Source organism: Bradyrhizobium sp. USDA 3311 (assembly GCF_054062495.1).
Genome location: NZ_JBSSFI010000001.1, coordinates 5,149,592 through 5,590,463, shown reverse-complemented (window position 1 = coordinate 5,590,463; position 440,872 = coordinate 5,149,592). Strand labels below are relative to the sequence as shown.

The window sequence follows — 440,872 nt, the reverse complement described above, 5'->3', positions numbered from 1 at the left end:
CGAGACTCTCGATGATGCGCTTGTTGATCGCACGCGGATTGACCCGCGCGGCGAAGTCGGCGAGCGAGGTGAACAGCCCGTTCTTGGTGCGCTCCTCGATGATCTGGTCGATCGCCTGGATGCCGACGCCCTTGAGCGCGGCGAGCGCGTAGTAGATGGTCTTCTCTCCGACCTCGAAGGTCGCACCCGACCGGTTGATGTTCGGCGGCTCGACCTTGATGCCGAGGCGCTGCGCCTCGGAGCGGAATTCGGAGAGCTTGTCGGTGTTGTTGAGATCGAGCGTCATCGACGCTGCGATGAACTCCACCGGATAATGCGCCTTCATGTAGGCGGTGTGGTAGGACACCAGCGCGTAAGCCGCCGCGTGGCTCTTGTTGAAGCCGTAGTCGGCGAACTTCGCCAGCAGCTCGAAGATGGTCTCGGCCTGCCCCTTCGGCACGCCGTTCTTCACCGCGCCGGCGACGAAGATGTCGCGCTGCTTGTCCATCTCGGCGCGGATCTTCTTGCCCATGGCGCGGCGCAGCAGGTCGGCGTCGCCGAGCGAATAGCCCGACATCACCTGCGCGATCTGCATCACCTGTTCCTGGTAGATGATGACGCCGAAGGTCTCCTTCAGGATCGGCTCCAGCACGGGATGCAGATATTCCGGCTCCTCGTCGCCGTGCTTGCGCGAGCAATAGGTCGGGATGTTCGCCATCGGGCCGGGGCGGTAGAGCGCCACCAGCGCGATGATGTCCTCGAAACGGTCGGGCCGCATGTCGACCAACGCGCGCCGCATGCCCTGGCTTTCAACCTGGAACACGCCGACCACCTCGCCGCGCGCCAGCATCTGGTAGCTTTCGGCATCGTCGATCGGCAGCGTCGCGAGATCGACATGGATGTCGCGCGGCTTGAGCAGCTTGCACGCGACGTCGAGCACGGTCAGCGTCTTCAGGCCGAGGAAGTCGAACTTGACGAGGCCCGCCGGCTCGACCCATTTCATGTTGAACTGGGTCACCGGCATGTCGGATTTGGGATCGCGGTAGAGCGGCACGAGCTCGCTCAGGGGGCGATCGCCGATCACGATGCCGGCGGCATGCGTCGAGGCGTGGCGCGTCAGGCCTTCGAGACGCTGGGCGATGTCGAAGGCGCGCGCCACCACCGGATCCTCGTCGCGGAACGCCTGGAGCTTCGGCTCGCTCTCGATCGCGGCGGCCAGCGTCACCGGCGCGGCCGGATTCTGCGGCACCAGTTTCGTCAGCTTGTCGACCTGGCCGTAAGGCATTTGCAGCACGCGGCCGACGTCGCGCAGCACGCCGCGCGCCTGCAGCGTACCGAATGTGATGATCTGCGCGACCTGGTCGCGGCCGTAGCGCTGCTGCACGTACTGGATCACCTCGCCGCGGCGGTCCTGGCAGAAGTCGATGTCGAAGTCCGGCATCGAGACGCGTTCCGGATTGAGGAAGCGCTCGAACAGCAGGCCGAACTTGATCGGATCGAGATCGGTGATGGTCAGCGCCCACGCGACCAGCGAGCCTGCGCCGGAGCCGCGGCCCGGTCCGACCGGAATGCCTTGCGACTTCGCCCATTTGATGAAGTCGGACACGATCAGGAAGTAGCCCGCGTACTTCATGCGCATGATGACGTCGAGCTCGAACGCCAGGCGCTTGCTGTAGTCCTCTTCCGTGGTGCCCTGCGACAGGCCGTGCACGCGCAGGCGGTTGGCGAGCCCCTCCTCCGCCTGACGCTTCAACTCGGCGGCCTCGACCGCAGCGGCATCGGAGCTTGCGGCGGCGCCGACCGTGAAGAACGGCAGGATCGGCTTGCGCGTCATCGGGCGGAACGAGCAGCGCTCGGCGATCTCGACCGTCGAGGCCAGCGCCTCCGGAATGTCGGCGAACAGCACCGCCATCTCGGCGCGGGTCTTGAAACGGTGATCCGGCGTGAGCTGCACGCGATCGCTCTCGGCGATCAGCCGGCCGCCGGCGATACACAAAAGCGCATCGTGCGCCTCGTAATCGTCGGTCGCGGCGAAATACGGCTCGTTGGTCGCGACCAGCGGCAGGCCCTTGGCATAGGCGATGTCGATCAGGCCGCTTTCGACGCGCCGCTCCTTGTCGATGTTGTGGCGCTGCAACTCGATGTAGAGCCGGTCGCCGAACAGGCCGGCGAGACGCTCGCAGCGCGTCGCCGCGAGTTCGGCCATACCGCCGGCAAGCGCCAGCGAGATCGGCCCGTCAGGGCCGCCGGTGAGCGCAATCAGCCCCTCGGTCTCGCCGTCGAACCAGTCGAACTTGATGAACGGGGCATGGCTGTCGGGCGTCTCCAGGAACGCCCGCGAATTCAGCCGCATCAGGCTGCGATAGCCGCGCTCCTGCGCCGCCAGCAGCACCACGCGCGAGGGTCCAATGGCGTTGCGCGCGGTCGGATCCTGGTCGCCGAAATCGATCGCGAGCTCGCAGCCGACGATCGGCTGGATGCCGGAGCCCGCCATCTTGTCGGAGAACTCCAGCGCACCGAACAGATTGTCGGTGTCGGTCAGCGCCAGGGCCGGCTGATGGTCCTTCTTGGCGAGCTCGGCGAGCTTGCCGATCTTGATCGAGCCCTTGAGCAGCGAATAGGCCGAGTGAACGTGAAGGTGGACAAATCCGGCGCTCGGCATGGTCGCGTGACGGCCTCTTGCAGATGGGATGGAACGGTCGCCGGCCCCAAGGGGATGCTGAGGGGATCATGGCGTATCCTGCACCCACCTCCCAGCCGCCTTTGCCGACTCGCCGCCCAATGGTGGGGCGTCGCCGCCGCAGAGTCCACGCCAGAGCGGCCGATCGGCCGCGTCGTCCCGCTTTTCCCCAGGCGCGCCGAGGAGTTCCCGGCAACGGTTGTCCAAACCCTGGCCCTAGAGCTGCGGAATCACCTGCGCCCAGATTGCGATCATCCCGACGAACAGGGTGATCGATGCCAGTGCGGCGGCTTCTTCCACGAAAATCCTGAACATGGCCTGCTCCCTTGCTGGAACGTATGAAGAACATTGTTCTCATTTCGTTCTCAAGAGTCAAGCCGTCTGAACCGTCCCAAAAAGGAATGGTTAACTCGCTGACTTCAAACAACAAAAAAGCCCCGGCCGATGGCCGGGGCTTTCGACAACCGCTCGAAGATGAGCGATTGGTATCAGTAGCGGCCGATGATCGGGCCACCGAACTTGTAGTTCAGGCGGACGAGGCCCATGTCGACGTCCTGACGGATGCGGTCGGTACCCGCGAGACCCGCGAAGGTGACGTCCTTGTCCTGCAGGAAGATGTGGTTGTACTCGACGCCAACCGACCAGTTCGGGGCGAAACCGTACTCGAGGCCGGCACCCACCGTGCCACCCCAACGGGTCTGGTCGTTCGACGACAGCAGCGCGCCCGAGGCCGTGCTGAAGACTTCGTACTTGGTGCCGGCCACAGCCGCACCGCCCTTGACGTAGATGAGCACGTTGTTCCAGGCATAGCCGACCTGACCGGTGATCAGACCGAACGAGTCGATCTTCGAACGGTTGCGAGTCGCGAACAGCGCGCTGACGTTGTCGCCCGAGAAGTCGGCCCAGTTGCCCTGGCCTTCCACGCCGAACACCCACTGGCCGGACTGCCAGCGATAGCCGATCTGGCCACCGACCGTGCCGCCGGTCGCATCGTGCGAACCTTCACGGCCACCGCCGACCAGATCCCAGGTCGAGTGCGCCGAACCGCCGCCGCCGTTGATGCCGATGTAGAAGCCGCTCCAGTCGTAGATCGCGGCGACCATCGCAGGCGCCTTGGTGTACGGCCGAGCCGCGAGATCAGCAGCCACCGCCGGTGCAGCCGCGCTCAGTGCGACGAGGCTCACAGCGGCCAGCAACAAATTCTTCTTCATTTGAATCCCGTTCCAGTTTTCTTCAGTAGGCCCCCGGGCCGTGGGCATGGTCATAACAGTGATCGGCGGAATTGCTGTAACCGCGACGCAACAGTTCGCTCCAAAGGGCCGCGCTTCATTAATGAAGATTTATCGGCGCGCGCTGGAAACCCTTTGAAACAAGAGTTTTCAGCAATTTCAATGTCGACTACACGAGATACACTGCGTACGCGCGTAACATCGTCGCGCGCACATTCGCGTGATTGGAGATTCGAGATGCGTGCATTGTCTGCCCTCCCCATTGTCGCCACATTTTCGCTCGCAATCGCCACATTCACGCTTGCGTTCATCGCGAGCACACCGGCGCGCGCGTTCGGAACCAGTCATGCGTTCTGCCTGACCGGCGATGAATGGCCGGGGCTGAGCAATTGCAGGTTCGACACCTACGCGCAGTGTCAGGCGAGCGCATCGGGCCGCGCGCTGACCTGTATCGCGAACCCGTATTTCGGAGGGCAAAGCGATGATCCCTACGCGTATCAAAATCGTCCGCGCACGTTTGCGCCGGTTTCTTCCTGGCCGCGCTGAGATGCGCCGCGCTTGCCTCGCACTGGTTGCGTCCGGCACGCTGCTCGTCAGCGCGCCGGCGCGTGCGCAGACCTATGATCCCAGCCATCCCGTCTGCATGCAGATCTACGGCCAGGTGGGCTATTTCGACTGCCGCTACACCTCGCTCCAGCAGTGCAGATATCTCGCCGTCGGCCGCTCTGCGACATGCGTCGTGAACCCGTATTTCCCGCAGGAGCGGCCGAGGAGCCCTCGGAAGTCGAGCCGCGCCAATTAGGGCACGAACGAACGATCTATTGCCAGGGCGGCGCACCTAGTGACGGCGCGATCTCGATCGCGCCCGCCTCACCGCGCTGCGCGATGCCGTCACATTGCGACAGAGCTGCATCATCCAACGCGCGATGTGGTTCGCGCGCGGCGCGCCAATTATCCCATGCCGAGGTCTCGATCCCGGCGAGCGCGAGCAGATCGCGCGCGAGGTTGACGCGCGCAAAGAACAGACCGGTCGTCGTTCCGTGGCCAAGCTGCGCAGGATCGATGGCGCCGGTGCGGCATAGCTTCCATGCCTCGATGCCGGTGATGAACTCCGTACGAGGCACATCGATCGGCTCGAAATCGAATTTGAGGACATCGTGGTGCAATTCGTCGAGTTGAGCATCGACGAGGACCCAGCGTTGCTCATCCCGAGCCCAATATTCGCACACCCAATGATCGTCGTAGGGATTCCCGGCGAAGTACCTGCCGAAACCGCAGCGGACGCGGGCCGGCACGCCGTGATGGCGCAGAACACCACACAGCATCAATGAAAAGTCCCGGCACGTGCTCAAAACTCTCGCCTCGCCCGATCGGGCGACGGTCAGCGGCCTCTGGTCGATCGTCAGAAGTTGCTCCAGGCGCCGGGCCACAGGCAACGTGTCACGGCTTTGACCGGCGAAGGTCGCGGGGTTCAATCCTTGCCTCTCGATCCATGCTTCGTGGATCAGCAGGCCGTGCAGGGCGCGGCACACGATTGCAGCATCCGGCGGCAGGTCGCTGATCAACGCGGCGTAAGGACCGGGATCGGTGAGCGCGCTATGGCTGGCGTAGCTTGACGTCGCGGGTTCAGTCATCGGGGCATCCCGGCAAGGATACGCAAATCCTCTCAGCCTCCTGTTCCCGCACAACGACGTGACCTGCGTGCCTGATGACCGTATGCGCGCGAGCGGTGGCACACCCAAATCGGGACACTGATATGCGGCCAGCCTTGCATCGCGTCTCCGGTGTTGACGCAGACCGCTCTCGGTTTAAGTACGACAGACAAATCTTGCAGGGGTGGCGACGTTCGCTGGGCTGGTTCCCGTTGACGCCACCAATGCAGGACACATGTCGATATCGCCTCAAGCGACCTCGCCCCACGCGACCGCGGCCTCCGCGCCCCCTCACCTCGCCATCGTCCTGTTCTCGCTCGCGATGGGCGGCTTTGCGATCGGAACCACCGAATTCGCATCGATGAGCCTGCTGCCGTTCTTCGCCGCCGATCTTCGGGTCGACGAGCCGACCGCGGGACACGCGATCAGTGCCTACGCGCTCGGCGTGGTGCTGGGCGCACCGCTGATCGCCGTGCTTGGTGCGCGCTTCGCCCGGCGTACGCAGCTCCTGGTCCTGATGGCCGTGTTCGCGCTCGGCAATGCGCTCACCGCGCTTGCGCCGGGGTTTGGCTGGATGATCGCGGCCCGTTTTCTCGCAGGGCTGCCGCATGGCGCCTATTTCGGCATCGCCGCGCTGGTCGCAGCCTCGCTCGTTCCTCAACATCGCCGCTCGCGGGCGATCGGCCAGGTGATGCTCGGCCTGACTGGCGCCACGATCATCGGCGTGCCCTTGGCCAACCTGGTCGGCCAGACGGTCGGCTGGCGCGCCAGCTTCGGCCTCGTGTCGCTGCTGGCCCTGCTCACGGTCCTGCTTTGCGCCCTGTTCGCTCCGCGCGACCGGGCCGGCAGGTCGGACCCGCTGCGAGAGCTCGGCGCCCTCAGAAGCGGCCGCGTCTGGATCACGCTGGCGATCGGCGCCATCGGCTTCGGTGGCATGTTCGCCGTCTACACCTACCTCGCAACGACATTGATCGAGGTCACCAAGGTCAGCCCCGCGGTGATTCCGTTCTTTCTCGCCGTGTTCGGCGTCGGCGCCACGCTCGGCAATCTGTTCGTGCCGCGCTTCGCTGACCGCGCCTTGATGCCGACGGCGGGCGTCATTCTCTTGTTCTCGGCGGTCGCGCTGCTGGTCTTCCCGCTTGCAGCCGGCAATCCCTGGCTGCTGGCGATCGATATCTTCGCGATCGGCGCCGGCGTCTCGCTCGGCGCCATCCTCCAGACCCGGCTGATGGACGTCGCGGGCGACGCGCAGGCGCTCGCCGCCGCGCTGAACCATTCGGCGTTCAACACCGCCAACGCGCTCGGCCCGTTCCTCGGCGGCCTTGCCATTCGCGAGGGGCTGGGCTGGACCTCCACCGGCCCCGTCGGCGCTGCACTCGCGCTTCTCGGCTTCCTGATCTGGATCGTCGCCTCTCGCGACGCCGGATCGGCGCCGGTCCAGATCACCTCAGAACTCGACGCTGCTCCGCTGAAGAACGCTGCCGCAAGACCGTCGCCACCGCTGGCGCCGGATGACCAGAGCCGTTCGGCTTCTCACAGGGATCCGGTGGCATGACGTTATCTCTAGCCGGGTGACGCATGAGACGTCTTCGGCTCTGGCCAGAGCGGCCTCAACCGGCCATCGTAACGATCAAAGGTCCATGTCGGGTGGCGACGACGGTGTGCTCGTACTGCACGGTCGGCGCCTCGGGACTGCTGTAGAGCGTCCACGGATCATCGCCATTCTCTGCCCACTCGGCGGCCAAGGACAGGAACGGCTCGACGGTGAACACCAGGCCGTCGCTCATGATGCGGCGTTCGGAGGAATCGGGCCATGTTGCGATCTCTGTCGGCTCCTCATGGAGCGACAAGCCGACACCGTGACTGGCAAGGTTCCTGACAAGGCTGTAGCCGTTCTTCCGCGCAAAGGTCCCGATGGCTTGGCCGATGCCGGCGATCGGCTTGCCAGCCCCGAGCTGCCGCAGGCCCGTCCACATGGCCCGCCGGCCATCCCTGCAAAGACGTTCGATCGCGCGGGTTACGGGGCGGGACGGCGAACGAGGCTCCCGTATCCGCGAAGAGGCCGTTCTTCTCCGCTGAAACGTCGATGTTGACGAGGTCGCCACGCGCGATCCGTCGGTCACCGGGGATGCCATGAGCGATCTCCTCGTTCACGCTGATGCAGGTCGCCCCCGGGAAGGCATAGGCCAGCTCCGGAGCCGAACGTGCGCCGGCTGTCTCCATGAATCTTCGTCCGATCTGGTCCAGCTCGGAGGTGGTCATGCCCGGTTCGAGCGCCTTCCCCATCGCCTCAAGGGTATTGGCGACGATGCGCCCGATCTCTTTCAGGCGCGTGAGGTCGTTGTCATCGGAGATTGTCATCTTGGGCGCTCTCGAAAGCCCGGACATAGCGCTTGCGAACTCGACTTGCAAACGCGCGAGCCCCGCGCGAATTCGTAGACCTCGCATGCGGAGCCGGATGAGGTTGCGTTCGTGGACGCAGAATAATCGGCGCTCCGACACGCCACCAAAGGTTGTGATCGCACCGATCTTCGGATAGCTTTCGCGTCTGTTTTCGCCGCGCGTGGTCCCGTCAGTTCATGCTCGCCCGTATTCTGCTCCTCGTGACCTTGCTGTCGATCCCGGGCGCTTTGCGTGCAGAAGGAACGCCGGCCGAGAAGGCCGGATTTGCATCCAGGCTGACGATCTATCTCGCCAAGGGAGCGCCCGACGCGTGCGGGCCGGGTTGCGACCGCTGGATTGCCATCGAGGGCCAGATCGATCAGGACGCCGCGCCGCGCATTCGCCGCTTCCTCGCCGGCGTCAAGGAGACGCAGCTTCCGATCTACCTTCATTCGCCCGGCGGCAACGTGGAGCAGTCCTACGTGATCGGGCGGTTGCTGCGCAGCCGCAAGGCAGTCGCCCGGGTTGGTCACACCACCGCGACCGCGTGCTCAGCGGGCACGCAGGTGGACGCCGCCTGCCTGAAGGTGAAGAACGCGGGCGGCGAGGTCGAGGCCGAGCTCACCACGCGCAATGCGATGTGCAACTCGGCCTGCGGTTACCTGTTTCTCGGGGCGACATCCCGCGAGGTGGCGCCCGACGCGGCGCTGGCGGTCCATAATTCCAGGCTGGTCCTGCGCTTTCGTGGGGATCCGCCCCCGCAGGTGGTCGCCGAGGCGAGGCAGCGCCGCATAGCGAGCGCCGATCGCGACCGCACTGCGTTCATCGCGTCGATGGGGATCAGCCGTGAGCTCGACGCCCTCATCCGGACCGTGAAGTACGAGAACCTGCACGTGCTGACGCGCGCCGAGCTCTATCGTTTCGGAATCGACACCCGACCGCTTGCCGAGTCGATGTGGAAGCTGGAGAAGGAAGCGCGCCCGTTTGTCCGCAAGATCGCGGTCTTGAAGAAGGAGAACGGCGCTTCGTTCCGGATGATGGAGTGGCGCCTGTCTTGCGAAAGCAGGAAACGCGTGCCGCTGACGTTCGCGGGAGAAATCGACGAAGCAGCCACCGGCAAGAGCACGATCCTGGTGACGGCGGACGCCGGCACGGACAGGGAGGTCGGAGGGGCTCCGCTACGTTCCGGCAAGGTCGAGATCTGGCGCGGCAGCATCGACCCCGACATGGTCAAGGCGATCCTGGCGTCCCGCTCCCTGCATGTCCGCGAAACCATTTCGATGCCGGACGACAAGACGGACATGACGAAATTCGACATCGACTTGACGGGCCTGGCGTCGGTGTGGACACAGCTCAAATCATCCTGCGCTCTGTCGACGCTCAACCCGATAAGCCCTTGGCCAGCCACGCTGCCGAACGCCGGCACGACGCCTCCGGCCACGCCGTCGCCGTGAGCTCAGGCCTCGCGATGCATCAGCCTCTGCCCGTCACCGGCGTGTAGATCACGAGCTTCAGTGCGGGATCGTCATTGGCCTGGAAGCTGGTGTGCTCGAAATGCAGCACGCCGAGGGTCGGATGCGACATGGTCTTGAGGCCCGACGACGTGCTGCGGATCTCGTGGGCTTCCCACCATTTGACGAATTCCGGGCTGCCCTGCCGCAGCCGCGTCAGCAGTTCGGCGAACGCGGGATCGCCGGCCCAGACGTCGTGGGTGGCCCGGAACATCGCCACCATGCGCTTGGCCACGTCCGCCCAGCCCGCGCCGTAAGCCTTTCGCGTCTGCTTGTTGGTCATCACGAGGAGCAGCGTGTTGCGATCCTCCTCAGGCAATCGCCCAAACGCAAACACCTGCTCCGCGGCGGCGTTCCAGGCCAGCACGTCCCAGCGCCGTCCGACAATGTAGGCCGGCTGATTCAGGCTCTCGATCATCCGCAGGATCGGCGGCGGCACGATTTCGCGCGTGAAGGCGCGCTTGTCGCCGTCGCGCGCCAGCGCCTTCAGATGCGCATGCTCGGTCTTGCTGAGCCGTAGCGCGCGGGCCAGCGCGTCGACGGTGGTCACCGACGGGCTGACGGTGCGGCCCTGTTCGAGGCGAATGTACCAGTCGACGCCGATGCCGGCGAGCTGGGCGACCTCCTCGCGGCGCAGGCCCGCGGTGCGCCGCCGCCTGCCCGCCGGGAGCCCGACGGTCTTCGGCGACAGCTTTTCGCGGCGGGACCTCAGGAAATCGCCGAATTCGACGCGGCGTGGGTCGGCCATGATGTCGCTCCCGCGATGGAGGGTCTAAAGGATACTAGGATAATACCAGGCCTTCTTGTCCCCTCCAAGGCGGCGCATATGAGTTTCACCCCACTTTGAGGTGAACATCATGAAAGCCGCCATACTCAAATCCTTCGGAACGCCGCTGGTGATCGAGAATGCCCCCGAACCGGTGCTCGGCACCGGCGAGGTCATTGTCGACGTCGTCGCCACGCGCGTGCTGTCCTACATGAACGAAGTCTTCAGCGGCGAACGCAACTATGCACTCGATTTGCCGATCATCCCGGGCCCCGGCGGCATCGGCCGGGTGCGCGCGATCGGCCCGGACGCAACGAAGCTCAAGATCGGCGACTGGGTGTTCTGCGACCCGACGGTGCGTTCGCGCGACGACGCGATCGCGCCCGACATCGCCCTGCAGGGATTAACGGCCGCCGGCGCCGGCGGCATGCTTCTGCAAAAGCATTTTCGCCATGGCTCGTTTGCCGAGCGGATGCGGGTGCCGACCGAGAACGTCAAACGCCTTGGCGCGATCACGTCCGAGGAAGCCGCACAATGGTGCGCGCTGGGGACACTGCTGGTGCCCTATGGCGGCTTCCTCGCCGCCAACCTGCAAGCAGGCGAAACCGTGCTGGTGAGTGGCGCCACCGGCAATTTCGGCACCGCCGCCGTCTCTGTCGCGCTCGCAATGGGCGCAGCCTGCGTGGTCACGCCCGGGCGCAACGAGACGATTCTGGCCGACCTCGTCCGCCGTTTCGGCAGCCGTGTGAAGCCGGTCAAGCTCACCGGTAACGAGGACGACGACCGCGAGGCGATGAAGCGCGCCGCGCCGGGGCCGATCGACTGCGTGTTCGACATCATGCCGCCCTCGGTGAGTCCGACTGTGGTGCGCGCGGCAGTCATGACGGTGCGCGCCTATGGCCGCGTCGTGCTGATGGGCGGCGTCGGCATGGCCGGCGGCGCGGGCCTCGAGCTGCCTTACCCCTGGATCATGCGCAACTGCATCACCATCCACGGCGTCTGGATGTACCCGCCGGATGCGGCCAGCCGCCTGATCGCGCTGGTGCGATCAGGACTCCTGCGGCTTGACGAATACAAGACGACGGCCTTCGACCTCGATCACGTCAATGAGGCGGTCGCACACGCCGCGGCCAATGGCGGGCCGTTCAGATTGACGGTGATCCGGCCGTAAAACGCCGCACGCCGGGGGCGATGCGCCGTCGCCGCCGTTTTGCTTGAGCTGTCAAAAGGCTGCAAGGCGTCACCCCGATCGTAGCCGGCCAGGGCCGGCTACTGTGCATGGGGTTGTTTTCGCAGTTTTTTGTTATTCGAGCTCGACCACCTGGCCGTCCGACAGCGAGACCCGCCGGTCCATGCGGCCGGCGAGCTCCATGTTGTGGGTCGCGATCAGCATCGAGACCCGCGTCGCCTTGACGAGCTGCATCAGGGCCTGGAACACGTGGTCCGCCGTGTGCGGATCGAGGTTGCCGGTCGGCTCGTCCGCAAACAGCACGCGCGGCGCATTCGCCACCGCGCGCGCGATCGCGACGCGCTGCTGCTCGCCGCCCGACAGCTCCGCCGGGCGGTGGGTGATGCGGTCGCCGAGGCCGAGATAGCCCAGGATCTCCTTGGCGCGCTTGACGCTCTCGGACTTCTTCAGGCCGCGGATCATCTGCGGCAGCATCACGTTCTCCAGCGCCGAGAACTCCGGCAGCAGCCGGTGCGACTGGTAGACGAAGCCGATGTCGGTGCGGCGAAGCTGCGTGCGCTCGATGTCGGGCAGTTGCGAGGTCGGCGCGCCATTGACGTAGACCTCGCCGGAATCGGGCGCTTCCAGCAGCCCCGCGATGTGCAGCAGCGTCGATTTGCCCGAGCCCGACGGCGCCACCAGCGCGACCGACTGTCCGGCCCACAGCGCAAGCTTGGCGCCGTCCAGGATCGTCAGCGGTACCTCGCCCTGCAAGTACTGCCGCTTTATCTCGTGGAGATAAATGACCGGGACATCCTCAGCCCCCTGTTGCTGCTCCATCAGCCCCTCACTCGTACCGGAGCGCTTCGACGGGATCGAGGCGCGCGGCGCGCCACGACGGGTACAGCGTCGCCAGGAACGACAGCGTCAGCGCCATGATGACGACGGCCGTGGTCTCACCGACGTCGATCTCGGCGGGCAGTTTCGACAGGAAATAGAGCTCCGGCGAGAACAGCTCGGTGCTGGTGAGCCAGGACAGGAATTGCCTGATGGATTCGATGTTGAGGCAGATCACGAGGCCGACGAAGAAGCCGACCAGCGTGCCGACCACGCCGATCGAGGCGCCCGTGATCAGGAAGATGCGCATGATCGAGCCTTGCGAGGCGCCCATGGTGCGCAGGATGGCGATGTCGCTGCCCTTGTCCTTCACCAGCATGATCAGGCCGGACACGATGTTGAGCGCCGCGACCAGCACGATCATGGTCAGGATCAGGAACATCACGTTGCGCTCGACCTGGAGCGCGTTGAAGAAGGTCGAGTTGCGCTGCCGCCAGTCGACCAGGAACACCGGCCGCGCCGCGGCTTCCGTCACCGCCTTGTTAAAGGCGACGATGCGATCGGGATTGGTGGTGAACACCTCGATCGAGGTGACGTCGTTGCTGCGGTTGAAATAGGCTTGCGCCTCCGCCAGCGGCATGAACACGAAGCCGAGATCGTATTCGGACATGCCGATCTCGAACACGGCGACGATCTTGTACGGCTTGATGCGCGGCGTCGTGCCCATCGGCGTCACCGCGCCCTTCGGCGCCACCAGCGTGATGCTGTCGCCGGCGTGCAGCGACAATTGATCGGCGAGGCGCCGCCCGATCGCGACGCCCTGCCCGTCGTCGAAGCCTTCGAGCGAGCCCTGCTTGATGTTCTTGGCGATCGAGGTGAGGTTGTTGAGGTCGTCGGAGCGAATGCCGCGTACTAGCACGCCCGAGGCGTTCCACGGCGAGGACGCCAGCGCCTGGCCGTCCACCACCGGCGCGGCGAGCCGGATGCCCTGGACCTGGCTGATGCGGTCGGCGACGTCCTTCCAGTCGGTCAGCGGCGATTCCAGCGGCTGGACCAGGATGTGGCCGTTCAGCCCCAGGATCTTGTCGAGCAGTTCCTTGCGGAAGCCGTTCATCACCGCCATCACGATGATCAGCGTCGCCACGCCCAGCATGATGCCGAGGAAGGAGAACCCGGCGATGACCGAGATGAATCCCTCCTTGCGGCGCGCCCGCAAGTAGCGCGCCGACAGCATCCACTCGAATGGCGCAAAAGGCGCGGTTTGCACGGTTTCGGTCATGGTTTCATCCATCGCTCGATAATCCCATGATTCGGGGTCAATTGTGGCCGGATTGGCGGCCGCGATATCGCGCGATGAACAATATTCAGCCGACCAGGCTTATCAGCCCACAAGTCTTGCGACCGCATCCGCAGGCGACATGGTCTCGCGTGAGCCGTCGCTGCGCCGCTTGAGCTCGACCTTGCCGTCGGCGAGCCCCTTCGGCCCGATCATGATCTGCCAGGGAATGCCGATCAGGTCGGCGGCGGCGAATTTGGCGCCGGCGCGCTGGTCGGTGTCGTCATAGAGCACGTCGACGCCCTTGGCCTGGAGCTCCGCATAGAGCTTCTCGCAGGCCGCATCGACCGCGGCATCGCCCTGCTTGAGGTTCAGCACCACCGCGCGGAACGGGGCGACGGCTTCCGGCCATTTGATGCCGGCGTCGTCATGGCAGGCCTCGATGATGGCACCTAACAGACGCGAGACGCCGACACCGTAGGAGCCGCCATGGATCGGCACGTCGACACCGTCGGGGCCGGCCACCATAGCCTTCATCGGCTCGGAATACTTCGTGCCGAAATAGAAAATCTGGCCGACCTCGATGCCGCGGGTGTTGAGCCGCTTGGCTTCCGGCACTTCCTGCTCGAAACGTGCGGCGTCGTGCACGTCCTCGGTCGCAGCGTAGACCGACGTCCATTGCTTGATGATCGGCGTGAGGTCGCTCTCATAGTCGACGTCCTCGCCCGGCACCGGCAGGTCCAGCACGTCGCGATTGATGAACACGCCGGATTCGCCGGTTTCGGCGAGCACAATGAATTCGTGGCTGAGATCGCCGCCGATCGGCCCGGTCTCGGCGCGCATCGGGATCGCCTTCAGCCCCATCCGCGCGAAGGTGCGCAGATATGCGACGAACATCTTGTTGTAGGCGACGCGCGCCGCCGCCTCGTTGAGATCGAAGGAATAGGCGTCCTTCATCAGGAATTCGCGGCCGCGCATCACGCCGAAGCGCGGACGCTGCTCGTCGCGGAATTTCCATTGGATATGATAGAGATTCAGCGGCAGGTTCTTGTAGGACTTCACATAGGCGCGGAAGATCTCGGTGATCATTTCCTCGTTGGTCGGCCCGTACAGCAGCTCGCGCTTGTGGCGATCGGCGATGCGCAGCATCTCCGGACCGTAGGCGTCGTAGCGGCCGCTCTCGCGCCAGAGGTCGGCGAGCTGGAGCGTCGGCATCAGAAGTTCCAGTGCGCCCGAGCGGTCCTGCTCCTCGCGCACGATCTGCTCGATCTTCTTCAGCACGCGGAAGCCGAGCGGCAGCCAGGCATAGATACCGGCCGCCTCCTGCCGGATCATGCCGGCGCGCAGCATGAGCCGATGCGAGACGATCTCCGCCTCTTTCGGATTTTCCTTCAGGATGGGCAGAAAGAACCGCGACAACCGCATGGCAACACTCGGGGAATCAGTGAGGGGTTGCAGTGAAACCGGATTGGGAGCGAAAACACAAGACCGGGAATGAGGAAAAGCCGCTAACACGGCGGAATTCCTTGTCAATTTTCCGTCGACTTCAGGTTCTGCTTGAGCCGCAGCGGCGCCCCTTACGGCGTCACCTCAAGCTCGTCCTCGAGCGTGATCTTCTCGAAGTCGGTCACCAGCGCATCGATCCGCACATGCCAGCGGCCGGCAAAGGGCAGCTCGACCTTGCGCACATGCCAATAGCCATCCGGCCCGAGCGAGGCGTCCCGCTCCATCGGCTCGATACCGCGCTCGGGCAGGCTCAGGGTCAGCGTCACCTCCTTGGCCGCCAGCGGCGCCGCTTCACCGGTCATGAGCTGGAGCACGAAGTCATCGACACCGGCCTTGCCCGGCGAAACCAGGACCTGGAACATCGCCTTGTCGGTATGGATGTGGACCACCAAGGGCGTCTCCGGAACGATGGTCCGCGGCGGCGGCGTGAAGCGCCAGCCGGCGACAACGGCAAGGATCGCGAGTGCAATCGCGCCTTCCAGCAGGATCGAGCGCTTGAGCGCGGGCGTTCCTTTCTCGCCCCGGGCGAGGGCCGGCGTCAGCCGGAACCGATTCAGCGCGGCGAGCGCCAGCAATCCTGTGACCAACGCAAGCTTGGTCGAGAGAATCAGTCCGTAGCGGGTCTCGACCAGCGCTGCCGGCTTTTCGAGCTGAACGATCGCGAGTGCGAGGCCGGTCAAGGCCAGCACGCCGACCGCCAGCGCAGCGATGCGCGAAAAGCGGTTCACGACGGGAAGAGTCGCGATCGTCGGCTTCGACACCAGCGCGATGAGCGGCGCGAGAGCACCGATCCAGATGCTGACGCCGAGGCCGTGGAGAAAGATCGCCGGCCGGGTCAACGCCTCAGGCGGCGCCGTTGCAGCGTGCCCCGTCATCGCGAGCGACAGGCCGACGCCGACGAGCGCGATGCTCGCAAGAGCACGCGCATACCAAGCGCTGCGCAACGCCATCAAAGCGAGCAGCATCGCGCCAATGGCAACCAGCAGCGCGGGGCCGGCGCTGGTCGCGAATGCGACCTTCCAGGGAGCAGCCGTCGAGAGAGCCGCTGGCGGCAGCCCGAGGAGATCGAGGCCCAACGCGCCAAGCGACGCCGTGGCACTCGGAATACCGATGGCGAGCGCTACGCGCGGAACGGTCATCCCGATCATCGACCACGCGATCCAGCGCGCAAAGAACACGCCGCCGACGCCGACGAACAGCCCGAGATAGAGACCGACCCGCGCCAGCCAGATCAGCGCGTTCAGCCCGCTATCCGTAGAGGTCGGAGGCTTCGTCGCCGTCGGCGTGCCAATCGAAAAGACCACCGATCCCGAGACGGGATGGCCGTCCTGCGAGATCACGCGATAGCTGACCACCGCCGTTCCCTGCGGCAGGTCCGGCGGCAGCGCGACCGAGATTGTCTCGCCCGATGCGCTGACGCTGGCATCGTCCCGCGCCCTGCCCGCGCCGTCGATCAGCAGAATCGCGCCCGGCGTCACCGCCTCGTTGAAGCGCAGCTCCACCGCCTTCGGCGCGGTCTTCAGGATGCTGCCGCTCGCCGGCTCGACCGAGACGAGCGCAGCATGCGCCGACGCGCCGGTCGCGAAGCCGACAATCAGGAGCAGCGTCGCGAGCGCGGCGAGAACGCGCATCAGGGTTTTGGCAACAGCTTTACACCAGGCGCGGGCGACTTGCCCTCGTGCGAATGCCCTGCCCCCTCCGCCGGAATTTCGATCCAGCGGCTGACGCCGGCCTCGCACTCCTGGACGACGGGGAAGTACAGGGTCGTGTTCGGCTTGAGCTTGTCGGTCAGCACCGTGTGCATGACGAACTCGTCATAATTCTTGTCCGGCAGCTTGCCGCCGGACCACGACACCTCCTTGACGCCCGAGGCGAGCTTGTTGCCGTGATAGTCGTACTCGCTGGCATATTGGCCCTCGACGACATCGACGCTCCAGCCCGCCTTCGGCATCGGCTTCACCGCGATCACCCCTTCGGGGATCTGGACGCGGATCTTCACCGTGGGCGAGCCCGCGCAGCCGTGCGGCACGGCGAAGACGGCCTTGTACGACGCCCCCACACTCGCCTGCTTGCCCTCGAGGAAGACGTGCGCATTTGCCGGCGCTGCCGCAAGCACGCCGAGAAGGATCAGCCAGGTTCGCTTCGACATGTTCGGTCTCCCGAAGGTCCTGATCATGCTCGTCACATCTTCATTCCCGAATGGTCCGGCATTTTCTTCATCATGTGCCCGCCGTCGCCGGGCGCCTGCGCGCCGACGCCCTGGACGTCCAGGGAAACGGCGACCTTGCCGGCCTTCTCGAACTGAAGCGTCACCGGCACCTTGTCGCCCTGCTTGAACGGCCCCTTCAGCTCCTGGAGCATCAAATGATAGCCGCCGGGCGCGAACTTCACGGTCTTGCCCGGCTCGATCACGAGCCCCTTGTCCAGCTGGCGCATCTTCATCACGCCATTGTCCATCGCCATCTCGTGGACCTCTGCCTTGCCGGCGATATCGGCGGAAACGCTGACCAGCTTGTCTGCCACTGTGCCCTTGTTCTCGATGGTGAGATAGCCGCCCGCGACCTTGGCGCCGCCCGGCGTCGCCCGGCTCCACGCCTGCGAGATGACGAGATCGCCGGCCTTGACGTCGTCGGCCGACGCGGGTGCGGCGAACACGACGGCCGAGAGCGCCGCCAGTGCGAAGATGCGTGAGAGCTTGTTCATGTCGTTACCTTTCTTGTCGTCGTTAACATCGCCCCACCCTTCAGAACGTGTACTTGCCGGCGAGAACGAAGGTTCGCCCCGGGAACGGATGGAACAGGAAGTACTGCTCGTTGAAGAGATTATCGATGCCGAAGTCGAACGCGAAATTCTTCGTCGCGTTATAGTGCATCTTCAAGTCCACAACGAAAAAGTTATCGAACGCGCCGTAAACGTGGGAGATGCGATCGGTGTTGTCCAGCGTCGAGTACTGCTTGCCGCTGTAGCGGGCTGCGACCGTATAGGCCCAATTCTCATTCGGCCTGTAGGTGACACCGAACTTGGCGCGCCAGTCGGGCACGTAAGGCACGCGCTTGCCGACGACGGTGGTCGCGCCCTTCCAGCTCGGGTCGGAGATGATCCGCGAGTCGACGTAGGTCACGCTACCAAACACCTGCAAGCCCGCGATGAGAACGTTATCCTTGTCGGCAGACAATTCTACGCCCTGCATCCGGATCGCGGCGACGTTGCTGATCGCTGTCTGCACAGACTGCGCCCCACTTGCGTCGGTCACCGTGGTCGACTGTGAGATCAGTGCATTGTTGGTCCGCTCGCCGAATACCGTGAGCCGCACCCGACCATCCACCCAGCGCCGCTCAAGATTGAGCTCGCCGGTGAAATCCTGCTCCGGCGACAGCAGCGGATTGGCAAGATAGGTGACGCCGTTGACGGTGATGTTTTGATAGAGTTCGGTGACCGTCGGATAGCGGTACGCCTCACCGAAATTCGCCGTGATATTCCAGTCCTTGTTCGGATCGAACGACAGCGACGCCTTCGGCGAGAAGTTGGTCGAGGACAGCCCCGGTTGCCATGTCGGCACAACGGACGTGATGACGCCGGCGCTGGTGGCCATGGTGTTGAGATTGAAGCCTTCAACTGCCTGCCAGCTCTCCAGCCGTCCGCCGAGTGTCAACTTGACAGTCGGGATGATCTTCCAGGCGTCCTGCACCCACAAAGCCCCAGTGCGCGTCTCGCCGACGCCGGTCGAATAGAGCTGGCCGTTGCCCGTCGATGGCGTGTTATACCAGACGCTCGAAGCATAGACCGGGTTTTCGAGCCGGTACCGGTCGCCGTGGATGCCAAAGCTGACCTCGTGCGCGCCGTCATAGCCCAGCGGACGCCAGATGCCCTTGGCGTCGGCGTTCTGCCAGTTGGTGCCATCCATCCGCGTCACCTTGCCGTTCAGGGAATAGCCAAGGCCCGGCGACGGCGAGACCGTATACGGACTGACCTGGATGTCCTGGAGATAGTTGTAGCTCGAGGCCGCGAGGTCGAAGTCGAAGACACCCTTGGTATCGCTTTTGAGCGAGACGGCATTGCTCACATGGATCTGATCCCAAGGTGTATTTGCTGTTGGCAAAGCTGCTGACGCCCCCGAAAGTCGGCAGACCCGTCACAGTCGACCTCAGATAGGTCTGCGGATCGGAGGTCTGGTGATTGTTCCAGATGCCGAACGAGTACGTCGCCTGCACCAGCGGCGTGATGTCGTAGGCGAGCCGCAGATTGCCCGAGGTCTGCTGCGAATGCGCCAGCGCGCCGGTGCCGACGACATTGGCGACACCACCTGCCTTGTTCTGGGCGGCGATCGTTCCCGTCGTGCCGGCAGGTCCCACCCCAAGCGTGGTGCCGAAGGTTGTGTAGCTCAACGGTTGCTGAAAACTGTCGAGGTAATTGGCGCTGACAAGCCAGGACAGCGCGCCGTCGCGATTACCCGCAGCCGCACTGGTCTGACTGGTCACGTAGGTGTCCTTGGTGCCGTACTGATTCCACGGCATCACCGAGACTGTTTCCTTGGCGACCGCAAACGGCTTGTCCGGCATTTTTGACGTGATCAGCAGCACGCCGCCAATCGAATTGCCCGGATAGGCGGCCGCGAACGGACCGTTGAGGTAATCGACCCGCCCGATCGCTTCCGGCGAGATCAGGTTCCATCTTGGCGATGAGTTCGTGTTGTTGTTGCCGATCAGCGCCGAGATGAGGAGGTCATCGTAGTAGACCAGCGTGCGCGCACTGGAGTTCAGGCCCCAGCTTCGCGTCGCGAGCACCGCCTGGTTGTCGCCGTCGTTCCGCTTTCGCACGAACAGGCTCGGCATGTATTTGACGGCGTCCTCGGGGTCCTTGAGGTTGATCGTCTCATCGACCTCCTTCGCCGTGACGCTGAAGGAGCGCTGCGGCAATTGATAGCGCGCCACGGCGGCCGGCGGATCCAGCGACGCTCGGGCGCTGGCCGCTCCCTGCTCGCTGGCGACGGCAGGAGCCGCCCGCTCGCCGGCGGGCTTGGCCGACCGGCTCCTGGCGGCGGCCGTATTCACCGTCGGCTTGCGTGGCTTGGGCTTCACTGTAGCGGGCGCGTCGACAGTCACCGGCGGCAGCACTGCGCTGCTGCTTTGGGCGAAGGCTCCGCTCGACGACGCGAGCAGCGCGGCCTGAACGGCAACGACGCTCACGCCACGGCGGGCATGACAACGTAACATGAGGCATTCCTGACGCCGGCTTTCTTCCCGGCTGTTCGACAGCATCAATCGCCAGCGGACGGACTGCGGCGACAGTGGGGGTCGTCAGGAAAATCGAGGAGGCCCGCGCGCCTGGGCACTTCCGCCCTTATGGACGGAAACAGCGGATGCGTCCGCCACGTGCCACGCCACGCGCGCGGCATGGCGGAAGGGAATGGCGAGCGCAACCTCTGGCGGCGAATCGAGCGACGCATTGGCCTGGGCCAGACAGCAGAGCGCGCACGCAGCGCCATGCGCGGTTGGCGTGCCGGTCTGATCGTTCAGGCCGCCCTGTTCATTCGCACTGTGGCAGATGACGGCGGCCGACAGCGGATCGGCCACGGCCTGGCCGGCCGCCCAGCAGGCGGCGATCGGCGCCAGCACCTGCATCGCCAGGGCGAGCAGGACCAGGGGTAGGAATTTTTGCAGCCGTGCGCGCATCCGCCGAACCATTCGTTCGTGCGCTAACTAAACACCGCGCCGGGACCTGAGTCGAGGTCAGTTCCGCCGCCTTCTTGATCCAGCGCAAATTTGCCGAAAACCGTGGTCCGGGCGCCCCATCCGGGGGCGGGTCCGGCATTTGAGGCAGCCGATCCGCCCCGCCCATCCACAGATTTCTTATATTTGTCATATGCTTACATGGCTAAAAGCCCGATCGTTTCGTTAACTGCTCTTATTTTGAACAATCGTTGCCGAAAATGATGACAAGTGAGAAAAGTTGATCTAGCATCCCTCTTGCTCAGGCTGGCCGAGAGGTCGAAGTCTGGTGGTCCAAGTCTCGGGAGGAGCCCCTGGCGCGCAAAACGCAGCGTCGCCCCGTCAATCAAGAGCAAATCTTAGAATCGGGGATAATAGGGTCGACACAATTTTTGAGCGGGGCTAGGGCCCCGCTCTTTTTTTGTCTGCATGGCGCCTACGCCGATGACTATCTCCCCCAATCCGATCGAACAGAGCTTTGAACGCGCGGCCTCGCGCTGCGCGGATCTCACGCCGCTGGTCTACCGGCGTCTTTTCGACGAACACCCGGAAACGCGGACGATGTTCCGCTCGCAGGGCAGCGAGCTCGTGAAGGGATCGATGCTTGCGCTGACGATCGAGGCGATCCTCGATTTCGCCGGGACGCGCAGCGGACATTTCCGGCTGATCGCCTGCGAAGTCGTCTCGCACGATGCCTATGGCACGCCGCGCGAGCTGTTCATCGCGTTCTTCGCGGTCATCAGGGATACCCTGCGCGACCTGCTCGGCGATGCATGGTCGGCCGAGATCGCGCAGGCCTGGGATACGTTGCTGACGGACATCGAGGCATACGTCACCGTTCCGGCCTGACGCTTTGCGCTGCACCACCACGGCTCGCCGCGACGTTGCGCGCAATCGCAGATTGGGTGGCGTGAACTCTTCGATTGTGAGACACTTTCCGCCTCGGTCGCGCAATCAATGACGCGCCGACGCCAAAATCTATGGGAGCGAGCGATGTCCGGGACGAAAGATTTCTCGACGACGAGGCGCGATCTTCTTCAGGCGGCAGCGACCGCCGGCGCCGCAACTGCCATCCTCGGCAGCATGGGCATAAACCCCGCATTGGCAGCCGAAGTCGGACGATCGGAGAAGCCGCTGAAGGCGGCGTTCTCCAACGCCGGCCTCCAGGCCACCTGGTGTGCGCAGGGCAAGCAGGCCGCGGAATTCTGGGGCAAGCTGTTCAACGTCGAAGTCACCTGGTTCGACGGCCAGCTCGATGCGGTGAAGCAGCGCGCCGCGATCGACAACATGGCCTCGCAGAAATGGGATTTCGTCGCGATCCAGGCCTTCGGCATCGGCACCCTGACCCAGCCCGTGCAGAAGATGATCGACGCCGGCACGCCCGTGATCGACATGGACACGCTGATTGCTCCGCTCGACCAGATCAACGTCCACTCCTTCCTCGCTCCCGACAACGAGTTCATGGGCGCCTCGGTGACGCAGGCGCTGTGCAACGCCATGGGCGGCAAGGGCAAGATCATCATGACGCAGGGCGCACTCGGCCATACCGGCGCGCAGGGCCGCGCCAAGGGCTTCAACAGCGTCGTCAAGCAATTTCCCGGCATCGAGGTGCTCGACACCCAGCCGGCCGATTGGGACGTCTCGAAGACCGCGCGCCTCTGGGAAACCTATCTGACGAAATATCCGCAGATCGACGCGGCGTTCTTCCACAATGACGACATGGCGCTGGCCGCTGCCAACATCATGAAGGCGCGGGGCCGCACCAACATCCTGATCGGCGGCGTCGACGCGATGCCGCCCGCAATCCAGGCGGTGAGCGAGGGCCGCATGTTCGCGACCGTGCGCAATCCGTCCTGCCGCATCCATGGCGGTGCGATCATCGCGGGCGTTTCCGCCGTCGTCGGCGGCGAGAAGAGCGGACAGGGCATCCCGAAGAACGTCGTCACCGACGGCCCGGTCGTGACCAAGGCCAACGCCGCCGGGATGCAGTGGATGCAGGATCACTTCCTGATCTGAGCCTCCAAGATCTGATCTGCAATGCGAGAGGATCGTTCGCCCATCCTGGAACTGCAAGGCATCACGAAGAGCTTCGGCGGCGTCGAGGCGCTTCGTGGTGTCGACTTCGCGCTTCATCCCGGCGAGATCCACGGTCTCGTCGGCGAGAACGGCGCCGGGAAAAGCACGCTGATGAAGATCATCGCCGGCGTGCACACCGAATTCTCCGGCCGTTTCCTGCTCGACGGGAAGGAGACCCATTTCCGCTCGACGCGCGACGCGCATGCGGCCGGCATCGCCATGGTGCACCAGGAGCTCTCTGTCGCGCCCGACCTCACGGTCGCGGAGAACGTCTTCCTCGGCAACCAACCGACCAACGCCCTCGGTCTGGTGCAGTGGCGGCGCATGGCGCGCGAGGCCGGCGAGCAGCTTGCCCGCTTCGGCATCGACGTCGATCCGATGAGCCGGCTCGGCGACCTCCCGATCGGGCTCCAGCAGCTGATCGAGATCGCCCGCGTGCTGTTCTCCGGCGCCCGCATCGTCATCCTGGACGAGCCGACCTCCGCCCTCTCCCCGCCCGAGGTCGAACGGCTATTCGCGACGCTCCGGCGCCTGCGCGAGGAAGGCACCGCAATCGTCTTCATCTCGCATTTCATCGAGGACATCTTGCTCGTGTCGGACACGGTGACCGTGTTCCGCAACGGACGGAAGATCGCGGAGACAGCGAGCGCGGCGACCAGCAAGGGCGCCCTGATCGAGGCCATGATCGGCCGCGGCGGCGAAGCGCTCGAGCACAGCTACACCGACGATCTGATGCTGCCCCAGCCGAGCGGCAGCTCGGTGGTGCTGAAGGTCGACCAGCTCTCGCTGGCGCGCGCAGCCTCAAGGACATCTCCTTCGAGGCGCGCGCCGGCGAGGTGCTCGGCATCTACGGCTTCATGGGTTGCGGGCAGCAGGAGCTGTCGCGCATCCTGTTCGGCAAGCTGAAGCCGGACGGCGGCACGCTCGCCGTCGAGGGCAAACCCAAGACCTTCGCCAGCACGGCGGCTGCGCGCCGCGCGGGCGTCGCGCTGGTGCCGGAAAGCCGGCGCGACATGCTGTTTCACCAGGAGCCGGTCTACAAGAACATCTCGATCAGCATTCTGGATCGCATCTCGTCGCTGCTGCTCAAGCCGGCACAGGAGCGCGATATCGCCAGGCGCCAGGTCGAGCAATTGCAGATCAGGCCGCCGGTGGTCGGCCTCGATCTCGGCATGCTCTCCGGCGGCAACCAGCAGAAGGTCGCGCTGGCGAAATGGCTGACCTATCCGCCGAAGCTGCTGGTGCTGTGCGAGCCGACCCGCGGCATGGACGTCGGCGCCAAGAACGACGTCATCAACATCGTCCGCGACCTTCGCGCCAGGGGGCTCGCGATCATCGTGCTGTCGACCGAGCCGGAGACGGTGCTGTCGCTGGCCGACCGCATCCTCGTGCTCAAGCGCGGCGCACTGGTGCGGGAATTTTCGAACGAGCCGGTCAGCAAGGACCGCCTGCTGGAAGCGGCGTGACGGAGAAGCACCATGGCGAGCAGTGAGACGGCCTTTGCTGAAGCTCATCGGGCGCGCGGTCTGGCGCCCTTCCTGCGCTCGCAGATGCGCAACATCGCGCCGTTCCTGACGCTGATCTTCCTGTCCGCCTTCTTTGCCTTCGCCAGCCCCTCCTTCGCCACGCTCGACAATCTCGGCAACATCCTGACGCAGGTGTCGGTAACAGGCATCATCGCCGTCGGCCTCACCTTCGTGATCCTCTGCGCCGAGATCGACCTGTCGATCGCCAGCATCGCCAACGTCACCGGCATCGCCGTCGCCTACTTCACGCTGCAGGAGTCCTATGTCAACATCGCCAACATCCCCCTGCCCGGCGCGGTTGCGATCATCCTGTCGATCCTGCTCTGCGCCCTGCTCGGCCTCGTCAATGCGCTGGGCCTGACCGTGATCGGCATCCCCTCCTTCATCATGACCTTGGCGATGATGCAGATCGCGGCCGGCATCTCGGCGCTGCTGGTGCGCGGCCAGATCGCCTACAAGGTGCCCGGCCTGATCACGACGCTCGGCTCGGGATCGATCGGCGGCATCCCCTGGATCGTCATCGTCGCGGCCATCATGCTGCTCGGCGGCCATCTGGTGCTGACCTACACGCGCTTCGGCCGCTACGTCTACATGGTCGGCGGCAACCGCGAGGCCGCCGAATATTCCGGCCTCAACGTCAAGCTCATCCTCGGCGCGGTGATGGTGATCTCGGCGGTGTGCTCCGGCATCGGCGGCATGCTGGGCGTCGCCCATTTCGGCAGCGCGCAGCAGAACGAGTTCGACACCTATTTGCTCGACTCCATCGCCGCCGTCGTGGTCGGCGGCACCAGCTTGTTCGGCGGCCGCGGCGGCATCGGCAACACCATCGTCGGGCTCTTCGTCCTGGGGGTCCTGAATAACGGCCTCGACCACGTCAACATCGACAGCTTCCTGAAGATCCTGATCCGTGGCCTGATCCTGCTGGCGGCCTTGATCATCAATGTCTACGCCCAGCGGCTGAGGGAGAAAGCGGCGGAGTAGCCAGCCCTCGAAACAAAAAGCGCGAAAACAACCCCATGCACAGTAGACACTGTGAGGAAGTTCAGTCGCTTACCAAACCCGCGACTGCGCGAGTGTGACCGCGCCGACATTTGACTCGTCGGGCAAGACAGGAGCAGGATGTCATTATTGCAACTGGTACGTCCGTGCAGCTTTCCAAGACCGCAGGAACAATGATCCGTCATCCCCGCGCAACGGCGAAGCCGTTGTCGCTGGAGGTGCGAGGCAGGCGATGCGAAGGAATCGCATGCGGAGCCTCGAAGGATGAACGGCCGAGATGCAGCCGGGCCGTCGCCCTTCGAGGGCGGCTGAAGAAGCGGCCACCTCAGTGTGACGGTTCTACTCCGACGGCAGCCGCGAGAATCGGAAATTGCAGTGGCTCGCGCCGCCAGCCAAGGTTTGTGTCCTCTCCAGGCGGATGCCTCGCGTTGCATAGGCGTCGAAATCAAGTCCACAGATGTTCGGCAGGATGTCCTTGTCGCCATGGCGAGCCGCGAATTTGCAGAAGCCGCAAGCCTTGTAGTTGATGCCGAACTCGAAATTGTCATCCGGCCCCGGCTCGACGAAATCGTAAACGAAATCCTCCGGAAACTCTTCCTGATGGCTTTCAGTAACACTTCCTGCAGCCTGCGCGCGCAGCAAAGCCTGGTTCTCCGGCGACATGAACTGACGGCCCGAGGCGAGACGTTCCGTTTCGGGGACGGTGAGCAATTGCGCCTTGTAGGTTTCCCGCTCGATCTCGCCGATCACGGCCAGCGGCACGCCGTGTCGCCGCAGCACCCGGCTGATGGCCATGAAGCCCATGAGACGCATGAAGAAATCGCTCATGCGGCTTGCCGCGCCACCGACATAGGGCATTTGAGTGAGCACGATCTCGAATTCGTCCATCACCTCCCGTCTGATCCCGCCGATGTCGGTGAGATGCGCGCGCTCGCGCAACATCGGCTCGGCAAGGTCGAGTCGATTACGCATGGCGGCTTCCATTGCGCCCCGATGCGTCTCGTAGAAGGGATGGATGTTCTCGGCCATTGGGCACCTGACATAATTGGCTGTTTGCAAGGTCGGCGAAGCCGGCCTCATTCCGCGGCGATCGCCTCGATCTCCAGCAGCCATTTGCTGTCAACGGTCTCGACGATCACGACCGTGAGCGCAGGCCGGTGTTCGCCGAGCACCGCGCGACGAATGGTGCGGTTGGTCACGACTTGATCCCTTTCGGTCAGGAACGTGGTGACCTTGACCAGATGCTCGACGCCAAGGCCTGCGGCGGCGAGCACCTCGATCACGTTGCGCCACGCCTGCGCGCATTGCGCCTCGAAACCTTCGGGCACGGTGCCGTCGGTTTTCTCAGGCACCTGGCCACTGATGAACAACAGGCGGCGATGCTGCTTCAGTTCAAGTCCCATGCAGTAACCACCGGCGGGAGCATGGACGGTTGCGGGATTGTGGCTGACGATTTGAGCTGAGGGCATGGGGTTTCTCCGGATTGCGGGCTGACCGTATCCGGCGACATCGCCTCGGCGCAAAGCATCATTCCTGCGGTTCAGCGCAAGAAAATCTATTGCAAGGCCACGGCCCATCGGTGTCAAACTGCGGCGCAATGACCTACGCCCTTCCCCCGCTCAACGCGCTCCGCGCCTTCGAGGCCGCCGCACGGCATCTCAGCTTCAAGCTCGCCGCCCACGAGCTACACGTGACACCCGCCGCCGTGGGGCAGCAGGTGAAGGCGCTGGAGGCACGCCTCGGCGTGCAGCTGTTCGAGCGGCTGCACAAGCAGCTCATCCTCACGGCGGCCGGTCAGGCCTATCTGCCCGGGGTCTCCGAAGGCTTTCGCCATATTGCGGAGGCGACTTCGCAATTGAAACCGTCAGGTACTGTGCTGCTGCAACTGGGAGTCCATGGCAGCTTCGACCTGCGCCGCCTCGATCTGGCGGAGTTTCGCAGCGCGCATGCGGACATCGGTTTGCGGGTGCTGCAGCCCGCCGGCCTGCACGAATTGGTCGAGGGCAAGGTGGACCTGCTGATTGCCCGCGGCCTCAGCCGCCATCCGGGCTATCGCTGCGACCGGCTCAACGAGGGGTCGGGCCTCGGCGATTGGCTGATCGCGCCTGAAGGCACCGCGGATTGTCCCGAGATCGTCAGTTTTCGCGAATGGCTGCGCGCCCTGCCGGCCGAGAACCCGCTCGCAAACCGCCGCCCTCGCCTGGTCGGCATCAGCGGGAGCTGAGACGACCGTGAGGCATGGCTTGAGCCCTCGCCGCCAGGACGTTCGACACGTCGGGCAAAACACCGGCGCAATTCCATCACGGCGCCAATCCGTAGAGAGCGTCGAGTTCAGCGGAGCGGTTCGACCTTTGCCGCCATGTCGGGAACGCGCGAGATCCTGTACATGGCGTTGCTGCATTTCAGAACCCAAACGTCGCGATCAGGTCGAGACAACTTCGCATCCTTCCTTGCGCCGAGTGGCTTTTCGCAAGTGAAGCCTTGTGTGCGGATCTGGGCCGCCAGCATTCCCTGAATCGTTTCGGCCGGAAGTTGCTGCGCGCGCGCTTGCGGACCAAGAAGAATAAAAGCGATGGCAAACAGTAATGATCCAGATGCTCTGTGCATGATTTCAACCCTTGAAGCGGCCGCCCCGCGAGTTCGAATGTCGCACTATAGCAGAAACACCGGCGTTGTCCGCGCCCGACCCCCACCTTAGCGCGGCGTGCTCCGGTTCGCCTCCACGCCGGCCCATAGCGCGACGAAGTAGAGGCACAAAATAACGACCAAGGCTGGTCCTCACTGGGCGGTTGTGCTAGCGTTCCATTCGCAAGGAGCTTTCCAGAACTATCTATAATCGCCTCGTTGCAACGTTTCCACCACGCCTCGTTTCGATTTCCGAATACGCCGTCAGGCGTTTGATGCATTGCACATTGCCTCGCAATGGCGCGCCCAAGCACGAGTGTTTCAAGTCGTTCCGTAGTTTTTTGTACAAGGAATGATGTCATGCGTAACACAATACTGAATCAGATTTTCGGAATGCTCACCGTAACCGCGCCGTTGCGCGGGACCGAAACAGCGTTCGCCCAGAACGCGGCAGCCCCGCCTCCACCCTGTCATTGAGACGAACGAAGACGCGGGGAACGCGCGCGACGCGTGGGTCGAGGTCCCGGCGATATGATGTGGATCAACTGATCGAAAATTCGCCGGGCTCGACCGTCACGAGAGGCGAGACGATTCTGACGTTGGACAAGGAGAATTGAACGAAGCCGTAAATCCAGATCAATCATCAGCAGAGGAGGTTCGAGATGTTTCGAGGATTCCTGCCACTGACATTGTCTCTCTGCCTTGGTGCGGCGACGGCACCCGCAGCACTGGCTCAATCGGCGCCGCCGATCACCGAACAGGAGGCGCACGCCATCGCGGTCGACGCCTATGTTTACTTCTACTCCATCATGTCGATGGATGTATCCCGCAAGCAATTCACCAACGGCACGACCGATTTCAGGGGACCGATGAACACGTTCGTCAACGTGCCCGAATACCCGCCGGCGGATTTCAAAGGCGTGGTGCGGTCCAACTTCGATACGCTGTATTCGGCCTCCTGGCTCGACATGACCAAGGAGCCGGTTGTCATCTCAGCACCGGATACCGATGGGCGCTACTATCTGCTGCCGATGCTCGACATGTGGACGGACGTCTTCGCATCGCCGGGCTGGCGCACGACGGGCACCAAGGCCGGGACGTTCCTGGTGGCGCCGGCGAACTGGCGGCCGGATCTGCGGGACAGATTCGCCGAGGAGTTCAAGCTTCCAAAAGACACCCAGCGCATCGACGCGCCAACGCCCTACGTCTGGCTGATCGGCCGGACAAAGACGGACGGGCCGCCGGATTATGATGCGGTCCACAAGATCCAGGCCGGCTACAAGGTCACCCTGCTTTCCGAGTATGGCAAAACGCCCAGGCCGGTCGAATTCAAGCCGGACCCAAGCGTCGACATGAAGACGCCGCCAAAGACGCAGGTCGATACCATGACGGCGGGGGTGTATTTCGCCTATGCCGCGGAATTGCTGAAGCTGCATCCGCCTCACGTCACCGACGAACCGATCCTCGCGCAGATGAAGAAAATCGGCATCGAGCCCGGCAAGAGCTTTGACATCGGCAAGCTCGACCCGGCCGTGCAAAGGGCGCTGGAGACCGCACCGCAGGACGCGCAGAAGCTGATGGCCTGGAAGGTGCCGACGCTGGCGCGGGTTGCCAACGGCTGGGGGATGAACACCGACACGATGGGTGTTTACGGCAACTACTACCTGAAGCGGGCCATTGTCGCGCAGCAGGGGCTTGGCGCCAACGTGGTCGAGGATGCCATCTATCCGCTCAATCTCGCCGACGACACCGGTAAGCCGCTCGATGGCGCGAACAAATACACCGTCACCTTCGAGAAGGGCGCCACGCCGCCTGTCAACGCGTTCTGGTCGATCACGCTCTACGATCAGGACGGCTTCCAGGTCGGCAACACGCTGAACCGTTTTGCGGTCTCCAGCTGGATGCCGTTCAAGTACAATGCGGATGGATCGCTCGACCTCTATTTCCAGAACGCGAGCCCCGGCAAGGAGCTCGAAGCCAACTGGCTTCCTGCACCGAAGGCGCCGTTCAATCTGACCATGCGCCTGTACGCGCCGAAGTCGGAAGCGCTGACCGGCAAATGGAATCCGCCGCCGGTTGTGAAGTCGCAAACAACGGTGGGCATTTCTGCCCAATAAAAGTTGGCGGCACGCCGGCGCTTCGGCGCCGGCGTCCGACCGCGCGAACGCGAAGCAGGCGGTGAAGGGTCAGCACTCCTTCCATAGTTCTCCAAGTACGAACATAGTTCCGCCCTCCTCGGCTGCGTTAAAAATCAACACCGAGCGGCTGGCAAGAAACAATCCTCGCAGGCCCAAGAACCGATGCGTTGAGTGTTCGCTCGCCGTAGCGCGGATCGCTCTCACGCGATTGCCATTGCATTTTGATACGGAGCATCAAATGAACTCCATGCTAGACGACAGGCTCGTGGAAGGGCAGATCGCAAGCTTGGAGGAGCAACTGTCGAACCTGGCACGCGAAGCAGGAGTCAGTTCTTCGGCCGCGCCGATCAGCATCGAGCGGTCCCCCATCACCCTCGCAACGCTTCAGGCGGATTGGCGATATGTGGCTTCCGTCGGATTCCTGTTGGCGGCATCCCTTGGTGTGGTTGCCTGGTGGTGGTCATTCTCCGCTGATGCAGCAAAGATGCCTCCCTCCGACCCAGCACCTCTGGCTCGCGCCGCGCCGGAGGCGGTCGTGCCGAGCGCCGTTGTCCTGCGTTCCGAGTTGTCGCAGCAGTTTCAACCGATGGCGCGTGATCTCGCTGCCTTGAGCCAAACGGTCGAACAGCTTAAGGCGAGGCAGGAACAATTGATCCGCGACAATGAAAATCTGGCAAGCCAACTCAGGGCGAGTCGAGAGGAATCGGAGCGCAACAACGGCATCATCTTCCAGATCAAGGCCGATCAGATGCAAATGGCGCGCGAAAGCCAGACGCTCACCGAGCGGCTCAACGCAAGTCAGGACCAACTCGCCCGCGTCATCGCCAACGCTTCACAGCCAAAGGCAATCCCCGAAACGTCACCAACGACGAGCCCCGAAGAACCAAAGACGATGCCCGAAGCGCCACCAACGCTGAGCTCTGAAGAGCCCAAAGCGGTGCCTGACATACCGCTGCCACGTCCGCGGCAGTCGGCCAATGTCGTCCAAGCGCAAAGGCCGGCGCGAACCCCGGAGCGGCCCGAGGCCAAGAAGCCGCGACCGTCAATCTCATGGCCATGGTCAGCGCACTAAAGCGGGCATCGACGTTCCACAGAAATTGACGCTGCTAGCGCTGGCAGCCGGCGAACTTGGGATCCGGCAACGGACGCGCCCTCCATTCTAGGGATGTCCGCTTTCGGTCGAGGCCAATGCCGCCTGCCCCGCAATCTCGTCAGCCCGCCAGCACCGCACCGCGTGCCCGTCGGGACGCGTCTCCAGCGACGGACCGGGCTCCTGGCGGCACACGGCTTCGGCGTGACGACAGCGCGGGCTGAACGCGCATCCATTCGGCGGATTGAGCGGATTGGGAAGATCGCCCCCTGTCGTCGCGAGCGGTGCGTGGCGCAGCGGATCGGGGATGGCTGCGATCAGGGCTTGCGTATAGGGATGCGCCGGCCGTTCGAAGATCTCGCGCCAGTCGCCATTCTCCACGATGCGGCCGAGATACATCACGGCGACGCGGTCGCTCATGTGCTCGACCACGCCGAGGTCGTGGCTGATCATGATGTAGGACAGGCCGAGCGTCTCCTTTAGTTCCAGCAGCAGGTTGATGATCTGGGCGCGGATCGAGACATCGAGCGCCGACACGGGTTCGTCGCAGATGACGATCTTGGGGTTGAGGATCAGGGCACGCGCAATGCCGATGCGCTGGCGCTGGCCGCCCGAGAATTCATGCGGGTAGCGGCCCGCCTGTTCGGGGCGCAATCCCACATGCTTGAGCATGGTCGCAACGCGGTCCTCGATCTCGCTTGCGGCGGTGACGCCATGCACCCGCAGCGGATCTTCAAGCGTGCGACGAACGGTCTGGCGCGGGTTGAGCGAGGCGTACGGATCCTGGAAGACCATCTGCACGATGCGGGCCAGCGCCTTGCGATCGCCGGATTGCCTGTTCGTCACGACCTGTCCGTCCAGCACGATGCGGCCGCGCGTCGGCCCCAACAGACCAAGGATCGACAATGCGACCGTCGATTTGCCGGAGCCGGACTCGCCGACGAGGCCGAGACATTCGCCGCGCTTCAGCCTGAGATCGACACCGTCGACGGCACGGAGCAGCCGCCGGCCGCGGCCCAGCAAGCCGCCTCCCAGCGGAAAATGAACCGCGAGATCCTCGACGCTGAGAATGACATCGTCATCCGGCCTCCCCTCACCAGGCCTTTCTTGCGGTTCATGCATGGTGGTGACACCTCACCAGACCGCCCGCGTCCAGCCGTGTCGTCTCCGGCGCCGCGGTCCGGCAAATATCGGTCGCCCGCGCGCAACGCGGATTGAACCTGCAGCCATCAGGGAAAGCCGTGATCGCCGGCACGACGCCCGCGATCTCCTGGAGCCTGGTACGGCCAAGCGCCGCGCGGCTGCCCAGCCGCGGCAGCGAGTCGACCAGGCCTTGCGTATAGGGGTGCGAGGGCGCCCGGAAGATATCGGCCGAGCCGCGCTCCTCGACAATGCGGCCGGCATACATGACGGCAACGCGGCGACAGACATTGGCGACCAGGCCGAGATCGTGGCTGATCATCAGGATGGCCGTTCCTCGCTCGGCGCACAGATTCCGCATCAGCTCGATGATTTCGGCCTGCACGGTCACGTCGAGCGCGGTGGTCGGCTCGTCGGCGATCAGAAGGTCCGGGCCGCATGCGAGCGCGATCGCGATCATCACGCGCTGGCGCATGCCCCCCGACAGCTGGTGCGGGTAATCCCTGACGCGTCGCTCGGGCGCGGGGACGCGGACACTCGCGAGCGCCTCGACCGCCAGCCGGTCTGCTTCCCGCCAGCTCTTGCCCTGGTGCAGCACGAACATCTCGGCGATCTGCCGCCCCACAGGCGAGACCGGATTGAGCGCCGTCATCGGCTCCTGGAAGATCATGGCGATGCGATTGCCGCGCAGCTCCCGCTGCCTGGCCGCGGAAAGGTGCTGGATCTCCCGCCCCTCAAACCGGATGGCGCCGCCGCCGATCGACAGCGGCGGCCGCAACAGGCCGATCAAGGCGAGCGCCGTGATGCTCTTGCCGCATCCGGATTCGCCGACCAGGCCGAACGTCTCGCCACGATCAATGCGGAACGAAATGCCCTCGGCCGCCGCAACGCGCCGCGATCCGTCGTCGAGATCGATGCGCAAATCCTCGACTTCGATCAGCGGCGGGCCCGTCATGTGCGCCGGCTCCGCGATTGCGGATCGAGAATGTCGCGCAGGCCGTCGCCGAGCAGGTTGAGGCCGAGCACCGTCAGGAAGATGGCAAGGCCCGGAAAGACCGAGAGCCACGGCGCCGTCGTGATCTGGTCGCGGGCTTCCGACAGCATGCTGCCCCAGCTCGGAAAAGGCGGGCGGACGCCGAGGCCGAGGAACGAAAGGGCTGCTTCGGACAAGACCGCGCTGCCCATCCCAAGCGTGCCGATGACGATGATGGGTCCGAGCATGTTCGGCAGGAGCTGCGTGATCATGATCCGCAGATCGCCGTAGCCGAGCACGGTTGCCGCCTGCACGTAGCCCTGGCTCCTCAGCGACAGCGCCGAGGCCCGCGCGATCCGGCAGGTGAAGGACCAGTTGGTCAGCCCGAGTGCGATGAGCAGGCTGGTCAGGCCTGGTCCAAGCACCGCCATGATGGCCAGCGCGAAGATCAGCGAGGGGATCGCGAGCATCAGATTGGTCAGTCCGTTGACGACATCGTCCCACCAGCCGCCCCAATAGCCGGCGCTCAGGCCCAGTGCCACGCCGATGACGCTGTTGATGAGCTGCGAGACGATGCCAACCGTCAGCGAGATGCGCGCGCCGTAGACGACGCGGGAATAGATGTCACGGCCCTGCCCGTCGGTCCCGAACCACCAGGTCCAGCTCGGGGGCTCTTCCGCATTCATCAAATTGGCGTCCAGGACGGGATCGGTGTGCGCCAGCCAGGGTGCGAGCAAGCCGACCAGGATCGCAAGCGCGAACAAGGCACCACCGATGACGAGATTGGCGCGGAGCTTCATGCGTATCTGATCCTGGGATCGATCACGCCGTAAAGCAGGTCGATCAGCAGATTGATCGCGAGAAAGAACAGCACCACCACGAGGATGGAGCCCTGGACGGCGGGAATGTCGCGTTGCAGGACGCTGTCGACGAGCAGCGAGCCGATGCCCGGCCAGGAGAACAGTTTCTCGACGACGACCGCCTGCCCCATCAGCGCGCCGAATTGCAGGCCCATTGTCGTGAGAATCAGGACGAGCGCGTTGCGCATCACGTGCCACTTCACGACGCGCGTCTCGCTCATGCCCTTCGATCGCGCCGTGCGGACAAAGTCGGCGTGCATGATCTCGAGGACTGCGGCGCGCGTCGTCCGGGCCAGCAGCGCCATCGGCGAAACGCCGAGTGTCACGGCCGGCAGGATCAGATTTTTGAGGCCGCCATCGCCATAGCCAAAACTCGGCAGCCAGCCGAGCTTCAACGCGAACAGGTACATCAGCAGCAGTCCGAGCCAGAACTTGGCCATTGAAAGACCCGACACCGCCACGACCATCGCCGCGCTGTCGACGACACCACCAGGCCGCAACGCCGCGACGAAGCCGAGCGGCACGCCGATCGCGACCGCAAATGCCATGGACGCGAAGATCAATTGCAGGGTCGGCCCCATCCGCTTGGCAATCATGGTCGTGACCGGCTCGCGCGTCCGGAACGAGGTCCCGAAGTCACCGGTCGCGAGCTTCGCGATGTAGGAGCCGAAGCGCAGGTAGACGGGCTCGTCGAGGCCGAGCTGCTTCTTCATGCGCGCCTCGACCTGCGGATCGCTGTCGTCGCTCATGGTCGAGACGATGCTGCCGGGAACCACGCTGAACAGCACGAAGACCAGCATCACCACGGCAAGCACGGTCGGAATGGTTTGCAGGAGGCGACGGATCAGGAAGGAGAGCATCGGCACTTTTCCTCGCTCTCTCCATCTGACGTTGCGATGGAGGGAGCGCGTGTCACTTCGCGGGCGAGGTCTCGTCGACCCAGAGGTCTTCGACGTTCTGATGGGTCAGCTCGGTCGCGTTCAGCTGAACGCCCTTGAGCCACGGCTGCACGGCCATGACCGCCTTGTTGTAGTTGAAGAACCAGACCGGCGCCTCTTCGTAGAGCAGCGCATTGGCCTTTTGCAGCAGCTGGCCGCGCTTTGCGGCGTCGTCGGTCTGCCCGGCCTCGTCGATCAACTTGTCGAAATCGGCGTTCTTGAAGTTCATGTAGTTGCACGCCGATTGCGGCGTCGACGAGTGGAAGCATTTCAGCGCGGCCTGGGGATCCGGGCCGGTCTGCTGGGAATAGATGAAGGCCTGGTAGTCGCCGCTGCGAACCACCTCCGCCAGCACCGCCGTCTCGACCTGCTTGACCTTCGCCTTGATGCCCACCTTGTCCAGCATCGGGATGACGGCCGTGACGATCGGCAAACCCCAGCTCTCGTTCTGGCTGGTGGTCCATTCGAACTCGAAGCCAGAGGGATAGCCGGCCTCAGCCAGCAGCTGCTTGGCCTTGGCCGGATCGAAGGCGTAGGGCTTCATGGTCTTGTTGTAGAGCGGCGAGGTCAGCGGCAGCCAGCTGGTGGCGCGATAGGCCTTGTTCTTGACCAGCTTGTTGATGATCAGGTCGGTGTCGATCGCATAGTTGATCGCCTGCCTGACGCGCTTGTCGGCGAACGGCTTGAACGCGGTGTTCATCCCCATGTAGCGCGTGAAGACCTCGGCGACCTCGACGATGGTGCCCTTGAGGTCGGCGTCGGACTGGTAGGCGACATACTGCGCAGGTCCCAGCACCGAGGTGTCGATCTCCTTGTTGCGGAAGGCGACATCGCGCGCCGCGGCCTCGCCCATGACCGACACGATGACCTTGTCGGCGTAGGGCTTGCCGGGTTTGTAGAAGCGGTCCCACCGCTCCAGCACGATGCGCGATCCCGGCACGTGCTCGACGAACTTGAACGGTCCAAGACCGATCGGCTTCTGGATGAAGCTATCCTTCGCGGCCTCGTCGGCGGGATAGATCGAGGTCAGCGCGGTGAAGAAGTAGAAGCCCGGATCAACCTTCTCGGTCAGCTTCATCTCGAGGGTGAAGTCGTCGATCTTCTTCAGGCCGGAGATTTCCTTGGCCTGGCCCTTCTCGACCGCGGCGGCGCCCTCGATCACGCGGACAAAGCGCGCGCCGGGATAGGCCTTGGCGCCGTCCATGATGCGGTTGTAGGACCAGATGAGGTCGTCGGCCGTCATCTTGCGGCCATTGTGGAAATAGGCGTCGTCACGCAGCTTGAAGGTGTGAACGAGACCTCCGCCCGAGACCACGTCCTCCTTGGCAAGTTCCAGGACGGGCTTTCCTTCCGCGGAATTCCAGATGTAGAGCGACCGATGCAGCGCCTTGGCGTAGATCTCGTCCTGGGCGCGCTGCGTGGTGTGAATGTCCAGGCTGGTGAAGCTGGAACCGTAGGGCGCCGTCATCCGGATGGTTCCGCCCTTGCGCGGAGTCTGAGCCTCCACCGATCCGGCGAGCGCCAGTCCCAACCCAGCGACGATCGCCACAATCCTGAACATCATGTCCCCTCCGGCACTGCAGGCATATTCCAGTCGCGGAGTTGACCACTCGCGGCACGTCGAGTGCAAGCTCCTCTTTTCGCCTTGGATGCCGCAGTTCCTTGCAACGCTTCGTTCGAGACGCCCGCCCGGGGGGGCGAGCCCTCAGGTGAAGCCGTAGCTTGCGGCGACCCTCTCAACCCGTCGAGAATCGGAAGCGGAAACAACGATCTACGAGCGGTGAACGTCCGGCGTGATCGATGCGACCAAGCTCAGGACAAGGGCCTTCAGCCCAGTGATCTCGTCGAGATGGGAATCCGGACATGAAAAGCCGAACGCTGGGTGCTTTGCTTATCGGCGGCCTGGTCGCCGCCACGGCCGTGCTGGCAAGCCCGGTCGCGGCCAGCCTCGGCCGGTACAGCGAGGCGGACAGCATCCGGTTCGGCTGGAGTCGCACCACCGGCGTGAACGACTATCTTGACGAAACGGGGTGGGCGGTCCGGGGCCATGACACCCCGGATAATTTCGTCGAACGACTGCTCAGCATCCCCGTCGGAGCGGTCGCGCGGGGCGCAGGTGCGGGTTTCGAAGCCAGGGTTTCCCAGGGCACCGGTCTGCCACTGCCAGAGAGCTGGAGCATCGCTACGGCGAAGAATTCGCCGTTCATCACGTCGGTCTACGCCGAGACCCCGCGCGATCTCGCGGCGGTGCTCGGCTTCTATCGCGCCGAGCTCGGCAAGCGTGGCTGGATCGAGACGGTGGTCGAACCAAACCGGGCCGTGATCACCTTCACGACGGCCCGTGGACCGGTCCTGCTCCGGCTTTCCCGTCAGAACGACAGGACAATCGCCGAACTTTCGCTGCGCAAGCCGGGTATCGCGAATGCCGGCCTCCTGCCGAGGCCGAGGCAGGCAAAGCTGATGCTCGGCAACGAGTCGGACGAGGGGGCGGTCATCACCGTTGCCGACCAGACCATCAAGCTGGCGGCACACGCCGGCGAGAACTTGACGAACTCCGACGCTGCCGCAGCCGAAATACCGGACAGTCAGAAGATCGATCTGCCGCCCGGCAAATACAAGGTCACGCTCAAGGTCGACGGCGGTGCGGCAGCGAGCCGGGAGTTCGAGGTCGCGGCCAACGAGACCTGGGGTCTGCTGGCCGGCACAGACGGCGTCCTGCTGCCGATGCGGCTTTATTGAAGCGCATCGGCCTCTAGCCGTTCGCAAACTCCGGCATCCAGTCGCGCAGCTTTCGCGCGGCGCCTGTGACGTCAGCGATCGTCCGAAACGCCCCCGTCTCCACCATCATCGCCCTCGCCAGCCGCACCGCGCGGGCCTCGCTGATCGCGCGCTTCTTCGGGTCTTCGATCAGCTCGAAATCGATGTTGTGGGCGAGACCGAAGATGCGGCGGATGATCTTGGCTGCGGCAAAGCCGACCGTGTCCGCGAACAGCCGCTGCATGTAGGCCTGCCGCTCCGCCTCGAGGCGCGCGGCGCCATTCTCGCCGGCGAAGAGCGAGGCCGGAAAGGCATCGCCGGCGGCATGGCTCCGCCAGAGGTCGAGGAATTTGCCGGCGAACGCGGTCCAGACCTGCTCGACCGTCTCCAGCACCCAGCCCTCGAACGCGGCCCGCTCGCCCGGCGCGCGCTCGTGACCGGCGGAGGCGAAATAGGCCATCAGCAGATTGGCGAGCACGGCGCCGACGTCGAACCCCATCGGTCCATAGAATGCGAATTCCGGGTCGATCACCCGCGTCTGGCTGCCCGTGACCATGATCGAGCCGGTGTGGAGATCGCCGTGGAGCAGCGCCTCCGGGCTTGCCATGAACTTCAGCTTGAGGCGGGAGATCGCGACATGCAGGTCCATGTCGTCGCGCAACGAGGCGGCCAGGCCGTCGAGGTAAGGCGCGGTCCAGCGGTTCTGCTCGGCGATGCGGTAGGGATCGGTGAAGATCAGGTCCTCGGTGATCTTGCACAGCGCATGGTTGCCGGCGAACGCGGCGATGCCCTCTTTCTTCTCGGCCGCGGACAGCGCGAGGTCTGAGGTGAAGAACAGCGTGCGCGCCATGAAGGTGGTGATGTCGCCCGCGAAGCGCGGGTATTGCGTCGCCGCGACCAGCCCCTTGCGCATGATGATGTGGGGCTCGAGCAGCTCCATCACCGTCAGCGCAAGCTTCTCGTTGTGATGCAGCAGCGCCGGCACGAGGCCGGGCGCGAGCTCGGCCTGCCGCGACAAAGCGAGATATTCGTAATGGGCCCGCGACAGCGGCAGCGGCCAGCTCTCGCCGACGAGACGGACATAGGGCAGCGCCTGCTTCACGGCGACGCCGCCGCGGTCGCCCTTGACGATAAAGACGAGATTGAGATTGCCGTCACCGACCTCGGTGATCTCCCAGGATGCGGGATCGCCGCCGAGCAGCGCCTTGAGGTCCGGAAGGCCCGCGAGATAGTCCCGCAGCGCCGCCTCATGCAGAATCCGATAGTCCCCTGCCCGGTCCCCGGTCATGACGATCCTACCCCATAAATATGGGCCGGATCGTTACTCCCGCTCCAGGAAGCTCGAGCCGATCCCGGCCTTTCTCTTGATCGGATCGTAATCGCAATAGACGCCGTCCGCCACCAGCGTGTAGCTGGCGCTTACGTTGTATTTGTCCAGCTTGACCGAGTTCAGCCCGATTACCGAGGTGCTCTTGCCGCCGTTCCACTTGAACGGCGTCGAGCTCTTGGCCTGCTCGCAGGCCATCACGGCCTCGTTGAAGACATAGCCCTCGACGAACGCCTTCAGCGTTCGCACCTGGACGGCCATCTTCCACTCGAAATAGCCGATGGCACCAAGACCGGCGACGATCAGCACCAGAAGCGCAACGACGATCCTCTGAAAAGTCATTCGTTCCCCCAAAACAATATCGTCAGCAAAGAACGTCTAGAACGGCATGCCCATCAATTTCGACAGGCGTTCGATCGAGAGATAGCCGGCGTGATAGGCGGCAAGGCCCGCGCCGTAGATGATCGCCGAGATGATCGTGGTCCAGATCAGCTTGCGTCCCATCCGCGTCAGGATCGGCGCACCGGGATCGGTGCCGGGCGCGCCCACGCCGTCCTCGTGCTGGCTGCGCACGCCGAACGGCAGCGTCAGGAACAGCGCGACCCACCAGATGACGAAGTAGATCGCGATCGCGGTCGATATCTGGATGGCCATGGGACGGCCTTACGCCTGCTCGATTTCGACCAGCGCGCCGGAAAAGTCCTTCGGGTGCAGGAACAGCACCGGCTTGCCGTGGGCGCCGATCTTCGGCACGCCGTCGCCGAGCACCCGGGCGCCCTCCTTCACCAAGGTGTCGCGCGAGGCGATGATGTCCACGACCTCGTAGCAGACATGGTGGATGCCGCCGTCCGCGTTGCGCTCCAGGAACTTTGCGATCGGAGAAGCTTCGCCGAGCGGCTCGATGAACTCGATCTTGGTGTTGGGCAGTGTCGCGAACACCGTGGTGACGCCATGCTCGGGCAGCGCGACCGCCTCCGATATCTGCGCCCCGAACGCGGCGCCGTAGATTTTTGCAGCCTTGACGGCATCCTTGGTCGCGATCGCGACATGGTTGAGCCGACCCAGCATGTTTCTCTCCCTCAGAGCACGATCCGGAAAAGCAAGCGCCTTTCCGAAAAGACCATGCCTCAATCAGACTGTCAGCACATGTACCAGACAGGCGGGCTTTTTGCCCCAATGTTCGTTGATCACGGCCCGGACCGCGCGTCGCACCGACTCGGCCAGCGCGTCCGGATCGCGGCGGCGCGCTTTCGGCAGCCCCTCGATCGTGGACATCACGGCCTCGAAGACCAGGTCGTCAAAGGCCTCGCCCGCCCTGTTCTTCTCGGGAACGCCGACGAGATCGACCTCGGGTTCGTCGACAAGCTCGCCCTGCGCGGTCATGGCGATGGCGACGAAAGCGCAGCCGGAAAAGGCCATGCGGCGGCGCTCGACCACCGCGCGGGACTTGGAATCCTCCAGGATCGTGCCGTCCTTGTAGAGACGGCCCGAGGGCACCTCGCCGACGATGCCGGGATCGCCGGGACCGAGCTTGACGAGGTCGCCGTTGCGGCAGACCAGGACGCGCGGCACGCCGGCGGCGCGCGCGAGCTTGGCGTGCTCGTGCAGGTGCAGGGCCTCGCCATGGACGGGGATCAGGAGCTGCGGACGCACCCAGGCGATCATGTCGCGCAGCTCGTCGCGGCGGGGATGGCCGGAGACGTGGACCAGGGCGTCGCGATCGGTGATGACCTCGACGCCCTGGAGCACCAGGTTGTTGATGATCGAACCGACCGCCTTCTCGTTGCCGGGAATGGTGCGCGAGGAGAAGATCACGCAGTCGCCGCGGTTGAGCGTGATCTCCGGATGGTCGTCATTGGCGATGCGCGCCAGCGCCGCGCGGGCCTCGCCCTGGCTGCCGGTGCAGAGCGCCAGCACCTTGTCCTGCGGCAGATGGCCGTAGACGTCGATCGAGCGGAAGTTCTGCACCCCGTCGAGATAGCCGGTCTCGCGCGCGACCTGCGACACGCGGTCCATGGCGCGTCCGACCACGACGACCTCGCGATCGGCGGCCCGCGCCGCATCCGCCACCGCCTTGATGCGCGCGACGTTGGAGGCGAAGGTCGTCACGGCAACCCTGCCCTTGGCGGCCTTGACCAGCCCGGCGATGGTCCTGGCAACCTCGGCTTCGGAGGGCGAGCGGCCGTCGCGCACCGCGTTGGTGGAATCGCCGATCAGGGCGAGCACGCCCTCGTCGCCCAGTTCGCGCAGCCGCTTTTCGTCGGTCGGGCGTCCGATGATCGGGGTCGGGTCGATCTTCCAGTCGCCGGTGTGCAGCACGATGCCGGCTTCGGTATGGATGGCCAGCGCGTGCGACTCCGGTATCGAATGCGCGACCGGGATGAACTCGACGTTGAACGGGCCGATATCGACGCGCCCTCCCGACGGCACCACCGTCACCGGGATCTTCGGCGCGTTGCGCTCGGCGGCACATTTGGCCTCGAACAGCGCGGCGCTGAACTGGGTCGCATAGATCGGGCATTTCAGCTTCGGCCAGAGGTCGATGATGGCGCCGAAATGGTCCTCATGGGCGTGGGTCAGCACCAGGCCCATCAGGTTCTTGCGTTCCTTCTCCAGGAAGCTGATGTCGGGCATGATCAGGTCGATGCCCGGCAGATGCTCCTCGTCGCCGAAGGAGACACCGAGATCGACCGCGAGCCAGGCGCGCTGCTGGCGGTTGCCGAGGCCGTAGATCGACAGGTTCATGCCGATCTCGCCGACGCCGCCGAGCGGCGCAAAGACCAGTTCGTCAGGCTTCGCCATCACGCAGCTCCCACTGAGGCGGCCGAGCCGAAGAACACCTCGCCGGCCGCCACCGGCAGGCGTCGGCCGTCAGCAGTGCGGACGATCAGGCAACCGGCGTCGTCGATCGTGTCGAAAATGCCTTCGAGCGTCGTCGTTCCCGTGTTGATCGCAACCCTCTCGCCGAGACCGGCGGCCCGCACCAGCCAGAGCTTGCGGATCTCGGCAAAGCCGCGGCCATTGTCCCAGATGCCGCGGAACTCGACCCAGGCATCGGACAGGGCGGAAAACAGCTCCTCCGCGCTGATCTGGACGCCAAGCGCGGCCAGCGACACCGCGGGCGTCGGCGTGCCCTCCGGCGCGGCGACGACGTTGGTGCCGATGCCGACGACGACGGCGAGGCGGTCTCCGATGACTTCGGCCTCGAGCCCGATCCCGACGAGCTTCTTGCCGTCGGCAAGCACGTCGTTCGGCCATTTCAGGGCGTAGCGGGGACGGCCCTCGCCGAGGCGCAGCGCGGCCTCCAGGCTCACCTTCTCGAGGGCCGCCTCCTCCGCGAGCCCCGCCGCAAAGCCGAGCGTGGCCGCGACGGCTGGCGGAACAGTCATGACTTCGAGGATGCTGGCGGCGAGATTGCCGCGCGGCGCGATCCAGGCGCGCTGGCGCCGGCCGCGGCCGGCGGTCTGCTCCGATGTGACGAACCACATCGGGCCGGGTTCGCCGCCCCTGGCGTGCTCGATCGCCTCGGTATTGGTCGAGCCGGTCCGCTCGAAAGCCGCGAGCTTGTAGCCCGCAGAGAGTGCGCGAGGACCGAGCGCGAATCCCATCCTAGAACAGCGACTTTGCGGCGGCGGAGGCGACGCTCACCACCGGGCCCGCGAACAGCGCGAACAGGATGTTGAACAGGCCCGCGACCGCCAGCACCGTCTTCACCTCGACGCGCACCGGGTCGACCTGGCCGGCCGGCTCGTCGAAATACATCGTCTTGACGATGGCGAGATAGTAGTAGGCGCCCACCACGCTGGAGAGCACGCCGATCACGGCGAGCGTGAACAGGTTCGCCTTGATGGCCGCGACGAAGACGTACCATTTGGCGAAGAAGCCGGCGAGCGGCGGAATGCCGGCGAGCGAGAACAGCAGCATCGCGAACATGAAGGCGAGCAGCGGATTGGTACGCGAGAGACCGGCGAAATCGCTGATCTGCTCCACGGCCTGGCCGTTGCGCTTCATGGCGAGGATGATCGAGAACGAGCCGAGCGTCATCGCGACATAGATCACGATGTACATCAGGACGCCTTGCGCACCCTCGACGGTGCCGGAGGCAAGGCCGACCAGGGCAAAGCCCATGTGGCCGATCGAGGAATAGGCCATCAGGCGCTTGATGTTGCTCTGGCCGATCGCGGCGAAGGAGCCGAGCGCCATCGAGGCGATCGCCACGAACACCAGGATCTGCTGCCACTGCGAGACGATGCCCGGGAAAGCGGTGAGCGTGACACGGGTGAAGACGGCGAGCGCGGCCACCTTCGGCGCCGAGGCGAAGAAGGCGGTGACCGGCGTCGGGGCGCCCTCGTAGACGTCGGGCGTCCACATGTGGAACGGCACGGCCGAGACCTTGAAGCAGAGCCCGGCGAGCAGGAAGACGAGACCGAAGACGAGGCCGACATTCGCGGTCGTCGCGGTTGCCGCGATGCCGGTGAAGCTGACCGTGCCGGTGAAGCCATAGACCAGCGAGGAGCCGTAGAGCAGCATGCCCGAGGACAGCGCGCCGAGCACGAAGTACTTCAGGCCGGCTTCGGTCGACTTGGCGTTGTCGCGGTTCGAGCTCGCCACGACGTAGAGCGCCAGCGACATCAATTCGAGGCCGAGATAGAGCGAGATCAGATCGCCGGCCGAGATCAGCACCATCATGCCGAGGGTCGAGAGCAGCACCAGGATGGCGTATTCGAAGATGCGGCGCGACGGGTCGGACAGGAACTCGGTCGACAGCACCAGCGTCACCGCCGAGCCGATCAGGGCCAGGATCTTCATGAAGCGGGCGAAGTCGTCGACGATGAAGCTGCCGCCGAAGGTCACCTGCTTGCCCGCGGGCAGCATGTATTCGAGCACGCCGACCACGATCAGGAGCAGGATCGCCAGCGTCGTGACCGTCTTTGTGGTCTCCTGCCCGCGATACGCGCCGAGCATCAGAAGCGCCATGGCGCCGACCGCGAGCACGAGCTCGGGCAGCACCGGCGCCAGTTGATAACCTGCAGTCTCAAAGCTCATGGCGATATCCTGACCTGCCCGATCAATGGAGCAGTGCGGCGGCCTTCACGGCCGTCACAGCGGTGTTGTAATTGTTGACGAGTTGCTGGACCGAGGCCTCCGACATGTCGAGCACCGGCTTCGGATAGATGCCGAACAGGATCGTCAGCGCGATCAGCGGGAACAGCGTCAGGCACTCCCGGAAGGTGAGATCCTTGATCGTCATCAGCGACGGCTTGACCAGCGTCCCGAACACGACCTTGCGGTAGAGCCAGAGCGCGTAGCACGCCGACAGGATCACGCCGGTCGAAGCGAAGAACGCGGTCGGGATTGAGGTCTTGAAGGTGCCGAGCAGCGTCATGAACTCGCCGACGAAGCCGGACGTGCCGGGCAGACCGACATTGGCCATGGTGAAGACCATGAAGGTCAGCGCGTAGAGCGGCATCCGGTTGACGAGGCCGCCATAGGCCGCGATCTCGCGGGTGTGCATGCGGTCGTAGACGATGCCGACGCAGAGGAACAGCGCGCCGGAGACGATGCCGTGCGAGATCATCTGGAACACGCCACCGGCGACGCCCTGCAAGGTGCCGGCGAAGATGCCCATGGTGACGAAGCCCATATGCGCCACTGAAGAGTACGCGATCAGCTTCTTCATGTCCTCCTGCATCAGCGCCACCAGCGAGGTGTATATGATGGCGATGACCGAGAGCGTGAAGATCAGCGGCGCGAAGTCGTGCGACGCGAGGGGGAACATCGGCAGCGAGAATCGCAGGAAGCCGTAGCCGCCCAACTTCAAGAGGATCGCGGCCAGGACCACCGAGCCGGCGGTCGGCGCCTCGACATGCGCATCGGGCAACCACGTGTGCACCGGCCACATCGGCATCTTCACCGCGAAGGATGCGAAGAAGGCGAGCCACGCCCAGGTCTGCAGCGACCGCGGCACGGCTGTGTGCATCAGGGTCGGGATGTCGGTGGTGGCGCCGTTCCAGTACAGCGCCATGATGGCGAGCAGCATCAGGACCGAGCCGAGCAGCGTGTAGAGGAAGAACTTGAACGACGCGTAGACCCGGCGCGGGCCGCCCCAGATGCCGATGATCAGGAACATCGGGATCAGGCCGCCTTCGAAGAACAGGTAGAACAGCACGAGATCGAGCGCGGCGAAGGTGCCGACCAAAAACGTTTCCAGGATCAGGAACGCCATCATGTATTCACGCACGCGGCTCGTGACCGATTTCCAGCTCGCGATGATGCAGATCGGCATCAACGCGGTGGTCAGGATCACGAAGGGCAGCGAAATGCCGTCCACGCCCATGTGGTAGGTGATGCCGGTGGCGAGCCAGTTCGCCTTCTCGACGAACTGGAAGTCCGCATTCGAAGGATCGAAGCGCATGACCAGGATCACCGACACAGCGAAGGTGATCAGCGTGGTCCACAGGGCGATCCAGCGCGAGTTGCGCCGCGCCGCCTCGTCGTCGCCGCGGGTGAGATAGACGATCAGCGCGCCGACCAGCGGCAGGAACGTGGTGACCGATAGAATGGGCCAGGTCGTCATTTACTGGCCTCCAAAGCCGAACATGAACCAAGTGATCAGGCCGGCGACGCCGATCAGCATGGCGAATGCATAGTGATAGAGATAGCCGGTCTGGATCTTCACGACGTTGCGGGTGACGTCCAGCACGCGGGCCGAGACGCCGTCGGGACCGAGGCCGTCGATGATGAAGCCGTCGCCCTTCTTCCAGAGCTGGTAGCCGATCCACTTCGCCGGACGGACGAAGATGACCTCGTACAGCTCGTCGAAGTACCATTTGTTGAGCAGAAACTGGTACAGCATCGGCTGCGTGTTCGCGAGCTCGACCGGCAGATACGGCCGGCGGATGTAGAACAGGTACGAGACCAGGAAGCCCAGCACCATCATCACCGTCGGCAGCAAGGCGATGGTCTCGGGGATGTGGTGCATCTCCTCGATGATGTGCGGGTTCATCTTCACGGACTCGCGGAAGAACTCCTCGACGCCGTGACCGGCGAACAGCTCCTTGAACGGGAAGCCCGCGACGATCGAGCCGACCGCGAGCACGCCGATCGGGATCAGGATCCAGAGCGGGGCCTCATGCGCGGCTTCATAGTGATGCTCGTCATGCGGCTCGCCATGGAAGGTCTTGAAGATCAGGCGCCAGGAGTAGAACGAGGTCAGGCCGGCGGCGACGACCGTCATCAGGAAGCCGTAGATCGCGAACGGATTGTGCGAGGCGTAGGCCGATTCGATGATCGCATCCTTGGAGAAGTAGCCGGCAGTGAGCGGGAAGCCGGTCAGGGCCAGCGTGCCGACCACCATCACCGCGTAGGTGTAGGGGATCTTCTTCCAGAGGCCGCCCATATTGCGGATGTCCTGCTCGTGGTGCATCGCGTAGATCACCGAGCCGGAGCCCAAGAACAGCAGTGCCTTGAAGAAGGCGTGCGTGAACAGGTGGAACATGCCGACCGAATAGGCCCCTGCCCCCATCGCCACGAACATGTAGCCGAGCTGCGAACAGGTCGAGTAGGCAACGATGCGCTTGATGTCGTTCTGGACGAGGCCGATGGTCGCGGCGAAGAACGCCGTGGTGGCGCCGAAGAACATCACGACGGCCTGCGCGTTCGGGGCGAGCTCGAACAGCGGCGACAGGCGTGCCACCATGAACACGCCGGCGGTGACCATGGTCGCGGCGTGGATCAGCGCGGAGACCGGGGTCGGGCCTTCCATCGCGTCCGGCAACCAGGTGTGCAGCAGGAACTGCGCCGACTTGCCCATCGCGCCCATGAACAGCAGGAGGCAGGTCAGGGTCAGCGCATCGGCGTGCCAGCCGAGGAAGTTGATGGTCTTGCCGGTGAGGCCGGGCGCGGCGTGGAAGATCGTCTCGAAATCGGTCGAGCCGACCAGCATGAAGATCGCGAAGATGCCGAGCGCGAAGCCGAAGTCGCCGACGCGGTTGACCACGAAGGCCTTGATGGCGGCGGCGTTCGCCGACGGCTTCTGGTACCAGAACCCGATCAGCAGGTAGCTGGCGAGACCCACGCCCTCCCAGCCGAAGAACAGCTGCACGAGGTTGTCCGCCGTCACCAGCATCAGCATGGCGAAGGTGAACAGCGAGAGATAGCCGAAGAAGCGCGGCCGGTACGGATCCTCGTCCATATAGCCGATGGAATAGAGGTGCACGAGCGAGGACACGGTCGTCACCACCACCAGCATCACGGCGGTGAGCGTGTCGACCCGCAGCGTCCAGTAGACCTGGAGGTCGCCGGAGAGGATCCACGGCAACAGCGGGATCCGCATGTCGTGGTGCATGAAGCCGACATCGACCAGCGTCATCCAGGACAGCACCGCCGACACGAACAGCAGTCCCGTCGTGATCAGCTCCGCCGCGCGCGAGCCTGCCGCTGCAGGCTCGACCGGTCCGTGGTCATCGTGAGCGTGATCGTCGTGGCCATGGTCGTCATGGGCCGCGGACGCATGCGCATCGCCGTGACCGTGGTCGCCGTGATGCTCGACCTCGTCGCCTGAGGGGTTGCGGGCATGAGCGCCGAACAGCGCAATCAGGCCGGCCAAGATGGCGCCCAGGAGCGGCAGGAATACGATTGCCTGAACCATGACTGAGCTCAGCCCTTCATCAGATTGACGTCCTCAACCGCGATTGAGCCGCGGTTGCGGAAATAGACCACCAGGATGGCGAGACCGATCGCAGCTTCAGCAGCAGCGACCGTCAGCACCAGAAGCGCGAAGACCTGGCCGACGATATCGCCGAGGAAGGTCGAGAACGCCACGAGATTGATGTTGACCGAGAGCAGGATCAGCTCGATCGACATCAGGATGACGATGATGTTCTTGCGGTTCAGGAAGATGCCGAGGATCCCGAGCGTGAACAGGATCGCGCCGACCGCCAGGTAGTGTCCGAGCCCGATCGTCATTTCACCCACTCCGCCGCATCGGCATCCGAGAGCCCCTGCCCCGGCGCCACCTTGCGCATCGCCATCGCCATGTCGGGCGTGCGCGCGTTCTGAACGTTGATGTCCTGCCGCTTCACGCTCGCCTTGTGGCGCAGCGTCAGCACGATGGCACCGATCATGGCGACCAGCAGCACCATGCCCGCGAGCTGGAAGTAGTAGACGTACTTCGTATAGAGCACGAGGCCGAGCGCCTCGGTGTTGGACACGTTGGTCGGGATCGCCGCTGTGATCGTCTTGGAGACGCCGGGGTTGATGACCCAGAAGCCGACGGTGAGCAGCAGCTCGAACAGGAAGATGCCGCCGATGACGAGGCCGACCGGCAGGTACTCGATGAAGCCCTCGCGCAGCTCGAGGAAGTCGACGTCGAGCATCATGATCACGAACAGGAACAGCACCGCGACCGCGCCGACATAGACGACGATCAGCATCATGCCGAGGAACTCGGCGCCCATCAGCACGAACAGGCCGGAGGCGTTGACGAAGGCCAGGATCAGGTACAGCACGGAGTGCACGGGATTGCGCGAGACAATCACCATCACCGCCGAGGCGACGCAGACGCCGGCGAAGAGATAGAAGAACAGCGCGGGAAGGATCATTGGACATTCCCCGTCATTCCGGGGCGCGGGCAAAGCCCGCGAACCCGGAATCTAGAGGTTGTGGCGCGAGATTCCGGGTTCGCGCTTTGCGCGCCCCGGAATGACGAGGAGGTGGCGGGAAGGATCATGCTCTCATCTCACCGGTACGGCGCATCGAGCTCGATCGCTTTCGCGATCTCGCGTTCCCAGCGGTCGCCGTTGGCGAGCAGCTTGGCCTTGTCATAGAACAGTTCCTCGCGGGTCTCGGTCGCGAACTCGAAGTTCGGACCTTCGACGATGGCGTCGACCGGACAGGCCTCCTGGCAGAGGCCGCAATAGATGCACTTCACCATGTCGATGTCGTAGCGCACGGTGCGGCGGGTGCCGTCGTTGCGGCGCGGACCGGCCTCGATGGTGATGGCCTGGGCCGGGCACACGGCTTCGCACAGCTTGCAGGCGATGCAGCGCTCCTCGCCGTTGGGATAGCGGCGCAACGCATGCTCGCCACGGAAGCGCGGCGAGATCGGGCCCTTCTCGAAGGGATAGTTCAGCGTCGGCTTCGGCTGGAAGAAATAACGCATGGCGAGGAAGAACGCCGAGACGAATTCCGACAGCAGAAGCGAGCGTGCAGTGGCGTTGATGTTGATACCCATGACGGCCCTCACTTCGGCGCGATGCCGGCGAAGTGCAGCACACCGGCCACCACGATCACCATCGCCAGCGACAGCGGCAGGAAGACCTTCCAGCCGAGGCGCATCAGTTGATCGTAGCCGGTAGCGGGGCACGATCGCCTTCGCCATCGCGAACAGGAAGAACATGAAGAAGACTTTGAGCGAGAACCAGATGATCCCCGGCACCCAGTTGAAGGGCGGCAGGTCCACCGGCGGCAGCCAGCCTCCGAGGAACAGGATCGTCGCCATCGCGCACATCGTGACGATCGCGACGTACTCGCCGAGCATGAACAGCAAATACGGCGTCGAGCCGTACTCGACCATGAAGCCGGCGACGAGCTCGGATTCGGCTTCGACGAGGTCGAACGGCGGACGGTTGGTTTCCGCCAGCGCCGAGACGTAGAACACCACGAACATCGGGAACAGCGGCCAGACGTACCAGTTCAGGATGGTGAGCTGCGGCAGCCCGATCAGGCTGGCGAGGCCGCGGACATGCTGCGCTTCGACCACGGCCGACAGGTTCAGCGTGCCGGCGCAGAGCAGCACCGTGATGATGACGAAGCCGATCGAGACCTCGTAGGACACCATCTGCGCCGCCGAGCGCAGCGCGGCCAGGAACGGATACTTCGAGTTCGACGACCAGCCGGCCATGATGATGCCGTAGATCGACAGCGACGAGATCGCGAAGATGAAGAGGATGCCGACATTGATGTCGGAGATCACCCAGCCGAGATTGGTCGGGATCACCGCCCAGGCGGCAAGCGCGAGCACGCATGAGACCAAGGGAGCAAGGAGAAACACGCCCTTGTTGGCGCCGGCCGGGATGATCGGCTCCTTCAGCACGAACTTCAGAAGGTCGGCGAAGGACTGCAGCAGGCCCCAGGGGCCGACCACGTTCGGACCGCGGCGGATCTGCACCGCCGCCCAGATCTTGCGGTCGGCGAGCAGGATGTAGGCGATCGCGACCAAGAGGACGACGAGCACCAAGACGCTCTCCGCGACCATGATGATCAGCGGCCAGAGGAAACCGGTCCAGAATGCGCTTTCGAAGAATTCCATCAGATCACGCTCACTCCGCTGCGGTCAGCATCTGCCCGGAGGCAAGCCGCGAGCACTCCGCCATCACGGCGGACGCACGCGCGATTGGGTTGGTCAAATAGAAGTCGTCGACCAGGGGCTTGAACGGCGCCTTCTCGGGCGAACCGCCCTTGCCCGCCAGCTTCTTGATCTGGTCGGCGCTGCCTGCCTCGATCTGGTCGAGCCGGATCAGATGCGGCACCGCCTTGAAGATCGCCTGGCGCAGCGCGGCAAGCGAGTCGTAGCCCAGCTTCTTGCCGAGCGCTTCCGACAGCGCGCGGACGATCGCCCAGTCCTCGCGGGCTTCGCCCGGCGGGAATGCGGCACGTCCCGTCATCTGCACGCGGCCCTCGGTGTTGACGTAGATCGCGGACTTCTCGGTGTAGGCGGCGGCTGGCAGGATCACGTCGGCGCGGTGCGCGCCGCGGTCGCCATGGGTGCCGATATAGACGACGAAGGTGCCGTCCGGCGCCTTGATCTCGTCGGCGCCGAGCAGGAACAGCAGGTCGAGCGTGCCGAAGGTCGTCATCTGCGCGGCGTTCAGGCCACCGGCCGCGGCGGAGAAGCCGATGTCGAGCGCGCCGACGCGCGAGGCGGTCTCGTGCAGCACGCCGAAACCGTTCCAGCCGTCCTTGACCGCGCCGACATCCATCGCGAGCTTGGCGGCAGCGGCCAGAATGGCGGCACCGTCGTGACGCGAGGCTGCGCCCGCGCCGACCAGGATGATCGGGTTCTTGGCATTCTTCAGCACGTCCATGAAGGAGTGCTTGCCGGCCGCGAGCTCGCCGAGCGTCTCGGTGCCTGCGCCGAGATGGTCGTAGTCATAGGTCAGGTCGGCCTTGGCGCCGATCACGCCGACCTTGAAGCCGCCGGAGCGCCAGCGCTTGCGGATGCGGGCGTTGAACACGGCCGCCTCCTTGCGCGGATTGGCGCCGATGATGAGCAGCGCATCCGCCTGCTCGACACCGACAAGCGTCGGATTGAAGATGTAGGAGCCGCGACCGAGCGCCGGATCGAAGGCGTCGCCGCCCTGCACCGCGAGGTTGCTCGAGCCGTATTTGGCGAGCAGGTCCTTCAGCGCGAACATCTCCTCGACGCCGGCGAGGTCGCCGGCGATCGCGCCGATGCGCTTGCCGTCGCTGCGCGCCGCTTTCGCGGCGATCGCGGCAAAGGCCTCAGTCCAGCTCGCCGCGCGCAGCTTGCCGGCCTCGCGGATGTAGGGCCGGTCGAGGCGCTGGGTGCGCAGGCCATCGACGATGTGACGGGTCTTGTCGGAGATCCACTCCTCGTTCACGGCCTCGTTGATGCGCGGCAGCACGCGCATCACCTCGCGGCCGCGGGTGTCGACGCGGATCGCCGAGCCGACGCCGTCCATGACGTCGATCGACTGCGTCTTGCCGAGCTCCCACGGGCGGGCCGCAAAGGCATAGGGCTTCGACGTCAGCGCGCCGACCGGGCAGATGTCGACGAGGTTACCCTGCAATTCCGACGTCAGCGCGTGCTGGAGATAAGTCGTGATCTCCATGTCCTCGCCGCGGCCGGTGGCGCCCATCTCAGGCGCGCCGGCGACTTCCGCCGAGAAGCGGACGCAGCGCGTGCACTGGATGCAGCGGTTCATCGAGGTCTTGACCAGCGCGCCGAGATATTTGTCCTCGACCGCGCGCTTGTTCTCGGCGAAGCGGCTGGTGTCGACACCATAGCCCATCGCCTGGTCCTGCAGGTCGCACTCGCCGCCCTGGTCGCAGATCGGGCAGTCCAGCGGATGGTTGATGAGAAGGAATTCCATCACGCCTTCGCGTGCCTTCTTCACCATCGGCGAACGGGTGGAGATTTCCGGCGGCTCGCCCTTGGGGCCCGGACGGCAATCGCGCACGCCCCAGGCGCAGCTCGCGACCGGCTTCGGGCCGCCCTTCACTTCGACGAGGCACATCCGGCAATTGCCGGCGATCGACAGCCGCTCGTGATAGCAGAAGCGCGGAATCTCGGCGCCAGCCGCCTCGCACGCCTGAAGCAGCGTGTACTCGGCCGGAACATCGATCTCTTTGCCGTCGATGATGAGCTTGGTCATGTCTCTTACTCCGCCGCGACCATGTTCACGGGATCGCGGACGCCGATATCGTCGATGTCGGACTTATGCGAATACTGGTCGATGCGCGCTTCGATCTCATGACGGAAATGCGCGATCAGGCCCTGGATCGGCCAGGCGGCTGCGTCGCCGAGCGCGCAGATGGTGTGGCCTTCGACCTGCTTGGTGACTTCCAGCAGCATGTCGATCTCGCGCTTGTGGGCGCGGCCTTCGGCCATGCGGGTCAGGACGCGCCACATCCACCCCGTGCCCTCGCGGCACGGCGTGCACTGGCCACAGCTCTCATGCTTGTAGAAGTACGAGATGCGGGCGATGGCGCGGATCAAATCGGTGGACTTGTCCATCACGATCACGGCCGCGGTGCCGAGACCCGAGCGCAGCTTGCTCAGGCTGTCGAAATCCATCGGCGTATCGATGATCTGCTCGGCCGGCACCATGCGCACCGACGAGCCGCCGGGGATCACGGCCTTGAGGTTGTCCCAGCCGCCGCGGATGCCGCCGCAATGCTTCTCGATCAGCTCACGGAACGGAATGCCCATGGCTTCTTCGACGTTGCAGGGCCGCTCGACGTGGCCGGAGATGCAGAACAGCTTGGTGCCGACATTGTTCGGACGGCCGATGCCGGCGAACCACGCCGCGCCACGGCGCAGGATATCCGGCGCCACCGCGATCGACTCGACGTTGTTGACGGTGGTCGGGCAGCCGAACAGGCCGACATTCGCAGGGAACGGCGGCTTCAGCCGCGGCTGGCCCTTCTTGCCCTCGAGGCTTTCGAGCAGCGCGGTCTCCTCGCCGCAGATATAGGCGCCGGCGCCGTGCGCGACGTAGATGTCGAACGGCCAGCCGTTGACATTGTCCTTGCCGACCAGCTTGGCCTCATAGGCCTGGTCGATCGCGGCCTGGAGGTGCTCGCGTTCGCGGATGAACTCGCCGCGGACATAGATGTAGCAGGCATGCGCGTTCATCGCGCAGCTGGCGATCAGGCAGCCCTCGATCAGGAGATGCGGGTCGTGCCGCATGATCTCGCGATCCTTGCAGGTGCCGGGCTCGGATTCGTCGGCGTTGACGACGAGATAGCTCGGCCGGCCGTCGGTCGATTCCTTCGGCATGAAGGACCATTTCAGGCCGGTCGGGAAGCCGGCGCCGCCGCGGCCGCGCAGGCCCGAGGCCTTCATCTCGTTGATGATCCAGTCGCGGCCCTTGTCGATGATGTTCTTCGTACCATCCCAGGCGCCGCGGCGCCGCGCACCCTCGAGCCCCCAGTCATGGAGGCCGTAGAGGTTCTTGAAGATGCGGTCCTTGTCCTCGAGCATATCAGTGCTTTCCGATCAACGATTGGACTGCTTGTAGGCAAGTCCGGCGGCGCAGACGGCGAAGGTCAGCGCCCAGAGCAGGCTGGATTCCAGCGACGCGTTCAGGCTGAAACGCTGCAGCAGGAAGATGAAAATGGCCGCGACGGCGGCATGCATCGCGATGAAGCCCCACTTCTTCATGGCACCGCTCCCCTCCACTGCCGGCGACGAGAGATCACGCATCAGGTGATCTCCTTCAGCGTGGTCGGCCCGGTGATCGGCGCCGAGAACTGGCGGCCGTTCTGCGGACCGGGCTTCGGCGGATTGCCGGAGGCAAAGCCGTCGAGCACCTTGCCAAAGCTCTCCTTGGTCAGGTCCTCATAGGTGTCCTTGCCGATCAGCACCATCGGTGCATTGACGCAGGCGCCGAGACACTCGACCTCCTCCCAGCTGAAATTGCCGTCCTTGGAGAGATGGAAGGGCTCGTGATGGATGCGGTGCTCACAGACGTGGATCAGGTCCTCGGCGCCGCGCAGGCGGCATGGCGTGGTGCCGCAGACCTGGACGTGGGCCTTCTTGCCGACGGGGGCGAGCTGGAACATCGTGTAGAAGGTCGCGACCTCGAGCACGCGGATATAGGGCATGTCGAGCATGTCGGCGATGACGCGGATGGCGGCTTCCGACACCCAGCCGTCGTGCTGCTCCTGCGCGCGCCAGAGGATCGCGATGACCGCGGAGGCCTGGCGCCCGGCCGGATATTTCGCGATCTGCTGCTTGGCGAACGCAAGGTTCTCCTCCGTGAACGCAAAGCTCGCGGGCTGGACTTCCTTCGGTGCTAATCGGCGGACGGACATCTCTTATCTCTCACTGCATGCGGCGCGCGGTGTTGGCACTCAGGGTCTTGGCATTCAGGGACTTGGCATTCAGGGCATCGATCCTGTCCTGCCAGAATGCGCTTGCGGTGCCGAAAACGTTGTAGCCGACGTGGGTCGAGACCTTGATGCGGTCGAGGATCGACAGCTCCTTCACGGTCTCCATCCGGTTGCTGCGCGGATCGAACACGATCAGCGTCAGCGGGGTCTGTTCGAGGATAAAGCGCGACACCGCGTGGCTGCGGTCGCTGCCGTGCTCCTCGCACATGATGACGCTGTCGGTCTCAAGCAGCCGGGCGCCGCCCTTGATCGCCTCGATCTCGACACCCTCGACGTCGAGCTTGATCAGGTACTTGCCGCTGGCCTCGACCTTGCCGTCGTCGATCAGATTGTCGAGCGCGATCACGGGCACGTCCTCGCCACCCGCCGACGGATCGCCGGCGATGCTGAAGGCTTCGTGCTTCGTGCCGGACAGCCGCGCAGTACCGCGGGCCGCGCCGATCGCGCATTTCATGGTTTCGAAGCGGCCACCGTTGATGCGGGCGTTGTTGGCAAGCTTCGGATAGTTCTGGCCCGACGGCTCGATCGCGATCGCCTTGTGCGAGCCGAACGGCCTGCTCGACACCAGCACCGACCAGTAGCCGTAATTGGCGCCGCAATCGAGCAGCGTGTAGTCGACGTCGATGGAGTCGGCGAACAGGAGCTCCAGCTCGTCCTCATAGATATAGGAACGGTTGAGCAGCTTGCTCCAATAGCCGTCGCCATACGGGAATTCGAACACGGCGTCGGGATTGAGCTTGATCGCGATATTGCGCTCGGGCAGCGTTTTCCGCAGCAGGTTCGCGCAGGCGATATAGCCCATGTGCGAGAAGTGCGACGAGATCTTCGAGCCCGTCACCAGCGCCAAGGCAGCCGTCCGCTCCCACAGGTTGGCTCCTTCAAGGGCCCCCGAGGCGCGGTCAAACTGGATTGGCGCCTGCGCCATCACCGATCGACCTCTCCGAACACGATGTCGAGCGAGCCGAGGATCGCCGAGACGTCGGCGAGCAGATGGCCGCGGCAGATGTGGTCCATGGCCTGCAGATGCGCAAAGCCCGGCGCGCGGATCTTGCACTTGTAGGGCTTGTTGGTGCCGTCGGCGACGAGATAGACGCCGAACTCGCCCTTGGGCGCCTCGACCGCGGCATAGACCTCGCCGGCCGGCACGTGAACGCCTTCGGTGTAGAGCTTGAAGTGGTGGATCAGCGCTTCCATCGAGCGCTTCATCTCGCCACGGCGCGGCGGCGCGACCTTGTTGTCCTCGACGACGACGGGGCCCTTGCCCTCAGGCGCGTTCAGCTTCTGGATGCACTGCCTCATGATGCGCACGGACTGGCGCATCTCTTCCATGCGGATCAGGTAGCGGTCGTAGCAGTCGCCGTTCTTGCCGATCGGAATGTCGAAATCCATCTCGGCGTAGCACTCATAGGGCTGCGACTTGCGCAGGTCCCAGGCCGCGCCGGAGCCGCGCACCATCACGCCCGAGAAACCCCACTCCCAGGCTTCCTTCAGCGGCACCACGCCGATATCGACATTGCGCTGCTTGAAGATGCGGTTGGCGGTGAGCAGGCGGTCGAGGTCGTCCACCACCTTCAGGAACGGATCGCACCAGGCCTCGATGTCGTCGACCAGCTTCTGCGGCAGGTCCTGATGCACGCCGCCGACGCGGAAGAAGGCCGCATGCATGCGGCTGCCCGAGGCGCGCTCGTAGAACACCATCAGCTTCTCGCGCTCTTCGAAACCCCACAGCGGCGGGGTCAGCGCGCCGACGTCCATCGCCTGCGTGGTGACGTTGAGCAGATGCGACAGGATGCGGCCGATCTCGCAATAGAGCACGCGGATCAGCTGGCCGCGGCGCGGCACCTCGATGCCGAGCAGCTTTTCCGCGGCGAGGCAGAAGGCGTGCTCCTGGTTCATCGGCGCGACGTAATCGAGGCGATCGAAATAAGGGATCGCCTGGAGATAGGTCTTCTGCTCGATCAGCTTCTCGGTGCCGCGGTGAAGCAGGCCGATATGCGGGTCGACGCGGGCGACGATTTCGCCGTCCAATTCGAGCACGAGTCGCAACACACCGTGGGCCGCCGGATGCTGCGGCCCAAAGTTGATGGTGAAGTTGCGGAGATTTTCAGGTTGCTCGTTCATGATCAGGCCTTCGGTCCCGCCTTCTCGTCACCGGGAAGCGGATAGTCCGCCCCTTCCCACGGCGAGAGGAAATCGAACTTGCGGAATTCCTGGTTGAGCCTGACAGGCTCGTACACCACCCGCTTCTCCTGGTCGTCGTAGCGGACCTCGACGAAGCCGGTGGTCGGGAAATCCTTGCGCAGCGGATGGCCCTCGAAACCGTAGTCGGTGAGGATGCGGCGCATGTCGGGATGGCCGACGAAGAACACGCCATAGAGGTCGTAGGCCTCGCGCTCGAACCAGTCGGCGCCGGGGAACACGTCGATCAGCGACGGCACCTGCGTGGTCTCGTCGGCCTGGGCCTTGAGCCGGATCCGCGCGTTCAGGGTCGGCGACATCAGATGGTAGACGACGTCGAAGCGCTTCTCGCGCGACGGGTAGTCCACCGCCGTGATGTCGGTGAAGTTGACGAAGCGGCAGTTCGGGTCGTCGCGGAGGTACTTGACCACCTCGACGATCCTGGCGGCCTCGACATCCACCGTGAGCTGGTTGAAGGCCACCGAATGACCAGTAGCCGCGCCCGGAAGCGCGCTAACGATCGTTTGCCCAAGGGCGTCGAGCTTGCCATCGTCCATGACGTAAAACCTTAGCGTTCGATGGTGCCGGTGCGCCGGATCTTCTTCTGAAGCAGCAGCACGCCGTAGAGCAGCGCTTCCGCCGTGGGCGGGCAGCCCGGCACATAGATGTCGATCGGCACGATGCGGTCACAGCCGCGCACGACCGAATAGGAATAGTGATAGTAGCCGCCGCCATTGGCGCACGAACCCATCGAGATGACGTAGCGCGGCTCGGGCATCTGGTCGTAGACCTTGCGCAGCGCCGGCGCCATCTTGTTGGTGAGCGTGCCCGCGACGATCATCACGTCGGACTGCCGCGGCGAGGCACGCGGCGCGAAGCCGAAACGCTCGACGTCGTAGCGCGGCATCGACACCTGCATCATCTCGACCGCGCAGCAGGCGAGACCGAAGGTCATCCACATCAGCGAGCCGGTGCGCGCCCAGGTGATGAGGTCGTCGGTCGCGGCGACAAAGAAACCCTTGTCGGACAGCTCCGAATTGACCTCGAGGAAGAACGGATCGTTGGCCCCGACCGGCTTGCCGGTCGACGGATCCAGAATGCCCTGGGGGGCCGGCGCGAGAACCGGACCTGTGGACGGTGCTGGGTTCAATCCCATTCCAGTGCCCCTTTCTTCCATTCATAGGCGAACCCGACCGTCAGCACGGCGAGGAACACCACCATGGACCAGAAGCCGGTCGCGCCAAGCTTGCCGAACGCCACCGCCCAGGGAAACAGGAACGCCACCTCGAGGTCGAAGATGATGAAGAGGATGGCGACCAGGTAGAAGCGGACGTCGAATTTCATGCGGGCGTCGTCGAAGGCGTTGAAACCGCACTCATACGCCGACAGCTTTTCGGGGTCCGGCTGCTGGAACGCCACGATGAAAGGCGCGATCAGCAGCACGAGGCCGATGAGGCCCGCTACCCCTATGAAGACGACGAGTGGAAGATAGTTCTGTAGAATGCCGCTCATTGGCGAGCCCTCTTTCCCGCGACGTCGGGGGAGCCGCGGATTCGTCCCGATTTGGAATTATTCTGAGCCTTAGCGCAGTGCACCAATGGGCGCAAGACACGCTCTTTTTAGGCCCTTTGCCGCCCCCAGAACGGAGAAAATCCCGGAATCACCCCGCGGCTGGTATGGAGCAGATCGCCAAGCCCAGCAAGGGCGACCGCAGTTTTGTGCAGCGGCCGTACCGAGATTGCGGTGCACAGACCAAGGCAGCGCGGGCCGCATGGCATCCGGTCAAAATGCCCGGGTTTTCCGTGCGGCAGCGCACCCGGACCCAGGCAATGACCGTCGCGGAGGCCCTTACCGTCACCCAGGCGACATAGTGCTGGCGGCCGCGGCGGCAAGAGGACAGGTGCAGCAAGGACACGTATCAGGCGCGGATGGTCGGACGAGCCATGCATCGCGACGGGACCGGGGCTCGTCTGGCGAATGCGTCGGCGCAGACCCCGCCTCGGATCGACCGCGAGCGCGGCGTCGGCGACTTGCAGGACCGTCGCACGCGCCGCGCTCGCATGAGCTCCGGGCCGGGGGGCATAGCCCGGGAGCTCATCGATCTCCCGCTGGAAGATCAGCGGTCGTCCGGTCAGCAGAACAAGGGCATGGTCGAGCTCAGGCCGGTCGGAACCTCGATATGTGCAGCGTCAACATGCCGTGCGCTCGCCCGCCCTCACCACTTGTAGGAGACGCTGGCGGTCACGCGCCGGCGATCGCCGTAGAAGCACGACGTGGCCGAGGCACAGCTCGCGACATAGATCTTGTCGGTCAGGTTGATCACGTTGAGTGCCGTGCGCCAGTTCTGCCATTCGTAGTGGAGCGCGAGGTCGCCGAGCACGACCGCGGGAACTTCGAGCGTGTTGGCGGTGTCGGCCCAGGAGGAGCCGATGTAGCGCACGCCGCCGCCGAAGCCGAAGCCCTCGAGCGGTCCGTCCCTAAAGGTGTAGTCCGCCCAGCCCGACACCAGCAGCTCCGGCGTGTTGGTCGGCGTCTTGCCGACCAACGACGGATCGAGATCCTTGCTGTTGAACAGGTGATAAGCCGTGAAGGCGCCGATCAGCTTCAGTTCCTTGGTGGCGTTCGCTACCGCTTCGAGCTCGATGCCACGCGAGGTCACCTCGCCGGTCTGGTTCTGCAAGACCGGAACACTGCCCGGCAGTGTCGTCGCCACATTTTGACGGACCAGATCGAAGGCAGATACGGTGAAATAGCCGTCAAAGCCCTTCGGCGCGATCTTCACACCGATTTCGGCCTGCTTGCCGGTCTCCGGCAGGAACAGCTGGTTCTGTGCGTTGAGGCCGATGATCGGATTGTAGCTCGTCGAATAGGAGACGTAGGGCGCGATGCCGTTGTCGAAATTGTAGATCAGGCCGGCGCGCCCGCTGAACCTGCTGTCATCGCGGCTGCTGACCGTAGCCCCCGTGTCGCGGGCGTCTTGCGTCGTCGCGACCCAATCATTGCGGCCGCTCAAGACCAGCGTAAAATTGCCGAGCTTCATCTGGTCCTGGATGTAGGTGCCGGCCTGCTTCTGCGTGATCTGGAAGTTGCGGAACGGCGTGGTCGGCAACGGGGTTTCCGCCTGACCGTAGACCGGATTGAAGATGTTGATCGAGGACACGCCGAACCCGAAGGCCTGATAGTCATCGATCTGATAACCCTTCAGGTCGACCCCGAACAGCATCGTGTGCTTCACCGGACCGGTGTCGAAGCGATATTCGAGCTGGTTGTCGAGATCGCCCTGGTTGGCGGTGTTCTTCGCATACCAATTGTAGCGGTTGAGCGTGGCGGTTGCCTGATTGCCGTAGTCGTTGCCGACATAGCCACGATAGGTCACGTCGACATGGGCAAACCGCGCATTCTGCCGGAATGTCAGATCGTCGGTGAGATTGCGCTCGAACTGGTAGCCGAGCATCTCCTGCTCGCGCGTGAACTTGTCGACGCTGGGATCGCCGGCAAAGAAGCTGGTCGGGATCTTGCCGAACGAGGCATTGGTGACCGTCCCGACATAGGGCAGGAAGTTGATGCCGCGGGTTTCCTGCCGGGAAGCGGATGCCAGCACCGTAAACGTCGTGTCGGCATCCGGCTTCCAGGTCACGGACGGTGCGATGAAGTAGTTGTTGTCGGGCGTGAAATTGACCTGCGTCGGGCCGTTCTGGACCTGGCCGACGACGCGGTAGAACAGCTTGCCGTTCTGCGCTTGCGTCGCGACCGGCCCGCCGACATCGAAGCCGACATAGGCGTTGCCGAAATTGTTGACGCCGGTCTCGACATAGCGGATCGGCTCGGCCGGCGGCAGCTTGCTGATGACGTTGACGATGCCGCTCGGGCTCGATCCGCCGTAGAGCACCGCTGACGGGCCGCGCAGCACCTCGACGCGCTCCATGTTCGGCGTCTGGAGCTTCCAGCTCGCATAGGACGTGTAGAACAGCTGCATGCCGTCGAGGAACAGCCCGACGTCGTCGGACTTGAAGCCGCGGATCAGCCACCAATCGTTGCGCGTATCCGCGCCGAAGGTCCCTGCCCGCACGCCGGCGGTGTAGCGCAGCACCTCGTCGAGCTTGTTCGCCTTCTGGTCGCGGATCTGCTCCGCACTGATGACGGACACCGACTGCGGCGTCTCCATGATCGGCGTGTCGGTTTTGGTGCCTGACGAACTGCGGCCGGCGACGTAGCCGCGCACGGGGCCGCGCGGCGTCTCGACGAAGCCGGCGTTGCGCTGCGGCTGCGGTTTGCTTCTATTCGCTGCCTGCACTGACCGCCGCGGTGCGCTACGCACGGCCGACGCGGGTGCGCGGCGGCGCGCCTCCGGCGCCGTGACGGTCACCGACGGCAGGTTCTGAGCGCCACTCTGCATAGACGATTGTGCAAGCGATGCCTGCGGCACCAAGACCCAAGCGGATGCGGTCGCCAACACGGCCGACCGCAGCATTCCAAGACTGTTCAACGCGCCACCCCAAAGCTGCATGTTCGATGCGTCATGCCGTCGTGTCCCGACACGGCATGCGTTTGCAGTGACGCTTATGTGAGGGTGCGCGATTTCCCTAATTGAAAACTTCTTAGAGAGACTCTTAGAAGCGATCCAACATTTCCAGGGATTGCCGAGACATCAGCGCGAATTTTTTTCGGCCTCGAGCATCTCGGCGGCAATCGCCGTGAGCTGATCGACCTGGCGCAGCAGCGTGTCGAACTCGGCTTCGCTCAGCGATTCAAGCAGGCGCCGATTGCGGTCCTGCGCGCCTTCGACGATCACGTCATGCGCGGCGAGACCCGCCGCGGTGAGCGAGACCAGCACCTCGCGACTGTCCTTCGGGTTGGCCGATTTCGCGATCAGCTTGCGCGAGACGAGTTCCGCAAGCGCGCGGCTGATCTGTCCCTTGTCCTGGCCGACCGCTTCGGCGAGCCGCGCGACGCTCATCGGCGGCCGCCGGCCGAGCGAGGCGACCAGACCGAACTCGACCGAGGACAATCCAGCGAGGCGCTTGTAGCGCAGGATGGCGCCGCGCTTGAGCAGATTGGCCAGCACCATCAGCCGCGACGACAGCATCACGGTGATCGGCGCCGCCTCGCTCTCGCCCGCCTCGGGCGTCGTCCACCCATCCCTCGGTGTCTGGTTCATCGTTCACCTGTGCCAAGAAAGCGGTGACCTGCCAAGCCCAAGTCCGAAGCAAGTGCCGGGCTCAAGTCCCAAGCTTGAGGCAGGCCGCCTCCTACCTCATCCGAATGCGACCAAGAGGCACTTGGAAGATCGTTGACATTGTCATCGAATTATTTTTCACTGCGACAAAGGCACAAAAAAGCCCGGCCAGCACGGCCCACAGCGGAGGACCAGCATGACGATCACCCAGCGGGATCGCGATCTCGGCACGGCCTATGCGATGAAACCGGCGCAGACGCGCACCGAGCTAACCTCGGTCGTGCGCGGCACGCCAATGGGCGAACTGCTCCGCCGTTACTGGCACCCGGTCGGGCTCATCGGTGATGCCACCGACACCCCGAAGAAGGTGCGGGCGCTGGGCGAGGATCTGATGCTATTCCGCGACAAGCATGGCCGTGCCGGCCTCTTGCACGCGCGATGCTGCCATCGCGGCACCACGCTCTATTATGGCAAGGTCGAGGAGGACGGCATCCGCTGCTGCTATCACGGCTGGAAGTTCGACACCGAGGGCCACTGCCTGGAGCAGCCCTGCGAGCCCGACGGCGGCCAGTTCAAGGACAAGGTGCGCCAGCCCTGGTATCCGGTCGAAGAGCGCTACGGACTGATCTTCGCCTATATGGGCCCGGCCGAGAAACGCCCGGTGCTGCCGCGCTATGAGTGCCTCGAAAACATGGACGATGGCGAGTTCGTCGAGGCCGACGATTCCTCGATCGGCGGCGGCGGACCGGCAGTCATTCCCTGCAACTGGCTGCAGCATTTCGAGAACGTGGTCGATCCCTATCACGTGCCGGTGCTGCACGGCTCGTTCTCGGGCCCGCAATTCACTGACATGATGGCCTCGATGCCGGAGGTGAAGTTCGACAAGACGCAGCGCGGGATCGCCGTGCGTTCGATCCGCAGGCAGGATGACGGCAAGGTGTTCTATCGCGTCACCGAAGCCGCCCTCCCCACCTTGCGCGTCGTGCCCAATCCGCGCGTGGCGCAGTTCGCCCGCGTCGAGTCGATCGGCTGGACACTGCCGATCGACGACACCTCGTTCCGCATCTACGTTGCCGGTCGCGTCAGGACATCCGGCGACATCGGCCGGATGCGCTCGAAGTTCAACGGAAAATTTTGGTGGGACATGACCGAGGCCGAGCACCAGCAATTCCCTGGTGATTACGAAGCCCAGGTCGGCCAGGGCCCGGTGACCGTTCACTCCGAGGAGCATTTCGGCCAGAGTGACCGCGGCATCCTGATGATCCGGCGCATGCTGAGCGAGCAACTGGAGGCGATGGAGGCAGATCGCGACCCGATCGGCGTGTCGTTCGATGTGGGCGCGGCGCCGGTCGAATTCGAAGCGGGGAATTACATCCGCGACGCGTGAAGCTGCCAGCTCCAATAAGCGCTGGACCGACAGCGACAACAAAGACAAATTGGGGGGATGCGGTGGTCGATGTGACGTCACAAGTGTCGGTGCAAACGACTGCCGCGGCAAAGCCCTCGGCGCGGCGCTATTACGTGCTGGGGCTGCTCACCGTCATCTACGCGCTGAACTTCCTCGACCGCACGATCTTCAACGTCCTGATCGAGCCGATCAAGAAGGAGTTTGCCCTCAGCGACACCATGATGGGCCTGCTCGCAGGCTTCGGCTTCGCGCTGTTCTACTCCCTGCTCGGCATCCCCATCGCGCGCGCCGCCGACCGGCTCAACCGGCGCAACATCGTGGCCGTGGCCTTCGCGTTCTGGAGCGCGATGACGGCGCTGTGCGGCGCGGCCTCGAGCGTGACCTCGCTGGCGCTGGCGCGTATCGGCGTCGGCATCGGCGAATCCGCGGGCTCGCCCGCCTCGCAGTCGATCGTCGCCGATCTCTTTGCCAAGAACGAACGCCCGCGCGCGCTCGGCATTTACGCCATCGGCACCTATCTCGGCGTCTTCCTCGGCTATTTCGTCGGCGGCTACGTCAACCAGCACTATGGCTGGCGGATGGCCTTCTACGTCGCCGGCCTGCCGGGCATCCTGCTCGCGGCTATCCTGTGGCTGACGATCTCGGAGCCGAAGCGCGGCGCGATGCAGGAGAGCTTCGTGCCCGAGCCGCTCGGCCCGACGCTGCGCTTCCTCGCCTCGCAGCGGAGCTTCATCATCGTGCTGATCGGCTTCTGCCTCACCACCTACACCAACTACGCGACCGCGGCCTGGATCCCGCCGTTCCTCGCGCGCGTGCACCACCTGTCGAGCGCCGAGATCGGCACCTATGCCGGCACCTTCAAGGGGCTCGCCGGAATGGCCGGCACCCTGCTCGGCGGCTTCGTGGTGGCGCAAGTGAGCCGCCGCGACGACCGCTGGAAGCTCTGGGCGCCCCGCGATCACCTCAGGCCTCGCCGGTCCGGTGTTCGCGCTGTGCATGCTGACGCAGGATTTCGCGATGATGGTCGCGATGCTGGCGCTGACCTCGTTCCTGGTCGGCTTCCATCTCGGGCCGATCTTCGCTATCGCGCAGACCGTGGCAAAGCCGAGCATGCGGGCGCTGGCCTCCGCGCTGATCGCGCTCACCGCCACCTGCTTCGGCCAGGGCGTCGGCCCGCTGGCCGTCGGCATGGTCAACGATGCCCTCAAAGGCAGCTATGGTGCAAAGGCAGCTATGGTGCGGACGCCGTGCGCTACTCGCTGCTCTCGGCGGCGGTCACGACCACGCTGGGCGCCCTGCTGTTCGTCTGGGCGGCCCGCACGATCCGGGACGATATCGGTCGGGCCGCGGCCTGAGACCAGTTTCGGCCATAAGCCTGGCGAAACCAACCGGGCTTATTAATGAAACCATTTTGCGGAACCCGCGAAACCATCCGGAAACAGATGGTCCTTAAGACATGAGCCCATAGACGGCGGCAAAGCCCGTCGGGAGGCTCAGATGAACCACTCAATTCACTCTGCTGATCGTGCGACCCACCTGAAGATCGTGGTGGTGGCGCTGGTTGCCGGCATTGCGGTGGCCGGCTTCGGGATCGCGGCCCGCACCAATGCCGATTACAGCCAGACCGCCCAGTCGACCCACGTGGTCAAGGCCGGCAAGGCTGTGGTGGTGACGAGCGCGGGCACGTCGGAGATTCGCTGACGGCGAAAAGGTTCGATTTGACCCCCAACCGGCCGCCCTCGGGCGGCCTTTTGATTTTCAGCCGTCGACTGAAGGTCGCCTGCCAAGCCTTTGAAATGTCAAGGGTGTATTCTATAGCTCGACGAGCCGGCAGACTACGCCAAAGTCAGTCGGCCCGGTAGCTGCCGCAGCAATGCTTGAATTTCTGCCCCGAGCCGCAGGGACAGGGATCGTTCCGGCCGGCGTCAGCCTGCCCGTAGCGCAGCCGGTTCAATGTCTTGCTGTTCTGTTCGAGGATCATCTTGCGGCGCGCCTCCTGCACCTCGATGACCGCCGCATTGTCGCCGGCATCCCAGAACGCCTGCGGCTTCAGATGGGCGAGCTTGTCGCTGACATAGACGGGGTAAAACCAGCCGAGCGTTCCGTCGCGCAGGCGCTGCAGCGTCGTCAGGTCGTAGAGGAAGAAACCTGCCTCCAGCAGCGTCGCGTTGATGTCCTGGAAGTCGTCGATGTCGGCCTCGCACACGACGACGCTGCAATTTTCGAGCACGTAACGCGCGCCCTTCAGCGCGGCCTTTTCGGCGCCCTGCACGTCGAGCTTGAGCAGGAACGGCGGCTCGAGCGACAGTTCCTTGACCAGCGCATCGAGTGTCGTCGCCGGCACCTTGACCTTGCTCTTGATCAGGTCGTTGAGCCGCGCCCAGTAGAGATCGCCCGCCGGGCGCACGGACGACCAGTAGGGATGCACCGACTCGGTGATCTCGATCTCACCCTCATGGTCGGTGATGGCGCAGATCCGATAGTGCCCGCCAAGCACCTCCTTGATGGCCTTCAGGGAGTTCTCATAGATCCGGTTGGCATCAATGTTGAGCGGCACCGCACCACCGAGCCGTGACAGGTGGTTAAGAACGAAATGCCCATCGGCACAGCCAAGGTAGATCACGGCCCCGTACCGCACGCCCTTGGCGAACAAATTTTGCAGCGTTGCGCTGAAATCGGCTGCCTGCATTGGATTGATCCGAATGAGAGCGGTTTGACCGGTCGTCGGCGGTCTGGCGGGTTGCACAATGTGTTGCACACCGCTTGTTGCGGGCAAGATCGGAAACACGAAAAAATCGAAAATAACGACCACCCGCTCGCCGAGCGTCGCATACGCGCTTTGCTCCGCTGGCGGTTTGCCAGGGAGGGTTTCTATTCAGCGATTAAGTTATTGATTTCCGCCATAAAATGGCGCGAGAGACGGGGCTCGAACCCGCGACCTCCGGCGTGACAGGCCGGCGCTCTAACCAACTGAGCTACTCCCGCGTGGCGCACAGATGTCCGCGGAACGAGGGGGGACTTAAAGGCCGGGCTTGGTGAAGTCAAGGACGTTGCATCCACAGCCTGAAGGAGCGGATATCCGCCGGTGGCGCGCAGGAACGTGACCCGGCCGCGCCGGGCGGCGTAGTCAGTCCGGTCCCGAATCGTCTACGCCTCCGGGAACCTGCGGGGTCCGGGGGCGGTCTCCCCAGCCACCGGCAAGAATCGAGGAGGCCAGACATGGCGAAGAAGGCAGCCGCTCCCGCCACCATCACCCTCAAGCACCTCGCCGCCGACATCGCGGAAAGCCAGGACCTGTCGAAGAAGCACGCCGAGGCCGTCCTCACCGACATGGTCGAGCTGATCGCCAAGCACCTGAAGAAGGGCGACCGCGTCCGGATCGTGGGGCTGGGCATCCTCCAGGTCCGCAAGCGCGCGGCCCGCACCGGCCGCAATCCCGCCACCGGCGAGCCCATCCACATCAAGGCCAGCAAGAAGGTCGCCTTCCGCCCGGTCAAGGAACTGAAAGAGGCGATCTGAGGTGACTGTTCGTTAAGCCTGATCGAAGCTCGTTCCGGCCGCAACGTGGCCCGCTTTTCTGATATACCGCCTGCTCCCCCTGACCCCCGGCGGTTTGACCAGAAATGTCCTCACTCATCTTCACGCATACCGTGACCGAGCGCTTCCTGCGCTACGTCACCATCGACACCCAGTCCGATCCGGAATCCCCCAGCTCGCCCTCGACCGAGAAGCAGAAAGACCTCGGCCGCGTCCTCGTCACCGAGCTGAAGGCCATGGGCGTTGCCGACGCCCATCTCGACGACTACGGCTACGTTTACGCAACGATCCCGGCCAACACCGACAAGAAGGTGCCGGTGATCTGCTTCTGCTCGCACATGGACACCTCGCCCGACGTCATCGGCAAGGACGTGAAACCGCAGGTCGTAAAGAACTATCGCGGCGGCGACATCACCCTGCCGGGCGATACCAGCCAGGTGATCCGCTTCGCCGAGCATCCCGCGCTGAAGAACCAGATCGGCAACGACATCATCACCACCGACGGCACCACGCTGCTGGGCGCCGACAACAAGGCCGGCGTCGCCGAGATCATGGATGCCGCGCATTTCTTCATCAACAACCCCGATGCGAAGCACGGCACCCTCAAGATCCTGTTCACGCCGGACGAGGAAATCGGCCGCGGCGTCGACAATGTCGACATCAAGAAGCTCGGCGCCGATTTCGGCTACACCATGGACGGCGAGACCGCGGGCTCTGTCGAGGACGAGACCTTCTCGGCTGATGGTGCCACCATCACCATCAACGGCGTCAGTGCCCATCCGGGCTATGCCAAGGGCAAGATGGAGCACGCGATCAAGATCGCGGCAGCCATCGTCGAGCGACTCCCGAAGGAAGGCTGTTCGCCCGAGACGACGTCAGGCAAGCAGGGCTTCCTGCATCCAATCGGCATCGACGGTGCGCTCGAGCAGGCAACGCTCTCCTTCATCGTGCGCGACTTCACCGAGGAAGGGCTGAAGGAGAAGGAGGTCCTGCTCGAGAACATCGTCAAGGATGTGATGAAGGACTATCCGCGCTCGACCTACAAGTTCGAGGTCAAGGAGCAGTACCGCAACATGAAGCAGGTGATCGACCGTCACCCGCACATTCTCGAATACGCCATCGAGGCGATCCGCCGCGCCGGCCTGCGCCCGATGCGCACCGCGATCCGCGGCGGCACCGACGGCTCGCGCCTGTCCTTCATGGGCCTGCCCTGCCCCAACATCTTCGCGGGCGAGCACGCGTTCCATTCGCGCCTGGAATGGGTCAGCCGGCAGGACATGGAAAAGGCGGTGCAGACGATCGTGCACCTCGCCATGATCTGGGAGGAGAAAGCGTAGGCGCGCGGCTAATCTCGGCGCGCGAAATAATTCCAAGCCCTAGGGAACGAGCCGGCGCGGGGCGCGTTGGCGATCCAAGTCCCAAGGACGAAGATTGTGAGCACAAAGGCCTCAGCCGGTCAGCCCCGGGCTGGGGCCTTTTCGCGTCTCGATTGCGCCCGGGACCAGCCTGCCCCTCAGGCGGTCGCAGCAGCTTGGCCGCCGCGATACTCCGCCCACGCTTGCCGCAGGATCTGCAAAGATGAGGTGAGGAAAATTCCCGCCATCACGGCGGCAACAGCGAGATCAGGCCATGCCGTTCCGGTACCGAATACGCCAACGGCAGCAATCATCACAATGACGTTGCCGACCGCGTCATTGCGCGAGCAGAGCCATACCGACCGCACGTTGGCGTCGCCGTCCTTGTAGCGCGCGAGCAGGAGAACCGAGGTCAGATTCGCCGCCAGCGCGGCCAGGCTCATCGCTCCCATCAGCTCCGCGCGAGGAAGCCCCAGGATCAGGGTCTGATAGACCGTTGATCCGAACACCCAGGCTGCCATCGCGCTGAGCGACAACCCCTTGAACAGTGCGGCGGTGGCCCGTGTCTTGAGGCTCGCGCCGATGACCGAAAGGCTCAAGCCGTAGGTGACTGTATCGGCCAGGAAGTCGAGAGCATCGGCCTTGAGAGCCTGCGAGCCGGCCAAGTGGCCCGCCACCATTTCGGTTACGAACATCGCCGCGTTGATGGCGATGACGGTCCACAGCACGCGCTTGTATCGTGGATCAAGCCCGTCGAAAACCGGAACGCCTGCCGAGCAGCAGTCGGCGCAGCCCGACGTGGCGACCTCCTCCACGCGGGGTTTGGCGGCCTTCTCGCAGCACGCGTCGTGCGAGCAGCAAGTCTCTTCAGGCATTCCAGGCTCCCTCCGGCGTCCCATTTTACCATGCGCCTGTAACGATGGCGATCTTCCAGGCGCGGTTCCACAATTGCCTCGGCCTCTAGTCCCTACGAACGAAGTCATCCCAATCCGCGTTGCGGACCACTCGATCGACCCCTCGCACCGTTTGCCTTGGAGGAGGAAAATGAGAATCTTGCGAACTGACTGTAACCAAGTCGGCAATACGAGCGAACTATAGCCATGTGGGTATGACGACCACGGAAACCGAGCTCAAGGCACTCATGCTTGCCAGCCAGGATGGCGATGCTGCGGCGCATCGCATGCTGCTTGAGCGGCTGAGCCGCCATTTGCGCGCCTATTACAAGGGCAAGTTCGCGAAAATAGGCCGAGGCGTGGCGGAAGCCGAGGATCTGGTTCAGGAGGCCGTGCTGGCGATCCACCTCCAGCGACACACCTACGATCCGCAGGAGCTGTTAACGCCCTGGGTGCACGCGATCGCGCGCTACAAGCTGATCGATTTTCTCCGCCGAAACCGGGCCTCGGTTACCGACGTGCCGATCGACGAGGCGGGCGACGTCATTGCCAATGACGATTACCTCAGCACCGAGAGCAGCTTCGATCTCAGGCGGTTGCTCAAACACCTGCCGGAAAAGATGCAATGCGCGATCGAGGCCGTGAAACTCGACGGGCTGAGCGTCGCTGAAGCGGCACAGCGCTGCCACATCTCGGAATCGGGCGTGAAGGTCAATATTCACCGCGGGCTGAAGACCCTGGCGGCGTTGATCGCACAGAGGACGCAAACATGAAGACGGACGAGCTGATCAGCGCGCTCAGCGCGGGTGTCGAACCGGTCAACCGGCGACAGGTCAACCGCAGCGTCGGCACTGCGCTTGTGGTTGGAATGGCCGTTGCAATCGGAGTCACGTTCTTGGCACTTGGTGTCCGCACCGACCTGACCACGCCACGCACCCTGATTTTTCTGTTCCTGAAGATCGCATTCGCGTTCGGCACCACAGGCACGGCGGCGGTCTATCTGGCACGGCTGGCGCGGCCTGGCGGGGAACGAAGAGTATCCCCGGGCCTCGCCGCACTGCCCTTTGTGGCGATCCTCCTGCTTGCCGGCATCAGCCTCGGGCAGGCGCCGAGTTCACACTGGGACAGGATGGTGATGGGCGATCAATGGCTCGAATGCCTCATCTCGATTCCGATCATCGCGATTGTACCGTTTGCCGTCGTCATCTGGGCTGTGCGACAGGCAGCTCCGACCAATCTGGTCCGTACCGGCGCCTTCAGCGGGCTCGTCGCAGGTGGCATGAGCGCGATGGCCTATGCGCTTCACTGCACCGACGACTCGCTGCCCTTCGTCGCGCTCTGGTATGGCGGTACGATCGTGCTGTGCACCCTCGCAGGCGCATTGTTGGGACCCCGACTGCTGCGCTGGTGAGAGGCTGCACTCACGTCGGCGTGAGCCTGTAACCGTGTCGCGGATGGCTCCGAACTCCTCAGAAGAAGCGCAACAGAGGCGCTTCCGCGAAAATCATGGAGCCGGAACTATGTTGACGAAGAGCCTTCTCGCACTCACGCTTCTCTTGGCCGTCTCGGTCAGCGCCCATGCGGGCTCGACCATTTCCGACAGGAGCTATTGGCCGAATGAGGCCAGGCAAACCTCGCAATCCAGAACGTTTGTCCTACCTCAAGGCCCGTATTCCGCGTTGGCCTATGATCGACAAGCTCCTGAGCTGCCCGCCACCGCACCGGCGGGCGGCGCATCCGGATGGCGTTATCAGGGAGGCCCCAATTCCCACTAGGATTGCGCAATAACATGGTACTCCGCGATCGCTCGAAACGGTTAACCACCAGCGCTCCCTGCTCTCACACTTGTGAACCGGGGGACTTTCCAGTGTTGCCACCGTGTGAGAGTGTCGCGCAATGATGGCTTGTCGCATCCTCAGGCTAGTGCTCGCGGTCCTCGTGACCGCGGGGCTGATGGTTGCGCCGCTGGTGACACCAGCAGCGGCGGAGCCCCTGATGGCTAGCGACATGCAGATGACCGGCGCACAGGACATGTCGGCGGACATGCCGTGCTGCCCCGACGAGCAGAACAGCAAGCAATGCCAGGACTGCCCGCTCCTCGCGATCTGCATGCTGAAGGCGTTGCAGGCAGGACCTGTCGTCGCGACCGCCATCCGCTATGCGCGTCCTCTCGCGCTGCTTCGGCCGCTCGATGATGCCATCGGCGACGGCCTCACCCGCCCACCTCCGGATCATCCCCCTCGATCGATCGTCTGACAGGCGCTCCGCCGCCTGGTGAACATGCGTGCCGCAATCGGCGCGCATGGCTGCATACCGTCTTGCGACGCGTCACGTCGTTGCGTGCGACTCCATCAGACCCATCGAGGAAATTGAAATCATGACAACGTCCCACGTCGCGCGCGCCGCCATGGCCGCGCTGATCGCAACCGCGTTTGCGACCTCCGCACGCGCCGAAATCAAGAACTATGAATTCCAGCTCATGCAGCCGACCGTCAAGGCCGGCGCCGATCGCATCGTGACGGTACGGCTGGTCAACAAGACCTCCGGCAAGACCGTGCCGGATGCCGTGGTCTTCGCCAGCCGGCTCGACATGGCGCCCGACGGCATGCAGGAGATGGCCACCAAGGTCACGCCGATGCCGGGCACCGAGCCCGGCACCTACCGTTTCAAGGCCACCTTCGGCATGGCCGGGCGCTGGCAGCTCTCGCTTGGCGCCAAGGTGCAGGGCGAAAGCGGCACGGTCGAAAACAAGCTCGTCGTCACGGCCGAGCAATGAGCAAGAGCCGCCTCATCGGCACTGCCGCTGCGCTTGTCGCAGCGGTAGGCGCCGCGCTGTTTGCCGGCAGCTTTTTGCCGGCGAATGGCGATCCGATTTTGTTCGCAGCGAATGCGGCGGATACGGTCGCCCCGCTCTATTATCAGGATCCGGACGGCAAGCCGCTCTATTCGCCGACGCCGAAGAAGACCGAGGACGGCCGCGACTACGTCGCCGTACCGGCGCCGTCCGATGCCGACGAGCCTAAAGGCGAGCACAAGGCCGATCGCAAGATCAAATATTACCGCAACCCGATGGGCCTGCCCGACACCTCACCAGTGCCGAAGAAGGATTCGATGGGGATGGATTACATCGCCGTCTATGACGGCGACGACAGCGACGACGGTTCGGTCAGGCTGTCGCCCGGCAAAATCCAGCGCAGCGGCGTCAAATCGGAGCCTGCCGAACTACGGCGGCTGCGGACGCTGGTGCGCGCGCCCGGCACTATCCAGCTCGACGAACGCCGGATCTCGGTCATCGCCATGCGCGCCGAGAGTTTTGTGCAGAAGGTTGCCGACGTCACCACCGGAAGCCGCGTGACCAAGGGGCAGTCGCTGATGGAGATCTACAGTCCGGCCGTATCGTCCGCAGCGGCCGAATATCTCGCGACCATCACCTCGAAGACGACCGCGGGCATCGAACCCTACGGCCGGGGCTCGCGGCAGCGGCTGGTCAATCTCGATGTCCCCGAACCCGTCATCGCCGAGATGGAGAAGAGCCATGCGGTGCCGATCACCATCCAATGGTCGTCGCCGCGTGACGGCATCGTGCTCCAGCGCAACGCCATCGACGGCATGCGCGCCCAGCCCGGCGACATCCTGTTTCGCATCGCCGATATCTCGCTGGTGTGGGCCAATGTCGACGTCGCCGAGCGCGACCTCGGCGGCATTGCCGTCGGCCAGCCCGTGACGGTGCGGGCGCGCAGCTATCCCGGTCGGGATTTTGGCGGCCGGATCAGCGTCATCTATCCGCAGCTGAACAAGGAGACGCGCACGGCGCGGATACGGATCGAACTCGCCAACGACGATCTCGCGCTGCTTCCCGACATGTATGTCGATGCCGCGATCGATATCGGCAATCCGGCGCCGGTGCTCAGCGTGGCCGAAAGCGCGGTGCTCGACACCGGCAGCCGGCAGGCCGTCCTGGTCGACAAGGGACAGGGCCGCTTCGAGCCGCGCGAGGTCAAGCTCGGGCGGCGGGGCGACGGCTATGTCGAGATCCGCGACGGGCTTGCCGAGGGCGACGTCATCGTCACCTCCGCCAACTTCCTGATCGATGCCGAGAGCAACCTCAAGGCGGCCCTCAAAGGACTCGCCGAAGGCGGCAACGTCCAAGGTACTAACGCGCAAGGCACTGATGCGCACGGCGGCCACGCGATGGGAGGCAAGCCATGATCGCGCGCATCATCGCCTGGTCGGCACGCAACCTGCTCCTGGTCCTGTTCGGCACCGGCTTTGCCGCCGCGGCCGGCCTCTATGCCTTGCTCCATCTGCCGCTGGACGCCATTCCAGACCTCTCCGACACCCAGGTCATCGTCTACACCGAATATCAGGCCCAGGCGCCCCAGGTGATCGAGGATCAGGTCACCTATCCCCTCACCACCGCGATGCTGACGGTGCCGAGGTCGAAGGTGGTGCGCGGCTTCTCCTTCTTCGGCGTCTCCTTCGTCTACGTCATCTTCGAGGACGGTACCGACATCTACTGGGCCCGTTCGCGCGTGCTCGAATTCCTCAACGGCGCCGCGTCGCGGCTGCCCGCCGGCGTCACGCCCACGATCGGGCCCGACGCCACCGGCGTCGGCTGGGTCTACCAATATGCGGTGATGTCCAAGGAATTGAACCTTGCTGAGACGCGGACGATCCAGGACTGGAATCTGAAGTTTGCGCTCGCCAAGGCGGAAGGCGTGGCGGAGATCGCGAGCATCGGCGGCTTCGTGCGGCAATACAACGTCATCCTCGATCCGCAGCGCATGCGCGACCTCGGCATCACCATGCAGAAGATGCGCGATGCCATCCGCGCCAGCAATGCCGACGTCGGCGGCCGCACCGTCGAGCTGTCCGAGTTCGAATATGTCATTCGCGGCAAGGGCTATCTGAAAAGCGTCGACGACATCGGCAACATCGTGCTGAAGACCGACAACGGAACGCCGGTCAAGCTGCGCGACGTCGCCCGCGTCGAGCTCGGACCGGACGAGCGACGCGGCATCGCCGAGCTCAACGGCGAGGGCGAGGTGGCGAGCGGCATCGTGCTGCAGCGCTTCGGCATGAACGCACTCGACGTAATCGAGGGCGTCAAGAAGCGATTCAGGGAGATCGCAACCAGCCTGCCGAAATCGGTCGAGATCGTTCCGGTCTACGACCGCTCCAACCTGATCAAGGCCGCGATCGAGACGCTCCGGCATACGCTGCTCGAGGAGAGCATCGTGGTGGCGCTGGTCTGCATCGTGTTCCTGCTGCATGTCCGCAGCGCGCTGGTTGCCATCCTGATGCTCCCCGTCGGGGTGCTGATGGCGTTCGGGGCGATGAAGCTGCTCGGGATCGGCTCCAACATCATGAGCCTCGGCGGCATCGCGATCGCGATCGGCGCCATGATCGACGCGGCGATCGTCATGATCGAGAACGCGCACAAGCATCTCGAGCGCGCCGCGCCCGGCCATTCGCGGGTGGCGATCCTAATCGAGGCCGCCGCCGAGGTCGGCCCGGCGCTGTTCTTCAGCCTGCTGATCATCACCGTCTCGTTCATGCCGATCTTCACCCTGGAATCGCAGGAGGGCCGGCTGTTCAGCCCGCTCGCCTTCACCAAGACCTTCGCAATGGCGGCGGCGGCGCTGCTGTCGGTCACGCTGGTGCCGGCGCTGATGGTGATCTTCGTCCGCGGCAGGATCATCCCGGAGCACAAGAACCCGATCAACCGCTTCCTGATCTGGATCTACCGGCCGGTGATATCAGGCGTGCTGCGGGCGCGGATCCCAGTGATCCTGCTCGCGCTTGGCGTGCTCGCCGCCTCGATCTGGCCGGCAGGCCGGCTCGGCTCCGAGTTCATGCCGAATCTCAACGAAGGCACCCTGCTCTACATGCCGACGACGCTTCCCGGCATTTCCGTGACCAAGGCGGCCGAGCTGATGCAGACCCAGGACCGCATCATCCGCTCGTTTCCGGAAGTCGCCTCGGTCTACGGCAAGGCCGGTCGTGCGGCAACCGCGACCGATCCGGCGCCATCGGAGATGTTCGAGACCATCGTCGACCTCAAGCCGAAGGAGCAGTGGCGCGCCGGCGTGACGATCGACAGCCTGATCGCCGAGATGGACAAGGCGCTGCAGTTTCCGGGCGTCTCCAACGCCTGGACCATGCCAATCAAGGCGCGCATCGACATGCTCTCGACCGGCATCCGTACCCCCGTTGGCATCAAGGTCATGGGCACCGATCTCGCCGGGATCGACAAGGTGGCCCGGCAGATCGAGCAGGTGCTCAAGGCGGTGCCCGGCACCTCCTCGGCTTATGCCGAGCGGAGCCTCGGCGGCTACTATCTCGAGATCACGCCGGACCGCGAGGCGCTGTCGCGTTACGGCATCATGGTGCAGGACGTGCAGGACACGATCGCGACCGCACTCGGCGGCCAGACGGTGACGACGACCGTCGAGGGCCGGCAGCGCTTTACCGTCAACATGCGCTATCCGCGCGACCTGCGCGACAATCCGAAGGCGATCGCCAGCGACATCCTGGTGCCGATGCCGGGCGGCGGCGCCGTCCCGCTCGGCGAGGTCGCAAGCGTCACGCCGGCGCGCGGGCCGACCTCGATCCGGACCGAGAACGGCCAGCTCGCCACCTACATCTATGTCGACATCCGCGACCGTGACCTCGGCGGCTATGTCGCCGATGCGAGGGCCGCGGTGCAGGCGAGCGTCCAGTTCCCATCAGGCTATTACGTGGTCTGGAGCGGGCAATACGAATATCTGGAACGTGCCACCGCGCGGCTGAAGATCGTGGTGCCGGTGACGCTGCTGATCATCTTCCTGCTGCTCTACCTCAACTTCCGCTCGATCACCGAGACCATGATCGTGATGCTCTCCCTGCCCTTCGCCCTCGTCGGCGGCCTGTGGCTGATGTGGTGGCTCGGCTTCAACCTCTCGGTCGCGGTCGCCGTCGGCTTCATCGCGCTCGCGGGCGTGGCGGCCGAGACCGGCGTGGTGATGCTGATCTATCTCAACCACGCCCTTGCCGAAACCGAAGCGCGCTGCGCGCGCGCCGGACGCGTCCTGACCCGCGACGATCTCGACAAGGCGATCATGGAAGGCGCGGTCGAGCGCGTCCGCCCGAAAATGATGACCGTGGTTGCGATCATGGCCGGCCTGCTGCCGATCATGTGGAGCAGCGGAACGGGATCGGAGATCATGCAGCGGATCGCCGTGCCCATGATCGGCGGCATGATCTCGTCGACGCTGCTGACGCTGATCGTGATCCCCGCAATCTTCGGCCTGGTGAAGGGCTTCGGGCTGCGTACGGGCGATGGGGCTGTCACGTCGGAGCAAATTCCGGAGGCCGCCGAATGAGCTCGTAATCCCCCGGAATGTTGCGCCCCGGTCGCACTCGCGTCATGAGGTGCGGCTGCGACGTTGAGTTCCCCACACGTAACACTATTGCGGGTCGACACTGTTCCCGCTGCCATGCTAGGCCAGCCGAACCGACAGCGAGAGTGAATTCGTGGTCCTGAATCGCCGCCCCTTCAGACGGAGCACCACGCGCCATTGGCGCGGGCTCGTGGCTGTGTTCGTCGCGGTCATGTATCTGCTCTCGGGCGCGCTCCACGGCGCCCACGACATCGATGTGACCAGCCCGTCCGGCGGCTCCGAGATCGCGGCGATGCTCGACCACGGCGCGGCCGGCCATGGCGATCATAAGGCGCTTGCCGGCCATCACTGCCACGGCTGCTTCTCCATCGCTGTCGTGCAATCGGTGCAGCCGGAAGCCGCGGCCGATGTAATGGCCGCGCCGGTCCCGCAGCGGCAGCCGGCGCTCGCCGGCATCGCGCCCGATACGGCATCCCCGCCCCCCAAGCACCTGACCTGAACGGATCAGCCGGGCGCCCCATCGCGCCCATCGGTTCTCCTTCACAGGTTCTGTTCATGTTTTGCAGGCGACTGGCTGCGCGCATCGCGTGCGCGCTGGCTATTCTCATCAGCCCACCCCTGGTGCTGACGTCACACGCCCAGACGCTGACCATGCGCGCGGCGCTCTCGCGCGCGCTGGCCGCGAGCCCGCGCCTGACGGCGGCGGAGCGCGACGTCGGCATCGCCACCGGTCAGCGCATCCAGGCCAGCGCGCTCCTCAATCCGGAACTGTCCTATGAACAGGACAATTCGTTCGGGTCGGGCATCTATCGCGGCACGAAATCGGCCGAGACCACGCTCCAGATCAGCCAGGCCTTCGAGCTGTTCGGCAAGCGCGACGCCAGGATCGCGGCCGGACAGGCCGGCATCGAGGTCGCCGCGATCCAGCGCAAGGCCGTCAGGTTGGAGGTGCTGTCGGAAACCGCGATCGCCTTCCTCAGCGTGCTCGGCGCGCAGCGGCGGATCCAGATCCTCGACGAGCAGATCGCCGCGATCGACCGGCTGACGCCGCTGCTCCGCCGCCGCGTGGAAGCCGGCGCCTCCTCTCCGGCCGAGACCGGCCGCGCCGAGGTCGCCTCCGCCCTGGTGAAGGCCGACCGCGAGCGATTCAAGGCGACGCTGGCAAGCGCCCGGCGCGAGCTCGCGGTGCTGATGGGCGATCCCTCTGCGAAATTCGGCGAGGTCTCCGGCCGGCTCGACACCACGGGGCGCCCGCCGACGTTCCAGTCGGTGGTCGCCGCCATCGATGCCAATCCGCAATTGGTGCGCTGGACGGCGGTCTTTGCCCAGCGCAATGCCGAACTATTGATGGCGCGGCTCAAGCCCTATCCGGACGTGCGGATCGCGGCCGGCTGGCGCCATTTCAACGAAACCAATGACGATGCGGCGCGCCTCACCGTCTCGGTGCCGATACCCGTGTTCGACCAGAACCAGGGCAACATCCTCTCCGCGCAGGAAAGCCTCGCCAAGACCGGGGCCGAGCGCGAGGCCAACCGCAACACGCTGATCGTGATTGCGGGCCGCGCCTACGACTCGCTCCAGGGCTCGCTGCGCGAGCTCGCGGTGCTGCGCGAGATCGCCATCCCCAAGGCCACTGAGGCTGCGGAAGCGATCTCGCAAGGCTACGGCCAGGGCCGCTTCTCCCTGCTCGAAGTGCTCGACGCGCAAGCGAGCGTGACCCAGGCGCGGCTGCGCGAGCAGGAAGCGCTGCAGAATTTCCATGCCGGTGTGGCGACCATCGAAGGCCTCGTCGGCAATCCCTTTGCGCTGGCCCGGGAGAGCGCGCGATGAAGACATCCTCCACCATCCTCGTCGCAATCGCGACCGCAGCGCTCGGTGCCTATGGCTACGCCATGCTTGCAGCGCCCAAGGTCGCACCCGCGGAGCATGTCGAGCGTTCCGAACAGAAGAAACCGAACGACCACGTCGAGCAGGACGAGCATGGCGCCGACCGCATCCGCATCTCCGACGTCAAGCTCGCGGCCGCCGGCGTGACGCTGGCGGAAGCCGCGGGCGCCACGCTGACCGACACGCTGGCCTTCAACGGCATCCTGCGCGCCAATCAGGAAGCCGTGGTGCAGGTGACGCCGCGCTTTCCGGGCGTCGCCAAGTCGATCCAGAAGCGCATCGGCGACAAGGTCGCCAGGGACGATCTGCTCGCCGCGATCGAGAGCAACCAGAGCCTCACGGTCTATGAGCTGAAGGCGCCGATCGCCGGCACCATCATCGAGCGGCAGATCTCGCTCGGCGAATACGCCTCCGAGCAGAAACCGGCCTTCGTCGTCGCCGACCTCTCCAGCATCTGGGTCGACCTGTCGATCTACCGGCAGGACCTCCGGCGCGTCCGCCTCAACGACGAGGTGCTGATCGACCCCGACGATGGCCGCGGCGAGATCAAGGGCGCGATCTCCTACATGGCGCCGATCGGCTCGAGCGAGACCCAGACCGCGCTGGCGCGCGTGGTGCTGCCAAATCCCGACGGCCGGCTCCGCCCCGGCCTGTTCGTCACGGCGCGGCTGATCCTCGCCGCACGCAATGTCGCAGTTGCCGTGCGGCGAAGTGCGATCCAGACGCTGGAGAACAAAACCATCGTGTTCGTCCGCGAGGACGGCGACAAGATCGAGGCACGTCCGGTCGAGCTCGGCGATTCCGATCCGAAATTCGTGGAGATCCGCGCAGGCCTTTTGGCCGGCGAGCGCTACGTCGCCGAGAACAGTTTTGTGGTCAAGGCGGAGATGGGCAAGGGAGACGCCGACCATGATTGACGCCCTCCTCGCCTTCTCCATTCGTCAACGATGGCTCGTCGTTCTATTCGCGCTCGTCGCCGGCGGCTTCGGCGCCTGGAATTTCACCCGCCTGCCGATCGACGCGGTGCCCGACGTCACCAACGTCCAGGTCCAGATCAACACGCGCGCGCCGGGCCTGTCGCCGCTCGAAGCGGAGCAGCGCATCACCTTCCCGATCGAGACCGCGATGGGCGGCCTGCCCAGACTCGACTACACCCGCTCGATCTCGCGCTACGGCCTGAGCCAGGTCACCGTCGTGTTCCAGGACGGCACCGACATCTATTTCGCGCGCCAGCTCGTCAACGAGCGCATCCAGCAGGCAAAGGACCTGCTGCCTGCAGGCACCGAGGTCGCGATGGGGCCGATCTCGACCGGGCTCGGCGAGATCTATGTCTACTCGGTCGAGGCCAAGGCCGGCGCGAAGTCACCGACCGGCGCCGAGTTCACGCCGACGGAACTGCGCACCATCCAGGACTGGATCATCAAGCCGCAACTGCGCACCATCCCCGGCGTGATCGAGGTCAACTCGATCGGCGGCTATGAGCGGCAATTCCACGTGCTGCCGATCCCCGGCCGGCTGATGGCCTACAAGCTCGGCTTCCGCGACATCATGACGGCGCTGGCCGCCAACAACGCCAATGTCGGCGCCGGCTATATCGAGCGCAACGGCGAGCAATATCTCGTCCGCGCACCCGGCCAGGTCGCCAATATCGAGGACATCAGGGACATCGTGATCGGCTCGCGCGGCGGCGTGCCGGTTCGCATCCGCGACGTCGCCGACGTCCAGGAAGGCCAGGACCTGCGCTCGGGCGCCGCGACCACCAACGGCAACGAAACCGTCCTCGGCACCGCCATGCTGCTGATCGGCGAGAACAGCCGCACCGTGGCCCAGCGCGTCAAGGCGAGGCTCACGGAGATCGCGAAATCGCTTCCCGACGGCGTGATCGCGCGCGCCGTCTACGACCGCACGCATCTGGTGGAAGCGACCATCCAGACCGTCGAGAAGAACCTCGTCGAAGGCGCGGCGCTGGTGATCGCGGTGCTGCTCCTGATCCTCGGCAACATCCGCGCCGCACTGATCACGGCCTGCGTCATCCCGCTGTCGATGCTGTTCACGATATCAGGCATGGTCGAGAGCAAGGTCAGCGCCAATCTGATGAGCCTCGGCGCAATCGACTTCGGCATCATCGTCGACGGCGCGGTCATCATCGTCGAAAACTGCCTGCGGCTGCTCGCTGCCGAGCAGCACCGGCGCGGCCGGCTGCTGTCGCTCGAGGAACGGATGGAGACGATCCGCGCCGGCAGCAGCGAGGTCATCAAGCCGAGCCTGTTCGGCACGCTCATCATCGCGGTGGTCTACCTGCCGGTCCTGACCCTGACGGGGACCGAAGGCAAGATGTTCACGCCGATGGCCCTCACGGTGCTGATGGCGCTCGCGGGCGCGGCGCTGTTGTCGATCACCTTCGTCCCGGCCGCGGTGGCGATCTTCGTGACCGGCAGGGTCTCGGAGACGGAAAACCTCTTCATGCGGGCCGCCAAGCGGTTCTATGTGCCGCTGCTCGACCGCGCCATCCGCTACCGCGGCAGCGTCGCGTTTGGCGCCGTCCTGATCGTCGCCGGCAGCGTCTTCGCCGCGACACGCATGGGCGGCGAATTCATCCCGAGCCTCGACGAGGGCGACATCACCATCGAGACCATCCGGATTCCCGGCACCAGCCTGACCCAGAGCGTCGACATGCAGATTCGGCTGGAGAAGGCGGTCAAGCAAGTGCCGGAGGTCGCGACCATCTTCTCCAAGGTCGGTACCGCCGAGATCGCCAACGACCCGATGCCGCCGAACGCCGCCGACACCTATGTCACGCTCAAGCCGCGCGAGGAATGGCCCGATCCCGCCAAGCCGAAGAACGAGGTGATCGAGGAGATCGAACGCGCCGCCAACACCCTGCCCGGCACCGCCTATGGCATGACCCAGCCGATCCAGATGCGCTTCAACGAGCTCATCGCCGGCATCCGCAGCGACGTCGGCGTCAAGATTTTCGGCGACGATCTCGACGTGCTCGCCGGCATCGCCCAGCAGGTCAACGGCGTGGTCCGCGGCATCGAGGGCGCCGCCGACGTCAAGACCGAGCAGGTCGCGGGCCTGCCGATCCTCACCGTCAAGCTCGATCGCCAGGCGCTGTCGCGCTATGGCCTCAGCCTCAGCGAGGTGCAGAACCTCGTCGAGATCGCGATCGGCGGCAAGCCGGTCGGCAAGCTGTTCGAAGGCGATCGCCGCTTCGACATCGTGGTCCGGCTGCCGGAAAGCCTGCGTGCCGACCCCGACACGATCAAGTCGCTGCCGATCCCGCTGCCGCCGGGCGAAGACGTCGCGGCCGTCACGAAAACCGCCTGGCCGGGGACATCGGGAACGACGCCGCGCTACGTGCCCCTCTCTTCCGTTGCGGCAATCGAGATCGCGCCGGGTCCCAACCAGATCAGCCGCGAGAACGGCAAGCGCCGCGTCGTGGTGATGGCCAACGTTCGCGGGCGCGATTTGCGCTCCTTCGTCGCCGAGACGCAAGCCGCCGTCGCGGAGAAGGTCAAGCTGCCGCCGGGCTACTGGATCCGCTGGGGAGGCCAGTTCGAGCAGCTGGTCTCGGCCACCAAGCGGCTGACCATCGTGGTGCCGGTGGCGCTGCTGCTGGTGTTCCTGCTGCTGTTCATGGGCATGGGATCGGCGGCTGATGCGGCGCTGGTGTTCTCCGGCGTGCCGCTGGCTTTGACGGGCGGCGTCGCGGCGCTCTTGCTGCGCGGCATCCCGCTGTCCATCAGCGCCGGCGTCGGCTTCATCGCGCTGTCGGGCGTCGCCGTACTCAACGGCCTCGTCATCATCGCCTTCATCGAGCGGCTGCGCAGCGAGGGACGATCCGTTGCGGAGGCCGTGCGCGAGGGCGCGCTGACCCGGCTGCGCCCGGTGCTGATGACCGCGCTGGTCGCCTCGCTCGGCTTCGTGCCGATGGCGCTCGCCACCGGCGCCGGCGCCGAGGTGCAGCGGCCGCTCGCAACCGTGGTGATCGGCGGCATCATCTCCTCGACCGTGCTGACGCTCCTTGTGCTGCCGGCGCTCTACATGCTGTTCCGGCGTGACGTGGCAAGCGAAACGCCTAGAATGGCGACTGATTTGGCGGCGTCCAGGGAGGTCTAGGTTTGGGCAGCCACGACCACGGCCATCACCATCATGACCATGCAGGTCACGGGCATGATGATCACGACCACGGTCATGGCCATGGTCGTGGTCTTGGCCACGCGCATGTCCATGCGCCCGCCAGTTTCGGCAAGGCCTTCGCGATCGGCATTTCGCTCAACACTGCGCTGGTCGTGGCCGAGGCGGTCTATGGCTATATCGGCAACTCCACCGCCCTGCTCGCGGACGCCGGCCACAATCTCTCCGACGTGCTCGGCCTGGTCGTGGCGTGGGGCGCCGCAATCGCGGCGCGGCGCGCGCCGAGTGGACGCTTCACCTACGGCCTGCGTGCCTCGACCATCCTGGCGGCACTGGCCAATGCCGTGTTCCTGCTGGTCGCGACCGGCGCGATCGGCTGGGAGGCGATTTTACGCCTGCGCGAGCCGGAGCCGGTCGCGGGAGTGACCGTGATGGTGGTCGCCGGCATCGGCATCCTCGTCAACGGTTTCACCGCCATGCTGTTCGCGAGCGGTCGCAAGGACGACATCAACATCGAGGGCGCCTATCTGCACATGGCCGCCGACGCCGCCGTCTCGCTCGGCGTCGTCGTCTCGGCGGCGCTGATCATCTGGACCGGCTGGCTCTGGCTCGACCCCGTCACCAGCCTCGTCATCTGCGCCACCATTCTCTGGAGCACGACCAGCCTGCTCCGCGGCTCCATCGACATGTCGATGGCGGCCGCCCCCAAGGGCACCGACCTCGCCGCGATCAGGGCGCTCCTGCTGGCGCGCCCGGGTGTGTCCGCGATCCACGATCTGCACGTCTGGCCGATCTCGACCACCGAGACGGCGCTGACCTGCCATCTCGTCATGCCCGCAGGTAGCGGCGATGCGTTCCTGATGGAGACCGCGCAGATGCTGAAGGCGTCCTTCCGCATCGGCCACACCACGCTTCAGGTCGAGACGCATCCGGATAATGGCTGTGCGCTGGCGCCGGATGATGTGGTGTGAAGAGGCATTTGCTCAGCTTCAACTGCGCACAACGGCGTCGAGCAGCGAGCGCTACGACGCCTTCGCCGTCACGATCCAGATCGCGCCCTGAAGTGCCACCGACTGTCCCTTCAAAAATGGCGCGAGCATTTCGCGGATCGAGGCCTTAGCGGCCTCATGCGTCTCCGGCGGATGCCCTTGCAGCGCACGGCTGGCCGGGCCGATCTGGAGCGCGCCGTCGACGGCGGCCTCGAGCCCACCGCCGATGGCGATATCCATCGCGAGATTGTGCGGCTCCATCGCCACATCGACGAAGCCCGCCCCTTTCAGGATGCGCATCACGCGCTCTTCGGATGCGAAGGCGAACGGGCCCGGCTCCTCCGGCCCGACCGGCGGCATTTTGGGCACGTGCTTGTAGACCGCCATTAGCGGCGCCATCATCCACGGGTTCTCCTTCGGCTCGCGCCAGCAGGCGAACGCGAGCCGTCCCGACGGCTTCAGCGCGCGACGAAGGTTGGTGAAGGACGCAATGGGATCGGCGAAGAACATCACGCCGAAGCGCGAGGCCAGGAGGTCAAAGCTCGCCGGCTCGAACGGATGCACCGTCGCATCCGCCAGCACGAAATCGAGCGGCAGGCCCTTTGGCGCCAGCGCACGCGCCTGCGACAACATGGGGTCGGAGACATCGAGGCCGAGCGCGAAGCCGTTTGGCGCCACCGCCTTCGCAAATGCCACCGTCGTTGCGCCGGAGCCGCAGCCGACGTCGATCACGCGCTCGCCCGGCTTCGGCCCGGCGCGATCGATCAGGACATCCGCGATCGGCCCGAGCAGCCTCTCCTGCACCGCATGTCGATCGGCCCAGCGTTGCCCGCTGGGGCCGTTCCAATAGGCGATCTGGTCGACATTCTGCTCGTGTCCGCTGGGTTGCTGCATCGGGACCTCATCGCGCACTCACGCGCCGTTCAGCCCATATCACGAACCGAAGTTGCGGCCCATTCGAATTGAAGGTCGGACGGGCACCGCTTGGATGCTTGTGCCTGGAGCCTACGAATTCGGCCAGGGCAGTTGGGCCTTGAGCTTCTCGCCAAGCAACTCCTCGCCGCAGGCGCTCAGATGATCGGGATCGCTGAACGTCAGACAATCGCCGGTCAGCAGGAAATACTGATCGACCTTGAGCACGTCGTAGAATGACAGATACTTGAAGGTCTGTGGCCCTTCGGCGACTTCCTTGGCAATCTCGGCGTCCAGCGCCTTGAAATGATGGAGCGAGACGGGATTCATCCTGAACGCGTCCCTTGCGATTGACGGCGGATCGCGGAAGTTGACCCGTGCTTCGACAAAGGGACCGAGCCACACGATCTTCGCCAGCGGCGCGATCGTCCGCAGATAGTTGATCGTGAAGGCGACCTTCTCGTAATTGATGAGATATCCCGTCTTCCACTCGAACAGGTGGTGGTTTTCCGAATTGCCTTCCAGGTCGGTCAGAAGGTGAGCTCCCGACACGTTGAAGACGATCCCGCGCACGGAAGCTCCGTTGCGATCGAGGAAGCCCTTGAGCCTGGAATACGGACAGGCATCGCTGTCGTTCCACGCACGGCAGCCTTCGTCGACCAGACCGACGACGAACTCGCCGGGGCTCGCCTTGGCCACCGCATTGTAGACGTTCTCGCCGTGGGAATCGCCGACGACCATGGTGGCCGGGCCAAACTTCTCGGCACAGGATCGAAACCGCGCCTCGAACGCCTCGTCCGGACGGGGAGACCAGAACCGGCAGCCGCTGTCGATCAGCCGGGCCTTGATATCGCGCAAGCCATATTGCTTGATGAGCGCATAGGCCCGCTGGGTCGCCATGTCGTTGCGGGCGAGATAGCTGTTCTCGAGCCCGCCGGTGAAGATGCCGACCAGTCCGAGGCCGGCCAGTCCCGCGGAGGCAGCACCGCAATAGGCGAACACCTCGTTCCGGGTGAACCGCTTGCGGTCGCGCACCGGGCGCTCGACCAGCACGTAGGTCAGGTAGGCCAGGAGCAGCGCAATCGCCGAAAGGCCGATGAAGACCGGGATATTGGCCTCATAGATCGCTCCGAGCCGCGCAAACGCAAACACGGGCTGATGCCAGAGATAGGCGCTGTAGCTGATCAGGCCGATGCCAACGAGGCCGCGCGTCGCAACGATGCGGCCCGATAGCGTATCGGGTCGCAGGAACACGATCGCCAGCGCCGTGCCGAGTGTCGGCGGCAACGTGTAAACGCCGGGATAGGGAATGTTGTGATAGGTGAAGATCGGAATCGCGATCAATGCAAGACCGAGCAACGCAAGCGGCTCGGCGAGCCGGCGCGGCAGGCGCCGCGCTTCGGTCTCGATGCGGCACAGCGGCAGCAGCGCACCGATCAAAAGCTCCCAATACCTTGCCGGCAGGAGGTAGAAGGTCGCTGCCGTCGCGTGACGCGATCCCCAAACAGCGAGAGCGAAGCTCAGTACAGCGGTCGCGACAAACAACGCGATGGCGTGACGTCGACCGAGCTTGAGCAACAAGAACAGCGCGATCGGAAAGACCAGATAGAACTGCTCTTCGACCGCAAGGCTCCAAGTATGGACGAGTGGCTTGAGCTCGGTCGGCCCGTCGAAATATCCGCTTTGCGACCAGAAGAAGAAGTTCGAAACGAAACCGCAGACCGAGAGCAGGCTCCTGGCGAACTCCTCGAGATCGCGCGGGCTCAGCGAATAGATGGCGAACGGAATGCACGCAAGGCAGACCAGGAACAAGGGCGGCAAAATGCGCCGGGCGCGCCGCTCGTAGAAGCCGACGAAGCTGAAGCCGCCATTTTCATATTCGTCGAGGATGATCGACGTGATCAGATAGCCGCTGATCACGAAGAAGACGTCGACTCCGACAAAGCCGCCCGAGAATCCGGGAACCCCGGCATGATAGAGAATGACAGGCAGGACTGCGATCGCTCGCAGGCCGTCGATCTCCGGTCGGTAGGGCAGCTTGGTCGGCATATGGCCGGCGTCGGATCCAGGTGGTGCTTGGCAGGGCAGCCGCTCTACGCGTCCCAGTTCGGGCCGATATGCCCGACGCGAAGACCGGCCGCAAGCACAAGATGCAGCCGGAACCGATGGCCGTCGGCTCGGTGCTGCCCGCTCGGCCCGTTCCAATTGACGAGGCAGTACCGAAAAACGCGTTGGTGGGCGGTCACGGATTCGAACCGCGGACCCTCTCGGTGTAAACGAGATGCTCTAACCAGCTGAGCTAACCGCCCTCGCCGCCTCTTTATCCCTACCCGCCCTCGGTGAGCAAGTACGGAACATCAATCCTGCGGCCTCCCCGGCAGCCCCGGCACGGCGTCGATCCACACTGCCGCCGACTGGCACCAGATCTGTCGGCTGGGCCTCAAAGCGTCGCGCTGGCGGATGCTGCCCCAGCGGATGCCCCAGTCGTCGGCCTGGTCGCCCTCGCCGCTGGTGAACAGCGGGGAACCACAGTCGGCGCAAAAATGCTGGAAGCGCATCCGGCCGTTGTCGCCGCGCTTGCCGTAGATTTTTGGCGTGCCGCCGGTGAGCTTGACGTCGCCGGCGGAACAGATCGCGGTGACCCGGAACGGTGATCCCGTCAGCGTCTGGCAGTCCTGGCAATGGCAGACCGAGACCGCCTCGGGGTCGATCTCGGCTTCAAAGGTGATCTGCCCGCAATGGCATTGCCCGTCGATCTGCATCGCCCTCGTTCCCTTGCATCAAAGCAAAAACGGCGCCCGAAGGCGCCGTTTTATCATCTTTCGCTGGAGCTCAGTGAGCGGTCAGGCCGCCAGCGGCTTCGTCGCCGTCCGGCTTCACCGTCACCTTGGTGTCCTCTTCCCAGACGATCGGCACCGGCTTCTTCACCAGCGCCCTGGCGACGACGTCGTCGAGACGGGAGACCGGGATGATCTCCATGCCGCCCTTGATCGCATCGGAGATCTCCGTGAGATCCTTGGCGTTGTCCTCGGGGATCAGCACCGTCTTGATGCCGCCGCGGGCAGCAGCCAGCAGCTTCTCCTTCAGACCGCCGATCGGCAGCACGCGGCCGCGCAGCGTGATCTCGCCGGTCATCGCGACATCGTGGCGGACCGGGATTCCGGTCATGACCGAGATGATCGCGGTGGCCATCGCCACGCCCGCCGACGGACCGTCCTTCGGCGTCGCGCCTTCCGGCACGTGCACGTGGATGTCGCGCCGGTCGAACAGCGGCGGCTCGATCCCGTAGACGATCGCGCGCGAGCGGACGTAGGACGCCGCCGCCGAGATCGATTCCTTCATCACGTCGCGCAGGTTGCCCGTGACCGTCATCTTGCCCTTGCCCGGCATCATGACGCCTTCGATGGTCAGCAGCTCGCCGCCGACATCGGTCCAGGCAAGGCCGGTGACGATGCCGACCTGCGGCTCGCTCTCGATCTCGCCGAAGCGGTACTTCGGCACACCCAGAAGCTCTTCGAGAGACTTCTCCGTGACCTTGACCGACTTCTTCTTGGAGATCATCAGCTCCTTCACCGCCTTGCGGGCGAGTGTGGAGAGCTCACGCTCCAGGTTACGCACCCCCGCTTCGCGGGTGTAGCGGCGGATCAGCAGCAGCAGCGCGTCGTCGTCGATCGAGAACTCCTTGGAGTCCAGACCGTGCTTGGACACCGCGTTCGGGATCAGGTGCTTGCGCGCGATCTCGACCTTCTCGTTCTCGGTGTAGCCCGCGATCCGGATGATCTCCATGCGGTCCATCAGCGGTCCCGGAATATTGAGCGTATTCGCGGTCGTGATGAACATCACGTTGGACAGATCGTAGTCGACCTCGAGATAGTGGTCGTTGAAGGTCCCGTTCTGCTCGGGGTCGAGGACCTCGAGCAAAGCCGAGGACGGATCACCGCGGAAGTCGGCACCCATCTTGTCGATCTCGTCCAGCAGGAACAGCGGATTGGACGACTTGGCTTTCCGCATCGACTGGATGATCTTGCCGGGCATCGAGCCGATATAGGTGCGGCGGTGACCGCGGATCTCGGCCTCGTCGCGCACGCCGCCGAGCGAGACGCGCACGAACTCGCGTCCGGTCGCCTTCGCGATCGACTTGCCGAGCGAGGTCTTGCCGACGCCGGGAGGTCCGACGAGGCACAGGATCGGTCCCGTCAGCTTGTTGGCGCGCGACTGCACCGCGAGATACTCGACGATGCGTTCCTTGACCTTCTCCAGACCGTAGTGATCGGAGTCCAGGATGGCCTGCGCCGATTCCAGGTCCTTCTTGACCTTGGACTTCTTGTTCCACGGGATCGACAGCAGCCAATCCAGGTAGTTGCGCACGACGGTCGCTTCCGCGGACATCGGTGACATCTGGCGCAGCTTCTTCAATTCGTGCTGCGCCTTCTCGCGCGCTTCCTTGGAGAGCTTGGTCTTGGAGATCTTCTCTTCGAGATCGGCGAGCTCGTCGCGACCGTCGTCGTCGCCGAGTTCCTTCTGGATCGCCTTCATCTGCTCGTTGAGATAATACTCGCGCTGGGTCTTCTCCATCTGGCGCTTGACGCGCGAGCGGATGCGCTTCTCGACCTGGAGCACCGAGATCTCGCTCTCCATCAGGCCCAGCACCTTTTCGAGGCGCGTGGTGACCGACAGCGTCTCCAGGATGCCCTGGCGATCCGCGATCTTGACGGCGAGATGGGAGGCGACCGTGTCGGCGAGCTTGGCGAAATCGGTGATCGCCTGCACGACGCCGACGACCTCGGCCGAGATCTTCTTATTGAGCTTCACATAGCTCTCGAAGTCGGACACGACCGAGCGTGCCAGCGCTTCCGCCTCCACCGACTTCGCATCGGTATCGGCGAGCGCAATCGCGGTCGCTTCATAGTAGTCGGCGCGATCGGTGTATTTCTGCACGCGCGCACGCTCGAGCCCTTCGACCAGCACCTTCACGGTGCCGTCGGGAAGCTTCAAGAGCTGGAGCACGCTGGCAAGCGTACCGGTCTCGTAAATCGCATCGGGCGCCGGATCATCGTCGGACGCGTTCTTCTGCGTCGCGAGCATGATCAGCGCGTCGTTCTTCATCACCTCTTCGAGCGCGCGAATCGACTTCTCGCGGCCGACGAAGAGCGGCACGATCATGTGCGGGAAGACGACGATGTCGCGCAAGGGAAGCACGGGATAAGCGTGCGTTTCGCCATGGACGATGGTTGGCCTGGGTTTTGGATTAGTCATGGCCTTTTCCTTTTGCTTTGCCCCCTTGCACGCAGCCCGCCATGCTCATGCGCAACCGCCACAAGGTGCCGAGGTGATCCACAAAACCAGTCTACCATTCCAAGGGTGGACCGGGCTTGCCGGATCGGAACTGAGGCGAATCTTGAAGAGAATTCACGCTCGCCGCCGACATTAGGTGGCTATCGACCGGGGGGGTGTCAAGTCATTGAAAAACGCGCGCCATCAGGCGCTTACGCACACGGGTAAGCGACGCAAACTCGGCTGCGGAGATACCTTCCGCAGCCGTCACTTCTCAGGACGATTGGAGCGTTCCAGCGCCGCAAATCAGGCGCTGGCGTTCTCGACGGCGCGATCGGATCGATCGGCGTAGATGTAGAGCGGACGGGCCGTGCCTTCCACGACTTCGCGGGAAATCACGACTTCTTCCACACCTTCCAGACCCGGCAGGTCGAACATGGTCTCGAGCAGGATCGCCTCGAGGATCGAACGCAGGCCACGGGCGCCGGTCTTGCGCTCGATCGCCTTGCGGGCGACCGCGCCAAGCGCCTCGTCGGCGAAGGTCAGCTCGATGTTCTCCATCTCGAACAGGCGCTGGTACTGCTTCACAAGCGCGTTCTTCGGCTCGGTCAGGATCTTCTTCAGCGAGGTCTCGTCCAGATCCTCGAGCGTCGCCACGACAGGCAGACGGCCGACGAACTCGGGGATGAGACCATACTTCAGGAGATCCTCAGGCTCGACGTGACGGAAGATCTCGCCGGTACGGCGATCCTCCGGCGCGAGCACCTGGGCGCCGAAGCCGATCGAGGTCGACCGTCCGCGTGCCGAGATGATCTTCTCGAGACCGGCGAAGGCGCCGCCGCAGATGAACAGGATGTTGGTGGTATCCACCTGCAGGAACTCCTGCTGCGGATGCTTGCGGCCGCCCTGCGGCGGGACCGAAGCCACCGTGCCTTCCATGATCTTCAAGAGCGCCTGCTGCACGCCCTCACCCGACACGTCGCGCGTGATCGAGGGATTGTCGGACTTGCGGCTGATCTTGTCGATTTCGTCGATGTAGACGATGCCGCGCTGGGCGCGCTCGACATTGTAGTCGGCGGCCTGGAGCAGCTTCAGGATGATGTTCTCGACGTCCTCACCGACATAGCCGGCTTCGGTCAGCGTCGTTGCGTCCGCCATCGTGAAGGGCACGTCCAGAATGCGGGCGAGCGTCTGCGCGAGCAGCGTCTTGCCCGAACCGGTCGGACCGATCAGCAGGATGTTCGACTTCGCGAGCTCGACGTCGTTGTGCTTGGTCTGGTGGTTGAGGCGCTTGTAGTGGTTGTGCACCGCGACCGACAGGACCTTCTTCGCGTGGCTCTGGCCGATCACGTAATCGTCCAGCACCTTGCAGATTTCCTTCGGCGTCGGAATGCCGTCGCGCGACTTGACCAGCGAGGACTTGTTCTCCTCGCGGATGATGTCCATGCAAAGCTCGACGCACTCGTCGCAGATGAAGACCGTGGGACCCGCGATCAGTTTGCGGACTTCGTGCTGGCTCTTGCCGCAGAACGAGCAATATAGCGTGTTCTTGGAGTCGCTCGTGCCGACCTTACTCATTCATGTCTCCGTCCGCGGTTCGATCCCGTTCCGCTCGATCGCTCCATCCCGACACACCGGTCGGTATGAAGTTCAAATAGAGCAAATTCCGTACCAAAAAAGACCCTACGCGCTACATCCCGTGCGAATCACGGTCACTCGATTCTCCCGCGATCATAGCGGATCATTCGTAGCCAACCATGCTGTCACCCGACTATCAAGAATTCGCTAATCGGGGGTCGCCGGCTACCCGTGACAATACCGTGATTTCAGGTCTTGGCACGGGCGAAGTGATCGAAATCACCCCGGCGTTGCTGGATTGCCACGAAAAACAAGCACGAAAGCGGAACTTTCTGCCTGTCGCAGGGCGCAAAACGGCGTTTTGCAGCGCGCACACGAGTCCTAAACGTGAACACTCCCCTGAAGGTACCCGGGCGCCCCCGAGGGACGCCGCTACCCACCGGTAGTGCTACTGGGTCTTCGCCGCGGCCGGCTCTTCGGCGCGCTTGTCGATGACCCTGTCGACCAGGCCGAACTCCTTGGCGTCGTTGGCGGTCAGGAACTTGTCGCGTTCCAGCGCGTCCTCGATCGTCTTGTAGGTCTGGCCGGTATGCTTCACGTAGATCTCGTTGAGCCGCTTCTTCAGGTTCAGGATTTCCTGCGCGTGCAGCATGATGTCGGTGGCCTGGCCCTGGAAGCCGCCGGAGGGCTGATGCACCATGATGCGCGCGTTCGGCAGCGAGAAGCGCATGTCCTTCTCGCCGGCGGCGAGCAGCAGCGAGCCCATCGAGGCCGCCTGCCCCGTGCACAGCGTCGAGACCGGCGGGCGGATGAACTGCATGGTGTCGTAAATCGCAAGGCCCGACGTCACCACGCCGCCCGGCGAGTTGATGTACATCGAGATTTCCTTCTTCGGATTTTCCGCTTCGAGGAACAACAGCTGCGCGACGACCAGCGTCGACATGCCGTCCTCGACCGGACCGGTCAGGAAAATGATGCGCTCTTTCAACAGGCGCGAGAAAATGTCGTAGGCGCGCTCGCCACGGTTGGTCTGCTCGACCACCATGGGCACGAGGTTCATGTAGGTTTCAACCGGATCGCGCATGAGTCACCTAGGGTTTTCGGAGGCGGACATCGCCACTCTTGGCTGCCAGTTTGGCTGGATTTGCCGGAAGGCCGATGGACGCCCGTGATGCAGGAAGTTGGTAGCGGTAGAAGTTTGGGTACAGGGTGTACCGACAGATATAGCCCAATTCGCGCCAGACAAGTGCGGAGCGAATTAAGGCTTAATCCGCCGGGCACTTGAAGCTGATTCTCGCAAGAAGGCCCAGCCAGCCACATGGCTAGCCGGGCCCTTCCGCTGATCATCCTTAATAGAAGACTGTCTCAAAGCCTTCAGGCCGCGGTCTTTTCCGCCTCGTCGTCCTTGTAGAGGTCCTCGCGCGAAACCTTCTTCTCGGTCACGTTGGCGAGCTCGAGGATGAAGTCGACGACCTTGTCCTCATAGATTGGCGCACGAAGCTGGGCCAGCGCCTGGGCGTTGCTGCGGTAATAGTCCCAGACTTCCTTCTCGCGGCCGGGCATCTGGCGGGCCCGCTCGATCACGGCGCGGCCGACCTCGTCGTCGGTCACGGTGATCTTGTTCTTCTCGCCGATCTCGGAGAGCACGAGGCCGAGGCGCACGCGCCGGTCGGCGATCTTGCGGTACTCTTCCTTGGCGGCATCTTCGGTGGTGTCCTCGTCGGCAAAGGTCTTGCCGGCCGAGTCCATCTCGGCCTTGACCGAGTTCCACATCAGATTGAACTCCTCGTCGACGAGCGAGGGCGGCGCCTCGAAGCGATGCGCCTCGTCGAGACGGTCGAGCAGCGCGCGCTTGACGCGCTGGCGCGTCGCACCGGCGAACTCGGCAACCAGACGCTCGCGCGCGGCTTCCTTCAGCTTGTCCAGCGATTCGAGGCCGAGCGTCTTGGCGAACTCGTCATCGATCGCAATGTCCTGCGGCGCTTCGATCGAGGTCGCGGTGGTCTCGAACTCGGCCGGCTGGCCGGCGAGCTTGTCGTTCATGTAGTTCTTGGGGAACGACACTTTCAGCGTGCGCGTCTCGCCCGCGCCGATGCCGGTGAGCTGCTCCTCGAAGCCGGGGATGAAGGTGTTGGAGCCGATGACGACCTGGATGCCCTCGCCGGTGCCGCCCTCGAAGACTTCGCCGTTGATGGTGCCCTTGAAGTTGATGGTGACGCGGTCGCCCGACTCGGCCTTGGCGCCGTCGGCCTTCGCGGCATAGCCGCGGTTGGTGTCGGCGATGCGCTTGATCGCCTCGTCGACGTCGGCGTCGGTAACGTCGGCCACGGGCTTCTCGACCTGGAAGGTCTTGAAGTCGGCGAGCGCGATCGACGGCACCACCTCGATCGCAACCGTGTAGGTCAGATCGGTCTTGCCGCTCAGCAGCTCCTCGACCTCGGCCTGCTCGCTCGGCATCGTGATCTTCGGCTCGGTCGCGAGGCGGAAGCCGCGCTCGGAGAACAGCTGCGTGTTGGTGTCGCGGATGGTCTGGTCGATGGTCTCGGCCATCACCGAGCGGCCATAGACCTTCTTGAGATGAGCGACCGGCACCTTGCCGGGACGGAAGCCGTTGATGCGGACCTTGTCCTTGAGGTCGACGAGCTTGGCGCCGGCCTTGGCGTCGAGATCAGACGCGGGAACGCTGATCTTGAACTCGTGCTTCAAACCTTCCGAGAGGGTTTCTGTGACCTGCATGGCGTCCAATCTTCTTCTCGTTCGGCCCCGGCACGCATGCGTCGGGACGCTGTCATTAATCGATCCAACGCGAGGCAAACGCCTCAACGCCGGTGGTTCATCAGAGCCCTGCTCCAGACGGAAAACATCCGCACGAAGCGAGGCCCTTCGGTAATCCGTGCAAACGCTGAAAGCGCTTGGTGCGGGCGGAGGGACTCGAACCCCCACAACTTTCGTCACTGGAACCTAAATCCAGCGCGTCTACCAGTTCCGCCACGCCCGCGTGAATTTGCATCAAGACCGGCCGCGATGCCGCGGGCGGCCGGGCTTATAGCATGCGCCTGACTGTTCGCAGCAAAAAAATGGCCTGATGGAGGCAGGCTTCAAGTAGGCACGATGGCTGGACTTATCCAGCGCGGCGTGGTCCGGATCGGGCCATGAAACCGCGGATCTTTCACCCGAGCCGACGCGAGGTTCTGGTTGGCCTCGGAGCCTCGGCTGCGGGGCTGATGGCCGGCGGCGCAGGTCCGTCCGTGACCGCCCAGATCGCCCTTCAGGCGAGGCCGGCAACGCTGGCTCTGAAGCCGGGGCAGCCGCCCACACCAATCTGGGAGCTGGCCGCCGTAAGCCATACCAGGGGCGTCCATCTCAAGCGCGGCGACCGCTGCGAGGTGGTGTTCCGCAACGACCTGCCTGTGCCGCTTGCCCCAGTCTGGTACGGCCTCAACGGCCCGGCTGCGGCGGACCCGCTGCGAGGGCGCGCGCCGACGGCGCCGGACGCGACTGAAACTTCAATTATTTCAATACCAAACGCCGGAACCCTGCTGACCGACTTTCGCCTCTTCGAGGACGGCCTGAAGCAGCCGGCGCGGCCGCTTCCGATCATCGCGGAGGAGACGAGCCGCATCGCCGTCGATCGTGACGAGGTCCTGCTGATCGAGGAATGGCGCCTGCGGCCGGATGGGACCGCGCTGCCCCCGGGCCGCGACCCCAAGGACACGACCCCGCTCTATACAATCAACGGGCAGACTTCATGCGAGCTCTCAGCCGCCGCCAATGAGCGGCTGCGGCTGCGCTTTATCAATGGCTCCCAACGCACTGTCCTCGCAATCAAATTGGAGAATCACGAGGTCCGCGTGATGGCCCTGGACGGACAGCCGGCCGAGCCGTTCCCGGCCCGCAACGGCGCCCTGGTGCTGGCCCCGGGCGGACGGGCCGACGCCTTTGTGGACGCAGCCACATCGGCCCAATTTCTGCTGCATGACGGCAAGGAGGCCCGCCCGATCGGAAACCTCTCGATCTCCGGCAGGCTGGAGCGGCGCGCGCCGCTGTTGCCGCCACAACCGCTCCCTGCGAATGCCCTGCCCGACCAGCTCGATCTCAAAGGCGCCCTGCGGTTCGATGTCGCGCTCGGTGCACCCGATACCGGCTGGACGCGGCCTGCGGATTTCTCCACCTCGTCGGCGCCGGCCTTCCGCACCAGGACCGGCCGCACCGTCGTGCTGACCCTCAAGAACCCCGCGCCCCTCACCGCCGTGTTCCACCTGCACGGCCATCCCTTCCGCCTGCTCGACAAGCTCGACGACGGCTGGAAGCCCTATTGGCTCGACACGCTCGCGATCGAGTCCGGCCAGACCCAGCGCATCGCGTTCGCGGCGACCTCGCCCGGACGTTGGCTGATCGAATCCGTCGTGACCGACTGGGCCGCGCCGCGGCTGGTGCGCTGGTACGCGGTGGAGTGAGGTTTCGTAGGATGGGTAGAGCGCAGCGAAACCCACCGCCACCGTGCCGAGGTTTGAGATGATGGGTTTCGCTGCGCTCTACCCATCCTACCCGCCGTAGCGAGCAGCTCAGTACTCGATCCCCAGTGCGTTATAAATCCGCCGGTGCACGGCCGGGAGCGTCTCAGTCAGGTCCTCCGCGATCAGCCCCGGCCCCGCCTCGCTTGCCGCCTCGCCATGCATCCACACGCCGATGCTGGCGGCTTCGAAGGCCGGCACGCCCTGCGCCAGGAGCCCCGCGATGATACCGGAGAGCACGTCGCCCGCACCCGCCGTGGCGAGCCAGGGCGGCGCATTGGCGGCGATGGTGGCGCGGCCGTCTGGCGCGGCGATGGTGGTATCCGGCCCCTTCAGCAGCACCACCGCGCCGGAGCGTTCGGCGGCGGCGCGGACGCGCTCGAGCTTGGAACGGCCGGGGTGCTTGTTGCTGAGATCGGAGAACAGGCGCGGAAACTCGCCCTCGTGCGGCGTCAGCACCACCGCATTGTCGTGCGAGGCCTTGATCGATTCGAACAGGCGCTCGGGATTTGCGGCAAAGCTCGTCAGCGCATCCGCGTCGAGCACCAGATGCCGCTGCGCGCCAAGCGCGGTGTGGACGAAATCGCAGGTGCGATCGCCAACGCCCGTGCCGGGGCCGATGATGCAGGTGTTGTAGCGCTTGTCGCCGAGCAGCTCGCCGAACTCGATCGCGGTGTCGACGGGGCGAACCATCACCGCGGTCAGCGCGGCCGCATTGATCGCGAGCGCATCGCGCGGGCTCGCCAGCGTCACCAGGCCCGCGCCGGCCCGCAACGCGCCGCGCGCGGCAAGCCGCGCCGCGCCGGTCGCGGCTGCATCGCCCGAGACCGCCAGCACTTGCCCTCGCGCATATTTGTGGCCGTCGATCCGCGGCACCGGAAAGGCCGCGCCCCAGAAATCCGGGTCGTTCTCGAAGGTCTGCGGCCTGATCTCGTCAAGCACCTGTGCGTCGATACCGATATCGGCAACGCGCACGCGGCCGCAATGCATCCGCCCCGGCACCAGCAGGTGCGCCGGCTTCTTGCGGAAGAAGGTGACGGTCTCGGTGGCGTTGACCGCAGCTCCCAGCACGGCGGCGCTGGTGCCGTTGATGCCGCTCGGCAGATCGACCGCGAGCACCAAGGCACCATTGGCGTTGACGGCCTCGATCATCGCGCGCGCCTCGCCGTCAACGGGGCGGCTGAGGCCCGCACCGAACAGCGCGTCGATGATCAGCGCGGGCTTTCCGATCGCCTGCGGATTGAACGGGAGCACCGGGTGCTTCCAGCCGCGCGCGGCGGAGGCCGCGTCGCCCTGGAGCTGGTCGCGCTCGCACATCAGGATCACCGAGACCTCGCGGCCCTGGGCGGCGAGCTCGGCGGCTGCGACAAAACCGTCGCCGCCATTGTTGCCGGGGCCGGCCACGATCAGGATCGGCCCCTCCTCCACCAGCGCGTTGGCGGCCTCGGCGACCGCCTGGCCCGCGCTCAGCATCAGCTTGAAGCCGGGCGTGCCGGCCGCGATCGAGAGCTGGTCGGCGCGCTGCATTTCGGCGTTGGTCAGAACTTCCATGCCACTTCCCTGTACAAACGCCTCTTCAACAGGCATCTTCGGTGCCGATCCGACCGCCGGAACGCCGATTTGCCCACAGATTGAACCGTTTGCCTATTTCGTAGTCTTCGGTATTTTGGGCCGGTCGGCTCCACCTATCAGAGATGCTCGTTAAAAGGCTGATAACGCTCCAATAATCAGGGCATTTGCAACTTGGCATAGACCCTGCTTTCGAGGAAGCCGCTTCGGTTCGTCGTGCTCACTGACATCTATCAGGGTGTGGCCGGCCGTTGGTGCCGGGCTGGTCAGGGATCCCGGCATAGCGAAGACAAGATCGTGCGTGAGAAAAGCGCATCCTGACGAAGACGTTGCTATTTGATCGAAATGCCGGGAGGCGCGCAGTGAAGAAAATCGAAGCCATCATCAAGCCGTTCAAGCTCGACGAGGTGAAGGAAGCGCTTCAGGAAGTCGGCCTTCAGGGCATCACCGTCACCGAGGCCAAGGGCTTTGGCCGGCAGAAGGGACACGCCGAGCTTTACCGCGGCGCAGAATACATCGTCGACTTCCTGCCCAAGGTGAAGATCGAGATCGTGATCGGCGACGATCTGGTCGAGCGCGCCATCGACGCGATCCGCCGCGCTGCGCAGACCGGTCGCATCGGTGACGGCAAGATTTTCGTCTCCAACATCGAAGAGGCGATCCGCATCCGAACCGGCGAATCCGGGCTGGACGCTATCTGAGCCGGGTGCTATCCCGCATTTTGCGACACTCTGACAAGAAATTAAGGCTGCTTCGGCGGCCCGAATTCGTTTGTGCGGTCGCGCGCGAACTCGCCAAAAGCGAGAATAATCCTGCTCATCTGGAAACCGACCCGCAGAGCCAAAAGGGGTATGCATGAAGACCGCCAAAGACGTCCTGAAATCGATCAAGGACAACGACGTCAAGTACGTCGACCTGCGCTTCACCGATCCGCGCGGCAAGTGGCAGCATGTGACGTTCGACGTCAGCATGATCGATGAAGACATATTTGCCGAAGGGACGATGTTCGACGGCTCCTCGATCGCCGGCTGGAAGGCGATCAACGAGTCCGACATGTGCCTGATGCCGGATCCGGTGACCGCGACGATTGATCCGTTCTTCGCCGAGACCACCATGGTCATCACCTGCGACGTGCTCGAGCCGACCACCGGCGAGCCCTACAACCGCGACCCCCGCGGCATCGCCAAGAAGGCCGAGGCGATGGTGAAGTCGATGGGCGTCGGCGACACCGTCTTCGTCGGTCCCGAAGCCGAGTTCTTCGTGTTCGACGACGTGCGCTTTTCCTCCAGCCCCTACAACACCGGCTTCAGGCTCGACTCCTCGGAGCTGCCGACCAACACCGACACCGAATATGAAGGCGGCAATCTCGGCCACCGCGTCCGCACCAAGGGCGGCTACTTCCCGGTCCCGCCGCAGGACTCGGTGCAGGACATGCGCTCGGAAATGCTCGGCGCCATGGCCAAGATGGGCGTCAAGGTCGAGAAGCATCACCACGAGGTCGCCTCCGCCCAGCACGAGCTCGGCATGAAGTTCGACACGCTGACGCTGATGGCCGACCATCTGCAGATCTACAAATACTGCATCCACCAGGTCGCCCACATCTACGGCAAGACCGCCACCTTCATGCCGAAGCCGGTCTATGGCGACAACGGCTCGGGCATGCACGTGCACCAGTCGATCTGGAAGGACGGCAAGCCGGTGTTCGCCGGCAACAAATATGCCGACCTGTCGGAGACCTGCCTCCACTACATCGGCGGCATCATCAAGCACGCCAAGGCGATCAACGCCTTCACCAACCCCTCGACCAACTCCTACAAGCGTCTGGTCCCGGGCTATGAGGCTCCCGTGCTGCTCGCCTATTCCGCGCGCAACCGGTCGGCCTCCTGCCGCATCCCCTACACCGCTTCGCCGAAGGCCAAGCGTGTCGAGGTGCGCTTCCCGGATCCGCTCGCCAATCCCTATCTCGGCTTCGCCGCGATGCTGATGGCCGGCCTCGACGGCATCAAGAACAAGATCGATCCGGGTCCGGCGATGGACAAGGACCTCTACGACCTGCCGAAGGAAGAGCTGAAGCAGATCCCGACGGTGTGCGGCAGCTTGCGCGAGGCGCTCGAGAACCTCGACAAGGACCGCGCCTTCCTCAAGGCCGGCGGCGTGTTCGACGACGACTTCATCGACAGCTACATCGAGCTGAAGATGACCGAAGTCGAGCGCTTCGAAATGACCCCGCACCCGGTCGAGTTCGACATGTACTATTCGGGCTAAGCGGCCCGAACTGTCTGCGACAAGCAAAAGGCGCTCCGCGAGGGGCGCCTTTTCGTTTTGGGGCGCCTAGTCGCCGATCCAGTCACCATGTCGCTGTAAAAGCCCGCTGGAGCTCGGCCGGCCCCGTCACGCCGCTCGCGATCAGCAACTGGGTGAGAACCCGTGCCTTCTGGGGATTGAGGTCCTCGGACACGACGAAGCCGTTCTTGTCATCGTCGACCTCAACATTGCGGGTGACGAAGCCAGACCGAACCCGCGTGGAACGGACGACCATGATGCCCTTCTTCGCGGCGGCTTCGAGCGCATCGAGCGCCGGCTTCGACGTATTGCCGTCACCGACACCGGCCAGCACGATGCCTTTGGCGCCGTGGGAAATGGCGTCCTCGATCGGAACGGCGTCCATGTTGGCATGCGAGTAGACGATCTCGACCCGCGGCAATTGCTCGCCTGCCGGGAGCTGATAGGCCGCGCGCTTGAGACCGGCAGCCTGGGCCATGAAACGGATGCCGCCCGCGGTGTCGACATAGCCGATCGGCCCGCCGTTGGGAGAATTGAACGTCTCGATGCTCGTGGTGTTGGTCTTGGTGACCGAGCGTGCTCCCTCGATCTTGTCGTTCAGCACGGCCATGACGCCGCGACCGCGGGATCGGGGATCGGCGGCCACCTGGACCGCTTCGTACAGATTGCCGGGGCCATCCGCGCTGACGGCTGAAGCCGGACGCATCGAGCCGACGATGACCACCGGCTTGTCGCCACGCACCACATTGTCGAGAAAGAACGCCGTCTCCTCCAGCGTATCCGTGCCGTGGGTCACGATGACGCCGTCGGCCTCGTTCTTGTCGAAGGCCTCCTGAATGCGACGGGCCAGCGCAAACCAGACCTTGTCGTTCATGTCCTGGGATCCGATCGACGAAATCTGTTCGGCGTTCAGCTTTGCCAGCTTGTCCAGACCCGGCACCGACTGCATCAATTGCTCGCCCGTGATCTGGCCCGATTTGTACGCACCGGTCGCACGCGCGTCAGCCTGGCCTGCGATGGTGCCTCCCGTCGCAAGCACGAGAATGCGCGGCAGGCCTCCGGCCGAAGCGTCCTTGCCCGGCTCCGCAGCGTGCGCCGCTGCGCCGATGCCGCCGGACCAGAGCGCAAAAGACAGCAGTGGAATGGCAAGCATGGATGTTCGACGTTGGCGACAGCTGGCTGGGCTGGCGGTAGGCTTCGTCATCGAATTGTCCTCCCGTTCAAGTAGGGATCGACATTCGATACGCCCATTGAGGCCGAAGATGGGTCAGCCTGCTGCTTTCCCTATGGGTTGTCCCGCCGCGGCATAAAATGATCGAGCAAACCCGTCGGTAGCGGAAAGACGACGGTCGACGACCGTTCGCCCGCGATGTCGTGCAGGGCCGCGAAGTAACGTAGCTGCATCGCCTGTGGCTCCTGCGCGAGAATCCGGCCGGCCTCGACGAGCTTTTCGGCGGCCTGCTGCTCGCCCATCGCGTTGATCACCTTGGCGCGCCGCAACCGTTCCGCTTCGGCCTGCTTGGCGATCGCGCGCACCATGGTTTCGTTGAGATCGATGTCCTTGATCTCGATCCCGGTGACCTTGATGCCCCAGACGTCGGTCTGCTTGTCGAGGATCTCCTGGATGTCGGCGTTCAACCTGTCGCGTTCGGCAAGCATCTCGTCGAGCTCGTGCTTGCCGAGCACCGAGCGTAACGTGGTCTGCGCGAGCTGGCTGGTGGCGGCCATGTAATCGCCGACCTTGATGATGGCCCGCTCGGGATCGACGATGCGGAAATACAGAACGGCGTTGACCTTGACGGAGACGTTGTCCCGCGAAATCACGTCCTGGGGCGGGACGACCTGCACCATCACCCGTAGATCGACCTTTACCAATTGCTGCACGACCGGAATGAGGATGATGAGGCCCGGGCCCTTCACGCCGGTAAAGCGACCGAGCGTAAAGACGACGCCACGCTCGTATTCACGCAGGATTCGAATAGCCTGGGATAGGAACATGATGACAAGCAACGCGAGCGCCGCATAGGTCAGATATTCCAGCATCATGACGGATCTCCCTCGCCTGTTCGGGCTGGTGCGCGCCGTATCAGCAGCGTCAGGTCGACGACGTTTGCGACTTCGACCGTCTCTCCGGGCTTGAACGTTTCGGCGCCGCGCGCCTGCCAGCGCTCGCCATGGGCGAAGACATGACCTTCGCTCCCACGCCAGTCGAGAACCTCGGCGGGCAAGCCTCGCATGGCTTGCGCGCCGACCCGTTCAGGAGCGTTGGCGGCACGCCGCAGCGAACCAAGCACGACGAGCGCAAAGCCGGTGAACACAGCTGCAGCGATGCCGATTACCCACCACGACAGGTGGTAGCCGGGCGCCTCGACCCTGAAAAGCATCAGCGCTCCCAGCACGAAAGCGACGATCCCTCCGAGACCGATCACCACCGTCGGATTGAAGGCTTCGACAGTGAGAAGCACTATGCCGACCAGCATCAGGGCAAGCCCGGCATAGTTGATTGGCAGCAAATTGAGCGCATAGAGGCCGATCAACAGGCAGATCGCGCCGACGACTCCCGGAGCGACGGCTCCGGGAGACATGAACTCGAAGATCAGGCCGTAGATGCCGACCATCAGGAGAATGAACGCCACATTCGGATCGGTGATGACCGCCAGGAAGCGGGATATCCATCCGGGGTCGATGGCTTCAACGACCGCATCCTTCGTCGCGAGGCGTTGCGTTTTGCCGCCTGCAACCTCCACCACGCGGCCATCGAGTTGCCTCAGCAATTCGGCCTGATCGCGCGCGACGAGATCGATGGCATGGGCCTCTAGCGCGCCGTTGGCAGAGAGAGTGGCGGCCTCACGGACCGCTTTCTCCGCCCAGTCCACATTGCGGTTGCGCAGCTCCGCAAGGCTACGGATGAAAGCAACCGCATCATTGGTCACCTTTGCCGTCATCGCATCCTTGGGCTGATCCTTCTCGCCCTGCTGGTCACCGTCCTTCTTGTCCTTGCCGCCCTTGTCCGGTGTACCGCTCGGCAGACCCGGCAGCGGTCCGCCAATCTGCACCGGCGTTGCTGCACCAATATTGGTGCCCGGCGCCATCGCCGCGATGTGGGTCGCATAAAGGATATAGGTCCCCGCGCTCGCCGCGTGGGCGCCGGAGGGAGCGACGTACCCGACGACAGGGACGGGCGAGGCCAGCACATCCGCAATGATCTCGCGCATGCTGGAATTGAGTCCGCCGGGAGTGTTGATTCTCAGAAGCACGACCTCGGCGCGCCGTTCACTTGCGTGGGCCAAGGCCTCCTTCACGTAACTGGCCGACGCGGGGCCAATGGCCCCGTCGATCGAAACAATCAGTGCAAGACGGCCGTTCTCCTCTGCTGAACTGGGAAGGAGGCAGCAGATCAAAGCCACGACGCCAATCGCCGTAACGAGGGCCGCCTTCATGGTCTGCACGGCAGGGCTCCCTTGCAGAGCATATGGTGTTCGTCTCTTGAACCTCAATGCAGCCGTGTGCAGGCCCTTGTCTGATTGTGCGATGCAATGGAAATCGCCCCGCGGATCGGTTGAGCAGGGCGGTGGCGGACCATGCCTTGGGGACCATGCCTTGGGCTGATCCGCCCGCGCACTTGGCGGCTACGGCCTCGCGATCCGCACCCCGTCCGCTCCGATCGCGCCGAACGTACTCGCGATGATCTCGCTCGTCGGCTGCATGCCGCCGAGCGACCAGTGCGAAGGCTCCTGCTCCTCGATCCTGACCCAGACGTTGCGGCGGAAGTCCGGACTGCCCTGCCCTTCGACCTCGACCAGGAGGTCGGTGACGCGTTCGAGCAGCGTTTTCTTCTGTGCGGCATCCAGGATGCCGCGGACGGTGGATATGGTGACGTAAGGCATGTCTCTCTCCAATCATGTCGTGTGACGACAGAGCGAATTTGGACCCGGTGCCCCGGGCAGGGCAGTGGCGGATCAGCCAGAGATCGGGCAATTTCCGCCACGCATCGCTGGCGCCGATCGGTTAGGGTCGCCAGTGGCTGGCAGGAGATCCCATGAAGCTCGCAGTTCTGGCGCTGGAAGGTTGCATGCATTCGGCGATCTCAGGCGTCGCCGACGTCCTGTCGCTCGCCAATCACGTCATGCAGCAGAGCGGCGAAAAATCCCGCTTCACCTGGCAGACGCTGTCGCTCGACGGCAAGGCGGTGCGCGCCGGCGGCGGCCAGACGGTCGCAGTCGACGGCGCGATCGGCAAGCGCGCCGGCTTCGACGCGATCCTCGTCCCCGGCAACCTCGTCGATCACGTCACGGCCGAGCGCCTGCGGCCGCAATACGTCCGTGCCGGCGCCTGGCTGCGGCAACAGCACGCCAACGGCCGGCTGATCGGCGCCTTTTGCAGCGGCGTCTTCCTGCTTGCGGGAGCGGGCCTGCTCGACAACCGCCGCGCCACCATCACCTGGTGGCTGCAAAGCGAGCTTCGGCAGCGCCATCCCGCGATCGACCTCGCCCCGGACGCCGTCATCACCAGCGCGGACCGCGTCGTCTGCGCCGCCGGCCCGATGTCGTGGGTCGACCTCCTGCTCAGGCTGATCGAGATGGTCGACGGCAAGCAGATCGCAAAACTGTGCGCGGACTACGTCGTCATCGACACCGCACAGCGCACCCAATCGATCTTCATGCCCGTGGGCTACCTGCTCTCGCAGGACCCGCTGCTGACCAGGGCCGACCTGCTGGTTCGTCGCACCGGCAAGAGCCCGATGACGGTCAAGCGCCTTGCCGGCGCGCTCGGCCTCAGCGAGCGCACGCTGAACCGGAAGTTTCAGGAGCTCACGCACGAGCCGCCACAAGCCTTCATCATGCGCCGCCGCGTCGAGCACGCGCGCACGCTGCTGGAGACGACGACGCAGCCGATCAAGACCATCGCGCGCACGACAGGGTATGAAGACGAGAGCAGCTTTCGCAAGGCGTTCCGCAAGCTGACGTTGATGTCGCCGCAAGCCTATCGCGCGCGGCGGATGGAGCGGGCGGCGTAACCGCTGACCAAGAGTGTTCGACCCAGCTTAGCGCCTTGTTCGCCCGGCAAATCCACCACTGCGGCGATGGTGCTCTTAACTCTGCTCCAGCCGACGCCGCGAGCAGATCGCGGCCGAGCAATACCGTAATACGCAGTAATCGAACTCGTCTCAGAAAGATGCAGCCATCCTCGCGCGAGAAACAGGTCGCGCCATGAGGTGGATCAACGAGTTGGCGCGACTTTTCTGATGTAATGATGTTTGAAGAGTTGACCCGCGCCATCGGATCGAAGCCGAAGGGAGGCGACATTGACGAGTTCCCCTGACCGATACGGTACTGTTCCCCAGTTCCTCCACTGGGCGACGGTAGTTCTGGTGATCGTTGCGTGGACGCTCGGCATATTTGGCGATGACTTGCCCAAGGGTGGCGCGCGCGAGACAGGCCTGCTTGTTCATGTTTCCGCCGGCCTGTTGATCTTGGCCGCACTGATCATGCGGCTGGTGTGGAGGGCGGCCGTTCCGCCGCCGCCTCCCGAGCCAAACGAATTCCGCAGATGGCTTGGCGCCTTCGCCGACCCATCCGCCCGTCTTTTTCATTATACGCTCTACGCCTTGCTCGTTGTCGTTCCGGTCGCCGGGATCGTTACGCAGTTTGCGCGTGGCGAGGCGTTGCCGCTGCTCGGCATCTACGAAATATCATCGCCATGGATACGAGATAGAGCCTTCGCGCATTCGGTCAAGGAGATCCACGAAATTGCGGCCCACGCGCTTGTATTCGTCGCGTTCTTTCATGCTGGCGCAGCTCTGATCCATCATATCGTTTTTCGCGACAATACGCTGAACCGCATGCTACCTCGCGGCAAATGATGACGTACCACGGGTACCGCAACATCCTCGGCGAGTGATGCAACGATCGAGGCGGCGGCGGACCAACGTGCTATTTCTGGACCTTTGTGGCGCCGCATGAACCGTGGGGTGCAGGTTCGCGACCGGCTCATCCAGCGCAAACGACGCCCCCCGCAAGCCCGTCCGGAGAGCGACAAGGCATGATGGGTGGTGGAGACATGATGGGTCGCGCGATGAAGGGGCGCAGCACGATGGGTGTGGACGCGATGGGACCTCCCATAATGTTCCGCATGATGTTTGCGCTTATGGACTCCGACGGCGACGGAGCCATCTCGTCGGCGGAGTTTCAGGCAGCCCACGAGCGAATTTTCAAGGCAATGGACAGCAATAAGGATGGCAAACTCACGCCGGAAGAGATGCAAGCGTTCCTACAAACCAGAAGATAGGCTGACTATCCGCCAAACGAGCTATCCCCCAGCAGGACCTCCGAGCGGCGTGGGTCCCGGATCAGCGCTTCGCTTGTCCGGGACACGAACGTGGTCTACGCCGTCGCGCGCTGCCGCTCCACCAGCGCTGCGCCAAACGCCTCGAACAGCTTCCGGTTGATCGGATTGCGCTGGGGATCGTATTCGGCGTGCCATTGCACGCCGAGCGCAAAGGTCGGGGCTTCCGCGATGCGGATGGCCTCGATGGTGCCGTCCTCGGCGACACCTTCGATCAGCACGCGCTTGCCGGGATCGAGGATGCCCTGGCCGTGCAGAGAATTGACCCGGATCCTCTCACAGCCCAGCAGCCGTGCGAACGCCCCGCCCGGCGTGAGGTCGACATCGTGGCGGTCGGCGAACACCACGGTCGGATCGGGGTGGATCTCGCCGTTCTCGAGCCGGGGCATGCGATGGTTCATGCGACCCGGGATCTCGCGGATCTCGGGGTGCAGCGAGCCGCCGAAGGCGACGTTCATCTCCTGGAGGCCGCGGCAGATGCCGAACAGCGGGATGCCGCGCGCAACGCAGGCGACGGAAAGCGCCAGCGCCACCTCGTCGCGGTGGATGTCGTAGGGCTCGTGCTTCTCGCAAGGGTCTACGTTGAAGCGGGTCGGATGGACGTTGGCGCGGGCGCCCGTGAGGACGATGCCCTCGACGGTATCGAGCAGCGCACCGATGTCGGTGATGTCGGGCGAGCCCGCAAACATCACCGGCAGGCCGCCGGAGACCTCGGCCACCGCACGCAAATTGCGCTCGCCGACCATCTGGACCTGAAATCGATTTTCGACGCGATGGGCGTTCCCGATCACGCCGACGACCGGCTTTCTCATCTTCCGTTTCCGACCTCCCCCGTAAGAAGATTCTCCAAACATGCCCTTCCGATGGAACAAATTCAACCGAAGGGATTGCGGGACGGCAATGCTATTTTCGCGCCTTTGGCGCCGCGTCGGCCCACTTTCGCGCCCCGGCGTCGGCCAAAGCAGGCCCGCCGAGGCGTCAAACCGGTGCATAGCCTCGGCTTGATCCCAGGTAAGATTTGGCGAAAGAGTGCGCTCTGCGGCCTTCCCAAAAGGAGACGACGTGACAATTTCCCGAGATGAACGACCCCGGACCCGCAGCGACCTGGCCTGGGCCATCTCGGTCGGCGGCATCAGCGTCGTGCTGGTCACGGCGCTGCTCGCCTTCACCTGGTATTTTGCCGCCACCCTGCTCCTGATCTTCACCGGCATGCTGCTCGGCGTCGGCCTCAACGCGCTGACCAATGCACTCGGCCGCCGCGTGCACCTGCCGCACACAATGCGGCTTGCGATCGTCTGCATCGCGCTGGCCCTGATGCTCGCGGGCGTCGCCTATCTCGGCGGCGCCACCATCGCCGAACAGGCCTCGCTGCTCAGCAAGACCATCAGGTCGCAGATCACCAACGTGAAGTCCTTTCTCGACACCCACGGTATCGACACCAGCTTCTTCGATTTCGGCAACGCCGCACCCGCCGCCTCCACCGATGCAGGGTCGACGCCCACCCCAAACACGGCCCCGCGCGGCAATTTGCCGGGTGCAGGCGCCCTCGCGTCCAGCGGCGGGGCGATCGTGAGCCAGACCTTCAAGCTGCTGCTTGGCACCATCAGCGCCGTCGGCAACATCTTCATCGTGCTGTTTCTCGGGCTGGCCTTCGCTGCCCAGCCCAGCGTCTATCACGACGGCCTGCTGTTCCTCGTGCCGGCCAGGCACCGCACGCGGGCTACGCTCATCGTCGACCGCATCAGCGAGACGCTGGAGCGCTGGCTGATCGCGCAGATCATCGTCATGCTGGCAGTCGGCGTGGTGACCTGGATCGGGCTGGCCATCATCGGTATCCCCGGGTCGTTCATCCTGGGAATCCAGGCCGGCCTCCTCGCCTTCATCCCAACCGTCGGCGCCATCATCGCCGGCGTCGTCGTGGTGCTGGCGAGTCTCGCCTCGGGCTGGATCCCGGCGCTATCCGCACTGATCCTGTTTCTCGGCGTGCATGCGATGGAGAGCTACGTGCTGACGCCGCTGCTCCAGCGGCAGGCGCTGGACATTCCGCCGGCCACGCTGTTCGCGTTCCAGATCCTGCTCGGCGTCGTCTTTGGAATCTGGGGCCTGGCGCTGGCGCTGCCACTGGTCGCCATCGCCAAGGTCATGATCGACCATTTCAAGACCTATGAGGCGCCGCCTCTGGCGGAGGCGGCTTGAGGCGGCTCAGGTCGTCAGCACAGTCTCGGTGTGCTCGACCTCCGGGGGCGCAGCAAAATACTGGCCGACGAGGCTGCGCCATTCGGCGAAGTTCTCGGAGCCGCGGAAATCGACGGTGTGGTTCTCCAGCGTCGCCCACTTCACCATCAGGCGATAGCGCTGCGGCTTCTCGATCGATTTGTGCAGCTCGAAGCCGTGAAAGCCCTTGGAGCGGCCGAACGCGGCCTTGGCCTTGGCGACAGCGGCCTCGAAATCCTTCTCGCTGCCCGGCTTGACGTCGATTTGCGCGATCTCGGTGATCATCGGCTTCCACCCTTCTTGTTTGACGGGCGTGTCTACCGCACCCCGCCCAAAAGAAAAAGGCGCCGAAACGGCGCCCTGGCTGGCCGGAAACTGCAGGTCTCTCAGGCGAACAGCAGGACGGTGCCTGCCACGATGAGCGCGCAACCGACGAACAGCGCGAGCGGCCAATAGTTGCGGCCCTGCGCGTAGCGTCCCTGGGCGCGGCGCTCGGTGATCAGCGCCGTCTCGTATTCCTCCGCGGTCGAGAACAGACAGGCGAAGCCGCCTCGCGCCGAGGCGGCTTGAGCTTCGAGCGACATCAGGGCGGCCTGCGGGGTCTGTCGACGGATCGATTCCATGACCGGAATGGTAGGGATCGAATGGTAAACAAGGAATTACCGCAGGGCCCTTTGCCTCAAGCCGTGACCTGACGCGCCTGCGGCGCGCCGATCCGCGCGGCGCTCTGGCGGCGCCAGTTCTCCAGCGACAACGGCAGCTCCTCCGCCGCCTCGACGCGGTTTCGGCCGCCACGCTTGGCCTGGTAGAGTGCTGTGTCGGCCGAGGCCAGCAGCACCTCGAGCTCGGTACCGGCCGGACCGCCGGCGACGCCAATGCTGACGGTGGTGTCGACCGGGCCCTCATCGACCACGACGCCGGAGGTCTCGAAGGCTTCGCGCACGCGCTCGGCGACCAGCACGCCCTCCTCCAGCGAACACGGCAGCAACGCCGCGAATTCCTCGCCGCCGATGCGGCCCGACATGTCGGTGATGCGCAGATTGCTGACGACCACGGTCGAGAACAGTTTCAGCATCTCGTCGCCGGCGGGATGGCCGAAGCGGTCGTTGATCGACTTGAAGTGGTCGATGTCGAAGATCATCACGGTCACGGGACGCCCGGCCTTGGCCTCGCGCTCGATCACGCGGCCGCAGGCTTCGGAGAAGCCGCGGCGGTTGAGCATGCCGGTCAGGGGATCGGTGGATGCGGCGGTCCGGTGCGCGGTGACGGCGCGCTCCGACACCAGCATGAAGATCACGAACACGGTGCCGACGGCATAGAGCACCAGCTCGACCGCGAACACGGTGACCCAGATGCTGCCGGAGAAGCCGGCATCGTGCGGGCGCAGGAAGCTGCCGAGCAGGATCGGCAGCATCAGCACGCAGCCGTGCATCACCGGCACCACGAAGGCCGGCCAGCGCCGTTGCAGGCTCTTGCGCCGCTCGACCCAGAGCTCGCTTGCGGTCAGCGCGGCATAGACCGAGACGATGCCGGCGCCGATGATCATGCGCAGCATGGACGCCGCGGGATCGAGCAGCGTCACGGCGGCGGCCCATGCGAGCGCGCCGAGCACGAGGCCGGGCCAGTTCGGCTTGCGACCGTGGAAGACGCGCGCAGCATTCCACACCATGCCGCAGGCGACGAAGCCGACGGCATTTAACGCCAGATAGAGATGCGGCCCCAGCCTGTCGCCGGCCGCCGTCCACAACGCGACCGAGGCCGCGCCCAGGAGATAGGCGGTGCCCCACCATTTCAGCGCAGGACTGTTCTCCTGCCTGCCGAAGAACACCATCATGGCGCCGAGCAGTGCGGCGACCATGGTGGCAACCAAATAGAGCGTGATGCTATCGAGCGACATCATGTCGGCCCCCTTGAAAACATAGCAGTTACGCGACCGGCCCAGCCGATTTGCGCGCCCTTCCAAAGGCGACGCTAAGTTCCCGCGGGTTCCATTCAGGTTTTCACGCGGCCCCAACTTTTCGGGAAACACGTCGTCAATTTGCATACAAACGAACAACAAAAAGGGCGCTGAAATCAGCGCCCTTTTGCATCTCATTGAAGCCGCTTTCGCGGCGAATGTGACCGAAGCGATTAACGCTTCGAGAACTGGAAGGACCGGCGGGCCTTGGCCTTGCCGTACTTCTTGCGCTCGACCACGCGGCTGTCGCGGGTGAGGAAGCCGCCCTTCTTGAGCACCGTGCGCAGCTCCGGCTCGAAATAGGTGAGCGCCTTGGAGATGCCGTGACGGACGGCGCCGGCCTGGCCGGACAGACCGCCGCCGGCGACGGTGCAGATCACGTCGTACTGGCCGGAACGCTGGGCCACGGAGAACGGCTGCTCGATCATCATGCGCAGCACGGGACGCGCGAAATAGACCTCGACCTCACGCGAATTGACCGTGACCTTGCCGGCACCCGGCTTGATCCAGACGCGGGCGACCGCGTCCTTGCGCTTGCCGGTGGCATAGGCGCGGTTGAACTTGTCGACCTTCTTCTCGTGCTTGGGCGCGTCGGGCGCGGCCGCCGTCTTGAGCTGCGAGAGCTGGTCGAGCGACTGAATGGATTCGGCCATGTTATGCGGCCCTCGTGTTCTTGCGGTTCAACTTGGCGATGTCGATCTTCTCGGGCTGCTGCGCCTCGTGCGGATGATCGGCCCCGCCGTAGACGCGGAGGTTACCCATCTGCACGCGACCGAGCGGACCACGCGGAATCATGCGCTCGACGGCCTTCTCGAGCACGCGCTCGGGATGCTTGCCCTCGAGGATCTGGCGCGCGGTGCGCTCCTTGACGTGGCCGACATAGCCGGTGTGCTTGTAGTAGGTCTTCTGCTCGCGCTTGCGACCGGTGAGGACCGCATGCTGCGCGTTGATGATGATGACGTTGTCGCCGCAATCAACGTGCGGGGTGTAGGTCGGGAGGTGCTTGCCGCGCAGGCGCATGGCGACGATGGTGGCGAGACGGCCGACGACCAGACCCTTGGCGTCGATCAGCACCCACTTCTTCGTCACCTCAGCCGGCTTTGCCGAAAAGGTTTTCATATCGGAGTTTCCGTGGACGGGAGATATCGGCGCGAACACCGCACCGGACTGCGCGGTTTTCTAGAGAAGAGACGCGCAACGGTCAATGCCCGAAGACGGAAATTACGCTCGTAAAATCAATAGTTTAAAAATATGGTGCTATATTACCCGCAAAAAGCTCAAACATTTGGAATGGAATAGGTCGAGGTGACATGGGCGATCGGATCGGGCGAGGTGCCGGACAAGAGGTTCACTTCCCCGACCGCCAGGCGCTTGCCGAGCTTGAGCAGCCGCGCCTCGGCCAGAACGTCCTGGCCGGGCTGGCCCTTGCGCAGGAAGTTGATGTTGAGATTGGTGGTGACCGCGAGCCCGATCGGCCCGATCGCGGACAGAAGCACCACGTACATCGCAAAATCGGCGAGCGCCATCAGCGTCGGGCCGGACACGGTTCCGCCCGGCCGCAGCATCCTTTCGCTGTAGCGCTGGCGCAAAAGGCAGGTCTGGCCGTCCGCGCTCTCGATCGTGATGTCGCCGCCACTGAAGGCCTGGGGAAACTCGTCACGGAGAAACTGCTCGACCTCCGCCACGCTCATTTTCGCTAACGCCATGCCACCCCCACCCTCGCTTCAGGTCCGCTGTTACATTAGGTTATCTGCATCATCCAATTGCAATAATCCAACTGGAAACGCTTCGATGTCCGTCCAGCCCGCCCGCCCCCCCTTCCCGGAACCGCCGATCCTGCTGCGGGAGATCGTCGGCACCGTCGCCGTGCTCACGCTGAACCGCCCCGCCGCGCGCAACAGCCTGTCGGAGGCGATGATCGGCCAGCTGCATGCGAGCTTCAACGCAATTGCCGAGGACAAGCGCATCCGCGCCGCCGTCATCGCCGCCAACGGTCCGGCCTTCTCCGCCGGCCACGATATGAAGGAATTGACCGCGCGCCGCAGCGACCCCGATCGCGGCCGCGCATATTTCGCCGCGATGATGAATTCCTGCAGCGCGATGATGCAGGCGATCGTGCACCTGCCAAAGCCCGTGATCGCCGCCGTCCAGGGCATCGCGACCGCCGCCGGCTGCCAGCTCGTCGCAAGCTGCGATCTCGCGATCGCCTCGGAGGACGCGAAGTTCGCCACGCCCGGCGTCGACATCGGCCTGTTCTGCTCGACGCCGATGGTGGCGCTGTCGCGCAACGTTCCGCGCAAACAGGCGATGGAGATGCTGCTGACGGGCGAGCCTGTCACGGCCGACCGCGCCCGCGAGATCGGCCTCGTCAATCGCGTGGTGCCCGCCGGCACCGAACTCGGTGCCGCGATCGAGCTCGCGCAACAGGTCGCACTCAAATCGGCCTATACGGTCAAACTCGGCAAGGAGGCCTTCTACCGTCAGGCCGAGATGAGCCTTGCGGACGCCTATCGCTATGCGGCAGAGGTGATGACCGAGAACATGATGGCGCGCGACGCCGAGGAAGGCATCGGCGCCTTCATCGAGAAGCGCCCCCCGACATGGCGGGATGAATAGCGACGTTTCACACACCGTCATTCCGGGCGATGCGGAGCATCGAACTATGGTGCGCAATTGCGCACCTGAGAATCTCGAGATTCCGGGTTCGGCTCTGCGAGCCGCCCCGGAATGACGAACGAAAGAAAAAGATGAACCACGACGCCTATCCCGACAATTACATCCGCGCCATCCTCAACAGCGTGAAGTCGATCGCGATGGTCGGCGCCTCGCCGGTCAATGTGCGGCCGAGCTATTTCGCGTTCAAATATCTGGCGCAGCGCGGCTATGACATGATTCCGGTCAATCCCGGCCATGTCGGCAAGGAGCTGCTCGGAAAACCCTTCGTCGCCTCGATGTCCGACATCGGCTGTCCCGTCGACATGATCGACATCTTCCGCAACTCCAGTCACATCATGCCCGTGGTCGAGGAAGCGCTGACGCTCGATCCGCTGCCGAAGGTGATCTGGATGCAGCTCGGCGCGCGCGACGACGTCGCGGCGGCGAAGGCGGAAGCGGCCGGTATCAAGGTCGTGATGAACCGCTGCCCCAAGATCGAATATGGCCGCCTGTCGTCCGAGATCTCCTGGATGGGCGTCAATTCGCGCACGCTCAGCTCCAAGCGCGCGCCGGCGCCGACGCAAGGTATGCGGCTCTCCCTCAATCGGATGAGTGTCGGCGGTGGCGATACCGCGGCATCCGATCGTGCCGCCAAAAACAAGAGCGAGCAAAGCTGACGCAATTGCGAACGATTCGTTTCGCGAACGCGACAATACGCAGAACGATCGTTCCGATGTGAAGCCGCGCCTTGACGGCAGCAGCGGCGCCGATCAGCATGCCGCGCGATTTCAGACCACAAGAACAGGACGCCCTCAATGAGCGATCGCCTTCCGGGATTTTCAACCCTCGCCGTGCATGCCGGTGCACAGCCCGACCCCACGACCGGTGCGCGCGCGACGCCGATTTATCAAACGACCTCTTTCGTCTTCAACGACGCCGACCACGCCGCCTCGCTGTTCGGATTGCAGGCGTTCGGCAACATCTATACCCGCATCGGCAACCCAACCAACGCGGTGCTGGAAGAACGCGTCGCTGCGCTCGAAGGCGGCACGGCGGCGCTGGCCGTTGCCTCCGGCCACGCCGCGCAGGTCGTGGTGTTGCAGCAATTGCTCCAGCCCGGCGACGAGTTCATCGCCGCGCGAAAGCTCTATGGCGGCTCGATCAACCAGTTCACGCATGCGTTCAAGAGCTTCGGCTGGAACGTGGTGTGGGCCGATTCCGACGACATCGCCAGCTTCGAGCGCGCCGTCACCCCGCGCACCAAGGCGATCTTCATCGAGTCCATCGCCAACCCCGGCGGCAGCATCACCGACATCGAGGCGGTCTCGACGGTGGCGCGCAAGGCGGGCGTGCCGCTGATCGTCGACAACACGCTGGCCTCGCCCTACCTGATCCGCCCGATCGATCACGGTGCCGACATCGTCGTGCACTCGCTGACGAAGTTTCTGGGCGGCCACGGCAATTCGCTCGGCGGCATCATCGTCGATGCCGGCACGTTCGACTGGTCGACCGGCGGCAAATATCCGATGCTATCGGAGCCGCGGCCGGAATATCACGGCATCCGCCTCCAGGAGACCTTTGGCAATTTCGCCTTCGCGATCGCCTGCCGCGTGCTGGGCTTGCGCGACCTCGGGCCGGCGCTGTCGCCGTTCAACGCCTTCATGATCCTGACCGGCATCGAGACGCTGCCGCTGCGCATGCAGAAGCACTGCGACAACGCCAAGGCGGTCGCCGAATTCCTCGCCGGCCATCCGGCGGTGGCCTCGGTCAGCTACGCGGGCCTTGCCAGCGACAAGTACAACCGGCTTGCGCGCAAATACGCGCCAAAGGGCGCAGGCGCCGTGTTCACCTTCAGCCTGAAGGGCGGCTATGACGCCGGCGTCAGCCTGGTGTCGAAACTGCAGTTGTTCTCGCATCTGGCCAATGTCGGCGACACCCGCTCGCTGGTGATCCATCCGGCCTCGACCACGCACAGCCAGCTCGACGACGCCGCCAAGGTGAAGTCCGGCGCCGGCCCCGACGTGGTGCGGCTCTCGATCGGCATCGAGGACAAGGAAGACCTGATCGCCGATCTGGAACAGGCGCTGGGGGCTTAGTTGCCCGTCGTTCCGGGGCGGTGCGAAGCACCGAACCCGGAATCTCGACGTCATTTGCTCATCTCTGGATTCCGGGTTCGGTCCTACCGGACCGCCCCGGAATGACGGACGGCGCATGGTGGCGGCGCCGCCCCTCAGTTAACAGTCATTAACCATATCGGCCGCATACATCGTCTTTGGATCGCCCTTTGATTCGGAGCCGACGATGCTGCGCTGGATGGTGCCTGCCCTTGCGGCGATGCTGACGCTCTCAAGCGCGCTCGCCGCCGACCTTCCGGCCACGCCGAAGCGGCGGGCCGCCGTGCCGCCGCAGGAGGCGCCAACCGTCTATGTCGAGACCGATCCGGATGCGCTGATCTCGCCGGCCTATGGCATCGGCAGCTACGTCCGCAATCTGCCGGGCACGCCGCTGCTGCCCGGCTCTCACACGCTGCCGGGCTATTATGGCCGCCCCTGGGACTACGACTATCAGGGCCCGTATTACGGCGGGAAACAGGTCGACTATTTCTGGCGCCTGCCCTACGCGTGCGGCGTCTACGGCTATTGCTGATCAGCCGGGCTGATGGTGATCAGCCGGGCTGACTGACCGGAACCACGCGCGGCTGCGTCTCGGCAGATTGCCGCGAGGCCAGCCGTTCCGTCTGCATCACCGCGAGCGTCAAGACCGCGATCGCGACTGCCTGATGCGCGAGCGCAAGCCCGATCGGCACCTGGTTGAGCAGCGTGAAAATGCCGAGCACCGCTTGCAGGCTCACCGCCGCAAACAGCCAGAGCGCGCCGCTCGCAGCGAGACCCGCGCGCGAACGCACCGCGTCGAACGCATGCAGCGCCGCCAACACGAACAGCGCATAGGCCGTCATGCGGTGCTCGAACTGCACCGTCAGCACATTGTCGAACATGTTGCGCCACCACGGCGTCTCGAACCACAGCCGCTCGGCGGAGGGAATGAGCGCGCCGTCGATCTCAGGCCAGGTGTTGTAGGCGCGGCCCGCGCGCAGGCCCGCGACCAATGCACCGAAATAGATCTGCACGAAGGTCACGAGAAGCAGCAGCGCACTTGTGAACCGCAGCCGCGCGGGCGCGGCGATCTGCGCCCGCTCCTTGAGCCGCCGCACCGTCCAGACGATGCCGGCGAAGATCAGCAGCGCGAGCACAAGATGCGTCGCCAGCCGATATTGCGACACCTCGACCCGCTCCGAGAGACCCGAGGCCACCATCCACCAGCCGACCGCGCCTTGAAGCCCGCCGAGCGCGAACAGCAGCCACAGCCTGCGCTTCAACTCACGGGACAAGCCCCCGCGCCACAGGAAGAACAGGAACGGCAACAGATAAGCGACGCCGATGAAGCGGCCGAGCAACCGGTGGCTCCACTCCCACCAGAAAATCTCCTTGAACTCGGACAGGCTCATGCCCGCGTTGAGCTCGCGATATTGCGGGATCTTCTTGTAGGCCTCGAACGCCTCGGTCCACTGCGCCGCCGAGAGCGGCGGCAGGCTGCCCGTTACCGGCTTCCATTCGACGATCGAGAGGCCGGATTCCGTCAGCCGCGTCGCGCCGCCGACCAGCACCATCAGCGCGATCAGCGCGGCCACGGAAATCAGCCACCAGCGCACGGCGCGATACGGCTCGGACGGGGCGGAAATCGTCGTCATTTCAGGGCGAAACCAAACCTTGTAGCTAAGAGACTTGAACCAGGAGGCTTGAACCGGACTGCGTGCCCCTTATAGTCCCCCGCTCCCGCAGCGCAAGTTACGCAAGAGACCGCGACATTCCGTCATGACGATCCGCACCCGCAAGTTCCTCGGCGCCATCCTGCTCCTGGTGCTGGCTACCGTCTGGGCCCTGCTCGGCATGGCGGCGGCGCAGATGCCGTGGATCGCCGAATCCGGCTGGCGGCAGGCGATCTACTACGTGGTGGTCGGCATGGGCTGGGTGCTGCCGGCGATGCCGATCGTGAGCTGGATGCAGCGGCCCGATCGCACCAAGCCCACCTAACGCTTCTACGTAACGCTCCTACGTCGCGCGGCCGGTCGGTTTCACCGGCGCAAAGGCGACACCCGACGCCAGCACGCGCAGCATGCGCAACGAGCGCACCCGGCCATCCCAGGAAATGCGCGGCAGCGCGCGCAGATTGGTTCGCCCTTCCGCATCCACGATGCCTGGTATCGCCGACACCGCGCTGGTAAAGCCCGCCTCCTCCGCCATCACCACGTGGCTGCGCCGGAACGAGGCGCGATCGCCGAACGGAAAAGCGAGATGCCTGATCTCGCGGTGGAAGGCCGCTTCCGCAACCACCTTGCCCATCGTCATCTCACGCAGCGCCGCACTGTCCTTCATGTTGGCGAGAACGGGATAGTTCACGGTCGCGCTGCCGATCGTGACGAGCGGATCGGCCGCGAGCTTCGCCAGGTCCTCCCAATCCATCGACGCCTCGCGCGAGAGCGCAGCCAGGTCGATCCGGTAGCGCGTGCAGAGATCGGCGATCGCAGCCGACACATCCGCCGGCGGCAGCGAGCGCAGCCAGATCTCGAGATGCGAGAACAGCGCCTGCTTCTCGGCATTATCAGTGACTGTGAAACGCTGCTCCTTCTCGCCCATCATCAGGCTGATGCGGCTCTCGCGCGCGATCACCTGCTCGAGCCCGAGCCACCAGGCCTCTCCGACCCCGTCGGGAAACGCGGTGGGCACATAGATCGTGAACGGCACGGCGTGGCGGGCCAGCACCGGGTAGGCGAACGTGATCAGATCTTTGCTGGCGCCGTCGAAGGTGAGCGCCGCGAAGCGCCGCTTCTCCGGCAGCGTCACCGCACGCCGGCAAACCTCGTCCATGCCGAGGATGTCGTACTTCCAGCGCTTCAGCGCCCGAATGGCACGGTCGAGGAATTGCGGCGTGATCTCGTTCTCGCGCAGCGGCTGAAATCCGCCGCGCCGCCGCGGCCGCACGTGCTGAAAGCGCAGGATGGCGCCAGCTCCACGACTGCGCAGCGCGGCCTGGCCGGTGAACCAGGTCAGCTCATGGCGCAGCCGTTCCAGCCATCTGTCGTCGGATGCCAATATCCCACCTTCGCGCTCGCCGGCGGCCCGTTCCCTCGCCTATTGTCATTACCCTTTGTTGACATTTCTTTGCAAAGGTCGGCCACAGGCCGAATTACGCATATTTTTGATTTCTCGACAGGTTTCGCGAATGACCATGGCTGCGGCGATGCAAAGCCGGACGGCAGAAGCGCCAGCGCGGTCGAAAGCGAGCCGTATCGCGCAGGTCGATATCGTCACCGATCTCGATCAGGCCGAGCCGGTCTGGCGCGCCCTCGAGGAGAGCGGCCACCTCTTCACGCCCTACCAGCGCTTCGACCTGCTCAGCCCCTGGCAGCGGCTGGTCGGCGGCTGCGAGGGCGCGCGCCCCTTCATCGTGATCGCCCGCGACGCCGAACATGCACCGGTCCTGCTGCTGCCGCTCTCGCTGCGCCAAGGCCACGGGGTGCGCACGGCCTGCTTCATGGGCGGCAAGCATACGACCTTCAACATGGGACTGTGGAACGCCGAGTTCGCGGCACAGGCCGTCGCCGCCGATCTCGACGCACTGCTCGCGCCGCTGCGCGAGCATGTCGACGTGCTCTCGCTGACGCAGCAGCCGCTGCGCTGGAACGATCAGCAGAACCCGTTCGCGGCTCTCCCGCGGCAGAGTGCGATCAACGGCTGCCCGCTGCTGGTGATGGGGCCGGGCGGCCCGCCCGCGTCGCGGATCAGCAACTCCTTCCGCCGCCGCCTCAAGAGCAAGGAGAAGAAGCTCGAGGCGCTCGCCGGCTATCGTTATCACCTCGCCACCACCGACGCCGACGTCACCCGCCTGCTCGACTGGTTCTTCCGCGTCAAGCCGGTGCGGATGGCCGAACAGAAACTGCCCAACGTCTTCGCCGAGCCGGGCGTCGAACAGTTCGTCCGCAGCGCCTGCCTGTCGCCGCGCGGCGACGGCCGTGTCATCGACATCCACGCGCTCGAATGCGACGACGAGGTAATCGCGATCTTCGCCGGCGTCGCCGACGGCCAGCGCTTCTCGATGATGTTCAACACCTACACCATGTCCGAGCACGCCCGCTACAGCCCGGGCCTGATCCTGATGCGCTACATCATCGACCGCTACGCCGAGCGCGGCTACCGCTCGCTCGACCTCGGCATCGGCTCGGACGACTACAAGCGGATATTCTGCAAGGACGACGAGGACATCTTTGACAGCTTCGTGCCGCTGACCTCGCGCGGCAAGCTTGCGGCGATGGCGATGTCCTCGCTCAGCCACGGCAAGCGGCTGGTGAAGCAGAACCAGATGCTGTTCGACCTGGCGCAGCGGCTGCGGCGCGCGTTCGGGTAGACTTCGTAGTAACGTAGGGTGGGCAAAGCGAAGCGTGCCCACCACCTCTGCCGCAATCGCTGAAAGGTGGTGGGCACGGCGCAAGTGCGCCTTTGCCCACCCTACGATTCCGAACTCGCGGAGAGAGACCCTTCACCCGTCTCACCCGGTTTCGCTTTCGCGAAGCCACCCTCTGCCACATGGGGAGAGGGTAAAATCTACTAAGCCGCGACCACGCGCGGTCCCGTCTCGCGTGCATCCGACGGCTGTACCGGCCTGCTCAGCATCGTCACTTCGCTGAAGCCGACGGCCTTGAGCTGCTCGCTCATCAGCCTGCGCGCATCCGGCTCCATTGACGCATCGGGCACCACGACGGCACGGGCATTGGCGGTCAGCAATTCTGCCGGCAGGTCGGAGGCGCTGCCGGCGTCGAGCAGCACGTGGTCGTAGGCGCGAAGCAAGGCGTCGATCGCGAGCGTCACGCGCGGCGATTGCAGCAGGCTGCGGTCGAAGCCGGGACGGCCGGCCATGACCAGATGCAGCCGCGACAGCTTGTCCCTTGTGATCACCTGCGCGAACGAGGCTTCGCCCTGCATCAGCTCGGCAAGGCCGGGCGCCGAGGCATCGACGGACACCGCGGCAATCGTCGGCGAGGATGCGGCGAGATCGACCACGACCACCCGCGCATCGCGCGCCAGGTGCCGGGCCAGCGTCAGCGCCGACAGCGTGACGGCTTCGCCTGGCGCGGTGCCAAGCACCGTGATCTTCTTTGCCGCCGCGGCGCGCAGCCTGTCGGCCAGATGCTCGATCTCGGCAAACTCGGTGACATCGGCATCGGCCGTCATCTCCGGCTGAAGCGGCGCGGGCTCGTCCATGACCGGTTCGACCACCGGCTCGACCATCGGCCGGACGAATGGTTCTTGGCGAACCGCCGCCTGCGTTTGCGGCTGCGCCGGAGCAAAGACAGCCGCAGCGCGCGGCGCGGTCTGGCGCAATAGCTCGCCGGTGACGACGACACCGGACGAGAGCAGCAACGTCGCGATGGTTGCGATCAGCACGATCGGCAGCTTCTTCGGATAGGCCGGCGTGTTCGAGACGACGGCGCGCGAAATGATGCGGCCCTCCGCCGGCGCCGTATCGATGCTCTCGCGGGTGCTGGCCTCGCGGTACTTGCCAAGATACGTTTCCAGCAGGTCGCGCTGCGCCTTGGCCTCGCGCTCGAGCGCGCGGAGCTGGACGTCCTGGCCGTTGGTCGAGGTCGCCTGCTTCTTGAGCTGCTCGAGGCTCGTGGTCAGGCCGTCGACCCGGCCACCGGCGATGCGCGCATCGCTTTCGAGCGAGCGGGAGATCTTGGCCGCTTCGTCGCGAATCTGGTTGTCGAGGTCGCCGAGCTGCGCCTTCAGCTCCTTGATCCGCGGGTGATTGCCGAGCAGCGTGGACGACTGTTCGGCGAGCTGCGCCCGCAGCGTGACCCGCTGCTCGGACAGCCGCCGCATCAATTCGGAGTTCACCACCTCGGACGCCTCGATCGGCTTGCCGCTCTGAAGCATCTCCTTGATCAGCCGCGCCTTGGATTCCGCATCTGCCCTCATCGAGCGCGCGTTGTTGAGCTGGGTATTGACCTCGCCCATCTGCTGGTTCGACAGCGTCGTGTTGTTGGTCCCGACGAACAGCGACGACTTGGAGCGGAAGTCCTCGACCTTGGCTTCGGCGTCGGAAACCTTCTTGCGCAGATTCTCGATCTCCCCCGCGAGCCATTGGCTGGCATTGCGCGCCTGGTCCTGGCGCGCATTCTGCTGGAGCACGAGATAGCCGTCGGCGATCGAATTGGCGACGCGTACGGCGAGATCCGGGTCAGCCGACTGGAATTCGATCACGATCACGCGTGACTTGTCGACGGCATAGGCCTGGAGGCGATCGTAATAGGCGTCGAGCACCCGCTCTTCCGGCGTCATCGAGAACGGATCGCGGCCGATGCCGACCAGCGCCGCAAGCGACTTCAGCGGCGAAATGCCTTGCAGCACCGGATCGAATTCGGGCCGTTCCGCAAGCTTGTTCTTCTTGATGATCTCGCGCGCGAGATCGCGCGACAGCACGAGCTGTACCTGGCTGGTGACCGCCTCGGGGTCGAGCGCCTGCCGCTCCTCGGTGCTGCGGTCGCTGCTCGGACGCAGGAACACGTTCTCGCGGCCATCGATCAGGATGCGCGACTCGGACTTGTAGCGCGGCGTCACGAGATTGACGGCGGCGACGGATGCGACCAGCGCCAGCACCGTCGGCACGATGATCCAGCCGCGCTTGCGGGCAAGCGCGCCACCGAGCGCGTGCAGATCGATGTCGCCGGATTCACCGGACGCCTGCCTGGTGACAGCAGGCGCAGGTCTTGCTTCGACCTTGGGCGTGGCTTCGGGCTTGGCTTCGGCTTTGGACTTCGAAACAGCCCGCTCGACCACCGCCTTGTCCTTGCCGGCACGCCAGAACGCTAAACGCATCGAACACTCCCGCAGGGCAACGCCACCAAGCTACCTCAACCGGGGCGATTACACTCCATTAAGGTTGCCGCTGGGTTAATCGCGTTAATCCCGCGACGGGCACACGCGCGCCCGTCACCGTTTGTTAACCACGAGGCCTCTTAATCCGTCTCGATATTTCGGAAATTGTTCGGCATTCGCCGTCGAGCGCTGGTTCAGATCATGCCCCCCTCTCCCGACCGGCCGCTTCGCATCCTGCACGCCGTGCGCGCACCCGTGGGCGGCATCTTCCGCCACATCCTCGACGTCGCCAACGGCCAGGTTGATCGCGGCCACCATGTCGGGATTCTCGCCGACCGCCTCACCGGCGGCGAGCGCGCCGACAAGGCGCTGGCCGAGCTCGCGCCGCGACTGAAGCTCGGCGTGCACCGCATGGCGATCCGCCGCGAGCCGTCGCCCGACGATGTCCTGGTGTGGCTTCGGATGCGGCGCCTGATCGCGGAGCTCAAGCCCGATGTCATGCACGGCCACGGCGCCAAGGCCGGTGCGTTCATTCGCATGCGGCAGCGCTCCGATAACACCATCCGCATCTACACGCCCCATGGCGGCTCACTGCACTATCCGCTCAACACGTTGAAGGGCGAGTTCTATGCGCGGCTCGAACGCTCGCTGATGGACTCGACGGACCTGTTCCTGTTCGAGAGCGCGTTTGCCCGCGACACCTATCAGCGCATCGTCGGCACACCCAAGGGCGTGGTGCATTGCGTCTTCAATGGCGTGACGCCGGAGGAATTCGAGCCTGTTGTCACCACCGAGGATGCCACCGACCTCTGCTATGTCGGCGAGTTCAGGCACATCAAGGGCGCGGATCTGCTGGTCGATGCCGTGGCGCGCCTGCACGAAGGCGGCAAGAAGGTTACCCTCACGCTCGGCGGCGACGGCGAGGAGACGGCAGCGCTGAAGGCGCAGGTCGAGAGGCTCGGCCTCTCCGGCGCGATCCGCTTCATCGGCCACGTCAAGGCACGCTACGGCTTCTCCAAAGGGCGGCTGCTGGTCGTTCCCTCGCGCGGCGATTCCATGCCCTATGTGGTGATCGAGGCGGGCGCGGCCGGCATTCCCATGATCGCCGCGCGCGTCGGCGGCATTCCGGAAATCTTCGGCACGGAGAGCCCGGCCCTGTTCGCGGCAAGCAACGCCGAGGCGATGGCGGAAGCGATTGCGGCCGCACTCGACGATCCGCAGGCGACAGCGCAGCGCGCATCCTCCTTACGCGAGCGCATCTCCGCGCATTTTTCCCAGCAGGCGATGGTTGACGGCGTGATCGCGGGCTATCGCGACGCATTTGCCAATCATTAACCACCCTTAAGGTCGCTTTAGAGATTCTTCCGATTTGTCCGATAATCGAGGTGCCGGGGGATGCTCGCCCGGGGTGCAAGGCTGCGCCACGGGTTTTTGGAATGGACGTGGACGCCCGTGGAACCGCTCAACGCACGCTCGATGCTCGATGCCGCGACCAGTGCCGCGGCCAAGCCGGCTGACCAGCCCTTTGTGGAGCGCCGCCGCCGGCTCTCGCCCGCTGCACTCGACGTCGTCAACCAGAAGGTCGCCCGCGCCTATTCGCCGATCGTGATCACCGGCATCGTACGCCTTGCCGACTTCGCGCTGCTGAGCCTCGTCGGCATCGCGGTCTATGTCGGCTACGTCATGCCGCTTTCCGGCTTCAGCTGGGTATATCCGGCGGAGATCCTCGCCGTCGCGGTCGCCGCCGTGGTCTGCTTCCAGGCCGCCGACATCTACCAGGTGCAGCTGTTCCGCGGACAGCTCCGGCAGATGACGCGGATGATCTCGTCCTGGTCATTCGTTTTCCTGCTCTTCATCGGCATCTCCTTCTTCGCCAAGTTCGGCAGCGAAATATCGCGGCTGTGGCTTGCCGCCTTCTACTTCATCGGGCTCGCAGCGCTCATCGCCGAGCGCCTGGTGCTGCGCTCGCTGGTGCGCGCCTGGGGGCGCGAGGGCCGGCTCGACCGCCGGACCATCATCGTCGGCTCCGACAGTAACGGCGAGCAACTGGTGGAGGCACTGAAGGCGCAGGACGATTCCGACATCCACGTGCTCGGCGTGTTCGACGACCGCAACGACAGCCGGGCGCTGGACACCTGCGCCGGCGCGCGCAAGCTCGGCAAGGTCGACGATATCGTCGAGTTCGCCCGCCGCACCCGCGTCGATCTCGTGCTGTTCGCGCTGCCGATCTCGGCGGAAACGCGCATCCTGGAGATGCTGAAGAAGCTCTGGGTGCTGCCGGTCGACATCCGCCTGTCCGCCCACACCAACAAGCTGCGCTTCCGTCCGCGCTCCTATTCCTATCTCGGCGAAGTGCCGACGCTCGACGTGTTCGAGGCGCCGATCACCGACTGGGACCTCGTGATGAAATGGCTGTTCGACCGTGTCGTCGGCGGCCTCGCGCTGCTCGCAGCCCTGCCGGTGATGGGACTGGTGGCGCTGGCGGTGAAGCTCGACAGCCCCGGCCCGGTGCTGTTCCGCCAGAAGCGCTTCGGCTTCAACAACGAGCGCATCGACGTCTACAAGTTCCGCTCGATGTACCATCACCAGGCGGATCCGACGGCCTCGAAGGTCGTGACCAAGAACGATCCGCGCGTAACCCGCGTCGGCCGCTTCATCCGCAAGACCAGCCTCGACGAGCTGCCGCAGCTCTTCAACGTGGTCTTCTCCGGCAACCTCTCCCTGGTCGGCCCGCGCCCGCATGCGGTGCAGGGCAAGCTCCAGAGCCGCCTGTTCGACGAGGCCGTCGACGGCTATTTCGCCCGCCACCGCGTCAAGCCCGGCATTTCCGGCTGGGCCCAGATCAACGGCTGGCGCGGCGAGATCGACAATGAAGAGAAGATCCAGAAGCGCGTCGAGTTCGACCTCTACTACATCGAGAACTGGTCGGTGCTGTTCGACCTCGTCATTCTCCTGAAGACGCCGATCTCGCTGCTGACCAAGAACGAGAACGCGTATTGAGTTTCCGTCATGCCCCGCCTTGTGCGCAGTTGCGCACTGAGGCGGGGCATCCAGTACTCCGCAGCGCCATCCGTCTTCCGCAATGTGCGCCACGGAATACTGGATCGCCCAATCAAGCCGGACGATGACAGCGGTGTTTGTGGCGAACGAGTAGCGTAAGCGTATGAGCGTGTGATGGCGTATGCGGCGACAGCCGGGGAGATGAATGCAGCGGTTCGCGCTGCGCCCGGCGTGCTGGCCCTCCAGCGCGCGCTGGTGTGGCTGGTCGGCGCCTCCGGCGCCATCGTCTTCATCGAACCCAGCCCCTACGAGATCGTGACGCTGCTCGCCACCGTCACCTTCTTCGCCACCGGCCTGCGCCTGCGACTCGCGCTGATGCCGCTGCTGCTGATGCTGGTCCTGCTCAATGTCGGCTACACCATCAGCGCGATCCCGCTGTTCGATCAGCCCGAGGTGGTGAGCTGGATCGCAACCTCCTGGTACATGGCGGTGACCGTGGTGTTCTTCGCCACGATCACGTCCGAGGACACCGCGGCCCGGCTCGATATGCTCCGCCGCGGCCTCGTGGTCGGCGCGATGATTGCCTCGCTGTCGGCGGTCGCCGGCTACTTCCACCTGGTTCCCGGCGGAGACGACCTCCTCACGCTCTACGGGCGCGCGCGCGGCACGTTCAAGGACCCGAACGTGCTCGGCGCCTTCCTGATCCTGCCGGCGCTGTTCGCGCTCCAGAGCGTGGTCTCGGACAAGCCGGCTAAGGCCTTCCGCAACGTCATCGCCTTCGGAATCATGTCACTGGCCATCCTGCTCGCCTTCTCCCGCGCCGCCTGGGGCGGGCTGGTGCTGACCTCGGCCTTCATGCTGGCGCTGATGGTGCTGACCAGCCGCACCAACGCGCAGCGCTCGCGCATCGTCGTCATGGCGATCGTCGCCGCGGTGCTGGGCGTTGCGCTGATCGCGGTGCTGCTGTCGTTCGATTCCACCGCCGAGATGTTCAAGCAGCGCGCCAGCTTCGACCAGAGCTATGACGAGGGCCGCTTCGGCCGGTTCGGCCGGCACATCCTGGGTGCGGAGATGGCGCTCGACCTGCCATTCGGCATCGGCCCCCTGCAATTCCACCGTTTCTTCCCCGAGGACACCCACAACTCCTATCTCAACGCCTTCATGTCGGGCGGCTGGCTGTCCGGCGTGTGCTATCCCGCGCTGGTCTTCACCACGGTGATCACGGGCTTCCGGCACATCTTCGTCCGCGTGCCCTGGCAGCGCGCCTATCTCGCCGTGTTTTCAGCCTTCGTCGGCACAGTCGGCGAAAGCTTCGTGATCGACACCGACCATTGGCGGCACTTCTGGATGATGCTGGGCGCGATGTGGGGCATGATCGCGGCTGCCCAAGTCTATAAGACTAGGGCTGGCGACGAAGCTTCTTCAGCTTGAGATCGGGACGCTTCTCCGGCGGCGTGTCGAGGAGGCTCTTCAGCGCTTCAGTGGCGGCAAGCACGCCCTTGTAGCCCTCCGTCGCGAAGCGCAGCAGAAGACGCAGCTCCTCGTCGGAATAGGCGCCGAAGACCTTCTCCATCGCCTGCTGCATCGGCACGTAGAACTGGCCGATCTTCATGGCCGCCTCCGGCACGACCGCGATGAAGACCTTGCGGCGGTCTTTCTCGTCCCGTTCGCGGCGCACGAGGCCAGCCTTCTCGAGCCGGTCGATCACGCCGGTGATCGCGCCCGTCGTGAGGCCTGTCACCTCGGCGAGCCGGCCCGCGGTGACGCGTCCCTCGAGATAGAGGATGTCCATGCATTCGAGGTCGGAATTGGCAATTCCGGCAACGTTCGCAACGGTCTGGCCATAAAGCACGCCCTGCGCGGACGACCGGCGCATCGCCTCCTCGAGCTCCTGCAACAGCGCCGCGCGCGCCTTCGTCCTTGACAAGGCCGACCTCATATCTTAGTCGATATATATCTTAGTCACTAAGAGATTTAGCGACCGTAATTTCTCCTAGCACCACGGAAACGTCGGGAGCAAGCCATGTCCAACCGTCCCCGCAAGGCCCTGATCATCGGCGCCGGCATCGCCGGGCCCGTCGCCGCCATCCTGCTCCGCCGCGCCGGCATCGAGTCCGCGATCTACGAGGCCTGGCCCTATTCGAAGGGCATCGGCGGCGGCCTTCAGATCGCGCCGAACGGCATGCATGTGATGGACGAGATCGGGCTTTCGAACGAGCTGATCAGCCGCGGCTCGGTCGCAGAGGCCTTCGACTTCTATTCGCAGGAAGGCCGAAAGCTCGGCTCGATCAACCGCGACATGCAGCGCCGCTTCGGCCAGCCCGCGGTGAACGTCTGCCGCGCCACGCTGAACGAGATGCTGATCGACAAGGCCTGGTGCGCCTGCGTCTCGCTCTATTTCGAGAAGCGCCTGATCAAGATCGAGGACCGCGGCGACCAGCCGATCATCGCCTACTTTGCCGACGGCACCACCGCCGAAGGCGACTTCCTGATCGGCGCAGACGGCGTGCATTCAATCACGCGACGCCAGGTGGTGCCGGACGGACCCCGGCCGTTCGACACCGGCCTGATCGGCTTCGGCGGCTTCGTGCCGCACGCCGTGCTCGACGGCAGGCCGATCGGCCGGCACGTCGAGACCACGTTCGGCCAGAGCGGCTTCTTCGGCTACGGCTATTGCAGCCCGGATCCGAACGACGGCGTGATGTGGTGGAGCACGCAGCCCGCCCACGGCATGGACGCGGCGATGTTCCGCGCGCTCGATGCGGCGACACTGAAGCAGCATCTGCGCGGCTTCCATCGCGGCTGGCACGATCCGATCCCCGACATCATCGAGGCGGCCGAGAACATCGTGGTCACCGACACGCTCGATGTCGCGACCTTGCCGACCTGGTCGCGCAAGCGCTCGCTGCTGATCGGCGACGCCGCGCATGCGACCAGCCCCCATGCCGGCCAGGGCGCCTCGCTCGCGCCGGAGGACGCGATGCGGCTCGCGCGCCTGATGCAGGACGGACAGGAGCTCGGCACCACCTTCCAGGCTTTCGAAGCCGAGCGGCGGCCCCGCACCGAGAAGATCGTCGCGATGGCGCGCCGCAACGGCAACAGCAAGCGCGAGTTCAGCGCTACCGGCGCGTGGATGCGCAATCAGATGCTGAAATGGCTGTTGCCGCTGGGCTCGAAGAGCATGGAGTTCATGTACGCGTATGATGCGCGGGCGGTGTAGCGCCGAACACGGTGTCATCGCCCGCGAAGGCGGGCGATCCAGTATTCCAGAGACAGCGATAAGATACGGAGAAGCCGCGGCGTACTGGATGCCCCGCCTTCGCGGGGCATGACAGCGTCCGTGATGCGGCCCTACCCCTCCACCTCGAACGTCAGCCCAGCGTGGTCCTGCAGCCGCTTGATCAGCTTGTGCTGCATCGCTGCGCCCGGCGTCCAGAAGCCCGCAGCGACGTCCGGCGTGTCGCGCAACAGGCAGATCGCGCATTCCGAGATCATCTTCGAGGTCGAGCCGTAGCCGGGATCGCGGTCGCCGGTGACGCCGGCGCGGACCTGGCGGCCGTCAGGCGCGATCGCGACATAGAGCAGATTGAAGAGACCGTTCTCCCGCTCTTCCTTCGACGGCCCCTCACCCGGTTTCGGCGCCTTCGGACCGGTCTTTTCGGCGTTGACGGCCATCACGCGCTTCGCATTGGCCTCGCCCTTCTCGCCGGGACCGGTCAAGACCATCTCGTCGTAGACGAACTCCTGGCCGTAAGGGAATCCCATCAGCATGTTGGAGCGATGGACGTTGCGCGTGTTGATCAGCGCCATCATGAACGGCGCGGCCCAGGATTGCAGATCCTCCTCGAACGCCGCCTTGTTGCCTTTCGGCTGCTTTGGTCCGGCAAACCCGGGCGTCAGCGCGAAGTGGTCGTTGAGAATGGCGACAAGGCTGAGATCTTTCGAGACAGCATCGAAGGTCGCTTTCGCACTCGCCGCGGTGCCACCCGACAGCGTCCCGCGCATGTCGCGCACGCGGCCCTTCACGCGCGCAGCCGCTGCGCCGAACACGCGCTTGGCTTCCTCCTGGACGAAGAACGTACCGAGCTCGAACGGCACGGAATCATAGCCGCAGGAGAACACGATGCGCGCGCCGCTCGCCTTGGCCGCCGCCTCGTACTTGTCGATCATCTGCCGCATCCAGACGGGCTCGCCGCAGAGGTCGAAATAATCCGTGCCGCCAGCGACGCAGGCCGCGAGCAGCTCTTCGCCATAGAGTTGATACGGACCGACCGTCGTGATCACCGACTTGGTCTGCGCGACCATTGCCTTCAGCGAGGCGGCATCGGACGCATCGGCTACGATCAGCGGCGTATCTGCGGGCGCGCCGATCGCCTCGCGCACCGATTTCAGCTTGTCGAGGCTGCGGCCCGCCATCGCCCATTTCAGCGCCTTGTCGTCTTTGTAGTGCGCCGCCAGATATTCGGCGACGAGCTGGCCGGTGAAACCGGTCGCACCGTAGACGACGATGTCGAATTTCGCAGAGCTCATGACTGGCCTTTACTTTTTCGCGTAACTCACGCCCATGCCGGCACGGACGTCGCTTTGAATGCCATAGGGCGGAATCGGATAGCGAAGGCCGTTCTTCGCCAGCGCCTTCATGCCCAGGATCGCCTTGGCGAGATGCGAGGGCTTCAGGGCCATCAGCATCTCCTCGTCCGGCACGCCGCCATAGCGCCGTTCGGCATAGCATGGCAAGGACAGGCTGGGCTCCCCGGTCTTGAGCGCCCGCCCCCACGAATCCGCGCAAGCGGTCTCCCCGACCACGCCCCATTCGAACTTCTTGTAGCCGGTATATTGCAGCCCGTTGATCAGGATGATCATCTGCCCGGGCGTCGCATAGACGAGGCAGATGTCGGGCGGATCGAGCCGGCCGCTGGCGAGCGGGCTGACCGCGAGCGCCTGATAGTGCCCGAACGGCACCACGTCCAGCGCCTCCTGGCGCTTGCGCGCGTCCTCCGCCGTGCCGTGCCAGACCCCGACGTAATTTTCGCCGGCGAGCCATTTGTCGTCCTGCGGCGCAAGGCCAATCACCGCGCGGCACTGGCTACCTACGAGATCGTCGGCGGTGATGCCGACGGTCCACCCCAGACGCGCGGCCATGCTGACGACCTGGTCGGTGGTATGGATCGCGTTCGGCCGCCGGATTTTCGGGATCGCTTCCATGTCCGCGGCGCGTGCGAACAGCTTCATGCCGATCACCGTGGTCTTCAGCCGCAACAGGCTGTTGAGATCGGCGACGAGGCCGGCAAGATCGATGTTTTCAGCGCTCTGCTGCTGCATGGCGTCCTCCGGGCCGGCGATCGTGCGCCGGTGCTGTGTTCTTGTTTTGCGCCTCTCGTTCTAGTCCTTGCCCGGCCCCGGAAGCAACTCGCCGGTCCGGCCCATGACACGGTAAGTCAACAGGCCGATCCATTCGCGCATGGCGACGTCGGTCCTGCCGAGCCCCTCCTTGCCGATATGGGTGAACGCGAAGAGATCGTCACGCCCGCCCATTCGCCAGTCCACCGGATAGGCCTCGACGTCAAATCCGGCCTTGTGAAAGATCCCCATCGCGCGCGGCATGTGGAAAGCCGACGTCACCAGGAGCCAGCGCTCGCCCGGCTTCGGCGACACCAATTGCTTGGTGAAGACCGCATTCTCCCAGGTGTTGCGCGAGTCCCGCTCGACGATCAGGCGCTCCTTAGGGATCCCGAGGCTTTCCAGGATCGGCGCGGAGTAGTCGGCCTCCTTCGCATCGGTGGAGACGAGGTTCGCCGAGCCGCCGGTGAAGACGATGCGCGCATTCGGATAGCGGCGCGCGAGCTCGGCCGGTGCCAGCATGCGATCGGCTGCGGACGCGACCACCGGCGTGCGATGCGCGGCCGACAGATCGGTGTCGACGGAACCGCCGAGCACGATGATGCCGTCGGGCGCGCCGCGCGACGGGTCCCACTTCGGATAGCGCGACTCCAGCGGATAAAGCAGGAGGTTGCCCAGCGGCGAGAACGCGGCGAGCGCCAGCAGGACCAGCGTGGTCACCGCAAGCTTGCGGCCGAGCGCCGCAAAGCGCGTCAGCATCAGCACCAGCGACAGGATTCCGAGCTCGACCAGAAGATTGATCGGCAGCAGCGCCGTGCCGAGGGTCTTGGAAAGAACGAAATACAGGGGGAGCCTCGCTGGAATGATCGGGTCATGCGCGGGCTTGACCGGCCCGTCCATCTTAAATCTTCTTGAAAGAGGATCGATCGCCCGGTCAAGCCCGGGCACAGCAGTTCAAACCGAACGGACGGCCGCAAATGACCCATCATCACCTGCATTCAAGCCCCGAAACCTGCCATTGGGGCTTCTTCGAAGCCGCGCTCGAGCCCGTCCTCACGGTCAAGAGCGGCGACGAGGTGACGGTCGACACCATCAGCGGCAGCCCGGACGTGCTGCCCGACCGCGACAAATTTCACATTCCGCCGGAGATGCACGAGGTCCACGCGAAGAGTGAGCGCATGCTGCCCGGCCACATCCTCACCGGACCGATCGCGGTCGAGGGGGCCGAACCCGGCGACGTGCTCGCGGTCGAGATCCTCGACGTCCAGCTCCGGCAGGACTGGGGCTGGAATCTGATCAGGCCGCTGTCCGGCACCCTGCCCGACGATTTCCACGAGACGCGCATCCTCAACATCCCGCTGGATCGGACGCGAATGGTCGGCCGCATGCCCTGGGGCCTCGACCTGCCGCTGAAGCCGTTCTTCGGCGTGATGGGCGTTTCGCCGCCGCCGGCCTGGGGCCGTATCTCCTCGCTGGTCCCGCGCGCCATGGGCGGCAATCTCGACAACAAGGAGCTCGGCGCCGGTGCGACACTGTACCTGCCGGTGTTCGTCCCGGGGGCGCTGTTCTCCTGCGGCGACGGCCATGGCGTGCAGGGCGACGGCGAGGTATGCGTCACCGCGATCGAGACCGCGCTCCAGGGCCGCTTCCGCCTGACGCTGCGCAAGGACCTCAGGCTCGACTATCCCCGTGCCGAGACGCCGACGCACTACATGACCATGGCGATGGACCCCGATCTCGACCAGTGCGTGGTGCGCGCGCTGCGCGACATGATCGCGCTTCTCGGCGAGACGCGTAACCTGTCGCGCGAGGACGCCTACACGCTGTGCAGCCTGGCGGCCGATCTACGGGTGACCCAGACCGTCAACGGCTCCAAGGGCATCCATTGCATGATCGAAAAGGCGATCGTGCACGGCTGAGCCGCCGGCGCCTTCCCTGACCCGTTGACGCCACGCCGCCGCCCGGTCTGCCGCGCGGCGCGCCGCGCCGTGCCCGATTTCTCAAGCGATTCCAATGAGCTGAAACGCCGATTCAGTCCGGATTTGACTTCCGGCCCCGAACCTAAATAGAGTCTTAATCGTTACTTTTATGTACCCGAGTAAGAGGCTAGCGTTCGGGCCATGGCCACCGAAAAAGCCGAGACTGACCGCATTCCCGTAACCTTGGCGCTCTCGACCATCACCTATCTGGAAAAACTGGTGAGACAGGGCACCCACGGCACCAGCGTTCCCGGCGTCGCACGGACATTGATCGAGGAAGGCATCCGTCTCGCCATCAAGGACGGGCTTTTGTCGATTCGCGACAATGGCAGGACGTGAGCGCGCGCCGGACGTGAGGCGGACGGATCTCGAGAGGCGGATGGCCGACATCTGCAACCTGGGACCGTTACAAATGCCTGTTCTCTCACCAACCTGGACTGACGAACGAATTGAACTTCTGAAGCAACATTTCGAGGCCGGCCTCTCCTGCCGCGAGATCGCCGCCGACATCGGCGTCAGCCGCAACGCGGTGATCGGCAAGCTGTCCCGGCTCAATCTGACGCGCAGCCGCGCGGTCGAAGACCGCAGGCTCGAGCGGAGCCTTGCGCCGCCGCGTACGAGGAGAGCCGTGCCGCGGCTGCAATACGAGATGCTCGCCACCATCTACGGCGAGACCGACGCGCCCGTGGTCGCCGGTCCAATCGACGACGCCAATCGCTGCTCGCTGCTGGAGCTGTCCGAGAACCGCTGCCGCTGGCCGATCTCGACGCCGGGTGAAGACGATTTCTGCTTCTGCGGCAATACTGCGCCCGACGGCCAGTCGTATTGCGCCGGCCACAGCCGCCTCGCCTACCGGCCGAACTCGCGCGCCCGCATGATCCGCGGCTGAGGCCGCACGTCCCAAAAACGAAAAACCTCCGGCGGGGCATCACCGGAGGTTTCTGGAGGCTTAGCGTGAAGCTAAGAGCCGCAACTTTCGTATTTGGCTGAAAGCTATATAGCTTAGTAACTCAGGTAAGTAAATAAGTTTGAGGCGATCGAATCGCATGGCTCGTCTTCGTCGCCTGCACAGGCTGCCGGATTTTCCGAAGGCCCAGCAGAAAGCCCCGGCGGTGTCCCGCCGGGGCTGCGTCAGATCCGAAAGCCCTGAAGCTTACCAGTTGCGCTGGGCGCGCAGCAGCAGGCTGTAGGTGTCCTGATCCTTCAGCTCATAGGTTGCCGCAGGCTTGGCAACGCCCGTGAGCGCCGGGGTCGTGATCACGCCCGAGTACTTCTGGTCGAGATGGCTGTAGGTGAAGTCAGCCGAGAAGGTCAGGTTCTTCACCGGCGTCCAGCGGGTGATGACGCCGACCTGGCCGATGTTGAAGTCCGGATTGCAGGTGCCGGTCAGGGTGGCGAACGCGGCGCTGCCGCAGATCAGGCCCTTGGCCGTGCCGCTGTAGTTGACCGCAGCCCACGCGCCGTAGAGCGCCGTGTTCCAGTACGGGCTCCAGTTGTGGGTGTAGGCACCACGGAAGCCGTAGGTCTTGGTCAGCTCGAGGCCGCCGCCCGGACCGAACACCGCGTCAGACACGCCGGCAAAGCCGATGCTCTGATACGCCGCGTTGGAGCTGCCGAACATCGAGTAGCTGGTCGCGGCCAGCTCCTGGAAGTTGTAGCGGCTCGCACCGTCGGTATAGACGCCCGAGAGGTTGATCACGTCGCCGGCGCCGGTCGGGATGTTCTTGATCTGGAGAGCGAGCTGAACGGCCCAGCCCCACTTGTCTTCCGGATGGCCGGTGACTTCGCTCGCGCCGTAGTAGCCGACATGGTTGTCGTGCGCGGCGACCGACGCCTGGAACAGGCCCCAAGCCTGATCGACGCGGACCATGCCCACGAGGTCGGGAGCCCGGGTGCCGCCGAGATCGTTCGAGCCGTAGGCTCCGCCGAGGACGCCGGTCGTGGACATGCCGGCGGTGTTCCAGATGTTGGTCTGGAAGACCTGGGTCTGGTCCTGCGCCGAGAACGCGGCTGTCACACCCTGGCCGAAATCGGCCGTGTAGGTGAACTGGGTAACACCGTTGGTGGTGCCGCTACCGCCGACCAATTGGTCGAAGTTGTTGCCGGGATAGTTGATCCAGGGCGCGTCGAACTGCGACACCGCCTTACCCATCGTGAAGCCGGCGAACTGGATGAACGCGTAGTAGACGCCGAGGGCGCCGCCCGAGAGGTTGCCGTCGGTGCCGTTGACGTTGCCGCCGCCCGAGCCCGTGAGACCGGTCCCCGCGGCATTGAGGCCGATCGTGCCGCTGTACTGGGTCGCGCCCGTTCCCGAACCGGTGCCGCCATAGTTGCCGGTCGTCCAGGTGAAGACCGCATCGAAATAGGTGCGGACGACGCCGTATTCCGTTGCGGTGCGCGTGTCGATGTTGAGATCTTCACGAGCGCGCATCGAGTAGTAGTTGGTCAGCCGGTTGTTGGCCGCGAACACGCCGTTGTACTGGGCACTGTAGTTGCCGCCGGCATTGAGCGCCACTTCGGCACGCAGATAGCCGCCGAGCTTGATGCAGGTGTCGCTGCCCGGGATGTAGTAGAAGCCCGCGCCATAGAGCGTGCAGATCTTGACGTACTCGACCGCCTTGGCCTTGACCGGAAGATCGGCCGCCTGGGCTCCACCGACGGCGATCAGACCCGCCGCAGTGCCGAGCAAAAGGCTCTTCACCACTTTCATATAAAACCTCCAAGTTGCTCATTTTACGGAGACCGGACCGTGAGGCCCCCCAGATCCCCGTCTTTTCAAATCCGCTCGGCCGCTTTGCGCTTTCGGACACACCCGCATTCGACGCGAGGGACGTGAGCGAACCACCTGCAACGGGACGATCGAGTACCCCCCACCGTCGCGCACCACTATGCCTGCGCCATTACACTAATTAAAATAGTTTATTTGGTAAGCTTTGTAGTTTCACTAAACCTGTGCCCCGGGCGCCACACCCGGGCGGACCAAATATGCTGACCTGCTCATCTTTGTAATTTTAGTGACAAAATTACCCTGCTCTGCACTTGCGTCAGAGCAGGCTTGCGTGGACTATGGCCTTCCACGAACACTGGCCTGAAGAATCAGTTCACGGGAGTGACGCTGTGTCCGCGACGAGGAAAGAAGGAGCGCGCCTGCGCCCCATCGGCAACCTGGATCTCATCAGGCGCTTCACCTGGGAGATATCGTCGATCAACATGTATCTCGAGGAGCTGCGTCAGTTCTGGGCGAGGACGCTCGGCATCAGCGGCCCGCAATGGCTGATCCTGATGGCGATCTCCGACCTCGACAAGGACGACGGCGTACCGGTCAACGTGGTCTCCAAGCTGCTCCACGTCGATCCCTCGTTCGTCACCACCCAGTCCAAGCTGCTCGAGAAGAAGGGCCTGCTCCGCCGGCGGCCCTCGCCGACCGACGCCCGGGTCGTGCGGCTGTCACTGGTCGACAAGACCCAGAAGCACATTGCGAGCCTCAACGAGCAGTACAAGACGATTCGCGAGTTCGTCTTCCAGGAGTTCGACGAGAACGAGCTGACGGAATTCACCACCAAGCTCGCGACCCTGAAGAACCGGCTCGAAAAGGCCTGCGTCAGGATATCGCTCGACTTCTGAGACGCGAGGCCGCGCTCAGCTCCGCCGACCGGCGGCGCCGAGCCGCGATTCCAGCCAGTCGAAGATGTATTCGTTGGCGAGACTCGGATTGTCCGCATGGGCCTGCGCCGCGCCGGTCTCCGCCGCGGTGAACACCTTCAGCACGATATCGGAGCTGCCGAGCCGGGATTTCTGGACGATCTGACGCGCCCGGTCGGCCTTGAGCCAGCCATCCTCGCCGAGCGTGATCAGCACCGGACAGTCGGCGCTGGAGGCCATCAGCGGCGCATGCGGCACCGGGACGATGCTGAGGTCGCTCATCGCGAAGCGGCTGGCGAAGAACGATCGTTCGTGCAGATCCCACAGGCCGCCATCGCAGACGGCGGCGGCGAGCCGCGGCTCCTGCAACACCGCGCGCGCCACGAATGAGGATCCCCACCCGTCCGCCACGATGGCGACGCGATCGAAATCGACGTCGCCGCGCGTTTCCAGATAATCCATGACGCTCGCGATCGAGCTCTCGAGATCGCGGCGCTGCAGGAGCGTATCGGTATAATCGTCGCGCTGGTCGCCGAGAAGGTCCAGCGCGAGCATCGACAGTCCGCGCTCGCGCGCATGCGGTGCGAGCTTGAACAGGAATTCCTCCTTGCGGTGTCCCGGCTCGCCGATGCAGATCACGGTCGGCGCCCGTCCGCTCGCCGACGCCGCGGGCAGGAAGTAGCCCTGCAACGCATGATCGTCGACCCAGGGAATCGTCACGACCTCGCCGGCCGGTGCGCGCGCCGTGAGGTAGCGGCGGGCGCATTCCTGCATCGCCAGCACCGCAACCCAGCGCCGCTCATCGGCCTGATCGAGCGGCATTGCCGCTGCACCGTAGTAGTTCAACGCCCGCAGCCAGTTGCGCTGCGCGGTCGCCATGTGGCCCTCCGCGAACGCAGCCTCGGCGCGGTGCCGGTTGGCCTGCGCAAGCCGCTTCCACTCGCGGTGCCAGGATTGCTCGTCGCCCCGCTTGAGCTGCCGCGCGATCATCAGGCATTCCGCGATCGTGGCGCCGCCCTCCTGGGCTGCGGTCAGGAGCCGCGTGAATTCAGCGGAGATGTCCTCTCTCTCCGGGCAAAGGGACCAGTCGTCGGAGAGGCATGCGGGTATCATCGGAGCTACGCTCTATCATCGCGTTACCCCTGATTCACTAAACTATTTTGGTTCGCCAACCAAGCCGCCGTGCGCGCCATTACAGGTGTTTGAGATCACCATCGCTTGAACGATTATTGAACGATGCGCCGCGCCGCATGCGTGACATTCCAATTCGTCATGAGGCCGCGAATATTGGCAAGAGCTGGCACGTCAAATGACCTGCGCACCTCTTGCCATGATGATCATCATACCTATATCCGCGCCTCGCTGCTCACAACAGCGAGGTAGACTCAGCCGAGCCGCCAGCCGACCTCCTGCGTAAAGCTCTCGTAGAAGGCGCGGTCATAGGCCTGCTCGGGCGTCGCGCGCACGCGCTCGTCGAGGCGTTTGGCGTCCTCGCCCACGAGGATGCGCCAGCGCTCCGCCTTGACCCCGTCGAGGATGATCTTCGCGGCCTGCGCAGCCGTCGTCGGAGCATCCTCCAGGAAGCTGCGGGCGCGCTCGGCGAACGCCGCCTGGATGTCCTCGTCCGACATCTTGTCGGCATCCGGCACGCCGGCCGCGACCATGCGCTTGCGGGTCAGCGCGACCTCGTCGGCGTTGAGCCGCTCCGACCCGTCCGTGCTCTGCACCTTGCGCGAATTGGAGACGATCGAGGTGCCGATATGGCCGGGCATCACCACCGAGCATTTGACGTGCGGGGCATGCAGGCGGAGGTCGTTGATCAGCGCTTCGGTAAATCCCTTCACCGCAAACTTGGCGGAGCTGTAGGCGGTGTGCGCCTGTCCCATGCCGATCGAGGCCCAGAAGCCGTTGACGCTCGCGGTGTTGACGATGTGGGCCTCGTCCGCCGCCACCAGCATCGGCAGGAAGGTGCGCACGCCGAGATAGACCCCGCCCCAGCAGATGTTGAAGGTGCGCTCCCACTGCTCGCGCGTGTTGGTGAACAGGCTGCCTCCGCCGCCGATGCCGGCATTGTTGAACAGCAGATGAATCTTGTCGGTCTTCTGCTGCTCGGCGAGATCGTCGCGAAAGCGCTTCAGGTGATCCTCGATCGCGACATCGGCGACATGCGTCGTGATGCGCAGGCCCTGCGGCAGCTTCTCGACCTCGCAGAGCCGCTTGGTCTCGGCCATTGCGGCCTCCGAGACGTCGCACATTGCGACATTGCAGCCTTCGGCCACGAGCTGTCGCGCGAGCTCGCGTCCCATTCCCGTGCCGCCGCCGGTGATGACCGCGATCTTTCCTGCAAAATCCTTCATGGGACTTTCGGCCCCTCCCTTGTCGGTATGTTTCTTCAGAGCATGATCCGGCCCCGGAGGGCCGCGTTAGCGCAAAGTGTGAAGCGGTTCTCCGAAGAGATCATGCTCAAACAATAACCTAAAGCGCGATGACGATTCATCCCAATCTCATCGCGCTTTAGCGCCGCTCATCGCAGCGCGCGCAAAATGTAGCAGCGCCGCATCCGCAGGTAAGAGCGGATCGCCGCTGCCATCTTCGCCATCGTTATTTCGGCGGACGGACTATTCGGCCGCTTCGACGCGCGGCCCGCTCAACGCATCGAGCGCCTCCTCGTCCGGCTCGAACAAATAGTGCACCGGCGTGACCTGGAGCGCGGCGACATTCATGTCGCGAACCAGCTTGCCGCGGCGGATCACATCGCGCGTGGAGTCCACGATGATGCCGGCGATCACGGGAATGCGCCCCTTCCCGCCTCGACCGTCGCGGCCGTCAGGTCGCGATATTCCTCGTGATCGAGCGTGCGCCCCTCGCCGGTCGAACCGCCGGCGGCGACGCCGTGTGCGCCGGCGCCGATCATCCAGTCGACCTGGGGCGCCACGAGCCCAAAGTCGATCTCGCCGTCTTTCCGGAACGGCGTCGTCATCGGCGGGATCACGCCGGTCGGACGTACCTTCATGTTCTGCCCTCGCGTTTCCATAACCCTTGTGGCGGTCCCGCCCTTTTGACGAGTATCCGCCCGCTTCGAAGCCTATTGGCTGTGCAAGCCCTGTGAAGGGCCGCCCGCGCGGCGCAGTCCCGCAGAATCCAACATTCCTGTGATCACCCCCTCCGGTTCCCGTATTTGTCCGGCTTCGGGTTAGGGGCAATTTTTTTACAATCCGAATCATCAAATGGGGGTGGACGCTGGGTCGAGTCGGCCAGGTCAGCGTGTTGTTTGTGTCACAGGCTCTGGCACTCCGCTTGCATCCTCTTCGTGGTCAGAAACTACCGATGAGGTGACAGGAATGTTCGTGACCGTCGTTGCCGTGCTCTGCCGGCTTGGTGCATCTGCCTCGGGCGCTTGCGTCGAGGAAATCGTGACCGACAGCAACATGACGCCCGAAATGTCGATGATGCAGTGTGCAATCGGCGCACAGGCACCCTTGGCGAAGTGGATGGGCGAGCATCCGATCTATCACGCCAACTGGCGCCTCGAGCGCTACAAATGCGTGCCGGGTCACTACGAGATCAAGGGCCACGCCTAAGGCCCCGCAAAACTACTGATATCAAGACGACTGAGGAAACGCCCCGGGGGCCGCCTTTCTCCTCTGCGCGGGCACCGCTGGCGCCAGACCCATCGCGGCGGCGCGCTTTGTGACTATCGTCACGCTCTTCCCTCAAGCAATCGCACGCAAGATGATCGCGCGCGCCTTTCGCCCCTCCGGCGTCGGCATCAGCGCATAATTGTGCGGCTGGTTGCGGAGCAGATGCAGCTCGACCGGCACACCAACCGCCCTCGCCCGCTCCGCAAGATCGACGCTGTCGGGGTAGAGCAGATCGCGAGTCCCTGCGAAGATCGTCATTGGCGGCAGCGAACGGAACGCGCCGTTGAGCGGGCTGACGAAGGGATGGCCGACATCGAGCTCGCCGGCATAGAGGCGCCCCGCCTCGAGTATCCCCGGAATGTCCTGCATCGGATCGCGCGCCGCGATCTCGACCTGCTCCGGACGGCTGACCGACGCATCCGCGGCGGGCGAGATCAGCACCATCAGGTTCGGCTGCCGATGTCCGCGATCACGCAGCCACTGGCAGGCGGCGAGCGCCAGGCCCGCGCCGGCCGAATTGCCGACCACCGTGACCTTTGCAGGCCCGGCATCTTCCAGCAGCATCCGCAACAGCTCGGCCGTCGCCGGCACGACGTCCTTCGCGGTGACGCGCGGCGCGAGCGGATAGATCGGCACGACGCAAACGACGCGCGCCTCGCGCGTCATCTGACCAATGAGCCGCCAATGCGCCGGCACGATCTCGTTGATGAAGCCACCGCCATGCAGGAACATGACGTAGTTGCAGCCCTCATGGCCGGAAGACGGCGCGGTGTAATAGACCGGCCATCCGCCCATCCTGGTCAGCGTCACCTCGACACCGCGGCCGAGCCCCGTCGGCTCATGCGAGGCCGGCTGCAAGGCGCGCTTGTGCACATGCGCCTGCACCGCCTCGGCGGATGCGAGCTGCTTCTTGAACGGAAGCAGCCTGAGCAGCACGTTGAAGCAACGGCTCTGCAAGCTCGGCGCGGGATCACGCTGCGGCGGCGCATCTAGCGCGCGGCCGCCAGGGCAAAACTGCAACGCCGACACGATCTTCGCAACGCTCATTGGCCACCTCCCCTCCGGGCTCTCCCGACGCGGCGGCAAAGACGCTTGCCGACCCGTCGCCACTTGCGGATATAATGCGAGCATTCACTCGCTTTTCCTACTCGCATTCGGACCGCTGGCCCATGGCGCGCAAACCACCGACAAAACCCCGGAAAAACGCCTCCCAGAAGAGGTCCCGCGCCACCGTCGACGCACTGGTCGAGGCAACCGCTCGCATTCTGGTCCGCGAAGGTTTTGAGAAGGCGAGCACCAACCGGATCGCCGAAGTCGCCGGCGTCAGCGTCGGCTCGCTCTACCAGTATTTTCCGGGCAAGGAGGCCCTCGTCGCCGCCGTGATCGACCGCCACAACGAGGAGATCATGGGCATCGTCCGCTCAGCGCTGACCGAGGTCGCCGACATGCCGATCGAGAAGGCGGTGCGAAAACTCGTGAGCGTCGCGATCGAGGCCCACCGCATCGATCCGAAACTCCATCGGGTGCTCGCCGAGCAGATCCCGCGCACCGGCCAGCTCAAGGACGTCGAGGCCTTCAACCGCGAGGTCCACACCCTCGTCCGCGCCTATCTCGAAAGCCGCCGCAACGAGATGCGCAAGATCGACCCGGGCCTCGCCACCTTCATCTGCGTCAGCGCCATCGAGGCGGTCGCGCACAACACGGTGCTGAACCACGCCGAGATGCTGTCGGAGAAGACGGTGCGGACGCTGGTGGACGAGACGACGAGGATGGTGGTGGGGTATTTGAGGTAGGTGGAACGACGTCTGGAGAGTGGACGCCTACAAGAACGTTGGAAAGCTAGGACTGAGCATAGGAGAGAACTCCGCTCCAAACTTTCGCTCCGCGAAGCTTGGGGAACTAAAAAGGACGCGAAGACCGCCCTGTACCACTCTACCGCATCAACCGGCGGCAATGCGTCATCAGCCACTACCGGTCGCGCGCCTCAGTCGTCCCAGACGCGCTTGCCGCAGCCGCATTCGAACATGCGAGTGATGGCTCCGCTCTCAGAGTCCACCACCGCTCGGACAAGCTTCATTTTCTTGCCGCAGATGCGGCACGTTCTGGTTGAGTTGTCCTCGACAACGCAAATCTTCTCAGCACGGAATATTTCCATGAGTCGCGCCCCCCGTCTGAGGTGACCTGGTGGAGATTGCAAACTGACTGAAGCAGGGAAAGTAGAAGAACTGCGTAACGAGCCCCTGCGGGCAGTTTGCGACTGTCCAGGAAGCGAATCAAGACGCGCCGGCTATCCTGACGACCCCTTTTGGGTACCTCATCAGGATGGCCCGAGTGCCGGAACGGAGCGATCCGTTAATCCTCATCAGAGCTGGGTCTGATGTAATCCCTATGCAAAACGGTTGGTCGTTGGGCACCATCGAACAGAACGGTGATGCCGGTTGTACGTTGGCCTAGGGCGACAACGACGCCAACCTTGTCAGCCAGGTCTGGGCATCGAATTTTTCCGATTTCGCTGAGCTTAAAACGCGCGCCGACTTCAATCCTATTTGTTCTCAAATCCATGGTTGCGCCTCGCAAAGAGACCGATCGAAATGAAACAGAGTGGTGGCAAAGTTCCTCAAAAATACCGGTGACTATGGCGACTCATTGTTTCAAGAGTATTTCGTAATTCGAGAATTAGACAGCGTCGCAGACAGGTGCTTGGAGCAACAATTGGTACCCCCGTAAGGCCGCCTCGGTTGGCGGGAAGATTGAAAGCAACCTCGGCAAGCTCCCCGCCCCTGTCTGGTGGTCTAGGCCGTCGAGCGGGGAGCTGCCGCGCCAGCCCCGCACCAAAACAAGCTAAAAACGTGCCAGACGCAGAGCCCGCGTTTGCCGCGAGGAAGGTGGGCGTTGGCGCATTGGGCGCATTGCGATTGGTGTTCCGGGTCAGATCTGACGCGATGGGCCAAGAAGAGAGGTGCGGTCTAACCGCTCGTCGCCGCGCGATAGAAGGCTTCTACCTTCCTCAGGTCTTTTGAGTGAGTGCCCTCTCGATCCGTTCTTGTTTTCGAATCAACGCCGGCAGGTCGCACCGATCGAATAGCTTCCTTGACATTGTCTGGTCCGAGGCCACCAGCAAGTATGACCGGGGTGCGAACACTCTCCACTATCGTTCGACTGATGCTCCAGTCGTGCGTCACCCCTTGCGCGCCGATTTGCACATCACCTGTCCGATGACTGTCGAGCAGGATCCAATCGACAACCCCATCATATGCTTGCGCCACGCCTACTGCCTCAGGTCCCGTGACAGGTACGCTGCGCATGAATTTGGTCTTCGGCAGGGACTTTCGCAGCGCCACGACAAGATCAGGCGTAAGCAACTCGCTGGATGCGCCAAGATGAACAATGGGCGGATCAAGCTCTCTCGCCATCCGTTCGATAAGAGCGACATCCGCCGAAAGGAACAGCGCGGAAACTACGGACGGCGCCCGCACCATCTTCATAACCGCTAACGCCTTCTGAACCGGAAGCTCCCGGGGGAAGGCTCCATCGCCGACGAGCACGCCGACATGATCCACGCCGATTGCCGATATCGCCTCGGCTTCCGCAGGTGTCGCGACTTCGTAAATTTGCGTCAGCATTGTCTTACACACTGCCACCACTCGGTTGAGTAGACAGGATGGGCTGGTCCTGGGTCAACGGCCGTTTTGGGGCAATCGCGTCGGTCGGGCGCTCGGCTAACCGCTTCCGATCGAGGTCGTCGTTGCTGGCGACGCGCTCCCTGGCGCGAAAAGAATAGGCCGGGCGGCGGGCGCGGTGTCAGCGAGTGCCGACGGGATCCCTGCAAGCAACGATGTCGCGGGGAGATTTTCGATCCGCTACCTCCGGCGGAGAGAATACTGCCAGGTATCCTCCGTCCCCTGCGAGCTTGTATGTGGCGACCTCGCGATAGCCGACGGCGGTCAATTCGCAGCGCAGGAGCTCAATTGGCGTGCCATGCTTCGACGTCGGAAGCTCAAGGTCGACAATTCCGACCCGTGCGCCCTGCTTCAAGGCGGGCGCGAGATTGTAGAGGAAGGCATAGGGTTGGGCTATCTCGTGATACATGTGCACGAGGATTGCGGCATCCAGCGAGGAAGCGGGCAGACGCGGGTCGTGTGTTTCGCCGAGCGCGAATTGCACGTTCGTCAACTTCAGGAGTTTTGTTCGCCTGGCGAGTTCTATGAGGTAATCCCGCGTGACGTCCTGGGCAACGACTGAGCCGGCGGGTGCGACGAGGTACGAGAGTCTGACCGTGTGGTAGCCACTGCCCGCACCAATGTCGCCGACTGTCATGCCAGGTTTCAGTTCAAGAGCACGTGCGATCTGGCCGGCCTCATTGAGAGCGTCGCGGTGCTCTTCGGCGGCGCGGCGTGGGCTGACAATCCGTGCGACAGGGCGCTGCGGTGAGGGAAACTCGTTTGCAGCGACTCCGGGGGGAGCCAGATAACCTATGTCAGCCGCATATGCGTGAGTTGCAGCAAACGCCACAAGTAGCGTCGCTGCCGCTGTTGCGATGTTCCACACCCTACAGCACCTGGCTCACCAACCAGAGCGCGATCGAGCAGCAGAGCGCAATTCCAAGGTACGGCAATGCAATTGTCATCGGTTCCTCACTGACGAATTCCGATGCTGAAACGCTAGCGAGATTCGCATATTCGCAGCCGCGTGACTATCCCGTTCGCATGCACCGTGCGTTCGCGTTCTGCCTGGCCACCGCCGCCAAGGCGGTGCCTGATGGCCCCGACTGAATTCAAATATGACGCCTACCGCTCGCGCGTCGAGCGCAACGGCAAGACCGCCCGGCTATTCACCCGCAACGGCCACGACCGGACCACGCGCTTCTTCTGGATCGTCCAAGCCGCGTTGAAGAACCGCGAGCAGCAATTCGTCATCGACGGCGGGGCTGTGGTGCACGGCGTCGACGGCGTGTCCGACTCTAACGCCCTGCACTCGCGACGGCACGACAACGAGGTGCAGCTCTACGCATTCGGCGTTCTCGCGCTCGGCGGCGAATATCTGCGCCAGCTGCCGCCGAGTCTGCGCAAGGCAATGTGGTCTCACATATTCCACGGGCCCGGATACTCTTGGCACTCTCGACATCATACGCACGCTAACGTGCGTTTAGTTCCACTCAACCATCTGTAAACGTTGAGAATTTCGGCCAACCTTTGGCAACGAGTGTGGCACGCGGGCTACAGCAATTATCAACCATCGACTTACTCTTTGTCAGGCAGGTGGGCGAACGCGCCAATTCATTGAACTCGTTACTCTGGGGAGATACTCGCATGAAGAAGGTTCTTGCGGCTGCGGCCGGAACATTGGCACTCGCTCTGGCGGCTCCCGCCGGTGCGGCGGATCTGGCCGCCCGGCCGTACACCAAGGCCCCGGCGCCGATGGTCGCCGCCATCTACGACTGGAGCGGCTTCTACATTGGTATCAACGGTGGCGGCGGCTCCGCGCACAACTGCTGGGACTTTGTCACGCCAGTTACCGGCACCCTCGTCGGTGAAGGCTGTCACAACGCGACTGGCGGCACGGTCGGTGGTCAGGTCGGCTATCGCTGGCAGTCAGCAAGTTGGGTGTTCGGTCTTGAAGGCCAAGGCAACTGGGCCGACTTCTCCGGCGACAACATCAGCCTCCTGTTCCCGGGTAGCGCTCTGGTCACGGGCGACCGCAATCGGTCACGGATCGATTCCTTCGGTCTCATCACGGGTCAGGTGGGCTACGCCTGGAACAGCGTTCTGCTCTACGTGAAGGGTGGCGCGGCTGTGGTCGGCGATAAGTTTGACATCTACGCTGCTCCCGGCACTCCCGGTGCTGGCACATTGCTAGCCTCAGGTCGCGACACGCGCTGGGGGGCCACAGTTGGCGCCGGCCTTGAGTTTGGCTTTGCGCCGAACTGGTCGGTCGGTGTTGAGTACGATCACATCTTCCTCGGCCATCAGACGAGAGACCTCACGGTCCCTGGGACCGGGTTGTTATTTCAGACTAATCGCATCAGCCAAGATGTCGATATGGGTCTCGTGCGCCTGAACTATCGGTTCGGCGGCCCTCTCGTCGCGAGGTACTGATTAGCATTATGCAAACGAACAAGGCCGGCTCTTTGAGCCGGCCTTGTGCGTTGGGAGGCTCGAGTGACGAAGACCTACCGACCAGTCACACCTTCGCAGCTCGCCGATGAGCTGAACCAAGCATTCGCCTCGGCCGAACCTCACACAATCTCCAGGGCGATCGGACAGGCCCTCAAAGATTTCAACATTTCAGAAATCTCGAAAAAGGCCGAGCTGCAGCGTACGAGCATTTATCGTGCTTTCGGCAACGAACAGCTTCCGAATTTTTCTACCGTCCTGGGGGTAGTCACGGCTGGCTTGCAGCTGAAGGTAGCCCCCAAACGCGGCGGGCATGCGAGCTTCTGATCCGCCAGATACGCCTCCGAGCTTTTTTTGTGCCTATACGTGGCGATGCAGTCCCCAAAACGCGATCAGCAGGAGAGCTGCGGCCCCAATTCCCAGCAATAGGAGAATGGCTTCCAGCATGACGAATCAAACTCCGCCCGCCCCTTTGGAACGATACACCTTGCCGGGTTTAGTCACCAAGGCCCGCCAGCGTGAACCGGCGGGCCTCCTGTTGAATTCGGCGACCTCCGAGATCATCGGGAACATGATGCGCAGCGCGCGGTCATTGCGCGACGATGGAGAGGCCGGCGTTCCTGGGGCAGCGCCTTGTCGCCGCCGAGGATCAGAACGACAAGCTTTGCCGCAGCGGGTACGGCTTGTAGTTATCGTCCCGGCAGAGCCGTGAGCTCTCGGGGCGGCTTGATGCGCCAGAACGGATATGCCGCCAGTTCTTTCGAATGCTGCGCGAACATATCGACCCGTCTGCTTGTAAATTCCGTGATGACGCCGAAAAATTCAGTTGGTGACCTGATCGTCGCAAGTCTCAGGCCGAATTCAAAAGCAAATTGCGCGTTGGCCCCGGCTATCTCAAGAAGCTTCGCTTGATACGCCTGTATGTTTGCCGTCGCTAAAGCAAAGCCTTTCGTTGGATCGCTATCCGTCATTCTCTGACTGAGGTCACCTGGTAAGGTATCCATCCGAGGCTCAATGATAGAAACCCCGTGTTTAGGATCATCATGAAGCTCGGGAGGCGGTTCGACCGAGACTGCCGCAGCAGAGTGAAGTAAATTCTCTTTCGGGCTTCTAACAATGGCCTGCTTGTTCCGTTGGGCCCGCGCGGCCATTTTCGGATTGCGGGCGCGCTTTGGCGCTGTCGCCGGTTTGCGTTTGCTCATCTGACGCTCCACGAAAATGGGGGTGCGACCAAAACGGTCATTTCTGAAAGGACAACAGGCTTTGTGACGTAGCGTTCCAAACCCGTGCATCGTTGGAGTCCCGCATCAATCGCACGTTCTACGAGGTCGACGATGATTTTGGGTAGCAACTCCAACCAACAAACGTCTAACTGGCGATCTTCCTGACCCATGCTCAACGGCGTCAGTCTGAGAACAAGCCAGACTATCCACCGAGCGAATGCTCGAGGAAGAAGCGCAGCATTTCCCTCGTCGCATCCGGTCCTTGCGGATCAGTGTAGGACCCGGCGGGGCTGCCGCCTGACCACGCGTGTCCGGCGCCGTCGATGTTCCAGTGTTCGGATATCGCCCGACCGGCCCCGTCAATCAGGACGGTGCGAGTATAGGCATGGCCGTGGGGTACGCGTCCGCGAAGTACCTTCGTCGTCGGTCTCGTTGCCCCGGCGGACTGCTCGATAATCTGATCGCCATTCTTTGGATGCACCGTAGTGTCACGATCGCCATGGAAAACGATGGTCGGCACAGAAGTTATGCCGTCCGCAATTGCCCTGGAGCCGCCTCCCTGCCGCATGGCCACGAACGCGGAGGGGAGATCGCTCGCGGCTCCACACGCGAGGCCTGAATGAATACCGACGGCCGCGTACAGGTCGCTATACGTTGCGCCCATGATGGCGGCGGCGGCCCCGCCGGCCGACAGACCCGCGACGTATACGCGCTTCGGATCGATCACATGGTCGCGCATGATCTGGCGGGTAATGCCGGCGATCATCGAGGGCTCGCCCCCGCCGCGGCGCTGGTCGCCCGTGCGAAACCAGTTCCAGCACTTCGCCTGGTTGGCTCCGCTCGGCTGCTCAGGATAGACCACGAAGCAATTCTGCTCTTCCGCCAGGAAATTCATCCGGGTGCCGGCCGCGAAATCGTCCGGCGACTGGGTGCAGCCGTGAAGCATGACGATCAGGGGAAGCCGTTGTCCCTGACAGCGGCTTGGGATGAACAGCTTGTAGGTCCGGCTTCCCGCGGCGTTACTGAAGGTACCGGCGATAAACCGCCTGCCCTCGGGCACGATGTCCGATGGGGACAGAGGGGCGCGCTTGATCGGACTGCGCAGGCCGAGCCCGGAAAAATCCCGCATGCCGTCGAGCGGTAAGGAGTGTCTGCGTCCCTGAGCAGAGCGGGCCGGCGCAATCTGCGGAGCTTTCCGCTCCTCGACGACGTCGGCCGTGGCGTCGATGGTAAGCGGATCGAGCCGCGGGAGCCGAGCCTGAGAGGCGCTGCGAGACTCCGGTCTTGGAGCGCGACCGCCCTGGAGCATGCGCTGCAGCAGCGCGGTGGCCTTGACCAGTTGGCCGGCACGCGTGAGGCGGGTTGCTTCGCGGACTATGTCTTGATTCAGCATCGTTCACCTCGTTCTGTCGGCGAGTGCGGCCTTGACCGCGGGAGTGGCGTGAAGGGCCCCCAGCACCGAGACCGACGCGATTGTGGCGCGAGCCAACTCGGGAGTGACGTCCTGGGCGATGGTGGCTAAGCCCAAAACATTGATCTGCAGCATCTCGCCGGCGCGCCGCGCCGCTTCGAGATCCTCGCGAGTGTAGTTGCGCAGCCCGAGGTCCAACTTCTTCCGGGCCGTGGACTGTCTGACGACCTCTACGTGTCGCTCGAGCTGGTTCCGGATTGCTGTCCGGATGAAATCGGTCCGGTTCGAATAAAATCCTTCCTGCACCATAAGATCGACGTGACCGAGGTCGACATAGCCAAGGTTGATCGTGATCTTCTCGGTGTCGGGGGCCTTGGGTCGCAGCTCGTGCACATTAGCGGGCATAGCGAAACATCCATCTACCATCCCTTTGGATGGCTTATGGATGTTATCTAGATGCTCCCGGGCGCCTTTCAAGGGGTGGAGCCATCCAATGACCTGCATGAGCCGCTCGCGCAGGCGGGCCGTCTCACGTCGAGGGCGGTCGTCGCATCGTGGAGGCCAGACAAATTCCTGGCGAAACGCGCCTCTCCGATCATCGCAAGCCCAATGGCCAGCTCGTTCAAAGGCTTCAAACGGAAACAGGCTCGTCGTGCTCCCACGCCGGGGGCAAACCAAAATCGAGAGCACCGTCCGGTACCTGGGAATTGAAGTCGACGATGCACTCGCAATAGCAGGGCAGGTCGACGTCTGAACTAACTGGGCAGAGCGGACATGCTCTGCCCCTCATTTGCAGCCGGCTTCGGGCCAACTGCGGCCATTCCTAACGAGGCTGCAATGTCTGCGTGGACGCGGCAGGTGACGTAAACAAGGAGACAAAAGAACAAGCGTACAACGACGCGAACGTGGTCGCGATTATGCGGATCGCGGACCTGAAGGCTTAAGGCTTCGTTTCATCAGCAGGAAAGATCCATTGTAGGAGCAGATGGCACACGGGACGACGCGCCATCCGCGGGCAGCCGATCACCTGGTTCCGTGGATGAACGTTTGCATCTCCTCTAACGTAAGCTTGCCATCTTTATTGCTGTCCATTGCCTTGAAAATTCGTTCGTGAGCTGCCTGAAACTCCTGCAGTGAGATGGTCCCATCGCCGTCGGCGTCCATCAGAGCGAACATCATACGCATCATAAAAGGTGGTCCCATCGCGCCTCCACCCATCATGCTGCGCCCCATCATATGTCCCATCATGCCGCCGCCCGGCATGCTTCCGTGTCCCGTCGTACCCACGCCTTCCTGGCCCATGGGATGCGATTGCGATTGCATTTGTTGCTGATCTGGTTGCGGTGTCATTTGGCTCTGTGCAAAGGCACCGAACGTGCCATACGTTAGAATGAGAGCGGATATCGTGAGTTGTAGAACGCGCGTATACATTTCGAACCTCCTCCGAAAAGCTGCGGTCACCCCAAAGAGCCAAATCGAAGGCGCTTCGCGCCGTCAATTGCTACTCGGCCGGACTGTGTCGCTTACACTCTCACGCCCATGTGACTAGATAACGTGACGGGGATCCCACGCGGTGCAACCAGAAGAAAGCTGCTCTCGACCACTGCCGAGTATTTTATCTTTATCTCAATAGGAATGCGGCACGACCGTTTGTGGCCCGCCGCTATAAAAATGCTGACGCTTGGGCTTTGGTGCGACTGCGGAAGGTGCCATTGCGAATGCGCTGCTCGCGGTTGTCATACGTGTGGCATGAGGAATGTTTGTTTTTGGGCCGCCCTGATAGGTGTGCCGATCCACGGTTTGCGCAATGCTGGACACCATCAGGAGTGGCATGACGAGCGCTACTGCGAGAACGTATTTGATTGTCATGATCTTCTCCCAGCTTAGCTGACAGCAGAGGAAGCGGACCACTAAAGCCGTAAAGCGCCATGATGCAGATCAATAGGTCAGCGGCGCTGTTTGAGATGCGCCAATCGGTCCTATGTCGTTCCAAGTGCGCAAGAGAAGACCGCATCGACAGATCATCCTGCTTGATCGCGTGCCAATCTCATTTGTGTTACAGTCGCCGCGCGATAGCTTCCGCAGAATTTGGTTGAAAGTCCGCTCGTCATTCGACGTTCTCGCGCTCGGCGGCGAAGATCTGCGCCGGGGAGAAGACAACTCCGCTCCCGAAGTCGCGCCCAGACCCCTGCGACGCAATGCATGAAGCAGCTGTCGTAGATACTCCTCCATCCGACGGGCTGCCAGGATGACATCATGCCCTTGTTTTGCCCGACGGGTCAAACCGATTCGGAAAAACATGATTCGCCAACAGCTTCGCTACTGTGCATGGGGTTGTTTTTGGCATTTTAATCTGCCGACCATCGAAGCAGCGCCCCTCTGCCGATCGACGCGCATGCGTCCCGCGGCGGGAGTAGGCTCCACGCCGACGGTCAGTCCACCCGACAGATGAGTTGGAAAAAATGGTCGGAGCGAGAGGATTTGAACCTCCGACCCCTAGTCTCCCAGACTAGTGCGCTAACCGGGCTGCGCCACGCTCCGAACGTCGTTCCATTAGCTAGGATCGCCGCTTTGCGCAAGGCGAGGTCGCAGCATTTTGGTATCGCGATCTGATTGGCTCCGAGCCCAGAGCCCCCCGGAACTGCCCGCAAAGCCGACCGATACCGCCCTAGCCGTCCTTCAGCGCCTGATCCAGCATCTCCCGGCAGGCGACAAGGTCGGCGAGCACCCGTCCTAGCCGCTCCCGGTCCAGCGCGCTGGGACCGGCGGGCGCGGCGGGGGTGCCGCCCTTGCGGAAGGTGGTGAGGATTTCCTCGTCGTCGACCTCCGTGAAGCGGAAGTCGATGCCGTCCTCTTCGTCGCCCTGGTAGTCGTCATCGTCGGCGTCGGCGACGCCCTTGATCGGCGCCTCGTCGTCCGGCTCCATCAGGCTCGCGCCGATGGCGTCCTCGATGGCTCCGAACGAGACCGCGGCGGCGCCGTCGGCGAGGCCCTGTACCGATTTGACGCCGTGCTCCTTCAGGATCCGCTGCACCCCGCGGATGGTGTAGCCCTCCCCGTAGAGCAGCCGGCGGATGCCCTTGAGCAGGTCGACGTCGTCGGGGCGGTAATAGCGGCGGCCGCCGCTGCGCTTCATCGGCTTGATCTGGGAGAACCGGGTCTCCCAGAACCGCAGCACGTGCTGCGGAATGTCGAGTTCCTGCGCTACTTCGCTGATGGTTCGGAACGCATCCGGCGCCTTGTCCAAATGCCAAATCCTTATCCGAAAGGCGATTACGCCTCGGGTTGAACCTTGCTGCCGTCGCCGTTGGTACGGTGCTGGGCGTTGATCCGCTGCTTCAGGATCGCCGACGGCTTGAACACCATGACCCGGCGCGGCGAGATCGGCACCTCGGTGCCGGTCTTCGGGTTGCGGCCGATGCGCTGACCCTTCTTGCGGACCATGAAGGAACCGAACGACGACAGCTTCACCGTCTCGCCCTTCTCAAGGCAGTCGGTGATCTCCTTCAGCACGAGTTCCACGAAGGCGGACGATTCCGTGCGCGACAGGCCGACCTTCTGGTAGACGGCTTCGCACAGATCAACACGCGTTACGGTTTTACTTGTATCGGTCATCGCCCTGCCCCACATCACGGCGAACAATTGTTGTCTGAAATTATGAGGTTACGATACGCCGGTCAACAGCGCTCATCAATGCAGACGCATCGATAATCGCCGCTGATTCCGGCAAAATTTTATCGACTGTGGCTCTACCAGCGCACCAGCGCCGAGCCCCAGGTGAAGCCGCCGCCCATGGCCTCGAGCAGAATCAGGTCGCCGCGCTTGATGCGGCCGTCCTTGCGCGCCACCGCCAGCGCCAGCGGGATCGAGGCCGCCGACGTGTTGCCGTGACGGTCCACCGTCAGCACCACCTTCTCCGGCGCGATATGCAGCTTGTGCGCGGAAGCGTCGATGATTCGCTTGTTGGCCTGGTGCGGCACGAACCAGTCGATGCTGTCGGCATTGAGCCCGGTCGCCTCGAAGGCATCGACGATCACGTCGGTGATCATGCCGACCGCATGCTTGAAGACCTCGCGGCCCTCCATGCGCAGATGGCCGACGGTCTGGGTCGAGGACGGGCCGCCGTCGACGAACAGCTTTGCCTTGTGGCGGCCGTCGGAGCGCAGATGCGTGGTGACGACACCGCGGTCGGTCGCCGCACTGCCCGCCTGCTCCTGCGCCTCCAGCACGACCGCGCCGGCGCCGTCGCCGAACAGCACGCAGGTGCCGCGGTCGTTCCAGTCGAGGATGCGCGAGAAGGTCTCGGCGCCGATCACCAGCGCGCGCTTGAAGGCGCCGGTGCGCAGGAAATTGTCGGCAGTGGCGAGCGCGAACACGAAGCCCGAGCACACCGCCTGCAGGTCGAAGGCCGCGCCGTGGTTGATGCCGAGCCCGTGCTGCACGGCGACGGCCGTCGCGGGGAAGGTGTTGTCAGGCGTCGAGGTCGCCAGAACGATCAGATCGATCGACTGCGCGTCCACGCCGGCATCGGTGAGCGCGGCCTGCGCGGCCTTGATCGCCAAGTGCGAGGTGAACTCGCCCTCGGCCGCAATGTGCCGCTCGCGAATGCCGGTACGCTGGACGATCCACTCGTCGGACGTGTCGATACGCGCCGCCAATTGGGCGTTGGTCACCACCTGCTCCGGCAGGTAAGAGCCGCAGCCCAGCACGACCGAACGAATTTTGGTCACGAAACAGCCTCCTGCGCGGCCTGCACGGAATTGAGTGCACCACCCTCGCGGTTGAGCATCTGATTGATCTTGTTCAGGAGATCGTAGTGAGCCATCTCATAGCCAACATCGATCGCATAGGCAAAGCCTTCGGCGCTGGTTCCGCCGTGGCTTTTAACCACCAGTCCGTTGAGCCCCAGGAACACGCCGCCATTGGACTTGTTGGGGTCCATCTTGTCCCGCAGGGCCTGGAAGGCGCTGCGCGCAAAGAGATAGCCGAGCTTGGACAGCCAGCTCCGCTGCATCTCGTTGCGGAGTAATTCCGCCATCTGCCGCGCGGTTCCCTCGGCAGCCTTGAGCGCGATGTTGCCGCTGAAACCCTCGGCGACGATCACGTCGGCCAGCCCCTTGCCGATGCCGTCGCCCTCGACGAAGCCGATATAGTCGAGTTCCGGCAGGTTCCTCGCCCGCAGGATTTCACTGGCTTCGCGGATCTCCTCGTGCCCCTTGATCTCCTCGGCCCCGATGTTGAGCAGGCCGACCGTGGGGCGCGGCTTGTTGAACAGGACGCTTGCCATCGCCGCCCCCATGACGGCCAGCGACACCAGGTGGTGCGCATCGCCGCCGATGGTGGCGCCGAGGTCGAGCACGACGGACTCGCCGCGCTTGGTCGGCCATATCCCCGTGATCGCCGGGCGGTCGATGCCCGGCAGCGTGCGCAGGTGGAAGCGCGACATTGCCATCAGCGCGCCGGTATTACCCGCGGAGACCGCAACATCCGCCTCGCCCTTCTTCACCGCATCGATGGCAAGCCACATCGAGGAGGTCCTGCGGCCACGGCGCAGCGCCTGGCTCGGCTTGTCCGAGCCACTGACGGCGACGTCGGTATGGACGATCCTGGAAGCAGCCTTGAGCGCGGGGTGCTTCTCGAGCTCGGGCTCGATCCTGGCGCGGTCGCCGACCAGCAGGAATTCGGTCGCGCTATGCCTCTGAAGCGAGATGGCGGCGCCTGGAATGACCACGGCGGGGCCGACATCGCCTCCCATGGCGTCAAGCGCGATGCGAACCTTGCTTAGCATAAAAGTCCTGGAAACCTGGTCTGGTGCGGTCTTCAACGAGCGGGGGCCGCGAAATGGGTTCGCCACGGACGTGGCGGCGGCCAAGCGCCACGCCGCGCCCGGACCGGGGCGCGACAATAGCGTTTTGTTATCCCGAAACAACCTCTTGCCCCCAGCCTTTTGCATTCGGGGCGATCCGGCGGCAAACCAGAAGATTCGCAAGAAATATATGGAAATCAGATAGATAAATCAGGTTTTCAAACCACTCCCGCAAAGGCCTCACGCTGCCTGGCAAGCGGTCTTACGGGGAATCGGCAGCTATTGGCCTTTCTTCTTGTCCTGAAGCGCCTTCAGCGCTGCGAAAGGATGGTCCGACGGGTCGAGGGCGACGACCTCCGCCTCGAACACGACCCCCGGCTTGCGCGGATAGGGGTCGATCGCCAGGAACAGGGCATCGGTGGCGAGCCGGCCGAGGTCGATGATGCCATTGATGATGGCCTCCGGCGGGTCGATGACCTCGGGCGGCTCCTCGTCGTCCTGGCCCTCCTCGATCAGGTCGGACAGGCGGCGTGCCTCGGCCTCGGGGGCGAACGTCAGGTCCACCTCCTCCTCGATCTCGTTCTCGATCGGATCGAGCGAGACCACGCAGGTCTGGCCGACCCGGGCGCGGACGTGGCCCGTGACCTGGACCCGGCCGCCGCTTTTCGGCACGACGTCGAAGCTGGCGTTAGCGGACAGGATCTCCCGCACGCCCGCGACCTCGGCCATGACCTGCCGTTCGGCGGCCGACGCCTCGATCTCGCGGTGCAGGCCGGTGTCGGGAATCTGCGCAACGATGACGGGGGACCGCCAGGGATCGGGTCCAGTATTCGGTCGGCTCATGGCGTGACATCCTCGGGAAGTGCCGGGGGAAAGTTGAAGGCCGCGCGCAGCAGCGCGACCTCGCCGGTCCGGCCGAGATCGGCGTCCGTGGCCCGCGCGTAGGCCGCGAGCCGCTCCGCCTGGTCCATGCCGGACCCATTCAAGATATTCTTGCAGATCGCCGCCGCCAGCGCCTCACCGCCGCCTTCGACCGCCTGATCGTAGGCCTGCACCCGGCCGTAAAAGGCCTCGCCGAAGGCCCGCATCCGCTTCGGCACGGTCTGGTCGCCCACCCCCATCTCGCGCAGATTGTCGTCCATGTCCTCGCAGAAGCGGTCGAACAGCGCCTGCGACAGCTCCGTGGCGCCCTGGACCGTGCGCAGGCGCCGCAGCAGCAGCCAGAGATGGAGCAGCAACAGGTCGAAACGCCCGTTAACCGTATCGGGCACGCCCAAGTCGCGGTAAAATATGGGTTCTCGCGCCTGCGTCACGATCATGCCATAGATGGCTTCAATGGTGCCCGGCGGGGCTAGCCGGGGTTTCCTGAAGTGATTGAACGGCCAAAGCATTGTGGTTTCCGCAAGCGGGCGCGCGCGTGTTGCATTCAGAGCCTCAGCCCGGTACTTCAGCGCCTCGCGCGACGCAAGGGGACGGAATCAGTTCCGCTATGACGATAACGAACCAGACGAGCCCGCGCGCAGACAAGCGGCGCGGCCTTCATGCACGCTGGCGCGGCCTGCGCATGGCTGCCGCTGCGGCCTTGGTCGGCGTGGCGCTCGCGGGCTGCACCGGCGAGCAGTTCCAGAAGGGCTACATCCTGCCGCCCGGCGCGCTGGAGCAGATTCCGATCGGCGCGAGCCAGGACCAGGTGCTGATCGTGATGGGCACGCCCTCCACGGTCGCGACCCTCGACGGCGAGGTCTTCTACTACATCTCGCAGCGCTCGGAGCGGATGGTCGCCTTCATGAACCAGAGGGTGGTCGATCAACGCGTGATCGCGATCTATTTCGACAAGAACCGGCGCGTGCGCCGGCTGGCGAATTACGGCCTCCAGGACGGCAAGATCTTCGACTTCATCAGCCGCACCACGCCGACATCGGGTCAGGAGATGAGCTACCTCACGCCGCTGTTCAAGCTGCTCAGCTTTAACTGAGCCTTCAGCCTGCGGCGTCGTGCCGCCCTCCGCGCGGCACTTGCCGGCGCGTGCGACTTGCCGTCGCGCGCCGGGTTCCATACGCTCCCTGCAAAACAAGAAGCTGGGAGTGGATTCGTGCCGAAAACCTTGTTGTCCCGCCGCCGCGTGCTCACCGGCGCTGCCGGCCTGTCGGCTGCAGCGATCCTGCCGCGGTCGAGCCTGGCGGACTGGAAACCCACCGAAAACGTCCGCCTCGTCGTGCCGGCTGCGGCCGGCGGTTCGACTGATGTCATGGGCCGGCTCCTGGCCGCCCATCTGCAAACCGCCTGGGGCCAGTCGGCCGTCGTGGAAAACCGCTCCGGCGGCGGCGGCACGATCGGCACCGCCGAGGTGGTTCGCGCCAAGCCGGACGGCCACACCATCCTGATTGGCAACCCCGGGCCGAACGCGATCGCCTACAGCATCTTCAAGAACCTCACCTACAAGCCGGACCAGCTCCAGCCGGTCTCCAACATGATCCGGATCCCGAACATCGTGTCGGCGCATCCGAAGACCGGCATCAAGTCGGTCGCCGAGCTGATCGCCTATCTCAAGGCCAATCCGGACAAGCTCAGCTATGCCTCCTCCGGCGTCGGCCAGAGCCCTCACCTCACCGGCGCCTGGTTCTTGCAGCTCACCGGGCTGAAGATGACGCACATCCCGTTCCGCGGCGCCGGGCCCGCGCTCCAGGCCGCGCTCGCCGGCGACATCCAGATCCTGTTCGACAACCTCTATCCGAGCCTGCCGCAGGTCCAGAACGGCACGCTCACCGGCCTCTGCGTGACGACCGCCGAGCGCAGCGACCTCGCGCCGAACCTGCCGACCATGCGCGAGAGCGCACCGGAGCTGGCCAATTTCGACGTCTCGTCGTGGTTCTCGGTGTTCCTGCCGAAAGGCGTCCCCGCCGGGGTGCTCGAAGCGCTCAATCTCCAGGTGAAGGCGATGCTGGAGCGCGACGACATCAAGAAGAACATCGCCGCCATGGGCGCCCGCGCCGACTACGGCACGCCGCAGCAGTTCGCCGACTTCGTGGACGCCGAGACGAAGAAGTTCGCCGGCATCATCCAGAAGGAAGGTTTGCAGATGGATGTGCAGTAGGCGGGCTCGCTTGCGGCGCAGGAGATTTGAACCAGTTGAAGGCGATGAGGACGGCGGCCGCCAGCGCGACCGCCAGCATTGTACGCGCACCGGATTGCCGGCCACCGGCTTGCACCCTGCCGCAAGTCGGACAGACCGTGTCGGCCATCAGCATGTCGCAGCCGCACCGGATACACTTGGTCGTCTCGACCTTCATGGCGACGGTCCCCCGTAAAGCGGACAACAAAAAACCCGCGGTTTGCACCGCGGGTTTGTCGTTTGTAGCGCGCGACAGGTTCAGTGCGCCAGGATCGCCAGCAGCAGCAAAGCCACGATGTTCGTGATCTTGATCATCGGGTTCACCGCCGGTCCCGCCGTGTCCTTGTAGGGATCGCCGACGGTGTCGCCGGTCACCGCTGACTTGTGGGCATCACTGCCCTTGCCGCCGTAGTGACCGTCCTCGATGTACTTCTTGGCGTTGTCCCAGGCGCCGCCGCCGGAGGTCATGGAGATCGCGACGAACAGGCCCGTCACGATCACGCCGAGCAGCATCGCGCCGACCGCCGAGAACGCCGCCGACTTGCCGGTCGCACCGCCTCCGGCGATCGCGTAGATCAGGAAGTAGACGACGATCGGCGACAACACCGGCAGCAGCGAGGGGATGATCATCTCCTTGATCGCCGCCTTGGTCAGCAGGTCGACCGCCTTGCCGTAGTCCGGCTTGTCGGTGCCCTGCATGATACCCGGCTTCTCGCGGAACTGACGCCGCACCTCCTCGACGATCGCGCTCGCCGCACGGCCCACGGCCGTCATGCCCATCGCGCCGAACAGATACGGCAGCAGACCACCGAACAGGAGGCCCACCACCACATAGGGATTGTTCAGCGAGAAGTCGGGATTGACGCCGGCGAAGTAGGTGTGATGCGCGGAGTCCGCAACGAAGAACTTGAGGTCCTGGTTGTAGGCCGCGAACAGCACGAGCGCGCCGAGACCGGCCGAACCGATCGCGTAGCCCTTGGTGACCGCCTTGGTGGTGTTGCCGACGGCGTCGAGCGCGTCGGTCGACTTGCGCACCTCCTTCGGCAGGCCCGCCATCTCGGCGATGCCGCCGGCGTTGTCCGTCACCGGACCGAAGGCGTCGAGCGCGACGATCATGCCGGCCAGCGCCAGCATGGTGGCCGTCGCGATCGCGATGCCGAACAGGCCGGCAAGGCTGTAGGTGACGAGGATGCCGGCGATGATGACGATCGCTGGCAGCGCGGTCGCCTCCATCGAGATCGCAAGGCCCTGGATCACGTTGGTGCCGTGGCCGGTCACCGACGCAGCCGCAATCGACTTCACCGGACGATAGTCGGTGCCGGTGTAGTATTCGGTGATCCAGATGATCAGCGCGGTGACGATCAGGCCGACGACGCCGCATTCGAACAGCGACATGCCGGTATAGTCGACGCCGTCGAGCTTGCCGAAGCCGATCAGCGTGTAGATCACCACGGCAATGCCGATCAGCGACAGCACGCCGGTTGCGATCAGACCCTTGTAGAGCGCGCCCATGATCGACTGGCTCGGCCCGAGCTTGACGAAGAAGGTGCCGATGATCGAGGTGATGATGCAGATGCCGCCAATGGCGAGCGGCAGCGTCATCATGCTCATGAGGATCGGCGTCTTGGCGAAGAAGATCGCCGCGAGCACCATGGTGGCGACCGCGGTCACCGCATAGGTCTCGAACAGGTCGGCGGCCATGCCGGCGCAGTCGCCCACGTTGTCGCCGACGTTGTCGGCAATGGTCGCCGGGTTGCGCGGATCGTCCTCGGGAATGCCGGCCTCGACCTTGCCGACGAGGTCGCCGCCGACGTCCGCACCCTTGGTGAAGATGCCGCCGCCGAGACGGGCGAAGATCGAGATCAGCGAGGCGCCGAAGCCAAGCGCCACCATGGCGTCGACGACGACGCGGCTGTCAGGCGCGAGCTTCAGCGAATAGACCAGGAAGCCGAAATAGAGGGTCACGCCGAGCAGCGCGAGACCCGCCACCAGCATGCCGGTGATCGCGCCCGCCTTGAAGGCGAGCTCGAGGCCGCCGGCGAGCGATGTGGTCGCCGCCTGGGCGGTGCGCACATTGGCGCGAACCGAGACGTTCATGCCGATGAAGCCGGCCGCCCCCGACAGGATGGCGCCGATGGCAAAACCGATCGCGACATAGAGCCCGAGGAAATAGACAAGCAGCACGAAGATGACGATGCCGACGATACCGATCGTGGTGTACTGGCGCCGCAGATAGGCCTGTGCGCCTTCGCGCACCGCAGCTGCGATCTCCTGCATGCGCGGCGACCCCGCATCCGCGCTCAACACCGAAGACGTCGCCCAAATCGCGTAGACGACGGAAAGCACTCCGCAGAGCACTATCAACCATAATGCTGTCATGTGATTTTTTGCCTCAGATCCTTGATGTGTCCCCGGCGCCTTTTATTGTCCGTCGTGCGGTGCGGCGCCTTGATTTCGAACAAGGCCGCCCCCTTTCCCGAAGGGGCGGCCTCAGTCGGTCGCGAGCTTGCCAAAATCAACTTGATGGTGCAACGCCGGAAGCGGCCGAAAAAGCCGATCTCGGCAAGTATTTAGGCCAAGTCCTGAGCAAGTCCTGAGCTCCAAGTCCTGAGCTCCAAGTCCTGAGCTCCAAGTCCTGAGCCCATCGCCCGGACGCCGCGATTTGGAGCAATTCCTAGAAGTGGCTGTAGGACAGCCGCTTCAAAGCCAATTCCTGGCCCTGGCCGTCCAGGAAGCGCGGCCGCGCGCTCCCTGCGACGATCATGCCGATCGCCGTGACCGCAACGCCAGCGGCCCGCCCCGCGGCAATCAGCGCATCGCTTTGCGCCGGCGGCACCGTGCACAGCACCTCGTAATCGTCGCCCCCGGCAAGCAGCGTCTCGACGCAAACGGCGTTGCGCACGATCAGGCCCGCCGCGGCGGCCGAGAGCGGCACGTTCGCCACGTCCACAGAGGCCGAGACGCCCGACGCCGCGCAGAGTTTTGTCAGGTCGCCGGCGAGCCCGTCGGAGACGTCCATCGCAGCCGACGCATGGTCCCTCACCGCACGCGCCAGCATGTTGCGTGGCTGCGGAATGCGATAGCGCGAGACCAGAGCTTCCCTTGCGGCAGGATCGGACGCGAGCGCCGCAGCCGCAGCGCCGCCCGTGAGCACGTCAAGTCCGAGCGCGGCATCGCCGATCGTGCCCGTCACCAGGATACGGTCGCCTGGCCGCGCCCCGGTGCGGCCGACCATCCGACCCCGTGGCACGCGGCCGAAGGCGGTGATCGAGATCATTTGCGGCCCCGGCGTCGACACCGTGTCGCCGCCGAGCAGCGGGCACGCGAAGGTTTTCGCATCCTCGCCCAGCGCATCCGCGAACGGCCCGAGCCAGGCGTCCTCCTTGCTCCGCAGCGCCAGCGTCAGCACGAAGCCGGCCGGCACGGCGCCCTTGGCGGCGAGATCGGACAGGTTCACCCGCAGCGCCTTGCGCGCGATGGTGTCGGGTGGGTCGGTGGCAAGATAGTGCACACCCTCGATAACGGCATCGGTGGTGACGACGATGTCGTCGCCGGACGAGGACAGGACCGCGGCATCGTCGACCAGCCCGAACGCACCGGGATCGGTCGCCAGCGGCTTGAAATAGCGCGCGATGAGGGAGTCTTCGGCGGAGTTTTCCGGTGCGTTGGTCATCGGCGCTAGCCCCAAACTCCACTGTCATCGCCCGGCTTGACCGGGCGATCCAGTACGCCGAGACGCCCGATTTCAATAACCGCTGCCGCGGCGTACTGGATCACCCGCCCCAGTGCGCAACTGCGCACAAGGCGGGGGATGACAGCGGAATATGTGTTTACCCTCGCCCGAACTCGTCACCGCGAAACTGGCGGCCGATCTGGTCGAGCACCGCATTCACCATGCCGGTCTCCTCGCGATCGACGAAGGCATTGGCAACGTCGACATATTCGGAGACCACGACGCGGCCCGGCACGTCCTTGCGATGCTGGAGCTCATAGGCCCCAGCCCGCAGCACCGCGCGCAGGATCGCCTCGATCCGCTTCAACGGCCAGCCCTTCGACAGCGCCTCGTCGATCAAGGGGTCGAGCTTCTTCTGGTCGCGCACGACGCCGGAGACGACGTCACGGAAGAACGCGGCTTCGGCCGGCAGGTAGGTGTCGCCCTCGACCTCGTTGCCGAGCCAGTGGCTCTCGAACTCGGCGAAGATGTCGTTGATGCCGGCGCCGGCGATATCCATCTGGTACAGCGCCTGGACGGCCGCGAGCCGCGCCGCACCGCGCCGGTTCGCCTTCTTCTCCGTAAGCCCCGCCGGCTTCTTGTTGTTGTCGGCCATGGCTCAGGCCCGCGCCAGGCGGCGCTTGATGCGCAGCATCGCAAGCGCAGCGCGCGCGGCATCGCCGCCCTTGTTGAGCTCGCTGGCGCGCGCCCGCGCCCAGGCCTGCGCCTCGGTGTTGACGGTGAGAATGCCGTTGCCGAGCGGGAGCTTTCGCGAAACCGCAAGGTCCATCAGCGCTCGGGAGGATTCCTGCGAGACGATCTCGAAATGGATCGTGTCGCCGCGGATTACGCAGCCGAGCGCGATCACCGCATCATAGGGCTTGCCGTTGGCCGCCGCGGCATCGACCGCAATGGCCACCGCCGCCGGGATCTCCAGCGCGCCGGGAACCGTGATGACGTCATGCGTCAGGCCGGCGGCCTTCAGCTCGGCCACTGCGCCGTCCAGTAGCGCATCCTGGAGATCGTCATAGAACCGCGCCTCGACAATCAGCGCACGCGCGCCGGAAATGTCGGTCTGGTCCTTCAAGGGTGCGCGCCGCGCGTCTGCCATCGTTCAATCCGTTTCACAGGGGTCGGCGCTATGTAGTCGCCGAACGCATGTAAGCCAAGTTTTAAACTGTCATTCCGGGGCGCGAAGCGAACCCGGAATCTCGAGATTCCGGGTTCGGTCCTACGGACCGCCCCGGAATGACCGGCTTTGCCGTCACTTCATTTCCGTCAGCCGCGCCGCGTAGCGGGCCATCAGGTCGACCTCGATATTGACCTCGGCCCCCGCCTTCCAGCCGCCGATCGTCGTGACGGTCAGCGTGTGCGGGATAATCAGCACCGAAAAGGTCACGTCCGCAACCGTATTGACCGTCAGCGAGACGCCGTCGAGCGTAATCGAGCCCTTGGTGGCGATGAACCGCGCCAGCTCGCGCGTCGTGGAGAGCACGAACCGCGCCATGTCGGGCAGGTCCTCGCGGCTGACGACGGTCGCGATCCCGTCGGCGTGACCGGCGACGATATGGCCGCCGAGCTCGTCGCCGATCTTGAGCGCGCGTTCGAGATTGAGCCTGGTGCCCACCCTCCAGTGCTTTGCCGTCGTGAGCGCCAGCGTCTCGGCGGCCGCATCGACGTCGAACCAGGTCTTGCCGCCCGCGACACCTGAAGCGACGACCGTCAGGCAGACGCCGTTGCAGGCGATCGAGGCGCCATCGGCAATGGTGGTCTGATCGTAGCTGCAGGCGATGCGCAGCCGGTGCAACTGGCCCTGCGCCGTTGGCGTGAAGCTGACGATCTCGCCGAGATCGGTGACAATGCCGGTGAACATGTTAGGCGCGCTCGTAGATGGTGAGAGTATCCTTGTCGAATGTCTCGCTAGCATGAACCTTGTAGGCCTGCGACTGCGTGATTTTCGACAGGGGCAATGCATCGAGCGCATCGACGCCGCTGCTGCCGACCTCTTCCGCGCCGCGGAACAGCCAGATCTCGTCGACGAGATCGGCCGCCACGAACGAAGCCGCAACGCGGCTGCCGCCCTCGACCATCAGCCGCGAAATGCCCTTCTCGGCCAGCGCATGCAGCACTGCCGGCAGATCGAGCCCGGAGGCGTTTCCCGGCGGTACGCGGATGATCTGCGCGCCGGCTGCTCCAAGCCGCGTGGCGGCCGCAGCCTCGGCAAGTTCAGAGCCCACCACCCACAGCGGCGTCTCGCGCGCGGAGCGCACGAGCTGGCTCGCCGCGGACATGCGCAGGCTCTGGTCGAGCACCACGCGCACCGGCGAACGCGCCGCCATGCCCGGCAGGCGGCAGGTGAGAAGCGGATCATCCGCCAGCACCGTGCCGATGCCGACCAGGATGGCATCGCTCTGCGCGCGGAGCAGATGGACGCGATTGCGCACAGCTTCGCCCGTGATCGCGACCGGCTTGCCGCCGGCGGCGCCGATCTTGCCGTCGGGCGAGACCGCGAGCTTCAGGATCACATGTGGGCGCCTGTCGCGGATGCGGCGGAAATGCCCGGCGTGGTCGAACGCAGCCTCCGCCGCGCAGTGACCCACGTCCACGGTGATGCCGGCAGCACGCAGACGGGCATGGCCCTGGCCTGCGACTTCAGGATTGGGATCCTCGATCGCCGCCACCACGCGCTTGATGCCGGCCGCAATCACCGCATCGGCACAAGGCGGCGATTTGCCGAAATGCGAGCACGGCTCCAGCGTGACGTAGAGCGTGGCCCCGCGCGCCGCCTCACCGGCACGCCGCAAGGCCTCGGGCTCCCCATGCGGACGTCCGCCGGGCTGCGTCCAGCCGCGGCCGACGATGACGCCGTCTTTCACGATGACGGCGCCGACGGCCGGATTGGGCCAGGTCCGTCCCTGCCCGCGCCGGCCGAGCGCCAGCGCAAGCTGCATGAAGCGGCGATCGGCGTCCTTGGATTCGCGGATCTTCCGCGCGAACTGATCCTCCAGGATGCGGAAGATCATTTGCGGATCGCGGCGAGCCGCGCTTCCTCCTCACCGGAGAGCTCGCCGAGCACGTCGGCGAAATCCTTGGCCTCACGGAAATTGCGGTAGACCGAGGCGAAGCGCACATAGGCGACGTCGTCGAGCGTGCGCAGATGCTCCATCACGGTCTCGCCGATCACCTCGGAGGAGATCTCGGCCTCGCCCCCGGTCTCGAGCTCGCGCACGATGGTGGAGACCATCTTCTCCACCCGCTCCGGCTCGACCTGCCGCTTGCGAAGCGAGATCTGCACCGAGCGCATCAGCTTGTCGCGGTCGAACGGCACACGGCGGCCGTTGCGCTTGATCACCGTGAGCTCGCGCAGCTGCACGCGCTCGAAGGTGGTGAAGCGGAAATTGCAGGCGACACACACGCGCCGCCTGCGGATCACGGACGAGTCCTCGGTCGGACGCGAGTCCTTTACCTGCGTATCGAGACTGTTGCAGTTCGGGCAGCGCATCCGCTTGGCCTAGCCTTACTGATAGATCGGGAACCGGTCGGTGAGCGCCTTGACCCGTTCCTTGATCGCGGCTTCCACCAGCGGCGCCTTGCCGTCGTCGGACTGCGCGATCGCGTTGAGAACCTCGGCGATCATGCCGCCGACCTGCTGGAATTCAGCGACGCCGAAACCGCGGGTCGTAGCCGCCGGGGTGCCGAGACGCAGACCCGAGGTCACGAAGGGCTTTTCGGGGTCGAAGGGAATGCCGTTCTTGTTGCAGGTGATGGCTGCGCGGACCAGCGCCTTCTCCGAGACGTTGCCCTTCAGGCCCTTCGGCCTGAGGTCGACCAGCATCAGATGGTTGTCGGTACCGCCGGATACAATATCGAACCCGTGGCTCTTCATCGCCTCGGCCAGCGCTTTGGCGTTCTCGACGACGTTCTTCGCATAGACCTTGAAGTCCGGACGCAGCGCCTCGCCGAAGGCGACCGCCTTCGCCGCGATCACATGCATCAGGGGGCCGCCCTGCAGGCCCGGGAAGATCGCCGAGTTGAGCTTCTTGGCGAGCGTCTCGTCGTTAGAGAGGATCAGGCCGCCGCGCGGACCGCGCAGCGACTTGTGCGTCGTCGTTGTGGTGACGTGGGCATACGGCACCGGCGAGGCATGCACGCCGCCGGCGACGAGGCCGGCGAAGTGCGCCATGTCGACCAGCAGATACGCGCCGACGCTGTCCGCGATCTCGCGGAAGCGCTTGAAGTCCCAGGCGCGCGAATAGGCCGAGCCGCCGGCCACGATCAGCTTGGGCTTGACCTCCTCGGCCTGCTTCTGGACCGCGTCCATGTCGATGATCTGGTCCTCGCGGCGCACGGTATAGTGCGCGGCCTTGAACCACTTGCCGCTCATGTTGACGGGCGAGCCATGGGTGAGATGGCCGCCGGCCGCGAGATCGAGGCCCATAAAGGTGTCGCCGGGCTGGAGCAGCGCCAGGAACACCGCCTGGTTCATCTGGCTGCCGGAGTTCGGCTGGACGTTGGCGAAGCCAGCGCCAAACAGCTTCTTGGCGCGGTCGATCGCGAGGTTCTCGGCGACGTCGACCCACTCGCAACCGCCATAGTAACGCGCGCCCGGATAACCTTCCGCATATTTGTTGGTCATCACCGAACCCTGCGCTTCCAGCACGGCACGGCTGACGATGTTCTCGGAGGCGATCAGCTCGACCTCATGGCGCTGCCGGCCGAGCTCGCCCTTGATGGCGGCTGCGATTTCCGGGTCGGCCTGGTCGAGCGAGGCGGTGAAAAACGAATCGGGCGCGGAGGCGGTTCTGGCTGAGGTCATCTTGCGAATATCTCCACCGCCGCAGCCTTTTGGCGGGCTACGGGCGGGTCTGGTGTGGCGATCGGAAGCGGCGAGCGCGATCTACCACATCGCCCGCCCCCGGCCAAGTAGTTGCGGGTCGGGCCTGATATTTATGCAAGATATGGTGGGGATTGAAGGATCCGGACGCTGGAGCGGTTCGCTGGAACCGCCCCGTTCCGATGATGCCTGAAGGGGCCGTTTTGGACCTTAAAGTCCTGCCGGCCGATGAGAGCCGCCCCTCCCCCTTAGAGCCCCGTATACCCGGCCTTCACGGGGTCCACGCTGCCGTCGAGCTGGCGCAAATAGGTCAGGCCGCAGACCGTCAACCTGTGCGGGTCCTTCTCACCCGCTTCAATCAGCGTGTTGAGGTAGTTCGTCACCTTGGCGCGTGCCTCCTCGCTGGCCGCCGCCGTGCGATTGGCGAGCAGGTCATAAGTCTGCATGATGCGGTCGATGGCAGCGTCCATGGCACCCTCTGGTTCTCTGGAATGTCGGGAGTTTTGATCAGGCAACCGCGCGGGCCTCGGACTGCGTCTCGAACCTGGCGATCGCCTTGTTGGCGAGCCTGATCTTGTTGAATTCGCCGTGCTGGAGCAGCTTGATGATGATCTCGAGCAGGTGTTCGTTGGTGACGAGCGTGTCGGGAATCGCACCGGAGCGGCGGAGGTAATTCGCGGCGATGGCATAGGCATCACTCACGAGTTGGACGTTCATGACCTGCAGCCCGCGCCCGACCAGCATCGCATCCTCCGAATCCAGAGAACTAACGGCGATACCGGGCTCCGGTTCCACCCGATCGGCGAATTTTCTCGCAGCTGCAAAATGACAAAACGCACCGGTCCGGGAGAAACCGGGCCGGTGCGCTTGGGGAAGTCAGGCACGTTCGGGAGGCTTACCGGTCTTGTTGCGGGCCGGCTTGGCCATCCCTTGGAAACTCAGAGCCGATACAGGATCTGGTCGGTCCAGAACCGCTCGAGACGGTGCAGCGACTTGTTGAGGGTCGAGAATTCCTCGCCCGAGATGCCGCCGACCTGCTCGACCGTCTTGACGTGCTTCTGGTAGAGCGAGTCGACGATACGGCGGACTTCCTGGCCCTGCGGCGTCAGGCGGATGCGCACCGAGCGGCGATCGACGCGCGAGCGCTGGTGATCGAGGAAGCCGAGCTCGACGAGCTTCTTCAGATTGTAGGAGACGTTGGAGCCGAGATAGTAGCCGCGCGTGCGCAGCTCGCCCGCGGTCAGCTCCTTGTCGCCGATGTTGTAGAGCAGGAGCGCCTGCACCGAGTTGATGTCGGCGCGACCGCGGCGATCGAACTCGTCCTTGATGACGTCGAGGAGCCGGCGATGCAGCCGCTCCACCAGAGTCAAAGCTTCCAGATAGAGCGACTGCACCGAACCCTGCTGGCCGGAGACGCGCTCTGCGGTATCTGCCGCAGTTGCGACGGCTTTCATCATGACACTTCCCCTGTTGTCGTTTTTATCGACACTTATTCGACGAAACTTGTGTCCCGTCTGATAGGTGCAACTTAAGGGGCTCGTTTGAAGATCGGCTTAAATAAGAGAATAAAGAGATCATGAATTTAAGACAGTGAATTGCGGATTAAGCCTGTGCCACAAGGGCTTTTCGCAACCCTCTGTTGACCCTCGCAAGGTCCTGTTCACCCTCCGTCCGCCCCGGTTGTCGCATTCCAGAACAGCCCCGCCCCGTTTCGAAACGCGCGCGTAAGAGCTGTGGCGGACCAGGCTAGGTTAGCGAAAACTTACCTCGAATTTTAGGCAACCAGCGGTCAACCACGCGCCGAACTCTGCCCTCGTGTCCTGGAGCTGAACAGATCGTAGGATGGGTAGAGCGAAGCGAAACCCATCGATGCGGGCGCACGTCGGTGATGGGTTTCGCTGCGCTCTACCCATCCTACAAGAGTCCTGCATCCGCCCTACGGCGGCCGTTCGCGCGCGGCCATCCAGGCGAGCGCCAGATAAGCGGCGAGCATGAAGACCTCGACGCCGACGACGACCAGGCTGCCGCCGTAGATTCCCGGGAACATCAGCTCGATCACCGCCATCGACACCACGGTCGTCAGCCACACCACCGCGCCCCAGGGCGTTGCGAGCCACAGCCCGACGGCGGCGACGAGCTCGATCACGGCGAAGTAGACGGTCGCGGCCTGCCAGGCCATCGACTGGTTCTCGAACGCCTCGTCCTCGCCGCCGACGAAGCCGGTCACCTGCGCCCAGTGATAGAGGCCCTTGAGGATCGAAAGCACCGCCATCACCCGCAGGAACAGCACGAGCCGGCGCGTCCAGACATTGTCGTCGGACTCCGGGCGCTCCGACGAGATCGCCGCCACCGACATTGCATTGTCTCTGGCATTGTCTCTGGCGGCGTCCCTGGCGTTGGCGCTGTCGCGGGCCGCATCGCGGGTGGAGATCTCGGACATGGCTCCCTTCTGGCTGTTTCGCCCCGCAAAATCAATCGGCTGCCATCCCTTGCGGCAGGTCAAGCCGCGGTGACGGGAACCATGCGAGCTGGTATAAGAATAATTCCAGCCGGAGGAAGAGTGATGGCGATCAAATACGGGCGTCCGATCGAATTGCGCGAGGTTTCGCGCCGGGATGGCGCAGCCGCCTCCCCTGCCCTCGATCTGGCCATCCGTCCGCGCCGCAACCGCAAGGCCGAGTGGGCCCGGCGGATGGTGCGCGAGAACGTGCTCACCACCGACGATCTGATCTGGCCGCTGTTCCTGATCGACGGCAACAACAAGCGCGAGCAGATCGCCTCGATGCCGGGCGTCGAGCGCCTCAGCGTCGACCAGGCCGTGCGCGAGGCCGAGCGCGCGATGAAGCTTACGATCCCCTGCATCGCGCTGTTTCCCTACACCGACCCGTCCCTGCGCGACGAGGAAGGCTCGGAGGCCTGCAACCCGAATAATCTGGTCTGCCAGGCGGTACGCGCGATCAAGAAGGAATTTCCGGAGATCGGCGTCCTCTGCGACGTCGCGCTCGATCCCTTCACCAGCCACGGCCATGACGGCCTGATCGCGGACGGCGCGATCCTGAACGACGAGACGGTCGCCGTGCTGGTGCGCCAGGCCCTGGTGCAGGCCGAAGCCGGCTGCGACATCATCGCGCCGTCCGACATGATGGACGGCCGCGTCGCCGCGATCCGCGAGGGACTGGACCAGGCAGGGCTCATCGACGTGCAGATCATGGCCTATGCGGCCAAATACGCCTCCGCCTTCTACGGCCCGTTCCGGGACGCCATCGGCTCGGCCAAGACGCTGACCGGCGACAAGCGCACCTACCAGATGGACAGCGCCAACACCGACGAGGCGCTGCGCGAGGTCGAGCTCGACATCTCCGAGGGCGCCGACATGGTGATGGTGAAGCCCGGCATGCCCTATCTCGACGTGGTCCGCCGCGTGAAGGACACCTTTGCGATGCCGACCTTCGCCTACCAGGTGTCCGGTGAGTACGCGATGATCGCGGCGGCCGCGGGCAACGGCTGGCTCGACGGCGACCGCGCGATGATGGAGAGCCTGCTCGCCTTCAAGCGCGCCGGCGCGGATGGCGTGCTGAGCTACTTTGCCCCGAAGGCGGCGGAGAAGCTGCGGGCGCAGGGGTAAGGTCATTGTCGTCCTGGCAAAAGCCAGGACCCATACCGCGTGATCCATCGATGGCGGGCGGTATTCGTACCAGCGAAGGAATCAAACTTCTGGTCTTCGCCAAACTCTTCCTGGGGTAATGGGTCCTGGCTTTCGCCAGGACGACGCTTGGGTTCGCGGTTGCAGCCCGTCCCTCCTCCCGCCCCCTCGCCCCCGAATCGCCGGAATATTTCGGCTTGTTAATCCCGACGCCCTTGGCACGCGGACGGCCTGTTCCCATGTCCTGCCACGGAAGTTTCCCATCTGGAGGATGGACCATGTCGTATTCGGACTCGGGCAATTCGGGACCCCAGGCAGGCGCCTGGCGCAATGACGGCGGGGTGCAACCGCACGCTTACGATCCATATCTGCACCCGGAACTGTTCCGCGGCGTCGCGACGCGGCGGGTGTTCGCCTTCCTGATCGACATGGTCGTGATCTCGGTGCCGGTCATCCTCGGCTACCTCTTCATCGCCTTGTTCGGCGTGGTCACGCTCGGCATCGGCTGGGCGCTGTTCTGGCTGGCCTGGCCGGCCTCCGTGATCTGGGCCATCGTCTATTACGGCGCCTGCATCGGCGGTCCGTCGTCGGCGACGATCGGCATGCGGGTGATGGACCTGGAGTTGCGCACCTGGTACGGCGCTCCTGGCTATTTCGTGCTCGGCGCCACCCATGCCGTCCTGTTCTGGGTGACGGTTTCGTTCCTGTCGCCGTTCGTGGTCCTGGTCGGCCTGTTCAACGGCCGCCGGCGCCTTTTGCATGACTTCGTGCTCGGAACGGTCGTGATCAACAACTCGGTCCGCGCACCCCTGCCGCAGGGCGCCAGAACCTACTGATCAAGAACCTATCAACCAGGACCGGCTAAGCTGACTGATCTGACCTGCCGAGCAGACCAATTGACCGGGGGCTTCCGTAGCGCGATGCTGACACCCGTTTTGGAGGCCCACGACGTCCCTTGACCCAGCACTCGCGCGACACCCCCCAATTTTACCTTACGGCGCCTTCTCCCTGCCCGTATCTGCCGGGCCGGCATGAGCGCAAGGTGTTCACGCACCTCGTGGGTGACCGCGCGGGCGACCTCAACGACCTCCTGACCCATGGCGGCTTCCGCCGCAGCCAGTCGATCGCCTATCGGCCCGCCTGCGACCAGTGCCGCGCCTGCGTGTCGGTCCGGGTCATCGCCAACGAGTTCCGCCCGTCCCGCAACTTCCGCAAGGTGATAGCGCGTAACGCCGACATCATCGGCGAGCAGCGCAGTGCGGTCCCGACCTCCGAGCAATATTCGGTATTCCGTGCCTATCTCGACGCCCGCCACCGCCACGGCGGCATGGCCGACATGACCGTGCTCGACTACGCCATGATGGTTGAGGACAGCCATGTCGAGACCCGCATCATCGAGTACCGCAAGCGCGGCCCCGACAGCGGAATCACCGGCCGCGGCGAGGAGCTGATCGCGGTTGCGCTCACCGACGTGCTCAGCGACGGCCTGTCGATGGTCTATTCCTTCTTCGAGCCGAGCCAGGTCAGCCGCTCGATGGGAACCTTCATGATCCTCGACCACATCGCCCGCGCCCGTCGGCAAGGGTTGCCCTATGTCTATCTCGGCTACTGGATCGAGGGCTCGAAGAAGATGGACTACAAGGCCCGCTTCCTGCCGCAGCAGCGCCTCGCTCCGTCGGGCTGGCTGCGCATCGACGCGCAAGGGGATGCGGCGTCAGAGCCGCAAGACTAAGCCCTCCGCCGTCTTCCCTCTCAGGAGGCCGCTTCAACCTGACGCGACGGGGCAGGCTTTGCACCGGCGCGACCTCCGGCGATGAACTGAAGCGCCGCGATCCCCGGCAAGAAGAAGTAACCGCCTCCGAGCGCCTGCGTGAACGAGGCCAGCGTCACTTCGCTGCCGCTCGGCAATCCCGGAATGGTGAACGTCTTCGGGACAGGCGACGAACCCACGACAGGATCGTCCTGGCCTTCAAGAGTCCCGAACCGGGGGTTTTGCACCCAGCGCTGGTGGATGAACTCGAACTGGCGCTCGAGATCGGCATTGCACGCGATAAAGAACAAGCCATCGCACGACGTGCCGCTTTCGGTCGTCTCACGATAGGGCCGTCCACGGCGGAGCAACCTGTGCAGCTTGGATGATTTGATGCTCGATGGCACATCGATGCCAAGGGAATCGCGCGGATTGGACCGGCGGACATGAGCTCCCTGGGGGCAAACGAAGCCGTTTGCGTCCTGGACTCGATAGCGGAAGGCGTCCGCCGCCGAATCCGACCCCAGAGGTCCCTGCCATCCGAGCGGCATGCCGTCCATCCGACGCCCCATCATTTTTTCGCAGATGTGCTGGCCATTAGCCGTCTTGAACTGCTCGAACGCATCGACATCCTGCGCGATCTGCCGCACGGCCAGGTAGCTTCCGTTCAGCGTGAAGCGGGCACTGGACTGCGGCCACTCCTTCACGTTGGGACAGTAGGTGAGTTCGTCATATTCGTTGCGATAGCCAAGAATGAATTCTCCGGGCTCGACGACGCGATCCTCATAGAGGTCGCCGGCATCGCGCTTGGCCTGCTTCAGCGCGGCACCCCCCTCTTCCCTGAGGCCGCGGATCACGGGTTGAGCGAGGCCGTCGCGGAACCCGAACGGCTCGCGCAGTTTGCCATCTTCCTCTCTCTTGAACGAGCAAGGATTGTTTTCAACGGTCCTGACGATGAACGCATCCGGATCGGGATCCTCCATTCGCGATTTCTTGTCGAGCACCCACCATTGCGCAACGAGGATGTGAACGGTTTGGCGGCCGTCGGGGTCTTCAACATCCGACCAGCGCCATTGATCACGCCCAGCGTCCCTCAACAGCTCTTTACGCAATGCGCTTCCCATGCCACTGCTGAAAGCAGTCGGAAACGGATGCGTTTCCGCCTCGGTACAGCCGAGCTTCTTGAGCCCTGAAAAACTGAAGGCGACCGCCACGGCCTCGCTGATCGACTCTTCCGGTTTCTTCCTGCCCGTCCCGACACGCTTGGCGCTGACGACCAAACCGCTGTCGACGAGTTTCGCGAGCCAGGCCCGGGCCTGATCCACGCGGCCTTCGCGGATCGTGAGCAACCAGAAACGGCTGCTCTTGAGCCAGCCGAAGCCGCTCTTCAGCATGCCCTGGATGTCGTCGCTTTGCTCGGAGAGAAGCGGTGCGTGCTTCATGTCTCGATGGCCCTCATGATCAGATCGTCGTTCTTCTCGTTGCGCTCGCCGAACAAGGCGTCGCGCAGTCCGGTCGCAAGATTGATCTGCTCGATCGTCCTGTTGCACGCGTCGAAATGGTAGATGTGCGGGAGCATGCTGTCGCGCGCGTAGGACTTGAATTTCAGCTCGCACTTCACACCACGGAAGATGACAAAGCGCGTCGGCGGGAAGCTGCGCGGCGCGGCAATGCCAGGCTGACCGTCCACCGCCGGCGCGCGTGGACTGAGCTCCGTCCAGCGCCAGGCCAGCGTGGTTCCGGTAGAAGCACCGTTGATGAAATCGTCGAGATAGCCGCCGAAATTGCCGTCATAGTTCGAGCAGAACAGAAAGCGGCGACCGTTGTCTATGATGTGCCAGTGACCGAAATGGATGCCCGGCGCATTTCCGAGCCACCCTTGCGTGAAAAACACCCGTCCGGCGAATGTCACGATACGCAGGGCCGTCCGGATGCACCACGCGCTCCACCCGTTCGGACGACGCACATCCGTAAGGCTGAACATGTGCTGGGTCTTGCGGACCAGCTCCGCCTCGCATCTCTCGACCGACGGGTGGATCTGCTGGGCACGCGGAACGTCGTCTTCGAGCGGATGGAAGAACTGCTCGCTCAGCTTCGTGAACCGGCGATTGAGCCAGTAAAACAACGTACCGATGCAAAGCACCACGGCGATCACAGCGACGGCGATCCCGATGATCTCCAATCCGGTCAGCTTTGGTATCTTCGGTTCGACGATACGCGCCATATAGTCCGGAGCGAGCGCATAGGCCAGCGGCGCGAGAGTGTAGGCTATGGCGCACGCGGCGATGGCCAGCAGCAGCGGCACGCCGATGACCCAGCCACCGACATAGGTCGACAGCGATGAGAACGTATCGGTCGGTCGGTCGAGCTCTTGCTGAACGCTGTTCAACCACCGCCTCCATGACACGAATTGCGCAGGCAGCGGGACCAGGAACAGCCACACTAGAAATGCAATCACCGCGAACGCCAGCAAACCGTGTCCACTTATCGCCAGCAGACATTTGCTCGTCTTGCTGACGGCGTCCTCCACGGCCTGCACGATGGGACCCGGTTCGCCGAAGAACCAATTGTAGGCGCGCGGAAGTGCCGAGATGAGCCAGAGCGCGACAAACCACAGGACGATCGCCGCTACCGGATAGGCGAGCTTCGCGCCGATGCCGGCCCCCTTCCCGCGCCAGTAGGAACGCGGTGCAGGCGTGGCCGCCCACTCGAAGCGTGGGTCTGCGTATGCCCATCGCGCCAGCGCCAGCGCGAACGCGGTGCGATCATTGCCGTATTTGGATTTCAGCGTCCGCGCCTCGGCTCGCGTGCGCTCGAGCAGGTCCTGCTCCATCTTGATCTGCCGGACCGACCGGTCGCGGGCGCCGACGAAGGCGCCATCGGCGATGCTGTGCCACTGCATCAGCTTGTCCAGCAATTGCTGCTCGTGCTGCGCCGTGGGGACCGCAACGCCGGGAGCGACCATGGCGCCGAACAGCGACCACATCGCGCCGCCGGGATGGTGGATGAGGCGATACAGCAGGTCGTACGGGCGCAGGCCCTCCTCGACCGCAAGCTCGACCATCAGCGAGGGCCTTTGCTCCGCGGCATCGGCCACCGCCGGCAGGAGCCCGATCGAAGCGAAGTGAACCACCGCGACATCGCGCAAGAGGCTGTCCAGCGCATCCTGGAGTGATTGCGGGAGACCGCCTCCGCCGGGCCAGCCGGGCGCAACGATGCAGATCATCTGCTGCCGGACAATCTCGAGCATGGCTGTCTTCTCCGCGTGCTCAGGTGATACGCATGCGCATGCACAACATCAGCGGTCCGTCATAAGCAATGGCCTTGCCTTCACCGCGCGCCAGTTGCAGCCGGGGCAAGGTGAGCAAGCCGATCAGCGCGCTTGTCAGGATATCCACCGCGTAGTCCCGGGCGGGACATTGGCGGTAGCCATAGCCGAACATGAGATACCGCAAGGCATCTTCGCTGCCCCAATCGCGGTTCGGGCAGAAGCGACCGCTTTGGGGCACCGCGGTGGGATCGAACAGGGCAGCGATCGACAACAGCGAGACCTTGCCGCCGCCCGGACATCCAGCGTTGCTTCGCGCGCCCGTCTCCATTTCCGTATCCCGCGGCACGTCGCGCGCCAGCAGCGGAAAAATCGGCCGAAAGCGCATGAGCTCGAGCACATGGTTGCGCACGGCCTTGCGAAAATCGGGGTCGGTCCAGACGCGGGACTCGCCGAGAGCCCTGGCCCGCGATCGCAGCTGTTCATAGACCTTCTGGCGTCCCAGCAGCTCTTGCATGACAAGGGCTCCCGACTGGACGGTGACCGGATGCGAGATCCAGGCAAGGCCTACCGCGTTTCGTTCAATGTCCTCGGAGGAGCTTTTGACGCCCCACGCAGCGCCGATGGGGCCGGTGACGCGATCGATGCGCGCCTGTAGCGCATCCCCACACGATTCCGCCCGCCGCCGGAGGTCGAGTGTCGCCAGGTTGCCGGCCAGCAGCTGCCCCGCGACGTATCGGATCTCAAGCATGTACTGTCGTTGCAAGCCTTCATCGACATCGCCTTGCGCAGCGTTGGTCGCCGACCCCGCAACCACGGCGCCTATCGCATCTCCAAACAGGGGTCTCATGGCGTGGAATACGACCCACATCAGGTAATCATCGATCAGATCGAATTCGGCCGCTCCGGGCTTGCTCAGGTCCTTGATCCGGCGCTGTGCCTCGGCATCGGAATCGGCTGGAACGTCCAGAGCCGCCAACCGCGCATGGACGAGATCCCGATCGGCCGAATAGGTCGGGCCGGGATCCATCCCGATGAGATAGTCTCCGGAGACCATGTTGGCCGCATGCGCCGTGTTGGAAAAGCTGCGCGTGCGCGTCAGCACGTCCTTGACGGCACTGGCGCGTGCCACCATGCCGAACAAGCCCCCCACCGAGGGCCAGCGCCGCAGCAGTGCGCCGAGCGCACGCAAGACGGTGATGTGGCGGTTGAGCCAGCAAAAGACACCATAGGAGAGACTGCGTGCTCCCGGCTGCAAGGCGTCGGGTTCATAAGTGGAGAGTTTCATGCTGCATGCCCATCCTTCCGCCAATCCGCGAGGGCCGCTGCGGCCCGCCTTTGATAGTGGGGCATGCCCAGGCGTTCCGCCGCCAGGGCGACTCGCTTGAAATGCGCTTCGGCCCCGGCCTGATCGCCGGCGTGCCGCAACGTTTCAGCGAGCTCGTACAGAGCTTCGGTCTGGTGCCCGTATTCTTCAGCGGCCTGCTCGACCGCCTTGCGTCCGACCGCGATCGCATCGTCCAGCCGTCGGAGCTTGCGATAGGCGACACCGAGGCTCACACGCATGAACGTCCGGCCGTAGGGGCCGGCCGCCTCGTAGATGCGATCGGCGAACCCTCTCTCCAGCATGGGCACCGCTTCGGCAGCCTTGCCGTTGCGTGCAAGCGCGCTGCCGAGAACGCCCATGCAAACGGAAAGCATGGTCGGCACGTTGTGCGTCAGGCACTGCTGCAGGTCCATGCGCATCATGCGTTCCGCCCGGTCGAGCTCGTCGTTCTCGATCCACATCTGCGATTGGACGGTATCGATCAGCAGACGGGAGTATGGGTGGTCGATGTTCGACAAGATCTCGTAGGCCTTGGCGCAGAAGGCGCTACCGGCTTCGCTGTCCCCGAGGCGCCAGAGCGTGCTGGCGTGAAACGCATACAGGTTGATGATGGGAATGGCGGCCCATCCGGGCTGAACGTAGTGCGCCGACAGTTCCGGGCCGTATTCGGACAGCAGGACGTTGCCTTCGACGGCCGCTTCCGCGTATCGCCCGAGGGCATGCAGATGCATCAGGCGCGTCTGATGCGCCGCCATCGTCATGTGGCGACGCTGTGCAAGGCGGGCCGCTTCCAGGCCCTGCGAGGCGTAGCGCAAGCCTTGCTCGAAACGACCGCGCATCCACAGAAACACCGCTGTCTCGGTCGAAACCGCCGCCCGTGCGCGCTGATCGTTCAGTTGCACGGCAATGGCTTCAGCCCTTTCCATGTTGCTGAAGATGTCGTCGATCTGCCCAAGGGCCATCATTGCCCCGATGGCTTCCAGACGAAGCGCAAGCTCCAGGGCTTGCGCAGTCGGGGCGCCGTCGACACGCCGTGCAGCCTGGATCCCCTTCTCGAACAATTGGAGGGCCTCCTGATTGGCCGAATGCGAGATGGCTCGTGCCATCGACTTGATGGCGAACTTTGCCGCCTGCTCCCATTCCTCGCCTTTGAAGGAATGATGCGCCAACACCGGCGCGGCATCGGCATCCGCGGCTCCCGGCTGCGCGTGGAGCGCCAGGAAGGCCTGCCGATGCAGCGCCTTGAGCCTGCTGCGCGTAAGCACCCCGAGCACGACGTCGCGCACCAGCGCGTGGCGGAACGCGAACGCCTGCGGCTCGAGCGATAGGCTCGTCTGCTCCGGACACGACAGGAGGCCGGACGCGACGCAAAGGGCGAGCAATTCTTCGGCGCGCGCGATGTCCACCGCCTGCATCGTGGCGATCAGGTCGCGCGTGATGGGATCGCCAAGAACGGCCGCAGCCTCGAGCGCAGACTTGGCGGCCTCGGGCAGCCTGTCGGTCCGCGCGCCGATGACCGCGGCGATCGAGCCCGGCACGCGCAGCTCTCCGAGAGGCCTCTGGAGGCGGTACGCTCCCGGCGTTCCCTCGAGCGATCCGTCATCGATGAGGGTGATGACCAGTTGCTCAAGGAAGAAGGGATTACCGTCGGCGCGGGCGACCAGCTCGTTCATGACGCCGAGCACGGATGGATCGTCCCCCAGCAGGGCACGCGCGAGCCTGAGCATCTGGCCGTCGTGTAGAGGCTCGATCATGCGCTCTACGAACCACGGCGCCTGCCGCCACTGGTGCTCGAAATCGGGCCGATAGCTAACGCAGACCAGAACCGGCAGCTCCTGAAGCTTCGGAAGCAAGGCCTCGAACAACCTCCGGCTCTCGCGATCGGCCAGGAAAACGTCCTCGAGCACCAGCACGAACGGGCCAGACCGCGCGCGCCTGCGCACCAGCCACAGCAGTGCTTCGCCAATGCGGCGCCGTCGTTGTACCGGGTTCAGCGCCAGCCAGGCCTGATCGGGCGCCGCCAGCCCCAACAGGTCGCTGGCCGCCGCGAGATGTTCGGCGCCCTCGGCTGGCCATCCCTCGATCAAGGCCTGCCTGGCGGACTGCCGTACGTCCGTCACGTTCATTTGCACCAGCCCAACCAGGCTCGCGATCAGGTCCGCGGCGGCGCTGTAGGCGCGCGTGCTTGCATAGCCTCTCGCCTGCGAAACGCAGACGTCCATGCCCTCGCTTGCGAGGGCGGCCGTCCAGTCGGCAACCAAGCGGGACTTTCCGATCCCGGCATCGCCGCACAGCCCGATCGTTCGCATTCCACCCTTTCGGACGACCTCAAGGTCCCCTGCCAGAATCCGTAAGGAATCTTCGCGTCCGACCAGAGGCGCCCAGCGTTGCTTGCGCGTCAGCGGCGCCGCTGCCGAACTTTCGGTCTCGACCACGACCTCGTGGAGTTCGATCGGCTCGTCCAATCCCCGTATTTGCCGGGTCCCTACCGACCGCGTCTCGATCTGCTGGGCGACAAGCCGCTGCGTCGCGGCACTGACCAGAATGCCGCCGGGCGGTGCCATCTTTTCGAGCCGGGACGCAAGGTGAATCGTCTTGCCATCTGCTCCGTAGTGCGACCAATCGTATTGTCCGACAACCCCGACCAGCACCTCTCCCGAATTGATGCCGATGCGCAGCGTCGGACTTGCAACGCCTTGCACATCATGGCCGGGAACGGTTGCTCTCTGCATCTTGAGGGCGGCAAGGCACGCACGTAAGGCGTGATCCTCCTGCGCCAGGGGCGCACCGAACAAGGCGACGAGCCCATCGCCGAGCAACTGGCTGACCGTGCCGCCATAGGTCTCGACCGCCTCGGCCAGTTGGTTCAGCGCCTTGCCGAGGTAGTTGCGGGCTTCTTCGGGGTCGGAATGCTGCAGCAATGCGGTCGAGTCGCAGACATCGGCGAAAAGCACGCTGACGTGCTTATTCTCGGTCAGCATCTTTGATCGTAACGGCGGATGATCACGCAGCTGGACGACCTGTGCGCCCCGATCCTGGGTACCGGGCTCCACCACGCGACGCTTGAGATCCGCGCCGCATTGCGAGCAGAACCGATCTTCGCGGGCAACACGCGTTGAACACGTGGGACACCTGGTCACGGCAGCCCCCATTCATCAATGAATTTACCGAAACAACCGATGCTTCCTGGCCTGATCATCGTCCCCTCCCGGACGTGAACCCGCGCAGCGAAAAAACAAGCCGTCAATCAAAGCAATGAATCTAACCAACCATTCGCGTGCCGACCGGGCTCGCGCAGAACCGATAGATGTATCCGGAGAAAATGCGGTCGGCGCACTTTATCCGGCGCGGGCCGCCGATCATCCCGCGGGGAGTAAAATCAATCCTGAAACAAACAACATGACACTACGCCCTACAACACTCGTCCTAGTAGCAATTGGTGGGCAGTATACGCGCCCCGCATAAATTGAAAAGTGAGGCAGTTCACAAAATCGAGGTTCAGGCGTGTGCCCATCCGCCCTTTCGTGCTCTTGGGAAAATCAGGCCGCTAGCCCAAAATGCCACCGGGCGCGGCTGTTGTGGCCAGGCGGAGCAAGCGGCCGCCTCGGCTCACCCCAACAGCGTATCCGCCAGCAGCTTCAGATTCAAAACCACGATGACGCCCGCGACGATCCACGCGATCGCAGCGACGTACGGGGAAATCGCGAACTTGCCCATCTTGCGGCGATCGGAGACGAAGCGGACCAGCGGGATGACGGCGAAGGGCAGCTGCATCGACAGCACGACCTGACTGAACACCAAGAGATCGGCCGTGCCGCGCTCGCCGTAGATCGCCGTGACGATGATCACCGGAATGATCGCGATGCCGCGCGTGAGCAGGCGGCGCGCCCAGCTTGGCAGGCGCAGATCGAGAAAACCCTCCATCACGATCTGGCCTGCAAGCGTCGCGGTCACAGTGGAGTTAAGACCCGAGGCCAGCAGCGCGATGGCAAACAGCGTCGAGGCGATACCGAGGCCGAGCAGCGGTGACAAGAGCTCGAAAGCCTGGCCGATCTCGGCGACGTCGGAATGGCCGCTCTTGTGGAAGGTTGCCGCGGCGACCACGAGGATCGCGGCGTTGATGAACAGCGCCAGCATCAGGGCGATGGTCGAGTCCGTCGTCGCCCATTTGATCGCCTCGCGCCGGCCGGTCTCGTTGCGCTCATAGGCGCGCGTCTGCACGATCGAGGAGTGCAGATAGAGATTATGCGGCATCACGGTCGCGCCGATGATACCGATCGCGATGTAGAGCATCTCCGGATTGGTGAAGATCTCGCTCTTCGGCATGAAGCCATGCAGGACCTCCGCGACCGGCGGCGCCGCGGCCACGATCTGGACCGCGAAGCAAACCGCGATCACCGCGAGCAGCGCGATGACGAAGGCTTCCAGGAAACGGAAGCCGCGGTTCATCAATAGCAGCAGCAGGAAGGCATCGAGCGCGGCGATCAGCGCGCCGCCGATCAGGGGGATGCCGAACAGGAGCTTGAGCGCGATCGCCGTGCCGATGACCTCGGCGAGATCGCAGGCGATGATCGCCGCCTCGCAGGCGAGCCAGAGCAGGAAGTTCACCGCCGGCGAATAGGTCGCGCGGCAGGCCTGCGCGAGGTCGCGGTCGGTGACGATGCCGAGCCGCGCCGCCAGCGACTGGAGCAGGATCGCCATCAGGTTCGAGAGCAGGATGACCGAGAGCAGCGTGTAGCCGAACTTCGATCCGCCGGCGAGGTCGGTCGCCCAGTTGCCGGGATCCATGTAGCCGACCGAGACGAGATAGCCCGGACCGACGAAGGCGAGCAGCCGCCGCCACCACACCCCCGCCGTGGGGAGGGCGACGGAGGCATTCACCTCGGCCAGGCTTTTTGTGGTCGGCACGTCGGTGCGCCAGCCGGCGGCGTCGGTGGTTAAATCGGGCGATCGGGCATCCATGTGGTCAGAATACCGAAGTCGAAGCTTATTGCAACTCATTTGCAACTGCATCTGGCCCCATCGGTTCCCGGCACGGACCTGTTTTGCCCCGGGCCTGTCGGGAAGCGGGTGGGTTTGGCCGGTCTCGGGGGCGGATACTGGCGCCAATCCGACACTGCAGGAAATGAGCCATGTCAAATCCGCCTCGCCTCCCCGACACCTTCAACCGCCTCGCCTGGTCCAATCTCGCGGCGCAATCGGCCGAGCAGATCGCGCTGGCCGCAGCCCCCATCGTCGCCGTGCTGACGCTCGGGGTCGCTGAAGGCCAGACCGGTCTATTGCAGATGGCGCTGACACTTCCGTTCGTGCTCTTCGCCATCCCGGCCGGCCTGCTCGCCGACCGCATCTCCCGCCGCGCGCTGATGGCGGGCGCCGAGGCGCTGCGGGCCGCAGCCCTCGCGGCGATCGTGCTGCTGCTCGCGCTCGGCGCCCTCAATCTGCCGCTGCTGGCCCTGCTCGGCTTCGCTGCCGTGTGCGGCACCGTCGTCTACAGCGTGGCCGCACCGGCCCTGGTGCCCTCGCTGGTGAGTTCGGACCTGTTGCCAGCCGCCAATGCCCGGATCGAGCTCGCGCGCACCATCGCCTTTGCCAGCGGGCCTGCGCTTGGTGGCGCGCTGGTCGGCTGGTGGGGCGCGAGCCTGGCTTTCGGCTTTGCCGCGGCGCTCTCGGCCATTGCCGTGGTGCTGCTCTCCGGCATCTACGAGCCCGCCCGCACGCCGGCGCCGCGGCGCCATCCGTTCCAGGACATCCGCGAAGGCGCAGCCTTCGTGTTTCACCATCCGCTGCTACGGCCGGTCTTCATCACCCAGTTCATCTTCAACACCGGCTGGTTCTTGCAGATCGCCGTGTTCGTGCCTTATGCCGTGCGCCATCTCGGGCTGACCGCCGCCGGCGTCGGCACGGTGCTGACGATGTACGGCGTCGGCATGGTGATCGGCGCGCTGTTCGCGACGCGCGTGATGCAGCGCGTCGCCTTCGGCACGGTTGTCGGCCTCGGCCCGGTCACCGGCTTCGTCGCCTCCTTGGTGATGGCGCTGACGGTGCTGGTCCCCTCGCCCTGGCTTGCGGCCTTAAGCTTCTTTCTGCTCGGCGTCGGGCCGATCCTGTGGGTGATCTCGACCACCACCTTGCGCCAGTCCGTGACGCCGCCGCGCCTGCTCGGTCGCGTCTCCGCCATCAACATCATGAGCTACGGCGCCCGCCCGCTCGGCTCGACGCTGGGGGCAATCGTGGGCGGGCTCTGGAGCGCGGAGGCGTGCCTTTATCTCGCGGCGGCGGTGTTCGGCATGCAGGCGCTCGTGATCCTGCTGTCACCGGCCGCGTCACTCGACCGGCAGCCGGACATGGTGGGGGACGAAGTGGCGGTGAGGTGTTAGCTGCGTCGCGATTGCGGAAAGTGGCGCAGCATCCTCCTCGTCGTCCTGGCTTTCGCCAGGACGACGTAGGCGAGGGAGTGATGCCTAACTCGCCAGATACCGCTCATAGCTCCCCGTCACCGGCTCGCTGGCGTCAACCTCCGGATCGAGCGTGTAGAGGTCCTGCGCGCGGCCGATGCCGCGCAGCGCGTAGCGGCCGGTGGAGACGAGATAGCGGCGGCCGGCGGCATCGAGCCCCTTGTAGAACTCCGCCGACGCCAACAGCTCGCGATCGACCGAGCGGCTCATCGAGGCGATGCGGCTGACCTCGTTCACCGTCGGACCCACCACCGTGAAATCGAGCCGATCCTCGCTGCCGATATTGCCGTAGAAGACCTCGCCGACATGCAGCCCGATATAAGCCGACGTGGTGGGACGGCCGTCCGCCTCCCGCCGCTTGTTCAGCGCTGCGACGTTCTGGCGGAACAGATGCTCGGCGCGGAGCGCAGCACGTCGCGCATGCGCCATGTCCTCGCCGGTGAACATCGCGAGCACACCGTCACCGATCAGCTTCAGCACGTCACCGCCGGCATCGTGGATCGCATCGATCACGGCCTGCGCATAGTCGTTGAGAAACGGGATGATCTCGTCGGGACCGATGCTCTCGCTGATCCCGGTCGAGCCGCGCAAATCCGAGTACCACAGCACTGCCTTGATGCGCTCGGTGACGCCGCGCGAGATGCGGCCGCCCAGCACCTGCTCGGAGGCGCCGCGGCCGAGATAGACGCGCCCGAGCGTGCGCGCGATATCGACCTGCTGCGCCGACTTGATCGCGAGCCCCAGCACCGGCACGAGATCGCGCAGGGACTCCAACTCGGCTTCGCTGAAGCCGCTGTCGCGGCGCGTGGTCCAGCAGGAATAGAGGCAATCCATCAGGCCGAGCGCGCCGTTCTCGCCGAAGCGGTGCACGAAGGCGAGATAATGCTTATGGCCCTTCTCGGCGAGTTCGCCGATCTGCGAGAAATCCAGTGACGGCGCGTCGGCGAGATCGATCACCATCTCGTCGTGGCCGTGCTCGAGCATGTGGAAGAACACCGAGCGGCGCCAGTGCTGGGCCGCATCGCCTTCGGCGGTCGAACCGTATTCGAACGCGTCGCTCTCGTTGCTCGCCCGGTCGCTCCAGCGGAAACCGCGGCCCTCATAGATCGGATGCAGCGTGTCGATGACGACGAGGGCGCGCGAGAGTTCCAGGCCCTCGGCGCGGCAGCGCTCGCAGAACCCGCGGAGCAGTTCGTTTTCGGGCAGGCCCGTGAGCCCCTGGCCGGTCAGCCAGTTCATCAGCGCGAGGCGCGAGGTCAATTGCATGCGCCATTATGCCGTGCATTCGTGACGAGCGAAAGGCGCAAGCCTCGCGCGAGCCATGCGCAAGGCTCCCGTCCCTTGCAGGTCGAATATGCCGCGATCACGGTTGACGCACTCGCTGCGCCGGCGGCAAATGCCAGCGATGATGACTTTGTCGGCCAGAATCGGAAGCACGCGCGGATGAGCCAGCGCCAGCTCCCGATCATCCTGGCGCTCGGCACCACGCAGACCCTGGCCTGGGCTTCCAGCTACTATCTGCCGGCCCTGCTCGCCGATCCCATGGCGCACGACCTTGGCGTCTCCTCCAACTGGATCTTTGGCGCGTTCTCGGCCTCGCTGGTGATCTCCGCGATGCTCGGCCCGCGGATCGGGCGGCAGATCGATCTCGTCGGCGGACGGCAGGTGCTGTCGGCCTCGAACCTGACCATGGCCGCCGGCCTCGTGCTCCTTGGGTTGTCGCAATCCGTTTCGGTGATGGCGGTCGCCTGGCTCGTGCTCGGCATCGGCATGGCGATGGGGCTCTATGACGCCGCCTTCGCCGCACTGGGCCGCATCTACGGCACCGAGGCGCGCAGGCCCATCACCGGCATCACGCTGATGGCGGGCTTCGCCTCCACCGTCGGCTGGCCGCTCACCGCCTGGGGCCTCGCCCATATCGGCTGGCGCGAGACCTGCTTTGCCTGGGCCGCCGCTAACATCCTGATCGGCCTGCCCCTCAACTTCTTCATGCTGCCGGCGATCAAGGGCGCCAAGCAGGCGGCGGCGACGGCCGCGAAGCCGCATGTGCCGCTCGACCGCACCATGATCCTGCTCGCCTTCGTCTTCGCCGCGGCCTGGACCGTCACCGGCGCGATGGCGGTGCATTTCCCGCGCATCGTGGAGGCAACCGGCGCGACCCATGTCGAGGCGATCGCGGCCGGCGCGCTGATCGGTCCGGCGCAAGTGCTCGCGCGCATCCTCGAAGCGAGCGTTCTGAGCCGCTTTCATCCGCTGTGGTCGACCCGGCTCGCCTGCGTGACCCATCCGATCGGAGCGGCCGTCGTCGCCATCTTCGGCGGCGCCGCGGCGAGCGCGTTCGCGTTGCTGCACGGCTCCGGCAACGGCATCCTGACGATCGCCCGCGGCACGCTGCCGCTGTCGATCTTCGGGCCGAAGGATTTCGGCTACCGCCTCGGCATCATCGGCGCGCCGGCGCGGATGGCACAGGCGGTGGCGCCACTGGCGTTCGGCCTCCTCATCGACGTCATGGGCGCCAAGGTGCTGATGGTCTCCTCCGCGCTGAGCCTCTCGGCGCTGGCGGCGCTGTTCCTGATCCGCGCCGAGCGCCGGCCCGATTGACCGCACCGCCGCTTTCGCGCACAAGCGGGCCATGACCGAAGACAACAGCCCGCCCCGCACATTCAAGGGCCTCCTGCGCTGGGCGACCACGCCGCCGCAGGCCTGGGTCGTCTATCTCCTTGCCGTCATGCTGGTGTGGCTGCTGTCGTTCTATGCCGGCACGCTGAAGCCGAAGAAGACGCCGGAGGCGAGCCCTCCCGCAGCGACCGCGCCGCGCAGCTAGGCGGGCTTCGCCTCGCTGGTCGCAATCCAGATTCCGGCGAAGACGGCGAGCAGCCCGACCAGGAGATTTGCCGTGATCGGCTCGCCGATCAGCAGCGCTGCCAGCAAGGTCGCGGCGATCGGATTGACCGTCATGGTATTGGCGACGCGGGTCGGCGTTGCCCGCGCCAGCGCCATGACCCAGAGGATGAAGGCGAGCGCGCCGCCGCCGGCACCGAGATAGATGCCGGCGATCCACTGCGCCGTCGTGAAGTGATCGAGCGCCGCAAAGCTGCCTTTCACGAGCCCCGCCAGCACCAGCACGACGGCGCCCGCGCCCATGCCGACCGTGAGAAAGCCGAGCGCGCTCGATCGCTGCATCAGGGGGCGCGACAACACGTTGTAGTGTGGCAGCAAGCGGGTACGAGAAGCTAGTCGTAGAACTCCGGAGCCATCTTCTGGCTGTCGCGTTGGGCCTTGTCGTGATTGATCCAGAGCTGCGCCTTCTCCCTGGAGAGCGTGTCGGCGATCTTCTGCATCGAGGCCGCGCTCTGGTCCTTGTTGACGTTCATGCTGGGCACGCGGCGGTTATCCCAATTATCCCTGAAGTGCACGGCATCGCCGGACAGGATCACCGCACCGGTCTTCGGCAACTTCACCAGCAGCGACTGGTGTCCCGGAGTATGGCCGGGCGTCGACAGGATGGTCACGCTGCCGTCACCGAACACGTCCTTGTCGCCCGCGAGCTGCTCGACGGGATGCGAAGGCTTGAAGCGCGGCTCGTTGTTGGCGCCGGGCCAGTCATATTCGGCCTTCTGCACGTAGAGGACGGCCTGCGGGAACAGCTCGACATTGCCGGAGTGGTCGGGGTGGGTGTGCGAGACGGCCATCGCCTTGACGTCGTCGGGCTTGACGCCGAGCTGCTCGAGCTGGGAGGCAAGCGTCTTCGGTCGCCGCCAGGTCACGGCCTTGGGATCGGCGGGCACCAGCCCATTGGGCATGGCGGCGACGGAATCGGCGATGCCGGTGTCCCACAGGAACCAGCCCTTGGCGTGCTTGACGAGATAGCAGCTGTCGACGAAGTCCATCGACTTGCCTTCGTTCAGACCGGGCGTCCAGCGCGAGATGTCGCCGGCGGTTCCCTCACCGCAATTGAGGACGTAGAGCCTTTCGACGCCGGGCTTTTCCGATTGGGCCATCGCTGCATGACTGAACAAGGCGAGAGCGGCGGCGGCAAAAGCAAGCTTGATCCTGGACGTCATCCTTGGTCCTCCTTGGCAAGCGTTTGGGAAGCTGCGACCGAGGATCAACCCCGGCCGCGCCGCAGAATTCCGCTCCCGCGGATCACGTCAGTGCGGGCAGGTCTCGACCTCGACCGTGACGTGGCTGAGGCCCTTCAGCCCGGCGAGCCGCTTCTTGTAGACGGCCGGCTGCTTCGGCTTGTCCGACACCACGGACACCAGCACGGCACAATGGCCGGGGCCGACCTGCCAGAGATGCAGGTCGGTGACGCGATCCTCGCCGACCTCCATGCGTGCCCGGATCACCCGCTCCAGCTTCTCGTCGGCGCGCACGTCGAGCAGCACCGCGCCCGAGCTCTTGATCAGGCCGAACGCCCAGCTTGCGATCACGACGCTGCCGATCAGGCCGACGGCCGGATCGGCCCAGACCCATCCCGAATACATCGCCACCGCGAGCGCGCCGATCGCGAGTAACGAGGTCGCGGCATCCGCCATGACGTGGACATAGGCGGCGCGGAGATTGTTGTCGTGATGACGATGGTGGTGATGGTCATGATCGTCGTGTTCATCATGCGCATGGCCGTGGCCGTGATCATGGCCGTGATGGTGATGATCATGGCTGCCGCGCAGCAGCCACGCGCTGGCGAGGTTGACGCAAAGGCCGAGCGCCGCCACCGCGATCGCCTCGCCATAGACGATCGGCACCGGCGTGAAGAGCCGCAGCACGCTCTCATAGGCGATCTCGACCGCGATCAGGCCGAGGATGATCGCGCTGGAGAAGGCGGCGAGATCGCCGAACTTGCCGGTGCCGAAGGTGAAATGCGCATTGCCCAGGTGCCGGCGCGCGAAGCGGTAGGCGAACGCGGCAATGCCGAGCGCGGCTGCGTGCGTGCCCATGTGCCAGCCGTCGGCGAGCAGCGCCATCGAGCCGAACAGCGAGCCGGCGACGATCTCGCCGACCATCATGACCAGCGTCAGGACCACCACGAGCCAGGTGCGCCGCTCGTTCTCGTCGTGCTTCTCGCCCAGGAAAGCGTGGTCATGGGTCCATTGCTCGATGGAATGGGAATGCATCGGCTCAACTCTCCGGAAAACAGAATCCGCAAGGGGCCAATATAGGCCCCGGCAGCACATCTTTCTAACGCTCATTAGCGGCGAAACCGGCGGTTGACAGCTTGGCGCGGTTTCGTTGTAATACGGCTCATGGGGATTTGAGCGATCTCCCCACGAGGCGACATGCCCAAGTATCGCGTCCCGTTTGGTTTATGCGAGGACGCATCATGTCTACATTCACGACCATATCATCCGATAAATTGGCGCGCCTGATCGGCACGGCCAACGCTCCTGTCCTGATCGACGTGCGGACCGAGGAGGACTTTGCCGCCGACCGGCGGCTGATCCCCGGCTCCATCAGGCTCAGCCACGAGAACGTTCCCGACTGGGGCGCCGCCTTCGCGGGCCGCTCCGTCATCGTCTCCTGCCTGCGCGGCGCCAAGCTTGCGCAGGGCACCGCGGCCTGGCTCCGCCAGCTTGGCGTTCAGGCCGAGACGCTCGACGGCGGTTTCGAGGGCTGGAAGGAGGCCAAGCTGCCGCTCCTCGACACCCGCAAGCTGCCGCCCCGCGACGCCAAGGGACGCACCGTCTGGGTAACCCGGGCGCGGCCGAAGGTCGACCGTATCGCCTGCCCCTGGCTGATCCGCCGCTTCGTCGATCCCAACGCGGTGTTCCTGTATGTGGCGCCGTCCGAAGTGGTCGCGGTCGGCGAGCGGTTCAATGCAGCCCCGTTCGACATCGAGAACGTGTTCTGGAGCCACCGCGGCGAGCTCTGCACCTTCGACGTCATGATCGAGGAGTTCGGGATCGCCACCCCGGCCCTGCTCCGGCTCGCAACGCTGGTGCGCGGCGCCGACACCGCGCGGCCTGATCTGGCGCCGGAGGCCCCCGGACTGCTCGCGGCGTCGCTCGGGCTGTCGCGGATGTATGACGACGACCTCGAACAGCTCGAGGCCGGCTTGCTGCTCTACGACGCCTTTTACCGCTGGTGCCGCGACGCCACGGCTGAGACCCACAACTGGCCGACCAACAAAGTGAAGGCGTAATGGATACCCGTAACGTTCAATCAGGAGCTGATGCCGGTCACGGCATCAGCTTCAATGAAGCTTTCCGCGTCTGGCTGCGCGTCGCCTGCCTGAGCTTTGGCGGGCCCGCGGGCCAGATCGCGGTGATGCACCGCATCCTGGTCGAAGAAAAGAAGTGGATCTCCGAAGGCCGCTTCCTGCATGCGCTGAACTACTGCATGCTGCTGCCGGGGCCGGAGGCGCAGCAGCTTGCGACCTATGTCGGCTGGCTGATGCATCGCACCGCCGGCGGGCTGATGGCGGGCGGGCTCTTCATCCTGCCCGGCATCATCGCCATCATGGCCCTCAGCTACATCTACGCGGCTTTCGGCAATGTCAGCTTCGTCGAGGCGCTGTTCTTCGGCCTGAAGGCCGCCGTGCTCGCCGTCGTCGTCGAGGCCGTGGTGCGCGTCGGCAAGCGCGCGCTGAAGAACCGCATCATGATCGCGCTCGCGGCTATCGCCTTCGTCGCGATCTTCTTCTTTGCAGTCCCCTTCCCGATCATCATCATCGCCGCCGGCCTGATCGGATATATCGGCGCCAGACAGGGCCGTCCGGAATTTGCTCCGGCCGGTCACGGTCATGGCGGCAGCAGCGCCGTGATCGACAGCATGCTCGGCGACGCCGTGCCCGATCACATCAAACCCGACACCGGCCGCGCGATCCGCGTGGGCGCGCTGTGGCTTGCGCTGTGGCTGGTGCCGGTAGTTGCCCTGCTCGCCGCGCTCGGCCAGGCCAACGTCTTCAGCCAGATCGCCCTGTTCTTCTCGAAGATGGCGCTCGTCACCTTCGGCGGCGCCTACGCGGTGCTGGCCTATGTCGCCCAGCAGGCGGTCGAGCATTATCACTGGCTGAAGCCGCACGAGATGCTCGACGGCCTCGGCATGGCCGAGACCACGCCGGGTCCGCTGATCATGGTGCTCCAGTTCGTGGGCTTCATGGCGGCCTATCGCGATCCAAGCGGCCTGTCGCCGATGCTGGCGGCAACGCTTGGCGGCCTGCTCGCGACCTGGGTCACGTTCACGCCCTGCTTCCTCTGGATCTTCGTCGGCGCCCCCTATATCGAGCGCCTGCGCGGCAACACCGGCCTTGCCGGCGCGCTGAGCGCGATCACTGCCGCCGTCGTCGGCGTGATCCTCAACCTCTCGATCTGGTTCGCACTGCACACGCTGTTCCGCGAGACCGTACCGGTGCACGCCTTCCCGCTGAACTTCGACATGCCGGTGCTGACCAGCGTCGACATTCCAGCGCTCGTGCTGTCGGTCGCAGCCGCAACCGCGATCTTCCGCTTCAAGCTCGGCATGCTCACGGTGCTGGCGGGCAGTTGCGCCGCAGGCGTGGCGCTGCGGCTGGTGGGGGTGATCTAGGGCGTGTACGAGCAGCCTGGAAACGTCAAGGCATGAGCGACGCCGTGTAGGCGACCAGCGCGATCATGTCGTCGATGCCGAGGTTTTCAACAGTCGGTTTCATGACGTCGCTGTTGGCGCCCTTCCGCGCGCCCGACTTGAAGTCGTAAAGCTGACGGAACATGTACGTGGGCGAACGGGCCGCAATCCCTGGCGCCACGGCAGTCCCTTTGAGGTCGGCACCATGACAGACGGCGCACTGGACGCGGAGGTCGCTGCTCGCCGCCAACGCCCGCCCTTTCTCAATGCTGCCAACCGGGACATAGGCGATGAAACGAGCGCGCGAGTCCCGGCTGAGAAAGTGTTCCACGTTTTCCGGAATCTCGATGATGCGCTGGCCGATGGGCTCTTTCTCGCCGCCGTCCATCGGCGCCAGGAACAAGTCCCTGACATGTGTCTTCGGCACGGTCTCGGTCTCTACGACCGCAATGTTGGATCTCGGCTTGATTGACGCAAAATAGTTCGCAGCCTCCTTGAGTTCCTGATCGGTGATGGCCTTGGACGTTTTGATCATCAGGTCGGTGGCGACACGGGGCACCGAATTCTTGCGCAGGCCCGTCTTGAACTCCACCGTTTGCTGGATGATGTATTCCGCGGAGAAGCCAAACAGGCTGGCATTCTCAGGGCCGCCCGGTCCGTCTGCCCGGTGGCAGACGCCGCACGCGAACACGTCAGGCTTGCTCCCTTTTGCGACGATCTCTGGCATAGCCGGATGGTCTTGCGGATGCCAGTCGGGAGCGGCGAACAGATCGCGCAGTTGCGTGAGCGTAAAACCGGCGGCACTGTCGGGGACTCGCCGGATCGTGCCGTCGTCGGGGGCGCGTTGGAAATTCGGCGGGTTTACCGGATAGGCCCATGCGGGCGGGCCGTCCTGGCTTTGTGCAGGCGCACCCGCTGAAGCAAGCGACGTCAGCGAAAGGGCGAAAAGCGCTGAAGAAATCCTCATGGCCAAGACCTCCATGCGCATCGGCGGACCTCGACCTTCGAAGCCGACAGCGTGAAGATCGGCCGCTCGCGAGGCAGTGCCGCAGAAGTCTGCGGGCAGGCGTTCCTCCATCAGGCGTTCCGGGAAGCATTCAAGGGCCGGGGTAAGCTGGCGTCAATTGGGGATTTGGGTGCCTGGTCCGGTCTGGATCAAAAGCAGACTTCGACACGGGGCGCCTCGAAGGGTCGCTAAGGGCCAACAGCGGACCTGCCTCTCCGACCCGTTTCGGATCATCCGAGGCGGGTGGTTTCGTGGACCGCTCAAGCGCTCCTTACCGCTCAATCGCCATCCAGCGTCCGAGGGTTTTCATTTCAAGCGGAACCCAGCGCGATTTCGTCTCACAGGCGCGAGCGATTTCGAACCAGATGCGCGGCGTCTTCCGGGCGATAGAGATCGTGTTGGAAAGCTTCTGATGTGGCTTGACGGGCCGCGGACGCGGAATGGCTACGTCGCCGGCCATGAAACCGCACGCCAAGAGCACGCGATCCGCTTCGGGTTTGTCGATTACAGCGGCTTGCAACTGTTCCCTGAGATGATCGAATGTGATTGCGGTGAGGCGGATATCGGCGAAGACCGGGGTATGGCTCGAATAGTGCTGCAGTCCAAGCTCTCGGGCCTCGTTGAGCTCGCGGAGATCGAAGGCGCTGCCTTCCAACTCGGCATTCCCCCCACGTCGCTGGATTACGATATTGTCCAGGTCCCTCAATTTATACTCGTCTTCGTCAGCACAGAAATCAGCGGCCTGTGTGACGAAATCGAGCCGATTCTGCCAATGGGGCAACCAGAACTCTTCGACGAGCGGTCCACACCAGGCATCCTCCTTGATCGACGGTTCAAACAGCAGCGTCAACCGGCGTTCCTGCCGCCAATCAGCGTGCCATTGGTCTTCCGAAACGATTTCGACGTCTTTCATGCGGCGACCCCAGAGTTTTCTTATCGCATCCAGACAGCCCAACGCGTTGTGGATGGTATCAGGCAACTCTCTGCCTACGAAAGAGCTTGCAACAAGTCGGCTCGTCGATTTGCCGGTAGAAAACAAGCGAGTCCGCTTCGGATCAAAAGCAGCGGTGGATGCCAAGTTCGATCGGCGTCCGGTTTGCCCCTGACAGCCGACATGACACGTGCTCAATCGACCTTCGGCTAAGGGCCAATTACAGACCTTGGCCGCGAACCGACGCGCAGATATCCTCCAGGTTGCAATCCGCTTCAGTCCCGATCCTCCTTAAACAAAGGATTTTGTCATGACAAATAGCGGAATTACCCGCCGCCGCGTGCTTCGCAGTGCTGCAGCCGGCAGTCTCGCGGCAGCAGCGGCCTCCGGCGTGATCGGTGCCGCCCGCGCCCAATCGGCGCGAAAGACCTTCGTCTTTGTCAGCGGGGCCTTTTGCGGCGGCTGGATATGGCGCCGGGTCACTGACCGGCTCGAACAGGGCGGCCACAAGGTGTTCGCTGAGTCACTCACAGGTTTGGCCGACCGCTCGCATTTGCTGAGTAAGGATGTCAATCTGGACACTCACATCGCCGACGTCGTCAACCTGATTAAATGGGAAAGTCTCGAGAACGTCTGTCTCGTAGCATGGTCCTATGCAGGCTTCGTATGCTCGGGCGCACTCGAAACCATCGGCGATAAAGTCTCATCGGTTGTATGGCTTGATGCTTACATTCCGGTCGACGGACAAAGGGTGGCGGACTTCGCAGCCGAGGGCGTTCGCAAAGCCATTCAAACGACCATGGACAAGGGCGAGGCAGGCGTTCGTGGATTAACCAAGATTACGACCGCCGCAATTGTTGCCGAACCCGATCGAGCATTCGCCGAAGCTAAAGCTACTCCGCATCCAGTCGGCACCTATCTCCAGCAGGTCAAGGTTTCCGGGGCGCTTCAAAAGGTAGCAAAGAAAACATACATCCGCCTCCCTAGATTTCCACAGCCGGCCTTCGACAAGGCTCTGGCAGACTGCAAGAGCGACAAGTCTTGGGCCACATTCGAACTGCCGGACGTGGGGCACATGGCCATGCTCGATGCACCAGAGCGCGTGAGCGAGTTGATACTGCAAGCCGCGTGAGTCCCCACGTCTCGGCGATATGCAGTATGTCCGCCTTGGGTCAAAAGCTGCCGTAGAGCACTGTATCGCGAAGGCTCCGCTAAGGGCCAGGAGCGGAATAACGCGCGGAAAAACAGCGGTGGCCTTACTCATCTGACTGAGATTGCAAACGGTCCTATTGCAAAAATCCAAAGACCGTATGCCACTTCATTTCTCATCATCCACGCGCGGTATTTTTGTCCCTCATCGTTGAAGAAGTTCTTGTCCACCTGCCCCGAAAATTTACGGAAGAACGTTATGTCTTTGCGTTCAACGCCGGGAGCTAAGTTTCGCAGGGCGTGCATTCCAAGATAAATCTCAAGCCCGGCGAAGACCGCTACACCAAAGACCCAGAAATAGACCGCCATCCTGTCGGCTCCCTCTTCGGTCTAAATCTAAATGCTGGCCGTAGAACCGCTATCGGTCAGAATGCGAAACATTCGACCTGAGCAATCCCGGCTGCTAGCCTCCGTTGAGCAGACCTGTAAGCAGCAGGAAGCAACTTCGCGGGTGGATCAGCATCGCTACGCAACGGAACGCCCCTTCGGCAGTTCCCGCTGCGCAACGACCCGCACAGGTGGAAACACGACGCAATCCACGACGTCGAAATTGACTTGAATGCGCCGGTCGAACGACTGCGCAAACGCAATGGCGTCTTTGCTGTTTCTATCGGCGATGCGTGTGCCAAGTGTGCAATGGGGCGTCCACGCACCGGGCCGATAATGTGGCCGACATTGGGCCGGGTCGATGGCAGCGCTGATTGAAGCGTGCCACCTTCTGAGGGTCTCGCTCGGTTCGGGCTCAGCCCACAATACAAGTGGCGGGCCCGCGAACCACCTCAATCGCCTGAATGTGACGGGCAATTGTGTTTCGCCTGCGCTTGCAGACAGCATTGCTTTCCACGCCGTCTCTTCGTCAATCTCGGGCGCATCATAGATCGCGAATGTCAGATGTGGTCGGTACGCCAGAGTGCGCATCGACGGCCCGTCCTCCAACGCAGCAACTTGGTCCCATAGCTGTTCGATCTCGTCCGCGGAATCGTTATCGGCTCGTATATTGATTGCGACTGCCATCGAACGCCCTGCTCAAGCCGGTGAAGTCCGTCATCTTGGACCGCCCCTCGAAGATCCGCAACGGATCGCAAGCCGTCGATGATGACGAGGCGGGCCGACTTCCGCTTAGCCTCCAGAAGCTGGCTTTGATGATCACACGCCCTCTGGCCGAAAGCTCGTCACCTACGCCCCCGTCGACGATTGCCTGTCGGGCAACACAGCCGCGCCGCGGGACCTCACGACGTGTCAAGCCCCGGCCCGAAAATATTCCACTTTACCGAAATTCGGATTTGTCGTACATGCGAAACACCCTGGCCTGAGACAAGGGGCGGATCGCGATCGTCACGAACCGCAGGCCGGGCAGCGATGGACGCGACGGCGTCGGGCGCGATTGGCATTGCAGGGCGGGACACCGTGAGCAATGGCTCTTGCGCATACGACCCGGCGCTGACAGCGTCTTCGCATGGCTTCGGGAGCGAGCACACGCCACCTCTCGGATTCCCAGCGAAGACGTGCGCGGACGGAGAAGTCGTGTGGTCCTGACGCCCGGGGTCTGTGCGTCAAGTCTTGCGGTGATGTTGCGGTCCGACCGGACGCGCGCATCAGCCATCCGTGAGGCGACGGGGGCAATAGTGCATCGCTCCCCGGGGAGAGCACGAAGGACACCGTTAAAACCATTCGCGCAGGGAAGGCCGGGCGATCCGGCGAGACCTGTAGTCCACCCCGTGTGCATTTTTTGTGGCGCACGGACTTGCGGGTGCCAGCCGGCGCCCGGCCTTCCCTGCGCCCTTGTCTCTACGAGGGCGCGCGAGAAGCAAAACTCGGGTGATATCCGCCGCGAGAAGGCGATGGCGTGTCTGCTGTTTGAAGTGTGAATTGGAGAGCGAGGGCCTCCCCGCTTGCTCCGTCATTGCGAGCGGAGCGAAGCAATCCAGACTGTCTCTGCGGAAAGACTCTGGATTGCTTCGCTCCGCTCGCAATGACGAGATGAGTAGATTTTACGCAGTAGCTTTACCGCATCATCATCCGCGCGATCGCTTCCCCGATCACCACCGTCGTGAAGTGGGTGTTGGCCCGGCAGTCCGACGGCATGATCGATGCATCGGCGACGCGCAAGCCCGCGATGCCCTTCACCGTGCCATCAGGGTTGACGACGCCATCGGCGTCGTTGACGCCGCTCATGCGGCAGCTGCCGGCGGCGTGCTGGATGTCGCCGGTCTCACGACGCAGCAGCGCGTCGAGTTCGTGATCCGGCAAGGCCGCGGCTTGCGGCAAGGTCAGATCCGTGTCGGTCAACCGGATCCAGTCGGCGATGCCGGAAAGCGCCGGCTGGGACGTAATCACCGCGAGCCGCTTCACCGCATCCATCATGCGCAGCATGTCGCGGGGATCGGCCAGCATGTTCTCCTCGACAACGGGATCGATACTGGGGTCGGTCGAGGCGAGCTTGAGCGTTCCGCGCGAATAGGCGTTGAACAGCCCGGCGCCGATCGCGCCGGGCACGCCGATGCCGCGGTGGTTGAAGGCGATCAGGATCATGTCGCGCTTGCCGCCGTTGGCGAGGCCCGAGGAATAGGTCACGCAGCAATTGGTGTGGCGGGTGTCCGGATCGGTCGGCCGGAGATTTTCATGGAGCTGGATCGTGGCGCGAAACAGCGGGTGGTCGAAGAAGTGGCGGCCGACCGGCAGATCGCGCTCGACCGCAATCCCCATCGCCTTCAACTCTTCGGCCGGGCCGATGCCCGAGCGCAGCAGGATCGCCGGACTGTGGATCGCGCCGGCGCACAGCACGATCTGGCGCGCACCGATGTCGCTCGTGCCCTGCCCCTCGATGTGGACGCGGACGCCGGTCGCGCGGCCGTCACTGATCAGCACACGATCGACCAGCGCGTGACCGCGAATTTCCAGATTGGCACGGCCGCGCGCGGGCTCGAGATAGCCCTCATTGGTGGTGATGCGGCGGCCGTCGCGGCTGTTGATGGGATAGCAAGCAACGCCCTCGCCGTCCGGGCCGTTGACGTCGGCGCACCAGGGATAGCCGCTCGCCAGCGCCGCATCGCGCAAGCCGCGATCGATCGGTCCCCACTTCTCGGGCGGCGCGCGGTAGACCGGCAGCGGTCCGCCGCGTCCGTGGCCTGCGGCGTCGCCGAATTCGAGATCGTCCTCGATCACCGAGAACAGCGGCATCACCTCTTTCGCCGACCAGCCGGTGCAGCCATCGGCCGCCCATTCGTCGAAGGCATCAGCAACGCCGCGAATGGCGATCTGGCCGTTCATCATCGACGAGCCGCCCAGCCCCTTGCCGCGCCAGTAGAAGCGCGGCTCCTGCCCGGCCACGCGGCGCGTCAGCAGGTCGGGCCACTGCCATTTTTCCTGGTACTCGCGCTTGTGGATGATCGGAATGGGATTCGGCGTCATCACCTCCCAGGGCGCCTCGTCGGCACGCCAGTCGAGACCCGCTTCGAGCAGCAGCACGCGCCTTGCGGGATCCTCGGAGAGCCGCGCCGCAACAGCGGCGCCGGCGGAGCCGCCGCCGACAACAATGACATCGTACATCGCGTTACTTCTCTACGTTCCAGAACACCGGGATGGCGGACGGTATCAGATTGCGCAGCGTCGCGCGATAAAGCGCCGGCTGTGCGAACTGGCCCCAGGGAATCCCGGGCGCCTGATCGTACATCACCGTCTGAATCTCGGCCGCGATTGTCTTGCGATCCTCCTCGGCAGGCGCCTTGGCGAAGGCTTCCATGAGTGGCGTGATGCGCGCATCGCATTGCCAGCCGGTGAAGTCGGCACAGTTGAACGCCACCATGACGTTGGTCAGCGGCGAGCCGAGATCGAAGCCGCCGGCGTGAACGCCATAGACGCTCCAGCCCTCCTTCTTGGCACGGCGCGCCAGCACGCTCGCCCAGTCCATCACCTGGAGATCGACGTTGAAGCCGGCCTGCTTCAGCCGCTCGGCCAGCACCTGCGCCGAGACGCGCGGGGCTTCGAGGTCGTTGGCCTCCATGACGATCACGGGCTCGCCGGCATATTTGGTCGCCTTCAGCGCGGCGCGCGCCGCTTCGATCGACGGCTTTGCAGCGGCTTCCGTGCCGGCCTTGCTGTCATAGGTGGTGCCGCAGGTGAAGAAGGTCGCGCAGGGCGTGGCGTATTTGGCATCGAGGCCGAGCGCATCCAGCACTTCGCGCTGGTCGACCAGCTTCCACAGCACGCGCCGGATCGCCGGATCGTCGAACGGTTTCGACGCCGCGTTGAGGCGGTAGGCGCCGGCGAACATGTTGCCGCCGGTGAAATTGAGCAGTTTCACGCGGGAGTTCTTCTCCAGCGTCGGCAGCAGATCGAACGGCGCGTACTGCATGAAATCGACTTCGCCGGCCTGGAGCGCGGAAGCCGCGGTCGCTCCGTCCGGAATGACGCGGATCTCGAGCGAGTCGACATTGACGCGCTTGCCGCCGGCGAGGAAGTCGGCGGGCTCGGGGCGCGGCACATAGTCGGCGAACTTCTTCAGGATCATGCGGTCGCCGGTGCGGTGATCGGCCTTGCTGTAGACGAACGGGCCGGAGCCGACGATCTCGGTGATGCGCTGGTCGCCGGGCGTCTTGGCAATGCGCTCGGGCATCATGAAGGCGACCGGGCTGACGGGGTTGCCGAGCGCGTCGATGACGAGGCCGGACGGCTCTTTCAGCGTCAGCACGAACGTCTTGGCGTCCGTCGGCTCGAGCGAGGCCGTGATCGCGAAGATGCGGCGGCCGAGCGCACTGCGGGTACCCCAGCGGCGCAGCGATGCGACGCAGTCGGCCGCCGTGACCGGCTGGCCGTCATGCCACTTCAAGCCGTCGCGCAGCGTGAAGCTGTAGGTCAAGCCATCGGGCGAGACCTTCCAGTCCTGCACCATCTGCGGTTTGATCTCGCCTTTGGAATCCTTCGCAAACAGCGTGTCGAACACCATGTAGCCGAACGTGCGCGAAATATAGGCCGTGGAGAAATGCGGATCGAGCGTGACGATCTCCGCCTCGAGCACCGCGACGAGATTGCCCGCTGCATGCGCGGGCCCGGCAACCAGCGCGAGGGCGAACAGCGCCGGAATGAATGACTTTGGCTTGAACATTGGTGCCTTTGCTTTTTCTTGAGAATCTATTTGCAGGCGAAGAAAAAGCAATGTTCGTGCCCGATCAACGGAGGCACGTATGCGCTCACGGCTATCTGCCAAGCGTTTGCGGGCTACACCGTCGGTGTCATCGCCCGCGAAGGCGGGCGATCCAGTATTCCAGAGACGATTGTGGTTCGGCCGAGAGGCTGCGGCGTACTGGATGCCCCGCCTTCGCGGGGCATGACACGGTGTTGTGGCAGGCAGTCGCAGCCCCTACTCGATCCCCCGGCCGAACTTGTTCGACTTCGGGAAACCCTTCGGCGGCAGGCGGCCGGCGTCGGCGCGGGTGCCCTGCCACTCCGCGAGCTCCTTCATGGTCGCGGAGAATTCGCGGCCCGCGGAGTCCTTCCAGGTCAGGCCGGCCTTGGCGTCGAACACGACGACGTCGGAGAGACCGCCGTCCTTGTACTTCTGCAAGCGGACGCCGCGGCCGCGGGCCATCTCCGGGATCTGGTCGAGCGGGAACACCAGCATCTTGCGGTTCTCGCCGATGACCGCGACGGTGTCGCCGACCACCTCGGTGACCGTGCGTGCCTCGTTCGGCATGTCGACGTTGAGGACCTGCTTGCCCTTCTTGGTGGTGCCGACGCAATCGTCCTCGTTGACGACAAAGCCCTGGCCCTCGTGGCTCGCGACCAGGAATTTGCGTCCACCCTTGTTGACGAACAGCGCGACGGGCGCCGCCTCCTGCTCGAGGTCGATGAACAGGCGGATCGGCTCGCCGTGACCGCGGCCGCCCGGAAGTTTCGCGACATCGAGCGAGTAGAACTTGCCGTTGGTGGCGAACAGCAGCAGCTTCGAGGTCGTCTCCGCGAAGAACGCGAAGCCGAGCCTGTCGTCCTGCTTGAAGGCAAGGCCCGAGAGATCCTCGACATGCCCCTTCATGGTGCGGATCCAGCCCTTGTCGGACACGACGACCGTCACCGGCTCGCGCTCGACGAAGGCCTCCTCGATCGCGGCGAGATCGTGCTCGGGCGCATCCGCAAAGGTGGTGCGGCGCTTGCCGAGCGGCGTCTTCGGCCCGAACATGTCGCGGACCTTGCCGACCTGCTCGCCGACCTTCTTCCACTGCTCGGCTTCCGAGGCGAGCACCGCATTGATGCCCTTGAGCTCGTTGCGGAGGTTCTTGTCCTCGGTGCGGATCTCCATTTCCTCGAGCTTGCGCAACGAGCGGAGCCGCATGTTGAGGATGGCTTCGGCCTGCACCTCGGTGAGCTTGAACGCCTTCATCAAGGCCGGCTTCGGCTCATCCTCGGTGCGGATGATCTTGATCACCTTGTCGATGTTCAGATAGGCGATCAGGAAGCCGCCGAGAACTTCCAGCCGATGCTCGATCTGCGCCTTGCGGTAGTTGCTGCGCCGGATCAGGACGTCGCGCAGATGGTCGAGCCATTCGCGCAGGCACTCCGCGAGCCCCACGACCTTGGGGATGCGGCCCTTGATCAGCACGTTGAGGTTCAGCGGAATCTTGTTTTCGAGCTCGGTCAGCCGGAACAGCGATTCCATCATCAGCGCCGGATCGACGTTCTTCGACTTCGGCTCGATCACGATGCGGACGTCTTCGGCCGACTCGTCCCTGACATCGCCGACCAGCGGCAACTTCTTCTGATCCTGAAGCTCGGCGATCTTCTCGATCAGGCGCGACTTCTGCACCAGAAAGGGGATCTCGGTGACGACGACGACCCAGGTGCCGCGTGCGCCCTCTTCCTGCTCCCACCTGGCGCGGACACGGAACGAGCCGCGGCCGGTGGTGTAGGCTTCGGCGATCGCCTGCTTGGAATCGACGCAGATGCCGCCGGTCGGAAAGTCCGGGCCCTTCACCCACTTCAGCAACGCCTTGGATTTCGCGTCGGGCTTCTCGATCAGATGCAGCGCCGCGTCGCAGAGCTCGGCGGCATTGTGCGGCGGGATCGAGGTCGCCATGCCGACCGCGATGCCCTGCGCGCCGTTGGCGAGCAGGTTCGGGAAGCCGCCGGGCAGGACGATCGGCTCCTTCGACTGGCCGTCGTAATTGGGACGGAATTCAACGCCGTCCTCGTCGATGCCCTCGAGCAGAAGCCGCGCGACATCGGTCATGCGCGCTTCGGTGTAGCGGTAGGCGGCGGGGTTATCGCCGTCGATATTGCCGAAATTGCCCTGGCCGTCGACCAGCGGGTAGCGCGAGGAGAAATCCTGCGCGAGCCGCACCATGGCGTCGTAGATCGCCTGGTCGCCATGCGGATGGAACGAGCCCATCACGTCGCCGACGATCTTGGCGGATTTCTTGAAGGCCGTGCCGGGGTCGAGCCTGAGCAGGCGCATGCCGTAGAGGATGCGCCGGTGCACCGGCTTCAGGCCGTCGCGTGCGTCCGGCAGCGCACGGTGCATGATGGTGGAGAGCGCATAGGCGAGATAGCGCTCTTCCAGCGCCTCACGCAGCGGCACCTCATGGATTTCGGCCGGTTCCGGCGGAATCAATCGTTTTCCCATGCCGCCCGGTTAAACCGTGGAAGCGAATCGGGCAAGGATGGATTGGTTCCCTGTGGGCGGCTTACTGCCCCGCCCAGCCGGCGGTCACGGTCTGGGTGGCCTGGCGATTTTGGGCCTGTGTGGTGGTCGGTGCGTTGGTCAGGCAGCGCCTGGCAGCCTCGATCTCTGCTTCCGTCGCGCCCTTGGACCGGGCCCATGCCTCTGCGGCTGCTGCCGAATATTTGGCTACATAGAACCTGACGACCGTGCAGGAGGCACGGCGAACCAGTCCTGTTTGCTCGCCTGCGAGGGCGTCCGGCGCCAGCGCAATCAGCGCTGCCGACACAATAAGTCCCTTGATCAGCATCAGGTTTATCCCCGGGTTGGAACCCCACGGGCCAATCCAGGAAACCCGATTTGGTTCCGGGACATGCCATCTGATCAGACAATACAGAGGCGCGCTGACGTCATGGCGCCGGGATCGCCGCCCTCGCCTGCTGCCGCGTCAAGGCATTGATGAAGCCGGCCCGCGCGTCGGAATGGACCTGCCCGCGCGGCTCCAGCACGTGGCGCAGCAGGAACAATCCGGTCAGCCGAAAACCGTCCTGAAGATCCTGGTCGGTGAGCTCGGTCGCGGTTTCGCCGTGGCGCAGGAACGGCGGCAGGCGCAGCAGCCGGTCGCGCCATGGCTCGCCCGCGCCGCGCGACACCGCGCCGCCGGATTTCGGCGAAACGTAGATAAGGTCCGTGGTCTCCCCGGTCACCGCGCAGTTGTCCAGCGCGAGCCCGAAGCCGAGCTCGGCGAGCATCGCCAGCTCGAAATGGATCACGTGTACGGCCGCGCTGCCGATGTCGTCGAAATCGTCGAGCGAATGTTCGAGCAGCCCGAATATCTCCTCGTGCGGATCGCGCTCGGGAAGGAGCCGCGCGATCGAGGCGAGATGGGTGACGCCGTAGACGCCGTGGGACGAGGCCAGCAGCGTGGCCGCACGCAGCTTCAGGCCCTCGACCGCGTAGGTGCCGAGATGCTCGTCGAGCCGCGCCCGCCACACCGCGCTGACGCTGTTGCCCGGTTGCAGCAAGGGCCGCATCCGCGAGCCGGCACCGCCGCGCACGAGACCGAGATGGCGGCCGTGCGCGCGCGTCAGCAGTTCGACGATGGCGCTGCTCTCGCCATGCCGCCGCACCCCCAGCACGATGCCTTCGTCGGTCCATTCCATTGAAGGGACTCTAGCATTTTGAGCGACCGTCGGGTGGCCAAAGCGAAGCGCGCCCACCAATTTTGATCCACCGCGATCGTGGTGGGCACGGCGCGCAAGGGCGCACCTTTGCCCACCCTACGGCACCGCGCAAAACCTCACGCGTTGAACCAGCCCTGCGCGTCGCCGCTGAAGGAGAAATACAGGCCCATCGTGGTCAGCACGCAGGAGACGATCTCGATGGCGCTGTCGAGCTCCATGCCCTTCTCGCCGATGATCTGGCCGAGCGAGATCACCGACAGCACCAGGGCTGCGGCCAGCACCCAGCGCGGCCAGTTCTTGCGCCAATGCGCAGCCAGCCAGACGAAATAGACCAGCAGCAGGATCATGCCGCCGGCGAGCAGGGTCGCCGTCATGATCATCTGCTCGGTCATCTCGGCATTGGGCGTGCGGTCCTGCACCGCAACCGACAGCGCATCCAGCATCAACGACGCATAGAGCAGCGCTTCGAAGCGCCGGACGTTCGTGGGCACGCTCATCGGATACCGATCTGTTCTTGCTTATTCTTTGGGAAATTCCAGGCCCATCTCGCGATAGCGATCGGGATCGTCGCCCCAGTTCTCGCGCACCTTGACGAACAGGAACAGGTGCACCGGCACGCCGAGGATCTCGCTAATCTCCTTGCGCGAGTCCGCGCCGATCGACTTGATGGTGGCGCCGCCCTTGCCGAGCACGATCTTGCGCTGGCTTTCGCGCTCGACGAAGATCGTCTGCTCGATGCGCACCGACTTGTCCTTGCGCTCCTCCCACTTGTCGGTCTCGACCGTGGACTGGTAGGGCAATTCCTGGTGCAGCTTGCGATAGATCTTTTCGCGCGTGATCTCGGCCGCCAAGTGCCGCATCGGCGCGTCCGACATCTGGTCCTCGGGATAGAGGAACGGCCCCGGCGGCACCATCTCGGCAAGCGTCGAGCGGAGGTCGTCGACGCCGTCGCCGGAGATTGCCGCGATCATGAAGGTCTTGGCGAACGGCATGCGCTCGTTGGCCGCCTGCGCCAGCGCCAGCAGCTTCTCGCGCTGGACCAGGTCGACCTTGTTGATCACCAGGATCTTGTCGTGATTGACGCTTGCCGCCTTGGCGAGGATCGCCTCGGCCTCCTCGTCGATGCCGGTCTTGGCGTCCAGCAGCACGCAGACGAGATCGGCGTCATGCGCCCCGCTCCAGGCGGTCGAGACCATGGCGCGGTCGAGCCTGCGCTTGGGCGAGAAGATGCCGGGCGTGTCGACCAGGATGATCTGCGCGTTGTTCTCGATGACGATGCCGCGGATCAGCGCGCGCGTGGTCTGCACCTTGCGCGAGACGATCGTGACCTTGGCGCCGACCAGCGCGTTGACCAGCGTGGACTTGCCGACATTCGGTGCGCCAATGAGCGCAACGAAGCCGCAGCGCGTCGCGGCGGGCGCCTCGCCGCTTGCTTCAACCGTCATTGCCGCCGCCAACACCTTCACGTTCGATCATCACCGAGGCCGCCACCTTCTCTGCCGCGCGCTTGCTGCCGCCGATACCTTCCGCCGGCGCCAGTCCCGGCAGGTCCACCGCGACGCGGAACTGCGGATCGTGATGCGGGCCGGTGCGCTCGACCTCGCGGTAAACAGGCGTCGGCAGGCCCTTCCCCTGCGCCCATTCCTGGAGCACGGTCTTGGGATCGCGCAACGGACGCCGCGGCTTGTGCATGCGCTCGGTCCAGTTGCGCTTGACGAATTCGGCCGCCGCCGCATGGCCGCCGTCGAGGAAGATGGCGCCGATCACGGCTTCGCAGATGTCGCCGAGCACGCTCTTGCGCAGGCGGGCGTCGGCGCTGGGGCCGACCGAACCGAGCTTGATGTCGTCGAGCAGCCCGAGCGACTTGGCGACGTCGGCACAGCTCTCCTTGCGCACGAGTTCGGCAAGGCGCTTGGACAGCTCGCCTTCGTCGGCGCTCGGGAAGGCGTGGTAGAGCATGTCGGACACGACGAGCCCGAGCACGTGGTCGCCGAGGAATTCCAGCCGCTGATAGCTGTCGCCGCGCTTGCGCCCGGATTTCAGCGCCGAGACATGCGTGATCCCCTGCATCAGCAGGTTCGGGTCGGCGAAGCTGTGGCCGATGCGCGCCTCAAGCGCCGCGTTCGCATCCGTGCCCTTGGCCTTGCTGCTCCGCGCCCGCTTCTTCTTGGCAGGCGTCTTGGTCACAGCTTCGCCGTCAGGAGCGGCTTGCGCTTCGGTCGGCTGGGTCGTGATGTCCTTGGCTTCGTCTTTCATCGGACGATTTTGAAGAAGCGATTCCAGCGCACCGCCCACGGCCAGCGCCAGAACATCCAGGCATGCTCGCCTTCGGCGATGGAGAAGAAGATCATCTGGGCTCGGCCGATCAAATTCTCCTGCGGCACGTAGCCGACCTGGCCGAGGAAGCGGCTGTCGGTGGAATTGTCGCGATTGTCGCCCATCATGAAGAAATGGCCGGCCGGCACGGTGTAGACGTTGGTGGTGTCCATGTAGCCGTTGTCGGCGCAGTCCAGCGTCTCATAGGACACGCCGTTCGGCAGCGTTTCCTTCCAGCGCTTCACCCGGGAGATGCCGCCGCCTTCGGAGCCGCACGGATCCTCGCCGACATATTCGCTCATGCGCTGCCGCTCGACCGGGGTGTCGTTGATGTAGAGCAGCCCGTCCTTCATCTGAACGCGGTCGCCGGGAAGCCCGATCACGCGCTTGATGTAGTCGGTGGAATCGTCCTTCGGCAGGCGAAACACGACGATGTCGCCGCGGTTCGGGTCCGAGCCCCAGAGCCGCCCCGAGAACAGCGGCGGCGAGAACGGGATCGAGTAGTGGCTATAGCCGTAGGAATATTTCGAGACGAACAGATAGTCGCCGACCAGCAGCGTCGCCTTCATCGAGCCGGACGGGATGTTGAAGGGCTGGAACAGAAAGGTGCGGATCACGAGCGCGATCAGGAGAGCGTGGATCACGACCCGGATCGTTTCGCCGACGCCGCTTTCAGTTTTCGTTCCCGAAGTCACGCTCATTGCTCTCTCAATTCCGGCCGGCGGTCACAGAGCGCCCTCCTCCCGCGAACAGCCATCGCTTCGCGGCCCAAGGAGATTGTCCTGATTCTGATAATGAGGGCCAATTCCGGCGTAAAGCCGAATTCGCCCAGCCTGATTTGCGTCCGCGGACTTTTAGACGGTTGTCGGAGGCCACGCAATCAAGGATCGCATCAAAACTGCATAAGATATTGATTCTTAACAAGAATTATAAAATGACCTGGGAACGGTCAGGGCTTGGCCAGCGGAACGGCCGAAATGATGACGAAGGCCTGTGCGAGCGGCCAGTCGTCGGTGATCGACAGGTCGATCTGCGCCTCGAAGCCATCAGGCGTCAGGGCCTGGAGCCGGGCCAGAGCGCCGCCGGTCAGCTGCATGGTCGGCCGTCCGCCCGGCAGGTTGACCACCCCCATGTCGCGCCACCAGACGCCGCGCCTGATCCCGGTGCCGAGCGCCTTCGAGCAGGCCTCCTTGGCGGCAAAGCGCTTGGCGTAGGTCGCCACCACCATCTTCTCGTTCTTGGCGCGCCGCTCCGCCTTGGCCCGCTCGGCCGCGGTGAAGATGCGGTCGAGAAAGCGTTCGCCATGGCGCTCGATCACCTTGCCGACGCGGGTGATGTCGATCAGGTCGGAGCCGATGCCGATGATCATGCCCGGCTCCGGCCGCGGTCCATCGCCGCGCGCATGCTGCGCACCGTCTCGGCGAGACCGACGAACAAGGCTTCGCCGATCATGTAGTAGCCGATATTGAGCTCCATGATGTCGGGCAGAGCTGCGATCGTCTCCGCCGTCGCATAGTCGAGCCCGTGGCCGGCGTGAACCTCCAGCCCCGCGTCCTTCGCCAGCTTCGCACCCGCCACGATCCGCTTCCACTCTGCGTCGGCCTTCTCGGTGTGGCCGTCGACGACGGCATCGCACCAGGCGCCGGTGTGGATCTCGATCACGGGCGCGCGCAGCCGCGCCGCCATCTCGATCTGCGCGGGGTCCGCGGCGATGAACAGCGAGACGCGGATTCCGGCATCGTTCAGCCGGGCGATGTAGGGCGCGAGCGCATTGTGCTGGCCGACTACATCCAGTCCGCCCTCGGTCGTCACCTCCTGCCGGCGCTCCGGCACGAGGCACACCGCGTGCGGCCTGGTGGCGAGCGAGATGCGCATCATGTCGTCGGTCGCCGCCATCTCGAAATTGAGCGGCTTGGAGATCTCGGCCTTCAGCCGCGCCATGTCCTCGTCGCGGATGTGGCGGCGATCCTCGCGCAGATGCGCGGTGATGCCGTCGGCGCCAGCCTCGATCGCCAGCAGCGCGGCGCGCACCGGATCGGGATTGCGGCCGCCGCGCGCGTTACGCAGGGTCGCGACATGGTCGACATTGACGCCGAGGCGGAGCGGAGAAGCGGGCATTGCAAGGCTCACAAATTCGAAGGACAGGCGAATACGAAAGACGTCTATCCATTAACACGTTCGACGCGGGCGACGACCGCCTTCGCGCGCAACTGGGCCAGGATCGCGCTCAGGTGCTTCAGGTCGTAGACTTCGAGATCGATCGTCGTCTCCGTGAAGTCCGGAGAGCGGCGCTGCATGCTGATGTTGTCGATGTTGCCGTCGTGCTCGGCGATCACGGTCGCGATCTGCGCGAGCGCGCCGGGCTCGTTGACGTTCTCGACCCTGATGCGGGCCGGGAAGCGCTGCGGCGCGGTGTCCTCGATGTCCCAGCGCACGTCGAGCCAGCGCTCGGGCTCCTCCTCGAAATCCTTCAGCGCCGGCGCCTGGATCGGGTAGATGGTGATGCCCTCGCCCGGCGTGACGATGCCGACGATGCGGTCGCCGGGTACCGCGCCGCCGTTCGGCGCGAACTTCACCGGCAGGTCGGAATTGATGCCGCGGATCGGGATCGCGACCGGGGTTCGCGGCGGCTCGGAGGCCACCTTCTCCTTGAGCTTGGCGGCGAGCCCCTTCTTGATGCCGTAGCGGGCGACGCGCTCCTCCTTGTAGTCGGGATACATCGCGCGCGCGACGTGGGAGGCCTTGATCTCGCCGCGCCCCACAGCCGCCATGACGTCCTCGATCGAGGTGCGCGCAAGCCGCGGCAGCGCACCCTTGAGCTTGTCGTCGGCGTATTCGATCTTGGCGCGCTCGAACAGGCGCTCGACGATGCGCCGGCCGAGACCGACATATTGGTCGCGCACGGCGGTGCGCGTGGCGCGCCGGATCGCGGCGCGCGCCTTGCCGGTGACCGCGAGCGTCTCCCAGGCGGACGGCGGCGCCGATTGCGCCTCCGAGGTCAGCACCTCGACCTCGTCGCCGTTCTGGAGCTCCGAGGACAGCGGCGAAAACTTGCCGTTGATCTTGCAGCCCACCGCGCTGTTGCCGACGTCGGTATGCACCGCATAGGCGAAGTCGATGACGTTGGCGTGGCGCGGCAGCGCGATCAGCTTGCCCTTCGGGGTGAAGCAGAACACCTGGTCGTGGAACAGCTCGAGCTTGGTGTGCTCGAGGAATTCCTCGGGGTTGGCACTCTCCGAGAGGATTCCGACGGTGTGCCGCAGCCAGGCGAACGCGTTGGATTCGCGCTTGAGGAATTCGGTCGGCGAGCCCGCGCCTTCCTTGTAGAACACGTGCGCGGCGATACCGCGCTCGGCAATCTGGTCCATCGCCTCGGTGCGGATCTGGAGCTCGGCGCGCTGGTTGCCCGGACCGATCACGGTGGTGTGGATCGAGCGGTAGTCGTTCTGCTTCGGCGTCGAGATGTAGTCCTTGAAACGCCCCGGCACGACCGGCCAGGTGGTGTGGACGATGCCGAGCGCGCGGTAGCAGGCCTCGATGTCGTTCACGACAACGCGGAAGCCGAAGATGTCGGACAATTGCTCGAAGCCGACCGATTTGCGCTCCATCTTGGTCCAGATCGAGAACGGCTTCTTGCGGCGGCCATAAACCCGCGCGCCAAGGCCGCGGTGGCGCAGATTGTTGGAGAGCTGGGCCTCGATCTCGCCGATCAGATTGCGGTTGCGCTCGGCGAGCGCGTCGAGTCGCTGCATCACCACCGAATAGGCCTCGGGGTCGAGCGTGCGGAAGGACAGGTCCTCCAGCTCCTCGCGCATTTCCTGCATGCCCATGCGGCCCGCGAGCGGCGCGTAGATGTCGAGCGTCTCCTCGGCAATGCGCCTGCGCGATTCCGGCGGCACGAATTCCAGCGTGCGCATGTTGTGCAGGCGGTCGGCGAGCTTCACCAGGAGAACGCGAACATCGTCGGCAATCGCCAGCAACAATTTGCGCAGGTTCTCGGCCTGCTTGGCCTCGCGCGACACCAACTCCAGCCGCTTCAGCTTGGTCAGGCCCTCGACCAGCGCGCCGATCTCGGGTCCGAAGATCTGGTCGATCTCGGCCCGCGTCGCTTCGGTGTCCTCGATCGTGTCGTGCAGCAGCGCGGCCACGATGGTGGCGTCGTCGAGCTTCAGGTCGGTGAGAATCGCCGCCACTTCGAGCGGATGCGAGAAATACGGATCGCCCGAGGCCCGCGTCTGCGAGCCGTGCGCCTTCATGGCGTAGACATAGGCGCGGTTCAGCAGATCTTCGTTGGTGTTGGGATTGTAGGACCTGACGCGCTCGACGAGGTCATATTGACGCATCATGCGCGCACGCGGCTTGGCCGGGCGCGCCACCGGCGCAGTCGGGGCCACGGCAACCGATTCGGTTGCGGCCTGCATCTGCGTTGATCTGCGGCGTCGATACACCATGCCGTCCTGCCTTCAAACGGACCTCAAGGCGGCCCGTTGTATACATCTTAGCTCCGATCCCGCGCGCGTCCGATCAATTCGGTGACAGGTGCGCGGCGCGAACCGGCAACACTATGGTAACCACGAAAACGCCAACAAAAGCAAAGGCCCGAACGCAGGTTCGGGCCTCTGATAAGATCACAAGAATTCGGCGATTGCGACGGGACGATCTACTCGTCTTCCTCGGGCTGCTCTTCCGGCGGCGCGAGGCCTTCGAGGCCCTTCAGGAGCTCCTCTTCGGTCATGCGCTCAACGGCAACTTCGGTATCGTCCGCATCGACGCTGGCGCCGGCGGAACCGATCAGCGGCACCGTATCCGGCTCGGGCTCGTCGACCTCGACGAACTTCTGGAGCGAGTGCACCAGCTCCTCGCGGAGGTCCTCCGGCGAGATGGTCGTGTCGGCAATTTCACGCAAAGACACAACAGGGTTCTTGTCGTTATCGCGGTCAACCGTTAGTTGTGAACCCGACGAAATCATGCGGGCACGGTGGGCGGCCAGCAGGACCAGGTCAAACCGGTTATCGACCTTGTCGATGCAATCTTCTACGGTGACGCGAGCCATGGACTGTCGCTCCGTTGTGGGTGGGACGAAATATGTGGATGATTGGGGCTAGTTATAGGGGCCAAGACAATTTCGCAAGGCCAATTTGTGATTTGGCCTCGCCAAATGGCTCTGCTACCCCCACATTGGGGCTGGGATGGGCGATTTCCAGGGCTGCCACCGAGGGCGGCCCCGGGTGTTTGAGAGTTCGCCATAACTATACCTTGATTGCCCCGACTTCTCCGGATTTGCGGTTTCGACGGGTTTCGGCGGCACTCTAGAACTGCGCGGCGTGCTGCCGCGCCAACAATAAACGATCAATCACGAGCACTTCGCGAGCAAACTGAATGTCACCTTCTCCTACCAACAAGATCGCGCTCTTCATCGACGGGGCCAATCTCTACGCGACGGCGAAAACACTGGGCTTCGACATCGACTACAAGCGCCTGCTGAAGGAGTTTCAGAGCCGCGGGACGCTGTTGCGGGCTTTCTACTACACCGCCATCATCGAGGATCAGGAGTACTCCTCGATCCGCCCGCTGATCGACTGGCTGGACTACAACGGCTACACCGTCGTCACCAAGGCGACCAAGGAGTTCATCGACGCCTCCGGCCGCCGCAAGGTCAAGGGCAACATGGACATCGAGCTCGCCGTGGACGCGATGGAGCTCGCCGAGCACATCGACCAGATGGTGCTGTTCTCCGGTGACGGCGACTTCCGCTCCCTGGTCGAGGCCGTCCAGCGCCGCGGCGTGCGGGTCACGGTGGTCTCGACCATCGCCAGCCAGCCGCCGATGATCGCCGACGAGCTGCGCCGCCAGGCCGACGTCTTCACCGACCTCGTCGAGCTGCAATCCAAGCTCGGCCGCGACCCGTCCGAACGCCCCGCCCCGCGCGATCGTGGCGAGCGCGAGGCCCGCCACCACGCCCCGCAATTCCTCCAGCGCGCGACCACGATGGCCCCGAGGGGCGATGACGACTTTGAGGAGTGAGGCGGCCCGGTCAGGCCGCCAGCCCCCCACCCTCGTCCCCGACCGTGACTGTCCGCTCTGTCCGCGCCTGGTCGCCTTTCGCGAGGCGAATCGCGCGCGCGAGCCGTCGTGGCATAACGCCCCGGTCGCCCCCTTCGGGGACGTCAAGGCGCGTCTCCTGATCGTCGGCCTCGCGCCGGGTATGCAGGGCGCCAACCGCACCGGCCGTCCCTTCACCGGCGACTATGCCGGCGACCTGCTCTACGCCACGCTGCTAGAATACGGCTTTGCCAAGGGCGCCTATCAGGCGCGGCCCGATGACGGGCTGAAGCTGGTCGACTGCCGCATCGCCAATGCGGTGCATTGCGTTCCGCCGCAGAACAAGCCGCTGCCCGCCGAGATCAACACCTGCCGTCAGTTTCTCGCGGCGAATCTGGCGACAATGCCGAACCTGCGCGCGATCGTCGCGCTCGGGCGGATTGCGCACGACACCGTGCTCAAGCCGCTGAATCTGAAGGGCTCGCAAGCCCCTTTCGGCCACGGCGCGGTGCACCAGGCCGGCGCGTTCAGGCTCTACGACAGCTATCACTGCTCGCGTTACAACACGAACACCGGCGTGCTGACGCCGGACATGTTCCGGTCCGTGTTCGCGAAGGTGAAGGCCGACCTCGACTAGCCCTTGGACTAGTCTTTGACGGGATTGGCCTTCAGCCAGTCCAGGACATCGCCGGCGTTCCGGTCGGGTGGAAACACCGGATAGAACACATGCGTGACCTTGGCGTCGTCGATGATCAGCGCGAGGCGCTTGATCAGGGTCAGCCCTGCGACCTCCATGGTCGGCAGTTTGAGGGCGCGCGTCAGCGCCAGCTTCTCGTCCGACAGCACCGGAAACGGCAGATGCAGGCGCGAGGCCATTTCGGTCTGGTATTCGTTGCTCTGGGTCGAGAGGCCGAACACGTGGGCGGCGCCGGCGGCCTTCAGCTCGGCAAACAGATCGCGAAACGCGCAGGTCTGCGGCGTGCAGCCGCGCGCGCCCGGGATCATGTCCCAATCGTCGACCAGCGAGATCTTGCCGGGCTCGCCGGTGCGGGGATAGGCGAACACCACGGTTCGGCCGGGGAGCGCCGACAGCATCACTGATGTGTCGTCGGTCGCGAGCAGGCCGATCGCGGGCAGCGTCATGCCCGGCAGATGCGCGGCCCCGCCATCATCGGCCGGCGCCGGAATCTGGCTCCAGTCGACCTCGAGCAGGTTCTTCTGATTCATCCCGCTATCCCCTCGCCCGCAGCAGGCGCCCCTTCTCCCGGCTCCAGTCGCGCTTCTTCTCGGTCTCGCGCTTGTCGTGCAGCTTCTTGCCCTTTGCAACCGCCAGCTGCAGCTTGGCGCGGCCGCGCTCGTTGAAGTAGAGCTTGAGCGGGATCAGCGTCATGCCCTCGCGGTCCACCGCGCCGATCAGCTTGTTGATCTGCCGGCGATGGAGCAGCAGCTTTCGCGGCCGTTTGGGCTCGTGGTTGAAGCGGTTGCCCTGGAGGTATTCGGGAATGGTGGCGTTGATCAGCCAGATCTCGCCGTTCTTCGAATCGGCGTAGGATTCCGCGATCGTGCTCTTGCCGTTGCGGATCGACTTGACCTCGGTGCCGGTCAGCGCAATGCCCGCCTCGATCGTATCCTCGATCGCATAGTTGAAGCGGGCCTTGCGATTTTCCGCCATGACCTTGATCGGTCGTTCGTTCTTATCAGCCATGGCAGACAAACCTGAGTGAGATCGCGCGAACGCTAACAGTTTGGACGAAGCGTACGCGTCAAGACTTCTTGAGGAGATCGCGGATCTCGGTCAGCAGCTCGACCTCGGCCGACGGCTTCGGCGGAGCGGCCGGTGCCGCCTCTTCCTTGCGCTTCAGGGTGTTGATGGCGCGGATCACCAGGAACAGCACGAAGGCAATGATGATGAAGTTGATCGTCAGCGTGAGGAAGCTGCCCCAAGCCAAGACCGCGCCTTGCTTTTTAGCATCCGCTAAGTTGGTGGCGGTGACCGCCTTCGACAAGGGGGTGAAGTAGTTCGAGAAGTCGAGGCCGCCGGTGACTGCGCCGATCAACGGCATGATCACGTCGCCGACCAGCGAAGTGACGATGGCGCCGAAGGCCGCGCCGATGATGACGCCGACCGCGAGATCGACGACGTTGCCCTTCATGGCGAATTCGCGGAACTCCTTGAGCATCCGCCTGCCCTTTTCATCGACCCCGCTCATGAAACGCTCCCCGGAAAGGTTACCGCGTCAGTTGATCAGGCCAGCGTGAACCATGGCGCTGCGCACGGCAACGCGCGTCGGCTCGGTCACCGGCACCATCGGCAGCCGCAGCGTCTCGTCAAGCTTGCCGAGCAGCGACATCGCGTACTTGATCGGCGCCGGATTGCTCTCGATGAAGAGGTTGTTGTGCAGCGGCATCAGCTTGTCGTGCAGCTTCAGCGCGGTGGCGTGATCGCCCTTCTGCCAGGCGGTGTGGAACTCCGAGCACAGGCGCGGTGCGACGTTCGAGGTCACCGAGATGCAGCCGTGGCCGCCATGGGCCATGTAGCCGAGGATGGTCGCATCCTCGCCCGAGAGCTGGTTGAAGTCCTCGCCCATCGCCGCACGCTGCTGCGACACGCGGACCATGCTGGCGGTGGCGTCCTTGACGCCGGCGATGTTCTTCAGCTCCCACAGCCGCTTCATGGTGTCGACCGACATGTCGATCACCGAGCGCGGCGGGATGTTGTAGATGATGATTGGAATCCCGATCGCATCGTTGATCGCCTTGAAGTGCTGGTACATCCCTTCCTGGGTCGGCTTGTTGTAGTAAGGCGTCACCACCAGCACGGCGTCCGCGCCCGCCTTCTCGGCGTGCTGGGCCAGCTCGATCGCCTCCTTGGTCGAGTTGGAGCCGGCACCGGCAACCACGGGCACGCGGCCCTTGGCCTCCTCGATGCACCACTCGACGACCTTCTTGTGCTCGTCATGGCTGAGCGTCGGGCTCTCGCCTGTCGTGCCGACCGGGACCAGTCCGTTGGTGCCCTCGGAAATCTGCCAGTTGACCAGGGAGCGGAACGCTGCCTCGTCGAGCGAGCCGTTCTTGAACGGCGTGACCAAGGCGGTGAACGACCCCCGGAATTTCGTCTTGGCTGCCATGGACTTCCTCCGTACGCGGCGAGTTTTGAGAGCAAGCCCCATTCATATCGGGTCTATCCCGCCGGTAAAAGGGCCGCTCCCGTGCGACGCACCGTTTAGGCCGCGATTTTGCCGCGGTGATGGTGCAAACCCGCCCGAGGTAAGCGGCTGTTGGTATTTTGTCCGCATATTCAATCAAATTCAGCTAGATCTTGAGCCACTTGACTGATTCGGGGCGACGAAACGCCGTGACCTCATTTCCTCGTGCCACATGGCGATCCACCGGTCTGGTCGTGTGCCTGATGGCAGGGCTGTCTGTCGGCTGCGCCGCCTGGGCCAAGTCCAATGAGACACCTGCGGAAGGGGCCAAGGACACTGCGAAGCCAGCCGCCAAGGACGCCGCGAAGGGATCCGGCAAAGGATCGGCCAAGGAAACAGCTAAGGAAACCACCAAGGGAACCGGCAAGGACACAGCGAAGGGCGCAAGCAAGGGGGCGGCTGGCGCCCCGGCCAAGGATGCCGCGAAGAAACCAGCCCAGAATGCCGGCAAGGACGCTGGCAAGGAACCCGCCAAGAACAAGCCCAAGCCTGCGGCAGCGGCGCCGGCGCCAAAATCGCAGCCGACCGCCACCGGCTCTCCCCCCAAAGCGGCACCCGCGCCGGCCGCAACGGCCACCGTCAGACCCGCAGCCCCTCCGGCCGCCAAACCGATCGCAGCTCCTGTGCTGGCGCCCGCGACCCGCCAGCACGCGGCACCTCGCAGGCCGGTGACGCCGGCCGCGATCGCTGCGACCTCGTCGACGTCGCAAGCCGACAAGGACACGCTGGAGAGCGTCATCGAACTCGTGCGCAAGCGCAAGGCGGGCGACGCCACCAACGCCGCCGCCACGATCTCGGATCCCGTCGCGCGAAAGCTCGCGGAATGGATCATCCTGCGCAGCGAGGACAATGGCGCGACCGTCGAGCGCTATCGCGCCTTCCTCTCCGCCAATCCGAGCTGGCCGTCGCAGACCTTCCTGCGCCGCCGCCTCGAGGCTGCGATGTGGGACGACAGGCGCGACGATTCAGTTGCGTGGTCGTGGTTCGAGAACGAATCCCCGGTGTCCGCGAAGGGCCGCTTCACGCTCGCCAAGGCGATGCTGGCGCGCGGCGACCGCGCCAATGCCGAGCGGCTGGTGCGCGAGGCCTGGCGCAGCGATCCGATGTCGGAGGACACCGAGAACAACGCGCTCGACCAGTTCGGCGCCCTGCTGACGCCGGGCGATCAGAAGGCGCGGATGGACACCCTGCTCTACGGCAGCGAAAACGAGGCCGCGCTGCGCGCCGCAAAACGCCTCGGCGCCGGCTATGTCGCGCTGGCCAAGGCCCGCATCGCCTCGGTCAAGAAGGCGCCGAACACGCGTGCCCTGCTCGAGGCCGTGCCGCGCGAGCTGCACAATGACCCCGGTTTCCTCTTCAGCAAGATCCAGCTGCTGCGCCGCGAGGAGAAGTTTGCCGAGGCCGCCCAGCTCATGCTGTCGGCGCCGAAGGATCCGAACCGGCTCTACAATCTCGACGAATGGTGGATCGAGCGGCGCCTGCTCGCGCGCAAGATGATCGACACCGAGGAGTTCCGCAGCGCCTATCTGATCGCGCGCGACGCGGCGCTGCCCTCGCGCGACATCTACAAGACCGAGCAGGAGTTCACGGCAGGCTGGATCGCGCTGCGCTTTCTCAACGATCCGGCGACCGCCACCCAGCATTTTGCCCGCATCGGCGTCGGCAGCGTCAATCCGACCACGCTGGCGCGCGCCGGCTATTGGCAGGGCCGCGCGGCGGAAGCGGCGGGCCGCCAGCAGGAGGCGCGCAACGCCTATGCGCGGGCTGCCGAACAATCCACGAGCTATTACGGCCAGCTCGCACGCGCAAAACTCGGCCTGCCGCAGATCGAGCTCAACAGCCAGCCGCGCGGGCGCGGCGCTGAACGGCTGGAGATCGTGCGCGCGGCGCAACTGCTCTACGAGCTCGACGAGCGCGAGATGGCCGTGCCCATGCTCGCCGACATGGGCGAGAACGGCGATCCCGAGGCGCTGACCGGCCTCGGCGAGCTGACCCAGCGCTACAGCGATGCGCGCGGCATGCTGCTGGTCGGCAAGGCCGCGCTCAACCGCGGCCTTCCGTTCGATTTCTACGCCTATCCCGTCAACGGCATTCCGCAATTCACGCCGATCGGCCCCGAGGTCGAGCGCAGCATCGTCTACGCCATCGCGCGGCAGGAGAGCGCGTTCAATCCCTCCGTGGTCTCGCCGGCGCAGGCCTACGGGCTGATGCAGGTGACGCCGGATGCCGCGCGCTATGTCTGCAAGCGGCATGGCGCGACCTACGATTTGGGGCGGCTGAAGAACGATTCGGCCTACAACGCCACGCTCGGCTCGGCCGAGCTCGGTGGGCTGCTCGAGGATTATCGCGGCTCCTACATCATGACGTTTGCCGCCTACAATGCCGGCCGCGGCAGCGTGAAGAAGTGGGTCGACCGCTACGGCGATCCGCGCGATCCCAAGGTCGACGCGGTCGACTGGGTCGAGCTGATTCCGTTCTCCGAGACGCGCAATTACGTGCAGCGGATCATGGAGAACCTTCAGGTCTACCGCGCCCGGTTCGGCGGCGGCACGCGGTTGCAGATCGAGGCCGACCTGCGCCGCGGCGCTGGCAGCGTGGAATAGCGGCGCCTTAAGCTGCGCTACTTGGCGATTGCCGCTCGCGCCGCTTCGATCTTGGCCTTCACAGCGTCTAGATTGAAGCTTGCACCCCTCTGCATCGGCGGAAACTCGATCGCCGTCATCGCCAGCTTTTCCACCTGCTGCTGAACAAACACGAAGCGCCAGAATTCGTATTTGAACCAGTCGAAGTATTGTTGCGCCCCGTATTTGGTCCCGCTATCGGGCCAGCCCGTGCGCTCGAAAGGATCGAGGCGAAGGTTGGTCAAATAGGGCACGTCAACCTTGCTTTTATCACCCAGCCAGCCTCCGGGCTGGTCGATAAAACGATATTTGTAGTCGTCGATGCGCACGGCCCCCAGCTCGCTTTCGCCGAAATAAAAGATTTCGTGCCGATTTGACGGCCCCTTGCCAGTGATCATGTCCAGCTGGTTGTAGCCGTCCAGATGGCACTTGTAGGTGCGGTCACCGATCTGCTTACCCTTTTTGAGCTCGTCGACGATGTTGGGGTTGCCGGCAGCGGCCAGGAAGGTCGGGAACCAGTCCAGTCCGGACATGATGCCGTTCTCGACCTTGCCGGCCGGCACCTTGCCCGGCCAGCGGACCATCGCCGGCGCGCGGAAGCCGCCCTCCATGATCGTGCCTTTGCTCTGCGCGAATGGCGTCTGTCCGCCATCGGGCCAGGTGAAGACCTCGGTGCCGTTGTCGGTCGTGAATACCACGATGGTGTTGTCATCGACGCCCATATCCTTCAGCTTCTGCATCACGATGCCAATGTCGTCGTCGAGCTGCGCCATGCCGGCTTCATGGATGGACCAACCATTCTTGGAGTTGCGCATCGCCTGGTACTTCGGCGACAGGTGCGTAACGATGTGCATGCGGGTCGGATTGAGCCACAGGAAGAATGGCTTGTTGTCGGCCCTGGCCCTGTCGATGAAATTGAGCGCGAAGTCGCGGATTTCATCGTCCACGGTTTCCATCCGCTTGGGATAGAGCGTTCCGGCGTCCTCGATCCTCTGCTTGCCGACCTTGCCCCAGCGCGGATCCACGGTGGCGTCGTCCACGTTGGTCGCCCACGAGTGAACCATGTTGCGCGGACCGACTGTGTTCAACAGCTCCTGCGGATAAGCGGGGTGGGCCGGATCTTCCATCGCGTCGAGGTGATACAGGTAGCCGAAGAACTCGTCGAAGCCATGCACCGTCGGCAGAAACTCGTTTTTGTCGCCAAGGTGGTTCTTGCCGAACTGGCCGGTGGCGTAGCCCATACCTTTCAGCGCCGCGGCAATGGTCACGGCCTCCGCCGGCAAGCCGGTGGGAGCGCCGGCCTGGCCGACTGTGGTCATGCCGGTGCGGATCGGCAGTTCGCCGGTGATGAAGTTGGCGCGACCCGCCGTGCAACTCGCCTCGGCGTAGTAATCGGTGAACAGCATGCCTTCGGCGGCGATCTTGTCGAGGTTTGGCGTCCGCCCGGCCATCATCCCGCGGTGGTAGGCCCCGATATTCCAGATGCCGATATCGTCACCCATGATGACGACGATGTTCGGCCGTTGCCCGGGCGTAGCGGGCGCCGGCGCCGTAGCTGGTTGCTGCGCTTGCGCAGGGCTCGTCAATCCGACGGCCGAGAGCGCCGAAGCGGCGACGAGAGAACTACCACTCAACAAGAGATCGCGGCGTTTCAATCCTCCGCCGATTGGTCCCGTGCTCATCTCAGGCTTTTCCGGAATCCGATCGTTACTCATGACGTGATCCTCTTCCTGGCGATGCACCTGAAGCCGACATGGCTTGCTGAGGTGTCGATCGGCTCGGCATGACGCGCGGCCGGACGATAGCGGCGGCAGTAGCTGGGAGCGCAAAGATGCGAGCCGCCTTTAAGCACCTTGCGTGGAATCCTGAGGTTCGGCTGACAAGAATCGTAGCTCGCGCCCTCGGGCCCGCCGCGAGGATTTTGCGGGATGCAGCAGACTTTCAGGGCGTCGGCTTCGTGCTTCTGCGAATACCAATCGGCCGTCCTTTCCCAGACATTGCCGATCATGTCGTGCAGGCCGTAACCGTTGGCCGGGAATGCGGTGACGGGCGAAGTGCGTTCGAAGCCATCAGCCGCAAGATTCTGGTGCGGGAAATTGCCCTGCCAGGTGTTTGCCATATGCCTTCCGCGGGGGAATAGCTCGTCACCCCAGGCGAATTCCGCGCCGTCCAGTCCGCCGCGTGCGGCGAATTCCCATTCGGCCTCGGTCGGCAATTCCTTGCCGGCCCATTTGGCATAGGCTTCGACGTCGCGGTAGGCGACGTGGACGACCGGGTGGTCGTCGAGCCCGCTGATGTTGCTGCGCGGACCATAGGGACGGCGCCAGTTGGCGCCGAACTTGAACGTCCACCATTGCCCCCAGTTGTGCAAGTCTACAGCTCGCTTAGGCGGCGTGAAGACCAGTGACCCGGCCTTGAGCATGTGCGGCAGAGCGCCCGGATAGTCCTTCGCATCAGGCGTAATTTCGGCGAAAGTGACGTAGCCGGTCGCGTTCACGAATTTGCGGAATTGGCGGTTAGTGACCGGCGTGCGATCCATCCAGAATCCGTCAACGGTAACGAGATGGGCCGGCGCTTCCTCCGGATAATGCCGATCCGAGCCCATGCGAAACGTGCCGCCCGGCACATAAAGCATCCCCTCACCTGCTGGATCTTCGAACGATTGTCCGGAGCCAGACAACGATTTCGTATTAGCCAGGTACATGACGACCCCCGGGGGCCATCGCATCAGCGGCCTGGTGGCACTCCTCCGGGTTGATCCAGATCAAAGGCCCGTTTCAGGGCCATAAGCAGACAGCGCAGGGAGTCGCTGCAGAGAGCATCGGTGGCAAGCGCCGGACATGCGCCGTCGTCCGGCTTGAGCAGCGGCCGCGACCTGAGGCGTGCACGCGACCGGTCACGGAAGCGACGCGCCGGCTCGGCCGACATTGCTGGGGCGCAAAGCCATGCACCAAAAGAAAAGCCCCGGCGGTTTCCCGCCGGGGCTCTCTGTCAGGTCGTTAGACCGAGATCACCAGTTGCGCTGAGCGCGGAGGAGCAGAACGAGCGAGTTCTGGTCCTTGACCTCGTAGGTCGCAGCCGGCTTGGCGGGAACAGCGGCCAGCCCCGCCGCAATTGTACCTGCGTACTTCTGGTCGACGTTGGTCCAGGCCAAGTCGGCCGAGAACGTCAGGTTCTTGACCGGCGTCCAGCGGGTGATGATACCCACCTGGCCGATATTGAAGTCGGGGTTACAACCCGTAAGACCAGGTTGCCCGACGGTGAGCAGGCCACCAGCGCCGCAGAGGAAGGTCTTGGCCCCCGAGCCGAACTGCGCCTGAGCGTAGGCACCGTAGATCGCGGTGTTCCAGTAGGGATCCCAGTTGTGCGTGTAAGCACCGCGGAAGCCCCAGGTCTTGATCGTCTCCTGCTGGCCACCCGAGACGAACACGGTGTCCGGAGCGGTGACAGCGGCGACGCTGCCGTAGGCGCCGGCGAGGCCCGAGCTGCCGTACATCACATACGTGCTGCCCGCGAGGTTCTGGAAGTTGTAGCGGGTCGCACCGTCGGTGTAGACGGCCGACACGTTGATCACGTCACCCGCACCGGTCGGGATGTTCTTGATCGACAGAGCGAGCTGAACCGCCCAACCCCACTTGTCGTCGGGGTGGCCGAACGTTTCGGCGGGGCCGTAGTAACCCACGTGGTTGTCGTGCGCAGCGACCGACGCCTGGAACAGACCCCAAGCCTGGTCGACACGAACCATACCGACGAGGTTCGGCGACCTGCTGCCGCCGATGGCATTGGCGCCGACAGCACCGCCGAAAATGCCAGCCGCAGTTGCGCCAGTCAGGTTGACGTTACCAGCCTGCATGTAGGAGGTCGGATCTTCCGCCGAGAACGCCGCCGTGATGCCCTGACCGAAGTCAGCGGTGTAGGAGAACTGGTTGATACCAGTGACCGTGCCGCTGCCGCCGACGAGACCGTCGAAGTTGTTGCCGGGATAGTTGGTCCAAGGCGCGTCGAACTGCGACACGGCCTTACCCATGGTGAAGCCGGCGAACTGGATGAAGGCGTAATACACGCCGAGCGAACCGGCCGAGGTGTTGCCGTCGGTGCCGTTCACCGAACCGCCGCCGGAGCCGAAGAGAGCCGGAGCAGCTGCACCGACGGGAGTGTTGATGGCGAGCGCACCGCTGTAGGCGGTGCCACCGGTGGCGCTGCCGGTGCCGACATAGTTGCCGGTGGTCCAGGAGAACACGCCGTCGAAGAAGGTGCGGACGACGCCGTACTCGGTCGCGGTGCGCGTGTCGATGTTGAGGTCTTCACGAGCGCGCATCGTGTAGTAGTTCGTCAGACGGTTGCGTGCACCGTTGGCGCCCTGGGTCGAGACGTTCTGGTTCAGGGTGAAGTCCGAGTTGGTGCCCAGCGCGACTTCAGCGCGCAGGTAACCACCCAGCTTGATGCAGGTGTCAGTGCCCGGGATGTAGTAGAACCCGGCACCGTAGAGCGAGCAGATCTTCACGTATTCGACCGCCTTGGCCTTTACGGGAAGATCAGCCGCTTGTGCCCCGCCGACGGCGAGCAACGCTGCCGCAGAACCGAGCAAAAGGCCCTTAAACTTCATGTTAAACCTCCAAGTTGAAGCCTCGTACAAATCCTCGTACAAAGCCGTTTGAGCTACCCGCGAAAAGACGTTGGAAATCAACGCATCCTCGTATCGATGGTCTACTTAAGCGAACCACCTAAAACGGGACGACCTCGGGATGCCCCCCTCCGTCGCTCAGTCACAATTACCGAACGTCCTTGCACACACAACAACAGAACGCTCCGGAACGGGCCTATGAAGCGCGTTTTCCGACGGGTGTTGCACAAATAACACGCAGATGTGATCGGATCGCCCACGTAACATATTGTTTACATTGATGTTTTTTAAGCGGTTCCATTTGCCTTCAAAGTTCCCCACATGAGGCACCGCTACAGGGAGTTCGTCTCCAACGAGGTTTCGGCGCCCTCGAATCGTGGAATCAGAAGAAGACTCAACGGGAAGACACAGCCTCCCCTCCGCGAGCGCATTCGGAAGGCGTCGGCACCAAGAGGGCATGGCATTTTCTTCGATAGAGATGAGTTGCGGCTAGACCGATCGCCCTCGAAGCAGTCAGGTGCTGCACACCGTGGCCCCGCGCCCCAAGTCGCATCACTAAGCGTTTTCGATGACTTGCGATTTTCGGGCTCGGGCGGGAGGGTACTCAGCCTCCTTGACGATGCAAAACCGGTGCGACGAGCCCGGCAGCGATCGCGCCCGTCATCAAAGCTCCGCCTAAATCGTTCCGCATCGGGGCAATGCGAGCCTGTCCAGTGGCACCACGCCTGATCCGGGTTGGGAAGAAGGTGATTGCCCTAGTGCTTCGACACCGACGGTTCCGGCCTGAAAAGCACCGTGTAATCGGCGATCAAGCGGAATTCTTGCTGCGTCGGGCGCACGTTCCCCTGTTGCCAAACGTTTGAGTATTGGGTCTTCAGTCGCAGGCCTTTCAGCGGCCCCTCGGTCGGCCGATACTGCAGCCATACATCCAGTTCTCGACGGTCGGGAATCGCGACATTCGTCACCGGATTCAGGGCTCCCCAACCCTGGCTGTACCAGGCACCGGTGCTCAGTCCGGGGAGCCCAAAGGCCGCGAAGTCGTAAGCGGCGCTGCCGCCGATCGCCTTCTCGCCGGCGTTGTCAAAGGACACTTGCTGCATGTCCGTATAGTTCGGTTTGGTCCCGAAAGGCGAATAGATCTTGGATTGGTTCCCTGTCGCAGACCCCGCGATGAAGAGCGTCCAGCCGGCATACGCCATCTGTGCCTTCGCAGAAGCCTGGTAGGTCTCGAAGGGACTGCCCGCCAGCAGGTTGTCGCCTACGCTCGTCTGCGCGATGACATTGCCGCCCAAGATGAAGTTGGGCATCCCCTTTGGCTGCCTGAAGTCATACTCCGCCTGACCGAAGCCGGAATTGATGAAGTTCTGGACGTTGTAATCCATAGCCGTCAACACGAGGCCAGGAATCGGGCGGAGCCTGAACATCCCAAATGGCGTGCCCTCCGTGCCGGTTCCGGCCAGCGCATTCGACATCGGAATGAAATCGTTTGAATCGCGCGGCTTGATATTCCAGATGTAACCGAGGGCGTAGTCGTAGAAGCGATCCTTGTCTGGCAACGATACAAGCGTCGCGGCCTCGAACGTGTTCGGTACCATCCGATTGTCTTGAGGATTGATCAATGGCGTATCGACCAACTGCCGTCCGCCACGGATTTCCTGGTCGCCGAGTTGGATGCGTCCATAGATCTGACCCAAAGTATTGATGTTGTTCTGGCCCGGCGCCAACAGCTTCGTACCGTCTTGATCGAGAGGACCAAAAAGCCTCTCCGATCCGTAGAAGGCGGCGTGAATGCCGAACAGGTCGCCAATCAGGCCGGTTCGGACCGCAAGCCAGCCGCCTGCGGCATAAGCTTGCGACTTGGTTCCGTCGAAATTGTCGCGGTTCATGTAATAGGTTCGCGCGACGTATTGTACGAGTGAATCGCGGAAGAACGCCGGCAACTCCTGAGCTCGGCGGTCCCAGTAGATTTCCTTCATGAACGGCTGAGCGGGAAACTTGTCCAATGTCCACGAGGACAGACGCTCGCGGTCGGCGATTTCATCTCGCGACGCAGGCAGCAGAAGCTCCTGGGCTGTTGCCGGCTGCGCAAGGCAGAACCAAATCGCGACGAGGCCGGCTGAAGCAACGAGGCGATTGCAGATCGCCCGAAACACGCGGTGCATACTTCCTTCTCCTGTCCCCGGGAGCGGATTCAACACACGCTGAGCGCGTACGACACCAGCACTTTGATTTGGATCAACACTCGGATTAATCTCTGCGCATCAACAAAACGGCGCCGGCTGTGGTAGCGCAATACTCCCGCGCCAAGCGGACCGACACGCACAGCAAACCGTCGCGCGGCATCGTCTGTCGAGCACAGCAATGGCGCTGGATCAGATATCGAACACACTTCGGTGCGAGCCCTGAGATCGCATCGCACCTCTCTTGTCGGCGCGACCCAAAGACATCTTCGCAGCTATCTCGTCTCGAGAAATGACCTTTGGTGCAATGTCCCCGACAACCTTGCGCAACGTGCCCTCGCCACTTCTATGCTCAAGCTCTGCAGTAAGACGCGAGCAACAAGGGGATTGCCACCGGCAAACGATCAGCCGGTTCGCATGAACCTGGCGCGATCTACATTGCACACCTGGTAAATTTAACGCTCATGTCGGAAATGTCGGGAAAGGAGCGGCTGATATTGTTGTCGTCAATAACTTTCAGGACGAATTTCATGTCCTGATTCATGATCGAGGTTGCGCATGCAGCCGAAATCTCGACGCTGCCTGCGTTTTCCTTTTTGGACTTGATCGTGCAGTTGGCCGACTTTCCTCGTATGCTGTTGCCCTCGATGATGAAGCCCGAGCCGTACAACTCCGACATCTCGGTGAAGGCGACGTGACTGCCTCGCTTGCTGAATACCTGACTGCACATGTCGGCTTCGCTCGCCCATGCTCCGGTGAGTTCTATGGCCGATGCCGGGCTGGAGGCCATCACGATCGCGACAGTAAGGACCTGAATGTTGCGAATATTGATCATGAAAAGAGCTCCATCGTGGAAGCGACCTCATTCGGCCGCGACATTGTCCGTTGAAATCTCGTTGGCTGGCAAAGCTTCGGGCTTCTTCTTTGCGCCCGGCCGCAATCGCTCTCGGATGGCCTGGAACATGACGTAAAGCGGAGGGATCGCGAAGATGCCCACGAACGAGGCCAGAATCATACCGCCGAAAACCGGGGTGCCTACGCCGCGTCGTGCAAGCTCCGAGGCGCCTGATGCGACCACGAGCGGATAGAGACCGAGGATGAAGGCAAACGACGTCATCATCACCGGGCGGAAGCGCAAGCGTGCTCCTTCCGCGGCTGCCTCGAGCAGCGGTATGCCATGCTCGCGCTTCTCCTTCGCGAACTCGACGATCAAAATGCCGTTCTTGGCGGCCAGTCCGATCAGCACGACCATCCCGATCTGCCCGTAGAGATCGAGTGTCAGGCCGCTGAGCAGGATTGCGCTGAACGAACCCAAAACCGCTATCGTAACCGACAACAAGACCGGGACCGGGATGGTCCAGCTTTCATAGAGTGCGACCAGGAAGAGATAGGCGAACAACACAGCGAAGCCGAGGATGATGCCGGTCTTTCCTTCGGCGCGCTTTTCCTGGAACGCTGTGTCCGTCCACTCGCCGGCGTAACCTTGTGGCAGTGTCCTGGCAGCAACGTCCTCAAACACCTTCAACGCTTGGCCGGACGACACGCCAGACGCCGGCGTGCCCTGAATTGTCACTGCGCGAAGATTGTTGTAGCGAATGATTGCAGGCGGCCCAAGCGCAACGCGCGTTTCGACGAGGCTGCGCAGCGGGATCATCTGTCCTTCCGCATTACGGACATTGATGCGGTAAATGTCCGTGATGGTCGAACGGTCGGCGGCGTCTGCCTGAACCTGGACCTGCCAAGTGCGGCCGTAAAGGTTCATGTTGTTGATGAAATAGCCGCCAAGCGACGCCTGCAAGGCCTGAAACACGTCCTTGAGCTGCACGCCGAGAATCTGGACCTTGTCGCGATCGATCTCCAGAAAGATCGAAGGATTGTCAGCGGAGAATGTGCTGAACACTCCCCTCAAGCGCGGCTCCGCGTTGGCCGCCACGACGAGGCCGCGAAGAGCCTGCGCGAGGGCTGCCGGATCGCCACCTCGCAGGTCTTCGAGGACATAGGTGAAGCCGCCTCCGGTGCCGAGGCCTACGATCGGCGGCGGGGCCAACGGCACGACGACGCCTCCTTCGATGGCACGAAGCTTCCCTCGCAACCGCGCGATGGTCTCGCGCGCGCCAAGCTCGCCTTTCTTGCGCTCCTCGAAAGGCTTGAAGGTGACCACCATGAAACCGGCGTTCGCTTGCGAGTAGCTGTCGATGAAATTCAGGCCGATGATGCTGGTATAGTCTTCAACGGCCGGATCCTGTTTGATGATGTCTTCGGCCCGACGCAGAACTTCTGAGGTGCGCCCGACCGAGGCGCCGCCGGGCAACTGGGCAATGATAAAAATGGCGCCCTGATCATCTTCGGGGACAAATCCCGTCGGAGTTTGCCTGGCAATGCCAAAGGTAGCGGCGCCGGCGACGGCGACCATGGCAATTCCGACTATCGAAAAATGGACGAGACGCGCGACGATGGCTCCGTATCCGTCCCGGACGCGGTCGATCGTTCGCATCGTCCATCCGATGAGCCCGCGTCTGGGACCATGATGAGGTCGCAGAAATACGGCGCAAAGCGCTGGCGACAGCGTGAGCGCATTGATCGCGGACAGCAGCATGGATACCGCAACCGTCACCGCGAACTGGCGAAACAGCTCGCCGGAAATCCCCGGTATGAACGCGATGGGAACAAACACCGATAGAAGGACGAGAGTGATCGCAATGATCGGCGCCGTAATCTCCCGCATCGCCTGCTTGGTCGCATCCGCGGGCGACAGTTCAGGCCGCTCCTCCATGACGCGTTCGACGTTTTCGACGACGACGATCGCATCGTCGACCACAATTCCGATGGCAAGCACGATGGCGAGCAGCGAGACGGTGTTTGCCGAGTATCCCACGGCGTTCAGCGCAATGAACGCGCCGATGAGGCTGACCGGAACCGCCAATGTCGGAATCAGCGTCGCTCGAACGCTGCCCAGAAACAGGAACACCACGATGACGACGAGAATGAACGCCTCGACCAGGGTCTTTTTGACCTCGTGCAGGGTATCGGTGACGAAGATCGTTGGATCGTAGGTCACCTTCCACGACAGGTCTTCGGGAAAGCGCTTCTCGAGCTCTGCAAGCTTCTTTCGAACTGCCGCGACCGTGTCGATCGCGTTGCCGCCCGGCGTTTGATAAACGACAATTGCCGCCGCGTTCTGTCCGTTGAACCTGGTATCGCGGTCGAGGTTGGCGGCGCCGAGTTCGACCTGGGCCACGTCGCGAAGCCTCAGGACCGATCCATCCGGATTGGTGCGGACGACGATATTCTCGAAGTCGGAGACGGAAGCGAGGCGGCCCTTCGTTTGAATGTTCAGCTGCAATTGCTGATCATTGAAGATCGGACGCGCCCCGATCCGGCCTACGGCTGCCTGCACGTTTTGCGACTGGACGGCGTTGATGATATCGGCGGTCGTCAGGTCGAGGCCGGTCAGTCGATCGGTCTTGACCCATGCACGCATGGCGTAGTCCTGGGGCGCAAAAAGATAGGCATCCCCGACGCCGTTCGTGCTCTTGATCTGATCGAGAAGGTTGATGGTGGCATAATTCGATAGAAACAGCGGATCGTGCGTATGCTTGGGCGAGTACAGGGTCACGACCGCGAGAATGGCCGTCGATTTCTTCTTGACGCTGATACCCTGCTTCTGGACCTCCGACGGCAGCGACGACAGCGCGGTCTGCACGCGATTGTTGATGTTGACGGTATTGATGTCAGGATTGGTGCCGAGCTCGAAGGAGGCGGTCAGCGTGTAGCTTCCGTCGTCGCCGCTGGTGCTTTTCATGTAGATCATTTTGTCGACGCCAACCACCTGCGCCTCGATCGGCTGCGCGACGGTGGCGTCTACAATGGCGCCGCTGGCCCCGGGATATTGGGTGGTCACCGAGACCTGAGGCGGCACGATGTCCGGATATTGTGCCACCGGCATGGCGACAAACGAGATTGCGCCGGCGATGGTCGTCACGATTGCAATGACGATTGCAAGCCGCGGGCGGTCGACGAAAATCGCAGACAGCATGGCTCAGCTCCGGCTGGTGGAGGCTGGCTGAGCGTGTACGGGACTGCCGCCGCGAATCCCCTGAATTCCCTCCACGATGACCTGCTCGCCGCCCGTCAGGCCCTCCTCCACGATCACACCCGTGCCGCTGGTCCCGCCGAGTTTGACACGTCGGACCGCTGCTTTCCCGTCCTCCACGATCAAGACATAGATGCCCTCCTGATCCGAAATCAGCGCCGCTTGCGGGATGAGGAGCCTTTCCTGGGCGGAGCCGCTTTCCAGCCCAACTCTGACGAGCTGACCATCCACGAGCACGCCGTCGGGATTGGGAAATGATGCGCGTGCAAGAATCGTATCCGTGCCGCGGTCGACGATCACATTGACGAAATTGATCTTACCCGGCTGGCTGTAGGCAGTGCCGTCGGAGAAGAACACATAGGCCTTGATGCCGACGACATCGACGTCGCGGCCTTCCTTTTGCGCTGCAAGAAATTCCCTGACGCTGACCGGGAAGGAAACATAGATCGGATCTTGGCTTACGATGGTCGTCAAGATGCCGGTCTGTGGGCTTACCACGTTGCCTTTGGTGATATTCGTCTTGCCGATCTTGCCGGCGATCGGCGACGTAATTTCCGTATAATCCAGATTGATTTGCGCAGTTTTCAGATTGGCCTCGTCCACGAGCAGCGCACCTGCGGCCGCCTGGTCCGCAGCCAGCGCCTGGTCACGGGCCACCTGCGTGCCCGCCTGCTTTGCCAGCAATTCCTCGGCACGCTGCAGCTGCACCTCGCTCAGGGTCTTCGCTGCCTTGTCTTTATTCAGCACGCCTTGGGCCTGATCTACTGCGGCCTCGAACAGCCCTTTTTCGATTGAGTAAAGCGGCGCTCCTGCCTTGACCAGAGCGCCTTCCTGGAACGAGACCTTTTCAAGATATCCCGTGATCCGCGCCCGCACTTCCACTCGCTCGATCGCTTCGATGCGACCGACCAGATCGATCGTTCGTTTTACCGGCTTGCGCTCGGCGACGATTACGCCGACGGAGGCGGCGGCTGGCTGTTGAGCTTGCTGGGCACTGGCGGGCAGCAATTCGAATGATGGTGCAAATACCGCCAACAGGCAGAAAGCGGTCCGAAGCGTCGGCAGCTTCATCGGCGCCCAGGGCTGGGTGGCCGGGATTGCTCCGGTGGCGAGACGACGATTATCGCTACACATGTCCAGCTCCCGTCTAAACGGAACCGAAGTCTTGGGGGTCCTTGCGATGGAGAGGTTGATCTAGCGCAAGAGGACGGGCGCGCGTGGGCCGGCAGGCGCATCATGCTGGAGATTGATGGGCTGGGGCGGACCGCGTGCTGGCCCGGGCCGAACAGCTGCACGCAGAAAATCACGTATTTACAGAGGCTTATCGAAGGCTGCGAACGCACGTCATTTATGTTCTGGCGGAAACGGCGAGACCCCAGTCGGGCTGCCGGCACGCATAAAGAATAAATTCACAAGTTATTTCAGTCACTTGAGCCAGAATGGCTCCAATCATCCGAGAATGGACTTCCCTGCTACAGGGCACCAGACGATTCGGATGCCGTGTCGGTTCGCCCCCCGAGCCCCCAAGCTGCTTCGTTTCGAAGATCGCTGGGAATATTCGAGCGCAAACACGCGCTTACAAATTGACCGGCCCAAGTAATTAGAGGCATAAGGCTCGCACCGGAGAGGTGGCCGAGTGGCTGAAGGCAACGCTTTGCTAAAGCGTCATACGGTCTCAAGCTGTATCGAGGGTTCGAATCCCTCCCTCTCCGCCACCCAGCAGCAGAATCAAGGCCTGCCGTTCTCTCACCTGAAAGCGATCGCCGCGCCGGAGAGAGCTTGGTGCAGGGATCCGCGCGGCTGAGCTCAGCCCGATTCTCGCTCTCCCTATATTATGTGTGTCCGCACCTAGCGGCCGGACCGCCAGATTCGCCAATGCGAGGGCGAAATCAGCACCGGCTCGTCGGCCCAGACGTTGAACCAGACGCCGGACCTGCGCCGGCATGGAAAGGTCCAGGGCACGATGCCCGTCTTGTGCGGCCGTCCGAGTTCCAGATCGCAATCGTCGGGCGCGATCTGAATCGGCAGCCATTGTCCATTCGTGTCGGCAGCGCTCATGCCGCGCGGGTCTAGGCGGCGTCACGACGAAGGAACTTGATTCAGCGCAACCAGGCACGCCCGTGGAAACACGGGGCCGGCTGCGATCCTCAGCTCGAAGCGTTTTCAAGCGAAGCGGATACCGGTTCGCGTCGGGAAAACATCTCAGAACAAGACACCAGAGCCCTGTTCCGATGCCATCGGAACAGAAATGGCTCTAGTGGGTGGAAACCCACGCCCTCGCGTCGCGCTGTGCGGCCGAGATCTCGGCGTCCGACATCTGTCCGGCAACTTCCTGGCGCAGCGCCACGGCGTCCTTGCGGCCCTTCAGGGCGGCGAGGTTGAACCATTTGTGCGCGGCGACGAGATCGACGAGGCCGGCGCGGCCGCTCGCCCAATAGATCCCGCGCTCGAACAGCACGTCCGACAGCGCGCTCGCGTCGATCGGCGTTGCGGTCTCCAGATCGAAAGTACCCTGAAACATAACGCATCCCCTGTTTTCTTATGCCGCCTCGTTCCCCCGAGCGCGGCTCCCGTCCAACTCTGATTTGCGTGATCCCTTCTGGGATCATGCGCTGCTCAACTCTTCCCCAAGTCTTCTTGCCCAGGCCGTTTGCCGGCTTGTTGGAAGCGATGATGGCGGGCAAATTTGAATGGCAGTTTAAGTATCGCGATGAAGCAGACGTAAACGCGCCTTGGCCGCGGCCGCGCACGGAATGCCAAAAGTCCCCATTTGACGGGCACTTCTGCGATTCGTCAGATTCGGTTTACCCTGCGATTTTCGGACAACGATAACCATCGCGCGCGGTGGCGGGGCGCTGTGGCGTACACTCCGCCACTTCCTGTCGTCACCCATGACCCGGCTACGCCAAGGCACTGCCGGGGCTTGCGGTCCTGGAACGCCGAAGCTTCCGCGAAGGCGGCAGGCGGGCGCCCCATCCATCGAGAAGCCGCGACGCACCGGGTCGCCGCCGGGCGATGGCACTGCAAATAGGGAAAACGGCGCACGGACGTCGCGCAACGACAAAGCCGTAGCCCTCGCCTGCCCCGAGGCAGCGCTCAGCGGCAGCGCGGTCACGCCACGACCAGATCAGCAATGTATGGAAAGGGAATGCCGGCAATACCCCGGCCTCAGAGAACGAGGGCGTCGGCGAACACGTCAGGACCAGATTTCACGTTGACCCGAAGGCCGCTTGTGAAATTGCAGAACCGGAGAACCGGCACCGCACCGAACGAAGAAAACTCGTTTCTTCTGCCGGACCGCGAAAAGAGCGATCCGACCGTTGACCTGATGTCTCGCCGACACCCTCTATCGTCGACCAGAACCTCTGGGAGGCGCTGATGACGTGCCGGCTCTCTGGGAGCCGGCAACTTCAGAAGTCGAAGTTACTTCTTCTTCTTCGCGACCTTGCGGGTCTTCTTCGCAGTCTTCTTCACTGCGCTCTTCGCCTTCTTCGCCTTCTTCGCTTTCTTGGCCATGTTGCCCTCCGATGTGTGAGATGGCTTTAATCGCTGCATGCAGTCGGGGATCGAATGCACACTCATCCCGAATACACCAACACGACGAAAAAAACAGCTTCTCGCTTAAAGAAGTGTTGACGCAGCAAGGCGCGTGCGCTTGGCGAGCGCGATGCAAGCACACTGCATGACGTGTTCGTCCGATCGCGGAGAGTGGGCGCATCATCGATGTTTGCGAGAGTAATGATTGCAAGAAAACACTATGCAGAAAGTATTTTCCTGCACTCACGCATTGCGCGTGATCGACGCGATGACGCGCGTCGCGACGCGCAGGATCGCCCCGCGAAGGCGTTTCGCGGACTCTGAGTCGCAGTTTTTGGCAACGAAAATATTTTCATGCTTAACGGCGCGAGCGCTCGTCGGAGCCCGTGCAAGCCGCCGTTTTGCGCGAATCGCGTGACGGCGATTCGGTCGCCGCATCGCAGTCGTCGGGATGAAGATTGCCGCCGAGGACGCGCGCGAGCGTCGCATCGCGAACCCATAGCGAGGTGACGAAACATGTCCGTCACCTCGTCCGAACGCGTGAGGCTAGATGCCGAGCTTGGACTTGAGCAGCTCGTTGACGCTTTGCGGGTTGGCCTTGCCGCCTGACGCCTTCATCACCTGGCCGACGAACCAGCCGAGCGACTGCGGCTTGTCCTTGACCTGCGCGGCCTTGTCGGGATTGGCCGCGATGATGTCGTCGACCACCTTCTCGATCGCCGAGAGGTCGGTGACCTGCTTCATGCCGCGGCTTTCGACCAGTGCGCGGGGATCGCCGCCCTCCTGCCAGACGATCTCGAACAGATCCTTGGCGATCTTGCCGGAGATCGTGCCCTCGCCGATCAGATCGATGATCGCAGCCAGCTGCTCGGCGGTGACGGGAGAGCCCGTAATATCCCGGCCTTCCTTGTTGAGACGGCCGAACAGCTCGTTGATTACCCAGTTCGCCGCCATCTTGCCGTCGCGCGCGCGGTCGCCGAGCTTGTCGAGCACGGTCTCGTAGAACACCGCGCTCTCGCGCTCGGCGACCAGCACGCTCGCGTCGTAAGCTGACAGGCCGAAATCGGCGACGAAGCGCGTCTTCTTCTGGTCCGGCAGCTCGGGCAGCTTCGCCTTCAGCTCGTCGACGAACTCCTGGCTGAACTCTAGCGGCAGCAGGTCGGGATCGGGGAAGTAGCGGTAGTCGTGCGCCTCTTCCTTCGACCGCATCGACCGCGTCTCGCCCTTGTCGGGGTCGAACCGGCGCGTCTCTTGCTCGATCTGCCCACCGTCCTCGAGGATCTCGATCTGGCGCCGCGCTTCATACTCGATCGCCTGGCCGATGAAGTTGATCGAGTTCATGTTCTTGATTTCGCAGCGGGTGCCGAGCGGCCCGCCGGGCTTGCGCACGGAGACGTTGACGTCGGCGCGCAGATTTCCCTTCTCCATGTCGCCGTCACAGGTGCCGAGGTAGCGCATGATCGAGCGCAGCTTGGTGACATAGGCCTTGGCCTGCTCGGCGTCGCGGATGTCCGGTTTTGAGACAATCTCCATCAGCGCCACGCCACAGCGGTTGAAGTCGATGAGGGACAGCGACGGCGACTGGTCGTGCAGCATTTTGCCGGGATCCTGCTCGATATGCAGGCGCTCGATGCCGACGGTGACACTGCGACCGCCGTCGAGCTCGACCAGCACCTCACCTTCGCCCACTATCGGCGACTTGTACTGGCTGATCTGGTAGCCCTGCGGCAGGTCCGGATAGAAATAGTTTTTCCGGTCGAACACCGAACGCAGATTGATCTTGGCGTTGAGGCCGAGCCCAGTCCGGACAGCCTGCCTGACGCATTCCTCGTTGATGACAGGAAGCATGCCCGGCATCGCGGCGTCGACCAGCGACACGTGGCTGTTCGGCTCGCCGCCGAATGCGGTCGACGCACCCGAAAACAGCTTCGAGTTTGACGTCACCTGGGCATGGATTTCCATGCCGATCACGACTTCCCAGTCGCCGGTGAAACCTTTGAGAAGCTTGTGCGTGGCCGTGCTCATGTCTTGCTCCCGAGCAGCGTGACAGCGATCCGCTGCCACGCCGCTTCCAATGAATCCTTTGCCGCGACCTGTCCGGCCTGGCGATACCAGTAGCCGGCATTGCCGAGATCGCCTTCGACGCGGTGCAGATAGGCGTGCACCCAGGCCGCCTCGCGGCTGCTCTCATCCTGAACGATCTTGTGCGCCCGGTCCCAGTCGCCCTTGGCGGCCCACCAGAGACCTGTGAGCGGCGCGTTCAGGTCCGGCGCCGGCGCCGCGCCGTCGAGGCTCGCGATGAACGCTGCGACATTCACCACCACCTCGCGGGCGTGAAGCGGCCGGCGGCCTGCTCGATCACTTCGCCGAGCGAGAACAGCGTCTCCTCGTCGAAGGGACGGCCGATCAGTTGCAGGCCGAGCGGCAGGCCCTGTGCGTCCTTGCCGGCGGGCACGGCGATGCCGGGCAGCCCCGCCATGTTCACCGTCACCGTGAAGATGTCGTTGAGATACATCTCGACCGGGTCGGCGCCGCCCTTCTCGCCGATGCCGAAGGCCGCCGACGGCGTCGCAGGCGTCAGGATCGCGTTGACGCCCTTGGCGAAGCAATCCTCGAAATCCTTCTTGATCAGCGTGCGGACCTTCTGGGCGCGCAGATAATAGGCATCGTAATAGCCGGCCGAGAGCACATAGGTGCCGATCATGACGCGGCGGCGCACTTCCGCGCCAAAACCTTCGGCGCGGGTGTTCTCGTACAGCTCGACGATGTTCTTGCCCTGCTCGCGCAGGCCGTAGCGCACGCCGTCATAGCGCGCGAGGTTGGAGGACGCCTCCGCCGGCGCCACGATGTAATAGGCCGGCAGCGCGTACTTCGTGTGCGGCAGCGACACCTCGACGAGCTCGGCGCCGGCGGCCTTGAGCCACGCCGCGCCCTCGCTCCACAGCTTCTCGATCTCGGCCGGCATGCCGTCGAGACGGTACTCCTTGGGGATGCCGATCCTGATGCCCTTCACGGACTTGCCGATTGCGGCCTCATAGTCCGGCACGGGAATATCGACGGACGTCGTGTCCTTCGGATCGTGGCCGGCCATCGAGCGCAGCAGCATCGCGCTGTCGCGCACGCTGCGCGCGATCGGACCTGCCTGGTCGAGCGAGGAGGCAAAGGCGACGATGCCCCAGCGCGAGCAGCGGCCATAGGTCGGCTTGATGCCGACGGTCGCGGTGAACGCCGCCGGCTGACGGATCGAGCCGCCGGTGTCGGTCGCGGTCGCGCCCATGCACAGCAGCGCCGCCACGGCCGAGGCCGAGCCGCCGGACGAGCCGCCCGGCACCAGCGTGGTGTTGGAGCCTTCACGCCGCCAGGGATTGCCGACGGGACCGAAGCACGAGGTCTCGTTCGCCGAGCCCATCGCGAACTCGTCATTGTTGAGCTTGCCGAGCATCACCGCGCCGTCGCGCCAGAGCTGCGAGGTCACGGTGGACTCGTAGGTCGGCACGAAATTGCCGAGGATCTTCGAGCAGGCCGTGGTGCGCACGCCCTTGGTCGCGAACAGGTCCTTGATGCCGAGCGGGATGCCAGCGAGCGGGCCGGCGTCACCCTTGGCGATCTTGCCGTCCGCCTCGCGCGCCATATCGCGCGCGCGGTCCGGCGTCTCCATCACGAAGGCATTGAGCACGCGCGCGGCTTCGATCGCGGACAGATGCGCGTCGGTCAGCTCGAGTGACGTGAAAGTCTTGGCCGCGAGACCCTTGCGGGCCTCGGCGAGCGTCAGCGATGTCAAATCAGTCATTTATTGATCGGGCTGCAGAAGAATGGAGACAGGGTCTTGTCGTTGGCCGGGTCGTCTTTCTTGGCGGCCGCTTTCGCAGCCGCCTCGATCTCGTCGAGCACGGCATTGACGGCGACATTGGGGTCGGCAGCCTTGCCCTGCCGCTCCATCTTGTCGAGATAGTTCATATAGGCCTGGTAGGCCTTCTCATCGTCGCAAAGCAGGCACATCGGACCACGTCCTAAAAATTACTCGACGACCTTCGGCACCAGGAAGAAGTGGCCTTCGGTCGCGGGCGCGTTGGCAACGATATCGTCCGCGATCTCGCCGTCATTGACCACGTCCTGCCGCTTCTTCATCTGCATCGGGGTGACCGAGGTCATGGCCTCCACGCCCTCGACATTGACCTCCGAGAGCTGCTCGACGAAGGCGAGCATGGCGTTGAGCTCGCCCTGCAGATGCGGAACCTCGCCCTCGGAAACCGCGATGCGCGCCAGATGCGCGATGCGGCGGACGGTAGCGGCGTCGACGGACATTATATAAGGCCTCTCACGGCAAAACCTATGTGCCGTATAGCAGAGGCCGGTTTTGCGCCGCAACCGGGGCTTCCCGCCTATCCAGCGAGCGCCTTCATGCGGGCCAGGGCTGATTTGGCCAGATCCCGGGTCAATTCGGCGGCAGGGAGCTCACGGCCGAGGGCGATGGCCTGGCCGGCCCAGAGATTGGTGAAATCCACCCTGCCCTGCTTTTCGGCGGCGGCCTTGAGCGGCCCCAGCGCGGTCGCCGCATGGGGAAACGGCGGTGCATCCGGCGAGATCGGCCCGGCCTCGCGCATCAGGCGGTTCTGCACCCCGCGCGCCGGCCGGCCGGTCATGACATTGGTGATGACGGTGGAATCGTCCCGCCCCTCGGCCAGCGCAGCGCGGCCCGCCGCACTCACCTTGGATTCCGGGCAACGCAGATAGGCGCTGCCGATCTGCACGCCGGAGGCGCCGAGCGCGAAGGCGGCGGCGATGCCGCGCCCGTCGGCGATGCCACCCGCTGCGATGACCGGCACCTTCACGGCATCGGCGACCTGCGGCACCAGCGCGAAGGTGCCGGGCTGCTCGGCGATCTTGTCGGTCAGGAACATGCCGCGATGGCCGCCGGCCTCGGCGCCTTGCGCGATCACGGCGTCGGCGCCGTGCCGCTCGAGCCAGACGGCTTCCTTCACCGTCGTGGCGGACGAGATGACGAGGCAGCCGGCGGCCTTGACACGCTTGAGCAGCGCCTGCTCCGGCAGGCCGAAATGGAAGCTGACGACTTCCGGCTTCAGCTCCTCGACGACTTCGCAAAAGGCCGCATCGAACGGAGCCCGGTTCGCGGCATTGATGGGTGCCGCCGGATCGAGGCCATGCTCCCGGTAGTAACCGGCGAGCCGCTGCTTCCAGCGCACTTCGGCCTCAGCCGTGAGATCGATCGGCGTATGGCAGAAGAAGTTCATGTTCACGGGCGCCTTCACGCGCTGGCGAATGATGTTGACCTGCTCCCGCGCCTTCTCCGCCGACAGCATCGCGCAGGGCAGCGAGCCCAGCGCCCCGCCTTGCGCGGCGGCGATCACCAGCTCCGCATCCATCACGCCGGCCATCGGCGCCAGCACGATCGGGAATTCGGTCTTGAAGAGATCGATCAGTCGACGGTCAGGCCACATGGTGTGTCTCTCATGGTTCAGGCGACGGACGTGACGGAGTTGCGCCGGCCGGCAAGCAGGTGCTCCGCCTCAATCGCAATACGCTCGACGATCTCGGCCGCCGGCGGAATATCATGGATCAGGCCGACCGCCTCGCCCGCGATCACGGCGGCGACGTCGAAATTGCCGGCCGCCTTTGCCGCCGCATACTCAGCCGCAACCATGGCGACATTCTGCATCATCTCGACCTCGCGGCCGATCCAGCGCCTGGCGTGGTCGTTGAGCAGACACCTTCCCGTGAAGGGCGCCGGCCAGACATTGTTGCGCGACAGGTCGAAGATGATGCCGCGCACGGTCGAGCCGCTGCTCGCCGCGCAGATGCGCCGCTTGGCCTCCCCCGCGCCGTCGGCCTCCTGGCTCGCATAGAAGCGCGTGCCGAGCAGCACGCCGCTCGCGCCCAGCATCATCATGGCGGCGAGACCCCGCCCGTCCGCGATGCCGCCGGCCGCCACCACAGGCACACGGCCCGCCGCGAGATCGACGATGGCAGGCACGAGATCGATGCTGGTCCGTGACGCGCCGTGACCGCCCGCCTCCGTGCCCTGCGCGATCAGGATATCGGCGCCGGCGTCGAGCGCCTGCCGCGCCATCGCCTCGTCCTGCACCTGGCAGATCAGGCGCGCGCCCACGGATCTGATCTTCGGTGCGAACGGCGCGGGATCGCCGAAGGACAGCATGATCGCAGACGGCTTTGCGGCGAGCGCGATGTCGAGCAGCTCGGGCCGCTTGGCGAGGCTCCAGGTGATGAAGCCGATCCCGAACGGCGCACGCAGACCGGAGAGCTTTGCGGTCTCCCGCTCCAGCCACGCCCGCTCGCCATAGCCGCCGCCCAGAATGCCGAAGCCTCCCGCGCGGCTGACTGCCGCCACCAGACGGCTGCCCGCGACGACATCCATCGGCGCCAGCAGGATGGGATGCCTGATCTCCAGCAAGCTCGTCAGCGGCGTCGCAATGGGCATGGCTTCTCCCCGATCTGGACAGCGAGACTAAGCGCGACTAGCATTCTCGAAAAATGAATTGTAGCGAACGCTGCCATCACAAAAGCGAAACGACGCCATGGAACTCAGCGATATCCAGACCTTCGCCGCCGTCGCGCGTACCGGCGGTATCACTCGCGCCGCCGAAGTGCTCAACACCGTGCAATCAAACGTCACCCAGCGCGTGAAGGCGCTGGAGGCGGAGATCGGCACGCCGCTGTTCGAGCGCCACAGCCGCGGCATGACGCTGACCGGCGCCGGCAAACGCCTCCTGCCCTACGCGCAACGGATGGCCGCGCTATCGCGCGAGGCCGTGCTCGCCGCGCGCGACGATGGCGAGCCGAAAGGGCCGCTGGCGATCGGTTCGATGGAAACGACAGCCGCCGTGCGTCTGCCGCCGCTGCTGGCCGATTTCCACCGCCGCTTCCCCGCCGTGCGCCTCTCCTTGCGCACGGCAACCACGGCCGACCTGGTCGCTGGCGTGCTCGAAGGCACGCTCGACGGCGCCTTCGTCGCAGGTCCCATCGCGCATGCCGACCTCACGGCGACGAGCGCCTTCCGCGAAGAGCTGGTGCTGGTCAGCGCGCGACGCTGGAGCTCGCTAGCCGAGCTGCGTGCCGGCACGCCGGAGTCAGGTCCGACTGCGCTGGTGTTCCGCACCGGCTGCACCTATCGCCAGCGGCTCGAGCAGATCTTCGTCGAGTTCGGCTGGCCGTCGGCCGCACGGTTTGAGCTCGGCACGCTCGACGGCATGATCGGCTGCGTCGCCGCCGACATGGGCGTGACGCTACTCCCGCGCGCCGTGGTCGAGCGCAGCGCGATGAACGGCAGCGTGTCGATCCACCCGCTGAGCGCCTCGCACGCGCGCGTCGAGACACTCTTCATCCAGCGCAGTGCCGGACATCAGTACAGCGCACTGCAAGGCTTTGCCGCCTGCCTGAAGAAGGACGACGACGTCATCGCGGCCTGAGATACCAGCGCCGCAGCGCCACCACCGCCCAGATCGCCTCGACCAGCCCGAACGGCCATGCGCCCTGCAGGAAGCCGTAGGCCGAGCCGAGCGCGCAGGACATCGCGAACAGCAGCACGAACCAGTGGCTGCGGTCCTCCATCGCATAGCAGACCAGCATCGCGGTGACGGCAAACAGGCCGAATAGTGTCAGCGCATCCATGTTCCGGGTTCACTCCACGGCGTGACGCGTGATATGCGCTGATGCCATGCCGGCTCTTATCCTGCCCCTGGTCGATGCTGCAACCCACTGGCCCGAACGCGGCGGGCTGGTTGGCCTTGATCTGGGCACCAAGACGATCGGCGTCGCCGTGTCGAACCCGGACCGGCGGTTGGCGACCGGCGTCGAGACCATTCAGCGCAAGGCGTTCAAGCAGGACGCCGCCCGGCTGCTCGCGATCGCCGCTGAGCGCAAGGTCGTCGGCTTCGTGCTTGGCCTGCCCATCAACATGGACGGCAGCGAGGGCCCGCGCGCGCAATCGACCCGCGCCTTCGCCCGCAACCTCGCCAATCTCACCACGCTCCCCATCGGCCTCTGGGACGAGCGCCTCTCGACCGCAGCGGTCGAACGCGAGCTGATCGGCATGGATGTCAGCCGCGCCAAACGCGCCGAGGTGATCGACGAGCACGCCGCGATCTTCATCCTGCAAGGGGCGCTCGACCGCCTCGCGAACTTGCGCACCGGAAACGGCTGACCCCCATGGCCGTCGTGATCGCGGCGCTGCTGCCGGTCTTCATCCTCATCGTGCTCGGCGTGGTGCTTCGGCACAGCCTGATGCGGCTGGACACGCAATGGCACGGGCTGGAGCGGCTGACCTATTTCGTGCTGTTTCCGATGCTGCTGATCCAGACGCTGGTGAAGGCCGACCTTTCCAAGGTGCCGGTCGCCGGCGTCGGCGGCGCGCTCTTGCTGTCGGCGCTGGCGATGTCGCTGCTGTGCCTCGCGCTGCGCCCGGCGCTGGCGCGGCTCGAGATTGACGGGCCGGCCTTCACCTCGATCTTCCAGGGCGCGACGCGCTGGCAGACCTATGTGGCGCTCTCCGTCTCCGCCAACATGTTCGGCGACGTCGGGCTGGCGCTGGCATCCGTCGCCATGGTCGCGATCATCCCGCTGGTCAACGTGTTCAGCGTCGCCGTGCTCGCGCACTATGCATCGCCGGAGAAACAGTCCGCCCGCGCGATCGTCATGACGGTGATCCGAAATCCCCTGATCTGGGCCTGCGCAATCGGGCTCTTCATCAACGTCGTCCACCTGCCGCTGCCGAAGATCTGGCATGAGGTTGCGGACGCGCTGAGCCGGTCATCCCTGGCGATCGGCCTGCTCGTGACCGGTGCGGGCCTGCATCTCGAAGGCCTCCTGCGTCCCAGTCTGAGCGCGACGATCGGCGTCGCCTTCAAGCTGGTCCTGATGCCCGTGCTCGCGCTGGGGCTTGCGGCCTGGTTCGGGCTATCAGGCAACAGTCTGGCAATCGTCGCGATCTGCGCTGCGGTGCCGACCTCACCCAGCGCCTATGTGCTGGCCCGGCAGATGGGTGGCGATGCGCCGCTGCTGGCGCAGATCATCACGCTGCAGACGATCCTTGCGGCGGTCACGATGCCGGTTGCGATCGCGCTGGTGGCCTAAAACTCGTCATTGTGGGCGCCTCCCTCTCCTCGTCATTGCGAGGAGCTCGCGACAAAATTGCGAAGCAATTTTGCGCTGATGCGACGAAGCAATCCAGAATCCCTCCGCGGAGAGATTCTGGATTGCTTCGCTTCCGCTCGCAATGACGGAACGTGGGGCAACCGCCGTCAGCCCCCCAGCCACATCGTCAGCACCACCGCCGTCATGTTGTTCAGCGCGTGCAGCACGATCGTCAGCCACAGCGAATTGGCGCGATAGCGCATGTAGCCGAACCACAGGCCGATGGTGAAGACCTCGGCGAGGAAGTACAGGTCGTATTGCAGATGCACGACCGTCCACACCAGCGACGACAGGATGATCGCGCCGGGCACGCGCAGGAAGCTCGCCGACCAGCCGCGATAGAGAAAGCCGCGCGCCAGCACCTCTTCCGACATCGGCGCCGCCACGCTGAAGGCGATCAGCAACAACAGGGCCGCGCCCTTGTCACGGCCCGATTTCAACAGATCGGTCATGAAGCCCGGCGTCGCCTCGCGGCCGAGGCTCCGCGACACCGTCTCCCAGGCCAGCACCAGCAGGATGAGACCGACCGCGCCGAACAGGAGCTGCATCCAGGACGGCCAGCGCAGCGCGAGATAGTCGACGAAGGAGGCCTTCTTGATACGGATGGCGAGCCACACCGCGAGGAGTGTCGCCGGCAGGCCCATGATGACCGACAGCGCGAGCGCCGCCGGCTCGCGGCCGACCGACTGGATCGAGGCCATGTCGATCGGAAGGCCGCGCAGCGCGGCCAGCAGCAGGATCGCCCCGACCTGGCCGACGAACATCGCGACGAAGATGAGAAGGCCCCACAGCGCCGTGCCGAAGAACCTCCAGACGCGCGGCGCGTGATCCGCGGGCGTCATGGTCAGTGGCGGATGCTCGGGATTGAGGGAATCCATCAGGAGGCTTTCGTTGAGATTGCCGTCATTCCGGGGCGCCCGAAGGGCGAACCCGGAATCTCGAGATTCTCAGGTGCGCAAGGGCGCACCGTAGTTCGATGCTTCGCATCGCCCCGGAATGACGGCCAAAAAGAAGCAAAAAGCTCACGGCAGCGCCCTCTCCAGCAGCGCGCGCACGTCGCGGCTCTCCAGCTCCACCGCGCCGTACATGCTGGCGTGGGTTGTGGCGAGGCGCGTGGCCGCGAACAGTTCAGCATGACGCGGCGACACGCCGTTCAGCGCGGCGGCCGCGGCAAGCAGCGCCAGCTTCTCGACCGCGAGCCGCGCGACGCGCTCGCCGTCGGCGCGGCGGAAGGTCTTGCCGATGAACGCGACCGCCTCGCCTGCGCCCGGCAAACCCTTGGTCTCGGCGGCAAGCGATTGCAGCACCGCCATCGCCGCCTCCGGCTCGCGCGACAGTGCGCGCAGCACGTCGAGGCACATCACGTTGCCCGAGCCTTCCCAGATCGCGTTGACCGGCGACTCCCGATAGTGGCGTGCCAGGATGCCGTCCTCGACATAGCCGTTGCCGCCGAGGCACTCCATCGCCTCGTAGAGGAAGCCAGGCGCGCTCTTGCAGGTCCAGTATTTGATCGCGGGCGTCAGCAGCCGCATATAGGCGGCCTCCGCCGCATCGTGCGGGGTGCGGTCGAAGGCGCGGCAGAGCCGCATCACCAGGGCGACGCTCGCCTCCACATGCAGCGCCATGTCCGACAGCACCGCCTGCATCAAGGGCTGATCGGCGAGATGCTTCTGGAACACGCTGCGGTGACGCGCATGATGCAGCGCATGCGCGAGCCCCGAGCGCATCAGGCCGGTGGAGGCGATCGCGCAATCCTGCCGCGTCAGCTGCACCATCTGGATGATGGTGCGGATGCCCTTGCCCGCCTCGCCGACCGCTTGCGCATATGCGCCGGCGAACTCGACCTCGGACGACGCATTGGAGCGGTTGCCGAGCTTGTCCTTCAAGCGCTGGAACTGGATCGCGTTGACGGACCCGTCGGGCGCAAAGCGCGGCATGAAGAAGCAGGTCAGCCCCTCGTCGGCCTGCGCCAGCACCAGGAACGCGTCGCACATCGGCGCCGACATGAACCATTTGTGGCCGGTGATGCGATAGGCGTCGCCGTCACGCACCGCGCTCGTCATGTTGGCGCGCACATCGGTGCCACCCTGCTTCTCGGTCATGCCCATGCCGAGCGTCATGCCGCGCTTGCCCCACCACGGCGCAAACGTCGGGTCGTAGCTCTTCGTCGCCAGCACCGGCATCACGCGCGCCAGCAGATCCGGCTGCGTCGCCAGCGCGGCGACGGAGGCGCGCGTCATCGTGATTGGACAGAGATGGCCGGTCTCGACCTGCGAGGCGATGTAGAATTTTGCGGCGCGGATGACCTCGGCGGCATCGCCCGCCGGCTTCCCGTCCGCCGTCCAGGTCGAATTGTGCACGCCGGCATGCGCGCTGTGCGCCATCAGCTCGTGATAGGCGGGATGAAACTCGACCTGGTCGCGGCGATTGCCCTTGGCGTCGAAGGTGCGCAGCTTGGGCGTGTTCTCATTCGCCACGCGCCCGCGATCGGCCATCGCGGCAGAGCCCCAGTGCTTGCCGAATTCGGACAGCTCCCGCTCCGCCTTAGCGCCGCCATTGGCCTTGACCGCCTCGACCAGCGGCCGGTCCACGGCGAACAGATCGACATCCCAAAACAGCGGCGACTGGTTGAAGACCTCGTGGGTTGCGAAGCTGGGCTGAGTCATCTTGTTTCCCCGGCGCGGAATCAGTTCCGCCGCGGCTGGATCGGGAAATCATAGGCCGCCCCGCCTGCCCCCGGCAGCGAAAAATGCCACCACTCCTTCGAATAGTTCACAAAGCCTTGCTTGGCCATCGCAGCCACCAGCCGCTTGCGCCAGGCGCGCTGGTCCGGCGTGATCGACGGTGCTGCGGTATGGCCCTTCGTATCCGTGCAGTCGTAGCCGGTGCCCATGTCCACGCTGCCCTCCGGCGGCCGCGCCTCGACCGACGCCGTGCAGTCGGCATAGGTTTTCGACGGGTCGTATTTGCCGGAATTGTCGGCCTTGAGATCGACCAAGGTGAGATCGAGCGCCGCCCCCGTCGAATGCTGCGAGCGGCTCGCGATGTAGCCGAGGCGAAACAGCTCGGTCTTGGCAATCCTGGGATTGTAGCGGCGCTCGGCGGCGGTCTCGCGGCCGTTCTGCGACCACGCGACCATATCGAGCGAGGCCCGCGCCGGCCGGTAGCAGTCGAACATCTTGAGCGACAGGTTCTGTGCGGCGAGGTCCTGCTGGACCGCCTTCAACCGCAGCCCCACCTCCCGCTTCACCACGCACTCGCCGGCGCCGTAGCCGGCGAGCGGACGGCCGACGAAATTGTTCGATGTGGCGTAGCGGATGTCCTGGATGATGCCGGGATCGATGTCGCGCAAATAGACGAAGCCGCCGGGGAGCGATTGGGCGTGGGCGGACGAGATTGAAGCGATCGCTAAAAGTGCGATCAAAATTGATTTGGCTGAGCGCATCCAAACTTCCCTGTCATTCCGGGGCGATGCGACAGGACCGCGAAGCGCGGCCTGGAGCATCGAACCCGGAATCTCGAGATTCCGGGTCTGGCGCTTGCGCGCCATCCCGGAATGACGGTGTACCAGACTCCTCAGGGGATAACTCCCCGCCCCGGCATTGGCCCTTGCCCCCCCAGCCATCCCCGCCTATAGCTCTCGTTTTAATGACATCGAAATCGACCTTCGTCCTCGGCCACCGGCATTTGCTGGGCATCGAGGGCCTTTCCGCGGCCGACATCACCGGCCTCCTCGACCTGTCCGAAGAATATGTCGAGCTCAACCGCCAGGTTGACAAGAAGCGCACCGTCCTGCGTGGACGGACGCAGGTGAACCTCTTCTTCGAGGCCTCCACCCGGACCCAATCCTCGTTCGAGCTCGCCGGCAAACGGCTTGGCGCCGACGTGATGAACATGTCGGTGTCTTCCTCGTCCATCAAGAAGGGCGAGACGCTGGTCGACACCGCGATGACGCTCAACGCCATGCACCCGGATATCCTGGTGGTCCGGCATCACGCGTCCGGCGCGGTGGAACTGCTGGCCCGCAAGGTTGACGGTTCCGTGATCAATGCCGGCGACGGCGCGCACGAGCATCCGACGCAAGCGCTGCTCGACGCCCTGACCATCCGCCGCAACAAGGGCCGGATCGAGGGCCTCGTCGTCGCGATCTGCGGCGACGTGCTGCATTCGCGTGTGGCCCGTTCCAACATCATCCTGCTCAACACCATGGGTGCCCGCGTCCGCGTCGTCGGCCCCTCCACGCTGCTGCCGCCCGGCATCGAGCGGATGGGCGTCGAGGTTGCGCGCGACATGCGCGAGGGGCTCAACGGCGCCGACATCGTCATGATGCTGCGGCTCCAGCGCGAGCGCATGAACGGCTCCTTCGTGCCGTCGACCTCCGAATATTTCAACTATTTCGGGCTGGACCAGAAAAAGCTTGGCTATGCTAAGCCGGACGCTCTCGTCATGCATCCCGGCCCGATGAACCGCGGCGTCGAGATCGACACCGCGGTCGCCGACGGCGCGCAATCGCTGATCCGCGAACAGGTCGAGATGGGCGTGGCGGTGCGCATGGCCGTGCTCGAAGCGCTCGCCCGCAACTTGCCGAACGCGTGATGCTCATGCTGACTGACCGCCGTCCCATCCTGCTCGCCAACGCCCGCGTCGTCGATCCCTCAAGGGATTTCGACGGCCCCGGCGATGTCCTGATTGCCGACGGCATCATCCGCGAGACCCGCCGCGGCATCGGCGCTGCCGGCGTCCCCGAGGGCACCGACGTCGTCAACTGCGCCGGCAAGATCGTGGCCCCGGGCCTGATCGACATGAAAGCTTTCGTCGGCGAGCCCGGCTTCAGCCATCGCGAGACCTTTGCGTCCGCGAGCCAGGCAGCCGCGACCGGCGGCATCACCACCATCATCTGCCAGCCCGATACGGAGCCCGTCATCGACAATTCGGCGACGGTGGACTTCGTGATGCGCCGCGCCCGCGACACCGCGATCGTCAACATCCAGCCGATGGCGGCGCTGACCAAGGGGATGCGCGGCGAGGAGATGACCGAGTTCGGCCTGTTGAAGGCCGCCGGCGCCATCGCTTTCAGCGACGGCGACAGGAGCGTCACCAACGCCCAGGTGATGCGCCGGGCCCTGACCTACGCGCGCGATTTCGACGCGCTGATCGTGCATCACACCGAAGATCCCGATCTCGTCGGCGAAGGCGTGATGAACGAGGGCGAGTTCGCCTCGCGGCTCGGCCTGATGGGCATTCCGAACGCAGCGGAAGCCGTGATGCTGGAACGCGACATGCGCCTCGTCGCGCTGACCGGTGGCCGCTATCACGCCGCCTCGCTGTCCTGCATCGACTCGCTCGACATCCTCAAGCGCGCCCGCGACGCCGGGCTCGCCGTCAGCGCCTCGGTCTCGATCAACCATCTTGCGCTGAACGAGAACGATATCGGGCCCTACCGGTCGTTCCTGAAGCTGTCGCCGCCGCTGCGCACCGAGGACGACCGCCGCGCGCTGGTCGCAGCCGTCGCCTCCGGCCTCATCGACGTCATCATGTCCGACCACAATCCGCAGGACGTCGAGGTCAAGCGCCTGCCGTTCGCGGAAGCAGCTCCCGGCGCCGTGGGGCTCGAGACCATGCTGCCCGCCGGCCTGCGGCTGATGCACAATGGCGAGCTGGACCTGAAGACGCTGATCCAGGCGATGTCGACCCGGCCGGCCGAAATCCTGGGCCTGCCCGGCGGAACCCTGCGCGCAGGCAGCCCGGCGGATGTGATCGTGATCGACCCCGACGTCCCCTGGGTGGTCGATCCCGCCGAGCTCAAATCGCCCTGCAAGAACACCCCGTTCGACGAAGCCCGCTTTACAGGCCGCGTGGTGCGCACCATTGTCGGTGGACGGACGGTCTTCGAGCATGTCTAGGGTGACGGTTTTGGGTGTCGCCCTGCACCGCGACAGCGGATCGGGACAGGATCATGCGTGGCGTCGCAGTTCAGCATGGCGATGCGGTCAAGGGATTTGCAGCCATGGGTCTTGAAGCATTTTTGCCGGTGGCGCTCGTCATCGGCTACCTCCTCGGCTCGATTCCGTTCGGGCTGGTCCTGACCAGGCTCGCCGGCACGCAAGATATCCGCTCGATCGGCTCCGGCAGCATCGGCGCCACCAACGTGCTGCGCACCGGACGCAAGAGCCTTGCTGCGGGCACCCTCTTGCTCGATGCGCTGAAGGGCACCGTGGCGGTCGTGATCGCCGGCTACATCGCCGGCCCCAATGCTGCGATGGTGGCAGGCCTCGGCGCCTTCCTCGGCCATCTCTTCCCGGTCTGGCTCAAATTCAAGGGCGGCAAGGGTGTTGCGGTCTATATCGGCATCCTGCTCGGCCTGTTCTGGCCGGCCGCGGTGGTGTTCTGCCTGCTCTGGTTGGCGACCGCCTTCACCACGCGCTATTCCTCGCTCTCGGCGCTGGTGGCCTCCTTCATCACGCCGATGTTCCTGTGGTGGTTCGGCCACCTCGCTTTGTCCGCGCTGTTCGCCGTGCTGACGCTGCTGCTGTTCTACGCGCATCGCGAGAACATCAAGCGGCTGCAATCGGGCAAGGAAAGCCGGATCGGCGAGAAGGCCTAGAGCGTTTTCGACCGAATTGGATTCCGGTTCGCGTCAGGAAAACGCGTCAAAACAAAATCCAACGCCGGGAAAAAGTACGGATACCGCCGCGCTCCTTCCGCATTATACGCCAAATCCTGTTCGCAACTCGCAAGCCAGTCGTGGCCAGAGTGGCGAACGAGTTCCATGCCTGTCATCCTGACAGCGCAAAAGGCGTTACGCGGTTGCTCAGAATGAGCGAGAAGATTGTCGGCGCGCATATCGACGGTGGTTCGCAAGGTGCGGCACGCACTGCGGCGAGCCGACTGCTGTCCATGACGGACATCTGGTCCGATGCGCCCTCGCCGCCTCCTGTCCCCCAGCCGGCTCCCGTTGCACCGCCACCTGCGCCCGCCCCCGTGGCACAAATTGCCGCGCCCATCGAGGCCGTGACCGCGGCTGCACCTGTCGTGCGCGATCAGGTCCGCCCCGATCAATGGCCACCGCGAAGACTCTCGCTGGCGCTTCAGGGCGGCGGCACCTTTGCCGCCTTCACCTGGGGCGTGCTGGAGCGGCTCCTGGAAGAGCCCGATATCGAGATCGACACCATCAGCGGCGCCAGCGCCGGCGCAGTCAATGCGCTGCTGCTCGCTTGCGGCCTCGCCGAGGGCGGCCGCGAAGCGGCGCGCGCGCGGCTGAACCGGTTCTGGGTCCGCCTGATGCACGAGGCCTCGTTCCGCTCGCTGATGCTGGTCGGCGGCTTTTCGCCCGTGGGAAGCTCGGTCGCGTTCGGGCCGACGCTGCGCTCCGGCCAGTTCGATCCGTTCGATCTCGATCCGCTGCGGCAGGCGCTGTCGCGCGACATCAATTTCGCGGCGCTGCGCGCGGCGAGGTCGCCAAGGCTCCTGATCGCGGCGACGCGGATCCGCGACGGGCAGCAGCAGATCTTTCGCAACGACGCCATCACGACCGACGTGGCGCTGGCCTCGACCTGCCCGCCTTTGGTCCACTGCGCCGTCGAGATCGAGGGCGAAGCCTATTGGGACGGCGGCTTCGGCGGCAATCCGCCATTGCTGAAGCTGGCGCAGGAGACGGCGGCGACGGACATGCTGCTGGTCCAGCTCACCCCGTCCCGCGACAGCTACGTGCCGATCACGCTCGCCGCCATCGACCGCCGGCTCGACCAGATCACCGCAAACGCCGCGCTCAATGCCGAGGTTGCGGCGATCGCATGGGCGCAATCGCACGCCGCATCCTCGCTGCGGCTGTCCAGGATCGCGGCGGAAGACTCCGTTGAAGGCCTGGCGCAGCGTAGCTCGGCCGATCTCGGCCGCGGCTTCATCCGCCTGTTGCACCGGAGCGGCCGCGAGGCGGCCGAGCGATGGCTCGGGCAAGGTGCGATGATCAGTGCAGCTCCGCCTGCATCCGACCAGCGCACCCCTTCCGCAGAACCCGCGCTAGCCTGATTTCGCCAGCGCATCCTCCAGGAACCACGCCGTCGCAAGCGCATGTGCGTCGTTGCCGAAGCGCGCGATCACCTGCACGCCGATCGGCAGGCCACCGACCTTCAGCACCGGCACATTGACGCAAGGATTGCCCATCAGCGTCCAGAGCCGGTTGTAGCGGGGGTCGCCGGTGCTCGCGAGCGCCTTGGCCGGCGCGGTCCCCGGCGCCGAATAGGTCAGGAGCACGTCGACGCCCTCGAACAATTCGCCGAGCTCGCGGCGGCCGCGGCGGCCGATCCGGCGCGCCTCGTCATATTCTTTCGGCGTCAGCCCGACCGTCGCATCGAGACTGGCGCGCAGCATCGGCGCGATCTCGTCGTGATGCTCGGAAAACTCCCAGGCGAGCGCGCGATGCGCCTCGAAATCCTGGATGATCGGATGGATGCGCCAGGCCTCCTGCACCGCCTCGGGCAGATCGATGGCCTGAACACTGGCCCCGGCCCGCTCGGCGGCCTTGATCGCGGCTTGCAGGCCCTGCTCGGCCGCCGGCTCGACAGCACCCGCGAACTCCTGCCTGACCACGCCGATGCGCGGTGCCTTGGCCGGGACGATGCCGGAGAACTCGCTGCGGCCGCTCATCGCATGCAGCCCGCGCGCGAGATCCTCCGCGCGGGCGCCGAACAGGCCGACCGTGTCGAGCGCCCACGAATAGCACTTCACGCCGACCGTCGGCAGCATGCGGAACGACGGCTTGATCGCGGCCGTCCCGCAATAGGCGGCGGGCCGGATCACCGAGCCGCCGGTCTGGGTGCCCAGCGCCAGCGGGATCATGCCGGCGCCGACGGCCGCCGCCGAGCCCGAGGACGAGCCGCCCGGCGTATGGCCGGTATTGTGCGGATTGAGCGTCGGCGTCGGATCGCGCGAGGCGAACGCCGTGGTCGTGGTCTTGCCGATGATGGTAGCCCCCGCCCGCTTCAGCATCATCACGACAGGCGCGTCCGAACGCGGCTGCCAGCCGCGATAGATCTGCGAGCCCATCTCGGTCGGCATGTTGGCCGTGTCGATGATGTCCTTGATGCCGACGGCGATGCCGCGCAGCGGGCCGGAGGCTTGCGCTCTTGCCGACTTGTCGTGGCGGACGAAGGCATGGACCTCCTTCTCCCGCGCCTCGATCGCCGCGTGCGACTGGGCGATGGCTGCGTCAGGCGACAGCTCGCCCGTTTCGATGCGGCGCTGGAGGTCGGCGAGTGAGATCATGGCAAAACCCTTCTTATTGGGATCGCTTTTAGCATTGCGCCGAGGTCGCGCAAGCGCACACCCCTGTTGCCCACGCCCTCAGGTTGTTCCATGCTGTGCCTGCAAGGAGACGCCGTGGACGCCATCAACCCCAGCGTGGAGCTGACCGAAGCCGAACGGGTCGACCGCCTGCGGCTGATCCGCTCCGACAATGTCGGGCCGCGCACCTTCCGTTCGCTGGTCGATCATTTCGGCAGCGCGCGCGCTGCGCTGGAGCGGCTGCCGGATCTGGCACGCCGCGGCGGCGCGGCGCGGTCGGGGCGCATCTGTAGCGCGGACGAGGCGAAGGCCGAGCTCGCCGCCAGCCGCAAATTCGGCATCGCCTGGCTCGCGCCCGGCGAGGACGGCTATCCCGCGCGTCTTTCGACGCTCGACGACGCCCCGCCACTGCTCGCGGTACGCGGCGACACGACAACCTTGATGCGGCCGATGATCGCGATCGTCGGCTCGCGCAATGCCTCCGGCGCTGGGCTGAAATTTGCTGGTCAGCTCGCGCGTGAGCTTGGCGAAGCCGGCTTCATCATCATCTCGGGGCTGGCCCGCGGCGTCGACCAGGCCGCGCATCGCGCCAGCGTCGAGAGCGGCACGATCGCCGTGCTCGCCGGCGGCCATGACTGCATCTATCCGCCCGAGCACGGCGACCTGCTCGGATCGATCCTCGATCACGCGGGCGCGGCGATCTCCGAGATGCCGCTCGGCCACGAGCCGCGCGCCCGTGACTTCCCCCGCCGCAACCGGCTGATCTCGGGCGCTTCGCTCGGCGTCGTCGTGGTGGAGGCCGCGCACCGCTCGGGCTCGCTGATCACCGCGCGCATGGCGGCCGAACAGGGCCGCGAGGTGTTCGCGGTGCCGGGCTCGCCGCTCGATCCGCGCGCCGCCGGCACCAATGATCTGATCAAGCAGGGCGCAACGCTCGTCACCGAAGCTGCCGACGTCATCAACGCTGTCGCACCGATCATGGAGCGGCCGCTGGTGATTCCTGCGCGCGAGCCCGACAGCGAGCCGTTCGAGAGCGACCCGCAGACGCACGACCGCGACCAGATCGTCAGCCTGCTCGGCCCCGTGCCGATCGGCCTCGACGATCTCGTGCGGATGTCCGGCGCCTCGCCGGCGATCGTGCGCACCGTGCTGCTGGAGCTCGAGCTCGCCGGCCGGCTCGAACGCCACGGCGGCGGATTGGTGTCGCTGCTTTAGTTCTCGCCGCGCTTGTCGAACCGCGTACGTGCGGCCTCGATCTGCGCCAGATGCTCCATCGCCCACTTGCCGAGCGCCTCCACGGGCCGCGACAGGCCGCGGCCGAGATCGGTCAGCTCATAGTCCACGCGCGGCGGAATGGTCGGGAAGATCGTGCGCGTGACGAGGCCGTCGCGCTCGAGGCCACGCAGCGTCAAGGTCAGCATCCGCTGCGAGATGCCGTTGATCATGCGCTTGAGTTCGTTGAAGCGCTTCGGTCCGTCGCCGAGCATCATGATGACGAACACACTCCATTTGTCGCCGACGCGGGACAGCACGGAGGCGACCCCGCGGCAGTCCGCATGGTTGGGATCGGGCCTTGGAACCGACCTTGGCGAAGCAGGCAGATCGATGTGCGCAGGTTTCAAAGATGTGTCCATGGCTCAAAAAAGTGCGTTCTTGCGGGGATTTCGATGGTCACTCATGTAGTGCGGGTTACAAATCTATACCATGGGTGACCTCAATGAAACTCCTCCATATCGACTCCAGCGTGCTCGGCCCCCACTCCGTCAGCCGGCAGGTTTCCGCCGCCATCGTCGACCGTCTCCGCCAGGCGACGCCCTCACTCGAGGTCGTCTATCGCGATCTGACCCAGACCCCGCTCGCCCACCTCTCCGGCTCGCATCTGGCGGCCGCGCAAGGCGCGCCTGCGCCGGCGGAACTCGGACCCGACCTTGCCGCGAGCGCGGCCGTGCTGAACGAGTTCCTCGCTGCCGACGTGGTCGTGATCGGCGCGCCCATGTACAATTTCACCATCCCGAGCCAGCTCAAGGCCTGGATCGACCGCATCCTGGTGGCGGGGAAGACATTTCAATACGGCGCCAATGGACCGCAGGGCCTTGCCGGCGCAAAGCGCGTGATCGTGGCGATCTCGCGCGGCGGCTATTACGGCGCGGACATGCCGACTGCCGCTGGCGAGCATCTCGAAACCTATCTGCGCTGGGTGTTCGGCTTCATCGGCATCACCGATCCCGAGTTCATCTCCGCCGATGGCATCCAGGTCGGGCCGGACCATCGTGAGAAAGCGCTGGCCGGCGCACTTCAGGCGGCCACCAGCCTTCAGGCGGCGTGAGGCTCCCGCCGACCGCAGCAGCCGCTGCCGGATTCCGGCGGCGGCTGACAGATCGCACGGGCTAAAACCAGGCGCCCTGCATGCCCAGGATGACGGCCACGAGCGAAACGAACAGGCCGATGCCGGAGAAAACAGCCACCCCGATGAGCTCCGATTTGTCGGAGCGCCTGGCGGGAATGGCGGAGCGTTCGGTGAAAATGCGCGGTGTTGAAATCGACGAAAAAATACGAGCTGCCTTTGGCATGACGGGCTCCCTGAAAATGAGTCTTATGACCCCCTGCCCGTAAAAGGGTCTTGGCAGCTTGCGGCAAGGTTCAACCTGATCACGCAAGGTTCAGAAAATACATCCCGCGGGACGAGGGAACCGGCCGGCGCAACCGACCTCGTCGCGCCGACCGATTCAATTTGCACTTGATTTGATCAGCCGCGATAGATCGGCGCACCGCTCGGAGCGGCGACTGCGCCGCCATCGACGAAGATCTCCTGGCCTTGAATATGCGCGGAATCATCGGAGGCGAGGAACAGCACCGTCTTCGAGATGTGATCGGGTTCACCAATGCGGCCGAGCGGCGTCGACAGCGCGATGCGCTTCTCGAACGCCTTCTCGGCTTCAGGCGTTGCGATCGCAGCGCCCCAGATCGGCGTGCGGATCGCGCCCGGCGCGACGACGTTGACGCGGATGCCGCGCGGCGACAGCTCCGAGGCCATGATCCGCGCCATCGCCCGCACGCCGGCCTTCGCCGCGCCGTAAGCCGAATAGCCGGGAATGCCGAGCACAGAGATCACCGAGCCGTTGAGGATGATCGAGGCATTGTCGTTGAGATGAGGCAGCGCCGACTGGACCGTGAAGAACACGCCGGTGAGGTTCGTGCTGATCACCTTCTCAAAGACCTCCAGCGTCGCCGCACCGAGCGGCGTGCTGCCGGGAATACCGGCATTTGCGAACACGATGTCGAACTTGCCGAACTTCTCGGCGCCCTGCCTGGTCGCGGCTTCGGTGGCGGCGATGTCGGTGGCATCGGCGACGACCGCAAGCGAGTTCGGGCCGAGCTCCTTCGCGGCAGCCGCCAGCGTCTCCTTGTTGCGCCCGGTGATCACCACCTTGGCACCCTCGGCCACGAACAGCTTTGCAGTCGCAAGGCCGATGCCGCCGTTGCCGCCCGTAATCAATGCCGTCTTGTTCTTCAGTCTCACGTTCGCCTCCAGTGGTTTCATAATGAAACTACGTTGCCATCTAGGGCATTTGGTTTTATGATGCAACCACACAAGCGCGTGATCGCCTCCGGAATCGGGCGAACGCGAAAGGACCAGGACGATGGTGAAACGAACCAGCTTCGAGGGCGATACCTGCCCGATCGCACGCTCGCTGGAGGCGATCGGCGACTGGTGGTCGCTCTTGATTATCCGCGAGGCGCTGTTCGGCCTGCGCCGCTTCGGCGAGTTTCAGAGCAAGCTCGGCATGGCGAAGAACATTCTGGCCGTACGGCTGCGCGCGCTGGTCGATCACGACATTCTGGAGACCGCCCCCGCCTCCGACGGCAGCGCCTATTCTGAATACGTGCTGACGCCGAAGGGCCGCGGCACCTTCCCGATCCTGGTCGCGCTGCGGCAATGGAGCGAGGAATTCGACGACCACCCCGAGCAGATCGCGACCATCCTGGTCGATCGCGAGAAAGGCCGCCCGGTGCGCAAGCTGGAGCTGCGCGCGGAGGACGGGCGCCTGCTCAGCCAGGCGGATACGACAGTGAAGCCGCGACCGGCGCTGCGGCGGCGCGCAACAGGATGACATCGCGTACGATCTCTCCTCATGGTCGTCCCGGCGAAGGCCGGGACCCATAACCACAGGGAGCGGTTAGGCGAAGACTCGTGGTTCGGAATTGGCCCCCCGCTCAGATCGATAGACCTCGCGGTATGGGTCCCGGCCTTCGCCGGGACGACATGAGAACCTCACGACAGCTTGCGCTTGGTGCGCAGCCGCAGATGCTCGTCGGCCTCCAGCTGCGTCATGCCTAAGAGATAATGCAGCACGTCGAGCCTGTGGCGCTCGGCGAGCTTGCGCAACACCGCCACCTGCTCGGCGATGAAGGCAACCGCCTCATCGGCCCCGCCTTCCCCCGGTTCCTCGTGGCGCGAGCCTTCCCGCGCGCCTGATGCGGCGCGCGCCCGTTTCTTTCCTGGCCTAGTCACCAGACCCCACCCCGAATCCATGCCCCACGGGAACATTACGCCCACATCGACCGCAACTCCAAGGTGGTATTTTGCAACTTTCTCGATATGAAACTTTTCCCATCGCGGCGGCTTTCTACACCCCTCGATTTGACAGCGACGGCCTCACCACCCATGTTCGGTTCGAAACGGCCGACCCGAATCTCGTCGAATTCGGCCTAGAATTTCCCCATAAGTTACTGGAACTACATGAATATCGTCATTGTGGAGTCGCCGGCGAAAGCCAAGACGATCAACAAGTATTTGGGCTCGTCCTATGAGGTTCTGGCCTCGTTCGGCCATGTCCGCGACCTCCCGGCGAAGAACGGTTCCGTCGATCCGGACGCCAATTTCAAGATGATCTGGGAGGTCGACCCCAAGGCGGCCGGCCGGCTCAACGATATCGCCAAGTCTCTGAAGAACGCCGACCGCCTGATTCTCGCCACCGACCCTGATCGCGAGGGCGAGGCCATCTCCTGGCACGTGCTGGAGGTGTTGAAGGAAAAGCGCGCTCTCAAGGATCAGAAGATCGAGCGCGTGGTGTTCAACGCCATCACCAAGCAGGCCGTCACCGACGCGATGAAGCATCCGCGCCAGATCGACGGCGCGCTGGTCGACGCCTATATGGCGCGCCGCGCGCTGGACTATCTGGTCGGCTTCACCCTCTCCCCCGTGCTGTGGCGCAAGCTGCCGGGCGCCCGCTCGGCCGGCCGCGTGCAGTCGGTGGCGCTGCGCCTCGTCTGCGACCGCGAGCTCGAGATCGAGAAGTTCGTCGCCCGCGAATACTGGTCGCTGGTCGCGACCCTGCTCACCCCGCGCGGCGATGCGTTCGAGGCGCGTCTCGTCGGCGCCGACGGCAAGAAGATCCAGCGCCTCGACATCGGCACCGGCGCGGAAGCCGAAGACTTCAAGAAGGCGCTGGAAGCCGCCGCCTACGCGGTCACCGCGGTCGATGCAAAGCCCGCCCGACGCAATCCGCAGGCCCCCTTCACCACCTCCACGCTGCAGCAGGAAGCCAGCCGCAAATACGGCTTTGCGCCCGCGCACACGATGCGCATCGCCCAGCGCCTCTATGAAGGCATCGACATCGGCGGCGAGACCACCGGACTCATTACTTATATGCGTACCGACGGCGTGCAGATCGATCCGTCCGCGATCACCCAGGCGCGCAAGGTGATCGGCGAGGATTACGGCAACGCCTACGTGCCGGAGGCCCCGCGCCAGTACCAGGCCAAGGCCAAGAACGCCCAGGAAGCGCACGAAGCGATCCGCCCGACCGACATGTCCCGCCGCCCGGACAGCATGAGCCGCAGGCTCGATTCCGATCAGGCGCGGCTCTACGAGCTGATCTGGAAGCGCACCATCGCGAGCCAGATGGAAGCGGCCGAGCTCGAGCGCACCACCGTCGACATCACGGCGAAGGCCGGCGGCCGTACGCTGGAGCTGCGCGCCACCGGCCAGGTCGTCAAGTTCGACGGCTTCCTCGCGCTCTACCAGGAAGGCCGCGACGACGAGGAAGACGAGGATTCCCGCCGCCTGCCCGCGATGAGCGCCGGCGACGGCCTGAAGCGGCAGTCGCTCGCCGTCACCCAGCACTTCACCGAGCCGCCGCCGCGCTTCTCCGAGGCCTCGCTGGTCAAGCGCATGGAGGAGCTCGGCATCGGCCGGCCCTCGACCTATGCCTCGATCCTCCAGGTCCTGAAGGACCGCGGCTACGTCAAGCTGGAGAAGAAGCGCCTGCACGGCGAGGACAAGGGCCGCGTCGTGGTCGCGTTCCTCGAAAGCTTCTTCAGCCGCTACGTCGAATACGACTTCACCGCCAACCTGGAAGAGCAGCTCGATCGCATCTCCAACAACGAGATCTCCTGGCAGCAGGTGCTGAAGGATTTCTGGAGCGGCTTCATCGGCGCCGTCGACGAGATCAAGGATTTGCGCGTGGCGCAGGTGCTTGACGTGCTCGACGACATGCTCGGACAGCACATCTATCCGCCCCGCGCCGACGGCGGCGACATCAGGCAGTGCCCGAGCTGCGGCAACGGCCGGCTCAATCTCAAGGCCGGCAAGTTCGGCGCCTTCGTCGGCTGCTCGAACTATCCGGAGTGCCGCTACACCCGTCAGCTCGCCGCCGACAGCGAGGCGACGGCCGACCGTTCGCTCGGCCAGGATCCCGACACCGGTCGCGACGTCTGGGTCAAGGCTGGCCGCTTCGGCCCGTACATCCAGCTCGGCGAGCAGAAGGATTATGAGGAAGGCGAGAAGCCGAAGCGCGCGGGCATCCCGAAGGGCACCTCGCCCGGCGACGTCGAGCTCGAGCTTGCGCTGAAGCTGCTGTCGCTGCCGCGCGAGATCGGCAAGCATCCGGAGACCGGTCAGCCGATCACCGCCGGCCTCGGCCGCTTCGGGCCGTTCGTGAAGCACGAGAAGACCTATGCCAGCCTCGAGGCCGGCGACGAGGTCTTCGACATCGGCCTCAACCGCGCCGTGACGCTGATCGCGGAAAAGGTCGCCAAGGGCCCGAGCCGCCGCTTCGGCGCCGACCCCGGCAAGGCGATCGGCGATCATCCGACGCTCGGCACCGTCACCGTGAAGAGCGGCCGTTACGGCGCCTATGTCACCGCCGGCGGCGTCAACGCGACGATCCCGGCCGAGTTCGAAAAGGACACCGTCACGCTGCCGCAGGCGATCGCGCTGATCGACGAGCGCGCGGCCAAGGGTGGCGGCAAGACCAAGGCGAAGAAGGCGGCGAAGCCGGCCAAGGCCAAGAAGGCTGCGGCGAAGGCCGCCGGCGGCGATGACGCCGCGCCCAAACCCAAGAAACCGGCCGCGAAGAAAGCCGCGGCCAAATCCGAATCCACCAGCAAGGCGCGCGCCGCCGTGTCGTCGACTGCAAAGACGTCGCCGACCAAGGCCGCCGCCACCAAGAATCCTGCAAACACTCCGGCCAAGAAGAGTGCCGGCAAGAATTAGAGGTTAAGTGAAACGCAAGAATGACCGTGGCTTTCCCGACAGGCAAGCCATCGTCGCCTTCATCAAGGCAAATCAGGGAAACGTCGGCACCCGCGAAATTGCGCGCGAGTTCGGCCTGAAGAACGCCGATCGCGTCGAGCTCAAGCGCATGCTGCGCGAGCTCGCCGACGACGGGACCATCAAGAAGAAGCGCCACAAGGTCTCGGAACCGGACACCCTGCCGTCGACGCTGGTCGCCGACATCACCGGCCGCGACTCCGATGGCGAGCTGATCGCCTCCCCCACCGAATGGGACGAGGTCGAAAGCGGCGAACCGCCAAAAATCCTCATCGTCATGCCGCGCCGGCCGAAGCCCGGCACCGCCGCCGGCGTCGGCGACCGCGCCCTGCTGCGCGTCGAGCGCATCGACGAGACCGAGGGCCCGGCCTATCGCGGCCACATCATCAAGGTCTTCGACAAGGCCAAGAGCCGCATCCTCGGCGTGTTCCGCAGTCTGCCCGAAGGCGGCGGACGGCTCGTCCCCGTCGACAAGAAGTCTGCCGACCGCGAGCTGAACATTGCCGCGGCCGATGCACAGGACGCCCAGGACGGCGACCTCGTCAGCGTCGACATCGTCCGCTCACGCGCCTTCGGCCTCGCCTCAGGCCGCGTGAAGGAGAAGCTCGGCTCGGTCAAGTCGGAGAAGGCGATCAGCCTGATCGCGATCTACGCCCACGACATCCCGCTGCAATTCCGCCCGGCGGCAGAGCGTGAAGCCGAAGCGGCGGAGCCGGCGAACCTGAAGGGGCGCGAGGACTGGCGCGACGTCCCGCTCGTCACCATCGATCCGCCCGATGCGAAAGATCATGACGACGCGGTGCATGCGCAGGCCGACGACGATCCCAACAACAAGGGCGGCTTCATCGTCAACGTCGCCATTGCCGACGTGAGCTTCTACGTGCGGCCGGGCACCGCGCTCGACCGCGACGCGCTCGACCGCGGCAACTCGGTCTATTTCCCCGACCGCGTCGTGCCGATGCTGCCGGAGCGCATCTCCAACAATCTCTGCTCGCTGGTGCCGGGCGAGCCGCGCGGCGCGCTGGCGGTGCGCATGGTGATCGGCCCCGACGGCCGCAAGCGCTCGCATACGTTCCACCGCATCCTGATGCGCTCGGCGGCGAAGCTGAACTACGCACAGGCGCAGGCCGCGATCGACGGCCGGCCTGACGACACCACCGGCCCCCTGCTCGATCCGATCCTGAGGCCGCTCTACACCGCCTATGCCTGCGTCAAGCGCGCCCGCGACGAGCGCGATCCGCTCAATCTCGATCTGCCCGAGCGCAAGATCCTGCTTAGGAGCGACGGCACGGTCGATCGTGTCATCGTTCCCGAGCGTCTCGATGCGCACAAGCTGATCGAGGAGTTCATGATCCTCGCCAACGTCGCTGCCGCGGAAATGCTCGAGAAGAAGTCGCTGCCGCTGATCTACCGCGTGCACGACGAGCCGACGCTGGAGAAGGTCCACGCGCTCGCGGAGTTTCTGGAGACGCTCGACGTTCCCTTCGCCAAATCAGGCGCGCTGCGCCCGGCCCTGTTCAACCGCGTGCTGGCCCAGCTCGAGGGCCACGACCACTTCCCGCTGGTGAGTGAAGTCGTGCTCCGCGCCCAGGCGCAGGCCGAATATTCCGCCGAGAATTACGGTCATTTTGGCCTGAACCTGCGCCGCTACGCGCATTTCACCTCGCCGATCCGCCGCTACGCCGACCTCGTCGTGCACCGCGCGCTGGTCCGCGCGCTCGGCCTTGGCGAAGGTGCGCTGCCCGACACCGAGACACCGGAAACGCTCGGCGAGGTCGCAGCCCACATCTCGGTGACCGAGCGGCGCGCGATGAAGGCGGAGCGCGAGACCGTGGACCGGCTGATCGCCCATCATCTCGCCGACCGTATCGGCTCGAGCTTCCAGGGCCGCGTCTCCGGCGTCACGCGCGCCGGCCTGTTCGTCAAGCTGAGCGAGACCGGCGCCGACGGCCTGATCCCGATCCGATCCCTTGGCACGGAATATTTCAACTATGACGAGAGCCGCCATGCCCTCGTCGGCACGCGCAGCGGCGCCATGCATCAGCTGGGTGACGTGGTCGACGTCCGTCTGATAGAAGCAGCTCCGATCGCAGGCGCGCTGCGCTTCGAGCTGCTGTCGTCAAGCGGCGAGACCGCGCCGCGGGGCCGCAGGGCATCCGGTCCGCAACGCCGCCCCTCGTTCAAGGCGCATCCCGGACGCAGTCCGGCGAAGAAGCAAAAACCGGCGAAGCCGAAGAAGCCCGGCAAGGGCAAGAAGAACAAAGGCAAAGGCCAGAAGGGCAAGGCATGGTGACGATGAGCACGGCCCCGAAAATCTGGACGCGCGAGACCGGCCTCGTCGAGAAGCGCGATGTCTGGACGGCAATGAAGCGCGGCTTTCGCGGCCGCTGCCCGCGTTGCGGCGAGGGCAAACTGTTCCGCGCCTTCCTGAAGACAGCGGACAATTGCTCGGCGTGCGGCCTCGACTTCACGCCGCATCGCGCCGACGATTTGCCCGCCTATCTCGTCATCGTCATCGTCGGCCACATCGTGGTGCCCGGCATCCTCTGGATCGAGACCAACTACACGACGCCGGTCTGGCTCAGTTTCGCGGCCTACCTGCCCTTCACGTTCTTCGCCTCGCTCGCGCTGCTCCAGCCGGTCAAGGGCGCCGTGGTCGGATTGCAATGGGCCCTGCGCATGCACGGCTTTGACGACAACCCTCCGGATGGTATTCCGCCGGTGTAACCAATAAGCAAGAAGCGGTTTGGGTGAGGACATGACGGACACGTTGCAGGCAGCCGAGAAGGCGAAGATCCACGAGGGCAAGGAAGCCGACCATCATCCCTATTTCCGCCCGAAGGATGCGGCGACACTGATCCTGGTCGATCGCGGCGGCGCCGTTCCGAAAGTCCTGGTCGGCAAGCGCCACGACAAGGTGGTGTTCATGCCCGGCAAGTTCGTCTTCCCCGGCGGCCGCGTCGACAAGGCCGACTACCGTGTGCCGTGTGCGGCCCCCATCACCTCCGAGCTGGAAGCCAACCTCGCCAAGGGCAGCCCGAAGACGCCGGCCTCACGCGCAAAATCGCTGGCGATCGCCGCAATCCGCGAGGCCTGCGAGGAGACCGGCCTCTGCCTCGGCCGCAAGGCCGAGGGGAAAGCGCCGAAGCTCGAAGGCGCCTGGAAGCCGTTTGCTGATGCGAGCCTGCTGCCCGATCCCTCAGGCCTGTTCCTGATCGCGCGCGCGATTACCCCGCCGGGCCGCGTCAAGCGGTTCGACACGCGCTTCTTCACCGCGGATGCCTCCGCGATCACCCATCGCGTCGAGGGCGTGATCCATGCGGATGCTGAGCTGGTCGAGCTGGTCTGGGTCGAGCTCGGATCGAAGCCGCTCGCCGACCTGCATCCGATGACGCGCAACGTGCTCAACGAGCTCGACACGCGCCTTGCCACCGGCCCGCTCCGCCACGACGCGCCGGTGCCGTTCTTCCATTTCTACGGCGGCAAGATGCAGAAGGATATTTTGAGCTGACTGCTCACCTCTCCCGTAGGGAGAGGTGAACCGGGCTAAGCCGATCGAGTATTCTTATCATGCGTCGTCGCTATCCGGCTCGGTGCCGACATAGTCGCGCGCCGGCAGCTTGAGGACGCGGCCGATCTCGCCCGCGAGCTTGTCCGCCTCCTCGCGCCTGGTAAAGCTCATCAGGTTGATCGGCTCGGTGCCCTTGTTGCCGCAGAGATTGACGTCATAGGTCGTCAGATCCGCGTCGTAGTCGTCGGTGATGCTGATGAAGTGATAGTCAGCGAGATTGCGATGCCTGCGAATGTTCAGCGGGCCGAACTGGCTGGTGATGACGATCTGGCGCAGCGTCTCGTTGAGCACGACGAAATAGCGAAAGGTGAGCAGGATCAGGCCGGGGATGCCGACGAGCAGCCCGAGGCCGGTGAACACCAGCACCGGCACGAGGTCATCGGCGAGCCGGCCGAAGCTGGAAAAATCCTGGCGCAGGCCGAGCGCGACATTCCACAGCAGATAACCGCTGGCCGCCAGCAGCGGCAACGACAGCAGCCGGCCAATCCAGGGCATCGGCCGGTCAATACGGACCATGCCGCCATCCACTGTCATCGCGCCTGCCATTGATGGTCTCCTCACGAGGTCATGGCTTTGGTCGGAGCGAGCGGCGGATTGGTTCGATGGGCGCTCCTTCGTCATTCCGGGGCGCGCCCCTTGGCGCGAGCCCGGAATCCATTGCGCGTCAGTCTCTGCGGCCCGATGGATTCCGGGCTCGCCGCTGACGCGGCGCCCCGGAATGACGGGATTGTGCTGAGTGGATCGCGAAATACGAAAAATTCTTCCCGCCTCCCCCAATGGCGGAGTTCCCACTCATGCCTATGTCTTCCCCCAACGACACCCAGAACGGATACGGGGCGATGGCACAACGACAACTCAAGCTTGGCGCGTTCATGCGCCCGATCAGCATCCACACCGGCGCCTGGCGCTATCCGGGGGCCTGGCCGGACGCCAATTTCAATTTCGGCCACATCAAGACGCTGATCAGGAAGCTCGAGGCCGGCAAGTTCGACGCCTTCTTCATGGCCGATCACCTCGCCGTGCTGAACATGCCGATCAACGCGCTCAAGCGCAGCCACACCGTGACGTCGTTCGAGCCGTTCACGCTGCTGTCGGCGCTCTCAGCGGTCACCGAGCGGATCGGCCTGATCGCGACCGGCTCGACCACCTTTGACGAGCCCTATCACGTCGCGCGCCGCTTCGCCTCGCTGGACCATCTCAGCGGCGGCCGCGCGGGCTGGAACATCGTCACTACCTCGAACCCGGACGCCGCGCTGAATTTCGGGCTCGAAGATCACATGGAGCACGCCGAGCGCTACAAGCGCGCCCGCGAGTTCTACGACGTCGTCACCGGCCTGTGGGATTCCTTCGCCGACGATGCCTTCGTGCGCGATGTCGAGAGCGGGCTATTCTTCGAGCCCTCGAAGATGCACACGCTCGACCACAGCGGCAAATACCTGAAGGTGCGCGGCCCCCTCAACATCGCCCGCCCGGTGCAGGGCTGGCCGGTGATCGTGCAGGCCGGTGCCTCCGAAGACGGCAGGCAGCTTGCGGCCGAGACGGCGGAGGCCGTGTTCACCGGCGGCGGCAGCCTCGCCGACGGGCAAAAACTCTACGCCGACATCAAGAGCCGCATGGCGAAAGTCGGCCGCGACCCTGAACATCTCAAGATCCTCCCCGGCGCCTTCGTCGTGGTCGGCGACAGCGTCGATGAAGCCAAGGAGAAGCGCGCGCTGCTCGACAGCCGCGTGCATTACGACAGCGCCATCGCCTCGCTCTCTGTCATCCTCGGCACCGATGCGTCGGGCTTCGACCCGGACGGGCCTCTGCCGGAGATCCCCGAGACCAACGCCAGCAAGAGCGGCAGGCAGCGCATGGTGGACCTCGCTGCCCGCGAAAAGCTCACCGTCCGCCAGCTCGCCCAGCGCGTCGGCGGCTATGGCGGGCTGGCCTTTGTCGGCACCGCCAAGACCATCGCCGACCAGATGGAGGAATGGCTGGTCGGGCGCGGCTCCGACGGCTTCAACATCATGTTCCCGTTCCTGCCCGCCGGCCTCGACGATTTCGTCGACAAGGTGGTTCCGGAGCTCCAGCGGCGCGGGATTTTCCGCAAAGAGTATGAAGGGGCCACTTTGAGGGAGAATCTGGGCCTGCCGCGGCCGAAAAACCGGTTCTTCGAGGCGTAATGGGCCCGATTTGGGTGGTTTTCGGGGTGTAAAACCTTGACATCAGGCGGTTTCTGGCTAGGTTGCCGGCCAACGCGGGCCGTTTGGCCGGCTCCAGATTCCCTTCATTTCTGAGGTTCTGAACATGGCCAAAGCGGTCACCATCAAGGTCAAGCTCGTGTCCTCGGCCGACACCGGCTTCTACTACGTCGCCAAGAAGAATTCGCGCACCATGACCGACAAGCTGGTCAAGAAGAAGTACGACCCGGTCGCGCGCAAGCACGTCGAATTCCGCGAAGCCAAGATCAAGTAAGAAGATCAAGTAAGATCGCGGGATACGTTACGGACTTTTGACGGGGCCTCACGGCCCCGTTTTTATTTTGTCTGTCGTGTCCCGGGCGCGCGGCAACGCGCGGGCGCTGTGGCGCTGGGTCCGGAGCGCGAGACTGAAGCTGACGCGCTACTCCTTCTCCACGCCGTCATTGCGAGGAGCTCGCGACAAAATTGCGGAGCAATCCAGTCGTTCTGCAGAGGCACCCTGGATTGCCTCGCGGAGCCTGTCATCGCGCCGCGCTTTGCGCGGCCGGTGGCTCGCAATGACGGCGCGAGCATTCCGCGTTCTGCATGGCTGCCATCTCGGCCGCGGGCCACCGGCAGACATCCGCTCAACCCTCGGTTGCCCGATCCGGAATGTATGTTACCGTGCACTTACCGGAACGGCATTTCCGTCCCGGATTTGGGAAGGACATGGTCATGAGATTGTCATCAAGCCTTGTCGTGCCTTCAACTGTCGCTGTCTTGTCAACCGTCCTGGTGTGCGGTCCCGCCGCGTCGCAGATCCCGACCGGCTCCGCCGCCACACTTCCCCCCGTCACGGTCGATGCACCGAAGCAATTGACGAAGCCACCGGCGCCGCAGCGGGCGGCAAACACCGGGGCATCATCGCGCCGGACTGCGTCAACCGTTCAAACGTCATCGTCAACCGCACGGACGCCTTCGTATGCACCGGGTTCAGTGATGGGGAGGATTGCCAGCCTGGAGAAAGTCGCCAGCAGCTGCAACGGGGGCTGTGCATCAAGTTTCCCACACGGCAAGGAGCCCTGGATTGGCTGTAGCGAGTCGGGCGGCAACATAGATTATGGACCTTTCTCGCCAACGTGCCGAGACACCATCACCCATACGTCCTACGAGAATTGCGTCGAGACGAAGGTGTTCCTGGGCGAGAATCGAAACAGAGCCCACTGGTTCTGCAGCAGCCTGGCCGCCGGCAACAGGTTTAAGGTCGCAGAACTCAAGCGGTCGGGGCGTCCGCGCTAGTCCCGTCCGCTTGAACTCAGCCCCGGATGTCGGCCCGCGCTTGCCGCGGGTCGCCACGTTGAAGCCGTCCGATTCCAACGTTGGCGCCAGCAGTCGGCGCCAACGGCCGTCTCCATCACGAGTTCGTCCTGCCGACCAGGGACGCCAACAGGCGGCCGGCAGCTGCCAGATCTGCCGTCTCCAGGCCTTCCGTGAATTGCTCGAACACGGGCCTTAACAGCCCGCAGGCATCGTCAGGTTGCCCTCGACCCGCCAACAGCGCAGCCAGATCGATTGCGGTGCGTAACTCCCAGGCGGGCGCGCCTTGGCGACGGCTCAATTCGAGCGACTGCTTGAACCAGCGTTCCGCATCGTCAACCCGGGTCGGCATAGCCAGGACGGCGCATCCCCTGACACGCAACGCTTCTGGCATGAAGAAGAGATCTCCATTCTCCTCGGCCCGGCTGATCGTGTCATCGATCAATCTTATGGCTTCGCCGACCTGTTCGATTGCGAGGAGCCCTTGCGCCAGGAGAATGTTGAACTCCGTGTTGCGCACCTCGTAGTGCATCGCGTGGCAGTGCTTCAGGCAACCGCGAAGTGTGTCGACGCCGCCCCCTTGCATCGCCACGACGGATCGCGAGGATGCCTTTGTACCCGTAGCCAACATGAAGATAGGGGCCCAGGGAATGGGACCGGGCATGCGCCACCAGGCGGTCAGCATGTGCTTCGGCGCTTGCGAGATCGCCGTTCCAGACGAATACGTCCGGAGCCCAGGCAAGAGCGACAGCAAGCGATGCGGGATTGGTGCTGGATTCCGCGTCTTTGATTGTCTCGCGCGCGCGGACCGCGGCCTTGGTGGGATGCCCCTGCACCCATAGGCCCCGCGCAAGGCCGAGGCCAACCAGGATGCGGTCATCGAACCCAAGATAGGCCCGCTGGGCGTGCGACCAATGCTGGAGCGCAGCCTCGAGCTCCGACCGGGCGCTGCCGTGCTCACCGATGAAGTGGAGCGCCCTGCCCACGGCCGATTGGGCCAGGGCCATCGCGTGAGGGTCCTCGGCGGCCCCGGCAACCGTCCGCGCGCGCCTTGCATGATCCAGCGCAGTCTTGAATTCGCCGTCGCGCGTGCAGAACATCGACAGCGTGCCGAGAATTCCAACTTGGCTGAGCACGTTGCCGCCTGCCTCCGCAATCGCGAGGCTTCGGTCCAACGCCGCACGCGCTGCGTCGCTCGGCCCGTTCATGTGCATTGACGCAACCCCGAGGTTTGCCTGGAGCTGCATCTCCTCCGGTTCGCCGCGGGTCCTGCCTTCCAGCGCGACGATTGCGTGCTGCGACCAGCGATAGCATTCGGACAACAGCGACATCACCAAGAGGACAGGCGCTGCGGCTGCCGCCAGCTTGATCCCGATTTCGGGATCGCCGCCCTCGCCAAAACACCATTCCAACGCCGCCCGGACATTGTTGAGGTCGGCAAGGTGCGCCTCCCTTTCAGCGCCGCTCGACAACGCTGCCCATTCCCTTCCCGCCTGCTCCGACCAGCGCCGAAAGTAGTTTGCGTGGCGCACGGCCAGATCGGCAGCCTCCGGATCGGTGATTTCCGTCCCGAGAATGTAAGTGCGCGTCGTATCAAGCAGCCGATAGCGCATCATGGCTCCGATCGGGCGGGTCGTAACCATCGACTTGGCAATGAGGCTGTCGATCGCGCCAAGGACGGCGGTCTGGTCGACGTTGACGCTTGTGACCACCGCGAGCATTGCGTCCAGCGTGAAATGTCCGACGAACACGGCCAGCCGGCGAAGTACCAGCCGCTCGACGCTGGAAAGCAACCGGTAGCTCCAGTCCAGCGTTGCCTGCAAAGTCTTATGACGCGGCGGCGCGGTGCGCGAACCCAGCCACAACAAGGTCAAGCGCTGGTCGAGCAGAGCCGCCGTATCGCGCAATCCATAGGCCTCGACGCGCCTTGCTGCCAGCTCTATGGCCAATGCCACGCCGTCCAGCTTCCGGCAGATACCGACCACGATTGGCGCGTCTGCATCGTCGAGATCCAACCGGGCGCCGCTCGCCGCTGCGCGTTCGACGAACAGCTGCGTGGCTGGGAACGATCGCGCAATTGCCGCCGTTGGCATCGCGTCGTCTGGCGGGCATGCCAACGGCTCCAGTCGATAGATCTGCTCCCCATCAACCTGTAGCGCTTCTCTGCTGGTCGCGAGTATGTGGACTTGCGGGGTCTCTCTGAAGACGCACGACGCGAAGGTCGCTACCGACTCGATCAGATGTTCGCAGGTGTCGAGGATCAACAGGACCCGCTTGTCCCGAAGATAGGCGATCAGGTTCGGCGTAGCGTCGTCCGATCGCACCGATAGTCCCAGCATGGATGCGACGGTACTCGTCACCAGCCGTGAATCGCTCAACATGCTCAGATCGACAAACAGCACCGCGCCCCCGAATGCCTCAATCAGGTGGTGCCCGAGCGCGGTCGCGAGCGTGGTCTTGCCGACGCCTCCGAGGCCGACCACCGTGACGAAGCGCGCCACTTCCAGCTGGGCGGCGACCCTTTGCAGATCATCTTCCCGGTCGATCAATCCTGCGGGACGGACGGGCAGGTTGGCGTTTCGAAAGCTCTCAGCGGCAGCTGATGCCGCCTCGGGCTCCCCGAGCGACCGTGAGACTGGCGCTACGAAGCAGTAGCCTCGACCGGCCACGGTCGTTATGTATCGCGCGCCGTCTTTTCCGTCGCCGAGCATCTTGCGCAGGCTGGCCATTTGACCACGCAGGCTGCCCTCTTCGACCGTGACGTTGGGCCAGACCAGCGACAGAAGGTCTTTCTTGCTGATGACTTCATTCGGCGTGGAGACAAGAGCGGTCAGAATTTCGTAGGCGCGTGCGCCCAGGTCGACGGGAACTCCGTCTTTGGTGAGCAACCGCTCGCTTGCAGTCAGGCGAAACGGCCCGAACGACAGGACTTCCTTGCCGTGCGTCGTCATTGGAACCGTCGCATTGTGCCCATGCTCCGGACCACATTTTAGGCCAAGGTCCCGCGTCAGGCCAACGGTCGGGAAATTGCCGTGCAGTCCTCACACTACCAAGGGCGAAGGACTGACGCCTCCTAACAACATTTCACAACGCATGACGGGCCATTCGCGACGGTTGGGCTTAGCTTGTTCGCCATCGGATAGGACGGCGCACGACAATGTCGAGCACAAGCCCATGAACAAGACCATCTTGCACGATCCCTTGGCGGCTCTGTTCTCGCCGGCGGCGCACCCGAGGGACGTTCCGGTTCCCGAGCTCCGCCCGGCCGATGTGGAGATGGCGCGGGTCCTCAAGACCGCGCCAATTCGTATGGCCTCCGATCCGTTGGGCGGCGCCATCGCCCATTGGAAACATGGCGCGCTACATGACGTCGTTGAACCCATGGCCAATCATGTCGTCATGACTTACCCGTGCGGCGTGCAGCGACTTGAGCGGCGCGCCGGCAAGTCGGTCGCGATCGGAACGGCCCGTTCCGGCGTGGTGACGATCATTCCGGCAGGCTCAAGCGCCCGATGGGACATTGCCGGGGACATCAATGTCGTTCAGCTCTACCTCCCCCACACGACGCTCGATCGTGTCGCCCGGGAAGCCCGCGCGGCTGCACCTGGCGACCTCATGGAGCGAACGGGGCATCCCGATCCCGTCACATCCCGCCTGCTGCTGAGTGCAGCGGATGCACTGGACGGCAATGCGGCCCTGGATGCCTTGTTCAGACATCAACTGACAGATCTCCTGGCCACCCGCATCTTGGCCGCGCACGTCGGTTCGCCTACCGCGATCCAGGCACTGATCGGCGGGCTGTCGCCAACAGCCCTCCGCCGCGCGATCGATCGCCTGCGCTCGGAGAGCGATTCCGATGTCTCTCTCGCGATGCTTGCTTCGGATGCCGGCCTGTCACGCTTCCATTTCTGTCGTGCCTTCAAGGAAAGCACAGGGCTCTCGCCGCATGCCTGGCTCCGCCAGTACCGACTCGAGCAAGCCATGAACATGCTGCGCGATACTGACGATTCGGTCGTCTCGATCGCAGCGGCGCTCGGGTACGCCTCCCAAACCGCCTTTGCCGCGGCGTTCAGAAAACTCGCCGGCGTGACACCGAGCGACTGGCGGCGACGTCTCCGTTAAGCAGCAATCGCCCTGCAGGCGCTGCAATCGGCTGCGCAGCTACAGCTCATTTCCGTGAGATCCTGCGACATCCGCATCCCCCCAAACCGCCGCTCACGAGTCCCCGCCCCGGCTACGCCGTCCGCAGCACCGGCGGCTGCGACGGCCGGATCAGCGCGAACGCCACCTGCACGATGCCGCCGGCAAGACCGAGCGCGACGCCGATGCGCCAGGCCATGGTGTAGGAGCCGAGCGCGTCGTAGAGCACCCCTCCGCCGTAGGCGCCGAGGAAGCTGCCGATCTGGTGGCTCATGAAGGCGAGGCCCTGGATCATCGCCTGCCAGCGCAGACCGAACATCTCGGCGACCGCGCCTGCCACCAGCGGCCCTACACCCATCCACAGGAAGCCCATGATGGCGCCGAACAGCAGCGTCGAGAACGACGTCGCCGGCAGCATGAAGTACCAGGCGAGCGCCAGCGAGCGCAGGATGTAGATGCCCCCTAACAGCGCGAGCTTATTCCAGCGCTGGCCGGCCCAGCCGAAGAACAGCGAGCCCAGCACGTTGAAGCCGCCGATCATGCCGAGCGTCTGCGCGCTCAGCATCGGATCGAGGCCGCAGATCGCGAGGTAGGACGGCAGGTGCGTCGTGAGGAACACGAGCTGCATGCCGCAGACGAGATAGGCGCAGGTCATCACCGCGAAGGAGGCGTTGCCGAACGCGGCCGTCGCCACCGATGCGGCCGTGGCGTCGCCGATATCGTCGGCGGCCGGCTTCGGCAGCGGGACCTTGTCGACACGCCCCGCATACCAGGCCGCAGGGATCATCAGCACCGACATGATGACGAAGCCGGCGAGCCCGACGCGCCAGCCAAAGCCTTCGTTGAGCAACTGCCCGATCGGCGCGGACAGCAGCGCGCCGAGCGAGCCCGCGCCGGAGACGATGCCGAGCACGGTGGACCGGACGGTCTCGGGCACAGCGCGCGCGGCCACCGACATCGCGATCGCCGCCGCGGTGCAGGCGAGCGAGGTGCCGATCAGCACGCCGGCGCCGATCATGATGCTGACGAGCCCGCCCGCGGTCGCCATCAGAATGAGGCCTGCGATGTACATCAGCGAGCCGACGATCATGATCGGGCGGAAGCCGTAGCGCACCGTCATCGCGCCGGCGAGCGGCTGGAGAAAGCCCCAGGCGAGGTTCTGCACGGCGAGCGCCAGCGTGAAATCCGAGATCGAAATGTGGATGTCGTGAGTCAGCGGCTGCATGAAGATGCCGAGGCTCTGCCGCAACCCCATGCTTAGCGTCAGCATGATCGAGGCGCCGATCAGGATGGGCAAGGTCGGCCGCAGGACCTGCAACAGGGGCATTTTTCTTCTCCCTCGTGGGCGCGGCGCGAGCGCCGACGTCTGCAATATCAGTTGATTTTGGTTACACAGACCTGTGTACTTAGGCTATGAAAAGGTGCACGCTGTCAAGCGAACAGGACGCGCGCTGCTGCATGGCTCCCCCGACGACCCCACAGACGATGAAGGAGCGGATCCTCGAGACCGCCGACAAGCTGTTCTATCTGCAAGGCATTCGCGCCATCGGCGTCGACACCATCGCGGCCGAGATCGGCATCTCCAAGCGCACGCTGTACAACCACTTCCCCTCCAAGGACGCGCTGATCGCGGCTTACCTCGAGCGCCGTTTCGTAGCCCCGCGCCCCTCCGACAAGCCGCCGGCCGAGCAGATCCTCGCCACCTTCGATTCGCTGGAGCGCCGTTTTGCGGCGAAGGATTTTCGCGGCTGCCCGTTCGTGAATGCGGTGGCCGAGCTCGGCCCAAAGGACCGCGCGGTGAGGAAGATCGCGGTCGCCTTCAAGGAAAGCCGCCGCGTCTGGTTTCGCGAGCGGCTCAACGAGCTCGGCGTTGCGAATGCGGACGCGCTGGCAACGCAGCTCGTGCTGCTGGTCGACGGCTCGATCGCCCAGGACCTCGTCCGCGACGACCCCGCGATGGCGCGCGCCGCGAAGGAAGCGGCGAAGGTGTTGTTGCGGAATGCGGGGGTGGATGTGGGGGATGGTGCGAAGCCGACAAAGGGACGCAAGCCCGCGCCACAATAAACACTGTCGTCCCGGCGAAGGCCGGGACCCATAACCACAGGCAAATGTTTGGCGAAGACTCGGAGTTACCTGCTCGCACCACAACCCCTCCCTGGGGTTATGGGTCCCGGCCTCCGCCGGGACGACACTGAGTATGTGGCCGCAGTATTTGTCCCACTACCCGACGATACCAATATGCCCCTGTTTTGCCCGACGGGTCAAATGGCGCCGCTGCCGGCGCAAGCCTGTTTGCTACCCGCGTAAGCCCTTGATCCGGCTAGCGCCGGCTACTGTGCATGGGGTTGTTTTCGCAACTTTTGTGCGAGCCGCCCTCACGCCGCCTGCGAGACCACGCGATTGCGGCCGTCGTGCTTCGCGCGATACAGCGCGGTGTCGGCGCGCTTGAGGACGTCGGCGACCGCCTCGCCCTTCTGCTCCAGCGTTGTGAGGCCGATCGAGATCGTGACCTCGATGCGCTTGGTGCCCTTGTGGATCGCGAACGGCTCGCCCGCGATCGAGCGGCGCAGGCGCTCGGCGACCATGCCGGCGACGTGGAGATCGGTCTCCGGCATCACGATGACGAACTCCTCGCCGCCATAGCGGCAGGCGAGGTCAATGCCGCGGATCGACTTGCGCACGCGCACCGCGAATTCGCGAAGCACGTCGTCGCCGGCATCGTGGCCGTAATTGTCGTTGATCGACTTGAAATAGTCGATGTCCAGGATCATCAGCGCCAGCGGCTTGCCGCGGGTTGCGGCCTGCTCGGCGAGCGTCGCCAGATGGCTCTCCATGTAGCGGCGATTGTGCAGGCCGGTGAGCGCGTCGGTGATCGCCATCTCGATCGAATTCTGCACGTTGTCGCGCAGATGATCGGTGTAGCGGCGGCGGCGGATCTGGGTGCGGGCGCGCGCCAGCAGCTCGGTCTTGTCGATCGGTCGCAGCAGGTAGTCGTTGACGCCGATCTCGAGGCCGCGGAGCAGCCGCGTCGAATTCTCGGGGTCCGCGATCGCCAGGATCGGCACGTGGCGCGTGCGCTCCAGCGAGCGCGCCTGGCTGCACAGCCTGAGGCCATCGAAATTGTTGAGGTCGAGCGAGACGATCAGCAGGTCGTAATTGCCCTCGGCGGCGTGGAACAGCGCTTCGGTCGGGTTCGGCTCGACATCGACGGTGTGCTCGGCGGCGAGCAGGCTCGCCAGCCGCTCATAGGAGGACTGGCGGTCGTCGACCAGCAGGATGCGGCCGCCCTTGCCGGTGTCGGCGACCGCAGTGCGCTCCGGCGCCTGCATGCCGATCTCGAGCGAGGTGATGGCGCGCATGCGCAGCTCGTCGGTCATCATCTTCAGCCGCGTCAGCGAGCGCACGCGTGCGATCAGCACGACGTCGGAGACGGGTTTGGTCAGGAAATCGTCGGCGCCCGCTTCCAGCCCGCGGTTGCGGTCGGACGGGCTGTCGAGCGCCGTCACCATCACGACGGGGATGTGGTGCGTCGCCGGATCGGTCTTCAGACGGCGGCAGACCTCGAAGCCGTCCATGTCGGGCATCATCACGTCGAGCAGGATGATGTCGCATTCGGCGCGGCGGGAGATCGCCAGCGCCTCGGTGCCGTTCGAGGCGGTCATCACGTCGAAATATTCGGCGGAAAGCCGGGCCTCGAGGAGTTTGACGTTGGCAGGAACGTCATCGACAACCAGGATACGCGCGGACACTTTGAACTCACTTCCTATCCGATAAAACGCCGGACCGTCTCAATGAACTTGCCGACCGAAATCGGCTTGGACAAATAGGCTTCGCAGCCGCCCTCGCGGATGCGCTCTTCGTCGCCCTTCATCGCGAAGGCCGTGACCGCGACGACGGGAATGGAGCGCAACTCCGGATCGTCCTTGATCCAGCGCGTCACCTCCAGGCCCGAGACCTGCGGCAATTGGATATCCATCAGCACGAGGTCGGGCCGCATTTTCCGAACGAGATCCAGCGCCTCGTAGCCGTTGCTGGTGCCCGTGGTCTGGTAACCGTGCGCCTCCAACAGGTCGCGGAAGAGCTTCATGTTGAGCTCGTTGTCTTCCACGATCAGGACGGTCTTAGCCATCCCGTCCTCCTGATTGGCACGAAGCCCGATACATGTGACGCCTCAGGCGCCGCTCCCCGGCGCTTCGAAAACTGGATTCAAACTAGCCTCAGATTCGCTCTAGTTTCGTTAAACCCGAGGGGCCACTTTCTGCGATGTGGTTTCCAGTTGCTTGTCGGGCGTCGCAAGACTCAGGCGCGAGACTCGGGCATATTCCAAAGTAGACACTGAAAGTTAACGGAAAGGCAAACTGGGCCCTTGAAAAAGCCTGTTCACAACCCCCGCGAAGTCGCTGAAATCGTTGCGATTCAGGCATTGTCCTTTGTCGCGGGCGAGCCCGAGCGGCTGGGCCTGTTCCTGGCCGAGACAGGTGTCGGCCCGGAGACCCTTCGGAACGCCGCCTCGGACCCCAATTTCCTCCTCAGCGTACTCGATTTCGTGCTGCGCGATGACGCGACCGTGAAGGCCTTTGCCACGGCCTCGGAGCTGCATCCGACCAACGTTGCCGCGGCGCGGCAGGTGCTGGGCGACGCGCTCGGCGACCGGACCTGGGAGCGCGACGTGCCGTGACCGTCTCCGACCCGGCCGGGCCCCGCTGCTTCTGCCGGGATTGCCTGGTCGATCTGGATATGGGCGTGCGGCGCTGCTCGGCTTGCGGTTCCCCTCGCCTCGTCCGCCACCGCGCGCTCTCGAGCCTGACCATCGCCCATATCGACTGCGACGCCTTCTATGCGACAGTCGAGAAGCGCGACAATCCTGACATCGCCGACAAGCCCGTCATCATCGGCGGGGGCAAGCGCGGCGTCGTGTCGGCCGCCTGCTACATCGCACGCACCTATGGCGTGCGCTCGGCGATGCCGATGTTCAAGGCGCTCGATGCCTGCCCGCACGCGATCGTGATCCGTCCCGACATGGCGAAATACGTCCGCGTCGGCCGCGAGGTACGCCAGGCCATGCAGGCGCTGACGCCGCTGGTCGAGCCGCTCTCGATCGACGAGGCCTTCCTCGATCTCTCCGGCACCGAGCGGGTCCACGGCATGATCCCGGCCAAGGTGCTGGCGCGGTTTGCGCGCAACATCGAGCGCGACATCGGCATCAGCGTCTCGGTCGGCCTCTCCTGCAACAAGTTCCTGGCCAAGATCGCCTCCGACCTCGACAAGCCGCGCGGCTTTGCCGCACTCGATCAGGAGGAAGCGCGTTTGATGCTGGCTTCGAGGCCGGTCGGCTTCATCTTCGGCGTCGGTCCTGCGACGCAGGAACGCCTGGTGCAGCGCGGCTTCCGCATCATCGCCGATCTTCAGAAGGCCGACGAGATCGAGATGATGCGGCAATTTCCGAGCGACGGCCGCCGGCTGTGGCGGCTTGCCCGCGGCATCGACGACCGCCGCGTCGAGCCCGATCGGGGCGCCAAGACGATTTCCAGCGAAACCACCTTCGAGACCGACATCCGCGATTTCGCGACGCTGGAGAAGATTCTCTGGCGGCTCTGCGAGAAGACGTCGTCGCGGCTGAAGAGCAGCGAGCTTGCCGGCTCGACCGTCACGCTGAAGCTGAAGACCGCCGACTTCCGCCAGCGCACGCGCTCGCAGTCGATCGCAGCGCCAACGCAGCTCGCCGCAAAGATCTTTTCGATCTGCCGCGAGATGCTGGCCAAGGAGATCGACGGTACCGCCTTCCGCCTGATGGGCGCCGGCGTCAGCGCACTGCGCGAAGGCTCGCCCGCCGACGACACCGACATGCTCGACCGCCGCGCCGCCCACGCCGAGCGCGCGGTGGACAGTCTGCGCAAGAAGTTCGGCAACTCCGCCGTCATTCGTGGCATCGCGTATGATGGTCCCGAAACAGGACAGCAGGAGTGATCGAGTCCTGCTCAATTCAGTCGCGTTCGAAGATCCGCGCACCCGGATAGACGCGCCGGGCATACTGAACGACCAACTGCCGATCCTGAGTCTCCAGGAACGGAGTTCGGATCTGACAAGACCCGACGACGAGGTGCCACAGGCCGTTGAGCTTTCGAATGATGACGTTCATTTGAGCTTCCTCGCAGTGACCCGAGTGGACTCAAATTGTAAGAATCTCCCGCCGTCGCTCAATTGTACCAGCGTAAGGTCAGCGTATGAGAAGGATTGCAAGAGATATACAAAGGTATGTTGACCGTGACTCCAACGGCTTCCGGCGCCGATAGCTTCGCAAGGGCTCAAACGATCCCGCCCGCCCAGGAGCTGGCACCGTGACAGGCGAACGCGACCTCAGCGTGCTGTTGAAAAACATGAAGCCGGAGATGCAGCCCGGCGCCTTCGTGTTTTGCACGATCCCGCCCAACGAGCCCATTCCCGCAGCGGTCAACCCACTGCTGACGTTCCGCGAGCAGGAAGGAACGACGCTGGTGATCCCACGCGAAGAAGCCGAGGCATCAGGCTTACGCTACGCGTTTGCATCGCGCCCGATCACCCTGACGGTTCACTCCGCACTCGATGCGGTGGGCTTTCTGGCGGCTATCACGGCGCGACTGGCCGAAGCCGGCATCAGCGTGAATGCCGTTTCGGCCTTCCACCACGACCATCTCTTTGTGGCTGTCGACCAGGCCGATGAGGCGATGGCCGTTCTGCGGGAGATGTCCAAAGCGAAGCACTCGTAGCCCGGGTGGAGCGAAGCGCAATCCGGGCTACGGGATTCACGAACACAGCGGAAGTAGGTTGTCCCGCGTCAAAGGCGCGAGTTTGACAGCTCCGGGCGTGGACGGATCGAGCCAGAGAATCTCCTCGATCTCGGCTCCCGGAGCGACCGGATGCGCAATGACGATGCGGAATACTTCCGCATCGACCTGCCGGCCCGGCTCATTCGCGGCAGGCGCAGTGTATCGCCCGACATAGGTCATCTCGCTCGGATCGATATCGATCCGAGCTCCTCCGACAATTCGCGCCTCAGCGCGTCCTGCGGATGCTCGCCGATCTCGATCTTTCCTCCGGGCTGCATGAAGCTTTCGGTAGCCTTCTTCCTGACCAGCAGGACGCGCCCATCGCTCCTGCTCATCAAGGCAGCAGCGATCCGAATGGAATTCTGCAAAGTCATTCCGTCCGCACCTCAATCCGCGACCGCCACCGCCTCGATCTCGATCAGCCATTCCGGCGCGGCGAGCGCGGAGACACCGACGAGGGTGGAGGCCGGCGGCTCCATGCCTTCGAAGAAGGCGGAGCGGGCCTTGCCGATGATCGGGCGCAGTTCCGGCTTGTAGTTCACCACGAAGGTCGTGATCTTGACGATGTTGGCGTAGCTCGCGCCGGCAGCTTTCAGCGCCAGGCCGAGATTCTGCATCACCTGCGTCGTCTGCGCGGCGATATCGCCCTCGCCGACGATCCGCCCCTCCTCGTCGGTCGAGACCTGGCCCGAGATGTAGATCGTCCGCGCGCCCGTGGCGGTGACGACGTGGGAATAGGCCGGATTGTGGTGCAGGCCGCTGGGGCGGAGATGGTCGAGCTTGGGCATGGAGCTGGCTCCCGGAGGTTTGTGGTTGGGAGAGAGCGTAGCGGGAGAGGGAGCTGAGGGCCAGCCCGTCATTGCGAGGAGCTCTTGCGACGAAGCAATCCAGAATCGTTCCTCTAAGAGATTCTGGATTGCTTCGCTGCGCTCGCAATGACGACACGGAGTGAGAGCCGACAAACAACTCTCGCCGTCCTTCCGGGGCGGTCCGCAGGACCGAACCCGGAATCTCGAGATTCCGGGTTCTCGCTTCGCGAGCCCCGGAATGACGATCGACGTTCAATTACAGGGCTTGCTGTCCTTGACGTCGAACTTGCCCATCGCGCCCGAGATGACGAAATCATTGTAATCGAGCACGAGCTGGCGCGAGACGCCGTTCTCATAGAGCTCGAATGCCATTGCATAGATCGGCGTCTGCTCGCCTTCCTTCTGCTGGGCGTCGCGGTCGAAATAGCTGACGGTGACGGGCCAGCGCTTGAGCGATTTCATGTGCTCGTCCGTGGTGGACGGATCGGTCGAGGAGGCACGGTCGGCGGGGATCGGCTGGCCGATCACGGTCAGCGTGTTGTAGACCTTCTGGCCGTCGTCGGAGCCGTCATAGACGGACAGCTCGAGCAGCGACTTGCCGTCCTTGGCGGCGGCGATGATGCGCTGGATCTGCTCGGTCGGGAACACGATCTTGCCGTCGAGCGTAAAGCTCTTCGGCGCCGGCAGCTTGAGCTTGACGTTGATGTGGTCGCCGTCGCGCTCGGCCGAGCCGTCGACCCGGCCGGCGTCGGCCTCGTTCATCCGCGTCTCGATCTTGAAACGGTAGCTTTTTCCCGCGGCGTCCTCCCAGGAGTTGGAGCGGAGGTCGCTGAGCGTGATCTTGCCCTCGCCGCTGTCGAGCTCGGAGACCTGGCGGAATTCGGAGGTGTAGCCCTCGCAGGAGCTTCCGGTGAAATTGTAGAGGATGCGGCCGCGCGCGCTGTTGACCGAATTGGAGCGCGACTTGACGAGGCTGAGGTCATAGAGCGCCTGATGCGCGAGGAACGGACCGTTGGCGGCCAGCGCCCCGCCGCCGGGGCCACAAGCGGCCGCCGCGAGCGCCATCACACCGAGCGAAGTCCGGAAAAGGTGCATCATGTCTGTTCCTTGAAGATGCGTCCTTGGGAAGCGCAGATTCGACATTTTAATGACCGTTCCATTGCGTCGCAACTGAGGCCGTTTCACGTAAAGTTGCGGCCCTCGCCCTGAACCTCCTGCCCTGCCTCAACAAAATGCAGCCCGCCGGGGTTGCTTGCATGTGGCGGCACGATGGGCGAAACAGGGCGCGCCCGGGCCGCCGATGGGACGCGCCCGGGGTGGATGATTTTTGGACAACGAGGTCGAAGATGGCGGGCACGGTCGAGCAGAAACTGGCGGAACAGGGCATCAAGCTGCACGAGGCGCCCACCCCCGTGGCCAACTACGTGCCGTTCGTGCGCACCGGCAATCTGCTGTTCGTCTCCGGCCAAGTCTGCTTCGATCCCGCGGGCAAGCTGATCGCCAAGGGGAAGCTGGGTGCCGGCGTCTCGATCGAAGAAGGCGCCGCGGCCGCGCGCGGCTGCGCCGTCAACCTGCTGGCCCAGGTCAAGGCGGCCTTGGGTGATCTCGACAAGGTCGTCCGCGTGGTACGCCTCGGCGGCTTCATCAACTCGGCGCCGGACTTCCTCGACGGGCCGAAGGTGCTCAATGGTGCCTCCGACCTGATGGTTGCCGCCTTCGGTGACAAGGGCCGCCATGCCCGCACCACCGTCGGCGTCGCCTCGCTGCCCGCGGATGCGGCGGTGGAGGTCGAGGGTGTGTTCGAGGTCGCCTGACGCGAATGCGCGCCCCTGATTGGCTGACAGCCCGGCCGGTCGCCCATCGCGGCCTGCACGACATTTCCCGCGGAATCGTCGAGAACATGCCGGGCGCGGTCCAGGCTGCGATCACAGGCAATTTCTCGATCGAGGTCGACATCCAGCTCTCGGCCGACGGCGAGGCCATGGTCCATCACGACCATGCACTCGGCCGCCTCACCGAGGCCACCGGCGAGGTGATCGAGAGGACCGCGGCGGAGCTGAGGGCGATCAGGTTCAAGGACACGGACGAGCGGATGATGTCGCTGTCCGACCTCTGCGCCATGGTTGGCGGCCGGGTGCCGCTGGTGATTGAGGTGAAGAGCCATTTTGGCGGCGACCGCAAGCTGGTGAAGCGGATGGCCGAGGTGCTGGCGTCCTATCAGGGCCCCGCGGTCGGCATGTCCTTCGATCCCGACCAGGTGCTGGCGCTGCGCGAACTGCTGCCCTCCCGCCCGCGCGGCATCGTCGCGCAGCGGAGCTATGAGGACGAGTACTGGGCCAAGCTGACCGAGGCGCAGCGCGACAGCATGCTGTACCTGCGCCACGGCTTCCAGACCCAGCCGCATTTCGTCGCCTTCAAGGTCGACCACCTCCCGGCACCCGCCCCCTGGATCGCCCGCAATGTGTTCGGCTGCGCCCTGCTCGGCTGGACCGTGCGGACGCCGGAGCAGCGGACGCGAGTCGGACAATACGCGGACCAGATGATCTTCGAGGGGTTCGTGCCGTAGCCCTAGGGTCGTCCTGGCGAAAGCCAGGACCCATTACCCCAGGGAGGAGTCGTGGCCCGAAGCTGCAACTCCGAGTCATCGCCAAACCAAATTCTGTGGGTATGGGTCCTGGCTATCGCCAGGACGACTCGGGATAGATCTTTGCACAATCGCTGATACCGCGTTTGCATCTACACCTCAGTTCCCGCCCTCTTGAAGTCGCTGCTGCAATGCACGATCTTGGGCACGATGGCATCAACCGAAATCACGCTCGAGGCCGTACCGTCTATTGGCGAAGTGTCGCCCGAAGATTGGGACGCCTGCGCAAATCCCGGCAAGGCTCTTATCGAAAAGGCTTGCAACGGGCATGGCAAGGGATCCTCATCCGGGCTTCCAGGCGATTCGGCCGGTCTCTTAAAGCCTGCCTATAACCCGTTCGTCTCGCACGCGTTTCTCTCCGCCGTCGAGAAATCGGGTTCGGCAACGATCCGCACAGGATGGGGACCCCGGCATCTGGTCGCCAAGATCGACGGCCGCGTTGCCGGCGTCGTGCCCTGCTATCTGAAATCGCATTCGCAGGGCGAATACGTCTTCGACCGCGGCTGGGCTGACGCCTACGAGCGGGCCGGCGGGCGCTACTATCCCAAGCTCCAGGTCTCGGTTCCCTTCACCCCGGCGACCGGGCCGCGGCTGCTGGTCCGCGACGGTGTCGACCGCGAGCGCATCATGGAGGCGCTGGCGAGCGGGCTGGTGGCGCTGTGCGGGGTCAGCAAGGCCTCCTCTGTGCACGTCACCTTCGCGCGGGAGGCGGAGTGGAAGCTGCTCGCCGGGCACGGCTTCCTCCAGCGCACCGACCAGCAGTTCCACTGGCACAACGAGGGTTTTGCAAGCTTCGACGGCTTCCTCGCCACCCTGAACTCGCGCCACCGCAAATCGATCAAGCGCGAACGCCGCGACGCGCTCGCGTCCGGCATCACGATCCACTGGCTCACCGGAAAAGACATCACCGAGGAGGCCTGGGACGCCTTCTTCGAATTCTACATGGAGACCGGCTCGCGCAAATGGGGCCGTCCGTATCTGACGCGCGAGTTCTTCTCGCTGATCGGCGAGACCATGAGCGAGGACGTGCTGCTGGTGATGGCGCGCCGCAATGGCCGCTGGATCGCGGGCGCGATCAATTTCATCGGCTCGGACACGCTGTTCGGCCGCAACTGGGGCGCGGTCGAGCACCATCCGTTCCTGCATTTCGAGGTCTGCTACTATCAGGCGGTCGATTTCGCGATCACGCGCGGCCTCACACACGTCGAGGCCGGCGCGCAAGGCGAGCACAAGATCGCGCGCGGCTACCTGCCGAAGACGACCCATTCCGCCCACTTCATTGCCGATCCGGGCCTGCGCCGCGCCATCGACGATTACCTCAAGCGCGAGCGCGCCTATGTCGCCGAGGCCGGACGGGAGTTGGCCGAGCTCGGCCCGTTCCGGAAAGGCGCCGACGAGGCGCCTTGACGGTTCGATGCGGCTGGTGACAGTAAGCGCAAAATTCCGAGGAGCCGCCGAGGAGCTGCCATGACCGCCTACGACACCAACAACATCTTCGCAAAGATCCTGCGCGGCGAGTTTCCCTGCCACAAGGTCTATGAGGACGAGCACGTCTTCGCCTTCCTCGACATCATGCCGCGGGTGCCGGGCCATACGCTGGTGATCCCGAAGGCCCCTGCCCGCAACATCCTCGACATCAAGCCCGACGACTACGCTCACGTCGCCCGCGGCGCGCACAGGATCGCCGCCGCCGCGATGAAGGCGTTCAAGGCCGACGGCATCACCGTGCAACAGTTCAACGAGCCGGCCGGCGGACAGGTGGTGTTTCACCTGCACATGCACGTCTTGCCGCGCCACGACGGGGTGGCGATGCTGCCGCCCGCGAGCCGCAAGGAAGACGTCAAGGTGCTGGAAGAGAACGCGACCAAGCTGATCGCGGCGCTGAAGGCGGGCTGACTTTCTCCACATCGTCATTCCGGGGCGCGCCTCTTGGCGCGAGCCCGGAATCCATTTCACGACGATCTCTGCGGCCCGATGGATTCCGGGCTCGACGCTTCGCATCGCCCCGGAATGACGACTACTCCGTCTGGAAATCCCCGGCTTGCGGCGCGGCCAGCGGCGTGAACTCGCAGCGGTCAGGCTTGATGTCGATCAGCGGCGTGTTGTCGAGACAATCGAGCCCGCGCACCAGAATGGCATTGCCCTCGATGCCGACCAGCTTGACGATCGAGGTGCCGATCGGGTTGGGCCTGACCGGCGAGCGCAGCGAGAACGTGCCGCGGGTCTTCTCGTTGTTCTTCGGGCTTTGCAGGATGATGTCGCGGCGCGACTTGTCGAGCCAGTAGAGCACTTCGAGATTGCTGTAGAAGTCGACGCCCTTGATGGCCGGCACGAACGGCTCGAAGATCTCGAGGCGGCAGATCGGGCCGTCGTGCCGCCCCTGCCGCGGCGTCTCCAGCCGCGACGTCCAGGGCGTGCGGATGCGGCCGATGAAGACGAGGCCGGCATCCTCTGCGGGCGGCAGCTCGATGGCGACCTCGCCCTCGCGGAGCTCGTTTTCGCGAACCATATTTCCAGTTCCTTGCTGTTCGCGAAGGTTTTAGCCCAACCACCACGTGCCGGCCAGCATGAAGACTTCGCCCGTGACAACGCCCGCGAAGATCGAGCGGCGGGTCAGCAGGAAGACAACGAGGCCGGCGCCGACCGCGCCGTAGCGCAGGACATCGGACACGCTTGCCAATGCGCCCGGCGGCTCGACCACAATCTGGGCGATAACGCCGGCCAGGATCGCGGTGGCGACCGCCCTCACCCAGACCAGCAGCTCGGAACCCTCGTCGATACCGCCGCCGAACCACAGGCCCAGCATGCGCCAGATCTGGTTGGGCACGACGCCGGCGACGAACAGGACTGCGAGCGCATGCCAGTCGCCGATGAGCTGTGCGAAACTCATGCGCGCACCTCCCGCCACCAATGCACGCCGTAGGCGATCGACCCAGCCACCACGCCGCTGACGAGGATGTCGAGGCCGGAGTTCATCTTCGCCGCCAGCGGATAGAGCAGAATCCCGAGCGCCAGCGCGACCACGTCGGCGACCTCGCGGCTGTTGCGCGCGGTCGAGAACAGGAAGGACAGCGGCGTCAGCAGCAGGATCGCGGCGCCAAGCGTCTGCGTCAGGTTGGCGGCGAGGAAATAGCCGACCGTGTTGGCGGTGAGGCACACCGAGACCAGGCCACAGCCGAGCCCGTGGACAAAGGCGATGCGCCGCTCGCGCGGCACCTGCGGCAGGAAGCGGTGGCATTCGACCCAGAGCGTCACGGCGGTGAGATGCGCGGCGAAGACCAGCTCGCGCCGTTTCGTCTTCGGCGTGCGCATCAGCGGCAGCACCGAGACCACCATCGGAAAGAGGCGGATCGCACTGACCGTCACCGCGATCGCCGATTGGATGACGGTCGCGCCCGAGCCGAGCGTCGTGATCAGGATGATCTGCGCGGGGCCTGCCCAGACGAACAGCGTCGAGCAGAGCGCCCAGAGCAGGCTGAAATGGGTGTCGTGGGCGAGCGCGCCGATGCCGAGATAGGTCACGAACAGCACGATGGTGAGGATCGTCTGCGTGATCGAGCGCAGCCCCCACGCAAAGGCGCGCCAAGGACTTTGCCATTGAGGTGAATCGAGCGGAGGAAGCGCCACGGGACGGCCGGCTGGGGTTACGGAATCGTGCCTGCATAACGGGCAATGCGGCGGTCCGCGTCAAGGAACCGCGCGGCGGAGCTGGCATGCGCACGGCCAACACCCGCCGCCGTCATTCCGGGGCGCGACGAAGTCGCGAGCTATGATGCGCAATTGCGCATCTGAGAATCCATCAGGCCGCAGAGATTGTTGAACAATGGATTCCGGGTTCGCGCCAAGGGGCGCGCCCCGGAATGACGGCGGGAGAGAGTTGCCCTACCCGCTCACACCGCGGTTCTTCAGCACGAAGCAGGCACCGCCAGCCTTGCGGATGCGGTTGCAGAGATCATCCGCCTCGCTGCGCGTATCCGCGCCGATGCGCACCTGGTAGAACGCGCGCGTGCCGCGGCTGCGCATCACCGAACTCAGCAGGCTCGGGTCGCGCTCGCCGATCACCGCGCTCAGCCGCGTGACCGCGCGGGAATACATCGCCAATGCCCTGTTGCGGTCGAAGCCGGCGGCGAGCTGCACGCCCCAGATCTTCGCGGCGGCCAGCTCTACATGCTGCTCGAGCTCGGCGACGAACGGATTCGGCGCGCGCTTCAACAGGGCCATGAGATCGCGGCAGCTCGTCGGCGGCGCGCTCGGCGGGCCCTTGCCGGTACCGCCGGCCTTCGCCCAGGCATCCACCGTCGCACCGGTGATGGCATAGACGTAATTGCGGGTCTGCTCCGGCATCGGGCCGGTACCGGCCAGCCATTCCTGGACGCGGCGCGGCCCCGCATTGTAGGCGGCCGCCGCAAGCCCGAGATTGCCGAACTGGTTGCGCAGCTCGTTCAAGAATTCGGCCGATTTCGGCAAGGCCTGAACCGGGTTGAACGGGTCAAGCAGCCCGCGCTCGCTCGCGGTGCCCGGCATGAACTGTGCGATCCCCTGCGCATGCTCGCCGCTGCGCGTCATGGGCCCCACCGCATCGGCCTGGAATCGGCTCTCCTGCCAGATCACGCGGGCGAAGAATTCCAGCGGCAGGTTGGCGTCCCGCGCGGCCGCCTCGACGATCAGGCAGATGGACTCCCGCGTGTCGCTCTCGCGCGCATCCGCTGGCTTCTGCGGCGGCGTCGCCAGCTCCTCGACGCTCGGCACCGCGACGTCGGTCCCCGCGGGCGAGCTGTCCCCTGCCGCGACCTCTGTCGCAGAGGTCAGCAGCACGGCAACGGCGAGTGATGCAATTCGCGCCAACACTGCCCAAGCATCGCTGTGGCGCACGCCGGCGCGGCATGCGAGAAGATGATCCGCCATGTTGTGGCATCGTGCCATGGTTCGACGAGTTGCCAGTATATGCTGCCTGACCTGCTTCTCCCAATGCGTTTCCCCGCCAAACGGATCCGCGCGATCCTTGCCCTCGCCGCCCTGGTCCTGTCCGCCGCGCCGGCCATGGCGCAGGTCAACTGGCGGATGACCACGGAATATCCGCAAAGCAACATTTCCGGGATCGGCCTCACCACTTTCGCCGACCGCGTCGCGGCGCGCACCAACGGTTTCGTGACCGTGGCCAGCGCCTTCGACAACGAGCTCAAGATCAACTCGGGCGAGATGCCGCGCGCGGCGCTGGAGGGCCGGATCGCCGGCGGCGATGCCTTTGCGGGCGCACTGTCCGGCCTCGACCCGGTGCTCGCCCTTTCTACCCTGCCCTTCCTGGTGCAATCGGTCGACGTCGCTCGCGCCACCAGTGCGCGGGCACGCCCACTCTACGAAAAGGCGTTCGCCGCCCGCGGTCTCAAGCTGCTCTATCTGACGATCTGGCCGGCGACGGGCCTCTGGTCGGATCATGCGCTCGCAGGCGCCGACGATCTGCCAAAGCTGAACCTGCGGGCCTATGACGCCAGTTCCAGCGCGGTGATGCGCGCGGCCGGGGCCAATGCGCAGTTCCTGCCGATGGACAAAGCGCTCGCCGGATTGAAGGAGCACCAGCTGAACGCGTTCCTCACCTCCGGCGACGGCGGCGCGGGACGCAAGCTCTGGGACTTCCTGCCGCATTTCACGGCCATCAACTATGCGATGCCGGTCTCGATCGCCTTCGTCCGCAGCGAGGCGTTCGCGGAGCTGTCCGAGCCGATGCAGCGCGAGGTGATGGCGGCTGCGGCCGAGACCGAGCAGAGCCAGTTCGCGCTGCTGGCCCATCGCACGACCGAGAATTATGCGCGCATGCGCGACAACGGCGTCAACATCGCCGAGCCCGCACCGCCGTCCCTCGTCACCGCACTCCGCAACGCCGCGACGGACGCGATCGCCACCTGGGAGACCCAGGTCGGCGCGGATGCGGCGGCGATCGTCGAATGGGCGAGACAGCAATAAGGGGTCGCAGCCATCGGCATGCGACCGCTCCCCTGCGACGAGATGTCGGCTGATTTCCCGTTGCGCTGCCTCAGTTCTTGACGGGCACCAGGCTTTCGCCGCTGATGGCGCGGTCGAGGGCGTCGATCAGCGCCTGAATCTCGACGAACTTGTTGCGCGCCCGCTCGGCCGTGTCGCGCACAAAGGGAGCGGCCAGCACTTTCGCATGCGCGTCTCTGTCCTCGATCATGCGATCGCGGGCCTTCTTCAGGGTTTCAAGTCGCTCGCTCATGTAGGCTCCTCTGAAAAATATCTTCTCGATCGCAACCAGGGACTTTAGTCGAAGCCGGCCGGAAGCTCGCCTTTCCGGAAAAACACCGTCGGCTCATCGTCATAGTCACCCATTTCGGCATCGCCGCTGGACGAGAACGCAACGACACCGAGCTTGCTCAAGGCCAGTCTCTCCGCCGTTCGCAGCGCGCCGCTCTCCGATTTGCAGACGATCGGAGAGTCGGCCTTGAGATTCCCGCCCTTGCCGGCATTGAACGCCTGCACGACGTAGGTTGTTTGGCGAACCATGACGGCTCCTCTGACCCTGTTGGCAAACGGAAGTGACGTCAACGACTGCGAACGTTCAGCGTCGCATCGCATCCATGAGCGCGGAAATCCTGATCGTTGCGAAACTGGAGAAGGTGTCCGACACGGCATATGGCAGGATGATCTGGTCATTGTGCCTCATCGCGCCGCAGGTATAGACGACGTTGGGGACATACCCTTCGCGCTCGGACGGTTCAGGCCGCAACAGCGGCTCGCTCGAACGCGCCAGCACCCTGGATGGATCGTGCTTGTCGAGCAGCGCCGCTCCGATCGAGTATTTCCGGATAGGGCCGACACCATGCGTCAGCAGCAACCAGCCTTCGTCGAGTTCGATCGGCGACCCACAATTGCCGATCTGGACGAACTCCCAGGGAAACTGCGGTTTCAGAAGGGCCCGGCCGCCTTCCCATGTGGAGAGGTCGTCCGAATAGACCAGATACAGGTTCTCATTGTCCTGTCGCGCGATCATGGCATAGCTGCCGCCGATCTTGCGCGGGAACAGCGCCATGCCCTTGTTGTGGGCCGCAGCGCCCCGCAAAGGCGCCAGTCGAAACGACATGAAATCGCTGGTCTCGATCAATTCGGACCGGATCGCCCGCCCGCTGTAGGCCGTGTAGGTCGCGTAATAGGTCTTCCGATCGCCGTCGCTGAATTGGACAAAGCGCGCATCTTCGATGCCGTTCGATTGGGATTCGGTCACGGGAAAGATGACACGCTCGCTGAGATCTTCCTCGGGCCTGAACGTCAGCTCGACCCGGTCGCCGTCCGGGCCGGATGCGCGATGGCTGATCCGCGGGACCGAGGCAAGGCGAGCCGTCGGATCGACGGTCAGGCTCCCGTCAGCCGCGATCGTTCCGGTTCGAAACGTCAGCGACGACACATGCCCTTCGCCGATCGCCCGGAGACTGAGGATGAAGCGTTTGCCGCCCTCCGGGCTACCGGATTGATCGGGGTGCGGTACGATGCTCGGATTGAACAAGGCTGAGGCCTCGAACGAATACTCGCTGAGAAAATAGGCGCCGATCAGCTGGCGCTGGGCTTTCGAGAAGATACCGTGCGTTGCGAAAGCATCCTCCATATCGTCGGCGCGGGCCTCGAACCTCTCCAGGAGATTGCGATGTCGGCCCTCGAAATTATCGAGGACGTCCGCGAGCTGGGCCGCAACGGCTTCCGAATTAAGTGCGAGAACCCGCTCGACGATATGATTTGCGCGCATCTTGTCGGTCGGATTGAGATCGCGCGGTTCGGTCGCCGGCTTGAACGGCCGCACGATGACCCGCGCTGGATCGGGGCGCAGATGAAGTCCCTGCCGGTTCAGGAAGGAAGGTTGTGACACGGTATCCTCGGCTCGCTAGGTGGGAAGGTGAAGTTCAGGCGCCCACGGCGCGCAACGCGATCGGCCTTGTCAGGCTCGCGTTGACGCGCGCAAGCTGGCGCATCTCGGCAAGGCCGAGGAGATAGCAAACGACCGACTCACCCCCGCGGTTTTCGTTGGCGCGATCGGGGTGCAAGCCATCGCGGCAACTGCCGGTGAGCGGATCGACCAGCGCCACCGAGAGATCATTGCTGCCGAGAAACCAGGCGAAGGCTCGCGTTGCCATGGCCTTCCATTCGGCATCGCCATCCGCACGCCACGCCGTGAGGCAGGCCGCAATCGTCGCCGTTGCTTCCACCGGCTGCTGGTCGAAGGCACGGGGATGCTGCCGCTGCTCGCCGAAGCCAGAGGTGCCGACCGGCCGGAATTGACCTGCCGCGGTCGTTTGTTGCGTCATGAGCCAGCGCAACGACCGCAATCCCGCATCGATATATTGAGGCGTTTGCGTCGCCATGCCCGCGAGCATCAGGGCCTGCGGCAATCGCGCGTTGTCATAGGCCAGCCCCTCCTCGAACCACACCCAGTCCGGCGTCTCCACCGACGCCAGACAGGACATCAACCTGTCGGCAAGGGAATGCCGCACTTCCCTGGCATGGAGATCGTCCGGCGCCACGGCGCAGTAGGCGTCCAAACCCAGCAGCATGAAGGCCCACGCGCGGGGCGAACGAAAGCTCTCCGCGATCGACAATGCCTGCGCGAACAAGGCCGCAGCCCACCGGCGCCGCGCCGGGCTCGCGTCCGTGCGCGCCGCCTCACCCAAGGCCCAGAGGGTTCGCCCGTGACTGTCCTCGGAGCCCCTGTCTTCAAGCCAGGTGCGATTGAAGCCCATGAAGTTGCGAAACTGCCCGGTGTCGGGGTTCCACGCGTGCTGCACAAAGGCGGCAAAGCGGGCCGTCAGGACCTCCGACAGCGGTTGCTCGCCCGGATTGTTGAGGGCGCAGGCCAGCAGCAACGCTCTGGCATTGTCGTCGACGCAATAGCCGTGCGCGCGATCGGGCACCGAATGCACCGCATGCTGGAGCAGGCCGACATCGTCGCACATCGACAGGAAGTGGCCGATCTGCATATCCGGCGGCGCGGGGCCACGCAGTCCCGGCAAGCCCATGTCGGAGCGCGCAAACACCCTGGGCCGGTGACCGTGCCGTGCCGTCTCGAAGACCGACATGTAACGCTCGGCCGTGCATTCCCACGTCATCATTCGGCTCGCGGCATAGGCGCGCCGAGACATCGCCTGCCGTCGCACGTCGTCGGTGAGCAAGTTTGCGATTTCGCCGCCGATCGCGGCGGCATCGCCGAACGGCACCAGGACTCCGCATCCCTCAGTGAGCAACTCGCGGGCGTGCCAGTACGGCGTCGAGACCACCGGCTTCCCCAGCCCAAAGCTGTAGGCTAGCGTCCCCGACGTCATCTGGGCCTCGTTGAGATAGGGCGTGACATAGACGTCGCACATCGAAATGAATTCGAGCAACGTTGCCAAATCGACGAACCGATCGAGGAACACCACGTGATCCTGGATGCCAAGTTCACGCACCCGCGCCATCAGGCCCTCGCGATAGGCCTCGCCCTGGTCTCGAACCAGATTCGGGTGCGTTGCGCCGAGCACGACGTAGACTGCGTCCGTGCAGCGCTTCATGATCGACGGCATGGCGTCGATCATGACCTCGATGCCCTTGTTGGGCGATAGCAGGCCGAAGGTCAGAATGACCGACTTTCCCGCAAATCCGAGCCTGGCTTTCGCTGCGTCGGACCCGACGAATGCGACATCGGGAATGCCGTGCGCAATTACCTCGATCTTGTCGTCCGGCACCAGGTAGACGTCACGCAACAGCTCCCGGCCCTTGTTGGCCATCACCACGACCTTCGACGACGCGTCGACGATACGCTCCACGACGGCGCGTTGCTTGGCCGTCGGACGCGCCAGCACGGTATGGAACGTCGTCACGACCGGCATGGTGAGGCGCGACAACAGCACCAGGATATGGGCGCCGGCCTCGCCGCCGAAAATCCCGAATTCGTGCTGGAGGCACACGATGTCGAACCGGCCGGCATTGAGGAAATCAGCGGCGCGCATGTAGTCGTCGATATGGCCGTCCTTGATCTGAAAAGCGACCGCCGGAGGATAGTCGTAGGCCTGACCGGGATCGGTCATCGCCACGATGCTGGTCTCCAGATCCGCACGCGACATCGAGATCGCCTTGTGCAAGTCGGTCGTGAAGGTTGCAATTCCGCATCGGCGAGGCAGCGAGTTGCCGATGACGGCGATACGGTGGAGCGGCGTCATGTCGGTACCTCGATGATTTCACTTGATGTCGGCGCCTGAGCGGCGGTGGAATTTTTCGTCAGTCCCGTACAATCCTGCAGCAAGGATGCGATGGGATCCGGTCCCGGATAGGCGAGCAGCATGCTCATCCCGCTCGGGCCAATGTCGATACCGGCGCTGTCGGCCTCAATGAAGATGGCCTCTCCGACGGTCACGTTCGCCCGTCCGATGCGCCCCTTCCCGTCGATCACGAGGAGCCAGGCTTCGCGATCGGTATCGAGCTCCCAATGCGAATTGGCTTGAAGATCGATCCGCTCGAGCACGAAAGGCGAGCTCGCGACGAGAACCGTACGACCGTCGGTGAGACGCCGCGGAGGCAATTGCGTTGGCGGCGGCCAGGCATCGGAGGCGGCCACGGCACTGTCCTCATGCAGCTCGCGCTGCCGGCCAAAATCGAACAGACGGAATGTCGTATCGCTCTGCTGCTGAATCTCGGCGAGCACGATATTGGCGCCGATGGCGTGGATCGTGCCGCCGGGAACGAAGATGACGTCGCCTGGCGCGGCAGGACGCCATTGCACATGGCCCGCAATCGAGCCGTCCCTGATTGCCGCGCGCAATGCCTGCGGCGTGAGTTTCCGCTTCAACCCCAGCGCAACCCGCGCGCCCGGCGGCGCCGACAGGATGTACCACGCCTCCGTCTTCCCGTTCGGCAAGCCGATGGCGTGTGCGAATTCGTCATTCGGGTGAACCTGGATCGACAAGGGCTGGCTGGTGAACAGCAGCTTGAGCAGGAGCGCCGGGCTGGGCGCACGCTTGTCGATACGCCCAAGCCGCAACTCACCGACTGGATCAGCCGAAGCGTCGATGCTGCTCCAGGGACGCAGATCGACGCGGCCCCAGGGTTTGCGGGCGATCTCGACGGCGGCATGCTCGATGGTCATCCTGTCCGGCTCAAGCCAGCCGATGGAATGCCGGCGGCAACGGCTCGCGCACGAGCTCGCTCAGATCAAGGGCCTCACCACTTTCCTCAATGTCCGAGACCAGAACTTCGACAAACGGGTGTTGGCGGTTGAGCGTGACTCCAAGCTGGTACTTTGCACTGACGATGCGCTCGATCGACGCAAGATTCAGTTTGCCGAGCGCATTGTACTGACCACGGAACAGGCTTTGTTTGCCGACACGATGCGCGACCGAGGCGACCCAGATATCCATCACCTTGCGGCCAATGAACGCCTCGACCGGCTCAGCGCCATCCCGCGCGCTCAGTCGCAGCCCGTCCATGGTATGTGGCCCGTCATCGACGCCAAATTGTGTAAGTGACATGACAGATCCTCCTGTTAATGGCGCTTGTTCACGCCGTCAGCCCGCTGCCACGCCCGCGCTGCCTGGTTACAAGCCTCAACAACCGCGACAGATATTCTTCAGCTTCGCCGCGGTTCGGGCCTCTTCCGCAACGAATGGATCCTTGTATGGGGCCCGAGATATGTCGATTTCCACGGCAATGGACTTCTTCACCTTCGGAGGAAACGCGGCGTCGTAACAGGCGAGCCGTCCGCTCGTGCTTTCGATCTCGCGGCAGTCAGATTCACCGGCGATAGCGCCTTGCGCGAATGCGCCGAGCGTCAATACGACAAGGAGCGTTTTCATCCAGATACCTTTCCGGGGCGGCGTTCACACGAGGCATTCTCTTGCGATGGACCCGGGCGCGCCATGTGACGAACCGCAGGCGTCACCTCATGCCTCGAACTGGTCGAACTCATCGGAGAGCAGAATCCGGCCTTGCGGTGTGCATATCCGCACGTCGAGATAGCCTTCCTGCAACAGCTCCCTCGCCTTCTTCAAAGCGGCAGCCGTTGTGGCGCGACCCAAGCTGACGTAGCCGCTTTGATCGCGCGCGCTCACCAGATATTGCAGTGGCGTCCTATCCACGCAGAAAAGCCGCCGCGGCCACCAGAAGCAGTAGAAACATCGGGACGATCACCGGCGGCACGATCCAGTCGGCCAGACGAAATCGAGGCATGCACGCTCTTCCTCGTTCGGCGGGAGCGCTCGTGACCCTCAGTCACCGATGGAAGCCGTGGGAAGGGCGGTGATGACGCGACTCTACGCTTACGTCCCGCCAATAGCGAGCTTTATAACGGGGCGCGACATCAGCGAACGCGATTTCGACGGATCAACCATTTCGAATTGTCTGAAATGCCGCGGCAACAAGACGGCTGACGGCGCCGGATCCGAGATTGCTCCTGGTTTCCTCGCCAAATCTGTCCGCGAGCGCCGCCTTCCTGAACCTCTCCGCAGCCTGTGCCGACCGACGCATACCGGGAGATTGCATTGTCCGGAACAAGCTCAGCGCCGCCAGGCATTATTCAGCTTGGTCGCGCTGCATTCTGATCGTCGAATGCGCAAGACGGCATGATGCAAGGGTCTTGACTTGAGGCCTGATCCAATTAGCAACGGGCGGCAGTCTCCACGCCGGTTCCGCATTGATGATGACAATCTATTTCGATCTCGACGGCACCCTGACCAACCCGAAGCCTGGGATCACCCGCTCGATCCAATACGCGCTTGAGCGCTTGAACCTCGCGGTGCCGAGCGAGGACAAGCTGACCTGGTGCATCGGGCCTCCGCTGCATGCCAGCCTGAAAAAGCTGACGGGCACCGACGAGCTCGCCGACCGGGCGCTGCTGCTCTATCGTGAGCGCTTTGCCGATATCGGCCTGTTCGAAAACGAGGCCTATGCCGGCATCACGGACACCTTGGCGACGCTGGCCGCGACAACACCGCGCATGTTCGTCGCCACCAGCAAGCCCGCGGTCTACGCCACGCGTATCGTCGATCATTTCGGCCTGAAGCCCTATTTCGAACGCGTGTTCGGCTCCGAGCTCGACGGCACGCGCGTCGACAAGCGCGACCTGCTCCGCCACGCCCTCGACGAGGCCAGGGTCGATCCCACCAGTGCGATCATGATCGGCGACCGCAGCCATGACGTGGTCGGCGCCCGGACCAACGGCATGACCGCGATCGGCGTGCTCTATGGCTATGGCAGCGAGGCCGAGCTGCGGGACGCCGGCGCACATCACATCTGTGCCGCGCATCCGGACTTGCTCGGCCACTGCCTGGCGTAGGACGCCCATCCCGGCCAGCCATCACCGCAAGCCTTCGTCCTGAGCGAAGGCAGCGCTCGGCAATTCCAGATTGTCTTGGTTGGCAGCCTGCATCAGGCTGGCTCGCATGAGGACTCACGCCACGACAAGCGGATCCGAACTGTTGCTGGGCATGATCGCGATCCGGCTCGCGGCGCTGGTCGTGGTGGGCTGGAGCCTTGCGCTCCTGCCGCGGCAGGCGCGCACCGTTGAGCTCGCCTGCACGCCCTCTGTCGCAGCAGCAATCAAGACGCAGGCTTCAGTGGAAACCGTCGGCCCGCGCGTCGTCGATGCCGCGTTCGACGACATGCTTCGGCACGACTAGAGCGTTCCCGAGCAAGGCCGGTATGTGACTGCGCGATAGGACAAGGCGCTCGCTTGCGCTAACTTCGGCGCCAAGGCCGCATCGATCAACCAGCGGCCAGCCGAGGAGCATATCGATGGAATACCGACGCTTGGGCCGGTCAGGCCTCATCGTGCCCGCTCTGAGTCTTGGAACCGGCACCTTCGGCGGCGTCGGCCGCCTCGCTGCGTGGGGCACCACGGACGCGAGCGAAGCCCGCCGCCTTCTCGATATCTGTCTCGAGGCCGGCGTGTCGATGTTCGACACCGCCGACGTCTATTCGCTCGGCGAGTCCGAGCGTGTTCTCGGCGAAGCCATCAAGGGCCGCCGCGACAAGGTTTTGGTCTCGACCAAGGCGACGTTCCGCTTCGGCGACGGGCCCAACGATATCGGCTCGTCACGGCAGCATCTGCTCGCGGCCATCGACGGCTCGCTCGCCCGGCTCGGCACCGACTACATCGACCTGTTCCAGCTCCATGGCTTCGACGCCTTCACCCCGCCTGAAGAGGTGCTCGCCACCCTCGACGTGCTCGTGCGCGCCGGCAAGATCCGCTATGTCGGCGTTTCGAACTTTTCAGGCTGGCACCTGATGAAGTCGCTCTCCGTCGCCGACAAGCACGGCTTCCCGCGCTACGTCGCCAATCAGACCTACTATTCATTGATCGGCCGCGACTATGAGTGGGAGCTGATGCCGCTCGGCCTCGACCAAGGGATCGGCGCCGTGGTCTGGTCGCCGCTCGGATGGGGACGCCTCACTGGAAAGATCCGCCGGGGGCAGCCGAAGCCCGAGGTCAGCCGCCTGCCCAAGACTGCCGATTTCGGCCCGCCCGTGCCGGACGAGCACGTCTATCGTGTGGTCGACGCGATCGACGAGGTCGCCAGGGAGACGGGAAAGAGCGTCTCGCAGATTGCGCTGAACTGGCTGCTCCAGCGTCCAACGGTCTCGACGCTGATCATCGGCGCGCGCAACGAGACGCAGCTGCGCGAAAATCTCGGCGCGGCCGGCTGGTCGTTGACCAAGGACCAGGTCGCAAAGCTCGATGCTGCGAGCAAGGTGACGCTGCCCTATCCCTACTGGCACCAGCGCACGACCTTCACCGACCGCAATCCGCCGGCGGTGTAGCGCGCCCGGGCTTGAGCTGCATCAAGCCCGCTCGCGTCGGCCGTGGCATCGTACGGTCCTCGCGAGGCTTCCGATGCGCCGATTTGCCATGAAGGCCCTGTTTACGGCCCTCACTTTCAGAAAGGGTGAGAGAGAGAGGATCGATTGGGATCGCCGCATTCTGATCTTCTCGACAGTGGTAACGATCGTTTTGATCGCACTCTACGTCTGGGGCAAGGCAAACTCGCGCTGAGAATGACGGGGAATGCTCGATGAAGAGGTTCGTGCCGGCCCTGCTGGCCGTTGTCGTGCTATGGAGCACCGGCAGTCAAGCCATGGACTTCGAGCAGCGGCACGCTGAAGCACTGTTGCAGCGGATGTGCTCGCGGTGTCACGCGGTCGGGAAGACCGGCACGAGCCCGAACAAGGTGGCGCCGCCGTTTCGCCGCCTCGGCGAGAACAAGCTCTACGATCCCGATTTCATGCAGCGCCTTCAGGACGGCTACAGCAGCATTCACCGCTTCATGCCGACGTTTCGATTCGGCCGCGACGACGCCGAGGCCGTGGTAAACTACCTCAGAGCGATTCAGGAGCCGCAGAAGCCGAAATAGCCATCGGCTTTGGCTGGAACCATCCCGGGTCGGATCAAGTTGCGAACGAGCAACTGCGCCTCAACCGAACACGATTACCATGTCGTCCGCCCCAACAGTGCATGCCGACGGCCTGCCGCAGCCCCAGCGCAACCAGGCGATCCTGACCATTGCGCTCGGCATCATCATGGCGGTGGTCGACAGCGCCATCGCCAACGTCGCGCTGCCGACGATCGCGGCCGACCTCGACGCGAGCCCGGCCTTCTCGATCTGGATCGTCAACGGCTACCAGCTCGCGATCACCATCTCGCTGCTGCCTCTGGCTTCGCTCGGCGAGATCGTCGGCTATCGCCGCGTCTATCTGGTCGGGCTCGTGCTGTTCACGCTCGCATCCGCCTTCTGCGCGCTGGCGCATACGCTGCCGCTGCTGACGGTCGCACGCATCGTCCAGGGCTTTGGCGCGGCCGGCATCATGAGCGTCAACGCGGCGCTGGTGCGCTTCACCTATCCGCGCAGTCTGCTCGGCCGCGGCATCGGGCTCAATGCTCTTGTCGTCGCTTGCTCGGCCGCGGTCGGCCCGACGCTCGCGGCCGGCATCCTCGCGGTCGGAAGCTGGCCCTGGCTGTTTGCCATCAACGTGCCGCTCGGCGCGGTGACGCTGGTGCTCGGCCTGCGCAGCCTGCCGCACACCAAGCCCGCGAGCCATTCCTTCGACTGGCAGAGCGCGGGTCTCTCCGCGATCACCTTCGGCGTCGGCATTGCCGCGATCGACAGCGTCGGCCATGGCGAGGCCGCGCTCACCTGCCTCGTCCAGTTCGCCATCGCTCTCGTCGCCGGTGCGCTGCTGATCTACCGCGAGACACACATGGCCTCGCCGCTGCTGCCGGTCGACCTCTTGCGCATCCCGGTGTTCGCACTGTCGATCGCGACCTCGATCGCGTCGTTCTGCGGGCAGATGCTGGCCTTCGTCGCGATCCCGTTCTATCTCCAGAGCCGCTTCGGCTATTCCGCCGTGCATATGGGCCTCTTGATCACGCCGTGGCCGATCGCGATCGCCTTCGCGGCCCCCCTCGCCGGCCGCCTGGTCGAGCATTATCCGGCGGGCCTGCTCGGCGGCATCGGCCTCACGCTGTTCGCCTGCGGGCTCGGCGCGCTGGCCCTCCTGCCTGCCGCGCCAACGCCGCTCGACGTGATCTGGCGGATGGCGCTGGCCGGCGCCGGCTTCGGCCTGTTCCAGACCCCCAACAACCGCACCATGATCGCAGCCGCCCCGCGCGAGCGCGCCGGCGGCGCCAGCGGCATGCTGGGCACGGCGCGGCTGCTCGGCCAGACCACGGGCGCGGCGCTGGTGGCGCTGTTCCTCGGCCTCTATCCAATTGACGGAACCCGAGTCGCGCTCCTCGCTGGCGTCGGATTTGCGCTCTGCGGCGCGGTGCTGAGCATGCTGCGGCTCTCGCCCGCAGGCGCGCGCGGCGCCGAGCAAGTCCGCGTGCAGGACGACCAGCGCCTGCGCGGCGAATAGACCGGCCCACGCGCAGGTTCGCCCCCCTTCTCCGCACAACCGGTGCGTGCTTAACTATCTGGACCAATGACGTATTGCCCTCCCGCCCTGGTTGCGCTTCACTGCGGACGGGACAAGGGGCATTTCATGCGTTCAATTGGAATTGTGGCGCTCAGCGTCATGCTGGGCGGCTGCGCGTCTGTCACGCGCGGCACGACCGAGAATATCAGCATCTCATCGACACCTTCAGGCGTTGAAGCCGTCGTCAGCGGAATGGAGGTTCCGACCACCTGCACGACGCCCTGCTCCGTGGTCGTCAAGCGGAACGCCGACATCTCCATCACCTTCCAGAAGGACGGCTACGAGCCGCAGATCGTCCCGCTCAGCCGCGACATACAGACCGGCGGCGCCGCCGGCTTTGCCGGCAATCTCTTGCTGGGCGGTGTCGTCGGCATGGGGGTCGATGCCGCGACGGGCGCGGCAACCGATCACAAGCCGAATCCGGTCATCGTCACGATGCAGCCGTCCGCTCCCGCCCGCGCACGGCCAACCGCGCCGAAGAAACCGCGGCCGCCTGCGGCACCCGCGCCTGACACCGGCACTTAAAGCCCCGCACTGCGACACAAACAAAAAGGCCGGCTGAACAGCCGGCCTTTTCGATTTCATCACGCGCCGATCAAGCCTTGACCAGCGGCCCCTTGGAGGTCGGCCCCTTCGAGCCGCCGGGGCCGCCCGGCTTGGGCTTGCCCGGCGGGCGCTTGCGGGCGCCGGGCAACTTTTCCTGCTTCGGCGTGACCGGGCCTTCGACGAACTCGAAGCCGATCTTCTCCTTGGTCTCGTCGGCCTCGTCCTTGACCAGGACGACGCGGACGTGGCCACCGCTCTTGAGCTTGCCGAACAGCACCTCGTCGGCCAGCGGCTTCTTGATGTGCTCCTGGATCACGCGGGCCATCGGCCGCGCGCCCATCTGCTCGTCATAGCCGTGCTGAACCAGCCAGGCCTTGGCGGGCTCGGACAGCTCGATGGTGACGTCGCGGTCGCCGAGCTGAGCCTCGAGCTGGAGCACGAACTTCTCGACCACCGTGCCGATCACCTCGACGCTGAGATGGCTGAACGAGACGATGGCATCGAGGCGGTTGCGGAATTCCGGCGCGAACTGCCGGTTGATCGCCTCGTGGTCGTCGCCTTCCCGCTTCGAGCGGGTGAAGCCAAACGCCTGCTTGGCCAGATCCGAAGCACCCGCATTCGTGGTCATGATCAGGATCACGTTGCGGAAATTGACCTGCTTGCCGTTGTGGTCGGTGAGCCGGCCGTGATCCATGATCTGGAGCAGCACGTTGTAGAGGTCGGGATGTGCCTTCTCGATCTCGTCGAGCAGCACCACGCAATGCGGATGCTGGTCGACGCCGTCGGTGAGCAGGCCGCCCTGGTCGAAGCCGACATAGCCCGGAGGCGCGCCGATCAGGCGCGACACGGTATGCCGCTCCATGTATTCGGACATGTCGAAGCGCAGCAGCTCGACGCCGAGCGACGCCGCGAGCTGCTTTGCGACCTCGGTCTTGCCGACGCCGGTGGGCCCGGAGAACAGGTAGCAGCCGATCGGCTTCTCCGGCTCGCGCAGGCCGGCACGCGCCAGCTTGATCGAAGCGGCGAGCGACTCGATCGCCTTGTCCTGGCCGAACACGGTGCGCTTCAGCGTCTGCTCGAGATGCTTGAGCACCTCGGCATCGTCCTTCGACACGCTCTTGGGCGGGATCCGCGCCATCGAGGCGATCGTGGTTTCGATCTCCTTGATGCCGATGGTCTTCTTGCGCTTGTTCTCGGCGACCAGCATCTGCGCCGCACCGGATTCGTCGATCACGTCGATCGCCTTGTCGGGCAGCTTGCGGTCGTGGATGTAGCGCGAGGAGAGCTGCACCGCAGCCTCGATCGCCTCATTGGTGTACTTCAGCCGGTGGTAGTCCTCGAAATACGGCTTGAGGCCCTTGAGGATCGCGATCGCGTCCTCCACCGTCGGCTCGTTGATGTCGATCTTCTGGAAGCGCCGCACCAGCGCGCGGTCCTTCTCGAAGTGCTGGCGGTATTCCTTGTAGGTGGTCGAGCCCATGCAACGGATCGTGCCCGAGGCAAGCGCCGGCTTGAGCAGGTTCGAGGCATCCATCGCCCCGCCCGACGTCGCGCCCGCACCGATCACGGTGTGGATCTCGTCGATGAACAGGATGGCGTTGGGATGCGCCTCGAGCTCCTTCAGCACCTGCTTCAGGCGCTCCTCGAAGTCGCCGCGATAGCGCGTGCCCGCAAGCAGCGTGCCCATGTCCAGCGAGAACACGGTGGCAGCCGCCAGCACCTCCGGCACCTCGCTGTCGACGATGCGCTTGGCGAGGCCCTCCGCGATCGCGGTCTTGCCGACGCCGGCTTCGCCCACGAACAGCGGGTTGTTCTTCTGCCGGCGGCACAGCACCTGGATCGCGCGGTTGATCTCGGAATTGCGTCCGATCACCGGATCGATCTTGCCGTCGCGCGCCTTCTTGTTGAGGTTGACGCAATAGGTCTCGAGCGCTTCGCCCTTCTTCTTGGCGTCGTCGCTGCCCTTGGTCTCGGTCTCCTCGTCGACGCCGCGCACGGGGCGGGCCTCGGAGACGCCCGGCCGCTTGGCGATGCCGTGGCTGATGTAGTTGACGGCGTCGTAGCGCGTCATGTCCTGCTCTTGCAGGAAGTATGCGGCGTGGCTCTCGCGCTCGGCGAAGATCGCGATCAGCACGTTGGCACCGGTCACCTCTTCGCGACCGGAGGATTGCACGTGGATCACCGCGCGCTGGATCACGCGCTGGAAACCGGCGGTCGGCTTGGCATCGTCGGCGCCATCCGTCACCAGGTTCTCGAATTCGGTCTCAAGATAGTTGACGAGGCTCGTGCGGAGCTTGTCGAGATCGACGCTACAGGCGCGCATGACGGCGGCTGCATCGGAGTCGTCGATCAGGGAGAGCAAGAGATGCTCGAGCGTCGCGTATTGGTGATGACGCTCGTTTGCGATCGCCAGCGCACGATGCAGGGATTGTTCAAGGCTTTGAGAAAAAGTCGGCATTCGCGTCCTCTATGGCCCCCACCATCATGATCGTCCTCGCCCGGTCAGGCAACAACAACCTTTGTCACATATAGTTATACAAGACCGCGGCGAAAGACCGGTTCCGCGACTCGGCAGCTAGCCACCTGCGGTATTTTTCGATGCAAAACCCGTTCCGATTTGGGCGGGATCGGCGCCGGTGCAGAATTCCGTAGTTTTGCCGGCTGCGATGGAGATCGCGCGCAGGCATCACGCGGCGATCACACTGCGACATACACAAGCAAGAGCCGGCTACGAACGCGCCGTGGGGTGACTTATTTCTTTTCCATCACGCATTGCAGCGGATGCTGGTGCTTGCGGGCGAAGTCCATCACCTGCGTCACCTTGGTTTCGGCGATCTCGTAGGTGAACACGCCACACTCGCCGATACCGTGATGATGGACGTGCAGCATGATCTTGGTCGCCGCCTCGACGTCCTTCTGGAAGAACTTCTCCAGCACGTGGACCACGAACTCCATCGGCGTGTAGTCGTCGTTCAGGATCAGAACGCGATACAGGTTCGGCCGCTTGGTCTTCGGCTTGACCTTGGTGATGACGGAGGTGTTCGGACCCGTCGGGCTGCCGGAACGGTTCTCGTCGTTGCTCATCCGGGGAGCGCGGGCGGCGGCGGCCGCAGACAGGTCAAGGCTGGAAGTCAATTGCGACATGGCTCAGGCGTTCAAATTCCCCACGGAAGCGTATGACGGCCCGCCGCGCGGCCCCGCCTTTCGGAGCTTCGCACTGGCGCACCGCGCTTTTGGATCGCCGCTTCCAACCGGTCCGGTCCAAACCAGATCGATTGCAGGAATATGGGCTTGCCCCCGCCTCGCCGCAAGCGTGCAAAAGTCCGGCTATGGCGGGCCCGATTCCCGATCCGGGCGATCCTGACCAAGGTTAATCAATCCGGACCGGTTTGACAAAAATTTCCGCCGCGCCGGTCCAGAACAGGTTGACCAGGAACCTAGCCGTTAACGCGACTGCGACGGTTTCGCGCGGGATCGTCTCCGGTTTTCTACGGTAGATGCTGTTCAATCGCGTGGCGCCAAATCGGGCAAAATCGCAAATTTCGAGGATGGCCGTGCTTCGTCCGCCCTGCCCTGTGTCAGCCGCATCGCTCGACGCGTCCGGCACCATCATCACCTCGCAGATCAGCAGCAAGGCGCGGACCCAATTCAACGCGCTGTTCATTCGTGCTGTGCGCATGGAGCGGGTGAGCATCCGATCCACACCATGCAGGCGAACACCGGCAGCGCCCTGCCCCCAAGCGTGCTGCAATATCGCGCGAGCAGCACCGGCAAATTCTGCTTGGTCACGCCGGCGAACCCGACCGCGCTCTGGCACGGATCGGTCGCGACAACAAAAAAGCCCGGCTGGTTCAGCCGGGCTTCTTGCTTCCAGGATGTCCGGGAAAAGTTAGTTGGCGGCCGGGGTGAACTTCGACACGATGGTCTCGACCGGCTTGAACGCCTGCTTGGCGAGGTCGCTGTAGAGGCCGGCAATCTTCTGCGATTCCGCGACGAAGGTCTCGTAGGCGGAACGGGCGAAGTCGGTCTGGGCTTCCATCGCCTTGTCCAGCGACTTCACGCCGGAAAGCTTCTCGACGAAGGACTTGGTGTCTTCGAACGACTTCTTGGTGTAGTCGCCGTAGGCGCTGGCGATTGCCTGGAGGCCGTGCTGCACCGAGGTCGCGGAGGCGACGCACTGCTCGAACTGCTCTTTCCCGTAGCTCTGAAAGTCTTCAACCTTGAACATTTCGGAATCCTTTTCCCTGGCTCGCGTCGGGAAGCCCCGGCTCCCTGACTCTGCCCACAATTAGTGCAACGCACAAAAAAGTCAAGAATCTTGTGCGTCGCACAAAAACTAGATCCAAACCGAAGAGATTCCCGGGGTTTCCCGCAAGGGTTCCTTAAGCTTTTGGAAACCGCGGACCCCTACCTTGATTCCCTGGACGTGTTCAGCTTCCGCAAGCGGTCAAAAGCCGTTTGAGAACATCACCTTAGCCAGAATAGCGGCTCAGGTCCAACGTCCCCCGCGGCGAACACCAGCGGAGGGGCAGCCTGGGCAGGTAATGATCCCGGGTCCATTGGGCACAATTTCGCCTCACGGGCCGGTGATCAAGTCAGAAACGGGGACGGGGTTTCATGCTTCGTAAAAACTTGTCTTCCTCGCGCTTGGCGCGGGTCGGGGTTTTCGGGCTTCTTACGGTCACCACCGCGGTCATCTTCACCACCGATGCCGCCGAGGCGCGGCGTCACCGCCGCCACTACGCGCACCACCGGGTGCAGCGCGACGTGTCCGAGAGCTCCAGCCCGAAATTCGCGTCGATCATCGTCGACGGCAATTCCGGCTCCGTGCTCCAGGCAACGAGCCCCGACGGGATTCGCCATCCGGCGTCGCTGACCAAGATCATGACGCTCTATCTGCTGTTCGAGCGTCTCGAGTCCGGCAAGATGAAGCTCGACACCGAGATGCCGGTGTCGCAGCACGCCGCCGATCAGGATCCGACCAAGCTGAACCTGCGTGCCGGTCAGACCATCCGTGTCGAGGACGCGATCAAGGGTCTCGTCACCCGCTCCGCCAACGACGCAGCCGTGGTGATCGCGGAAGCGATCGCCGGCGACGAGGACGACTTCGCCCAGATGATGACGCGCAAGGCGCGTTCGCTCGGCATGTCCAAGACGGTCTACCGGAACGCCAACGGCCTTCCCAACGACGAGCAGGTCACGACCGCGCGCGATCAGGCCACGCTCGGCCGCGCCATCCAGGAGCGCTTCCCGCGCTACTACCGCTATTTCGCGACCTCGACGTTCAACTGGCGCGGCCAGTCGATCCGGAACCATAACCACCTGCTCGGCAGCGTCGAGGGCGTGGACGGCATCAAGACCGGCTACACCCGCGCCTCCGGCTTCAACCTCGTGACCTCGATGCGCCGCGGCAACCGCCACCTGATCGGCGTGGTGCTGGGCGGCCGCAGCGGCGGTTCGCGCGACGCCATCATGCGCAACCTGCTCGCGGAGAACCTCGACAAGGGCGCGACCAGCCACACCGTCGCCGCGGTTACCGAGCGTAGCGGCGCTGACGCCGCTACCGAGGTCGCCGATGCGTCGGATACCCCGGCCCGCACCGCTCCGCAGGTCCAGGCCGCGGCCGCCCCTGCTCCCGAAGCAGCCCCGTCGCGTCTCGCCTCGCGCCTGTCCACGCTTGCGGCCGCCACCGCCGCAATGCCGCCCGCTCAGCCCAAGCCTGAAGCTCGGCCGACTGAATCCAAGATCGAGCCCGCGCCGCTCACCAATGGCGTGATCTCCAGCCAGCCGCTCTCGATCATCCCGGGCTCGTCCGAACCGATGAAGCCGGTCCGGGTCAAGACGGTGCAGGTCAAGGCCGGCACCGTGAAGGTCGCCTCCGCCGCCCCGTCGCAGGTCGCGCCGCAGATTACCAACACGGTTGCCTCCCGCTCCGACGTCGCGGAAACCTCCGGCGCCGTCGTCGCCCGGGCCGATCTGATCAACAAGCCCGAGATCCAGAGCCAACCGGAAGCGCCGAAGGCGGAAGTCGCCCGCACCGAGCTGCCGCGCCAGCCGGCCGGCTTCGGCACCGGCAACGGCGTCCTCGGCGTACTGCCGGCTGCGACCGCCGCCGCGCCCGCCCCGGCCGGTCCGAAGCTCGCCTCCGCCGACCCGGCGCCGCAGCCGATCCAGATGAGCGCCACCACCAAGCCGGTCGTCACGCACAGCGGCTGGATCGTCCAGGTCGGCGCGCTCGAGAGCGAGAACGAAGCCCAGCAGCGCATCGACGCAGCGCGCAGCTCGGCCCGCGGCCTGCTCAGCAAGGCCGATCCGTTCACCGAGCCCGTCGTCGCCAAGGACAATCGCAAGCTCTACCGCGCCCGCTTCGCCGGGCTCGAGCGGGATCAGGCCGAAGCCGTCTGCCGCGCCCTGAAGCGCGCCGACATCTCCTGCATCACCGTCCGCAACTGATCTCCCGCACCGTTCCGAAAAATGCCCGCGCCTTGCGCGGGCATTTTTGTTTTCGGCATGCGGCCAGCCAAAGTCGGTTCCGCGACAACCTCTCGTCAACGTTTTACGGTTAAATTTTTACTCAAGAGATCGGCCACGCCGAAATGGCGGGCATCGGGGCGACGACAGACAGAGCCAACGGAGATCACGCGGTACGGGCGTTTGTAGCGTAGTGCCGGAGTTAGCCGTTATGCGTGCGAAGCAGAGTATCCTTGGCCTCGTTTACCCGGGCAGCGAGATACGTCGAGCCCCCCTGGTCGGGATGGAGTTTCTTCATCAGGGACTTGTGGGCCCGGCTGATGTCGTCGCGCCCCGCTCCCGGCTGCAAGCCAAGGATCTGATAGGCCTCCTCCGTCGTCATTTTGCCGCTCGCCGCCGTGCGGCGCTGCCCCCCTGCCGCATCGCCCTGCGCGTGCTGACGCCAGGCGGGAAACCGGCGGTCCAGATAGCTTTCAAGTAAGGCCACGCTCTCGGCGTCGAACGCCGGGACCATCGCCAGCAGGCCGGCGAGATCGAACTCGTCGAGATCGCGCCCGGCGTGAGGCCCGGCAACGATCTGGCCTCCGAGCCGGCCGGAATCGTGATCGAGCCGCATGTCGAGGAATTGCGAGCGCACGCGCGAGGCCTGCCCGGGCGCGGGCGCCGCACCGCCACCGAACAGCCCGCCGATATTGCCGAAGCCGGCGTTCGTCAACGGCGTCCAGCCGAGCAGCCCGGCGCCGAAAATCCCGAGCGGAATCGCGACGGCCAGCTCGCCCCGCAAGCCCGTGAAGGCCGCGACCGCCAGCGCCACCACGCCGCCGCCGAACTTGATGGTGCGCGCCAGCACCGCCGGGTTGGCGGCGCGGAACATCTGAAGCAACAGATACAGCGTGATAACGGCGACAGCGCCGGCGATCAGGGTCATGGGCGGAATATAGGCGCCCTGTTGTCAAAAAGCATGGCGTCCTTTCGCCCGTCGGCAATTGGCAGATGACATGGGACGCCGGCTTGCCCGATAGTCCGGCGCGACGATTGAGGGAGACAATGCGTAGCGGATTCAAGCCACCGATCGTGCCGGCCGCCTTCTTCGGCATCGTGCTTGGCCTTGCCGGCCTCGGCAATGCCTGGCGCGCCGCGCATCAGGTCTGGCATTTGCCGGCGATCGTCGGCGAGATCCTGCTCGCCCTCGCCTCCATCGTCTGGGCGCTGCTGCTCGTTCTCTTCATCCTGCATCCTGCGCTGGATCCTCGCGCGCGCCGAGTCGCTCAGTGAAGCCCATCATCCGGTACAATGCTGCTTTATTGGTCTCGCCGGCGTCTCCACCATGCTGATCGCGATCGCGGCGGAGCCCTACTCGCACCTTGCCGCCGAAACCCTGTTCGGCCTTGGCGCGGCGTTCACGCTCGGCTTCGCGCTGTGGCGGACGGGGTTGTTGTGGCGCGGCAATCGCGATCACACCGCGACGACACCGGTCCTGTATCTGCCGACCGTTGCCGGCGGCTTCGTCACCGCGGCGGTTTCTTCGGTGCTCGGCTACCCCGATTGGGGACAGCTTGCCTTCGGCATCGCGCTGTTTTCCTGGCTCGCGATTGAATCCGTGCTGCTGCATAGGCTCTACACGGTCGCGACACTTCCAGTCGCACTGCGGCCGACGCTCGGCATCCAGCTGGCGCCGCCCGCGGTCGGTGCCGTCGCCTATCTCGCGATCAATGGCGGCGTGCCCGACATGGTCGCGCATGTCCTCGTCGGCTACGGACTGATGATGGCGCTGCTGCTGCTTCGCCTGCTGCCGTGGATCATGGAGCAGCCGTTCTCGGTGTCGTATTGGGGCTTCACCTTCGGCGCCACCGCGCTTGCGACCGCACCGATCCGCATGGCCGGCCACGGCGACACCGGTGCGATCGCGCTGCTCGCGCCATGGCTGTTCGGAGCCGCCAACATCGTGGTCGGATTGATCGCGCTGGGCACGCTGCGCCTGATCCTGCAGGGACGCCTGCTGCCGCCGGTCGCAGCGCCGCCGCCAACGCAAGCCGCGCCAGCGTAACCTGCTACTTCATCTGGCCGATCAACCGGGCCGCACCGCTCGCGCTCTTGGCCAATTTCAGCAGCGCCTCGCGCCCGCCGGCGGCATAGGCCGCGGCCGCCCGCAACAGCTCGCGCAGCTGTGCCGCAGCGCCGGGATCGAAACGGCACCAAGCGCCGCCGGTCAGGCGCGCGATCTCGCGAAACGCCTGCTCGGCCACCGGGTCATGACCTTCCTGGAACACGAAGACAGGCACCTTGAGCATGCCGAGTTCGCCGGCCTTGGCGCAGAGCTCGTCAACCTTCTCCTCCATCGCATCGCCGACGAAGACCACGGCCCGCACGCCCGATGCGACCGCCTCGCGCCGCGCCTCGCTCAGCACCTTGCCGATCTGGGTGTCGCCGCCGCGGCAGTCGATCTTGCTCATCAGCGTCGCGAGCCTGGCGCTGTCGGAGATCCACCCCGTGGCACGGCACTCGTTGAAGCCGCGATAGTAGACCAGCCGGATGTCGAGACTGCCGAGCGCCGCGGTCTCGCGAAACATGTCGGCCTGGAGCGCGCAGGCCATGTCCCAGGTCGGCTGCCGGCTCATCGTCGCATCCAGCGCGAAGATCAGCCGGCCTTTCGCGCCGGGAGCATGCGGTGACAGCGCACGCGCCTTGGCGACAAAGGCGGCGATATCGTCCGAGGTCGACGTCCCGGCCTGCGGCACCGCGCCGCCTGCTTGCGGCGAGACGGCATCGCGGCCGCGCGGTTTGATGGGTTCGCCCGACATGCCTTGGCCCTGCGTGAACGGCTAATGTGGTTAGCGCGTGCAGCCCGGTCAATGTGCAAAGCCTCCGCGGGCGAGCGCCGGCGGAGGCTTTGAAAGTCGTTTCTGACTATGATGAAACGTCAGCTCTTGGCAGGCGCCATCAGAGCGACCGGACCGGGCTCGAGAATCTTGGGTGGAGACGATTGCGTATCGACCGGCCCTACCTCGCTGTCAGTCGCGCTCAGGAATTTGTCGAGCATGCCTTGGATCGAGTTCTTGGCCACATCCGGACCGGTGTCGCGCATGTCGTTGTGCTGGAATTCGGTCTTCACGACCTGGATGCCGGCCTTCTCGCATTCCTCGTCGCTCGGGATCACGCCCGCATCGGTCTTGAACTGCGGATCGGTGGAGCGGAACGACAGGATCTTGAACTTGCCGGCGGTCACGAACGGCACGCGCAGATTGTCCAGCGTGACGACCTTCTTGACCTCATCCGGATACTGCTTGGCGAAGTACATCGTGATGTCGCCGCCCATGGAGTGACCGACCATCGTCACCTTCTCGTAGTCGGCGTTGGGCTGAACCTTCTTCATCTCCTGCATCGCCAGGTGGATATTGGCCACGCCGCGCAGGATCTGCGGCAACCGGCCGACATAGAGCTCGCCGGGCTTGGTCACCATCGGAGGATCGGTCGGCAAATCATGCTGCGGGCTCACGACGAGGTAGCCGCGCGCAGCGAAAATGTTGGCAAGGAAGCCGTACTCGGTGTTCTTGACGGTATTGCCATGGTTGATCACGGCGACAGGCATCGTGATCATGCCGGCATTGGCCTGCATTTCCTTGTCGCGACGGATCGCGATATCGACGGGCACGGGACGGTTGTCGCGCGAAGCGTCGTAGAAGGTGATGGTCTCGTGCCTGATGGCCCACTTGCTCGCCGTGAAATAGGCGATGCCGCAGAGGGCACTGACCGAAACCAGAACGGCAATTCCACGCTTCATTTTCGTCCTCAGCCTCAGGCTCTTGCGGCCTGAATCCCTGTTGAAAATCGTGTTCTTCCGGGGCTCTTCGGCCCCTGGTCGCCTATTCGCTAATATATGTCACAGCCGCGTGACAGGAAGGCCAAATATTGTGAACTGGCAGCCCTTTCATTGTGCGCCGCACACGTTTCTTGGGCATCCTCCTCTCATACAGCTACGTCAGGGTGCAGATCACCATCCGATGCAACCGGTCTCGATTGGGTTCAATTTCGCAGTAAACGTAGAGTGAAAACGGCCGAGGGCGGGCTCAGTTCCTGCGGGGGACCGGCTTATCAGGCCGCTGGCAGTAGCGATATACCGCTAAATCAGGCGCCGAGGATGTCGTGGACCTCGAGCGGCTTGTCGACCTGGCTGAACCACTCGGCGCGGTTGGCCGCGCGGCGGCGGCCGCGCTCGTCGAGCGGCAGCTTGAGCTGGCGGAGCAGGCTCGTCACCTCTTCCCGCGCGGTGAGATGGCCGAGATTGGGCCGCATGCCGAGCGTCGCCTCGTCGATCTCGTCGAGCGCAGTGAGGCCGCGCGGGAAGAATTCGCGGTAGACGACGCGCTCGGCGAAACCGTCGATGTAGCGGAAGCCGAGCCGCAGCGACAAATCCTTCAAGCCGTCGGCGACAAGCTGCTTGTTGCGGGAGCCGAGCATGGACAGGCGGTTGCGCACCACGATCCAGTCGGTGCTCGAGCCGTCGAGCTGGCGACGCTTGCGCCTGACATCCCGCACCATCTCGGCATAGTGGCTCTCGCCGGTGACCGCATAGTTGGCGGGGTCGACGGTGCCGAGCACGTCGAAATCGAGGAAGCTGTCGTTGATCGGCGTGACCAGCGTGTCGGCCATCGAATGGGCGAGCCGCATCAGGTAGCTGTCGGTGCCGGGCGTATCGATGACGATGAAATCGAAACTGCTCTCGACCGCAGAGACCGCCTCCATGAACTGCTGGAACTCGGAGTTCTCGTTCTCGGCAATCTGCATGGTCTCGCCGAGCTTGATGCAGCGATGCACCGGCAGCTCGAGATCGAGCTTGGTGCGACGGGCCCAGGCGGCGCGGTTGTTGATGTAGTGGGTGAAGCTTTGCTGGCGGCAGTCGAGGTCGATGGTGGCAACGCGCTGACCGGCCTTCAGGAGCGCGACCGCGATGTGCAAGGCAGTGGTCGATTTGCCAGAGCCGCCCTTCTCGTTGCCCAGCACAACGACGTGCGCCGAGCCGGATTGGCCTTGGCTAGCCTGCACAAGCATGGTGATCCTCAACACCCCTAAGCAATATCTTCAAGTTGGCCGCGTCTGCGGTCAAGTGAAATGCGTGACAGGATAGCGAAATCACAGTGCGTTAGTCTTCATCATGATTTGCGTCGCCGCCCCGCGTCTGTGATTCAGCCCACAATGTCGCGACGTCGTGCGCGGCATTGCGCGGGATGCTGTGCCGCATCCGGATGCATGGCGTCCACGATCGCTGCTTGTTAAGGTTAGCCGGCTGCACGCCGCGCCCCACCCATCCCCAAGCCCCCTGAGTCCTGATGTCACGAAGCCCTCTGATCGCCCGCACGGTCCCTGCGCTCCGACGCGCCGCCGACAATCTTCGCAAGCGAAAGGCCACGATCGCGCTGGTCCCGACCATGGGTGCGCTCCATGACGGGCATGTGTCGCTGGTGCGCCTCGCGAAGCGGCGCGCCAGCCGCGTCGTAGTCTCGATCTTCGTCAACCCGACTCAATTCGCCCCGACCGAGGATTTCGGCGCCTATCCCCGAACCTGGAAGGCCGACATCGCCAAGCTCGCGGCCGAGGACGTCGACATCGTCTGGCACCCGGGCGTCGAGGCCATGTATCCGGAGGGCTTTGCGACCCGAATCGTGCCGGAGGGTCCGGCCCTGGCCGGCCTCGAGGATCGCTTCCGGCCCCACTTTTTCGGCGGCGTCGCCACCGTCGTCGGCAAGCTGTTCACGCAATGCCGGCCGGACTTTGCGATCTTCGGCGAGAAAGACTTTCAGCAATTGCGGGTGGTGACGCAGATGGCGCGGGACCTCGATCTTGGCGTCAAGGTGATCGGCTCCCGCACCGTGCGCGAGCGCGACGGGCTCGCGATGTCATCGCGCAACGTCTATCTCTCACCGCAGGAGCGGCAGACCGCGACCACGCTCTACCGCGCCATGAAGGACAGCGCCGGCCGCATCCGCGCCGGCGAGGCCATCGCGCCGGCGATGGCGCGCGGCGCCGCGACCATCAAGGCGGCCGGCTTCGTGCTCGACTATTTCGAGGCCCGCCACGCCGAGACGCTGGCACAGGTCACCTCGCGTAAGGACGGCCCCTTGCGGATCCTGGTCGCAGCCAAGCTCGGCACGACCCGGCTGATCGACAATATCGAGGTCTAGAGCAATCCGAGATCGCGCAGCTCGCGCCGCATCGGCTCCGGCATCGCCGCGATCGTGCCGGCGGCGGACTTGCCGAGATCGGGCGGTACGGAATCGTCCGCGAGATAGCGCCAGCCCTGGAACGGGCGCATCGGCCGCGGCGAGACCGGGATCACCTTCGGCTGCATCACGATCCGGCAGCGCCCGATGCCGTCCTTGTCGCGGAACGGCTCGATGCCGATGATCTTTTCGCGCGCGGCGATCTCGCCCTTGATGACCCAATAGAGCGACCCGCCCGAGAGGATCTCGGCGTCGCGCTTGGGCACCATTCGGGTGATGTGGATGTGATGTTGCGGCAGACCCTTCTTCTTGGCGGTCTGCATCCGTTCGGCCACCCACTCCTTCAATTCCTTGACGGAGTCGCAGCCGACGGCGAGCTTGATCAGATGGAGTGGCATGCCCCAGCATTAGCGGGCCGGCCGCAGGTTTTCAAAGCCGAACTATTCGTTATCCGCAGCCGCGGGAGCCGCAGCAGCCGGCGGCGGTGCCAGCGGAACCGGTGCAGCTGCCGGTGCGCGCGCAGCCTTCGGTGCCGGCGGCTTCTTCGCGGCCGGTGCCGCAGGCGCTGCGGCCTGCGCCGAGGTCGTGGCCGGCGCGCGCGGAGCCGGCGCTGCGTTCGCTGCCGGCGCGGCCTGGCGCGCCGCCGCTGTAGGCGGTTCCGGATTCATGATGCTCACCGGCGGCGTCGACGAGGCGCTCGGGAATTCAGCGTTGGTCGGCTTGCCCGTCGGCATCGACGGCGGCAGCGCGGCGAGCGCACCTGCGGCCGGTGCTGCCGCCGCGGGCGCGTTCCAGGTGGGCGCATAGCGTGCGACCAGCATGTCGTAGAGATGGGACTCCATGTTGGCGGCGACCTGCTGCTGATCGGTCAGCGAGCGGAAGGCGGCGCAATCGAACCGGGTGCAGCCGTCGCGGGCGATCAGCACCTGCGCGACGAGGCCGTAGCGATCGCGCTCCAGCGCCTTGCGCAGCACCTTCATGTCCAGCGTCAGGCTCTTGTCGACGGTCGCGGCGTCGCCGAGCGCGGTCAGCCGGTCGATCCTGGCGGCGGTGTAGGAGACGGCCGCGGCCGCCGCATCCGGCGAACCGAACAGCGCCTTCTCGCAGCCAATGGCCACCGCATCGCCGGCAAGATCGTCAAGGCAGGACAGCGCCGGCAGGCTCGCGGTAATAACGCCCTGCGCGCGCGCCTCGGCCGGAGCGGCCTGCCCGTCCGGTCCATAGAGGTGCGCCGTGGCAGCCACCGCGATGGCAATGGCAAGCAGCGTGATGACGGTCAGCGCACCGTTGGCAACCGATCTCTCGGCGCGCAGCAGCGTGATCATGAGGATCAATCCGAAGAAGCCGGCAGCCGCCAGCGTCATCCACATCGGGACGGCCGGCGAGCGCCAGATTTGGTCGAGCGACGAGGCCCATGCCCAGTTCATGCGCGACGTCCCCTCACGCGAGCAAAGAGCGAATGGTCAAAGCGAGCACCGTGAGCCGGCAACTGCCCCCGACCCACCTTGTGAAGGTGAAGCGGGCCTTTTGACGGCGAGCGCAGGAAATTCGTCCGCGACATCAACGGGCGGCGGTGCCTCAGGAGAGCGCGAGCTGGCTTTCCTTGGCGACCCGTTCGAAGGCTTCAGTCGAGCTCTTGATCCGGTACTGGCAGTCGTCACCTTCCGTCGGCAACAGGCGGATGATCTCATACGAGCCGCTGGCAGCCGGGCGCGCGACGTTGCTGGCCGTGAACAATACGCGCGTTCCAACGGGGAATTTGTGCTTCAACACCCTCTCCATTACTCAAACAACGCCTGCCTCGCCCATGGTCCCACTGCGATGGCCGGCCGGAAACCCAGCCGTTATATAGCACGCATGCGGCGTTTTTGGCCAGCCTCATGCGAGCATGGCAAACACGCCAATCTTGAAGTCTTTTCAGGACGATAACGGGAACAGCGGGCCACGCTAATACCGCTGGAACCGGGCCTCAGGCGGTATGGGGCAGATGACCCTGCGGGCTGGCCTGGTCCACCGCCTTGGGCAGCTCCTGGGCCAGGATCTGGCCCAGCTGGTCAACCGGGATGTTGTAGCGCGCAGCCAGCTGGCGGACGGTGTCGTTGCCGAGCACGGCGCGGAGCTGGTCGGCCGAGATCGGCAGGTTCTGGCCGTTGCCGAGCCAGGATTTGACCTGGTCACCGAACCCGGCCTGCTGAAGCTTGGCCACGATCGCGCTGAGGCCGCCCTGACTGTTGCTGCCGAGCACCTCGCTCAAGACGGCCGGCAGCACGGCGGCGCCGAGCTGGCCGAGCGCGCTGCGGAGCGCGGGGTTGTTTTCCAGCGAGTCCAGGATTCCCATGGCGTGCCCTCTTCCAAGCCGCAACTCGGTACGATTGAGCGCCGCGGGCTGGTGTATCGTCAAGCGGCGCCCGATCACATTCGCGGGTTACGCGTCCTCGAACTTCGCGATGACAAGCGTCTCGGCAAGCCCCTCGCGGGTCCATTCCTGGAATGCCGGCAGCGCCATCATCGTCTCCATGTAGGCCTTGGTATCCGGTGCCACCTCGATCGCGTAGGTGCGGAAGCGGTGCACGACCGGCGCATACATCGCGTCCGCCGCGCCAAAGCGGCCGAACAGGAACGGTCCCCTGGCACCATGACGCGCCCGGCACTCGCGCCAGATCTCCTCGATGCGCGCAACGTTGGCCTTCGCATCGGCCGACAGCGCCACGGGGCGGATCGGCCGGTGCAGGTTCATGCCGCATTCGCTGCGCAAGGCGACAAAGCCGGAATGCATCTCGGCGCACACCGAACGGGCATGGGCGCGGGCCGCGGCATCATCGGGCCACAGCTTCACTTCCGGGTAGCGCTCGGCGATGTATTCGATGATGCTAAGCGAATCCCACACCGTGGTCTCGCCGTCGACCAGCACGGGCACCTTGCCGGCGCGGCTGAAGGACAGGATCTGCTCCTTGTCCGCGGGGTTATCCGTGTAGAGCGGGATCAGGGTCTCCACGAACGGGATGTCGTTGGCGCGCAGCGCGAGCCAGGGCCGCATCGACCATGACGAGTAGTTCTTGTTGCCGATGGCAAGTTTTAGTGCAGCCATGTCCACTGGTCCTTCCCAAGTCCTCTGGATGCGGCTGCTTTTAGCGCCATCGCCTGCCGTCAATCAATCGTTGCTGCGCCCGGCCTTGCGTGGCAATCGTTGCGATGCTCGCGAGGAGAGAGACATGAGCAGGCATTGGGTCGACATCACCGCCGTCGGCTTCTTCATCGTCGAATGGCTGGTCTATGCCCTGACCCTGGAACACTCGGCCTATGGCCGCGACAGCCTGTCGGCGCGCATGAACCGCTATCGCGAGGTCTGGGTGCGCCGGCTGCTCGACCGCGAGACGCGCATGGTCGACATGCAGATCATGGCCTCGCTCCAGAACGGCACCGCCTTCTTCGCCTCCACCAGCCTCATCGCACTCGGCGGCGCGCTGGCGCTGCTGCATGCGACCAACGACGCCATCACGATCCTGAGCAAGCTGCCGACCGACCTCAGCACCTCGCCCGCAATGTGGGAGCTGAAATGCGTCGGTCTCGTGCTGATCTGCGTCTACGCCTTCTTCAAGTTCGCCTGGGCCTATCGCCTGTTCAACTATGTCGCCATCCTGTTCGGCGGCATGCCGCCGGCATCCCAGCGCGACACGCCTGCGGCCGAAGCCCATGTCATCCGCACCACGCGCCTGTTCGAATCCGCCGGCCGTCATTTCAACCGCGGCCAGCGCGCCTTCTTCTTCGCGCTCGGCTATCTCGGCTGGTTCGTCAGCCCCTGGGTGCTGTTCGTGACCACGGCGGCCGTGGTGATCGTGACATGGCGCCGGCAATTCGCCTCGAGCGCATGGTCGGCGATGGCGCCGGAGATGGTGGATGGCGAGACGATGAGGAAGCGCGGTCATTGACCCCAACTCTCTCCACGTCGTCATTGCGAGCGCAGCGAAGCAATCCAGAGTCTTTCCGCGGAGGGATTCTGGATTGCTTCGCTGCGCTCGCAATGACGGAGCAAGGGGCGGCATCGCCATGCTCCAATCCGCATCTCAATTTGCAGACACGCCTTCACATCCTCGCGGCGTAATTCGCCCGAGCTTTGCTTCGTCGCTTCACCCTCTTAGGCCAAGAGGGCGCAGGGAAGGCCGGGTGCTGATCTAGCACCCGCGGTCCGCTGCGCGAAAAGCACACGCAGGAAGAACCGCACAGCAGCATACAGGTGTAGCCAATCACTCGGCCTTCCCTGCGCAGTGGTTGGACGGCTTATGCCGTGCTCTCCCGGGAGCCGAGTTCCTGCTGGCCTCCCTCACTCTCGCGAAAGTCGCCGGCACCACGCCGGTTGACGTGAATGCCGCATCCGCAAGAGCTTGACCGTAGCAACGACGGCCAGGACCACACGGTTTTGCCGTACGCACGGCCCGCCATTTCGCCGCAGTTTTTCCAGCCCTGTCGACGGAGCCGGAAACTTACAGGCGAGACGAACCTGGCAGCGCCGCTCATCCAGCACGAAGTCTTGGGCTCACGGAGAGCAATCCGCCCTGCCCACGCCTCTCGCGCCCGACGCTGCCGCGTCCACCGCAAGCCCGGCTCGCGAAACGTGACGACACAAGATCGCCCCTCAAGATGAGCCGGGATGGGCGACACATACGACAAATCCGAATTTCGGTAAAGTGGAATCTTTTTGGGAAAGAGGCTTGACGGCATTCGCTGTGTTTTGCCCGTCGGGTAATGGTTTGTTCTGGATGCCGTTGAGAAACACAACGACGAGATCGTCGCCAGCGAACAGTCAGTGCGCGCTTCCATAGCGCCGCCAGCACTTCACCCAAGGTTGCAGGCAGCAGTTCGATGCGCTACAGGCGCAGCATTGAGAATACTCAAAGCATAATTCAGGGGGCGAAATGAACAAGCTGATGATCGCGGTTGCCGTAACCATTCTCGGAGCATCAACGGCCAAGGCGGCTCCACTTTACGAATGCGGCGGCGACCCGGCCTGCCAGGCCAAGCGCGACAGCATGTCTCGCGCCACATATGAGCGAAACATCAACCAGTGCCTCGCCTCGGCGGGCGCGACGCGCGAGCAGTGGCGAGCTCACGCAGTGCCGAAGCCCGCCGCCGACAAGGTCCGCGCCTGTCTCGCCGCGCGCGGATAGCCGCGAGGCAACTTATCCCCCGCCGAAATCCTGCGGCGTGAACGGCAGGTCCAACACCTTCCATTCCTCGTATTTGTCGGCCGGCAGCATCTTGTACGGCTGACAGGCCTGGAGCGCGCTCGTCGCCGACTTCACGATGGCCACGCCCTTCGCGGATGGCGGGGCTTCGATCAGGATCGGCGGGCGCGCCAGCGTGCCGTCGGTGGCGAACACCGCGCGCAGCTTGATGCGCACCGGGTCGGTCGGCGCGACACCGGCCGGCAGTTTTGCGCAGCTCCTGAGGCGCCGACGAAGCTCGGCAATGACCTCGGGCGGCAGCTTGGCTCCGATGGAATCCTTGGCATCGCCGCCGTCATCCCTCGGCGCGTCTTTCGGCTCGACCGGCAGTTCCGGCGGCAGGCCCAGCATCACGCCGTATTTGACGGTGACGTCGGGCTCGGGGGCCTGATAGGCCGGAGGCGCGGCCTGCGGCTGCGGCACCGCTTGCGAGGGCTGCGGCGCGGGCTGAGGTTGCGACTGCGGCAGCGGCTGTTGCGGCGGCAACTGCGACGGCTGTGGTTGCGGCTGCTGCGGCTGCGCGGTGGCCTCACGTTGCTTCGGCGTCTGTGAGGGGTGCGGCTGCGGCTGTTTCTGCTGCGTCGGCTGCTCCGGTTCGGGCGACGCTTTCTGCTGCGATGATTGCGAGGCGGCCTGCTGCTTGGCGTCCGGCTTCGCCGCTGCATCCGCCTTGTCGGTGACGTCCAGCTTCGGCAGTCTCAGCTCGGGGGTCGGGGTCGGCTCCGGCGCTTTCTCCTTTGCGGCCTCCTCCGCCTTCGTCTCCTGCTCCTTGACCTGCTCCGGCGTGACGATGTCGACCGCAACAGCTTCGGGCGGCGCGGCATGGAACGGATGGACCTCGCTGATCACGATGATCAGCGCCACCAGCGTCAGATGCGCGATCGCCGACGCCGCAATGTCCGTCCGTATGATCTTCCGCAGTTCCATCGCCCGATCTTGGGTTGCCGCCCTGCTCCTAAAGCGCGATGAGGTTAGGATCAACCGTCATCCCGCTTTAGGCTCTTGTTCGAGCATGATCTTATCGGAAAACCGCTTCGCACTTTTCCGGATCATGCTGGGCATACGGCAGCCCGCCCTCAATCCCATTTTGGCGCGAAGCCAAAGTCGGTCAGGCGGCCCTTGGGATTGGCCAGCGCGGCGATCCGGGCCATCTCGTCGTCGGAGAGCTCGAAATCGAAGATCTCGATGTTCTCCGACAGACGCTCGATGCGCGAGGTGCGCGGGATCGCTGCGACGTTCTGCTGCACGAGCCAGCGCAGGCAGACCTGCGCCGGCGTCTTGCGATGCGCCCGCCCGATCCCGGCGAGCGTCTGGTCGGTCTTGATGCGCCCCCTGGCGATCGGGCTGTAGGCGACCAGCGCGAGCCCATGCTGGTCGCAGGCCGCCCTCACCTTGGCCTGGTCCAGATAAGGGTGAAATTCGACCTGGTTGCAGACGAGCGGCTCCGGCGACAGCGCGACCGCCTGCTCGATCAGCGCCACCGTGAAATTGGAGACGCCGATGTGACGCGTGAGGCCCATTTGCCTGGCATGCGACAGCGCGCCCAGCGTCTCCGCCAGCGGCACGTGCGAATTGGGCCAGTGCAGCAGCAACAGATCGACGGAGGGAAGCCGCAGCCGCGCAAGGCTCTCCTTCACCGACCGTTCGAGGTCGTTGGGCGCGAAATGGTTGGTCCAGACCTTGGTGGTGAGGAAGACGTCGTCGCGGCGCACGCCGGAGGCGCGCACGCCATCGCCGACCTCGCGCTCATTGTCGTAGACCTGTGCGGTGTCGATGTGGCGGTAGCCGAGCCGCAGCGCCTGCTCGACCACGCGCGCGCATGGCCGCCCGCTCAACTCCCAGGTCCCGAGCCCGATCGCCGGGATCCTTGCGCCATTGGCCTCGACGAACAGCATGAGGAATCCTCTCTGTTGCGGTCGCCCCAAATACCATCAGGCATCATTATGGACCGGGTCCGGGAGGCTGCCAACGGAAGCCGCTGCAACCGGGCCGGTTATTCAGCGCAATGCTAATGGGAGGTTCGTGTCAGGCTTTGGCAAGCGCCTGGAACACCGTGTCGGGCGCATGCGCGATCACGGCGAGCAGCGCGCGGGCCGGTCCCCGCGGGGCGCGCTTGCCCTGCTCCCAGTTGCGGATGGTCTCGACGGGAACGCCGAGCTTGGCGGCGAACTCCATCTGGGTCAGGCAGGCGCGGCGGCGCAGGTCGCGCACCGCGAGCGAGCCGGTGTCGGCCGGCGCGGCATTGGCCGTGGGCTGGACCGGAAATTCCTGCCCGTCCCGCAACTCGACGATCCGTCCATCCGCCTTCAGCCGCAACCGCATGTTCATTCCCCCAGGCCCGGGCGATGATGCGTCAGGTCGCTTAAGTTCGGATTAAAGATGATGGCGGGCCGTCACTCCGGGGCGTGCGGAGCGCGAGCCCGGAATGACGGAGCGGAGACGAGAGCTACCTCAACCCGAACCACAAGGTCGCAATCCCGAGGAAGGAGAAGAACCCGACCACATCGGTCACCGTCGTCACGAACGTCCCTGACGCCACCGCCGGATCGGCCCGGACACGTTCGAGCGCCATCGGGATCAGGATGCCGCCGAGCGCGCCGGCGACGAGGTTGCAGATGATCGCAAGCCCGATGACGATGCCGAGGCCGGGGATCTTGAACCAGGCCACCGCGGCAATGCCCGTGATCACGGCGAAGGCCAGGCCGTTGACGAGGCCGACCAGGCCTTCGCGCATCACCACGCGCCAGGCATTGGAGGAGCCGAGCTCGCGGGTCGCGAGCGCCCTCACCGCGACCGTCATGGTCTGGGTCGCGGCGTTGCCGCCCTGGCTCGCCACGATCGGTGCGAGCACCGCGAGCGCCACCATCTTTTCCAGCTGGCCCTCGAACAGGCCGAGCACGGAGGACGCCAGGAAGGCGGTGGCGAGATTGACCAGCAGCCAATTGAACCGCGCCCGGGCAATGGTGAACACGGTGTCCGACAGCTCTTCGTCGCTGGTGACGCCGCCGAGCGCCTTGAGGTCTTCGTCCGCCTCTTCCTCGATGACGTCGACGACGTCGTCCACGGTGATGACGCCGACCAGGCGATCCTGGGTGTCGAGCACGGGAGCTGCGACGAGATTGTACTTGCCGAACATGCGCGCCACCTCCTCCTGGTCCTCCAGGACGGAGACGCGACGGCGATTCTCGTCGGTCAGCTCGGCAAGCGCCACCGGGCGGCGGGCGCGGAGCAGCACGTCGAGCGAGATCGCGCCCTGCCAGTGCTGGTCCTTGTCGACGACATAGATCTCGTAGAAGCGGTCGGGCAGATCCGGCGTCTCGCGCATGTAGTCGATCGCCTGCCCCACGGTGAAATCCTGGGGCACGGCGATGAACTCGGTCTGCATCCGGCGGCCAGCGGAATTTTCCGGATACAGCAGGCTGCGCTCGAGCGCGACGCGCTCCCGCATGGGCAGCTTCTCGAGGATCTCCTCCTGCTCGGCCTCGTCGAGGGTCTCCAGCAGCTCGACCGCGTCGTCGGATTCGAGCTCGCGGACGCCTTCCGCGACCGTCTCCGGCGGCAGCTCATCGAGGATCTCCTCGCGGACGCTCTCGTCGACTTCGTTCAGCGCCGAAAAGTCGAAGTCGCGGCCCGTGAGCTCGACCAGACGGACGCGGTCGTCGGGCTCGAGCGCGCCGATGAGATCGCCGAGGTCGGCCTCGTGCAGCTCCGCGACACAGGCGCGCAGCGCGGCACTGTCGCCGGCCTCGATCGCACGGGCAATCTCCTCGACGAATTCATGACGAATTTCGCCGTCTTCATTGCGCATCGGCACGTGGTCGAGTACCGAGGCCGCAGCGGATGGAGCACCGTCCATATGTTCATCCATGGTGCGCCTCGCCGTTTGACAGGTTGGTGGTCTGAGCTGATGGTTCAGGCAATACCCACAAGGCAACTCCGAGCGCAATGGCAAAGATGCTTCGGCTGAAATGGACATCGATGTCGGCGGGCGCGGTGCTCGCGGCCCTCGCCGGCATCGCCTCGACTGAAGCCGCCGAGTGCCCGCGCAAGGATGCGCTCGGCACCTCGCGCATTCTGAGCGTCGACGCCAGGACCACGCCGCGCGTGGGCTTGAAGAGCTTTCCGCAGACGCTGCAGCTCGCCGATCACGAGGTCGTGCTGACCTTCGACGACGGCCCCTATCCGCCGACGACATCGAAGGTGCTGGCGGCGCTGGCGCAGGAATGCGCGCGCGCGACCTTCTTCCTGATCGGCCTGCACGCCTCCGAACATCCTGACGTGGTCAAGCGCATCGCGCGCGAGGGCCACACCATCGGCCATCACACCTGGTCGCACCCGTTCATGGCGCGGATCCCGCTCGACAAGGCCAAGGCCGAGATCGACCGCGGCATCGCCGCCGACGAGATGGCGCTGCACGGGACCTCGACCACGACGCCCTCGACGCCGTTCTTCCGCTTCCCCTATTTCGAGGCGACGCAAGCCGAGCTCGACCTGCTCCAGTCGCGCGGCATCGTCGTGTTCGGGGCCGACCTCTGGGCCAGCGACTGGAACGAGATGACGCCGGAGCAGGAACTGAAGCTGATCACCGAGCGGCTCGCCGCGGCCGGCAAGGGTATCATCCTTTTCCACGATCCCAAGGCGCGCACGGCCGCGATCATGCCGGCCTTCCTGCGGTATCTGAGGGAGAACGGCTACCGGGTGGTTCACATCGTCCCGGCGGGCGCAGCGCAGAAGAATGCCGATACGCGCTGATGCCGGAATGTCACGCCGTCGCAAAATGGGGTGATTTAGGGCCTATTAACACTCTGTTCATGCTACGCCGTGCAAGTATCGAGGCGGACTCGTCGTGGGGAAGGTTCTTGTGCCTGAACCGTTTCCTGATGTCTCCGACCTACTTATGGCGACAATCGCGTATGAGGCAGACGGGATTCATGATCGGAAGTAGCGTTGTTGTTCGGACGCGATCGTGGATCGTCCTTTGTTTGGGCTTGCTGACCGTTGGAACACCGGCGGCCCTTGCATCCGACTGTCCCGGCCACCCGGACGCGCTCGGGACCTCCCGCACCCTCGTGGTCGATCCGCACGAGCATCCGCGCATCGGCACGATGCAGTACCGCGAGACGCTGCCGCTGAAGGATCACGAGGTCGTCCTGACCTTCGACGACGGTCCGCTGCCGAAATATTCCAACCAGGTGCTCCAGATCCTCGCCGACGAGTGCATCAAGGCGACCTTCTTCATCATCGGCGGCCAGGCCAAGGCGAATCCGGAAGGGGTGCGCAAGCTTGTCGCGGCGGGCCACACCGTCGGCACGCACAGCATGAACCATCCGCTGACGTTCGACCGGATGGGAATCGAAAAATTCGAGCCCGAGATCAACGGCGGCATCGAATGGACCTCGGCCGCGATGACCGATCCGTCCAAGCTCGCACCGTTCTTCCGCATTCCCGGCCTGATGCGCGCCGAGGGCGTCGAGAACTATCTGATCTCGCGCGGCATCCAGGTCTGGAGCGCCGATTTCCCCGCCGACGACTGGCGGCACGTGTCGTCCGACCGTGTCTACCAACTCGCGATCCAGCGGCTGGAGGCCAAGGGCAAGGGCATCCTGCTGCTGCACGACATCCAGGCCCGCACGGTGGCGGCGCTGCCCAAGATCATCCGCGATCTCAAGGCGCGCGGCTATCGCATCGTGCATGTGGTGCCCGCGACCGCGGACCGCCCGGCGACGCCGACCACGCCGGTAGAATGGCTGCTGCATCCGCCGACCGAGACCGTGCCGATCGCGCGCTGGCCGGCCGTGCCGAACTTCGTGTTCACGCAGACCCAGACGCTTCCGGCGCCCTCGCTTGCCGATCTCAATGCGCAGACCGGGCATCAGCCGCTGCTGCCGCGCCGGACCATGGCGCAGGCGAATGTCGCCGCCACCCTGCCCGTGCCCGACCGCGAGCTCTTCGCGATTCCCGAGGGCTCGATCGAGGTCTTGCTGTCCACGACGCTGTCGCGGCGGGCTGCGACACGGCTGGCGATGGCGGCCGAGACGCCCCGTGCAGCCACGAGCAAGGCTGCCAAGTCGCAGGCGCGCCGCACCGCCCACGCGGCGCACGGCGCACCGAAGCATGCCGCGCAGGCCAAGGGCACGACCCCCAGGAGCGCTGCCCCCAAGAACGCTGCTCCAAAGAGCACTGCGCAGAACGCCGCGCCGCATCCAACCCGCGTGGCCAGCCTGAAGAAGCGCGCGCAGTAAGCTCTACTGCCGCATGATGTTGGCGACGCAGAGCAGCACGATCAGCGCCAGGAAGAACAGGTCCATATAGGACTTGAGCTCGCCGTCGCGGCGCAGCCGCGCTACGTCGGTCACGATCTGCTTACGCGTCGAGGTTCCGCCGGCGCCATCGTTGATCGGGGCCTGAAGGCGCTTGGTCTCGGCTTCCAGCTTCTCGATCTTCTGGAAGAAGTAGAACGCACGCAGCGTCGAGGCCGCGCGCATGCCGGTGTAGACCAGCACCAGGATCGCGACGATCGCCCGGTTTTGATACTTCTCCAGGAAGTTGAGGCTGAAATAGACCATCGCCATGAACGCGAAATTGGTCACGAAGCGGTAGACGAAGCTTAGAAAGACCATGCTGGCTCCAGCCCAGAGAAGATGCGCGCAACCGGATCGTGCTGCGCGTTCAGCGATTATGGGACACAGGCCGGAACAGCCGGCCCGAATGCCGCGCGGGCCCGTCTACGCCAACTTCGTTTCAACAAAGATACCATCGCCCTCAACTCGCCGCCTTTTAGCCACGCGCGGCCATAATGCAAGCCGGGCCACGACGGCCGGCCTGTTCCGCACACGGATGTCCGCAACGCTCAATGGCGATCTGGCGGGAGTCGCGATAGACTGCGGCTCGCCGCCATATGTGGGGTCTGCCGATGCCGAAGAAGGGAATCACGGGCCACGACGACTGGGTTCTGACTGAAGCTCTCGCGACGGCGCTGGTCGCGCTGGAGCAGCTTGAGCCAAAGCACCAGCCGAACGCGCATATGGACGACATCCGCAAGATGCTTGCGAACGGCAAGGAGCCGGCGGCGGTGAGCCTGCACCTCGCCCAGGCCAAATGCCGCCTGTTTCCCGATCTCGACCCGCTGGAGATCTACCGCGAATACGGCATCGGCGAGGAATATGGCTGAGAGTGGCGGATCATCACCCTACTCCCGCCCGCATCGTGTCCGACATCGGACGAGCTGCACAGCGCGTCCTCGACGATGACGACCCTGAAGCCGAGATCGACAGCGCTCAGGACCGTCGACAGGGCGCAGACGTCCGTCTCCGCCCGGATGTCGGCAACTTCCGACGCGCTGTCCCTCGTCGTCCTCCACCTTCAAACGCATGGCCGCGCGACGGCACGCGGCGAGCACATCGGCTGTCATGCGCGTCCGACAGCCGTCGTTCCGCGGTCATCCGCGGTGGGCGAAGCCCCGCGCCATCAGCGCGCTCCATCACGCCGGCGAATCGCGGGATCGATTGACGGTGTCAGCGATCGGACCGGTCACGCGACGGCCCGACCGACGCAAGCGGCGCGCGGAAGAGGACCGGCGTGATGCCAGTCCCGGGTCTACATCAGAAAAACTTCAGGGATTTCAAAGCCAAGTTCGGCCTTGTGGTGCGCTCGGAGGGACTCGAACCCCCACGATTTTACTCACTGCCACCTCAAGGCAGCGCGTCTACCAGTTCCGCCACGAGCGCTTTGGGGATGCCGGCCTGAGGCTTGAGGGCCGGCCGGATCAACGGCGCCGATCTAACAAATCCATCAGAGGGGTACAAGCCTGCAAAAGCCCAGAATTCCACAAGCTTGGCAGGAAAGTTCCGGCCCCTCCCCGCAGGATCGGCATTTACCGCATGCCCGGGCCGCTACGGCGTGCCCAGGCCGCTACCGCGTGCCCGGCGTGCGTGGCAGCATCTGCTTGACCTCGACCGCGATCCGGTTGCGGTCGACCAGCACGACGCCGGAGGCGACCGGCAGGTTGTTGGCCAAAACCTTGACCTCGTCGGCCTCGGTTGCGTCCAGCTCGATGATGGCGCCGCGGGAAAGACGTAATACCTGATGGATCGGCATGGTGGTCGTCCCGAGGACGACCATGAGATCCACGGTGACTTTATCGAGAGTGGGCACTGTCGGGACCGCCGCAACTTGAGACTGGCATTTGCGCCTGCAATCATCACCACGTTATGGTTAGCCAATGGTTAATTCGCCTCAAAACCCCCGCCAAGATCAGCGTCAAGACCTCGATCTGACGTCGTTTTCCGCCACAGGCGGCGAGCCCGTCGAGTGGCGGATTTCGGACGCGCCGGTGCCCTATCCGGAGGCTGTAGCCGCCATGGAGGCGCGGGTTGCCGCGATCGCGGCCGGCGAGGCCCCCGAGCTGGTCTGGCTGCTCGAACACCCCCCGCTCTACACCTCCGGCACCTCGGGCAAGGATTCGGACCTGCTCGATCCCCGATTCCCGACCTTCGCCACCGGGCGCGGCGGGCAGCTCACCTATCACGGGCCCGGCCAGCGGGTGGCCTACATCATGCTCGACCTCAAGCGCCGCCGGCCTGATGTCCGGGCCTATGTCGCGAGCCTGGAGGAGCTGATCCTGAAGACGCTCGCCGCCTACAACGTCCGCGGCGAACGGCGCGAGGACCGGGTCGGCGTCTGGGTGAAACGGCCTGACAAGGGATCGGAGCACGAGGACAAGATCGCCGCGATCGGCGTCCGGCTGAAGCGCTGGGTCTCGTTCCACGGCATCGCCATCAATGTCGAGCCGGAGCTGTCGCATTTCGCAGGGATCGTGCCCTGCGGCGTCGCCGATCCCCGCTACGGCGTCACCTCGCTGGTCGATCTCGGCCAGCTCGTGACGATGGCCGATGTCGATGTTGCGCTTCGGCAGGCGTTCGAAGAGCTGTTCGGACCGACCCGCGCGCTGGTGCCGGAAGCGGCCGCCTGACATTTTCCTGTTCGAGCCTGACCGCGCGAGTTCTCCGCTCGTAATGGAATCGGCTATGCTTGTTTCAGGTGCCGCCCACGCCTCCCCCCTCCGCCGGGAAAGCAGACCTCATGCCGGGCGAGTTGATCATCGGCCGACTGTTCGAGCGCCAGGCATAAGGAGGGGTTGCGATCCATGCTCGCAATGGGAGGTTTTGACGATGAGACTCTCTGCACCCATCTATCATCTGAAGCGCAAGGCGAAGCGCCTGTCCCGCGAGGAAGGCATTCCGCTCCACCACGCGCTTGACCGCATCGCCACAACGGAAGGGTTTTCCGCCTGGAGCATGCTTGCGGCAAAAGCCGCCGCGATGACGCCGGCCAATCGGCTGTTCCCGCAATTCCGGCCGGGTGACCTGGTGCTGGTCGGGGCGCGCCCCGGTCAGGGCAAGACGCTGATGAGCCTCGAACTTGCCGTGGAGGCGATGAAGTCGGGCCATCGCGCCGCGTTCTTCTCGCTCGAATACACCGGGAAGGATGTGCTGGATCGCCTTCGCGCGATCGGCGTCGATCCCGCGCAATTCGCTGACATGTTCGAGGTCGATTGCTCGGACGCGATCAGCGCCGATTACGTTGTCAAGCAGATGGCCGCAGCACCCCGCGGCACGGTCGTGGTGATCGACTATCTGCAACTGCTCGACCAGAGGCGAGAAAACCCTGATCTGACCGTTCAGGTGCGCGCGCTGAAATCGTTCGCGCGCGACAAGGGGCTGATCGTCGTCTTCATCTCGCAGATCGACCGGTCCTATGATCCCTCAGTCAAGCCGTGCCCCGACCTCGACGATGTCCGCCTGCCGAACCCGCTGGACCTGAAGCTGTTCGACAAGACGTGCTTCCTGAACAATTCCGAGGTTCAGTTCCGCGCGGCGAGCTGATGGCTTCAGGCCGCGGGTGAGATGGTTCACCCGCGGCCTGCAACATCATGCCGCCTTCAGCGCAACCTCGAGCTTGCCGGCGATGTAGCGCCGCTCCTGCGTCAGTCCGCCGAAGCCGTAGGCATCGCCCTTGACCTCGTCGACATGCAGATAGGTCTCGGGGTGCAGCGGGCCCAGGATCTCGGCCATGCGCTTGAACATCGCGGCCAGATAGGCCGCCTTCTCGTCCTTGGTGTTGGTGCCTTCGGTGACGTGGATGTCGATCCAGTAGCTTGCGAGCTTCTGCTCGGCGAGCGACCTGCCGCCGGCGAACCAGTCGCCGGCATCGACGGACTTCACGATGATGGCGGTCACCTTGGGATCCTTGTGCAGGATCTTTGCGGTGATTTCGGACACGGCGCCGGCGATGTCGGCCTTCAGCGAAGGCGATTGGCGCGAGGTGGTGTAAGACACGGTGATCAGGGGCATGGTCGTTCTCCTCAAGATGCCGCACTGGCGTTGCGCGGTGGTGATGAGAAGCTAGACCTCCCCGCGTCATTTTGGTATCTTATCTATATTGATACCAGTGATAACTAATCATAATGACAGCCACCCTCGACATCGCCACCATCAAGGCCTTCCTGCTGGTCGCCGACCTCCAGAGCTTTACCCGCGCCGCGGAAGCGCTCGGCACGACGCAGGCAGCGGTCAGCCTCAAGCTCCAGCGGCTGGAAACGCTGCTCGGCAAACGTCTCGTCGAGCGCTCGCCGCGCGCGGTACGGCTCACCGCCGACGGTGCCGCGTTCCTCGATCGCGCCCGTGCGCTGATGGAAGCGCATGACCGCGCATTGTCCGGCGAGGCCTCCGTCGCGCAGTCCCTCTCGCTCGGCATCTCCGACCACGCCGCCGGCCCTGAACTGGTGCCGCTGCTCGAACGCCTGCATGCGATGTCCTCAAACCTCACCCTCGCCGTCACCATCGGCTTCTCGCGCGAGATGCAGGACGCTTACGACACGGGCGAGCTGGATGCGGTGATCGTCCGCCAGGAAGGCAGCCGCCGCGGCGGCGAGAAGCTCGCCGAGGACGAGTTTTGCTGGTTCGCGTCACGACGCTTCACGCTGCCGAAGGGTGAGCCGCTGCCGCTCGCGACGCTCGCCCCGCCCTGCGGCGTTCGCGCCATTGCCGTGCGCGCGCTCGACAGGGCCGGCCTCGCCTGGCGCGAGCGCTTTGTCGGCGGCGGCGTCACGGCAGTGGTCGCGGCGGCGCTTGCCGGGCTTGCGATCGCACCACTGGCGCGGCGGATCGCGCCGGCCGGGCTCGTTGATATCGGACCGGCGCTCAAGCTGCCAAAGCTCGGGAGTTCGAAAGTCATGCTGCATTCGAAGGTCAGCGATCCCGCCAAGCTCGCAGCGCTGCGCGCGGTGGCGGCGACGTTCAAGAGCGTCGCCGCCTGACGTCCATCACCTCACAAGATCGCCTCGAACGCGCTGCGCAGCGTCTCGTGCCGGAACACAAAACCGCGGCTCAGCGCCTTGTTCGGCAGCACGCGCTGGCCACCGAGCAGAAGCTCGTCGGCAAAGCCGCCGCCGATCCGGCGCAGCAGGCCGCCGGGGATGCGGAACACCGCGGGCCGATGCAGGCGGCGGCCGAGCTCCTCGGTGAACTTTGCGTTGGTGACCGGGATCGGCGCGGTGGCGTTGACGGGCCCAGTGAGATCGGGCGTCGCGATCACATAGGCGATAAGCCGGATGAGATCGTCGCGCTCGATCCAGGACATCCACTGCCGCCCGGTGCCGAGCGGCCCGCCAAGGCCGAACTCGAACGGCGTCAGCATGCGCGTGATGAAGCCGCCTTCGGTGCCCAACACGAGGCCGATGCGCAAATAGACCACGCGCACGCCAAGCTCCTCCGCCGGCCGCGCCGCCTGCTCCCAGGCCGCGCACAGCTCGTGGCTGAAGCAGGCATGCGACTTCGCCGACTCCGTCAGCACTTGGTCGGCCCACAGGCCATACCAGCCGATCGCCGAGCCGCTGACGAGCACGTCGGGCTTGTGGTCGAGCCGCGCGATCAGTTTGACGACCTCGCCGGTCATGTCGATGCGAGACTTCAGGATCTCCGCGCGCTTGGCCCCGGTCCAAAGGCCGTTGCCGATCGGCTCGCCGGCGAGATTGACGATGGCGTCGATACGCATGTCCGAGGCGAGCTGATCGAGGCTGGTGATCAGCGTCACCGGCGGCGGCAGCAGCTCGGCCTTCGCCGGGTTGCGAATGAGCGCGATGACGTGATGCCCTGCCGCGCTGAGGCTCGCCGCGAGGCGGCTGCCGATGAAGCCGGTGGCACCTGTGATCAGCACGGTCTTGCGCCCGGGGAGCTTTTCGACGAGCCCGTACGCCGGCACGCTCGTCATGCGGCCGAGCCGGCGCACCGCCGCAAAATCCCTGATCCCGCAGAGCGCTGCGCCGACCGCACAGGCGGTCGCTGCGATGCTGAGCAGACCTTGATACACGACGGTCACGCCGAACGGCCGCATCGCCCAGTCGATCAGGACCGGCAGCAGCAGGACGAGAATGGCGCCGTAGTTGATCGCAAGCAGCGTGTGATTGATGCGCTCGCTCGGCGGCAATTTCCGGCTCAGATCCTCCTCGACGAAATCCATCAGCGTGATGACGACCTCGGCGACCAGCACCGCGACGATCGAGAGCGCCAGCAGGCCATGAACCTCGAGCCAGCCGAGCACGAGGAACAACAGCGCGTAGAGCATGTTGCGGACGCCGTGCAGCTTCAGCTCGAATCGCTGCGACGGACGCCAGGCCAGGCGCTCGGTGAATTCGTGGTGATAGAAGGTGTCGAACACGCCCATCGCGATCTGGACGGCGATGAGGATCCACAACAGCGGCGTCATGATACGGCCTCCCTGAAGGTGGCGGACTGGTGGATCAGCGCACCGTAACGCGGGTGACTGAGATCGAGGGTGAAGCGGAAGGCGCCCTCGCCGAGATCGCGATGCGTCACCGTGAGGTCGCCCGGCGTCAGCCATCGCGGCAACGGAATCCACAGGCTTCCGAGCTGGAGCCCGTAAGCGGCGCTGCGGAAGGTCAGCACCTGGTCCTCGACCGCGATGCGCAGCGCCATCGAGAGGCCGAAGCCGACATATTCCTCGAGCCCGGTCGGACCGGCGAAGCGCTTTGCGGAATGGATCACCTGCGGAAAGCCGCGCTTGCGCGCGCAGATGCGCGTCCAGGTCTGGCCGCCGCTGGCGCCGTCCTCGGTGACGGTGACGATCATCGGCACGCCGGTGTCGCGGCCGGTCGGCAATGGCCCGCCGATCAGGCGTACGAGCTGCGCGAGCCACCAGCCGATGTCGCTGAAAGCGACCTCGTCGACGACGCCGACATAAACGACGCTGTCGCCGTCAGCGACGCGCTTGGAAAAGCGCCGCCAGGTCGCGAGCGGCAGGCGGCCCCAATCCTCGTCCGACAGCAACGCACGGAAGCGGCGGTCGTCGAGCAATTTGGCGTGAGTGGGAAGAGATGCGCTGGAACCTGATAATCGAGCCGACGTCATCGCACCCTCCCCGACGCTATTTGACCTTGCCCAGCGGCAGCAGGTTGACGACCTTCTCGCCAAGCCGCATCAGGGCGACCAGCCGCGGCCGCGGCACCTTCAGCATCTGCATGAACCAGTGGTCGGCGAGCTCGGTGAAGGCGAGCATCTCCTTCAGCCGTTTGCTCGCGACCGGATTGATGGTCGGATCGTCGGCGGCATCGGACACGCAGGCCCGGAGCGCTACGATCGCTGGATCGAGCTCCCGCTCCTTGCGCCGCGCCGCGATCCGGGCCGCAACCTCCCAGATGTCGGTCTCGGCTTCGAAATGATCGCGGCGGTCGCCGAGGATCGGCACCCGCCGGATCAGGCTCCAGGCCAGCAGCTCCTTGATCGAGTTGGAGACGTTGGAGCGCGCCATGCCGAGCGTGTCGGCGATGTCCTCGGCGGTCATCGGCGCTTCCGCCAGATAGAGCAGTCCGTGGATCTGGCTGACCGAGCGGTTGACGCCCCATTCGTCGCCCATGTCGCCCCAATGCAGGATGAAGCGCTCGACGGCGGCAGGGAGTTTCTTCTTTCCGGTTGTTTCTGTCATAACAGAAATATCTGACGGATGAGATTGACTGTCAAGTGCTCCCCGACGGCCCGTCCCCCTGCATACCGTCCGCTGCATTTGCCTAAAAACTTCCCAGAGGCCAGGAACCAAACGACTTATTCAGCGTTTGCACGGGTCGAGGCAGGGTGTCCGAAATGGTTAGAAAGTCCAATCAGCAGAGAGACTTGTTCGAGAGCGAACGCAGTTTCCGGCTGTTGGTCGAAGGGGTTGCCGACTACGCCCTGTACATGCTCGATCCCAAGGGGATCATCACGAGCTGGAATATCGGTGGCGAGCGCATCAAGGGCTATTCGCCCCAGGAGATCGTCGGCCAGCATTTTTCGCGTTTCTACACCGAGACCGACCGGGCCAACGGCAAGCCCGCCCGCGCCCTCGGCATCGCCCGCGACAAGGGCCGCTACGAGGAGGAAGGCTGGCGCGTCCGCAAGGACGGTACCTTCTTCTGGGCGAGCGTCGTGATCGACCCGATCTACGAGGACGGCGAGCTCATCGGCTTCGCGAAGATCACGCGCGACATCACCGAGCGACGCAACACGGAGCTCAAGCTCGAGGCGATGCAGAAGCAGCTTGCCGAATCCCAGAAGTTCGACGCGCTCGGCCAGCTCACCGGCGGCGTCGCCCACGATTTCAACAATCTCCTGATGATCATCAGCGGCAGCCTTCACACCCTGAAGCGGGGCGCCGACGACGGTGCCAAGCTCCAGCGCGCGATCTCGGCGATCGAGACTGCGACCCGGCGCGGCGCCGCGCTGACCAACCAGCTCCTCACCTTCGCGCGGCGACAGAGCGTCAACCCGCAGGCGATCGATCTTGCCGAGCGCATCGGGGCGATCCGCGAGGTGCTCGAGGCCGGCGTCGGCAGCGCCGTGCGCCTCGCCTTCGACATCGCCCGCGAGGTCTGGCCGATCAGAACCGACGTCTCGGAGTTCGAGACCGCGCTGCTCAATCTCGTCATCAATGCCCGCGATGCGATGCCCGACGGCGGCACGGTGACGATCCGCGCCCGCAACGTCGTGCTGGACGAAGCTCCGCTCGCCGGCGAGTTCGTGGCGATCGACGTCGCCGACACCGGGCTCGGCATTCCCGCCGACGTCGTCGACAAGATTTTCGAGCCGTTCTTCACTACCAAGCCGATCGGCAAGGGCACCGGTCTCGGCCTGTCCCAGGTGCACGGCTTTGCGCACCAGGCCGACGGCACGGTGAAGGTCGCAAGCGAGCTCGGCAAGGGCACGACTTTCAGCATCCTGCTGCCGCGCGGACGGGATGTGCCGGCGCGGGAAACGGCGGAAGCGGTGCCGTTCCGCGGCGCCGGCACGGTGCTGCTGGTCGAGGACAATCCGGATGTCGCCATCGTCAGCATCGGTCTGCTGGAGCAGCTCGGCTACCGCGTTCGCCGCGTCCCCGACGCGGAATCCGCGCTGCGCGAGCTCGAGCAAAACGGCGTCGATTTCGTCTTTTCGGACATCGTGATGCCCGGCAAGATGGACGGCCTCACCCTCGCCCATCATCTGCGCCTGATCCGCCCCGGCCTGCCGATCCTGCTCGCCACCGGCTACAGCGAGGCCGCCGCCGACGTGCGCGGCGATTTCCCGATCCTGCGCAAGCCCTACGAGATCCACGAGCTGAGCGAAGCAATCGCGAAGCTGCCGAGGTGATCTTCACCTCTCCCCGCTTGCGGGGAGAGGTCGAATTCGATCGCAGATCGAATTCGGGTGAGGGGGTACAGGTCACTCGACGACCACTCGTGTTGAGAGAGGCTCCTCACCCCAACCCTCTCCCCGTAAGAACGGGGTGAGGGAGCACACCATCTGTGTGGAACGAGGTGTAGCTCTCAAACCGTCGGCAACACCGAGAACTTCTCCCCTGCCCTGCGCAGGTTCAGCTCATCCGCACCGGCCGTCTCGCTGGTGACACTGTCGACGCGCGAGGATGGCGGACCATGGCGGCATAGCGCGACCATGTCGGCGACGTGGTTCGGCGCGCCCGCGAACAACGCTTCGACGCTGCCGTCGCGGCGGTTGCGGACCCAGCCTTCGAGGCCGCTCGCGGTGGCCTGGTATTCGACCCAGGCACGATAGCCGACGCCCTGCACGCGGCCGCGGATCATGACCTGGAGGATCGCCCGGCTCATTTCTTGAATCCGAGCACATCGGCGCCGCGCGCCTTCGTCTCGGCCTCGCGCATGACACGGCTGGTCAATTCCGCGGACGCCAATCCCTTGAGCGCTTTGGGCGGCGCGCCTTCGCGCAGCGCCTTCAGCGTATCGTGGACGGCCTGCGTCGCGGCCGCGATCGGCGCATGGCCCTGGAGCGCGATGCGCACGCGCTGGCCGGCGAGATAATCGGGCGCATTCAATTCTTCCGGCGCGCCGCCGAGCACGATCGGCAGATGCGTCGCGGCTGCGACTGCTTCAAGCTCGGCACGCGACTTGATGCCGGTGAAGAACAGCGCATCCACGCCGGTCGCCTCGTACGCCTGCGCGCGGCGGATCGTATCGTCGAGCGAGGTGATCGCGGCAGCTCCAGTGCGGCCCATGATGACGAGCGTGGGATCGCTGCGGCCGCTGAGCGCCGCCTTCATCTTGCCGACGCCCTCCTCCAGCGAGATCAATTGCGTCTTCGCTTCACCGAAGGCGGCCGGCAGCAGCGTGTCCTCGATGGTGAGACCGGCCGCACCCGCCGTCTCCAGCTCCTGCACGGTGCGGCGCACGTTGAGCGCATTGCCATAGCCGTGATCGGCATCGACCAGCACCGGCAGCGCGGACGCGCGCGACATCCGCCGCATCTGCTCGGCGAGCTCGGTGAGCGTGATCAGCGTGATATCGGGGTCGCCGAGCACGGCGAGCGAGGCCACCGAACCGCCGAACATGCCGAGCGGAAAGCCGAGATCCTCGGCGATGCGGATCGAGATGGCGTCGTAGACCGAGCCGGGATGGATGCAGCCCGGACCCGACAGGATCGATCGCAGTTTTTCGCGGCGGGAACGAAAGGCCATGGTCGCCTCACTCTCAATTCCTCATCCTGAGGAGCGCGCTCTTGCGCGCGTCTCGAAGGATGAAGGCCCGGCTGGTGGCCTCGCCCTTCGAGACGCCGCGCAAGCGCGGCTCCTCAGGGTGAGGGTCGACTGTTGTGCTCCGGAGTGCTTACGCAAACTCCAAAATCAGTGCGTCCACCGCGAGCGTCGCACCGGCGCTGGCGTGGATCTTCTTCACGGTGCCGTCCTGCTCGGCGCGGAGCACGTTCTGCATCTTCATGGCTTCGACCACCGCGAGCGTCTCGCCGGCCTTGACCTCCTGCCCTTCCGTCACCGCGATCGAGACGATGAGCCCGGGCATCGGGCAGAGCAGCTTCTTGCCGGTGTCGGAGGCCGTATTCACAGGCATCAGCCGCGCCGAGGCGGCCTCCGCCTCGGTCCAGACATAGACCGGCACCTCGACGCCCTGATGCGCGAGGCGGATGCCGTTGGCGATCGGCCGGGCCTGCACCGCGACGAAATGGCCGTCGATGGTGCCCTGCCAGACCGGATCGCCCGGCTTCCACGGCGACTGCAACAGATGCACGTGGCCGGCCTTGCCCTCGGCATCGACGAAGCGCACCGCGATCGCCTCGCCCTCGCGACCGACCTCGAGCGAAATCTCCTGGCGGTCGAGCCAGACCGCGCGGCGGCGCTCACGCTGCACGACGCGGCCACCAAGCTGACCGGAAATCTGACGCTTGCGTTCACCCAGCACGTGGTCGATGGCGGCGCCGACCGCGGCGATCCGCCGGGCGACCTCGCCTTCGGGCACGCGCACCGCAAAGCCCTTGGGGAATTCCTCGGCGATGAAGCCGGTCGAGAGCCGGCCCTCGCGCCAGCGCGGATGATGCATCAGCGCCGACAGGAACGGGATGTTGTGACGGATGCCGTCGACATAGAACGAGTCCAGCGCGGTCGCCTGTGCCTCGATCGCGGCCGCGCGCGACGGCGCGTGGGTGACGAGCTTGGCGATCATCGGATCGTAATGGATCGAGATCTCGCCGCCCTCCTGCACGCCGGTGTCGTTGCGGATGGTGATGCCGTCCTGGCTCGCTTCCGCCGGCGGACGATACTTCACCAGGCGCCCGATCGAGGGCAGGAAGTTGCGGAACGGGTCTTCGGCGTAGAGGCGGGATTCCACGGCCCACCCGGTCAGCGTGACGTCCTTCTGCGCAAGGCCGAGCTTCTCGCCTGCGGCGACGCGGATCATCTGCTCGACGAGGTCGATGCCGGTGACGAGCTCGGTGACGGGATGCTCGACCTGGAGGCGCGTGTTCATCTCCAGGAAGTAGAAGCTCTTGTCCTGGCCTGCGACGAACTCGACGGTGCCGGCGGAATCATAGTTCACGGCCTTGGCCAGCGCGACCGCCTGCTCGCCCATCTTGCGGCGGGTGGCCTCGTCGAGCAGCGGCGACGGCGCCTCCTCGATGACCTTCTGGTTGCGGCGCTGGATCGAGCATTCGCGCTCGCCGAGATAGATGACGTTGCCGTGCTTGTCGCCCAGCACCTGGATCTCGATGTGGCGGGGATCGACGATGAACTTCTCGACGAAGACGCGGTCGTCGCCGAACGAGGCCTTGGCCTCGGCCTTGGCGAGGTTGAAGCCTTCGGCGACCTCGCTCTTCGAATGCGCGATGCGCATGCCCTTGCCGCCGCCGCCGGCGGAGGCCTTGATCATCACGGGGTAGCCGATCTCGTCGGCGATGCGGACCGCGTGCTTGTCGTCCTCGATGACGCCGAGATGGCCCGGCACGGTCGAGACCTTGGCCTTCGCGGCGGCCTTCTTGGATTCGATCTTGTCGCCCATCGCGGCGATCGCGCCCGGGTTCGGGCCGATGAAGACGAGGCCGGCCGCCTCCAGCGCGCGCGGAAACGCCTCGCGCTCGGACAGGAAGCCGTAGCCGGGATGCACGGCCTGTGCGCCCGTCTTGCGGCAGGCCTCCACGATCTTCTCGATCACCAGATAGCTCTCGGCCGCAGCCGGCGGGCCGATCAGCACGGCCTCGTCGGCCATCTCGACATGGAGGGCATCGCGGTCGGCCTCGGAATAGACCGCGACCGTTTCAATTCCCATCCGGCGGGCAGTCTTGATGACCCGGCAGGCGATTTCGCCGCGATTGGCGATCAGGATGCGTTTGAACATGCTTTTCTTGAGTCTCGACCTTGGGCGGGACCCTTCCCCGACCGTTGGGGCCTCTGGGATGGGCCGTGTGACCCCCGTGGTACATTAAAATAGGCCGGAGGCAACGGTCTAAATCCGGCCCCTCTGGTGTACCAGCGCAAGACCGAAACGGGCTTGGGCAACGGGCTTGGCGCGCCCCGGGATGGGCCTACGGCTTCCCGGCCCTGGCCGCGTCCCGCAACAGGGCGTGAGTGAAGTCGAGTTTGGCGACCACCGCCTGCGACAGGATGAACGGATAGAGGTCGCGCATGCCCATGGCGCGGTTGACGCTGTTCATGGCGAAGGTGAAGGGCAGCCATGCGTCGACCAGCGTCTGGACGCCACGTGCCTCGTAGGGGTTGAACCGGAGCCGCGTCGACAACTCTCCGTCACGATCGACCCGCGGCCGCACCTCCATACCGAACTCGGAGGCCATCTCCAGGGTGTCGACGATGTGGAGGTAGTGCGCCCAGGTTTCGGCGAAATCCTCCCAGGGGTGTGTCGTGGCGTAGGCCGAGACATAGCTCTGCTGCCAGTCCGGCGGCGCGCCTTCGGCATAATGGCGCTGCAAGGCCTGGCCGTAATCGGCCGAATCGTCGCCGAAGACGGCGCGGCATGCGTCGAGCTTGCCACCCTCGCGGACCAGCACGTCCCAGAAATAGTGTCCGACCTCGTGACGGAAATGCCCGAGCAGCGTCCGGTAGGGCTCGCCCATCTCCAGCCTGCGCCGCTCGCGCTCGATGCCGTCGGTTTCAGTGAGCGCGATCGTGATCAGACCGTTGTCATGGCCGGTCATGATCCTCTGTCCGCTGTTCGGATCGTCGGCGAGGAAGTTGAAGATCAGGCCGCGCTCGGGATTGTCCTGCCGGTTCTGGAGCGGCAGCTTCCAGCGGATCAGGGAATAGAACAGCCGGTGTTTCGCCACCTCCAGCTCGCGCCAGCCGGCGAGCTGAGCCGGATCGGAGAGATCAGGCACCATGCCGTTGTGGCGGCAGGCGCGACAATATCCGTTGGTATCGCCCGGATCCGTCAGCCAGTTGCAGGCATCGTACTCGGCATTGCGGCACAGCATCCGTCCCCTGCCCTTGTCGGCCAGCGTCGTCCAGGACACCGCCTGAGCCTCGCCGTCCGGCTCGAGCGCCGACATCGTCTCCCTCTCCGGGAGGAAGGCGACGCGGTGACCGCAACGTCCACAGGCGCGGTTCTCGAAATAGAGGACGTTGCCGCAGGACTGGCAGACAAAGAGCTTCAAGATTTAGCCTCTTCGAAAACGGAGTTTTATGAATGAGCGTTATGGCGACCTCGCAAAGACGCGTCCGCAGACGCATCGTTCCAATCTTCGGAACAAATAGCCAGCCCCGCCGTTAGCTGACCGGACTTTTCCGCGTTCAGGCTGGCCGCGGGCCTTTCCGACAATCTATCCCCTTTGAGCAATGGCTATCACGCTTTGTCTGTGTGAATATTGGTCCGGCACGTGCGCACACGCATCACAACGGCCGACGCCTTGAACGATCCTTTGCCAGAGACAATCGCCGCCGAAAGGCTGCGCCAGCACCTCGAAGATGTCGCGCGCGAGCGCGACAATGCCTATCGCGCGCTCCAGGAGCGCGAGGCCGAGCTCGCGCGCATCCAGCGCATCGGCAAGGTCGGCGGCCTCGAGGTCGACTTCCGCGAGGGCTTCAAGAACCGCCGCTCGCCGGAATATCTGATGATCCACGGCCTGCCCCCCGAGGCCGCCGACGAATCGCACGAGGACTGGGTCAACCGCATCCATCCCGATGATCGCGACGCCGCGGTGAAACACTTCTTCGATGTGCTGGCTGAGACCAGCGAGGACTATACCGCCGAATACCGCATCATCCGTCCGAGCGACGGCGAGACCCGCTGGATCCGCGTCGTCGCCAAGATCGAGCGTGACAGCAACGGGCGCGCCATCCGTCTCGTCGGTGCCCATATCGACATCACCGACCAGATGCTCGCTCGTGAGACGCTGCGCGAAAGCGAGGACCGGTTTCGGCTGATCGCCGACAGCGCGCCGGTGCCGATCTGGGTCACAAAACTCGACCGCAAGCGCTCCTTCGCCAACCAGGCCTATGTCGACTTCGTCGGCCTGCCCTACGAGGAGGCCATCGATTTCGACTGGCGCAAGGTGCTGCATCCGGACGACCTGCCGCATGTGCTCCAGCAATCCGTCCAGGGTGAAGCGTCGCTAAAACCCTTCGTGCTGGAAGCGCGTTACAAGAACGCCAGCGGCGAATGGCGCTGGCTGCGCTCCGAATCCCAGCCGCGCTGGGATCCGACCGGCAAGCATATCGGCTTCATCGGCGTCGCCCACGATATCACCGCCGCCAAACAGGCCGAGATCGAGCTGCGGCGGCTCAACGAGACGCTGGAAGAGCGCATCGTCGAGCGTACCGCCGAGCTCGAATCCAACGAGGCCCGGCTGCGCGCGATCCTGGAGACCAGCAACCAGTATCAGGGGCTGGTCAACCTCGAGGGCGAATTGCTCTACGCCAACAAGACCGCGCTCGCCGGCATTCGCACCGAGGCGCGGGATGTCATCGGCCAGCCGTTCTGGGACACGCCGTGGTTCACGGAGACCCCGGGCATGAGCGACGTCGCGAGCGAGGCCTTCGAGACCGTGCTGAGGGGCGAAGCGGTGCGGATGGAGATGCGGCTGCGCCTGCCGATCGGCGAGCGCGATTTCGAGTTCGGCATGCGCCCCGTGCTCGACCGCCACGGCAACATCACGGGCGCGGTGCCGGAACTGGTCGACATCACCGAGCGCCGCCGCGGCGAGGAGGCGCTGCGGCAGTCGCAGAAGATGGAGGCGATCGGCCAGCTCACCGGCGGCGTCGCCCACGACTTCAACAACCTCCTGACCATCATCCGCTCGGCGACCGACTTCCTGCGCCGGCGCGAACTGCCGGAGGAGCGGCGCCGCCGCTATGTTGACGCCATCTCCGACACCGTCGAGCGCGCCTCGAAGCTGACCGCGCAGCTTCTGGCCTTCGCGCGACGGCAGCCGCTGAAGCCGCAGATCTTCAATGTCGGCAGCCAGGTCGAGGGCGTGGCGCAACTGGTCCGCCCGCTGGTCGGCGGCCGCATCGAGATCAGCGTCGAGGTTCATGACACGGATTGCTTCACCGTCGCCGACGTCGCGCAGTTCGAGGCCGCTTTGATCAACCTCGCCATCAACGCCCGCGACGCCATGGACGACGAAGGCCGCCTCACCATCGCGGTGCGCAAGGTGCAGGGCATCCCGAGCCTGCGCGCGCAATCGGCGCGTGGCGGCGACTATGTCGCGATCTCGGTCGCGGATACCGGCAGCGGCATCGCGCCGGAAAACATCGACGCCATCTTCGAACCGTTCTTCACGACCAAGGAGGTCGGCAAGGGCACCGGCCTCGGCCTCAGCCAGGCGTTCGGCTTCGCCAAGCAGTCCGAAGGCGACATCGCGGTGATGAGCACGCCTGGCAAAGGCGCGACCTTCACGATCTACCTTCCGCAGGCGCAGAGCCCGGCCGCCGACGACGAAGCCGCAGCGCGGACCAGCGAGGCCGCGACCACCGGGCGCGGCTACCGCGTGCTCGTGGTCGAGGACAATGACGACGTCGGCCAGTTCTCGACCGAGCTGCTGGAGGATCTCGGCTATGTCGTCCGCCGTGTTGCCAACGCCAGTGCGGCGCTCGCGATCCTCGGCGAGAACGAATTCGCCGTCGACCTCGTCTTCTCCGACGTCATCATGCCCGGCATGAACGGAGTCGAGCTCGCCGGCATCATCCGCGAGCGCTATCCGGGCCTGCCCGTCGTGCTCACCAGCGGCTACAGCAACGTGCTCGCCGAAAACGCCCATCGCGGCTTCGAACTGATCCAGAAACCATATTCGGTGGAATCGCTGTCGCGCATCCTGCGCAAGGCGATCACCGAAAAGCTGTCGGTGGCGCGGTGAGTGTTATGGTTGCACGAAGCTCCCACAGACTCCGTCATTGCGAGCGCAGCGAAGCAATCCAGGCTGCCTCCGCGGAAAGACTCTGGATTGCTACGCTGCGCTCGCAATGACGGCGCTGGCGCCCCGTCCCAAAGCAACGGAACTTGACGACATGAAACCCGCCCTCCTCTCCGCCTGGCAGACCTGGGCGCTGCTGTCCGCTTGCTTCGCCGCACTGACCGCGATCTTCGCCAAGGTCGGCGTCGAGAACATCAATCCGGATCTGGCGACCTTCATCCGCACCATCGTGGTGCTGCTCGCCTTTTCGGTGCTGCTGTTCTTCACCGGGCAATTCGCCGTGCCCTCGGCGATCTCGTCCAGGACCTGGCTGTTCCTGGTGCTGTCGGGGCTCGCGACCGGCGCATCCTGGCTGTGCTATTTTCGCGCGCTGAAGCTTGGCCCCGCCACGCTGGTGGCGCCGATCGACAAGCTCAGCGTCGTTCTGGTTGCTCTCTTCGCGTTCGCCTTCCTCGGCGAGCGTCCGACAGCGCAGGGCTGGACCGGCATCGCCATGATCGGCGCCGGCGCGGTGCTGCTCGCGGTGAAGTTTTGACGCGGAACAAAGCTGCCGTGACATCCGTTGCTGCCGGGGCGCTTCTCGCCTCGATCGAGAGACTGATGTCGAGCCGAGATCCCGAACAGGCAAGGCAGGCCGGCCGTGCGCTGGATGCGGCCAACTTCTTCCTCGCCGACGTCCGCGACGGGCTTGGGCCCTATCTTGCCGTCTATCTCCTCACCGAGCAGCACTGGGACGAGGCGCGCATTGGCTTGGTGATGTCGATTGCCACAGTCGCGGGTATCGTGGCGCAGACACCGGCCGGCGCGCTGGTCGATGCGACCCGGGCGAAGCGGCTGGTGATGGTCGTCGCCGCCATCATGGTGACGCTTGCATCGCTGTCGCTGCCGTTGTTCCCCGGCTTCGTGCCGGTCGCAATCTCGCAAGGCATCGCGCAGGCCGCCGCCGTGGTCTTTCCACCGGCGATCGCCGCCGTCTCGCTCGGCATCTTCGGCCACGCCGCTTTCACCCGGCGGATCGGCCGCAACGAAACTTTCAATCATGCCGGCAACGCGGTCGCGGCGGGTCTTGCCGGCCTCTCCGCCTATTGGTTTGGCCCGACCGTGGTGTTCTACCTTCTCAGCGCCATGGCGATCGCAAGCCTTGTCAGCATTCTTGCGATCCCCGAACGGGCCATCGACCACGACCTCGCCCGCGGGCTGCACGACGCCGATACACGGAGCGAACAGCCGTCAGGCCTCGCGGTGCTCCTCACCTGTCGCCCCCTGCTCGTCTTCGCGATCTGCGTCCTGCTCTTCCATCTCTCCAACGCGGCAATGCTGCCGCTGGTCGGCCAGAAGCTCGCGCTCCAGGACAAGAACATGGGCACCAGCCTGATGTCGGCCTGCATCGTCGCAGCCCAAGTGGTGATGGTGCCGTTCGCGATGCTGGTCGGCGCCAGGGCCGACCGCTGGGGCCACAAGCGCTTCTTCCTCGCCGCACTCCTGATACTGCCCATCCGGGGAGCGCTCTACACGCTCTCCGACAATCCGTTCTGGCTGGTCGGCGTCCAGCTTCTCGACGGCGTCGGCGCCGGTATCTTCGGGGCGATCTTCCCCGTCATTGTCGCCGACCTCATGCGCAACACCGGACGTTTCAACGTCGCGCAGGGCGCGGTCATCACCGCCCAGAGCATCGGCGCGGCGCTGTCGACGACGCTTGCGGGCCTCGTCGTGGTCGGTGCGGGCTACAGCGCGGCGTTCATCACGCTCGGCGCGGTCGCAGCGATCGGCGCGATCGTCTGCCTTGTCGCCTTGCCCGAGACGCGGCATGGAACCTTGCCGCCGCAGGGGAAGACAGCGCCGCCGACATCAGCTATCGCAGCCGAATGAGCCGACCAAACCTCAAGGACTGAACGTGCCGTCTGACGCCATCTGGGCCTGGAGCATCATCGTCGCCGCGACCGCCGGCGTCATCATCCGTCCCTTCCGCCTCCCCGAAGCGATCTGGGCCGTGATCGGCGCTGGCGCCCTCGTGCTGCTCGGCTTGCTGCCGTGGCAGGATGCGCTTCTCGGCATCGGGAAGGGCGTCGATGTCTATCTCTTCCTGATTGGCATGATGCTGATCGCCGAACTGGCGCGGCTCGAGGGCCTGTTCGACTATCTCGCCGCGCTCGCGGTGGAATATGCAGACGGATCGCCGCAGCGGCTGTTTTTGCTGATCTATCTCGTCGGCACCCTTGTCACCGTGCTGCTCTCCAACGATGCCACCGCGATCGTGCTGACACCCGCCGTCTATGCCGCGACCCGCGCGGCCGGCGCCAAGCCGCTGCCCTATCTGTTCGTCTGCGCCTTCATCGCGAATGCCGCAAGCTTCGTGCTACCGATCTCCAACCCGGCCAACCTCGTCGTGTTCGGCGCGCGCATGCCGCATTTGACCGAATGGCTGCGCCTGTTCGCCCTGCCCTCGGCAGCCTCGATCCTGCTCACCTATGTCGTGCTGCGCCTGACCCAGCACCGCGCGCTGAAGGAAGAGACCATCGCGCGCAGCGTGCCGCATCCGAAGCTCAGCCGCGGCGGCAAGCTCACAGCCGTGGGCATCATCGCGATCGGAATCGTGCTGGTCACGGCCTCCGCGCTCGACAGGCAACTCGGCCTGCCGACCTTCATCTGCGGCGTGGCGACGTCCGCGATCGTGCTGCTGATCAGCCAGCAGTCACCTTTGCCTGTGCTGCGCGGCGTGTCCTGGAGCGTGCTGCCGCTGGTCGGCGGGCTCTTCGTCCTGGTGGAAGCGCTGGTGAAGACCGGCGTGATCGGGCAGCTCAGCGCACTGCTGCACCAAGCGGTCGCGCAATCGATCCCGAAAGCTGCCTGGAGCGTCGGCATCGCGACCGCATTCGCCACCAATGTCGCCAACAATCTTCCGGTCGGCCTCGTCGCCGGCTCGGTCGCCGCCAGCGATCATTTGCCCGCGCCCGTCGTCAGCGCCATCCTGATCGGCGTCGACCTCGGCCCCAATCTGTCGGTAACGGGGTCGCTCGCCACCATCCTCTGGCTGGTCGCGCTGCGGCGGGAGAAGATCGAGGTTGGCGCCTGGCCGTTCCTCAAGCTCGGTCTGCTGGTGACGCCGCCCGCTTTGGTCGCCGCGCTGGCTGCCGCGATCAGGTAGTCGCGGCCGAACCCGCCGACCAATCAAGTGCAATTGTTTGCGGTGCATCAATGCCGGCGGGGCAACCACAGCTAGAGTTCACTTGTCGCGCGATACATGCCGCGGCAAGGAAGGTTCATCATGCAGATTCAATCAAAGGCGCTGCCGCAGAGCTTTTCCCTGCGCCGCGAAATCCGGAGCTTCATCGCGCCCGCTGAAGGCCGCGGGGAGACATCCCATCCCCTGCTCGTCTTCTCCGTCGTGGCGCTGCTGGCCCTGTTCGCCATCGTGGAAATCGACCTGCACGCCGCCCAGCTTCAGGCCATCGGCCTGCTCAGCCATGGGACCGGGATCGATCCCGTCTTCCTGAGCCCGTAGCTGGAAAAGCCCGATCGCGGCCATAACGGCCGCGACCGGGCAGCGCATCCTCAGTCGTTCTCGTAGCCGTACACTTCCGGCAGGATGAAGATGGCGGCGAGCAATCCGATCAGCGGGAAGATCGCGACCATCAGCGTGGCATTCGCCTGCCCGATCGCAGCGAATACCGTCGGGAACAGGAAGATCGCCAGGAACGACGGCAGCTTCACGAACATGTAGGCGAAGCCGCTGGCGGTGCCGCGGTACTTCGGCTTGGCGACCATGGTCGGGATCGTCATGCAGTTCGACGCATCCCAGTAATGGCCCCACAGCATCGCGGCGGCCGCGAACGGCAGCAGGATCTTGTTGTCGGTGTAAAGCGCGAAGGCCGCGACCAGCAACGAGGCCATCACGATCGAGAAGCCGGCGATCGCGATGCCGCGGTGGCCGATCTTCGGCGTCAACAGCGGCCCGACCCACCCGGACAGAGCGGCGAAGGAGAACAGCGCCATCGTCACCAGATTGATGCCGAGCACGCTCGACACACCGACCATCACGAACAGCACGGGCAGGTAGAAGGCAAAGGTCGAGAACTCGCTCGCCTGGGTGAAACAAGCGATCCAGCCGTAGACCGTGGCGCGCCAGCGGATCGGATCCTTCTTGAGGTCGGCGAGGAACGCACGCGTGCTGGTCTTCGGAACCACCACATCCTGATCCGGCAGCATGTCGAGATTGTCGTTGAACATCTCGCGCGCGACCTGCTTGGCCTCGCGGTAGCGTCCCTTCTGCACCAGCCACACCGCCGTCTCCGGCACGTCATGACGCATGATCAGGATGATCAGCGCCGGCACCGCGCCAAGGCCGAGCGTCACGCGCCACAGCATCTCATGCTGCATGTCGATCAGCAGGAAGATCACGATGACGCCGATGGTGAGCACTTCACCGACCGCGAACATGAACTGCCAGCGGTTGCCCATGACCTCGCGCTCACCCTTGGCCATGGATTCCATGATGTAGGTGTAGCCGGTCGAGATATCGGAGCCGAGCGGAATGCCGAGCAGGAAGCGGATCACGACGAGCCAACCGACGGTCGGCACGAAAGCCTGCGCCAGCGCCAGCACGATGAACAGCACCATCGTCACCAGGAACATGACGCGGCGGCCGATCTTGTCGGAGAGCCAGCCACCGAGCAGCGCGCCGATCAACGCGCCGCCCTGCGTACCGGCGGCGGCAAGACCCAGCATCAGCGGATCGGGATTGTACTGCTCCTTGATGAAGATCAGCACGAAGGCGATCGAATAGAGATCCCAGGCCTCGACGAGGATCGAGGCCATCATCAGCCAGCCGACCTTGTTACCCTTGGGACTGTAGTTCGTGATCAGGTAGCGGACCGCGGCTTCGCTCGCGGTCGGTTGTGGCATCGCCATCGTCGACATTCTTCTTCCTTTCTCCAGAACTCTTTACGCGCCGAGCAGCGGCTCGATGCTGCAGTCGAGCAGGCGCGGGTCGATCCCCGCCTCCATGCCCGTGAACATCTCGCCCATGTAGTCGATCAGCGCATCGCTCGCCTTCACGGCGTCATCGACGCGGCGGCTGGCGACGGCTGCGAGAATGGCGAGATGATGGTCGATCGTGCCGGAAAGATCGGCCTGGCCCGGCATGAAGCGGTGGTGGATGTAGCCGATGCGGCGGTACAGCGTGTGCAGCGGCCGCAGCGTGTGCACCAGGAACGGCTCGCCGGCCGCCTCCAGCACCAGCGCATCGATGCGGCGGTCGATGTGATTGAATTCGTCGAGGGTCAGGGTGGCGCGGCGCTCGCGCAGCAGGCGCTCGATGTGCAGCGCCTGATTACGGTGCGACAGGCTGGCGCGATCGGCCGCGAGCCGGACGACAAAGCGCTCCATGTCACGGCGCAAGGCCAGCAGCATCCGCTCGCGCGCAAGATCGATCGGCGCGATGTGCAGGCCGTGGCGCGGACGGATGATGATGAGCGTGTCGGCGGACAGACGATTGACGGCGTGATGCACCGGTGTGCGACCGAAGCCGGTGATGTGCTGCAATTCCAGCATCGTCATGAATTGTCCGGGCTTGAGCTCGCAGTGGACGAGGAGCTCTTCGATCCTCTGGTAAGCCAGCTCGAAGAAGTTGAGCCGGTTGCGCCGGGAGGGCTTGCCCTCGCCGTCGTCCTCGTTTCTCACCACCTCGAGCGCGCGCTTGCGCCGTGCCATGTCGTCCTCCTGTCAGCCGCGCTCTCATTGCTGGGTGGCGCCTATTTGTGGCACCCTTAAAACATGTTGTGATATATTACAAGCAGGCGTAAGACTTCGGCGCGACCTGCGGCATGCTGCAGTGCGAAATGAGACTTCAGGCGCGAGGCGCCTGTGATGGGAGGATTGTTGCCGTGAAGATCACGTCGATCGAGACGCTGCGCACCGAGGAATTTTCCAACGTCATCTGGGTGCGCGTCCACACCGACACGGGCATGATCGGTCTCGGCGAAACCTTCTATGGCGCGGGCGCGGTCGAAGCGCAGATCCACGATACGTTCGCCGGCCGACTGCTCGGCCGCAATCCCCTGCACATCGAAGCGATCCACCGCGACATGCTGAACCTGCCGATGGCGCAATCCTCGACCGGTGTCGAGTATCGCGCCGCTTCAGCGATCGACATCGCGCTGTGGGATCTGTTCGGCAAGGTCTGCAATCAGCCGGTACACCAGATGCTCGGCGGCCTCTGCCGCGACAAGCAGCGCATCTACAACACCTGCGCCGGCACGCAATATGTCCGCTCCACCAATATCAGCCCGGTCGCAAACTGGAATCTCGGCGCCTCCAAGGGTCCCTATGAGGACCTCGACGGCTTCATGCACCACGCCGACGCGCTCGCCGAAAGCCTTCTGGAGAGCGGCATCTCCGCAATGAAGATCTGGCCGTTCGATCCGGCGGCCCAGGAGAACAAGGGGCTCTACATCACCGCTGCGCAGATGAAACGGGCGATCGAGCCGTTCGAGAAGATCCGCAAGGCCGTCGGCGACAGGATGGAGATCATGGTCGAGCTCCATTCGCTGTGGAACCTGCCGACCGCCAAGCAGATCGCGCGCGCGCTCGAGCCCTACAAGCCGACCTGGTACGAAGACCCGATCCGCATGAACTCGCCGCAGGCGCTCGCCGAATATGCGCGTTCGACCGACGTCTGGGTCTGCGCCAGCGAGACGCTGGGCTCGCGCTTCCCCTACAAGGACATGCTCGACCGCGACGCCATGCATGTGGTGATGGCGGATCTGTGCTGGACCGGCGGCCTCACCGAGGGCCGCAAGATCGCCGCGATGGCCGAAACCTATCACCGGCCTTTTGCTCCTCATGATTGCATCGGCCCGATCGGCTTCATCGCCGCCATCCACATGTCGTTCAGCCAGCCCAACACGCTGATCCAGGAATCGGTGCGCGCCTTCTACAAGGGCTGGTACAATGAGCTCGTCACCACGATGCCTGTTATCAAGGACGGCTATGTTTTCCCGATGGAAGGCCCCGGCCTTGGCGTCGACCTGCTGCCTGCGGTATTCGACCGCAGCGATCTCACCGTGCGCCGCTCCAACGTCTGAGGATTTCTTGAGATGAGCACCGCCCTTTTCGACCTTTCCGGCCGCACCGCACTCGTGACCGGCTCCTCCCGCGGCCTCGGCCGCGCCATCGCCGAGGGCATGGCCAAGGCCGGCGCCAAGATCATTATCAACGGCGTCGATCCCAAGCGCGTCGAGCAGGCCGTCGCCGAATTTCGTACCGCCGGCCACCAGGCGGAAGGTGCTGCGTTCAACGTCACCGACGAGCCGGCGATCGTCGCGGCGTTCAATGACTTCGACAAGAAGGGCATTGAGGTCGACATTCTCGTCAACAATGCCGGCATCCAGCACCGCAAGCCGCTGGTCGAGTTCACCACCGACGAATGGCGCAAGGTGATCGAGACTGACCTGACCAGCGCCTTCGTGATCGGCCGCGAGGCCGGCAAGCGCATGATCCCGCGCAAGCGCGGCAAGATCATCAATATCGGCTCGCTCGGCAGCGAGCTCGCACGTCCCACCATCGCGCCCTACACGGCAGCGAAGGGCGGCATCAAGAACCTGACCCGCTCGATGGCGGTGGAATGGGCCCAGCACGGCATCCAGGCCAATGCGATCGGCCCCGGCTACATGCTGACCGACATGAACGAGGCGCTGGTCAACAACACCGATTTCAACAACTGGCTGATGGGCCGCATCCCCTCCAAGCGCTGGGGCAGACCGGACGAGCTGGTCGGCGCGGCGATCTTCCTGGCGTCGGACGCCTCCACTTACGTCAACGGCCAGATCATCTATGTCGACGGCGGCATGATCGCCGCGATGTGATCGCGAAACGCTAAGGGAAAGAGACCATGCGCGCCGTCGTCATTCACGCCCCGAAAGACCTGCGGATCGACAGCTATCCCGATCCGGCACCCGGCCCGGGCGAGGTCCGCGTCAAGATCGCCAATGGCGGCATCTGCGGCTCCGACCTGCACTACTACCATCACGGCGGCTTCGGCGTCGTGCGCATCCAGCAGCCCATGGCGCTGGGCCATGAGATCGCCGGCGTGGTCGCGGCCGTCGGTGACGGCGTCACCAGCGTGAAGCCCGGCACGCGCGTCGCCGTCAATCCGAGCAAGCCGTGCGGCCAGTGCCTGCATTGCCAGGAGGGCATGCGCAACCAGTGCCTCGACATGCGCTTCCTCGGCAGCGCGATGCGCTTTCCCCATGTGCAGGGCGGCTTTCGCGAGTTCCTCACGATCGATGCGACGCAGGCCGTGCCGATCGCGGATGAGCTGTCGCTGGCCGAGGCCGCGGTCGCCGAGCCGCTCGCGGTTTGCCTGCATGCCGGCAAGCAGGCCGGCCCCCTCCTCGGCAAGCGCGTGCTGATCACCGGCTGCGGCCCGATCGGTGCACTGATGATCCTGGTCTCGCGTTTCGGCGGGGCGTCCGAGATCGTGGTGACCGATGTCGCCGACGCGCCGCTGGCGGTCGCCAGAAAGCTCGGTGCCACCCACGCCATCAACGTCGCGACCCATGCCACCGCGCTCGATCCCTGGCGCGCCGGCAAGGGCGTGTTCGACACGCTGTTCGAGGCTTCCGGCAACCAGGCTGCGCTCCGCACCGCGCTCGACGTGCTCAGGCCCGGCGCCACGCTGGTGCAGCTCGGCCTCGGCGGCGAGATGACGCTGCCGATCAACTCCATCGTCGCCAAGGAATTGCAGCTCCGCGGCACCTTCCGCTTCGATCCCGAGTTCGAGCTCGCGGTGCGCCTGATGGGCGAAGGCCTGATCGACGTCAAGCCGCTGATCACGGCCACCATGCCGTTCGAAAACGCGGTCGCCGCCTTCGAGCTTGCCAGCGACCGTTCGCAGTCGATGAAGGTGCAGCTGTCGTTCTAGGGCTTTGCCTGGCTCTCGATCAGCCGGTCGCTGACCAGCCGTACGGCGCCGCGCTTCCACGAATAGTCCGCGCCCATGCGCAGGCCGCTGTCGCCGCGCGCCAGCACCGCCCCGGTCCTGGCATCGCGGAGCTGGAAGCCGAGCGTGTATTCGGTGCGGCTGACCCGCCGCACCACGCCGATCAGCGACTGGTCCGCGCCGAGCTTTTGCGCAATCGCGGCCTCGCAGCCGCCACAGTCGCGCAAGGTACGCGTCTTCACGGCTTCCCCGCTCGCGCTGGCCACGTCGACGATACGGTAGCGGCCGGACTGGCCCAGGGCCTCACGCACGCTGCCGGTGACCTCGGCCAGGTATGACGCATCCGACGCAGCCGAGGCGCCCGACGAAGCTGCGGTCGTGTCCTCGAGCTCGAACTCGAACACCGCCAGCGCGACCGGCGCCGGCGTGCTGAGCGCGGCCATCACCTCGCGGGAGACAAAAATCTCGGCGCGCTCCCAGGATTCATCATTGTCGCCGCGGAAGGTGTAGAGCTTGTCCATCACGAGCCTCTTCGCGCCGACGTCGATCACGGCGACCTTGGCCCATTGCACCAGCGTGCTCGTCTTCTGGATGCCGCCGATAACCTTGAAGGCCGCACCGTCCTGCGCCGACGGCACTGGCCGGTAGCGACCATCCGCGCCGATATCCCGCCTGAGCGCCGCCATGAACGCCGACAGCCGCCGCTCATGGGCGGCGGTCTGGTTGGCCGGCTCGGCCGACGTATCGGTATAGCTGAAATCGTCCATGGCAACGCCGATGGCCGCCCCGGCACCGGCTGGCGAATAGGCCGCCGGGAGGACGACAAGGAGAAAAGCAGAGCAGATCAACCGGGACAGGTGCATGAGCGGGCCTCGTGTGACGGAGCGGCGCGAAAATCTGGATGGCCGCCTCTCGCCATGCAACCGTGCCCGTCCCGGCGAACGCCGGGAAATTTTCACGACGTTGCACTGCGGTAGAGCACAGCGCTTTCCGCCGCTTGCGTTCTGCCGTTTAATGCGCAGGCGACAAACCCGTTCGCGCCAGGTGCCTGCCGATGTGGAACCGCCCGAGATTCGATCTCAAGGTCCGTCTGACGTTGCGCGTGGCCGCAATATCGGCCGCCTGCTTCGCCGTGATCTCCGCCTATTTCCTTGTAACGGCCGACCGCGAGGCGCATGCGCGCATCGACGGTATCGCCGCCATCGTGGCGAAGTCGCTGGAGCTGCAACAGGGCAAGGTCCAGTGGGTGGCGAACCCGCGCTCGGACTTCCCCAACCTCGACCCCGTATCGGCCTACGTGATGACGCCCGGCCTGTGCCTGGCATTCCGTGGCACGAGCGGCGAGATACTCCAGCGGTTCTGCAGTGGCGCGCCTACTCCGGCAAATCCGCCGCCGCAGGTCTTCGCGGCCTTCTATCGCAGCCTGTTCGACCCCGGCCGTGAGGCAGCGCGGCCAGTGATCGTGCGCGGAGCGAAGCTCGGCGAGACCGTGGTCTCGGTCGATCCGGCCGTGCAGACGGCGGAGGCATGGCACGAGGCCGGCCGCCTGATGATTGCGCTTGCGATCGCACTGCCGCTGCTCTGCGCACTGGTCTATGCGGCACTGGCGCGGGCGCTGCGCCCCACCCGCATGATCCGCACCGGCCTCGAACGAATCGCCGCCAATGACCTCACCGCGCGGCTGCCGCCGTTCGACCTCGCCGAGCTCTCCGCCATCCGCGACGTCTTCAACCATCTCGCCGAAAGCCTCGACACCGCGCTAGCCGAGCGCAGCGAGCTGACGCGAAAGCTGATCGCGCTCCAGGACGAGGAGCGCCGCCATCTCGCGCGCGAGCTGCACGACGAGTTCGGCCAGTCACTGGCCGCCATCCGCGCGCTCGCCGCATCCGCCCGCCAGACCGCCGTGCAGGACTGCCCTTCCCTGCTGTCCGAGTGCGACGGCATCGCACGGACCGCAACCGGCATGATGGAGATGCTGCGCGGCACGCTGTTCAGACTGCGTCCGCCCGATGTCGAAGAGCTCGGGCTGGTCGCCAGCCTCGAAGGCCTGGTCGCCGGCTGGAACGGTCGCAGCCGCGGCGAGACGCGGTTTGCGATCCGCTTCGACGGCGCCTTCGAGACCCTGCCGGCCGCGATCAGCGCCAGCCTCTATCGCATCGTGCAGGAGGCTCTCACCAACGCCGCCAAGCATGCCGGCGCAACCAAGGTGAGTCTGGAACTGACGATGCGTGCCGACGAGATCGCGCTTGCGATCGACGACGACGGACGGTCGAGCGATCCCGCCGCGAAATCCGGAATGGGCCTGCTCGGCATGCGCGAGCGCGTCGCGGCCCTGCGTGGCAAATTGAGCTTCGAGGCCGGACCGCATGGCGGCACTGCGCTGCGCGTCACCATCCCTGTCGCGGCCGATCGGCCGGTGCTGGAGCGGGCGGCATGAGCGCGGGCGATGCGACCATCCTGCTGGTCGACGACCATTCCGTCGTCCGCGAAGGCTATCGCTCGGTGCTCCAGAAGCAGCCGGGCCTGCGCGTCGTCGCCGAAGCCGCCGACGGCGCGGAGGCCTACCGTCTCTTCAAATCCGTGGCGCCCGACCTCGTCATCATGGATCTGAGCATGCCCGGCATCGGCGGCATCGAGGCTGTCAGGCGGATCAGGCAGTGGGACAAGGGCGCGAGAATCCTCGTCTTCACCATGCACCAGAATGCAGGCTTTGCCGTGCAGGCGATCCGCGCCGGTGCGAGGGGCTATGTCACCAAGACCAGTCCGCCCGAAACGCTGGTGCGCGCGGTGATGGACGTGCTCGCGGGCCGGATCGCCATCAGCCCCGACATCGACCACGAACTCGCACTGAGCCGCATCAGCGGCGAGAGCTCGGCTGCCGACGTCCTCACGCCGCGCGAGTTCGAGGTGCTGCGGCTGCTGCTGGCCGAGGAGTCGACGGAGGAGATCGCCGAGACGCTCCACGTCAGCCCGAAGACGGTGGCAAACCTGCATTCGCTGATCAAGGACAAGCTCGGCGTCGACTCCGACATCGAGCTGGTCCGCCTGGCGCTGCGTCAGGGACTGTTGACGCAGGTCGATCTCGGCAAGGCCTGATCGCCGCTTGCGCTCTCCCGCCTGGCGGCGGATCATTCGCGCGCGACCACCGCGTCCAGCCATGCGCAGTTCAGCGGCGGCACACGCGGGTCGGCGACGCGCACGCCACGGGCCGCGGCGTCCAGCCTCATGTCGCGCAGGCGCTTGCGCTGCTCCTCCGGCATGTTGAGCCGCTCGTGGCCCCATAGCGACGGGCCGTCAAAGGTCTCGTGCGGCTGCCAGGTCTCGGGATCGATGACGCGGCCGCCCCAGCCATATTCGATGAAGAAGCCCGAGGGCGTATTCACGTAGAACGAGGTCATGTGGTCGTTGGTGTGCCGCCCCAGCGTATAGGCAATACGGCCGTCATCCAGCTGCGCGAGGTCGTAGCCCTGCCCGACATCGTCGAGGCTGCCGAGCTCGACCATGAAATGATGCAGCGCCTTCCGTCCGGAGCCTACCATCGCAAAGCTGTGGTGGCGGCCGTTGACGTGGAAGAAATAGAGCCCATAGGGCTTGAGCCCGAAATCGGAGACCTGGAAGCCGAGCACGTCGCGGTAGAATGGCAACAGCGGCTCGACGTCCTCGACGTTCAGCACCACGTGCCCCATGCCGAGCGCGCCGGTGCGAAAGCCCGAGATCGGCCGCCCCGGCTTGAACGGCTCGGTTGCAAGCTCCGGCTTGCAGAAGGCCTCAAGCCGATTGCCGGCGGGATCGGCGAACGTGATCAGCTCGGCCACATGACGTTCGTCGGCGAGCGCGCGCGAGCCGCGCGTCACCTTCACGCTGTGGCTTTCCAGCCGCCCGGCTAACTGATCGAGCTCGGCGGTTGAGGGAACTTCCCATCCCATCACCGCCAGCCCGGCATCACTGCTGCCGTCGACGATCAACCGCTGCTTGCGATCGTCCATGCGGAAGGCGCGCATCTTGCCGCCGCGATCGACCTGCTGCATGCCGAGCAGCCGGGTTGCCATTTGGCCCCACTGATCGAGCTGGGATGAATTGATCCGGACATAGCCGAGCGCGGTGATTTCCATCGACGTCCTCCCGAGGGCATCGCACCCGCCGCACTGCGGCGAACTTGATACCGGCCGCGCACGCTCCTACGGTGGCGTCCGCAATCGCTTCTCGTTTGCGAAGACGATAGTCGCGGAGCGAAACGGCACAAGGGAGGAAATGCGAAGTGTCCAAGGAGCGGACGCGGACCGGAGCGCCGCGGCAGTCGGAGGGCGTCCGCGCCTTCAAGCGTGGGCTGGACGTGCTGCACGAGATCAACCGGTCCGGCGGCATCCGCGCGGGCGACGTCGCCCGCGCACTCGACCTGCCTCGCCCGACCGTCTATCGCCTGCTCGAGACGTTGGAGGAACTTGGCTATGTCGCCCGCAGCGCCAGCGACGACCGCTTTCGCGTGACCCGGCGCGCGCTCAGTCTCGGCGACGGCTACGATCCCGGCGTGGTGATCTGCCAGGCGGCGGCGCCTTATCTCGCCGAGCTCAGCAAGAACCTCGTCTGGCCGGTCGATCTCTCGACTTACGAGAACGCCGCGATGGTGGTGCAGGAAACCACGCACTCCCGCAGCCCGCTCTCGATCGACCGCGGCATGATCGGCAAGCGCCTGCCGATGTTGCGGACGTCCGCGGGCCGCGCCTATCTCGCCGCCTGTCCTGCGCGCGAGCGCAACCTGATCGTCAATCATCTGCGACGCATCGACGAGGCCGACGATCGCCCCTTCCTCGACGAAGGCCGCCTCGACCGCATGATCGCCGAGACGCAAGCCCGCGGCTACGCCATCCGCAGCGAGGGCGAGTACAATCCCAAGACGGCCTCGATCGCGGTCCCCATCGTGCGCAACGGCGCCGTGTTCGGCTGCATCTCCATCATCTGGATCCGCTCGGCCCTCGGAATTGAAGAAGCGGTGGCGCAGTTTGCAGGACAGCTTCAGGAAACGGCATCGGCCATCCCGGTCGAGGTCTAGCGGGGTCCGTCCGCTGGGCGGACACTTGGCGCGACGGCATTGATGCTGCGGCGCGGCTTGGGGAAGAGATAGCCCCATGCAACATAAGTCCACCCCCGAAGAGTTTGATGTCGTGATCGTCGGCAGCGGCCCGGTTGGCGCCACGTTGGCCAATCTGCTCGGACTGTGCGGCGTGCGGACGCTGGTACTGGAGCGCGAGGCGCGGACCTATCACCTGCCGCGCGCGGTGCATTTCGACGACGAATGCATGCGCGTGTTCCAGACCATCGGCCTCGCCAACGCGATCCTGCCGCATGTCATCCTCAGCCCCGGGATGCTCTTTCTCGACGCCGGCGGCCGGATGCTGCTGGACTGGTCGCGCCCGCAGACGCTCACGCCGATGGGATGGAATCTCAGCTATCGCTTCCACCAGCCCGATCTGGAGGACGTGCTGATCCATGGCCTTGCGCGCTGGCCGCATGTCACCCTGCGCAACCGCTGCGACGTGTTCGCGCTGGATCAGGACGAGACCGGCGTGCGCGTCCGCTACGAGGACCTTTCCAATGGGACGCTTGGTGAAGTCCGTGCCGGCTATGTGGTCGGCTGCGACGGTGCCCGCTCTCTGGTGCGCCGCTTCATCGGCTCCGGCATGGACGATCTCGGCTTTCACGAGCGCTGGCTGGTGATCGACGTGCTGCTCAAGCGCGACCGCGATGACCTCGGCGACTACAGCATCCAGCACTGCGACCCCCGGCGGCCGGCGACCTATGTCCGCGGCACCGGCACCCGGCGGCGCTGGGAGATCACGGTGTTGCCGGACGAGGATTCGCAAGATGTGGCGCAGCCGGCCAAGGTCTGGGAGCTGCTGTCGCGCTGGATCACGCCCGACGACGCCGAGATCGAGCGCGCCGCTGTCTATACTTTTCATTCCGTGATCGCGCAGCAATGGCGGGGCGGACGGCTGCTGCTCGCGGGCGATTCCGCACACCAGACCCCACCCTTCCTCGGACAGGGCATGTGCGCCGGCATCCGCGATGCCGCCAACCTTGCCTGGAAACTCGGCGCGATCATCCGCGACGGCGCCGCGCCTGATCTGCTGGAGACCTATCAGAGCGAGCGCCAGCCGCATGTGCGGGAGTTCATCGAGCTCGCCATTCGCCTTGGCGGCATCATCAACACCAAGGCGATCGAGGCCGGCCTCGCCGCCGGCGAAGCACGCGACAACGCGCCCGTGAAACTCGAGGTGAAAAAGCCCCTGCTCGGCCCCGGGCTCGCGCTCGGCGGCCTGCCGCTGGCCGGGCATCTCGCACCGCAGTTCGAGCTGAACGACGGTCGCCGCAGCGATGACCGGACCGGCTACAGCCATGTGCTGCTTGTCGAGAGCGCGGCCGCGCTGCCATCGCATCTTGCCCCGTCGCCGGCCGGGATCGCAATCCTGACCGGCGACGAAGCCCAGGGCGTCGGGCACTGGCTGCGTGAGCACGGCATCATCGCCGCGCTGGTCCGTCCCGACCGCTATGTGCGTGGCACGGCCCGCAACGATTCCGAGTTCGAACGACTCGTCGCCGCCGTTACTCCCCCAACCCGCCTGCCGTCCGCGGCCTGACCGAACCCGCTTTCCAAGGACACTCTCATGAAGCTGCTCTCTTTCATCGTCGACAGCCGCGCCTCCTTCGGGGCCGTCAAGGACAACGGCGTCGTCGACCTCGGCGCGCGCATGGCAGGCTGCGCGACACTGCGGCAGCTGCTCGAAGCCGGTCGCGTCGCCGAGGCGGCAAAGCTCGTCGCGTCGGCCGCGCCCGATCATGCCCTCGACAAGGTCAGCTTCGCGCCCGTCATCCCCGATCCCGGCAAGATCATCTGCGTCGGCCTGAACTATCGCGACCATGTCGCTGAAACCGGACGTATCGTAACCGAGAAGCCCGCACTCTTCGTTCGCTTTCCCTGCAGCCAGGTCGGCCATCTCCAGCCGATCGTGAAGCCGAAAGTCAGCGACGATTTCGACTATGAGGGCGAGCTTGCGCTCGTCATCGGCAAGGAAGGCCGGCACATCCCCGCGAACCGCGCGCTCGACCACATCGCCGGCTATTCCTGCTACAACGAAGGCAGCGTCCGCGACTGGCAGCGCCACACCAGCCAGTTCCTCTCCGGCAAGACCTTTGCCGAAAGCGGCAGCTTCGGCCCATGGCTGGTGACGGCGGACGAAATTCCCGATCCGTCAAAGCTGACCTTGCAGACCCGGCTCAACGGCACGGTGGTGCAGGACACCACCACCGATCTCCTGATCACCGCCATCCCCGGGCTGATCGCCTACATCTCGACGATCTGCCCGCTGGTCCCCGGCGACGTCATCGTCACGGGCACGCCCGGCGGCGTCGGCGCAAAGCGCACGCCGCCGTTGTGGATGCGCCCCGGCGACACCGTCGAGGTCGAGATCTCCGGCATCGGAACCTTGCGCAACAAGGTCATCGCCGAACCGGAGTGACCGCCAACGTCGCTCAATCAAAACGACAACAAAATCAGGAAACGCCATGGCCACTCACCGCACGACCTCCGCCGCTATCCTGCTGATCACGCTGGCGCTCGCAGGCACCGCCGCACGCGCCGAGATCAAAGGCGACGCCATCCGGATCGGCGTCCTCACCGACATGAACGGGATTTTCGCCACCGCCATGGGTCCGGGCTCGGTCGAGGCGGCGCGAATGGCGGCGGAGGAGTTCGGCGGCAAGATCAACGGCAAGCCCATCGAGATTTTGCAGGCCGATCACCAGAACAAGCCGGACCTTGCAGGCTCACTCGCGCGAAAATGGTTCAGCGACGGCGTGCAGGCGATCGCGGACGGTGGCAGCTCGGGCGCGGCGCTCGCGGTGCAGGAGCTGGTGCGCGGCAACGGCAGGATCTTCCTCGTCTCCGGCGCCGGCGCCAACCAGCTCACGGATGAGGCCTGCGCGCCGACCAGCGTGCAATGGACCCAGGACGCCTACTCCACCGCGACTGCCGTGGTCTCCGGCATCATGCAGACCAGCAAGGAGCCATGGTTCTTCATCACCGGCGACTACGCCTTCGGCCATTCGATCGAGGCGACCGCTCGCGCCCGCATCACCGAGCTTGGCGGCAAGGTTGCTGGCGGCGTTAAAGCCCAGCTCGGCACGCCCGACTACAGCTCGTTCCTACTCCAGGCGCAGTCCTCGGGCGCAAAGGTCCTGGCGATCAACGTCGCCGGCGACAACGCCACCGCGATCAAGCAGGCCGAAGAATTCGGGCTCGCCGCGCAGGGCATGAAGATCGTGCCGATGTCGTTCCAGAATGTCGACATCGAAGCGGTCGGCCTGAAGGCCACGCGCGGCGACCTTATCGTGACCTCGTTCTTCGAGGATATCTCGCCGGCGGCGCGGAAATTTTCCGATGCGTTCTATGCGCGCCGCAAGGCGATGCCCTCACAGATCCAGGCCGGGGTTTATTCCGCCGTACGCCACTATCTGCAGGCCATCAAGGACACCGATACGGACGACAGCGCGATCGTGATGGCCAAGATGAAGGCGACGCCGGTGTCGGATGCCTACACCACCAACGGCCGCATCCGCGAGGACCAGCGCATGGTGCACGATCTCTATCTGGTCCAGGTCAAGACGCCGGAAGAGTCGAAAGGCCCGTGGGATTTCGTCAAGCTGGTCGCGACGATCCCGCCCGACCAGGCCTTCCGCCCGCTCGACCGCAGCAAGTGCAGCCTGGTCGGCAAGTAAAGCGTTTTCAAGCGAAGTGGATGCCGGTTCGCGTTAAGAAAACGCGTCAAAATAGGAATCAACCCTCAGGCGAGATAGCGCGTCAGATAGCCTTCCATCGCGTAGAGCGCGCAGAGCGCCAGGCTCGACCACACCGCGGCGCTGAAATACAGGAACATCCAGGTCAGCTCGCCCTTCCAGTGCGCGATGTCGTGGGTCACCACCCAGCGCGTCGAGACGTCATGCAGGCCTTCGAGGAAGCCCAGGAACCTGCCGCCCTCGGCATGCCCTGCCCGCCAGCGGCTGAGATACATCGGCACGTCGACGGTAACGAGGAAGGCGAGGAAGCAGGCGATGCCGACGATGCCGGCGATCAGAGCCCAGCGCACCACGCCCTGGAATTCCGGCATCAGGCGGCACAGCGCGATGCCGGCGAGGAAGAAGGTCACCGCCCACAGCGAATTCTCGATCGCGTTGAAGAGATAGTTGGTGGTCACGACCGCGTACCACGAGAAACACTCCGCGATGATGATCACGGGCACGATCACCCACGCGATGTTCACGGCCGTCTCGGCACCCGTCATGGTGCCGAGCTGATGCAGGATCACCGCCCATTGCGCGGCGAAGCAGACTTCGGCCACCGTCGCGACCGAGCGGCCGACGAAGACGCTCGAGAGCCAGGTGTCGAACAGACAGATGCGCTGCACGTCGGCGCGCGGCAGGAACGAGCGGAAGGCGCAGCCGAACACATACCCCGCGCAGAGCAGGAACATCAGCCCGATGTCGGAGCCGCCGCCGACGCTGCCCGCAACCGTCGGGTAGAACTCGCGATACAGCATGAACCAGACGAGGATGTTGGCGCTGCTGACGAGCGTGAGCGACCCCCACCACCACGCGAGGGGATTTGACCGCGCCTGCCACTGCAACATGAATCGCTCCGCTGTAATCGATGTGACATCTATTCGTAATAATCCTGTCACAGGACGCCATGGAATCACGACAAAAATCTGTGTGCGGCTCGGCTCGCGCTCGTCTTTTTTGCCCGCGGTAACGACGGAGATCGTGTCCACATATTGGACGGAAGAGGCAAAATTGTCGAATCTATTGGACAAGCCAGCGGAGCGGGTCCATTAAAACTCCCATGGCTCGAACCGCGTCCAAACCGCCTGCCGCCTCCTCATCCGCGGCCGCAGTGCTGGCTTCGAGCGCGGATGATGCCGCGTTCGCGACGACGCTGGCAAAGGGCCTCGTGGTGCTCGAGGCGTTCAAGGCCGGAACGACGCAGCTCGGCAACATGGAGCTGTCGACGCTGACGGGGATTCCGCGGCCGACGGTGGCACGGCTGACGCATACGCTCGCCGAGCTCGGCTACCTCCGCTACGACGCCGAACGTGCGAAATACCGCGTCGGGGCACGCGCCCTGCGGATGGCGCATCCGCTGCTTGCCGACATGCAGTTCCGCCAGGTCGCGCGCCCGATGATGATGGAGCTGGCGCAGAGCGTGCGCGGCACGGTCTCGATCGGCCTGCTCGACGCCACGTCGATGATCTATGTCGAGACCGCGCGCTCCGGCGATGTCGGCCCGCACGTCCCCGACATCGGCATGCCCATTCCCGTAGTGATGACGGCAATGGGCCGCGCCGCGGCGGCGACCTTGCCGCCGGCCGATGCAGTGCTGCTCGAACAGCAGATCGCAAGCGAGGATGCCGAGCTGTGGTCGGCCTTTCGCGACAGATATCGCGCCGGCCTTGCACAATGCGCCAGCCGCGGATTTTGCACCTGCTGGGGCGAGTACATGGCCTCGATCCACGCCGTCGCCGCGCCGCTGTTTCATGCAGATGAGACGAGGCGGTCGTTCTCCATCAATTGCGGCATTCCCGCGTTCCGGCTCCAGCCCGGCCAATTGGAGGCCGAGATCGGCCCGCGCATCGCTGCCCTCGCCGACAGCATCCGCGCCATCGTCGGCGCGGCAGGGCCGGCGGCCGAGACACAAAAGCAAAACAAGAAGAGGGCCAGGAAATGAACAAGACAACTGGCGCTCCACCACCGGGAGGCCAACATGACCGTCACACGCCGAACATTGCTGGGCACCCTCGCCCTTGCCCTGTCCGGGCTTCCAGTCTCCGTGCGCGCTGAGGACCTTTGGCCGTCGCACATGGTGCGGCTGATCTCGCCCTACGGGCCCGGCGGCTCCAACGACATCTCGCTGCGTCTGCTCGCCGAAGAGTTCGGCCGCAGCCTGCACCAGCAATTCATCGTCGAGAACAAGCCGGGCGCCGGCACGCGCATTGCGAACGATCTCGTCGCGCATGCGCCGGGCGACGGCTACACCATTCTCTATGTCGCGGCCCCCTATGCCACCGCCGAGGCGCTTTTCGGCAAGCTGACCTATGATCGCAAGGATCTTCGGCCGGTCGCGATGGCGGTGATCGCGCCGCTGTTCCTGATCATCAGCGCGGACGCGCCGTTCAAGACGCTGCCGGACCTGATCGCCTACGGCAAATCGAAGCCGGACGGACTGACCTTCGCCTCACCCGGCGCCGGCTCGCAGCCGCATCTTGCCGGCGAGCTCCTGTTCAGGGATGCCGGCGTCAAGGGTCTCAACATCCCGTTCCGCGGTGACGCGGCGTCCTACACCGAACTGCTCGCCGGCCGCGTCGATGCCACGCTGACCGCACTCCCGACGGCGCTGCCCTACATCCAGAGCGGCAAGTTTGCCGTGCTCGGCGTCGCCTCCAGCGAGCGCAGCCCGCTCTATCCGCAGGCGCCGACGCTGCGCGAGCAAGGCTTTCCCAACGTGATCGCCGCCGGCTGGTTCGGCTTCATGGCGCCCGCCGCAACGCCGCAGCCGATCGTCGACAAGCTGCAGACCGAAGTCTCGCGCGTGCTCGCCGACCCCGCCGTGAAGGACAAGCTCACCGCCCAGGGCCTGGAAGTGCGCACCGGCACCGCCGCCGAATTCGGCCAGTTCATCGACAGCGAGACCCAGAGGTGGACCGGATTGATCCGCGAGGCCGGGCTGAAGGGGGAGTGACAGCCGAGGTGGACGAGTGAGGGGCGCCATCGACCTCCTCTCGTCATGGCCGGGCTTGTCCCGGCCATCCACGCCTGACCGCGCGGCACGAAGAACGTGGATGCCCGGGCCTTCGCCTCGCCGGAGCGGCTTCGGCCGCGCAGGCGGGACAAGCCCGGGCATGACGACTGACGGTGCAGCTACCTCTTCAACGCGCCCACATAAGCCGCGAGCTTGTCCAGCGTCTGGTAGCCGTATTCGACGGCGCCGAAACTGATCATGCCATCGCGCTGCTCCGTGCTCGAGGCCAGTTGCCGCATCATCAGCACGGTCTTGCCGTTGCTCTGCTCGGCGAAGGTGATGGTGAAGCGAAACATGCCGGGATCGTCGTCCTGGTCGACGCCATGGTCCATCTCCATCAAGGACGGCCGCTCAATGCGCCGAAAGCGCATGCGGTTCGGATAGACGGTGCCGTCGGGGCCGATCATGTTGAAGCGCCAGACGCCGCCAACCCGCACGTCGATCTCGAAGGTCTCGATCTTGAAACCCTTGGGTCCGAACCATTGCGGCAGATGTTTTGGGTCGGACCACGCCTCGAACACCAGATCGCGCGGCGCGTCGATCACGCGCGACATCACGATCTCGCGGTCGAGCGACCATTGCGACAAAGCGGGATTGGCAGAATTCGTCATCACTCAGAACCTTTCCGTTTGGTTGTTCGGGACGGCCGCTTGGCGGCCGCCCTCTCCTTCTCTTTCTTGAGCTTCATCACGTAAGCCTCGAACCGGTCGAGGCGCGCCTCCCAGATCGCGCGCTGCTGCTGGAACCAGTCCTCCGCGCCGACGAGCGCGTCCGGGCTGAGGCGGCAGGTGCGCACGCGGCCGGATTTCTCCGACAGGACGAGCCCGCTCGTCTCCAGCACATGGACGTGCTTCATGAAGCTCGGCAGCGCCATGTCGAAGGGATCCGCGAGCTCGCCGACGGATGCCTCGCCCATGCAGAGCCGCATCACGATCGCCCGCCGTGTCGGGTCGGCGAGCGCGGAAAAAATCTGGTCCAGTCGAGATAATTGGTTAGCCATGAAGCTAACTATAGACCCGTCGCGAACCCGCGTCAATATTTGTTAGCCGACAAGCTAAGTAAAATCCGCCGTCGAGGCGGCCGTGCGCTGGATAGGCGGCTAGAAGGTTCGCTACGGAACTTCCAACGCGCGATTGTGAATTGAGGCGGGACGCGGTTTGCAGGTACGACTGGCGCCGGGGGCGTCGGCAATCTGTTCATCAAGCGCGTGTCCTCTCTTGTCACCTTACGATCTCTTTCGATCAGCCGGCGCGGCTTCGCCAGGGCGGCCCTGCTTCCGCTCGCAATCGGCCTCGTCAGGCCGCGCGAGGCGGCTGCGGATTCCGACATGATCGCGCAGATGCGCGACATCGTCGCCAATGAGCTGGCGCCGACCGCGACGCCGGATCAACCGGGCGGCCTCGCCGCCGCGCTCTATGCCGGCCGCCATGTCGAGTTCTTCAACTACGGCTTTGCCGACGACACCACACGACGGCCGGTCACATCGGACACGTTGTTCAACCTCGGCTCGCTGCGCAAGCCGTTCGAGGCGACGCTGGTCGCGCTCGGCACGCTCCGGGGCGAGCTGCGGCTCGACGACCGCCTGCCGAAATACCTGCCCGAACTCACCGGCGACTCTATCCGCCGCGTCACCGTCGGCGAACTCGTCACGCACACGTCGGGACTGCTGCTGCCGACCGACCACCCGCCCTGGCCGAACGAGGAGTTCTCGCGCGCGCAGTTCATCGAGATGCTCAACGCCTGGAGACCGCAGTCTGGCGAGGCGCCCGGCAAGCAGCGCATCTACAGCCATGCCGGCTATGTGCTGCTCCAGCTCGTGCTCGAACGCTGTTACGGCACGCCGATCGCAGCCCAGCTCGAACAGCGCATCTTCAAGCCGCTCGGTATGATCGCGACCTCGGTGCCCGAACGCGGCGAGGACAACCGTGCCGTCATGGATGCAGCGTGGATGCAGCGGGTCGTCCAGGGCTATTCGGATCAGGGCATGGCGATCGGCCCGCCCGGCAACCAGCAGAGCTATTTCGATTTCCCCGGCACGGGCCAGATATTCTCTTCGCCGCGGGATCTTTCGACCTTCGTTGCGGCCTGCGTCGATGGCCACTCGGTCGACCCGCATTTGCGCGAGGCACTGAGGATGACGCAGCACGAGGCCTTCCGCGTCGACGAGAAATTCGGGCAAGGCATGGCGTGGGAGACGGTGCATCTTCCCGAGGCCACCGTCGTCGACAAGCCGGGCGGCCTCAACAACGCCTCCGGCTATCTCGGCCTCGTGCCGGCGCGGCGGATCGGCATCGTGCTGCTGGCCAATCGCGGCGAATATCCGCACGAGATCGCGCGCTACAGGATCCTGCCCGCGCTGGCGAAGCTCGTGGCCTCGCACTGAAGCCGGCCCTCGAAACAGAAAGCCCCGGCTGAGCCGGGGCTTTCCACGCCAGATTCGGAACGGGATGAAGCTCAGTACCTGGCGACGACTGGTCCGCCGAACTTGTAGTTCACGCCGACGCGCACGATGTTCGACTTGAGGTCGACCGAGTGGGTGTAGACGTTGCTCGGGAAGGCGATGGCCGGCACGAAGGCAGCAAGGTTGTTGCTGGTCGCGCTGGCACGCCCGAGATCGACGTAGAGATATTCGGCCTTGAGCGACCAGCCGCCGCCGAACGCATATTCGGTGCCCACGCCCGCGGTCCAGCCGAGACGCGTGTCGCGGATCGCGCTCGACTCGGTTGCTCCCGCAAACGTGTCGGTGAAGTTGAAATTGCCCTTGACCTCCGCGATCGCGGCGCCGCCCGTGGCGTAGAGCAGCCAGGTCGGAGCGGCCAGGAAGCCGATACGGCCGCGGATGGTCGCGAGCCAGTCGGCCGAGACCGACGACGACACCGTAAAGCCGGTCGGCGCGCAGCACGGATAGAGCGCCGAGCCGGTCGCACTGCCCTTGAAGCCGAAATAGTTGATGTCGCCTTCGAGGCCGAGCACGGCGTGGTTGACCTGCCAGTTGTAGCCGGCGGTGAAGCCGCCGGTCACGCTGGAGCTGTTGACGCCCTGGGCGCCGACCGTGTTGATGGCGGGAACGCTGCTGGCGGCGAAATAGCCCGTCGGAGAAAACACGGTCGAGGTGCTGGGATCGGAGCTGCCCCACTGCCCGCCGACATTGCCGCCGACGTAAAATCCGGTCCAGTTGTAAGCCGGCGCCATCATCGGCGCCTTGGTGTAATGCGCCGCGAGGTCGGCCGCCTGCACCGATGCGGTGCCCAAAACAACCGAAGCGACCGCCAGCAAAAACTTCTTCATTCTAGTCTCCTTGCCCACGCGATCAGCTCGCGTTTCGAATGCGCGCGGGCGGAAGGCATCCGGCGCAGATCGGGCATAGGCCGCCGGCCCCATGCCGTCTTGGGCTGCGGCGAAGTTCATAGGGACTGTGACGTAGTGTGCGCCCCACGTCGTGCGAACGGACGAGGAGTGTGACCCAAGAGCCACGCCTCGCCCTTCATCCGTGGCGCGCTACGCGCGCCGGTGTCGCATCACGACAAGGCGGCGCGAGCGCGATTCGAATCTGTCGGCGTCAGACCGAGCGCGTCAGCCCACCATCCACACGGATGTTCTGGCCGGTGATGTAGGCTGCGCCGTCGGACGCCAGGAACGCGATCGTCGCCGCGATCTCCTCGACCTTGCCGTAGCGCTTCATCGGCACGCTGTCGCGGCGCGCATCTAGCTGCGGCAGGCTGTCGATCCAGCCCGGCAGAACGTTGTTCATGCGGATGTTGTCGGCGGCATGGGTGTCGGTGAAGATCTTGGTGAAGGCGGCAAGGCCCGCGCGAAACACCGCCGATGTCGGAAACATCGCGCTCGGCTCGAATGCCCAGGCGGTCGAGATGTTGATGATGGCGCCGGCCTTCTGCACCTGCATCACCGGCGTCACCAACCGGGTCGGCCGGATCACGTTGAGCAGATATGTATCCAGGCCGGTGTGCCACTGCTCGTCGGTAATCTCCGTGATCGGCGCGCGCGGCCCGTGGCCCGCACTGTTGACGAGCACGTCGATACGCCCCCACTTCGCCATCGCGCCGTCGACGAGACGCTTCAGATCGTCATTCGACTTGTTGGAGCCGGTGATGCCCAAGCCGCCGAGCTCGGCCGCCAGCGCCTCGCCCTTGCCGGAGGACGACAGGATCGCGACGCGAAAGCCGTCGGCCGCAAGCCGCCGCGCAGCCCCTGCCCCCATGCCGCTGCCGCCGGCGGTGACGAGTGCGACTTTCTCTGCTGCCATGACTGATCATCCCTGTCTTGAGGCGAGCCGCGGGCCCGGCCTATCATGAGGCCTTCTACCGCCAGACTTGCCGGCAGGTCCACCGTCGAAGGCATCCATGATGAGCGATTTGCAGATTCGCAATTTGCGCCCCGAGGAGATCTCGATCGCCGTCGACTGGGCCGCTGCCGAGGGCTGGAATCCGGGCCTCTCCGACGCCGCCTGCTTCGCGATATCAGACGCGCAAGGCTTCTTCGTCGGCGAGATCGACGGCGAGCCGGTCGCGACCGTCTCCTGCGTCAATTACGATGACCGCTTCGCCTTTCTCGGCTTCTACATCGTGCGCGCGGACCTCCGCGGTTCCGGCCACGGCCTGCGCATCTGGAACGCGGCGATCGCGCATGCGCGCCCTCGCGTGATCGGCCTCGACGGCGTCGTCGCACAGCAGGGCAATTACAGAAAGTCCGGCTTCCAGCTTGCCTACGCCAATATCCGCTATGGCGGCATCGTCGCCGCGCCGCCGGGGCCTGCCGATATCATCGAGCTCGACAGAGTTCCGTTCGCGCTCGTAGAAGCCGACGATGCCACGGTGTTCCCAGCGCCGCGCAGCGCCTTCCTGCGCGCCTGGATCAACACATCAGGACATGTCGGCCGCGCGCTGCTGCGTGACGGCAAGCTTGCCGCATGGGGCGTGATCCGCCGGTGCCGGAGCGGCCACAAGATCGGCCCGCTCGTCGCCGATGATCGCGCCGCGGCCGCAGCGGTCGTGCAGGCCTTGCTGGCAAGTGCGGGCGGCGGCGAGGTCTTCCTCGATGTCCCCGCCGTCAATCGCGAGGCCATCGCGCTCGCGGAACAGCTCGGCCTCAAGCCGGTGTTCGAGACGGCGCGGATGTACACCGGGCCGATCGCGCCGCTGCGGATCGACCGCGTCTTCGGCGTGACCAGCTTTGAGCTGGGCTAGTAGCAGCGCATGATGTTGACGGTGTGCTCGCCGCCGCCGCGGCCGGGCACCGTCACCTGCTCCGTCGGGCAGCTCGGCACGTAGGGCCGATCGGACGGCACCACGTTCGGCGGGAAGCGATGCGTCCAGTCCCAGGGAACGTCATAGGTATAGGTGTAGCGCACGTCGTTGGAGAGCGGCTGCCCGGCGTCGGCGAAGGGCTGGCCGTAGCCCGCGCCGTCGTAGAAGAACCCGCCGCCGCCCGGCCAATAGACCCACGGCGTGTTGCGGCCGCGGAACCGGGCACCCGGCGCGATCGGCGGACGCATTGCCGCATTCGGCGGCGCCGCAGCCAGCCCATGCGCAGCAACGCCGCCGGGTCTTGAAAAACTGTCGCTGGAAGAAAGGAGCAGCGCGGCTGCGCTGAGCGAGGCGAGCAGCGCCCCATATGATCTGGACATCATGATACGCACCAACTCGTTTGGCTTCGGCGGCTCCCCACCACACGCTAGGCCGGGCTGTCGCCCACCCGCAAACGTATAATTAATTGTTGGTTAAGACACGGGATTAACGGGGAACAAGGTGCGGCAGAACGCCCGGAATTCCCGGCCTGTTTCAGCGACGTCGTTCCGGCCAACGCGGGTGGCCCGTCGTCCTTTCAGGGACGATGGGCCTCTCTGCGTCAGCAGGACGTGTCAGTGGTCTTGCTGGTGCTTGCGCAGCCAATCGAGCATGTCCTGCGCATTTCCGGTGCCCTGCGTCACGATCGCGGTGTTTCCGCCGCTGCGCCGGTACACCGTGGTGCGCCCGGGCTCTTTCTCGATCCTGACCTCGGCCTGCGCGGGATCGCCGCTTTGCGTGATCGCCGCCGTCCCGTTTTCGTCCTGGACCACCGTGGTGTGACCGTCGCCGGCCCCGGCCGGCGCCATCGCAACCACGCTCATGAATCCTATTCCGGATGCGAGCAGAAGCAACCTCATGTCATCCCTCCATCATCGGCCGAACTGGAAGATCGCCAGCCAGTTGAAACGTCCGAACTGCCTCACCGCTCCCGAGTTCATGTCGCCGATCTGAAGCAGGAGCGCACTGGTGGAATTGCCGATCTGGGTGATGTCGGCGGTGTTGCTGAGGCCGGACTGACCGACCGCCGCGTTGGTGGTGCCGCCCATCTGGATCACGTTGGCATAGTTGCGCGTGCCGTTCTGGATGATGGTCGCATCCACCGTTCCCGATCCGCCGATCTGGATCACCCGCGCGATATTGACGCGGCTGTTCTCCTCGATCGTGACAGGCTGAACGTCGTTGCCGAATTGCACGATCGTCTCGATGCTCACGTTCGGGTTCGTCACGCTGCGCTGGATGGATCCGGCCGACGCCTGCGTCGCCGCGCCGATGGCGGCAAGCAACGCCGCCACGGCCAGAACCCGCTTCGAGACCTCTCTGCCGCTCCGCATCGCGCTTCCCCGCTGGTTCCCGACGCCGATGAGTTCGCGCGTCTTTACGGACCGGTCTGGACGATCGTCGACGTATTGACCGTGCTGAACTGCGCCACCGTGCCCGTGTTCATGGCGCCGAGCTGCGACACGAGACTGGTCGCCGACTGGCCGGTCTGGCCGACGAAGGCGAAATTGTTCATCCCGGCCTGCCCGACCGACGCCGAATTCGTCCCGCCGAATTGGAGGACGCCCGTGGCATTGTTGGTGCCGTTCTGGACAACGGTCGCGCTGGTGCTGCCGCCGACCATGAACACGCCCGCCATGTTGAGCTGACTGTTCTGGTTCAGCACGACCGGCGGTCCGCCGACCGACACGATGGTCTTGATGTCGGCGGTCTGGGCACCGGCTGATCCGGCGCCGGCGCAGCACAAGGCGAACATTGCGGCGCAGCTGCTTGCCAAGAGGCGTTTCGAGAGACGTTTCATGACGTGCCTCACCACTTCAGAATTGCTCACGGAGTCTGCTGGAGAATCGTCGAGCCGTTCAGGATGCCGAGCTGCCCGACGCCGGCCGTATTGTTCGCGCCGATCTGGCCGATCAGGCTCGAATTGGAGCCGCCGACCTGACCGGTCAGCGCCGTGTTGGAGGCCGTCGCCGTGGTGCCGCCCTGCCCGGTCACCGCGGTGTTGACGGTGAGGAGCGAGCCTGTCTGCAAGGTGGTCGCCGTATTGGTCGCACCGAACTGCAACGTCGTGGCGTTGTTGCTGGTCGAGCCCGTCTGCGAGATGAAGGAGCTGTTGGTCGTGCCGAACTGCAGCACGCTGGCCGAGTTGCCGGCCTGGGCATCGACGGTGGTCAGTGCACTGAGCGCGATGGCCGTCGCAACGAGATAGGTGATCCGCATGTCATGTTCCTCCGCGAGAATTGGCCGGACGCGCCGTGACGCATCCGGCCGACGAGATGGTTCAGTGCGCCGTCTGCGAGACGGTGCTCGTGTTGATGCCGAAGCTGAGCTGGCCGACGCTGGCGGAGTTGTTCTGGAGCGCGGGCGGCCCGAACGAATTCTGGGTGATCGCGCTGCCGTTGTTGCCGAAGGCCACCTGGCCGGTGGTCGCCGAGTTCTGCACGCCGGCCTGGTTCACAGTGCTGACGTTGTTGAGCGACGGCGAGCTGGTGCCCTGCATGGTGGACGCACCGTTCAGGATGCCGATCTGGGTCGTCGACGAACTGTCGTTGGTGAGGCCGTTCTGCGTGACGCTCGAACCGTTCACCAAGCCGACCTGCACCGTGGTCGAAGTATTGGCGGCCTGGGCCGCGGAAGACAGAGCGAGCACGGCAACGGAAGCAAAAAACAATTTGCGCATGGAGTATCCCTTTCTGGCCAAGTTGTCTGACTGGTTTCGGATGCTGGTCCTGAATGCGACCGACATCGTGGGATGACTCTGAACCGATCGCGGCGATCGCGACAGACTGCAGTTCATGCTAATCGGTACGGACTAGACGAAGCGCTGAATGTCGCCACGCGCAGCCTCAGATTTGCGGCTGTCCTGCACCGGTGCGCGTCGTCTCCGCTTCGCGTCCCATGCTGTCGATCAGCCGCGCCACCTCGATCGGCGAACGCAGCTCGAGCTTTCGCATCATCCGGGCGCGATGGACCTTCACCGTCACTTCGCTCACGCCAAGCCTCGCCGCGATCTGCTTGGCGACAAGCCCCTCGGCCATCAGCAGCATGATCTCGCGCTCCCTCGCCGTCAGCGTCTCGATGCGCAGCCGGGCCTCGCGCACGGCGTATTCGCGTTCCATCCGCCTGCGGTCGCGCTCGATGCCATGCCTGATCGCATCGAGGATCTCCTGCTCGCGAAAGGGTTTTGGTAGAAACTCGACCGCGCCGCGCTTCATCGCCTCGACCGAGACACGGACGTCTGAGTGGCCGCTGATGAAGACGATCGGAATCGGCACGCCCGTCTCGGCGAGCCGGCGCTGCAGCTCGAGACCGGTCGGCGAGGTCCCGGGAAAGCGAACGTCGAGCACGAGGCACGAAGGCCCGCCGGAAAGTCTCTCCGCGAGAAATTCGTCGGTCGACGCAAACAATCTCACCTGGTGTCCGGTCTCCTCGCAGAGACTTCCAATCGCAGTTCGAATCTGAACCTCGTCGTCAACGACGTAAACGGTGGCTTGACCTGAGCTCATGGCAGACGGACTCCCCGGCTTGGGGCTCGATGAGCAAGCAGCGAGCCATCCATTCTTCTTGCAAGCGAGAACAAGGTGCTTGGTTGAATTCGCGGGGATCGAACGAATGGCGTCGGTCCACCGGTTCGACGTCTTAGGGCCAACACTCCGTGAAGACGAGTGAAGGCGTTCACATATCGGGCTTCGTGATTGCAGAGATTCGATCTCGCCACCGGCGGCATCACGGCGAGGCGCGTTATCGCGAATGAAGCAATCCGACGTCGTCGCCGCGGTATCGCCGACTGCGTCATGGCGTCGCCACCCATACGCCGACTTGAACGCCGGCGACTGGCCGCATCGGCCAGATCATACGGGACGTTCAGTCAGCCTATCGAGTTCGATACCGCGCGCAACCTTTGGCATACGCCGGGTATACATTTCACGCAAATCACGAAAAGTCGCACCCCCGCACTTTACTTCTGGATCGCTCAGCGCACCCGACCGTCGCCCCGGCAACGACGACATACTGACGATCGATATTGCTTTTGACAATTTACAACCATAGCGCGATCTCGCTCCGCGCCGCCAACGAAGCCATTTCAAGCAGGCGAGTTTTTGATATGCGATTTGTGCCAATTATTGCCGTGCTTGGAACTGCATGCGGCCTTGCCGCGGTCTTCGCCGCGGAGCCGGCCGTCATCGCCGGCGCCGCCGGGAGCGCGGCAGACACGGCGGCTCACGCCTACGACTCGACGAAACGGCTGCTCGTGCCCGGCGGGCGCGAAGCTTCGGCCTTCGGGTCGGATGCGCCGATGTTCCGCTATGCCGCGATCCAGCGCGGCAGCATCGAGCAGACCGTCACCGTCACCGGCGCGCTGCAGCCGGTCAAGACGATCGAGGTCGGTTCCCAGCTGTCCGGGCAGCTCGCCCGGGTCTATGTCGACTTCAACGACACCGTCGCCAAGGACCAGCCGCTCGCCCTGATCGATCCGCGCAGCTTCGCGGCCAAGGTCGACGAAGCCAGGGCTTCCCTGGCGGTCGCCAATTCCCTGGTCGACATCGCGCGCGCCAAGCTCGATCGCGCCAGGATCGATCTGCAGAACGCCAGGGGCAGCCGGGACGTGCTCGCCGCCAAGCTCGAGAGCGCGCAAGCCGTCAAGGCCTCGGCGCAGAGGACCCTGCAGCGCAAGCTGGCGCTGCAGTCGCAGAACGTGGTGGCGACGACGACGGTCGACGACGCGCAGACCGAGTTCACAGCACGGCTGGCCCAGGAGCGCGAGGCCGAGGTCCTGATGTCGCTCAATTCCTACTCCGTGGACGGCGCGCAGGCCGACGTCCGCCGGATCGAGGCCGAGCTGCAACAGGCCCGAATGGCGGTGCCGGAGAAGGCGGCCGTTCTCGCCGCGGCCCAGGCCGATCTCGACCGCACCGTGATCCGCTCGCCGATCGACGGCGTCGTCGTCGGCAGGTTCGTCAACGAGGGCCAGACGCTCGCGGTCGGCCTGGAGTCGCGCACCACCTTCGTGGTCGCCCACCGGCTGGAAGACATGGAGATTCACGCCCAGGTCGACGAGGCCGATATCGGCCGCATCGCCTCCGGCCAGCGCGCCCATTTCACGGTGGATGCCTACCCCGACCGCCGCTTCGAGGCCGTGGTGCGGCAGGTGCGCAAGGCGCCGCAGAACCAGCAGCACGTCGTCACCTACACCGTCGTGCTGTCGACCTCCAACCTCGACGGCGCGCTGCTGCCCGGCATGACTGCCCTGGTGAAGATCGTGATCGAGCGGCAGGACGACGTGCTGAAGGTGCCGCTCGCCGCGCTGCGTTTCCAGCCGTCCGGCGCGACCTCGACGGCGCGCTGCTGCCCGGCATGACTGCCCTGGTGAAGATCGTGATCGAGCGGCAGGACGACGTGCTGAAGGTGCCGCTCGCCGCGCTGCGTTTCCAGCCGTCCGGCGCACGTCCGGACCCGACCACCGCGCACAGCGGCGTGTGGGTGCGCACCGCCGGCGGCTCGCTCCGGCGTATTGCGGTGACGGTCGGCGCCTCCGGCACCGAACAGGTCGCACTCAAGAGCGGCGACCTCGTCGAAGGCAGCCAGGTCGCCGTCGGCCAGGCCATCCGGCCGGCAGGCATGGAGTTTCTCGGAATCAGGTTCGGATCATGACCGCCCCCCTGCCCCTCATCAGTCTCCGGTCCGTATCCAGGACCTATCGCACCGACGGGGTCGCAGTGGCCGCGGTGCGCAACGTCAGCTTCGACATCGCACAGGGCGAGATCGTCGCCGTGATGGGACCGTCGGGCTCCGGCAAGTCGACGCTGATGAACATGATCGGGCTGCTCGACCTGCCGAGCGAAGGCGAGGTCCATCTCGAGGGAGCCAATGTCGCCGGGCTCTCGGAAGATCGCCGGTCGTCCCTGCGCGCCCGCAGCATCGGCTTCGTGTTCCAGTCCTACAATCTGCTCGCACGCCATAATGCGATCGAGAACGTCGCACTGCCGCTGGTCTATTGCGGCATCGGTCGCAAGGACCGCCTGGCGCGAGCCGAAGCGAGCCTTCAGGCCGTCGGCATGCTGCACCGGGCTCATCACTTTCCGCGGCAGCTCTCGGGCGGCGAGCAGCAGCGCGTCGCGATCGCGCGTGCACTGATCGCCTCTCCGCTGATCGTGCTCGCCGACGAGCCGACCGGCGCGCTCGACAGCCGCACCGGCGCCGAGATCCTGGCGCTGTTCGCCGCGCTCAACCGGACCGGCCAGACCATCGTGATGATAACGCACGACCCCGGCATCGCGACGCGGTGCCGGCGCACGATCCGCCTGCACGACGGCGAGCTCGTCAGCGACGAGACGCTGGTTCCCCTGCTGCCGAAACGGAGCGCTGCGTCATGACGATGCTCCAGGGCTTTCAGATCGCCCTGCACGCCTTGCGCCTCAATCCATTGCGCAGCTTCCTCACCATGCTCGGCATCGTGATCGGCGTTGCCTCGATCGTGACGGTGTTTGCGATCGGGTCCGGCGCGCAGCTTCGCCTCCAGGAGCAGATCCGCTCGATCGGCGCCAACGTGCTGATGATCACGCCGGGCGCGGTCTATCAGGGCGGCGTGCGGCTCAAGGACGGCAGCAAGCTGACGATGACCGAGAGCGACGTGCAGGCCATCATCGAGCAGATTCCGGAGATCCAGGCCGCGGCCGGCTCGATCGCCGGAACGGCGCAGGTCATCCACGAGAGCAAGAACTGGAATACGACCATCAACGGCACGACGACCGGTCACTTCATGGTGCGCGACTGGCAGCTCGCGGCCGGGCGCTATTTCTCCGGCACCGAAGAGACCGGTGCCGGCAAGGTCGTGATCCTCGGCAGCACCGTCGCGCGCGAGCTGTTCGCGCCCGGCGACGATCCGATCGGCGCGCAGATCAGGATCATGAAGGTGCCGCTCGAAGTGGTCGGCGTGCTCGATCGCAAGGGCCCGGCGCAGGACGACGTCGCTTTCGTCCCCCTCACCACGGCCAAGCTGCGCTTCCTTGGCAGCGCGAGCAACATCAACCGGGATTCGGTCGCCTACATCATCGCCAAGGTGGCCGCGGACAGCCAGATGGCGGGCGCGCGATCGGAGATCGAAAGCCTGCTGCGGCAGCGCCACCGCATCCCTGCCGGCCAGGAGGACGACTTCAAGGTCCAGGATCCGGCCGCCGCCATGGAAGCGCAGCAAGGCGCGATCCGCACCGTGGCGCTCCTGCTCGTCGCCATCGCCTCGGTCTCGCTGCTCGTCGGCGGCATCAGCATCATGAATGTCATGATCGTGTCGGTCACCGAGCGCACGCGGGAGATCGGAATCCGCCGCGCGCTTGGCGGGCGGATGCGGGACATCCGCCTCCAGTTTCTCTGCGAGGCGCTCGTCCTCTGCCTGCTCGGCGGCGCCATCGGCGTTGCCGGCGGCATCACGCTCTCGATGACGGTTGCCCGCATGGCCGGATGGATCACCTCGATCGACGGCGAGGCGATCGGCCTTGCCCTCGTCTTCTCGATCGCGACCGGCCTGATCTTCGGTTTCTACCCCGCCCACAAGGCATCCAGGCTGAGCCCGATCGAGGCGCTCAAGACGGAGTGAGAAGATGCCGGGGGGCTGCCACGTCAACCAGAAGACCAGGGAGGAGCCAGTCATGAGCCCGGATCCGAAGGATTCGATTACACCGACGCCGCGCGAACGTGAGCTGATGATGTTGATCGCGCGAGGCATGCAGAACAAGAACATCGCCTACGAGCTCAAGATCTCGGAGAACACGGTGCGGGCGCATATCGGCAACATCATGCGCAAGTACCGTCTCCAGAACCGGACCCAGATCGCGATCATCTATGCGCTCAAGACGGCCCCGCTCTCGCTGCGGCGCGATCGGACCAGGAGCGGAGCCGCCCCGGCGTCCGTCAAGCCGGCAGGCCCTCGCGCAGACTCCGCGGGTGACGACCGCGCCGGAATAAGTGTCCCGGCCACAACCCCTTGTGCACCCCGTCGGGCAAGACATCCAAGACCGGGGTCAAGCGACCGGCATCGAAATAATTCTATTTATTAGAATTCTGATTTTTGTTAGATATTATTCACTCCGGCCCAAGGAAGAGGGGCGTATCGCGATCGTCACGACACGCGGGCCGGGCAGCGGTGGACGCAGGCTTCACTGGCGCGAAGGCTTCGCAGGGCGGAGAGCCGTGAGCGAAAAGCGTCGCGCGCACGACCGGTGCAGCTTGCGTACGGCAAAATCGTGTGGTCCTGACGCCCGGGGTCTGTGCGTCAAGTCTTGCGGTGATGTTGCGGCCCGACCGGGCACGCGCATCAGCCATCCGCAGGGCGACGGGGGCAATAGTGCATCGCTCCCCGGGGAGCTCACGACATAAGCCGTTCCAACCATCCGCGCAGGGAAGGCCGGGATGCTCCGGTTGCCCTGTTTCCCGCTGTGCATTGTAGCGCAACCTGCCCTTGGCATAGCGGTCAATGGGAGCCAGCCGGCTCCCGGCCTTCCCTGCGCCCTCTTTCATTGATGAGGGTGAAGTGACAAAGCAGAACTCGGGCGAAACAAGCCGCGAGAATGCGGAGGGGTGTCTGCGGGGTTGTAGGATGGGTAGAGCGAAGCGAAACCCATCACCTTTCGTCTACGGGGAAGCATGATGGGTTTCGCAAGTGCTCTACCCATCCTACGAGCTGCGTCGCGTCCGGGACACGAGGGTGTTGCCGTCCCCCTCCCCATTCCTCTTGCACTAGTAACAGGCCTTGTAACAAAACTGTCATCCAGCAAAACTAAACGATGGCAGGGCCGCGGTCGCGGCCTTGCCGCCTCACCGTTAGGAGAGATTTGATGCGCCGTTCACTGGTGTTGCTGTCCGCCGGACTGACAGTGCTGTCCACCGGACTTTCCGCTGGACTTGCCTCCGCCCAAAACAACACCCCCCGCAACCTCATCCTGTTCATCCCGGACGGGCTGCGCGCGCTGAAGGTCGCTCCTGAAACGGCGCCCGCGATGGCCGAGGTCCGCGACAAGGGCGTCAACTTCAAGAACCCGCATTCCCTCTTCCCGACCTTCACCATGGCCAACGGCTCGGCGATGTCGACCGGCCATTATCTCGGCGACACCGGCGTGTTCTCCAACACGATCTGGACCAACTACACCTCCGTCCCCGCCGGTGACACCGTGGTCCCCTTCATCGAGAACGACGCCGTGCTCGGCGACATCGACGAGCATTTCAAGGGCGACTATCTCAACGAAGAGACCATTCTGAAAATGGCCCGCGACAAGGGGCTGAGCACGGCGGCGATCGGCAAGGTCGGCCCGACCTACCAGTTCGACCACACCGACAAGCCCGAGAAGCCCGGCCTGCATTCGGTGGTGTTCGACGACTCAACCGGCGGCAAGAACGGCGTGGCGCTGTCGGACGAGGTGAAGGCGGCGCTGACCAAGGCCGGCCTGCCCCTTGCGACGCCCCCGCGCGGCGACAACAGCAAGGCCGGCGATGCCAAGACGCCCGGCACCACCGTCGCCAACGTCGCGCAGCAGGCCTATTTCGCCGACGTCGCCGCCAAGGTGGTGCTGCCGATGTTCAAGGCGCGCAACAAGCCGTTCGTCCTGGTGTTCTGGTCGCGCGACCCTGACGGCAGCCAGCACAACACCGGCGACAGCCTCAACCAGATCATGCCCGGCATCAACGGGCCGACCTCGATGGCCGGCATCAGGAACGCCGACAACAACCTCGCCCAGCTCCGCAAGGCGCTCGACGAGCTCGGGCTCGCCGCCTCGACCAACATCATCATCTCGGCCGACCACGGCTTCTCGACGATCTCCAAGGAAAGCAAGACCAGCCCGTCGGCCAAGGTCAGCTATGACGACACGCCGAAGGACTTCTTGCCGATGGGCTTTTTGGCGCTCGACCTTGCAAAAGCGCTCGATCTGCCGCTGTTCGACCCCAACGACAAGAATGCGAAGGTCGAGGGCAACAAGCATCCCAAGGCCGGCAACGGCGTGCTCGGCAAGGATCCGGAGAAGCCCGATCTCGTCGTCGCCACCAATGGCGGCTCGGACCTGGTCTACCTGCCGAGCAAGGACAAGAAGCTCGCGGCGAAAACGATCAAGGCCCTGCTCGAGCAGGACTACGTCTCCGGCCTGTTCGTCGACGACCAGCTCGGCCGCTTCCCCGGCACGCTGCCGCTGTCGAGCCTCAACCTGCGCGGCAAGTCGGCGACGCCGACGCCGTCGATCGTCGTCAACTTCCGCTCCTATGCCAGCGATTGCGGCGAGGCGCCGACCAACTGCTCGGTGCAGGTCGCCGACACCGTGCTGCGCCAGGGCCAGGGCATGCATGGCAGCTTCAGCCGCGGCGACACCATGAACTTCATGGCCGCGATCGGACCGGATTTCAAAGCCGGCTATGTCAGCCTGATCCCGGTCAGCAATGCCGACGTCGGCATGACGGCCGCCCAGCTGATGGGCCTGCGCGGCGCACACAACGGCGGCCTGATCGGCCGCGTGATGTCGGAGGCCCTGCCCAACGGCATCGTGCCGAAGGCATTCAAGGGCGTCGAGAAGTCGAAGATGTCCGAGAACGGCCTTCAGACCGTGCTCAACCTCCAGCGCGTCGGCAGCCAGCGCTATTTCGACGCCGCCGGCTTCCCGGGCCGCACGCTCGGGCTCGAACCGGACGCCGGCAAACAAAAAACGGCGGGGAAATAACCCCGCCGCTCAATAGCGTCGTCCTCATGAGAGGCGCGTGAAGCTACATGCCGATGTCGAACACGTTCGGCAATTGGCCCGCCAGAGGCAGCGCGGTGGCGCCCAGGAAGGTCGCCACCATCGCCATCAGGCGACGATTGTTCTGGCGCTTGCCGCGCATCTGGCCGGCGATCCACTCCAGCATCTCGCTGTTGACCTTGGAGGCATAGGACGGCGCCCAGCTCTCGATCTCGGTGTCGGCCGACAGCGCGACGCTGCGCGGCGGCACCTTCAGGCCCGAGGCGCTTGCGGCGTAGTGGGCCACGGCCTTGGCAAGCAGGTCGTCGAACCGGCCGCCGTCGGTGCGCTCGGTCGCGGCCTCGTTGATCTCGAACAGCGTCTCGGCTTCGGCGCGGCTGACCGGCTGGTCGTTGACGGCGGTGGCGGTCAGGATGCGCGTGCACCAGGCGGTGTCATCGGCATCGAGCGAGCGGGAGAAGTGCACCCGCCCCTTGGTGGTCGGGCCTTCGCCCGTGATCACGCCGTCGCGCACGATGGAGAGAGCATGAGCCGCGGTATCGCGGCAGGACGGTTCGAGGGACGGCGACTCAACAGACTTAGGCGCAGCGGCAGACATAGTTCACTTCCAGATTTCTTCTGACCGACCAGCATTTTCATGCGGGCGTAAAGAGGTGGTTAATGATTCGATACGGAGATCGCGACTTTTCTCAATGGTTGCCGATTAGTCGCTATGAGGACCATTTCGGTTCCGGAGAGCGTCGGGCGGGCGTGATGCGGGTCATAAAAGGCTTTATCGGGGCAATCGAGACCGTGAGGCCCCGGTGGAGATGTTTCGCCGCAGATGCCGCTGTAACAGAAAAGTGCTAGGAGATCGGCTCTTCAGAGAAGGAATTCACATTTTACTTCAAGCGGTTCAGTCAACGTTCACTTAGCCTCGCCAAGCCCCTATACTGACGGCGACGGCCAGAGACCAATTCTCAAGCAAATTCAATGTGATGAGGTAGAACCATGACACTTCCGATCGGCACCACCGCCCCCGACTTCGAAGCTGAGACGACCGAAGGGAAGATCAAGTTCCACGATTGGATCGGCAACAGCTGGGCACTGCTGTTCTCGCACCCCAAGGACTTCACGCCGGTTTGTACGACCGAGCTCGGCGCACTGGCCAAGCTGAAGCCGGAATTCGACAAGCGCGGCGTCAAGCTGATGGGCCTCTCGGTCGATCCGGTCGATCGCCACGCGAAGTGGTCTGAGGACATCAAGGAGACGCAAGGCGCGGCTCCGAACTATCCGATGATCGGCGACACCGACTTCAACGTCTCCAAGCTCTACGAGATGCTGCCGGCCTCGACCTCGGGCGATCCCCTCACCCGCACGCCGGCCGACAACCAGACCGTCCGCAACGTCTTCATCATCGGGCCGGACAAGAAGATCAAGCTGGTGCTGGTCTATCCGATGACAACGGGCCGGAACTTCCAGGAGATCCTGCGCGTCGTCGACTCGCTCCAACTCACCGCCAAGCACCGCGTCGCAACCCCGGCCGACTGGACGCAGGGCGAGGACGTGATCATCGCAGGCTCGGTCTCCAACGACGAGGCCAAGACGATCTACCCGCAGGGCTGGAAAGAGCCGAAGCCCTACATCCGGATCGTGCCGCAGCCGAAGTGACTTTTGGCGGTCGCGAATAGCGACCGCTAAAAGTCATCCCGGGATGGTCCGAAGGACCAGACCCGGGATCTCGAGATTCCGGGCTCGGTGCTGACGCACCGCCCCGGAATGACCGCGTTGGAGCCCTACGCCGCGTGAACGCGCTCGAGGAAGCCGTCGACCTCGGCCTTCAGATGCAGGCTCTCGCCCGACAGCGCCTGCGCGGAGGCAAACATCCGGCTCGACGTCTCGCCGGTCTCGCTTGCGCCCTTGGCGGCGTGACGGACGTTGACGGCGACCTCGGCCGTACCCGAGACCGCGGCGCGAACGCTGGCCACGATGTTGTGGGTCGCGCTCTTCTGCTGCTCGACCGCAGCCGAGATCGAGCCGGCGATGCCGCTGATGCGCTCGATGGTCTGGCTGATCGCCCTGATGGCGGCGACCGATTCCTCGGTCGCAAGCTGCATGCTGGCGATCTGGTTCGATATCTCGTCGGTCGCCTTGGCGGTCTGGCCGGCGAGCGTCTTGACCTCCTGAGCCACGACCGCAAAGCCGCGGCCGGCATCGCCGGCACGCGCGGCTTCGATGGTGGCGTTCAGCGCCAGGAGGTTGGTCTGCTCGGCGATTGAGGTGATCAGCTTGACGACGTCGCCGATGCGCGTGCCCGCCTCGGAGAGCTGCGCGATGCGCTGGTCGGTGACCTCGGCCTGCCTCACCGCCTCGGCGGAGATCTCGTTCGATTCCTGCACTCTCCGGATGATCTCGGAGATCGACTGGCTCAGCTCGTCGGAGGCTGACGCCGCCGAACGCACGTGCTCGGAGGCGTCCTCGGACGCCCCGGCCGACTGTGCGGACAGATCGGCGGTCGAGCGTGCGGTGTCGGTCAATTGCCGCGCCACCCGCTCGAACTCGCCTGACGACGTCAGCACCTTGTCGAGGATGCCGCCGACGCTGCCGCGGAACTGCTCGACGAAGTTGCGCAGGTCGGCCTTGCGCTGCTCGACTGCGGCAGCCGAAGCCGCCGCCTGCTCGCTGCGCATGCGGGCGCGCTCCAGCGAATTGCTCTTGAACACCGCGACGGTGCGGGCGATCTCGCCGATCTCGTCGGCGCGATCCTCGCAATCGATCTCGACATCGCTCTGGCCGTTCGCCAGCGCCGTGAGCGAGCGCGTGACCGAGGTCAGCGGCCGGGTGACACGGCGGACGATCAGCAGGGTGAGGATTAGAACCAGCAGCGCGGCGAACCCGGCGGCGGCGGCCATGCTCGAGATCGCCTGGGTCAGCATGCTCTCGAACTGGGCCATCGGGATGCCGACGTAGAGAATGCCGGCGACCTTGCCGGTCGCGTCCGCGACCGGGAAATAGGCGGTCATGAAGGACTTGCCGAACAGAACGGCCGGGCCCTTGTAGGCCTCGCCACGGCGCAAGCTGGCCTGCGCCGGATGATCGGCGGCAAGCTGGGTGCCGACGGCGCGGTCGCCATTCTCCTTCTTCACATTGGTCGAGCGACGGACGAACTGCCCGCTCGCCTCGTCGAACACGAACAGGGTTGCGTTGCCCCCGACATAGGACACCGCGCGGTCGACGATGGCGTGATCCCTGAATTCGGGCATCTTGGGGATCTCGGCGCGTGCGACCGCGCCATCCCGCACGGTGATCTTGGCGTCGGGCACGATCTCGGCAAAGGCCAGCGCCAGCGTGCGCAGATTGACCTCGATGTCGCGCAGCGCGCGGTCATTGAAGGCGTTGGTCAGCGACCAATAGCCGGCGCCAACCACGAGCGCCGTGTTTACGGCGATCAGCAGCACGGCGCACAGGACGGCCTTGGTGCCAAGTTTGAACTGCGGCAGGAACTTCGCCGTCGAAAGGCTGGACATGAATGGAATGACCCCCGTAATTCCTGCATAATCGTGCAAGGGGCTTACGGCCGCATTAACGGCGGTTCACGCCGCCCCATGCTTTACAAATTGTTAACGAGGACGCCCTGACCACACCAAGCGCGCCGCCTATCGTCGTCTGGTTCCGCGATGACCTCCGCCTGTCCGATCACCCCGCCCTCCATGCCGCCGCCAAGACCGGTGCGCCGGTGGTTTGCCTCTACGTACTCGACGACACAGCCGGCCGGGCACCCGGCGGCGCGGCGCGCTGGTGGCTGGCACAGTCGCTGCGGGCGCTCGGCGCCGAGATCGCAGCGCGGGGCGGATCGCTGATCCTGCGCAAGGGACCGGTGGCCGGGGTGATCCCCGAGGTGGCGCGCGAAAGCGGCGCCCGCGCCGTCTACTGGAACGGGATCGCGCAAGCGCCGCATCAGGCAGTTGAGAGGCAGCTCGAAGCGACACTGGCAAAGCTCGGCGTGGAGTCGCAAAGCTTCCCCGGAGACTTGATCGCCCCACCTTCGGCGATCCGCAACAAAGAAGGCCGGGGCCTGCGCGTGTTCACGCCGTTCTGGCGGCGCGTGCTGTCGCTCGGCGATCCGCCAAAACCCCTGCCCGCACCGAAGCAGCTGCGCCCGGCTCCGAAGATCACGAGCGACACGCTGGAGAGCTGGACGCTCGAGCCGACCAAGCCCGATTGGGCGGGCGGCCTGCGCGAGCGCTGGACGCCGGGCGAGACCTCCGCCCGCACGCGCCTGCGCGACTTTCTCAAGACGATCGCGCGCGGCTATGCCGGCGACCGCGACCGCCCGGACCGGGTGGGCACGTCAGGCCTGTCGCCGCATTTGCGGTTCGGCGAGCTCAGCCCGCGGCAGGTCTGGCACGCCGCGCGCTTCGCCGCGGCCGAGGATGCGGGGCTCGGGCCCGGCATCGAGAAGTTCCTGAGCGAGCTCGGCTGGCGCGAATTCTGCCGCCACCTCCTCCACGACCACCCCGACCTCGCCACCGAAAACCTGCAAACGAACTTCGACGGCTTCCCCTGGAAGCGCGACACCAAAGCGCTCGCCGCCTGGCAGCGCGGCCGCACCGGCTACCCGATCGTCGATGCCGGCCTGCGCGAGCTCTGGTACACCGGCGTGATGCACAACCGGGTACGGATGGTGGTGGCGTCCTTCCTGGTCAAGCACCTCCTGATCGACTGGCGCGATGGCGAGGCCTGGTTCTGGGACACGCTGGTCGATGCGGATGCCGGCAGCAATCCCGCCAACTGGCAGTGGGTCGCGGGCTGCGGCGCCGATGCTGCGCCCTATTTCCGCGTGTTCAATCCGCAGCTGCAGGGCGAGAAGTTCGATCCCGATGGAACCTATGTCCGGCGCTGGGTGCCGGAGCTGCAAGGACTGCCGGCGAAGCTGATCCACCAGCCCTGGCAGGCGACGCCGATCGAGCTGGCGAGCGCCGGCGTCACGCTCGGCAAGACCTATCCGCAGCCGATCGTCGATCACGCCCGGGGACGCGAGCGCGCGCTCTCCGCCTACGCAAAGATCCGCAAAGGTTGAGGGTTGCTTTGACACAATTTTGAAACGCGCTATCGTCATCGCTCCATACAAACCGTGGGGGACGATATGGACGACGATAAGCCGATCACCGAACAGGCAATGGAGACGATCACCACCGCCGTGGATGCGACCAAGGACGCCGCAGTCACGGCCGTCAAGAAAGTCAGGAAAGCCGCCAAGAAGGTCGCGAAGAAAGTAGCGCCGAAGAAGGGCAAGAAGGCTTCCAAGAAGAAGGCCAAGAAGACTTCGAAGAAGGCAGCAAAGAAGTCGTCGAAAAAGGCGGCCAAGAAGACCGCGAAGAAGGCCGTGAAGAAATCCGCGAAGAAGGCCGCCAAGAAGAAAAAGAAGGCCAAGAAGGCCAAGCGCTGATCGCGCTCCCGAGACCAGACACGAACAAGCCTCCGGGTGCGGACGCGCCCGGAGGCTTCGCCCCGCAACAGCCTATCCTCGCCGCTTGGCTGCGCGCCGCCCCGGATGATGGACCCCTCGCGGGTCGCGAAATTCGCTGCGATGGCCGCGCCGGTCCTCCTTGGCAAAGCGCCGCCGTTTCTCGGGCGAGCCGAACTGCTTGATCACCCGCCTGCCGTTGACTTTCTTGATGACGTAGCCGCCCTCGGTCATCGAGAACGGCTCCTTCAGCGTTCCCTTGTGGTCGAACTTGGTGCCGCTCGGATGCTCGAACGGTTCGAACCAGGACGGATAGACGAAGTTCGACATTTCGAAGCCGCCGACGAAGAAGGAGTCCTCCTCCACGGCGTCGCAGACCTCGTAGGCGTATTGCGTGTTCCTATTCTTGTCGGCCCAGAGATTGGCCATGGGGTCGAGCACCATCTCGAACAGCTCGTGCGAGGCAGCGACGCTGACGGGCTCCTCGCCCAGCGCCTTGACGAAGATCTTCGAGATCGGCTGGCCGCGATGCGTCAGCTCATGGCGCCCGAGCAGCCCCTCATGCGAGGCGTCGTCGAAATAGACGAGCTGCCAATCGGTGGGCTTCGGCCTTTTCGTGACATAAAGGTCGACCGGATAGCCCCACACCGGCAGGAAATGCTTGTCGTAACATTTCTGGAGCGCCGCGGTGAGCTGGCTCATTATGCGGCCGCTGATCGTTTTCTCCGCGTAGTTGATGCAGGCAATCCGGACCGGCTTCAGGGACCGGCCGAGCAGCGCACGTCTCGCCTTCTTCATGGAGGTCACCGCGTGAAAGGGAAGCTGAAATGCGGCCAGCCTAACACGGCGCGCCGCGCACGTCAGGGATGTATGCCGTCGCCTCGCCCCGTCAGCCTAGACGCGCCGGTTGACCACGAACACCGCGGCCGCGCACATCGCCATGCCGGCAATCGCCAGCGCATCGAGCTTCTCGTCGAACAGTGCGTAAGCCATCAGCGCGGTCACGGCGGGCACGAGATAGAACAGGCTCGCGACCGACGTCGCCGCGGCGTGGCGGATCAGCCAGTACAACAGCCCGATAGATCCGATCGAGAGCGCTACAGTGAGCCAGGCGAGCGCGAGCACGAACTCCCGCGTCCAGTGCACCACGCGATCCTCGAACAGGAAGGCGCCGATCGCGAAGAAGACGGTGACGGCCACATATTGCACGAGATTGCCGGCGCGCCAGTCGATGTGGTTGCAGTAGCGACGCTGATAGAGCGTGCCGAGCGTGATGCTGATCAGCGAGACCACCGAGGCAAGCCAGCCGAGCCCGGCTTCGCCGGTCATGGGGCGGTTGTGCAGGATCAGCACCACGCCGCCGAGGCCGAGCACGAGCCCCGCCCATTGCACCGGCGTCACCTTCTCGCCCAGCCAGCGGTTGGCGATGGTCGAGGTCAGGATCGGCTGCAGGCCCGGAATCAGTGCGGAGAGCCCGGCCGGAATCGAATGGGCGATCGCGATCGCGGTGCCGCCGAGATAGAAGCCATGGACGAGGATGCCGGCAACCGCGCTGTGCGCGATGCCAATACGGTCGGGCCATTTTGGCCGCGCAATGCCTGCGATGATCGCCATCAGGCCGACCACGATCGCCATGCGGATGGCGAGATAGGTCAAGGGATCGGCGTTGCTGATGACGTATTTGGTGCCGATGAATCCGGTGCTCCAGAGCAGGACGAACAGGATCGGCGCGGCGCGTGCGGTCAGGGCTTCTTGATTATGGTTCATTGCCGCCCTCATTGCCCCATGGGGGCCGATGCGGCAATGCGAATTTCTCGCCTAGCGATGCTGCGCTGCGACGAGCGGCAGCGGCAGCGGCTCGGATCAGCCGCTCACCATTCTTCCGGACAGGGGTCGATGATCTTCCAGAGCTCGACGCCGTTCTTGATCTTCTTCATGTCGGTGGTGAGCCCGCCATTGCGGCGGATCCAGTCCTTCACCGTGTCAGGATAGTAGGACATCAGGTCGGACGTCCCTTCCGAGCTGGTGACCTTGATGCCGAAGGTGAAGGCCTTGTCGTAATAGGCCTGATGGAAGCCGAGGCTGGCGCGCGGCGTTACGCAGATCTTGTTCATCGGCACGATGCCGAGCACGAGCGTGCAGGCCGAATTGCAGATGCCGTCGATGATGACGCGCTCGCCCTTCTCGCGGACACGCTTGTACTTGGCCTTGTACTCCTCGACATAGCCGCCATGGTCGCGGGTAATGTGCAGCTCGGCCCGCGCCGGCGTGGCGGCGGCGAGGCAGAGCAACAGCAGGCTCAAAAGCGTGATGCGCATGGCGGCGGACGACGAAAGCCTTCAGGAATGGGACCGGCCTCGAAGGACCCCCAAAGGGCCGGCAACAGGATTCTAAACTGAATTCTCTTTGGTCATACTTGTGTGGGGAATTCGTTAAGCATCCCGAAAAGGCCAAAAATGGGCAGGGTCCGGCCGCACTTCCGGCAATTCTGTCACACCCACCCGGGAATCGGCGGGACTGGCCCCGTTTTCCGGCCGCCGGACAGGTGTCCTGGCGGCTTGAAATGGCTATAACCGGACGACCTATTCGCGCGGGTTCCGGAGAATCGAGATGAGCAAGTTGAAGCTTGTAGCCGCGGTTGCTGCCCTGTCGGCCGCAATCCTAGCCCCTGGTCTCGCGGAAGCGCGGGGACATCACCGGTACCACCGCTCCTACGTCAACCCGCTGCCCTACCCGATCAGCCATCTGCACAATTACGGCCCCGGTATCACCCCCGGCACCTTCGCCTATTACGACGGCCCCTCGACCAACCGCTGCTACCAGAGCGCGGCCGCCTATGTCGGCCAGGACCGCCGCCGGCACCCCTGCTTCTGAGGGGCGCCGGCGCGTCCGCTGCGGGCGTCCCTATCTGGCGGCGCCCGACAGCAGCAATTGCTTCTCGATCTCGTAGACCGGCAGCTTGACGAGGTCCTTGCCCACCTCGCCCTGAAGCGCCTTGCGCACGACGTCCGAATAATCGGCGCGGATCATGCCGAGCGCACGCGGCGAGGCCACCATGGTCAGGGCCGACGTCTCGCCCGAGCTGACCGCGGCGTCGAGCCGGCTGGCCAGGCCGCGCAGGAAGGCGCGCTCGGCCTCATCGTGCCAATCGGTCTGCTCGACCGAGCTGCGCGCACCGCCGGCTGCGCCATGCAATCGGCCCGGCGCATCGCTCCCTTGTGCGCTCGTCGGGGGATTGGGCTGCTCGTGCACCTCCCTGGTGTGCAGGTTCGGAAACATCTCGTCGCCGAGGTTTTCCAGAATGAGCGCCTTGCGCCCGTCGCACACGACCAACCAGTCACCCTTGTCGATTCTCATCTTGTCCATTGCACAGCTCCAAGCAAACAGTGGGCCCCGGACCGATGCGGACGACCGGCCGAACGCTCTTCGTATTCCGCGAAGGACGGCCCACGGCGACAAGACTAGGGAGGAAGCCTCGAAGATGAATTGCGCAGGATCAAGGTTGGTGGCGACGTCCCGCGATGCGGCCGCGAGGCAAGCACGACGTGGCCAGAAGCGCGGAGCTGGAGTAATCTGGCAGAGCTGGGATCAGACCCGCGGCGGAGCAACTGAAGATTTGTTCATCAGCATTACATTTCGGTTCCGCCACAATTTGATCAGAACAACTTCGATATCCTGCATCGCGTAAGCGGAGGAAGACATTATGAATCTGAAGATTGGCCTCGTCGCCGCGTCCCTGTTCGGTGCCCTCGCGGCATCGCCGGCGGCGTCCGCCATGCCCATCGCGCCTGCACCTGCGGTCCCGCAGGTCTCCGACGTCGAGCAGGTCCGCATGGTCTGCGATGCTTGGGGGCGCTGTTTCTGGCGTCCGAACTATTATGGATATTACGGCCCGCGGCCGTACTACGGCCCCCGATATTATGGACCGCCGCGCTACTACGGCGGCTACGGCCCGCGCTATTATGGTTACGGCTATCGCCGCTGGTAACATTCGAAGGGGCCCTCGGGGCCCCTTCGCTTTTGCAAGATCGCGGATGGTCCACGCGCGCCTGTTCGGCCGGTCTGGAGCAATTCCAAAACTGATCTAGATCAAAGAGAAAAATTCGCCGCGCCGACATTCTGCGACGATGGCCGACCTGATTGTTTTTCGATGCCCCCAGACGGGCATGAATGTGCAGACGCATCTGGAGAAGCAGCAGATACCGGAGGGACGGAGCTTCGAGTCCTTCGTCTGCCCCGCCTGCACGCGCATCCATTTCATCGACCTCGCCTCCGGCCAACCGATGAACCGGGAACGTTGACGGTGACAATGATCTGACGGACGCCTTGGCATGATGTCCGCAATACTACGGCCCGGAATCCGGTTTACTGAAGCGCGATGTTTCGCCATTGATGGCGATGTACCGACGTTCATTTTATTGTCACATTGCAGCAGCCGGCCAGACGCATGTTCGACGCCTTCGCCCCGTCCTCCGCGCTTCAACTGATCGACTTTGCCGATGTCGATGCCTTTCGGCCGATCGAGTCGATGGAGGACGCTCGAAGCATTCCGCTCGACGTCCCGAACTTCGCGGCCGCTCGCGCCGTCGTCTCTCTGCCGGCGTGCCGCATCATCGTGATGAGATCGTTCGCGCGCATCCTCGACACCGCCTATCGCATGCCGGGCGGGATGGTGATCCTGTCGATGACCGACGACCTTCTGGTCAATTCCAAGGGAATGGATCTCGACGCGCGCTTCTTCGTTGCGCTCCGCGGCAACGACGAATGCCATTTCGTCGAACCCCGCACGAACTATCATGCGATGATCATCTTCTCTCCAGGCCTGAAAGACCGGGGCTGGTTCGATCATGCCGACGATTTGCGGGCCTATGTCGCGAACCGGCCGGCCCTGCTGCACACACGGCAACTCCTGCTCGACATCCTGCGAACCGCGTCGGTGCAGCCGCTCCTGTTCGAGACCACCGAGGCCGCCGCTCATCTCCAGGAAGGCCTGCTGCTCGCGCTCGACGATTTGTTTCGGATCGACGCGCGACCGGAGCGGAGCACCTCGGTCCAGGGCGGGCGGTCGGCCAAGCTCGTGCAGTGGATCGACGAATACGTCGCGGCCTATCCGACCGCTCCGATCTATACGGCCGACCTCGCCGGCGAGTTCGGCGTCTCGATCCGGACGCTCGGCGGCGCAGTCAGCAAGGTGCGCGGCATGAGCCTGCACCAGTACATCCGCCTGAAGAGGCTGTGGGCAACACGCGCCCGGCTGCTCAAAGGCGGCGGCGCCACCGTTGCCACCTGCGCACGCGCCCAGGGTTTCCATCACATGGGCGAGTTTGCCGCGGCCTACCGTGCGACCTTCCACGAGGCGCCCTCGGACACGCTGGCGCGGGGGCGGCAGATCGGGCTTCCGACAAGCTGACGCCGCAAGCCGTGCGACGCTGACCGGCATCGACGCCACTTCGGAACATATCCGGAACATCAAGGCTGGCGCGCTCGGAAGGATTCGAACCTCCGACCCTCGGAATCGAAATCCGATGCTCTATCCAGCTGAGCTACGAGCGCCCCGGCCCGTACATCGGGCCGCAACCGAGAAGCGCCGCACCGTTGCTGGCGAACCAGCGTACCGGCGGCGTTCGGACGCGTTCGAATTAGCAGAGAGGCTGGCCAATAAAAAGCCCTTCCCGTCTCGTTTCGAGACGGGTCAGAGGCGCTCTCACCAGGTCGTGTTGAAGAGGCCGAAATGCGGCTGCTGGGCCACCATCATCGGCCGGCCGTATTGTGGCCCACCAAACTGTGGCCCACCATAATACTGCGGCGCCGGATGCGCCCTTGCGATCTTGCGCTTGGGCTGAGCCCGGGGCGAAGATGCAGCCGGTACCTCCGCCTGGGCCTGAGCCGTCTTCTTGGCTGCAACGGCATCAGCCTTCGAGCCCGGCGTGAACTGGGCGAACGTCTCGCGCACCCGCGCCTTGGCCGACATCTCGGCGAGCGCCGCCGAGGCGGCATCCTGCACCGGCGGCTGAGGCGCAACGACAGCTGCGGCTGCGGTCTTCATCGCGGGCGGGGCAATCGTCGGCTGGGTGGTGTCGAGCACGACGCGCTCAGGCAGGTGCCGATCGGACCGGATCCGGATCAACGGCTGGTCATTGCTTGCGGTCGCGACGACTGGCGTCACGGGCGAGGCCGGCACAACGAAGTTCACCGCAAACAGCAGTGCGAGCAACGCTCCGCCGACAAACATGAAATACCGAAAGATGGGCATTGGCCGCGCTCCGCCCCCCGCAATCCCCGCGTGGGCACTCCGCCTTAACAGGCGATACTATAATTGGTTCCTGGCCCAGCCCTTTGGTTCAAATGGCAACCCCAGGTTTTTCTGCCAAGGCCCGGTAAGGGTAACTTTTCCGCTACCCGAAAATGCCGCCCTTTACGCGCGACGGGCTGCAACCAGCGAACACTTCGCCTGATCGGCATTGACGTTGACGTAGCCGACAGGGATGCGCGCAAAGGTCTTGCGGCTCTTCATGCTGACCGTGTCGGCCAGAACGCGGCTGCGGTCGGTGAGATGACTGCCGTCGCGCCGTGCGAACGCGCAAACGATCGCCAAATCCTTTACGGCATAGTCATTGTCATTTCGCAGCGTGAACGTCACCAGCGCCTTCGAGCCAAGGCCGCCGCGGCGCCAGGTCTGGGAGGAAATCCTGAGACGGTCGAGTTCTGCCGCAGCCTGGGCTTCGGACCCCGGCGTGACCGCAACTGCCGCATCGCCCGAAGGCGCCATCTCGACGGATGCCAACTCCGGCTTCACCGGTTCAGCGCTGTTGCCTTTGGAGAGCGGCAGCAGCATCCAGACGCCGCAGCCCACGATGATGGCGGCCAGCAGCCACAGAATGCTTCGGCCAAATGATACGCTCGCGACCGTCACGACCCGCGCCGTGCGCTCACCAATGGCGGCGAAGCGTCCCAACCCGACCCGCTCAAGCCCTGCGCTCATGGCTGTATCACCGATCGTGGCCGCAGAAGGTTCGACGGCGGACTGGGCCACTGCTTACCTTAATCCGGGAGACGAACTAAGGTTCCCGCGCTTCAAGCGAGTCGGCAAGGACGGTGGCGATCACCGGCTGGGGTCGCTTACATGCGCCGCAATATCGAAAGACCCTGTTGGGAGAACATGAAATGCCAATCGCCGTCACCTGGGATCACGTCCACCTGCGCAGCCCCGATCCGGAGGCCACGGCGACCTGGCTGCGGGACATCCTCGGTGGCGAGATCGTGCGCGCGCCCGGACGGATCGACGTGAACCTCGGCGGTGCCAGGATCTTCATCGCTCCGCTCGAGGGTGACAACGCCGTCAGTCCGCCGCCGCTGCATCCGCACCAGGGCCTCGACCATTTCGGACTCACGGTGAAGGATATCGACGCCGTCGCGGCCGAGATCAAGGCCAAGGGCGTCACGTTCACGCGTGAGCCGACGACGATCCGGCCCGGCGTACGCATCTGCTTCATCCGTGGCCCCGAAGGAATTTCCGTCGAGCTGCTCGAGCGCGACAAGAAATACACCTGACACGGCGCACGCCACATCGGCCATCAGCGAGACCAGGCGGCGTGCCGCCTGGCGCAGCTAAGTCATGCTGCCGGGCATGAAGCAACGGATGGTGACGCCCATATAGCCGTAGATCGGCCACACCATGGTACGCCCGACCCGGTTCGGCTCCGAGATCACGGCCTCCTCAGGCACGTCGACCCAGACGAGTTCCTGCTTCTGGCCCTCGAGCGCGTAGCCATAGCGCGGGACGCGGACACGATAGTGCCCGTCCTTGCTGTCCCAGTCGGTGTCCGAGAGCGCCGAGCCGTCGGCATCGGAGCAGCACGGCCCCTTGCCGCTTCGCAGGCCGTCGAACCAGGCCTTCAAATCCGCATTGGTGTTGACGAACTGGCCGCGGTCACGGGCGTGCCCGAAGGGGGCTGCTAGCGCGATCAAGGCCGAGGCGCATGCCAGCTTCGTCACGCTTCGCCAGCGTACCGCGCTGCCTATCCGCCGTCGTTCGCTTTCGCAATTCGTGGGACGCGCACTGTACAGACGCGGCTGATCGCCGCCGGAATCGATCCAGTTGCTCACGTTTGTCTTGCTCCAGCACCCCGCGGCCAGTGCAACAATGGTTATGCATTTCGCGGGCCAACTTGATTCGCAACGACGGGCCTCGCCTCATGATGAGACCGTCATAACCGCGTCATAGACAAGCCGGGACAATTACGGTCCGCGCCACGGAATAGCTTGCCGGCCGGCAAACTGCCGCGTTGCGCGAGGGGATACGCTTTGGCATAAAAGCTCTACCGGTTACGCCATTGGGCGATGGCGGCCGGCCTGCGGGACGTTATGAAGAACGGCCTCTATTCGATCCACGTGAACCTGCTCGATGGTCGAGCGGGCAAGGGCAGCGGCGTGATTCTTTTCCGCGACGGCAAGATCCTTGGCGGCGATGCCTACCTCTATTACACCGGCAGCTACGTGGTGAAGGATGATCACTCCTTCAAAGGCGAGGTGCTGGTGCAGCGGCACACCTCACCGCGGGGCGACGACAATCCGCTGTTCGGCGGACCGGCGCCGGTCGGCATCGGCGTCAGTGGGACCTACACGGACACGCGCGCGGAGATGACGGGAACGGCGCTCGTCGGCAAGGCCAGCCTGATTTTCGGCGCTACTTTGCACAAGCTCGCCGAAGTCGACTAGCTATTCCGCAGCCTGCTCGAGCGGCGCCGTGCGCGGCAGGATGATCTGGATGCGCGTGCCCCCGCCCGGCTCGGAATCGAGATCGAGCCGGCCGCCGAGCCGGTTGGTGACGATGCTGTAGACGATGTGCAGCCCGAGTCCGGTGCCGCCCTGGTCGCGCCGCGTCGTGAAGAACGGATCAAAGGCGCGGCGGCGGACGTCGAGCGACATGCCGCAGCCGTTGTCGGAGAAGATGATCTCGACATTGTCCTTGCCGGACTCGCGCACCTGGATGTCGATGATCCCCGGACGCCCGTCGGGAAAGGCGTGCGCCACCGAATTGAGAAACAGGTTGGTCAGCACCTGCCCGTACGGGCCGGGATAGCTGTTCATGGTCAGGTTGGGCTGGCAATCGACGTTGAGCGTCAGATTGTGTTTGCGCAGGCCCGGCCGCAGGCTCATCACCACCTGCTCGGTGAGGTCGCCGAGATCGAAGCTGCGCTGGTCCGAATAGTTGCGGTCGGCCGCGACCTGCTTGAACGACTGGATCAGCTCGGCGGCGCGGTTGAGATTGGAGACCAGCTGCGAGGATGCGTCGCGGCTGGTGTTGAGGAACTCGTTGAGCGTCGAGCGGCGGAGCTCGCCGCGCTCGACCTCGGACGTGAACATCGCGGTCTTGCGCTCCAGCGCGGAGGCGACCGTCAGGCTGATGCCGACGGGATTGTTGACCTCGTGAGCGACGCCGGCGACCAGCCGTCCGAGCGCGGCGAGCTTCTCCGCCTCGATCAGCGAGGCCTGGGTCTCGCGCAGATTGCGCAGCGCGGTCTCCGCCGATTCCTTGGCCTTGCGCATCTCCTGCTCGCCGCGCTTGCGCTCGCCGATGTCGAGCGCCACCGTGACGATCCGCTCGATCTCGCCCTCGGCATCGAGCAGCGGCAGCTTGTTGACAAGCCATTGGCGCATGTTGCCGGAGGCGTCCTTGTACTCCTCCTCGTAGAAGCCGAGACCCTTGCGTAGCCTCAGCACGCGCTTGTCATTCTCGTCGGTCTTGGCCGCGCCGTAACGCGACATCAGGTCCGCGGTGGTGCGACCGAGCGCATCGCCAGGCTCGATGCCGAAGATGCCGGCCATGTAGCGGTTCATCAGCACATAGCGCAGCTCACGGTCCTTGACGTTGATGACCGCGGGCACGGTATCGATGACCTGCTGGAGCAGGCGCCGGCCTTCGGCGATGGCGTCTTCCGCCCGCTTCTGGTCGGTGATGTCGCGCAGCGTGCCCTCGTAGCGGATGATCTTGCCCTGCTCGTCCCGCACGCCGGTCGCACTGTCGGAAAGCCAGAGGATGTCGCCGCTGCGCTGGCGCACCTGGTACTCGAACTCGCGCACCATGCCGTCGCGATGCATCAGCCGCTGATACTCGACGCGCGCCTCGGGGTGGACGTAGATCGTGTGGGCGATGTCGTTGATGCTGTCGATGAGGTGCTGCGGGCTATCATAGCCCATCATCCGCGCCAGCGCCGGATTGGCGTTGAGGAGGTCGCCGGCCGGCGTCGTCACATAGATGCCGTCGACCGAGCCCTCGAACAGTTTGCGATAGCTCTCTTCGGCGAGGCGCTGCTCGGTGAGCGCGCGCACCGCCGCCTCGCGCGCGGTGTCGGCTTCTTCCAGCGCGCGGCGGAACACTTCGGCGGCGCGTGCGATGTCGCCGATCTCGTTGTCGACATCGGCGGACGGGATCGAAGTGTCCTTCTGGCCGGCCGCAAGCGCGCGAATCGATCGTGCGATCTGGGCTAGCGGACGCACCGTCCGCCGCACCACGAAGCCGGCCGCGAGGATGCCGATCAGCACGCCGATGCTGCCGAGCACGATGCTCTGCCACCGCGCCTCCGTGAGCGTGCGGGCGAAATCGCGCGACAGCACATGGCCGCGCCTTGCGCTGACCTCGCGCAGCAATTCGGTGACGCGGCCGATCAGCCGGCCCTCGGTGCCCAGCACCTCGCGGTCGATGTCGGCGATCTGCCGCTCCCGGACGGCGACCGCCATGATCGCCTCGGCGTAATCATTCACGGCCGTCCGGAGCTTGGCGTCGGCGATGTCCATCGTCCGCATGTTCTGCGCGGCCTGCTCGGCCGCGGAGGGATTACGCGCGAGCAGCCCGAGCGCGATCCGGCTCTGTGCCTCCGACAGGCGGGAGGCGAGCTCGCGGTCCGCGGTGCCGGAGACCGCGGCGTCGAACTGGTCGCGCAGCGGCGGCAGGCCGGCGAGCAGCTGGGCGCGGCGGTCGATCAGGGTGGAGATCCGCTCGAGGCCGTTGCGATAGGTCGCAAGGCGCTCGGTGACCCCGTCGATCATGTCCTGCTGCTCGGGCGCGAGCTCGATGCGGGTCTTCTTCAGGATGTCGCTGAGCGTCGAGGCCGCCTCACCGACCTGCTTGAACTGGATCCCGGCGCCGGGATCGGTGACGAAGTCGCGCGCGGCAAGGCGCAATTCGTTCATGCGGCGGTCGATGTCCTCGGCAAGGTCGCCGACGCTCTGGAGCCGCTGCAACTCGGCGAAGGTCGTGTCGATGTGCCGGATCGCGATCACGCTCGCCGTCGAGGTGACGATGATCACCGCCAGCACCAGGATGAAGCTTCCGAACGTAAGCTGGCCGATGGACAGCGAGAAGATTCGCTTTTTCTCGGGGGGCGGCGTCAAGTCGGCGGACATTGGTGCGTTGAGGGACCGGGCTGTTGGAAGCCCAATATACGACGTATTGCACGCCCGGGGGAACCTGCCTCCCGCCTCGGAATATCCTTAATATCGTGGTTCTCGCCCCGCCCTCCTCGCCGGCTTTATGACGTTTTGACGCTCGCCTGCCGCCAGGCCGGGATCGTCATGGCGGCAACGCCGAGAACCACGCAGGCCAGCCCGATCCAGGCGGTCCGGCTCAGGGTTTCGCCGAGGAAGGCGACGCTGATGGCGACCCCGATCGGCACGCGCAGATAAGCCTGCGCGGTGGTCCCGACCGAGCCCAGGGTCTGGATCAGCCGGAAATAGATCGCGAACGCCGCCGCGGTCGAGAACACCGCGAGCGCGAACAGCGCCAGCACGGAACTCAGCGACGGCGATAGCGTCCAGGGCTGCTCGACAACCAGCGAGGCCGGGATCAGGACGGCCGCGCCCGCCAGCAGCGAGCCGGCGGCGGGCGCCATCGGGTCGAGGCCCATGAAGCTGCGGCCGAAGATCGCGGCGCAGGCGTAGCAGATGGTGGCAGCGACGATCGCGGCCTCCGCAATGATGCCGCTGCCGATGTCGTGGACGGTATCGACGCCGACAATCAGGAGGATGCCGGCCATGCCGGCGACCACGCCGAACAGCTTTCGCGGTGTCGTCGCCTCGTGGCGGGTCACGACCGCCGTAAGCAGGAAGGTGAAGATCGGCCCGGCCGAGTTGAGGATGGTGGCGAGCGCGGCATCGACATGGCGTTCGCCCCAGGCGATCAGCGTCCAGGGGATGACGCTGTTGAGCACGGCCTGGAACGCGAAGCGCTGCCAGGTCGCGGCATCCGTCGGCATTTTGATGCCGCGCGCCCGCATGACGATGAGCAGCAGCAGGCCGGCGATCGCGGTGCGCGCCGCGATCAGCGTGATCGGCGGAATGGTGGCGACGCCGAGCTTGATGAAGGTGTAGGAGCCGCCCCACAGCGTTGCGAGCGCGACGAGCAGCACCAGCTCGACGGCGATGTTGGTGTCCTGAGGGTTGTCCATTGTGCGCTCCGTCCATCCCGCGATGGACGGAACCTAGCGCGTCCGCAAGCGTCAATACTTCGCTGCGTGTCGAAGTGTATCAGCCGACCGCGCCGACCTCGAACACCTCGCCGTCATAGCCGGCCTCGCGGGGGATGCGGAGCTGGCGGCCGGTTTCGGTCTTGGTCATCACTGGCATCACCGTGACGATGGACATGCCGCGGGCGTGCTCCAGCGCGGCATCCACGCTGCCCTGCTTGGCAAGCCGGATCAGATTGCGCGTGGTCGGGAACGGCAGCTTGAAGCGGCCGCTCTCCCCGCCCTCCACCGCCTCGCGCGGCGACACCCAGATCGAGTCGGTCGACTCGCGGCCGTCATGCGCGCCGAGCTGGTCCGGGGGCGCCGCGGCCAGGAAGAACCAGGTGTCGAACCGCTTCGGCATGCCCTCGGGCGTGATCCAGTGTGCGTAGGGCACCAGCGTGTCGAGCGCGAGCTGGAGGCCGTTGTCGGCGAGGATGCTGAGGAACGAGATCTTGTGCTCGTTGAGCGCGACGCGATGCTTGTCGGCGAGTTCGCCGGCACGCCTGGCATCGACCGGCGTGCCCGTGTCCTTCGACCGCGCCAGCAGGATGCCGCTCTCTTCAAAGGTTTCGCGGATCGCGGCAATACGAAAGCCGCGGTCCGATTCACTCAGGCCCTCGCCGCCCGAATACAGGTCGGCGCGGGCGACGATCTCGTTGTCGCCGGCATCGACACTGCCGCCGGGAAACACCAGCGCGCCCGAGTTGAACTCGATCTGATGATGGCGGACCATCATGAAGACTTCCACCTCCTCCGTTCCATCACGGAGCAGAAGGATCGTCGACGCCGGGCGTGATGCTGATGTCTCGGCCATTTACCTAACCTGCAGCGCTGGATTGCGGGCCAAGATTGGCGCGCTTGTCGACGCGGGCAACGCGCGACAGCAGATACTCGACCTCGGCCTTCGCCGTCGCCGTGATGGTGGCGCCCGGCTTGCGCTGCGCGCTGGAGGCGATGATACCGCGCTTCTGCAGCACGTATTTGCGCACCGCAAGGCCGGCCCCCGGCTGCTGCTCGTAACGGATCAGCGGCAGATGCGCGTCGAACAGATCATGCGCCGCATCGCGCTTGCCGGCCTTGGAGAGGTTCACGACGTCGATCAGAAGTTCGGGGAAGGCATAGCCGGTCATGGCGCCGTCGGCGCCGCGCTCCATCTCGAAATCCAGGAACGTGCCGCCATTGCCGCAGAGGATCGAGAGCGGGCGAAGCGAGCCGTCTTTCTGGAAGTTGCGCAGCGTCGTGATCTTCTCCAGGCCCGGCCAGTCCTCGTGCTTGAGCATCACGCAGTTCGGATTGTCCATGACGATCTTGCGGATCACCGCCGGCGTGAACACCACCTGCAGGGTCAGCGGATAGTCCTGGAGCACCCACGGCACGTCGGGGCCAATGGCTTCCGCCGCCTGCTTGAAATAGCCGACGATCTGGTCGTCGGTGCGAAGCGAGGGCGGCGGCGCGATCATCACGCCGGCCGCGCCTGCATCCATCGAGGCCTTCGCCAGCGAACGCATGGTGGCAAAGCCCGGCGCGGAGACGCCGACGATCACCTGCATCTTCTTGGCGCGCTTGACGAAGCGAACCGCGACCTGCTCGGCCTCGGCGGCATCGAGCTTCGGCGCCTCACCGAGGATGCCCAGCACCGTGACGCCATCGCAGCCGACCTCCTCGTAGAAATCCGTCAGGCGGTCGATCGAGCGCTCGTCGATCCGGCCGTCGTCGTGGAACGGCGTCGGCGCGATTGCGAAGGTGCCCTTGGCGTCGGCGGTCAGTTTCATCAGTCTCTCTCTTTCTCTGTCATTCCGGGGCGCGCGCAGCGCGAACCCGGAATCTCGAGGTTCCGGGTTCGGCTCTTCGAGCCGCCCCGGAACGACAACAACGGCTAAAACCGCCGCGCCCCCATCTTGATCTGCTCCTCGGAGAAGAAGATCTCCTTGGCATGATCGACGATGTCCTGAGCATTCCAGCCCGAGTGCGGCGGTTTCCAGCCTTCCATTTCCATCATCCGCATTTCGCGCACGCCGCGGGGCCCGGACACGCCCAACACCTTGCCGGTCTGGTCGCCCGACAAGTCGCTGACCATGTATAGCACGGCCGGCGCGATGCCGTCCGGCCCGAGCGCCGCCGAGGGGTTCTCCTTATAGCGGGGCAGGTCTGCGGTCATGCGGGTCAGGGCGCCCGGGGCCAGCGTCCAGATCCGGATGTTGTACTTGCGGCCCTCGATCGCCAGCACGTTGGACAGGCCCCAGATGCCGCCCTTGGCCGCGCCGTAATTGGTCTGCCCGAAATTGCCGATCAGCCCTGATGTCGAGGAGGTGTTGACGATGACGCCGCCACCGTTTTCCCGCATCCAGCGAAACACCGGCATGGTGCAACAAAAGGTACCCTTCAGGTGCACCTTGATGACTTTGTCCCAGTCGGCCTCGGAGGCCTTGGCAAAGGTCTGGTCGCGCAAGATGCCGGCATTGTTGACGAGGATGTCGGCGCGGCCGAAATGCTTGATGGCGTCGTCGAACACCGACTGGCCGCCCTCCATGGTGGAGATGTCGGCGCCGTTGGCGACCGCCTTGCCGCCTTCCGCCTTGATCGCGTCCACCACGAGCTGTGCAATCGACTTGTCGGCGCCGGAGCCGTCGCGGGGGCCACCGAGGTCATTGACGACGACGGATGCCCCTTCCCGCGCGAACAGTTTCGCGTAGGCCTCACCGAGCCCGCCGCCCGCACCAGTGATCAGCGCGACCTTGCCGTCGAGTAGTCCCATGGTGGCTTCTCCCTGTTTTATTATTGTCATTCCGGGGCAGCGCGCAGCGCTGAACCCGGAATCCAGAGGTTGTAGCTCGAGATTCCGGGTTCGCGCTTCGCGCGCCCCGGAATGACGGAGGCAGCTAACCCAGCACCGTCTTGCCGTTCTTGATCACGGTGACGCCGCGCGACTTCACCTTGGCTTCGAACGAGATCGTGTTGCCGTCCTTCCAGAGGTCCATGGTCACGGTCTCGCCGGGATAGACCGGGGATGAGAACCGCGCGACGTGCTGGCGGAAGGCGGAGGCGTCGTAATCGGCATAAGTCTGGAGCACGCCGCGGCAGGTGATGCCGTAGGTGCACATGCCGTGCAGGATCGGGCGCGGGAAGCCGGCCTTCTTCGCAAACTCAGGATCTGAATGCAGCGGGTTGCGGTCGCCGCAGAGCCGATAGACCAGCGCCTGGTCGGGACGCGTGACGATGTCGATCGTCTTGTCGGGCGCGCGCGCCGGGATCTTGTGCGGATCGGGCTGGGTCAGGTTCGGCCCGCCAAAGCCGCCGTCGCCGCGAGCGAAGCGCGAAGCGACCAGCGTCGCCAGCTTCTCGCCCTTCCCGTTCTTCAGCACGGTCTGGTGGCTGATCACCACACCCTTGTCCTTGCCCTTGTCGTAGACCTCGAGCACGGAGGAATCGGCGGTGATGTTCGCGGCCACCGGCAGCGGCTGGTGAAAGGTGATGTCGCGCTCGCCATCGACCACCATCACGCGGTTGAGGTTCATCTCGCCCGGCCCCGAGCCCCACGCCGCGACGGAAGCAAAGGTCGGCACCACCTTCAGCGGCCGCGGCGTGAACGTGCCCTCGTTGACGAAGGCGAGTTCGTTCTCGTCCATCGGATCGGCACCGAGCCCGATGCCGTAGGCGTAGAGCATCACCTCGCGATCGGTGTAGGCGTATTTCTGGCCGATGTTCTTCAGGCCTTTGAGTTCTTCATATCTGGCGGACATTTTTTGGTTTCCTCCCGGCATTCTTAGCGAGCAGCGGCGCTCGTTAATGTGCCCTCTCCCCTTGTGGGAGAGGGCCACGAGAACCGTGCGGTAAACTCGTTTGGGTGAGGGGTTAGCTCCGCATCGAAAGTCTTTCCGCGGAGCGATACCCCTCATCCGGCGCTTCGCGCCACCTTCCCCCACAAGGGGGGAAGGAAGAATTCGTAGGATGGGTAGAGCGCCTCAGGCCGGCGTGAAGAACGGCAGCGGTGCGCCGTCGGTCGGCTTGAACACCACTCTCACCTTCTGGCCGATCTTCAGCTTCTCGAGATCGCAATCGACGAAATTGGTCTGCACCGAGGGGCCTTCCTTCAGCGTGACGTAGCCGATGGCGTAAGGGCCGGTCGGCGACTTCCGCATCAAGCTCCAGGTGTAGATCGTGCCCTCGCCCGAAGCCTCCTCCCACACCGTCTTGTCGGAGTAGCAGAACGGGCAGATCGAGCGCGGGAAGTAGTGCGCTTCGCCGCACGCGGTGCAGCGCTTGATCATGAACTTGCCCTGCTTGGCTGCGTCCCAAAACGCGGCGGTCTCGGGGTTCGTCACCGGGGCCGGATACTTTTTCGCTTCACTCATCACACGCGCTCCAGAATGGCCGTCGAGGCGGCGTGGCGAACGCCCAGAAGGCCGCCGGTGCCGTGGGCGATGGCGAGGTCGCAATTCTTGACCTGCACCTTCGGATGCGCTTCGCCGCGCAGCTGCCTGACGGCCTCGATGATCTTGGTCATGCCGCCGCGGTTGACGGGATGGTTGCTGCAGAGGCCGCCGCCGTCGGTGTTGAACGGCAGCTTGCCGACGCCCGAGATCAGATTGCCGTCGGCGACAAACTTGCCGCCCTCGCCCTTCTTGCAGAAGCCGAGGTCCTCGAGCTGCATCAAGACGGTGATGGTGAAGCTGTCGTAGATCGAGGCGTATTTGATGTCCTTCGGCGTGATGCCGGCTTCCTCGAACGCACGCGGGCCGGACCAGATGCCCGCGGAGTATGTGAGATCGAGATCCTTGCCGCCGCGCGGTCCCTTCATCGCCTCGCCATGGCCGATCAGCTTGACCAGCGGCTTCTTCAGGCTCCTGGCGATCTCGGGCGTGGTCACGATCAGCGCGCCGCCGCCGTCGGAGACGACGCAGCAATCCATGCGATGCAAGGGATCGGAGATCATCGGCGAGTTCAAGACGTCCTCGACCGTGACGACGTCCTTGAGCATTGCATGCGGATTGTATTGCGCGTGGTGCGAGGCCGCGACCTTGATCCAGGCGAGCTGCTCGCTGGTGGTGCCATAGTCGTGCATGTGGCGCATGGCACACATGCCATAGGCATTATGCGTAGTCGCGCCGTAAGCGGACTCGAAATCGGCTTCCGCGCCGGCCGCGCGCGGCGGCATCACGCCGGTGCGCGGCTTGCCGGCCAGCGTGATCAGCGCGATCGAGCACTTGCCCGCCGCGATCGCTTCCGCGGCATGACCGAGATGGATGATGTAGGAACAGCCGCCGGTCTCGGTGGAATCGACGTGGCGGAGCTTTTTGGTGTTGAGGCCGAGATAGTCGACCATCGGCCAGGCGCCGCCGGGCGCGTCGCCCGCGCAGAAATAGCCGTCGACATCGTCCTTGCTGAGCCCGGCATCCTCGATCGCGCCCTTGGCGACCTCGGCGTGGAGCTGGGCGGTGGATTTGTCCGGCGCATGCCGGGTCGGGTGTTCGTAGATCCCGGCAATGTAGGCCTTGCCCTTGATGGTCAAAACAGAGGTCTCCGCTCGCGTTTCTTATTGCCCCGTTTTTCTGAACCGCACTGGCCCTGTTGGCAAGCGCGGAAATATTCCGTCGGGCGAGAGGGCAGCAGGTGGGCGCAAGTGGGCGATATTGCCCCGCCGTCGATCACAGCCCCGTCAATGGTGGATCTCTAGAACAATGATCGGCATCGGCGCCGTGCCGCTCCAAGCGGTCGCGACGTAGCAGTAACTGTCAGGATAGTCGTCGAGACTGAAGCAATCAGCGTCCCGGGCTATCAGCCGCCCCTTCACCTCGGTCTTCCAGAACGAAAAGCGGTCGGCGGCCGATATCCATCGCAACGGCTTTCCAACGTCCGCGACCACGAAACTCGCACCGTCCCGCAGAAGCAGCTCGATCTCAGCCGCGCCCACTCTTTGGTCAGGCCGGACATCCAACAGACCTTCGCTGTTCCAAAGCTCGGTAAGCGGCAGGCACGTCACGATGCGCCAAGCAAAATCCATATTCGACCACAGGTCCATTTCAGCGCGGACAGCCTCACGTCGCCGCTCCAGCCAGGCAGAATCCTAAAGGTGTTTTGCCCGACGGCACAAGCGATTTTCGTTTTAACGAAAGAACCCGTTGTACGAAAACAACCCCATGCACAGTAGAACGGCGATTGATATCAAACAGGAAATCGCGAGGGGGATCTGCCTAACCCACCCGACGTCCCTCTCCTGCGATCAAGCCGCGCTCGGACGCGCGCGATAGCGGAACGCGGTCACCGCGGCCAGGATCAGGCCGAAGACGAGAAAGACCGCGCCGCCCTTCACGCCAAAACTGTTCTGGTATTGGGCTTCGGCCGCGTCGTCGACGATCAGAGGCCGCGCATCCGGGCTGCCTGAGAGATAGCGGATCCTGGTCTGCCTGACCGTCTGGACGCCGTTCCGCGTGATCTGCCGCCAGAAGGCCGGGCTGATGTGGGTCGGCCCGTAGCTTTGCTGTTGTCCGCTCTTGTCGGTCCACGCCAGGGTAACGAGATAGCTCGGCGCGTCGCCGGCTTTTTTCACTTCACCGTAGGCACGCGTAATATCGGCGGTGGCCTCATCGCCGTGGTCGAGGATCTCCTTCAACGTGCTTTGCTCGAAATAGGAGGTCACCAGCATGTAGCCGCCGAATGGAAGCATCACAGCGGCCAAGATCCCGAGGATGAAAGGAAAGGGCCGCCGCGATCCGGCGGCGATTGCGGTACTCCCCGCCCCGCTTCGACGCGCCGACCATGCCTGCCATCCGATCACGAGCACCAGGATCACGGCGCAGATACCTGCTCCCGCCGCCATAAATCTGGACGTGGACCGGATATGGCTCAGATGATCGTCGATATCCTCGACGATCACCGGAAGCGATGAATCATCGTCAACGGCCTGAATGGGGACCGTCAGGAGCTTGAGCTGATTGCCAACCGTGATGCGCGCCGCATAGGCGGCGCTGACCGCGATGCCCTTGCGCTCGCGCTGAACGCCGTCCTTTCCGATCCATTGCAATCCGATCGACAGATTTTCGTCGACATAGCGGGGCCAGAACCCGTCGAACACGAACGGAAATCGCGTCGAGACGACTTCAGCGGACGTGATCTTGCCCGTGGTGCCGTAGCCATCACGCATGACACGTTCGATATCATGCTGATTCCAGTACATCCCCAAGGCCGCCAATACGCCAACGGCGACCAATACAATCAAGACACCGCGCAATGACATCGATCGTCGCTCCGCATAGCGCACGACCGCATCACCCGCCGCGCGCCACTATCGCAAGTTGCTGATATCGCGCGGTCACAACCCTTGTCAAACGTAGGTCTTGTAGGGTGGGCAAAGCGAAGTGTGCCCACCTCTTCTGACTCAATCCTGGTGAGGTGGGCACGGCGCTTCGCGCCTTTGCCCACCCTACGGGACTTGCCCTACTCCGCCGCGATCTGCCGTGGCGCGGGCGGCGGGCTCGCCAAGTCCGCGGCGAGCTGGGCGTAGCGGGCCTTGGCGTCAGCGACGGCCTTCTCCTTCACCGGGCCGTAGCCGCGGATGCGGTCGGGCAGCGAGAGCAACTCGACCGCGGTGTCGATCGTGAGCGGCGACAACAGGCCGAGCACGGTGGCGACGTCCTTCTCGTAGCCGGCGATTAGGTCGCGCTCGAGCTTGCGGTCGGCGCTGCGGCCGAAGATGTCGAGCGGCGTGCCGCGCAGGAACTTGAACTTCGCCAGCACGCGGAAGACCTTCAGCATCCACGGGCCGAAGGCGCGCTTCTTCGGGCGGCCCAGGGCATCGACGCTGCGGCTAAGGATCGGCGGCGCGAGATTGAAGCTGAACTTGAAATCGCCCTCGAACTGGTCGCGGAGCTGCTGCTCGAAGGCGCCGTCGGTGAAGAGGCGCGCGACTTCGTATTCGTCCTTGTAGGCCAGCAGCTTGGCGTAGTTCACCGCGACCGCGCGCGGCAGCGCGTCGTCATAACCGCCCTGCCTCGCGGCATCGCGAACCCTATCGACCAGCTTGCGATAGCGTTTTGCCAGGCGGCCATTCTGATAGGCGGTCAGATGCTTGGCGCGATGCTCGACGATCTCGTCGAGCGTCATCGCATCCAGCGTCTTGGGTGCGACGACCTCGCCCGCTCCCTTCAGCATGCCCGCAAGACGCTCGGGATCGGCGACCGCGAGGCGGCCGAGGCGGAAGGCTTCCTTGTTCATCTTGATCGCGACGCCGTTGACCTCGATGGCCTGCTCGATCGACTCCGCCGCCAGCGGGAAGAGCCCCTTCTGATAGGCGTAGCCCATCATCATCATGTTGGTGGCGATGCTGTCACCGAGCAGCTGCTCGGCGGGCTTGGTGAAGTCGAAGAAGACGGAGTCCTTGTGCAGCGCCGTCTCCAGCAATCCGTTCAGCTTGCGGGTCTGGAAGTTGAAATCGCGGTTGAGGACGAAGTCGGCGGTGGGAATGACGTGGCTGTTGATGATGCCGCGGGTTCGGCTGCTGTCGCACAGCGAGATGGTGTCCTTGGCGACCGCGACCACCTCGTCGGCGGCGAGGACGAGATCGGCCGTGCCGGTGACGATGCGCGAGCACGTGACCTCGGCCGGATGGTCGGACAGGCGGACATGGCTCAGCACCGCCCCGCCCTTCTGCGCGAGGCCCGACATGTCGAGGATCATCGAGGCCTTGCCCTCGATGTGGGCGGCCATGCCGAGCAGCGCGCCGATGGTGAGCACGCCGGTGCCGCCGACACCGCCGACGGCGATGTTGTAGGGCTTGTCGAGCGTCGGGCGCGAGGCCGGCTCGGGCAGCGCGCCGATCTCTTCAAGCTCGGCCGGCGCACGGTGGCGCGGCGCGCCGCCGTCGACGGTGACGAAGGACGGGCAGAAGCCCTTCACGCAGGAATAGTCCTTGTTGCAGGACGACTGGTTGATGGCGCGCTTGCGGCCGAACTCGGTCTCCAGCGGCTCGACCGAGATGCAGTTCGACTGCACCGAGCAGTCGCCGCAGCCTTCGCAGACGGCCGGGTTGATCATGACGCGCCGCGCCGGATCCTCCATCAGGCCGCGCTTGCGGCGGCGGCGCTTTTCGGCGGCGCAGGTCTGCACGAACACGATCGCCGAGGTGCCCTTGTACTCGCGGCACATCTTCATGACGTTGTCGAGTTCGTCGCGGTGATACTTCTTCACGCCGGGCGCGATGGTGTCGGCGGGATAGGTGTCGGGCGCCTCCGAGACCAGATAGATCTCGCGGATGCCCTCGGCATGGAGCTGGAAGGTGATCTGCTGCGGCGAGAGATCGCCGTCATGGCGCTGGCCGCCGGTCATGGCCACCGCGTCGTTGTAGAGGATCTTGTAGGTGATGTTGGTCTTGGAGGCGACCGCCTGACGGATGGCGAGCAGACCGGAGTGGAAATAGGTGCCGTCGCCGAGGTTGGCGAAGATGTGGTTCTCGTTGGTGAAGGGCGCGATGCCGACCCACGGCACGCCCTCGCCGCCCATATGCGTGAACGTCTCGGTCGAACGGTCCATCCACAGCGCCATGAAGTGACAGCCGATGCCGGCAAGCGCGCGGCTGCCTTCGGGGACCTTGGTCGAGGTGTTGTGGGGACAGCCGGAGCAGAAATACGGGGTGCGGGAGACAGGCGCGGTCGCCTGCATCTGGGTGGCCTGGCGGCCGTTGAACCAGTCGGCCTTGACGCGGAGCATCTCCGCGATCTCTGGGTTGAGATTAAGTCGGAGAAGGCGCTCGGTGATCGAGGTCGCAAGCGAGGCGACGCTGAGCTCGGCGGCAAAGGTCAGGAAGCGCTTGTCGTGCTCGTCCATCTTGCCGACGATGCGCGGGCGGACGTCGTCGCGCCAGTTGAACAGCTCCTGCTTGACCTGGTTCTCGACGATCTCGCGCCGCTCTTCGATGATGAAAATCTCTTCGAGCCCGACCGCGAACTGGCGCACGCCTTCCGGCTCCAGCGGCCAGGGCATGCCGATCTTGTAGAGACGGAGACCGATCTTGGCGGCGACCTCCTCGGTGACCCCGAGCTCGCGCAGCGCCTGCCGCACGTCCTCATAGCTCTTGCCTGAGGCCATGATGCCGAAGCGCGCGTTCGGCGAATCCATGGTGACGCGGTTGACCCTGTTGGCGCGCGCGAAGGCGATCGCGGCAAAGCCCTTGTAGTCCTGGAGGCGGCGGTCCTGCTCGAAGCGGTCGTCGGGCCAGCGCAGATTGAGGCCGCCGGGCGGCAGCTCGAAATCGGGCGGGATGATGAAGGGCTTCATCTCGTCGGTGAGGTCGATCTCGGCGGTGGTCTCCACCGTCTCCGTGATCACCTTCATGCCGACCCAGCAGCCCGAGTAGCGCGACATCGCGATCCCGAGCAGGCCCATCTCGATCATCTCGTGGATGCTGGACGGGTAGAGATACGGCATCAGCGCCGACATGAAGGCGTGGTCGGACTGATGCGGGACGGTCGAGGATTTTGCGCCGTGGTCGTCGCCGGCCAGACACAGCACACCGCCGTTCTTGGCCGAGCCCGCGGCATTGCCGTGGCGGAACACGTCGCCGCAGCGATCGACGCCGGGGCCTTTGCCGTACCAGATGCCGACCACACCGTCATACTTGGCGCCGGGCGAGAGATTGAGCTGCTGCGAGCCCCAGACGGCGGTCGCGGCCAGGTCCTCGTTCACGCCGGGCTGGAACTTGATGTTGTACTGCTCGAGATGCTTTCGCGCCGCAAAGAGCTGCTGGTCGTAGCCGCCGAGCGGCGAGCCGCGATAGCCGGAGATGAAGCCCGCGGTGTTGAGGCCATTGGCGCGGTCGCGCCGGATCTGGGCCATGGGCAGGCGAACCAGGGCCTGGATGCCCGTGGTGAAGACGTGTCCGGTGTCCTGGGTGTATTTTTGATCGAGACTGATCGGACCCTGGTTGATTCCCATGCTGTCCTCTTTCCACGCCCTGTTCAGGTCTTTGTCACTTAACGTCGCTTAAGCCGTTGCCTGCCCGTTGTTTTTAGCTAGGGCGCGCCGACCATCTGCGCCACTCTATGTCGGATATTTAACGCTCCGCACCACAAATCTGGACCAAAGCGAGCGCCAGGTAAAAATCGCAATTTCGTGGCTGCAAAGGCATCAGGCATTTTCAATTTGTGTCACCATACCCCCGCCGTCGCGAAATGAATTGATGCCCCCGTCACGCAGGCGATGTCGATTGGTCGCAGGAAAGGCTCTCGATGCGGACGATTCTGGCTGGCCTGGCTGTGGGTTTGGCGTTGTGCAGTGCGATTGCAGGCGCGGCCCTGGCCGCCGAGCCGTCGCCGGAGCTGATCGCCTATGGCAAGACGCTGGTCGAGGCCGGCGACTGCGCGGGCTGCCACACCGCCGATCCGGCCAAGCCGTTCGCGGGCGGAAAGCGCATCGACACGCCCTTCGGCGCGATCTATGCGCCGAACCTGACGCCCGACCGAGACACCGGCATCGGCGCCTGGGCGGATGCCGATTTCACCCGCGCCCTCCGCTATGGCGTCGCGCCCGACGGCTCGAACTACTATCCGGCCTTCCCCTATCCCTACTTCACGAAGATGACGAAGGACGACACGCTGGCGATCCGGGCCTATCTCGGCACGCTCGCGCCCGTCGTGAGCCGCAACAAGCCGCCGGAGCTGCGCTGGCCGTTCGGTTACCGCGGCCTGATGCGGATCTGGAATGCCATGTATTTCAAGCCGGGCCTGTTCGAGCCGGACCAGAGCCAGAGCGCGGCGTGGAATCGCGGCGGCTATCTCGTCACCGGGCTCGGCCATTGCGGCGCCTGCCATACGCCGAAGAACTATTTTGGCGCGGACAAGCAGGCGCAGGCATTCGCCGGCAACGAGATCGGCGGCTGGTACGCCCCAAGGCTCGATGGCGCGCCGCGCACCGGGCTGAAGTCGTGGAGCGTGGAGGACATCGCCGAATATCTGCAGAGCGGCCGCAATGCCAAGAGCCATGCCGACGGGCTGATGGCGGAGGTGGTGGTCAACTCGACCTCGAAGATGAGCGACGCCGATGCGCGCGCGATCGCGGTCTACCTGAAGGGCCTGCCGCCGGCGCGGCGCGAGACGATCGTGACGCCGCCCGACGATGCCGAGATGAAGGCCGGCCAGGCGGTCTATGCCAAGCTCTGCATCGCCTGCCACGAAGCCGACGGCACGGGAGCGCCGCGCATCTATCCGCCGCTGCCCGCCAACGCGCTGCTGCAATCGGTCAATCCGTCCTCGACGTTGCGCATCATCCTCGACGGCGCCCTCACCGTGACCACGCCACGCGCGCCCAACACCGGCGAGATGCCGGCCTATGCCAAGCAATTGTCCGACGGGGAGATCGCGGCGGTGACGAACTACATCCGCAATTCCTGGGGCAATTCGGGCCCGCTTGTGACGCCGGCGCAGGTGGCCAAGGCGCGGAAGCAACCGTAGCCAGCTCTCTCTCCCGTCATTGCGAGCGCAGCGAAGCAATCCAGAGTCCCTCCGCGGAAAGATCCTGGATTGCTTCGCGAGGTGGATGGAGCTACCGCTCATCCTCCTTGAACACGAATTTTGGCATCTCCCATTTGTAGCGCACCGCGAGCAGGCGGAAGCTGATGCCGAGGATGAAGGTCAGGATCGTCCAGAGCTCGGCGTTGAGATTGAGGCCGAAGGCCGTCGCGTAGAACAGCCCCGTCACCACGGAGACGCTGGCGTAGAGCTCGGAGCGAAACAAGAGCGGCACGTCGTTGCAGAGCACGTCGCGCAACACGCCGCCGGCGCAGCCCGTCACCATGCCCGAGACGATGACGATCGGCAGCGAGACATCCATCTGCCAGGCGATGTCGCAGCCGGTCATGGTGAAGACGACGAGGCCGATGGCATCGAGCACGATGAAGGCGAGCTGAAGCCGGTGCACGAGGCGCGCGACCACGATGGTCAGCAGCGCTGCAGCGCCGGGCAGCACGAGATAGATCGGGTTCGCGACCCAGGCGAGCGGATAGTGACCGAGAAACAGGTCGCGCAGCGTGCCGCCGCCGAGCGCGGTAATGCTGCCGAGCATGCAGACGCCGACATAGTCCATGCTGCGCCGCCCCGCAGCAAGCGCCGCGGTCATGCCCTGCGCCGTCAAGGCAACAAACGCCAGAAGATGCAGCACGCTATCGCTCGGCGGCAGGCTCCACATCGCTTTGTTCCCTTATTCCCTCCGTGGAACTTACGTCCGGGGTTCCAGGATGAACAAGGGGTCCATCCGGAATGAGCAGGTTCCCGATTCCCGACGCGGGGGCAACATGCGACGAATGCATCAGAGGGGGCGGAACAGAATCTCGCATCTATGGGTTGTCCAGCCGCCATAATCGAGGAGACCCAATCGATGGCTGACGACCGTTTTCCCAACGATCCGTATCGCCCGAATCTCGCCGATGATGAGTATCTCCGTGCGGCGCGACGGGATGCCGACCTTCAGGTCGACCCCGAGCTGGGCGAAGGCCCCGCCTCCAGCGGCAAGGTCGCACTGTTTGCCGTGGCTGTCGCCCTGGTGCTGGGTGCCGTGTTCTACGGCTTGAACAACACGACCACCGGCAACCAGGCGAGCAACGAGCCGGCGAAGCAGACGGCCCAGCAGGCTCCGCCGGCCAATCCAGCGGCGCCTCCCGGCATGCGCGACGTGACGCCGCGCAACAACACCGCGCCGGGCGTGACCACGGGTGCTGCGCCGAGCAAGCCGGCCGCGCCGGATCCGGCCGCACCGTCTAACGGCGGCAAGTCGCAGTAACTTCGCGAATGTCATCGCGTAATGCACAACTGTCGTCGCCCGGCTCGACCGGGCGATCCAGTACTCCGAGACGGTCGTGGTTGAATAGATAAACTGCGGCGTACTGGATGCCCCGCCTGCGCGGGGCATGACACCGAGAGGATAAGAAAGCGGCGGGATCTCACATCCCGCCGCCTTTCGTTTGGCTCTAGCTGAACATCTTGTTGAGCTCGCCGCCGGGATAGCCGCTGCCGAGCTCGGTGAAGGTCCCCTTCTCGGCCATCTCCTTTGCCGCGCGCATGAAGCCGCCCCACGCGGCGCGGGCGAGCGAGCCACCGACGCTGATCCGGCGCACGCCGAGATCTTCGGCCTCCTGCAAGGACAAGCCGGAACCGCCGATCAAGAGGTTGAACGGCTTTGGTGCGACAGCCTTGACCACCGCGGCGATGTCCTCGCGGCTCTTCAGGCCCGGCGCGTAGAGGCAATCGGCGCCGGCGTCGGCGTAGGCGGTGAGCCGGTCGATGACGAGCTTGAGATCGGTCACGCCCCACAGATAGGCCTCGCAGCGGCCGACCAGCAGCGTGCCGCTGTCGCCGATCGCCTTGCGCGAGGCCATGATGCGCTCGACCGCGAGCGCGCGATCGTAGAGCGGCCTGTCCTTGTCGCCGGTGGAATCCTCGATCGACAGGCCGGCGACGCCGGTACGCACACAGCGCTCGACATTGTCAGCGACCTTGTCCGGCTCGACCGCAAAGCCGCCCTCGAAATCCGCATTCACGGGAATGTCGACCGCCGAGCTCAATGCTGCCAGATGCTGACAGACGTCCTCGACGGTGACGTGGTTGTCGGCCTTGCCGATGGTCCACGCAAAGCCTGCGCTCGATGACGCAATCGCCTTGAAACCGAGATGCTGCAACGCCTTGGCGCTGCCGACATCGACCGGATTGGGCAGAATGAAGCAGCCGCTCTCGTGCATCTTCCTGAAGGTCGCGCGCTTGTCCGCGGTCGTCACGTGCATGTTTCTCTCCCTTGTTGGCCGCGCAGACATAGGCACGCATTCAGGGCAGCGCTAGTGCGCATCGTGCACGGCGCGACTGTCCTTCGGCGCCTCGTCGCGATCGTTCATGCCGTAGTCCCTGATGACGCTGGCGATGCGCAGATGATAGTCGGCAAAGATCTGTGCCCTGCCCTTGGCCTGGGTGCGCCGGTGCTCCATCGTGTTGCGCCAGGCCTGCACGGCTGCCTCATCCCGCCAGAACGACACCGACAGGATCTTGCCTTTCTCGGTCAGGCTCTCGAAACGCTCGACCGAGATGAAGCCGTCGATAGTTTGCAGGATCGGCTTCAGATCGGCTGCAAGGTCGAAATAGGTCTGGCGATGCTCGGGCTTGGGCCAGACCTCGAAGATCACGGCGATCATGGGCGTCTCCTGCTGACGGTGTCGTGGCCTACAATACCACCTTGCGCAGGAAGGTGCGCTCTTCCGCGAGGATGAACTTGTGTTCCTCGGCGAAATGAAAGTTCGCCATGCCTTCCGCATCCTGGCGCAGCCGGGCGCGGTAGGCCTCGTAGGCGGCCAGGCTCTCGAAGGTGATCAGTGCGAAGGCGATGTTGTTGGTGCCCTCGTGCGGCATGAAATAGCCGATCAGGTCGCCGCCGCATTTCGGAATGATAGTGAGCCAGCGCTTCGAGTATTCCTCGAACTGCGCGCGCTTGAACGGATCGAGCTGGTAGCGGATGAAGACGGTGACGGACATGTAAGGCTCCTGTGTTTCCACCTCATCATTGCGAGCGCAGCGAAGCAATCCAGGAATCTCTCCGCGGAGACAGCCTGGATTGCTTCGTCGCCAGTGCAAAATCGCTTCGCAATTTTGTCACGGCTCCTCGCAATGACGACTTGGTGAGAGCCTACGCGCTTGCCCGACCGCAATGCTTCGGCTACCATCGAAGCATGAAATCAGGACCCGACATCGCCATGGTCGCTTCGCTGGTCGGCGACCCCGCCCGCGCCAACATGCTCACGGCGCTGATGAACGGACGCGCGCTGACCGCGAGCGAGCTCGCGCAGGAGGCCGGCATCACGCCGCAGACGGCGAGCTCGCACCTTTCGAAGCTCGAGGCCGGCGGGCTGGTCGAGCCGGAGAAGCAGGGCCGGCATCGCTACTACCGCCTCACCGACGACGACGTTGCCGGCGTGCTCGAAGGGCTTGCGGGCCTCGCCGCGCGCACCGGCCACATGCGCGTGCGCACGGGACCGAAGGATCCGGCGCTGCGGCGCGCGCGCATCTGCTACGATCATCTCGCCGGCGATCTCGGCGTGCAGATGCTCGACACCATGCGCGAGCGAAACCTGGTCAGGCAGAAGAAACAGGACATCGAGCTGACCGCCGAGGGCGAACGCTTCCTCGCCAAACATTTGCAGATCTCGCCCGACATGCTCGCCCATCCGCGCCGGCCGGTGTGCAAGGCCTGCCTGGATTGGAGCGAGCGGCGCCACCATCTCGCCGGCACGCTGGGCGCCACCATGATGCAGCGCTTCACCGAGCTGAAATGGGCCGCGCGCGACGCCACGCCCGGCAGCCGCGTGGTGAATTTCACCCGCACCGGCGAGAAACAGTTTGCCGCGCTGTTCGGGAATGGGAAGGACTGATCACGCCAGGAGCGTGACGGCACACAATCGCGTGTTAGCTCTCACTCTCGTCATGGCCGGGCTTGACCCGGCTGTTCACAGGTTTACTGGCACCGTCATTCCGGGATGGTCCGAAGGACCAGACCCGGAATCTCGAGATTCCGGGTTCGCGTCTTCGACGCGCCCCGGAATGACGTTCTGCAAAAGCCAGAGAGCCCAATGATCCGCTTCCTCCCGGCCGCGCTTGCCGCCGCCCTCCTCGCCGCCCCTCTTGCCGCACACGCCGCCGACCCCACACCACGCGAGCCTTACGGCATCGCGCTCGAAGGCTTTGCCTATCCCTATCCCGTGCACCTGCTGCCTGTCGTCAACGACGGCGAGCAGCTCAGCATGGCCTATATGGACGTGGCGCCTCAGCAGCCGAACGGCCGCACCGTGGTGCTGCTGCACGGGCGCAATTTCCCGTCGAGCTACTGGGCGCCCGTCATCAAGATGCTCAGCGAGGCCGGCTATCGCGTCGTGGTGCCGGACCAGATCGGCTTCGGCAAATCCTCCAAGCCGCAAGGCGAGCTGCATTTCGACACGTTGGCGCGCAACACCATCGCGCTGCTCGATCACCTCAAGATCGACAAGGCCGAGGTTGTCGCGCATTCGCTCGGCGGCATGCTGGGCGTGCGCATCGCCCGCGCCTATCCTGACAGGGTCGCCCATCTTATTCTGACGGCCCCAATTGGGCTCGAGGACTACCGCCTCTACGTGCCGCCGACGCCGACCGAGAAGATGATCGAGAGCGAGGACAAGCTGACGGCCGAGGGCTATCGCAAGCAGCTCCAGACCAATTACGCGATCAAGCTGCCGCCGGATGCAATCACGCCGTTCATCGACGCCCGCTTCAACATCAAGGGCAGCCCCGACTATCCGCGCTGGCTGCGCGCCTTCGTGAGCTCCGGGCAGATGATCTATCGCGAGCCGGTCGCGCACGAGGTTACGCTGATCACCGAGCCGACGCTGTTCATCATGGGCGCCGACGACCACAACGCGCCGGGCCGGCCGAACGCACCGGAAGCGCTGCGCGCGAAGATGGGGCAGAACGCCGAGCTCGCGAAGGCGTTTGCTGCGAAGATGCCGAATGCGCGGGCCGAGGTGATCCCCGACACCGGCCATCTCGTCTTCCTGGAAGCGCCGGAGAAGTACCGGGAGCTGGTGCTCGGCTTTCTCGGCCGGTAGAGCGTTTTCGAGTGAAATGGATACCGGTTCGCGTAGCGTCAGAACAAAGAACCTGGAGGCCCGCTTCGATTCCATCGGAACGGGCCGCTGGCGCCATTGCTGTCGCCTGAAGCCGTATGCGGACAACGTTCATGCCGCATTCAGGTCATGATTGGCAGGTTTGGATCGCGACGTGTCGGCACGTTTCTCCCCAGATTTAACGTGTCGAATCGTGTCTTTTGATTCATTGTGCGCCGCAAGCGCGCTGCCCAAACATTCTGTCCCGAGGACGAGAAGGAAGTTCAAATGAAATATCTCTTCGCCGCCGTCATGCTCGCCAGCGCGGTCGTCGGTTTCAGCGAAGCGGCCAGCGCCGCCGGCGGTTGCGGCCCCGGCTGGTATCGCGGCCCCTATGGCGGCTGCCGTCCGATGGCCGGGCGCCCGCCGGTTGTCGTCGTGGCGCCCCGCCCCGCGCCGGTCGTAGTCGTGCGTCCGCGCGTGTGCCCCTATGGCTTCCGCTGGTACGCCGGCCGTTGCCGGCCGTTCTGATCTCGTCCTTTCGCATCGCGAATGGCCGCGCGGCGACAGCCTGCGCGGCCATTTTCTTTTCAGCGCTCTGCAGCACATCGGCTTGCAGGAGCGCCGAATCAAAACGGGGATCGCGAACCGCGATCCCCGTCCAGGCCTCGACGGCCGGGCGCCTACCAGTGGCGGCGATGCCAGCGCCGGCGACGCCAGCCCCAGTGGCGGTGGCGCCAGCCCCAGTGATGGCCACGACCGTGCCAGTGCACCTGCTCGGGCTTGAGCTGCGCGGCTTCATCGCTGCTGGTGACCGCCGGATGAGCGTCCGGATTGCCTTGCGGCATACGGGGATCACCGAGCGGCTGCGGCGCCAGCGGCGCGGCCTGCGCGGCGGCGGTGAACGCGGCAGCTCCCGCCGCGGCACCGAATGCAAGTTTCAAAAAATTGCGGCGTTCCATGACATCTTCCTCTCAGGCACGCGTTGATGATGCCGAGCAAGTGTCGGGCCTGCGATATGAACTGCGGCTGAATCGTCCGTTCAGATTCGTTGCAAAGGCGACAGGAACTACTTCGCAAACTCCTGCGCCAGCACCAGCGTCTCGCGCGCCCGTTTCACGTCGGGACAGTCGCGGTTGAAATCGGCGACGAGCTTTTTCAGCGCGTCACCTCTAAGCATCGCCGCGAGCTTGGCCTCGTCGTCGAACTGATACATGGCCTGGTGCAGGGAGGGATCGTCCAGGCTCCAGAACCGCCAGGCCTTGGCTACGCCGAACGCCTTTACCGCGTCGGGCACGTGCGCGGTCTCGTACCATGTGTCGAAGGCGGCACGATTGCTGGCGTCGGTGACGGTGGCGCGGACGACGAAGAAGGCGGATGGCATCGACGTTTCCTCCTGTTGTTTTGGGGCGAGACTAACCGCTCAAGTCGCCGGCGACAAAAAGAGTTGACACCGATGTCGGAACGCACGTCCCTCGCCCGTCCTATGCCTTGAGCAGCACTGGGAGACACCGCATGGCCGACCTCACCCTCACCACTTTCGACTGGGTTCCCGAGATGCCCAGGGGTTTCGTGCGCGACCTCCGTGTGCGCTGGGCTCTCGAAGAGGCCGCCTTACCGTACCGCGTCGCGAGCGTGCCCTTCGGCCCGCGGGACGCCGCGCATTTCGCGCACCAGCCCTTCGGCCAGGTGCCGTGGCTGACCGACGGCGACCTCTCGATCTTCGAGAGCGGCGCGATCCTGCTGCATCTGGGCGAGCGCAGCGCGAAGCTGATGCCGACCGATCCGCGCGGCCGTAACGAGGCGACGACGTGGGTGTTCGCGGCGCTCAATTCGGTGGAGATGCCCGCCCTGCCCTGGACGATGTTCAAGTTCACCGGCAGTGACGATGGCTCACCTGCCGTGAAGTTCGTCGACGACTTCCTCAAGCTCCGCCTCAAGCACATGGAGCCGGTGCTCGCCGGCCGCGAATGGCTGGCGGGCTCCTTCTCCGTCGCCGACATCCTGATGTCGGACGTGCTGCGCGTCGTCGATCGCTTCGATGGGTTGGCGGCACATCCGGCTTGTCGCGACTACGTCGCGCGCGCCACGGGCCGCCCGGCCTTCGCCAAGGCCCGCGCCGACCAGATGGCGCATTTTGCTGCGGCGGATGAGGCACGCTAACGCAGACGGATTAGCGAAGCGCAATCCGCCAATGTCCGCCTCAACAAAATTGGTGGGTTACGCCCAGCGAACTGCGCTTCGCGCAGTCGCCCACCCTACGCGCTCAACCTGTTCCACCCTGGCTTCTAGTTCTGCGAACGCGTAAACGGGACAAACCGCACGAGGGCGACGGCGCGCGTCGTCGTCTTGCCAGGAGCGATTTTTTCGACGACCGTGAGCTGCTGGGTGCCGTAACCGGGGCCCACCGGCATGACGAGTCGGCCACCTACTTTAAGCTGCTCGATCAGCGGCGGCGGTGGCTCCCCGAGCGCGGCAGTCACGACGACTGCGTCAAAAGGACCACATTCGGGCCAGCCATCGTAGCCATCGCCAAGCCTGACGCTCACGTTGTCATACGCGAGGTCCCTTAGTGTTTTCGCGGCGGTCTCGGCCAATTGCGGGATGATCTCGATGCTGCAGACCTTTCGCGCGAGCTGCGCGAGGATGGCGGCCTGGTAGCCCGAACCGGTACCGACTTCGAGCACAACGTGATCGGGCGCGACCTCGGCCAACTGGGTCATCAAGGCCACAATGTACGGCTGCGATATGGTCTGGCCGAGGCCGATTGGTATCGGTCTATCGGCGTATGCGATAGAGCAAGATTGCTCAGGGATGAACAGGTGGCGTTTCGTTTGCGCCATGGCCTCAAGGACCTTCTCCGACAGGCCTTGCTGTCCCAAAACACCGGCAGCGGACCGGGCGTAGGCCCGGATGGCCTCGACCATGGCGGCGCGTTCGCGGACGCATTGTGCGTCCTGTGCGGTCGCTTCCCACGCGACGACACCCATGGCGACCACGAGCAGTGGCAAGACCTTCATGATCGTGCGCTCTCCAAGAGGGACACAATTCACGTCGACCGTTTGAGCGCTTACCCTGCGCGTAAGATCCGACCTCGCCCCGCATGCGAGGCGAGGTTTGCTTAAGCTCAGGTGCCCTCGAACTTGAACGACACGTTGAGTTTAGCGCGATAGGCCTCTACTTTTCCTTTGGCGTCCAGCTGAATATCGAGCTTGACGACCTCTGCGACACGAAGGTCACGAAGAGATTTTGCAGCCTGCTCGACCGCGTTGGCGGCGGCCTTTTCCCAGGAATCGTTGCTGGTGCCGATCAGTTCTATGACCTTGTAGACGCTCTCAGGCATGTCGTCCTCCCGTTCGGTATGAAGCAGGAAGCAGGTGCTCCCTGCCACAGTCGAGCCTAGCACGATATCGGCGCTGAAAGGACGCCACGATCGCAGGGCGCACCAAGGTCCATCGAGACTAGGCTTTGGCTCGGTCCTCGCAGTCCTCCCAAGATCCAGCGCGCCCGCGACGGCCATTGCCCCGACGACGGCAATCAGAATGCCTGGCAGCCGCTTGTTGCTCTCGAGCAGAAGGATCACCGTCAGCGTGCCGAGCCCGAGCCCAAGGGCTACCCAGCTTGTCTTTCCTTCGGTGATTGCACCGGCGATCGCCCACAGGCTCCGCAGAGGTCCTTCGCTTTCGATCGTAAAGCCGAACAGCTTTGGCAGTTGACTGATCAATACGGTCAATGCAATTCCGTTCATGTAACCGTGGCGTATGGGCTTGGAGAGAAGTTCGGTTACAAAGCCCAGGCGTAGAATGCCTGCCAGAATACATGCCGTGCCGGAAACGATTGCCATCATGCCGGCCAAGGTTATGGCGCGCATGGGATCGCCACCCGACAATGGACCGACAACACCCACGATACAATGGCTGCCAGAGCCGAGTCTGGTCCTAGGACGAGGATGCGGCTTGGACCGAACAGCGCGTAAGCGAGGAGCGCTGTGATCGTTGCGTATGGACCCTGGATACCGGGCAAGCCCGACGCCTCCGCATAGGCAATGCCAACCGGGACCAGCATTGTCGCCAATACGAATCCAGCGAAGATATCGTGCGAATGCCACTTCCCTTGATATCGACGAAGGGTGCCAAGACCTGGTAACCAGCGGGTCCAATGATCCATTGCCCCTCCCAACCCGGTCGGACTCGGCTCATTGAGCCCGCGCCGCAACAACGTCGCGGTAGCCCGTTAGCCCGTATTCCTGACCGCTTCAGCTAGCATGGCGTAAAGCTGGTGCTTGCTGAATTCCTTGGGCTGCTTGTTTGTTGTCTTCCGCGACACCTTCTTGGCTGCCGGTTGGGCACAGGCAACCAACAACGCCGGCTCTCGCTTCCGGACCGACCTTATCTTGGGTTTTGCTGTTGGCGGCTTGTGGCCACGCGTCAGGCCCAAGCGAGTTAGCCTGCCGCAGACAGCGTTACGGCTACACCCGAGACGGCGCGCGATCTGCGCGGCACTCTGTCCTTGGACCCAGAGTTTTTTGAGCAGCGCTACGTCTTTCGCATCCCAACTCATGGGAGATATTGTACGCCAACTGCCATCCACTTTTCTAGTCTTCGTCCGGCTCGCGTACGACCGCCGGTTCGTCGTCGTCCCCCTCCTCTTCTCCCTCCTCGTCCTCGTCCTCGTCCTCTTCATCGTCATCAGGATCCCGGGGCGGCATCTTGCTGCCCTTGATCACAAAGCGACTCCAATCCATCAAGCCGGTGGGAAATTCTTCGGGGATGTTTTGCTTCATGGTGTTGCTCCTCGGGTCTGGAGCTTGAGAGCGCCGGCGATTAATGTGCCGGGCATCTTGCGGTTGTGGGTTCGACGGTCTTGTCGATGCAGGCCCGCCGCTTCGGCTGCATCCAGCCACTACAGCTTGTAGCCGATCTTTCGCAGCAGGTCTTTCCGCCACGCAATGTCCTCGTCGGTTTCGACACCCAGCGGTGAGGCGCCATCCACCACCCCGAGCACGCCGCAGCCCTGCTCCGTTTGCGCGACGATCACTTGTGTGGGGTTGGCCGTCGCGCAGTAGATGCGGCAGACCTCCGGCGCCGCACGCACCGCAGCCAGCACGTTGACTGGAAAGAATCCGTCGCCCAGGAAGATCAGGAATGTATGGCCGGCGCCGATGGCCATTGCGTTGTCGCGTGCAAGCGCGATCGCGGCTTCGTCGTTCCCCGACCAGCGCACCAGCCGCTTGCCGGAGGCCTCGCAGAAGGCCAGCCCGAAGCGGATGCCCGGAACTGCGCCCACCAGCGCCTCATGGAGGTCTTCCACAGTCTTGATGAAATGCGACTGGCCGAAGATGAAGTTGGTTGCGTCCGGCTTGACGATCGGCACCACGGTGAGTTCCATGGCTGCACTCCTTCAAGGTCCCAACGCTTTTCATGGTAGGCCACCAGAAGGCAATTGCAAGCGGCCAGAGACAGCCGATTTCGCGCCGGAAGCCACTGGCAGCGATGCAAGGGACGGGCGAAGCTGGGGCAGTGAACAAAGGTGCCGAACGGCCGGCGCGTCACACCAGCTTCATCGGCGCATCGGCAACCACGCGCAGGTCGATCCTGCCGATCAGCCGAGATCGAAGCGCCTCCGCATCACCGATCGCGCTCTCCGTCTGCCGCAACGTGCTGACATTCGAGCCAAGTGACACGATCCCGCCCAGCACCAGAGCGATTGATCCGAGCGCGGCGGTCTGACCTGTCCCAAACAGGCCGAGGATCGCGACCAACAGCAGCGCGCCCCCACCGCCGATGGCGATCTTGGACGCGAGAATGTACTTCCGGCACCGCTCGGCAATCTCGGCGAGCCGCTCGATCCGATCTTCGATCTGTGAAATTTCGTCGGTCGGATCGTGTTCGGTCATCGGATCTTGATCGAGGATGCCAAATCAGAGGCGTAGCCAGTAGCCCGCATGAGCGAAGCGACATGCGGGACTCTTGAGTGGAAAACCGGATGTCGCCTCGCTCATCCAGGCTACGAGATCTTACAACGGCAAATTGTCGTGCTTCTTCGCCGGCATTTCCACCTTCTTGTCCTTCAGCATCGCCAGCGCCCGCGCGATGCGCCTGCGGGTCGAGTGCGGCATGATGACGTCGTCGATGTAGCCGCGCTCGGCGGCGATGAAGGGTGACAGGAAGCGGTCTTCGTATTCCTTGGTGCGCGCCGCGATCTTGTCGGGGTCGCCGATATCGCCGCGGAAGATGATCTCGACCGCGCCCTTGGCGCCCATCACGGCGATCTGGGCGGTCGGCCAGGCGTAGTTCATGTCGGCGCCGATCTCCTTGGAGGCCATGACGTCGAAGGCGCCGCCATAGGCCTTGCGGGTGATGATGGTCACCAGCGGCACGGTGCACTGCGAATAGGCGAACAGCAGTTTCGCGCCGTGCTTGATCAGGCCGCCATATTCCTGCGCGGTGCCCGGCAGGAAGCCCGGCACGTCGACGAAGGTGACGATCGGGATGTTGAAGGCATCACAGAAGCGGACGAAGCGCGCGGCCTTGCGCGAGGCGTCGCTGTCGAGCACGCCGGCCAGCACCATCGGCTGGTTGGCGACGAAGCCGACGGTGCGGCCCGCGATGCGGCCGAAGCCGGTGACGATGTTCTTGGCGAAGGCTTCCGCGATCTCGAAGAAGTCGCCCTCGTCCACGACCTTGAGGATCAGTTCCTTCATGTCGTAGGGCTTGTTCGGATTGTCGGGGATCAGCGTGTCCAGCGACATGTCCACGCGGCCGATGTCGTCGAAGCTCGGCCATTCCGGCACGCCGTCGGTGTTGTTGGACGGCAGGAAGTCGATCAGGCGCCGCATCTGCAGCAGCGTCTCGACGTCGTTCTCGAAGGCGCCGTCGGCGATCGAGGAGCGCGTGGCGTGCACCGAGGCGCCGCCGAGCTCCTCGGCGGTGACGACTTCGTTGGTGACGGTCTTCACCACGTCGGGGCCCGTGACGAACATGTAGCTGGTGTTCTTCACCATGAAGATGAAGTCGGTCATCGCCGGCGAATAGACGTCGCCGCCGGCGCAGGGACCCATGATGACCGAGATCTGCGGGATCACGCCGGAGGCAAGCACGTTGCGGCGGAACACGTAGGAATAGCCGGCGAGCGCGGCGACGCCCTCCTGGATACGGGCACCGCCCGCGTCGTAGAGGCCGATGATGGGCGCCCGCGCCTTCATCGCCATGTCCTGGAGTTTTGTAATTTTCAGCGCATGGGTTTCAGAGAGCGACCCGCCGAACACCGTAAAATCCTTGGCAAAGACAAACGTCTTGCGGCCATTGACGGTGCCCCAGCCGGTGACGACGCCGTCGCCGGGCACCTTGGTCTTCTCCATGCCGAACTCGGTGGAGCGGTGCTCGACGAACATGTCGAACTCCTCGAACGATCCCTTGTCGAGCAGGAGCTCGATGCGCTCGCGCGCGGTCAGCTTGCCGCGGGCGTGCTGCGCCTCGATGCGCTTCTCCCCGCCGCCGAGCTTTGCGCCGGCACGACGATCTTCAAGGGCGTCCAGGATATGTTTCATTTGCTCCCGCCAGTTCTTAGCCTAAATGCGATTGCCGGGGGTTCTAACACGGCATTTTGCGGGCCGGGAAGCGGCTTTCGGGCCCGCAGGGCTGCCTTGCCGCAGCGGGAAAGCGCAAGGAATTACAGAGTTTTGCCTGGGAGGCGACGATGGACCAAGGAACGGCCGAGACCGGCACTGTGACGGGCGGTGTCAACATCCTGCTGCGGCTGGAGGGCCTGACGCTGTTTGCAGGCATGGTGGTGCTCTACTGGGCCTGGGACGGCTCCTGGCTCGTCTTTGCCCTGCTCTTTTTCGTCCCCGATCTGAGCTTCCTGGCATACCTCTCGGGCGCCAGGTTCGGCGCGCTGGTCTACAACGCCGCCCACAGCTACATGGCGCCGGTGGCGCTGCTGACGCTGGGCTTCGGCCTCGCCTCGCCGCTCACCTTGTCCATCGCCTTGATCTGGCTGGCCCATATCGGCATCGACCGGGCGCTGGGCTATGGCCTGAAATATTCAGCCGGGTTCGGCTTTACCCATCTCGGGCGGATTGGCCGGCAGAAGGACGCCTGATCCCGCGCGCGACTTGGCGGCGGGAGGGTCGATTTTGTCCGTGCTGGTCGGTTGACCCGGCGCGGCGATTCAGGCTTGCTCCAGGCTTACGATCAGGCGCCGAATGTTGCGTGAGCCCAGTCGGTACGGCGGCGGTCCTCACGTCTGACTGCAAGCATCACCTCATGTCCGCGACGGTCGTCCCCCTGCCGCCGAACTCGTCGTCCGAAACCGTCGACTTCCTGCGGCGCATGGCCAGCATGGTGTCAGGGCGGAACGGCGAGATGCTGCTGCGTGCCGCAAGCCTGATCGAGTCCCTGACGCAGCGGGCGATGTCAGCCGAGCGGCTCTATCATCAGCAGCATGAAGAGAACAGACGCCATGTCGAGCTGCGCGAAGCCGCCGAGCTTGCCTCCGACGCCATGGTCAGCCAGATCGAGGCGCTGCGGGCGCAGTTGACCGAGGTGACGGCGGCTGCGGCGGCCGAGCGTGCGGCGTTCGATGCCGAGCGCGGCAAGCTGCTCGGCCTGATGCAGGACGCGGAAAGCCACATCGGGAAGCTCAGCACCGAGCTGGAGACGCTGCGTGCCTCCGTCGACAGCTTCAACGAGACCGCGGTCTCCGTGCCGATCGAGGTGCTGCGGCTGGCGCGGACGCAGTTCGACTATCTCTCCAGCGGCTTTGCCAGAAGCGGCGACGTGATCTCGCAGGCCATGAGCGAGATCGGCGGCTTTGCCATCGACCAGGCGCTGACGACCAACAAGACGGCCGAAAAGGCCTGAGGCCGCCGCGCGCCAAATTGACAGCGCGCGGGCCTGTTGTTCTACTACAAAAAAAATCAGGGAGAATCCGATGCCGAGGGCATTCCGCGCCGCTGCCGCGCTCATCGCGCTTTGCGTCTCAGCCGCGTTCGCCAACGCGCAATCCCTTCCCAGGGAAGTCGCCACCCGCGCCGAGATCTACCCGATCCCCTCGCTCACCCTCTCCGACCAGCAATTTTTGAGCGGCGATGCGGCCGCCGGCAAGGCGGTGACGGTTGCCGGCGAATTCCGCGTTGCGCAGGGCACCGGCAAGCTCCCGGTCGTGGTGCTGATGCACGGCTCCAGCGGCGTCGGCGCCACCACGGAAGCCTGGGTCCACGCCTTCAACGCCATGGGCATCTCGACCTTCGTGATCGACGGCTTTACCGGCCGCGGACTGACGGTGGTCGGACCGAACCAGGCCCTGCTCGGCCGGCTCAACCTGATCGTCGACATCTACCGCTCGCTCGAGATTCTGGCGAAGCATCCCCGCGTCGACCCCGACCGCATCGTGCTGATGGGCTTTTCGCGCGGCGGACAGGCAACGCTCTATGCGAGCCTCGACCGCTTCAACAAGCTCTGGAACAAGTCCGGCATCCAGTTCGCCGCCTACATCCCGTTCTATCCGGATTGCTCGACGAGCTACGCCGGCGATACCGAGGTCGCGGCACGCCCGATCCGCATCTTCCACGGCACGCCTGATGACTACAACCCCGTGAAGAGCTGCAAGGCCTTCGTCGAGCGGCTCAGGACCGCCGGGCGCGACGTGGTGCTGACCGAATACCCCGATAGTGCGCACGGCTTCGACAGCGGCCTGCTCGGGGTCGCCACCGTGGCTGTCTCCGCCAACGCGCAGACCGTGCGCAATTGCCAGATCAGGGAAGGCGACGGCGGCGTGCTGATGAACGCCAGCACGCAAGCGCCCTTCACCTACAAGGATTTCTGCGTCGAGCTCAATCCGCATGTCGGCGGCAATCCCGCAACCGCCGTGGAGTCGCGCAAGGCTGTGGAGGAATTTTTGCAGGCGCTGTTCAGGCTGGGCTGAGAGGGTCTGGTCCGCACGCGATACCGTAGGGTGGGCAAAGCGAAGCGTGCCCACCAACTACAGGTGACCGTATCGAGAGATGGTGGGCACGGCGCTACGCGCCTTTGCCCACCCTACGGCATCGCTGCGCTCGCAATGCAGATCAGCGCGGTTGCGCTCAGACGGCGCCGATCTCGGCAAGGCAGGCTTGCGTCACCGGCATGCGCTCGCCGACGAGGCGCGGCTCGGTGCAATCCATGTTGAGCGCAAACACGGTGTGCGCCTCGCCCTTCTCGGCCCAGCCGACCATCCAGCCCAGCGACGGATCGCCGCGCTCGGCGCCCAAGAGGCCGGACTTGGCGCGGATGACGCTATCGCCGACCTTGGTCACCGGCAGGATATCAGCGACGAGATCCTGGCTGCGTTTGGAGATCGGCAGCGCGCGGCGCCGCAGCCGGTCGACGAAATCGATCTGCTCGACCGGATCGATGCGCAAATTTCCGGTGAGCCAGAACTGGTCGATGCCGCCGCCGATGTCGCGATTGCCGTAGTCGAGCAGGTCGACGTATTTCTGCATGCGCTCCTGCCCGATGCGGCGCGCGATCTCCTGATAGACCGGCACCGCACTGACCGCGATGGCACTGCGCAGCGTGTGATCCTTGTTCCACGCTTCGATTCCGCGCTTCACGCCGTCCCAGGGGAACACGTCCTTGTCAGGATCGGCAACCACGCCGGTCTCCAGCGCAATCAGCGAGTTCGGGATCTTGAAGGTCGAGGCCGGCAGCTTCCCCTCGCCCGAGCGCTCCTTGTCGCTGGCGACGATCAGATAGTCCTCGACCTTGTAGCCGACGAAGGTGCCTGATGTGCCGAGATCGGTGAAGCGTTTTGCCAGGCTGTCGCGGATCTCATTGCGCGGCGGCGCGACATGGGCGAACGCGCGCGACGGCAGGATCGCGGCGGCAGTGAGAAGGCCGAGGGTGGAACGGCGGGTGAGCAAGGGCGATGTCCGTTGAACTGAGAAATGCCACGCGACCATGCAGCCGCTATCGTGGTGAAACGATGACAGCGCGTCAGCGCCCCCGGCCCGACAGCCGCAGCACGAACACCAGCACTTCGGCGACGGCCTTGTAGAGATCCGGAGGGATCTCCTCGCCGAGCTCGACCTTGGACAACGCGCCGGCCAGGATCTCGTTCTCCTCGATGGGGATGTCGTTGGCCTTGGCGATCTCGACGATTTTTTCGCCGATCGTGCCCTTGCCCTTGGCGACGACCACAGGCGCGCCAGAGCCCTTCTCGTAATGCAGCGCAATCGCGAGCTTGGACGGATCACTCATGTGGCGCGGTCCAGGAAGTGGCCGGCGCGGGCCGGTGCCGGCTGCGGCGGCGTGCCGTCGCGCACCACGATGTCGCCGGGCTTGAGCTCGGCCCTGGTCATCGCCTGGCTGAGCTCACCGATTCCGGCGCGGAGCTGTTGCGCGGTCGCCGGCCGCTCCGCCCACATTCGCACGAAGGTCTTGTCGCCGTTCAGCGTGATCAGCGCATGCACCGGGCCGGCCGGCTCGACATTGAGCGTGAAGCGCGCGCGCCAGGCGCGCTTGGTTGGATCGGTGGATTCGTTACCGCCGTCGCGCGAGATCTCGAACTGCGCCATGGCGGTGCCCTGCGGCGTCGCAAAGGGAATCTCGAAATTCCACTGCGGCACGGCCGGATCGACGCGATGGCCGGAGGCATCGGTGCGATCGGGGAGCGAGGCGACCTGGAGCAACGTCTGCCGCGCGATCGCGGCATTGGTGTCGTCGAGCAGGCGGTGCACGGTCGCGGCCAGCGGCGTATCCGGCGCGAGCGACGGCGAGGCGATGGACTGCGGCGACGGCAGCGCGCCGCGGAACGGCGGTGGCGTCCCGCGCGCGGCGGCCTCGAAGATGTGGCCATCGGGCACCGCCTTGTTCGAGCCCGGCACGTTGCCGATCATGCGCGGCAGGTTTTGCGTGACCTCCTGCAGGAGGCTCGCAGCAAGGCCTGCGGACATGGTTCGCGGGCCCGCCGTCTGCGGCGCCGCGCCCGCCATGTCGGCCAGCACGGCGGCTGCGAGCACAGCGCCGCGCGGCGGTTGCGTCGGCTGGGCGATCTCCGTATCGGGCGACGGGGATGCCGCTTGCGCGGCCGCGCCCGCCGCCTGAAGTGCGGATGCTGCGGTCTGCGGTGTGGTCGTGACGCTTGTCGGCGGCGCGGCGGCTTGCGCCGGTGCCTGCGGCACGCCGGTCTCGCGCACGCCTGAGGTCGCGGCCAGCGTCTGGCGCAGCACCAGCAGCGCCGCCTTCAGGTCCGGCACGGCGCCTGGCGACGGCGTCGCGCCCGCGGCCAGTGAAGCCTCGAGAAACAGGCCGGACTTCTGGAAGGCGGATTCGATGTCGCCGCCATCGAGCTGAGTATTGAGCGGCGTCTGCTGCGCCAGCACGTCGAGCACCGCCTGCTTCAATCCCGCCGGCAGATCGCTGCCGGCCACGACGGAGGCGAGATTGGCGAACAGCGGCGCCTGGCTGCCCTGCTTGCTCGCGGCCTCCGCCGAAGCCATTGTGACAGCAACCTGCTCCGATGGCGTCAAGGTGTTGCGGGCGGCGCTTGCGGACGGCGCGAGCGGCGGGCTCTCTACCAGCGAAGCCGCGGCCGGCGTCAGCGTGATCTGATCGGCAGTTGCCTCGCCTGCCCCGTTGACGACGGCGAGCCGGATCGTGCCGTCGTTCTGCGACACCGCGAGCTGAAGATTTTGTCCAGGCGACAGCGCGACTTCCGACATCACGTCGAGGGAGAGGTTTGCGATCGCGATCCGCACCAGATTGTCGGCGAGCACGCTGACCACTCTGGCGTCGACGACGCTGCCGGCCTGAAGCACGAGATCGGGCGTCGCCGCATCAGCCACGGGGCTGGCAGCACTGACGGGAACGATCGAGCTTATCGGCGTCGGCATCTCGGGGGCCCAGGAAACGCTGGTCCCACCCTAAGGCCGCCCTCGTAAACCTCTCGTTAAGGACCTTTGACCGCAGGCACCTTCACCGCGTCTAGAACCGCCACGGCAGCCTCGAAATCCCGCGCGCGGGCGGCCCGGCGTGCCGCGGCTTCCTCGTCCACGCCCCATTGGTCGGTGTTCCAGTCCTCGTCGACATGGGCGGCGACCCAGACCTGGTCGGCCCCGCGCACGCCATGGGCCAGGGCCAGCGCCAGCAACGCCGAGCCAGTCAGGGTCGTCACCACATGGAGCGCCGCGACCGACCAGGCATCCCCGGGCAGTGCCGCGCGGGCGGCCCGAATGGCCTCGTCCGGCTGCTTCACATGCATGATGCCCTCGGACAGGATGAAATGCGCGCCCAGCGACTCCGCGGCCCAGAACAGCACGGGGTCCCAATGCGTGGCCTCGCGGGCCACGAGCGCCTCGGGATGGCCGGCGCGATAGAACAGCAGGTCGGACTCGAAATATTTCGCAAGGTCGTCGCTGACGAGCTCGACGCGGTCGACCACGCCCTCGACCACGCTGTTGGCGATCCGCGTCAGCGGCATGGTCACGGGATCGATCGTCTCGCCCTGGGCCGCCCATTCGGCGGCGACCGCATCGGCCAGCGCGCGCGAGGGGATCACGACCTGGCGGCCGGACGGCGTGCGGATCGGCCTGCCGTCGAGTGTGATGGCGAAGCCGCCTTCGGCCTCGGCGACGCCGGCCTCCTTGTAGAAGCGCTTGCGCTGCGGCGTGCGCGCGGACTGGCGGGCCGATTCCCGCGGATCGCGCGGAGGCTGGCCCGCAGCTTCATCGAACAATTCACGCATCTTGGGTTTTCGGTCTCCGCGGCTGGATGCTAGGCTTTTAAGCTAAGACCTGTGGCCGATAAAGCGAGCGGCGGGCATGAGGGAACTTACGGGCATTGTCGCCCTATATGCGGGACTTGGACTGGCCGCGGCGGAGGCAGGCTTTCGTAGCCCGGAATCGCTGGTTCGCAATGTCTACGCCCATTACGGCCAGGGCGCGCCGGAACTGTCAAAAGGCCTGCCGCGGGATGGCGCCACCGCCCGGCAGTTCTTCGATTTCCCGCTGCGCAAGGCCTGGAGCACGCCGAGGGCCGAGCCCTATGATTTCCTGGTGCAGAGCCCGAGCTGGAAGCTCGGCCCGGTCGCGATCGCGGTGGCCCGCAGGCAATACGACAAGACCTATGTCGCGGCGAATTTCGACAATCACGGCCGCCGGGTGACGCTGAACTTCATCCTCGTCAACGGACCCGAGGGCTGGCTGATCACCGATGTCGAGAGCTCGCACGACAGCTTGCGGATGTTTCTGGAACAGTTCCGGAATTGAGGGGGTAAGCCGCTTACCAAACACCTGATGTCGTCCTGGCGAAGGCCAGGACCCATACCGCGTGATCTATCGATCGCGAGAGGTCGGAATACCAAACGAGGAGTCTTCGCCAAACCCCTCCCTTGGGTAATGGGTCCTGGCTTTCGCCAGGACGACGTCGCGGAAACTCCCTAGCCTACGGATTCACTATTCCTCAGGCGCGTTCTCGATCGGATCAAACCGGCTTGCATCGAGCCCGAGCAGATTCCACGACTGTTGCATGTGCGGCGGCAGCGGGGCGGTGGCGTCGATCACGCCGCCGCGCGGATGCGGAATGACGATGCGGCGCGCCAGCAGATGCAGCCGGTTTTGCAGGCCGCCTGGCAGCTGCCAGTTCTCGATGCTGAAATATTTGGGATCGCCGACGATGGGATGGCCGATATGCTCCATATGTGCGCGGAGCTGGTGGGTGCGGCCCGTCACCGGCTTCAGCGACACCCAGGTCAGCTTGTTGCCGGCGGTCTCGACCACGGCGTAATAGGTCACCGCGTGGCTCGCGCCCTCATCGCCGTGCTGGGCGATGCGCATGATGGTGTCGTCCTCGCTCTCCTCTTTCGCGAGAAAGGTCGAGATGCGGCCCTGCTTCGGCTTCGGCAGCCCCGGCACCAGCGCCCAATAGACCTTTCGCGCCGACCGCGAGCGGAACGCGCCGGTCAGGTGCGAAGCAGCGAAACGGGTCTTCGCGATCAGGAGGCAGCCCGACGTGTCCTTGTCGATCCGGTGCACAAGCCGCGGCTTCTGCCCCTTGGAGTCGCGCATCACCTCCAGCATCTGGTCGATGTGCCGCGTCGTGCCGGAGCCGCCCTGCACCGCAAGCCCAAACGGCTTGTTAAGCACGAGGACGTCGTCGTCCTCGTAGATCGTCATCTCCTGCAGCGCCTTGAGCGTCTTCTGCGCAGCCTCCGAGAGCTCGCCGACGGCCTTGGGCGCGTCGAGCTTCAGCGGCGGGATGCGGACGCTCTGCCCCTCCTCCAGCCGGTCCTTGCTGTCGACGCGCTTGCCGTCGACGCGGAGCTCACCTTTGCGGACGACGCGCTGGATGTGGGAGAACGACAGGCCGGGAAAGCGCGCCTCGAGGAAGCGATCGACCCGCATGTTGTTCTCGTCGGCGGTCACGGTGACGGTCTGCACCTTGGTCGGCAGCAGCGCCTCGACCGGCTTTTCGGGCGCAGGCCTTTCCTGTGCAGCAGCCTTGGGCGGCCGCCGCTCGGCGCGCTCGCCCGCAAAGCGCGGCGGCTTCGTCCCCGGCTTGCCACCCGGCCGCGGTCCCGCTTTCTTTGCGGTGCGCGCCTTGAACGGACGCGAATCGTCGCGCTCGTCACGCGAACGGGGCTTTGGATTCATTCTCTTGATGCGGCGGCTCATGGCTGCCTGCGTACCCTAAAAGCCGGCTCCCGTCACGGCGAAATGGCCGTTTCTAGCGCGAGCCGCCCCGCTCCTTCCGCAGCTTGGCCCAGTAATCCAGCCGCTTCCGGATCTCCCGCTCGAAACCGCGCTCGGGCGGATCGTAGAAGGTCTGGCGGCCCAGGGCTTCCGGGAAATAATCCTGGCCGGAGAAGGCGTCGGGGGCGTCGTGGTCGTATTCGTAGGCTGCGCCGTAGCCTTCCGACTTCATCAGCTTGGTCGGGGAATTGAGGATGTGCTTTGGCGGCAGCAGCGAGCCGGCCTGCTTTGCGGTCTGCATGGCGGCCCCGAAGGCGGTGTAGACCGCGTTCGATTTCGGCGCAGTGGCGAGGTAGACCACCGCTTGCGCGATGGCGAGCTCGCCTTCGGGATGGCCGAGGAAGTCGAAGGCGTCCTTGGCGGCATTGGCGATGACGAGCGCCTGCGGATCGGCAAGCCCGATGTCCTCGACCGCCATGCGCACGACGCGGCGGGCCAGGAACAGCGGGTCCTCGCCGGCATCGAGCATGCGCGCGAGATAATACAGCGCAGCGTCGGGATCGGAGCCGCGCACCGACTTATGCAGCGCCGAGATCAGGTTGTAATGGCCGTCGGCCGACTTGTCATAGATCGGGGCGCGGCGCTGCAGGATGTCCTGCAACTGCGCGGCATTGAAAATCTCGTCAGCCCGTGCAGAGCGCCAAACCTCTTCGGCAAGCGTCAGCGAGGCCCTTCCATCGCCGTCGGCCATGCGCACCAGCACCGCGCGCGCCTCCGCATCGAGCGGCAGCTTCATGCCCTCGACCTCCTCGGCATGCGCAAACAGCTTCTCGATCGCGGCGGCGTCGAGCGAGCGAAACACCAGCACGCGCGCGCGCGACAGAAGCGCGGCGTTGAGCTCGAAGGACGGATTCTCGGTGGTGGCACCGACCATCACCACCGTGCCGTCTTCCATGACAGGCAGAAACGAATCCTGCTGGGCGCGGTTGAAGCGATGCACCTCGTCGACGAACAACAGCGTGCCCTTGCCCATCTCGCGGCGGGCACGCGCGGCGTCGAATGCCTTCTTCAAATCGGCGACGCCGGAGAACACGGCGGAGATCTGCTCGAAATGCAGGTCGGTCGCGTCCGCCAGCAGCCGCGCCACCGTGGTCTTGCCGGTGCCGGGCGGACCCCAGAACACCAGCGAGCCGAGCGTGCGCGTCTCCAGCATGCGCGTCAGCGCGCCGTCGGGGCCGAGGATGTGATCCTGGCCTACGACCTCCGACAACGCGCGCGGGCGCAGCCGGTCCGGCAGCGGATGCGGAGCCTCGTGATCGAGCCCCGCCGCGGCAAAGAGAGTTGGCGTCTCCTGTGGTCGCTTCGGACTCATCCGCCCAGCGTGACGTTGATCTGCTGCCCGCCGCGCACCAGCGTGATGCGCCAGATCCGCGGGCGCTCACCCGCAGCCTTTTCGAGATCGCCGGTCTTGCTGATCTTCTGATTGTTGACAGCCAGGATGATGTCGCCCTTCTGGAAGCCGACATTCGCGGCCGCGCTGTCGCCGCCGAGATCGGCGATCACGACGCCCTCGGTGTCGGCGTCCAGATGCAGCTCGTCGGCAACCGCCGGCGTGATGGTCGAGACCTTCGCACCCTGGAACGGCGAACGCGCAGTGATGACGAGCTCGTTGCGGCCGGCGTCGGGTGCGGTCTCCAGCGCGATCGCGAGCTTGAGCGGCTTGCCGCCGCGCTGCACGTCGATCTGCGCGGAACCGCCGAGCGGACGCGTCGCGAAACGGTAGTCGAAGGCATTGGGATCATCCACGGTCTGGCCGTCGATCCCGGTGATGAGATCGGAGGATTTCAGGCCGGCCTTCGCTGCGGGACCGTTCGAGACCACACTCGCGACCAGCGCACCGGTCGGCGAACGCAAGCCGAGGCTTTCGGCGATCTCGGGCGTCACCGCCTGCAACTTCGCGCCGAGCCAGGGACGCTTCACCGCCTTGCCGCCGCCCTTGGCGGAGGCGACGACCACGCGCACCATGTTGGCGGGGATCGCAAAGCCGATGCCCTGCGAGCCGCCGGAGCGCGAATAGATCGCGGTGTTGATGCCGGCAAGCTTGCCGCTCATGTCAACCAGTGCACCGCCGGAATTGCCGGGATTGATCGCCGCATCGGTCTGGATGAAGAACTGGTAGTCGGTGATGCCGACCTGCGTGCGCGCCAGCGCCGAGATGATGCCGTGGGTCACGGTCTGGCCGACGCCGAAGGGGTTGCCGATCGCGAGCACGACGTCGCCGACCAGCAGCTCGTCGGAATTGGTGAAGTCGAGCGTTGGAAATTTCTCCTTGGTGTCCTTCAGGCGCAACACGGCGAGATCGGTGCGGGGATCCTTCAGCAGGATCTCGGCCTCGAACTCGCGCTTGTCCGACAGCGACACCTTGACCTGGTCCGCGCCCTCGATGACGTGGACATTGGTGACGACGAGGCCCGACGCATCGACGATGACGCCGGAGCCGAGCGAGCGCTGCATCTGCTCGGGCTGCTGGCCGGGCACGCCGAAGAAGCGGCGGAAGATGGGATCATCCAGCAGCGGATTGCGGTTCTGCACCACCTTGGCGGCATAGACGTTGACGACCGCCGGCTGCACCCGCTGCACGATCGGCGCATAGGACAGCCGCAGCTCGGCCGGCGACGACGGGGCCCGACGGTCCTGCGCCGCTGCCGGATTGAAGTGGGTCGAAAAGCCTATGCACAATGCCGTGACGACGGCGGTCCAGGTCGATCGAAACATTCCTACCTCTTGGAAAAGACGCCGGAATATAGGCGCGTTCGCCCCCCAATAGAAGGGCGCGGGATGGCAATATTCACCCCCCTTCCGGCGCCCGCCGCATACCGGCCCGGTGTGCGAAATGGCAATTTGCCCGGCGCTACGGATTGGCATGATACGCGTCATCTTGCATGGTGATGCAAGGCGGATTCGGTTGCGGCGAATTTGCATCAGTGGGAACCACGCAACCGGACGCAGCGTCGCGGGGCAGTCATCGATCCTTCCTAGGCTCTCCGTTCGCGACTTGGGGAAGTTCGTCAAACGATGGAGGCGTAACGTGAGCAGGACAAGAATTGCAGCCACGGCGATTGGTCTCGCCGGCGTGCTGGCGGCATCGCAAGCCCAGGCCCAATCGGCCAGCAACAGCGAACAGGAGATCGCACTCCTGAAGCAGCAGCTGAAGATGCTCGAGCAGAAGCTCGACAAGCTCCAGAGCCAGACCGCAGCGAACACCGCAGCGACGGCGAAAGCCAAGGCTGAAGCCAAGGCCGAAGCAAAAGCCGAAGCGCGCTCGGAGGCGAAAGCGGTCGTCGCCAATGCCAATGCGGCGATCCCGCTCAAGGGCCCGGCGCCGGCTTCCGGCGTCGTCGTGACGATGCCGAACAACCGGCCGACCATCTGCACGGCCGACGGAGCGAACTGCGTCGCGATCACGAGCCGCGTGCACTGGGATGTCGGCGGCTACGATTATCGTCCCAATACGGCAGGCACCGTGCCGCAGAAACTCGACAGCGGCGAGAACGTCCGTCGCGCACGCATCGGCGTCGTCGGCAAGTTCCTCGAAGACTGGAATTTTGCCCTGATCTACGACTTCGGCGGTTCGGCTGACGGCTTCGGCGGCACGGGGGCCGCCGGCGCTACTCCTGTCGGCTTCCTGCCCGGCGGTGGCACATCCGGCATCGAGAACGCGTATGTGAGCTACACCGGGCTGAAGCCTTTTGGCGGCAAGATGGCGATCGAGGCCGGCATCATGGACCTTGCCTGGACCCTCGATGAGTCCTCGAGCTCCAACGACATTCCCTTCATGGAGCGCGCCTCGGTCGGCGTGATCGCGCAAAATATCGCCGCCGGCGATTTCCGTTCTGCCGTCGGCGCCCGCTGGTACAACGACGTGTTCTGGGCCGGCGCGTACGTGACGGGTCCGACCACGGGTGCGATTCACTCAGCGTCGAGCGTCTCACCTCCGGGCACCAGCGAGCAGTACGGCGCGACGGCCCGCGTTGCGGGCCAGCTCGTCAGCGGCAAGGATTATTCGCTGCATCTCGGCGGCGACGCACAGTGGCTGATTCAGCCGCCGCGCAATCTGGCCGCCAACACGCAGACGCTCACGCTCAGCGACCGGCCTGAGCTGCGAATTGACCCTACGACACTGATCTCGACCGGTGCGATTGCCAATGTCGCGGGCGCGCAGGTTTATGGTGTCGAAGCCGCCGCGACCTATGGATCGCTGTTCCTCCAGGGCGAATACTACTGGTTCAACATCGATCGCAACGCGAACACCAGCGTGCCGTTAATCGGAGCGCCAAGCCTGAAATTCCAGGGCGGCTACGCGGAAGCGGCCTACGTCTTGACCGGGGAATCGCGCAAGTACAATCCAGCGAACGCCTCCTATGGCGGCGTGAAGCCCGATCATCCGTTCTCGCTCGATGGCGGTGGCTGGGGCGCCTGGGAGATCGCCGGCCGCTATTCCACTATGGATCTGAATAATCAGCTCGCGACTGCCGCCGGCATCGCCGGCGGACGCCAGACGGTCTACACGCTCGCGCTCAACTGGTACGTCAACGGCAATGTCCGCTTCATGCTGGACTACCTGCATGGCACGGTGTCGAAGCAAGCCTCGCCGGTCTCGACCGCCGACGTCGGCTCGAAGTTCGACGCGGTCGCGATGCGCACGCAGTTTGCGTTCTGACGCAATCTTGTCCGGGAGCGGCGCAGTCCGCTCCCGGACATTCACGCTGCTCGCTTCGGCTTCTTGACCGGTTCCGCCGCCTCGGGCGCCGGCGCGCAGGACAGCCGTTGCTGATGGCTCTCGCCCCACGCCTTCAGGATGTCGATCACGGGCCTGAGGCTCTCGCCGAGTTCGGAGAGGCAATACTCCACCCGCGGCGGTACTTCCGCATAAACCTTGCGGATGACGAGCTTGTCTTCCTCCAGCGCGCGAAGCTGTTTTGTCAGCATGCGCTGGGTGATGCCGGGCATCCGGCGGCGCAGTTCGCCGAAGCGCTGGGTGCCGTCCTGGAGGTGGTAGAGGATCACGCCCTTCCACTTGCCGTCGATCAGGTCCAGCGTCGCCTCGACCGAGCAGCCGGGACGCCGGGTAAAATCTCGCCGCTTCATGCGTGTTTTCCCAATAGTATCCAAACAGGGACTATATCCCCGAATTTACAGTACTTGCCAAACCGGAGCCAGCGGGACAGTTAGCAGGCCGGGCGCACGTCACAAGCTGCGCGCTATCTGATGGAGACAAGCCATGAAGGCCGTTGGCTACAAGAAATCGCTTCCGATCGAGGATCAGGACGCGCTGTTCGATTTCGAGACCGCAAAGCCCGAGCCCAAGGGGCGCGACATACGCGTCGCCGTGAAGGCGATCTCGGCCAATCCGGTCGACTACAAGGTGCGCAAGCGCGCCGCTCCGCCCGAGGGCGAGACGAAGATCTTGGGTTATGACGCAGCCGGCGTGGTCGACGCCGTCGGGCCCGAGGTCACGCTGTTCAAGCCGGGCGACGAGGTGTTTTACGCGGGCTCGATCCTGCGCCAGGGCACCAATGCGGAATTCCACCTGGTCGACGAACGCATCGTCGGCAACAAGCCGAAGAGCCTGTCGTTCGCGCAGGCCGCCGCCCTCCCCCTCACTTCCATCACCGCGTGGGAATTGCTGTTCGACCGCCTCGGCGCGGTGCCGGGCAAGAGCGTCGATCCGCGCACGCTGCTGATCACGGGCGGCGCCGGCGGCGTCGGCTCGATCCTGATCCAGCTCGCCCGCCGCCTCACGGGCCTCACGGTGCTCGCGACGGCGACGCGGCCGGAATCGCAAAAGTGGTGTCTCGATCTCGGCGCACATGCGGTGATCGACCACGGCAAGCCGATGAAGGAGCAGATCGAGAAGCTCAAGCTGCCGCCGGTGGCGCTGGTGGCGAGCCTCACCTTCACCGATCAGCACTACAAGGCGATCGCCGAGTTCATGGCGCCGCAAGGCCGGTTCGGCCTGATCGACGATCCGCCCGAGTTCACCATGAGCACGTTCAAGGGCAAGGCGATCTCGGTGCACTGGGAATCGATGTTCACGCGCTCCTCGTTCCAGACGCCTGACATGATCGCGCAGCATCATCTGCTCAATGACGTCGCCGACCTCATCGACAAGGGCGTGTTGCGCACCACGCTCGACCAGACCTTCGGCTCGATCAACGCGGCCAACCTCAAGCGCGCGCATGCGCTGCTCGAGAGCGGCAAGTCGCGCGGCAAGATCGTGCTGGAGGGGTGGTAGGCGAGCACAGCGCCGCTGCCTAGGGTGGGCAAAAGCGCGCTTGCGCCGTGCCCACCATCACGCAACGGGCGCAGAAAGGTAGTGGGCACGCTTCGCTTTGCCCACCCTACGGCAGTTGTGCTCCTGGAGCGATGCCCTCGACGAACATCAACCGCCGCTCCAGCGCCGTCTGCCGCAGCTTCAACGCCTCGGCATATTCCACTGAGGCGTACCATTCGCGCGCGCGGGCCATCGTAGGAAACTCCACGATGATGATGGTCTTGGGCGGCGGGCCGCCCTCCACCACGTCGGCGGCACCGCCGCGCGCGAGGTAGCGGCCGCCATATTGCGCGATAGTCTGCGCCGCAAGCGCGCGATAGGCTTCCATCATCGTCTGATCGCGCACCTCGACCTCGGAGATCACATAAGCCGGCACGTGCGCAGCCTCAGGCAATCGTGTTGACGATACCACCCTCGGCCCGCAGCGCCGCGCCATTGGTCGCGGACGCTTCCTTCGACGCAACATAGACCACCATATTGGCGATCTCGTCGACGCTGGCGAAGCGCTGGATCAGCGAACTCGGGCGATGCTGCTTGACGAAATTGGCGGCGGCCTCATCCACCGACTGACCGTTTTGCTTCGCGAGATCCTTCACGAAGGTCTCGACACCCTCCGACATGGTCGGGCCCGGCAGCACGGAATTGACGGTGACGCCGGTGCCGCGGGTGAGCTGCGCCAGACCGCGCGCGACCGAGAGCTGGGCGGTCTTGCTCATGCCGTAGTGAATCATCTCGACGGGAATGTTGAGGCCGGATTCCGAGGAGATGAAGACGATGCGACCCCAGTTGCGCTTGAGCATGCCCTTCAGGTATGCGCGCGACAGCCGCACGCCGCTCATGACGTTGACCTCGAAGAAGCGGCTCCAGTCCTCGTCCGGGATATCGAAAAAGTCCTTCGGCTCGAAGATCCCGGCATTGTTGATGAGGATGTCGACCTCGGGCAGCTCGGACACAAGCGCCTTGCAGCCCGCCGCCGTCGAGACGTCGGCGGCGATGCCGCGCACCTTGCCACCCGCCGCTTCCAGCTTGCGCACGGCGGCGTCGACCTTGTCCTGGCCGCGCCCGTTGATCACGACGCTCGCACCGGAGGCGGCGAGACCTCTGGCAATGGCGTGGCCGATGCCAGCGGTCGAGCCGGTCACCAGTGCAGTTTTTCCGGAAAGGTCGATATTCATGTAGTATCTCCATCAGATCGATGATGGGAATATCGGACGCGGCGGATCGGGCCGCAATCGGCGCTCACCAATCAGTGAGACGCAGAGCACTTTTCCTGCGACAACGTAGACACCCCGCCTGAGCCGCGGCTGGAACGATTATTGCTAAGCGGCACGGCGTCTCATGTGAACACGGAAGAACTATGCGATGAAGCGGACGGCTCTCACGATTTTTCTCGGACTGGTCGGCTTGATGGGCGGCAATTCGCTCGCGCCGGCTCAAACGGTCTATCCGGAGAAATCTTTGCAATTGATCGTCCCCTTCCCGCCGGGCGGCGCCTCCGACGTGGTCGCGCGCATCATCGGCGGCGAGCTGGAGACGCGGCTCGGCAAGCCCGTGATCATCATGAACCGTCCCGGGGGCGGCACCACGATCGCGGCCAAGGAAGTCGCACGTTCGGCGCCTGACGGCTACACCCTGTTCTTCAGCTCGAACTCGAGCTTCACGCTGCCGGCAGCCGTGAAGGAAAGCGTGCCTTACGACGCGGCCAAGGATTTCGAGCCGCTCGGCCAAGTCGGCAAGATCACGCTGGCGCTCGTCACTTACAAGGACAATCCCGTCAAGGACGTCGCTTCGCTCGTCGCCAAGGCGAAGGCCAATCCCGACAAGCTGTCGCTCGCATCCTTCGGCGTCGCGACCGTCTCGCATTTCGCCGGCGAGCTGTTCAAGTCGAGTGCCGGGGTCAAGATGGTCCACCTGCCCTACAAGGGCAGCGCACCGGCGATGAACGACCTCATCGGCAAGCACATCCAGTACCACGTCGACACCGTGATCGCCGTGAAGCCGCAGATCGAGGCGGGTACCGTCAAGGTGCTCGCGGTGTTCTCCGGCAAGCGCACGCCCTACCTGCCCGACGTGCCGACGCTTGCCGAGCTCGGCTACACCGGCATCGACTTCGCGTCCTGGGGCGCGGTCGTCGCGCCCAAGGGGCTGCCGCCGGCCGTTCACGACAAGCTGACGGCGGCGCTGGAGGAGATCGTCAACAGCCCTTCCGTCATCGAGCGCTTCACCACGGTCGGCTTCGAACCGGGCTTCATGCGCTACAGCGATTGGGCAGGAGCCATCGGCAAGGAGACCGCCGAGATGAAGGAGATCGCGCAAAGGGCGGGGATCAAGGAAGAATAGTCGCGCTGATCTTCGCGAGCCCCAAAAACAAAAGCGGCGCCCGAGGGCGCCGCTTTCAATTCCGTACCTGCTGAAACGGCTTACGCCGCCTCGGCTTCCTTCTCCTGCACCGGACCGGAGTCCTGGCCCTTGGCATCGACGTCGCGATCGACGAACTCGATCACGGCCATCGCGGCGTTGTCGCCGTAGCGGAAGCCGGCCTTGATGATGCGGGTGTAGCCGCCCTGGCGGTCCTTGTAGCGGGTCGCGAGCACGTCGAAGAGCTTCTTGACCTGATCCTTGTCGCGCATCTCGGAGATCGCCTGGCGGCGCATGGCCAGCCCGCCCTTCTTGCCGAGGGTGACGAGCTTCTCGACGATCGGACGGAGCTCCTTGGCCTTCGGCAGCGTGGTGACGATCTGCTCGTGCTTGATCAGCGCGGCCGCCATGTTGGCGAACATCGCCCTGCGGTGCTCGGCCGTGCGGTTGAGCTTCCGATGAACCTTGCCGTGACGCATGTAACTATTCCTTACGTTAAAACTGCCGCGACGGTTCGTCGGACATGTTGCTCAGGTGGGCTGCCTGCGTTCGCCCAGTCAGTCATTCCGGGATGGCTCGCAGAGCCGAACCCGGAATCTCGAGGTTCCGGGTTCGATGCTCCAGGGCCGCGGTTGCGCGGTCCCGTCGCATCACCCCGGAACGACGAATCTCAGTAGTGATCCTCGAAGCGCTTGGCGAGCTCGTCGATGTTCTCCGGCGGCCAGCCCGGCACTTCCATGCCGAGATGCAGACCCATCTGAGCCAGCACTTCCTTGATCTCGTTCAGCGACTTGCGGCCGAAGTTCGGGGTGCGGAGCATTTCCGCCTCGCTCTTCTGCACGAGATCGCCGATGTAGACGATGTTGTCGTTCTTCAAGCAGTTGGCCGAACGCACCGACAGCTCGAGCTCGTCCACCTTCTTGAGGAAGGCCGGGTTGAAGGCGAGGTCCGGGATGATCTCCTGGGCGACTTCCTTGCGCGGCTCTTCGAAGTTGACGAACACGTTGAGCTGATCCTGGAGGATGCGGGCGGCGTAAGCCACCGAGTCATCCGGCGAGATCGCGCCGTTGGTCTCGATCGTCATGGTCAGCTTGTCGTAGTCGAGGATCTGGCCCTCGCGGGTGTTCTCGACCTTGTAGGAGACCTTGCGGACCGGCGAGTACAGGCTGTCGACCGGGATCAGGCCGATCGGCGCATCCTCGGGACGGTTGCGCTCGGCGGGCACATAGCCCTTGCCGGTCGCGACGGTGAACTCCATGCGGATCTCCGCGCCCTCGTCGAGCGTGCAGATCTGGAGGTCCGGATTGAGCACGACGACGTCGCCGACGGTCTGGATGTCGCCGGCGGTGACGACGCCCGGGCCCTGCTTCTTCACGACCATGCGCTTGGGGCCTTCGCCCTGCATCTTGATCGAGATGTCCTTGATGTTGAGCACGATGTCGGTGACGTCCTCACGGACGCCAGCGATCGAGGAGAACTCGTGCAGCACGCCGTCGATGTGCACCGACTGCACCGCCGCGCCCTGGAGCGAGGAGAGCAGGATTCGGCGCAGCGCGTTGCCGAGGGTCTGGCCGAAGCCGCGCTCGAGCGGCTCGGCGACGATGGTCGCGAAACGGGCCGGATCGCTGCCGGGCGTGACCTGGAGCTTGTTCGGCCGAATCAGTTCTTGCCAATTTTTCTGGATCGTCACTGTTTCACCCATACAGGCCAGTCGAACTGCCGTTGCAGACACTGGCGTTGGAGAAAGGCCGCAGGTCGCACCTGCGGCTTCTTGCAAAAGTCATTGCGGGCGCCGATGCACCCGCAACCTCGTATCAAACGCGCCGACGCTTGCGGGGACGGCAACCGTTGTGCGGGATCGTGGTCACGTCGCGGATCGAGGTGACGGTGAAGCCGGCGGCCTGGAGCGCGCGCAGCGCCGATTCGCGGCCCGAACCGGGACCGGCGACTTCGACTTCCAGCGTGCGCATGCCGTGCTCCTGCGCCTTCTTCGACACGTCCTCGGCGGCAACCTGCGCCGCGTACGGGGTCGACTTGCGCGAGCCCTTGAAGCCCATCGTGCCGGCGGAAGACCAGGCAATCGTGTTGCCCTGCGCGTCGGTGATGGTGATGGTCGTGTTGTTGAACGACGAGTTCACGTGCGCAACGCCGGAGGCGATGTTCTTGCGTTCACGACGGCGAACGCGGGTGGCTTCCTTGCCCATTGAGTACCTTTCCTGGAGATCTCAAACGCCGCCGTAGTGCCAGCGGCTACACCTGTGGAACGAAAGGCGCGTGGCGAACGGGTTATCCCCGGTTCGCCACACGCCGCGATTGGATGCGAAAACTTACTTCTTCTTGCCGGCGATGGCCTTGGCCGGGCCCTTGCGCGTCCGCGCATTGGTGTGGGTACGCTGACCGCGCACCGGCAGACCGCGACGATGACGCAGGCCGCGATAGCAGCCGAGGTCCATCAGACGCTTGATGTTGATGCCGACCTCACGACGCAGGTCACCCTCGACGAGATAGTCGCGGTCGATGACTTCGCGGATCTGAAGCACTTCGGCGTCGCTGAGCTGACTGACGCGACGATCCACCGGGATCTTCACCTTCTCCAGAATCTCACCGGCGATCTTCTGACCGATGCCATGGATGTACTGGAGCGCGATCAGCACGCGCTTGTTGGTGGGAATGTTCACGCCGGCAATACGGGCCACGGCCTTCTCTCCTGTTGCCGGTCCTCGTCAGGACCAGGCTTTAAGTGCTTGTGTTCTCGGGCAGGTGTTCACAAACGCGAACACGACGCCCACCCCCGGTCTTCCTGGGGCCCGGCATCGTCTGAAACTATCCGACTTGGATGCGGGGCTTATTAAGGGATTCCGGGGGCTTTCGTCAACCGCCGCTAGCGCTTGGCTCGCTTTTTCGTGACCTTTTTTGCGGCCTTTTTGGCACCCTTTTTGACAGCCTTCCCGGCGGTCTTTTTGGCAGCCTTCTTTACCGTCTTCTTCGCGGTCTTCTTGACCGCCTTCTTGGCGCCCTTCGCGGCCTTCTTGGCCGCCTTTTTAGCGGATTTGGCGGGTTTTTTGGCCGTTTTCGCCGACTTCTTGGCTGTTTTGGCCTTGGCCGCCCCCTTCTTGGCCGGCGCTGCCTTGGCCGCGCTCTTGGAAGTTCCCTTGGCAGTTCCCTTGCCATGCGTCTTGGGCTCGACTGCCCCGAGCGCCAGGAGCTGGCGGTGAACCGCACGGGTGACCTCGTCGATGGCCATCATGCCATCGATGGTCGAGAGCTTCCGCCGCTCGGAATAGTAGTGAATCAGCGGCTCCGTCTGGCTGCGGTAGCTGGCAAGCCGCTTGGTCAGGACCTCGGGGGTGTCGTCGAGGCGAACCTCCTCACCGCGCTCCCGCATCTGGGCGACTCGGGTCTCGACGCGACTCAGCAGCGCGCTTTCGTTGACGCGGAGCTCGATCACTGCATCGAGCTTGAGGTGCTTCTGCCTCAGCAGCTCATCGAGCGCCTCGGCCTGCGGCACGGTGCGCGGGAAACCGTCGAGGATGAAACCGTTCTTGGCGTCCGGCTGGTCGATCCGGTCGGAGATGATTCCGACCACGACGTCGTCGGGTACGAGGCCGCCGCTGGCCATGATCTCCTTGGCCTTCAGACCGACCGGCGTTCCCGCCGCCACGGCCGCACGCAGCATCTCGCCGGTCGAGAGCTGGACGATACCATAGCGCTCCACCAGCAGCTGCGCCTGGGTCCCTTTGCCCGACCCCGGCGGTCCCAGAAGTATAATTCTCATCGGCGTACGCCCCCCGGATTGGTGAGCGATACGTCGCGCACCTGTGTTTGAAGATCAAGAACAGTGCAAACCATAATCGGCGCCGCACCGCTACCCATATCATAGGGGAGCGAATACCCGGTCGCCAAGAAGGCCTTTGAAATCAGGGATTGCATCGCGCTGAGAGCAGCTCCGCCGATGCGATCGAACGGCTGGCTGGTCGTCTCTGCGGGCGCCGCGCGTTGCTCTCGCGCGGGCGAATCGGCGGCGCAGTCGCGCCGCCTTCAGAGGACGCCGCGCTTAGCGGCGGCGGCCCCGCAACTTCGACTTCCGGATCAGGCCCTCGTACTGATGGGCCAGCAGATAGCCCTGCACCTGCGCCACCGTGTCCATGGTCACGCTGACCACGATCAGCAGCGAGGTACCGCCGAAGTAGAACGGCACCGAGGCGTAGGAGATCAGGATCTCGGGGATCAAGCAGACGATCGCCAGATAGATCGCGCCGAGCACGGTGATGCGCGACAGCACGTAGTCGATGTATTCCGCGGTGCGCTCGCCGGGGCGAATGCCCGGAATGAAGCCGCCGTGCTTCTTCAGATTGTCCGCGGTCTCGGTCGGGTTGAACACGATCGCGGTGTAGAAGAACGCGAAGAACACGATTAGCGCGAGATACATGATCAGGAACAGCGGACGGCCGTGGCCGAGCTGGGTGGTGATCCACTGGAACCATTCCGGCCCGCTGCCCGCATTGAAGTTCGCAACCGTGGTCGGCAGCAACAAGAGCGAAGACGCGAAGATCGGCGGAATCACGCCCGAGGTGTTGAGCTTGAGCGGCAGATGCGAGGACTGACCCTCGAACATCTTGTTGCCGACCTGGCGCTTCGGATACTGGATCAGCAGGCGGCGCTGCGCGCGCTCCATGAACACGATGAAGGCGATCACGGCGACCGCCATGATGATGACGACCAGGATCAGGCCGGTCGACATCGCACCCTGACGGCCGAGCTCGAGCATGTTGGCGAGCGCCGCGGGCAGCTCGGCGACGATGCCGGAGAGAATGATCAGCGAGATGCCGTTGCCGATGCCGCGCGAGGTGATCTGCTCGCCCAGCCACATCAGGAACATGGTGCCGCCGGTCAGTGTGATCGCCGTGGACAGGCGGAAGAACATGCCGGGGTCGCTGACGACGTTGCCGGCCCCCTCAAGGCCCACCGCGATGCCGTAGGACTGGAACGCCGCCAGGATGACGGTCAGATAGCGGGTGTACTGGTTCAGCGTCTTGCGGCCGGCCTCGCCTTCCTTCTTCAGCGCCTCGAGCTGCGGCGAGACGGTGGTCAGGAGCTGGATGATGATCGAGGCCGAGATGTACGGCATGATGTTCAGCGCGAAGATCGCCATGCGGTGGATGCCGCCGCCGGCGAACATGTTGAACATGCCGAGGATGCCGCCCGCCTGGGAGCGGAACACCTGCTCCCAAATGTTGGGATCGATGCCCGGCAACGGGATGTAGGTCCCCAGCCGATAAACGAGCAGCGCGCCCAGGGTGAACCAGATGCGCTTCTTCAGTTCGTCAGCCTTGGCAAACGCACCGAAATTGAGGTTGGCTGCCAGTTGTTCCGCTGCTGAGGCCATCTTGGACTTTCTCCCGCCGCCTGTTGCGCCGTCATGCCCGCGGCCGGGCTACTTTAGCGGACGCCGGACATTATCTGGGGCTCGGCATCGATAAGTCCACGTCCCGCATGCGTAAAGGCCCGCGAGCCGCGGGCCAATGACGCAGTTGTTACGCCGCCTCGCCTTCTTCCTTGGCAGGGGCGAGGATCTTCACCGAGCCGCCCGCCTTCTCGACCGCGGCAATCGCGGTCTTGGTGGCGCCGTGCACCTCGATGTTGAGCTTGGACTTGAGCTCGCCACGGCCGAGCAGCCGCAGGCCGCCCTTGGCGCGGCGCAGCACGCCGCCCTTCACCAGGGCCTCGACGTTCACGACGCTGCCGGCGTCGATCTTCTTGGCATCGACCGCTTCCTGGAGCCGGTCGAGATTGATCTCGGCGAACTCGACGCGGAAGATGTTGTTGAAGCCGCGCTTGGGCAGACGGCGATGCATCGGCATCTGGCCGCCTTCGAAACCCTTGATGCGCACGCCCGAACGCGCGGTCTGGCCCTTGCCGCCGCGGCCCGACTGCTTGCCCTTGCCCGAACCGATGCCGCGGCCGACGCGCATACGCTTTTTGCGCGAGCCGGCGTTGTCGGCGATATCGCTGAGCTTCATCGCCCTTCTCCTTGTGTCTTGCGCATGATCTTCACCGAAAACCGGCACCCGTTTTTCGGGATCATGCGCCTTTGCTTACTTCTCGTCGACGATGCGGACGAGATGGTGAACCTTCTCGATCATGCCGCGCACGGCCGGAGTGTCCGGCAGTTCGCTGGTGCGGCCGATCTTGTTGAGCTTGAGCCCGATCAGCGTCGAACGCTGCGAGTGATGGCGGCGGATCGCGCTGCCGGTCTGCTCGAGCTTGATCGTCTTTGCGGCCTTGGCCATTTGATCTACTCCGAAAAGCTTCCGTTAGTCGGCAGCCGCCTCGGCATCGCCGCCGATACGGCGCGACTGGAGGGTGGACACCTTGATATTGCGGCGGGCTGCGACCGAACGCGGCGAATCCTGGTGCTTCAGCGCGTCGAAGGTCGCGCGCACCATGTTGTACGGGTTCGAAGAGCCGATCGACTTCGCCACCACGTCCTGGACGCCGAGCGTCTCGAACACGGCGCGCATCGGGCCGCCGGCGATGATGCCGGTACCGGCCGGAGCGGCACGCAGGTAGACACGGCCCGCGCCATGACGGCCGGCGATGTCGTGATGCAGCGTGCGGCCCTCGCGCAGCGACACGCGGGTCAGGTTGCGCTTGGCGGACTCGGTTGCCTTGCGGATCGCCTCAGGCACTTCGCGCGCCTTGCCATGACCGAAGCCGGCGCGGCCCTTCTGGTCGCCGATCACGACCAGCGCTGCGAAACCGAAGCGCTTGCCGCCCTTGACGACCTTGGCCACGCGGTTGATGTGGACGAGCTTGTCGACGAACTCGCTGTCGCGCTCCTCGCGCTCCTTGCGTTCGCGTCCGCCGCCGCGTTGATCGCGTCCACCACGTTGTTCGCGTTCTGCCATTTTTCCAATCCTTCAGAGGCTTACGCCTCAATCCTCAAATTCTGTTAGAAGCTCAGCCCGCTCTCACGCGCCGCATCGGCAAGAGCCTTGACGCGCCCGTGATAGAGGTAGCTGCCGCGATCGAACACGACTTCCTTGACGCCCTTCTCGGCGGCGCGCTCGGCCAGCAGCTTGCCGACCGCCTTCGCCGCATCGATGTCGGCGCCGGTCTTGCCGCCGTCGCGCATCGACTTCTCGAGCGAGGAGGCAGAGGCCAGCGTCTCGCCCTTCAGATCGTCGATGACCTGGGCGTAGATGTGCTTGGACGAGCGGAACACCGACAGACGCGGACGGCCACCACCGGAGCGGCGCAGCTTCAGCCGCACACTCCGCTTGCGCCGGGCATTCGTAACCTTGGCTTTCGACATGACCGGCTCCGTTACTTCTTCTTGCCTTCCTTGCGGAAGATGAATTCGCCAACATACTTCACGCCCTTGCCCTTGTAGGGCTCCGGCGGGCGGTATGAGCGGATTTCGGCCGCGACCTGGCCGACGCGTTGAATGTCGCTGCCCGTCACCGTGATTTCGGTCGGCTTCGGCACCGTGATCGTGATCCCTTCGGGGATCGTGTAGATCACGTCGTGGCTGTAGCCGAGCGCGAGCTGCAGGTTCTTGCCCTGCATCGCGGCGCGGTAGCCGACGCCGGTGATCTCGAGCTTCTTCTCGAAGCCCTTGGTGACGCCTTCGACCAGATTCGCGACCTGGGCGCGAGCGGTACCATACAGCGCCCGGGCGCGGTTGGTCTCGAGCCGCGGCTTGACCTTGATCTGGCCGCTCTCGAGCTTCACCTCGACGTCGTC

General features: G+C 64.7%; 437 protein-coding genes, 7 tRNA genes and 8 pseudogenes (2 of these 452 cut by a window edge). 165 read left to right on the top strand and 287 right to left on the bottom strand.

The window, feature by feature from the left end:
- Positions 1 to 2,641: the 5' portion of a DNA polymerase III subunit alpha gene (gene dnaE, locus ACVWW6_RS26725; protein WP_161534792.1), read on the bottom strand. It extends 863 nt beyond the left edge of the window; 2,641 of the gene's 3,504 nt are visible here — the first part of the coding sequence; the start codon lies at positions 2,639 to 2,641; its stop codon lies beyond the left edge, outside the window.
- 506 nt (positions 2,642 to 3,147) lie between these two features.
- The gene (locus tag ACVWW6_RS26720; RefSeq protein WP_028171744.1) at positions 3,148 to 3,870 is read right to left on the bottom strand and encodes an outer membrane protein; all 723 of its coding nucleotides are present in this window, start codon (positions 3,868 to 3,870) and stop codon (positions 3,148 to 3,150) included.
- 255 nt (positions 3,871 to 4,125) lie between these two features.
- Here ACVWW6_RS26720 and ACVWW6_RS26715 point away from each other — a divergent pair, with 255 nt between their 5' ends.
- Positions 4,126 to 4,434 carry a DUF3551 domain-containing protein gene (locus ACVWW6_RS26715; RefSeq protein ID WP_404522217.1) on the top strand — a complete coding sequence of 103 codons (309 nt, stop codon included), beginning with the start codon at positions 4,126 to 4,128 and terminating at the stop codon, positions 4,432 to 4,434.
- Position 4,435: 1 nt separating this feature from the next.
- Complete coding sequence (locus tag ACVWW6_RS26710) at positions 4,436 to 4,690, top strand: DUF3551 domain-containing protein (protein WP_038967837.1); 255 nt, start codon at positions 4,436 to 4,438, stop codon at positions 4,688 to 4,690.
- Positions 4,691 to 4,706: 16 nt separating this feature from the next.
- Here ACVWW6_RS26710 and ACVWW6_RS26705 read toward each other — a convergent pair whose 3' ends face one another.
- The gene (locus ACVWW6_RS26705; RefSeq protein ID WP_456681622.1) at positions 4,707 to 5,522 is read right to left on the bottom strand and encodes a transglutaminase domain-containing protein; all 816 of its coding nucleotides are present in this window, start codon (positions 5,520 to 5,522) and stop codon (positions 4,707 to 4,709) included.
- Between the two features lie 253 nt (positions 5,523 to 5,775).
- Here ACVWW6_RS26705 and ACVWW6_RS26700 point away from each other — a divergent pair, with 253 nt between their 5' ends.
- The gene (locus ACVWW6_RS26700) at positions 5,776 to 7,095 is read left to right on the top strand and encodes an MFS transporter (RefSeq protein WP_182871805.1); all 1,320 of its coding nucleotides are present in this window, start codon (positions 5,776 to 5,778) and stop codon (positions 7,093 to 7,095) included.
- A gap of 55 nt (positions 7,096 to 7,150) precedes the next feature.
- Here ACVWW6_RS26700 and map read toward each other — a convergent pair.
- Positions 7,151 to 7,901, bottom strand: a pseudogene (map, locus tag ACVWW6_RS26695) (type I methionyl aminopeptidase).
- Positions 7,902 to 8,119: 218 nt separating this feature from the next.
- Between map and ACVWW6_RS26690 the strand changes: the two are divergent.
- Positions 8,120 to 9,376: a hypothetical protein gene (locus tag ACVWW6_RS26690; protein ID WP_161534789.1), complete on the top strand. Its 1,257-nt coding sequence runs from the start codon at positions 8,120 to 8,122 to the stop codon at positions 9,374 to 9,376.
- A gap of 19 nt (positions 9,377 to 9,395) precedes the next feature.
- Here the strand turns inward: ACVWW6_RS26690 and ACVWW6_RS26685 are convergent, their stop codons facing one another.
- Positions 9,396 to 10,181: a helix-turn-helix transcriptional regulator gene (locus ACVWW6_RS26685; protein WP_011087640.1), complete on the bottom strand. Its 786-nt coding sequence runs from the start codon at positions 10,179 to 10,181 to the stop codon at positions 9,396 to 9,398.
- A 109-nt stretch (positions 10,182 to 10,290) separates the two neighbouring features.
- Between ACVWW6_RS26685 and ACVWW6_RS26680 the strand changes: the two genes are divergently transcribed.
- On the top strand, positions 10,291 to 11,370 hold the full coding sequence (locus ACVWW6_RS26680; RefSeq protein ID WP_182871806.1) for a zinc-binding dehydrogenase: 1,080 nt from the start codon (positions 10,291 to 10,293) through the stop codon (positions 11,368 to 11,370).
- A 132-nt stretch (positions 11,371 to 11,502) separates the two neighbouring features.
- Here ACVWW6_RS26680 and ACVWW6_RS26675 read toward each other — a convergent pair whose 3' ends face one another.
- The 9 genes and pseudogenes from ACVWW6_RS26675 to ACVWW6_RS26635 all read right to left on the bottom strand — a co-directional run bounded on the left by ACVWW6_RS26675 (position 11,503) and on the right by ACVWW6_RS26635 (position 20,658).
- Positions 11,503 to 12,207 (bottom strand): ABC transporter ATP-binding protein, encoded by a 705-nt coding sequence (locus tag ACVWW6_RS26675; protein WP_011087642.1) that lies wholly within the window; start codon positions 12,205 to 12,207, stop codon positions 11,503 to 11,505.
- A 7-nt stretch (positions 12,208 to 12,214) separates the two neighbouring features.
- A complete protein-coding gene (locus ACVWW6_RS26670) occupies positions 12,215 to 13,495 on the bottom strand; it encodes a lipoprotein-releasing ABC transporter permease subunit (protein ID WP_011087643.1) in 1,281 nt (426 codons plus the stop codon).
- Between the two features lie 90 nt (positions 13,496 to 13,585).
- On the bottom strand, positions 13,586 to 14,905 hold the full coding sequence (proS, locus tag ACVWW6_RS26665; protein WP_011087644.1) for a proline--tRNA ligase: 1,320 nt from the start codon (positions 14,903 to 14,905) through the stop codon (positions 13,586 to 13,588).
- A gap of 152 nt (positions 14,906 to 15,057) precedes the next feature.
- Positions 15,058 to 16,617 (bottom strand): copper resistance CopC/CopD family protein, encoded by a 1,560-nt coding sequence (locus ACVWW6_RS26660; protein WP_456681621.1) that lies wholly within the window; start codon positions 16,615 to 16,617, stop codon positions 15,058 to 15,060.
- Entirely contained in the window at positions 16,617 to 17,135 is a 519-nt protein-coding gene (locus ACVWW6_RS26655; protein WP_028171736.1) for a YcnI family copper-binding membrane protein, read from the bottom strand. Before ACVWW6_RS26655 ends, ACVWW6_RS26660 begins: the two co-directional genes overlap by 1 nt.
- Positions 17,136 to 17,167: 32 nt before the next feature.
- Positions 17,168 to 17,689: a copper chaperone PCu(A)C gene (locus ACVWW6_RS26650; protein WP_028171735.1), complete on the bottom strand. Its 522-nt coding sequence runs from the start codon at positions 17,687 to 17,689 to the stop codon at positions 17,168 to 17,170.
- 40 nt (positions 17,690 to 17,729) lie between these two features.
- Positions 17,730 to 19,049 carry a TonB-dependent receptor gene (locus ACVWW6_RS26645; protein WP_060912407.1) on the bottom strand — a complete coding sequence of 440 codons (1,320 nt, stop codon included), beginning with the start codon at positions 19,047 to 19,049 and terminating at the stop codon, positions 17,730 to 17,732.
- 574 nt (positions 19,050 to 19,623) lie between these two features.
- Positions 19,624 to 20,199: pseudogene (locus ACVWW6_RS26640) on the bottom strand (TonB-dependent receptor plug domain-containing protein); the annotation flags it as partial.
- A gap of 84 nt (positions 20,200 to 20,283) precedes the next feature.
- Positions 20,284 to 20,658, bottom strand: a complete 375-nt coding sequence (locus tag ACVWW6_RS26635) for a DUF2946 domain-containing protein (protein ID WP_304568334.1) — start codon at positions 20,656 to 20,658, stop codon at positions 20,284 to 20,286.
- Positions 20,659 to 21,138: 480 nt separating this feature from the next.
- On the opposite strand from ACVWW6_RS26635, the gene ACVWW6_RS26630 reads away from it, so the two are divergent.
- The 4 genes and pseudogenes from ACVWW6_RS26630 (at position 21,139) to ACVWW6_RS26615 (ending at position 25,277) form a co-directional block, all read left to right on the top strand.
- Positions 21,139 to 21,543, top strand: coding sequence for a globin (locus ACVWW6_RS26630; protein WP_060913119.1), 405 nt, complete (start codon positions 21,139 to 21,141; stop codon positions 21,541 to 21,543).
- Positions 21,544 to 21,687: 144 nt separating this feature from the next.
- Positions 21,688 to 22,710 (top strand): sugar ABC transporter substrate-binding protein, encoded by a 1,023-nt coding sequence (locus ACVWW6_RS26625; RefSeq protein WP_456681620.1) that lies wholly within the window; start codon positions 21,688 to 21,690, stop codon positions 22,708 to 22,710.
- A 21-nt stretch (positions 22,711 to 22,731) separates the two neighbouring features.
- Positions 22,732 to 24,236 (top strand): annotated as a pseudogene (locus tag ACVWW6_RS26620) (sugar ABC transporter ATP-binding protein).
- A gap of 12 nt (positions 24,237 to 24,248) precedes the next feature.
- On the top strand, positions 24,249 to 25,277 hold the full coding sequence (locus ACVWW6_RS26615; protein ID WP_060912410.1) for an ABC transporter permease: 1,029 nt from the start codon (positions 24,249 to 24,251) through the stop codon (positions 25,275 to 25,277).
- 357 nt (positions 25,278 to 25,634) lie between these two features.
- Here ACVWW6_RS26615 and ACVWW6_RS26610 read toward each other — a convergent pair whose 3' ends face one another.
- Together ACVWW6_RS26610 and ACVWW6_RS26605 are read right to left on the bottom strand one after the other, a co-directional pair.
- Entirely contained in the window at positions 25,635 to 26,324 is a 690-nt protein-coding gene (locus ACVWW6_RS26610) for an L-2-amino-thiazoline-4-carboxylic acid hydrolase (RefSeq protein WP_456681619.1), read from the bottom strand.
- Positions 26,325 to 26,371: 47 nt separating this feature from the next.
- The gene (locus ACVWW6_RS26605) at positions 26,372 to 26,764 is read right to left on the bottom strand and encodes a RidA family protein (protein WP_456681618.1); all 393 of its coding nucleotides are present in this window, start codon (positions 26,762 to 26,764) and stop codon (positions 26,372 to 26,374) included.
- Positions 26,765 to 26,892: 128 nt separating this feature from the next.
- Between ACVWW6_RS26605 and ACVWW6_RS26600 the strand changes: the two genes are divergently transcribed.
- A complete protein-coding gene (locus tag ACVWW6_RS26600; RefSeq protein ID WP_011087656.1) occupies positions 26,893 to 27,519 on the top strand; it encodes a LysR family transcriptional regulator in 627 nt (208 codons plus the stop codon).
- A 107-nt stretch (positions 27,520 to 27,626) separates the two neighbouring features.
- On the opposite strand, the gene ACVWW6_RS26595 is transcribed toward ACVWW6_RS26600, so the two are convergent.
- Positions 27,627 to 27,902 (bottom strand): hypothetical protein, encoded by a 276-nt coding sequence (locus tag ACVWW6_RS26595; RefSeq protein ID WP_028171727.1) that lies wholly within the window; start codon positions 27,900 to 27,902, stop codon positions 27,627 to 27,629.
- A 680-nt stretch (positions 27,903 to 28,582) separates the two neighbouring features.
- Here ACVWW6_RS26595 and ACVWW6_RS26590 point away from each other — a divergent pair.
- A complete protein-coding gene (locus ACVWW6_RS26590; protein WP_011087657.1) occupies positions 28,583 to 30,037 on the top strand; it encodes a DUF1254 domain-containing protein in 1,455 nt (484 codons plus the stop codon).
- Between the two features lie 259 nt (positions 30,038 to 30,296).
- Positions 30,297 to 31,130, top strand: coding sequence for a hypothetical protein (locus ACVWW6_RS26585; RefSeq protein WP_456681617.1), 834 nt, complete (start codon positions 30,297 to 30,299; stop codon positions 31,128 to 31,130).
- Positions 31,131 to 31,217: 87 nt separating this feature from the next.
- Here the strand turns inward: ACVWW6_RS26585 and ACVWW6_RS26580 are convergent, their stop codons facing one another.
- From ACVWW6_RS26580 to ACVWW6_RS26560, 5 genes are read right to left on the bottom strand one after another with little or no spacing between them, the layout of a single operon-like run.
- Positions 31,218 to 32,270: an ABC transporter ATP-binding protein gene (locus ACVWW6_RS26580; RefSeq protein WP_028171725.1), complete on the bottom strand. Its 1,053-nt coding sequence runs from the start codon at positions 32,268 to 32,270 to the stop codon at positions 31,218 to 31,220.
- Positions 32,263 to 33,243, bottom strand: a complete 981-nt coding sequence (locus ACVWW6_RS26575; protein WP_456681616.1) for an ABC transporter ATP-binding protein — start codon at positions 33,241 to 33,243, stop codon at positions 32,263 to 32,265. The genes ACVWW6_RS26580 and ACVWW6_RS26575 overlap by 8 nt, the downstream gene beginning before the upstream one ends.
- On the bottom strand, positions 33,240 to 34,061 hold the full coding sequence (locus ACVWW6_RS26570; RefSeq protein ID WP_011087661.1) for an ABC transporter permease: 822 nt from the start codon (positions 34,059 to 34,061) through the stop codon (positions 33,240 to 33,242). The genes ACVWW6_RS26575 and ACVWW6_RS26570 overlap by 4 nt, the downstream gene beginning before the upstream one ends.
- The gene (locus ACVWW6_RS26565) at positions 34,058 to 34,981 is read right to left on the bottom strand and encodes an ABC transporter permease (RefSeq protein WP_011087662.1); all 924 of its coding nucleotides are present in this window, start codon (positions 34,979 to 34,981) and stop codon (positions 34,058 to 34,060) included. The genes ACVWW6_RS26570 and ACVWW6_RS26565 overlap by 4 nt, the downstream gene beginning before the upstream one ends.
- Positions 34,982 to 35,033: 52 nt before the next feature.
- Positions 35,034 to 36,623 carry an ABC transporter substrate-binding protein gene (locus ACVWW6_RS26560; RefSeq protein ID WP_456681615.1) on the bottom strand — a complete coding sequence of 530 codons (1,590 nt, stop codon included), beginning with the start codon at positions 36,621 to 36,623 and terminating at the stop codon, positions 35,034 to 35,036.
- A gap of 299 nt (positions 36,624 to 36,922) precedes the next feature.
- Between ACVWW6_RS26560 and ACVWW6_RS26555 the strand changes: the two genes are divergently transcribed.
- The gene (locus ACVWW6_RS26555) at positions 36,923 to 37,798 is read left to right on the top strand and encodes a hypothetical protein (RefSeq protein WP_456681614.1); all 876 of its coding nucleotides are present in this window, start codon (positions 36,923 to 36,925) and stop codon (positions 37,796 to 37,798) included.
- Positions 37,799 to 37,811: 13 nt separating this feature from the next.
- On the opposite strand, the gene mtnK is transcribed toward ACVWW6_RS26555, so the two are convergent.
- The 22 genes and pseudogenes from mtnK to ACVWW6_RS26445 all read right to left on the bottom strand — a co-directional run bounded on the left by mtnK (position 37,812) and on the right by ACVWW6_RS26445 (position 58,472).
- Positions 37,812 to 39,104 carry an S-methyl-5-thioribose kinase gene (gene mtnK, locus ACVWW6_RS26550; protein WP_456681613.1) on the bottom strand — a complete coding sequence of 431 codons (1,293 nt, stop codon included), beginning with the start codon at positions 39,102 to 39,104 and terminating at the stop codon, positions 37,812 to 37,814.
- Positions 39,105 to 39,137: 33 nt separating this feature from the next.
- Positions 39,138 to 39,485, bottom strand: coding sequence for a hypothetical protein (locus ACVWW6_RS26545; protein WP_011087666.1), 348 nt, complete (start codon positions 39,483 to 39,485; stop codon positions 39,138 to 39,140).
- Between the two features lie 36 nt (positions 39,486 to 39,521).
- Positions 39,522 to 39,797, bottom strand: a complete 276-nt coding sequence (locus ACVWW6_RS26540) for a DUF1467 family protein (protein WP_011087667.1) — start codon at positions 39,795 to 39,797, stop codon at positions 39,522 to 39,524.
- Positions 39,798 to 39,806: 9 nt separating this feature from the next.
- Positions 39,807 to 40,211 carry a methylmalonyl-CoA epimerase gene (gene mce / locus ACVWW6_RS26535; RefSeq protein WP_011087668.1) on the bottom strand — a complete coding sequence of 135 codons (405 nt, stop codon included), beginning with the start codon at positions 40,209 to 40,211 and terminating at the stop codon, positions 39,807 to 39,809.
- Positions 40,212 to 40,274: 63 nt separating this feature from the next.
- Positions 40,275 to 41,945, bottom strand: coding sequence for a ribonuclease J (locus tag ACVWW6_RS26530; RefSeq protein ID WP_028171719.1), 1,671 nt, complete (start codon positions 41,943 to 41,945; stop codon positions 40,275 to 40,277).
- Positions 41,945 to 42,751: a biotin--[acetyl-CoA-carboxylase] ligase gene (locus tag ACVWW6_RS26525; protein WP_028171718.1), complete on the bottom strand. Its 807-nt coding sequence runs from the start codon at positions 42,749 to 42,751 to the stop codon at positions 41,945 to 41,947. The genes ACVWW6_RS26530 and ACVWW6_RS26525 overlap by 1 nt, the downstream gene beginning before the upstream one ends.
- 1 nt (position 42,752) lies before the next feature.
- Positions 42,753 to 44,189 (bottom strand): NADH-quinone oxidoreductase subunit NuoN, encoded by a 1,437-nt coding sequence (nuoN, locus tag ACVWW6_RS26520; RefSeq protein ID WP_011087671.1) that lies wholly within the window; start codon positions 44,187 to 44,189, stop codon positions 42,753 to 42,755.
- A 22-nt stretch (positions 44,190 to 44,211) separates the two neighbouring features.
- Entirely contained in the window at positions 44,212 to 45,720 is a 1,509-nt protein-coding gene (locus tag ACVWW6_RS26515; RefSeq protein WP_011087672.1) for an NADH-quinone oxidoreductase subunit M, read from the bottom strand.
- The gene (gene nuoL, locus ACVWW6_RS26510) at positions 45,721 to 47,793 is read right to left on the bottom strand and encodes an NADH-quinone oxidoreductase subunit L (RefSeq protein ID WP_161534773.1); all 2,073 of its coding nucleotides are present in this window, start codon (positions 47,791 to 47,793) and stop codon (positions 45,721 to 45,723) included. It abuts the gene before it with no gap.
- Positions 47,794 to 47,801: 8 nt separating this feature from the next.
- Positions 47,802 to 48,110, bottom strand: a complete 309-nt coding sequence (nuoK, locus tag ACVWW6_RS26505; protein WP_008547737.1) for an NADH-quinone oxidoreductase subunit NuoK — start codon at positions 48,108 to 48,110, stop codon at positions 47,802 to 47,804.
- Positions 48,107 to 48,745, bottom strand: coding sequence for an NADH-quinone oxidoreductase subunit J (locus ACVWW6_RS26500; RefSeq protein ID WP_060912423.1), 639 nt, complete (start codon positions 48,743 to 48,745; stop codon positions 48,107 to 48,109). Before ACVWW6_RS26500 ends, nuoK begins: the two co-directional genes overlap by 4 nt.
- A gap of 137 nt (positions 48,746 to 48,882) precedes the next feature.
- Positions 48,883 to 49,377, bottom strand: a complete 495-nt coding sequence (nuoI, locus tag ACVWW6_RS26495) for an NADH-quinone oxidoreductase subunit NuoI (protein ID WP_007603556.1) — start codon at positions 49,375 to 49,377, stop codon at positions 48,883 to 48,885.
- Between the two features lie 8 nt (positions 49,378 to 49,385).
- Positions 49,386 to 50,454 (bottom strand): annotated as a pseudogene (gene nuoH, locus ACVWW6_RS26490) (NADH-quinone oxidoreductase subunit NuoH).
- 10 nt (positions 50,455 to 50,464) lie between these two features.
- A complete protein-coding gene (nuoG, locus tag ACVWW6_RS26485) occupies positions 50,465 to 52,540 on the bottom strand; it encodes an NADH-quinone oxidoreductase subunit NuoG (protein WP_028171713.1) in 2,076 nt (691 codons plus the stop codon).
- A gap of 5 nt (positions 52,541 to 52,545) precedes the next feature.
- Positions 52,546 to 53,871: an NADH-quinone oxidoreductase subunit NuoF gene (nuoF, locus tag ACVWW6_RS26480; RefSeq protein ID WP_011087678.1), complete on the bottom strand. Its 1,326-nt coding sequence runs from the start codon at positions 53,869 to 53,871 to the stop codon at positions 52,546 to 52,548.
- Between the two features lie 15 nt (positions 53,872 to 53,886).
- The gene (locus ACVWW6_RS26475; RefSeq protein WP_011087679.1) at positions 53,887 to 54,093 is read right to left on the bottom strand and encodes a hypothetical protein; all 207 of its coding nucleotides are present in this window, start codon (positions 54,091 to 54,093) and stop codon (positions 53,887 to 53,889) included.
- Positions 54,093 to 54,704 (bottom strand): NADH-quinone oxidoreductase subunit NuoE, encoded by a 612-nt coding sequence (nuoE, locus tag ACVWW6_RS26470; protein WP_011087680.1) that lies wholly within the window; start codon positions 54,702 to 54,704, stop codon positions 54,093 to 54,095. The genes ACVWW6_RS26475 and nuoE overlap by 1 nt, the downstream gene beginning before the upstream one ends.
- Before the next feature lie 10 nt (positions 54,705 to 54,714).
- Positions 54,715 to 55,707, bottom strand: a complete 993-nt coding sequence (locus ACVWW6_RS26465) for an FkbM family methyltransferase (protein ID WP_161534771.1) — start codon at positions 55,705 to 55,707, stop codon at positions 54,715 to 54,717.
- Complete coding sequence (locus ACVWW6_RS26460; RefSeq protein ID WP_011087682.1) at positions 55,707 to 56,903, bottom strand: NADH-quinone oxidoreductase subunit D; 1,197 nt, start codon at positions 56,901 to 56,903, stop codon at positions 55,707 to 55,709. The genes ACVWW6_RS26465 and ACVWW6_RS26460 overlap by 1 nt, the downstream gene beginning before the upstream one ends.
- A 2-nt stretch (positions 56,904 to 56,905) precedes the next feature.
- Complete coding sequence (locus ACVWW6_RS26455) at positions 56,906 to 57,517, bottom strand: NADH-quinone oxidoreductase subunit C (RefSeq protein WP_060912426.1); 612 nt, start codon at positions 57,515 to 57,517, stop codon at positions 56,906 to 56,908.
- An 11-nt stretch (positions 57,518 to 57,528) separates the two neighbouring features.
- The gene (locus ACVWW6_RS26450; RefSeq protein WP_456683181.1) at positions 57,529 to 58,110 is read right to left on the bottom strand and encodes a NuoB/complex I 20 kDa subunit family protein; all 582 of its coding nucleotides are present in this window, start codon (positions 58,108 to 58,110) and stop codon (positions 57,529 to 57,531) included.
- Positions 58,107 to 58,472 carry an NADH-quinone oxidoreductase subunit A gene (locus ACVWW6_RS26445; protein WP_008136158.1) on the bottom strand — a complete coding sequence of 122 codons (366 nt, stop codon included), beginning with the start codon at positions 58,470 to 58,472 and terminating at the stop codon, positions 58,107 to 58,109. Before ACVWW6_RS26445 ends, ACVWW6_RS26450 begins: the two co-directional genes overlap by 4 nt.
- Positions 58,473 to 58,636: 164 nt before the next feature.
- On the opposite strand from ACVWW6_RS26445, the gene ACVWW6_RS26440 reads away from it, so the two are divergent.
- Positions 58,637 to 58,831 carry a hypothetical protein gene (locus ACVWW6_RS26440; RefSeq protein WP_038966298.1) on the top strand — a complete coding sequence of 65 codons (195 nt, stop codon included), beginning with the start codon at positions 58,637 to 58,639 and terminating at the stop codon, positions 58,829 to 58,831.
- Positions 58,832 to 59,175: 344 nt separating this feature from the next.
- On the opposite strand, the gene ACVWW6_RS26435 is transcribed toward ACVWW6_RS26440, so the two are convergent.
- Both ACVWW6_RS26435 and ACVWW6_RS26430 read right to left on the bottom strand, forming a co-directional pair.
- Positions 59,176 to 61,431 (bottom strand): TonB-dependent siderophore receptor, encoded by a 2,256-nt coding sequence (locus tag ACVWW6_RS26435; RefSeq protein WP_161534769.1) that lies wholly within the window; start codon positions 61,429 to 61,431, stop codon positions 59,176 to 59,178.
- 177 nt (positions 61,432 to 61,608) lie between these two features.
- The gene (locus ACVWW6_RS26430; RefSeq protein ID WP_011087686.1) at positions 61,609 to 62,118 is read right to left on the bottom strand and encodes a MarR family winged helix-turn-helix transcriptional regulator; all 510 of its coding nucleotides are present in this window, start codon (positions 62,116 to 62,118) and stop codon (positions 61,609 to 61,611) included.
- Between the two features lie 214 nt (positions 62,119 to 62,332).
- On the opposite strand from ACVWW6_RS26430, the gene ACVWW6_RS26425 reads away from it, so the two are divergent.
- The 3 genes from ACVWW6_RS26425 (at position 62,333) to ACVWW6_RS26415 (ending at position 65,245) form a co-directional block, all read left to right on the top strand.
- Positions 62,333 to 63,523, top strand: coding sequence for a Rieske 2Fe-2S domain-containing protein (locus tag ACVWW6_RS26425; RefSeq protein ID WP_456681612.1), 1,191 nt, complete (start codon positions 62,333 to 62,335; stop codon positions 63,521 to 63,523).
- Positions 63,524 to 63,612: 89 nt separating this feature from the next.
- Entirely contained in the window at positions 63,613 to 64,899 is a 1,287-nt protein-coding gene (locus ACVWW6_RS26420; protein ID WP_456681611.1) for a spinster family MFS transporter, read from the top strand.
- Positions 64,900 to 65,041: 142 nt separating this feature from the next.
- The gene (locus tag ACVWW6_RS26415) at positions 65,042 to 65,245 is read left to right on the top strand and encodes a hypothetical protein (protein WP_161534766.1); all 204 of its coding nucleotides are present in this window, start codon (positions 65,042 to 65,044) and stop codon (positions 65,243 to 65,245) included.
- 145 nt (positions 65,246 to 65,390) lie between these two features.
- Here the strand turns inward: ACVWW6_RS26415 and ACVWW6_RS26410 are convergent, their stop codons facing one another.
- Positions 65,391 to 66,233: an FkbM family methyltransferase gene (locus tag ACVWW6_RS26410; protein ID WP_456681610.1), complete on the bottom strand. Its 843-nt coding sequence runs from the start codon at positions 66,231 to 66,233 to the stop codon at positions 65,391 to 65,393.
- A 219-nt stretch (positions 66,234 to 66,452) separates the two neighbouring features.
- Positions 66,453 to 66,529, bottom strand: a tRNA-Asp gene (locus tag ACVWW6_RS26405).
- Positions 66,530 to 66,757: 228 nt separating this feature from the next.
- On the opposite strand from ACVWW6_RS26405, the pseudogene ACVWW6_RS26400 reads away from it, so the two are divergent.
- Positions 66,758 to 67,063, top strand: a pseudogene (locus tag ACVWW6_RS26400) (HU family DNA-binding protein); the annotation flags it as partial.
- A 104-nt stretch (positions 67,064 to 67,167) separates the two neighbouring features.
- A complete protein-coding gene (gene pepT, locus ACVWW6_RS26395; protein ID WP_456681609.1) occupies positions 67,168 to 68,418 on the top strand; it encodes a peptidase T in 1,251 nt (416 codons plus the stop codon).
- A gap of 176 nt (positions 68,419 to 68,594) precedes the next feature.
- Here pepT and ACVWW6_RS26390 read toward each other — a convergent pair whose 3' ends face one another.
- Positions 68,595 to 69,311, bottom strand: coding sequence for a cation transporter (locus tag ACVWW6_RS26390; protein ID WP_456681608.1), 717 nt, complete (start codon positions 69,309 to 69,311; stop codon positions 68,595 to 68,597).
- Positions 69,312 to 69,544: 233 nt separating this feature from the next.
- On the opposite strand from ACVWW6_RS26390, the gene ACVWW6_RS26385 reads away from it, so the two are divergent.
- From ACVWW6_RS26385 to ACVWW6_RS26335, 11 genes are all read left to right on the top strand, one after another.
- The gene (locus ACVWW6_RS26385) at positions 69,545 to 70,102 is read left to right on the top strand and encodes a sigma-70 family RNA polymerase sigma factor (RefSeq protein ID WP_304568307.1); all 558 of its coding nucleotides are present in this window, start codon (positions 69,545 to 69,547) and stop codon (positions 70,100 to 70,102) included.
- A complete protein-coding gene (locus ACVWW6_RS26380; RefSeq protein WP_456681607.1) occupies positions 70,099 to 70,740 on the top strand; it encodes an NrsF family protein in 642 nt (213 codons plus the stop codon). The genes ACVWW6_RS26385 and ACVWW6_RS26380 overlap by 4 nt, the downstream gene beginning before the upstream one ends.
- A gap of 485 nt (positions 70,741 to 71,225) precedes the next feature.
- Entirely contained in the window at positions 71,226 to 71,585 is a 360-nt protein-coding gene (locus ACVWW6_RS26375; protein WP_028171698.1) for a hypothetical protein, read from the top strand.
- A gap of 121 nt (positions 71,586 to 71,706) precedes the next feature.
- On the top strand, positions 71,707 to 72,105 hold the full coding sequence (locus ACVWW6_RS26370; RefSeq protein ID WP_028171697.1) for a FixH family protein: 399 nt from the start codon (positions 71,707 to 71,709) through the stop codon (positions 72,103 to 72,105).
- Positions 72,102 to 73,538 (top strand): efflux RND transporter periplasmic adaptor subunit, encoded by a 1,437-nt coding sequence (locus ACVWW6_RS26365; protein WP_456681606.1) that lies wholly within the window; start codon positions 72,102 to 72,104, stop codon positions 73,536 to 73,538. The genes ACVWW6_RS26370 and ACVWW6_RS26365 overlap by 4 nt, the downstream gene beginning before the upstream one ends.
- Complete coding sequence (locus ACVWW6_RS26360) at positions 73,535 to 76,693, top strand: efflux RND transporter permease subunit (protein WP_456681605.1); 3,159 nt, start codon at positions 73,535 to 73,537, stop codon at positions 76,691 to 76,693. Before ACVWW6_RS26365 ends, ACVWW6_RS26360 begins: the two co-directional genes overlap by 4 nt.
- A gap of 151 nt (positions 76,694 to 76,844) precedes the next feature.
- Complete coding sequence (locus tag ACVWW6_RS26355; RefSeq protein WP_456681604.1) at positions 76,845 to 77,210, top strand: hypothetical protein; 366 nt, start codon at positions 76,845 to 76,847, stop codon at positions 77,208 to 77,210.
- A gap of 56 nt (positions 77,211 to 77,266) precedes the next feature.
- Entirely contained in the window at positions 77,267 to 78,541 is a 1,275-nt protein-coding gene (gene ihpA, locus ACVWW6_RS26350; RefSeq protein WP_456681603.1) for a divalent metal ion exporter subunit IhpA, read from the top strand.
- Entirely contained in the window at positions 78,538 to 79,515 is a 978-nt protein-coding gene (gene ihpB, locus ACVWW6_RS26345) for a divalent metal ion exporter adaptor subunit IhpB (protein WP_110116195.1), read from the top strand. Before ihpA ends, ihpB begins: the two co-directional genes overlap by 4 nt.
- A complete protein-coding gene (gene ihpC, locus ACVWW6_RS26340) occupies positions 79,508 to 82,720 on the top strand; it encodes a divalent metal ion exporter subunit IhpC (RefSeq protein ID WP_456681602.1) in 3,213 nt (1,070 codons plus the stop codon). Before ihpB ends, ihpC begins: the two co-directional genes overlap by 8 nt.
- 2 nt (positions 82,721 to 82,722) lie before the next feature.
- A complete protein-coding gene (locus tag ACVWW6_RS26335) occupies positions 82,723 to 83,709 on the top strand; it encodes a cation diffusion facilitator family transporter (protein ID WP_456681601.1) in 987 nt (328 codons plus the stop codon).
- A 51-nt stretch (positions 83,710 to 83,760) separates the two neighbouring features.
- Here the strand turns inward: ACVWW6_RS26335 and ACVWW6_RS26330 are convergent, their stop codons facing one another.
- From ACVWW6_RS26330 to ACVWW6_RS26290, 9 genes are all read right to left on the bottom strand, one after another.
- The gene (locus ACVWW6_RS26330; protein WP_456681600.1) at positions 83,761 to 84,621 is read right to left on the bottom strand and encodes a class I SAM-dependent methyltransferase; all 861 of its coding nucleotides are present in this window, start codon (positions 84,619 to 84,621) and stop codon (positions 83,761 to 83,763) included.
- Positions 84,622 to 84,732: 111 nt separating this feature from the next.
- Positions 84,733 to 86,688 carry an acyltransferase family protein gene (locus tag ACVWW6_RS26325; RefSeq protein WP_456681599.1) on the bottom strand — a complete coding sequence of 652 codons (1,956 nt, stop codon included), beginning with the start codon at positions 86,686 to 86,688 and terminating at the stop codon, positions 84,733 to 84,735.
- Positions 86,689 to 86,871: 183 nt separating this feature from the next.
- Positions 86,872 to 86,948, bottom strand: a tRNA-Val gene (locus tag ACVWW6_RS26320).
- Between the two features lie 48 nt (positions 86,949 to 86,996).
- Positions 86,997 to 87,401, bottom strand: a complete 405-nt coding sequence (locus ACVWW6_RS26315) for a GFA family protein (RefSeq protein WP_011087706.1) — start codon at positions 87,399 to 87,401, stop codon at positions 86,997 to 86,999.
- Between the two features lie 70 nt (positions 87,402 to 87,471).
- Positions 87,472 to 89,895: an endopeptidase La gene (gene lon / locus ACVWW6_RS26310; RefSeq protein WP_011087707.1), complete on the bottom strand. Its 2,424-nt coding sequence runs from the start codon at positions 89,893 to 89,895 to the stop codon at positions 87,472 to 87,474.
- Between the two features lie 324 nt (positions 89,896 to 90,219).
- Positions 90,220 to 91,491 (bottom strand): ATP-dependent Clp protease ATP-binding subunit ClpX, encoded by a 1,272-nt coding sequence (gene clpX / locus ACVWW6_RS26305; RefSeq protein ID WP_008547851.1) that lies wholly within the window; start codon positions 91,489 to 91,491, stop codon positions 90,220 to 90,222.
- Between the two features lie 448 nt (positions 91,492 to 91,939).
- Entirely contained in the window at positions 91,940 to 92,575 is a 636-nt protein-coding gene (locus ACVWW6_RS26300; protein ID WP_011087708.1) for an ATP-dependent Clp protease proteolytic subunit, read from the bottom strand.
- A gap of 290 nt (positions 92,576 to 92,865) precedes the next feature.
- Entirely contained in the window at positions 92,866 to 94,227 is a 1,362-nt protein-coding gene (gene tig / locus ACVWW6_RS26295; protein WP_011087709.1) for a trigger factor, read from the bottom strand.
- Positions 94,228 to 94,404: 177 nt separating this feature from the next.
- Positions 94,405 to 94,489: transfer RNA gene (locus tag ACVWW6_RS26290), tRNA-Leu, on the bottom strand.
- A gap of 154 nt (positions 94,490 to 94,643) precedes the next feature.
- Between ACVWW6_RS26290 and ACVWW6_RS26285 the strand changes: the two genes are divergently transcribed.
- Positions 94,644 to 95,948, top strand: coding sequence for a multicopper oxidase family protein (locus ACVWW6_RS26285; RefSeq protein ID WP_161534756.1), 1,305 nt, complete (start codon positions 94,644 to 94,646; stop codon positions 95,946 to 95,948).
- Between the two features lie 108 nt (positions 95,949 to 96,056).
- Here the strand turns inward: ACVWW6_RS26285 and ACVWW6_RS26280 are convergent, their stop codons facing one another.
- Positions 96,057 to 97,556, bottom strand: coding sequence for an NAD(P)H-hydrate dehydratase (locus ACVWW6_RS26280; RefSeq protein WP_161534755.1), 1,500 nt, complete (start codon positions 97,554 to 97,556; stop codon positions 96,057 to 96,059).
- 380 nt (positions 97,557 to 97,936) lie between these two features.
- Between ACVWW6_RS26280 and ACVWW6_RS26275 the strand changes: the two genes are divergently transcribed.
- Positions 97,937 to 98,275 carry a P-II family nitrogen regulator gene (locus ACVWW6_RS26275; protein WP_007603495.1) on the top strand — a complete coding sequence of 113 codons (339 nt, stop codon included), beginning with the start codon at positions 97,937 to 97,939 and terminating at the stop codon, positions 98,273 to 98,275.
- Between the two features lie 154 nt (positions 98,276 to 98,429).
- Entirely contained in the window at positions 98,430 to 99,839 is a 1,410-nt protein-coding gene (gene glnA / locus ACVWW6_RS26270; RefSeq protein WP_011087712.1) for a type I glutamate--ammonia ligase, read from the top strand.
- Positions 99,840 to 99,921: 82 nt separating this feature from the next.
- Here the strand turns inward: glnA and ACVWW6_RS26265 are convergent, their stop codons facing one another.
- From ACVWW6_RS26265 to ACVWW6_RS26250, 4 genes are all read right to left on the bottom strand, one after another.
- Complete coding sequence (locus ACVWW6_RS26265) at positions 99,922 to 101,010, bottom strand: asparaginase (protein WP_456681598.1); 1,089 nt, start codon at positions 101,008 to 101,010, stop codon at positions 99,922 to 99,924.
- Between the two features lie 131 nt (positions 101,011 to 101,141).
- Complete coding sequence (locus ACVWW6_RS26260) at positions 101,142 to 101,903, bottom strand: slipin family protein (protein ID WP_028171684.1); 762 nt, start codon at positions 101,901 to 101,903, stop codon at positions 101,142 to 101,144.
- Complete coding sequence (locus ACVWW6_RS26255; RefSeq protein ID WP_028171683.1) at positions 101,900 to 103,306, bottom strand: NfeD family protein; 1,407 nt, start codon at positions 103,304 to 103,306, stop codon at positions 101,900 to 101,902. Before ACVWW6_RS26255 ends, ACVWW6_RS26260 begins: the two co-directional genes overlap by 4 nt.
- 180 nt (positions 103,307 to 103,486) lie before the next feature.
- On the bottom strand, positions 103,487 to 103,744 hold the full coding sequence (locus ACVWW6_RS26250) for a tautomerase family protein (protein WP_011087716.1): 258 nt from the start codon (positions 103,742 to 103,744) through the stop codon (positions 103,487 to 103,489).
- Between the two features lie 152 nt (positions 103,745 to 103,896).
- Here ACVWW6_RS26250 and ACVWW6_RS26245 point away from each other — a divergent pair, with 152 nt between their 5' ends.
- The 3 genes from ACVWW6_RS26245 (at position 103,897) to ACVWW6_RS26235 (ending at position 106,145) form a co-directional block, all read left to right on the top strand.
- Positions 103,897 to 104,874, top strand: coding sequence for a GlxA family transcriptional regulator (locus ACVWW6_RS26245; RefSeq protein WP_456681597.1), 978 nt, complete (start codon positions 103,897 to 103,899; stop codon positions 104,872 to 104,874).
- A gap of 288 nt (positions 104,875 to 105,162) precedes the next feature.
- Positions 105,163 to 105,720 (top strand): cytochrome b, encoded by a 558-nt coding sequence (locus ACVWW6_RS26240; RefSeq protein WP_028171681.1) that lies wholly within the window; start codon positions 105,163 to 105,165, stop codon positions 105,718 to 105,720.
- A 179-nt stretch (positions 105,721 to 105,899) separates the two neighbouring features.
- Positions 105,900 to 106,145 carry an EF-hand domain-containing protein gene (locus tag ACVWW6_RS26235; protein ID WP_082757040.1) on the top strand — a complete coding sequence of 82 codons (246 nt, stop codon included), beginning with the start codon at positions 105,900 to 105,902 and terminating at the stop codon, positions 106,143 to 106,145.
- 95 nt (positions 106,146 to 106,240) lie between these two features.
- Here ACVWW6_RS26235 and ACVWW6_RS26230 read toward each other — a convergent pair whose 3' ends face one another.
- Positions 106,241 to 107,014 (bottom strand): gamma-glutamyl-gamma-aminobutyrate hydrolase family protein, encoded by a 774-nt coding sequence (locus ACVWW6_RS26230; RefSeq protein WP_456681596.1) that lies wholly within the window; start codon positions 107,012 to 107,014, stop codon positions 106,241 to 106,243.
- Positions 107,015 to 107,264: 250 nt separating this feature from the next.
- On the opposite strand from ACVWW6_RS26230, the gene ACVWW6_RS26225 reads away from it, so the two are divergent.
- Entirely contained in the window at positions 107,265 to 108,398 is a 1,134-nt protein-coding gene (locus ACVWW6_RS26225) for an AI-2E family transporter (RefSeq protein ID WP_038966312.1), read from the top strand.
- A 6-nt stretch (positions 108,399 to 108,404) separates the two neighbouring features.
- Here the strand turns inward: ACVWW6_RS26225 and ACVWW6_RS26220 are convergent, their stop codons facing one another.
- From ACVWW6_RS26220 to ACVWW6_RS26195, 6 genes are all read right to left on the bottom strand, one after another.
- Positions 108,405 to 108,701 (bottom strand): antibiotic biosynthesis monooxygenase family protein, encoded by a 297-nt coding sequence (locus tag ACVWW6_RS26220; RefSeq protein WP_011087723.1) that lies wholly within the window; start codon positions 108,699 to 108,701, stop codon positions 108,405 to 108,407.
- 101 nt (positions 108,702 to 108,802) lie between these two features.
- Positions 108,803 to 109,039 (bottom strand): hypothetical protein, encoded by a 237-nt coding sequence (locus ACVWW6_RS26215; RefSeq protein ID WP_182871836.1) that lies wholly within the window; start codon positions 109,037 to 109,039, stop codon positions 108,803 to 108,805.
- A 56-nt stretch (positions 109,040 to 109,095) separates the two neighbouring features.
- Entirely contained in the window at positions 109,096 to 110,316 is a 1,221-nt protein-coding gene (locus ACVWW6_RS26210) for a diguanylate cyclase (protein ID WP_456681595.1), read from the bottom strand.
- A gap of 230 nt (positions 110,317 to 110,546) precedes the next feature.
- Positions 110,547 to 111,026, bottom strand: coding sequence for a 30S ribosomal protein S9 (gene rpsI, locus ACVWW6_RS26205; RefSeq protein WP_011087725.1), 480 nt, complete (start codon positions 111,024 to 111,026; stop codon positions 110,547 to 110,549).
- Between the two features lies 1 nt (position 111,027).
- Complete coding sequence (rplM, locus tag ACVWW6_RS26200) at positions 111,028 to 111,492, bottom strand: 50S ribosomal protein L13 (RefSeq protein WP_011087726.1); 465 nt, start codon at positions 111,490 to 111,492, stop codon at positions 111,028 to 111,030.
- A gap of 158 nt (positions 111,493 to 111,650) precedes the next feature.
- Complete coding sequence (locus ACVWW6_RS26195; protein WP_011087727.1) at positions 111,651 to 112,079, bottom strand: PaaI family thioesterase; 429 nt, start codon at positions 112,077 to 112,079, stop codon at positions 111,651 to 111,653.
- 85 nt (positions 112,080 to 112,164) lie between these two features.
- Here ACVWW6_RS26195 and ACVWW6_RS26190 point away from each other — a divergent pair, with 85 nt between their 5' ends.
- The 4 genes from ACVWW6_RS26190 (at position 112,165) to ACVWW6_RS26175 (ending at position 115,674) form a co-directional block, all read left to right on the top strand.
- A complete protein-coding gene (locus tag ACVWW6_RS26190; RefSeq protein WP_028171675.1) occupies positions 112,165 to 112,989 on the top strand; it encodes an enoyl-CoA hydratase in 825 nt (274 codons plus the stop codon).
- Positions 112,990 to 113,120: 131 nt separating this feature from the next.
- Entirely contained in the window at positions 113,121 to 113,705 is a 585-nt protein-coding gene (locus ACVWW6_RS26185; protein ID WP_456681594.1) for a CoA-binding protein, read from the top strand.
- Positions 113,706 to 113,843: 138 nt separating this feature from the next.
- Positions 113,844 to 115,124: an O-acetylhomoserine aminocarboxypropyltransferase gene (locus tag ACVWW6_RS26180; RefSeq protein ID WP_011087730.1), complete on the top strand. Its 1,281-nt coding sequence runs from the start codon at positions 113,844 to 113,846 to the stop codon at positions 115,122 to 115,124.
- 205 nt (positions 115,125 to 115,329) lie between these two features.
- A complete protein-coding gene (locus tag ACVWW6_RS26175; protein WP_028171673.1) occupies positions 115,330 to 115,674 on the top strand; it encodes a hypothetical protein in 345 nt (114 codons plus the stop codon).
- A gap of 19 nt (positions 115,675 to 115,693) precedes the next feature.
- Here the strand turns inward: ACVWW6_RS26175 and ACVWW6_RS26170 are convergent, their stop codons facing one another.
- Positions 115,694 to 116,776, bottom strand: a complete 1,083-nt coding sequence (locus ACVWW6_RS26170; RefSeq protein ID WP_456681593.1) for a COX15/CtaA family protein — start codon at positions 116,774 to 116,776, stop codon at positions 115,694 to 115,696.
- Positions 116,777 to 116,900: 124 nt separating this feature from the next.
- Between ACVWW6_RS26170 and ACVWW6_RS26165 the strand changes: the two genes are divergently transcribed.
- Positions 116,901 to 117,119, top strand: coding sequence for a DUF2842 domain-containing protein (locus tag ACVWW6_RS26165; protein WP_456681592.1), 219 nt, complete (start codon positions 116,901 to 116,903; stop codon positions 117,117 to 117,119).
- A gap of 18 nt (positions 117,120 to 117,137) precedes the next feature.
- On the opposite strand, the gene ACVWW6_RS26160 is transcribed toward ACVWW6_RS26165, so the two are convergent.
- On the bottom strand, positions 117,138 to 118,178 hold the full coding sequence (locus ACVWW6_RS26160; protein WP_161534752.1) for a polysaccharide deacetylase family protein: 1,041 nt from the start codon (positions 118,176 to 118,178) through the stop codon (positions 117,138 to 117,140).
- A 130-nt stretch (positions 118,179 to 118,308) separates the two neighbouring features.
- Here ACVWW6_RS26160 and ACVWW6_RS26155 point away from each other — a divergent pair, with 130 nt between their 5' ends.
- On the top strand, positions 118,309 to 119,490 hold the full coding sequence (locus tag ACVWW6_RS26155; RefSeq protein WP_456681591.1) for a GNAT family N-acetyltransferase: 1,182 nt from the start codon (positions 118,309 to 118,311) through the stop codon (positions 119,488 to 119,490).
- A gap of 200 nt (positions 119,491 to 119,690) precedes the next feature.
- Here ACVWW6_RS26155 and ACVWW6_RS26150 read toward each other — a convergent pair whose 3' ends face one another.
- On the bottom strand, positions 119,691 to 121,961 hold the full coding sequence (locus tag ACVWW6_RS26150) for a GumC family protein (protein ID WP_456681590.1): 2,271 nt from the start codon (positions 121,959 to 121,961) through the stop codon (positions 119,691 to 119,693).
- Positions 121,962 to 122,162: 201 nt separating this feature from the next.
- Here ACVWW6_RS26150 and ACVWW6_RS26145 point away from each other — a divergent pair, with 201 nt between their 5' ends.
- From ACVWW6_RS26145 to ACVWW6_RS26135, 3 genes are all read left to right on the top strand, one after another.
- Complete coding sequence (locus tag ACVWW6_RS26145; protein ID WP_456681589.1) at positions 122,163 to 123,296, top strand: glycosyltransferase family 4 protein; 1,134 nt, start codon at positions 122,163 to 122,165, stop codon at positions 123,294 to 123,296.
- A gap of 117 nt (positions 123,297 to 123,413) precedes the next feature.
- Positions 123,414 to 124,961 (top strand): undecaprenyl-phosphate glucose phosphotransferase, encoded by a 1,548-nt coding sequence (locus tag ACVWW6_RS26140; RefSeq protein ID WP_028171667.1) that lies wholly within the window; start codon positions 123,414 to 123,416, stop codon positions 124,959 to 124,961.
- A 174-nt stretch (positions 124,962 to 125,135) separates the two neighbouring features.
- Complete coding sequence (locus ACVWW6_RS26135) at positions 125,136 to 126,392, top strand: O-antigen ligase family protein (protein ID WP_060912453.1); 1,257 nt, start codon at positions 125,136 to 125,138, stop codon at positions 126,390 to 126,392.
- Here ACVWW6_RS26135 and ACVWW6_RS26130 read toward each other — a convergent pair.
- A complete protein-coding gene (locus tag ACVWW6_RS26130; protein WP_049832408.1) occupies positions 126,361 to 126,837 on the bottom strand; it encodes a MarR family winged helix-turn-helix transcriptional regulator in 477 nt (158 codons plus the stop codon). The genes ACVWW6_RS26135 and ACVWW6_RS26130 overlap by 32 nt on opposite strands.
- Positions 126,838 to 126,984: 147 nt before the next feature.
- On the opposite strand from ACVWW6_RS26130, the gene ACVWW6_RS26125 reads away from it, so the two are divergent.
- Positions 126,985 to 128,181 carry an FAD-dependent monooxygenase gene (locus tag ACVWW6_RS26125; RefSeq protein WP_456681588.1) on the top strand — a complete coding sequence of 399 codons (1,197 nt, stop codon included), beginning with the start codon at positions 126,985 to 126,987 and terminating at the stop codon, positions 128,179 to 128,181.
- Positions 128,182 to 128,312: 131 nt separating this feature from the next.
- Here the strand turns inward: ACVWW6_RS26125 and ACVWW6_RS26120 are convergent, their stop codons facing one another.
- Genes ACVWW6_RS26120 through ACVWW6_RS26110 form a run of 3 tightly spaced genes read right to left on the bottom strand, consistent with a single transcriptional unit; the run spans position 128,313 to position 131,147 of the window.
- Positions 128,313 to 129,491 (bottom strand): saccharopine dehydrogenase family protein, encoded by a 1,179-nt coding sequence (locus ACVWW6_RS26120; protein WP_060912455.1) that lies wholly within the window; start codon positions 129,489 to 129,491, stop codon positions 128,313 to 128,315.
- Between the two features lie 9 nt (positions 129,492 to 129,500).
- The gene (locus tag ACVWW6_RS26115; protein ID WP_060912456.1) at positions 129,501 to 130,283 is read right to left on the bottom strand and encodes a DUF169 domain-containing protein; all 783 of its coding nucleotides are present in this window, start codon (positions 130,281 to 130,283) and stop codon (positions 129,501 to 129,503) included.
- 60 nt (positions 130,284 to 130,343) lie between these two features.
- Positions 130,344 to 131,147: a YdcF family protein gene (locus tag ACVWW6_RS26110; RefSeq protein WP_210268995.1), complete on the bottom strand. Its 804-nt coding sequence runs from the start codon at positions 131,145 to 131,147 to the stop codon at positions 130,344 to 130,346.
- A 131-nt stretch (positions 131,148 to 131,278) separates the two neighbouring features.
- Here ACVWW6_RS26110 and ACVWW6_RS26105 point away from each other — a divergent pair, with 131 nt between their 5' ends.
- The 3 genes from ACVWW6_RS26105 to ACVWW6_RS26095 all read left to right on the top strand — a co-directional run bounded on the left by ACVWW6_RS26105 (position 131,279) and on the right by ACVWW6_RS26095 (position 133,169).
- Positions 131,279 to 132,220, top strand: coding sequence for an acetamidase/formamidase family protein (locus ACVWW6_RS26105; protein WP_011087744.1), 942 nt, complete (start codon positions 131,279 to 131,281; stop codon positions 132,218 to 132,220).
- 201 nt (positions 132,221 to 132,421) lie between these two features.
- Complete coding sequence (locus ACVWW6_RS26100) at positions 132,422 to 132,619, top strand: hypothetical protein (RefSeq protein ID WP_007603456.1); 198 nt, start codon at positions 132,422 to 132,424, stop codon at positions 132,617 to 132,619.
- Positions 132,620 to 132,692: 73 nt separating this feature from the next.
- The gene (locus ACVWW6_RS26095) at positions 132,693 to 133,169 is read left to right on the top strand and encodes a GcrA family cell cycle regulator (protein WP_456681587.1); all 477 of its coding nucleotides are present in this window, start codon (positions 132,693 to 132,695) and stop codon (positions 133,167 to 133,169) included.
- A gap of 264 nt (positions 133,170 to 133,433) precedes the next feature.
- On the opposite strand, the gene ACVWW6_RS26090 is transcribed toward ACVWW6_RS26095, so the two are convergent.
- Positions 133,434 to 134,990, bottom strand: coding sequence for a porin (locus ACVWW6_RS26090; protein WP_011087746.1), 1,557 nt, complete (start codon positions 134,988 to 134,990; stop codon positions 133,434 to 133,436).
- A gap of 407 nt (positions 134,991 to 135,397) precedes the next feature.
- On the opposite strand from ACVWW6_RS26090, the gene ACVWW6_RS26085 reads away from it, so the two are divergent.
- Positions 135,398 to 135,904, top strand: coding sequence for a MarR family winged helix-turn-helix transcriptional regulator (locus ACVWW6_RS26085; RefSeq protein WP_028171658.1), 507 nt, complete (start codon positions 135,398 to 135,400; stop codon positions 135,902 to 135,904).
- Positions 135,905 to 135,919: 15 nt separating this feature from the next.
- Here the strand turns inward: ACVWW6_RS26085 and ACVWW6_RS26080 are convergent, their stop codons facing one another.
- From ACVWW6_RS26080 to ACVWW6_RS26070, 3 genes and pseudogenes are all read right to left on the bottom strand, one after another.
- Positions 135,920 to 137,035 carry an alpha/beta hydrolase family protein gene (locus ACVWW6_RS26080; RefSeq protein ID WP_028171657.1) on the bottom strand — a complete coding sequence of 372 codons (1,116 nt, stop codon included), beginning with the start codon at positions 137,033 to 137,035 and terminating at the stop codon, positions 135,920 to 135,922.
- 272 nt (positions 137,036 to 137,307) lie between these two features.
- Positions 137,308 to 138,279: an SDR family NAD(P)-dependent oxidoreductase gene (locus tag ACVWW6_RS26075; protein WP_182871846.1), complete on the bottom strand. Its 972-nt coding sequence runs from the start codon at positions 138,277 to 138,279 to the stop codon at positions 137,308 to 137,310.
- A gap of 294 nt (positions 138,280 to 138,573) precedes the next feature.
- Positions 138,574 to 138,935, bottom strand: a pseudogene (locus tag ACVWW6_RS26070) (dihydrodipicolinate synthase family protein); the annotation flags it as partial.
- Between the two features lie 328 nt (positions 138,936 to 139,263).
- Between ACVWW6_RS26070 and ACVWW6_RS26065 the strand changes: the two are divergent.
- Positions 139,264 to 139,503 carry a hypothetical protein gene (locus ACVWW6_RS26065; RefSeq protein ID WP_027547402.1) on the top strand — a complete coding sequence of 80 codons (240 nt, stop codon included), beginning with the start codon at positions 139,264 to 139,266 and terminating at the stop codon, positions 139,501 to 139,503.
- Between the two features lie 132 nt (positions 139,504 to 139,635).
- Here the strand turns inward: ACVWW6_RS26065 and ACVWW6_RS26060 are convergent, their stop codons facing one another.
- Complete coding sequence (locus ACVWW6_RS26060; protein ID WP_182871847.1) at positions 139,636 to 140,610, bottom strand: alpha/beta fold hydrolase; 975 nt, start codon at positions 140,608 to 140,610, stop codon at positions 139,636 to 139,638.
- A gap of 122 nt (positions 140,611 to 140,732) precedes the next feature.
- On the opposite strand from ACVWW6_RS26060, the gene ACVWW6_RS26055 reads away from it, so the two are divergent.
- Positions 140,733 to 141,356 carry a TetR/AcrR family transcriptional regulator gene (locus ACVWW6_RS26055; RefSeq protein WP_182871848.1) on the top strand — a complete coding sequence of 208 codons (624 nt, stop codon included), beginning with the start codon at positions 140,733 to 140,735 and terminating at the stop codon, positions 141,354 to 141,356.
- Positions 141,357 to 142,529: 1,173 nt separating this feature from the next.
- On the opposite strand, the gene ACVWW6_RS26050 is transcribed toward ACVWW6_RS26055, so the two are convergent.
- Both ACVWW6_RS26050 and ACVWW6_RS26045 read right to left on the bottom strand, forming a co-directional pair.
- Entirely contained in the window at positions 142,530 to 143,186 is a 657-nt protein-coding gene (locus tag ACVWW6_RS26050) for a phosphoribosylanthranilate isomerase (protein WP_244651751.1), read from the bottom strand.
- A gap of 178 nt (positions 143,187 to 143,364) precedes the next feature.
- Positions 143,365 to 144,111, bottom strand: a complete 747-nt coding sequence (locus ACVWW6_RS26045; protein WP_182871850.1) for a class I SAM-dependent methyltransferase — start codon at positions 144,109 to 144,111, stop codon at positions 143,365 to 143,367.
- Here ACVWW6_RS26045 and ACVWW6_RS26040 point away from each other — a divergent pair.
- From ACVWW6_RS26040 to ACVWW6_RS26025, 4 genes are all read left to right on the top strand, one after another.
- Positions 144,051 to 144,335, top strand: a complete 285-nt coding sequence (locus ACVWW6_RS26040) for a hypothetical protein (RefSeq protein WP_244651753.1) — start codon at positions 144,051 to 144,053, stop codon at positions 144,333 to 144,335. The genes ACVWW6_RS26045 and ACVWW6_RS26040 overlap by 61 nt on opposite strands.
- Positions 144,322 to 144,732, top strand: coding sequence for an ATP-dependent DNA ligase (locus ACVWW6_RS26035; protein ID WP_244651755.1), 411 nt, complete (start codon positions 144,322 to 144,324; stop codon positions 144,730 to 144,732). The genes ACVWW6_RS26040 and ACVWW6_RS26035 overlap by 14 nt, the downstream gene beginning before the upstream one ends.
- A gap of 140 nt (positions 144,733 to 144,872) precedes the next feature.
- Positions 144,873 to 145,658 carry an outer membrane protein gene (locus ACVWW6_RS26030; protein WP_370204444.1) on the top strand — a complete coding sequence of 262 codons (786 nt, stop codon included), beginning with the start codon at positions 144,873 to 144,875 and terminating at the stop codon, positions 145,656 to 145,658.
- A 63-nt stretch (positions 145,659 to 145,721) separates the two neighbouring features.
- Entirely contained in the window at positions 145,722 to 146,003 is a 282-nt protein-coding gene (locus ACVWW6_RS26025; RefSeq protein WP_456681586.1) for an addiction module antidote protein, read from the top strand.
- Between the two features lie 362 nt (positions 146,004 to 146,365).
- Here the strand turns inward: ACVWW6_RS26025 and ACVWW6_RS26020 are convergent, their stop codons facing one another.
- The 3 genes from ACVWW6_RS26020 to ACVWW6_RS26010 all read right to left on the bottom strand — a co-directional run bounded on the left by ACVWW6_RS26020 (position 146,366) and on the right by ACVWW6_RS26010 (position 148,715).
- A complete protein-coding gene (locus ACVWW6_RS26020; protein ID WP_182871853.1) occupies positions 146,366 to 146,878 on the bottom strand; it encodes a phasin family protein in 513 nt (170 codons plus the stop codon).
- Between the two features lie 223 nt (positions 146,879 to 147,101).
- A complete protein-coding gene (locus ACVWW6_RS26015; RefSeq protein ID WP_182871854.1) occupies positions 147,102 to 148,292 on the bottom strand; it encodes an extracellular catalytic domain type 1 short-chain-length polyhydroxyalkanoate depolymerase in 1,191 nt (396 codons plus the stop codon).
- A gap of 3 nt (positions 148,293 to 148,295) precedes the next feature.
- Entirely contained in the window at positions 148,296 to 148,715 is a 420-nt protein-coding gene (locus ACVWW6_RS26010; protein ID WP_028171645.1) for a CopG family transcriptional regulator, read from the bottom strand.
- Positions 148,716 to 148,977: 262 nt separating this feature from the next.
- On the opposite strand from ACVWW6_RS26010, the pseudogene ACVWW6_RS26005 reads away from it, so the two are divergent.
- Positions 148,978 to 149,064, top strand: a pseudogene (locus ACVWW6_RS26005) (tyrosine-type recombinase/integrase); the annotation flags it as partial.
- 269 nt (positions 149,065 to 149,333) lie between these two features.
- On the opposite strand, the gene ACVWW6_RS26000 reads toward ACVWW6_RS26005, so the two are convergent.
- The 9 genes from ACVWW6_RS26000 to ACVWW6_RS25960 form a co-directional block, all read right to left on the bottom strand.
- On the bottom strand, positions 149,334 to 149,741 hold the full coding sequence (locus tag ACVWW6_RS26000) for an EF-hand domain-containing protein (RefSeq protein ID WP_162603560.1): 408 nt from the start codon (positions 149,739 to 149,741) through the stop codon (positions 149,334 to 149,336).
- Positions 149,742 to 149,936: 195 nt separating this feature from the next.
- Positions 149,937 to 150,179 (bottom strand): hypothetical protein, encoded by a 243-nt coding sequence (locus tag ACVWW6_RS25995; RefSeq protein ID WP_161534739.1) that lies wholly within the window; start codon positions 150,177 to 150,179, stop codon positions 149,937 to 149,939.
- Positions 150,180 to 150,773: 594 nt separating this feature from the next.
- A tRNA-Pro gene (locus ACVWW6_RS25990) sits at positions 150,774 to 150,851 on the bottom strand.
- A 127-nt stretch (positions 150,852 to 150,978) separates the two neighbouring features.
- Positions 150,979 to 151,557: a MerR family transcriptional regulator gene (locus tag ACVWW6_RS25985; protein ID WP_028171642.1), complete on the bottom strand. Its 579-nt coding sequence runs from the start codon at positions 151,555 to 151,557 to the stop codon at positions 150,979 to 150,981.
- A gap of 26 nt (positions 151,558 to 151,583) precedes the next feature.
- Positions 151,584 to 151,925, bottom strand: coding sequence for an integration host factor subunit alpha (locus ACVWW6_RS25980; protein WP_028171641.1), 342 nt, complete (start codon positions 151,923 to 151,925; stop codon positions 151,584 to 151,586).
- A 134-nt stretch (positions 151,926 to 152,059) separates the two neighbouring features.
- Positions 152,060 to 153,040, bottom strand: a complete 981-nt coding sequence (locus tag ACVWW6_RS25975) for a beta-ketoacyl-ACP synthase III (protein WP_060912465.1) — start codon at positions 153,038 to 153,040, stop codon at positions 152,060 to 152,062.
- Positions 153,037 to 154,098, bottom strand: a complete 1,062-nt coding sequence (gene plsX, locus ACVWW6_RS25970; protein WP_011087782.1) for a phosphate acyltransferase PlsX — start codon at positions 154,096 to 154,098, stop codon at positions 153,037 to 153,039. The genes ACVWW6_RS25975 and plsX overlap by 4 nt, the downstream gene beginning before the upstream one ends.
- Before the next feature lie 297 nt (positions 154,099 to 154,395).
- Positions 154,396 to 154,959 (bottom strand): YceD family protein, encoded by a 564-nt coding sequence (locus tag ACVWW6_RS25965; protein ID WP_161534703.1) that lies wholly within the window; start codon positions 154,957 to 154,959, stop codon positions 154,396 to 154,398.
- A complete protein-coding gene (locus ACVWW6_RS25960) occupies positions 154,956 to 155,507 on the bottom strand; it encodes a ubiquinol-cytochrome C chaperone family protein (protein WP_456681585.1) in 552 nt (183 codons plus the stop codon). Before ACVWW6_RS25960 ends, ACVWW6_RS25965 begins: the two co-directional genes overlap by 4 nt.
- 98 nt (positions 155,508 to 155,605) lie before the next feature.
- Here ACVWW6_RS25960 and ACVWW6_RS25955 point away from each other — a divergent pair, with 98 nt between their 5' ends.
- Together ACVWW6_RS25955 and ACVWW6_RS25950 are read left to right on the top strand one after the other, a co-directional pair.
- Positions 155,606 to 156,091 (top strand): outer membrane protein assembly factor BamE, encoded by a 486-nt coding sequence (locus tag ACVWW6_RS25955; protein ID WP_162603564.1) that lies wholly within the window; start codon positions 155,606 to 155,608, stop codon positions 156,089 to 156,091.
- 117 nt (positions 156,092 to 156,208) lie between these two features.
- Positions 156,209 to 157,210: a Bug family tripartite tricarboxylate transporter substrate binding protein gene (locus ACVWW6_RS25950; RefSeq protein WP_011087786.1), complete on the top strand. Its 1,002-nt coding sequence runs from the start codon at positions 156,209 to 156,211 to the stop codon at positions 157,208 to 157,210.
- A gap of 276 nt (positions 157,211 to 157,486) precedes the next feature.
- Here ACVWW6_RS25950 and ACVWW6_RS25945 read toward each other — a convergent pair whose 3' ends face one another.
- The 12 genes from ACVWW6_RS25945 to ACVWW6_RS25890 form a co-directional block, all read right to left on the bottom strand.
- Positions 157,487 to 159,607 carry a sodium-translocating pyrophosphatase gene (locus tag ACVWW6_RS25945; RefSeq protein ID WP_028171636.1) on the bottom strand — a complete coding sequence of 707 codons (2,121 nt, stop codon included), beginning with the start codon at positions 159,605 to 159,607 and terminating at the stop codon, positions 157,487 to 157,489.
- A gap of 295 nt (positions 159,608 to 159,902) precedes the next feature.
- Positions 159,903 to 160,901, bottom strand: coding sequence for a thiamine-phosphate kinase (gene thiL, locus ACVWW6_RS25940; protein WP_456681584.1), 999 nt, complete (start codon positions 160,899 to 160,901; stop codon positions 159,903 to 159,905).
- 157 nt (positions 160,902 to 161,058) lie between these two features.
- Entirely contained in the window at positions 161,059 to 161,556 is a 498-nt protein-coding gene (gene nusB / locus ACVWW6_RS25935) for a transcription antitermination factor NusB (RefSeq protein ID WP_011087789.1), read from the bottom strand.
- Between the two features lie 3 nt (positions 161,557 to 161,559).
- Complete coding sequence (ribH, locus tag ACVWW6_RS25930; protein ID WP_011087790.1) at positions 161,560 to 162,051, bottom strand: 6,7-dimethyl-8-ribityllumazine synthase; 492 nt, start codon at positions 162,049 to 162,051, stop codon at positions 161,560 to 161,562.
- Positions 162,052 to 162,204: 153 nt separating this feature from the next.
- The gene (locus ACVWW6_RS25925; protein WP_456681583.1) at positions 162,205 to 162,813 is read right to left on the bottom strand and encodes a riboflavin synthase; all 609 of its coding nucleotides are present in this window, start codon (positions 162,811 to 162,813) and stop codon (positions 162,205 to 162,207) included.
- Between the two features lies 1 nt (position 162,814).
- On the bottom strand, positions 162,815 to 163,963 hold the full coding sequence (gene ribD / locus ACVWW6_RS25920; RefSeq protein ID WP_456681582.1) for a bifunctional diaminohydroxyphosphoribosylaminopyrimidine deaminase/5-amino-6-(5-phosphoribosylamino)uracil reductase RibD: 1,149 nt from the start codon (positions 163,961 to 163,963) through the stop codon (positions 162,815 to 162,817).
- Positions 163,960 to 164,442, bottom strand: a complete 483-nt coding sequence (gene nrdR / locus ACVWW6_RS25915) for a transcriptional regulator NrdR (protein WP_011087793.1) — start codon at positions 164,440 to 164,442, stop codon at positions 163,960 to 163,962. Before nrdR ends, ribD begins: the two co-directional genes overlap by 4 nt.
- Before the next feature lie 15 nt (positions 164,443 to 164,457).
- The gene (gene glyA, locus ACVWW6_RS25910) at positions 164,458 to 165,756 is read right to left on the bottom strand and encodes a serine hydroxymethyltransferase (protein ID WP_028171632.1); all 1,299 of its coding nucleotides are present in this window, start codon (positions 165,754 to 165,756) and stop codon (positions 164,458 to 164,460) included.
- A gap of 266 nt (positions 165,757 to 166,022) precedes the next feature.
- Entirely contained in the window at positions 166,023 to 166,244 is a 222-nt protein-coding gene (locus ACVWW6_RS25905; RefSeq protein WP_011087795.1) for a hypothetical protein, read from the bottom strand.
- 37 nt (positions 166,245 to 166,281) lie between these two features.
- Positions 166,282 to 166,518, bottom strand: coding sequence for a hypothetical protein (locus ACVWW6_RS25900; RefSeq protein WP_028171631.1), 237 nt, complete (start codon positions 166,516 to 166,518; stop codon positions 166,282 to 166,284).
- A gap of 194 nt (positions 166,519 to 166,712) precedes the next feature.
- Positions 166,713 to 167,231, bottom strand: a complete 519-nt coding sequence (gene ldtR, locus ACVWW6_RS25895) for a transcriptional regulator LdtR (protein ID WP_011087797.1) — start codon at positions 167,229 to 167,231, stop codon at positions 166,713 to 166,715.
- 479 nt (positions 167,232 to 167,710) lie between these two features.
- Positions 167,711 to 168,214 carry a DUF6163 family protein gene (locus ACVWW6_RS25890; RefSeq protein ID WP_060912471.1) on the bottom strand — a complete coding sequence of 168 codons (504 nt, stop codon included), beginning with the start codon at positions 168,212 to 168,214 and terminating at the stop codon, positions 167,711 to 167,713.
- Between the two features lie 123 nt (positions 168,215 to 168,337).
- Here ACVWW6_RS25890 and hemB point away from each other — a divergent pair, with 123 nt between their 5' ends.
- From hemB to ACVWW6_RS25875, 3 genes are all read left to right on the top strand, one after another.
- The gene (gene hemB, locus ACVWW6_RS25885) at positions 168,338 to 169,399 is read left to right on the top strand and encodes a porphobilinogen synthase (RefSeq protein ID WP_028171629.1); all 1,062 of its coding nucleotides are present in this window, start codon (positions 168,338 to 168,340) and stop codon (positions 169,397 to 169,399) included.
- Between the two features lie 296 nt (positions 169,400 to 169,695).
- Entirely contained in the window at positions 169,696 to 170,253 is a 558-nt protein-coding gene (locus ACVWW6_RS25880; RefSeq protein WP_060912472.1) for an RDD family protein, read from the top strand.
- Positions 170,254 to 170,372: 119 nt separating this feature from the next.
- Positions 170,373 to 171,149: an arginyltransferase gene (locus ACVWW6_RS25875; RefSeq protein WP_011087800.1), complete on the top strand. Its 777-nt coding sequence runs from the start codon at positions 170,373 to 170,375 to the stop codon at positions 171,147 to 171,149.
- Between the two features lie 20 nt (positions 171,150 to 171,169).
- On the opposite strand, the gene ACVWW6_RS25870 is transcribed toward ACVWW6_RS25875, so the two are convergent.
- The 5 genes from ACVWW6_RS25870 to ACVWW6_RS25850 all read right to left on the bottom strand — a co-directional run bounded on the left by ACVWW6_RS25870 (position 171,170) and on the right by ACVWW6_RS25850 (position 180,724).
- Entirely contained in the window at positions 171,170 to 172,609 is a 1,440-nt protein-coding gene (locus ACVWW6_RS25870; protein WP_456681581.1) for a Dyp-type peroxidase, read from the bottom strand.
- Positions 172,606 to 174,417 (bottom strand): hypothetical protein, encoded by a 1,812-nt coding sequence (locus ACVWW6_RS25865; RefSeq protein ID WP_161534696.1) that lies wholly within the window; start codon positions 174,415 to 174,417, stop codon positions 172,606 to 172,608. Before ACVWW6_RS25865 ends, ACVWW6_RS25870 begins: the two co-directional genes overlap by 4 nt.
- A 19-nt stretch (positions 174,418 to 174,436) precedes the next feature.
- Positions 174,437 to 175,723 carry a cytochrome P450 family protein gene (locus ACVWW6_RS25860; protein WP_182871863.1) on the bottom strand — a complete coding sequence of 429 codons (1,287 nt, stop codon included), beginning with the start codon at positions 175,721 to 175,723 and terminating at the stop codon, positions 174,437 to 174,439.
- Positions 175,720 to 178,743 carry an ATP-binding protein gene (locus ACVWW6_RS25855; protein WP_244651757.1) on the bottom strand — a complete coding sequence of 1,008 codons (3,024 nt, stop codon included), beginning with the start codon at positions 178,741 to 178,743 and terminating at the stop codon, positions 175,720 to 175,722. The genes ACVWW6_RS25860 and ACVWW6_RS25855 overlap by 4 nt, the downstream gene beginning before the upstream one ends.
- 628 nt (positions 178,744 to 179,371) lie before the next feature.
- Positions 179,372 to 180,724, bottom strand: a complete 1,353-nt coding sequence (locus ACVWW6_RS25850) for an Nramp family divalent metal transporter (protein ID WP_011087805.1) — start codon at positions 180,722 to 180,724, stop codon at positions 179,372 to 179,374.
- A gap of 170 nt (positions 180,725 to 180,894) precedes the next feature.
- Here ACVWW6_RS25850 and ACVWW6_RS25845 point away from each other — a divergent pair, with 170 nt between their 5' ends.
- Positions 180,895 to 182,139 (top strand): MFS transporter, encoded by a 1,245-nt coding sequence (locus ACVWW6_RS25845; protein ID WP_456681580.1) that lies wholly within the window; start codon positions 180,895 to 180,897, stop codon positions 182,137 to 182,139.
- 84 nt (positions 182,140 to 182,223) lie between these two features.
- Here ACVWW6_RS25845 and ACVWW6_RS25840 read toward each other — a convergent pair whose 3' ends face one another.
- Entirely contained in the window at positions 182,224 to 183,483 is a 1,260-nt protein-coding gene (locus tag ACVWW6_RS25840; RefSeq protein ID WP_011087807.1) for an adenylate/guanylate cyclase domain-containing protein, read from the bottom strand.
- Between the two features lie 177 nt (positions 183,484 to 183,660).
- Here ACVWW6_RS25840 and ACVWW6_RS25835 point away from each other — a divergent pair, with 177 nt between their 5' ends.
- Together ACVWW6_RS25835 and ACVWW6_RS25830 are read left to right on the top strand one after the other, a co-directional pair.
- A complete protein-coding gene (locus ACVWW6_RS25835) occupies positions 183,661 to 184,818 on the top strand; it encodes an MFS transporter (protein WP_456683180.1) in 1,158 nt (385 codons plus the stop codon).
- 31 nt (positions 184,819 to 184,849) lie between these two features.
- On the top strand, positions 184,850 to 185,041 hold the full coding sequence (locus ACVWW6_RS25830) for a hypothetical protein (RefSeq protein WP_038966343.1): 192 nt from the start codon (positions 184,850 to 184,852) through the stop codon (positions 185,039 to 185,041).
- Here ACVWW6_RS25830 and ACVWW6_RS25825 read toward each other — a convergent pair.
- The 3 genes from ACVWW6_RS25825 to dmeF form a co-directional block, all read right to left on the bottom strand.
- A complete protein-coding gene (locus ACVWW6_RS25825) occupies positions 185,038 to 185,418 on the bottom strand; it encodes an EamA family transporter (protein WP_456681579.1) in 381 nt (126 codons plus the stop codon). The two genes, ACVWW6_RS25830 and ACVWW6_RS25825, sit on opposite strands and share 4 nt — an antisense overlap.
- A 32-nt stretch (positions 185,419 to 185,450) precedes the next feature.
- Complete coding sequence (locus ACVWW6_RS25820; RefSeq protein ID WP_456681578.1) at positions 185,451 to 186,281, bottom strand: N-acyl homoserine lactonase family protein; 831 nt, start codon at positions 186,279 to 186,281, stop codon at positions 185,451 to 185,453.
- A gap of 87 nt (positions 186,282 to 186,368) precedes the next feature.
- Positions 186,369 to 187,334: a CDF family Co(II)/Ni(II) efflux transporter DmeF gene (dmeF, locus tag ACVWW6_RS25815; RefSeq protein WP_161534691.1), complete on the bottom strand. Its 966-nt coding sequence runs from the start codon at positions 187,332 to 187,334 to the stop codon at positions 186,369 to 186,371.
- Between the two features lie 206 nt (positions 187,335 to 187,540).
- Here dmeF and ACVWW6_RS25810 point away from each other — a divergent pair, with 206 nt between their 5' ends.
- Both ACVWW6_RS25810 and chrA read left to right on the top strand, forming a co-directional pair.
- Positions 187,541 to 188,359, top strand: a complete 819-nt coding sequence (locus tag ACVWW6_RS25810) for a chromate resistance protein ChrB domain-containing protein (protein WP_028171619.1) — start codon at positions 187,541 to 187,543, stop codon at positions 188,357 to 188,359.
- Positions 188,359 to 189,744, top strand: coding sequence for a chromate efflux transporter (chrA, locus tag ACVWW6_RS25805; protein WP_161534690.1), 1,386 nt, complete (start codon positions 188,359 to 188,361; stop codon positions 189,742 to 189,744). Before ACVWW6_RS25810 ends, chrA begins: the two co-directional genes overlap by 1 nt.
- A gap of 25 nt (positions 189,745 to 189,769) precedes the next feature.
- Here the strand turns inward: chrA and ACVWW6_RS25800 are convergent, their stop codons facing one another.
- Both ACVWW6_RS25800 and ACVWW6_RS25795 read right to left on the bottom strand, forming a co-directional pair.
- Entirely contained in the window at positions 189,770 to 190,840 is a 1,071-nt protein-coding gene (locus ACVWW6_RS25800) for a c-type cytochrome (RefSeq protein WP_456681577.1), read from the bottom strand.
- A gap of 199 nt (positions 190,841 to 191,039) precedes the next feature.
- A complete protein-coding gene (locus ACVWW6_RS25795) occupies positions 191,040 to 191,681 on the bottom strand; it encodes a hypothetical protein (RefSeq protein WP_028171616.1) in 642 nt (213 codons plus the stop codon).
- A gap of 328 nt (positions 191,682 to 192,009) precedes the next feature.
- Between ACVWW6_RS25795 and ACVWW6_RS25790 the strand changes: the two genes are divergently transcribed.
- Complete coding sequence (locus ACVWW6_RS25790; RefSeq protein WP_049832399.1) at positions 192,010 to 192,831, top strand: alpha/beta fold hydrolase; 822 nt, start codon at positions 192,010 to 192,012, stop codon at positions 192,829 to 192,831.
- A gap of 128 nt (positions 192,832 to 192,959) precedes the next feature.
- On the opposite strand, the gene ACVWW6_RS25785 is transcribed toward ACVWW6_RS25790, so the two are convergent.
- The 15 genes from ACVWW6_RS25785 to rpoZ form a co-directional block, all read right to left on the bottom strand.
- Complete coding sequence (locus ACVWW6_RS25785; RefSeq protein WP_271554693.1) at positions 192,960 to 193,217, bottom strand: hypothetical protein; 258 nt, start codon at positions 193,215 to 193,217, stop codon at positions 192,960 to 192,962.
- Between the two features lie 156 nt (positions 193,218 to 193,373).
- Positions 193,374 to 193,922 carry a 2'-5' RNA ligase family protein gene (locus tag ACVWW6_RS25780; protein WP_028171613.1) on the bottom strand — a complete coding sequence of 183 codons (549 nt, stop codon included), beginning with the start codon at positions 193,920 to 193,922 and terminating at the stop codon, positions 193,374 to 193,376.
- A 990-nt stretch (positions 193,923 to 194,912) separates the two neighbouring features.
- A complete protein-coding gene (locus ACVWW6_RS25775) occupies positions 194,913 to 196,457 on the bottom strand; it encodes a GMC family oxidoreductase (RefSeq protein WP_456681576.1) in 1,545 nt (514 codons plus the stop codon).
- Positions 196,458 to 196,461: 4 nt separating this feature from the next.
- On the bottom strand, positions 196,462 to 198,012 hold the full coding sequence (locus tag ACVWW6_RS25770) for an ABC transporter substrate-binding protein (RefSeq protein WP_011087817.1): 1,551 nt from the start codon (positions 198,010 to 198,012) through the stop codon (positions 196,462 to 196,464).
- 255 nt (positions 198,013 to 198,267) lie between these two features.
- A complete protein-coding gene (parC, locus tag ACVWW6_RS25765) occupies positions 198,268 to 200,523 on the bottom strand; it encodes a DNA topoisomerase IV subunit A (protein WP_011087818.1) in 2,256 nt (751 codons plus the stop codon).
- 61 nt (positions 200,524 to 200,584) lie between these two features.
- On the bottom strand, positions 200,585 to 200,869 hold the full coding sequence (locus tag ACVWW6_RS25760) for a hypothetical protein (RefSeq protein ID WP_456681575.1): 285 nt from the start codon (positions 200,867 to 200,869) through the stop codon (positions 200,585 to 200,587).
- 100 nt (positions 200,870 to 200,969) lie between these two features.
- Entirely contained in the window at positions 200,970 to 201,722 is a 753-nt protein-coding gene (gene recO / locus ACVWW6_RS25755) for a DNA repair protein RecO (RefSeq protein ID WP_011087819.1), read from the bottom strand.
- Between the two features lie 137 nt (positions 201,723 to 201,859).
- Positions 201,860 to 202,240 (bottom strand): hypothetical protein, encoded by a 381-nt coding sequence (locus ACVWW6_RS25750; protein ID WP_011087820.1) that lies wholly within the window; start codon positions 202,238 to 202,240, stop codon positions 201,860 to 201,862.
- A gap of 21 nt (positions 202,241 to 202,261) precedes the next feature.
- Complete coding sequence (era, locus tag ACVWW6_RS25745; RefSeq protein WP_011087821.1) at positions 202,262 to 203,188, bottom strand: GTPase Era; 927 nt, start codon at positions 203,186 to 203,188, stop codon at positions 202,262 to 202,264.
- Entirely contained in the window at positions 203,178 to 203,999 is an 822-nt protein-coding gene (gene rnc, locus ACVWW6_RS25740) for a ribonuclease III (RefSeq protein ID WP_456681574.1), read from the bottom strand. The genes era and rnc overlap by 11 nt, the downstream gene beginning before the upstream one ends.
- Positions 203,996 to 204,760: a signal peptidase I gene (gene lepB, locus ACVWW6_RS25735; RefSeq protein WP_011087823.1), complete on the bottom strand. Its 765-nt coding sequence runs from the start codon at positions 204,758 to 204,760 to the stop codon at positions 203,996 to 203,998. Before lepB ends, rnc begins: the two co-directional genes overlap by 4 nt.
- Positions 204,761 to 205,008: 248 nt before the next feature.
- Complete coding sequence (gene acpS / locus ACVWW6_RS25730) at positions 205,009 to 205,428, bottom strand: holo-ACP synthase (RefSeq protein ID WP_161534683.1); 420 nt, start codon at positions 205,426 to 205,428, stop codon at positions 205,009 to 205,011.
- Positions 205,425 to 206,177 carry a pyridoxine 5'-phosphate synthase gene (locus ACVWW6_RS25725; protein WP_011087825.1) on the bottom strand — a complete coding sequence of 251 codons (753 nt, stop codon included), beginning with the start codon at positions 206,175 to 206,177 and terminating at the stop codon, positions 205,425 to 205,427. The genes acpS and ACVWW6_RS25725 overlap by 4 nt, the downstream gene beginning before the upstream one ends.
- 44 nt (positions 206,178 to 206,221) lie before the next feature.
- A complete protein-coding gene (locus tag ACVWW6_RS25720; protein ID WP_060912485.1) occupies positions 206,222 to 208,510 on the bottom strand; it encodes a RelA/SpoT family protein in 2,289 nt (762 codons plus the stop codon).
- A 209-nt stretch (positions 208,511 to 208,719) separates the two neighbouring features.
- The gene (rpoZ, locus tag ACVWW6_RS25715) at positions 208,720 to 209,112 is read right to left on the bottom strand and encodes a DNA-directed RNA polymerase subunit omega (RefSeq protein ID WP_008133017.1); all 393 of its coding nucleotides are present in this window, start codon (positions 209,110 to 209,112) and stop codon (positions 208,720 to 208,722) included.
- Positions 209,113 to 209,438: 326 nt separating this feature from the next.
- Here rpoZ and ACVWW6_RS25710 point away from each other — a divergent pair, with 326 nt between their 5' ends.
- Together ACVWW6_RS25710 and ACVWW6_RS25705 are read left to right on the top strand one after the other, a co-directional pair.
- Positions 209,439 to 210,083, top strand: coding sequence for a LabA-like NYN domain-containing protein (locus ACVWW6_RS25710; RefSeq protein ID WP_011087827.1), 645 nt, complete (start codon positions 209,439 to 209,441; stop codon positions 210,081 to 210,083).
- Positions 210,064 to 210,738 carry a uracil-DNA glycosylase gene (locus ACVWW6_RS25705; RefSeq protein WP_028171606.1) on the top strand — a complete coding sequence of 225 codons (675 nt, stop codon included), beginning with the start codon at positions 210,064 to 210,066 and terminating at the stop codon, positions 210,736 to 210,738. The genes ACVWW6_RS25710 and ACVWW6_RS25705 overlap by 20 nt, the downstream gene beginning before the upstream one ends.
- Before the next feature lie 8 nt (positions 210,739 to 210,746).
- On the opposite strand, the gene ACVWW6_RS25700 is transcribed toward ACVWW6_RS25705, so the two are convergent.
- Genes ACVWW6_RS25700 through dapA form a run of 4 tightly spaced genes read right to left on the bottom strand, consistent with a single transcriptional unit; the run spans position 210,747 to position 213,229 of the window.
- A complete protein-coding gene (locus tag ACVWW6_RS25700) occupies positions 210,747 to 211,328 on the bottom strand; it encodes a peroxiredoxin (RefSeq protein ID WP_028171605.1) in 582 nt (193 codons plus the stop codon).
- A gap of 4 nt (positions 211,329 to 211,332) precedes the next feature.
- Positions 211,333 to 211,806 carry an SsrA-binding protein SmpB gene (gene smpB, locus ACVWW6_RS25695; RefSeq protein ID WP_011087830.1) on the bottom strand — a complete coding sequence of 158 codons (474 nt, stop codon included), beginning with the start codon at positions 211,804 to 211,806 and terminating at the stop codon, positions 211,333 to 211,335.
- A 58-nt stretch (positions 211,807 to 211,864) separates the two neighbouring features.
- Complete coding sequence (mscL, locus tag ACVWW6_RS25690; RefSeq protein WP_027547170.1) at positions 211,865 to 212,281, bottom strand: large conductance mechanosensitive channel protein MscL; 417 nt, start codon at positions 212,279 to 212,281, stop codon at positions 211,865 to 211,867.
- Between the two features lie 57 nt (positions 212,282 to 212,338).
- Positions 212,339 to 213,229, bottom strand: coding sequence for a 4-hydroxy-tetrahydrodipicolinate synthase (gene dapA, locus ACVWW6_RS25685; RefSeq protein WP_028171604.1), 891 nt, complete (start codon positions 213,227 to 213,229; stop codon positions 212,339 to 212,341).
- A gap of 281 nt (positions 213,230 to 213,510) precedes the next feature.
- Between dapA and ACVWW6_RS25680 the strand changes: the two genes are divergently transcribed.
- The gene (locus ACVWW6_RS25680) at positions 213,511 to 215,910 is read left to right on the top strand and encodes a lytic transglycosylase domain-containing protein (RefSeq protein WP_456681573.1); all 2,400 of its coding nucleotides are present in this window, start codon (positions 213,511 to 213,513) and stop codon (positions 215,908 to 215,910) included.
- A 17-nt stretch (positions 215,911 to 215,927) separates the two neighbouring features.
- Here the strand turns inward: ACVWW6_RS25680 and ACVWW6_RS25675 are convergent, their stop codons facing one another.
- The 7 genes from ACVWW6_RS25675 to ACVWW6_RS25645 all read right to left on the bottom strand — a co-directional run bounded on the left by ACVWW6_RS25675 (position 215,928) and on the right by ACVWW6_RS25645 (position 227,959).
- Positions 215,928 to 217,610 carry an arylsulfatase gene (locus ACVWW6_RS25675; protein ID WP_161537054.1) on the bottom strand — a complete coding sequence of 561 codons (1,683 nt, stop codon included), beginning with the start codon at positions 217,608 to 217,610 and terminating at the stop codon, positions 215,928 to 215,930.
- Positions 217,611 to 217,639: 29 nt separating this feature from the next.
- Positions 217,640 to 218,632 carry a formylglycine-generating enzyme family protein gene (locus ACVWW6_RS25670; RefSeq protein ID WP_456681572.1) on the bottom strand — a complete coding sequence of 331 codons (993 nt, stop codon included), beginning with the start codon at positions 218,630 to 218,632 and terminating at the stop codon, positions 217,640 to 217,642.
- Positions 218,633 to 218,938: 306 nt separating this feature from the next.
- A complete protein-coding gene (locus ACVWW6_RS25665; RefSeq protein ID WP_456681571.1) occupies positions 218,939 to 220,534 on the bottom strand; it encodes a porin in 1,596 nt (531 codons plus the stop codon).
- A gap of 773 nt (positions 220,535 to 221,307) precedes the next feature.
- Positions 221,308 to 222,714 carry an OprD family outer membrane porin gene (locus ACVWW6_RS25660; RefSeq protein WP_038966356.1) on the bottom strand — a complete coding sequence of 469 codons (1,407 nt, stop codon included), beginning with the start codon at positions 222,712 to 222,714 and terminating at the stop codon, positions 221,308 to 221,310.
- A 451-nt stretch (positions 222,715 to 223,165) separates the two neighbouring features.
- Complete coding sequence (locus ACVWW6_RS25655) at positions 223,166 to 223,567, bottom strand: hypothetical protein (RefSeq protein ID WP_011087839.1); 402 nt, start codon at positions 223,565 to 223,567, stop codon at positions 223,166 to 223,168.
- Between the two features lie 27 nt (positions 223,568 to 223,594).
- Positions 223,595 to 226,768, bottom strand: coding sequence for an efflux RND transporter permease subunit (locus ACVWW6_RS25650; RefSeq protein ID WP_161534678.1), 3,174 nt, complete (start codon positions 226,766 to 226,768; stop codon positions 223,595 to 223,597).
- Positions 226,769 to 226,771: 3 nt separating this feature from the next.
- Complete coding sequence (locus ACVWW6_RS25645) at positions 226,772 to 227,959, bottom strand: efflux RND transporter periplasmic adaptor subunit (RefSeq protein WP_011087841.1); 1,188 nt, start codon at positions 227,957 to 227,959, stop codon at positions 226,772 to 226,774.
- Between the two features lie 488 nt (positions 227,960 to 228,447).
- On the opposite strand from ACVWW6_RS25645, the gene ACVWW6_RS25640 reads away from it, so the two are divergent.
- Positions 228,448 to 228,540, top strand: a tRNA-Ser gene (locus ACVWW6_RS25640).
- Positions 228,541 to 228,673: 133 nt separating this feature from the next.
- On the opposite strand, the gene ACVWW6_RS25635 is transcribed toward ACVWW6_RS25640, so the two are convergent.
- The 9 genes from ACVWW6_RS25635 to ACVWW6_RS25595 form a co-directional block, all read right to left on the bottom strand.
- Positions 228,674 to 228,883 carry a hypothetical protein gene (locus ACVWW6_RS25635; protein ID WP_011087842.1) on the bottom strand — a complete coding sequence of 70 codons (210 nt, stop codon included), beginning with the start codon at positions 228,881 to 228,883 and terminating at the stop codon, positions 228,674 to 228,676.
- 196 nt (positions 228,884 to 229,079) lie between these two features.
- Positions 229,080 to 229,346 (bottom strand): hypothetical protein, encoded by a 267-nt coding sequence (locus ACVWW6_RS25630; protein ID WP_028171599.1) that lies wholly within the window; start codon positions 229,344 to 229,346, stop codon positions 229,080 to 229,082.
- Positions 229,347 to 230,908: 1,562 nt separating this feature from the next.
- Positions 230,909 to 232,387: an Asp-tRNA(Asn)/Glu-tRNA(Gln) amidotransferase subunit GatB gene (gatB, locus tag ACVWW6_RS25625; protein WP_456681570.1), complete on the bottom strand. Its 1,479-nt coding sequence runs from the start codon at positions 232,385 to 232,387 to the stop codon at positions 230,909 to 230,911.
- A complete protein-coding gene (locus ACVWW6_RS25620) occupies positions 232,384 to 232,686 on the bottom strand; it encodes a hypothetical protein (RefSeq protein ID WP_456681569.1) in 303 nt (100 codons plus the stop codon). Before ACVWW6_RS25620 ends, gatB begins: the two co-directional genes overlap by 4 nt.
- Entirely contained in the window at positions 232,677 to 234,152 is a 1,476-nt protein-coding gene (gene gatA, locus ACVWW6_RS25615; protein WP_456681568.1) for an Asp-tRNA(Asn)/Glu-tRNA(Gln) amidotransferase subunit GatA, read from the bottom strand. Before gatA ends, ACVWW6_RS25620 begins: the two co-directional genes overlap by 10 nt.
- A complete protein-coding gene (locus tag ACVWW6_RS25610) occupies positions 234,149 to 234,361 on the bottom strand; it encodes a hypothetical protein (protein WP_027547180.1) in 213 nt (70 codons plus the stop codon). Before ACVWW6_RS25610 ends, gatA begins: the two co-directional genes overlap by 4 nt.
- Before the next feature lie 18 nt (positions 234,362 to 234,379).
- Positions 234,380 to 234,667, bottom strand: coding sequence for an Asp-tRNA(Asn)/Glu-tRNA(Gln) amidotransferase subunit GatC (gene gatC / locus ACVWW6_RS25605; protein ID WP_011087850.1), 288 nt, complete (start codon positions 234,665 to 234,667; stop codon positions 234,380 to 234,382).
- Positions 234,668 to 234,744: 77 nt separating this feature from the next.
- Positions 234,745 to 235,821, bottom strand: coding sequence for an NAD(P)H-dependent flavin oxidoreductase (locus ACVWW6_RS25600; RefSeq protein WP_456681567.1), 1,077 nt, complete (start codon positions 235,819 to 235,821; stop codon positions 234,745 to 234,747).
- 17 nt (positions 235,822 to 235,838) lie between these two features.
- Positions 235,839 to 236,819, bottom strand: a complete 981-nt coding sequence (locus tag ACVWW6_RS25595; protein ID WP_456681566.1) for an NAD(P)H-dependent flavin oxidoreductase — start codon at positions 236,817 to 236,819, stop codon at positions 235,839 to 235,841.
- A gap of 97 nt (positions 236,820 to 236,916) precedes the next feature.
- Between ACVWW6_RS25595 and ACVWW6_RS25590 the strand changes: the two genes are divergently transcribed.
- Positions 236,917 to 237,807 carry a LysR family transcriptional regulator gene (locus ACVWW6_RS25590; RefSeq protein ID WP_060912498.1) on the top strand — a complete coding sequence of 297 codons (891 nt, stop codon included), beginning with the start codon at positions 236,917 to 236,919 and terminating at the stop codon, positions 237,805 to 237,807.
- On the opposite strand, the gene ACVWW6_RS25585 is transcribed toward ACVWW6_RS25590, so the two are convergent.
- Positions 237,794 to 238,009: a hypothetical protein gene (locus ACVWW6_RS25585; RefSeq protein ID WP_028171592.1), complete on the bottom strand. Its 216-nt coding sequence runs from the start codon at positions 238,007 to 238,009 to the stop codon at positions 237,794 to 237,796. The genes ACVWW6_RS25590 and ACVWW6_RS25585 overlap by 14 nt on opposite strands.
- Before the next feature lie 46 nt (positions 238,010 to 238,055).
- Between ACVWW6_RS25585 and ruvX the strand changes: the two genes are divergently transcribed.
- Together ruvX and ACVWW6_RS25575 are read left to right on the top strand one after the other, a co-directional pair.
- A complete protein-coding gene (gene ruvX, locus ACVWW6_RS25580; RefSeq protein ID WP_028171591.1) occupies positions 238,056 to 238,541 on the top strand; it encodes a Holliday junction resolvase RuvX in 486 nt (161 codons plus the stop codon).
- 5 nt (positions 238,542 to 238,546) lie between these two features.
- On the top strand, positions 238,547 to 239,470 hold the full coding sequence (locus ACVWW6_RS25575) for an AEC family transporter (RefSeq protein ID WP_456681565.1): 924 nt from the start codon (positions 238,547 to 238,549) through the stop codon (positions 239,468 to 239,470).
- Positions 239,471 to 239,637: 167 nt separating this feature from the next.
- Here the strand turns inward: ACVWW6_RS25575 and ACVWW6_RS25570 are convergent, their stop codons facing one another.
- From ACVWW6_RS25570 to ACVWW6_RS25560, 3 genes are all read right to left on the bottom strand, one after another.
- Positions 239,638 to 240,408, bottom strand: a complete 771-nt coding sequence (locus ACVWW6_RS25570; protein ID WP_110116277.1) for a CPBP family intramembrane glutamic endopeptidase — start codon at positions 240,406 to 240,408, stop codon at positions 239,638 to 239,640.
- Positions 240,409 to 240,552: 144 nt separating this feature from the next.
- Entirely contained in the window at positions 240,553 to 242,196 is a 1,644-nt protein-coding gene (locus tag ACVWW6_RS25565; protein ID WP_456681564.1) for an acyl-CoA dehydrogenase family protein, read from the bottom strand.
- Positions 242,197 to 242,216: 20 nt separating this feature from the next.
- Complete coding sequence (locus tag ACVWW6_RS25560; RefSeq protein WP_039185230.1) at positions 242,217 to 242,975, bottom strand: M15 family metallopeptidase; 759 nt, start codon at positions 242,973 to 242,975, stop codon at positions 242,217 to 242,219.
- A 203-nt stretch (positions 242,976 to 243,178) separates the two neighbouring features.
- Between ACVWW6_RS25560 and ACVWW6_RS25555 the strand changes: the two genes are divergently transcribed.
- The 4 genes from ACVWW6_RS25555 (at position 243,179) to ACVWW6_RS25540 (ending at position 247,558) form a co-directional block, all read left to right on the top strand.
- A complete protein-coding gene (locus ACVWW6_RS25555; protein ID WP_011087859.1) occupies positions 243,179 to 244,126 on the top strand; it encodes an aspartate carbamoyltransferase catalytic subunit in 948 nt (315 codons plus the stop codon).
- 5 nt (positions 244,127 to 244,131) lie between these two features.
- Positions 244,132 to 245,433 (top strand): dihydroorotase, encoded by a 1,302-nt coding sequence (locus ACVWW6_RS25550; protein WP_028171586.1) that lies wholly within the window; start codon positions 244,132 to 244,134, stop codon positions 245,431 to 245,433.
- Positions 245,434 to 245,537: 104 nt separating this feature from the next.
- A complete protein-coding gene (plsY, locus tag ACVWW6_RS25545) occupies positions 245,538 to 246,134 on the top strand; it encodes a glycerol-3-phosphate 1-O-acyltransferase PlsY (protein WP_028171585.1) in 597 nt (198 codons plus the stop codon).
- A gap of 212 nt (positions 246,135 to 246,346) precedes the next feature.
- Positions 246,347 to 247,558: a patatin-like phospholipase family protein gene (locus tag ACVWW6_RS25540; RefSeq protein ID WP_456681563.1), complete on the top strand. Its 1,212-nt coding sequence runs from the start codon at positions 246,347 to 246,349 to the stop codon at positions 247,556 to 247,558.
- Here the strand turns inward: ACVWW6_RS25540 and ACVWW6_RS25535 are convergent.
- Positions 247,550 to 248,794 (bottom strand): amidase, encoded by a 1,245-nt coding sequence (locus tag ACVWW6_RS25535; RefSeq protein WP_456681562.1) that lies wholly within the window; start codon positions 248,792 to 248,794, stop codon positions 247,550 to 247,552. The genes ACVWW6_RS25540 and ACVWW6_RS25535 overlap by 9 nt on opposite strands.
- A gap of 90 nt (positions 248,795 to 248,884) precedes the next feature.
- Here ACVWW6_RS25535 and dprA point away from each other — a divergent pair, with 90 nt between their 5' ends.
- Positions 248,885 to 250,027, top strand: a complete 1,143-nt coding sequence (dprA, locus tag ACVWW6_RS25530) for a DNA-processing protein DprA (RefSeq protein WP_456681561.1) — start codon at positions 248,885 to 248,887, stop codon at positions 250,025 to 250,027.
- On the opposite strand, the gene ACVWW6_RS25525 is transcribed toward dprA, so the two are convergent.
- The gene (locus ACVWW6_RS25525; RefSeq protein ID WP_161534669.1) at positions 250,024 to 250,446 is read right to left on the bottom strand and encodes a winged helix-turn-helix transcriptional regulator; all 423 of its coding nucleotides are present in this window, start codon (positions 250,444 to 250,446) and stop codon (positions 250,024 to 250,026) included. The genes dprA and ACVWW6_RS25525 overlap by 4 nt on opposite strands.
- 83 nt (positions 250,447 to 250,529) lie before the next feature.
- Here ACVWW6_RS25525 and ACVWW6_RS25520 point away from each other — a divergent pair, with 83 nt between their 5' ends.
- A complete protein-coding gene (locus ACVWW6_RS25520; protein ID WP_011087866.1) occupies positions 250,530 to 251,138 on the top strand; it encodes an FMN-dependent NADH-azoreductase in 609 nt (202 codons plus the stop codon).
- A 61-nt stretch (positions 251,139 to 251,199) separates the two neighbouring features.
- Here ACVWW6_RS25520 and ACVWW6_RS25515 read toward each other — a convergent pair whose 3' ends face one another.
- The gene (locus ACVWW6_RS25515; protein ID WP_011087867.1) at positions 251,200 to 251,382 is read right to left on the bottom strand and encodes a hypothetical protein; all 183 of its coding nucleotides are present in this window, start codon (positions 251,380 to 251,382) and stop codon (positions 251,200 to 251,202) included.
- Between the two features lie 176 nt (positions 251,383 to 251,558).
- Positions 251,559 to 252,332 (bottom strand): SDR family oxidoreductase, encoded by a 774-nt coding sequence (locus ACVWW6_RS25510; RefSeq protein WP_456681560.1) that lies wholly within the window; start codon positions 252,330 to 252,332, stop codon positions 251,559 to 251,561.
- 121 nt (positions 252,333 to 252,453) lie between these two features.
- On the opposite strand from ACVWW6_RS25510, the gene ACVWW6_RS25505 reads away from it, so the two are divergent.
- The gene (locus ACVWW6_RS25505; RefSeq protein ID WP_271554739.1) at positions 252,454 to 252,924 is read left to right on the top strand and encodes a winged helix-turn-helix transcriptional regulator; all 471 of its coding nucleotides are present in this window, start codon (positions 252,454 to 252,456) and stop codon (positions 252,922 to 252,924) included.
- Between the two features lie 161 nt (positions 252,925 to 253,085).
- On the opposite strand, the gene ACVWW6_RS25500 is transcribed toward ACVWW6_RS25505, so the two are convergent.
- Complete coding sequence (locus tag ACVWW6_RS25500; protein ID WP_028171576.1) at positions 253,086 to 253,325, bottom strand: hypothetical protein; 240 nt, start codon at positions 253,323 to 253,325, stop codon at positions 253,086 to 253,088.
- 228 nt (positions 253,326 to 253,553) lie between these two features.
- On the opposite strand from ACVWW6_RS25500, the gene topA reads away from it, so the two are divergent.
- Genes topA through ACVWW6_RS25480 form a run of 4 tightly spaced genes read left to right on the top strand, consistent with a single transcriptional unit; the run spans position 253,554 to position 259,878 of the window.
- Positions 253,554 to 256,310 carry a type I DNA topoisomerase gene (topA, locus tag ACVWW6_RS25495; protein WP_456681559.1) on the top strand — a complete coding sequence of 919 codons (2,757 nt, stop codon included), beginning with the start codon at positions 253,554 to 253,556 and terminating at the stop codon, positions 256,308 to 256,310.
- Between the two features lie 7 nt (positions 256,311 to 256,317).
- The gene (rnr, locus tag ACVWW6_RS25490) at positions 256,318 to 258,660 is read left to right on the top strand and encodes a ribonuclease R (protein WP_456681558.1); all 2,343 of its coding nucleotides are present in this window, start codon (positions 256,318 to 256,320) and stop codon (positions 258,658 to 258,660) included.
- Positions 258,654 to 259,094, top strand: coding sequence for a DUF983 domain-containing protein (locus ACVWW6_RS25485; RefSeq protein ID WP_456681557.1), 441 nt, complete (start codon positions 258,654 to 258,656; stop codon positions 259,092 to 259,094). The genes rnr and ACVWW6_RS25485 overlap by 7 nt, the downstream gene beginning before the upstream one ends.
- A gap of 31 nt (positions 259,095 to 259,125) precedes the next feature.
- The gene (locus ACVWW6_RS25480; protein WP_456681556.1) at positions 259,126 to 259,878 is read left to right on the top strand and encodes an NUDIX hydrolase; all 753 of its coding nucleotides are present in this window, start codon (positions 259,126 to 259,128) and stop codon (positions 259,876 to 259,878) included.
- 57 nt (positions 259,879 to 259,935) lie between these two features.
- Here ACVWW6_RS25480 and ACVWW6_RS25475 read toward each other — a convergent pair whose 3' ends face one another.
- Positions 259,936 to 260,484 carry a hypothetical protein gene (locus ACVWW6_RS25475; RefSeq protein WP_375762003.1) on the bottom strand — a complete coding sequence of 183 codons (549 nt, stop codon included), beginning with the start codon at positions 260,482 to 260,484 and terminating at the stop codon, positions 259,936 to 259,938.
- A gap of 293 nt (positions 260,485 to 260,777) precedes the next feature.
- Between ACVWW6_RS25475 and ACVWW6_RS25470 the strand changes: the two genes are divergently transcribed.
- Together ACVWW6_RS25470 and rpmG are read left to right on the top strand one after the other, a co-directional pair.
- Positions 260,778 to 262,103 (top strand): LLM class flavin-dependent oxidoreductase, encoded by a 1,326-nt coding sequence (locus tag ACVWW6_RS25470; RefSeq protein ID WP_456681555.1) that lies wholly within the window; start codon positions 260,778 to 260,780, stop codon positions 262,101 to 262,103.
- A gap of 124 nt (positions 262,104 to 262,227) precedes the next feature.
- Complete coding sequence (rpmG, locus tag ACVWW6_RS25465) at positions 262,228 to 262,395, top strand: 50S ribosomal protein L33 (RefSeq protein ID WP_007603295.1); 168 nt, start codon at positions 262,228 to 262,230, stop codon at positions 262,393 to 262,395.
- A gap of 1,119 nt (positions 262,396 to 263,514) precedes the next feature.
- Here the strand turns inward: rpmG and ACVWW6_RS25460 are convergent.
- Positions 263,515 to 263,862 (bottom strand): hypothetical protein, encoded by a 348-nt coding sequence (locus tag ACVWW6_RS25460; RefSeq protein WP_456681554.1) that lies wholly within the window; start codon positions 263,860 to 263,862, stop codon positions 263,515 to 263,517.
- Positions 263,852 to 266,368, bottom strand: coding sequence for an ATP-binding protein (locus ACVWW6_RS25455; RefSeq protein WP_456681553.1), 2,517 nt, complete (start codon positions 266,366 to 266,368; stop codon positions 263,852 to 263,854). The genes ACVWW6_RS25460 and ACVWW6_RS25455 overlap by 11 nt, the downstream gene beginning before the upstream one ends.
- Positions 266,369 to 266,591: 223 nt before the next feature.
- Between ACVWW6_RS25455 and ACVWW6_RS25450 the strand changes: the two genes are divergently transcribed.
- Positions 266,592 to 267,539 carry a helix-turn-helix transcriptional regulator gene (locus tag ACVWW6_RS25450; RefSeq protein WP_060912512.1) on the top strand — a complete coding sequence of 316 codons (948 nt, stop codon included), beginning with the start codon at positions 266,592 to 266,594 and terminating at the stop codon, positions 267,537 to 267,539.
- Positions 267,540 to 267,651: 112 nt separating this feature from the next.
- On the opposite strand, the gene ACVWW6_RS25445 is transcribed toward ACVWW6_RS25450, so the two are convergent.
- Entirely contained in the window at positions 267,652 to 268,884 is a 1,233-nt protein-coding gene (locus ACVWW6_RS25445) for an MFS transporter (RefSeq protein WP_060912513.1), read from the bottom strand.
- A gap of 131 nt (positions 268,885 to 269,015) precedes the next feature.
- Between ACVWW6_RS25445 and ACVWW6_RS25440 the strand changes: the two genes are divergently transcribed.
- The gene (locus ACVWW6_RS25440) at positions 269,016 to 269,621 is read left to right on the top strand and encodes a TetR/AcrR family transcriptional regulator (RefSeq protein WP_060913132.1); all 606 of its coding nucleotides are present in this window, start codon (positions 269,016 to 269,018) and stop codon (positions 269,619 to 269,621) included.
- Positions 269,622 to 269,932: 311 nt separating this feature from the next.
- On the opposite strand, the gene ACVWW6_RS25435 is transcribed toward ACVWW6_RS25440, so the two are convergent.
- Entirely contained in the window at positions 269,933 to 271,306 is a 1,374-nt protein-coding gene (locus tag ACVWW6_RS25435) for a PleD family two-component system response regulator (RefSeq protein WP_028171565.1), read from the bottom strand.
- A 14-nt stretch (positions 271,307 to 271,320) separates the two neighbouring features.
- A complete protein-coding gene (locus tag ACVWW6_RS25430) occupies positions 271,321 to 271,686 on the bottom strand; it encodes a response regulator (protein WP_007603272.1) in 366 nt (121 codons plus the stop codon).
- 237 nt (positions 271,687 to 271,923) lie between these two features.
- On the opposite strand from ACVWW6_RS25430, the gene ACVWW6_RS25425 reads away from it, so the two are divergent.
- Positions 271,924 to 272,235: a DUF3572 domain-containing protein gene (locus ACVWW6_RS25425; protein WP_011087883.1), complete on the top strand. Its 312-nt coding sequence runs from the start codon at positions 271,924 to 271,926 to the stop codon at positions 272,233 to 272,235.
- Positions 272,232 to 273,524, top strand: coding sequence for a DNA polymerase IV (locus ACVWW6_RS25420; RefSeq protein WP_011087884.1), 1,293 nt, complete (start codon positions 272,232 to 272,234; stop codon positions 273,522 to 273,524). Before ACVWW6_RS25425 ends, ACVWW6_RS25420 begins: the two co-directional genes overlap by 4 nt.
- A 16-nt stretch (positions 273,525 to 273,540) precedes the next feature.
- Here ACVWW6_RS25420 and ACVWW6_RS25415 read toward each other — a convergent pair whose 3' ends face one another.
- Positions 273,541 to 273,696 carry a hypothetical protein gene (locus ACVWW6_RS25415; RefSeq protein WP_165448163.1) on the bottom strand — a complete coding sequence of 52 codons (156 nt, stop codon included), beginning with the start codon at positions 273,694 to 273,696 and terminating at the stop codon, positions 273,541 to 273,543.
- Between the two features lie 199 nt (positions 273,697 to 273,895).
- Here ACVWW6_RS25415 and ACVWW6_RS25410 point away from each other — a divergent pair, with 199 nt between their 5' ends.
- Entirely contained in the window at positions 273,896 to 274,303 is a 408-nt protein-coding gene (locus ACVWW6_RS25410) for an ACT domain-containing protein (RefSeq protein ID WP_110116288.1), read from the top strand.
- Between the two features lie 36 nt (positions 274,304 to 274,339).
- On the opposite strand, the gene ACVWW6_RS25405 is transcribed toward ACVWW6_RS25410, so the two are convergent.
- The 4 genes from ACVWW6_RS25405 to ACVWW6_RS25390 form a co-directional block, all read right to left on the bottom strand.
- On the bottom strand, positions 274,340 to 274,543 hold the full coding sequence (locus tag ACVWW6_RS25405; RefSeq protein ID WP_456681552.1) for a hypothetical protein: 204 nt from the start codon (positions 274,541 to 274,543) through the stop codon (positions 274,340 to 274,342).
- Entirely contained in the window at positions 274,540 to 274,698 is a 159-nt protein-coding gene (locus ACVWW6_RS25400; RefSeq protein WP_456681551.1) for an NUDIX domain-containing protein, read from the bottom strand. The genes ACVWW6_RS25405 and ACVWW6_RS25400 overlap by 4 nt, the downstream gene beginning before the upstream one ends.
- Before the next feature lie 51 nt (positions 274,699 to 274,749).
- Complete coding sequence (locus ACVWW6_RS25395; protein WP_028171561.1) at positions 274,750 to 275,151, bottom strand: RidA family protein; 402 nt, start codon at positions 275,149 to 275,151, stop codon at positions 274,750 to 274,752.
- A gap of 273 nt (positions 275,152 to 275,424) precedes the next feature.
- Positions 275,425 to 276,270, bottom strand: coding sequence for a cell envelope integrity EipB family protein (locus tag ACVWW6_RS25390; RefSeq protein ID WP_028171560.1), 846 nt, complete (start codon positions 276,268 to 276,270; stop codon positions 275,425 to 275,427).
- Between the two features lie 248 nt (positions 276,271 to 276,518).
- Between ACVWW6_RS25390 and ACVWW6_RS25385 the strand changes: the two genes are divergently transcribed.
- The 4 genes from ACVWW6_RS25385 (at position 276,519) to ACVWW6_RS25370 (ending at position 279,712) form a co-directional block, all read left to right on the top strand.
- Complete coding sequence (locus ACVWW6_RS25385; RefSeq protein WP_008130072.1) at positions 276,519 to 276,986, top strand: RidA family protein; 468 nt, start codon at positions 276,519 to 276,521, stop codon at positions 276,984 to 276,986.
- 5 nt (positions 276,987 to 276,991) lie between these two features.
- Positions 276,992 to 277,738 (top strand): glycerophosphodiester phosphodiesterase, encoded by a 747-nt coding sequence (locus tag ACVWW6_RS25380; protein WP_456681550.1) that lies wholly within the window; start codon positions 276,992 to 276,994, stop codon positions 277,736 to 277,738.
- Positions 277,739 to 277,966: 228 nt separating this feature from the next.
- Entirely contained in the window at positions 277,967 to 279,223 is a 1,257-nt protein-coding gene (locus ACVWW6_RS25375; RefSeq protein WP_456681549.1) for a GNAT family N-acetyltransferase, read from the top strand.
- 60 nt (positions 279,224 to 279,283) lie between these two features.
- Entirely contained in the window at positions 279,284 to 279,712 is a 429-nt protein-coding gene (locus ACVWW6_RS25370) for an HIT family protein (protein ID WP_060912520.1), read from the top strand.
- A 121-nt stretch (positions 279,713 to 279,833) separates the two neighbouring features.
- On the opposite strand, the gene tsaA is transcribed toward ACVWW6_RS25370, so the two are convergent.
- The 4 genes from tsaA to ACVWW6_RS25350 all read right to left on the bottom strand — a co-directional run bounded on the left by tsaA (position 279,834) and on the right by ACVWW6_RS25350 (position 282,721).
- Positions 279,834 to 280,325 carry a tRNA (N6-threonylcarbamoyladenosine(37)-N6)-methyltransferase TrmO gene (tsaA, locus tag ACVWW6_RS25365; RefSeq protein WP_011087894.1) on the bottom strand — a complete coding sequence of 164 codons (492 nt, stop codon included), beginning with the start codon at positions 280,323 to 280,325 and terminating at the stop codon, positions 279,834 to 279,836.
- A 30-nt stretch (positions 280,326 to 280,355) separates the two neighbouring features.
- Positions 280,356 to 280,706, bottom strand: a complete 351-nt coding sequence (locus ACVWW6_RS25360) for an AzlD domain-containing protein (RefSeq protein WP_028171555.1) — start codon at positions 280,704 to 280,706, stop codon at positions 280,356 to 280,358.
- Positions 280,703 to 281,443, bottom strand: a complete 741-nt coding sequence (locus tag ACVWW6_RS25355) for an AzlC family ABC transporter permease (protein WP_060912523.1) — start codon at positions 281,441 to 281,443, stop codon at positions 280,703 to 280,705. Before ACVWW6_RS25355 ends, ACVWW6_RS25360 begins: the two co-directional genes overlap by 4 nt.
- A 255-nt stretch (positions 281,444 to 281,698) precedes the next feature.
- On the bottom strand, positions 281,699 to 282,721 hold the full coding sequence (locus tag ACVWW6_RS25350) for a lytic transglycosylase domain-containing protein (protein WP_231166498.1): 1,023 nt from the start codon (positions 282,719 to 282,721) through the stop codon (positions 281,699 to 281,701).
- A gap of 39 nt (positions 282,722 to 282,760) precedes the next feature.
- Here ACVWW6_RS25350 and ACVWW6_RS25345 point away from each other — a divergent pair, with 39 nt between their 5' ends.
- Positions 282,761 to 283,777, top strand: a complete 1,017-nt coding sequence (locus tag ACVWW6_RS25345; RefSeq protein WP_456681548.1) for a TRAP transporter substrate-binding protein — start codon at positions 282,761 to 282,763, stop codon at positions 283,775 to 283,777.
- 70 nt (positions 283,778 to 283,847) lie between these two features.
- On the opposite strand, the gene ACVWW6_RS25340 is transcribed toward ACVWW6_RS25345, so the two are convergent.
- The 8 genes from ACVWW6_RS25340 to ACVWW6_RS25305 form a co-directional block, all read right to left on the bottom strand.
- The gene (locus tag ACVWW6_RS25340; protein ID WP_011087899.1) at positions 283,848 to 284,048 is read right to left on the bottom strand and encodes a hypothetical protein; all 201 of its coding nucleotides are present in this window, start codon (positions 284,046 to 284,048) and stop codon (positions 283,848 to 283,850) included.
- 44 nt (positions 284,049 to 284,092) lie between these two features.
- Entirely contained in the window at positions 284,093 to 284,335 is a 243-nt protein-coding gene (locus tag ACVWW6_RS25335) for a hypothetical protein (protein ID WP_027548121.1), read from the bottom strand.
- Between the two features lie 55 nt (positions 284,336 to 284,390).
- Positions 284,391 to 285,689: a glycoside hydrolase family 130 protein gene (locus ACVWW6_RS25330; protein ID WP_456681547.1), complete on the bottom strand. Its 1,299-nt coding sequence runs from the start codon at positions 285,687 to 285,689 to the stop codon at positions 284,391 to 284,393.
- A gap of 34 nt (positions 285,690 to 285,723) precedes the next feature.
- A complete protein-coding gene (locus tag ACVWW6_RS25325; RefSeq protein WP_028171549.1) occupies positions 285,724 to 288,009 on the bottom strand; it encodes a glycosyltransferase family 4 protein in 2,286 nt (761 codons plus the stop codon).
- Complete coding sequence (locus tag ACVWW6_RS25320; protein WP_028171548.1) at positions 288,006 to 288,932, bottom strand: class I mannose-6-phosphate isomerase; 927 nt, start codon at positions 288,930 to 288,932, stop codon at positions 288,006 to 288,008. The genes ACVWW6_RS25325 and ACVWW6_RS25320 overlap by 4 nt, the downstream gene beginning before the upstream one ends.
- Before the next feature lie 10 nt (positions 288,933 to 288,942).
- Complete coding sequence (locus ACVWW6_RS25315) at positions 288,943 to 289,314, bottom strand: hypothetical protein (RefSeq protein ID WP_011087904.1); 372 nt, start codon at positions 289,312 to 289,314, stop codon at positions 288,943 to 288,945.
- A gap of 75 nt (positions 289,315 to 289,389) precedes the next feature.
- Positions 289,390 to 289,638 (bottom strand): hypothetical protein, encoded by a 249-nt coding sequence (locus ACVWW6_RS25310; RefSeq protein WP_028171546.1) that lies wholly within the window; start codon positions 289,636 to 289,638, stop codon positions 289,390 to 289,392.
- Between the two features lie 87 nt (positions 289,639 to 289,725).
- The gene (locus tag ACVWW6_RS25305) at positions 289,726 to 289,893 is read right to left on the bottom strand and encodes a hypothetical protein (protein WP_456681546.1); all 168 of its coding nucleotides are present in this window, start codon (positions 289,891 to 289,893) and stop codon (positions 289,726 to 289,728) included.
- A gap of 190 nt (positions 289,894 to 290,083) precedes the next feature.
- On the opposite strand from ACVWW6_RS25305, the gene ACVWW6_RS25300 reads away from it, so the two are divergent.
- The 7 genes from ACVWW6_RS25300 (at position 290,084) to ACVWW6_RS25270 (ending at position 295,276) form a co-directional block, all read left to right on the top strand.
- Complete coding sequence (locus ACVWW6_RS25300) at positions 290,084 to 290,407, top strand: hypothetical protein (RefSeq protein WP_129557635.1); 324 nt, start codon at positions 290,084 to 290,086, stop codon at positions 290,405 to 290,407.
- A gap of 70 nt (positions 290,408 to 290,477) precedes the next feature.
- The gene (locus ACVWW6_RS25295; protein ID WP_060913133.1) at positions 290,478 to 291,116 is read left to right on the top strand and encodes an HAD family hydrolase; all 639 of its coding nucleotides are present in this window, start codon (positions 290,478 to 290,480) and stop codon (positions 291,114 to 291,116) included.
- Between the two features lie 151 nt (positions 291,117 to 291,267).
- Positions 291,268 to 291,459 carry a hypothetical protein gene (locus tag ACVWW6_RS25290; protein WP_246740638.1) on the top strand — a complete coding sequence of 64 codons (192 nt, stop codon included), beginning with the start codon at positions 291,268 to 291,270 and terminating at the stop codon, positions 291,457 to 291,459.
- Between the two features lie 115 nt (positions 291,460 to 291,574).
- Positions 291,575 to 292,600, top strand: coding sequence for an aldo/keto reductase (locus ACVWW6_RS25285; RefSeq protein WP_456681545.1), 1,026 nt, complete (start codon positions 291,575 to 291,577; stop codon positions 292,598 to 292,600).
- 251 nt (positions 292,601 to 292,851) lie between these two features.
- Positions 292,852 to 293,190: a c-type cytochrome gene (locus ACVWW6_RS25280; protein WP_060912528.1), complete on the top strand. Its 339-nt coding sequence runs from the start codon at positions 292,852 to 292,854 to the stop codon at positions 293,188 to 293,190.
- A gap of 79 nt (positions 293,191 to 293,269) precedes the next feature.
- Positions 293,270 to 294,691: an MFS transporter gene (locus tag ACVWW6_RS25275; RefSeq protein ID WP_028171540.1), complete on the top strand. Its 1,422-nt coding sequence runs from the start codon at positions 293,270 to 293,272 to the stop codon at positions 294,689 to 294,691.
- A 126-nt stretch (positions 294,692 to 294,817) separates the two neighbouring features.
- Positions 294,818 to 295,276, top strand: coding sequence for a PEGA domain-containing protein (locus ACVWW6_RS25270; protein WP_028171539.1), 459 nt, complete (start codon positions 294,818 to 294,820; stop codon positions 295,274 to 295,276).
- A gap of 70 nt (positions 295,277 to 295,346) precedes the next feature.
- Here the strand turns inward: ACVWW6_RS25270 and clpA are convergent, their stop codons facing one another.
- From clpA to ACVWW6_RS25250, 4 genes are all read right to left on the bottom strand, one after another.
- Complete coding sequence (gene clpA, locus ACVWW6_RS25265) at positions 295,347 to 297,755, bottom strand: ATP-dependent Clp protease ATP-binding subunit ClpA (RefSeq protein ID WP_011087911.1); 2,409 nt, start codon at positions 297,753 to 297,755, stop codon at positions 295,347 to 295,349.
- Positions 297,756 to 298,048: 293 nt separating this feature from the next.
- The gene (gene clpS, locus ACVWW6_RS25260; RefSeq protein ID WP_027548135.1) at positions 298,049 to 298,381 is read right to left on the bottom strand and encodes an ATP-dependent Clp protease adapter ClpS; all 333 of its coding nucleotides are present in this window, start codon (positions 298,379 to 298,381) and stop codon (positions 298,049 to 298,051) included.
- A 286-nt stretch (positions 298,382 to 298,667) separates the two neighbouring features.
- Positions 298,668 to 298,991: a hypothetical protein gene (locus ACVWW6_RS25255; RefSeq protein ID WP_129557636.1), complete on the bottom strand. Its 324-nt coding sequence runs from the start codon at positions 298,989 to 298,991 to the stop codon at positions 298,668 to 298,670.
- A 195-nt stretch (positions 298,992 to 299,186) separates the two neighbouring features.
- On the bottom strand, positions 299,187 to 299,525 hold the full coding sequence (locus tag ACVWW6_RS25250) for a phasin family protein (protein ID WP_011087913.1): 339 nt from the start codon (positions 299,523 to 299,525) through the stop codon (positions 299,187 to 299,189).
- Between the two features lie 389 nt (positions 299,526 to 299,914).
- On the opposite strand from ACVWW6_RS25250, the gene ACVWW6_RS25245 reads away from it, so the two are divergent.
- Entirely contained in the window at positions 299,915 to 301,750 is a 1,836-nt protein-coding gene (locus ACVWW6_RS25245; protein ID WP_456681544.1) for a serine hydrolase, read from the top strand.
- A 220-nt stretch (positions 301,751 to 301,970) separates the two neighbouring features.
- Here the strand turns inward: ACVWW6_RS25245 and ACVWW6_RS25240 are convergent, their stop codons facing one another.
- Positions 301,971 to 302,696, bottom strand: a complete 726-nt coding sequence (locus tag ACVWW6_RS25240) for a DnaJ domain-containing protein (protein WP_456681543.1) — start codon at positions 302,694 to 302,696, stop codon at positions 301,971 to 301,973.
- A gap of 119 nt (positions 302,697 to 302,815) precedes the next feature.
- Between ACVWW6_RS25240 and ACVWW6_RS25235 the strand changes: the two genes are divergently transcribed.
- Together ACVWW6_RS25235 and tehA are read left to right on the top strand one after the other, a co-directional pair.
- A complete protein-coding gene (locus ACVWW6_RS25235) occupies positions 302,816 to 303,043 on the top strand; it encodes an SLAC1 family transporter (RefSeq protein ID WP_456681542.1) in 228 nt (75 codons plus the stop codon).
- Positions 303,003 to 303,815, top strand: coding sequence for a dicarboxylate transporter/tellurite-resistance protein TehA (gene tehA / locus ACVWW6_RS25230; protein WP_456683179.1), 813 nt, complete (start codon positions 303,003 to 303,005; stop codon positions 303,813 to 303,815). The genes ACVWW6_RS25235 and tehA overlap by 41 nt, the downstream gene beginning before the upstream one ends.
- A gap of 4 nt (positions 303,816 to 303,819) precedes the next feature.
- On the opposite strand, the gene ACVWW6_RS25225 is transcribed toward tehA, so the two are convergent.
- From ACVWW6_RS25225 to ACVWW6_RS25215, 3 genes are all read right to left on the bottom strand, one after another.
- A complete protein-coding gene (locus ACVWW6_RS25225; protein ID WP_456681541.1) occupies positions 303,820 to 304,569 on the bottom strand; it encodes a VWA domain-containing protein in 750 nt (249 codons plus the stop codon).
- A 119-nt stretch (positions 304,570 to 304,688) separates the two neighbouring features.
- Positions 304,689 to 305,549 (bottom strand): alpha/beta fold hydrolase, encoded by an 861-nt coding sequence (locus ACVWW6_RS25220; RefSeq protein WP_011087918.1) that lies wholly within the window; start codon positions 305,547 to 305,549, stop codon positions 304,689 to 304,691.
- A 344-nt stretch (positions 305,550 to 305,893) separates the two neighbouring features.
- Positions 305,894 to 306,817, bottom strand: a complete 924-nt coding sequence (locus ACVWW6_RS25215) for a division plane positioning ATPase MipZ (protein WP_060912532.1) — start codon at positions 306,815 to 306,817, stop codon at positions 305,894 to 305,896.
- A 278-nt stretch (positions 306,818 to 307,095) separates the two neighbouring features.
- Between ACVWW6_RS25215 and panC the strand changes: the two genes are divergently transcribed.
- Entirely contained in the window at positions 307,096 to 307,947 is an 852-nt protein-coding gene (panC, locus tag ACVWW6_RS25210; RefSeq protein WP_060912533.1) for a pantoate--beta-alanine ligase, read from the top strand.
- Here panC and ACVWW6_RS25205 read toward each other — a convergent pair.
- The 5 genes from ACVWW6_RS25205 to ACVWW6_RS25185 all read right to left on the bottom strand — a co-directional run bounded on the left by ACVWW6_RS25205 (position 307,944) and on the right by ACVWW6_RS25185 (position 311,074).
- Positions 307,944 to 308,384, bottom strand: a complete 441-nt coding sequence (locus ACVWW6_RS25205; RefSeq protein WP_011087921.1) for a DUF1489 family protein — start codon at positions 308,382 to 308,384, stop codon at positions 307,944 to 307,946. The genes panC and ACVWW6_RS25205 overlap by 4 nt on opposite strands.
- Positions 308,385 to 308,426: 42 nt before the next feature.
- Complete coding sequence (locus ACVWW6_RS25200; RefSeq protein ID WP_060912534.1) at positions 308,427 to 309,413, bottom strand: hypothetical protein; 987 nt, start codon at positions 309,411 to 309,413, stop codon at positions 308,427 to 308,429.
- Positions 309,414 to 309,564: 151 nt separating this feature from the next.
- Positions 309,565 to 309,768: a hypothetical protein gene (locus tag ACVWW6_RS25195; RefSeq protein WP_011087923.1), complete on the bottom strand. Its 204-nt coding sequence runs from the start codon at positions 309,766 to 309,768 to the stop codon at positions 309,565 to 309,567.
- Positions 309,769 to 309,955: 187 nt separating this feature from the next.
- Positions 309,956 to 310,324, bottom strand: a complete 369-nt coding sequence (locus ACVWW6_RS25190) for a YidB family protein (protein WP_456681540.1) — start codon at positions 310,322 to 310,324, stop codon at positions 309,956 to 309,958.
- An 87-nt stretch (positions 310,325 to 310,411) separates the two neighbouring features.
- Positions 310,412 to 311,074 carry a glutathione S-transferase family protein gene (locus ACVWW6_RS25185; RefSeq protein ID WP_038966379.1) on the bottom strand — a complete coding sequence of 221 codons (663 nt, stop codon included), beginning with the start codon at positions 311,072 to 311,074 and terminating at the stop codon, positions 310,412 to 310,414.
- A gap of 124 nt (positions 311,075 to 311,198) precedes the next feature.
- Here ACVWW6_RS25185 and ACVWW6_RS25180 point away from each other — a divergent pair, with 124 nt between their 5' ends.
- Both ACVWW6_RS25180 and ACVWW6_RS25175 read left to right on the top strand, forming a co-directional pair.
- Complete coding sequence (locus ACVWW6_RS25180; RefSeq protein WP_011087926.1) at positions 311,199 to 311,915, top strand: DUF599 domain-containing protein; 717 nt, start codon at positions 311,199 to 311,201, stop codon at positions 311,913 to 311,915.
- Positions 311,916 to 312,899: 984 nt separating this feature from the next.
- On the top strand, positions 312,900 to 313,151 hold the full coding sequence (locus ACVWW6_RS25175; RefSeq protein WP_028171482.1) for a hypothetical protein: 252 nt from the start codon (positions 312,900 to 312,902) through the stop codon (positions 313,149 to 313,151).
- 12 nt (positions 313,152 to 313,163) lie between these two features.
- Here ACVWW6_RS25175 and ACVWW6_RS25170 read toward each other — a convergent pair whose 3' ends face one another.
- The 4 genes from ACVWW6_RS25170 to mgtE form a co-directional block, all read right to left on the bottom strand.
- Complete coding sequence (locus ACVWW6_RS25170) at positions 313,164 to 314,135, bottom strand: hypothetical protein (protein WP_456681539.1); 972 nt, start codon at positions 314,133 to 314,135, stop codon at positions 313,164 to 313,166.
- A gap of 149 nt (positions 314,136 to 314,284) precedes the next feature.
- Positions 314,285 to 315,103, bottom strand: a complete 819-nt coding sequence (locus ACVWW6_RS25165) for an aldo/keto reductase (RefSeq protein ID WP_011088005.1) — start codon at positions 315,101 to 315,103, stop codon at positions 314,285 to 314,287.
- A gap of 130 nt (positions 315,104 to 315,233) precedes the next feature.
- Positions 315,234 to 315,536, bottom strand: coding sequence for a helix-turn-helix domain-containing protein (locus ACVWW6_RS25160; RefSeq protein ID WP_011088006.1), 303 nt, complete (start codon positions 315,534 to 315,536; stop codon positions 315,234 to 315,236).
- 118 nt (positions 315,537 to 315,654) lie between these two features.
- Positions 315,655 to 317,076 carry a magnesium transporter gene (gene mgtE, locus ACVWW6_RS25155; RefSeq protein WP_028171479.1) on the bottom strand — a complete coding sequence of 474 codons (1,422 nt, stop codon included), beginning with the start codon at positions 317,074 to 317,076 and terminating at the stop codon, positions 315,655 to 315,657.
- A 77-nt stretch (positions 317,077 to 317,153) separates the two neighbouring features.
- On the opposite strand from mgtE, the gene ACVWW6_RS25150 reads away from it, so the two are divergent.
- Entirely contained in the window at positions 317,154 to 317,960 is an 807-nt protein-coding gene (locus ACVWW6_RS25150; protein WP_370204468.1) for a polysaccharide deacetylase family protein, read from the top strand.
- Between the two features lie 179 nt (positions 317,961 to 318,139).
- Complete coding sequence (locus ACVWW6_RS25145) at positions 318,140 to 319,450, top strand: polysaccharide deacetylase family protein (protein WP_456681538.1); 1,311 nt, start codon at positions 318,140 to 318,142, stop codon at positions 319,448 to 319,450.
- A 3-nt stretch (positions 319,451 to 319,453) separates the two neighbouring features.
- Here ACVWW6_RS25145 and ACVWW6_RS25140 read toward each other — a convergent pair whose 3' ends face one another.
- A complete protein-coding gene (locus ACVWW6_RS25140; protein ID WP_011088010.1) occupies positions 319,454 to 319,828 on the bottom strand; it encodes a hypothetical protein in 375 nt (124 codons plus the stop codon).
- Between the two features lie 293 nt (positions 319,829 to 320,121).
- Between ACVWW6_RS25140 and ACVWW6_RS25135 the strand changes: the two genes are divergently transcribed.
- The gene (locus ACVWW6_RS25135; protein ID WP_063194972.1) at positions 320,122 to 320,379 is read left to right on the top strand and encodes a hypothetical protein; all 258 of its coding nucleotides are present in this window, start codon (positions 320,122 to 320,124) and stop codon (positions 320,377 to 320,379) included.
- Here the strand turns inward: ACVWW6_RS25135 and ACVWW6_RS25130 are convergent.
- The 3 genes and pseudogenes from ACVWW6_RS25130 to ACVWW6_RS25120 form a co-directional block, all read right to left on the bottom strand.
- Positions 320,343 to 320,522, bottom strand: a pseudogene (locus ACVWW6_RS25130) (isochorismatase family protein); the annotation flags it as partial. The gene ACVWW6_RS25135 and the pseudogene ACVWW6_RS25130 sit on opposite strands and share 37 nt — an antisense overlap.
- A gap of 328 nt (positions 320,523 to 320,850) precedes the next feature.
- Positions 320,851 to 320,935, bottom strand: a tRNA-Leu gene (locus tag ACVWW6_RS25125).
- Positions 320,936 to 321,119: 184 nt separating this feature from the next.
- Positions 321,120 to 321,362: a FliM/FliN family flagellar motor switch protein gene (locus ACVWW6_RS25120; protein WP_011088012.1), complete on the bottom strand. Its 243-nt coding sequence runs from the start codon at positions 321,360 to 321,362 to the stop codon at positions 321,120 to 321,122.
- 67 nt (positions 321,363 to 321,429) lie between these two features.
- On the opposite strand from ACVWW6_RS25120, the gene lipB reads away from it, so the two are divergent.
- Both lipB and ACVWW6_RS25110 read left to right on the top strand, forming a co-directional pair.
- Entirely contained in the window at positions 321,430 to 322,179 is a 750-nt protein-coding gene (gene lipB / locus ACVWW6_RS25115; protein WP_171463778.1) for a lipoyl(octanoyl) transferase LipB, read from the top strand.
- 199 nt (positions 322,180 to 322,378) lie between these two features.
- Entirely contained in the window at positions 322,379 to 323,092 is a 714-nt protein-coding gene (locus ACVWW6_RS25110) for a DNA helicase (RefSeq protein ID WP_456681537.1), read from the top strand.
- A 45-nt stretch (positions 323,093 to 323,137) separates the two neighbouring features.
- Here ACVWW6_RS25110 and ACVWW6_RS25105 read toward each other — a convergent pair whose 3' ends face one another.
- Positions 323,138 to 323,560 (bottom strand): tautomerase family protein, encoded by a 423-nt coding sequence (locus ACVWW6_RS25105; protein WP_456681536.1) that lies wholly within the window; start codon positions 323,558 to 323,560, stop codon positions 323,138 to 323,140.
- A gap of 113 nt (positions 323,561 to 323,673) precedes the next feature.
- Between ACVWW6_RS25105 and ACVWW6_RS25100 the strand changes: the two genes are divergently transcribed.
- Positions 323,674 to 324,525 carry a LysR family transcriptional regulator gene (locus ACVWW6_RS25100; RefSeq protein WP_456681535.1) on the top strand — a complete coding sequence of 284 codons (852 nt, stop codon included), beginning with the start codon at positions 323,674 to 323,676 and terminating at the stop codon, positions 324,523 to 324,525.
- A gap of 11 nt (positions 324,526 to 324,536) precedes the next feature.
- On the opposite strand, the gene ACVWW6_RS25095 is transcribed toward ACVWW6_RS25100, so the two are convergent.
- The 3 genes from ACVWW6_RS25095 to ACVWW6_RS25085 are packed head-to-tail and all read right to left on the bottom strand — an operon-like array spanning position 324,537 to position 327,209.
- Positions 324,537 to 325,973, bottom strand: a complete 1,437-nt coding sequence (locus ACVWW6_RS25095; RefSeq protein ID WP_011088017.1) for a TIGR01777 family oxidoreductase — start codon at positions 325,971 to 325,973, stop codon at positions 324,537 to 324,539.
- Positions 325,970 to 326,635 carry a DUF4166 domain-containing protein gene (locus ACVWW6_RS25090; protein WP_011088018.1) on the bottom strand — a complete coding sequence of 222 codons (666 nt, stop codon included), beginning with the start codon at positions 326,633 to 326,635 and terminating at the stop codon, positions 325,970 to 325,972. Before ACVWW6_RS25090 ends, ACVWW6_RS25095 begins: the two co-directional genes overlap by 4 nt.
- A 16-nt stretch (positions 326,636 to 326,651) precedes the next feature.
- On the bottom strand, positions 326,652 to 327,209 hold the full coding sequence (locus ACVWW6_RS25085) for a GbsR/MarR family transcriptional regulator (RefSeq protein WP_028171470.1): 558 nt from the start codon (positions 327,207 to 327,209) through the stop codon (positions 326,652 to 326,654).
- A gap of 155 nt (positions 327,210 to 327,364) precedes the next feature.
- On the opposite strand from ACVWW6_RS25085, the gene ACVWW6_RS25080 reads away from it, so the two are divergent.
- Positions 327,365 to 328,885 carry a PAS domain-containing sensor histidine kinase gene (locus tag ACVWW6_RS25080; protein WP_028171469.1) on the top strand — a complete coding sequence of 507 codons (1,521 nt, stop codon included), beginning with the start codon at positions 327,365 to 327,367 and terminating at the stop codon, positions 328,883 to 328,885.
- A 176-nt stretch (positions 328,886 to 329,061) separates the two neighbouring features.
- On the opposite strand, the gene ACVWW6_RS25075 is transcribed toward ACVWW6_RS25080, so the two are convergent.
- The 4 genes from ACVWW6_RS25075 to ACVWW6_RS25060 all read right to left on the bottom strand — a co-directional run bounded on the left by ACVWW6_RS25075 (position 329,062) and on the right by ACVWW6_RS25060 (position 333,658).
- Positions 329,062 to 329,361: an acylphosphatase gene (locus ACVWW6_RS25075; RefSeq protein ID WP_011088021.1), complete on the bottom strand. Its 300-nt coding sequence runs from the start codon at positions 329,359 to 329,361 to the stop codon at positions 329,062 to 329,064.
- A complete protein-coding gene (locus ACVWW6_RS25070) occupies positions 329,358 to 330,224 on the bottom strand; it encodes an isocitrate lyase/PEP mutase family protein (protein WP_011088022.1) in 867 nt (288 codons plus the stop codon). Before ACVWW6_RS25070 ends, ACVWW6_RS25075 begins: the two co-directional genes overlap by 4 nt.
- 148 nt (positions 330,225 to 330,372) lie before the next feature.
- Positions 330,373 to 332,388 carry an acetyl-CoA carboxylase biotin carboxylase subunit gene (locus tag ACVWW6_RS25065; protein WP_182871917.1) on the bottom strand — a complete coding sequence of 672 codons (2,016 nt, stop codon included), beginning with the start codon at positions 332,386 to 332,388 and terminating at the stop codon, positions 330,373 to 330,375.
- Positions 332,389 to 332,575: 187 nt separating this feature from the next.
- Entirely contained in the window at positions 332,576 to 333,658 is a 1,083-nt protein-coding gene (locus ACVWW6_RS25060) for a zinc-binding metallopeptidase family protein (protein WP_456681534.1), read from the bottom strand.
- Between the two features lie 222 nt (positions 333,659 to 333,880).
- Here ACVWW6_RS25060 and ACVWW6_RS25055 point away from each other — a divergent pair, with 222 nt between their 5' ends.
- The 5 genes from ACVWW6_RS25055 to ACVWW6_RS25035 all read left to right on the top strand — a co-directional run bounded on the left by ACVWW6_RS25055 (position 333,881) and on the right by ACVWW6_RS25035 (position 339,917).
- Positions 333,881 to 336,358 (top strand): PAS domain S-box protein, encoded by a 2,478-nt coding sequence (locus ACVWW6_RS25055; RefSeq protein WP_456681533.1) that lies wholly within the window; start codon positions 333,881 to 333,883, stop codon positions 336,356 to 336,358.
- Between the two features lie 151 nt (positions 336,359 to 336,509).
- Complete coding sequence (locus ACVWW6_RS25050; RefSeq protein ID WP_011088026.1) at positions 336,510 to 336,950, top strand: EamA family transporter; 441 nt, start codon at positions 336,510 to 336,512, stop codon at positions 336,948 to 336,950.
- Positions 336,951 to 337,015: 65 nt separating this feature from the next.
- Positions 337,016 to 338,284 (top strand): MFS transporter, encoded by a 1,269-nt coding sequence (locus ACVWW6_RS25045; protein ID WP_456681532.1) that lies wholly within the window; start codon positions 337,016 to 337,018, stop codon positions 338,282 to 338,284.
- Positions 338,285 to 338,309: 25 nt separating this feature from the next.
- Positions 338,310 to 339,560, top strand: coding sequence for an arsenic transporter (locus tag ACVWW6_RS25040; RefSeq protein ID WP_038967094.1), 1,251 nt, complete (start codon positions 338,310 to 338,312; stop codon positions 339,558 to 339,560).
- A 120-nt stretch (positions 339,561 to 339,680) separates the two neighbouring features.
- On the top strand, positions 339,681 to 339,917 hold the full coding sequence (locus ACVWW6_RS25035; protein ID WP_028171463.1) for a hypothetical protein: 237 nt from the start codon (positions 339,681 to 339,683) through the stop codon (positions 339,915 to 339,917).
- Between the two features lie 50 nt (positions 339,918 to 339,967).
- Here ACVWW6_RS25035 and ACVWW6_RS25030 read toward each other — a convergent pair whose 3' ends face one another.
- Both ACVWW6_RS25030 and ACVWW6_RS25025 read right to left on the bottom strand, forming a co-directional pair.
- Complete coding sequence (locus ACVWW6_RS25030; protein ID WP_011088030.1) at positions 339,968 to 341,332, bottom strand: MFS transporter; 1,365 nt, start codon at positions 341,330 to 341,332, stop codon at positions 339,968 to 339,970.
- A gap of 24 nt (positions 341,333 to 341,356) precedes the next feature.
- Entirely contained in the window at positions 341,357 to 342,124 is a 768-nt protein-coding gene (locus ACVWW6_RS25025; RefSeq protein WP_011088031.1) for a GntR family transcriptional regulator, read from the bottom strand.
- A gap of 173 nt (positions 342,125 to 342,297) precedes the next feature.
- Between ACVWW6_RS25025 and ACVWW6_RS25020 the strand changes: the two genes are divergently transcribed.
- From ACVWW6_RS25020 to ACVWW6_RS25010, 3 genes are read left to right on the top strand one after another with little or no spacing between them, the layout of a single operon-like run.
- Entirely contained in the window at positions 342,298 to 343,497 is a 1,200-nt protein-coding gene (locus ACVWW6_RS25020; RefSeq protein ID WP_404522098.1) for a mandelate racemase/muconate lactonizing enzyme family protein, read from the top strand.
- 12 nt (positions 343,498 to 343,509) lie between these two features.
- Complete coding sequence (locus ACVWW6_RS25015; protein ID WP_028171461.1) at positions 343,510 to 344,277, top strand: SDR family oxidoreductase; 768 nt, start codon at positions 343,510 to 343,512, stop codon at positions 344,275 to 344,277.
- A gap of 26 nt (positions 344,278 to 344,303) precedes the next feature.
- On the top strand, positions 344,304 to 345,335 hold the full coding sequence (locus ACVWW6_RS25010; RefSeq protein WP_456681531.1) for an L-idonate 5-dehydrogenase: 1,032 nt from the start codon (positions 344,304 to 344,306) through the stop codon (positions 345,333 to 345,335).
- Here the strand turns inward: ACVWW6_RS25010 and ACVWW6_RS25005 are convergent.
- The gene (locus tag ACVWW6_RS25005; RefSeq protein ID WP_456681530.1) at positions 345,332 to 346,216 is read right to left on the bottom strand and encodes a DUF2380 domain-containing protein; all 885 of its coding nucleotides are present in this window, start codon (positions 346,214 to 346,216) and stop codon (positions 345,332 to 345,334) included. The two genes, ACVWW6_RS25010 and ACVWW6_RS25005, sit on opposite strands and share 4 nt — an antisense overlap.
- Positions 346,217 to 346,407: 191 nt before the next feature.
- On the opposite strand from ACVWW6_RS25005, the gene ACVWW6_RS25000 reads away from it, so the two are divergent.
- Positions 346,408 to 347,790, top strand: coding sequence for a sensor histidine kinase (locus tag ACVWW6_RS25000; protein WP_110116318.1), 1,383 nt, complete (start codon positions 346,408 to 346,410; stop codon positions 347,788 to 347,790).
- Entirely contained in the window at positions 347,787 to 348,449 is a 663-nt protein-coding gene (locus tag ACVWW6_RS24995) for a response regulator (protein ID WP_011088037.1), read from the top strand. Before ACVWW6_RS25000 ends, ACVWW6_RS24995 begins: the two co-directional genes overlap by 4 nt.
- A 32-nt stretch (positions 348,450 to 348,481) precedes the next feature.
- Here ACVWW6_RS24995 and ACVWW6_RS24990 read toward each other — a convergent pair whose 3' ends face one another.
- Positions 348,482 to 349,465, bottom strand: a complete 984-nt coding sequence (locus ACVWW6_RS24990) for a VOC family protein (RefSeq protein WP_456681529.1) — start codon at positions 349,463 to 349,465, stop codon at positions 348,482 to 348,484.
- 146 nt (positions 349,466 to 349,611) lie between these two features.
- Here ACVWW6_RS24990 and ACVWW6_RS24985 point away from each other — a divergent pair, with 146 nt between their 5' ends.
- From ACVWW6_RS24985 to ACVWW6_RS24970, 4 genes are all read left to right on the top strand, one after another.
- Entirely contained in the window at positions 349,612 to 350,403 is a 792-nt protein-coding gene (locus tag ACVWW6_RS24985; RefSeq protein WP_271555301.1) for a DNA-binding transcriptional regulator, read from the top strand.
- Positions 350,404 to 350,479: 76 nt separating this feature from the next.
- Entirely contained in the window at positions 350,480 to 351,988 is a 1,509-nt protein-coding gene (gene mhpA / locus ACVWW6_RS24980) for a bifunctional 3-(3-hydroxy-phenyl)propionate/3-hydroxycinnamic acid hydroxylase MhpA (protein WP_456681528.1), read from the top strand.
- Positions 351,989 to 352,015: 27 nt separating this feature from the next.
- Positions 352,016 to 352,867, top strand: coding sequence for a fumarylacetoacetate hydrolase family protein (locus ACVWW6_RS24975; RefSeq protein WP_456681527.1), 852 nt, complete (start codon positions 352,016 to 352,018; stop codon positions 352,865 to 352,867).
- 46 nt (positions 352,868 to 352,913) lie between these two features.
- Positions 352,914 to 354,125, top strand: a complete 1,212-nt coding sequence (locus ACVWW6_RS24970; protein ID WP_011088042.1) for an ABC transporter substrate-binding protein — start codon at positions 352,914 to 352,916, stop codon at positions 354,123 to 354,125.
- 65 nt (positions 354,126 to 354,190) lie between these two features.
- Here the strand turns inward: ACVWW6_RS24970 and ACVWW6_RS24965 are convergent, their stop codons facing one another.
- Positions 354,191 to 355,033 carry a hypothetical protein gene (locus ACVWW6_RS24965; RefSeq protein WP_038967090.1) on the bottom strand — a complete coding sequence of 281 codons (843 nt, stop codon included), beginning with the start codon at positions 355,031 to 355,033 and terminating at the stop codon, positions 354,191 to 354,193.
- Between the two features lie 212 nt (positions 355,034 to 355,245).
- Between ACVWW6_RS24965 and ACVWW6_RS24960 the strand changes: the two genes are divergently transcribed.
- Together ACVWW6_RS24960 and ACVWW6_RS24955 are read left to right on the top strand one after the other, a co-directional pair.
- A complete protein-coding gene (locus ACVWW6_RS24960; RefSeq protein WP_456681526.1) occupies positions 355,246 to 356,127 on the top strand; it encodes an IclR family transcriptional regulator in 882 nt (293 codons plus the stop codon).
- Between the two features lie 36 nt (positions 356,128 to 356,163).
- On the top strand, positions 356,164 to 357,138 hold the full coding sequence (locus ACVWW6_RS24955) for a Bug family tripartite tricarboxylate transporter substrate binding protein (RefSeq protein ID WP_011088045.1): 975 nt from the start codon (positions 356,164 to 356,166) through the stop codon (positions 357,136 to 357,138).
- A gap of 179 nt (positions 357,139 to 357,317) precedes the next feature.
- Here ACVWW6_RS24955 and ACVWW6_RS24950 read toward each other — a convergent pair whose 3' ends face one another.
- Both ACVWW6_RS24950 and ACVWW6_RS24945 read right to left on the bottom strand, forming a co-directional pair.
- Positions 357,318 to 357,809, bottom strand: coding sequence for an SRPBCC family protein (locus ACVWW6_RS24950; protein WP_028171450.1), 492 nt, complete (start codon positions 357,807 to 357,809; stop codon positions 357,318 to 357,320).
- The gene (locus ACVWW6_RS24945) at positions 357,809 to 358,198 is read right to left on the bottom strand and encodes an ArsR/SmtB family transcription factor (RefSeq protein ID WP_028171449.1); all 390 of its coding nucleotides are present in this window, start codon (positions 358,196 to 358,198) and stop codon (positions 357,809 to 357,811) included. Before ACVWW6_RS24945 ends, ACVWW6_RS24950 begins: the two co-directional genes overlap by 1 nt.
- 207 nt (positions 358,199 to 358,405) lie before the next feature.
- On the opposite strand from ACVWW6_RS24945, the gene ACVWW6_RS24940 reads away from it, so the two are divergent.
- Positions 358,406 to 359,581, top strand: coding sequence for a serine hydrolase (locus ACVWW6_RS24940; RefSeq protein ID WP_456681525.1), 1,176 nt, complete (start codon positions 358,406 to 358,408; stop codon positions 359,579 to 359,581).
- Positions 359,582 to 359,652: 71 nt separating this feature from the next.
- Here the strand turns inward: ACVWW6_RS24940 and ACVWW6_RS24935 are convergent, their stop codons facing one another.
- Entirely contained in the window at positions 359,653 to 360,486 is an 834-nt protein-coding gene (locus ACVWW6_RS24935) for an outer membrane protein (RefSeq protein ID WP_456681524.1), read from the bottom strand.
- A gap of 271 nt (positions 360,487 to 360,757) precedes the next feature.
- The gene (locus ACVWW6_RS24930) at positions 360,758 to 361,462 is read right to left on the bottom strand and encodes an SDR family oxidoreductase (RefSeq protein WP_456681523.1); all 705 of its coding nucleotides are present in this window, start codon (positions 361,460 to 361,462) and stop codon (positions 360,758 to 360,760) included.
- A 100-nt stretch (positions 361,463 to 361,562) separates the two neighbouring features.
- Between ACVWW6_RS24930 and ACVWW6_RS24925 the strand changes: the two genes are divergently transcribed.
- Positions 361,563 to 362,402: a GNAT family N-acetyltransferase gene (locus ACVWW6_RS24925; RefSeq protein ID WP_456683178.1), complete on the top strand. Its 840-nt coding sequence runs from the start codon at positions 361,563 to 361,565 to the stop codon at positions 362,400 to 362,402.
- Here ACVWW6_RS24925 and ACVWW6_RS24920 read toward each other — a convergent pair.
- From ACVWW6_RS24920 to ACVWW6_RS24890, 7 genes are all read right to left on the bottom strand, one after another.
- Positions 362,399 to 362,845 carry a hypothetical protein gene (locus tag ACVWW6_RS24920; protein ID WP_456681522.1) on the bottom strand — a complete coding sequence of 149 codons (447 nt, stop codon included), beginning with the start codon at positions 362,843 to 362,845 and terminating at the stop codon, positions 362,399 to 362,401. The genes ACVWW6_RS24925 and ACVWW6_RS24920 overlap by 4 nt on opposite strands.
- A gap of 231 nt (positions 362,846 to 363,076) precedes the next feature.
- On the bottom strand, positions 363,077 to 363,361 hold the full coding sequence (locus tag ACVWW6_RS24915; protein WP_038967087.1) for a hypothetical protein: 285 nt from the start codon (positions 363,359 to 363,361) through the stop codon (positions 363,077 to 363,079).
- Between the two features lie 12 nt (positions 363,362 to 363,373).
- Positions 363,374 to 363,835, bottom strand: coding sequence for a curlin (locus ACVWW6_RS24910; RefSeq protein ID WP_456681521.1), 462 nt, complete (start codon positions 363,833 to 363,835; stop codon positions 363,374 to 363,376).
- Positions 363,836 to 363,879: 44 nt separating this feature from the next.
- On the bottom strand, positions 363,880 to 364,302 hold the full coding sequence (locus ACVWW6_RS24905) for a curlin (RefSeq protein ID WP_182871931.1): 423 nt from the start codon (positions 364,300 to 364,302) through the stop codon (positions 363,880 to 363,882).
- A 26-nt stretch (positions 364,303 to 364,328) separates the two neighbouring features.
- Positions 364,329 to 364,721, bottom strand: coding sequence for a curlin (locus ACVWW6_RS24900; RefSeq protein WP_011088055.1), 393 nt, complete (start codon positions 364,719 to 364,721; stop codon positions 364,329 to 364,331).
- Positions 364,722 to 364,782: 61 nt separating this feature from the next.
- Positions 364,783 to 365,181: a hypothetical protein gene (locus ACVWW6_RS24895; RefSeq protein ID WP_038967086.1), complete on the bottom strand. Its 399-nt coding sequence runs from the start codon at positions 365,179 to 365,181 to the stop codon at positions 364,783 to 364,785.
- Between the two features lie 166 nt (positions 365,182 to 365,347).
- Positions 365,348 to 366,007, bottom strand: a complete 660-nt coding sequence (locus ACVWW6_RS24890; RefSeq protein WP_182871932.1) for a response regulator transcription factor — start codon at positions 366,005 to 366,007, stop codon at positions 365,348 to 365,350.
- 599 nt (positions 366,008 to 366,606) lie between these two features.
- Here ACVWW6_RS24890 and ACVWW6_RS24885 point away from each other — a divergent pair.
- The 6 genes from ACVWW6_RS24885 (at position 366,607) to ACVWW6_RS24860 (ending at position 373,198) form a co-directional block, all read left to right on the top strand.
- A complete protein-coding gene (locus tag ACVWW6_RS24885; protein ID WP_456681520.1) occupies positions 366,607 to 367,860 on the top strand; it encodes an efflux RND transporter periplasmic adaptor subunit in 1,254 nt (417 codons plus the stop codon).
- On the top strand, positions 367,857 to 368,153 hold the full coding sequence (locus ACVWW6_RS24880; RefSeq protein WP_456681519.1) for a hypothetical protein: 297 nt from the start codon (positions 367,857 to 367,859) through the stop codon (positions 368,151 to 368,153). The genes ACVWW6_RS24885 and ACVWW6_RS24880 overlap by 4 nt, the downstream gene beginning before the upstream one ends.
- The gene (locus tag ACVWW6_RS24875; RefSeq protein ID WP_011088059.1) at positions 368,150 to 368,875 is read left to right on the top strand and encodes an ABC transporter ATP-binding protein; all 726 of its coding nucleotides are present in this window, start codon (positions 368,150 to 368,152) and stop codon (positions 368,873 to 368,875) included. The genes ACVWW6_RS24880 and ACVWW6_RS24875 overlap by 4 nt, the downstream gene beginning before the upstream one ends.
- Complete coding sequence (locus tag ACVWW6_RS24870) at positions 368,872 to 370,095, top strand: ABC transporter permease (protein WP_011088060.1); 1,224 nt, start codon at positions 368,872 to 368,874, stop codon at positions 370,093 to 370,095. The genes ACVWW6_RS24875 and ACVWW6_RS24870 overlap by 4 nt, the downstream gene beginning before the upstream one ends.
- Positions 370,096 to 370,147: 52 nt before the next feature.
- Positions 370,148 to 370,555, top strand: a complete 408-nt coding sequence (locus tag ACVWW6_RS24865) for a response regulator transcription factor (protein ID WP_456681518.1) — start codon at positions 370,148 to 370,150, stop codon at positions 370,553 to 370,555.
- 777 nt (positions 370,556 to 371,332) lie between these two features.
- The gene (locus tag ACVWW6_RS24860) at positions 371,333 to 373,198 is read left to right on the top strand and encodes an alkaline phosphatase family protein (RefSeq protein WP_456681517.1); all 1,866 of its coding nucleotides are present in this window, start codon (positions 371,333 to 371,335) and stop codon (positions 373,196 to 373,198) included.
- Between the two features lie 43 nt (positions 373,199 to 373,241).
- Here the strand turns inward: ACVWW6_RS24860 and ACVWW6_RS24855 are convergent, their stop codons facing one another.
- Complete coding sequence (locus ACVWW6_RS24855) at positions 373,242 to 373,814, bottom strand: hypothetical protein (RefSeq protein ID WP_028171438.1); 573 nt, start codon at positions 373,812 to 373,814, stop codon at positions 373,242 to 373,244.
- A 392-nt stretch (positions 373,815 to 374,206) separates the two neighbouring features.
- Here ACVWW6_RS24855 and ACVWW6_RS24850 point away from each other — a divergent pair, with 392 nt between their 5' ends.
- Positions 374,207 to 374,866 (top strand): peroxiredoxin, encoded by a 660-nt coding sequence (locus ACVWW6_RS24850; protein ID WP_011088064.1) that lies wholly within the window; start codon positions 374,207 to 374,209, stop codon positions 374,864 to 374,866.
- 125 nt (positions 374,867 to 374,991) lie between these two features.
- Here the strand turns inward: ACVWW6_RS24850 and ACVWW6_RS24845 are convergent, their stop codons facing one another.
- The gene (locus ACVWW6_RS24845) at positions 374,992 to 376,722 is read right to left on the bottom strand and encodes a methyl-accepting chemotaxis protein (protein WP_456681516.1); all 1,731 of its coding nucleotides are present in this window, start codon (positions 376,720 to 376,722) and stop codon (positions 374,992 to 374,994) included.
- Between the two features lie 107 nt (positions 376,723 to 376,829).
- On the opposite strand from ACVWW6_RS24845, the gene ACVWW6_RS24840 reads away from it, so the two are divergent.
- Together ACVWW6_RS24840 and ACVWW6_RS24835 are read left to right on the top strand one after the other, a co-directional pair.
- On the top strand, positions 376,830 to 378,275 hold the full coding sequence (locus ACVWW6_RS24840; protein ID WP_456683177.1) for a cryptochrome/photolyase family protein: 1,446 nt from the start codon (positions 376,830 to 376,832) through the stop codon (positions 378,273 to 378,275).
- 66 nt (positions 378,276 to 378,341) lie between these two features.
- Positions 378,342 to 378,644 (top strand): histone, encoded by a 303-nt coding sequence (locus ACVWW6_RS24835; RefSeq protein WP_456681515.1) that lies wholly within the window; start codon positions 378,342 to 378,344, stop codon positions 378,642 to 378,644.
- Positions 378,645 to 378,716: 72 nt separating this feature from the next.
- Here ACVWW6_RS24835 and ACVWW6_RS24830 read toward each other — a convergent pair whose 3' ends face one another.
- From ACVWW6_RS24830 to ACVWW6_RS24820, 3 genes are all read right to left on the bottom strand, one after another.
- Positions 378,717 to 379,460: a hypothetical protein gene (locus tag ACVWW6_RS24830; protein ID WP_456681514.1), complete on the bottom strand. Its 744-nt coding sequence runs from the start codon at positions 379,458 to 379,460 to the stop codon at positions 378,717 to 378,719.
- Positions 379,461 to 379,556: 96 nt separating this feature from the next.
- Positions 379,557 to 380,429: a DMT family transporter gene (locus ACVWW6_RS24825; RefSeq protein ID WP_456681513.1), complete on the bottom strand. Its 873-nt coding sequence runs from the start codon at positions 380,427 to 380,429 to the stop codon at positions 379,557 to 379,559.
- Positions 380,430 to 380,533: 104 nt separating this feature from the next.
- Positions 380,534 to 380,980, bottom strand: a complete 447-nt coding sequence (locus ACVWW6_RS24820; protein ID WP_011088070.1) for a hypothetical protein — start codon at positions 380,978 to 380,980, stop codon at positions 380,534 to 380,536.
- Positions 380,981 to 381,272: 292 nt separating this feature from the next.
- Between ACVWW6_RS24820 and ACVWW6_RS24815 the strand changes: the two genes are divergently transcribed.
- Positions 381,273 to 381,536, top strand: a complete 264-nt coding sequence (locus ACVWW6_RS24815) for a hypothetical protein (protein ID WP_456681512.1) — start codon at positions 381,273 to 381,275, stop codon at positions 381,534 to 381,536.
- A gap of 30 nt (positions 381,537 to 381,566) precedes the next feature.
- Here the strand turns inward: ACVWW6_RS24815 and ACVWW6_RS24810 are convergent, their stop codons facing one another.
- A complete protein-coding gene (locus ACVWW6_RS24810; RefSeq protein ID WP_028171431.1) occupies positions 381,567 to 382,028 on the bottom strand; it encodes a host attachment protein in 462 nt (153 codons plus the stop codon).
- A 337-nt stretch (positions 382,029 to 382,365) separates the two neighbouring features.
- On the opposite strand from ACVWW6_RS24810, the gene ACVWW6_RS24805 reads away from it, so the two are divergent.
- The 3 genes from ACVWW6_RS24805 to ACVWW6_RS24795 all read left to right on the top strand — a co-directional run bounded on the left by ACVWW6_RS24805 (position 382,366) and on the right by ACVWW6_RS24795 (position 384,072).
- The gene (locus ACVWW6_RS24805; protein ID WP_028171430.1) at positions 382,366 to 382,650 is read left to right on the top strand and encodes a hypothetical protein; all 285 of its coding nucleotides are present in this window, start codon (positions 382,366 to 382,368) and stop codon (positions 382,648 to 382,650) included.
- 139 nt (positions 382,651 to 382,789) lie between these two features.
- A complete protein-coding gene (locus ACVWW6_RS24800) occupies positions 382,790 to 382,963 on the top strand; it encodes a zinc ribbon domain-containing protein (protein ID WP_011088072.1) in 174 nt (57 codons plus the stop codon).
- A gap of 146 nt (positions 382,964 to 383,109) precedes the next feature.
- A complete protein-coding gene (locus ACVWW6_RS24795) occupies positions 383,110 to 384,072 on the top strand; it encodes an AraC family transcriptional regulator (protein WP_271611976.1) in 963 nt (320 codons plus the stop codon).
- A 66-nt stretch (positions 384,073 to 384,138) separates the two neighbouring features.
- Here the strand turns inward: ACVWW6_RS24795 and ACVWW6_RS24790 are convergent.
- The 3 genes from ACVWW6_RS24790 to ACVWW6_RS24780 form a co-directional block, all read right to left on the bottom strand.
- A tRNA-Arg gene (locus tag ACVWW6_RS24790) sits at positions 384,139 to 384,215 on the bottom strand.
- 151 nt (positions 384,216 to 384,366) lie between these two features.
- Positions 384,367 to 384,915: a hypothetical protein gene (locus ACVWW6_RS24785; RefSeq protein ID WP_304565630.1), complete on the bottom strand. Its 549-nt coding sequence runs from the start codon at positions 384,913 to 384,915 to the stop codon at positions 384,367 to 384,369.
- 162 nt (positions 384,916 to 385,077) lie between these two features.
- Complete coding sequence (locus ACVWW6_RS24780) at positions 385,078 to 385,644, bottom strand: hypothetical protein (protein ID WP_038967079.1); 567 nt, start codon at positions 385,642 to 385,644, stop codon at positions 385,078 to 385,080.
- A gap of 182 nt (positions 385,645 to 385,826) precedes the next feature.
- Between ACVWW6_RS24780 and ACVWW6_RS24775 the strand changes: the two genes are divergently transcribed.
- The gene (locus ACVWW6_RS24775) at positions 385,827 to 386,213 is read left to right on the top strand and encodes a VOC family protein (RefSeq protein ID WP_011088081.1); all 387 of its coding nucleotides are present in this window, start codon (positions 385,827 to 385,829) and stop codon (positions 386,211 to 386,213) included.
- Positions 386,214 to 386,270: 57 nt separating this feature from the next.
- On the opposite strand, the gene ACVWW6_RS24770 is transcribed toward ACVWW6_RS24775, so the two are convergent.
- A complete protein-coding gene (locus ACVWW6_RS24770) occupies positions 386,271 to 386,768 on the bottom strand; it encodes a hypothetical protein (RefSeq protein ID WP_456681511.1) in 498 nt (165 codons plus the stop codon).
- A 258-nt stretch (positions 386,769 to 387,026) separates the two neighbouring features.
- On the opposite strand from ACVWW6_RS24770, the gene ACVWW6_RS24765 reads away from it, so the two are divergent.
- Positions 387,027 to 387,380: a GrlR family regulatory protein gene (locus tag ACVWW6_RS24765; protein ID WP_028171426.1), complete on the top strand. Its 354-nt coding sequence runs from the start codon at positions 387,027 to 387,029 to the stop codon at positions 387,378 to 387,380.
- On the opposite strand, the gene ACVWW6_RS24760 is transcribed toward ACVWW6_RS24765, so the two are convergent.
- The 11 genes from ACVWW6_RS24760 to ACVWW6_RS24710 all read right to left on the bottom strand — a co-directional run bounded on the left by ACVWW6_RS24760 (position 387,381) and on the right by ACVWW6_RS24710 (position 402,094).
- Complete coding sequence (locus ACVWW6_RS24760) at positions 387,381 to 390,068, bottom strand: PAS domain S-box protein (RefSeq protein WP_456681510.1); 2,688 nt, start codon at positions 390,066 to 390,068, stop codon at positions 387,381 to 387,383.
- Between the two features lie 125 nt (positions 390,069 to 390,193).
- Positions 390,194 to 391,108, bottom strand: coding sequence for a DMT family transporter (locus ACVWW6_RS24755; RefSeq protein ID WP_456681509.1), 915 nt, complete (start codon positions 391,106 to 391,108; stop codon positions 390,194 to 390,196).
- Positions 391,109 to 391,187: 79 nt separating this feature from the next.
- Positions 391,188 to 391,982 (bottom strand): NUDIX hydrolase, encoded by a 795-nt coding sequence (locus ACVWW6_RS24750; protein WP_028171423.1) that lies wholly within the window; start codon positions 391,980 to 391,982, stop codon positions 391,188 to 391,190.
- A 4-nt stretch (positions 391,983 to 391,986) separates the two neighbouring features.
- Positions 391,987 to 392,940: a dihydrodipicolinate synthase family protein gene (locus tag ACVWW6_RS24745; protein ID WP_011088087.1), complete on the bottom strand. Its 954-nt coding sequence runs from the start codon at positions 392,938 to 392,940 to the stop codon at positions 391,987 to 391,989.
- A gap of 104 nt (positions 392,941 to 393,044) precedes the next feature.
- The gene (locus tag ACVWW6_RS24740) at positions 393,045 to 393,923 is read right to left on the bottom strand and encodes an SDR family oxidoreductase (protein ID WP_182871939.1); all 879 of its coding nucleotides are present in this window, start codon (positions 393,921 to 393,923) and stop codon (positions 393,045 to 393,047) included.
- Between the two features lie 124 nt (positions 393,924 to 394,047).
- A complete protein-coding gene (locus ACVWW6_RS24735) occupies positions 394,048 to 394,908 on the bottom strand; it encodes a MaoC family dehydratase (protein ID WP_060912571.1) in 861 nt (286 codons plus the stop codon).
- Between the two features lie 222 nt (positions 394,909 to 395,130).
- Complete coding sequence (locus tag ACVWW6_RS24730) at positions 395,131 to 395,520, bottom strand: Zn-ribbon domain-containing OB-fold protein (protein ID WP_011088090.1); 390 nt, start codon at positions 395,518 to 395,520, stop codon at positions 395,131 to 395,133.
- The gene (locus ACVWW6_RS24725; protein ID WP_060912572.1) at positions 395,520 to 396,677 is read right to left on the bottom strand and encodes a thiolase domain-containing protein; all 1,158 of its coding nucleotides are present in this window, start codon (positions 396,675 to 396,677) and stop codon (positions 395,520 to 395,522) included. The genes ACVWW6_RS24730 and ACVWW6_RS24725 overlap by 1 nt, the downstream gene beginning before the upstream one ends.
- A gap of 147 nt (positions 396,678 to 396,824) precedes the next feature.
- Entirely contained in the window at positions 396,825 to 397,187 is a 363-nt protein-coding gene (locus ACVWW6_RS24720; RefSeq protein WP_011088092.1) for a hypothetical protein, read from the bottom strand.
- A 201-nt stretch (positions 397,188 to 397,388) separates the two neighbouring features.
- Positions 397,389 to 398,402: a hypothetical protein gene (locus tag ACVWW6_RS24715; protein WP_246790625.1), complete on the bottom strand. Its 1,014-nt coding sequence runs from the start codon at positions 398,400 to 398,402 to the stop codon at positions 397,389 to 397,391.
- A gap of 200 nt (positions 398,403 to 398,602) precedes the next feature.
- Positions 398,603 to 402,094 (bottom strand): indolepyruvate ferredoxin oxidoreductase family protein, encoded by a 3,492-nt coding sequence (locus ACVWW6_RS24710; RefSeq protein WP_110116351.1) that lies wholly within the window; start codon positions 402,092 to 402,094, stop codon positions 398,603 to 398,605.
- Between the two features lie 293 nt (positions 402,095 to 402,387).
- Here ACVWW6_RS24710 and ACVWW6_RS24705 point away from each other — a divergent pair, with 293 nt between their 5' ends.
- Positions 402,388 to 403,608, top strand: coding sequence for a cytochrome c (locus ACVWW6_RS24705; RefSeq protein WP_456681508.1), 1,221 nt, complete (start codon positions 402,388 to 402,390; stop codon positions 403,606 to 403,608).
- Between the two features lie 91 nt (positions 403,609 to 403,699).
- On the opposite strand, the gene ACVWW6_RS24700 is transcribed toward ACVWW6_RS24705, so the two are convergent.
- Entirely contained in the window at positions 403,700 to 404,341 is a 642-nt protein-coding gene (locus ACVWW6_RS24700) for a trimeric intracellular cation channel family protein (RefSeq protein WP_456681507.1), read from the bottom strand.
- Between the two features lie 189 nt (positions 404,342 to 404,530).
- Between ACVWW6_RS24700 and ACVWW6_RS24695 the strand changes: the two genes are divergently transcribed.
- Positions 404,531 to 404,932, top strand: a complete 402-nt coding sequence (locus tag ACVWW6_RS24695; RefSeq protein ID WP_060912577.1) for a hypothetical protein — start codon at positions 404,531 to 404,533, stop codon at positions 404,930 to 404,932.
- Positions 404,933 to 405,119: 187 nt separating this feature from the next.
- Here ACVWW6_RS24695 and ACVWW6_RS24690 read toward each other — a convergent pair whose 3' ends face one another.
- Genes ACVWW6_RS24690 through ACVWW6_RS24680 form a run of 3 tightly spaced genes read right to left on the bottom strand, consistent with a single transcriptional unit; the run spans position 405,120 to position 406,668 of the window.
- Entirely contained in the window at positions 405,120 to 405,929 is an 810-nt protein-coding gene (locus ACVWW6_RS24690; protein WP_011088098.1) for an isocitrate lyase/PEP mutase family protein, read from the bottom strand.
- Positions 405,930 to 405,980: 51 nt separating this feature from the next.
- A complete protein-coding gene (locus tag ACVWW6_RS24685) occupies positions 405,981 to 406,331 on the bottom strand; it encodes an antibiotic biosynthesis monooxygenase family protein (protein WP_011088099.1) in 351 nt (116 codons plus the stop codon).
- Between the two features lie 28 nt (positions 406,332 to 406,359).
- Positions 406,360 to 406,668: an NIPSNAP family protein gene (locus ACVWW6_RS24680; RefSeq protein WP_018647290.1), complete on the bottom strand. Its 309-nt coding sequence runs from the start codon at positions 406,666 to 406,668 to the stop codon at positions 406,360 to 406,362.
- Positions 406,669 to 406,862: 194 nt separating this feature from the next.
- Here ACVWW6_RS24680 and ACVWW6_RS24675 point away from each other — a divergent pair, with 194 nt between their 5' ends.
- From ACVWW6_RS24675 to ACVWW6_RS24665, 3 genes are all read left to right on the top strand, one after another.
- A complete protein-coding gene (locus tag ACVWW6_RS24675) occupies positions 406,863 to 407,561 on the top strand; it encodes an ArsR family transcriptional regulator (RefSeq protein ID WP_028171413.1) in 699 nt (232 codons plus the stop codon).
- A gap of 198 nt (positions 407,562 to 407,759) precedes the next feature.
- Positions 407,760 to 408,767 (top strand): alpha/beta fold hydrolase, encoded by a 1,008-nt coding sequence (locus ACVWW6_RS24670; protein WP_456681506.1) that lies wholly within the window; start codon positions 407,760 to 407,762, stop codon positions 408,765 to 408,767.
- A gap of 285 nt (positions 408,768 to 409,052) precedes the next feature.
- Positions 409,053 to 409,295 carry a GCG_CRPN prefix-to-repeats domain-containing protein gene (locus tag ACVWW6_RS24665; protein ID WP_008143062.1) on the top strand — a complete coding sequence of 81 codons (243 nt, stop codon included), beginning with the start codon at positions 409,053 to 409,055 and terminating at the stop codon, positions 409,293 to 409,295.
- A gap of 152 nt (positions 409,296 to 409,447) precedes the next feature.
- Here the strand turns inward: ACVWW6_RS24665 and ACVWW6_RS24660 are convergent, their stop codons facing one another.
- Together ACVWW6_RS24660 and ACVWW6_RS24655 are read right to left on the bottom strand one after the other, a co-directional pair.
- Entirely contained in the window at positions 409,448 to 409,726 is a 279-nt protein-coding gene (locus ACVWW6_RS24660; RefSeq protein WP_028171411.1) for a twin-arginine translocation signal domain-containing protein, read from the bottom strand.
- A 107-nt stretch (positions 409,727 to 409,833) separates the two neighbouring features.
- A complete protein-coding gene (locus ACVWW6_RS24655; protein WP_404522038.1) occupies positions 409,834 to 410,148 on the bottom strand; it encodes a hypothetical protein in 315 nt (104 codons plus the stop codon).
- A 131-nt stretch (positions 410,149 to 410,279) separates the two neighbouring features.
- On the opposite strand from ACVWW6_RS24655, the gene ACVWW6_RS24650 reads away from it, so the two are divergent.
- Positions 410,280 to 410,927 (top strand): glutathione S-transferase family protein, encoded by a 648-nt coding sequence (locus ACVWW6_RS24650; RefSeq protein WP_271611986.1) that lies wholly within the window; start codon positions 410,280 to 410,282, stop codon positions 410,925 to 410,927.
- 125 nt (positions 410,928 to 411,052) lie between these two features.
- On the opposite strand, the gene ACVWW6_RS24645 is transcribed toward ACVWW6_RS24650, so the two are convergent.
- The 8 genes from ACVWW6_RS24645 to ACVWW6_RS24610 all read right to left on the bottom strand — a co-directional run bounded on the left by ACVWW6_RS24645 (position 411,053) and on the right by ACVWW6_RS24610 (position 416,313).
- On the bottom strand, positions 411,053 to 411,784 hold the full coding sequence (locus tag ACVWW6_RS24645; RefSeq protein ID WP_049832389.1) for a protein-L-isoaspartate(D-aspartate) O-methyltransferase: 732 nt from the start codon (positions 411,782 to 411,784) through the stop codon (positions 411,053 to 411,055).
- Between the two features lie 107 nt (positions 411,785 to 411,891).
- The gene (locus tag ACVWW6_RS24640) at positions 411,892 to 412,635 is read right to left on the bottom strand and encodes a dodecin domain-containing protein (protein WP_082757080.1); all 744 of its coding nucleotides are present in this window, start codon (positions 412,633 to 412,635) and stop codon (positions 411,892 to 411,894) included.
- Positions 412,623 to 412,829 carry a SulP family inorganic anion transporter gene (locus ACVWW6_RS24635; RefSeq protein ID WP_371740544.1) on the bottom strand — a complete coding sequence of 69 codons (207 nt, stop codon included), beginning with the start codon at positions 412,827 to 412,829 and terminating at the stop codon, positions 412,623 to 412,625. The genes ACVWW6_RS24640 and ACVWW6_RS24635 overlap by 13 nt, the downstream gene beginning before the upstream one ends.
- Before the next feature lie 168 nt (positions 412,830 to 412,997).
- Positions 412,998 to 413,324: a GcrA family cell cycle regulator gene (locus ACVWW6_RS24630; protein WP_038967071.1), complete on the bottom strand. Its 327-nt coding sequence runs from the start codon at positions 413,322 to 413,324 to the stop codon at positions 412,998 to 413,000.
- A gap of 34 nt (positions 413,325 to 413,358) precedes the next feature.
- Positions 413,359 to 413,547, bottom strand: a complete 189-nt coding sequence (locus ACVWW6_RS24625) for a hypothetical protein (protein WP_092192722.1) — start codon at positions 413,545 to 413,547, stop codon at positions 413,359 to 413,361.
- A 119-nt stretch (positions 413,548 to 413,666) separates the two neighbouring features.
- On the bottom strand, positions 413,667 to 414,152 hold the full coding sequence (locus ACVWW6_RS24620) for an adenosine-specific kinase (protein ID WP_011088110.1): 486 nt from the start codon (positions 414,150 to 414,152) through the stop codon (positions 413,667 to 413,669).
- A gap of 160 nt (positions 414,153 to 414,312) precedes the next feature.
- Positions 414,313 to 414,660, bottom strand: a complete 348-nt coding sequence (locus ACVWW6_RS24615; RefSeq protein ID WP_011088111.1) for a hypothetical protein — start codon at positions 414,658 to 414,660, stop codon at positions 414,313 to 414,315.
- Between the two features lie 120 nt (positions 414,661 to 414,780).
- Positions 414,781 to 416,313 (bottom strand): acyl-CoA carboxylase subunit beta, encoded by a 1,533-nt coding sequence (locus tag ACVWW6_RS24610; RefSeq protein ID WP_028171407.1) that lies wholly within the window; start codon positions 416,311 to 416,313, stop codon positions 414,781 to 414,783.
- A gap of 149 nt (positions 416,314 to 416,462) precedes the next feature.
- On the opposite strand from ACVWW6_RS24610, the gene ACVWW6_RS24605 reads away from it, so the two are divergent.
- From ACVWW6_RS24605 to ACVWW6_RS24595, 3 genes are all read left to right on the top strand, one after another.
- Positions 416,463 to 416,867, top strand: a complete 405-nt coding sequence (locus tag ACVWW6_RS24605; RefSeq protein ID WP_011088113.1) for a DUF4260 domain-containing protein — start codon at positions 416,463 to 416,465, stop codon at positions 416,865 to 416,867.
- Positions 416,868 to 417,031: 164 nt separating this feature from the next.
- Positions 417,032 to 417,628 (top strand): hypothetical protein, encoded by a 597-nt coding sequence (locus ACVWW6_RS24600; protein WP_182871950.1) that lies wholly within the window; start codon positions 417,032 to 417,034, stop codon positions 417,626 to 417,628.
- A 70-nt stretch (positions 417,629 to 417,698) separates the two neighbouring features.
- Positions 417,699 to 418,691 (top strand): dienelactone hydrolase family protein, encoded by a 993-nt coding sequence (locus ACVWW6_RS24595; RefSeq protein WP_456681505.1) that lies wholly within the window; start codon positions 417,699 to 417,701, stop codon positions 418,689 to 418,691.
- A 157-nt stretch (positions 418,692 to 418,848) separates the two neighbouring features.
- Here the strand turns inward: ACVWW6_RS24595 and blaOXA are convergent, their stop codons facing one another.
- The 4 genes from blaOXA to ACVWW6_RS24575 form a co-directional block, all read right to left on the bottom strand.
- Positions 418,849 to 419,667, bottom strand: coding sequence for a class D beta-lactamase (blaOXA, locus tag ACVWW6_RS24590; protein WP_456681504.1), 819 nt, complete (start codon positions 419,665 to 419,667; stop codon positions 418,849 to 418,851).
- Positions 419,668 to 419,740: 73 nt separating this feature from the next.
- Positions 419,741 to 420,004 carry an EscU/YscU/HrcU family type III secretion system export apparatus switch protein gene (locus tag ACVWW6_RS24585; protein ID WP_011088117.1) on the bottom strand — a complete coding sequence of 88 codons (264 nt, stop codon included), beginning with the start codon at positions 420,002 to 420,004 and terminating at the stop codon, positions 419,741 to 419,743.
- The gene (gene fliK, locus ACVWW6_RS24580; RefSeq protein ID WP_456681503.1) at positions 420,001 to 421,638 is read right to left on the bottom strand and encodes a flagellar hook-length control protein FliK; all 1,638 of its coding nucleotides are present in this window, start codon (positions 421,636 to 421,638) and stop codon (positions 420,001 to 420,003) included. Before fliK ends, ACVWW6_RS24585 begins: the two co-directional genes overlap by 4 nt.
- Before the next feature lie 56 nt (positions 421,639 to 421,694).
- Positions 421,695 to 422,489 (bottom strand): ATP12 family chaperone protein, encoded by a 795-nt coding sequence (locus ACVWW6_RS24575; RefSeq protein ID WP_456681502.1) that lies wholly within the window; start codon positions 422,487 to 422,489, stop codon positions 421,695 to 421,697.
- A gap of 76 nt (positions 422,490 to 422,565) precedes the next feature.
- Between ACVWW6_RS24575 and ACVWW6_RS24570 the strand changes: the two genes are divergently transcribed.
- Positions 422,566 to 423,012, top strand: coding sequence for a hypothetical protein (locus ACVWW6_RS24570; protein ID WP_028171400.1), 447 nt, complete (start codon positions 422,566 to 422,568; stop codon positions 423,010 to 423,012).
- A gap of 186 nt (positions 423,013 to 423,198) precedes the next feature.
- Here the strand turns inward: ACVWW6_RS24570 and ACVWW6_RS24565 are convergent, their stop codons facing one another.
- From ACVWW6_RS24565 to ACVWW6_RS24555, 3 genes are read right to left on the bottom strand one after another with little or no spacing between them, the layout of a single operon-like run.
- Complete coding sequence (locus ACVWW6_RS24565; protein ID WP_161534568.1) at positions 423,199 to 424,416, bottom strand: RluA family pseudouridine synthase; 1,218 nt, start codon at positions 424,414 to 424,416, stop codon at positions 423,199 to 423,201.
- A gap of 52 nt (positions 424,417 to 424,468) precedes the next feature.
- Positions 424,469 to 425,806, bottom strand: coding sequence for a replication-associated recombination protein A (locus ACVWW6_RS24560; RefSeq protein WP_456681501.1), 1,338 nt, complete (start codon positions 425,804 to 425,806; stop codon positions 424,469 to 424,471).
- A complete protein-coding gene (locus tag ACVWW6_RS24555; RefSeq protein ID WP_038967063.1) occupies positions 425,803 to 427,209 on the bottom strand; it encodes a DegQ family serine endoprotease in 1,407 nt (468 codons plus the stop codon). Before ACVWW6_RS24555 ends, ACVWW6_RS24560 begins: the two co-directional genes overlap by 4 nt.
- A gap of 313 nt (positions 427,210 to 427,522) precedes the next feature.
- Here ACVWW6_RS24555 and ACVWW6_RS24550 point away from each other — a divergent pair, with 313 nt between their 5' ends.
- The gene (locus ACVWW6_RS24550; RefSeq protein WP_456681500.1) at positions 427,523 to 429,154 is read left to right on the top strand and encodes an OprO/OprP family phosphate-selective porin; all 1,632 of its coding nucleotides are present in this window, start codon (positions 427,523 to 427,525) and stop codon (positions 429,152 to 429,154) included.
- Positions 429,155 to 429,195: 41 nt separating this feature from the next.
- On the opposite strand, the gene ACVWW6_RS24545 is transcribed toward ACVWW6_RS24550, so the two are convergent.
- Positions 429,196 to 429,582 carry a winged helix-turn-helix transcriptional regulator gene (locus ACVWW6_RS24545; protein ID WP_011088126.1) on the bottom strand — a complete coding sequence of 129 codons (387 nt, stop codon included), beginning with the start codon at positions 429,580 to 429,582 and terminating at the stop codon, positions 429,196 to 429,198.
- 133 nt (positions 429,583 to 429,715) lie between these two features.
- Between ACVWW6_RS24545 and ACVWW6_RS24540 the strand changes: the two genes are divergently transcribed.
- Entirely contained in the window at positions 429,716 to 430,729 is a 1,014-nt protein-coding gene (locus ACVWW6_RS24540; protein WP_271611989.1) for a zinc-binding alcohol dehydrogenase family protein, read from the top strand.
- Between the two features lie 106 nt (positions 430,730 to 430,835).
- Here the strand turns inward: ACVWW6_RS24540 and ACVWW6_RS24535 are convergent, their stop codons facing one another.
- Both ACVWW6_RS24535 and ACVWW6_RS24530 read right to left on the bottom strand, forming a co-directional pair.
- Positions 430,836 to 431,144: a DUF1330 domain-containing protein gene (locus ACVWW6_RS24535; protein WP_456681499.1), complete on the bottom strand. Its 309-nt coding sequence runs from the start codon at positions 431,142 to 431,144 to the stop codon at positions 430,836 to 430,838.
- A 10-nt stretch (positions 431,145 to 431,154) separates the two neighbouring features.
- A complete protein-coding gene (locus ACVWW6_RS24530) occupies positions 431,155 to 431,943 on the bottom strand; it encodes an SDR family NAD(P)-dependent oxidoreductase (protein ID WP_182871958.1) in 789 nt (262 codons plus the stop codon).
- 187 nt (positions 431,944 to 432,130) lie between these two features.
- Here ACVWW6_RS24530 and ACVWW6_RS24525 point away from each other — a divergent pair, with 187 nt between their 5' ends.
- Complete coding sequence (locus ACVWW6_RS24525; protein ID WP_456681498.1) at positions 432,131 to 433,108, top strand: Bug family tripartite tricarboxylate transporter substrate binding protein; 978 nt, start codon at positions 432,131 to 432,133, stop codon at positions 433,106 to 433,108.
- 80 nt (positions 433,109 to 433,188) lie between these two features.
- On the opposite strand, the gene rplQ is transcribed toward ACVWW6_RS24525, so the two are convergent.
- The 11 genes from rplQ to rplF form a co-directional block, all read right to left on the bottom strand.
- Complete coding sequence (gene rplQ / locus ACVWW6_RS24520) at positions 433,189 to 433,605, bottom strand: 50S ribosomal protein L17 (protein WP_011088131.1); 417 nt, start codon at positions 433,603 to 433,605, stop codon at positions 433,189 to 433,191.
- Positions 433,606 to 433,796: 191 nt separating this feature from the next.
- The gene (locus ACVWW6_RS24515) at positions 433,797 to 434,828 is read right to left on the bottom strand and encodes a DNA-directed RNA polymerase subunit alpha (RefSeq protein WP_011088132.1); all 1,032 of its coding nucleotides are present in this window, start codon (positions 434,826 to 434,828) and stop codon (positions 433,797 to 433,799) included.
- A gap of 112 nt (positions 434,829 to 434,940) precedes the next feature.
- Positions 434,941 to 435,330, bottom strand: a complete 390-nt coding sequence (gene rpsK, locus ACVWW6_RS24510) for a 30S ribosomal protein S11 (protein WP_007603045.1) — start codon at positions 435,328 to 435,330, stop codon at positions 434,941 to 434,943.
- A gap of 123 nt (positions 435,331 to 435,453) precedes the next feature.
- A complete protein-coding gene (gene rpsM, locus ACVWW6_RS24505) occupies positions 435,454 to 435,822 on the bottom strand; it encodes a 30S ribosomal protein S13 (RefSeq protein WP_011088133.1) in 369 nt (122 codons plus the stop codon).
- A gap of 185 nt (positions 435,823 to 436,007) precedes the next feature.
- Entirely contained in the window at positions 436,008 to 436,901 is an 894-nt protein-coding gene (locus ACVWW6_RS24500) for an adenylate kinase (protein ID WP_110116370.1), read from the bottom strand.
- Positions 436,902 to 437,180: 279 nt separating this feature from the next.
- Positions 437,181 to 438,512, bottom strand: coding sequence for a preprotein translocase subunit SecY (gene secY / locus ACVWW6_RS24495; RefSeq protein WP_011088135.1), 1,332 nt, complete (start codon positions 438,510 to 438,512; stop codon positions 437,181 to 437,183).
- Positions 438,513 to 438,660: 148 nt separating this feature from the next.
- Positions 438,661 to 439,146, bottom strand: coding sequence for a 50S ribosomal protein L15 (gene rplO / locus ACVWW6_RS24490; protein WP_011088136.1), 486 nt, complete (start codon positions 439,144 to 439,146; stop codon positions 438,661 to 438,663).
- A gap of 75 nt (positions 439,147 to 439,221) precedes the next feature.
- Positions 439,222 to 439,416: a 50S ribosomal protein L30 gene (gene rpmD, locus ACVWW6_RS24485; protein ID WP_011088137.1), complete on the bottom strand. Its 195-nt coding sequence runs from the start codon at positions 439,414 to 439,416 to the stop codon at positions 439,222 to 439,224.
- A gap of 24 nt (positions 439,417 to 439,440) precedes the next feature.
- Positions 439,441 to 440,034 (bottom strand): 30S ribosomal protein S5, encoded by a 594-nt coding sequence (gene rpsE, locus ACVWW6_RS24480; protein ID WP_008136332.1) that lies wholly within the window; start codon positions 440,032 to 440,034, stop codon positions 439,441 to 439,443.
- A gap of 44 nt (positions 440,035 to 440,078) precedes the next feature.
- A complete protein-coding gene (gene rplR, locus ACVWW6_RS24475) occupies positions 440,079 to 440,441 on the bottom strand; it encodes a 50S ribosomal protein L18 (protein ID WP_007603036.1) in 363 nt (120 codons plus the stop codon).
- 11 nt (positions 440,442 to 440,452) lie between these two features.
- Positions 440,453 to 440,872, bottom strand: partial view of a 50S ribosomal protein L6 gene (gene rplF, locus ACVWW6_RS24470; RefSeq protein ID WP_011088138.1) — the 3' portion only. Its footprint extends 114 nt past the window's final position; 420 of the gene's 534 nt are visible here — the last part of the coding sequence; the start codon falls outside the window, past its right edge — the gene reads right to left on this strand; it ends in the stop codon at positions 440,453 to 440,455.

Excerpts from the sequence above, each read along its gene's own strand:
- ACVWW6_RS26720 (WP_028171744.1), bottom strand. The coding sequence starts at position 3,870 with ATGAAGAAGAATTTGTTGCTGGCCGCTGTGAGCCTCGTCGCACTGAGC.
- ACVWW6_RS26715 (WP_404522217.1), top strand. The coding sequence starts at position 4,126 with ATGCGTGCATTGTCTGCCCTCCCCATTGTCGCCACATTTTCGCTCGCA.
- ACVWW6_RS26710 (WP_038967837.1), top strand. The coding sequence starts at position 4,436 with ATGCGCCGCGCTTGCCTCGCACTGGTTGCGTCCGGCACGCTGCTCGTC.
- ACVWW6_RS26705 (WP_456681622.1), bottom strand. The coding sequence starts at position 5,522 with ATGACTGAACCCGCGACGTCAAGCTACGCCAGCCATAGCGCGCTCACC.
- ACVWW6_RS26700 (WP_182871805.1), top strand. The coding sequence starts at position 5,776 with ATGTCGATATCGCCTCAAGCGACCTCGCCCCACGCGACCGCGGCCTCC.
- ACVWW6_RS26690 (WP_161534789.1), top strand. The coding sequence starts at position 8,120 with ATGCTCGCCCGTATTCTGCTCCTCGTGACCTTGCTGTCGATCCCGGGC.
- ACVWW6_RS26685 (WP_011087640.1), bottom strand. The coding sequence starts at position 10,181 with ATGGCCGACCCACGCCGCGTCGAATTCGGCGATTTCCTGAGGTCCCGC.
- ACVWW6_RS26680 (WP_182871806.1), top strand. The coding sequence starts at position 10,291 with ATGAAAGCCGCCATACTCAAATCCTTCGGAACGCCGCTGGTGATCGAG.
- ACVWW6_RS26675 (WP_011087642.1), bottom strand. The coding sequence starts at position 12,207 with ATGGAGCAGCAACAGGGGGCTGAGGATGTCCCGGTCATTTATCTCCAC.
- ACVWW6_RS26670 (WP_011087643.1), bottom strand. The coding sequence starts at position 13,495 with ATGGATGAAACCATGACCGAAACCGTGCAAACCGCGCCTTTTGCGCCA.
- proS (WP_011087644.1), bottom strand. The coding sequence starts at position 14,905 with ATGCGGTTGTCGCGGTTCTTTCTGCCCATCCTGAAGGAAAATCCGAAA.
- ACVWW6_RS26660 (WP_456681621.1), bottom strand. The coding sequence starts at position 16,617 with ATGCGCGTTCTCGCCGCGCTCGCGACGCTGCTCCTGATTGTCGGCTTC.
- ACVWW6_RS26655 (WP_028171736.1), bottom strand. The coding sequence starts at position 17,135 with ATGTCGAAGCGAACCTGGCTGATCCTTCTCGGCGTGCTTGCGGCAGCG.
- ACVWW6_RS26650 (WP_028171735.1), bottom strand. The coding sequence starts at position 17,689 with ATGAACAAGCTCTCACGCATCTTCGCACTGGCGGCGCTCTCGGCCGTC.
- ACVWW6_RS26635 (WP_304568334.1), bottom strand. The coding sequence starts at position 20,658 with ATGCGCGCACGGCTGCAAAAATTCCTACCCCTGGTCCTGCTCGCCCTG.
- ACVWW6_RS26630 (WP_060913119.1), top strand. The coding sequence starts at position 21,139 with ATGACTATCTCCCCCAATCCGATCGAACAGAGCTTTGAACGCGCGGCC.
- ACVWW6_RS26625 (WP_456681620.1), top strand. The coding sequence starts at position 21,688 with ATGTCCGGGACGAAAGATTTCTCGACGACGAGGCGCGATCTTCTTCAG.
- ACVWW6_RS26615 (WP_060912410.1), top strand. The coding sequence starts at position 24,249 with ATGGCGAGCAGTGAGACGGCCTTTGCTGAAGCTCATCGGGCGCGCGGT.
- ACVWW6_RS26610 (WP_456681619.1), bottom strand. The coding sequence starts at position 26,324 with ATGGCCGAGAACATCCATCCCTTCTACGAGACGCATCGGGGCGCAATG.
- ACVWW6_RS26605 (WP_456681618.1), bottom strand. The coding sequence starts at position 26,764 with ATGCCCTCAGCTCAAATCGTCAGCCACAATCCCGCAACCGTCCATGCT.
- ACVWW6_RS26600 (WP_011087656.1), top strand. The coding sequence starts at position 26,893 with ATGACCTACGCCCTTCCCCCGCTCAACGCGCTCCGCGCCTTCGAGGCC.
- ACVWW6_RS26595 (WP_028171727.1), bottom strand. The coding sequence starts at position 27,902 with ATGCACAGAGCATCTGGATCATTACTGTTTGCCATCGCTTTTATTCTT.
- ACVWW6_RS26590 (WP_011087657.1), top strand. The coding sequence starts at position 28,583 with ATGTTTCGAGGATTCCTGCCACTGACATTGTCTCTCTGCCTTGGTGCG.
- ACVWW6_RS26585 (WP_456681617.1), top strand. The coding sequence starts at position 30,297 with ATGAACTCCATGCTAGACGACAGGCTCGTGGAAGGGCAGATCGCAAGC.
- ACVWW6_RS26580 (WP_028171725.1), bottom strand. The coding sequence starts at position 32,270 with ATGCATGAACCGCAAGAAAGGCCTGGTGAGGGGAGGCCGGATGACGAT.
- ACVWW6_RS26575 (WP_456681616.1), bottom strand. The coding sequence starts at position 33,243 with ATGACGGGCCCGCCGCTGATCGAAGTCGAGGATTTGCGCATCGATCTC.
- ACVWW6_RS26570 (WP_011087661.1), bottom strand. The coding sequence starts at position 34,061 with ATGAAGCTCCGCGCCAATCTCGTCATCGGTGGTGCCTTGTTCGCGCTT.
- ACVWW6_RS26565 (WP_011087662.1), bottom strand. The coding sequence starts at position 34,981 with ATGCTCTCCTTCCTGATCCGTCGCCTCCTGCAAACCATTCCGACCGTG.
- ACVWW6_RS26560 (WP_456681615.1), bottom strand. The coding sequence starts at position 36,623 with ATGATGTTCAGGATTGTGGCGATCGTCGCTGGGTTGGGACTGGCGCTC.
- ACVWW6_RS26555 (WP_456681614.1), top strand. The coding sequence starts at position 36,923 with ATGAAAAGCCGAACGCTGGGTGCTTTGCTTATCGGCGGCCTGGTCGCC.
- mtnK (WP_456681613.1), bottom strand. The coding sequence starts at position 39,104 with ATGACCGGGGACCGGGCAGGGGACTATCGGATTCTGCATGAGGCGGCG.
- ACVWW6_RS26545 (WP_011087666.1), bottom strand. The coding sequence starts at position 39,485 with ATGACTTTTCAGAGGATCGTCGTTGCGCTTCTGGTGCTGATCGTCGCC.
- ACVWW6_RS26540 (WP_011087667.1), bottom strand. The coding sequence starts at position 39,797 with ATGGCCATCCAGATATCGACCGCGATCGCGATCTACTTCGTCATCTGG.
- mce (WP_011087668.1), bottom strand. The coding sequence starts at position 40,211 with ATGCTGGGTCGGCTCAACCATGTCGCGATCGCGACCAAGGATGCCGTC.
- ACVWW6_RS26530 (WP_028171719.1), bottom strand. The coding sequence starts at position 41,945 with ATGGCGAAGCCTGACGAACTGGTCTTTGCGCCGCTCGGCGGCGTCGGC.
- ACVWW6_RS26525 (WP_028171718.1), bottom strand. The coding sequence starts at position 42,751 with ATGGGATTCGCGCTCGGTCCTCGCGCACTCTCTGCGGGCTACAAGCTC.
- nuoN (WP_011087671.1), bottom strand. The coding sequence starts at position 44,189 with ATGAGCTTTGAGACTGCAGGTTATCAACTGGCGCCGGTGCTGCCCGAG.
- ACVWW6_RS26515 (WP_011087672.1), bottom strand. The coding sequence starts at position 45,720 with ATGACGACCTGGCCCATTCTATCGGTCACCACGTTCCTGCCGCTGGTC.
- nuoL (WP_161534773.1), bottom strand. The coding sequence starts at position 47,793 with ATGGTTCAGGCAATCGTATTCCTGCCGCTCCTGGGCGCCATCTTGGCC.
- nuoK (WP_008547737.1), bottom strand. The coding sequence starts at position 48,110 with ATGACGATCGGGCTCGGACACTACCTGGCGGTCGGCGCGATCCTGTTC.
- ACVWW6_RS26500 (WP_060912423.1), bottom strand. The coding sequence starts at position 48,745 with ATGATCCTTCCCGCGCTGTTCTTCTATCTCTTCGCCGGCGTCTGCGTC.
- nuoI (WP_007603556.1), bottom strand. The coding sequence starts at position 49,377 with ATGGGTATCAACATCAACGCCACTGCACGCTCGCTTCTGCTGTCGGAA.
- nuoG (WP_028171713.1), bottom strand. The coding sequence starts at position 52,540 with ATGACCAAGCTCATCATCGACGGCAAAGAGATCGATGTTCCGGCCGAG.
- nuoF (WP_011087678.1), bottom strand. The coding sequence starts at position 53,871 with ATGCTCGAGGACAAGGACCGCATCTTCAAGAACCTCTACGGCCTCCAT.
- ACVWW6_RS26475 (WP_011087679.1), bottom strand. The coding sequence starts at position 54,093 with ATGCGTGATCTCTCGTCGCCGGCAGTGGAGGGGAGCGGTGCCATGAAG.
- nuoE (WP_011087680.1), bottom strand. The coding sequence starts at position 54,704 with ATGTCCGTCCGCCGATTAGCACCGAAGGAAGTCCAGCCCGCGAGCTTT.
- ACVWW6_RS26465 (WP_161534771.1), bottom strand. The coding sequence starts at position 55,707 with ATGGCGCAGGCGCCAATCCAGTTTGACCGCGCCTCGGGGGCCCTTGAA.
- ACVWW6_RS26460 (WP_011087682.1), bottom strand. The coding sequence starts at position 56,903 with ATGAACGAGCAACCTGAAAATCTCCGCAACTTCACCATCAACTTTGGG.
- ACVWW6_RS26455 (WP_060912426.1), bottom strand. The coding sequence starts at position 57,517 with ATGGACGATGGCAAGCTCGACGCCCTTGGGCAAACGATCGTTAGCGCG.
- ACVWW6_RS26445 (WP_008136158.1), bottom strand. The coding sequence starts at position 58,472 with ATGAGCGGCATTCTACAGAACTATCTTCCACTCGTCGTCTTCATAGGG.
- ACVWW6_RS26440 (WP_038966298.1), top strand. The coding sequence starts at position 58,637 with ATGGAGCAGATCGCCAAGCCCAGCAAGGGCGACCGCAGTTTTGTGCAG.
- ACVWW6_RS26435 (WP_161534769.1), bottom strand. The coding sequence starts at position 61,431 with ATGCTGCGGTCGGCCGTGTTGGCGACCGCATCCGCTTGGGTCTTGGTG.
- ACVWW6_RS26430 (WP_011087686.1), bottom strand. The coding sequence starts at position 62,118 with ATGAACCAGACACCGAGGGATGGGTGGACGACGCCCGAGGCGGGCGAG.
- ACVWW6_RS26425 (WP_456681612.1), top strand. The coding sequence starts at position 62,333 with ATGACGATCACCCAGCGGGATCGCGATCTCGGCACGGCCTATGCGATG.
- ACVWW6_RS26415 (WP_161534766.1), top strand. The coding sequence starts at position 65,042 with ATGAACCACTCAATTCACTCTGCTGATCGTGCGACCCACCTGAAGATC.
- ACVWW6_RS26410 (WP_456681610.1), bottom strand. The coding sequence starts at position 66,233 with ATGCAGGCAGCCGATTTCAGCGCAACGCTGCAAAATTTGTTCGCCAAG.
- pepT (WP_456681609.1), top strand. The coding sequence starts at position 67,168 with ATGTCCTCACTCATCTTCACGCATACCGTGACCGAGCGCTTCCTGCGC.
- ACVWW6_RS26390 (WP_456681608.1), bottom strand. The coding sequence starts at position 69,311 with ATGCCTGAAGAGACTTGCTGCTCGCACGACGCGTGCTGCGAGAAGGCC.
- ACVWW6_RS26385 (WP_304568307.1), top strand. The coding sequence starts at position 69,545 with ATGACGACCACGGAAACCGAGCTCAAGGCACTCATGCTTGCCAGCCAG.
- ACVWW6_RS26380 (WP_456681607.1), top strand. The coding sequence starts at position 70,099 with ATGAAGACGGACGAGCTGATCAGCGCGCTCAGCGCGGGTGTCGAACCG.
- ACVWW6_RS26375 (WP_028171698.1), top strand. The coding sequence starts at position 71,226 with ATGATGGCTTGTCGCATCCTCAGGCTAGTGCTCGCGGTCCTCGTGACC.
- ACVWW6_RS26370 (WP_028171697.1), top strand. The coding sequence starts at position 71,707 with ATGACAACGTCCCACGTCGCGCGCGCCGCCATGGCCGCGCTGATCGCA.
- ACVWW6_RS26365 (WP_456681606.1), top strand. The coding sequence starts at position 72,102 with ATGAGCAAGAGCCGCCTCATCGGCACTGCCGCTGCGCTTGTCGCAGCG.
- ACVWW6_RS26360 (WP_456681605.1), top strand. The coding sequence starts at position 73,535 with ATGATCGCGCGCATCATCGCCTGGTCGGCACGCAACCTGCTCCTGGTC.
- ihpA (WP_456681603.1), top strand. The coding sequence starts at position 77,267 with ATGTTTTGCAGGCGACTGGCTGCGCGCATCGCGTGCGCGCTGGCTATT.
- ihpB (WP_110116195.1), top strand. The coding sequence starts at position 78,538 with ATGAAGACATCCTCCACCATCCTCGTCGCAATCGCGACCGCAGCGCTC.
- ihpC (WP_456681602.1), top strand. The coding sequence starts at position 79,508 with ATGATTGACGCCCTCCTCGCCTTCTCCATTCGTCAACGATGGCTCGTC.
- ACVWW6_RS26330 (WP_456681600.1), bottom strand. The coding sequence starts at position 84,621 with ATGCAGCAACCCAGCGGACACGAGCAGAATGTCGACCAGATCGCCTAT.
- ACVWW6_RS26325 (WP_456681599.1), bottom strand. The coding sequence starts at position 86,688 with ATGCCGACCAAGCTGCCCTACCGACCGGAGATCGACGGCCTGCGAGCG.
- ACVWW6_RS26315 (WP_011087706.1), bottom strand. The coding sequence starts at position 87,401 with ATGCAGATCGACGGGCAATGCCATTGCGGGCAGATCACCTTTGAAGCC.
- lon (WP_011087707.1), bottom strand. The coding sequence starts at position 89,895 with ATGACTAATCCAAAACCCAGGCCAACCATCGTCCATGGCGAAACGCAC.
- clpX (WP_008547851.1), bottom strand. The coding sequence starts at position 91,491 with ATGAGTAAGGTCGGCACGAGCGACTCCAAGAACACGCTATATTGCTCG.
- ACVWW6_RS26300 (WP_011087708.1), bottom strand. The coding sequence starts at position 92,575 with ATGCGCGATCCGGTTGAAACCTACATGAACCTCGTGCCCATGGTGGTC.
- tig (WP_011087709.1), bottom strand. The coding sequence starts at position 94,227 with ATGCAGGTCACAGAAACCCTCTCGGAAGGTTTGAAGCACGAGTTCAAG.
- ACVWW6_RS26285 (WP_161534756.1), top strand. The coding sequence starts at position 94,644 with ATGAAACCGCGGATCTTTCACCCGAGCCGACGCGAGGTTCTGGTTGGC.
- ACVWW6_RS26280 (WP_161534755.1), bottom strand. The coding sequence starts at position 97,556 with ATGGAAGTTCTGACCAACGCCGAAATGCAGCGCGCCGACCAGCTCTCG.
- glnA (WP_011087712.1), top strand. The coding sequence starts at position 98,430 with ATGAAGACCGCCAAAGACGTCCTGAAATCGATCAAGGACAACGACGTC.
- ACVWW6_RS26265 (WP_456681598.1), bottom strand. The coding sequence starts at position 101,010 with ATGCTTGCCATTCCACTGCTGTCTTTTGCGCTCTGGTCCGGCGGCATC.
- ACVWW6_RS26260 (WP_028171684.1), bottom strand. The coding sequence starts at position 101,903 with ATGATGCTGGAATATCTGACCTATGCGGCGCTCGCGTTGCTTGTCATC.
- ACVWW6_RS26250 (WP_011087716.1), bottom strand. The coding sequence starts at position 103,744 with ATGCCTTACGTCACCATATCCACCGTCCGCGGCATCCTGGATGCCGCA.
- ACVWW6_RS26245 (WP_456681597.1), top strand. The coding sequence starts at position 103,897 with ATGAAGCTCGCAGTTCTGGCGCTGGAAGGTTGCATGCATTCGGCGATC.
- ACVWW6_RS26235 (WP_082757040.1), top strand. The coding sequence starts at position 105,900 with ATGATGGGTGGTGGAGACATGATGGGTCGCGCGATGAAGGGGCGCAGC.
- ACVWW6_RS26230 (WP_456681596.1), bottom strand. The coding sequence starts at position 107,014 with ATGAGAAAGCCGGTCGTCGGCGTGATCGGGAACGCCCATCGCGTCGAA.
- ACVWW6_RS26220 (WP_011087723.1), bottom strand. The coding sequence starts at position 108,701 with ATGATCACCGAGATCGCGCAAATCGACGTCAAGCCGGGCAGCGAGAAG.
- ACVWW6_RS26215 (WP_182871836.1), bottom strand. The coding sequence starts at position 109,039 with ATGGAATCGATCCGTCGACAGACCCCGCAGGCCGCCCTGATGTCGCTC.
- ACVWW6_RS26210 (WP_456681595.1), bottom strand. The coding sequence starts at position 110,316 with ATGATGTCGCTCGATAGCATCACGCTCTATTTGGTTGCCACCATGGTC.
- rpsI (WP_011087725.1), bottom strand. The coding sequence starts at position 111,026 with ATGGCCGAATCCATTCAGTCGCTCGACCAGCTCTCGCAGCTCAAGACG.
- rplM (WP_011087726.1), bottom strand. The coding sequence starts at position 111,492 with ATGAAAACCTTTTCGGCAAAGCCGGCTGAGGTGACGAAGAAGTGGGTG.
- ACVWW6_RS26195 (WP_011087727.1), bottom strand. The coding sequence starts at position 112,079 with ATGGCGTTAGCGAAAATGAGCGTGGCGGAGGTCGAGCAGTTTCTCCGT.
- ACVWW6_RS26190 (WP_028171675.1), top strand. The coding sequence starts at position 112,165 with ATGTCCGTCCAGCCCGCCCGCCCCCCCTTCCCGGAACCGCCGATCCTG.
- ACVWW6_RS26185 (WP_456681594.1), top strand. The coding sequence starts at position 113,121 with ATGAACCACGACGCCTATCCCGACAATTACATCCGCGCCATCCTCAAC.
- ACVWW6_RS26180 (WP_011087730.1), top strand. The coding sequence starts at position 113,844 with ATGAGCGATCGCCTTCCGGGATTTTCAACCCTCGCCGTGCATGCCGGT.
- ACVWW6_RS26175 (WP_028171673.1), top strand. The coding sequence starts at position 115,330 with ATGCTGCGCTGGATGGTGCCTGCCCTTGCGGCGATGCTGACGCTCTCA.
- ACVWW6_RS26170 (WP_456681593.1), bottom strand. The coding sequence starts at position 116,776 with ATGACGACGATTTCCGCCCCGTCCGAGCCGTATCGCGCCGTGCGCTGG.
- ACVWW6_RS26165 (WP_456681592.1), top strand. The coding sequence starts at position 116,901 with ATGACGATCCGCACCCGCAAGTTCCTCGGCGCCATCCTGCTCCTGGTG.
- ACVWW6_RS26155 (WP_456681591.1), top strand. The coding sequence starts at position 118,309 with ATGACCATGGCTGCGGCGATGCAAAGCCGGACGGCAGAAGCGCCAGCG.
- ACVWW6_RS26150 (WP_456681590.1), bottom strand. The coding sequence starts at position 121,961 with ATGCGTTTAGCGTTCTGGCGTGCCGGCAAGGACAAGGCGGTGGTCGAG.
- ACVWW6_RS26145 (WP_456681589.1), top strand. The coding sequence starts at position 122,163 with ATGCCCCCCTCTCCCGACCGGCCGCTTCGCATCCTGCACGCCGTGCGC.
- ACVWW6_RS26135 (WP_060912453.1), top strand. The coding sequence starts at position 125,136 with ATGGCGTATGCGGCGACAGCCGGGGAGATGAATGCAGCGGTTCGCGCT.
- ACVWW6_RS26130 (WP_049832408.1), bottom strand. The coding sequence starts at position 126,837 with ATGCGCCGGTCGTCCGCGCAGGGCGTGCTTTATGGCCAGACCGTTGCG.
- ACVWW6_RS26125 (WP_456681588.1), top strand. The coding sequence starts at position 126,985 with ATGTCCAACCGTCCCCGCAAGGCCCTGATCATCGGCGCCGGCATCGCC.
- ACVWW6_RS26120 (WP_060912455.1), bottom strand. The coding sequence starts at position 129,491 with ATGAGCTCTGCGAAATTCGACATCGTCGTCTACGGTGCGACCGGTTTC.
- ACVWW6_RS26115 (WP_060912456.1), bottom strand. The coding sequence starts at position 130,283 with ATGCAGCAGCAGAGCGCTGAAAACATCGATCTTGCCGGCCTCGTCGCC.
- ACVWW6_RS26105 (WP_011087744.1), top strand. The coding sequence starts at position 131,279 with ATGACCCATCATCACCTGCATTCAAGCCCCGAAACCTGCCATTGGGGC.
- ACVWW6_RS26100 (WP_007603456.1), top strand. The coding sequence starts at position 132,422 with ATGGCCACCGAAAAAGCCGAGACTGACCGCATTCCCGTAACCTTGGCG.
- ACVWW6_RS26095 (WP_456681587.1), top strand. The coding sequence starts at position 132,693 with ATGCCTGTTCTCTCACCAACCTGGACTGACGAACGAATTGAACTTCTG.
- ACVWW6_RS26090 (WP_011087746.1), bottom strand. The coding sequence starts at position 134,990 with ATGAAAGTGGTGAAGAGCCTTTTGCTCGGCACTGCGGCGGGTCTGATC.
- ACVWW6_RS26080 (WP_028171657.1), bottom strand. The coding sequence starts at position 137,035 with ATGATACCCGCATGCCTCTCCGACGACTGGTCCCTTTGCCCGGAGAGA.
- ACVWW6_RS26075 (WP_182871846.1), bottom strand. The coding sequence starts at position 138,279 with ATGAAGGATTTTGCAGGAAAGATCGCGGTCATCACCGGCGGCGGCACG.
- ACVWW6_RS26065 (WP_027547402.1), top strand. The coding sequence starts at position 139,264 with ATGTTCGTGACCGTCGTTGCCGTGCTCTGCCGGCTTGGTGCATCTGCC.
- ACVWW6_RS26060 (WP_182871847.1), bottom strand. The coding sequence starts at position 140,610 with ATGAGCGTTGCGAAGATCGTGTCGGCGTTGCAGTTTTGCCCTGGCGGC.
- ACVWW6_RS26055 (WP_182871848.1), top strand. The coding sequence starts at position 140,733 with ATGGCGCGCAAACCACCGACAAAACCCCGGAAAAACGCCTCCCAGAAG.
- ACVWW6_RS26050 (WP_244651751.1), bottom strand. The coding sequence starts at position 143,186 with ATGCTGACGCAAATTTACGAAGTCGCGACACCTGCGGAAGCCGAGGCG.
- ACVWW6_RS26040 (WP_244651753.1), top strand. The coding sequence starts at position 144,051 with ATGCGTGAGTTGCAGCAAACGCCACAAGTAGCGTCGCTGCCGCTGTTG.
- ACVWW6_RS26035 (WP_244651755.1), top strand. The coding sequence starts at position 144,322 with ATGGCCCCGACTGAATTCAAATATGACGCCTACCGCTCGCGCGTCGAG.
- ACVWW6_RS26030 (WP_370204444.1), top strand. The coding sequence starts at position 144,873 with ATGAAGAAGGTTCTTGCGGCTGCGGCCGGAACATTGGCACTCGCTCTG.
- ACVWW6_RS26020 (WP_182871853.1), bottom strand. The coding sequence starts at position 146,878 with ATGAGCAAACGCAAACCGGCGACAGCGCCAAAGCGCGCCCGCAATCCG.
- ACVWW6_RS26015 (WP_182871854.1), bottom strand. The coding sequence starts at position 148,292 with ATGCTGAATCAAGACATAGTCCGCGAAGCAACCCGCCTCACGCGTGCC.
- ACVWW6_RS26010 (WP_028171645.1), bottom strand. The coding sequence starts at position 148,715 with ATGCCCGCTAATGTGCACGAGCTGCGACCCAAGGCCCCCGACACCGAG.
- ACVWW6_RS26000 (WP_162603560.1), bottom strand. The coding sequence starts at position 149,741 with ATGTATACGCGCGTTCTACAACTCACGATATCCGCTCTCATTCTAACG.
- ACVWW6_RS25995 (WP_161534739.1), bottom strand. The coding sequence starts at position 150,179 with ATGACAATCAAATACGTTCTCGCAGTAGCGCTCGTCATGCCACTCCTG.
- ACVWW6_RS25980 (WP_028171641.1), bottom strand. The coding sequence starts at position 151,925 with ATGACCGATACAAGTAAAACCGTAACGCGTGTTGATCTGTGCGAAGCC.
- plsX (WP_011087782.1), bottom strand. The coding sequence starts at position 154,098 with ATGCTAAGCAAGGTTCGCATCGCGCTTGACGCCATGGGAGGCGATGTC.
- ACVWW6_RS25965 (WP_161534703.1), bottom strand. The coding sequence starts at position 154,959 with ATGAGCCGACCGAATACTGGACCCGATCCCTGGCGGTCCCCCGTCATC.
- ACVWW6_RS25960 (WP_456681585.1), bottom strand. The coding sequence starts at position 155,507 with ATGCTTTGGCCGTTCAATCACTTCAGGAAACCCCGGCTAGCCCCGCCG.
- ACVWW6_RS25955 (WP_162603564.1), top strand. The coding sequence starts at position 155,606 with ATGACGATAACGAACCAGACGAGCCCGCGCGCAGACAAGCGGCGCGGC.
- ACVWW6_RS25945 (WP_028171636.1), bottom strand. The coding sequence starts at position 159,607 with ATGACAGCATTATGGTTGATAGTGCTCTGCGGAGTGCTTTCCGTCGTC.
- thiL (WP_456681584.1), bottom strand. The coding sequence starts at position 160,901 with ATGACCAACGCACCGGAAAACTCCGCCGAAGACTCCCTCATCGCGCGC.
- nusB (WP_011087789.1), bottom strand. The coding sequence starts at position 161,556 with ATGGCCGACAACAACAAGAAGCCGGCGGGGCTTACGGAGAAGAAGGCG.
- ribH (WP_011087790.1), bottom strand. The coding sequence starts at position 162,051 with ATGGCAGACGCGCGGCGCGCACCCTTGAAGGACCAGACCGACATTTCC.
- ACVWW6_RS25925 (WP_456681583.1), bottom strand. The coding sequence starts at position 162,813 with ATGTTCACCGGCATTGTCACCGATCTCGGCGAGATCGTCAGCTTCACG.
- ribD (WP_456681582.1), bottom strand. The coding sequence starts at position 163,963 with ATGATCTTCCGCATCCTGGAGGATCAGTTCGCGCGGAAGATCCGCGAA.
- nrdR (WP_011087793.1), bottom strand. The coding sequence starts at position 164,442 with ATGCGCTGCCCGAACTGCAACAGTCTCGATACGCAGGTAAAGGACTCG.
- glyA (WP_028171632.1), bottom strand. The coding sequence starts at position 165,756 with ATGACCTCAGCCAGAACCGCCTCCGCGCCCGATTCGTTTTTCACCGCC.
- ACVWW6_RS25905 (WP_011087795.1), bottom strand. The coding sequence starts at position 166,244 with ATGGACGCTGCCATCGACCGCATCATGCAGACTTATGACCTGCTCGCC.
- ACVWW6_RS25900 (WP_028171631.1), bottom strand. The coding sequence starts at position 166,518 with ATGCTGGTCGGGCGCGGGCTGCAGGTCATGAACGTCCAACTCGTGAGT.
- ldtR (WP_011087797.1), bottom strand. The coding sequence starts at position 167,231 with ATGATGAAAGCCGTCGCAACTGCGGCAGATACCGCAGAGCGCGTCTCC.
- ACVWW6_RS25890 (WP_060912471.1), bottom strand. The coding sequence starts at position 168,214 with ATGTCCGAGATCTCCACCCGCGATGCGGCCCGCGACAGCGCCAACGCC.
- hemB (WP_028171629.1), top strand. The coding sequence starts at position 168,338 with ATGGCGATCAAATACGGGCGTCCGATCGAATTGCGCGAGGTTTCGCGC.
- ACVWW6_RS25880 (WP_060912472.1), top strand. The coding sequence starts at position 169,696 with ATGTCGTATTCGGACTCGGGCAATTCGGGACCCCAGGCAGGCGCCTGG.
- ACVWW6_RS25870 (WP_456681581.1), bottom strand. The coding sequence starts at position 172,609 with ATGAAGCACGCACCGCTTCTCTCCGAGCAAAGCGACGACATCCAGGGC.
- ACVWW6_RS25865 (WP_161534696.1), bottom strand. The coding sequence starts at position 174,417 with ATGCTCGAGATTGTCCGGCAGCAGATGATCTGCATCGTTGCGCCCGGC.
- ACVWW6_RS25860 (WP_182871863.1), bottom strand. The coding sequence starts at position 175,723 with ATGAAACTCTCCACTTATGAACCCGACGCCTTGCAGCCGGGAGCACGC.
- ACVWW6_RS25855 (WP_244651757.1), bottom strand. The coding sequence starts at position 178,743 with ATGCTGACCGAGAATAAGCACGTCAGCGTGCTTTTCGCCGATGTCTGC.
- ACVWW6_RS25850 (WP_011087805.1), bottom strand. The coding sequence starts at position 180,724 with ATGGATGCCCGATCGCCCGATTTAACCACCGACGCCGCCGGCTGGCGC.
- ACVWW6_RS25845 (WP_456681580.1), top strand. The coding sequence starts at position 180,895 with ATGTCAAATCCGCCTCGCCTCCCCGACACCTTCAACCGCCTCGCCTGG.
- ACVWW6_RS25840 (WP_011087807.1), bottom strand. The coding sequence starts at position 183,483 with ATGCAATTGACCTCGCGCCTCGCGCTGATGAACTGGCTGACCGGCCAG.
- ACVWW6_RS25835 (WP_456683180.1), top strand. The coding sequence starts at position 183,661 with ATGAGCCAGCGCCAGCTCCCGATCATCCTGGCGCTCGGCACCACGCAG.
- ACVWW6_RS25830 (WP_038966343.1), top strand. The coding sequence starts at position 184,850 with ATGACCGAAGACAACAGCCCGCCCCGCACATTCAAGGGCCTCCTGCGC.
- ACVWW6_RS25820 (WP_456681578.1), bottom strand. The coding sequence starts at position 186,281 with ATGACGTCCAGGATCAAGCTTGCTTTTGCCGCCGCCGCTCTCGCCTTG.
- dmeF (WP_161534691.1), bottom strand. The coding sequence starts at position 187,334 with ATGCATTCCCATTCCATCGAGCAATGGACCCATGACCACGCTTTCCTG.
- ACVWW6_RS25810 (WP_028171619.1), top strand. The coding sequence starts at position 187,541 with ATGTCTACATTCACGACCATATCATCCGATAAATTGGCGCGCCTGATC.
- chrA (WP_161534690.1), top strand. The coding sequence starts at position 188,359 with ATGGATACCCGTAACGTTCAATCAGGAGCTGATGCCGGTCACGGCATC.
- ACVWW6_RS25800 (WP_456681577.1), bottom strand. The coding sequence starts at position 190,840 with ATGGAGGAACGCCTGCCCGCAGACTTCTGCGGCACTGCCTCGCGAGCG.
- ACVWW6_RS25795 (WP_028171616.1), bottom strand. The coding sequence starts at position 191,681 with ATGAAAGACGTCGAAATCGTTTCGGAAGACCAATGGCACGCTGATTGG.
- ACVWW6_RS25790 (WP_049832399.1), top strand. The coding sequence starts at position 192,010 with ATGACAAATAGCGGAATTACCCGCCGCCGCGTGCTTCGCAGTGCTGCA.
- ACVWW6_RS25785 (WP_271554693.1), bottom strand. The coding sequence starts at position 193,217 with ATGGCGGTCTATTTCTGGGTCTTTGGTGTAGCGGTCTTCGCCGGGCTT.
- ACVWW6_RS25780 (WP_028171613.1), bottom strand. The coding sequence starts at position 193,922 with ATGGCAGTCGCAATCAATATACGAGCCGATAACGATTCCGCGGACGAG.
- ACVWW6_RS25775 (WP_456681576.1), bottom strand. The coding sequence starts at position 196,457 with ATGTACGATGTCATTGTTGTCGGCGGCGGCTCCGCCGGCGCCGCTGTT.
- ACVWW6_RS25770 (WP_011087817.1), bottom strand. The coding sequence starts at position 198,012 with ATGTTCAAGCCAAAGTCATTCATTCCGGCGCTGTTCGCCCTCGCGCTG.
- parC (WP_011087818.1), bottom strand. The coding sequence starts at position 200,523 with ATGGGAAAACGATTGATTCCGCCGGAACCGGCCGAAATCCATGAGGTG.
- ACVWW6_RS25760 (WP_456681575.1), bottom strand. The coding sequence starts at position 200,869 with ATGCTGATCAAGGGACTTATTGTGTCGGCAGCGCTGATTGCGCTGGCG.
- recO (WP_011087819.1), bottom strand. The coding sequence starts at position 201,722 with ATGGAATGGACCGACGAAGGCATCGTGCTGGGGGTGCGGCGGCATGGC.
- ACVWW6_RS25750 (WP_011087820.1), bottom strand. The coding sequence starts at position 202,240 with ATGAGCGTGCCCACGAACGTCCGGCGCTTCGAAGCGCTGCTCTATGCG.
- era (WP_011087821.1), bottom strand. The coding sequence starts at position 203,188 with ATGACGGTTGAAGCAAGCGGCGAGGCGCCCGCCGCGACGCGCTGCGGC.
- rnc (WP_456681574.1), bottom strand. The coding sequence starts at position 203,999 with ATGAAAGACGAAGCCAAGGACATCACGACCCAGCCGACCGAAGCGCAA.
- lepB (WP_011087823.1), bottom strand. The coding sequence starts at position 204,760 with ATGAGCGTGACTTCGGGAACGAAAACTGAAAGCGGCGTCGGCGAAACG.
- acpS (WP_161534683.1), bottom strand. The coding sequence starts at position 205,428 with ATGATCATCGGCATCGGCTCCGACCTGATCGACATCACCCGCGTCGGC.
- ACVWW6_RS25725 (WP_011087825.1), bottom strand. The coding sequence starts at position 206,177 with ATGCCCGCTTCTCCGCTCCGCCTCGGCGTCAATGTCGACCATGTCGCG.
- ACVWW6_RS25720 (WP_060912485.1), bottom strand. The coding sequence starts at position 208,510 with ATGGTGTATCGACGCCGCAGATCAACGCAGATGCAGGCCGCAACCGAA.
- rpoZ (WP_008133017.1), bottom strand. The coding sequence starts at position 209,112 with ATGGCTCGCGTCACCGTAGAAGATTGCATCGACAAGGTCGATAACCGG.
- ACVWW6_RS25710 (WP_011087827.1), top strand. The coding sequence starts at position 209,439 with ATGTCACCTTCTCCTACCAACAAGATCGCGCTCTTCATCGACGGGGCC.
- ACVWW6_RS25705 (WP_028171606.1), top strand. The coding sequence starts at position 210,064 with ATGACGACTTTGAGGAGTGAGGCGGCCCGGTCAGGCCGCCAGCCCCCC.
- ACVWW6_RS25700 (WP_028171605.1), bottom strand. The coding sequence starts at position 211,328 with ATGAATCAGAAGAACCTGCTCGAGGTCGACTGGAGCCAGATTCCGGCG.
- smpB (WP_011087830.1), bottom strand. The coding sequence starts at position 211,806 with ATGGCTGATAAGAACGAACGACCGATCAAGGTCATGGCGGAAAATCGC.
- mscL (WP_027547170.1), bottom strand. The coding sequence starts at position 212,281 with ATGCTCAAGGAGTTCCGCGAATTCGCCATGAAGGGCAACGTCGTCGAT.
- dapA (WP_028171604.1), bottom strand. The coding sequence starts at position 213,229 with ATGGCAGCCAAGACGAAATTCCGGGGGTCGTTCACCGCCTTGGTCACG.
- ACVWW6_RS25680 (WP_456681573.1), top strand. The coding sequence starts at position 213,511 with ATGGCAGGGCTGTCTGTCGGCTGCGCCGCCTGGGCCAAGTCCAATGAG.
- ACVWW6_RS25675 (WP_161537054.1), bottom strand. The coding sequence starts at position 217,610 with ATGAGCACGGGACCAATCGGCGGAGGATTGAAACGCCGCGATCTCTTG.
- ACVWW6_RS25670 (WP_456681572.1), bottom strand. The coding sequence starts at position 218,632 with ATGTACCTGGCTAATACGAAATCGTTGTCTGGCTCCGGACAATCGTTC.
- ACVWW6_RS25665 (WP_456681571.1), bottom strand. The coding sequence starts at position 220,534 with ATGAAGTTTAAGGGCCTTTTGCTCGGTTCTGCGGCAGCGTTGCTCGCC.
- ACVWW6_RS25660 (WP_038966356.1), bottom strand. The coding sequence starts at position 222,714 with ATGCACCGCGTGTTTCGGGCGATCTGCAATCGCCTCGTTGCTTCAGCC.
- ACVWW6_RS25655 (WP_011087839.1), bottom strand. The coding sequence starts at position 223,567 with ATGATCAATATTCGCAACATTCAGGTCCTTACTGTCGCGATCGTGATG.
- ACVWW6_RS25650 (WP_161534678.1), bottom strand. The coding sequence starts at position 226,768 with ATGCTGTCTGCGATTTTCGTCGACCGCCCGCGGCTTGCAATCGTCATT.
- ACVWW6_RS25645 (WP_011087841.1), bottom strand. The coding sequence starts at position 227,959 with ATGTGTAGCGATAATCGTCGTCTCGCCACCGGAGCAATCCCGGCCACC.
- ACVWW6_RS25635 (WP_011087842.1), bottom strand. The coding sequence starts at position 228,883 with ATGAGCGCTGCCGACACGAATGGACAATGGCTGCCGATTCAGATCGCG.
- ACVWW6_RS25630 (WP_028171599.1), bottom strand. The coding sequence starts at position 229,346 with ATGTTTCAGGGTACTTTCGATCTGGAGACCGCAACGCCGATCGACGCG.
- gatB (WP_456681570.1), bottom strand. The coding sequence starts at position 232,387 with ATGAGCACGGCCACGCACAAGCTTCTCAAAGGTTTCACCGGCGACTGG.
- gatA (WP_456681568.1), bottom strand. The coding sequence starts at position 234,152 with ATGACTGATTTGACATCGCTGACGCTCGCCGAGGCCCGCAAGGGTCTC.
- ACVWW6_RS25610 (WP_027547180.1), bottom strand. The coding sequence starts at position 234,361 with ATGTGCCTGCTTTGCGACGATGAGAAGGCCTACCAGGCCTATATGAAC.
- gatC (WP_011087850.1), bottom strand. The coding sequence starts at position 234,667 with ATGTCCGTCGACGCCGCTACCGTCCGCCGCATCGCGCATCTGGCGCGC.
- ACVWW6_RS25600 (WP_456681567.1), bottom strand. The coding sequence starts at position 235,821 with ATGTGGCCTGACCGTCGACTGATCGATCTCTTCAAGACCGAATTCCCG.
- ACVWW6_RS25595 (WP_456681566.1), bottom strand. The coding sequence starts at position 236,819 with ATGCCCATTGCGACGCCGCTGACGAGCTTGCTGGAGATCAGGCATCCC.
- ACVWW6_RS25590 (WP_060912498.1), top strand. The coding sequence starts at position 236,917 with ATGGAACTCAGCGATATCCAGACCTTCGCCGCCGTCGCGCGTACCGGC.
- ACVWW6_RS25585 (WP_028171592.1), bottom strand. The coding sequence starts at position 238,009 with ATGGATGCGCTGACACTATTCGGCCTGTTTGCCGTCACCGCGATGCTG.
- ruvX (WP_028171591.1), top strand. The coding sequence starts at position 238,056 with ATGCCGGCTCTTATCCTGCCCCTGGTCGATGCTGCAACCCACTGGCCC.
- ACVWW6_RS25575 (WP_456681565.1), top strand. The coding sequence starts at position 238,547 with ATGGCCGTCGTGATCGCGGCGCTGCTGCCGGTCTTCATCCTCATCGTG.
- ACVWW6_RS25570 (WP_110116277.1), bottom strand. The coding sequence starts at position 240,408 with ATGGATTCCCTCAATCCCGAGCATCCGCCACTGACCATGACGCCCGCG.
- ACVWW6_RS25565 (WP_456681564.1), bottom strand. The coding sequence starts at position 242,196 with ATGACTCAGCCCAGCTTCGCAACCCACGAGGTCTTCAACCAGTCGCCG.
- ACVWW6_RS25560 (WP_039185230.1), bottom strand. The coding sequence starts at position 242,975 with ATGCGCTCAGCCAAATCAATTTTGATCGCACTTTTAGCGATCGCTTCA.
- ACVWW6_RS25555 (WP_011087859.1), top strand. The coding sequence starts at position 243,179 with ATGACATCGAAATCGACCTTCGTCCTCGGCCACCGGCATTTGCTGGGC.
- ACVWW6_RS25550 (WP_028171586.1), top strand. The coding sequence starts at position 244,132 with ATGCTGACTGACCGCCGTCCCATCCTGCTCGCCAACGCCCGCGTCGTC.
- plsY (WP_028171585.1), top strand. The coding sequence starts at position 245,538 with ATGGGTCTTGAAGCATTTTTGCCGGTGGCGCTCGTCATCGGCTACCTC.
- ACVWW6_RS25540 (WP_456681563.1), top strand. The coding sequence starts at position 246,347 with ATGAGCGAGAAGATTGTCGGCGCGCATATCGACGGTGGTTCGCAAGGT.
- ACVWW6_RS25535 (WP_456681562.1), bottom strand. The coding sequence starts at position 248,794 with ATGATCTCACTCGCCGACCTCCAGCGCCGCATCGAAACGGGCGAGCTG.
- dprA (WP_456681561.1), top strand. The coding sequence starts at position 248,885 with ATGCTGTGCCTGCAAGGAGACGCCGTGGACGCCATCAACCCCAGCGTG.
- ACVWW6_RS25525 (WP_161534669.1), bottom strand. The coding sequence starts at position 250,446 with ATGGACACATCTTTGAAACCTGCGCACATCGATCTGCCTGCTTCGCCA.
- ACVWW6_RS25520 (WP_011087866.1), top strand. The coding sequence starts at position 250,530 with ATGAAACTCCTCCATATCGACTCCAGCGTGCTCGGCCCCCACTCCGTC.
- ACVWW6_RS25515 (WP_011087867.1), bottom strand. The coding sequence starts at position 251,382 with ATGCCAAAGGCAGCTCGTATTTTTTCGTCGATTTCAACACCGCGCATT.
- ACVWW6_RS25505 (WP_271554739.1), top strand. The coding sequence starts at position 252,454 with ATGGTGAAACGAACCAGCTTCGAGGGCGATACCTGCCCGATCGCACGC.
- topA (WP_456681559.1), top strand. The coding sequence starts at position 253,554 with ATGAATATCGTCATTGTGGAGTCGCCGGCGAAAGCCAAGACGATCAAC.
- ACVWW6_RS25485 (WP_456681557.1), top strand. The coding sequence starts at position 258,654 with ATGGTGACGATGAGCACGGCCCCGAAAATCTGGACGCGCGAGACCGGC.
- ACVWW6_RS25480 (WP_456681556.1), top strand. The coding sequence starts at position 259,126 with ATGACGGACACGTTGCAGGCAGCCGAGAAGGCGAAGATCCACGAGGGC.
- ACVWW6_RS25475 (WP_375762003.1), bottom strand. The coding sequence starts at position 260,484 with ATGGCAGGCGCGATGACAGTGGATGGCGGCATGGTCCGTATTGACCGG.
- ACVWW6_RS25470 (WP_456681555.1), top strand. The coding sequence starts at position 260,778 with ATGGCACAACGACAACTCAAGCTTGGCGCGTTCATGCGCCCGATCAGC.
- rpmG (WP_007603295.1), top strand. The coding sequence starts at position 262,228 with ATGGCCAAAGCGGTCACCATCAAGGTCAAGCTCGTGTCCTCGGCCGAC.
- ACVWW6_RS25455 (WP_456681553.1), bottom strand. The coding sequence starts at position 266,368 with ATGACGACGCACGGCAAGGAAGTCCTGTCGTTCGGGCCGTTTCGCCTG.
- ACVWW6_RS25450 (WP_060912512.1), top strand. The coding sequence starts at position 266,592 with ATGAACAAGACCATCTTGCACGATCCCTTGGCGGCTCTGTTCTCGCCG.
- ACVWW6_RS25445 (WP_060912513.1), bottom strand. The coding sequence starts at position 268,884 with ATGCCCCTGTTGCAGGTCCTGCGGCCGACCTTGCCCATCCTGATCGGC.
- ACVWW6_RS25440 (WP_060913132.1), top strand. The coding sequence starts at position 269,016 with ATGGCTCCCCCGACGACCCCACAGACGATGAAGGAGCGGATCCTCGAG.
- ACVWW6_RS25430 (WP_007603272.1), bottom strand. The coding sequence starts at position 271,686 with ATGGCTAAGACCGTCCTGATCGTGGAAGACAACGAGCTCAACATGAAG.
- ACVWW6_RS25415 (WP_165448163.1), bottom strand. The coding sequence starts at position 273,696 with ATGAACGTCATCATTCGAAAGCTCAACGGCCTGTGGCACCTCGTCGTC.
- ACVWW6_RS25405 (WP_456681552.1), bottom strand. The coding sequence starts at position 274,543 with ATGACCTATGTCGGGCGATACACTGCGCCTGCCGCGAATGAGCCGGGC.
- ACVWW6_RS25400 (WP_456681551.1), bottom strand. The coding sequence starts at position 274,698 with ATGAGCAGGAGCGATGGGCGCGTCCTGCTGGTCAGGAAGAAGGCTACC.
- ACVWW6_RS25395 (WP_028171561.1), bottom strand. The coding sequence starts at position 275,151 with ATGCCCAAGCTCGACCATCTCCGCCCCAGCGGCCTGCACCACAATCCG.
- ACVWW6_RS25390 (WP_028171560.1), bottom strand. The coding sequence starts at position 276,270 with ATGATGCACCTTTTCCGGACTTCGCTCGGTGTGATGGCGCTCGCGGCG.
- ACVWW6_RS25385 (WP_008130072.1), top strand. The coding sequence starts at position 276,519 with ATGGCGGGCACGGTCGAGCAGAAACTGGCGGAACAGGGCATCAAGCTG.
- ACVWW6_RS25380 (WP_456681550.1), top strand. The coding sequence starts at position 276,992 with ATGCGCGCCCCTGATTGGCTGACAGCCCGGCCGGTCGCCCATCGCGGC.
- ACVWW6_RS25375 (WP_456681549.1), top strand. The coding sequence starts at position 277,967 with ATGGCATCAACCGAAATCACGCTCGAGGCCGTACCGTCTATTGGCGAA.
- ACVWW6_RS25370 (WP_060912520.1), top strand. The coding sequence starts at position 279,284 with ATGACCGCCTACGACACCAACAACATCTTCGCAAAGATCCTGCGCGGC.
- tsaA (WP_011087894.1), bottom strand. The coding sequence starts at position 280,325 with ATGGTTCGCGAAAACGAGCTCCGCGAGGGCGAGGTCGCCATCGAGCTG.
- ACVWW6_RS25360 (WP_028171555.1), bottom strand. The coding sequence starts at position 280,706 with ATGAGTTTCGCACAGCTCATCGGCGACTGGCATGCGCTCGCAGTCCTG.
- ACVWW6_RS25350 (WP_231166498.1), bottom strand. The coding sequence starts at position 282,721 with ATGGCGGATCATCTTCTCGCATGCCGCGCCGGCGTGCGCCACAGCGAT.
- ACVWW6_RS25345 (WP_456681548.1), top strand. The coding sequence starts at position 282,761 with ATGCTGCCTGACCTGCTTCTCCCAATGCGTTTCCCCGCCAAACGGATC.
- ACVWW6_RS25340 (WP_011087899.1), bottom strand. The coding sequence starts at position 284,048 with ATGAGCGAGCGACTTGAAACCCTGAAGAAGGCCCGCGATCGCATGATC.
- ACVWW6_RS25335 (WP_027548121.1), bottom strand. The coding sequence starts at position 284,335 with ATGGTTCGCCAAACAACCTACGTCGTGCAGGCGTTCAATGCCGGCAAG.
- ACVWW6_RS25325 (WP_028171549.1), bottom strand. The coding sequence starts at position 288,009 with ATGACGCCGCTCCACCGTATCGCCGTCATCGGCAACTCGCTGCCTCGC.
- ACVWW6_RS25320 (WP_028171548.1), bottom strand. The coding sequence starts at position 288,932 with ATGACCATCGAGCATGCCGCCGTCGAGATCGCCCGCAAACCCTGGGGC.
- ACVWW6_RS25315 (WP_011087904.1), bottom strand. The coding sequence starts at position 289,314 with ATGTCACTTACACAATTTGGCGTCGATGACGGGCCACATACCATGGAC.
- ACVWW6_RS25310 (WP_028171546.1), bottom strand. The coding sequence starts at position 289,638 with ATGAAAACGCTCCTTGTCGTATTGACGCTCGGCGCATTCGCGCAAGGC.
- ACVWW6_RS25300 (WP_129557635.1), top strand. The coding sequence starts at position 290,084 with ATGACGCGACTCTACGCTTACGTCCCGCCAATAGCGAGCTTTATAACG.
- ACVWW6_RS25295 (WP_060913133.1), top strand. The coding sequence starts at position 290,478 with ATGATGACAATCTATTTCGATCTCGACGGCACCCTGACCAACCCGAAG.
- ACVWW6_RS25290 (WP_246740638.1), top strand. The coding sequence starts at position 291,268 with ATGATCGCGATCCGGCTCGCGGCGCTGGTCGTGGTGGGCTGGAGCCTT.
- ACVWW6_RS25285 (WP_456681545.1), top strand. The coding sequence starts at position 291,575 with ATGGAATACCGACGCTTGGGCCGGTCAGGCCTCATCGTGCCCGCTCTG.
- ACVWW6_RS25280 (WP_060912528.1), top strand. The coding sequence starts at position 292,852 with ATGAAGAGGTTCGTGCCGGCCCTGCTGGCCGTTGTCGTGCTATGGAGC.
- ACVWW6_RS25275 (WP_028171540.1), top strand. The coding sequence starts at position 293,270 with ATGTCGTCCGCCCCAACAGTGCATGCCGACGGCCTGCCGCAGCCCCAG.
- ACVWW6_RS25270 (WP_028171539.1), top strand. The coding sequence starts at position 294,818 with ATGCGTTCAATTGGAATTGTGGCGCTCAGCGTCATGCTGGGCGGCTGC.
- clpA (WP_011087911.1), bottom strand. The coding sequence starts at position 297,755 with ATGCCGACTTTTTCTCAAAGCCTTGAACAATCCCTGCATCGTGCGCTG.
- clpS (WP_027548135.1), bottom strand. The coding sequence starts at position 298,381 with ATGAGCAACGACGAGAACCGTTCCGGCAGCCCGACGGGTCCGAACACC.
- ACVWW6_RS25255 (WP_129557636.1), bottom strand. The coding sequence starts at position 298,991 with ATGCTCACCCGCTCCATGCGCACAGCACGAATGAACAGCGCGTTGAAT.
- ACVWW6_RS25250 (WP_011087913.1), bottom strand. The coding sequence starts at position 299,525 with ATGTTCAAGGTTGAAGACTTTCAGAGCTACGGGAAAGAGCAGTTCGAG.
- ACVWW6_RS25245 (WP_456681544.1), top strand. The coding sequence starts at position 299,915 with ATGCTTCGTAAAAACTTGTCTTCCTCGCGCTTGGCGCGGGTCGGGGTT.
- ACVWW6_RS25240 (WP_456681543.1), bottom strand. The coding sequence starts at position 302,696 with ATGACCCTGATCGCCGGCGCTGTCGCCGTTATCACGCTGTATCTGTTG.
- ACVWW6_RS25235 (WP_456681542.1), top strand. The coding sequence starts at position 302,816 with ATGCGTAGCGGATTCAAGCCACCGATCGTGCCGGCCGCCTTCTTCGGC.
- ACVWW6_RS25225 (WP_456681541.1), bottom strand. The coding sequence starts at position 304,569 with ATGTCGGGCGAACCCATCAAACCGCGCGGCCGCGATGCCGTCTCGCCG.
- ACVWW6_RS25220 (WP_011087918.1), bottom strand. The coding sequence starts at position 305,549 with ATGAAGCGTGGAATTGCCGTTCTGGTTTCGGTCAGTGCCCTCTGCGGC.
- ACVWW6_RS25215 (WP_060912532.1), bottom strand. The coding sequence starts at position 306,817 with ATGCTTGTGCAGGCTAGCCAAGGCCAATCCGGCTCGGCGCACGTCGTT.
- panC (WP_060912533.1), top strand. The coding sequence starts at position 307,096 with ATGTCACGAAGCCCTCTGATCGCCCGCACGGTCCCTGCGCTCCGACGC.
- ACVWW6_RS25205 (WP_011087921.1), bottom strand. The coding sequence starts at position 308,384 with ATGCCACTCCATCTGATCAAGCTCGCCGTCGGCTGCGACTCCGTCAAG.
- ACVWW6_RS25200 (WP_060912534.1), bottom strand. The coding sequence starts at position 309,413 with ATGAACTGGGCATGGGCCTCGTCGCTCGACCAAATCTGGCGCTCGCCG.
- ACVWW6_RS25195 (WP_011087923.1), bottom strand. The coding sequence starts at position 309,768 with ATGGAGAGGGTGTTGAAGCACAAATTCCCCGTTGGAACGCGCGTATTG.
- ACVWW6_RS25190 (WP_456681540.1), bottom strand. The coding sequence starts at position 310,324 with ATGGGAATCCTGGACTCGCTGGAAAACAACCCCGCGCTCCGCAGCGCG.
- ACVWW6_RS25185 (WP_038966379.1), bottom strand. The coding sequence starts at position 311,074 with ATGGCTGCACTAAAACTTGCCATCGGCAACAAGAACTACTCGTCATGG.
- ACVWW6_RS25180 (WP_011087926.1), top strand. The coding sequence starts at position 311,199 with ATGAGCAGGCATTGGGTCGACATCACCGCCGTCGGCTTCTTCATCGTC.
- ACVWW6_RS25175 (WP_028171482.1), top strand. The coding sequence starts at position 312,900 with ATGAACAAGCTGATGATCGCGGTTGCCGTAACCATTCTCGGAGCATCA.
- ACVWW6_RS25170 (WP_456681539.1), bottom strand. The coding sequence starts at position 314,135 with ATGGAACTGCGGAAGATCATACGGACGGACATTGCGGCGTCGGCGATC.
- ACVWW6_RS25165 (WP_011088005.1), bottom strand. The coding sequence starts at position 315,103 with ATGCTGTTCGTCGAGGCCAATGGCGCAAGGATCCCGGCGATCGGGCTC.
- ACVWW6_RS25160 (WP_011088006.1), bottom strand. The coding sequence starts at position 315,536 with ATGAACATGCGGTTGCGGCTGAAGGCGGATGGACGGATCGTCGAGTTG.
- mgtE (WP_028171479.1), bottom strand. The coding sequence starts at position 317,076 with ATGGATGAACATATGGACGGTGCTCCATCCGCTGCGGCCTCGGTACTC.
- ACVWW6_RS25150 (WP_370204468.1), top strand. The coding sequence starts at position 317,154 with ATGGCAAAGATGCTTCGGCTGAAATGGACATCGATGTCGGCGGGCGCG.
- ACVWW6_RS25145 (WP_456681538.1), top strand. The coding sequence starts at position 318,140 with ATGATCGGAAGTAGCGTTGTTGTTCGGACGCGATCGTGGATCGTCCTT.
- ACVWW6_RS25140 (WP_011088010.1), bottom strand. The coding sequence starts at position 319,828 with ATGGTCTTTCTAAGCTTCGTCTACCGCTTCGTGACCAATTTCGCGTTC.
- ACVWW6_RS25135 (WP_063194972.1), top strand. The coding sequence starts at position 320,122 with ATGCCGAAGAAGGGAATCACGGGCCACGACGACTGGGTTCTGACTGAA.
- lipB (WP_171463778.1), top strand. The coding sequence starts at position 321,430 with ATGGTTAATTCGCCTCAAAACCCCCGCCAAGATCAGCGTCAAGACCTC.
- ACVWW6_RS25110 (WP_456681537.1), top strand. The coding sequence starts at position 322,379 with ATGAGACTCTCTGCACCCATCTATCATCTGAAGCGCAAGGCGAAGCGC.
- ACVWW6_RS25105 (WP_456681536.1), bottom strand. The coding sequence starts at position 323,560 with ATGCCCCTGATCACCGTGTCTTACACCACCTCGCGCCAATCGCCTTCG.
- ACVWW6_RS25100 (WP_456681535.1), top strand. The coding sequence starts at position 323,674 with ATGACAGCCACCCTCGACATCGCCACCATCAAGGCCTTCCTGCTGGTC.
- ACVWW6_RS25095 (WP_011088017.1), bottom strand. The coding sequence starts at position 325,973 with ATGACGCCGCTGTTGTGGATCCTCATCGCCGTCCAGATCGCGATGGGC.
- ACVWW6_RS25090 (WP_011088018.1), bottom strand. The coding sequence starts at position 326,635 with ATGACGTCGGCTCGATTATCAGGTTCCAGCGCATCTCTTCCCACTCAC.
- ACVWW6_RS25085 (WP_028171470.1), bottom strand. The coding sequence starts at position 327,209 with ATGACAGAAACAACCGGAAAGAAGAAACTCCCTGCCGCCGTCGAGCGC.
- ACVWW6_RS25080 (WP_028171469.1), top strand. The coding sequence starts at position 327,365 with ATGGTTAGAAAGTCCAATCAGCAGAGAGACTTGTTCGAGAGCGAACGC.
- ACVWW6_RS25075 (WP_011088021.1), bottom strand. The coding sequence starts at position 329,361 with ATGAGCCGGGCGATCCTCCAGGTCATGATCCGCGGCCGCGTGCAGGGC.
- ACVWW6_RS25070 (WP_011088022.1), bottom strand. The coding sequence starts at position 330,224 with ATGGCCTTTCGTTCCCGCCGCGAAAAACTGCGATCGATCCTGTCGGGT.
- ACVWW6_RS25065 (WP_182871917.1), bottom strand. The coding sequence starts at position 332,388 with ATGTTCAAACGCATCCTGATCGCCAATCGCGGCGAAATCGCCTGCCGG.
- ACVWW6_RS25050 (WP_011088026.1), top strand. The coding sequence starts at position 336,510 with ATGAAACCCGCCCTCCTCTCCGCCTGGCAGACCTGGGCGCTGCTGTCC.
- ACVWW6_RS25045 (WP_456681532.1), top strand. The coding sequence starts at position 337,016 with ATGTCGAGCCGAGATCCCGAACAGGCAAGGCAGGCCGGCCGTGCGCTG.
- ACVWW6_RS25035 (WP_028171463.1), top strand. The coding sequence starts at position 339,681 with ATGCAGATTCAATCAAAGGCGCTGCCGCAGAGCTTTTCCCTGCGCCGC.
- ACVWW6_RS25030 (WP_011088030.1), bottom strand. The coding sequence starts at position 341,332 with ATGTCGACGATGGCGATGCCACAACCGACCGCGAGCGAAGCCGCGGTC.
- ACVWW6_RS25025 (WP_011088031.1), bottom strand. The coding sequence starts at position 342,124 with ATGGCACGGCGCAAGCGCGCGCTCGAGGTGGTGAGAAACGAGGACGAC.
- ACVWW6_RS25015 (WP_028171461.1), top strand. The coding sequence starts at position 343,510 with ATGAGCACCGCCCTTTTCGACCTTTCCGGCCGCACCGCACTCGTGACC.
- ACVWW6_RS25010 (WP_456681531.1), top strand. The coding sequence starts at position 344,304 with ATGCGCGCCGTCGTCATTCACGCCCCGAAAGACCTGCGGATCGACAGC.
- ACVWW6_RS25005 (WP_456681530.1), bottom strand. The coding sequence starts at position 346,216 with ATGCACCTGTCCCGGTTGATCTGCTCTGCTTTTCTCCTTGTCGTCCTC.
- ACVWW6_RS25000 (WP_110116318.1), top strand. The coding sequence starts at position 346,408 with ATGTGGAACCGCCCGAGATTCGATCTCAAGGTCCGTCTGACGTTGCGC.
- ACVWW6_RS24995 (WP_011088037.1), top strand. The coding sequence starts at position 347,787 with ATGAGCGCGGGCGATGCGACCATCCTGCTGGTCGACGACCATTCCGTC.
- ACVWW6_RS24990 (WP_456681529.1), bottom strand. The coding sequence starts at position 349,465 with ATGGAAATCACCGCGCTCGGCTATGTCCGGATCAATTCATCCCAGCTC.
- mhpA (WP_456681528.1), top strand. The coding sequence starts at position 350,480 with ATGCAACATAAGTCCACCCCCGAAGAGTTTGATGTCGTGATCGTCGGC.
- ACVWW6_RS24975 (WP_456681527.1), top strand. The coding sequence starts at position 352,016 with ATGAAGCTGCTCTCTTTCATCGTCGACAGCCGCGCCTCCTTCGGGGCC.
- ACVWW6_RS24970 (WP_011088042.1), top strand. The coding sequence starts at position 352,914 with ATGGCCACTCACCGCACGACCTCCGCCGCTATCCTGCTGATCACGCTG.
- ACVWW6_RS24965 (WP_038967090.1), bottom strand. The coding sequence starts at position 355,033 with ATGTTGCAGTGGCAGGCGCGGTCAAATCCCCTCGCGTGGTGGTGGGGG.
- ACVWW6_RS24960 (WP_456681526.1), top strand. The coding sequence starts at position 355,246 with ATGGCTCGAACCGCGTCCAAACCGCCTGCCGCCTCCTCATCCGCGGCC.
- ACVWW6_RS24955 (WP_011088045.1), top strand. The coding sequence starts at position 356,164 with ATGACCGTCACACGCCGAACATTGCTGGGCACCCTCGCCCTTGCCCTG.
- ACVWW6_RS24950 (WP_028171450.1), bottom strand. The coding sequence starts at position 357,809 with ATGACGAATTCTGCCAATCCCGCTTTGTCGCAATGGTCGCTCGACCGC.
- ACVWW6_RS24945 (WP_028171449.1), bottom strand. The coding sequence starts at position 358,198 with ATGGCTAACCAATTATCTCGACTGGACCAGATTTTTTCCGCGCTCGCC.
- ACVWW6_RS24935 (WP_456681524.1), bottom strand. The coding sequence starts at position 360,486 with ATGAAGAAGTTTTTGCTGGCGGTCGCTTCGGTTGTTTTGGGCACCGCA.
- ACVWW6_RS24930 (WP_456681523.1), bottom strand. The coding sequence starts at position 361,462 with ATGGCAGCAGAGAAAGTCGCACTCGTCACCGCCGGCGGCAGCGGCATG.
- ACVWW6_RS24925 (WP_456683178.1), top strand. The coding sequence starts at position 361,563 with ATGAGCGATTTGCAGATTCGCAATTTGCGCCCCGAGGAGATCTCGATC.
- ACVWW6_RS24920 (WP_456681522.1), bottom strand. The coding sequence starts at position 362,845 with ATGATGTCCAGATCATATGGGGCGCTGCTCGCCTCGCTCAGCGCAGCC.
- ACVWW6_RS24915 (WP_038967087.1), bottom strand. The coding sequence starts at position 363,361 with ATGAGGTTGCTTCTGCTCGCATCCGGAATAGGATTCATGAGCGTGGTT.
- ACVWW6_RS24910 (WP_456681521.1), bottom strand. The coding sequence starts at position 363,835 with ATGCGGAGCGGCAGAGAGGTCTCGAAGCGGGTTCTGGCCGTGGCGGCG.
- ACVWW6_RS24905 (WP_182871931.1), bottom strand. The coding sequence starts at position 364,302 with ATGAAACGTCTCTCGAAACGCCTCTTGGCAAGCAGCTGCGCCGCAATG.
- ACVWW6_RS24900 (WP_011088055.1), bottom strand. The coding sequence starts at position 364,721 with ATGCGGATCACCTATCTCGTTGCGACGGCCATCGCGCTCAGTGCACTG.
- ACVWW6_RS24895 (WP_038967086.1), bottom strand. The coding sequence starts at position 365,181 with ATGCGCAAATTGTTTTTTGCTTCCGTTGCCGTGCTCGCTCTGTCTTCC.
- ACVWW6_RS24890 (WP_182871932.1), bottom strand. The coding sequence starts at position 366,007 with ATGAGCTCAGGTCAAGCCACCGTTTACGTCGTTGACGACGAGGTTCAG.
- ACVWW6_RS24885 (WP_456681520.1), top strand. The coding sequence starts at position 366,607 with ATGCGATTTGTGCCAATTATTGCCGTGCTTGGAACTGCATGCGGCCTT.
- ACVWW6_RS24880 (WP_456681519.1), top strand. The coding sequence starts at position 367,857 with ATGACTGCCCTGGTGAAGATCGTGATCGAGCGGCAGGACGACGTGCTG.
- ACVWW6_RS24875 (WP_011088059.1), top strand. The coding sequence starts at position 368,150 with ATGACCGCCCCCCTGCCCCTCATCAGTCTCCGGTCCGTATCCAGGACC.
- ACVWW6_RS24870 (WP_011088060.1), top strand. The coding sequence starts at position 368,872 with ATGACGATGCTCCAGGGCTTTCAGATCGCCCTGCACGCCTTGCGCCTC.
- ACVWW6_RS24865 (WP_456681518.1), top strand. The coding sequence starts at position 370,148 with ATGAGCCCGGATCCGAAGGATTCGATTACACCGACGCCGCGCGAACGT.
- ACVWW6_RS24860 (WP_456681517.1), top strand. The coding sequence starts at position 371,333 with ATGCGCCGTTCACTGGTGTTGCTGTCCGCCGGACTGACAGTGCTGTCC.
- ACVWW6_RS24855 (WP_028171438.1), bottom strand. The coding sequence starts at position 373,814 with ATGTCTGCCGCTGCGCCTAAGTCTGTTGAGTCGCCGTCCCTCGAACCG.
- ACVWW6_RS24850 (WP_011088064.1), top strand. The coding sequence starts at position 374,207 with ATGACACTTCCGATCGGCACCACCGCCCCCGACTTCGAAGCTGAGACG.
- ACVWW6_RS24845 (WP_456681516.1), bottom strand. The coding sequence starts at position 376,722 with ATGTCCAGCCTTTCGACGGCGAAGTTCCTGCCGCAGTTCAAACTTGGC.
- ACVWW6_RS24835 (WP_456681515.1), top strand. The coding sequence starts at position 378,342 with ATGGACGACGATAAGCCGATCACCGAACAGGCAATGGAGACGATCACC.
- ACVWW6_RS24830 (WP_456681514.1), bottom strand. The coding sequence starts at position 379,460 with ATGAAGAAGGCGAGACGTGCGCTGCTCGGCCGGTCCCTGAAGCCGGTC.
- ACVWW6_RS24825 (WP_456681513.1), bottom strand. The coding sequence starts at position 380,429 with ATGAACCATAATCAAGAAGCCCTGACCGCACGCGCCGCGCCGATCCTG.
- ACVWW6_RS24820 (WP_011088070.1), bottom strand. The coding sequence starts at position 380,980 with ATGCGCATCACGCTTTTGAGCCTGCTGTTGCTCTGCCTCGCCGCCGCC.
- ACVWW6_RS24815 (WP_456681512.1), top strand. The coding sequence starts at position 381,273 with ATGAGCAAGTTGAAGCTTGTAGCCGCGGTTGCTGCCCTGTCGGCCGCA.
- ACVWW6_RS24810 (WP_028171431.1), bottom strand. The coding sequence starts at position 382,028 with ATGGACAAGATGAGAATCGACAAGGGTGACTGGTTGGTCGTGTGCGAC.
- ACVWW6_RS24805 (WP_028171430.1), top strand. The coding sequence starts at position 382,366 with ATGAATCTGAAGATTGGCCTCGTCGCCGCGTCCCTGTTCGGTGCCCTC.
- ACVWW6_RS24800 (WP_011088072.1), top strand. The coding sequence starts at position 382,790 with ATGGCCGACCTGATTGTTTTTCGATGCCCCCAGACGGGCATGAATGTG.
- ACVWW6_RS24795 (WP_271611976.1), top strand. The coding sequence starts at position 383,110 with ATGTTCGACGCCTTCGCCCCGTCCTCCGCGCTTCAACTGATCGACTTT.
- ACVWW6_RS24785 (WP_304565630.1), bottom strand. The coding sequence starts at position 384,915 with ATGCCCATCTTTCGGTATTTCATGTTTGTCGGCGGAGCGTTGCTCGCA.
- ACVWW6_RS24780 (WP_038967079.1), bottom strand. The coding sequence starts at position 385,644 with ATGAGCGCAGGGCTTGAGCGGGTCGGGTTGGGACGCTTCGCCGCCATT.
- ACVWW6_RS24775 (WP_011088081.1), top strand. The coding sequence starts at position 385,827 with ATGCCAATCGCCGTCACCTGGGATCACGTCCACCTGCGCAGCCCCGAT.
- ACVWW6_RS24765 (WP_028171426.1), top strand. The coding sequence starts at position 387,027 with ATGAAGAACGGCCTCTATTCGATCCACGTGAACCTGCTCGATGGTCGA.
- ACVWW6_RS24760 (WP_456681510.1), bottom strand. The coding sequence starts at position 390,068 with ATGTCCGCCGACTTGACGCCGCCCCCCGAGAAAAAGCGAATCTTCTCG.
- ACVWW6_RS24755 (WP_456681509.1), bottom strand. The coding sequence starts at position 391,108 with ATGGACAACCCTCAGGACACCAACATCGCCGTCGAGCTGGTGCTGCTC.
- ACVWW6_RS24750 (WP_028171423.1), bottom strand. The coding sequence starts at position 391,982 with ATGGCCGAGACATCAGCATCACGCCCGGCGTCGACGATCCTTCTGCTC.
- ACVWW6_RS24745 (WP_011088087.1), bottom strand. The coding sequence starts at position 392,940 with ATGAAACTGACCGCCGACGCCAAGGGCACCTTCGCAATCGCGCCGACG.
- ACVWW6_RS24740 (WP_182871939.1), bottom strand. The coding sequence starts at position 393,923 with ATGGGACTACTCGACGGCAAGGTCGCGCTGATCACTGGTGCGGGCGGC.
- ACVWW6_RS24735 (WP_060912571.1), bottom strand. The coding sequence starts at position 394,908 with ATGTCCGCCAGATATGAAGAACTCAAAGGCCTGAAGAACATCGGCCAG.
- ACVWW6_RS24730 (WP_011088090.1), bottom strand. The coding sequence starts at position 395,520 with ATGAGTGAAGCGAAAAAGTATCCGGCCCCGGTGACGAACCCCGAGACC.
- ACVWW6_RS24720 (WP_011088092.1), bottom strand. The coding sequence starts at position 397,187 with ATGGACCTGTGGTCGAATATGGATTTTGCTTGGCGCATCGTGACGTGC.
- ACVWW6_RS24715 (WP_246790625.1), bottom strand. The coding sequence starts at position 398,402 with ATGTCATTGCGCGGTGTCTTGATTGTATTGGTCGCCGTTGGCGTATTG.
- ACVWW6_RS24710 (WP_110116351.1), bottom strand. The coding sequence starts at position 402,094 with ATGGGAATCAACCAGGGTCCGATCAGTCTCGATCAAAAATACACCCAG.
- ACVWW6_RS24705 (WP_456681508.1), top strand. The coding sequence starts at position 402,388 with ATGCGGACGATTCTGGCTGGCCTGGCTGTGGGTTTGGCGTTGTGCAGT.
- ACVWW6_RS24700 (WP_456681507.1), bottom strand. The coding sequence starts at position 404,341 with ATGTGGAGCCTGCCGCCGAGCGATAGCGTGCTGCATCTTCTGGCGTTT.
- ACVWW6_RS24695 (WP_060912577.1), top strand. The coding sequence starts at position 404,531 with ATGGCTGACGACCGTTTTCCCAACGATCCGTATCGCCCGAATCTCGCC.
- ACVWW6_RS24690 (WP_011088098.1), bottom strand. The coding sequence starts at position 405,929 with ATGCACGTGACGACCGCGGACAAGCGCGCGACCTTCAGGAAGATGCAC.
- ACVWW6_RS24685 (WP_011088099.1), bottom strand. The coding sequence starts at position 406,331 with ATGATCGCCGTGATCTTCGAGGTCTGGCCCAAGCCCGAGCATCGCCAG.
- ACVWW6_RS24680 (WP_018647290.1), bottom strand. The coding sequence starts at position 406,668 with ATGTCCGTCACCGTCTTCATCCGCTACCAGCTCGATCCGTTCAAGCGC.
- ACVWW6_RS24675 (WP_028171413.1), top strand. The coding sequence starts at position 406,863 with ATGAAATCAGGACCCGACATCGCCATGGTCGCTTCGCTGGTCGGCGAC.
- ACVWW6_RS24670 (WP_456681506.1), top strand. The coding sequence starts at position 407,760 with ATGATCCGCTTCCTCCCGGCCGCGCTTGCCGCCGCCCTCCTCGCCGCC.
- ACVWW6_RS24665 (WP_008143062.1), top strand. The coding sequence starts at position 409,053 with ATGAAATATCTCTTCGCCGCCGTCATGCTCGCCAGCGCGGTCGTCGGT.
- ACVWW6_RS24660 (WP_028171411.1), bottom strand. The coding sequence starts at position 409,726 with ATGGAACGCCGCAATTTTTTGAAACTTGCATTCGGTGCCGCGGCGGGA.
- ACVWW6_RS24655 (WP_404522038.1), bottom strand. The coding sequence starts at position 410,148 with ATGCCATCCGCCTTCTTCGTCGTCCGCGCCACCGTCACCGACGCCAGC.
- ACVWW6_RS24650 (WP_271611986.1), top strand. The coding sequence starts at position 410,280 with ATGGCCGACCTCACCCTCACCACTTTCGACTGGGTTCCCGAGATGCCC.
- ACVWW6_RS24645 (WP_049832389.1), bottom strand. The coding sequence starts at position 411,784 with ATGAAGGTCTTGCCACTGCTCGTGGTCGCCATGGGTGTCGTCGCGTGG.
- ACVWW6_RS24640 (WP_082757080.1), bottom strand. The coding sequence starts at position 412,635 with ATGCGCGCCATAACCTTGGCCGGCATGATGGCAATCGTTTCCGGCACG.
- ACVWW6_RS24635 (WP_371740544.1), bottom strand. The coding sequence starts at position 412,829 with ATGCTGGTCCCGGTTGGCATTGCCTATGCGGAGGCGTCGGGCTTGCCC.
- ACVWW6_RS24630 (WP_038967071.1), bottom strand. The coding sequence starts at position 413,324 with ATGAGTTGGGATGCGAAAGACGTAGCGCTGCTCAAAAAACTCTGGGTC.
- ACVWW6_RS24625 (WP_092192722.1), bottom strand. The coding sequence starts at position 413,547 with ATGAAGCAAAACATCCCCGAAGAATTTCCCACCGGCTTGATGGATTGG.
- ACVWW6_RS24620 (WP_011088110.1), bottom strand. The coding sequence starts at position 414,152 with ATGGAACTCACCGTGGTGCCGATCGTCAAGCCGGACGCAACCAACTTC.
- ACVWW6_RS24615 (WP_011088111.1), bottom strand. The coding sequence starts at position 414,660 with ATGACCGAACACGATCCGACCGACGAAATTTCACAGATCGAAGATCGG.
- ACVWW6_RS24610 (WP_028171407.1), bottom strand. The coding sequence starts at position 416,313 with ATGAAACATATCCTGGACGCCCTTGAAGATCGTCGTGCCGGCGCAAAG.
- ACVWW6_RS24605 (WP_011088113.1), top strand. The coding sequence starts at position 416,463 with ATGGACCAAGGAACGGCCGAGACCGGCACTGTGACGGGCGGTGTCAAC.
- ACVWW6_RS24600 (WP_182871950.1), top strand. The coding sequence starts at position 417,032 with ATGTCCGCGACGGTCGTCCCCCTGCCGCCGAACTCGTCGTCCGAAACC.
- ACVWW6_RS24595 (WP_456681505.1), top strand. The coding sequence starts at position 417,699 with ATGCCGAGGGCATTCCGCGCCGCTGCCGCGCTCATCGCGCTTTGCGTC.
- ACVWW6_RS24585 (WP_011088117.1), bottom strand. The coding sequence starts at position 420,004 with ATGAGTGATCCGTCCAAGCTCGCGATTGCGCTGCATTACGAGAAGGGC.
- fliK (WP_456681503.1), bottom strand. The coding sequence starts at position 421,638 with ATGCCGACGCCGATAAGCTCGATCGTTCCCGTCAGTGCTGCCAGCCCC.
- ACVWW6_RS24575 (WP_456681502.1), bottom strand. The coding sequence starts at position 422,489 with ATGCGTGAATTGTTCGATGAAGCTGCGGGCCAGCCTCCGCGCGATCCG.
- ACVWW6_RS24570 (WP_028171400.1), top strand. The coding sequence starts at position 422,566 with ATGAGGGAACTTACGGGCATTGTCGCCCTATATGCGGGACTTGGACTG.
- ACVWW6_RS24565 (WP_161534568.1), bottom strand. The coding sequence starts at position 424,416 with ATGAGCCGCCGCATCAAGAGAATGAATCCAAAGCCCCGTTCGCGTGAC.
- ACVWW6_RS24560 (WP_456681501.1), bottom strand. The coding sequence starts at position 425,806 with ATGAGTCCGAAGCGACCACAGGAGACGCCAACTCTCTTTGCCGCGGCG.
- ACVWW6_RS24555 (WP_038967063.1), bottom strand. The coding sequence starts at position 427,209 with ATGTTTCGATCGACCTGGACCGCCGTCGTCACGGCATTGTGCATAGGC.
- ACVWW6_RS24545 (WP_011088126.1), bottom strand. The coding sequence starts at position 429,582 with ATGAAGCGGCGAGATTTTACCCGGCGTCCCGGCTGCTCGGTCGAGGCG.
- ACVWW6_RS24540 (WP_271611989.1), top strand. The coding sequence starts at position 429,716 with ATGAAGGCCGTTGGCTACAAGAAATCGCTTCCGATCGAGGATCAGGAC.
- ACVWW6_RS24530 (WP_182871958.1), bottom strand. The coding sequence starts at position 431,943 with ATGAATATCGACCTTTCCGGAAAAACTGCACTGGTGACCGGCTCGACC.
- ACVWW6_RS24525 (WP_456681498.1), top strand. The coding sequence starts at position 432,131 with ATGAAGCGGACGGCTCTCACGATTTTTCTCGGACTGGTCGGCTTGATG.
- rplQ (WP_011088131.1), bottom strand. The coding sequence starts at position 433,605 with ATGCGTCACGGCAAGGTTCATCGGAAGCTCAACCGCACGGCCGAGCAC.
- ACVWW6_RS24515 (WP_011088132.1), bottom strand. The coding sequence starts at position 434,828 with ATGGGTGAAACAGTGACGATCCAGAAAAATTGGCAAGAACTGATTCGG.
- rpsK (WP_007603045.1), bottom strand. The coding sequence starts at position 435,330 with ATGGGCAAGGAAGCCACCCGCGTTCGCCGTCGTGAACGCAAGAACATC.
- ACVWW6_RS24500 (WP_110116370.1), bottom strand. The coding sequence starts at position 436,901 with ATGAGAATTATACTTCTGGGACCGCCGGGGTCGGGCAAAGGGACCCAG.
- secY (WP_011088135.1), bottom strand. The coding sequence starts at position 438,512 with ATGGCCTCAGCAGCGGAACAACTGGCAGCCAACCTCAATTTCGGTGCG.
- rplO (WP_011088136.1), bottom strand. The coding sequence starts at position 439,146 with ATGAAGCTCAGCGATATCGCCGACAACGCCGGCTCGCGCAAAAAGCGT.
- rpmD (WP_011088137.1), bottom strand. The coding sequence starts at position 439,416 with ATGGCCAAGGCCGCAAAGACGATCAAGCTCGAGCAGACCGGCAGCGCG.
- rpsE (WP_008136332.1), bottom strand. The coding sequence starts at position 440,034 with ATGGCAGAACGCGAACAACGTGGTGGACGCGATCAACGCGGCGGCGGA.
- rplR (WP_007603036.1), bottom strand. The coding sequence starts at position 440,441 with ATGTCGAAAGCCAAGGTTACGAATGCCCGGCGCAAGCGGAGTGTGCGG.